Consider the following 452,136-nt stretch of genomic DNA (forward strand, 5'->3'; position numbering starts at 1 on the left):
CGCCACAGGATTTTCGTTGTGACAGGGCGGCTCGATGCGCTATAATCGGGGAAGCAGATTTTCGTGCCTGCTTTTGAATTTGCCTCGGTTCCGGTTGCCGCCGGACCGAGGTTTTTCTTTGCCCATCTCCCAGCTGAATCAGAGCCAGCCCGGTCCGATTGTACGGATTTTGTACGGGATGCTCTCGATCCAGAACCGAAAACCGACGGAAAATCCCGCAAGAAGCTGCAAGATGCGCCCGCGCGGAGAGAGTAAGTATCTGATGTAAAGATAAAAAGTGGTGATCCCGGCAGGGTTCGAACCTGCAACCTGCCCCTTAGGAGGGGGCTGCTCTATCCAGTTGAGCCACGGGACCGCCGGCGCCTTATTAGCCGCCCCCGTCCGGCTTGTCACCGCCCTTCGAATTGTTGAAAGGACGCGACCGTTTGCGCTAGCCTCGTGACATAACCATCGAGAAGGGAACACCCCGTGACGATCGACCCCAAACGCCCGCTCACGCTCCGCGATGTCTCCGAAGCCTCGGGCGTGTCCGAAATGACCGTCAGCCGGGTGCTGCGCAAACGGGGTGACGTGTCGGATGCCACCCGCGAAAAGGTGCTGGCCGCCGCCAAGGAGCTGGGCTACGTGCCCAACAAGATCGCCGGCGCCCTGGCGTCCAGCCGGGTCAACCTGGTCGCCGTGATCATCCCTTCGCTCAAGAACATGGTCTTTCCCGAGGTGCTGACCGGCATCAACGAGGTGCTGGAGGACACCGAGTTGCAGCCCGTCGTCGGCGTGACCGATTACATGCCCGAGAAAGAGGAACGGGTGCTCTATGAAATGCTGTCCTGGCGGCCGTCGGGCGTGATCATTGCCGGGCTGGAACATTCCGATGCCTCGCGGGCGATGATGGAGGCCGCGGGCATTCCGGTCGTCGAGATCATGGATACCGATGGCAAGCCCGTCGATGCAATGGTCGGCATTTCCCACCGGCGGGCCGGGCGCGAGATGGCCAAGGCGATCCTCAAGGCCGGCTACCAGAACATCGGTTTCATGGGCACCAAGATGCCGCTGGACCACCGGGCCCGGAAGCGGTTCGAAGGCTTTACCGAGGTGCTGGCCAAGTCGGGCATCGAAATCATGGACCGCGATTTCTATTCCGGCGGCTCCGCCCTGCTGAAGGGGCGCGAGATGACGGCAGCCATGCTCGAACGCACGCCCGAGCTGGATTTCCTATATTATTCCAACGACATGATCGGGGCCGGCGGGCTGCTTTACCTGCTCGACCAGGGCATTGACGTGCCGGGCCAGATCGGGCTGGCCGGGTTCAACGGGGTCGAATTGCTCCAGGGCCTGCCGCGCCGGCTGGCCACGATGGATGCCTGCCGGCTGGAAATCGGCCGGGCGGCGGCGCAGGTCATCGTCGACCGGCTGTCAGAACCGACGGTGGCCGGCGACAACCAGATCACGCTGACCCCCACAATTTCCTTCGGCGACACGCTGAAACGGCGCTGAGCCCCGTGCCTCCCAGACCAGGCGCACCCGCCGTGGCGGCCCGTCCCGCCCTGCCCGAGATCGACAACCGCCAGGCCCGTCACCTGTTCCTGCACCGCCACGGCCTGGCCGACAGCCCGGCCGGCCCGGGCAAGGGCGCCGACCTGGCGCAGGTCATCGACACCCTGGGTTTCGTGCAGCTCGACAGCGTCAACACGCTGGCCCGGGCCCATGACATGATCCTCTATGCCCGGCGCCCGGCCTACCGGCCCGGCCACCTGTCCCGGCTGTATGCCGCCGGCGGGCTGTTCGAACACTGGACCCATGACGCGGCGGTCATCCCGATGGCCTTCTACCCGCATTGGCAGCTGCGCTTTGCCCGCGATGCCGCGCGCCTGCCCGAACGCTGGCGGAACTGGCACAAGCATGATTTCGAGGCCGAGTTCGACGGCGTGCTGCGCCACATCCGCGACAATGGCCCCTGCGGGTCGGGCGACCTGGGCGGCGAGGACAAGAAGGGATCGTCGGGCTGGTGGGACTGGCACCCGTCCAAGACGGCGCTGGAATTCCTCTGGCGGTCCGGGGCGTTGACGGTGATCGGGCGCGACGGGTTCCAGAAGCGCTATGACCTGACCGAACGGGTGATCGAAGAGACCCTGCGCGGCCAGCGCCCCGAACCGGAGCAAACCATCGACTGGCTGTGCAACGGCGCGCTGGACCGGCTGGGCTTTGCCACCTCGGGCGAGCTGGCGGCCTTTTGGGACACGGTGACCCCGGATGAGGCGCGCAACTGGTGCGCGCGCGAGGCCGCGGCCGGGCGCATCATGCCGGCGGTGGTGCGCTGTGCCGACGGGGCGGCGCGCAAGCTGTTCCTGCGGCCCGGGGTGCCCGACGAGACCCCGCCCGAACCGACCGGCCGGCTGCGCGTGCTGTCCCCCTTCGATCCGGCCCTGCGCGACCGGGCCCGGGCGCAGCGGCTCTTTGGCTTCCACTACCGGATCGAGATCTTCGTCCCCGCGCCCAAGCGGCGCTATGGCTATTATGTCTTCCCCCTGCTCGAAGGCGACCGGCTGGTCGGGCGGGTCGACATGAAGGCCGAACGCGACAGCGGCCGGTTGCGGGTGACGGCCCTGTGGCCGGAACGCGGGGTCGGCTGGGGCAAGGGCCGACAGGCCCGTTTCGAAGCCGAGCTCGACCGGCTGAACCGGTTTGCCGGGCTGACCGAGACGGTCTTTGAACCCGGCTGGCTGCGCGATCCGCTCTAGCGGCTTGGGTGCCCCGGGGCCGGCCCTGTTGCGCGTCCGGCCTGTTGTCTGCCCAGCCCTGTCGCGGGCCTTGGGGCCGGCCATGTCGCCTGCCTGTCACCGGCCAATGCGCCGGTCCGATGCCGTGGTCAGCCCAGTCGTGCGACCTGCCTTTCGTCGGCCCTATCGCGGGACCAACACATATGCCCGCCCATGTTGCGCTATGTGCCTGTCCCGGGCAATGCCGCGCCCCGGCCCGCCTCATGCCTGCCCGGCATCTCGCCCGGCCATAGCCTCTGGCCCGGCGTTCAGCCCCGGGCGTCGGGGATATCGGGCCGGATAAGCGCCTCGACAAGCGCCCGGGCCTCGTCGGGGGCGGGCACCGCGCGAAATGCGCCGGCCCGCATGAAGACCGACACGAACAGCCCCGAGAAACAGCGCTGGCCGTCCTGCGATCCGATCACCCGAAAGCTGATCGACGTCTCTCCCAGCCGCACCGGCCAGACCGCGCAGACTAACCGGTGGCGCGGGGTGATCGGCGACAGGAAATCCATCGACAGGTGCACGAAGGGCGTGCCATAGCCCCGGTCGATCTCCATCTCGAACCAGCCGTCGCCGTCGAGATGCGCCTCCCACCAGGCGTCGATGGCCTCCAGCGCCCAGCCCGGGATGTGGCCGGTATAGGCAATCCGCGCCGGGTCGCAATGGCCCCAGCCCACGCGGATCTCGTGGGAGAATTCCCCCGCTTCGGTGTCGCGCATGCTGTCTGTCCCCTCCCGCCCGCTGGTCCGGCCATGGCAATCTTGCTAAGGACGCCTGATTTAGAGGCAGGCGTGAACTGCGGCAACCCAAGAGCCCCGGCTGAGACAATCAGCCCTTCCCCTCCACGCTTTCGATCGGACTCAGCGCATGAAAGCCGCGGCCGACCAATCGTAGTCGTGACAACGCCGGATCTCGGCCATCGCATCGGCCTCGGAGGAAATCCCCATCTGCTCGTACACACGCGCGTCGATCGAAGGCAGGCCGGTGGACTTGTTAACCACGATGATCGACAAGAGTGGTTGCCCATGAGCGTGCAACCACTGCGCAATTCCGGTTAAAACTGGGCCGCAACCCTGGTTGGCCAGACCAAATTGCCGGGCGAACTCGCCATAGGTCACTGTCTTTCCGGCCAGCGCCCGTTCAGCAAGGAACCGCGCCATCTCGGCGTTGAAAGCAGATCGCTGGTTCATCAAACCGTCACGTCCCCGGGCGCGTCGTCCCGCGGATCACCGCGTCGGGCAGCATCAGGGCTTCGATCAGTTCGGCACAAAACCCGTTGCAATCGGCGCAGCCCAGGCAGGGGCCGTGGATGTCGTCGAGCTTGGCCAACAGCTCTTGTGACCGGGGGCTGGGAACAAAACTGCGGTCGATCTTCATCTGCCGGCTCCGGTTCGGGACTATTCAGCGTCCAGCAGGCCAAAGCCGGGGCGATCTGTCAACGCCCCGGCCTGCGGCATTTCTGCCCGCCCTGCCCCGTTGCCCCTGTGGGCGCGGCCGGCGGGCAAGCGCGCGCTTATTCCGGCGCGGTGATCGTCAGGCTGATCGGCTCCAGCCCGTCGACCCCGCCGGTCAGCACGTCGCCCGGAGCCACCGGGCCGACGCCCGCCGGGGTGCCCGTCATGATCAGGTCGCCCGGCCGCAGGTGGTAATAGCCCGACAGGTCCATGACGATCTCTTCCAGCTTCCAGATCAGCTCGGCCAGGGTGCCGTCCTGGCGGGTCTCGCCGTTGACGGCGAGGTGGATGCGCTGCGGGCCGATCTCGCCCATCTCGGCGATCGGGGTCAGCGGGGCAAAGACGGCCGATCCCTCGACATCCTTGCCAAGGCTCCACGGCCGGCCTTTCTCGCGGTTGCGGATCTGCAGGTCGCGCCGGGTCATGTCGAGCGCGCAGCCGCAGGAATGGATCGCGGCCAGGGCCTCTTGGCGGCTGGCCCGGAAGACCGGCGCGCCGATGGCGATCGCCATTTCCATCTCGTAATGGTAATTCTCGGTGCCCGGCGGATAGGGCACGCTGGCCCCGGTCAGCACGGCCGCGGCGGGCGACTTGGTGAAATAGAACGGCGCCTCGCGGTCGACTTCAAAGCCCATTTCGGCGGCATGGGCCGCGTAGTTGCGCCCGACGCAGAAGATGCGGCCGATGGGATAGCCGGCGTCCTGGCCGGTGACAGGGATCACCGGGATTTCGGGCAGTTCGAACAGGGTCCGCATGATGGGCCCTCCTTTCCTTGGAAGTCTGGTGGCCGGAGGCCCCGGCCCTGACGATCTGGCTAGGGTGCTGCCCGGGGGCTGTCAATCGACCTGCACCACGCCGGTTGCGCCCCTGTCGGGGTGGTGATGCCAGGCGGGCGCCCCTTCGGGGCCCGTTAGACAAGGGCGCGCCCCCTCCGTCAGAGCGTGCGCCGGTACTGGCCCGGGGCATAACCCGACCAGCGCCGAAAGGCCGTGCCAAAGCCGCTCTGGTCGGCAAACCCCAGCAGGAAGGCCACTTCGGTCAGGGGCAGCGACAGGTCGGCCAGGTAGCGCCGGGCCATGTCGTAGCGCAGGGTCTCCAGCACTTCGCGATAGCTGTGGCCCTCGCGTTCCAGCCGGCGCGACAGGGTGCGCGGGCTGACGGCCATCTCGCCGGCGACATCGGCCAGGCTGGGCGCGCCGAAGGACAGCCGGGCCAGGATCATGGCCTGCACCTCTGCCAGGGTCGACCGGCCGTGGACCTGGCGGCGTTCCAGCAGGATATCGCCGTAATCGGTCAGGTGGTGCAGCAGGTGGCGATCGGCCGTGGGCACCGGCAGCGACAGGGCGCTGACCGGCAGGCAGACCGCGTTGCGCCCCGGCTCGGGCCGGACCGGGCAGCCATAGACCTGGTCCAGCACGCCGGCCGGATGCCGGTCGGGCCGGGCGACCGACACCCAATCGACCGGCACGTCCCCCGACAAGGCCACGCGCAGGGTGCGCAGCACGATGCCCACGGTGAATTCGCCGTAATGCAGGTGTTCGCCCAGCGACATGTCGTCGAAATCGAACCAGACGATGACCCGAGCGGCATCTTCCTCGACCTGCAGCCGGGTCTGCGACCGGGTGATCGGCAGGTAGCGCAGGACGAGGTCCAGCATGTCGCGCAGATCGGCTGCGGCAAAGGCCATGTAGGTCAGGATCGTGCCCTGCCGGGTGTCGTGGCCGATGGCCGCCCGGGCACCAAAGGCCGGATCGTCGAGGCTGTCGGCCAGGCTTTGCAACAGGATGGCCTCGTGTTGCTGGGTCAGTTTCAGCGCACCCGAGGGCGGCAGATCCTGGGGCAGCCCGGCGGCGGCCAGGGCGGTGGCGCGGGCGGCGGGCGTGACACCGGGGAAGAACAGCATGGCCCGGGCCCAGAGATCGGGCACCAGGGCCGGGTGGTCGTCCGGCAGGCTGGCCGCATCGAGAAGCGTCGGTCTGTCCATCCTGGCCCTGTCGTCTCCCTGCTCGGCACTCACATCGGCACTCACGTCCACATCCACGATCCACGCGTCCGTAGACCGGGCCAAGTCTGGAACCCTGGCGCCTGGCCTGTCAATCTGGACCGGCCCCCGCGGCAGGGCGGAGCCGGCCGGCGAGCGGGGGCGCGATGCAAAAGTGCCACGTCCGGGGGTGGCAACGCGCCGCATGGGGCGATAAGGCACGCGGCAAGATGGCGCCTTTCGGTTCGGGCGGCACGGGCAGAAAAACGGCCCGACAGTTGAGGTTAACAGGTCACAGGACGGATATTGCCGATGACGGCCCCGATCCCGAATTCCAGGCGACAGGCCGAAGCCCGGCTGCTGGCCCCGGTGCGCGGGCTGATGCGGCGGGCCTCGGCGGTGGCGGTGCTGGCCGGCCTGCTCTGGCCGGTGCAGGCCGCGGCCGTGGCCTGGGCCATTGCCGGCTGGACCCAGGGCGCGACGCTGCAACAGAGCCTTTGGGCCGCGCTGGTCTTTGCCCTGGCCGGGGCGCTGCGGGCGGGTCTGGATCACCTGGCTGGCGGCTGGCTCTTTGCGGCGGCCGACCGGGTCATCGGTGAGCAGCGCCAGCGCCTGATCGCCCGGGCGCTGACCGCCCCGGGGCCGGAGAGCTCGGCCGCGACGGCGGCGCTGGCGGTGCAGAAACTGCCCATGCTGCTCCCCTGGATGACGCGCTATCACCCGGCCATGGCCCGGGTCATGGTGCAGCCCGCGCTGCTGATCGCGATGATCGCGACGATGTCCTGGGCGGCGGCGCTGGTGCTGCTGGTCGCCGTGCCGCTGATCCCGGTCTTCATGGCCCTGATCGGCATGGCCGCCGAAGAGGCCTCGCGCCGGCAACTGGACGAGATCACCACGATGAACGGCATGTTGATGGAACGGGTCTCGGCCCTGCCCGACCTGCGGTTGCTGGGCGCAGCCGGGCGGGCTGTGGCCGGCTTTGCCGAACGGGCCGAGGCGCTGCGCCTGCGGACCATGGCCGTGCTGCGGGTGGCCTTCCTGTCCTCGACCGTGCTCGAACTGTTTGCGGCAATCGGCGTGGCGATGGTGGCGGTCTGGGTCGGGTTCACGCTGCTGGGCGTGCTGGGCTTCGGCACCTGGGGCGGCGGGCTGAGCATCTGGCAGGGCGTGTTCATCCTGTTGCTGGCGCCCGAGGTCTTTCAGCCCCTGCGCGACCTGGCCGCGGCCTGGCATGACCGGGCGGCCGGGCGGGCGGTGCTGGCCGAGCTGGACGAAACCGAGACCGCGCCGCGCCGGCCCCTGATCGGGGCGGGCGGGCCGGCCGCGCCCCTGCCGGGGCCGCTGACGCTGGCGCTGCACGGGGCCGAGGCGGCCCTGCCGGGCCGGGCGCTGAGCCTGCCCGACCTGGCCCTGCGGGCCGGCGAGGCGGTGGCGCTGACCGGCCCTTCCGGGGCGGGAAAGTCGACCCTGCTGTCGGTCGCGGCGGGGCTGACGCCCCTGGCCGCCGGGCAGGTCGAGGTCTGTGGCCGGGCGCTGGATGAGACGACGGCCGATGGCTGGCGGGCCCGGCTGGCGCTGGTGCCCCAGCAGGTGCATTTCGCCGACGAGACCCTGGGCGAGATGCTGGACCCGCAGGGGCGGGGCGACGTGGCCGGCGCGCTGGCGCTGGCCCGGGCCGATGACGTGGTGGCCCGGCTGCCCGAGGGGCTGGCCACGCGGCTGGGCGAGACCGGCGGCGGGGTGTCGGGCGGCGAGGCCCGGCGGCTGATGATCGCCCGGGCGGTGCTGGCCGGGCGCGAGCTGTTGCTGGCCGACGAGCCGACGGCCGACCTGGATGGTGAGACGGCGCACCGGATCATCGCCGCGCTGCTCGACCTGCGGGCGCGGGGGGTCACCCTGCTGGTGGCCACCCATGACCCGGCGCTGGTCGCGGCGATGGACCGGGCGGTGGAGGTCGGACGATGAGCGGGGGACCAAGGCCGCGCCCGCTGGCCCGGGCGGCCCGGCTGCTGCTGGGCGCGGCGCCCGGGGCGATGCTGCGCGGGGCGGCGCTGATGGTGCTGGTGCTGCTGTTCGGGGCGGCGCTTCTGGGCCTGTCGGGCTGGTTCATCACGGCGACCGGGCTCGCCGGCCTGGCCGGGCTGGGCATTGCCTTTGACACGTTCCGGCCGGGCGCGGGCATCCGGTTCTTTGCCCTGGGCCGCACGGCGGCGCGTTATGGCGAACGGCTGCTGACCCATGATGCCACCCTGCGCGCCCTGGCCGCGCTGCGCGTCGACCTTCTGGGCCGGCTGGCCCGGCAGGATGCCGAAACGCTGGCCCGCCAGAGGGGCGAAGGTGCGCTGGTGCGGATGACCTCGGATGTCGATGCGCTGGACGGGCTGGTGCTGCGGGTGCTGCTGCCCGGGGTCGCGGCGGTGCTGAGCTATGTCGTCAGCGGGCTGGTACTGGCGGCGATTGCCGGGCCGGCCCCGGCGCTGGTCCTCGTGCTGGGCACGCTGCCCGCCGCGGCGCTGGTGCTGTGGCGGCTGGCCCGGCGCGGGGCCGCACCGTCGGCCGCGGCCGAAGACCGGGCCCAGGCACTGCGGCGCGGGCTGATCGACGCGCTGCGCGGCCGGGCCGGGCTGGTGCTGGCCGGCGGGCTGCCCGGGCGGGTGGCGGCACTGAACGAGATCGACGACGCGGCCCGCGCCGAGGCCCGCCAGCTGGACCGGGTGGACCGGGCCGGCGGGATGCGGCTGACGCTGCTGCTGACGCTGGTGACGGCGGCGGCGCTGGTCGTGGGGGCGCTGGCGGTCGAGGCCGGCCGGCTGGACCCGGCCCGGGCGGCCATCGCGCTTTTCGTGGCGCTGGCCCTGGCCGAACCCTGGCCGCCCCTGCGCCGGGGCCTGGCCGAGCTGGGCCGGCTGCGGGCGGCGGCGATGCGGCTGATGCCCGAGGACGCGGCCCCGGCAGGCGAACGCTCCCGGCCCGCGCCGGGCGCGCCGCTGCTCTGCATCGACCGGCCGGGGCTGGCGCTGACGCTTGGCCCGGGCGAGGCTGCGGCCCTGACGGGCCCCAGCGGGGCGGGCAAGACCCGGTTGCTGACGGCGCTGGCCGGGCTGACGCCCGGCCAGGCCCAGGGGCTGGCGGTGGCGGGCCTGCGGCCCGATCAATGGGACGAGGCGGCGCTGCGCGCCCGGCTGACCATGGTGCCCCAGCGAGCACGGCTGCTGGCCGGCACGATCCGCGAGAACCTGGCGCTGGCGCTGGCGGACGATCCCGGCGACGCTGCGCTCTGGGCCGTGCTGGAGGCCGTGGCCCTGGCGCCCACCCTGCGGGCGCGCGACGGGCTGGACACGCGGCTGGGCGAAGGCGGCAGCGGCCTGTCGGGCGGCGAGACCCGGCGGCTGGCACTGGCCCGGGCGATGCTGAGACGGCCCGACATCCTGCTGCTGGACGAGCCGACAGAGGGGCTGGACCCCGAAACCGCCGAGGCGGTGATGACCAACCTGCGCCGCAGCCTGCCCGATACGGCGATCCTTGCGGCACTTCACCGGGGAGACCGTCACGCGATTTTTGCAAAGCGAATAGACCTATCATTGTGACCAAGTCACGCACTACGCTTGTCCCCGAGGGATAAGACTGCCGCTAAAGGTCCCGCGCCCGGCGTCCGGGGGCGGACCCATGGAATGGAGAGATCGAATGGACCTCGATATCGTCGAGCTGTCACGGCTGCAATTCGCGCTGACAGCCATGTACCACTTCCTGTTCGTCCCGCTGACCCTTGGCCTGTCGGTCATCGTGGCGATCATGGAAACCGTCTATGTCATGACCGGCCGGCCGATCTGGCGCCAGATGACCAAGTTCTGGGGCACGCTGTTCGGCATCAACTTTGTGCTGGGCGTGGCCACCGGGCTGACCATGGAATTCCAGTTCGGCATGAACTGGTCGTATTACAGCCATTACGTCGGCGACATCTTCGGCGCGCCGCTGGCCATCGAAGGCCTGATGGCCTTTTTCCTCGAAGCCACCTTTGTCGGGCTGTTCTTCTTCGGCTGGGACAAGCTGTCGAAACCGGCCCATTGCGTGGTGGCCTGGCTGGTGGCCATCGGGTCGAATTTCTCGGCGCTGTGGATCCTGATCGCCAATGGCTGGATGCAGAACCCGGTCGGAGCCGAATTCAACCCCGACACGATGCGCATGGAAATGGGCTCGTTCTACGAGGTGCTGTTCAATTCGGTCGCCCAGGCCAAGTTCGTGCACACGGTTTCGGCCGGTTATGTCACTGCCTCGGTCTTCGTGCTGGGCGTGTCGGCCTGGTACCTGCTGAAAGGCCGCCACATCGACCTGGCCAAGCGGTCGATCACCATCGCCGCATCCTTCGGCCTGGCCTCGGCCCTGTCGGTCGTCGTGCTGGGCGACGAGTCGGGCTATGACGCCGGCCTGAACCAGAAGATGAAGATGGCCGCCATCGAGGCCATGTGGGAAACCGAACCGGCCCCGGCGTCCTTCACCCTGTTCGGCATTCCCGACCAACAGGACCGCGAGACCCATTACGCCGTCAAGATCCCCTGGGTGATGGGCCTGATCGGCACCCGCTCGCTGACCGAGGAAATCCCGGGCATCGACGAGCTGGTCGAAGAGGCCCATGACAAGATCCGCTCGGGGCTGGTGGCCTATGACGCGCTGATGACCATCCGCGACCAGCGCGACGCCACTCCGCAGGCGGTGCGCGACACGTTCGACGCCCATGCCGACGACCTGGGCCATGCGCTGCTGCTGATGCGCTATGTCGAGGACCCGCGTCAGGCGACCGAAGCCCAGATCACCCAGGCGGCCAACGACACCGTGCCCATGGTCTTTCCGATCTTCTGGGGCTTCCGCATCATGGTCGGGCTGGGCTTCCTGTTCATCGCCACGATGGCCTATTTCTTCGTGCGGTCCAGCTTCATGGGCCAGAGCTATCCCCGCTGGGCCCTGCGCATGGCGGTGATCATGATCCCCGCGCCCTGGATCGCCGCCGAGATGGGCTGGATCGTGGCCGAATACGGCCGCCAGCCCTGGACGGTCGACGGCATCCTGCCCACGGCCCTGTCGGTCAGCCGGTTGTCGATCCAGGACGTTCTGATCACGCTGACGCTCTTCGTGGCCTTCTACACCATCCTCTTCGTCGTCGAGATGGGCCTGATGCTGAAATACATCCGCAAGGGCCCGTTCCAGGATGTCGAGGAAACCGAGGCCTGGATGCAGCGCCACGAACGCCGGCTGCGCGCCGGCCCGGCCGACGACCTGACCCCAAGCCCCACCCCGGCGGAGTGACATGACATGATCCTTTTCGAACTCATCGACTACGACGTGCTGCGGGTCATCTGGTGGCTGCTGCTGGGTGTCCTGCTGATCGGCTTTGCCATGACCGACGGTTTCGACATGGGCGTCGGCGCCCTGCTGCCCTTCGTCGGGCGCAGCGATACCGAACGGCGGGTGGTCATCAACACCGTCGGCCCGGTCTGGGAAGGCAACCAGGTCTGGTTCATCCTGGGCGGCGGGGCGATCTTTGCCGCCTGGCCGCCGCTCTACGCGGTCAGTTTCTCGGGGTTCTACCTGGCCATGTTCCTGGTGCTGGCCGCGCTGATCCTGAGGCCGGTGGCCTTCAAGTACCGGTCCAAGCGCGATGGCGCGGCCTGGCGCAACGGCTGGGACTGGGCGCTGTTCGTCGGCGGGGCGGTGCCCGCGCTGGTCTTTGGCGTGGCCGTGGGCAACGTCCTGCAGGGCGTGCCGTTCCAGCTCAGCCCCGAGCTGATCCCGCTTTATCCCGGCGGGGCGCTGGCCAAGCTCTTCGGCCTGCTCAACCCCTTTGCCCTGCTCTGCGGGGTGGTGTCGCTGGCCATGCTGCTGACCCATGGTGCGGCCTGGCTGTCGCTGAAGACCGAAGGCCCCATCGCCGCGCGGGCCCGGGCCATCGGCGCACGGACCGGGCTGGTGACCATCGCGGCCTATGCCCTGGCCGGGCTGTGCCTGGCCGTCTTTGTCCAGGGCTTTGCCATCGTCGGCGAGGTGCCGGCCAACGGCCCGTCGAACCCGCATTGGATCGAGGTCACCCGGGGCGGCAGCTGGCTGTCGGCCTATGCCGAGCGGCCGTGGATCGCCATCGCCCCGGTGCTGGGCTTCCTGGGCATGGCCATGACCGTGCGCGGCCTGCGCGCCGGGCACGAGGTCACCACCCTGCTGTGGTCCAAGCTGGGGATCTTCGGGGCGATCTCGTCGGTCGGGCTGACGATCTTTCCGTTCCTGCTGCCCTCGACGCTGGATCCGACCAGCTCGCTGACGGTCTGGGATGCCTCGTCGTCGCACAAGACCCTGTTCATCATGCTGGTCGCCGCGGTGATCTTCATGCCGCTGATCCTGGCCTACACGGCCTGGGTCTATTCCGTCCTGTGGGGCAAGGTGACCGAAGCCGATGTCACCGAGAACTCGCATAGCGTCTATTGAGGAAAGGACCCCTTCATGTGGTATTTTGCCTGGCTCCTCGGCCTGCCCCTGGCCGCGATCTTTGCGGTGATGAACGCCATGTGGCTCGAGCTGCAGCACGACCGCAAGATGGCCGAAGAGGCCGACCGGCGCTGAGACGCCCCCGGCCCCGGCCCGCGCCTGACCCGCGCGGGCCGGGGCATGATGCGCGATGCCGTCGCGCCATCACGGCCGGCTCCCTGCCGGCCAGGACAACCAAGGAATGGATACGGGCATGACGGATGACAGCTGGATCGACCGGTTCGACGGGCTGTCCGCCCTGCCCGCCGACCTGCGCGCCGACCTGGTCGCGGGCAGCGCGGTTGTCGCCGTGCCGGCCGGCACCCAGGTCTTTGCCCCCGGGCAATCTGCCGACAACCTGCTGTTGCTGCTCGACGGCACGGTGCGCGTGCAACAACGTTCGGACACCGGGCGCGAGGTCACGCTCTACCGGGTGCATGCCGGGGAAAGCTGTGTGCTGACCACGGCCTGCATGCTGGCCTTCGAGGATTATTCGGCCGATGGCATCGCCGAGACCGACGTGCGCGCGGTGGCCATTCCCCGGGCGACCTTCGACGACCTGGCCGGCCGGTCGGCCGATTTCCGGGCCTTCATCTTCCGGGCCTATTCGCGGCGGATCACCGACCTGTTCATGCTGATCGACGACATAGTCTTCCAGCGCATCGACGTGCGCCTGGCCGCGCGCCTGCTGGAGCTGTCGGACCATGGCGACATCGTGCATGCCACCCACCAGGTGCTGGCCACCGAACTGGGCACGGCCCGCGAGGTCGTGTCGCGCACCCTGGCCGAATTCCAGCGCCGCGGCTGGATCGAACAGGGCCGCGGCCGGCTGCACCTGTCCGGCCGCGCCGGGCTGGACCGGCTGGCCCGCTCGGCCGGCGACCGGTAGCCGGGCAACACCCCGGTCCGGCGCCCTTGCCCGGGATCACCGCGGGGTGGCCGACTGGACGGCCGGATATTTGGAAAGAGAAAGAAGCAGGACACCCGCGCGCGGACAGGACGGCGCGCCGACCTGCTGCTTCTTTCTCTTCTCAAGTATTCCCGGGGGAGTCCTCCAACGGAGGACGGGGGCAGCGCCCCCATGCCCGGCCCGTCACAGGCCGGCGGCTTGATGCCCTGGCGCGTCGGCCCCGCCGACCAGGTCTTTCCAGGCATCGAATTGCGACAGGAACACCCGGCCGTTCAGCTGGTCCAGGAAGGCCGACTTGCGCAGCCGGTCCGTCACCGGGCCCTTGACCTCGGACAGGTGCAGCCCGATGCCCAGTTCCTGCAGCCGGTGGTTCAGCGCTTCGAGGCTTTCCAGCGCCGAGTAATCCACCTCGTTCACCGCCGAGCACATCAGCACCACGTTGCGGATCTGCGGGCAATTGGCGATGCGCTCCAGCACCAGGTCCTCGAGGAACCGCGCATTCACGAAATAGAGGCTCTCGTCCACGCGCAGCGTCACCAGGGACGGATCGGTCCGCACGCAATGGCGGTGGATATTGCGGAAATGCTGGGTGCCGGGCACCAGCCCGACCTCGGCCACGTGGGGCCGGGCGGTCTTGCGCAGGTGCAGGAAGAGCGAGATGATCACCCCGGCCGAAACCCCCGCCTCGACCCCCGCGCCCAGCGTCAGCAGGATCGTCACGGCCACCGCCGCGAAATCGGCCCGGTTGAACGCCCAGGTCTTGCGCAGGATGCCGAAATCCACCAGCCCCAGCACGGCCACGATGATCGTCGCGGCCAGGGTGGCCTTGGGCAGGAAATGGATCAGCGGGGTCAGCGCCACCGCCGCCAGGGCCAGGCCCAGGGCCGTGAAGGCCCCGGCCGCCGGGGTTTCCGCCCCGGCATCGAAATTGACGACCGACCGCGAGAACCCGCCGGTCACCGGGTAGCCCCCGGTGAAGGCCGCCCCGAGATTGGCCGCGCCCAGGCCGATCAGTTCCTGGTCGGGGTCGATCTTCTGGCGCCGTTTTGCCGCCAGTGTCTGGGCCACCGAAATGGATTCGACGAAGCCGATGACCGAGATCAGGATCGCCGGCACGACCAGCGCCCGGATCGTGTCCGCACCCAGCGGCGGCATGGTCAACGGCGGCAGCGCCCGGGGCACCGTGCCGACGATGGCCACGCCCCGGTCCTGCAGGCCCAGCAGCCAGACCGCCAGCGTGGTCAGCACCACCGCCGCGACCGGCCCGGCCTTCTGGGCCACGTCGGCCGCCCGTGGGGCCAGGCCGGCCCGGATCAGGGCAGGCTTCAGCCCCCTGCGCACCCAGAACAGGAAGGCCGTGGCCGCCACGCCGATGACCAGCGTGACCGCATGTGCCTGGGGCAGGTGGCGGGCCAGCGAGGCCAGCATCTCGATCAGCGTATGACCGCCGGCCGGGATGCCCAGGATGTGCTTGAGCTGGCTCGTCGCGATCAGGATGCCCGATGCGGTGATGAACCCGGCGATCACCGGGTGGCTGAGGAAATTGGCCAGGAACCCCAGGCGGAACACGCCCAGGGCCACCAGGAAGAGGCCCGACAGAAAGGCCAGGGTCAGGGCCGCGGCGGCATAGCCCATCGTGCCGGCCTGGGCGATCTCGCCGATCGCCGTGGCCGTCATCAGCGAGACCACGGCCACCGGCCCGACGGCCAGCGCCCGGCTGGTGCCGAAGATCGCGTAGAGGATGATCGGCAGGATTGAGGCATAGATCCCCGCCTCGGGCGGCAGCCCGGCCAGCAGGGCATAGGCCAGCGATTGCGGGATGAGCATGATCGTGACGATCACGGCGGCGACCAGGTCGCTGGTCAGAGTGGTCCGGTCATAGCTCCGGCCCCAGTCGAGAACGGGCAGGTAGCGGCGTAGTGGGTTGGTCATGGGGCCCCGAAGGTCTTGCAGGTCGGGCGAAGGGACCGGCGGCGGCAGGCGCCCCCGGTCCGGCGGGCGGGATCAGAGCCCGTTGATCGGCACCTTCAGAAAGCGCTTGCCGTCCTCGTCGGCGGGCGGCAGATCGCCCCCGCGCATGTTGACCTGCAGCGAGGGGATGATCAGCCGGGGCATGTCCAGCTGGGCATCGCGCTCGGTGCGGAAGCGCACGAATTCCTCGCGGGTCTTGCCCCGGCCGACGTGGATGTTGTGGGCCTTTTCCTCGGCCACGGTGGTTTCCCACTGGATCTCGCGGCCGCCGGGCCCGTAATCGTGGCACATGAACAGCCGGGTCTGATCGGGCAGGGCCAGGACCTTCTGGATCGAATCGTAGAGCTGGCCGGCATCGCCCCCGGGGAAATCCGCCCGGGCCGAACCGCCATCGGGCATGAACAGCGTGTCGCCGACAAAGGCCGCATCGCCCATGACATGGGTCATGCAGGCCGGGGTATGGCCGGGAGTGTGGATCGCCCGGCATTCCATCTCTCCGACCATGTAGGTGTCGCCGTCGTCGAAGAGCCGGTCGAACTGGCTGCCGTCGCGCTGGAATTCGGTGCCTTCGTTGAAGACCTTGCCGAACGTGTCCTGAACGGTGGTGATCTGGCGGCCGATGCCCAGCTTGCCGCCCAGCCGGGCCTGGATATAGGGCGCGGCCGAGAGGTGATCGGCATGGACATGGGTTTCGATCAGCCACTCCAGGGTCAGGCCGCGCCCGCGCACGTGGTCGATCAGCTGGTCGGCATGATCGTGGCTGATGCGCCCGGCGGCATAATCGATGTCCATCACCGAATCGACGATGGCGCAGGCATCCGAGGCCGGATCCTTGACCACGTAGGAAATCGTGTTGGTCGCCGGGTCAAAGAACGGCTGGACGTCGGGATGGATGTCGAGGTTGACGTTATGGGTCATGGTCTGGTCACTCCGGGATGGTCAGCGGGTCCGACAGGTTCTGAACCCCAGAAGGGTGTAGAGCGGACAGGAGCCGATCAGCGATGTCACGAGGAAGATGCCCGCCACGCCGGCGGCAATCCAGCGCAGAACGCCCGGCCAGGCCAGATCGGCGCCAAAGGCCAGCCAGAGCAGCACCAGGGCAAGCGCGATGCGGAGAAGACGGTCGATTTGTCCCATGTTGCGGGTCCAGATGTCGGGCATGGCAATGTCCTTCAGAACGGTTTCTGAAAGGTTACTGCCATGACGGCCCCCACGGTGACGGTGACTTGGTCACCAAGGGCGCCCCTTTTCCACCACCTGGGCGGGATGGCGGCCTGGCACCGGGATATTTTTGAAGAGAAAGAAGCAGGACGCCCGCGTGTGGCCGGGACAGCGCGCCGACCTGCTGCTTCTTTCTCTTTCCAAATATCCGGCCATGTCCCCACCGTTTGCGCGCATTCCGGCAAGGGCCGGTCAGTCGAGAATGCGCATGGGGTCCCGCGGGTTGGGCACCTGGCCGAACCAGGCGCCGTATTCCCCCGAGGTCGCCCGGTCCAGCAGGGCGCCCAGCGCGCCGATCGGATCTGTTTCGTTGTAATCGATACGCAGGGTCAGTGGTGCCCGGTCGGGGCGCAGGACCAGAAGCGCGGCGGAGAACAGCCCGCGCATGTCGCTGCCGGCGGCATCCGCCGCGCGCAGGGCGGCCAGCAGGCGGGTCTCGAAACTGCCGGGCGCGGCGAGATAGGCCTCGGCCAGGGTATCGACCACCGACGCACTGGCCAGCATGTTGCCGGCTGCCACGCCGCCGGCGAAGGTGCGGCTGTGCATCTCGGGCGTGTTCCGGGCGCCGGTAAAGGCCGCCGCCCGCCCCGTGGCATCAAGCGCCGACAGCTGGCGCCAGTCGCGCCCGGTATCCGCCCCGGTCACCCGGGTGACCGCCGTGCCCGCATCCAGTCCCGAGCCCATGGCATCGAGCACGTCCTCGCCCCAGAAGGTCGATGGTGCCGCGCCCTGGCTGGCCGACATTCCCGCTCCCAGCCGCCCGCGCAGCACCCATCCGCCGACGCAGAGCGACCCCGTCGCGGCCACGCCTCCCAATGCGCCGGTGTCCGGATCCTGGGCAAGAAGTGAAAAAGTCATCGGTCATCCCGTCTGGTGGCGGCCAAATTATCATGAAAAATTGACCCGTTCTATTTATCACGATAAATTCGACTCAAACAAATGTCCAATCGGGAGCCAACCATGAGCCTTTTGACCCTGACGCGCCGGACCATGCTGGCCGCCGCGACCTCGCTTCTGGCCCTGGGCAGCCTGTCTGCCCCGGCCCTGGCCCAGACCCCGCCCGGCGTGCTGATCGTCGGCCAGATCGCCGAGCCCAAGTCGCTGGACCCGGCCGCCGTGACGGCCGTCAACGATTTCCGCATCCTGGTGAACCTCTACGAGGGCCTGGTGCGCTACAAGCCCGGCACGCTGGAGGTCGAACCCCAGCTGGCCACGTCCTGGGAGATCTCCGAGGATGGCACCGAATACACCTTCGCCCTGCGCGAGGGCGTTACCTTTCACGACGGCACGCCGTTCAATGCCGAGGCCGTCAAGTTCAACTTTGACCGCATGCTGGACGAGGCCCACCCGTTCCACGACACCGGGCCGTTCCCCCTGGCCTTCTTCTTCTCGTCGGTCGAAACCACCGAGGTCATCGACGATCTGACCGTGAAGTTCACCCTGAACGCGCCCTATGCGCCGTTCCTGTCCAACCTGGCCTATCCCACCGGCCTGCTTGTCTCGCCTGCCGCGGTCGAGGCCGGCGGCGCCGATTTCGGGCGCAGCCCGGTTGGCACCGGGCCGTTCAAATTCGCCGAATGGCGGTCGAACGAGGCCGTGGTCATCGAGAAGAACGCCGATTACTGGGGCGAGCCCGCCGGCACCGATGCCGTGGTCTTCCGGCCGATCACCGATGCCAACACCCGCGTGGCCGAGATGCTGGCCGGGGGCATCGACATGATGGTCGAAGTGCCGCCCACCGCGCTGAGCCAGTTCCAGGGCGGCGGGTTCGACATCGTCGAACAGGCCGGGCCGCATGTCTGGTTCCTGATCCTGAACGCCAAGGAAGGGCCCTTTGCCGACAAGCGCGTCCGCCAGGCGGCCAATTACGCGATCAACAAGGAGGCCATCGTCAACGACGTGCTGGAAGGCACCGCCGACGTGGCCGCCGGCCCGACCCCGCCGGCCTTTGCCTGGGCCTACGACGAAAGCCTCGATCCCTATCCCTATGACCCCGAAAAGGCCAAGGCGCTGCTGGCCGAGGCCGGGGCCGAGGGCGCCGAGCTGACCTTCTATGTCACCGAGGGCGGATCGGGCATGCTGGACCCGATTGCCATGGGCACGGCGATCCAGGCCGACCTGGCGGCCGTCGGGCTGGATGTCAGCATCGAGACCTATGAATGGAACACCTTCCTGGGCGAGGTGAACCCCGGGCTGGAAGGCAAGGCCGACATGGCCGAGATGGCCTGGATGACCAACGATCCCGACACCCTGCCCTATCTCGCCCTGCGCACCGATGCCTGGCCGGACAAGGGCGGGTTCAACTCGGGCTATTATTCCAACCCCGAGGTCGACGCCCTGCTGGAAGAGGCCCGCACGGCCACCGACCAGGCCAAGCGCGCCGAGCTTTACCAGCAGATGCAGAAGATCGTTCAGGACGACGCGCCCTGGGTCTTTGTCGCCAACTGGAAGCAGAACGCGGTGACCAGCGACCGGGTGGAGAACTTTCAGCTCGAACCGTCCTTCCTGCTGCAGCTGTCGTCGGTCGTGAAGAACTGATCCCTCTGCGGGCCGGACACCGAATTCCGGCCCGCAGGACAAAACTTTCCCCGAAAGTTTTGCAAAGACTTTTCCTGAAAAGTCTTTCAAACGGCACGGTCCGGCAAGGGGCCCAGCGGAGGTTTGAAGGCAGATGGGCACATACATCCTCAAGCGGCTGGTCTCGGCCATTCCGGTGCTGCTTGGCATCACGATCATCGTCTTCCTGATCATGGCAATGATCCCCGGCGATCCGGCCACGGCGATCCTTGGGTCCTATGCCACGCCGGACAATGTCGAAAAGCTCAACCGCGACCTGGGCCTGGATAAGCCCCTGGTCCAGCGGTATTTCATCTGGCTGGGCAACATGGTCCAGGGCGATTTCGGCCGCTCCTTCAGCCTCAACCGCCCGGTGCTCGACGAGATCCTCGAACGGTTCTCGGCCACGCTGATCCTGGCCGGCGTGTCCTTTGTGCTGTGTTCGCTGCTGGGCATCCTGGCCGGCGTCGTGTCCGCGGCGCGGCAATATGGCCTGGCCGACAAGGCCATCACCTTCACCGTGCTCATCGGCATTTCGGTGCCCAGCTTCTTCCTGGGCATGATGATGATCCTGGTCTTCGCCGTGAAACTGCGCTGGCTGCCCGTCTCGGGCATGTACGCCATCTATGGCGGCGGCGACCTGCCCGACCTGCTCCGGCACCTGGTCATGCCGGCCCTGGCGCTCGCCGCCGTGGCCACCGGTGTTGTCGCCCGGCTGTCGCGGTCGGCCATGCTCGAAGTGCTGCGCCAGGATTACATCCGCACGGCCCGGGCCAAGGGCGTGCCGGAACGCCGGGTGATCTATGGCCATGCCCTGCGCGCGGCGATGGTGTCGATCATCCCCGTGCTGGGCATCCAGGCCGGCTTTGTCCTGTCGGGCGCGGTCTATATCGAGATGGTCTTCCAATGGCCCGGCATCGGCCGGATGCTGGTCGATGCGATCCTGAAACGCGACATCCTGCTGGTGCAGGGCGGGGTGGTCTTTGTCGCCGGCTGTTATGTCCTGTTCAACATCGCCGTGGACGTGGCGCAAAGCCTGCTCGACCCGAGGATCAAGACATGAGCGCCTTTCTCAAGCTGCTGTTCCGCAACCGGCTGGCCGCCATGGGCGCCGTGGTCATCGCGATCATCCTGCTGCTCGCCATCCTCACGCCGCTCCTGCCCTTGCCCGAGCCCAATGTCACCAACACGGCCGACCGGTTCCTGCGGCCCTTTTCCGAAGGCCACCTCCTGGGCACCGATCACCTCGGCCGGGACCTGCTGTCGCGGCTGATGTGGGGCACGCGGCTGTCACTGGCCGTGGGCATCGCCGCGGCCTTTGTCGCGGCGACCGTCGGTTCGGCCATCGGCATCGTCGCCGGCTATTTCGGCGGGCGCACCGACAACCTGATCATGCGTGGCGTCGACATGCTGATGGCCTTTCCCTACATCCTGCTGGCCCTGGCCATCGTCGCCGCCCTCGGCCCCGGGCTGCTCAACGCGCTGATCGCCGTGGCGGCCGTCAACATCCCCTTCTTCGCCCGCAACATCCGGGGCATCACCGTGTCCCTGGCCGGGCGCGAATTCGTCGATGCCGCGCGGCTGGCCGGCAAGGGCCATGGCCGCATCATCCTGACCGAAGTGCTGCCCAACGTGCTGCCGGTCATCGTCATCGCCATGTCGACGACCGTCGGCTGGATGATCCTGGAAACCGCCGGCCTGTCCTTCCTGGGCCTGGGATCGCAGCCGCCCCAGGCCGACCTGGGCTCGATGCTGGGCGAAGCCCGCGCGGCCCTGATCACCGCCCCGCATACCTCGATCGTGCCGGGCATCATGATCTTTCTCATCGTCATGAGCGTGAACCTGCTGGGCGACGGCGTGCGCGATGCGCTTGATCCGCGGCTGAAATCCGGCGCGCTCAGCCGGCCGCGGGCCACCACCCGGGTCGACCGCCCCACCCCGCCGCCCGAGGCTCCGCAGAAAGGCGTGCTGGACCTGCAGGACCTGCAGACCCAGTTCCACGTCGGCGCCCGGGTCTACCGCGCCGTCAGCGGCGTGTCCCTGCACGTCGAGCCCGGCGAATGCCTGGGCGTGATCGGCGAGAGCGGGTCGGGCAAGTCGGTCACGGCGCTGTCGGTCATGGGCCTTGTCGCCTCGCCGCCCGGGGTGATCACCGGCGGGGCGGTGAAATTCGGCGGCGAGGACCTGCTGGGCGCGTCCTATGACAGCCTGCGGCGCAAGCGCGGCGACAAGGTGGCCTATATCTTCCAGGATCCGCTGGCCACGCTGCACCCGCTCTACCGGGTCGGCGACCAGATGATCGAGGCGATCCAGGCCCACCACCGGGTGTCGCGGACGGCGGCCCGGGCCCGGGCGCTGGAGCTGTTCGAGGCCGTTCGCATCCCCAACCCGCAAAGCCGGCTTGACGCCTATCCCCACGAAATGTCGGGTGGCATGCGCCAGCGGGTGGGCATTGCCATGGCCATGGTCAACGACCCCGAGGTGATCATCGCCGACGAGCCGACCACCGCGCTGGATGTCACCGTGCAGGCCCAGATCCTGGCCCTGCTGGACGAGCTGCGCCGCGAGCGCGGGCTGGCCATTGTCTTCATCACCCATGATTTCGGCGTCGTGGCCCAGCTGTGCGACCGGGTGGCCGTGATGTATGCTGGCCGGATCGTCGAACAGGGGCCGACGGGCACCGTGCTGGCCGCCCCCGCCCATCCCTATACCAAGCGCCTGATCGCCTGCGTGCCCGAGCTGGGCGGCGGACGGCGCCGGCTTGAGGCCATTCCCGGCCTGCCCCCGGTGGTCGACAACCTGCCCGAGGGCTGTGCCTTTGCCCCGCGCTGTGCCCGGGCCACGACCGACTGCCAGCGCGGTGACATCCCCCTGTCGGGCGGGACACGGGCCGTGCGCTGCATCCATCCCGAGGAGGCCGTCGCATGACCCTTGCCCTCAAGGTCACCGACCTGTCGAAGACCTTTCCGCTGGCCAAGCCGCTGTTCCGGCCCGCGCCGCCGGGCGTGCGCGCCGTCCGCCCGATGAGCTTTGAGGTACCCAAGGGCGAAACCCTTGGCATCGTGGGGGAATCCGGCTGTGGCAAATCCACCCTGGCGCGGATGCTGGTCGGGCTGCTGACGCCTTCGACCGGCCATATCGAGATCGCCGGAGACAAGCCCGACCTCGGCGATCCGGCGGCCTTCGGCAAGCTGATCCAATATGTCTTCCAGGACCCGATTTCCTCGCTCAACCCGCGCAAGACCATCCGCCAGATCATGGACGCCCCCCTGCGCCGGCTGCACGGCATGGGCCGGGCCGACCGCGACCGGCGCATCGCCGAGATCTTTGCTTCGGTGAACCTGCGCGAGGAATTCCTGGATCGCTACCCACATGAATTCTCGGGCGGCCAGGCCCAGCGGATCGGCATCGCCCGGGCCCTGGCCGCCGCGCCCGAGATCATCGTGCTGGACGAGCCGGTCTCGGCGCTGGACGTGTCGGTCCAGGCCCAGGTGCTGAACCTGCTGGCCGACCTGCGCCGCGATTTCGGCCTGACCTACCTGTTCATCAGCCACGACCTGGCCGTGGTCGAGGCGGTCAGCGACCGGGTGGTGGTGTTGTATTTCGGCGCCGTCGTCGAGATCGGCCGGGCGGAACAGATTTTCAACGCCCCGCGCCACCCCTATACCAAGTTGCTGGCCGACAGCGCGCCCGTCGTCGGCCGGCCGCTGACCGCGCCCGAGCAGAAGGGCACCGAACTGCCCGACCCGCTGAACCCGCCGCCGGGCTGTGCCTTTGCCGGGCGCTGCCCGCGCGCCACCGAGATCTGCCGGACGGACGACCCGGCCCTGACCCGCATGGGAGACGACCAGCTTGCCGCCTGCCACCACCCGCTCGAAGACTGAACCACGGCTGAGCCGACCGGCCCGGGTGGCCGAAGAGATCAAGGACTGGGTTGTCGAACAGGGCCTGATGCCCGGCGACAGGCTGCCCGGCGAGACCGAGCTGATGGCCCGGTTTTCCATGGCCAAGGGCACCATCCGCGAGGCCATGCGCATCCTCGAGGCGCAGGGCCTGATCAAGACGCGGACCGGCCCGGGGGGCGGGTCCTTCGTGCACGAGGTCAGCCGGGGCCGGGCCCGGGCGCTGCTGGGAAATTACTTCTACTTCAAGGACCTGACGATCGGCGACATCTACCAGCTGCGCCGGGCGCTGGAACCGGAACTGGCCGCCACGCTGGCCGGCCGGCTGCCCGAAGAGGTGTTGCAGGCGCTGGAAGAGAACATCACGCAATATGACGCGCCGGCCCGCACGCTGGACGAGGAACGCGCCCAGCACGTGGCCTCGCTGCGGTTCCACGCGATCCTGGCCGAGCAGGCCGACAATTCGCTGCTGTCCTTCATCATCGATTTCATGGTCGCCCTGCTGACCGACCTGACCGTGCATCGCAAGCTCTACGAACCGATCAACCGCGAGCTCTGGGCCAAGGGCCGCGATTACCAGGCCCGGCTGGTCATGGCCCTGCGCGCGGGCGACAAGGGCGCCGCCCGGGCGGTGATGAAGGCCCACATGGACACCGCCTGGCGGCTGATGCGCGACCAGGAGGTCGAGATGGCCCGGCGGTTCATCGACGAATGAGCCCCGGGGGCGGTGCGTTGCACGCGCCCGCCGGTTCTCGTTGGCCGCCGTCTGGCCCCTGGTCCTCCCGGCCGGCGTTTCAGCCCATCTGGTAGCCCGGCGTCGATTGCGAGATCGCGGTTTCCTCGTCGTCCATGCCTTCGGGGATGGCCTCGAAGAGCGGCGTCGACATGTAGCGTTCGCCGGTATCGGGCAACATGGCCAGGATCACCGTGCCCGGGGCCGCGGTTTCGGCCAGTTTCATCGCCACGCCAAAGGTCGACCCGCCCGACACGCCGGTCAGGATGCCTTCGGACCGGGCCAGCTTGCGCGCCCAGTCCATGCCCTCGGCTCCGGCGATGGGCAGCAGGTCGTCGTAATAGGCCTTGTCGATGGCTTCCTGCAGGACGAAGGGAATGAAATCCGGGGTCCAGCCCTGGATCGGATGGGGTTCAAAGGCCGAATGGCTGACCGCCGGGCTGTTGCCCGCGTCCCGGTCCTGGGCGATGCCCGACTGGACCAGCGCGGCATTGGCCGGCTCGGTCAGGACGATCCGCGTGTCGGGCCGCTCGCGGCGCAGCACGCGGGCCACGCCGGTCACCGTGCCGCCGGTGCCGTAGCCGGTGACGAAGTAATCCAGCGCCTTGCCCTTGAAATCGGCCACGATCTCGGGGCCGGTCGTGGCCTCGTGGATGTCGGCATTGGCCTTGGTCTCGAACTGGCTGGCCAGGAACCAGCCGTTCTTCTCGGCCAGCTCCCGGGCCTTCTGGTACATGCCAAAGCCCTTCTGGGCCTTGGGCGTCAGCACCACCTTGGCCCCCAGCATGCGCATCAGCCGGCGGCGTTCGACGGAAAAGCTCTCGGCCATGGTGATGACCAGCGGATAGCCCTTCTGGGCGCAGACCATGGCCAGGCCGATGCCCGTGTTGCCGCTGGTCGCCTCGACGACGGTCTGACCGGGTTTCAGCGCGCCCGATGCCTCGGCGGATTCGATGATCGACAGGGCCAGCCGGTCCTTGACCGAGGCCGCGGGGTTGAAGAACTCGGCCTTGACGTAGATCTCGACGCCCTCGGGCGCCAGGTTGTTGATGCGCACCACGGGCGTGCCGCCCACGGTGTCGAGGATGGAGCCGTAAAGGCCGGGCGTGCGCCCCGGTGTCCGGTCGGTCATGGTCTGGTCCCCCTGGGATATTGTCCACTGGGACAAACCTAGCCATTCCAGCAGGATTTTGCGCGGGGGGCGGGCGAAAAAGGACGCCAGCGGCGCGAAACGGGGCAAAGCGCGGCCGCTGTTCCGGCGAGGCGGCGCGGGGCGCGACACCGTTTCCTTCAAAGGAAACGGGCCGGAATTTTCGAAAATTCCGGCCCGGTCCGAATGGTGCGGTCAGTGCGCAGGGGTCACAGGAACCCTTCGGCCTTGGCCCAGTCGAGCCCGGCATCCAGCGCCACGGCCAGGCGCTGGCCGATGCGCTCGATATCGGCCTCGGTCAGGATCAGCGGCGGGCAGAGCGCGACGGTCTCGTAGACCGAGCGGCAGATCAGCCCGTTGTCCTGCGCGGCCTTGGCCACCGCGGCCGCCACCTTGCCCACCGGCGAAAAGCCCGTCTTGGACGCCTTGTCGGCCACCAGTTCCAGCCCGGCCATCAGCCCGGTGCCGCGCACCTCGCCGACCAGCGGGTGATCGGCAAAGCTCTGCACCATGGCCTGGAAGGGCGCTTCCATCCGGGCGGCGTTGCCCATCAGGTCCTTTTCCTCGATGATCGCCAGGTTCTCCAGCCCGGCGGCGCAGGCCACGGGATGGCCCGACCCGGTGAAACCATGGCCGAAGGTGCCCAGCTTTTCGGTATTGTCGGCGATCGGGTTGTAGACCTTGTCGTTCACCAGGATGGCAGCCAGCGGCATGTAGGACGAGGTCAGCTGTTTCGAGGTCACCAGGATGTCGGGGGTGAAACCGTATTTCTGGCAGCCGAAGGGCGTACCCAGCCGGCCGAACCCGTTGATCACCTCGTCCGAGATCAGCAGGATGTCGTATTTCTCGCAGAGCGCGGCAATGCCCGGCCAATAGCCTTCGGGCGGGGTCATCACGCCGCCGGCGCCCATGACCGGCTCACCGATGAAACCGGCGATCGTCTCGGGACCCTCGGCCAGGATCGTGTCCTCGGCTTCCTTCAGCAGGCGCGCGGTGAACGCGGCCTCGGTCTCGCCCTCTTCGGCCCATTTCCAGTAATGCGGGCAGGTCAGGTGGACGACCGGGATGGCCGGCAGGTCGAAATCCTTGTGGTTGCCCGGCAGGCCGGTCAGCGACCCGCTGGCGATGGTGATGCCGTGATAGGCCTTGTTGCGGGCCAGGAACTTCTTCTTTTCGGGCCGGCCCAGGGCGTTGTTCATGAACCAGATCATCTTGATCACGGTGTCATTGGCCTCGGACCCGGAATTGGTGAAGAACACCCGGTTCAGCCCTTCGGGCGTCATTTCGACCAGCTTTTCGGCCAGCCGGATCGACGGCGCATGGGCCTTGTGGGCGAAGGAATGGTAATAGGGCAGTTCGAGCATCTGCTCGTAGGCCGCCTTGGCGATGCGGTCTTCCGAAAAGCCCACGGCCACCGACCACAGCCCGGCCATGGCCTCGATGTATTCCTTGCCTTCGCTGTCGTAGACGTGGATGCCGTCGCCCTTGGTGATGATCATCGGCCCCTGCTCTTCATGGGCGCGCATGTTCGTGTAGGGATGCATGCTGTGCGCGATGTCCGATGCGTGGAGCGAATTGGGGATGCGGTTCATGGGACGGACCTCCGGCTGAGTGACTTGGCGGCCGGGCGCATGGGGGCGCGGGGCCGATTCGCTGCGACTATGCCGGGATCGGCAGGGCAGCGGCAATGGGTGAAGCGACAGCAGCCGGTGGAATGCCGCCATGCAAAGCCTGTCTTTGCCCGCCCCAGGTGATTGCGGTGGCAGGCCGGGCATGCCAGACCGGGGCAAGACCGCAAGAGAGGCGCCGATGAAGGACGCACCCCTACTCAATCTCGTCCTGTCGCTGATCCTGGTGCTGGTCGTCGGCTATTTCCTGGTCGTCGGCCGGTCGATCCTGGTGCCCATCGTGACCTCGGTGATCTCGGTCTATCTCATGGTCTCGGCCACCGATGCGCTCAAGGGCCTGCCCCTGCTGCGACACATGCCCACGCCCGTGCTGCGGATCTGCGTGCTGACCGTTTTCGCGGCAGTTGTCTATGTCTTTGCCGTGGTCGTCGCGGCCACCGTGCGCGACATTGCCGCCGTGGCCCCGATCTACCAGCAGAACATCGAGGACCTGCTGGGCCGGGTGGAAACCCGGTTCGATGTCGACACCCGCGAGATTTTCACCGATGCCGTGGCCGTGACCTTCGGCCAGCTGAACCTGCGGGCAACGATCCTGTCGGTGCTGGGCAGCTTCACCATCGTCGGCATGTCGATCTTCCTGATCGTGGTCTATGCCGGGTTCCTGATGGCCGAACGCGAAGGCTTTGCCGCCAAGATCTCGGCGGCCTTCACCGATGGCGAAACGGCCGAGCGGACCAAGACCATCGTGGCCCATATCAACCGGCAGATCGGCGAATACCTGACGGTCAAGACCCTGATCAACATCATCCTGGGCGCGATCTGCCTGGTCATCCTGCTGGTCTTCGGGGCCGATTTCGCCTTTTTCTGGGCCATTGTCATCGCCTTGCTGAACTATATCCCCTATGTCGGCTCGCTGCTGGCCGTGGCCTTTCCCGTTGCCCTGTCGCTGGCCCAGACCGGGTCGCTGTGGCACACCGCCGGTCTGGCCGCCTTCCTGATCACCGCCCAGGTCACCGTGGGCAACTGGCTGGAGCCGCGGATGATCGGCCGGCAGATGAACCTGTCGCCCTTCGTGGTGCTGGTCGCCCTGTCGGTCTGGAGCGCGCTGTGGGGCGTGCCCGGAGCGATCCTGGCGGTGCCGATGACGGCCATGATCACCATCGTCCTGGGGGCCTTTGCCTCGACCCGCTTCGTTGCCGTCCTGCTGGCCGACCGGATCGACACGCCCGATCTGACAGAGCCTCACGACACCCGCCTGCCCTGAGAGCGTCTTGCCCTCCGGGCGCGTCGCGGGCGGCGTGATTGGCCCCGACCAATCGCGCGGCCCGGCAGATCCCGGCCCGGCACCGGCCCCATGGCCTGACACCGGCGCCCCCAATGCCGCCGCGCCGGCCCCTTGTCCCCGCCCCATCGCCGGCCCCGGACCGCGGCCCAACTCGCTTGCCACCACCGCCGGCCCCGGCCCCCCGGTCACATCGCTACTGCCCAACCCCGGCCGCATCGCTTGACCCCGACCGCCCCAGCGCCGACCCTGACGCCCAGGCCCCGCGCGCCCGGCCTGACCGGCGCGCGACACATCACGACAGGCCCCGCACCGATCCGCCGGCCCCCGGGCGCCTGCAGGGGGACCAGCCAGACAGGGATTTCACCACATGCTCTTCCAGACCGACCACCGCCAGGGCAGCCACGACCAGCGCCGGCTCTATGCCCTGTTCGAGATCTTCTACACGGTCATCGATTTCGCCGCGGCCACGCTGTTCATCATCGGCTCGTTCATGTTCCTGTCCGACGACTGGATGACCCCGGGCACCTGGTGTTTCATCGTCGGATCGTTCTTCTTCGCCGCCAAGCCCGCGCTGCGGCTGGTGCGCGAACTGAAACTGGCCGCCTTGGGCGATGCCGAGGACCTGGCCAAGCGGTTCCGCAGCTGAGCCCCCGCCGGATACCCACCAAGCGCGGCGCGGCAGCTGGTACCAAGCCCGGCCGCCGGCAGGGACATCATGCCGGACAGCCGCCCGACAGCCATCGAATGGCACCAAGCCGGGCAGCCGGCGACACACGGTCCGGCCAGAGCCCCCTCTGGCCGCCCCGCGTCCCGCGCCCCGGCTCGACCGGGCGCGCCTTGGTCCTCCTCGGCGGGCCTCCCCCCTTTCCCCCCGCGCGCCCTTCCGGTAAACCCCGGCCGGAACCCCCTCCGACCTTGGGCGCAGATACATGAAATTCACGCTTTCCTGGCTGAAGGATCACCTCGAGACCGAGGCGAGCCTGGACGAGATCCTCTACACGCTGACCGACCTCGGGCTCGAGGTCGAGGGCGTCAGCAATCCCGCCGACGCGCTGAAGGACTTTACCCTGGGCTTCGTGAAGTCGGCCGAGAAACACCCCGACGCCGACCGGCTGAACGTCTGCCAGGTCGAGACCGACGAGGGCATGACCCAGATCATCTGCGGCGCGCCGAACGCGCGGGCGGGCATCACCGTCGTCGTGGCCAAGCCCGGGGTCTACGTGCCCGGCATCGACACGACGATCGGCGTGGGCAAGATCCGGGGCATCGAGAGCTTCGGCATGATGTGCTCCGAGCGCGAGATGGAACTGTCGGACGAACATGACGGCATCATCGAGCTGCCCTCGGGCGAGGTCGGCCAGCGCTTCACCGACTGGCTGGCCGAACACCGGCCCGCGACGGTCGACCCGGTCATCGAGATCGCCATCACGCCCAACCGGGCCGATGCGCTTGGCGTGCGGGGCATCGCCCGCGACCTGGCCGCCCGCGGCCTGGGCAGGCTGATCGACCGGCCGGTCACGCCCGTGCCCGGCACCTTCCCCAGCCCGATCACGGTCAGCATCGACGACAACACGCTGGACGGCTGCCCGCTGTTCACCGGCCGGCTGATCCGCGGCGTGACCAACGGGCCCAGCCCGAAATGGCTGCAGGACCGGCTGAAGGCCATCGGCCTGCGCCCGATCTCGGCCCTGGTCGACGTGACCAACTATTTCACCTTTGACCTCAACCGCCCGCTGCATGTCTTCGATGCCGACAAGGTGCAGGGCAACCTGCGCGTCCACCGGGCCGAGGGCGGCGAGACCCTGCAGGCCCTGGACGAGAAGGAATATACCTTCGCCCCGGGCATGATGGTCATCTCCGATGACACCGGCCCCGAAAGCATTGCCGGCATCATGGGCGGCGAGCCGACCGGCGTGACCGAAGAGACGACCAATGTCTTCGTGGAATCGGCCTTCTGGGATTTCATCCAGATCGCCATGGCCGGCCGGGCGCTCAAGATCAATTCCGATGCGCGTTACCGCTTCGAACGCGGGGTCGACCCCGATTTCACCCAGCCGGGCCTCGAAGCCGCCACGGCGATGATCCTCGAACTGTGCGGCGGCGAGCCCTCCGAGATCGTCGTGGCCGGTGCCGTGCCCGATCACGCCCGGGCCTACCGGCTGGACACCGACCGGGTGCAAAGCCTGGTCGGCATGGACATCGCCCCCGAGACCCAGCGCGCCACGCTGACGGCGCTCGGCTTCCGGCTGGACGGCGACATGGCCCATGTGCCGGGCTGGCGGCCCGACGTGCAGGGCGAGGCCGACCTGGTCGAGGAAGTCGCGCGGATGGCCTCGCTGACCGGGCTGCAGGGCAAGCCCCTGCCCCGCCTGCCCGGTGTGCCCAAGCCGGTGCTGACCCTGGAACAGAAACGCCTGGGCATCGCCCGGCGGACCACGGCCGCGCTTGGTTACAACGAATGCGTGACCTATTCCTTCATCGACCAGGCCTCGGCCGCGCTGTTCGGCGGCGGCACGCGCGAGACGATGCTGGAAAACCCGATCTCGTCGGACATGTCGCACATGCGCCCGGCGCTTCTGCCCGGCCTGCTTCAGGCCGCCGCCCGCAACCAGGCCCGGGGTTTCATGGACCTGGCCCTGTTCGAATGCGGCCCGGCCTTCCACGGTGGCGAGCCGGGGGAACAGCACAACCTGGTGTCCGGCCTGCTGGTCGGGCGCACCGGGCCCAAGGACGTGCACGGCGCGGCGCGGCCCGTCGATGTCTATGACGTCAAGGCCGATGCCGAGGCCGTGCTGGCCGCGCTCGGCGCGCCGGCGCGGGTGCAGATCCTGCGCGGGGCGCAGGATTGGTGGCATCCCGGCCGCCACGGCAAGATCTGCCTGGGCCCCAAGAAGGTGCTGGGTGTCTTCGGCGAGCTGCACCCCCGCGTGCTGGACGCGATGGACATCAAGGGCCCGGCCATGGCCTTCACGATCTGGCCCGACGAGATCCCGGCCCCGCGCAAGACCGGGGCCACCCGCCCGGCGCTGGACCTGCACGACCTGCAAGCCGTCGAACGCGACTTTGCCTTCGTGGTCGATGCCGGGGTCGAGGCCCTGACCCTGGTCAACGCGGCACAGGGCGCCGACAAGGCGCTGATCGCCGACGTGCGGGTCTTTGACGAGTTCATCGGCGGATCGCTGGGCGAGGGCAAGAAATCGCTGGCCATCGCCGTGCGCCTGCAGCCCACAGAAAAGACCCTGACCGATGGCGATATCGAAGCCGTGTCGAAGAAGATCGTCGACAAGGTGACCAAGGCCACCGGCGGCGAGCTGCGCGGCTGACACCATGGCGTAGGGCGGGGATTTCCCCGCCACCCGCCCACCCTGTCCGACGGGGTTGCCCGGTGCGGCGGGCCAAGGCCCGCCCTACACCTATTCGAACACCGAACGCGGGAAATAGAACGACACGACCCAGTTGGGCATGTCGACGATTTCCGAGATCCTGAGATCGCCGCAGGTCGAGACCAGCATGTAGGCCTCGACCGCCGACATGCCATGTTCGGCCGTCAGCAGGTCGACCATGCCGGCCACCGCATCCCGCGCCCCGCTCATCAGGTCCGGCCCGACGCCCGTGGTGACCTCGTAGCCCTTGGTATCCAGGTGGCGCGTGACCGGCCCGGGCGTAGTGAACCGGGGCATCTTCAGGGGCTGGTCCTTGACCAGGTCGAGCGTGATCACGACATCCATCGGGCTTTCGATCGCCGTGCCACAGACCTCGCCATCGCCCTGGGCGGCATGGGTGTCGCCCACAGAGAACAGCGCGCCATCGACCTCGACAGGCAGGTAGAGCACCGTGCCGGCCGCCAGGTCGCGGATGTCGAGATTGCCGCCCACCCGGCGCGGTGGGACGATGGAATGCGGGCCCGGCTCGGCCGGGGCCACGCCGATCGTCCCGGCAAAGGGCTTGAGCGGCACCCGGCCCGTGCTGCCCCAGAGCGCGGGCGCCAGGCTGTCGGCATCATAGGTCCAGATGTTCAGCGCGGGGTCGGGAAACTGGTCGGCCAGCAGGCCGAACCCGGGGATATTGGCCGTCCAGCCCCAGCCCTTGCCGTCCTCGACCCGGGGCTTGAAACTTTCCAGCGTGATCTTGAGCACGTCACCCGGCCGGGCGCCATCGACATAGATCGGCCCGGAGACCGGGTTGATCTGGCCGAAATCGAGGGTTTCGATGTCGGCCACCGTCGACGCCGGGCCAAGCTGGCCGGCCGAGCTGTCGCGGCAATGAAAGAGGATGGTCGCGCCCGGTGCCACCGTTTCCGTCGGCGGGATGGCGTTGTCCCAGCCGAAATGATGCTGCGCGCCGTGGATCGTGTAGTCGCAAGCCTGGCACATGGGGGGTCTCCGTCCTGGGGTCGTTGTCGGCCCAGATCGGCACCGCGGCGGGGGCCAAGTCAATCGCCGGGCCGGCGACACCCGCCTTGCGGCGCCGCTTTGCCTGTTTTCCGGGCGCACGAGAGAGGCCGGGACAGGGCGCAACCCGGGCTCTCGGCGTGACGCGGCACAGGGCTGAGAGGAAGGAGAAGGTGGAGCGGGCGGCGGGAATCGAACCCGCTTCATCAGCTTGGAAGGCTGAGGTAATAGCCAGTATACGACGCCCGCGTCGCAGGTGAGAGGCATATTTCATGGGGCTTGGGGCGTCAAGATGGATATGCAGGGCCCGCGTAATGCATTGATTTGGCGTGGTTTCACGCGCCGCATCGCGATCATGGCGCGCCATGGCACGCCATCGGCGGACGAAACAGGCCCGATGCGCCCGACGCGGCAAGGGCCGTCAGGCGCGCCTGAGGACCTGCGCCATGATTGATCCTGCTGGTGAAAGGCGGAACGTGACGCGGCAACGCCCCCATCCGCTTTGCAGGGACGACAGACAAAAGCAGAGCACATCCCCGGATCACGGGGCGCGGGCGGCACCAGTGCGACACAGATGGCCCGACGAAGCGGCAACCCGCGCCAACCGGCTCAAAGCCGCCCGCCCTGAGCCCCCGACACAACGCAGATGCCGCAAACCCTCATCCCGCAACGCCCCACCGGGCCAATGCCCGATCACAGGACCTGCCGGGTCGCCTTGAGCATGGCCTCGCAGGTCCTGAGGTTATGCGCCTCAAGCCGCGCGGCGAGGTCCAATGGCGTGCGTGCGCGCAGGGCGATCATGATCTGCTCATGTTCGGCGAAACTGTCCGCCACCCGCGAGAAATCCTCGTTCACCACAAACCGATAGCGCCAGATCCGCTGTTGCAACCCGTCATAGGTCTCGCACAGCAGCGCGTTGCCCGTCACCTGCGCCAGCCCCTTGTGGAAGGCATAATTCAGCCGGGTGTAGTCATCCATCAATCCCTGGTCGAGCGTCTCGCCCAACTCCTGGTGCAGCGCTTCGATCGCCGCCAGGTCGGACGGCGTCACCCGTTCGGCCGCGGTCATGCCGATCAGCCGTTCCAGCGCGCCCTTCATCTCGAAGATCGGCTGGATCTGGTCGGGGTTGATCGGCGCGACAATCGCCCCCCGGTTGGGCCGAAGCTGCACGAAGCCCTGCGCCGCCAGCACCTTGAGCGCCTCGCGCAGGGGCGTGCGCGACACGCCGAACATCCGGCAAAGTTCGGCCTCGGGGATGCGCTGGCCGCTCTCCAGCGTGCCCTCGATCATCAGCTGGCGCAGCCGGCTGACGAGGGTTTCGTGCAACGACGCCTCGCCCTCGTCCCCCGGCAGAAGGTCGTCCCTCACATCCAGGTCCGCCATCCCGCCTCCTCGCGCCGCGCCCGGTTCATTTGGAGAACATCATGCCGAATTCCTTCAGCGGCGTCATGTCGATCCCGGCCTCCTTCAGGCAGCCCCAGAGGGTGAACGCCACGGAATCCAGCACCGGAATGCCCAGTTCGCGCTCAAGCTCGGCCGCGACCATCGGCCCGCGCATGTTCGTGCAGACAATGGCAATGGCGTCCGGCTTGGCCTCGGCCACCTCGCGGCACATCCGCTCGATCTCGGCCTCGGGCACTTCGGCGAACGAGAAATTGTCGGACCGGTTGCTGTGCCGCTCGGCCACCGTCTCGACACCGATCTCGGCGTAATTGGCGATGATCTGCTGCTGCACGTCCGGGGTATAGGGCGTGACCAGGCCCAGTTTCTTGACCCCGAAGGCCTCGATCAGCGCGTTGAGGCTCTTGATCGCGGTGGTCGCCCGCGCCCCGGTGCGTTCGGTCAGTTCGGCACAAAGCCGGTCGTCGCTGTCAAAGCCCAGCCAGCTGGCCGACGTGCCGTTCCAGGCGATGACATCGACCTTGGCATCGGCCAGCAGGTCGGCGGCGGCAAGGAACGGGTCGATGCCGAACTGGTCGTCCGACCCTTCGTCCAGCGCGATCCGCGTCACCCGCAGCCGGCCGAAATGCACCGACACCTGCGGAAAGAGCGGCCAGGCCAGCGCCGCGGTAAAGGGTTCGACCACCGTGTTCGACGAGGGGGTCAACATGCCGATCAGGGTCGGGCCGGATGTCTCGGGTGTCTGCATTCAGAAGATCCATTCACTGCGTGGCGCCGCCGATATTGCATTCATTTTTGGCAGCACATCATGACAGGCAGTTTTCGTCAGATGCGCCGCTCCGGCGCAATGGTCGAGCAGCACCCGGCGCGAAAAATATGTAAACAGGCCACATAACCAGCAAGATCCACCATGTTTTGCCTGATTTTTGGCCGATCCCCGCCCGAACTCAAAAAGTCGGGCCATGGCTGAGCTTTTGCGTTGATCGCGGGGCCGTGATCCGAAAACGCTGATCGCAGGCTAAAAATGAATGCAATCGCAGGGGACATTTCATGCGTCATACTCTTACCGCCGCTCTGACCGCCGCCGCGTTGGTCACGGTTCCGGCACTTGCCAGCGCCCAGGATTCGCTGCGCATCGCGGGCAATTTCTCGCAGAACACCAAGCAGGTCGGCATCGAGCAGGCCTTCTTTGACAGCCTGGGCGAAAACGCCGGCGTCGAGCTGGCCGTCAACTACAACCCGATGGACGTGGTCGGCGTGAAAGCCCCCGACGCGCTGCGCCTGCTGCGCAGCGGCGCCTTCGACGTGATGTCGGTGCAGATTGGCATGGCCTCGCGCGATGATCCGTTCTTCGAGGGCATCGACCTGATCGGCGTGGCCACCGACATGGACAGCCTGCGCACCGTGGTCGATGCCTATCGCGGCGCCTTCGACACCCGCCTGCAGGAGAAATTCAACGCCAAGGTCCTGACCCTGTGGCCCTTCGGCCCGCAGGTGTTCTATTGCAACGAGCCGATCGAGACGCTGGCCGACCTCGAAGGCATGAAGGTCCGCAGCTTCACTCCGTCGATGTCGGCGATGCTGGAATCGCTGGGCGCGACCCCGGTGACCCTGCAGTTCTCCGAGGTCTATCCCGCCCTGCAGCGCGGCGTCGTGTCCTGCGGCGTGACCTCGCCGACCTCGGGCAACACGGGCAACTGGCCCGAAGTCACCACCCACCAGCTGCCGCTGTCGGTTTCCGGCTCGGTGCAGGGCCATTTCATGAACCTGGACACCTGGAATGCGTTCTCGGCCGAGGAACAGGCCGCGCTTGAAGCGCAGTTCAAGTCGCTCGAAGACCAGCTGTGGGACCTGGCGATTTCGGCCAACGGCGATGCCGTGGCCTGCAACACCGGCGCCGACAGCTGCACGGATCACACCAAGTTCTCGATGGAGCTGGTCGAGATCACCGACGAAGACCGCGCCAAGATCAAGGACATCGCCGAAACCGTCGTGCTGCCGATCTGGAAAGAGACCTGCAACAACGTCGACGAAACCTGCTCGGCCACCTGGAACGAGACCGCCGGCGCCGCCGCGGGCCTGACCATCAACTGAGCCGTCTCACCGGTCCAACCATCGCGGGGGCGCCGACCGGCGCCCCCGTTTCCCCGTTCACCCCGCCCCGGGAGAGGCTGATGTCCAACGAAAACCGAGTTGCGCAGGCGTTGACCCCCGTCGCGCGGTTCCTGGCGCTGGTGGCGGGCTATGCCCTGTTGCTGCTGACGCTGACGATCACCGCCGAGGTGCTGCTGCGCCGCTTTGCCAATGTCTCGCTCCAGGGCAGCGACGAGCTGGGCGGCTATACGCTGGCCATCACCGGGGCCTTCGGGTTTTCCCTCGCCGCCATCGAACGGGCCCATACACGGGTCGAGATCCTGACCGAACGGGTGACCCCGGCGGTCGGTTCGGTGCTGAACCTGCTGGCCACCCTGGGCACCATGCTGATGGCTCTGTTCATGGCCTGGAGGGGCTGGGCCGCACTGATGGAAAGCATCGAATTCAAATCCCTGTCCGGCACGCCGCTGATGACCCCGCTGTGGATGCCGCAAAGCGCCTGGGTCTTCGGGCTGGCCGTCTTTGCCATCGTGTCGACCGCGCTGTTCCTGCATGCGGCCATGCTGTTCCTGCGCGACCGCGAGCGGCTGAACCGCTTCTACGGGCCGAAATCGCTCGATGATCTCATTCACGAAGAACAGGCCGGCGTGACGGCACGAGGTGCGCAATGATCGGTATTGGAGAGGCAACGCTCGGCTTCCTGATGATGCTGGGCCTGATGCTGATCGGCCTGCCGGTGGCCGTGGCCATGTTCCTGACGGCCTTTGTCGGCGCCATGCTGACCATGGGCTGGCCGATCCTGATGACCTTCGGCAACCAGATCTGGAGCGGCCAGAACGATTTCATCCTGACCGCCATTCCGCTGTTTGTCTTCCTGGGCGAGATCCTGGTGCGCTCGGGCGTGGCCGATGGGCTGTACCGCGCGCTGTCGGACTGGCTGCGCCGCCTGCCCGGAGGCCTTTTGCATTCCAACATCGGCGCTTCGGCCTTCTTTGCCGCCGTTTCCGGGTCGTCGGTGGCCACCGCGGCGACCATCGGCAACGTCGCCATCCCGATCCTGTCGGAACGCAAGTACGACGAACGCCTGACCACCGGCACCATCGCCGCGGGGGCCACGCTGGGCATCCTGATCCCGCCGTCGATCAACATCATCATCTACGGCTCGATGACCAATACCTCGATCGGCCAGCTCTTTGCCGCCGGCATCCTGCCGGGCATCGCGCTGACCGGGGCCTTCATGGCCCTGATCGCCGTCATCGCCGTGCTGAACCCCGGTGTCGCCGGGCCCAGCCTGCCGGCCCGGCCGATGCGCGAAAAGCTGAAGTCGCTGCTGGAAATCCTGCCGCCCCTGCTGATCTTCGCCGTGGTCATGGGCGTGATCTATGGCGGCTGGGCGACGCCCACGGAATCCGCCGCCATCGGCGTGACCTGCGCGCTGCTCGTCGCGATCGCCAAGCGCAAGATGACCCTCCCGCTGCTGCACGAGGCGATGATCTCGACGGTGCGGATCTCGGCGATGATCCTGCTGATCATGGTCGGCGCGCATTTCCTGAACTTCGTCATCGGCATGCTGGGCATCCCCCAGACCCTGACCCGCTTTGTCGTCGACCTGGGCGCCGGGCCGATCCAGGTGCTGTTCCTGCTGATCGTCTTCTACCTGATCCTGGGCTGTTTCATGGAAACGCTGTCGATGATGATCGCCACCCTGCCGGTCGTCTTTCCGCTGATCGTCCAGCTGGGCATCGACCCGGTGTGGTTCGGCATCTTCCTGGTGCTGATGATGGAAACCGGGCTGATCACGCCGCCCATCGGCATGAACCTCTATATCGTGCAGGGCGTGCGCGGGACCGGGTCGATCATGGACGTGATCTGGGGGTCGATGCCCTTCGTGGCCCTGATGCTGGCCTTCACCGTGGCGCTGATCTTCTGGCCGGGGCTGGTGACCTGGTTGCCGAACCTGCTGTTCTGACCATGCGCCTGCTGACGGCCGATTGCGTGATCCCGGGGGCAGGCGTCGCGCCGCTGCGCCCGGGGGGCGTGGCCGTCACCGACGGGCGGATCGCGGCGGTGGGCCGGCCGGGCGACCTGCGGGCGCGCTATCCCGCCGCCCGGGAAACCGCGCTTGGCGATGTTGTCGTGCTGCCCGGTTTCATCAATGCCCACCAGCACGGGCGCGGCCTCAGCCAGCTGCAGCTGGGCTATCCCGACGATCAGCTCGAACCCTGGATCGCAAGGCGGCGCGGGCGGGGGGCGCCGGATGCCTACCTGCTGACACGCCTTGCAGCGCAGGAGATGCTGCGCAACGGGGTCACCGCCACGCTGCATGCCAATTATTCCTATGCCACCGGCGATTACGAAGCCGAACTGCGCGGCGCCCTCCGCGCCTACGAGGACACAGGGCTGCGGGCCACGGTATGTGTCGGTTTCGCGGACCAGGGCGGGCTGGTCTATCCGCCCGCCGACGAAGGCGCCTTCCGGGCGGGGCTGTCGCCCCAGGCGCAGGAGCTGCTGGCCGGGGCACGGCCCGCCTATCTGCCGCTGGACGAGACGCTGGACCTGATGGACCGGCTGCTGGCCGAATATGCCGGCCATCCGACGATCACGCTGGCCCATGGCCCGGCGGGGCCCCAATGGGTCAGCGACGCCGCCTGGGCCGCCATCGCCGCCCATGCCGCGCGCAGCGGCACGGGCATCCATTTCCACCTGCTGGAATCCCCCGCACAGCGGACCGTGGCCGACCGGCTTTACGATGGCGCGGTGCTGAGACATCTCGAAGGGCTCGGCCTGTTCGACACCCCTGTCAGCGCCGCCCATTTCACGCAGGCCCGGGCCGGCGACATCGACGACGCCCTGCGGCTGGGCCTGACCGTGGTGTCGAACCCGGGCGCCAACATGCGGCTCTTCAACGGCCCGCCGCCGCTGGCTACTTGGCGCGCGGCGGGACTGCCCGTGGCGCTTGGCACCGACAATTGCGCGCTGGACGACACCGAGGATTACCTCTCGGAACTGCGCCTGGGCGGATTGCTGGCCCGGGGGACCGGCGCGCCCGACCTAGCAGCCCGACAGACGCTGGCCATGGGCACCGAAACCGGCGCGCGTGCGATCTTTCAGCCCGACATCGGCACCCTGGCCCCGGGACAGCGCGCGGACCTTGTCGCCCTGGATCCGGCCCGGGCGCGCGGGGCCTATCTCGATCCCGATTGCGACCTGCTTGAGCTGGTCCTTGCCCGGTGCACCGGCGCCGACACGCGGCTGACCATGGTCGGCGGCAAGATCCGTCATCGCGCCGGCGACCCGCCCGCGCCCGCCGAACCGGTTGCCGCCATGGCCGGGGCCGCGCGGCTGGCCGGGGCCGATGCGCCGGCCCGGGCCGAAGAGATCGCCACGGCGATCCGGCACCACATCCACAAGGACACCCCATGAAGATCCTCGTCACAGGGGCCGCCGGTTTCCTCGGCTCGGCCATCTGCGCTGAACTCGGGGCGCGGGGCGTTCCCGTCCTGGGCCTCGACCTGCGGCCGCCCCGCGCCCCGGTGCCGAGTGTCGATTATGTCACCGCCGATCTGCGCGACCAGGCCGCCCTGGATGCCGCGCTCAGCGGGCGCGGGCTGACCCAGGTGATCCACGCCGCCGCCCTGACGCCCGATGCCGCCCGCGAAGAGGCCGACCCGGCGCTCGTGCTCGACATCAACCTGCTGGGCAGCCTGCGGCTGTTGCAGGGCGCCCGGGCCAGCGGGATAACGCGGATGCTGCTGTTGTCGTCCATCGCCGTCTACGGCGCGGCCGCCCCCGAACCATGCGGCCACTACCACGAAGACCGCACCCGCCCGGACCCGCAAAGCCTTTATGGCATCGGCAAACATGCCGCCGAACAGAGCCTGCGCCGCCTGGCTCCGCCGGCCGGGATTGCGCTGTCGGTCCTGCGGCTGGGGCCGATCTTTGGCGCCCATGAACATGCCTCCGACAGCCGCCAGGTCACCAGCCCGCACCACCAGATCCTGATGGCCGCGCTGGATGGCCGGCCCGTTGTCCTGCCCCGCGCGGTGCCCGCCGATTGGTGCTATTCGCGCGATGCGGCGGCGGCCATTGCCGGGCTCGCAACACGCGATGGCCCCCTGCCCGACATCGTGCATGTCGGGGCGGGCCGGGTCACCGACCTGCCCGACTGGTGCACGGCACTGGCCGCGCATCTTCCCCTGACCTGGCAGATCGACGCCACCACGCCGACCATCCGCTACGGCTATCCCACCGACCGGCCAGCGCTGGCCACCGACCGGCTGCGCGGGCTGGTCCCCGCCCCCCGCACCTCGCTGGCCGACGCCGCCGCCCACTGGCTGGACCATGTCGGGCACCCGCTCCGGCCCATGCCGTAAGACACCGCCCCGCCAATGCCCCGGCGGGCCAGACCCCTTCGCCGACAGCGGCCCGACGGCCGCCCGAGACAACCACCAAGCAGGACACGATCATGCCCGACTACGACATCGTCATCCGGGGCGGCCGCCTCGTCACCGCCGCCGAGGTCTTTGACGCCGATCTCGCGATCAAGGATGGCACCATCGCCGCCATCGGCCGCGACCTCGGCCCCGGCCGCGAAGAGATCGACGCCACCGGCAAGCTGCTGATGCCGGGGGGCATCGACCCCCATTGCCATATCGAGGAAGTCAGCCAGGACGGCACCGTGCAGGAGGAAAGCTTTGAGACCGGCTCGCGGGCCGCGCTGGCGGGGGGCACCACCTCGTTCATCTGTTTCAAGCCGCAATGGCGCGGCAAGTCGCTGGCCGACAGCGCGCCCGATTACGAGACCCGCGCCGCCCGGTCGCTGGCCGATTACAGCTTTCACCAGATCATCACCGACCCGACGCCCGAAGCCCTGGCCGAGGAAATCCCGGCGCTGGCCGCCCGGGGCATCCGCAGCCTCAAGGTCTTCCTGACCTATGATCCGCTGCGCCTGACCGATGGCGAGTTCCTCAAGGTCCTGGCCCGCGCCCGCCAGCTGGGCATGCTGGTCACCGTGCATTGCGAGAATTACGATGCCATCGCCTGGCAGCAGGAGGCGCTTCTGGCCGCCGGCCTGACCGACCCGGTCCAGCATGCCTGGGCCCGTCCGCCGCTGGTCGAACGCGAAGCGACCGTGCGGGCCATGGCCCTGGCCGAATTCGTCGACCAGCCGCTGCAGATCTTCCACGTCTCCGCCGGCGAGGTCGCCGAGGAGATCGCCCGCGCCAAGGGCCGGGGCCAGAAGGTCTGGGCCGAGACCTGCACCCATTACCTGACCCACACGATCGAAGACCTGGAGCGGCCCGATTTCGAAGGCGCGAAGTTCGTCTGTTCGCCCGCGCTGCGCGACAGGGGCGAGGCCGACCGGCTGTGGGACGCGATCCGCGCGGGCACCATCGACATCGTGTCGTCCGACCATTGCGGCTTTTCCTTCGCCACGGCCAAGAAGGACCCCGGCGCATCCAGCTACGGCCAGGGCGCGGCCGTCGTCCGCCCCGATGGCACCCCGGCCTTCAACGCCATTCCCAACGGCGCGCCGGGCATCGAGAACCGCATGACCGTGCTGTTCTCGGAAGGCGTGTCGAAGGGCCGGATCGACCTGCAGACCTTTGTCCGCCTGACCTCGGCCAATGCCGCCGAGCGCTACGGGCTGGGCGGGCGCAAGGGCACGCTGATGCCCGGGGCCGATGCCGATATCGTGCTGTGGGATCCCGAGATGGAACAGACCATCACCATCGGCGAGATGCACCACGCGATCGACTACACGCCCTGGGAAGGCTATCGCGCCAAGGGCTGGCCGGTGATGACCCTGCGCCGGGGCGAGATCGTCATGCGCGACGGCGCGGTGCTGGCCGAACCCGGGTCGGGCAGCTTCCTGGCCCGTGGCCCCTATGCGGCCATCGAACCCCGCGGCGTGTTCACCAACGGGTTCGACAATACCCGGCCGGACATACCGGCCAGCCGCTAAGGGCACCCGGGCGGACGTGTCGGCCGGCCGCTGACGGCCTGTCGAGGCCCGGCCCGCCGGAATGCCGGCCCACAAACGCAAACCGCCCCTGTGCAAACAGGGGCGGCGGTCGGACCGGGGACAGGCCCCGGCCGGGTGCGGACTTACTTCTGCAGGTCGGTCCAGATCCGCGAATAGATCGCCTGGGTCTCGGGATCGCAGGTCGGCAGGAAGACGCCCTTGCCCTTCAGCTCGTCGGGAATGTTGATCTCGCGGGCGGTCTTCATGTCGTCGGGCATGAAGGCATCAGACCCCGTGATCCCGTTGGCATAGCGCGCGAAATCCGAGATCAGCGCGGCGTTTTCCGGGTCCATGATGAAGTTCTGAAAGGTCTTGGCCTCTTCGGGGTTCTGCGCGTCCTTCAGAACGGCCACCGAATCCATCCAGACCACAAAGCCTTCCTTGGGATAACCATAGGCGATGTCCTCGTTGGCCAGCCGCATGCGGAAGGTCGACCCGTTCCAGTTCACCCCGGCCCAGAGGTCTTCCTTGGCGAATTTCTCGATGTTGCCGTAATCCATGCCCAGCCAGGATTTCTTGGCCTCGACCAGCCCGTCGCGGACCTGCTTCAGCAGCTCCATGTCGTTGGTGCAGGGCTCGCCACCGTAATACATGATCGCCAGGCCCATCACGTCGCCCATCTCCGGGACCACGTTGATCTTGCCGGCCAGTTCCTCGGGCGGATCCATGAAGATGCCCGAGGTGTCAATATCGCCGTCGTAATACTTGGTGTTCACGACAACGCCCGTCGTGCCCCATTGCCATGGCACGGTGTAGTGGCGGCCCGGATCCCAGTCGACATCCATCCAGGCCGGATCGATGTTGCCACCGTTTTCCATCTGGTCGGGCCGGGTTTCCAGCAGCAGGCCCTCGTTGATCCAGATCGGCACGTAGGTGGCCGAGGGCACGACGATGTCAAAGCCATGTCCGCCGGCCTTGACCTTGGCCAGCGCGGTGTCGTTGCTGTCGTAATCGGTGACCGTGACCTTGATCCCGGTCTCGGCCTCGAATTTCTCGATCAGCGCGGGGTTCGTGTAGTTACCCCAGTTGTAGATGTTCAGCTCCTGGGCCATCGCACCGCCGGCCAGCATGGCCAGCGCGGATGTCGCGGCGAGGATCGTCTTCATGGATTGTCTCCTTGTTGGAACTTCAGGCCCGACCGGTTCTTGTCCCGACCGGTTGCAGGCAGGATCACTCCCTCCCCCGGCTGAACCAGAAGAAGAGCGACACCAGGATCGCTCCGGCCAGCAGGATGGCGGTCGAGATGGCGTTGACCTCGGGCGTGACGACGCGGCGCAGCTGACCCAGCATGTAGGTCGGCAGCGTGTCCTGCCCGGCGGATTTGACGAATTCGGTGATCACCACGTCATCCAGCGAGATGACAAAGGCCAGCATGAACCCCGCGATGATGCCCGGCATCAGCAGCGGCAGGGTGATCTTGGTAAAGACCTTGGCCTTGGACGCGTAGAGATCCGAGGCCGCGACTTCCAGCGTCATGTCCATGGTTTCCAGCCGCGCCCGGATGGGCAGGTAGGCAAAGGGGATGCAGAACGCGGTATGCGCGGCGATCAGGTAGATCATCGAGTTGTGGCCGGTGGCGACCTTGACCCAGGCAAAGACGATCAGCAGGGCCACGGCGGTGACGATTTCCGGCACCATCAGCGGCTGGTTGATCAGCGCATAGACCATGGTCCGCCCGGGAAAGCGCCGGGTGCGGGTGGTGGCCAGGGCGGCCATCGTCGCCGAGGCGGTGGCAATCGTCGCGGCCATGCCGGCCAGGTAGAGCGAGCGCAGCGCCGCGCTTTGCACCTGTTCGTTGGCCGCCGCCTGGGCATACCAGCGCAACGAGAACCCTTCCCAGATCGCCAGCGAGGTGCCGGCATTGAAGGAATAGACCACCAGGATGATGATCGGCGCATAGATCACGACAAAGGCAAAAATGGCGATGGCCGCAAAGCCCGGCAGGGTGCGGGCGTTGTAGCCCCGGCCCTTGTAGAGGTTGGTCTCAGCCATTGCGCGCCTCCCGCGAGGTGACCCGCACATAGAAGATCAGGGCGACCATCACTGCAACCATCAAGGTCAGCGACAGGGCCGCGCCCAGGGGCCAGTTGCGGCCCTGGCCGAATTGCAGCTCGATCAGGTTGCCGAACATCAGGTTCTTGCCCCCGCCCAGCACCCGGGGCGTGACATAGGCCCCCAAGGACGGGATGAAGACCAGGATCGACCCGGCGATAACGCCGGGCTTGATCAACGGCATGATGATCCGCCGGAACGCCGTCCAGCGGCTGGCGTACAGATCGTGGGCGGCCTCGACCAGGCGGAAATCCAGTTTCTCGACAGCGGCATAGACCGGCAGGACCATCAGCGGCAGGTAGACGTAACTCATGCCGAAACCGATGGCGAAATTGGTGAACATCATCTGGATCGGCTCCTGGATCACGCCCAGTTTCAGCAGCACCAGGTTGATCACCCCCTCGGCCCGGATCAGTTCCTGGATGGCGATCGTGCGCACCAGGAGGTTGGTCCAGAAGGGCACGGTGATCAGGAACAGCCAGAATTCACGCTTGCCATCGGGCCGGGTGGCGATGAACCAGGCCGTGGGCACGCCGATGACCAGGGTGACAACCGTCGTGATCAAAGACAGCGACAACGACCGCCAGAAGATCGACAGGTGGGCATCGGCCCAGCCCAGCGTGTCGTCAAAGATATCCCGTTCGAGAAAGACGGACACCCAGCCTTCGGTCGAGAATTCCCATTTGACGTTGCCGTAATCGCCGGGGGCGAGGAAGGAATAGACCACCATCACCAGCAGCGGGCCGGCGGCGGCACACAGGATGATGGCCACGGCCGGCAGGGACATCAGCCAGCGGCTGCGGTTGTCCTCGCGCAGGGCATCGGCCTCCAGCGCGCCGGGTGGCGGGGTGTCGGTCGGGCCGGATGTCGGGCCAGATGTCGGGGCGACGTCGCTCATCGGCTCAATCCTTCAGCACGGTCACGCCGCCGGGCGCGATGGTCAGCACGGCCGCTTCGCCCTCGGCCGGCAGCGGCGGGGCACCGGCGGCGGCACTGTTGGGCATCTTGGCCTTGAACGGCTCGCCCGAGGCCAGCGTCAGGTGGATCGTCGTCGCATCGCCGGAATAGACCACGTTGCGGATCGTGGCCGCCAGGCCTTCGCCCCCGGCCGGGCCGACCTGGGCATGTTCGGGCCGCACCAGCACGCTGACCGGCCCTTCGGCCACGCCTTCGGGCGGGGTGACGGCAAAGCGCCCGCCGGCCTTCAGGTCGACGGTCCCGCCCGCCAGCGTGCCATCGAGGAAATTGGATTCCCCGATGAAATTGGCCACGAACCGTTCCGCCGGGCGCTGGTAGATGTCGCGCGGGCTGCCGACCTGCAGGATCTTGCCGTCCTTCATCACGGCAATCCGGTCGGACATGGTCAGCGCCTCTTCCTGGTCGTGGGTGACAAAGATGAAGGTGATCCCCGTCTCGCTCTGCAACCGCTTCAGCTCGATCTGCATTTCCTTGCGCAGCTTCAGGTCCAGCGCCGACAGCGGCTCGTCCAGCAGCAGCACCTTGGGATGCGGCGCCAGCGCCCGGGCCAGGGCCACGCGCTGTTGCTGGCCGCCCGACAGCGCCGAGGTCTTGCGGCCCTTCAGCGCCTCCATCTGCACCAGTTTCAGCATGCAGTCAGTCGTTTCGGCCACCTCGCGCCGGGGCTTGCCCAGCATTTCCAGCCCGAACCCGATGTTGCGGGCCACGCTCATGTGCGGGAACAGGGCATAGTTCTGGAACACCGTGTTGATCGGCCGCTGGTCCGGCGCCAGCCGCGAGATATCCTGGCCGTCCAGCCGCAGCGCCCCCATGGTCGGCGGTTCGAACCCGGCGATGATCCGCAAAAGCGTGGTCTTGCCGCAGCCCGAGGGCCCCAGCAGGGTGAAGAATTCGTTGCGCCGGATGCCGACCGATACGCCGTCCAGCGCGCGCACCTCGTCGTCGCCCGGAAAGATCTTGGAAACCGTGTCGACCTCGATCGCGATCTCGCCGGCCGCTGCCTCCGGCCCGCTGTTGCTCATGTCCATCATTGCCTTCCCCGCCAAGGCTGCTGCCTTTGTCCTTGAACCCGCATCCTTCCGGCCGACACGCGGCCCCGGATGCGGTTTGCCTTGTTATCCGGCACCCGCCGCATGGATGCGCACCGAATGACCGTCTCCTGCCTGAGTGCAATTGACTAAAAATTTTTAGTCAATAAAAAATTTTGGAGAACGAGGATCCTTGACCCGATATGGCGGTAGCAGGTGGAAAAAACGGCACGGGCGGCGAGGGCGGCCTGAGGGACCGCAAGAAGCTGCGGCGCCGCGAGGATATTCTGAACGCCGCGCGGCTGCTGTTTGCCGAACGGGGAATCGATGGCACGACGATGGCCGAGATCGCGGCGGCCGTCCAAGTCTCGCCGCCGACGGTGTTCAACTATTTCGGCAACAAGGATGGCATCCTGATCGCCCTGATCACCGAAGGTACGCGCACGGCCCGGACCGTGCACCTGCAAAAGCCACCGCGCACCGACACCGATTTTGCCACCGTGCTGACGGGCATCTTCACCGATGTGTCCGGGCGCACGCTGGATATCGCGGGCAAGCGGGTCTGGCGCTATGCCGAGGCCGCGGCGATCCGCCATCCGGCCGCGCCGCTGGCCTGCGAATACCGCATCGTCGAAGACTCGCTGCACCTGTCCCTGACCGAGCGGCTGGCGCCCTACGACATGCGCCTGCGCTCCGGCGGACCCGCCGATCCGGCCCAGCTGGCGCAGGTGTTCTACGACGCCTGGAACCCCTGTTTCTTTGCCCTGATCTGCGATGACGGCTGCACGCTGGATCAGCACCGGGCCGATGTCGACGCCCGTTTCCGCCCGCTGGCCGGGATGATCTTTGAGCCCGGTTTCCTGCGCCAGCCCGTTCTCAAGCCCAACCCGGAGCCTTCATGACCAAAGCCGATATCCTGATCGAAAACGCCCGCGTCCTGACCATGGACCCGGCCAATCCCCGGGCCGACGCCCTGGCCATCGCCGGCGACCGCATCCTGGCCGTGGGTCCGCGCGATGCCGTGGCGCAGACCGCCGGGCCGGGCACGCGCCGGATCGACGCCGGCGGGGCGACGGTCATGCCGGGCATGGTCGAATCCCACCTGCATCTCTTTGCCGGGGCCTTTGGCCTGCGGCTGCTGCAGCTGGACGGGGTCCAGGGTCTGCCGGCCTTTCGCGACAAGCTGCAGGCCTATGCGGCGGCCAATCCCGACGAGGCCCTGCTGATCTGCAAGGCCACCGATTACAACCTCTTCGGTGACGGCGTGCAGACCACCCGCCAGATGCTGGACGCGGCGCTGGCCGACCGCCCGGTGATCTGCATCGCCCATGACCATCACACGGCCTGGGCCAATACGATCGCGCTGGACAAGGCCGGGCTGCTGCACGGCCGCGACATGCCCCCGGGCAACGAGGTTGTCATGGCCGATGACGGCACCGCCCTGGGCGAGCTGCGCGAACATGCCGCCTCGGACCCGGTAATGGCCCTGCGGTCGTCGGGCGGGCGTGAGACCCTGGGCATGGGCGGCCACGAGCCGGCCAGCCCGGTCACCGGGGCCGAGCGGGCCACCGATATCGAGGTGCTTCAGGACGGGCTCAAGCTTTGCGCGTCCTACGGGTTCACCGCGCTGCACAACATGGATGGCAACCGCTACCAGCTCGACCTGCTGTCCGAGATCGAGGCCGCCGGCGGGTTGCTCTGCCGCACCGAGATCCCCTTTCACCTGACCCCCGACAAGCCGGTGTCGTCGCTGGCCGAGGCCAGCCGAATGGCCGAGGATTTCTCCACCGACCGGCTGAAATCGAAGCGGGTCAAGATGTTCATGGACGGGGTGATCGACGGGGCCACCGCCGTGATGCTCGAGGATTACGCCGACCAGCCCGGCTGGCGCGGCGATGCGCTGCATTCGGCCGAACGGTTCCGCGAGGCCGCCGTCGAGGCCGACCGGCGCGGGTTGCAGATCTCGGTTCATGCCATCGGCGACGGGGCCGTGCGCCGGGTTCTGGACGGCTACCAGGCCGCGCGCGAGGCCAATGGCCCGCGCGACAGCCGCCACCGGATCGAACATGTCGAGCTGCTGCATCCCGACGACCTGCCCCGGTTCCGCGAGCTGGGCGTCGTGGCCTCGATGCAGCCGCCGCACCCGCCGGGGTCGCTGGACTTCCCGCTCGATCCCTGGGTCAGCCGGGTCGGCGAGGCGCGCTGGCCCTGGGGTTTCCCGGTCTCGGCGCTGCGGGCCGAGGGCGTGCCGATCTGTTTCGCCTCGGACTGGCCGGTGGCCGATATCGACCCGATGCGCGGGGTCCAGGCGGCGATGACGCGCAAGCCCTGGGGACCGAACGATCCCGACAACCGCTCGACCCTGCTGCAGGCCCTGCACGGCTATACCGCCGGCGGCGCCTATGCCGGCCATGACGATCACCGCTTTGGCCGCCTGGCGCCGGGCATGCTGGCCGATGTCGTGGTGATGGACCGCGATCTCGAAGCCCAGCCGGCCGAGACCATCGGCCAGGCCCGGGCCGCGATCACCTTCTGCGGCGGCGCCGTGACCTGGGAGGCCTGAGGCCGGAAGGGCACAGATTCGCTCGCCATCCCGGCCCCGCGCCGGATCTTTGCACGGCGGCCCGCCCCGACGGCGGGCCGCCGTTTGCGCTCACCCTGACGCAAGGGCAGGGCCAGACCGCCGGACACGTGGCCAGTCCCCCGCCGCCGCCGCGTTCAAAAAGGGTTAATTCTCATTGCCCTATGGCGGGGTCTGTAAATTTCCTTTCACTCACGCGTCCCTTTCCTGAAAGCAGTTTCACAAAACTTTCACGCCTTTTCATTTAGTTGGGCGCCCGTTTTCAGATCCGGTGTAACAATGACATTGGTGCAGCGGGACGGGCGCAATCCCCCCGCCGGCACGGAGGAGCACATGATTACCCACACCCGAACAGGGCGCGTGACACCCACGCGCAATGCACAGGAGAGGTCTGTCCAGCGGCAGGCCTGCACGTCCCGGATCCAGGCTTTCGGATCCGGCGGCGACCTGTCCGGGCCGCTGTCCCGCGCCTTCGTTGCCATCCGACACGACCCTGCCCCCGCCTTCGGGCGCGCCGCGGCAGGTTTCTGACAGGGCGGCCGGTTCCACCCCGGCCGCACCCGCAACAACGGACCGAGGGAGAGACAGATGTCCGACGAAAGCAATGCATATTGGCAGGCCAACCTGCGCCTCATCCTATGGAGCCTGGTCGTCTGGGCCGTGGTATCCTTTGGGTTCGGGATCATCCTGCGCCCGCTTCTGAAAGGCATCAGCGTCGGCGGAACCGACCTGGGCTTCTGGTTTGCCCAGCAGGGGTCGATCCTGGTCTTCCTCGGCCTGATCTTCTTCTACGCCTTCCGCATGAACAAGCTCGACCGCGAGCATGGCGTCGACGAGCAGTGAGGACTGAGACATGAGCCAATTCGTCATCAACCTGCTGTTCGTGGGCGCGTCCTTTGCGCTCTACATCGGCATCGCGATCTGGGCCCGGGCCGGATCGACCTCGGAATTCTATGCCGCCGGCCGGGGGGTTCACCCCGTCACCAACGGCATGGCCACCGCCGCCGACTGGATGTCGGCCGCATCGTTCATCTCGATGGCCGGGCTGATCGCCTTCACCGGCTATGACAATTCGACCTACCTGATGGGCTGGACGGGCGGCTACGTGCTGCTGGCCCTGCTGCTGGCGCCCTACCTGCGCAAGTTCGGCAAGTTCACCGTGTCGGAATTCATCGGCGACCGGTTCTACAGCCCGACCGCGCGCCTTGTCGCCGTGATCTGCCTGATCGTCGCCTCCGTCACCTACGTGATCGGCCAGATGACCGGCGTCGGCGTGGCCTTTGGCCGCTTCCTCGAAGTGTCCAACACCACCGGCCTGCTGATCGGCGCCTGTGTCGTGTTCGCCTATGCGGTGTTCGGCGGCATGAAAGGCGTGACCTATACCCAGGTGGCGCAATATGTCGTGCTGATCCTGGCCTACACGATCCCGGCGATCTTCATCTCGCTGCAGCTGACCGGCAACCCGATCCCGGCCCTGGGCCTCTTCGGCGATCACGCTGCCAGCGGCGAGCCGCTGCTTGAAAAGCTGGATGCCATCGTGACCGAGCTGGGCTTTGCCGAATACACGGCCCATCACGGCGACACGTTCAACATGGTGCTCTTCACCCTGTCGCTGATGATCGGCACCGCCGGCCTGCCGCATGTCATCATGCGCTTCTTCACCGTGCCCAAGGTGTCGGACGCCCGCTGGTCCGCCGGCTGGGCGCTGGTCTTCATCGCCCTGCTCTACCTGACGGCCCCGGCCGTGGGCGCCATGGCCCGGCTGAACATCACCGAGATGTTCTGGCCCAATGGCACCGATGGCGAGGCCGTGGCGGTCCAGACCATCGAGGAAGACCCCGAGTACAACTGGATGCTGACCTGGCAGAAAACCGGCCTGCTCGGCTGGGAAGACAAGAACGGCGACGGCAAGATCCAGTATTACAACGAAAATTCGGCGGACATGCAGGCCAAGGCCGCCGAGAACGGCTGGGTCGGCAACGAGCTGACGAACTTCAACCGCGACATCCTGGTGCTGGCCAACCCGGAAATCGCCAACCTGCCCGCATGGGTGATCGGCCTGGTGGCCGCCGGGGGCCTGGCCGCCGCGCTGTCGACCGCCGCCGGTCTGCTGCTGGCCATCTCGTCGGCCGTGTCCCACGACCTGATCAAGGGCGCGATCAACCCGGGCATCAGCGAAAAGGGCGAACTGCTCTCGGCGCGGATCGCCATGGCCGTGGCCATCGCCGTGGCCACCTACCTGGGCCTCAACCCGCCGGGCTTTGCCGCGCAGACCGTGGCCCTGGCCTTTGGCCTTGCCGCCGCCTCGATCTTCCCGGCGCTGATGATGGGCATCTTCTCGACGCGCATCAACAACTGGGGCGCCGTGTCGGGCATGCTGGCCGGGCTGGTCACCACGCTGGTCTACATCTTCCTGCACAAGGGCTGGTTCTTCATCCCCGACACCAACAGCTTCACCGATGCCGACCCGCTCCTCTTCACGGTCAAGTCGACATCGTTCGGCGCCATCGGTGCGGTGATCAACTTTGCGGTCGCCTATGCCGTGTCGGGCATGACCAAGGAGACCCCGCAGGAAATCGTCGAGCTGGTCGAAAGCGTCCGCGTGCCGCGTGGCGCGGGCTCGGCCCAGGCGCACTGATCCGGCGCACCGGATCCGGGCACTGTTGCTTCCCTTGCAGTGACCCAGCCACCGGAAGGGGCCCGCCGGCCCCTTCCACCCAACTCCCCCCTGCCGGACATTTCCGCCGGCATCGAGCAAGGGGGGCCTTTTTGGACCTTTGATCCGCCTGTTACCCTGCGACCCGGGCGCCGATCGGCACGCCCCGGGGCGCATCCCCCGCCCGCCGATGCCATGGACCCGACAGAGGCCAGACCACGTGACCGCCCAGACCGGCATAGAGGCGCTGCTGCGCCACCCGCCCTTCGACATGCTGCCCCAGGATCTTGGCCCGGACCTGGAAACGCGGGTCAGCCGGCGCAGGCTGGCCGGCGGAGAGCTGCTCTATGAAAAGGGCCAGCCGCTGGCCGGGGTGATGGTGATCGAGACCGGCGCGACCCAATCCGAAGCCGCCGGGGGCACCGTGGTCTCGCGCCGGGGGCCGGGCGACATGCTGGGCCAGCGGGGCATCCTGTCGGATGGCCGCGCCCGGGTGACCACCCGCGCGATCGAGCCGACGACGGTCTTTGTCATCCCGCCCGACATCTTCCGCAACCTCGTGCGCCACCATCCCAGCTTCGGGGCCTGGTTCGAACGGGGCACCACGGGCGATGACGGGCCCTATGCCACCGGGCTGACCGCCCTGAAGGTCGCCGACCTGATGTCGGCCACGCCGGTGACCTGCCTGCCCATGGCCACCGTGACCGAGGCCGCCCGGCTGATGCGCGACCGGCGGATCAACTCTGTGCTGGTGACCGACGGGGCCGACCTGACCGGCATCGTCACCGCCCGCGACCTGACCGGCAAGGTGCTGGCCGAAGGCCTGCCCGGCGACATTCCCGTGTCGCGCATCATGACGGCCAACCCGGTGACCATTCCGGCGTCGGCGCTGGGGCTGGATGCGCTGGTCATGCTGGCCGATCACGGCATCAGCCACCTGCCCGTGGCCGAGGACGGCGCCATCGTCGGCATGATCGGCAAGACCGACCTGTTCCGCCACCAGGCCGCCACGGCCAGCCACATGATCGCCGAGATCGTCGAAGCCTGCTCCCCCGAGGACATGGCCCGTGTCGTCGCCCGCACGCCCGAATTGCTGGGCCAGCTGGTCTCGGCCGGGGTCAGCCCCCAGGCCATCTGCCGGCGGATCACCGATGTCACCGATGCCGTCACCCGCCGCCTGCTGATCCTGGCCGAGCAACAGCTCGGTCCGCCGCCCGTGCCCTATCTCTGGGCCGCTTGCGGCAGCCAGGGACGGCGCGAACAGACCGGCGTGTCGGACCAGGACAATTGCCTGATCCTCGACGATGCCGCCACGCCCGGCGACGATGCCTGGTTCGCCGCCCTGGCGCGCTTTGTGTCGGACGGGCTGGCCACCTGCGGCTATGTCTATTGCCCGGGCGACATGATGGCCACGAACCCGCGCTGGCGGCAGCCACGCCGGGTCTGGCGCGCCTATTTCCGGGGCTGGATCGACCGGCCCGACCCCGAGGCCCAGATGCTGGCCTCGGTCATGTTCGACCTGCGCCCGATCGGCGGCACGCGCGAGCTGTTCGACGATCTCCAGGCCGAAACCCTGGCCGCCGCCCGGGCCAATTCGATCTTTGTCGCCCACATGGTGGCCAATTCGCTGAAACACACCCCGCCGATCTCGCTGTTCCGGGGCTTTGCCCTGATCCGCTCGGGCGAGCACAAGAACCAGGTCGATCTCAAGCATTCCGGCGTCGTGCCCGTCGTCGACCTGGGCCGGGTCTTTGCCCTGCGCGGCGCGCTCGACGTGGTCAATACGCGGGACCGGATCGAGGCCGCCGGCGCCGCGGGCGTGATGTCGGCCGCCGGACAGGCGGAACTGCTGGACGCCTACGACCTGATCGCCGACACTCGGCTGCGGCACCAGGCCGCCCGGATCCGCCTCGGCGAACCGCCCGACAATTTCATGGCACCCGGGCAGCTGTCGGATCTGGAACGAAACCACCTGCGCGACGCCTTCATGGTGGTCAAGACGATGCAATCGGCCGCGGGACACAACACGGGGATGCTCGGCTGATGATCATGGAACTGATGGCAACCTTCTGCGCGGGGATCGGCATGGCCGGGGCCACGCTGTTGCTCGGGCTGGTCTGGAAATCCATGCCGCGCTGGCTGATCCCCGCGGCCGGCGGGCTGGCCATGATCGGCTTTACCATCTGGTCGGAATATTCCTGGGGCGGGCGCACGATCGACGGCCTGCCCGAGGGCCTGCAGACCGTCGAGACCCGGGCCGATACCTATCCCTGGAAGCCCTGGACCTATGCCTTTCCCCAGACCACCCGGGTGCTGGCCGTCGACACGTCCAGCGTGCAGACCAATGCCGAGGCGCCGGGGGTGATGCTGGTCGATCTCTATCTCTTTGCCCGCTGGCGGGCCACGGCGACGATCCCGCAGCTGATCGATTGCACCGGCCATGCCCGGGCCGATGTCAGCGATGCCGCGCTTGGCGATCCGCAGACCGCGGCCTGGCACGAACTGGGCGCGGCCGATCCGCTGATCACGGCGGTCTGCGCCTGATGCCGGGGCGCCGGGCCGCGATGTGACGCGCGGCTCGGCACCCCCGAAGACCCGGCTGCCACCCGCCGGCCGGCCCGTCGACCGAAGCGCCTTGAGGAGGAGGGACGCGATGGACAGCAAGACGATCCTGCTGGTGGAGGACGAGAACAACATCGCCTTTGCCCTGGAATTCCTGATCGGGCGCATGGGCCATCACACCCTGCGCGTGGCCGATGGCGAGGCGGCGCTGGCCGCGCTGGACGACCAGCCGGTCGACATGGTCGTGCTGGATGTCATGCTGCCGCGCAAGTCGGGCTACGAGGTCTGCCAGCAGATCCGCGCCCGCGACGACCTGCGCGACGTCAAGGTCCTGATGATGACCGCCCGGGGCGGCGAGGTCGAACGGCGCAAGGGCATGGCCCTGGGGGCCGACGCGTTCATGATCAAGCCCTTCGCCAATACCGAGCTGACCGCCTGCATCGCCGAATTGCTGGGCCAGGATGCCCATGCATGACCGTGCCGGACTGCGGCTGCGCATCGCCGCCTTCTTCGCCGCCCTGGCCACGGGCGGCAGCGCCATCCTGGGCCTCGGCCTGTGGTTCGGGGCCAGCCGCTTTGGCACCGGCCCCGACGGCTATGTCATCGCGGGCATCGTCGGCGCCCTGGGCCTGGCCGGGCTGAGCGCCTGGATCGCCTTGCTCTTCGACGAGAATGTCGCCCGGCCGATCCTGGCCCTGGCCGCCGACCTGTCCACCCGGGCCGCCGCCGACATCGGCGGCCGGCGCATCGAAGAGGCCCCGGCCCGCTATCTGGGCGCCCTGGCCCCGGCAGCCAATGCCATCAACACCGCCCTGGCCGAGGCCCGCTCGGCCCAGGCCCGGGCCGTGGCCGCCGAAACCGCCCGGCTGCAACGCGAGAAACACCTGTTCGAAACGCTGGTGCGCGACCTGGCCGAAGGGGTCATCGTCACCACGCCCGACAACCGGGTGATGCTGTTCAACCGCGCCGCCCGCGACCTGCTCGACGGGCTGGGCCTGGATCGCAGCCTGTCCGCCCTGTTCCGCCACGAACCGCTGCAACAGGCCCTGGACCGGCTGGCCCTGCGCCGGGCCCGGGGGGAAACCGGGCCCGAGACCTTCCTCGCGGCCAGTGCCTGTGGCGACCGGTTCCTGCTGGGCCGGATCGCCCCGATCCACGCCGCCCAGGCCACCGAAGGCCATGTCATCATCCTACGCGATGCCACCGCCGAACTGCAGGCCCATGCCCGGCGCGACGCCCTGTTCAACGCCCTGATGGAAGGCGTCCGCCGGCCGGCCTCGGCCATGGGCGCGGCGCTGGAAGTGCTGCAGGGCGTGCCCGATCTGGATGCCGACACCCGGGCCGGGCTGACCGCCGCCCAGGCCGAGGAGCTGGACCGGCTTTATGCCTGCCTGCGCGACATCGAAGGCCGCTACGAAACCCTGGCCGCCGGAGCCTGGCCTATGGTCGACCTGGCCGCCTCCGACCTGTTGGACGCCCTGCGCGCCCGGTCCGGCCGCGACCTTGCCGGCGAGACCGGCCAGGTCTGGCTGCGCTGCGATCCCTTTGCCGTGGCCGCCCTGCTGGGCAACCTGCTCGACCGGCTGGCCGATGATCCCGCCCGCCGGGGCTTTGCCCTGCTGGCCGCGCTGGACGGCCAGGATGCCCGGCTGACCCTGCACTGGCAGGGCCCCGCCCTGCTGGACGGCCCGTTGCAGGACTGGCTGGCCGAGCCCCTGTCCGACGGCTATGGCCGCACCACCGGGCGCGATGCCCTGGTCGCCCATGGCACCGACATCTGGGCCACCGGCCCGGGCGAGCCTCCGGGCCTGGTGCTGCACCTGCCCGCGGCCATCCCGGTGTCGGGCCGGCCACCCGCGCCCTGGTCGGATTTCTACGATTTCGACCTGCCCGAGGCCGCGCCCGCCGGCGATGACCAGGCCGCTCTGGGGGCGATGCGCCTCGACCGGCTGAGCTTTGTCGTCTTTGACACCGAAACCACCGGCCTGTCGCCCCGCGACGGCGACCGCATCGTGCAGATCGCCGGGGTGCGCATCGTCAACGGCAAGGTCCGCGGGGCCGAGACCTTTGACATGCTGGTCGATCCCGAACGCCCGATCCCCGCGTCCTCGACCCTGGTGCATCGCATCACCGACGACATGGTCGCCGGCGCGGCGGGCATCGCCACCGCCGGCCAGCGCTTTCATGCCTTCTGCGAAGGGGCCGTGCTGGTCGCCCATAACGCGCCCTTCGACATGGCCTTTCTCAGGAACGCCGAGACCCGTATCGGCCTCCGCTTCGACATGCCCGTGCTCTGCACCGTGCTGCTCTCGGCCGCCCTGTTCGACCCTTCCGCCGATCTCAGCCTCGACGGGCTGACCGAGCGGCTGGGCATTCCGATCCCGCCCGAAGAGCGCCACACGGCGATCGGCGATGCCATGGCCACTGCCCGGGTGCTGGTGCACCTGATCGGCCTGCTGGAGAGCGCGGGCATCACCACGCTGGACCAGGCGATGGAGGCCAGCGCCCGCCAGACCCGCCAGCGCCGGGCGCAGAATTACTAGGCGAGAATCTGGGGAAAATTGTCAGGAAATAGGGTGATATATCACCGATTCGTCTCTCCGCCCCTGACGCCGCTTCGCGACACATCGAAAAATTGCGATATGGCGGTTTCAGGCGCATTATACCTGTCACCGGAATAAAGTTAAGGAATGCAACGGGCTACACAATGTCGTGCCGCGACACGCCGCGAGCGGCCGCGATCACGGGCCGTAAAAGATTTGACAGGCGCCGTGAAGCTGCTCATCAATCAGGAATAATCAGTTCGTTACGTTGCGTCACATTCGCTTGCCAGAAGGACGAAGCCATGCGTCACAACCAGTCGAACGGACCGAAGCGGATCGCCGGGCGTGCTCCCGGAAAACGGGCACGGCCCTTCGGCGGGCCGGTCTGTATCGCGCTGGTCGGCCAGGGGCTGGCACAACACTCGCTGGCCGTTCTGCATGCCGTCGAGGCCCAGGCCCTGGGCTTTGATCTGCAGATCGATCATCTCGACCCCGAAGCCATGGTCCGCGCCCGGCCCTCGCTGGCCCAGATGCTGGACATGCTGGAAATCGCCGGGTTTGCCGGGGCCAATATCGCATCGCCCTACAAGCGCGCGGCGCTGGCCCACGTGGACGAGCTGTCGCCCTCGGCCCGGGCCACCGGGGCGGTGACGACAATCCTGTTCCGCGACGGGGTGCGGCTGGGCCACAACACCACGGCCTGGGCCTTTCGCGAAAGCCTGCGCCGGTCGCTGGGCCAGCGGGCGCCGGGCGATGTGCTGGTGCTGGGCGCCGGGCCGTCCGGGGCCGCCGCCGCCCATGCGCTGCGCGACCTGGGCACCGGGCGGCTGCTGATCCATGATCCGGTACCCGACCGGGCCGAGGCGCTGGCGCTGGATTGCAACGGCATCGTGGCCGACGATCCGGCCCGGGTGGCCGAACAGGTGCATGGCATCGTCAATGCCTGCCCGGTCGGCGGACCGAAGCGGCCGGGCCTGCCCATCGCGGCCGGGGCGCTGCTGGATGACCACTGGGTGGCCGACATGCTGGAAGACCCGTTCGACACCGCGCTGCTGCAGGCTGCCCGGGACCGGGGCAGCATGGTGATCAGCGGCGTCGGCCTGGCCGTCTTCCGGCTGATGCGCGACTTTCACCTGATGACCGGCATGGCCCCCGATGTCCGCCGCCTGCGCGGCCAGGTCGAAGAGCGCCGGCGGGCGGGATAGGCGGGCCGCACCGGCCCGGGCCGATACCGGGCCGATACCCGCCGCATTTCCCCGCCGGGCGAAACAGGGTAAGCCGGGGCCGAACAGGGCCGGCCGGCGCCACCGGTGCCACCACCGGCCCCTGGCAATTACCAACGCGGGGGAACATCCGACCATGACCTTGACCGTCTACCTGTCCGGCGAGATCCACACCGACTGGCGCGAGCAGATCGTGGCCGGGGCCGAAGGGCTCGACGTGGCCTTTTCCGGCCCGGTCACCGACCACGCGGCCAGCGACGATTGCGGCGTGGCGATCCTGGGCGAAGAGCCCGACAAGTTCTGGCACGACCACAAGGGCGCGATGGTCAACGCCATCCGCACGCGCAAGGGCATCGCCGATGCCGACGTTGTCGTCGTGCGCTTTGGCGACCAGTACAAGCAATGGAACGCGGCGTTCGACGCGGGATATGCCTCGGCCCTCGGCAAGTCGCTGATCATCCTGCATGGCCCGGCGCATGCCCATGCGCTGAAGGAAGTCGATGCCGCCGCCCTGGCCGTGGCCCAGGAGCCCGCGCAGGTCGTCGACATCCTGCGCTATGTCCTGACCGGCACCCTGCCCGGCTGAACCGGCGGGGCGGGCCCACCCCGCCCCATCGCCACCCGGTTGCCCGCCGGGGCCACGTGGCCCGATCGCTCGGCCCCCGACGGCGCATGGTGCACTGTCCGCGCCGCCCCCTTGCCCGTCGGCTCGCATCCGCCCAAGCAGTACCCACCGCATCGGCATGCGCCCCATGGCCCCGTTCAGACGGCTCGCATCGGCCCAAGCGGCGCCCACCGCAGGGGTGGTCGACCCATGGCCTCCTGCAAATGGCCCGCATCGGCGCATGGGGCAATGTCGGCATCAGCCTGCCCGGACATGTGACACGCCGGGCCCACGACAGATCGCCCGCATTAGTCCGCCGCCGTATCACCTGGCCCCGGATCACCCCGCCCGCACCCCGCACTGCCACGCTATCCGTCGTCTGGCGTGTCCCCGGCGCACCACACCTCCCCCGATCCGCTGCCGCCCCGTCGCCCGGCTTGCGGGCCATCCGTCTCACGCTATCTGGGCAGCGCGGCCCCCGGCGCCGCCCCGGCAAATGTGTCGGGGCCGACAATGATTGCGCATCCAGGCGCGACATGGTGTCTTCGGGGCAGGAAAAAGAACAATCGAGGACAGTGCATCATGGAACTCATGGACAACGTCGAGGCATATACGCCGCTTCTTCTCAACGCGATCAAGGCGCTGGTCGTCCTGATCCTGGGCTGGATCCTGGCCGGCGCGCTCAGCAGTTCCGTGCGCAAGCGCCTGGCCAAGACCCCGCGCATCGACCAGACCCTGGCCGGCTTCTTCGCCAGCCTGGTCAAGTGGGGCATCCTGCTGATGGTCTTCATCGCGGTTCTGGGCATCTTCGGCATCCAGGCCACCAGCCTCGTCGCCGTGCTGGGTGCCGCCTCGCTGGCAATCGGCCTGGCCCTGCAGGGCACGCTGAGCGACCTGGCCGCGGGGGTCATGCTGATCCTCTTCCGGCCCTACAAGCTGGGCCAGTATGTCGACATCGGCGGGACCTCGGGCACCGTGGCCGACCTGAACCTCTTCATGACCGAGCTGGTCACGCCCGACAACGTCCAGATCGTGCTGCCCAACGGCAAGGCCTGGGGCGCGATCATCACCAATTACTCGCACCACACCACCCGGCGCTGCGACCTGACCTTCGGCATCGATTACGACGATGATGCCGACAAGGCCATGCAGCTGATCCTGGACCTGGCCAAGGCCGATGCCCGGGTCTTTGACGATCCGGCGCCCTGGATCCGCGTGACCAACCTGGGCGACAGCTCGGTCGATATCTCGACCCGCCTGTGGTGCAAGGCCTCGGATTACTGGGATCTCAAGTTCCACCTGACCAAGACCGTCAAGGAAGCCTTTGACGCCAACGGCATCTCGATCCCCTATCCCCATGCGGTCGAGATCGTGAAGAACGGCTGATCGCCGTGTCCGCCCCACCCGCCCCGCGTCGCGGGCGGCGGGCGGGACGCAACGCAGATGCATCCGGGCGCGCCAGCTTGCGGCGCGCGCCCGGGTCACCCCCTCAGCCGCGCAGGGCCAGCGCCGGCGAGATCACGTCGATGCCCAGGGCCTTGCCCACGGCGTAATAGGTCAGCTGGCCAGCATGGACATTCAGCCCGGCCAGCAGGTGCGGATCGTCTTCGCAGGCCTGGCGCCAGCCCTTGTCGGCCAGGGCCAGGACAAAGGGCAGGGTGGCATTGCCCAGCCCGATGGTCGAGGTCCGGGCCACCGCTCCGGGCATGTTGGCCACGCAGTAATGCACGATGCCGTCCACCTCGTAGATCGGATCCTGGTGCGTCGTGGCCTTCGAGGTCTCGAAACAGCCGCCCTGGTCGATGGCCACGTCGACCACCGCCGCCCCGGGCTTCATGTCCTTCAGCTGGGCCCGGCTGACCAGCTTGGGCGCCGCCGCCCCGGGGATCAGCACCGCGCCGATCACCAGGTCGGCCTCGGCCACCAGGTCGGCCGTGTTGCCCGAGCTGGCATAACGCGTGGCAAAGACCCCGCCGAAGACGTCATCGAGATAGCGCATCCGGGGCAGCGAACGGTCCAGCACCGTGACCTCTGCGCCCATGCCTGCGGCCACCCGGGCCGCATGGGTGCCCACCACCCCGCCACCGATAACAGCCACCTTGGCCGGGCCGACGCCCGGGATGCCGCCCATCAGCACGCCGCGCCCGCCGTTGACCTTCTGCAGGCACCAGGCCCCGACCTGGGGCGCCAGCCGGCCGGCCACCTCGGACATCGGCGCCAGCAGGGGCAGCCCGCCGCCGGCATCGGTCACGGTTTCATAGGCAATCGCCGTGCAGCCCGAGGCCAGCAGGTCGCGGGTCTGGGCCGGATCGGGCGCCAGGTGCAGGTAGGTGAACAGCACCTGGCCCTCGCGCAGGCGGGCGCGTTCCTCGGGCTGGGGCTCCTTGACCTTGACGATCATCTCGGCCGCCGCAAAGAGCTCTGCGGCCGTGTCCACGATCCGCGCCCCGGCAGCCCGGTAATCGCCATCGCCAAAGCCCGCCCCGGCCCCCGCGGCGCTTTCGATCAGCACCTCGTGGCCCCGGGCCACCGCCTCGCGCACCGCGTTCGGGGTCAGCCCGACGCGGAATTCCTGCGCCTTGATCTCTTTCGGACAACCGATCTTCATGCCATCTCCTCCCGAAGCCATCTGCCGGATGATGCACCCATCTTGCCCCATCCGCCCCGCAATCGGCGTGTTTTCCCCCTCGCGGCCGGAATGGCTTTTCGAATAATCTTGTGCGATACGCGCCCGAGACAGGAGATTCCCGCGCATATGAGCCTCGACACGATTGACCGACGTATCCTTGCCGCATTGCAGCGCAAGGGCCGCATTTCCAACGCCGACCTGTCGGCCCAGGTGAATCTGTCGCCCTCGGCCTGTCACCGGCGGGTGCAGCGGCTGGAAACCGAAGGCTACATCCGGGGCTACGTGGCCATGCTGGACGCGCGCAAGCTGGGCGTGCCGACCACGGTGTTCGTCGAGATCAAGCTGCAGGGCCAGACCGACGAGGTGCTTGATGCCTTTGAAAAGGCCGTGGCGCGGATACCCGATGTGCTGGAATGCCACCTGATGGCCGGGGCGGCCGATTACATCCTGAAGGTCGTTGCCGAGGATACCGAAGATTTCGCCCGCATCCACCGCCAGCACCTGGCCCGCCTGCCCGGAGTCGTGCAGATGCAGAGCTCCTTTGCCCTGCGCACGGTGTTCAAGACCACGGCCCTGCCCGTCTGATCACCGGCGCGCGTCTCCCTTAATCCAGCCGACCCGGCGCACCCGCTGCACATCCGTCCCCCGGCCTGCGCTCTCTGGCACGGGTCTCCACCTCTGACGCCCCGGACAACTACTTCCGGCCCTACCCGGCGCAGATCGCAACTTCCCCACACGCCCTGCAACCGGCTCCGACTTGGGCCGCTCAACACCTCACGGCCCCGACCCGCTGCATTCCCCTCCCAGTGCAAACCACGATTTCCTCTCTCGTACGTGCAACCGGCCCCGACCCTCGCCGCGCCTATCCCCCGCAGCCAACCTGCGCAGAGACCACACACCGCGCTTCCCCTGTCCGCACGCCCCGGCCATACTGGCCCGCGGGAGGACATCACCATGACCGACACCATCCTGATCACCGGGGGCAACGGCAACCTGGGCCGGCTGGTGGCCAGCCGCCTCGAAGCCCAGGGCAGCCGGGTCGTCAGCTTTGACCTGCCCGGCAGCGACGGGCCGCATAGCGCCGCCCGCGCCCGGGTCGTGACCGGCGACATCCGCGACGCTGACCTGCTGCGGGCGACCCTGCTGGCCGAGACGCCGGACGCCGTCATCCACCTGGCCTCGCTGCTTTCGGGCAGTTCCGAGGCCGATCCAAAGGCCGCCTGGGAGATCAATGCCACGGCCTCGGTCACCCTGATGCAGATGGCCCGCGAATTGGTGCCCGGGCCCTTTGTCTTCTCCTCCAGCGTGGCGACCTACGGGCCGGGCCTGCCCTCGCCGCTGGCCGTCGATGCGCCGCAATGGCCCGAAACGATCTATGGCGCGACCAAGGTGGCCGTCGAGCGGATGGGCCATTACCTGCGCCGGGTGCACGGGTTCGATTTCCGCTGCCTGCGCTTTCCCATGGTCCTGTCACCCTTTGCCCCACCGGCGGCGCTGACGGCCTATCCCAGCCATGCCTTTCGGGCGGCGGTCGCGGGCCGGGCCTTTACCTTTCCGGTGACCGAGGCCACGGGCATGTCCAACCTGTTCCTCGACGACGTGGTCGATGCCATCGTCCAGATCACCCGGGCCGACGGGTCGCGGCTGATCACCCCGGGCTACAACCTGCATGGCTACAGCCTGACCGCCGGAGAGATCGCCGCCGAGCTGGCCGCCCGGGTCCAGGGGTTTTCCTGCGATTTCCGGCCCGATCCGGCGGTGATGGGCTTTGTCGGCGGCGGGCCGGACGAGATGGACAGCACACCGGCCCGGGCCGAATGGGACTGGCGGCCGCGGTTCGATTTCGCGGCCAGCGCCGAGGCCCTGCTGGACCGGCTGGCTGCCGAGGCGGCGGCGGGCGGGGCGGCGGGGTAAACCCCGCCCTACGCCGCACCGCAGCCTGTTGCCGGGATTGGCCGATCGGGCTGGGTCGCTGTGGCGTATCATGGGGCTGGCCACGGTGCCTGGCCGTTCTGACGTGCTGATTGCCACAACCACGGCCCCTGTGCCCCGCGCCCGATGCGCCGCGCTTTTCCCAGCCCATCAGACCACGCGCCGCCCCCCTTCACGGCCCCTGCCCTTCAGTCCAGATTGCGCGCCCCTTAGGTCCAGACTAATCTCCCCCCGGGCAGCGCCGGGCCGCGTAGGGCGGGGTTTACCCCGCTGCCTGCCGCCCTATCGACCGCCACCGCCCCGGGACCCCCATGGCCATTTCCGTCGACACCTTCTTCCTGGCCCCCGACGCCCCGGGCACGCTGCAGGCCCAGATCCAGCAGATGGTCGCCGAAGGCATCCTGTCGGGCCGGTTCCACAAGGGCGAAAAGCTGCCCTCCTCCCGCGCCCTGGCCCGCCACCTGGGCGTGTCGCGCATCACCGTCACGCTGGCCTATACCGAATTGCTGGCCAACGATTACCTCTCCTCGCGCGGGCGGTCGGGCTATTTCGTCTCGGACAATGCCCCGGTGCCCCCGTCCTTCAGCCCCGCCCCCCGGCGCAGCGACACCGTCGACTGGCCCGCCACCCTGGCCCGGCGCTTCACCGGCGGCGACACGCCCGAAAAGCCCCGCGACTGGCAGACCTACCGCTATCCCTTCATCTACGGCCAGACCGACCCCACCCTGTTCGACCACGCCAACTGGCGGCTCTGCGCCATGCAGGCCCTGGGCCAGAAGGATTTCACCGCCCTCACCACCGATTACTACGATGCCGACGACCCGCTGCTGATCGAATTCATCGCCCGCCACACCCTGCCCCGCCGGGGCATCACCGCCCGGCCCCAGGAAATCCTGATCACCCTGGGCGCCCAGAACGCCCTGTGGCTGGCCGCCCAGCTGCTGCTGACCCGCGACCGCCGGGCGGCGATCGAAGACCCCTGTTACCATGCCCAGCGGGATATCCTGGTCCAGACCGGCTGCGCCCTGTCGCCCCTGCGCGTCGATGCCGACGGCCTGCCGCCCGAAACCATCCCCCCGGGCACCGACGTGGTGTTCACCACGCCCAGCCACCAGTCGCCGACCACCTCGACCATGCCCATGGACCGCCGCCGCGCCCTGCTCGACCGCGCCCGCGAGATCGGCGCCCTGATCGTCGAGGACGATTACGAATTCGAAATGGCCTTCCTGCGCGCGCCCTCCCCGGCCCTGAAATCGCTCGATGAGGAGGGCCGGGTGATCTATGTCGGCAGCTTTTCCAAGTCGCTCTTCCCCGGGCTGCGGCTGGGCTACCTGGTCGGCTCCGAGCCCTTCATCCGCGAGGCCCGTGCCCTGCGCGCCTCGGTCCTGCGCCACCCGCCGGGCCATATCCAGCGCACCGCCGCCTATTTCCTGTCGCTGGGCCATTACGATGCCCAGATCCGGCGCATGGCCACGGCGCTGAACGACCGGCGCAAGGTCGTCGAAGAGGCGCTGACCCGGCATGGCATCGACGTGGCCGGGCGCGGGGTGTTCGGCGGGTCGTCCTTCTGGATGCAGGCCCCGCCGGGCACCGACACGGCCGTTCTGGCCCGCGACTTGCGGGCCGACAGCGTGCTGATCGAGCCGGGCGCGCCGTTCTTCCACGCCGCCCGCCGGCCGCGCAATTTCTACCGGCTGGCCTATTCCTCGATCCCCGCCGCGCGCATTCCCGAAGGCATCGCGCGGATCGCCGCCCGGCTGGAGGCCGGCCCGCAAGAATAGGCGGCCGCGGGGGGCATGCCGCAAGCTCAGGCTGGCGGCAGGACGCCGGCCCACAAGCTGAGGCACCGGCTGGGCACCTGCCCGCAGGCAGAGGGTCGGCTGAGCGCTTGCCGAAGGCAGGGCAGGGCAAGGCAAGGCAAGGCAAGGCAAGGCAAGGCAAGGCAAGGCAAGGCAAGGCAAGGCAAGGCAAGGCAAGGCAAGGCAAGGCAAGGCAAGGCAAGGCAAAAACACCCGCAAGGCGCGGTCAAGCAGCCGTCTCCCCGCACGATCCCCCCTGCCACCCAGGCCGGGCGCCCGTAGGGCCGCAGGAACATCGCCCCGGGGCCGCGCGTTGACCCGTTAGCGAAACCAAGAGGTGACATCATGGCTTTCGAACAGCACTGGAAAACCGAACGCAGCTTCTGGCTCGACGGTCCCGATTTCCACGCCAACCACCTGGCCGAGGCCGCCTGCATGGTCTTTCCGGCTCCGGTCGGCATCCTGAGCGGCTCGGCCATCACCGAGGCCCTGACCCAGGCCCCGCGCTGGACCGACGTCGATTTCGAGGCCACCTGCGAAACGGTATCGAAGGACACGGTTGTCCTGGCCTACAAGGCCATCGGCCAGCGCCCCGACGCGCCCGGCCCGGCCTATGCAGCCTATTGCGCCAGCACCTATGTGCGCGAGGGCGACGCCTGGAAATTGCTGGCCCACCAGCAGAGCCCGGCCTGATCCTCCCCGCTGGCCCCCGGCCTGATCCTCCCACACCACGCCTCCTCGAAACACCACCCCGCGCCGGCCTGACCGGCGCCGGGCCGCCCGACGACGCCGCGCAGCGCCGGCTGGACCTAAGACGGGCCACCATCTGGCCCTATCCGTCCCCTGAAACCATGCGTACCGTCTGCCCGACACACCCGCTCCGGCGGGCCGGAACAGCTGCGCCCATCACCCCCCAACCCACGAGGCTCGCCCATGAAAATGACCACCGAAGAGGCATTCGTCAAAACCCTCCAGCGGCACGGGATCGAACATGCCTTCGGGATCATCGGCTCGGCCTTCATGCCCATTTCCGACCTGTTTCCCAAGGCAGGCATCACCTTCTGGGATTGCGCCCACGAAGGCTCCGGCGGGATGATGGCCGATGGCTACACCCGGGCGACCGGCAAGATGTCGATGATGATCGCCCAGAACGGGCCGGGCATCACCAATTTTGTCACCGCCGTGAAGACGGCCTATTGGAACCACAGCCCGCTGCTGCTGGTCACGCCCCAGGCGGCCAACAAGACCCTGGGCCAGGGCGGGTTCCAGGAAGTCGAGCAGATGGCCCTGTTCAAGGACATGGTCGCCTACCAGGAAGAGGTCCGCGACCCGTCCCGCGTGGCCGAAGTGCTGAACCGCGTGATCATCCAGGCCAAGCGCGCCTCGGCCCCGGCCCAGATCAACATGCCCCGGGATTTCTGGACCCAGGTCATCGACATCGACATTCCCGACGTGATGGAATTCGAACGTCCCTCCGGCGGCGAGACGGCCTTGCAAGAGGCCGCAGAGCTGCTGTCCTCGGCCCGGTTCCCGGTCATCCTCAACGGGGCCGGCGTGGTGCTGTCGGGCGCGATCCCGGCTTCGATGGCCCTGGCCGAGCGGCTCGATGCCCCGGTCTGCGTAGGCTACCAGCACAACGATGCCTTCCCCGGCTCGCACCCCCTGTTCGCCGGCCCGCTGGGCTATAACGGTTCAAAGGCCGCGATGGAGCTGATCGCCCGGGCCGATGTCGTCCTGGCCCTGGGCACCCGGCTCAACCCGTTCTCGACCCTGCCGGGCTATGGCATGGATTACTGGCCCTCAGATGCCCGGATCATCCAGGTCGATCTCAACCCCGACCGCATCGGGCTGACCAAGAAGATCTCGGTGGGCATCGTCGGGGATGCCCGGGCGGTGGCCGGGTCGCTGCTGGACCGGCTGGACGACAGCGCCGGCGATGCTGACCGCGACACGCGCAAGGCCCTGATCGCCGACACGAAATCCCGCTGGGCCCAGCAGCTGTCGTCGATGGACCACGAAGAGGACGATCCGGGCACCAGCTGGAACGCCCGGGCCCGGGCCGACAAGCCCGACTGGATGTCGCCGCGCATGGCCTGGCGCGCGATCCAGGGCGCCCTGCCGCGCGAGGCGATCATCTCGTCCGACATCGGCAACAATTGCGCCATAGGCAATGCCTACCCGGCCTTCGAGGACGGCCGCAAATACCTGGCGCCGGGGCTGTTCGGGCCTTGTGGCTACGGGCTGCCCTCGATCATCGGCGCCAAGATCGGCCAGCCCGACGTGCCCGTCGTGGGTTTTGCCGGCGATGGCGCCTTCGGCATCGCGGTGACCGAGCTGACGGCCATCGGGCGCAAGGAATGGCCGGCGATCACGATGGTTGTCTTCCGCAATTACCAATGGGGCGCCGAAAAGCGCAATTCCACGCTCTGGTATGACGACAATTTCGTGGGCACCGAGCTGGATGACGACGTGACCTATGCCGGCATCGCCCGGGCCTGCGGGCTGCAGGGCGTCGTGGCCCGGACGATGGACGAGCTGACCAGCGCGCTGGGAGAGGCCATCCGCGACCAGATGGAGCACGGGCGCACCACGCTGATCGAGGCGCTGATCAACCAGGAACTGGGCGAGCCCTTCCGCCGCGACGCGATGAAAAAGCCCGTGGCCGTGGCCGGCATCGACCCGGCCGACATGCGCCCGCAAAAGGCCTGACCGGCACACCCGGCCCGGGCGGCGGCCCCCCTGCCCCGCCCGCGCCGAGATTTTTCTGGAAAAATCTGGACCCGGCCCGACCCTTGGCGCCTTCCGGCTGTCAGGCCACGGCCCGGTCGTGAAGCCTTTCCCCTCCCGGTCATCAGGCATTCCGCCGTCCGGCTGTCCGGCCTTGTCCCCGTCCGGGCTTCACGTCTTGCCCAGCCGGTCGCCAGACCGTGCCGGTCCAGGCGTCAGGCCCCGGCAGCCAGCCGGGTTTCGACCACCCGGGCCAGGATCGACGCGCCGACCGGCAGGATGCCCGGATCCAGCACATAGGCCGGGTTGTGCAGCGGGACCGTCCCGCCATGGCCCAGCCGGACATAGGCCCCGGGCACGGCCTTGAGCATGTCGGCGAAATCTTCCGACCCGGTCACCGGCGGTTCGTTGTCGCTGACATTGGCCGGCCCGACGATATCCCCGGCCGCGGCCACATAGGCATCCGACAGCTCGGCATCGTTCTGCAACACGTCGAAGACATTGCGCAGGTCCAGCGTGATCTCGACCCCGTGGGCCAGGGCAAACCCGTCGCAGATCGCCTGCATCCGCGCCCCGGCCAGCTCGTAGATGCTGTCCTTGAAATAGCGGATCGTGCCGGCCAGCGTCGCCGTTTCCGGCACGACGTTATAGGCCGAACCGGCGTGCAGCTGGGTGATCGACAGCACGCAGGTGTCCTGCGGCGGGATGTTGCGCGACAGGATGGTCTGAATCTGGGTGGCCAGGGTCGCCGCGATCATCAGCGCGTCCTTGGACATGTGCGGCGCGGCGGCATGGCTGCCCTTGCCCGCGACCTTGATGTCGAAGAAAGCCGCCCCGGCCATGGCCGCGCCCTTGCAGATGCTCACCTTGCCCGGCGGCGTGCCCGGCGAATTGTGCATGCCGTAGATCTCGTCGCAGGGGAATTGCTCGAACAGCCCGTCGGCCAGCATCTGGCGCGCCCCGCCCAGCCCCTCTTCGGCCGGCTGGAAGATCAGCACCGCCGTGCCCGCGAAATCGCGCGTGGCGGCCAGGTATTTCGCCGCGCCCAGCAGCATCGTCGTATGGCCGTCATGGCCGCAGGCATGCATCACCCCGGGCGTCGTCGAGGCATAGTCCAGCCCGGTGATCTCGTCGATCGGCAGGGCGTCCATGTCGGCCCGCAGGCCGATCCGCCGGTTGCCCTTCTCGCGCCCGTGGATCAGCGCGACGACGCCGGTCTTGCCAAGCCCGGTGTGGATCTCGTCGACCCCGTAGGCCTTCAGCGTCTCGGCCACCACCGCGCTGGTGCGCACCTCCTCGAAGCCCAGCTCGGGATGGGCATGCAGATCCCGGAAGATCGCTTCCAGCTCGGGCGCCGCTTCGGCGATGGGCGCCAGGATCGTGACATCGGTGGGCAGGTCGGGGGCGGCGGACATGGGATGGGCTTCCTTTCATGGCAGAAGGGGCGCCCGCACCGGACGCCCCGTCAGAAGACCATGGAAAGGCCCGCGGGCCCTGTCAACGCGATGGATCAGAGCAGGCCGGCATGGACCATGGCCGCGTCGATCGCTGCCTTGGTTTCGTCCAGCGCGCCGGTCAGCGGCAGGCGCACCTCTTCCGAGCACAGGCCCAGCCTGGACAGGGCGTACTTGGCCCCGACCAGCCCGGGCTCGATGAAGATCGCCTCGTGCAGGGGCATCAGCCGGTCCTGGAATTCCAGCGCCCGGGCGTAATCGCCGACCAGCGTGGCTTCCTGGAACTCGGCGCAGAGCCGGGGCGCCACGTTGGCCGTGACCGAAATGCAGCCGACACCGCCATGGGCATTGAACCCCAGCGCCGTGGCATCCTCGCCCGAAAGCTGGATGAAATCGGGGCCGCAGGACGCGCGCTGCTGGCTGACCCGGGCGATGTCGCCGGTGGCATCCTTGACCCCGACGATGCGCGGCAGGCGGGACAGCGTGCCCATCGTGGCCGGGGTCATGTCGACGACCGACCGGCCGGGGATGTTGTAGATGATGATCGGCAGGTCGCAGCACTCATGGGCCGCGGTGAAATGGGCGATCAGCCCGCGCTGGGTCGGCTTGTTGTAATAGGGTGTCACGACAAGCGCCCCGTCGGCGCCCACGGCCGCGGCATGCTGCAGGAAACGCTCGGTCTCGACGGTGTTGTTCGACCCGGCCCCGGCAATCACCGGGATGCGACCGGCTGCGGCCTTGACGACCTCGGTCACGACGCGTTCATGTTCGACATGGGTCAGCGTCGGGCTTTCCCCGGTCGTGCCGACCGGCACCAGCCCGTGCGATCCCTGGTCGACATGCCAGTCGACAAGTTTCTTGAGCGCGTCGTAATCCACAGCACCGTTTGCAAACGGGGTGACAAGGGCCGGCAAGGAACCTTTGAACATGGTCGCGCTCCTGGGTTAGGCGGTAGGCTCTCCCCGGCACTACCGCTTTTGTGAGTTGTACATGCCGATACACACAATACGCTTGGATGCTCAAGCCCCGCATGGTCCGAAAATGATTGCACTGCTCCGCCCTGTTTCGCTCCTGCTCCTGCTTTGCCTGGCCCGGCCGGCCCTGGCCGACCTCTCCGGGGCCATGAACGCCATCCGCGGCCAGGATTTCACCCGGGCCTTCGCCGAGGCCGAGGGGCCCGGCACGGCGTCGCATGACATCGTCGAATGGTACTGGCTGCGCGCCGGGCGGGGCGATGCCGCGGCGGTGCTGGATTTCCTGGCGCGCAATCCCGACTGGCCCGGCCTGCCCTGGCTGCGCGAGAAGAGCGAAGGCGCCTTTGTCGCGGCCAGCTTCGCCCAGGTCCTGCAGATGTTCGACGCCCAAGAGCCCCAGACCCCGGATGGCGTGCTGGCCTATGTCAACGCCCTGCGCGCGGCCGGGCGCAACGGCGAGGCCGATGCCACGCTGGTCCTGGGCTGGCGGACGATGCCCATGGGCGCCCAGAGCCAGGATGCCTTTCTGGATGCCGGCGGCGCCCTGCTGGCCCCGCATCACGCCGCCCGGCTGGACCGGATGCTGTGGGACGGCCAGCGGCTGAGCGCCCGGCGCATGCTGACCAGCGTCGACGACGACCTCCGGGCCCTGGCCCTGGCCCGGCTGGCCCTGCAGGAACAGGCCGCCGGCGTCGACACGCTGATCGGCCGGGTGCCGGCCGGGCTGCTCGACGATCCCGGCCTGGCCCATGACCGTTTCGAATGGCGCGCGCGCAAGGGCCGCACCGAGGACGCGCTCGACCTGATGATGGAACGCTCGACCTCGGCCGAGGCGCTTGGCCAGCCCGAGAAATGGGCCGGCCGGCGGCGGGGCTATGCCCGCGAGCTGATGCGGGCGGGCGATTACGACCGGGCCTATGCCGTGGCCATGCGCCACGGGCTGGACGGCGGATCGGATTTCGCCGACCTGGAATGGCTGGCCGGCTACCTGGCCCTGCGCTTTCTCGACCAGCCCGAAACCGCCCTGCTGCACTTCCTGCGCCTCGACGATGCCGTCGAATCACCGATTTCAAAGGGCCGGGCGAAATACTGGACGGGCCGGGCGCTGGACGCCCTGGGCGACACCGACATCGCGCAGATCGCCTATCGCGAGGGCGCCGAATACCAGAGCGCGTTCTACGGGTTGCTGGCCGCCGAGAAGGCCGGCATGCCCTTTGACCCGGCCATGGCCAACCCGCCCGAGCTGGCACCCTGGCAGGAGGCCGATTTCACCCGGTCCTCGGTCTTTCGCGCGGCCACCGAATTGTGGGAGGCCGGCGAGGTCGACCTGGCCGAACGGTTCTTCACCCACCTGACCGAAAGCCTGGATCCGACCGATGCCGCCCGGCTGGGCCAGATGGCCCTGGACCTGGGCGATCCGCACCTGGCCGTGATGATTTCCAAGCGGGCGGCCCAGGGCGGGATGATCCTGGCCGGCTATTACTATCCGCTGCACCCGGTGGCCGGGGAAACCCTGCCCATGGCCCCCGAGATGGTGCTGGCCATTGCCCGGCGCGAAAGCGAATTCGATCCCGGCGTGGTCAGCCATGCCGGGGCCCTGGGCTTCATGCAGGTCATGCCGGCGACCGGCCGGCTGGTGGCCACCGACCTGGGCATCGCCGCGGCCCATACCTCGGGCCGGATGCTGGACGACTGGCGCTACAATGCCAAGCTGGGGGCCAATTACCTGGCCACCCTCGCCGGCGACCTGGGCGGCAATGTCACGATGATGGCCGCGGGCTACAATGCCGGGCCGGGCCGGCCGCTGCGCTGGATGGAGCTTTACGGCGATCCGCGCGGGCGGCGGGCCGATATCGACATCATCGACTGGATCGAGATGATCCCGTTCAACGAGACGCGCAATTACGTCATGCGCGTCACCGAAAGCCTGCCGGTCTACCGCGCCCGGCTGGGCAAGGACCCGCTGCCGGTGCCGTTTTCCGAGGAACTGCGCGGCTCAACCCTTGGCGCGTTCGCGCCATAGGGTAAAGAGCCCGGCCGCCACGATCAGCGCCGCGCCAAAGGCCACGTTGGCGCGCATGACCTCGGAAAAGACCGTGATGCCCACGACCGAGGCCCAGACAAAGTGGAAATAGGCAAAGGGCTGCACGGCGCTGGCCTCGGCCACCTCGTAACACTTGATCAGCAGCCAGTGGCCCATGACTCCGGTGATGCACAACAGGCCCATCCAGGCGTAATCGCCGGGGGTCATGACCTGCCAGTGCGAAAAGCCCACGATCGTCAGGGCCACGGCGCCCACGGTGCCCGTCCAGAAGAAACTGGTGGCCGTGCTGTCGCGCCGGGCGGCGTAGCGGGTCAGCAGGCTGTAGAGCGCAAAGAGCAGGGCGGCGACCAACGGGATGACGGCCGCCGGGTCAAAGACCCCGCCCGAGGGTTTCAGGATGAACATCACCCCGACAAAGCCCACACCGATGGCCGTCCAGCGCCGCCAGCCCACGCCTTCGCCCAGCACCGGGCCGGACAGGGCGGCGACCAGCAGCGGATAGCAGATGAACACGGCCTGGCTTTCGACCAGGCCCAGGATGGTGAACCCGAAGACCGCGATGCAGATCTCGGCGGCCAGCAGCAGGCCGCGGATCAGCTGGATGACCGGCTGGGTCGTGCCGATGGCCTTGCGCAGCCCGCCCTTCTGGCGCGCGGCCAGGGCGATGACGAAGGCCGCGAAGAACCAGTAGCGGATCATCACGACCATCAGGGTGTTGTATTCGCCGGCCAGGTGCCGGGAAATGCCGTCCTGCAGGGCAAAGACGATGGTCGAGCCGATCATCAGGCCAATGCCCAGCCCGACCGAATTGCGCTGCGGGGCGATGGATGCGGCGGGGGCGGCGGCCGTGATCGGCTCGATGGTCATGTCAATGTTCCGACGGTCATGTGGCGTTTGCGGCCAAAGCCCGGGCGCCGTTCCACGGCAAAGCCGGCTTCGGCCAGGGCGCGGCGGACATGGCCCGCCGCCGTGTAGGTGGCCAGGGTGCCGCCCGGCGCGGTGTGGCGGCCGACGTCGGCCATCAGGGCGGGTTCCCACAGCTCGGGATTGCGGGCCGGGGCAAAGCCGTCGAGGAACCAGGCATCGGCCCGGCCCGGCCAGTCCGGCAGGGTCTGGCGGGCATCGCCCATCCGCAGGTCCAGCCGCGCCCCGCCGATCTCGACCGGAAACAGCCCGCTGGCCCAGGCCGTGGCCAGGGCGTCGCGGAAGGCCAGGCCGGGAAAGGCCGCCAGGGCCTGGGCCATGTCGTCCGGGGCCATGGGGAAGGCTTCGAAACTGGTGTAATGCAAAACGCCCGGCGCGCCGGCCCGGTGCCAGGCGTCAAGCGTGGCCAGGAAATTCAGCCCGGTGCCAAAGCCCAGCTCGGCCACGTGGAACCCGTCGCGGAACCGGCCCGGCAGGTCATTGCCGCCCAGGAACGTGTGGCGGGTCTCCTCCAGACCATCCTGGAGCGAGTAATAGGGATCGTCGAACAGGTCGGACACGGGCACCTGGCCGTCCCGCCATGATATCTTCGCCTGCTGGTGCTGCATGGTCCGCTCTTCTATGGTCTCTCGGCAAGAGACGCCCGGCCGGGGCGACACTGGACAAGCGGAGCGGAAATGGCAATGGCAGACGTGACCGTCAGGGGGGCCGGGATCTTTGGCCTGTCGATCGCCTGGGCCTGCGCCCGGCACGGGGCGCGGGTGGCGGTCGTCGACCCCCATGGCCCCGGCGCCGGGGCCAGCGGCGGGGTGGTCGGCGCGCTGGCCCCGCATGTGCCCGAGAACTGGAACGCCAAGAAGGCCTTTCAGTTCGACAGCCTGATGATGGCCGAGGCCTTCTGGACCGACGTGGCCATGACCGGCGGCGTATCGCCGGGCTATGCCCGGACCGGCCGGTTGCAGCCGGTGGCCGACAGCGCCGCGCTGGACCTGGCCCGCGCCCGCGGACGCGAGGCCCAGACCCTGTGGCAGGGCGCGGCGACCTGGCAGGTGATCTCGGCCGGCGAGGCGCTTGGCTGGGCCCCGGTCTCGCCCACCGGCTGGCTGATCCGCGACACCCTGACCGCCCGGCTGCACCCGGCCCGGGCCGTGGCCGCCCTGACCGCCGCGCTGCAGGCCCGGGGCTGCGAGGTCGTGCCCGAGGCGCCCGACCGGGGGGCCGTGGTCTGGGCCACCGGCGCGGCCGGGCTGGCCGAGCTGTCGCAGGCCTTCGGGCGCAACCTGGGCATGGGCATCAAGGGCCAGGCCGCCGTGCTGGATGCCGCCCTGCCCGCCGATGCGCCCCAGCTCTTTGCCGATGGCGTGCATGTCGTGCCCCATGCCGACGGCAAGGTGGCCATCGGCTCGACGACGGAACGGGAGTATGACGATCCGGCCTCGACCGATGCCCGCCTCGACGACGTGCTGGCCGCCGCCCGCGCCGCCGTGCCGGCCCTGGCCGAGGCCCCGGTCATCGCCCGCTGGGCCGGCCTGCGCCCGCGCGCCCGCAGCCGGGCGCCGGTGCTGGGCCCCTGGCCCAGGCGCGAGGGTCATTTCGTGGCCAATGGCGGGTTCAAGATCGGCTTTGGCATGGCGCCCAAGGTGGCCCAGGTCATGGCCCGGCTGGTGCTGGGCAACCATGACGAGATCCCCGAGGATTTCCGCCTGGAAAGCTGCCTCTGAGCCTTTGCCCGCGCCGGCAGGGCCCAGTCGGCGTTGCGGCGTGACCGTCACCCGGGTGGCCCAGGCTGTGCGGCTCCTCTGCCTACGTGGTGTTCGATGGCGCTGCTGGTTGCGTGGTGTCCGATGGCCCCGTGACAACCCCCATGTCCATCGGCGCCCCTGCCTGCACGATGTCCGCCGGCGCCTCTGCCCAACCCGGCGCGCATCTGTCCAACACGACGCGGCATCTGCCACCACCCGGCAGAGCCCCGCCCCAACCCGGCGCGGCCCCCTCGTCCGGCCGGCTCAGGCCGGCACGGCCTCGGCGCTCATGATCTGGCGGCCATCCGTCCCGCGCACCCACAGCGACGTGCCCGTCCGGCAGAATTCGGCGGCCTCGGTATGGACCAGCGGCGCGCTGCCCCGAAAGGCAAAACCGGCCAGCGGGCCCATCAGGTCGACGGCCATCAGCATCAGCATCTGGGCCAGCAACGGCCCGTGCACGACCAGCCCGTCATAGCCTTCGACCGTCCGGGCATAGGTCTCGTCGTAATGGATGCGGTGGCCGTTGAACGTCAGGGCCGAGTAGCGGAACAGCAGGGTGGTGTCGAAATTTTCGGTCCGGCGGTCGGTCTCGTCACGCGGGGCGGCCACCACGGCCGGGGGCGGGCTGCCCGGGGCGGGATCGGCGCGATAGACCAAGTCCTGCCATTCGGTGACGCACAGCCGGCCCTGCTGGCGGATCTCGTGGCGCAGGGTGACAAAGGCCAGCGGGCCGCTGCGCCCGGTCTTGTGGCGCAGGCTTTCGGCCAGGCTGAGCCGTTCGGCCGGGATGCCCGCGCGCAGCGGGGCTTCGAAGACCAGCCGCCCCCCGGCCCACATCCGCCGGGGCAGGCCGGTCTCGGGGATCAGCCCGCCGACCCTGGGATGGCCGTCGCGGCCCAGCTCACCCGGCGGGCTGGCCTGCCAGAAATAGAGCTGGTGGTAGAACGGCGGCAGGTCCATGCCCGGTTCCAGGGTGCCCGCGCGGCCGAGCGCGGCGTTCAGGGCCGTCGCCCGCGCCGGGTCCATCGCATCCGTGATCACCTGGGCGGTCGGGCGGGTCTCCATCATGGCGCCAGCATGCCCCCGCCACCGGGGCCACGCAAGGGATTGGGTGACCGGCCTGTCATGTGGGCAAGGGCCGTGCCGGTTGCAGCGTCCTTCGGACCGGCCGCGCCCAGGTCGATTGGGCCGCCTTGCCGACCGCGGCCGTCAGTTTACCCCTGCCCACCATACAATCCGGCACCGGTTGCACGGCCGCGCCTTGCGGCAGGCAAACCGCGCATCCGCCGCGCCCGCACGCTGCTCAGCGCCGGGCTTCGGCGCGCAGGGCGTCCATCAGTTCCTGCAGGGTCTTGAGATACAGCTCCGAGGTCAGCTGACCATCCTCGCCGAACTGCTTGTCGGCCCCGGCCAGGTGCAGTTCCGGGCCGGCAATGACCCGGGCGCGGAAGGGCACCATGAAGGTCCGCAGGATCAGCTGGGCCCGCTCGCCCCCGGCCCGGCCGGCAGCGGCCGACATCACGGCCACGGGCTTGTCCTGCCAGCGCACGGGCTTGACCCGGCTGACCCAGTCCAGCGCGTTCTTCAACACGCCCGACGGGCCCTTGTTGTATTCCGGCGTCGAGATCACGATGGCCTCGGCCTCTTCGATCTGGTCGACCAGCCGGGCCACCCCGTCCGGCACGCCGCCGGCCTCTTCGAGGTCACCATCGTAGAGCGGCAGGGCGACATCGGCCTCGATGAACCGGGCCGGGGCATACAGCCGGGCGGCCTCGCGCACCAGCTTGCGGTTGACCGATGCCGTTCGCAGCGATCCCGAGATCCCCAGCAGCAGACCGTCACTCATTGTCCTGGCACTCCCTTTCCAGCGGTTCCGGCCAAAGCCTAGCACGCCCGGGCCCGTCGGCCAGAGCGACCTTGGGCCCGGCGCAATACCGCCCGATCCGACGGAGCCGTCCCGGAGCCCGTTGCCAGGCGCCGGGACGGGCGTGATCAGTTCTTGGGCACGACGACGATTTCGACGCGCCGGTTCTGGGCGCGGCCCTCGGGCGTCAGGTTGGACGCCACGGGCTGGTTCTCTCCGGCGCCGTAGGTGCGAATGCGGTTCGGCTCGACCCCGCCGTTGATCAGCACGGCCGCCACGGCCCCGGCCCGCTGTTCGGACAGGGTCTGGTTATAGGCCGCCTCGCCGACATTGTCGGTATGGCCGGTGATCTGCAGGTTGGAATTCTTGTACTTGACGAAATTCGCGGCCAGCTTGTTGAGGTCGGATTGCAGCGCCGGGCGCACGTCGTACTTGCCGGTGTCGAAGGTGATGTCCTGGGGCAGGGTCACGACCAGCTGGCTGCCGGTGTTGACCACCGTGATGCCGTCATTGGCCAGCGAATTGCGGATCTCGGTGGCCTGGCGGTCCAGCAGGCTGCCCGCCCCGGCGCCGACCAGCGCCCCGGCGGCCGCACCGACGGCGGCGTTCTTCAGGCCCTGGTCACCGCCGGTGATCAGCCCGACCCCCGCACCGAGGACAGCCCCGGCAATGGCGCCGGACTTGGTGTTCTGGTTGGGATCGGTGCTGGGGTCCAGCGCGGCCGGGTTGGTGCAGGCGCCCAGCACGAGCGCCGTGGCCAGCGACAGGGCGATGGCAGGTTTGCGGAAACGGACCGGCTGGGCCGGGGCGGGGGACAGGGTCATGGGATCTACCTTCTGCTCGGTGACCGGGCTGCCCGTGGCAGCCGGAATTTTGCCGGGACTATCGGCCGAGGCCGCGGCTATCTCAAGCGCCAATCCTCGCGCGATGGGCAATTCGCCGCCGGAGCCATCACCGCTGCGTGAACCGGCCCCGCCAATGCCACGTCCGGCCACGCCCCGGGGGCGACCGCCACCTGGGGCATCACCGCCTCGTGCCGGCACGACAGGCAGCAGGCCCCAGGTCCCGACGCCGGGGACACCACCGCACCGCGCCGGCCGGCAACCGGCGGCCTCTGATCGCCACTTGGGCCACCCTGCCCCGTGCGGGCATGGGGATCGGCCGTCTCTGGCCGCCGCTTGGACCATCCCCCGTGTCGGCATGGGGATCGGCCGCCGCAGGGCCCAGCCCCGGCCGTTGTCAGCGCCATCGCCGCACGGACCCGGCCCGGCGCGACCGGGTGGGGGGGGGCAATCAAAAGGCCGTCACGAAGGGGATGAACGAGGTATCGCTGTCTTCCCACAGCCGGCGCAGGGCCGGGCCTTCGCCGGGGAAAGTGTCATCGAGCAGGGTGCAGGCCCAGATCCGGTCGGCCCGGAAACAGCGGAAGCCCCGGCGCAGCTCGCACCAGGCGGCCAGCACGGCGCAATCCTGGTAATAGAGCAGGGCCACCGGGCGCAGGATGCGCGTGGTCTCGGCGTCTTTCTCGTCGCGATAGGTGATCTCGATCTTGCGCTCGTCGCGGATTGCTCCGCGCAGCAGGGCCTTGGACACGCAGCCCTTGTCCGGGTCGTCCAGCGGCGCGCCCGGGGCGGCAACCTTGAGCCAGTCGACGGGGTCCTGCAGGGCGTCGATCTTCTTGCCGATCCGCCCGGCCGCCGCGACCAACGCGCTGTCACCCGTGCGCGACAGCAGGGCCAGGCCGACGCGCAGGGCCTCCAGCTCTTCCTGGTCGAAGTTGAGCGGCGGCAGGTCGTAGCCCCGGCGCATGACATAGCCCAGCCCGGCCTCGCCATCGATCGGCGTGCGCATGGCCTGCAGGGCGGCGATGTCGCGATAGACCGTGCGGGCCGAGACCCCCAGCCGCTCGGCCAGCTCGTCGGCCGTGACCGGCCGCCGCGCCGCCCGCAGGATCTGGATCAGTTCGAACAGCCGGGTGGATTTGCGCATGATCTCTCCGTGGGGCCCTGGGCGGCGCATCGTCGGAGCAGGCCGGGCGGGGCCCCGTTCCGGCCCTCCGCCCGCCGCACCGCTGACGACTGCTGACACCTTAGCATGGCCTACTGACAACGGGGTGTCAGGAGGGACGTGGTCCTATCGGGCCATGCCGCAAAGGAACCCCGCCATGACCTATTACGAACACCATGTCCTGATGACCCTGCGCCTGGGCCGCTGGGCCGAGACCGGCGGCCGCCCCCCGGATCATGTGGCCCGGAAGATCGGCCCGACACATGGCCCGACACATGGCTCACCCCATGGCCCGACCGACGACCTGCGCTTTCGCCGGCCGGTCAGGCCGCCCCGCCTGCGGCCTCTGCAATCGCAGCGCCGCCGGAAGGGCCTGTTGCAGCGTCTTCCCTGGCCGTTTCGTAGGCCAGCATCGCCCGCTTGACCGGCAGGCCCCAGTGATAGCCGCCAAGGCCCCCGGACTTGCGCAGGGCCCGGTGGCAGGGGATCAGCCAGCTGATCGGGTTGCGCCCCACGGCCGTGCCCACGGCCCGCACGGCCCGGGGCCGGCCGATCGACCGGGCGATCTCGGAATAGGTCGTGACATGGCCCGAAGGGATCGAGAGCAGGGCCTCCCAGACCTTGATCTGGAACGGCGCCCCGATGAGGTAGAGCGGCGCCTCGGTCAGCTCGCCGCTGGCCCCGAAGGCCGCCAGGGCCCAGGGCCGCAGGCGCATGACATCCTCGACATACCGCGCCCGCGGCCAGCGCCCGGTCAGGTCGGCCATGGCCCCTTCGGCATCGGTCTCGCCTTCGAAGCCGATGCCGCAGATGCCCTTGTCGGTGCCCATGACCAGGGCCGGGCCGAAGGGGCTGTCGAACCAGCCCCAGTAGATCGTCAGCCCCTCACCGCCCCGGGCGAAATCGCCGGGGCTCATGGCTTCCCAGCGCAGGAACAGGTCGTAGAGCCGCCCGCCGCCCGACAGGCCAACGGCATGGCTGGTGTCCAGCGTGGTGAACCGTTCGGCCAGAAGGGCCTTGGCATGGCCCAGCGCCAGGTATTGCTGGAACCGCTTGGGCGACACCCCGGCCCAGGCCGAGAACAGCCGCTGGAAATGGGCCGGGCTCATGTTCATCTCGGCGGCCAGCCGGTCCAGCGTCAGGCCCGGGCCGGCCTCGTCGATCAGCTCGATCGCCCGGCGCATGACGTTGAAATGATACCCGCCGTCGTCCTTGGCCTGCATGTTCATCGTGGAATGCTCCGTCTGTGCTGGCCCGATCCTATCGCCCCCGCCCCCGTGCGGCGACCCGAAGTCTGCGCAACCGCCCTGCGCCCCCGGCGCAGGGCCGGGCCCAAGGGCCGGCGTGGTCCGGCGCAGCCGGGGCGCCCCGGCCCGCGGGAGCACCTGCCGGTCCGGTCCTTACGCCCGTCCGCGCGCCGCCCGGCCACCTTCCGCGACGCCCGCAGCCCGCACAACCCCGCACGGCCCGGCGAAAACCGCCTTTGCCGTTGCAGCATCGCCGGTCCTGCGGCATCAAGGCCCGGATGGCCAGCCAACTCGATTACCACACGATCCACCAGATCTTCACCCGGTTCCAGGACGCCGATCCCGAACCCAAGGGCGAATTGAACCACGTCAACGCCTACACGCTTGTCGTGGCCGTCGCCCTGTCGGCCCAGGCCACCGACGCCGGGGTCAACCGCGCCACGGCCGAGCTGTTCCAGATCGCCGACACCCCGCAAAAGATGCTCGACCTCGGCGAGGACCGCCTCATCGGGCACATCAAGACCATCGGCCTCTACCGCAACAAGGCCCGGAACGTGATGAAACTGTCGCGCATCCTGGTCGACGATTACGGCGGCGAGGTGCCCTCGTCGCGGGCCGCCCTGCAATCGCTGCCCGGCGTCGGGCGCAAGACGGCCAATGTCGTGCTCAACATGTGGTGGCGCTACCCGGCCCAGGCCGTCGACACCCATATCTTCCGCGTCGGCAACCGCACAGGCATCGCGCCCGGCAAGAATGTCGACATCGTCGAGCGGGCCATCGAAGACAACATCCCCGCGCCGTTCCAGCTGCATGCCCATCACTGGCTCATCCTGCACGGCCGCTACCATTGCAAGGCCCGCAAGCCGGCCTGCCCCACCTGCATCATCCGCGATCTCTGCCCCTACGAGGAGAAGACCCAATGACCACCTATGACCTGGTCGGCATCGGCAATGCCGTCGTCGACGTGATCACCCAGTCCGACGACAGCTTCCTCGACCACATGGGCATCGAGAAGGGCATCATGCAGCTGGTCGAACGCGACCGGGCCGAAGTGCTCTATGCCGCCATGTCCGACCGGGTCCAGACCCCGGGCGGCGCCGTAGCCAACACCATCGCCGGGGCCGGGGCGCTTGGCCTCGACGCGGCCTTCATCGGCCGGGTGCGCGACGATGCCCTCGGCCTCTTCTATGCCAAGGCCATGGAAGACGACGGCGTGGGCTTCGTGAACCCGCCGGTCACCGGGGGCGAGCTGCCGTCTTCGCGCTCGATGATCTTCGTCTCGCCCGACGGTGAACGCTCGATGAACACCTATCTCGGCATCTCGTCGGAACTGGGCACCGACGATGTCTCGCCCGACGTCGCGGGCAAGGCCCGGCTGATGTTCCTCGAAGGCTACCTGTTCGACAAGGACAAGGGCAAGGACGCCTTCCTCAAGGCCGCGCGCACCTGCCGCCAGGGCGGCGGCAAGACCGGCATCGCCATTTCCGATCCCTTCTGCGTCGAACGCCACCGCGCCGATTTCCTGAAGCTGATCGAAAACGAGATGGATTACGTCATCGGCAACGAGGCCGAGATCCGCTCGCTGTTCCAGAACGATGATCTCGATGCCGACCTGGCCGCCGTCGCCGCGATCTGCCCGCTGGTCGTCTGCACCCGTTCGGGCGATGGCGTGACGGTCATGTCGCCCGAAGGCCGGCTGGATGTCGGCGTGGAAAAGATCACCCCCGTCGATGCCACCGGCGCCGGTGACCAGTTCGCGGCCGGCTTCCTTTTCGGCCTGTCGCGGGGCTATGCCATGGACCGCTGCGTGAAGATCGGCAATGCCTGCGCCCGCGAGGTCATCACCCATATCGGCCCGCGCCCCCAGGCCGACATGCGCGCCGAGCTCACCGCCGCGGGCCTCATCGACTGATGCTGGCCGACGGCTATCACGACGTGCCGCCGGGCAAGCTGGCGGCCGTCGTCACCGAACTCGACATGCGGGCCCCGGCCCCGCTGCGCGGCCATCCCGCGCCCGCCGGCATCACCCTGCGCCACGTGCCGGCGCCGGGCCGCGACTGGTACCGCGCGCTCTTTACCCATGTCGGGGCCGACTGGCTGTGGTTCTCGCGCCTGCGCCTGGGCGACGGCGATCTCGATGCCATCCTGGCCGACCCGCTGGTCGAGATCCGCGCCGTCGAACGGGACGGCCAGCCGCTGGGCCTGCTCGAACTGGATTTCCGCCAGGACGGCGCATGCGAACTGGCCTATTTCGGCCTTGGCCCGGCGCTGGTCGGCTCGGGCACCGGGGCCTGGATGATGGACCAGGCCATCACCCGCGCCTGGTCTCATCCCGACCGGCCGATCGACCGGTTCCACGTCCATACCTGCACGCTGGATCACCCGGCGGCCCTGGGCTTCTACATGCGCTCGGGCTTCACCCCGGGTCGGCGCATGGTCGAAATCGCCGACGATCCGCGCCTGTCGGGCACCCTGCCCCGCGACTGCGCGCCGGGCGTGCCGATCCTCGCCTGATCCGGCCCCGCCTGGTCGGCGGGTCGTTCACCCCGCGCACCGCCCCGGCCGGCCATCCGGCCGGGCCATGCCGCACCATACCGCCCCACGTCGTGACGGCCCCATTGCGTCGTACCGGCGCAGGCCGCAACATGCCGCCCAGCCCCGGCCATGTGCCGCACCGCCCCAACCTTGGCACCGGCCGCCCGCATTGCTGCCGCGCCCGGATCGCCCGCCTACCCGTCCAGAAAGACCGGCCGCGGCGCCCCGCTCTCGTCCAGCGCGACAAAGACGAAATCCGCCTCGGTCACCGGCTCCGACTTGTCCGAATAGCGCGGCCGGCGCCAGGCATCGACATGGATGCGCATCGAACTGCGCCCCACCTTGCGCAGCGTGGCATAGAGCGTCACCTCGTCGCCCACCTTCACCGGCCGCAGGAACTGCATCCCCTCGACGGAAATCGTCGCCGCCCGGCCCTGGCAGACCCGCCCGGCCATGTTGCCCGCCGCCAGGTCCATCTGCGACATCAGCCAGCCGCCGAATATGTCCCCCGCCGGATTGGTATCGGCCGGCATCGCAATCGTGCGGATCACCAGAACACCCTCGTCCTGCTGCCGCCCGTGCGAGCCCCTCTGCCGCCCGCGTGTCAGCGCGCTCACGTCTTCGCTCATCGCCTCACTCCTGGCTCCGCGTGCCCCGCACGCCTGCGCTCGGTGCCGCGCGCCGCCCCGAACCGGGCGCCCCGCTGCTGCTTCTTTCTCTTCACAAATATCCGGCCGACCGCCGGCCTACCCGCGTGCCTTCAGGTAAGGGCCGAACGCCTCGACCACCTGCGCATAGACCGCCCGCTTGAACGGCACGATATTGGCCACCAGCTCGTCCGCCGGCAGCCAGCGCCACTCGGAGAACTCGGGATGCTCCGTCGCGATGTTCACCTGGCCGTCCTCGCCCAGGAAGCGGAAGAGGAACCAGGTCTGCTCCTGGCCGCGATAGCGCCCCTTCCAGATCCGCGGCACCAGGTCGTGGGGCAGGTCATAGGCCACCGGCTCTTCGGTCCGCGCCACCTCCTCGACCAGCTCGGCCGTCACCCCGGTCTCTTCCCACAGCTCCCGCAGCGCCGCCGCCCCCGGCGCCTCGCCCTTGTCGACCCCGCCCTGCGGCATCTGCCAGGCCGGCGCCTCGTTGTCGATCCGCTGGCCGACAAAGACATCGCCCCGTGCATTCATCAGCATCACGCCCACGCAGGGCCGATAGGGCAGCTTGGCAATCTCTTCAGGGGTCATGGCCCGGCTCTCCTTGCAAGTGTCCCCCCTCATTTACCCGGCTCACCGCCCACGGCAAGCCGCTCGTCGTCCCTTGCCCTTCCCTGCCTTGCCCCGGCGCCGTTCTGCCGTCCTTCTGCCGCCCCGCCACCCGGCCCCCGGCCGCGTTCCCCCATCCTTCGCCCGTCCGCCGCCCTGCCCCGATCGCCGCACTGCCCCTCGGCCATCCCGTTCCCCAACTCTGCCGCAACGTCGCCCCCGCCAGCCGCCCACCCCCACCCGCCAATGACGCCGCGTTGAACGTGACAGCGCCCCGCCCGCGGGCAATGGTCACCCCGATCTGTACCGGGAGGGGACGATGACCGATCTTTATCCGCACCTTTTGCAACCGCTCGACCTGGGCTTCACCACGCTGAAAAACCGCGTGCTGATGGGCTCGATGCATACCGGGCTGGAGGAAACGAAGGACTGGAACCGCGTCGCCGAATTCTACGCCGAACGCGCCCGCGGCGGGGTCGGGCTGATGGTCACCGGCGGCATCGGCCCCAATCTCGAAGGCTCGGTCCTGCCCGGCGCGGCGATGATGACCAGTGACACGGATGTCGCCAACCACCGCATCGTCACCGACCGCGTGCATGACGCCGGCGGCAAGATCGCCATGCAGATCCTGCACGCCGGGCGCTATTCCTACGGCCCGAAATGCGTGGCCCCCTCGCCGGTGAAATCCCCCATCTCGCCCTTCCCGCCCAACGAGCTGGACGAGGATGGCATCGAGAAACAGATCTCCGACATCGTCAACGCCGCGGCCCTGGCCCGCCAGGCCGGCTATGACGGGGTCGAGATCATGGGCTCCGAAGGCTATTTCATCAACCAGTTCCTTGTCACCCATACCAACAAGCGCACCGACCGCTGGGGCGGGTCCTATGACAACCGCATGCGCCTGGCCATCGAGGTCGTGCGCCGCACCCGGGCGGCGGTCGGCCCCGATTTCATCATCATCTTCCGCCTGTCGATGATCGACCTGGTGCCCGACGGCTCGACCCATGACGAGGTCGTCCAGCTGGCCCGGGCGGTCGAGGCCGCCGGCGCCACGATCCTCAACACCGGCATCGGCTGGCACGAGGCGCGCATCCCCACCATCGCCACCTCGGTGCCCCGCGCGGCCTTTGCCTGGGTGACCAAGAAGCTGATGGGCAAGGTCTCGATCCCGGTCATCACCTCCAACAGGATCAACACGCCCGGTGTCGCCGAAGAGATCCTGGCCGATGGCGCCGCCGACATGGTCTCGCTGGCCCGGCCGATGCTGGCCGATCCGCATTTCGTCGCCAAGGCCGCGGCCGGCAAGGCCGCACAGATCGCGCCCTGCATCGCCTGCAACCAGGCCTGCCTGGATCACACCTTCTCGGGCCGGCTGACCTCCTGCCTGGTCAATCCCCGGGCCTGCGCCGAGACCGAACTGGTCATCACCCCGGCCGCAACGCCCAGGCGCATCGCTGTTGTCGGCGCCGGCCCGGCCGGCCTGTCGGCCGCGCTGACGGCCTGCGAGCGCGGCCATGCCGTGACGCTCTTCGATGCGTCCGACCGGGTCGGCGGCCAGCTGAACCTGGCCCGCCAGGTGCCCGGCAAGGAGGAATTCCACGGGCTGGTCGACTGGTATGCGGCCATGGTTGCCGATGCCGACATCGACCTGCGCCTGAACACCCGGGCCACGCCCGAGCTGCTGGCCGGCTTCGACGAGATCGTCATCGCCACGGGCGTCACCCCGCGCGACCCGGAGATCCCCGGCCAGGACGGGGCGAATGTCTGTTCCTACATCGACCTGCTGACCGGCAAGGTCACGGCCGGCCCCCGGGTGGCGGTGATCGGCGCCGGGGGGATCGGCTTCGACGTGGCGGAATACCTGGTCCAGGACGGCCACAGCCCGGCCGAGGACCTGCCGGCCTGGATGCGCGAATGGGGCGTGTCCGACCCCGCGACGGATCGCGGCGGCCTAGCCCCCGGCGGCCCCCGCCCCGACGCCCCCGCCCGCCAGGTCACGCTGCTGCAGCGCAAGGCCGAGAAACACGGCAAGCGGCTGGGCAAGACCACCGGCTGGATCCATCGCGCGGCGCTCAAGATGAAGGACGTGCGTTTCCTGGGCGGGGTGAACTACGAATCCATCGATGCCCGCGGGTTGCATGTCAGCTTCGGCGAGACCCGCGACAAGCCCACCCTGGTCGAGGCCGACACGATCGTCCTCTGCGCCGGCCAGCTGCCCGAGCGCAGCCTGGCCGACACCCTGGCCGCCCAGGGCCTGGCGCCCCATGTCATCGGAGGCGCCGACGTGGCCGCCGAGCTCGACGCCAAGCGCGCCATCGACCAGGGCACCCGCCTGGCCGCCTTGCTCTGAGGTGCTGCTTCTTTCTCTTTGAAAATATCCGGCGACCGGCCCGCCAGGGGGCGGCCGGTCATTCGGGGGCGCTGCCCCCGTCCTCCGTTGGAGGACTCCCCCGGGAATATTTGAGAAGAGAAAGAAGCAGCAGGTCAGGCCCGGTGGAGATGTCGGCTGTCTTCGGGGGCCTCGGCGCGATCATCGAGACCATAGTCGCGCAGGACATGGGCGACGCGCAGGCGGTACCCGGCAAAGAGCCCGGCGCGGCCGCTGGACTGGGCCCGGCGGTGGGCGGTGAGCTGGCGCCATTGCGCGACCGCGGCCTCGTCGCGGAAAAAGGACAGCGACAGCAGCTTGTCCGGGTCGGTCAGGCTCTGGAACCGTTCGACCGACAGGAACCCGTCGATCTCGTGGACCAGCGGGCGCATCTCGGCGGCGATGTCCAGGTACTGGTCCTTGCGGCCCTCGGCCGGGATGACTTCGAAGATGATGGCGATCATGGCTGCTCCTCCTGCGGGGACGAGGCCAGGGTCAGCCAGGTCCGGTCTTCGGACAGGATAAACCGTTCCCGCTGGGCAAAGGCATAGTTTTCCCGCCCCAGCGGATCGGCGGCCAGCCGGGCGCGGTAGGTCTCGTAGGCGGCCAGGCTGTCGATCGTGTAGATGCCGTAGGCCAGGGTCGAAGACCCTTCGTGGGGTGCGTAATAGCCGATCAGCCCGGCGCCGTTGCGCGGGATGCAGCGGCCCCAGGTCCGGGCATACTGGCGGAACTGGTCCTGTTTGGTGGGATCGATGCGGTAGCGGATGATGCAGGTCAGCATGTCGGCCTCTCGGGTTGGATGGCCCGGTGATAGCCCGTGGACCCAAGGCCATGCTTCGATTAGTATCGAAGCATGGAGGACAGGAGGCGGCGGACACCATGAAGGACGGACCGGACATTTCGCGGCTGGCCGCGCTGATCGGCGACCCGGCGCGGGGCAACATGCTGAGCGCGCTGATGGCCGGCCATGCCCTGACGGCAACCGAGCTGGCCGCCGAGGCCGGGGTATCGCCCCAGACCGCGTCGTCGCACCTGAAGAAACTGACCGAAGGCGGGCTGGTCGGCCTGCGGGCCCAGGGCCGCCACCGGTACTACGCGCTGGCCAGCGACGAGGTCGCCCGCACGCTGGAAGCCCTGATGGGCCTGGCCGCCAGCCAGGGCCGGGCGCTGCGCAGCCGGCCGGGCCCGCGCGATCCGGCGCTGCGCGAGGCCCGGGTCTGTTACAACCACCTGGCCGGGGCACGCGGGGTGCAGATGTTCTCCGCGATGCGGGCGATGGGCCATTTCGTCGTCGGCCCGGACACGATCGATCTCAGCGCCGCCGGGGCGACCTTTCTGCAGAACCTCGGGCTGGATCCGGCCGGCCTGCCCCCCGGCCGCGCACCGCTGTGCCGGGAATGTCTGGACTGGTCGATGCGCCAGTCGCACCTGGCCGGCCGGCTAGGCCGGGCCATGCTGGGCCATTTCGAAACGCGCAACTGGCTCTACCGGGTCGAGGGCAGCCGGGCCGTCGTCCTGACACCCGAAGGCCAACGCCAGTTCGACCGGCTCTTTGCCCGCCAGCCGGCCACGGGCTGACCGGCCGGCAGTTTCCCGCCCCTGCACGATCCGGCCAATACCGCGATATTATCCAAAGCCTGCCCGGATCTTGCCCCTTTTGTCGCGCATAAGCGTCATGAAACGTATGACGAGGATGACGGGATGGATCGACTGACCGAGATGGAAGCCTTTGCCACCGTCGTGGACCAGGGTGGGTTCACCGACGCGGCCAAGAAGATGGGCATTTCCAAATCCGCCGTGTCCAAGCATGTCTCGTCGCTGGAGGCGCGGCTGGGCGCACGGCTGCTCAACCGCACCACCCGCCGGGTCAGCCCGACGGAAATCGGCCTGGCCTATTACGACCGGGCGCGCCGGGTGCTGAACGATGCGGGCGAGGCCGATGCGCTGGTCACCTCGATGCAATCGGCGCCGTCGGGCCTGTTGCGGATCTCGGTGGCCACCGATTTCGGAGTCAATCACCTGTCGCCCGTCCTGAGCGATTTCCTCAACGATTTCCCTGACATAACCGTCAACATGGTGCTCAATAACCGCTATGTCGAGCTGATCTCGGAAGGGTTCGACATGGCCATCCGCATCGGCGAACTGGAAGACAGCTCGCTGCGGGCGCGCAAGCTGACCGAGACGACGAAGCGCATGATCGCCGCGCCGTCCTATTTCCAGAAACACGGCCGGCCGCAGAAGATCGACGAGCTGAATGAACACAAGCTGCTGCATTACTCGAATCAATCCTCGGGCAATGTCTGGAAGCTGACCGCGCCGTCGGGCGAGAAGCGCCAGGTGCGCACCGCCGGCTGGCTGTCGGTCAATGACGGCCAATCGCTGCTGAATGCGGCAATTTCGGGGCTGGGGATCGCCTACCTGCCCAGCTATCTCTATGCCGACGCGATGAAGAAGGGCCTTGTCGAGGACGCTCTGCCGTCGCTGCCGGTCGAGACCCAGGGCATCTATGCCGTCTATCCGCCGGGCCGGTTCACCCAGCCCAAGGTCCGCGCCTTCATCGATTTCCTGGTCCATGTCTTTGCCGAAAAGGGCCCGACCGACTGGTAGGCCCACCCAGTTTTGCCTGTTGCTTTGCCCGAGCAACCCACCTGGCCCCGCCGTTCGACGGCGGGGCTTTTTTACTTGCGTGACAGGGCGCACCGGGATGGGCCATCGGGCACGGGACGCGGCATATGCGGGGGCGATACAGCATGGGACACAGGTGGCCGGGTTTCGCCGGGCGCGCGTTCCACCGGGGGCCCGGCGGCTTGCCTTGGCGGCGGTCCGGGCCTACTTCACAAAGACGTGGGCGGCGCGACATCCGGGCAGGCCGCACAGGAAAGGCGCGCAGGTGAGATATATTTTCAGCCGCTTGGTGAAGCTTGTCGGGGTGCTGGTAAAGCTCTTCTGCATGGTCCACCTCAAGCTTTGGCCCCGGGCCCGCTACACGATCCCGGCCTATGCCCCGGCGCTGGTCCGCCGGACCGGCGCGCGCCGGGTGCCACGCCGGGTCTACCAGACCAATTACGCCCGCGAGGTCTCGCTGGCCGTTTACCTGACCTGGCGGTTCAACCGGCTGATGGCCTGGGACCACGATTTTCACTACATGGATGATGCGGCGGCCCATGAGTGGGTGAACGCCCAGTTCCCCGGCGAGATCGCCGAGACCTACAACCGCCTGCAGATCGGCGCGGCCAAGGCCGATTACTGGCGCGTGCTGATCCTGATGAAGGACGGCGGGGTCTACCTGGATGCCGATGCCAATTTCGTCTGGCCGCCGTCGAAGTCGATCCGCGACGACGAGGACGAGCTGTTCCTGCGGATGCGCGACGGCGAGATCACCAATTACTTCCTGGCCTCGGCGCCGGGCAACCGGTTCATGACCGGCATCGAGGCCGAGATCCGGCGCAACATCGCCGCCGGGACCGAGACCAACATCTACCTGCTGACCGGCCCGACGGCGATGCTGCCGGCGCTGGCCGGGGGCGGGTTCACGCTGAAGAGCTACCGGACAATCTGTCACCAGGGCCAGTTCATGAACGAACGGCTGCAATATCCCGACCGGGGCCACAAGAAATGGTGGCGGGAACAGGAAGAGCGGTCGATCCTGCGCTGAGCGGGGCCGGGCGGGTCAGTCCCGTCGGGCGGTTGTCGGGCGTTGTGACGGGCTTCGATCTTGCGTTGGACGGTGGTGTGGCCGTCAAGCGGCGTTGCCTGGCAAGGCCCTGTCGGCCGGTTGTTCGGCTGCGGGCGGGGCGTTGCGGCAAGGGCCCGGTGTCGATCCCGCGTAGCGCGGCTCAGTCGTCCGCGTCACCATCGGCCGGCTGTTCGGCCGTGGCGGGATGTTGCGGCAGCAGCACGGCTTCGATCCGGCGGTTGACCGACTGGCCGGTGGCATCCAGCGGCGAGGCACGCGGGGCGAAAGGCCCGAGCCACAGCGCCTCGACCCGGGCCGGATCGACGCCGTGATCGGCGATCAGCCGGGCGCGCACGGAGCGGGCCTCGGCCAGGCCTTCGGCCCGGGTGGCATCGCCGTCGGCGGGCTCGGCCGAATGGGCGACAATGGCCAGCCGGGTATCGGGGCGCTCATCGAGGAAAGCGGCCAGCACGTCGAACACGGGGATCGGCCCCGGTTCGAGCGTGGCGCCTTCGCCAAAGGGGATGTCTTCGAGCACGAGCCGGCCGGTTTCGACCAGGGCGCGGGCAAGATCGCCGGGCACGCCGGGGGTGGCCCGGGCGATTTCGGTCAGTTGCAGCCAGACGGCATTGCGCCCGCGGCTGACCAGCAGGGTGACGCCGTTGCCATCGCCATCCATGGCCGAGACATAGCGGAAATCGGCCAGGTCGACGAACATGTCCGGGGCGGGCACGACATCGATGGCAAAGCGGAAGTCGAAGCCACCGCAGGCCCGGGCCTCGCAGGTGAAGACCGGGGCATAGCCCGCCGCGCGCATCTGTTCGACCAGCGGTTCGGTGACCTGGCGGGTGGTCAGGCCTTCTTCGATCCGCCAGGTGCGGCGCACGACCTGGCCGGTGATGGTCAGGCTGTCCATGCCATCGCGCGACCAGGGCCCGGCGGGCAGGTCATAGGCCGTGTCCGACAGCCGCTGCGAAATCTCGCGGGCGGCGGCGGGCAGGTCGGGCTGGAAGGCCAGGGCCGGCTGGGCGACGGCCATTGAGAGCAGCAGGAGTGCCGTGCGGGCCGGTCCAAGGGGCCAGGTGCGCGCCAGCGTCGGACCCAAGGTCGGCGCCAGGGCGCGGCCCGGCGTGGGCGCCCGGTCTGGGGTCACGGCTGCGGACCATGTGGGCGCCAGCGCGGCGGGCGACACCGGGGGCAATCTGGTCGCCAATGTGCGGACCAGGACGGTCGCCATGCGGGCAAGGCGGGGGTCAAGGCGGAGGTCGATCATGGGCCGGAGGCGTCCGGGCGGCGCCGGTAGTGGTATTCGGTGACCGAGGCCATGCCCAGGGCGGCGTAAAGCCCGTTGGCCGGGCCGTTGGCCAGCGTGCAGAGCACGGCCAGGCAATCGGCGCCATTGTCGCGGGCCCAGGCCGCCGCGCCGCGCATCATCCAGCCGGCCATGCCCTTGCGGCGCTGTTCGGGGCGCACTTCGAGGGCATGCAGCATGGCCACGCCGTCATGGATGGCGACAAAGGCCACGGCGGCGGGCTTGTCCTGCCAGCGGCCCAGCAGGGCCGTGCGCGGGCCGGCGGTGCGGGCCATGACGGCCAGCCGGCCGGGGCCGATGCCACCGGCGGCCCAGATCTCGCGCTGGATGGCCAGGGGTTCCCAGAGGTCGAAGACGGTGACCCGGGGGATGTCGCGGTCGCACAATTGGGCCGGCGGGCAGGCCCAGGCGCGGACCGGGTCGTGAACGAGATAGCCGCGGCGGTCGAGGGCGGCGTCGAGCAGCGTCTCGCCGGGGCGGATCATGAAGAGCGGGTGCTGGCCCATGTCCAGCATCCCGGCCTCGGCCCGGGCGATGGCCGCATCCATGTCCTCGGGCGACAGGCCATCCCCCCCGGCGGCCGGCTTGTCCGCCGTCACCGGCGGCCGCGCAAGCGTCGTGGCCGAGACGCGCTGGCCGCCGCCCTGGCCCTGGCGGAAGGTCCAGCCGCCCTGGTCGAAGATCCGGGCCGGCGGCCAGGTGCCATCGATGGCCGCCAGGATCCGGTCGGGCGTCACGTGCCGAGATCCCGGGCCAGCCGGGTCATGGCCGCGTTGATCCGGGCGCCGTCGCGGCCGCGCACGACAATGTTGGCGCCAAAGGCCCCGTCCTTCTGGAACGGGTAGCAGCCGATCGACAGCTCGGGAAAATCGTCGGCCAGGTCCGACAGCGGCCCGGCGATCTCGCCTTCGGGGCGGTGCACGGTCAGGGTCTGGCTGAGCATCGGGGCGCCACCGGTCAGGCCGGGCAGGACGCTGGCGACCATGGCTTCGAAGACCGCCGGCACGCCGGCCATGACATGGACATTGCCCAGGGTGAACCCGGGAGCGACCGACACCGGGTTGTCGATCAGCGTGGCGCCGTCGGGGATTCGGGCCATGCGCAAACGGGCGCTGTTCAGCTCGACCCCGCGGCTTTCGTAATGGGCGGCCAGCAGGGCGCGGGCATCCTCGCGCACGTCGATGGCCGCGTCGAAGGCCGCGGCGATGCAATCGGCGGTGATGTCGTCATGGGTCGGGCCGATGCCCCCCGAGGTGAAGACATGGGTATGGGCCTGCGACAGGGTGCGCGCGGCGTCGATGATGGCCTCGGCATTGTCGGAGACGATGCGCACCTCGCGCAGGTCGATGCCATGGCGGGTCAGTTCGCCGGCCAGGTGGTACATGTTGGCATCGCGGGTGCGCCCCGACAGGATTTCGTCCCCGATCACGAGCATTGCGGCGGTGGGATTGGCCATTGGGGTCTCCTTGCAGCGGGTCGGGACGAGGTATAGGGCTAGCGCAATGCGCTTTCCATCCCCCCTCGTTCACGCTCGGCTGATCCGCCGGTACAAACGGTTTCTCGCCGATTGCCGGCTGGAGGACGGGCGCGAGGTGACGGCCCATTGTGCCAACCCCGGGTCGATGATGGGGCTGGCCGAGCCGGGCATGAAGATCTGGCTGGAGCCGAACGACGATCCCAGGAAGAAGCTGAAATGGGGCTGGCGGCTGGTCGATCACGAAAACGGCCATTTCACCGGGGTCGATACCTCGGTGCCCAACCGGGCGCTGCGCGCGGCGCTGGAGGCCGGCCAGGTGCCGGGGCTGACGGGCTATGACCGGGTGCGCCCCGAGGTGAAATACGGGGCAGCCAGCCGGATCGATTTCCTGTTGCAGGGCGACGGGCGGGCCGATGCCTATGTCGAGGTCAAGTCGGTGACCCTGTCGCGGGCGCCCGGCCGGGCCGAGTTTCCCGACAGCGTGACGGCCCGGGGCACCAAGCACCTGGCCGAGCTGTCCGAGATGGCCGCCCAGGGGCACCGGGCGGTGATGCTGTTCCTGGTCCAGCGCACCGATACGGCCTGTTTCGCCCCGGCGGCGGATATCGATCCGACCTATGCCGCGGCGCTGACCCGGGCCGAGGCGGCCGGGGTCGAGGTCATGGTCATGGGCACGCGGATCACGCCCGAGGCGATCACCCTGGGTGCGCCCGTGCCGCGCTGCGGCGGGGATGGATGCATCTGCGGCGGAGGAATGCTAGGATGACCGGGCCGGCCCGGCCGGCCGCGCCACCCGGCATGGGCGAGTGCCCGCGGGCCATGCGTGATCACGATTGCGGGCCCGGGGCCACACAAATGCCGCACCCTCTGGCATCATCGGCCACAAGGCCTTAATATCAGTGACGGAACAGGAGAAGACGTCTTGGACAACACGCGCGGCAGACTGACGAAGGATGGCATCCGGATCTATGATCCGTCCGATTTCGCGGGCATGCATGCTGCCGGGGCGGTCGCGGCCCGGATCCTCGACGAGATCGCGCCGCTGGTCTTTCCGGGCCAGACGACCGAAGCGATCGACACGCGGATCACGGAAATGGTCGAAGAGGCCGGGGCCAAATCGGCGACGATCGGCTACAAGGGCTATCAGCACGCCAGCTGCATTTCGGTCAACCACGTGGTCTGCCACGGGATTCCGGGGCCCAAGACGCTGAAGGACGGCGATATCCTGAACATCGACGTGACGGTGATCGTCGATGGCTGGTATGGCGATACCAGCCGGATGTACGTGGCGGGCAAACTGCCGCGCAAGGCCGAGCGGCTGATCCAGGTCACCCATGACTCGCTGTTCAAGGGCATCGAGATGGTCCGGCCGGGCAACACCTTCGGCGACATCGGCCATGCGATCCAGACCTATGTCGAAGGCAACCGCATGTCGGTCGTGCGCGATTTCTGCGGCCACGGGTTGGGCCGGGTGTTCCATGCCCCGCCGAACGTTCTGCATTACGGGCGGCCGGGCACCGGCGCGGTGCTGGAAGAGGGCATGTTCTTCACCATCGAGCCGATGGTGAACCTGGGCCGGCCCGAAACCAAGACCCTGGCCGATGACTGGACGGCCGTGACCCGCGACAAGTCGCTGTCGGCCCAGTTCGAACATTCCGTGGGCGTGACCGCCGACGGGGTAGAGATCTTTACCCTTTCGCCCGGGGGCAAGTTCCACCCGACCTACGGCTAGGCCCGGCCACGGCGCGGGCGGCGGGGGCGGATGCCTCCGGCGGAGGGTATTTGACCCAAGAAGAAGACAGGACGCCGCGCCCTTGCCACAGGGGCGCGCGTGCCGTCCGCGCGGAGCGTCGGGCGTGGGCGGGCCTGCTGCTTCTTTCTCTTTGAAAATATCCCTGCCGGACGCCGGCCAAGGCGCGCGCCATTGGCCTAGAGGCCGATCCGCCCGGGCACCTCGTTCATGTGGCGGATCACCTCGGCGCCCAGGGTTTCCAGGTGGGCGCCGTCGCCCTGTGGCACCAGCGCCAGGCAGCGCATCCCCGCGGCACTGGCCGCCATCACGCCGTTGCGGCTGTCCTCGATCACCACCGCCCGGTCCGGGCTGACCCCGAAGGGCGCGGCGGCCTGCAGGAAGAGACCCGGGTCGGGCTTGGCCACGCCATGGGTATGGGCCGAGACCATGCTGGCCTCGAACCGCTCCCACAGGCCGTTCTGGCCCAGGGTGATGCGCATCTTCTCGGGCGGCCCGTTGGACGCCACGCAATAGGGAACTCCCCGCGCCTCCAGCAGGTCCAGCAGCTCGACCACCCCGGGCATCACCGCCACCCCTTCGGCCAGCCGGGCAAAGATCTCCTGGTAGATCGCGTCGACCCAGCCGTCGGGCAGGTCGGCGCCCATCTGGCGGGCGGTGGCAAAGACCCCGTGGATCGTGCCGCCGACGAACATCCGCTCGCTCTCTTCCAGCGTCACGTTCAGCCCGTAGCCCGCCAGGTTGGCCACCAGCACCTCGTTGGCCGTTGTCTCGCTGTTCACCAGCACGCCGTCGCAATCGAAGATCACCAGGTCAGTCATCGTTATCCCTTTCACCGGGCCACCTGAGCAGGGTGACATGTGTATCGCCATATCGCCGCGTGTCTTCGGGGGCAAACCCCGGCGGCGCGGCCATCGGCGCCGATTCCTCCCAGACGATCAGCGCGCCGGGCGCCAGCCGGCCGGCCCGGGCCAGGGCCGCCAGGGCCTTGTCACCCAGCCCCCGGCCATAGGGCGGGTCGAGGAAGACCAGATCCGCCGCGGCACCCGGCCCCGGTTTCAGCGCGTCGCGGGCGATGATCTCGACCTCGGCCGCGATATCCAGCAACGCGACATTCTCGCGGATCAGCGCCAGCGCCTTGCGCCCGCTTTCCACGAAGGTCACATGCGACGCCCCGCGCGACAGCGCCTCGAGCCCCAGCGCCCCGGTGCCGGCAAAGACGTCGAGCACCCGCGCGCCATCGATCGCATCGAGATGGGTGAGCATGGAAAACAGGCTTTCGCGCACGCGGTCGGTCGTCGGCCGCAGCTGGGCCGCCGGATCGCCCTTGCCCAGGGCGGCCAGCCGGCGGCCGCGGAACCGGCCCGACACTATGCGCATGACATCCCCGCCGCCATGGCCCGATCAGGCCCGCAGCAGCGGCTTGAGATCGGCCGTGGCATCACCGACCACCGCCGGATCGGCCGTCTTGCCGCCATCGATCAGGCGCTTGCCGACCATGTAGGCCCGGGGATCGTTCATCGCGTCGACGGCGATCAGCTGGCCGGCATGGTAATACCAGAATGACACGCTGTTGCCCTCGCCCCGGCGGGCGACAACCTGGTCGTAGCCCCGGTTCAGCCCGGCGATCTGCAGCTTGACGTCGTATTGGTCCGACCAGAACCAGGGCGTGGCCAGGTAGTCGACCCCGGCGCCCATCATGTTGCGCGCGACGATCTCGGCCTGGTCGATGGCATTGGGCACGCTTTCCAGCCGCAGCCGCTCGCCCTTGTAGGGGAAGGACGCGCAATCGCCCGCGGCCCAGACATGGGAATCCGAGGTCCGTCCCTGTTCATCGGTGCGGATGCCGTTGTCGATGGCCAGGCCGGCGGCCTCGGCCAGGGCGGTGTCGGGCAGGATTCCCACGCCCACGACCACCAGGTCGACGTCGATCCGGCTGCCATCGGTCAGCTCGGCGCCCGTCACGTGGCCATCGCCCAGCAGGCGGGTCAGGCCCACGCCCTCGCGGAGATCGACGCCATGGCCCCGGTGCAGGTCGCGGAAATAGGCGCTGGTCTCGGGCGCGGCCACCCGTTGCAGGATGCGTTCGGCCATCTCGACCAGCGTGACCTGCATGCCCCGCTTGGCCGCCACAGCCGCGGCTTCCAGCCCGATGTAGCCCCCGCCGACGATCAGCGCCCGGGCGCCTTCGCGCACCTCGTGGGCCATGGCATCGACATCGGCCAGCGAGCGCACGCCATAGACCCCGCCCAGCTCGCCTCCGATCGCCGCGGGCAGGCGCCGGGGCACCGAGCCGGTGGTCAGGGCCAGCTGGTCATAGCTCAGCACCTCGTCGCCCAGCGACACCGTGCGCGCCGCCGTGTCGATGGCCGTCACGCTCTGGCCCAGGCGCAGGGTAATGTCCTGGTCGGCATAGAAACTTTCGGGGCGTAGGAAGAGGCGTTCGACCTCCATCTCGCCCAGCAGATAGGCCTTGGACAGGGGCGGGCGCTGGTAGGGCGGAACCGGCTCGGCACCGATCAGGGTGATGGCCCCGTCATAGCCGTCCTTGCGCAGTTTTGCCACGAGCGACGCCCCGGCCTGCCCTCCGCCGATCACCACAATACCGCTCATGCCTGCTGCTCCCGATTTGCCATGGTCTCGTTGCGATCAGACCCTATAGTCCCGGTGAACCGAAACGCAATTCATCAAAGGAGCCGATCCATGGCCATTGCACCCGGAGACACCCTGCCCGAGGTCACGCTGACGCGTATGGGCGACGCGGGGCCCGAACCCGTGGAACTGAAAAGCCTGACCGCAGGCCGCAAGGTGGTGATCTTTGCCGTGCCCGGCGCCTTCACCCCGACCTGTTCGATGGCCCATGTGCCCAGCTTCATCCGCACCAAGGACGGGTTCGATGCCAAGGGCGTGGACGAGATCATCTGCGTGTCGGTCAACGATCCCTTCGTGATGAAGGCCTGGGGCGAGGCCACCGGCGCGACCGAGGCCGGGCTGACCCTGCTGGCCGATGCCGAAAGCGCCTTTACCACGGCGATCGGCATGAATTTCGACGCCCCGCCGGCCGGCCTGATCGCCCGGTCCAAGCGGTATGCGATGTATGCCGAGGACGGCGTGGTCAAGGTGCTGCAGCTCGAGGAAAGCCCGGGCACCTGCGAGATTTCCGGCGGCGAGTCCCTGCTGGAAACGATCTGACCCGCCGGCCGGGCATCGGCCGGACATGACAGCCGCGCCCGGGAAACCGGCGGCCGGTCCGCGACTTGCGCGCCGGTTGACCAGGAAATGACCCCGGGCGCGATACCGGCCGGCCCTGCACGCGAATGTGAAAGGCGGCCGGCCCTCGGCGCAGGACAGGGCGGCGGCATCGATGGTAACGGGGACGTGTGTTCCCACAGAGGTTTGTACCATGCCGCTTTATTCAGCGATGCGCCCGATCTGTTTCGCGGGCTTTGCCGGTTTCGCCCTCGCCGCCTGCGAGACCCAGCCTAACAGCACGACGGTCAGCGCCAGCGGCGCCACCGAGATCCGCATTCAGCCGGGGCTGAACTGCTATGACAACAAGTGCTTCAAGTACAATTCCAACGGCTCGATCTCGGTCAACGGCCGGCGCGACACCAGCCCGCCGGCCGGCGTGTCGCTGGCATCTGGCACGCTGACCCCGGCCGAATTCTCGGCCACGTTCGACAAGGGCATGAAGGCCCGGACCATCGGCGAATCCAACCGCTGAGACCGGGATTGGCCGGTGCCGGCTCCGCTGCGCCCGGGACCGGGCGGGCGGGCCGGCAAGGGCGCGCCGGCGCGTGGCCAGACGGACCGGGCGGCACGTGGCCCGACGGACCGGGCAGCACGTGGCCCGACACGCAGGCCGGGTGTCGTGCCGATCAGGCGGCCAGCTGTTCCATCCGGGTGGCCAGCCGCAGATCGCGCTGGCTAAGCCCGCCGATATCGTGGCTGGTCAGCACCACGCGCACGGTCTTGTAGACGTTTTCCCATTCCGGGTGATGGTTCATCTTTTCGGCCACGATGGCCACGCGGGTCATGAACCCGAAAGCCTCGACGAAATCGGCAAATTCGAAGGTCCGCGCGATGGCATCGCGGCCCTCGACCTCGCTCCATCCGGTTTCCTGCAGCAAGGCCAGGGCCTTGGCCCGGTCGGTCCCGGTCAGTTGGTCACTCATTCCTGTTCCTCCACATGGGTTTTGCGGAACGGGCCGTAGTCGGTCAGGATCTCGATTTCCTCGGCCACGGCCTCGCGCTCGGCCTCAAGGTAGCGCGCGATGGCCTTGGCGAAACCCGGGTCGCCCACCCAGTGCAGCGAATGGGTCTGGGTCGGCAGGTAGCCGCGCGCCAGCTTGTGTTCGCCCTGGGCCCCGGCCTCGACCCGTTTCAGCCCCCGGGCGATGGCATGGTCGATGGCCCGGTAGTAGCACAGTTCGAAATGCAGGCACGGGTGGTGTTCGATGCAGCCCCAGTAGCGGCCGAACAGCGTGTCGCGGCCGATGAAGTTCAGCGCCCCGGCGATGGGAAACCCGCTGTCGACGGCCAGGCCCAGCAGGATGTCGTCGCGCAGAGTCTCCTGGGCGATGTCGAAGAATTCGCGGGTCAGGTAGGGGCTGCCCCATTTGCGCGAGCCGGTGTCCTGGTAGAACCGCCAGAAGGCATCCCAATGGTCGGGTTTCAGCTCGTCGCCGGTCAGCATGACGATCTCGCCGCCGAAATCGTTGGCCTGGCGCCGTTCCTTGCGGATGTTCTTGCGCTTGCGCGACGACAGCGAGGCCAGGAAGGCCTCGAAATCGGCATAATCGTCGTTGAGCCAGTGGAACTGCTGGGTGGCCCGCGACATCAGGCCCATCTCCTCGCCCATGGCCGCCTCGTCGCCGGTGCAGAAGGTCACGTGGATCGACGACACGCCATTGTCCGAGGCCAGCTGCACCGCGCCCTGCACCAGGGCCGACTGGCCGATGCCGTCATAGCCCGGCCGGACCAGCAGGCGCCGGCCGGTGGCCGGGGTGAAGGGCACGGCGATCTGCAGCTTGGGGTAATACCGCCCGCCGGCGTTTTCATAGGCATGGGCCCAGTTGTGGTCGAAGATGTATTCGCCCTGGCTGTGGCTCTTGGCATAGAGCGGCGCACAGGCGATCATCTGGCCGTCCATGTAGGCCGTGAGGTATTGCGGCTGCCAGCCGGTGCCCGGCCCGACCGACCCGCTGCGCTCCAGCGCGTCGAGGAACCGGTGGGTGGTGAACGGATCGAGCGGCGGGCCGCCATCGGCCGCCTCGGGGCAGGCGCAGGCATCCCACTGCGCCGGGTCGATGGCCGACAAGGCGCCATGCACCTGAACTTCGATCTGCGCCTGATCCATGGGGCCTCCAGTCTTTACCTGAATGTGGCCTCGTGGCGCGGGGCTTCAACCCGGCAGGGCGGCGGCATAGCCCTCGAAGGTGATATTGTGAGCGACGCGCCGGGCGGCTGCCTCTTCGGCGGGCGAGCGGATGGTCCAGCAGAAGACGGCCAGCCCCGCGCCGCGCAGCTCGGCCACGCGGGGGCGGTCGAGATCGGTGTGGTGGTGGCTGATGAAACTGGCGCCGACCCGCTCGGCATCGGCAATGGCGCGCAGGCGGGCGCAGGTCGCGTCATCCAGCGGCCAGTCGGCGGGATCGAAGGCACAGGTGGTCAGGCCCCGGGGCACGTCGGGGGCCAGCCGGGCCATTTCGGCCACCTGGTCGGGGTTGAACGACATCACGGCCACCGGGCCGGTGTAACCGTCCAGCGCCGCGGCGGTGGCGGCTTCGAGCGGGCCGGTGCCCGAGGTGCGGCTCTGGTCCTTGAGTTCGATCAGCAGGGGCACTCGGCCGGCCACCTGGTCCAGCACCTGGCCCAGCGTGGGCACAAGGTCGTCCGGCGCCCCGCCGGCCAGCGGCAGGGCCGTGGCCGCCCGGGCAGTCAGCGCAGAGACCGGGCCCTGTTCAGCGGTCAGCCGGTCCAGGTCGTAATCGTGGAAGACAAGGGCCTGGCCATCGGCCGACATTTGCAGGTCGATCTCGATGGCATAACCCGCGGCCACGGCGGCGGCGATGGCCGAGGGCCCGTTTTCGGGCCGGCCGGAGGCCAGGTCGTGATAGGCGCGATGCGCGATGGGCAGGCGCAGGAAGGCCTCCGGCAGGGACTGGGTCATTTGATCTGGAAGATGCCTTCGATTTCGACGGCCACGCCCAGGGGCAGGGCCGCGGCCGAAACGGCCGAACGGGCGTGACGGCCGGCATCGCCCAGGGCCTCGACCAGGAAATCCGACGCGCCGTTGATGACCTTGGGCTGGTCGGTGAAATCGAGGGTGGAATTGACGAAGCCGGTCAGCTTGACCACGCGTTCCAGTCGGTCGAGATCGCCACCGCAGGCGGCCTTGACCTGGGCCAGCAGGGCGATGGCGCAGGTCCGGGCGGCGGCGGCGCCGGCGGGCACGTCCATGCCGTCGCCCAGCTTGCCCAGGATCGGGCCATCCGCATCCATCGAGATCTGGCCGGAGACATAAACGGTGTTGCCGGTCACGACGAAGGGCACGTAATTGGCCGCCGGGGCCGGGGCATCGGGCAGGGTCACGCCAAGGTCGGCCAGCCGGGATTCAAAGCTCATGCGGATCATTCCTTGTTTCGCAGGGTCCGGCCCGGACCCTAGCCGCGTCGCGCCCCGGGGGAAACCGCCAAGCGCGCCGGACCGGCCGCCGGGGTAGCAGGCCCGGGTAACGGTTTGACGACGTTCGGAACGCGCGTTGCCCTGCCCGGCCCGGTGGCACCCGTAGGATGGGTGCAAGCACCCATCCTACCTCTTCTGGCGGTCAGGTTTCGCGGAAGGCCTTGGTGAAGTAATCGGCCAGCGGCTTGACCAGGTAGGCCAGCGGCGACCGGTCGGCCGTGCGGATGAAGGCTTCGACCGGCATGCCCGGGATCAGCACGGTGCCTTCGGGCAGCCGCTCCTGTTCGCCTTCGGTCAGCTCGATCTCGGCCCGGTAGAAGCTCAGCTGGGTGGCCTCGTCATCGAAGGCATCGGCCGAAACCTGGGTGACCACGCCGTTCAGCTCGGGCGTCTGGCGCTGGTCGAAGGCCGAGAAGCGCAGGATCACCGCTTGGTCGACATGGACCTGGTCGATATGCACCGGCTCGATCCGCGCGGCGATGACCAGCGGCCGGTCCTGGGGCACAAGGTAGAGCACCGGGTCGGCCGGCTTGATGACCGACCGCGGCGTGTGGACCTGCATGCCGTAGACAATGCCCGACACCGGGGCGGTGATGTCCAGCCGGGCCAGTTTCTCGCGCAGGCTGCGGGCCTCTTCGGCCAGGCCGATTTCCTGGTACTGCAATTCGCGCAGGCGCGTCGTGGCCTCTTCGCGGCGCTGGCTGCCCAGCTTGAGGATCTCGATGTCGATCTCGGTGATCCGCCCGTCCGACTGGGCCTTCTGGGCCGTCAGCTCGCCGACCTGGCCGTCCAGCCGGGCGGCTTCGCGCTGCAGGTCGAGAAACACCCCGGCCTGGACCAGCCCGGCATCCACCGCCGGGCGCAGGTCGTCCAGCCGCTGCTGGATCAGGTCGAGCTGCAGGGTCAGGGCGGTCTGCTGGGCGTCGATGCCCTCGATCTGGCTGGCGATCTGGCCGCGCCGCTTTTCCAGCTGCTCGGTCTCGCGCTGGATGGTCTCGTTGCGGGCCATGAACTGGCGCAGCTGGCCGTCCATCAGGCCGCGCACCTCGGGCCGGCCGGCGGCCACCCGTTCCAGCTCGTCGTCGAAGACGATGTCCTCCACCCCGTCCTGCTCGGCCTCGAGCCGGCCGCGCCGGGCCATCAGCTCGTACAGCTGGCCTTCGGTGATCAGCAGTTCCGAGCGCAGGAACTGGCCGTCGAGGCGCAGCAGCACGTCACCGGCCACCACGCTGTCGCCTTCGTCGACGAGGATTTCCTCGACCACCCCACCATCAAGATGCTGGACCACCTGGCGGTTGCGGTCGACTTCGATCCGGCCCGAGGACACGATGGCCCCGGCGATGGTGCTGCGCACCGCCCAGGTGCCGAAACCGCCGACCAGCAGCACAAGGGCCAGCAGGCCCAGGATCAGGGGCAGACGGGACGAAAACCGGCGATCGCTCATTGCACGCCTCCCATGGATGCGGATTTCTGGATGTCGGCATGGTTCTGGACCATCGAGCGCAGGACCTCGTCCTTGGGCCCGAAGGCCGCGCGCATGCCGTGATCGAGCACGAGAAGCCGGTCGCATTCCTGGATCGCCGCCGGGCGGTGAGCCATGATCAGGGCCGACCGGCCGTCTTCCTTGAGCACGCGGATGGCATGGTTCAGGGCGACCGAGCCGTCGTTATCGAGGTTGGAATTGGGCTCGTCGAGGATCAGGATCACCGGATCGTCATAGAGCGCCCGGGCCAGGCCGATGCGCTGGATCTGGCCGCCCGACAGCCGGCCGCCGCCGGCCGACACCCGGGTGTCATAGCCGTCGGGCAGGCGCACGATCATGTCATGGGCCGCCGATTTCTTGGCCGCGGCCACGACCTTGGCCGCATCCGGGCTGTCGCTCAGCCGGGCGATGTTCTGGGCGATGGTGCCTTCGAACAGCTGCACCCGCTGGGGCAGGTAGCCGATGTGGCGGCCCAGGTCGTCGGGCCCGTACTGGTCCAGCCCGGCCCCATCCAGGCGAATCGACCCGCCGGCGGGCATCCAGACCCCGGTCAGGGCCCGGGCCAGCGTCGACTTGCCCGCGCCGGACGGGCCGATCACGCCGATGGCCTCGCCCGGATCGACATCGAAATTGAGGTTCTTGAGCGTCGCCCGTTTCTCGCCCGGGGGCAGGATGGTCAGGGCCCGGACAGCCAGCCGGGCCTTGGGCCGGGGCAGCTTGGTGCGCGGGATCTCGGGCGGGGTGGTTTCCAGCAATTCGCGCAGGTTCTGCCAGCCCTTCATCCCGCGCTGAACGATGGCCCACTGGCCGATGGCCAGTTCGATCGGCGCCAGCGCCCGGCCCAGCAGGATCGACCCGGCGATCATCGCCCCCGGGGTCAGCTCGTTCTGCAGCACCAGGTAGGCACCCAGGCCCAGCATGGCCGATTGCAGGAACAGCCGCAGGGTCTTGGTCATCGAGGTGAAGGTGCCGCCGATGTCATTGGCCGTGACCGTGCTGGTCAGCGCCTCGTCGCGGGCGGCCTGCCAGCGCCGGAAAGCCGCGTCACGCATGCCCAGCGAGGTCACGATCTCGGCCTCGCCGCGAATCTCCTCGGACATCAGCTGGGATTTTTGGCCGGCCGTGCTGGCCCGCAGCAGGGGCCGGCGCGAGAAGGCCTGGTTGAGGAAGGTGATCAGGATCAGCACCGCCCCGCCGCCCAGGGCCAGGAAGCCCAGCCAGGGGTGGAAGATCATGATCCCGGCCAGGAAGACCGGGGTCCAGGGAATGTCGAAGATGGCCATCAGCACCGGCGAACCGATCAGCCGCTGCACGGCTTCAAGGTCCATCAGCCCGGTCTGGGCCTTGGGATCGGGGGCAATGGCCGACCGGCGGACCATGGCATCAAAGACCCGGCGGTCCAGCCGGGTCTGGAACCGGGCGCCGACGCGGGCCATGATGCGGCCCCGGGCGTAATCCAGCACGCCCATCGTGCCATAGAGAAAGGCCACCAGCAGCGACAGGGCGATCAGGGTTTCCTCGGACCGGCTGCCCAGGACGCGATCATAGACCTGCAGCATGTAGAGAGGGCCGGTCAGCATCAGCAGGTTGGCGAAGAAACTGAAGATCCCCACCATCCAGTACAATCCGCGACTTTCACGGCGCGCAGCGCGCAGCTCTTCGATCCCCGGTCGGGGCAGCTTCTGGCTCATGGTTCAAAAGGCCATTCGTTCGAAATGTGGATCATCAACTTATGCCTTCGTGCATACGGCCGAATTTGGCGCAGTAAAGCAGAAATGTCTTCACGGTAGTTTCAAATTCGCCACGGATTGCGTATCTCGACCCCAGTCCTTTGGGCTTCGAGGCATTCCGGCTTATCTATTGCAAAACAGGTTCATCAGGGGTTTCCACTTGACCGCGTCTTCACCTGACCAATCGTCCGCACCCCGGCTGGCCCGCTGGGCGGCCCTGCTCGCCCTGCCGCTGGTCGCGGCGTGCAGTTCCACCCCCGATGGCGTCATCGCGGCCAAGGGCGTGCACGATCCCTTCGAAAAGCAGAACCGGTCGATGCACCAGTTCAACCTGACCGTCGACCAATATGCCTATCGCCCGGCCGGCATCGGCTTTTCCAAGGTCGTGCCCGACCCGATCGAGGACAGCGTCAATTATTTCGCCGACAACCTCGGCATGCCCAAGGTCATGATCAATGCCCTGCTGCAGGGCGATATCGAGAATTTCGGCTGGGCCCTGGCCCGGTTCCTGATGAACTCGACGATCGGCGGCTTCGGCCTGTCCGACCCGGCCTCGGAATTCGGCATCCCCGTGGTCGACAAGGACTTCGGCCAGACCCTGCACACCTGGGGTGTCGGCGAGGGCGCCTATCTCGAACTGCCGTTCTACGGCCCGTCGACCGAACGGGACACCGTGGGCATCATGGTCGACATCTGGCTGAACCCGTTCTCGTTCATCGGCAACAACACGCTGGGCGATGCCACGCTCTATTCCAACGCCGGCGAGCTGCTGTCGAACCGCGGCCGCTACAGCGACACGATCGACGCGATTTTGTATGAAAGTGCAGACAGTTACGCCCAGGCCCGGCTGATCTACCTGCAAAACCGCCGGTTCGAACTGGGAACCGGGGGCGATGCCGATGCGTTTGATCCCTACGCCGATCCCTATGACGACCCCTATGCGGACCCTTACGCCGATGCCTCGGCGGACCCATATTCGGATCCGTATTCCGATCCCTACGAGGACCCCTATGCGCTCCAATAATCAGTTCACCCGCCGCGTCTGCCTGACCGGTACGCTTGCAACGGCCTTTGCCGCCCTGGTCACCTCGCCCGCCCTGGCCCTGACCGAGGCTGGCGCCCGCGGCCTGGTCGAAAAGGTCGTGGCCGAGATCAACCGCGTGATCGCCTCGGGCCAGTCCGAAGGCGCGATGATCCGGGATTTCGAAAAGCTCTTCACGACCTATGCCGACGTGCCGATCATGGCGCGCTATGCCCTGGGCGCCGATGCGCGCACGGTGTCATCGAGCCAGCTGCAGCGGTTCACCAATGCCTTCTCGGGCTATATCGCCAACAAGTACGGCCGGCGGTTCCGGGAATTCATCGGCGGCGAGGTGTCGGTCAATTCGGCCCGGCCGATCAAGAACGGCTACGAGGTCCGCTCGACGGTCAAGCTGCGCGGCGAATCGCCGTTCGAAGTGTCGTTCCTGGTGTCCGACCGGTCGGGCCGCGACCGGTTCTACAACATGTTCATCGAAGGCGTGAACCTGCTGCTGACCGAGCGCACCGAGATCGGCGCGCTGCTCGACAAGAACGGCGGCAATGTCGACAAGATGATTGCGGCCCTGGAAGGCATGTCCTGACCGGCCTTCGGGCCCGCGACAGGCACCCGGGCGGCACGTTCCGCCCCTGCAACACCCGGATCGGCGGCCGCGACCGCCGGTCACCCGATCCCGCCCGCAGGCGATTCGACGCCGTTTCGTAGGATGGGTGCGCCCGGGGCGCACCCATCCTACCGGGCCTATCCCCCGAACAGATCCTTCAGGATGTTGTCCACCGCCTGGCCAAAGCCGCCCTTGCGCGGGGCCTGGCGCTGGGGCGCCTGGGCTTGGGCCGGCGGATCGACCGTCGCCGGGCCTTCCATCGGCGGGCGCATCGGCAGTTCACGCGGCGGCAGGCCCTCGTGCACCCGCACCATGACCTCGTGCCAGATCTCGGCCGGCAGCCCGCCCCCGGTCACCCCGGTCAGCGGCGTGTTGTCGTCATAGCCCATCCAGACCCCGGCCACGTAATCGGCCGTGAAGCCCAGGAACCAGGCATCGCGCGCGGCCTGGGTCGTGCCGGTCTTGCCCGCGGCCTGCCGGTCGGGCAGCCGCGCCCGCGAGCCGGTGCCCTCGCTGACGACCTTTTCCATCATCCAGATCAGCTGTTCGGCGGCCTCGGTGCGGATCACCCGCTCGCCGATCCCCCCGCCCGCGCCCATCAGCGGCGTGTCGTCGCCCAGCAGCTGCAATTCGCTCAGCCCGTAGGGCGTGACCGACGAGCCGCCGTTGAGGATGCCCGCATAGGCCCCGGTCATCTCGATCAGCGTCGATTCCGAAGCACCCAGGGCCAGCGCCGGGCCGGCGGCCAGGTCGCTCTGGATGCCGAAATCGCCGGCCACCTTGCGCACGTTCTCGCGCCCGACCCGTTCCGACACCTTCACCGCCGGGATGTTCAGCGAATCCCGCAGCGCCCGGGTCATGGTCACCCGGCCGTAATACTTGTTGGTATAATTCTTCGGGCACCATTGGCCGGACCCGGTGATCGTCATGCAGAACGGTTCGTCGACCACCGTGTCATTGGGCGAATAGCCCAGCTCCAGCGCCGTGGCATAGACGAAGGGCTTGAAGCTGGACCCGGTCTGGCGCAGGGCCTGGGTGGCCCGGTTGAACGCCCCGGCAAACTGCTTCTTGCGCCCGCCGACCATGGCCCGCACCGCCCCGTCGGCCGACATGACGACAATCGCCGCCTGGGCCTCGGAGCCTTCGCGCACCTTCTCGGAAAACAAGTAATCCAGCGCCTCTTCGGCCGCCCGCTGCAAACGCCGGTCCAGCGTCGTGCGGATGATCACGTCTTCGGTCGTGTTGCGCGTGAAATATTCCGGCCCCGACGACATCACCCAATCGGCGAAGTAACCGCCCGCCGTTTCGGCCGCGGCCTCGGACAGCTCGGCCGGGCTGTTCAGCGCCGCGCTGGCCTGCTCGGCCGACAGGTAGCCCTGGGCCTCCATCAGCCCGACGATCACCGCCGCCCGGCCCTGCGCCCGTTCCAGGTTGTTGGTCGGCGCATAACGCGTCGGCGCCTTGAGCAGGCCGGCCAGCATGGCCGCCTCGGCCGGGGTGACCCGCGCCGCGCCCTTGCCGAAATAGCGCTGGCTGGCCGCTTCGAAGCCCCGCGTGCCCTCGCCCAGGTAGGCCCGATTCATGTAGATCGTCAGGATATCGTCCTTGCCGTACTTGGCCTCCATGGCCACGGCATAGACCGCTTCCTTGACCTTGCGCCACAGGGTGGTCCGGCGGCAATCGTTCTCGTATTCGGTTTCGTTCTTCCAGGCCCCGGCATCATACGGCACGCCCAGGCAGATCAGCTTGGCCGTCTGCTGGGTGATCGTCGACCCGCCGTGGCCGTCCAGCGGCCCGCGGCCCTCGCGCAGGTTGATGCGCACGGCGCTGGCCACGCCCCGGGGCGACACGCCGAAATGGCGGTAGAACCGCTTGTCCTCGGTGGCCAGGATGGCATTCTTGAGATGCGGCGACACGGTGTCGGCCGTGACCACCCCGCCGAACTGGTCCCCGCGCCAGGCAAAGACCTCGCCGTCGCGGTCGAGCATGGTGACCGACCCGCGCGCCCGGCCGTCCAGCAGGGCGGTGTATTCCGGCAGGGTCGAATAGACATAGGCCACGGCCGCCCCGATGATCAGGCAGACGATCAGGCCCATGCGCCAGGTCAGCCCCCAGACCACGCGCAGGATAAAACCGAAGAAAGCCTGGATCAGGCCCAGCGGCCCGCGCCGCCTCCCCCCGCCGGAGCCGCCACCCGAGCCACCGCGCCGCGCGGTCTTGCGCGTGCTGCTCTTGCGGCTGGCCGCCGGCTTGGACGTCTTAGACGTGTCCGCCCGGCCGGGCGATTTCGGGGTGCGCTTCTGGGCGCTGGCGCTATAGCGCTTCTCGGCCACCACGGGAGGGCGACGCCGGGATGAATCACTCATGATCTGCTCTGTTCGGCCTGCGTTTTTCCGGCAGTCTACCTTTTTTATGCCCCGGTTGTAACGCAGATGAGGCCGCCGGACACATTTACATGATGCCCGATTTTTGTGCCGATTTTCATATTAGCCTATTTTTTAATCATTAACATGTTGTAAACCCCGCCTCTTGCCCATGTTCTGACCGGCCTCGTGTTCCCTTCGCGTGGCGATCCCGCTTCTTCTGCGGAGGCACATTTGCAGGACGACCTGCCAATCAAGGGGACAAAGGTGAAACTCATCATTGCGACAATCAAGCCGTTCAAGCTGGAGGAGGTCCGCGAGGCGCTGACCGAGGCTGGTGTGCGCGGCATGATGGTGACGGAAATCAAGGGCTTCGGATCCCAATCCGGCCACACGGAGATCTATCGCGGCGCCGAGTATGCCGTGAACTTCGTGCCGAAGATCAAGCTGGAAATCGTGGTGTCCGACGCAGCGGTCGACCAGGTGGTCGAGACCGTGGCGAAGACGGCCCAGACCGGCAAGATCGGCGACGGCAAGATCTTTGTGCTGGATGTTGAACAGGCGATCCGCGTGCGGACCGGCGAAACCAACGACGACGCGCTCTGAGACCGCGATCAAGCAAGGAAAGAGGAACATGAAACTTCACAAGACCCTTCCGGTTGCCCTGGCGGTCGCAACCGTGCCGGCCCTGGCGCTGGCGCAGGATGCCGAGCTGCCCGCAGGCGTGGCGGCGTCGACCGACTCCGTCTTCATCTTCAACTCGCTGCTGTTCCTGATCGGCGGTTTCCTGGTGTTCTGGATGGCTGCGGGCTTCTCGATGCTCGAAGCCGGCCTGGTGCGTTCGAAGAACGTGACCATGCAGCTGACCAAGAACGTCGCACTGTTCTCGCTTGCGGCGATCTTCTACTACCTGATCGGCTACAACCTGATGTACCCGCTGGGCAACTGGTCGATCGGCACCGATGAGACCGGCGGCTACCTGGGCGCCTTCGGCGTTGCAGTCCTCGAAGGCGTGGGCGTGGCCCGCGATGGCGCCGACGACTACGGCTATGCCTCGACCGGCTCGGACTTCTTCTTCCAGCTGATGTTCTGCGCGACCACCGCGTCGATCGTGTCCGGCACCCTTGCCGAGCGCATCAAGCTGTGGCCCTTCCTGATCTTCACCATCATCCTGACCGCCCTGATCTACCCGATCCAGGCGTCCTGGAAATGGGGCGGCGGCTTCCTCGACAGCCAGTACGGTTTCCTCGACTTCGCCGGCTCGACCGTCGTGCACTCGGTCGGTGGCTGGGCGGCTCTGGCCGGTGCCCTGATCCTCGGCCCGCGGATCGGCAAGTATTCCGAAGGCCGCGTGACGCCGATGCTGGGGTCGAACCTGCCGCTGGCGACGCTGGGTACGTTCATCCTGTGGCTGGGCTGGTTCGGTTTCAATGGCGGCTCGCAGCTGGCCATGGGCACCGTCGGTGACGTGGCTGACGTCAGCCGGATCTTCGCCAACACCAACACGGCCGCGGCCGGTGGTGCGATCGCCGCGCTGATCCTGACGCAGATCATGTATGGCAAGGTCGACCTGACCATGGTGCTGAACGGCGCGCTGGCCGGCCTGGTGTCGATCACCGCGGAACCGCTGACCCCGACGCTGGGTGCGGCCACCCTGATCGGTGCCGTGGGCGGCGTGATCGTGGTCTTCGCCGTGCCGATGCTGGACAAGCTCAAGATCGACGACGTGGTCGGCGCTATCCCGGTGCACCTGCTCGCCGGCATCTGGGGCACCCTGGCCGTGCTGCTGACCAACTCGGACGCGACCCTGATGGGCCAGCTGATCCCGATCATCATCGTCGGTGTCTTCGTCTTCGTGGTCTCGGGCGTGGTGTGGTTCATCCTGAATGCCATCATGGGCATCCGCGTCAGCGAGGAAGAAGAGATCAACGGTCTCGACATGGCCGAGCTGGGCATGGAAGCCTATCCGGAATTCTCCAAGGGCTGATATTCCTTCCAATCAGCCTTGATGACTGGCCCGGGCGTTCGCGCCCGGGCTTTTTTGTTGGCCGTCGGTCGAGGTAGCCCTTGCTGGGGGGCTTGGGCGTGAGGGATGGCCGGTGCACGTGGGCGTGCGGGACAGGAACGCGGTGGCTCGCCCCGGCACGGCGTGGAAGGTGGAAGGCCGGAGGATCACACCTGCCCGAAGGTGCACGCGTGGAGGACGCGGGAACCCGCCCTTGCCCGAAGATGCGCGGCAGGTCTCTCCTGGCTGAAAGCGTGTCGGATTGATGGTGCGGGAAATGGCCCATGACCGCAGGCGCACGGAATGAGCGGCACGGGCGTGACCTCTGCCCAAAGCCGCTCCGTGGTATCGCCCCTGCCCAAAGGCGCGCGGGAGGGCGGGCGTCCGGCCGGATATTTTCAAAGAGAAAGAAGCAGCAACCTGGCGCAGACGAGCGCCGGCGCAAGCGGGGTGGGCCGCGTGACAGCAGGGGCAGCGGTGACGGGGCCGGGGTGGGAGCGCGCGGCGGCGCGGCTCAGCCGATGCCGTCCTGCCGGCAGGCGTGGTCGGCGCCGTCCTGGGTCAGCGTGGCATCGGGGCCCTTGGTCCAGAACTGCAGCCCGTCGGCCTCGTAGCGCGCGCCCGAGCCCGAGATCACCTGGGGCAGCACCCGGGCATTGTCGCCCCAGCGCAGGACGACCACGGGATCGCCGGCCTGGACGTAGGTGGCGCTGACGGCCGCGTCGAGCCCGTCGCAGACATAGGCAAAGGGCCCGGTCGAGGCGCCGGGCGTGGCGCGGGCATCCGCATAGCCGGTGCGCAGGGCGTCGATGCGCAGGGCATATTCGTCGCGGATGCACAGGGCCAGGTCATCGGCCTTCCAGCACTCGTCGCGGCCCTTGATCCAGCCGCGCTGGTAGGCGCGCAGTTCCTGCGCACGTTCCATGGTCATGTCCGGCCCGTGCAGGGCCAGGTCGAAGAGCCGGGCGGTTTCGACATCCATGGCCGAGAGGGCATCAGAGGCGCAGACGGCCTCTTCGGCCGAGCTCTCGGCCTTGGAACAATCGAAGGAGGGCTGCGCCATGGCCGCGAGCGGCCAGAGGAGCAGGGTCAGTCCGGTGGCCGTTCGCAGCATGGTCTGTCCTCTCAGCTTGTGGTCTCGGCGATGGCCTGGGCCAGGATCGGCACGGTGGCGGCGTTCAGCCCGGCGATGTTCAGCCGGCTGTCGCCGACCATGTAGATCGCATGTTCCACGCGCAGGCGCTCGACGATTTCCGGCGGCAGGCCGAGGCGCGAGAACATGCCCCGGTGCTGACCGACAAAGGCAAAGCGGTCCGAGCCGGTCAGCCGGCGGAGATCGGTGGCCAGCTGCTCGCGCAAGCCCAGCATGCCGTTGCGCATCTCTTCCAGCTCGGCCTTCCAATCGGCGCGCAGGGCATCGTCGGTCAGGATCATCGTGACCAGCCGGGCGCCATGGTCCGGCGGAAAGGAAAAGTTCTGGCGGTTGAGATGCGACAGCGTGCCCTGGGCCACGCCCACGCGCGACTTGTCCTGGCTGACGGCCATCAGCAGGCCGGTGCGCTCGCGGTAGATGCCGAAGTTCTTGGAACAGCTGGCCGCGATCAGGCATTCGGGCACCGAAGAGGCGATCAGCCGGGTGGCCGCGGCATCGTCTTCCAGCCCGTCGCCGAAACCCTGGTAGGCCAGGTCGATCATCGGCGTGGCGCCGGTCTCTTGCAGCAGGGCGACAACGGCCTGCCAGTCGACGGCATTGGGGTTGGCGCCCGTCGGGTTGTGGCAGCAGCCGTGCAGCAGGATGACATCGCCGGGCCGGGCCTGTTTCAGGTCGGCCATCATGCCATCCACATCGACGCCCCGGGTCTCGTCGTCGAAATAGCGGTATTGCACGATTTCGAGCCCCAGGTGGCGCAGCATCGAGGCATGGTTGGGCCAGGTCGGATCGGACACGAAGACCCGGGCGCCGGGATTGGCCATGCGGATCAGGTCAAAGGCCTGGTGCACGGCGCCGGTGCCGCCCGGGGTGGCCACGGCGGCGATGCTGTCGCGCTCGACGGCCCCGGCGAAGATCAGCGAGATCATGGCATCGGCAAAGGCCGGATCGCCGGCCAGGCCGGTATAGGCCTTGGTCGTCTCGGTCTCCCAGAGCTTGCGCTCGGCGGCCTTGATGGCGCGCATCACCGGGGTGACACCCTCGGCATTCTTGTAGACGCCAACGCCCAGGTCGATCTTGGTCTCGCGGGGGTCTTCGCGATAGGCGGCCATGAGCGACAGGATCTTGTCGGCGGGCTGGGGGGTCAGGGTTTCGAACATCAGGCGTCTCCCGTTGCGATGGGCAGCGTGGGCGACAGGCCCCATTCGGACCAGGACCCGTCGTAGATGGCATAATCGGTCTTGCCCAGGCGCTCGAGCGCCAGGCCGAGGATGCAGGCCGTGACCCCCGAACCGCAGGTGGTGATGACCGGCTTGGCCAGGTCGGCCCCGCCGGCGGCAAAGGCCGCGCGCAGGCCGTCGGCCTCTTTCATCGTGCCGTCGGCGTTCAGCAACGTGCCATAGGGCACGTTGACCGCCCCGGGGATATGACCGGCGCGCAGGCCCTCGCGCGGTTCGGGCGCATCGCCGCGGAACCGTTCGGGCGAGCGGGCATCGATGATCGTGTGATCGCCCAGCTTGGAGGCCGCGGACACCTGGGTCACGTCGCGGACCATCTGGTTCTGCACGCGCACGGTCATGTGGCGATCGCGGATGACCGGCGGCAGGTCCTCGACCTCGCGGCCCTCGGCCTGCCACTTGGCAAAACCGCCGTCCAGAACGGCCACGTTCATCTGGCCCATGGCCCGGAACATCCACCAGACACGGGGGGCCGAGAACAGGCCCAGCCCGTCATAGACCACGACCTGGTGGCCATCGCCCACGCCCATCGCCCGCAGGCGCGACATGAACTTTTCGACCGGAGGCAGCATGTGGGGCAGGTCCGAGCGGTGATCGGAAATGTCGTCGATGTCGAAGAACCGGGCGCCGGGGATATGGCCGGCCTCGTATTCGGCCCGGCCATCGCGGTTCATCGCCGGCAGGTACCAGGATGCGTCGAGGATCCTGAGGTCGGGGTCCTTGAGATGCGCGGACAGCCAGTCTGTCGATACGAGCGTTCCTGGATCGTCCTGCATGTGCCCCTCCTGTTCCGGCCTTTGGAAATTGCGTACATTTTGCCGGACGGGGAGGCAAGCCATGACCGGCGCACGGGCGCCCTGCCGCTGCGATGCGTCAGGCGTGGTCCTTGAGCAGGCGCTGTTTCTGGCGGTTCCAGTCGCGCTTGGCCGCGGTTTCGCGCTTGTCGTGGTTCTTCTTGCCCTTGGCGATGCCCAGCTTGATCTTGGCGATGCCGCGATGGTTGAAATACATCACCAGCGGCACGAGGGTCATGCCCTTGCGCTGGGTGGCGTTCCACAGGTCGGCCAGCTCCTTGCGCGAGACCAGCAGCTTGCGCCGGCGGCGTTCCTCGTGGGGGAACATCTTGGCCTGTTCGTAGGGCGCGACATAGCTGTTCACCAGCCACAGCTCGCCGTTTTCCACCGCCGCGTAGCTTTCGGCGATGTTGCCGCCGTTCTGGCGCAGCGACTTGACCTCGGAGCCCTGCAAGAGGATGCCGCATTCGATATCGCTTTCGATCGCGTAATCGAAACGGGCCCGCCGGTTCTCGGCGATGACCTTGTAATTGGGATCTGCGGGTTTCTTGGCCATGGTGTGCCGATCTAGGGCGCGATGACGTTCAACGCAAGGTGGCAGCGGCCGGGCAGCCGTTTTCCGACCGGAAAACGGGCCGGAAAATTCGAATTTTCCGGGTCCGCGCCCAGCCAGGTCGCCCGGAGCCGGTCAATCGGACAGCTTGGCATGAACCTCGTCGAGGTCGATCTCGCCGATGGGCATCTTGTTGCCCGGGTTGTCGCGGTCGTATTTGAACAGGTTGAAATCGCGGTGATAGATTTCATAGACCAGATGCATCGACAGGTCGTCGAAGTAATCCTCGACCGGATGCGCCCGTTTCGGCCCGTGCCCCTCGCTTTCGTTGAACCGCGGGATCGCGGCCAGGTCGACGGGCTGGCGGGTGTCGACCCGGTCCAGCACCTTCTGCATCCCGTCGTTGAAGCTTTCGGTCCAGAAGATGTCGTCGTAACGCCCGCCGTTGACGATGAAGGTCGAGACATGGCCCGACATGGCCGACCAGTGGATGTCGGGTTCCATCGGGCGGCGCCAGCGGATGGTGTCGCGGGCAAAGAGCAGGAACCGGCGGAACGACTTGATCTGGTCGAACTCCTGCTTGCCGTCGTCGCCGCCGACCTCGATCCCGTATTTCTGGATCAGGAGCGGCACCAGGTTGCCCCGGTAGCGCTTGCCGTTGCGCTGGATGCCGCAGATCTTGTCGAAGAAGGACGACAGGATGCGGGCATAGGGGTTGCGCACGAAGGTAAAGGCATAGGCCGTGTGGTCCTTGACCGCATGGCTGATCGGCGCCTGGCTGGGCTCGAGAGCCCATTTGTGCAGCCCGCCGTCGGCGTCATGGATATCGCCTTCGAAAAACCGGCCGTGGTCGGAATAATACATGATCTGGCCGATCGTCGAACAGGCGCATTTGGGTACGACGCGGTACACCATGCTTTCGCTTTCGGTCATCCAGGTTCCGGGAAACCCCATCTTCGCTCGTCCTCGACATTCTGCGGCCCTGCGACCGGTCGGCGCCATCTCAGCACAAAAAAACAAACAAAGTTTGTTTATTCAATCGGCTGTTATCATTATCAGGGTAGGCCATGAGCAGCCGCAATCCCTGACCAGACGCCTTTCATGGCCAAGATCGCCTATATCCTCCTGTGCCACAAGGACCCCGATGCCATCATCCGGCAGGCCAATCGCCTGACGGCCACGGGCGATTTCATGGCGATCCACTTCGATGCCCGGGCCAACCCGGCGCATTACGAAAAGATCCGCGAGGCCCTGCGCGGCAATCCATCGGTGACCTTTTCGCAGAAACGGATCAAGTGCGGCTGGGGCGCCTGGTCGCTGGTCCAGGCCACGCTGCATGCCGTCGAAGCCGCTGTCCAGGCCTTTCCCAGGGCCACGCATTTCTACATGCTGTCGGGCGATTGCATGGCCATCAAGACCTCGGATTACGTGCACGAATTCCTCGATTCCGTGGATGCCGACTACATCGAGAGCTTTGATTTCTTCGCCAGCGACTGGATCAAGACCGGCATGAAGGAAGAGCGGCTGATCTACCGCCACTTCTTCAACGAACGCACCCAGAAATGGCTGTTCTATGCCTGCTACGAATGGCAGAAGCGGCTGGGCCTGACACGCAAGGTGCCGGCGGATCTGCAGATGCAGATCGGCAGCCAGTGGTGGTGCCTGCGCCGCCAGACGATCGAGGCGATCCTCGATTTCTGCCGCCAGCGGCCCGATGTCATGCGGTTCTTCCGCACGACCTGGATCCCGGACGAGACGTTCTTTCAGACCCTGGTGCGCCACCTGGTGCCGGAAAAGGACATTCGCAACCGCACGCTGACCTTCCTGATGTTCACCGATTACGGCATGCCCGTGGTGTTCTATAACGACCATTACGATCTGCTGCTGGCCCAGGACAGTCTGTTCGCGCGCAAGATCAGCCCCGAGGCGACCGAGCTGCGCGCCCGGCTGGGCATGCTCTATGCCGCCCATGACGTCGATTTCCAGATCTCGGACGAAGGCCGCAACCTGTTCCGCTTCCTGACCGGCCGCGGGCGGATCGGCCGGCGCTTTGCCCCGCGGTTCTGGGAAACCGAAAGCACGGTGGGCCGCCAGCGCGAGCTGATGATCGTGGTCTGCAAGAAATGGCACGTGGCCAAGCGGTTCCTCGACAAGGTCCGCCAGGTGACCAACCTGCCGGCCGTGGAATACCTGTTCAACGAGGAAGACACCCCCCTGCCCGACCTGGGCGGCATCCAGACCTCGCTGGAAAAGCGCACGCGGCACCGGCGGGCGATGATGCGGATGCTCTTCGACTATTTCGAGACCGACCGGCTGATCATCTGCCTCGACCCGTCCAACCTCGAACTGCTGCACGATTTCTACGCCGACCGGTCGACGACCAAGGTGATCGAGATCGAATGCAGCTTTTCCGACGATTACCTCGTCGGCCATGCCAAGCGCGTGGGCCTGGCCGGTGAATTGACGCCGAAGACCACGCTGGAACGGCTGCTGCCGACGATCCGCAACGACCTGGCCATGGAATCGGACCATATCCGCGATGCCGGGTTCACCGATTGCCACGTCATGGCCGAAAGCTGGAGCGACGAGGGCAATGCCGCCTCGATCGCCAAGTTCCTCGACATCAGCCCCGAGCAGGCGCTGGACATCGCCAAGACGGATTACCTGTTCTCGGATTGATCGCGGCCGCCGGGCGCCCCGTTGCCGCCCCGGCGGGCCGGGGCCGGCGCCGGGTTCACGCGCCGGGCGGCTGACCCGGACCCTGGCCTGTTGTCAGGTCTGCTTCCAGTCGTCCAGCCAGCGGCGGAACCGCCCGCGACGGCCTTCCATGGCATCGCCCGCGGCTTCGAACCGGTCGGTGAAATCCTCGACCACCGGGTCGATGCGGTTCTCGCGGAACCGCCGGATGCGCCGGTGCGCGGCATAGACCAGGATGGCAAAGCCGATCAGGAAGATGATGTTGAAATAATTGACGACCTTGTGGTCGGGCCCGTCGACCTGCTTGACCGCTACGGCATTGGGGAAGATCGACAGCGGCTCGAACCGCCAGCCGTAGAACCGCACCGACACCCATTTCGGCGCCTCGGAAGAGGACAGCAGGTCATGGGCCTCGGTCTGCAGGTTCGAGGCATCCAGCTTGAAATACGGCGGCCAGATCCAGCCGGTATCCTCGTTGCGATAGACCCGGGGCCGCCCGCCGGGGCGCACGCCGGCAATGAAGTAGATATCGCGCGAGGCCGTGCCGGTGGCATCGCCGGTGCCGGTATTGGCCCAGAAGATGGAATTCTCGCCGAAATCGACGCGCCGGACCTCGGTATTGACCAGGCGCACGACATCATGGCGCGGCAGGGTGTAATACAGGACCGAGGCGACAAGACCCCAGAACAGGACGAAAAAGGTCCACTTAACGTAAGTCATCTGCGCCTCTCATCTATAATTGGTGAGATAGACCATGAGGCCGATCAGGAAAAGTGGCACGACGTAAATCGCCAGCAGCATCTTGCGGCGAAACGACCCGGAATAGTCTTCGAGCCCGTCTTCGACATAGCTGTCGCGGTCGCCCGGCCGGCCGTCTTCCTCCCAATCGCGTTCCAGCCGCGCCCGCGCCCGGCCCCTGGCCCGCCAGGACAGCACGGCATAGGCGATCGACAGCAGGATCAGCAGGGGGATCAGCATGCGCAAGAAACCGATCATCGGTGTGGCTCCCTTGGTGCCCTGGCCCCGCGCGGCCGGATCGGCATGGCCCGCGATGATGCGGGCGCGGCGCGGGTGATCAAGCGCAGGTTACCCGGCCGGCCGGCGCCTGCAAGCCCTTCGCGGGGATCGCTGCGGCGAACGGCTGGTTATCGGCGCCCCGACGGTGACGGCGCCGGGACCGTGGGCGCCCGGGTCAGGTCAGGTCAGGTCAGGTCAGGTCAGGTCAGGTCAGGTCAGGTCAGGTCAGGTCAGGTCAGGTCAGGTCAGGTCAGGTCAGGTCAGGTCAGGTCAGGTCAGGTCAGGTCAGGTGAAAGACGGTCATATTCGGCGGCAGTGCAAGCCCTGATCCGGCTGACCGGTGTTTCCCGGGGGCGGCCGACAATACGTCCGGCCCGCGAGGATCCAGCCGTTACCGCGCCGTGGTCGATTTCGGGTGCTGACCTGCGACTTTCGGGTGCTGACCAGCGATGGCGACCGATTTCGCACACTGACGACCGGTGGCGGAGGATGGCGGGCGTTGACCAACGAGCGAGGGCGGTGGCGACCGCAAGCCTGCGACAACGAGGAACGGCGACGGACAACGGCAAAGGATGTCGGAGGCCGACGCACAACGAACGACGCACAACGAACGATGAACGATGAACGATGAACGATGAACGATGAACGATGAACGATGAACGATGAACGATGAACGATGAACGATGAACGATGAACGATGAACGATGAACGATGAACGATGAACGATGAACGATGAACGATGAACGATGAACGATGAACCCCATTGCCCCGGGCCGGCAAGGGCCCGGGGCGCGGGGGGCTCAATAGGCCACGGTAAAGATCTCGCCCCGATGCGCCGGGGTCTCGGCCTCGTCCAGCAGGGCCACGGCGAAATCCTCGGCGCTGATCCGGCTGTTGCCCTCGGCATCGGCCAGGTAGGTCCGGTCGCTGGTGCGGTACTGGCCGCTGCGCGTGCCAGGGGCGATTTCGCCCGGCGGGGCGAGGAAGGTGTAATCGGCCGAGGAGGCTTCGAGCAGGCCGTAGGCCGCGCGCATGGCCCGGGCCTCGGCGGCATAGGCCTCGGGCACCACATCGGCCACAGGCGTGCCGTCGGGCAGGTTCAGCGTGCCGGCCCCGCCGACGACGATCAGCCGCTTGCCCGCGCCTTCCGCCCCGGCGATGTAGCCCGCCATGATCGCGGCCATCTCGCTGGCCGCATCGCCCGTGCTGCGCGGGCTGACCGCGCCGACGATGAGGTCGGCCGCCCCGGCCGCCCGGGCCACGGCATCGCCATCGGTGACCTCCAGCTCCAGCGGCTCCAGCCCGGGGGCTTCGGCCAGTTTCGACGGCGTGCGGGCCGCGCCGATGACCGCGTGGCCGCGCGACAGCGCCTCGGCCACGACGCGGCTGCCGACCATGCCCGTGGCCCCGATGACGAGAATCTTCATTGCTTGGCTCCTGTTCCGTATCTGGTTACGATGAGTAACCATCTAGGATGCCACCCCACCCCCGCGAAAGACGCATTCCGCGGTCTCATAGTTACCTTGGAGGAACCCATGCCCGCCCGACGCGCCCAGAATTACGCCTGCCCCGTCCGCGACGTGCTGGACCGCGTCGGAGATGCCTGGTCGGTGCTGGTCATCCTGGAATTGTCGCGCGGGCCCTGCCGGTTCAACGCCCTGCGCCGGGTGATCGACGGGATTTCCCAGCGCATGCTGTCGGTCACCCTGCGCCACCTGGAACGCGACGGGCTGCTGACCCGGACGGTGCTGCCAAGCGCCCCGCCCCAGGTCGAATATGCCCTGACCGACCGCGGCCTGTCGCTGCATGCGGCGATCGGCACGCTGAACGACTGGGCCGAGCGCAACCAGCCGGGCATCCGCGAAAGCCGCGCGACCTTTGACGCGCGGCAATCGGACGAGGCGGCCTGAGCGCTCAGCCCAGCACGTTGAACGCCGGGCCGTAGGGATAGCCGGTGATGTTCTCGGCGCCGCTTTCGGTGATCACCAGGATGTCGTGCTCGCGGTAGCCCCCGGCCCCGGGCTGGCCATGCGGGATGGTCAGCATCGGCTCCATCGAGATCACCATGCCCGGGTCGAGCACGGTGTCGATATCCTCGCGCAGCTCCAGCCCGGCTTCGCGGCCGTAGTAATGGCTGAGCACGCCGAAGGAATGGCCATAGCCGAAGGTGCGGTATTGCAGCAGGTCGCGCTCGGCCAGGAAGTCGTTGATCCTGGTCGTGATCTCGCCGCAGGACGCGCCCGGTTTCAGCAGCGACATGCCGTATTCATGGGTGGCGACATTGGCCTCCCAGATCTTCAGGCTGGCCAGGTCGGGATCGCCGAGGAACAGCGTGCGTTCCAGCGCGGTGTAATAGCCCGAAATCATCGGGAAGGTGTTGAGCGACAGGATATCGCCCCTCTCCAGCGCCCGGGCAGTGACGGGATTATGGGCGCCGTCGGTGTTCAGCCCCGACTGGAACCAGACCCAGGTGTCGCGATATTCGGCATCGGGGAAGCGCCGGGCGATCTCCAGTTCCATGGCGTCGCGCCCGGCCATGGCCACGTCGATCTCGCGGGTGCCTTCGCGGATGGCCTCGCGGATGGCATAGCCGCCGACATCGGCGACCTGGGCCCCGGCACGGATCAGGGCGATCTCGGCATCGGTCTTGTGCATGCGCTGTTCCATGGTTTCGAGCGACAGGTCGACCATGGTCAGCGGTTGCAGGAAGTCTTCGAGCCGGTCGCGCTGGACCAGGGTGAGGTGATCGCTTTCGCAGCCCAGAACCTTGCCCTTGCCCACGACCGAGCGGACGGCGCGCCAGAAATTGTCGCGGCTCCAGTCGGTATAGGTCAGGTTGTCGCCATGGCTGCGCCGCCAGGGCTGGCCGGCGTCGATCCCGGCCGAAATGGTCACCGCGCTGTCGGGGGTGACGACCAGGCCGTAGGGCCGGCCGAAGCTACAATAGAGAAAGCCCGAGTAATAGGCGACATTGTGCATCGAGGTGAACAGGGCGGTGTCGACGCCCAGCGATTGCATCCGGGTGCGCAGGCGGGACAGGCGCAGGTCGTATTCCTGCGGGTCGAAGGGCAGCCGGGCCTTGTGGCCGTTGTGAAAGCGGTAGGTTTCCGGGCGGATCGGAGTCGTCATGGACGGTGTTCCTTGCAAGACAAGGTCCCGGCGTTCAGGACGGTACGGGCGGAATTACCCGGCACGCGGCCGTGCGGGAAGAGGCGACGCCATCGCCCCGGCCCGCCCGAACGGTGCCGCGCAACGGCCGCCGGATCAAGAGGGCGCGCGCCTCGCCGGGCCGAGAAAATTCACGGAATTTTCTGGGACGGGCCGGACGGGTCATCGAGCAGGCGGCTCAGCATCGGCGCGCCCGGTTCGGCCAGCAGGTCGATGACGTCGAAATGGTGCCGCCCGTCCAGCACCATGTGCCCCGCGCCCCAGGCCTCGGCCAGCCACCGGGCCTGGTCCAAGAAGGCCGGCCGTTCCGCCGCGCCGACGGCCACGGTCACGGGCACCGGCAGGCGTGCGGCCATCAACAGCGGGCTTTCGGCCCGGGCCTCGGCCTCATCCAGGCACAGATCGGCGTTCATCGCGGTCTGCATCAGCGGCCGCAGGTCCGACAGCGGCGAGATTGGCATCACCGCCCGCAGCCGCCCGGCCACCCCGGCGGACAGCAGCCCCGGCGCCAGCATCCGGGCGACCAGCTGGCCGCCGGCCGAATGCCCAGCCAGGACCAGGGGACCCGTCGTGCGCGCGGCCAGGCACTCGATCGCGCGGGCCACCTGGGCGGTGATCGTGGCGATGCGCACCTCGGGGCACAGCGCATAGCCCGGCATCGCCACGGCCCAGCCCCGGGCCAGCGCCCCGGCGGCCAGGTGCGACCAGTCCTGCGGCCCGAAGGCCCGCCAATAGCCGCCGTGCACAAAGACCATCGTGCCCTGGGCCGGGCCTTCGGGATGAAACAGGTCAAGGACCTCGCGCGGGCCGGGCCCATGGGCCAGCCCGGTCTCGGCCCGCGCGCCCAGCCCGGCGCGAAAGGCCGCGGCCCGGGCCGCCCAGCGGGCCGGATAGGCCTCGGCCCCGGGGATATGGGCCGCATTGGCATATGCATCGCTCAGGTCCATCGCGCCCTCCTGCCGCACCACTGGACATTCCCCGGCAAGGCGCGTTCAGATGCCGCCAGCACGTTTCCAGGGGGAGAGACCATCATGCTCGATACGACCACCAACCTGCAATCGCTTCTGAACGACCCCGGCCTGCTGGCCACGCGGGCCTATGTCGGCGGCGCCTGGATCGACGGTGACCAGGGCAATTTCGACGTCACCAACCCGGCCCGGGGCGATGTCATCGCCCAGGTCGCCGATCTCAGCCGGGCCCAGGTGGCCGGGGCCATCGCCCAGGCCGTGGCCGCCCAGAAGGAATGGGCCGCGATGACCGGCAAGGAACGGGCGGCCATCCTGCGCCGCTGGTTCGACCTGATGATCGAACACCAGGACGACCTGGGCACGATCCTGACCGCCGAACAGGGCAAGCCCCTGGCCGAGGCCCGGGGCGAGATCGCCTATGGCGCGGCCTTCATCGAGTTCTTCGGCGAAGAGGCCAAGCGGATCTACGGCGACACTATCCCCGGCCACCAGCGCGACAAGCGCATCATGGTGATGAAACAGCCCATCGGCGTGGCCGCCTCGATCACGCCGTGGAACTTTCCCAACGCCATGATCACGCGCAAGGCCGGCCCGGCCCTGGCCGCCGGCTGTGCCTTTGTCGCCCGGCCGGCCAAGGAAACCCCGCTGTCGGCCACGGCCCTGGCCGTTCTGGCCGAACGGGCGGGCATCCCGGCCGGCGTGTTCAACGTGGTGACCTCGTCGTCGTCCTCCGAGATCGGGCGCGAGTTCTGCGAGAACCCCGGCATCCGCAAGCTGACCTTCACCGGCTCGACCGAGGTCGGGCGCATCCTGCTGAAACAGGCCGCCGACCAGGTGCTGAAATGCTCGATGGAGCTGGGCGGCAACGCGCCGTTCATCGTGTTCGACGATGCCGACCTGGATGCCGCCGTCGACGGCGCGATCCTGTGCAAGTTCCGCAACAACGGCCAGACCTGTGTCTGTGCCAACCGGATCTACGTGCAATCGGGGGTCTATGACGCCTTTGCCGAGAAACTGCGCGCGCGGGTGGCCCGGATGAAGGTCGGCGACGGACTCGAAGACGGCACCGAGCTGGGCCCGCTGATCAATTCCGAGGCCGGCGAGAAGGTGCGCGAGCATATCGCCGATGCCACGGCCAAGGGCGCCCAGGTCATCCTCGGCGGTTCCGACCACGCCCTGGCCGGGAATTTCTTCGAGCCGACGATCGTGACCGGGGCCACCCAGGACATGGCCTTTGCCACCGACGAGACCTTCGGCCCGCTGGCCCCGCTGTTCCGGTTCGACACCGAGGACGACGTGATCGCCATGGCCAACGACACGATCTTCGGGCTGGCCTCGTATTTCTATGCCAGGGATCTCAGCCGGGTCTACAAGGTGGCCGAGGCGCTGGAATACGGCATCGTGGGCATCAACACGGGCATCATCTCGACCGAGGTCGCGCCCTTCGGCGGGGTCAAGCAATCGGGGCTGGGCCGCGAGGGAAGCCATTACGGCATCGAGGAATTCCTCGAACTGAAATACGTCTGCATGTCGGTCTGACCGGCCCGAAGGCCGCGCGCTCCGGGGGCGGTTTCCCGGGGCGCGTTAAGATTTATGAAGGGAAATGGCGCTAGACCTCACGACATGGTGAGGATGCGCGGATATCTCTGGGTGATCTTGATCCTGGGCCTGCTGTGGCCCGGGGCGCCACCGGCCGCGGCCGGCGTGCATTGCGGCCCGCCGCTCGACTGGCAGAAACTGTCCAACCTGACCCGCCGGACGGTGCGCACGCTGAACCGGCCCGACCCTGAAAAGCCGCGCGAGATTTCTGCCGCGCTGCGGTCGATCAACTGGGCGCGGATGCAGGCCTGGCAGAACCGGATCAACCGGCCCGACATCAGCCACCTGGTCGCCGAATCCGTCGACGACCTGCGCAATTACGCCTCGACCGGCACGCTGACGCGGCCGGGGCTGCTGCTGGAATGGCTCGACGGGATCGACCGGCGCACCGCCACGATCTGCGTCGAGATTGCCGGCAATGGCGCCGACGAGGATGGCGGTTTTGTCGAAACCGCGGCCTCGCCCGCCGGCTTCGGCATGTCGCCCAACGGCGAGACGCTGGAAGATTACGTGAGGCTGTCGCTGCTGCCGGTGATCATCGCGGCCTTCGGGGTGGTCCTGAAGGTGACGCAGATGCTGATGCAGCTGGTCCAGACCCAGCGCTACAGCCGCCGCGCCTGCCGGGTCACGGCAGAGCTGCATATCGGGGCCTATGTCATCCCCGGGGCGATCACCGTGCTGGGCCTGCATGGCTGCCGGTTCACCGCCGCCAATGACGAGGCCCGCGCGCTGCTTTCCGTCGTCGCCCAAAGCGGCGAGACCCGGGTGCTGATCGGGTCGATCCGCCTGCCGTCCGATGTGGTGTCGCTGCACGACAACTGGGCCGCGATCCGGTTCGAAGACCGGCTGGGCGAGGCTTTGTACAAGACCATCCTGGAACGCTCGGACGTGCGGGCGCGTCTCGTGCGGCTGCCCAGGCTCAGCTACAACATTCCCGAAGGCAACGCCCCCCTGCCCGATCCGGCCCGGGCCAGGCCCGAAGCCCCCGGCATCCGGGGCGCGGTCGCGGGCACAGGCGCAACAAAGGGCGCCCCGTCAGACACCCAGTCGCCTGCGACCTCCGCCACCGGCACGCGCAAGTCCAGCGTGGCCTGAGCCGGCCCGCAGGCGCCGCGCCGCAACGCAAGGCGGCAGCGGCAAGGGGGCCTGGCCGGCCCCGCCGGACAATCGGGGTTACTTCTGGGCCTGCCCTTCGGCCGTGGCCGGACCCGCTGCGGCATCGCCCGACGCTTCGGCCGCTGATGCCGCCTCTGCCTGCGCCGCCTCTGCCTTGGCCGCCTCGGCGGCCTTGGCCGCGGCAGCCGCACGGGTGGCGCTGGCCTTGACCAGCTTGTCGACGATGCGCTTCAGCCCGTCCACGTCGCCATAACCGTCCAGCCCCTTCAGCCCGGCCCCGGACCGGGCCAGCAGCGTGTCGGCCTCGTCCAGCCGGCCCTTGTCGAACAGCACCTGCGCCATGTTGATCTGCCGCCGCGCCCGTTCGATCTGCATCTGGATCGTCACGTCCTGCACCCGCGCGCCCAGCGTCGCGGTCATCACCTCGACCTGCCGCAGCGAGAAGGTGAACGCCTCGGCCTCGTCGGCCGGCGGCCGCAGATCGACCGAATAGCGTTCGGACGGCGCCAGCATCGCATCGACCTCGGCAATCGCCCCGGACAGCCGGTCGATCATCGCCTGCTGCGCCTCGGTCGACGGATAGACCGTTTCCGACGCGATCTCGGGCACTTCGTTGCACAGCGCATCGGCCAGCAGCGAGGCCGCCGCCGGGTCATGGGCATTCAGCCCGCGCAGGATCGTCAGCTCGCCGGCTGTCATCGACCGGTTCACCGCCTTGTCACCCCCGCGCACCAGCGTGCCTTCGGGCAGGCCCAGGAAGGCCTCGGTGATCGGCAAGAGCCCGGTCTTGTTGCGGTCATAGCTGAACAGGTGCCAGTTGACCTTGACCGGCCCGTAATCCCGGGTCAGCGCGTCGCGCACCATCTCGGGCTGGGTGTAATTGGTAAAGGTCGTCTCGACCGTGTCGACCGACCCGCCGCGCTTGACCATCTGCTGATAGCTGCTCTCGGCATGCGGGATCGGATCGCGCAGGAACATCAGCACCTCGACCGCGCCGATCTCGTGAACCTTGCAGAAGGCCGCCAGCCGCGCGGGCCAGCCCTCTTCGACCGCAAAGGCCCGGAACAGCCGTTCGGCGCTGAAAAATACCTTGTCCCCGGTGATCTCGAAATCCTCGGGCGGCGTGTTCAGCAGCGGCTGACCGTTGCCCGACGAGATCTTCCAGCCGGTCGCCGCCTCGGACGGGGCGCCGGGGTATTCGATACCGTGCTCGGCCATCGCCGCGAGGCTGTTGGCAAAGCTGGCCTGAAGGAAACTCGACCCGGTCTTGGAATGGCCGATATGTAGATAGAGCGTGCGCATGACATCCCCAGTCTGCAGTCATGCGTGGGTGCCACGACAACACCATGAAGGGCAAGAGGGGCTGGCCCCACGTCGCCCCGACCGTCGGCGGAAAATCACATCCCCGCAACAAATGCGTCACACCGGTGTTACACAACGGCGTCACGCCCGCCGCGGTGATACAAACCGACAGGGGACTCCCATGAGAGTTAAGCTGGCGACGCTGACCTCCGTTCTGGCCATGACGGCCGGGGCAGGCCTGGCGCAGGACATGAATTTCAACCGGATCGCATCCTTCCCGGTGGTGCGCAACATGGCCGAGGGCGAAGACACCGCCCGCGAGACCTCGCCCGAGATCATCGCGGCAACGGCCGACGGCATGACGCTGGTTTACACCGACAGCCCGCTGGGCGTGATCGGCATGGTCGACATCACCGACCCGGCCAACCCCCAGCCCAAGGGCAACATCACCCTGGACGGCGAACCGACCAGCGTGACCATCGTCGGCACGACCGCCTTCGTCGGCATCAACACCTCCGAGAGCTATGTCGCGCCGTCGGGCCGCATCGCCGCCTTCGACACCGCCTCGGGCGAGGAAATCGCCAGCTGCGACCTGGGCGGCCAGCCGGATTCGCTGGCCTCGGCCAAGGACGGGTCCTTCGTGGCCGTGGCCATCGAGAACGAGCGTGACGAAGACCTGGGCGACGGCGGCCTGCCGCAGATGCCCGCGGGCCATGTCGTGCTGGTCGGCCTGGCCGATGGCACGCTGGATTGCGACACGCTCAAGACGGTCGAACTGGCCGGCCTGGGCGGCGATACGCCCGAAGACCCCGAGCCGGAATATGTCTCGATCAACGGCCTGGGCGAAACCGTCGTCACGCTGCAGGAAAACAACTACCTGGTGGTCCTGTCCAAGGACGGCGAGGTGATCAGCCATTTCACCGCCGGCACCGTCGACCTGGACGGCGTCGATGTCGTCGAGGACGACGCGCTGGATTTCACCGGCTCGCTGCGTGACGTGCCGCGCGAACCCGACTCGGTCACCTGGATCGACGACGACCATTTCGCCACGGCCAACGAAGGCGACTGGAAAGGCGGCAGCCGCGGCTGGACGATCTTCTCCAAAACCGGCGACGTGGTCTACGAATCCGGCCCGTCCTTCGAACATGCCCTGGTCGAAATCGGCCACTACCCGGAAGGCCGGTCCGAGAACAAGGGCGTCGAGCCCGAATCGGTGACCTTTGACACCTTCGGCGACACGCCTTTTGTCTTCGTCGGCTCCGAGCGCGGCTCGGCCGTGGGCGTCTATGACGTGACAGACCCGGCCAACCCGGTCCTGACCCAGCTGCTGCCCTCGGGCATCGGGCCGGAAGGCTACGTGACGATCCCCGAGCGCAACCTGCTGGTTTCGGCCAACGAATCCGACCTGGGCGAAGACGGCGCGGCCCGCGCGCATGTCATGATCTTCGAATACCAGCAGGCTCCGGCCGCCTACCCGATGATCACCTCCGCCGGCGCGGACGAGCTGATCGGCTGGGGCGCGCTATCGGGCATGGTCATGGGCGAAGACGGCCTGATCTACGGCGTGACCGACAGCTTCTACGGCGCGCAGCCGGCGATCCTGACCATCGACGCCAGCGCCACCCCGGCGAAGATCATCGCCAAGACCATCGTCACGCAGGACGGCGCGCCGGCCGAGGCGCTGGACCTGGAGGGCATCGCGCTGGACGGCGCGGGCGGCTTCTGGCTGGCCAATGAAGGCCGGGCCGACGGCGAACGGGCCAACAAGATCATCCATGTCGGCGCCGACGGCGTGGTGATCGAAGAGGTCCTGGTGCCCGAAACCCTGACCGCCAATGCCACCAATTCCGGCCTCGAAGGCGTGACGGTCGACGACCAGGGCACGATCTGGGTCGCCGTTCAGCGCGAATGGAAGGACGACGCGGCCCAGCATGTCAAACTGCTGGCCTATACCCCGGGCACCGGCGGCTGGACCGGCGTCTACTATCCAACCGAAAAGCCCGATTACGGCTGGGTCGGCCTGTCGGAAATCGTGTTCCACGACGGTGAATTCTTCCTGATCGAACGCGACAACCAGCTGGGCGACCTGGCCAAGACCAAGTGGATCACCAAGTTCTCGCTGGGCGATGTCGAGCCGGGCGAGCTGGGCGGTGACCTGCCGGTCGTCGAAAAGCACATGGTCCGCGACCTGCTGGCCGACCTGACCTCGACGGGCGGTTACGTGCTGGACAAGGTCGAAGGCCTGGCGATCGGCGCGGATGGCACGCTTTACATCTCGACCGACAACGACGGTGTCGACGACCATTCGGGCGAGACCATGTTCTGGGCGGTTCCGGCCAACTGACCGGCCGACCGACAGGTTGCATGACATGACATCGGGGCGCGCCGGCCATGGCGCGCCCTTTTTCGTGCCAGCCGGCCGCCGATTTGTGGCCCGCCGGCCCCAGGGACCACATGCCGCCACGTCCGGGTCTCGCCAATTGCCGCGCGACAGGCGATAATCTGCCCGTTGGTTTGGGAGTTTTACGATGGAATTGGCCCGGAACGCAGAATCGCCGCTGAAGACCGTGCGCGAGATGCCGCAGTTTCCGATGAAGTTCGGTGCGCAGACCGACCAGGAATACCTGGAGACCTGCCGGGGCATCAGCCCGGTGATGCGCGACCGCTACGGCTGCATCACGACCTTCTCGATGGCGAACCTGCTGTTGCTGCTGGATGACCGCTTTTCCCGCCAGGTCGAGCTGGAAGGGCTGCAGGCCAGCGGGGTCAAGGACGGACCGGCCTATGATTTCGTGCGCCGCGTGCTGCTGTTTTCCAACGGTCAGACCCACCGCACCCGGCGCGGGCCGCTGACCCGCACCTTTGCCCAGCCGCTGATGCGCGCGCTGCGGCCGCAGGTTGCCGCGCGGGTCGACACCATGGTCAGCGACATGGTGCGCCAGGGCCAGGCCGATTTCATCGATGCGCTGGCCGGGCCCCTGCCCGCCGCGACGATCGCCTCGATCATCGGCGCGCCAGAGGAAGACAGCCTGCAGTTTTCCAACTGGGCCTATGCGGCCTCCAAGGGCATGGGCATCTGCACGGCCGAGGAACGCAAGCGGGCCGACGTGGCGCTGGTCGAGCTGACCGATTACATCGAGGCCCTGCTGGCCCGGCGCCGCGCCCGGCCCGAAGAGGATTTCCTGACCAGCTATCTCGACAAGGTCGAGGGCGGGCCGATGGATGCCGACGAGATCCGCACCCAGATCGTGGGCCTGGTCATCGCCGGGTCGGACACCACCCGGGGCAGCCTGACCGCCACGGTCAGCCACCTGATGCAGAACCGCGACCAATGGGACCTGCTGGTCGCCGACCCCGAGACCCATGCGCCCGGCGCGGTGTCGGAAGGGCTGCGGTTCGATCCGATCATCGGCTCGCTGGCCCGGATCACCGTCGAGGATATCGAGCTGGAAGGCTATGCCATTCCCAAGGGCCGGCTGGTCACGCCGTCGATGATCGCCGCCCTGCGCGATCCGGCGGTCTATGCCGATCCCAACCGGTTCGACATCACCCGCACCGACCATCCGCGCCACCACGCGGTCTTTGGCGGCGGCCCGCACCGCTGCCTGGGCGAGGTGCTGGCCCGGATCGAACTGGAAGAGGCGCTGAAATCGCTGGCCTGCAAGGCCCCCGACCTGCGGGTCGATGGCAAGCCCGGCGCCCTGTCGGGCTTCAGCGCCACGCGGATGGTCAAGAGCATGAACGTGACGATCTAGGCCGCCCGGCCAGACCGACCGGGGCGGGTATGCAAAAAGGCCCGGGATTTCTCCCGGGCCCGCTTCGTCTTCACGAGGTAAGGCTTAGTTGACGGCCTTGGCGTCGACCACGTCGGTCTCAACCGCGCCCCCGGTCTGGGTCGCGATCTCGATCCGGCGGGGTTTCAGGGCTTCGGGCACTTCGCGCTGCAATTCGATATGCAGCATGCCGTCGGCATGGGAGGCCCCGGTCACACGCACATGATCGGCCAGCTGGAAGCGGCGTTCGAATGCGCGGGTGGCAATGCCACGGTGCAGGAAGGTGCGTTCGGACTGGTCCTCGGCCTTGCGGCCGGCCACGACCACGGCGCCTTCCTTGACCTCGACCGACAGGTCGCCCGGGCCAAAGCCGGCGACAGCGACCGAGATGCGATAGGCATCCTGGGCAGTTTTTTCGATGTTGTAGGGCGGGTAGGTCTGGGCGCTGCCATCGCTGGCAAGGGCACGGTCCATCATGTCGGCGATCCGGTCGAAACCGACGGTGGCACGATAGAGCGGGGCAAGATCAAAGCTGTTACGCATGGGTCGTCATCCTCATAAGCTGAGCAATTCACGATATTTGGTGCCCTCCTGGAACGGACGGGCGGGTGATACGGGACCCGATCATCGGCGTCCCGGTAAGGCAAAGATGGGAAAGGCCGCGCGGGGTTTCAAGGCCCGGGCTTGCCCCTGCGGCACGGTTTTCCCGCCCACCCGTCGTGCGGGGCCTGGATGATTGACCACGCGAGGATCGGCGCACTCTGCCTTGGGGCAGATCCCCCCCGGTGGCTGCCCTCACGCACGGCCCGGCCAACCTGGTGCCCGAGGCCCGGTGCCACCGCTGAGCGGGGTCCTGCAACCCCGCCGCCCGGGCTCGCCAGCTATGTGAGATTCCCGACCTTCCGAGCAGAGTCCGGCCAACGCGGCGCACGTGATCAAACACCACACGGGTGGCAGCCGATCCACACCAGAATCCCGCCCTCTACGCGAAGGCCGACGCACTGGGCCACAGGGACCCGCGCGCCGGGAGTATGGTGTGGAATGCGACCCGGTCGGGCCTGCCGGTCAGGGCCGGATGAACTTGGCCCCGGTGCGGTTGCGGGCATCGCCCACGCGCACGCGGTTGGTCAGGGGCGCGGGATCGAGGCCATGGCCCTTGCCCGCGGCCAGCTCGGATTTCAGCACGCCCAGCGGTTCGTCCAGCGACGTGCCCAAGGCGACCTTCTGGCCATCCATCTCGGCCTTGGCCGACACCACCGACACGATGCGCGGCGCGCCGCCCGAGAACGAGAAGATCGGCGCGCCGGACGATCCGAAATCCACCGAGCAGGACATGATCAGCACGCCCTGCTGGCGGGCCATCACGCCGCAGACCTCTTCGAGCGAGGGCGCTTCGGACCGGTTGCGCGCATAGGACACCACGCCGACCTCGTCGCCCTTGTGGGGCCGGGCCGCGGTCTGGAAGGGCGTGACCGACGTGTTGCGGATCGGCTGGTCAAGCTCCAGCAGGGCCAGGTCGTTGCGCACGCGGTCGGCCGACAGGGCGCTGCCATAATCGTATTCGGGATGCACGACCGCCCGGCGCACCGAGCGATAGGCCGAGGCCCGGCCATTGCGCCATCCGGCCAGGAATTCGATGCCCGTGTGATCGATCCGCGTGCCACTGGCCTTGTCAAAGAGGCAATGGGCGGCGGTCAGAACCAGGTCGGGAGCGATCAGGGCGCCGGTGCAAAAGCCGGTGCCGTCCAGGTCCAGCCGGCCGACGGCTTCCCAGCCCCGGGCGGCATCCATCGTGTCCAGCCGTTGCAGGTCATGCTCTCCGGCCGCCGCGCCCTGGCCCGCCAGCGCGCCGCCCAATGCCAGCCCGATGGCCACAAACCGTCCGATGATACCCATGAATACCCAAGCCTTCGTTATCCTGACCCCGAGGCTAGGCCCGGCTTGGGGCGAAAATGGGGCCGCGCCATGCTCATGCTGCGACCCGCCCGGGGTGGCCGGGCCGCATTTGCCGTTGGCCGACTTGCCTCCCGACCTGCGGTCCCGTCTCAACGCCGCCGCCTCGATGCCCGACCCGTCCCGATACCGGCCCGCCCGTCAACACGGTCCCGTTGGGCCCACTATCGCCCGGAGGTCAGGCCGCGTCCAGCGCCGGCGGCTTCGGCCCGCCCGTCGCCCAGTCGAGCAGTTCGACCGTATGCACCACCGGCACCCCGGTGCCCGAGCCGATCTGCATCATGCAGCCGATATTGCCCGCCGCGATGATGTCGGGGTTCCTGGCCTCCAGCGTGTCCACCTTGCGCGCCTTCAGCTGGCCGGAAATCTCGGGCTGCATCAGGTTGTACGTCCCGGCCGAACCGCAGCACAGGTGGCTGTCGGCCGGTTCGACCACCTCGAACCCGGCGCGTTTCAGCAAGGTCTTGGGCGCGGCCTTGATCTTTTGCCCGTGTTGCAGCGAACAGGCCGCGTGATAGGCCACGCGCAGGCCCTTGTCGGCCCCTTCGGGCAGGTCCAGCTGCGACAGCAGCTCGCTGATGTCCATCGCCACGGCCGACACCCGTGCGGCATCTTCGGCCAGCGGGTCGTTGCGGAACATGTGGCCGTAATCCTTGACCGTCGTGCCGCAGCCCGAGGTGTTGATCACGATGGCATCCAGCCCGGCCCCGTCCATCTCGGCCGTCCAGGCCCGGATGTTGGCCGCCGCCGAGCCATGCGACCGGTCGACCTGGCCCATGTGATGGGTCAGCGCCCCGCAACAGCCCGCGCCCTCGGCCACGACGACCTCGCAACCCAGCCGGGTCAGCAGGCGGATGGTCGCATCGTTGATGTCGGTGTTCAGCGCCTTCTGCGCGCAGCCGGTCATCAGGGCCACGCGTTTCACCGGCGCCTCGGGCGCGGCAAAGACCTGGGGATCGTCGTTGCGGCTGACCGGCGGGATGCGTTTCGGCGCCATGTCCAGCATGGCCTTCAGCCGGGGATCGGGCATCAGCCCCTTGAACGGCCGCCCGACCTTGGCCGCCAGCAGCGCCAGGCGGAAACGCGTCGGATAGGGCAGGATGCGCGCCAGCATCCAGCGCAGGGCCCGGTCCATGAAGGGCCGGTCGTAATGGCGTTCGATGTACGCGCGGGCATGATCGACAAGGTGCATGTAATGCACGCCCGACGGGCAGGTCGTCATGCAGGACAGGCAGGACAGGCAACGGTCGATGTGCTTGACCGTCGTGGCGTCGGGCACCCGCTCGTTTTCCAGCATGTCCTTGATCAGGTAGATCCGGCCGCGCGGGCTGTCCAGCTCGTCGCCCAGCACCTGGTAGGTCGGGCAGGTCGCCGTGCAGAAACCGCAATGCACGCAGGCCCGCAGGATCTGGTTGGCCCGGGCCGTGCCGGCATCGGCCAGCTGTTCTTCGGTGAAGTTCGTCTGCATGTTCCGCCCTCAGCCCATCAGCCCAGGGTTCAGGATGCCCCGGGGATCGAATTTCTGCCTCAGACCCCGGCTCAGCAGGGCCACCGCCGGCGCTTCGGGCTGAAAGACCGGCACCGCTGCGCGCAGGGCGGCGGAGGCACGCACCAGCGTGGCATGCCCGCCGATCCCGGCCAGCGCCGTACGGATCGCCCCGGCGCCCGCGTCGCCCATCGCCCCGTCTTCACTGTCTTCGCCCTCGACCAGCAGCCAGACCAGCCCGCCGCCCCAGTCAAAGATCGCCGCGTGATCCAGCCCGGCCTCTGCCAGCGCGGCGCTGACACCCGGCCCGTCGGACGGCCGCACCGACAGCCGCCAGACCGCGCCTGCGCGCCCTGCAAAGGGCGTGACATCGCGCACCTCGGCCCACAGGGCGGCGCTGGCCGCGCCCTCGACCGGCTCGAACCCCGGCAACAGGCCGGCCAGCCGGCCGCTGCGATAGGCCACCGCCCCGGCCAGGCCTTCGATCCGCACCTGTGTCCGGCTCTCGTCGCCGGTGGCCAGGTGGGCCGCGCCGGTCACGTCATAGGGCGAGCCGAGCGCCGTCGACAGCGCCGCCACCCCGGTCACCGGGTCCAGCCCGCGGGCCACCAGGGTCACCTCGGTCTCGGGAATGGCCAGCACCTTGAACGACAGTTCGGTCAGCACGCCCAGCGTGCCCCGTGACCCGGCCAGCAGCTTGACCAGGTCATAGCCCGTGACGTTCTTCATCACCCGGCCGCCGTTGCGCACCACCCGGCCCATCCCGTCGACGAACCGCACGCCCAGCAGGAAATCGCGGCAGGCCCCGACCTGCACGCGCCGCGGCCCCGAGACATTGGCCGCCACGACACCGCCGATGGTCGGCCTGCCCTGCGTGCCCAGCAGCGCCCGGTGGTCCATCGGCTCGAAGGCCAGGCGCTGCCCCTCGGCGGCCAGGACCTGCTCGACCTCGGCCACCGGTGTGCCGGCGCCCACCACGAGGGTCAGCGCCCCGGGTTCATGCAGGCGGACCCCGCCCAGCCCTTCGGTCTGCAACGCCACGCCCTCGACCGCCGGGCCGATGTCGCGCGTTCCGCCACCACGGATCCGCAGCGGCCCCTCGGCCCCCGCAACCAGCTCTGCCAGCTCGGCTTCGTTCTGAGGTCTCATGTGCTTCTTCTTGTCCAAATACCGCGGGGGGATCGGCCATCGGCCGATGGGGGCAGAGCCCCCATCCTACGCGACCCGCCGCGCCTGCGACGACGCCAGGGGAAAGACCTTGGCCGGGTTCAGCAGCCAGGCCGGATCAAAGACATCCTTGACGGCCATCTGCGCATCAAGATCGTCGGGATCGTACTGGTGCAGCATCAGGTCGCGCTTTTCCACGCCCACCCCGTGTTCGCCCGTCAGGCAACCGCCGACCTCGACACAAAGCTTGAGGATCTCGGCCCCGAGCGCCTCGCACAGCTCCAGCTGGCCGGGCGTGTTGGCATTGTAGAGGATCAGCGGATGCATGTTGCCGTCGCCGGCATGGAACACGTTGGCCACGCTCAGCCCGTATTCCTCCGACAGCTCGCCCATCCGCCGCAGCACGTCGGGCAGCGACGACACCGGAATCGTGCCGTCCAGACACATGTAATCGTTGATCTGCCCCATGGCCCCAAAGGCCGATTTCCGCCCCAGCCAGATCCGGGCGGCCTCGTCGGCATCGCCGGCCTCGCGCAGGGCCACCGGGGAATGGGCCTCGGCAATCGCCACGATCCGCTCCAGCTGATCGGCGATCTCGCCTTCGGATCCTTCGACCTCGACGATCAGCAGCGCCTCGCACATCGGGTAGCCGGCCTTGGCAAAGGCCTCGCAGGCCTCGATGCAGGGCCGGTCCATGAACTCGATCGCCACCGGCAGGATGCCCGCCCGGATGATGTCCGACACGCAGGCCCCGGCCGTCTCGTTGGCATCGAACCCGATCAGCACCGGCCGGGCGCCCTCGGGCTTGCGCAGGATGCGCAGGGTGGCTTCGGTCACCACGCCCAGCTGGCCTTCGGACCCGCAGATCACGCCCAGCAGGTCCAGCCCCGGCGCATCGAGATGCGCGCCGCCCAGTTCGACCACCGTGCCATCCATCAACACCATGGTCACGCCCAGCAGGTTGTTGGTCGTCACGCCGTATTTCAGGCAATGCGCCCCGCCGGAATTCATCGCGATATTGCCCGAGATCGCGCAGGCCAGCTGCGACGACGGATCGGGCGCATAGAAGAAATCAGCCTCGTCCACGGCCCCGGTGACCGACAGGTTGGTCCGCCCGGTCTGCACCCGGATGTAGCGGTCGGGATAATTGGTTTCGAGCACATCGGTCATGCGCGACACGCCCAGCACCACGCTGTCGGCCGTGGGCAGCGAGCCCCCGGCGAGCGACGTGCCCGCCCCGCGGGGCACCACCGGCACGCCCTCTTCGTGGCAGATGCGCAACACTGCCGCAACCTCTTCGGTCGTGCCGGGCAGCACCGCAGCCATCGGCGGACACTTGTAGGCGGTCAGGGCGTCGCATTCATAGGCCCGCGTCTCGGCCGGGTCGGAAATGACGGCATGGGCCGGCAAAACCTCGCACAGGCGGGCTACAACCCGGTCGCGGGCCGACAGAACGGTGGCATTCGGCTCTGGCATCTGCATGGCTGATCCTCCCATCTGGTAAAGTAATATTACCAATTCTGCCGACTGGCAAGGCCACCCGGTTGCGCATAATGTCCGGCCATGACCTGGACCGACCGCCTTACCCTCTTTTCATGGGCCGATGCCGCCGCGCTCGTGCTGCTGCTTGCCGCCTGGATCCTGATCAGCTGGCATATCGAGAATCCCCCGGCCCGCCGGCCGTCGGTCTCGGTGCTGATGAACGACTATCGCCGGGACTGGATGCGCGAGATGGTCACCCGCCAGCCGCGCATGTTCGACAGCCAGGTGCTGGGCCTGATGCGCCAGGGCACGGCGTTCTTCGCCTCGGCCGCGATGATTGCCATCGGCGGCGGGCTGGCCCTGATCGGCAATCCCAAGCCGCTGGTCGACGTGGCCGGCGACCTGACCCTGGTCAACGCCCCGCAGATCGTCTGGGAAATCAAGCTGGTCGTGCTGCTGCTCTGCCTGTCCCATGCCTTTCTGAAGTTCGTCTGGGCCCACCGGCTGTTCGGTTATTGCGCCATCCTGATGGCCTCGGTGCCCAACCATGCCGCCGATCCCGTGGCCTATCCCCGCGCGGCCCAGGCCGCCGAAGTGTCGATCACCGCCGCGCGCAGTTTCAACAAGGCCATGCGCGCGACCTATTTCAGCCTGGCCTCGGCGGCCTGGCTGATGGGCGCCGTGCCCCTGATGATCGCCACGCTGCTGACCACGGCCATGCTCTACCGCCGGGAATTCGCCTCGCAATCGCGCACGGCCCTGATGGTCGACACCACTCCGCCGCGCTGACCAGGATGTGACCGCCGCGCCGGGCCAAAGGCGCTATGCTGCGCGGCATGAGACATCTCGCCCCCGCCCTGCCGCTTGCCCTGGCCTTGCTGGCCACAGCCGCCCTGGCCGACGATCCGGTCATCGAACAGGTCACCGCCCGGCAGGAATCCGGCGGCTGGCGCTTTGATGTGACGATATCGCATCCCGACAGCGGCTGGGAGCATTATGCCGACGGCTGGCGCGTGCTGGCCCCCGACGGGCGCGAGCTGGGCCTGCGCGTCCTGCTGCATCCGCATGAACACGAACAGCCGTTCACTCGCGCATTGTCGGGCGTGGCGATCCCCGACGGGGTGCGCCAGGTCCAAATCCAGGCCCGGTGCATCCGCGATGGTTGGGCCGCGGCGACCTATACGGTCGACCTGGACTAACCCCGCGCCATCAGGCCCGGTGATAGGGCGATCCGGCCAGGATCGTCGCCGCCCGGTAGAGCTGTTCGGCCAGCATCACCCGGGCCAGCATGTGCGGCCAGACCATCTGGCCGAAGGACAGCTTGAAATCGGCCTCGGCCACCAGGTCGGGCGCGATGCCATCCGCCCCGCCGATGACAAAGGCCACGTCGCCGCGCCCCTCGTCGCGCCAGGTCGCGAGCCGGTCCGCAAAGACCGGAGAGCCCATCACCTTGCCCCGTTCGTCCAGGCAACAGACCACCGCCCCGCCCGGCAGGGCCTTGCGCAGCAGCGCCGCCTCGGCCGGCGATCCGCCGCCCTTGCGGTCCTCGACCTCGACGATTTCGGCCGGGCCAAGGCCATGGGCCCGCCCGGTCCGCGCAAAGCGCGTCAGGTAATCGTCGACAAGGGTTTTCTCGGGACCGGACCGCAAGCGACCGACCGCGCAGATCTGCACGCGCATGACAGGCAACAGGGCACCCCGGCGGAACCGGGGCGCGCGCGGATCAGTTCTGGAGCGTGCCGCCCGAGGGCAGCCACATCTTCTCGAGCTGGTAGAACTCGCGCACTTCCGGGCGGAACAGATGGACGATCACGTCGCCCGTATCGATCAGCACCCAGTCGCCGGTCTCCTTGCCCTCGATCCGGGCATTGACACCGAACTCGGCCTTCAGCTTCTCGACCAGCTTTTCCGACATGGCCGACACCTGGCGGGTCGACCGGCCCGAGGCGATCACCATGTAATCGCCCATGGACGACTTGCCGTGCAGATCGATCTGCACGATGTCCTCGGCCTTGTCATCTGAGAGAGAGGTAAGGATACGCGCCAGCAGGTCCTCGCTGGAGAAATCCAGTTGGGCGGCCATCAGGCCCGCCCGGTCATCGGCGGCCGGGGCCGCGTCAGCGTGGGGTGACAGGACATTGTCCTCCTATGATGCACGCCGTCGGTCCGCGGCGCTCGGATGCTCTAAGGTAACAATGTCAACATGTCGTTTCAATGACGGCGTGAATAACCACGGGTCACGGGCCCTCAATCGCCGTCTTCGGCTGCCCTGGCGGGCATTTCCCCGTCCAGCACCCGCACCTCGCGCTGCGGGAAGGGTATCGAGATACCGTTCTCCTGGAACGCATCCCACAGCGCCAGGTAGACATTGCCCCGCACATTGGTCAGCCCGGCGGTCGGATCGGTGATCCAGAACCGCAAGATATAGTCTACCGAACTGTCACCGAACCCCACGATATGGCAGACCGGCGCGTTCGGCACGGCCAGCACGCGGGTCACGCCCGTGGCCGCGGCAATGGCCACCTTGCGCACCAGGTGGGGGTCGTCGTGGTAGGACGTGCCAAAGAAGATATCCAGCCGCACGCGGTCGTTGGAATGGGTCCAGTTGACCACCTGGCCGGTGATCAGGTCCTCGTTGGGGATCAGGTATTCGCGCCCGTCACGGGTCACGACGGACACGTAGCGCGCGCCCAGCGAATCGATCCATCCGAAGGTCTCGCCCAGCGAGATCACGTCGCCGGGCTTGATCGACCGGTCCAGCAGGATGATCACGCCCGACACCAGGTTCGACACGACCTTCTGCAGGCCAAAGCCGATGCCCACCCCGATCGCCCCCGACAGGATGGCCAAGCCCGACAGGTCGAACCCCAGCGACTGGATGCCCACCAGCACGACAAAACCGTAAAGGATCAGCTGGGTGATCTTGATCGCCAGCACCCGCATCGAAGGCGAGATGTCCTCGTTGCGCCGCAACCCGCCGGCCGCGGCCTGGGTCAGCAGCCGCGCGCCGGTCAGCAGGGCGGCGATCAGCAGCAGGGCCTTGATCAGCACCAGGGCGGTCAGGCGGAAGGTACCGATGCTCAGTGCCACGGAATCGAAGAACACCACGGCCTCGTCCAGCAGGCCGAGGGCCAGCAGGGTGGCATAGGCCCAGAGCGACCATTCGACGACCCGCCGCAGGCTGCGGTTGCGTACCAGCCGCGAGCCCAGCCCGATGGCCAGCCAGGCCAGCGACATCGTGGCAAAGATGCCGATGATGCGGCTGCGCGAAGGCCAGGTGGCCTCCTGCATCACGGCATAGACGATCCAGGTCAGGGCAGTGAAATAGATCAGCACCAGCCGGTCGCGCAGGTGGACCAGCATGCGCAGCTGCCATTTCTGCCAGCCCTCGCGCGTGCGCATCCAGCCATCGACACGGCCCCGCGTGGCCAGCCGCAGCACCAGGGCCAGCACGGCCAGCCCGACCAGGATCAGCAGCTGGTACTGCCGCCAGCCCGGGGTGATGGCCATGGTCCACAGGCCCTGCACCCAGTCGGTCACCGAATCCGCGGCCGCCCGGGGGTCGAGCGGCAGGTCGGTGGCCACCAGCGGCGGCGCCTCCGGGGCAGCGGCAGGGGCCGCGGCCGGCCCGGTCGTCGCGGCATTTTCCGCCGCGCCGGCGGCAGTCGGGCCAGGGGGCTGGTCGGCGGTCGGGTCAGGGCTGGTGTGCTGGCTCATCCGTGCGGCGGTCGTCCGGTTCCCGGGGTGCAAGTGGTGGGGCGGAACCTAGCGCCCCGCACCGATCCGACCAGCAAGCCACGTTTCGCGGCTTGATTGCAACACCGCGGCGGCGTATCTGACGATCCATGGATCATGTCTCGGAATCGACGAGGAACCTGCCGGACCGGGCGCGGCTGCGCGAACGGTTCTTCGGCGCGACTCATTCCGTCCAGGCTCGCCTATAGGGGCCAAGCCCCCCTTCGCCAGTGAAATTCAAGCATGACGGGAGAGGACCGATGTCCCCCAAGACACTCTATGACAAAATCTGGGATGCCCACGTGGCCCACGAGGCCGAAGACGGCACCTGCCTTCTGTATATCGACCGCCACCTGGTCCACGAGGTGACCAGCCCGCAGGCCTTCGAAGGCCTGCGCATGGCCGGCCGCAAGGTCCGCGCCCCGGAACGGACCATCGCCGTGCCGGACCACAACGTGCCGACGACCGAAGGCCGCGAGAACCCCAAGAACATGACCGAGGATTCGGCCATCCAGGTCGCCGCGCTCGATCAGAACGCCAAGGAATTCGGGATCCACTATTATCCCGTGACCGACATCCGCCAGGGCATCGTGCATATCGTCGGGCCGGAACAGGGCTGGACCCTGCCGGGCATGACCGTGGTCTGCGGTGACAGCCACACGGCGACCCACGGCGCCTTCGGCTCGCTGGCCCATGGCATCGGCACGTCCGAGGTCGAACACGTCCTGGCCACCCAGACGCTGATCCAGAAGAAATCCAAGAACATGAAGGTCGAGATCACGGGCACGCTGGCGCCCGGCGTCACGGCCAAGGACATCGTCCTGCGCATCATCGGCGAGACCGGCACCGCCGGGGGCACCGGCTATGTCATCGAGTATTGCGGCGAGGCGATCCGCGCCCTGTCGATGGAAGGCCGGATGACGATCTGCAACATGGCCATCGAAGGCGGCGCCCGGGCCGGTCTGATCGCGCCCGACGAAACCACGTTCGAATATTGCATGGGCCGGCCCCACGCGCCCAAGGGCGCCCAGTGGGAAGCCGCCCTGGCCTGGTGGAAGACGCTCTATTCCGACGATGACGCCCATTGGGACAAGGTCATCACCATCCGCGGCGAAGACATCGCGCCGGTCGTGACCTGGGGCACCTCGCCCGAAGACGTGCTGCCGATCACCGCTACGGTGCCTGCGCCCGAGGACTTCAAGGGTGGCAAGGTAGACGCGGCCCGGCGCTCGCTGGAATACATGGGCCTGACCCCCGGCACGGCGCTCAACGACATCGACATCGACGCGGTGTTCATCGGCTCCTGCACCAACGGCCGGATCGAGGACCTGCGCGCCGCCGCCGCGGTGCTGAAAGGCAAGAAGATCAAGGACGGCATGCGGGCCATGGTCGTGCCCGGCTCGGGCCTGGTGCGCGCCCAGGCCGAGGAAGAAGGCCTGGCCGACATCTTCAAGGACGCCGGGTTCGAATGGCGGCTTGCGGGCTGCTCCATGTGCCTGGCCATGAACCCCGACCAGCTGAAACCGGGCGAACGCTGCGCCTCGACCTCGAACCGGAACTTCGAGGGCCGCCAGGGCCGCGGCGGGCGCACCCACCTGATGAGCCCGGCCATGGCCGCCGCTGCCGCCGTGACCGGCAAGCTGACCGATGTGCGCGACCTGAGCTGACCCCCCCGCCCCTGCCCCCATGCGGGGCAGCCAGGCGGACCAACCCAGACAGCGCTTTCCGACGACAGCCTGGCCTTTCAAACAGGTCGTCGTCGGAACAGACAAATGGGGCCGCGCCTTGGGCGTGGCCCTTTTTCATGGGCCACCTCCCGATGGCATCCGTCGCGCCGCATGGGGGCGCTGCCCCCGTCCTCCGTTGGAGGACTCCCCCGGGAATACTTGAGAAGAGAAAGAAGCAGCAGGTCGGCGCGCCGTCCTGTCCGCGCGCGGGCGTCCTGCTTCTTTCTCTTTCCAAATATCCGGCCGTCCAGCCGGCCACCCCGCGGCGGTCCCGGGCAAGGGCGCCGGGAAAGCCCTGTCATCGCCGGTTTTCCCGTCTTGGTCAGGACTCAGTTCATTGTAAAGTCGGGGCAAATCACCCGCAGCCGCCAGGGATCGGTCCGACAACCGGGCCGGGGCTGCCGAGGGACCGGAGAGTTCGACATGACGATTGGCCGTTTCAGATCCGCCGCATGGGCCAGCACCCTCACCCTTGCACTGGCCGGCGCCGCGCCGCTCGGGGCGCAGGAGATCGCCGACACGATCTACATGGGCGGGCCGATCCTGACCATCGACGACGCCCGGGGCACAGCCGAGGCCGTGGCCGTCCGCGATGGCCGCATCCTGGCCGTGGGCGAGCTGGCCGGGATGACCGCCCTGCAGGGCGAGGACACCAAGGTCTTTGACCTGGAGGGGCGGGCGATGCTGCCCGGATTCTTCGACAGCCATGGCCACGTGGTCTTTGGCGGCTTGCAGGCCCTGTCGGCCAACCTGCTGGCCCCACCCGACGGCACGGTCACCGACATTGCCAGCCTGCAGGACACCCTGCGCCAGTGGATCGACACCAATGCCGAGACCGTGCAGAAGGCCAACATGGTCGTGGGCTTCGGCTATGACAACGCCCAGCTGGCCGAGCTGCGCCATCCCACGCGCGAAGATCTCGACGCCGTGTCGACCGATCTGCCAATCGTCATCGTGCACCAGTCGGGCCATATCGGCGTGGCCAATTCCAGGGCCCTCGAGATGGCCGGCATCGACGGATCGACGCCCAATCCCGCCGGCGGGGTGATCCGCAAGGACGAAACTGGCCAGCCCGATGGCGTGCTCGAGGAATATGCCTTCTTCCGCGTCCTCGTGCCCCTGCTGTCCGACCTGGGCCCCGAGGCGCTGGACGCCTTTGCCCTGGCCGGAGCCCAGCTCTGGGCCAGCTACGGCTATACCACGGCCCAGGATGGCCGGTCGTCGCGCGGGCTGTACGATGCGCTGAAATCGGTCGATGCCGGCCCCGGCCTGCCGGTCGACGTGGTGGTCTTTCCCGACGTGCTGGAAGACCGCGATTTCATCGCCGAGGCCGCATCGCGGGAGTATGACGGCCATGTCCGCGTGGCCGGCTGCAAGCTGACCATCGACGGCTCGCCCCAGGGCTTCACCGCTCTGCGCGACCGGCCCTATTTCGCCCCGGTGGGCAATTACGCCCCGGGTTACGCCGGCTATTCGGCCATCACCATGGACCAGACCCAGGAGGCCGTGAGCTGGTGTTTCGGCCAGGGCCTGCAGATCATCACCCATTCCAACGGCGAGGGCGCGTCGGACATGCTGATCGCGGCCATCGAAGAGGCCCGGCGGGTTCACGGCGACCCGGGCAACCGGCCGGTGCTGGTGCATGGCCAGTTCCTGCGCGAGGACCAGGTCGACAGCCTGCAGCGGCTGGGCATCTTCCCCTCGCTCTTTCCGATGCACACGTTCTACTGGGGCGACTGGCACCGCGACCACACGGTCGGGCCGGTCAATGCCGACAACATCTCGCCGACCGGCTGGGTGCGCACGCGGGGCATGATGTTCGGCAGCCACCACGACGCGCCGGTGGCCTTTCCCGACAGCATGCGCATCCTGTCGGCCACGGTCACCCGGCGCACCCGGTCGGGCGACATCCTGGGCCCGGCCCAGCGGGTCGACGTCATGACCGCGCTCAAGGCCATGACGATCTGGCCGGCCTGGCAGCATTTCGAGGAAGACGACAAGGGCACGATCACCCCCGGCAAGATCGCCGATTTCGTCATCCTGTCGGCCGATCCCACGGCCGTCGACCCCGAAACCCTGGCCGATCTCGAAGTGCTGGCGACGATCAAGGACGACACGGTCGTCTACGAGGCGCAGCCCGGCGAACGCAAGGGCGAGCTGGGCCGGGCGCCCTTTACAGCCGATCCGATGATGGCCCACCGCTTCCTGCATGCCCTTTGGCAGGCCGGCGACAGCCAATAGGCCGATCCGGGGCCGGGCGGGCCGCCCCCGATCACCCGTGGGTGGATTTGACCTCGCGATGCCGTGAGGTCGTGATATAGCTGGGGCGGGTGAAATCGGTGGAAGGAAGAAATCCCGATGAAAGAATGGGTTAAATGGTTGATCCTCGGCATCCTCTCGGTGGTGTTCGGGGTGGTCGTGTTGAGCCACGCAGTGGCGGCATCGCTGGCGCTGACAACGGTGACGGGGATCCTGTTCCTGGTCTCGGGCGGCTTCCAGGCCGTGGCGGGCTTTTCGGCCGAGGGCACCGGGCAGAAGGTGCTGGCCATCGCGCTCGGCGCGCTGATGGTCATCCTGGGGCTGAGTTTCATCACCAATCCGCTGGAAGGCACGATTTCGCTGGCCCTGCTGGTGCTGATCCTGCTGGCGGCCAGCGGCGTGGTGCGGATCATGTTCGCCTGGCGCATGAAGGAAACGCCGTTCTTCTGGCCGATGCTGATTTCCGGCGCACTGTCGGTGCTGCTGGCGGCTTACATCCTGGCCAATTTCGCAACGGCCGGGCCGCAGCTGCTGGGCATCCTGCTGGGGATCGAGCTGATCTTCAACGGGGCCGGGCTGGTCGTGCTGGCCTTCTTCATCCGCACGGTGGCCAAGCACCTGAAGTAAGGCCGCGGGTTTCGGACGGACGGGCGCCCCGGTCGGGCGCCCGTTTGCGTTTGGGCCACCGTGATCAGTCACCCGGATCAGCCCCCGGACCGGCGGCCGATCCGGCGGTGGGCAGACGCACCGCCAGGTGGCAGGCAAGCGGCGGGCAATCGCCCGCCCTACGGCCACCGCGAAGAGATCAGCTGCCCGTCAATCAGCGGACCGTCAATCGGGAGCGATCATGCAGACGAAGGGCTGGTGATCGCCCTTGGCAAAGGTCAGGTCGCCCAGGACGGTGACCACCTGGTATTTCTCGTTCTTCATGGCCGCGTTGACCTGGTAATCGATGTGGCCGAGACGGGCCGTGTCATCGAGATGTTCCATGAAACGGCGCATGACGGTCATCGGCGAATGCGCCATCAGGTCGTCGGGGCCATCGAATTCGAACCGGCGGTCGCCGCCGCGGGCGCCATGCATCAGGGTTGCGCCGTACTTGGCCATCTGGGTGTCCTCTTGTTGGGGCTCGGTCCGCCATGGCGGCGGATGTCGGGCGACCATAGCGGCCTTATCTGACGGCTTTGCAACAGTCGCGGCCTTGCCTGCGGACGGCCGACGTGGTTTAGAGACTCAGCTAAATCGGAGGCCAACCATGGACAAGTTCACGACGCTCACCGGGATTGCCGCGCCGCTGCCGTTGATCAACATCGACACGGACATGATCATTCCCAAGCAGTTCCTGAAGACGATCCAGCGGTCGGGCCTGGGCAAGAACCTGTTCGACGAGATGCGCTTCAACGAGGACGGGTCGGAAAACCCCGATTTCGTGCTGAACCAGCCGGCCTACCGCGAGACCGAGATCCTGGTCGCGGGCGACAATTTCGGCTGCGGCTCGTCGCGTGAACATGCGCCCTGGGCGATCAAGGATTTCGGCATCAAATGCGTGATCGCGCCCAGCTTTGCCGACATCTTCTACAACAACTGCTTCAAGAACGGCATCCTGCCGATCGCCCTGCCCCAGGACGTGGTCGACATGCTGATGAAGGACGCGGAAAAGGGCGCCAACGCGCGGATGACGGTCGACCTGGAAAGCCAGACGATCACCACGTCCGACGGCGAGGTCGTGACCTTCGAGGTCGACAGCTTCCGCAAGCATTGCCTGCTGGAAGGGCTGGACGACATCGGCCTGTCGCTTGAGAAGGCGGCCAGCATCGACGCATTCGAAACCCAGGCCACCACGTCGCGGCCCTGGGTCTGATCCGGGCCGAACGGCCGGCAGGAAGACGGGTGGCCCACGGCCCCCGATGTTGATGACGGGCGGTCCGACGGGCCGCCCGATGTCGTTTCGGCAGGTGTCGGGCGCGGGGGCGGGGCGGTTTCGGGGCTGCCGGGCGGCCGCGCAGGATCACCGCTTGGTGGCGCCGACGGCCGGACGTTGCGCACCCCGGACCGGCCGGGGCAAGGGCGTGGACGGCGACAATGGCGGGCGGAACGGCCGGCTTGCCCGCCTATGAACACTTCAACTGCGGGCCACAACATCTTGCGATACCTGTCATTTCCGCAGCAAAAGCATGTCAGGTTGATGCAAAGTGGCACCAGTTTCTCCATGGAATCGCCTTAAATCTTAACCCTAATCACATCGCGCCTTGAGCGGGACGGCGAAGGCCTGCACAAATAAGGCAAGAATGAGGCAGCCCGCCCCTCGGGGCGGGATCAAGTTGGAACAACGGCGCGGCAAGGTATCGCTCCGGTCCGGTTTGAAGGGAAACGAGACGTGCTCGGACGTGTAACCGGTGCGCTGACGCGTGCCTTGCTGGTCGGATTGCTGGTGGCGACACCGGCCCTTCTGCTGCCGCCGATGGCCGCGACAACCACCGAGATCGTCCTTCTGATCGCCATCCTGGCCAGCACCCTGACCTTCATCGAATATGTCTCGACCTATCCCAGCCTGATCGAATTCCGCGATGCCCCACCGATCAACCGGCTGCGCTTTGCCTCGCTGTTCTCGATGATCTTCTTCCTGACTGTCATCTTCAACCATGCCCTGGCGCCCACCCCCCTGTCGGCAGCCATCGAAGGGCTGGGCGGGATGGTCGGTCGGGCGCTGGATTTCCCCTATTCGCCGGTGCACCTGGCGATGCTGATGGTGCCCGCCGATACCCCGGCCGAGATGCTGACCGCCGTCCGGGCGGCGGCGGGGCTGGCGCTGATCATCGCGCTGATGACCGTGGGGCTGTTCATCGTGACGGTGCGGCTGGCCGGCTGGCCGACCAATGCCGGGGTGTTCAACGTCTGGATCAACCTGCCGCTCTTCGATCCGACGACCGGGGGTGACGTGATCCTGCGGCTGCAGCGCGACGGGCGGATCAACCTGATCGGCGGGGCGCTGATGCCTTTCCTGATCCCGGCGCTGGTCACCGTGGGCTCGGCGATCACCGGGCCGCTGGTGGTGGCCACGCCGCATGTGCTGATCTGGGCGTTCAGCGCCTGGGGCTTCCTGCCGGCGTCGATGGCGATCCGGGGCATTGCCATGCTGCGGGTGGCCGAGCTGATCGAGGACAAGCGCCGCCGGGCCTATGCCTCGGCCAAGGACATGCAGGCGGCATGACCCGGGCCGTCGCAGCGGCGGTCCTGACGTTTCTCATCCTGTTGCTGGCCCTGCCCGGCGCGCTGCACGCGCAGCCCGAGCGGCTGCGCGTGGCGCTGCTGGATGCCGAGCTGCGGCGCGACGGGCCGGGGCTGTTGCTGCGCGACATCCAGAAGGGCGATGCGCAGGTCGATGCCGTGGTGGCGGTGATCGCCCATGCGCGGCCCGACGTGCTGGTCCTGCTGGGCTTTGACTGGGACCACGACGGCCGGGCGCTGGCCGCGCTGGCCGACCGGCTGGCCGCGGCAGGCGCGGGCTATGACCACCTCTTCACCGCCCGGCCCAACAGCGGGCGGGCCAGCGGCATCGACCTGGATGGCGACGGCCGGCGGGGCGGACCGGGTGATGCCCAGGGCTATGGCCATTTCACCGGCCAGGGCGGCATGGCCATCCTGTCGAGACATCCGATCCTGGCCGGGGACATGCACGATTTCTCGGGGCTGGCCTGGGCCGATCTGCCCGGGGCGCTGTTGCCGGTCGACGCGGCGGGGGGGCCGTTTCCGTCGCAGGCCGCGCAGGAGGCGCAATTGCTGTCGAGCCGGGCCCATTGGGTGGTGCCCGTGGCGCTACCCGGAGGGCAGGTGATGGAGCTGCTGAGCTTTCACGCCGGCCCGCCGGTCTTTGACGGGCCCGAGGATCGCAACGGCCGGCGCAACCATGACGAACTGCTGTTCTGGCGCCATTACCTGGACGGGGTCTTCGGGCCCGGGCCGGGGGCGTTTTATGTGCTGGCCGGCGGGGCGAACCTGGATCCGTTCGACAACGACGGGCGGCATGGGGCGATCCGGGCCTTGCTGGAGGATCCGCGTCTGGTCGACACCCGGCCGGCCAGCCCCGGGGCGGCCGGGGCCGGGACCCAGGGCCATGCCGGACCCGATGCGCTGGACACGGTGGATTGGGGCTTTGGCCGGTTCCGGGTGGATTACGTGCTGCCGGCGCCGGGGTGGACGGTGCTGGACAGCGGCGTGCTGTGGCCCGGCCCGGATGATCCGCTGGCGGAGGTGGTCACGGCGGCCAGCCGGCACCGGCTGGTCTGGGTGGACCTGGCCCTGCCCTGAGCCAAGCCGCGCCCCTGCCCGGGACCGGCGCGGGGCGGCCGGCTGGACGGCCGGATATTTGAGAAGAGAAGGAAGCAGCAGGTCAGAGCGGGCGGATGGCGCGGGCCAGGGCTTCGTCCACGGGCGTGTCGGGGCAATCGGGGCAGAGCGCGCGGAAGCGGGTGCCGTCGAGGCTGTGGGGGAGCGACCAGAGGTAGCGCATTTCCAGCAGATGGCGGGCCAGGGGCCAGAACGGGCGGGCCAGGCGAAGCTGCCACCAGGGGAAGCGGTGGATGCGCAGGGGGTGGCCGACGAGCCCGGCGAGGTGATCGGCCATCTGTCGGCCCGACAGGGTATAGCCCGGGAAGGGGATGTCGGCGAAGGCGGGCAGGTCGTCGGCACGATCCGCCAGGGCGACCATGGCCCGGGCGAGATCGGGCAGGAAGGCCCAGGCATGGGCGGCATCGGGATCGCCGGGCCAGGTGAACCGGCCCCGGGCGATACCCGGGGCGAGCATGCGGTCGAACCAGTTGCCCGAGGCTTCGGTATCGAGGAAATCGCCGGCGCGCAGCAGGATGGTGCGGGTGCCCGAGCGGCGATAGCTGTCTTCCATGGCGATGCGGATGCGGCCCAGCGGGTTGGTGGCGCGATGGGGCGACGCGGCCGACCAGGGGGCCGGCGAGGACGGGCCGAAGACATAGACATTGCCCGGCACGATGACCGTGGCCCCGGCGGCCAGGGCGGCCTGTTGCACGGCGTCGTGCAGGGCCGGGACCTGGGCCTGCCAATCGGGATAGGGCGGGTTCCAGGCATTGACGATGATCCGGGCGCCGCGGGCGGCGGCGGCCAGATCGCCGGTGGCGCGGTCGAACCGGCGGACCTGCCAGCCGGCGGCGGCAAAGGCCTGGGCGGCATGGCGGCCCATCCGGCCGGAACCGCCGAGGATCAGGGCAATGCGGGTCATGGGAGCCTCGATGCTGTTGGGATTGCGGCGAGGATAGCCATTCCCTTTGCAAGGGGTAATTGCAGGTTTGCGCAGGTCTGGTATTCACTGATGCATGGCTCAGGTGGATGGATTGCGCGACTGGACGCTGGTTCAGTCATTCCTGGCGGTGGCCGAGACCGGCTCGCTGTCGGCGGCGGCGGCCCTGCTGGGGCGCAGCCAGCCGACGCTGGGCCGCCAGGTGGCCGCGCTGGAAACCGCGCTGGGGGCGCAGCTGTTCGACCGCCATGCCAGGGGGCTGCGGATCAGCCCGGCCGGAACGGCGCTGCTGCCCCATGCCCGGGCCATGCGCGGGGCGCTGCACGGGCTGACCATGGCCGCCGCCGAACAGGCCGGCGAAATGGCCGGCACGGTGCGCCTGACGGCCAGCGTGTTCCTGTCGCAATATGTCCTGCCGCCGGTGCTGGCCGGCATCCGCCGGGCCGCGCCCGAAATCCGCATCGAGCTGGTCGCCTCGGACGAGAGCGAGAACCTGCATTTCCGCGAGGCCGACATCGCCCTGCGCATGTACCGGCCGGCCCAGCTGGACATCGTCACCCGCCACCTGGCCGATATCGAGATCGGGGCCTTTGCCGCCCGGAGCTACCTGGACCGGGCCGGGCGGCCGCAGGACATCTCTGAACTGGCCGGCCACGACCTGGTGGGCTTTGACCGCAATCCGCTGATCATCGACACGATGCAGGCGCTGGGGCTGAGCCTGGCCCGCGAGGATTTCGCCGTGCGCTGCGACAACCAGGCGACCTACATGGCGCTGATCCGGGCCGGCTGTGGCATCGGCTTTGCCCAGGTGCCGGTGGGCCGGGCCGAACCGCTGGTCGAACAGCTGCCAATGGACCTGGGCGTGCCGCCGCTGCCGGTCTGGCTGGCCGCCCATGAAAAGATGCGCCAGAGCCCGCGGATCCGCCGGGTCTGGGACCTGATCCTGCGCGACCTGCCCCCGCGCTGCCGGGTGGCGAGTTGACGCTTGCCCCGCGGAACGATAGCTGGAACGCGATCTGCTGATATAAGGGGGAGCCCATGTCCAATCCGTCCATTCTGATCCTGCCGGGCGACGGCATCGGTCCCGAGGTCATGGCCGAGGTGCGCCGGGTCATCGACTGGTTCGGGACCAAGCGCGGCCTGGTCTTCGACGTGAGCGAGGACCTGGTCGGCGGGGCGGCCTATGACGCCCATGGCACGCCCCTGACGGACGAGACGATGGCCAAGGCCCAGGAGGTCGATGCCGTGCTGCTGGGCGCCGTGGGCGGACCCAAGTACGACGTGCTGGATTTCTCGGTCAAACCGGAACGCGGCCTGCTGCGCCTGCGCAAGGAAATGGACCTGTTCGCCAACCTGCGCCCGGCCCAGTGTTTCGACGCGCTGGCCGATTTCTCGTCGCTGAAACGCGACGTGGTGGCCGGGCTGGACATCATGATCGTGCGCGAGCTGACCTCGGGCATCTACTTCGGCGATCCGCGCGGGATCATCGAGGAAGGCAACGAGCGGGTGGGCATCAACACCCAGCGCTACACCGAGAGCGAAATCGACCGGGTGGCGCGCTCGGCCTTTGAACTGGCGATGCGGCGCAACAAGAAGCTGTGTTCCATGGAAAAGGCCAATGTCATGGAATCGGGCGTGCTGTGGCGCGAGGTCGTGACCGAGGTGGGCAAGGATTACCCCGAGGTCGAGCTGTCGCACATGTATGCCGATGCCGGCGCCATGCAGCTGACCCGCTGGCCCAAGCAGTTCGACGTCATCGTCACCGACAACCTGTTCGGCGACATGCTGTCGGACCTGGCCGCCATGCTGACCGGCTCGCTGGGCATGCTGCCCTCGGCCTCGCTTGGCCTGCCGATGGCCAATGGCCGGCCCAAGGCCCTGTACGAACCGGTGCATGGCTCGGCTCCCGACATCGCCGGCCAGGGCAAGGCCAACCCGATCGCCTGCGTCCTGAGCTTTGCCATGGCCCTGCGCTATTCCTTCGACGCGGGCGACGAGGCCGACCGGCTGGAAGCCGCGATCGAAACCGTGCTGGCCGAGGGCAAGCGCACGCCCGACCTGCTGGGCGAGGAGGGCGTCGAGCCGGTGTCGACCACGGGCATGGGCGATGCAATCCTCGCGGCGCTCGACGGGTCGCTCTGACAACGGGCAGTTGTCCGTCTGAACAACGGGAAAGCGCCTTCACGGGCGCTTTTTTCGTGCGCTCATGGTATCATCCGCCTGTTGAGCCGGCGCAGGGGCCGGCAGGTAGGGGGTACTTCAATCATGTTTCAGAAACTCGCGGCCGAGGCGTTCGGCACCTTCTGGCTTGTCTTCGGAGGCTGCGGCGCGGCCATTTTCGCGGCGGCCTTCCCGGGGCTGGGCATCGGCTTTGCCGGGGTGGCCTTTGCCTTCGGCCTGACGGTGCTGACCATGGCCTTTGCGGTCGGCCATATCTCGGGCGGGCATTTCAACCCGGCGGTCACGCTGGGGCTGGTCGTTGCCGGGCGGCATGACAAGGGCGAATTGCTGCCCTACTGGGCGGCCCAGCTGGTCGGGGCGATCCTGGCCGCGGCGGTGCTTTTCGTCATTGCCAGCGGGGTCGAAGGTTTCAGCCGGGCCGATGGCTTTGCGGCCAATGGCTATGGCCCGCTGTCGCCGGGCGGTTACAGCCTGGGCGCCGGGCTGGTGGCCGAGATCGTGCTGACGGCCTTCTTCCTGATCGTCATCCTGGGCGCCACCGATGCCCGGGCGGCCCCCGGCTTCGCGCCCATTGCCATCGGCCTGGCCCTGGTGCTGATCCACCTGATCAGCATCCCGATCACCAATACCTCGGTGAACCCCGCACGCTCGACCTCGCAGGCGCTCTTTGCCGGCGGGCCCTGGATCGCCCAGCTGTGGCTGTTCTGGCTGGCCCCGCTGGCCGGCGGCGCGCTTGGCGCGCTGTGCTACACGGCGATCGGCCGCCAGCCGGTCGAGGCCTGACACCGCGCCCGGATCGGCCGCAACCGGCCGGTCCGGGCCCATCGCCCGACCTTGAACCGGCCATGACCGCCGCCGCGTCCGGGGCGCGCTGATTGTTCCCCGTCGACCGGCCCGACGGCCCCGACCCGTGGCCACAAGGCATCAAAACCCGGGCAGCCCGGCCGACTGGCGAAAAATGGCCGGGGTTTGCCCCCGGACCCTCCTTGACGATGGCCATAGATCCTGCACGGTGGCGGGAACACCCAAGGTCATGGACATGTCAGATACCGCAAAGAACAATCTTCGCGGCGTAGCTTTCGCGCTGGCCGCCTTCGCCATCTTCTCGACCCACGATGTCATCGTGAAGGTCCTGGGACTCAGCTATTCGACCTTCCAGATCATCTTCTTCGGCGTGCTGTTCAGCTTTCCGCTGGTCATGCTGATGCTGATGAGGGACACGACAAAGGGCAACCTGCTGCCCCGCCATCCCTGGTGGACGGCGCTCAGGACCGTGTCCGCGATGATCTCGGGGATCTGTGTCTTCTTCGCCTTCTCGGCCCTGCCGATGGCCCAGGTCTATGCCATCATCTTCACGATGCCCCTGCTGATCACCGTGCTGTCGATCCCCATCCTGGGCGAATCGGTCGGCCCGCACCGCTGGGGCGCCGTGGCCGTCGGGCTGATCGGCGTCATCGTCGTGCTGCGCCCGGGCGGGGCCGAGCTGGGCCTCGGCCACCTGGCCGCGCTGACCGGGGCGTTCTTCGGCGCCCTGGCCGCGATCATCGTGCGCAAGATCGGCCACGAGGAACGCAGCGCCGTGCTGCTGCTCTACCCGATGATGGCCAATTTCCTGGTCATGGCCGCCGCGATGCCCTTTGTCTACGAGCCGATCCACATCGAATCGCTGGGCCTGCAGGGGCTGATGGCCTTCTTCGCCTTTGTCGGCGGGCTGTGCCTGATCCAGGCCTACAAGTCCGGCGATGCGGCGATCGTCGCGCCGATGCAATATTCCCAGATGATCTGGGCCGCGATCTATGGCGGGCTGTTCTTCGGCGAAGTGCCCGACACGGTTACCTGGATCGGCGCCGGGATCATCATCGCCTCGGGGCTCTACATCGTCATCCGCGAGAACTTCGGCGGCACCTCGGCCAACCGCCCGGTGGTCAGCACCAAGTCGCGGGTCGGCACGCCGACAAGCCCGCGGGTGCAGATGTTGCAGTCGCTTGTGCGCCGTTCGGCGAAAAGAGCGGTCTGAGGCTCTTGCAAATCCCTGGCGGACCCGTTACGGGGTCCGTCACGGTCGGAGCGTAGCTCAGCCTGGTAGAGCACTGTCTTCGGGAGGCAGGGGCCGGAGGTTCGAATCCTCTCGCTCCGACCAATTTCACAACACTGAGATCCACCCCCTTCGGGGGATGTGATGCGGGCCTGTCCGCGCGTCCCGACGCGCAGGGGTCTGGCCTGTGCATCCCTGCCGCGTGGGGGGCTGGTCTGTGCAGCACTGAGGCGCAGGGCTCTGGCCGCTGCGCCGCTGGTTCCGGCACCCTCAAATGTGCATCGCCGACTCGCCGCGGACCCCGTGCGGCTGGCACGCATTGTCCTGGACCATCCCCCGTTCGCCCCGCCCCTGCTGAGGCCCGGACCTCTGCATCGCTGACATCTGACCCCCGGCCAACGCATCGCCGGCGCGTGAAACCCCGGGGCACGACCGCGCCGCATGGGGCCTTTTGCCCGCCCCGGTTGCCCATCCTGCCCCGGCCCGCTCCCTGTCGTTTTTTTGGGCGCCCCGATTTTCCCTTTGGAATCGGGCGATTGCCTTTGCGCGGGTCGGAATTTCATTCACAGCCGACTGAAATGTCAAAACGGCCGTATTGACATGTTGATGTGCCAATCGTCACATTCACACAACGAAAGGCGGTATTCGGATGTACGATCCCAGCTCTCCCCTGTTGCGCAGCGGCGCCGCCCCCGGCGGTGTGCCCCAGCCCGATGCCAAGGCCCGGTTCGCCGAAGACCGGCTGCTGGATGCCGTGGTCTGGTGCGAGGTGACCCCGGGCGAGACGATCACCGAGGCCGACGTGATGGAGCGGTTCGGCCTGACCCGCGCCGCCGCCCGCGCCGCGCTGACGCGGCTGGGCTATGATGGCTGGGCGCAGCCGCTGGCCCGTCTGGGCTGGCAGGTCGCGCCGGTCACCGGCGCGCTGATCGGCGAGGTCCTGGCCGCCCGGCGCATCGCCGAACCGGCGCTGGCCCGGGCCGTGCTGAGCCAGGCCCAGCGGGACGAGGTCGCCCGGATCGGGGCCATGCTGGACGCCGTCAGCCGCCAGGGCGAGACCGGCGCCGTGGTGACCTTTCGCCATTTCGTCGACGAGATCGACGGCACCCTGCTGGGCGCGATCGACACCTTCACCGCCCGCCACCTGCGCAAGCTGTGGCACCATTCGGCGCGGATCACCCGGCATCTCGAGGACGCGACCTCGGGCCATGTGTTCCAGCGCAACGACATCTTCGACCTGGTCCGGGCCGTGACCACGGGCGACGGCGACGGGATCACCGCCGCCCGCCTGGCGCTGATCGACGCGCAGGAACGGTTCTTCATGCGCCAGCTTCTGAAAAGCGACACGCCGATCGCCCCCGGCAGCGGGACGACCCGGCGCTCGACCCCAGACAACGCTGCCACCAACGGGAGAATAACATGACCACCCTTGCCAAAGGCCTGCTGTCCGGCGTGGCCCTGGCGGTGCTTGCACTGCCCGCCTTTGCCCGCGACCTGACCATCGACCTGACCGGCGAGCCGTCTTCGCTGGACCCCCACATGCAGTGGAACCCGGACAGCTATTACGTCTATCGCAACATCTTCGACAATCTCGTCACCCGCGACAACGACGGCACCATCGTGCCCCAGATCGCCACCGACTGGGATTATGCCTCGGATACCGAGCTGGTGATGACCATCCGCGACGACGTGGTGTTCCACGACGGCACGCCGCTGACGCCCGAAGACGTGGTGTTCTCGGTGCAGCGCATCATCGACCCGGAATTCGGCTCGCCGCAGCTGGGCCAGTTCAACCAGATCGAGACGGCCGAAGTCGTCGAGGGCAACAAGGTCAAGCTGACGACCAAAAGCCCCTACCCGGCCCTGCTGGCACAGCTGGTCAAGCTGTCGGTCGTGCCCATGCATGTCGTCGAAGAGCTGGGCAAGGACGGGTTCAACGCCGCGCCCGTCGGATCTGGACCTTATGCCTTTGGCAACTGGGACCGCGGCGTGTCGGTCACGCTGACCCGGAATGACGCCTATTGGGGCGACATTGGGCCCTTCGACAATGCCATCTTCCGGGCCGTGCCCGATGCCGCCACGCGCATCGCCGACCTGCAGGCCGGGGCCGCCGACCTGGTTGTCGGTCTCGACAGCGACGGGGCGATGCAACTGGCCGGCAACCCGGCGGTCAAGACCCTGTCGGCCCCGACCGAGCGGGTGGCCTACCTGGGCTGGAACCTGGACAAGCCTCCGTTCAGCGACCCCGACCTGCGTCGGGCGGCCTCACTGGCCATCGATTCCCAGGGCATTGCCGAGGGCCTTCTGGGCGCCGGCGAAGTGCCCATGGCCCAGCTGTCGAGCCCGGCCCATTTCGGCTATGCCGAGGGTATCGCGCCTTATGAATACGACCCCGAGCAGGCCGCCGAGATCGTCGCGACCAAGGCCGACCTCGCCGCGACCCCGGCCACCTTTGCCACCGCGCCGGTCTTTGACCAGCGGGTCGTGCAGGCCCTGCAGCAGATGCTGAACGATGCCGGGTTCAACGTGTCGATCTCGATGACCGACATGCCGACCTACCTGGCCGCCGCCCGCGCGCCCGACCGGGCCGAACGGCCCGAGCTGAGCTTTGGCCGCTGGTCCTGCGCCTGCCAGGATGCCGATGGCATCGCCTATCCGCTGCTCTATTCCGACAGCTCGTGGAGCCGGGTGAACAACCCCGATCTGGACGTGCTGCTGGACGAGGCCCGGACCTCGCTGGACGAAGACGTCCGCCAGGGCGCCTATGAAAAGGTCCACCAGATCGTGCGCGACGATTACCTCGTGCGGCCGATCTATCAGGCGGCGGTTCTCTATGGCGCGGTCGACGGGCTGGATTTCACGCCCACGGCCAATGAAAGCATGTTCCTCAACCGCATGAGCTGGTCCGAGTAATGCTGAGATTCCTCCTGCAAAGGGGCGGCCAGGCCCTGGTAGCCGTGTTCGGGGTCGTGACGCTGGTGTTCTTCATCCAGCGCCTGACCGGCGACCCCGTGCTGCTGCTGGTGCCGGAAACCGCCACGCGGGAGGATATCGAGGCCATGCGCGTGACGCTTGGCCTCGACCGGTCCCTGGTCGTGCAATACATCGACTTCCTGGGCGACATGCTGCGGTTCGACCTGGGCCGCAGCTATGTCCAGAATGCCCCGGTCTGGGACATCCTGGTCAGCCGCATTCCCAAGACCCTGCAACTGGCGGCCGGCGCGCTCTGCGTCGCCCTGCTGATCGGCCTGCCGCTGGGCCTGACCATGGCCCTGACCCGGGGCCGGGCGGTGTCGCGCTGGATCATGGGCCTGGTGCTGGCCTTCCAGTCGCTGCCGACCTTCTGGAGCGGCATCATGATGATCCTGGTCTTCGGCGTCTGGCTGCGCTGGCTGCCGCCGTCGGGCACGGGCACGCTGGCCCACCTGGTCATGCCGTCCATCGCCCTGGGCCTGCTGTCGCTGGCCACCTATGCCCGGATCACGCGCAGCGCGGTGATCGACGAGCTGGGCAAGGATTACGTCCGCTCGGCCCGCGCCCGGGGCGTGGGAACGGCCCGGCTGGTGCGCCGGCACCTGATGCGCAACTCGCTGATCCCCGTCATTTCCATCACCGCGCTCGAACTGTCCCAGCTGCTGGCCGGCGCGGTCATCGTCGAAACCGTCTTTGCCTGGCCCGGGCTGGGCCTGCTGACGGTCCAGAGCATCGCCGCCCGCGATTTCATGGTCGTGCAGGCCGTGGTCCTGCTGGGCGCCTTCGTGACCATTGCCGCCAACCTGGCGGCCGACATTCTCTATACCGTGGTCGACCCCCGCGTCCGCCTGACGGGCAAGGCCTGAGGAGCGGCAGAGCATGGCCCAGCCCACCACCCCCCGCCCCGCTGCCCGGCCCTTCCCGCTGTCGGCCGACCGCCTGCGCCGGGCGCTTGGCTGGTGGCCCGCCGCCCTGCTGGGCGCGCTGGTGCTGATCGCGCTCTGCGCGCCCTGGCTGGCGCCGATGGATCCCGACCGGCAGAACCTGCTGGCCCGGCTCAAGGCGCCGGGCTTCGAAGCCCGGGGCGCCACCTATGTGCTGGGCTCGGACGAGCTGGGCCGCGACGTGCTCAGCCGGGTGATCTATGGCACGCGGATCTCGATCTCGGTCGCCGTGCTGTCGGTGCTGCTGTCGGGCGTCGTCGGCACGGCCGTGGGCATGGCCGCGGCCTACCTGCGCGGCTGGACCGAAACCGTGCTGATGCGCCTGGTCGACATCTTCCTGTCGATCCCCGCGATCCTGCTGGCCATCATCACCGTGGCCGTGCTGGGCCCGGGGTTCATCAACATTATCCTGGTGCTGGCCCTGACCCGTTGGCCGCGTTACGCCCGGGTGGCCTATGGCCAGACCCTGGCCATCGCCGACCGGCCCTTTGTCACGCTGGCCCGGGCCATGGGCGCCAGTACGCCGCGCGTCCTGGCCCTGCATATCCTGCCCAACATCATCGGCCCCCTGCTGGTTGTCGCCACGCTGGAATTCGGCCTGATGGTCCTGTTCGAAGCGGGGCTCAGTTTCCTGGGCCTCGGTGTCCAGCCGCCCACGGCCAGCTGGGGCGCCATGCTGTCGACGGGGCGCAATTACATCGCCACGGCCTGGTGGATCGCCACCTTCCCGGGGCTTGCACTGTTTCTCCTTGTTCTGTCGGCCAACATGATCGGCGACCGGCTTGGAGACCTGATCGGAAAGGGACGTTGAATGAATTTCGGTGACGAATTCGAAGGCAAGCGCGTGGTCGTCACCGGCGCTGCCGGGATCATGGGCCGGGCGCTGGTCGAAACCTATGCCGCGGCCGGGGCCGAGGTCTGTTCGGCCGACATGTCGACCGAGGGGCTGACCGGCTTTGCCGTGGCCGCCGACCTGACCACCGATGCCGGGCTGGCCACACTGATGGATGCCGTGGCCGCGCGCTGGGGCGCGCCGGACATCGTGGTCAACAACGCGGCAATCTATCCCTCGGCCTTCCTGCTGGACATGACGATGGACGATTGGGACAGGATCATGGATCTCAACGTCCGCGCGCCCGTGGCCCTGATGCGCGGCTTTGCCCTGCAGATGATCCAGGCCGGGGTGAAGGGCTGTTTCGTCAACATCTCGTCGGGCGCCGCGCGCAAGATGCGCCGCACGGCGGTGACCTATTCGGCCTCCAAGACCGCGCTGGACAGGTTCACCAAGGGCTTTGCCGTCGAGCTGGCCGAATTCGGCATCCGGGTGAATTGCCTGGAACCGGGCTTTGCCGCCGGCAGCGCGGTGTCGTCGCTGAGCCAGGAACATATCGACCGGGTCACGGCCAACATCCCGCTCGGCCAGCAGACCACGGCCGAGGATGTCGGCAATGCCGCGCTCTACCTGTCGTCGCAGGCGGCCAGGAACGTCACCGGCACTTCGCTGGCCGTCGACGGAGGCAATTCGGCCGGCACGATGGATGTCTTCCAGGACAAGAAGTCGCCGCTATGATCTGGGACGCCCCGGATTACCGATGGCCCGGCGGCTACAAGGCCGCGGCCTGTTTCAGCGTCGATGTCGACGCGCTGTCACCCTACCTGTGGCAGATGCGCGACGGCCTGCCCCGCACGCTGGCCGTGACCGAACATCGCCAGTACGGCATGCGCACCGGCTTTCGCCGGATGGTCGCCATGCTGGACCGGCTGGGCATCAAGGGCACGTTCTTCGTGCCGGCCGTGGTGGCCGAGGACAACCCCGAGCTGCTGCCCGGCCTGCTCGAACGTGGCCACGAGATCGGCCTGCACGGCTATTTCCACGAGCTGGCCGGCGAGATCACCGACGACCAGTTCACCTATGCGCTGGACACCTCCATCGCGCTGTTCGAATCGCAGACCGGGCAAAGCCCGGCCGGGTTCCGCTCGCCGGCCTGGGAAATGACGCCCCACATGCTGGCCGAGCTGAAACGCCGGGGCCTGTGGGACAGTTCGCTGATGGGCCATGACCTGCCCTACCGGATCGACGACGTGACCGAGGTGCCCGTGCGCTGGGACATCGACGACGCGATCTTCTTCAAGTTCCTCGGGCCCGGCGACCGGCCGGCCCGGTCGCACCTGGAGATCGGGCGCAGCTGGGCCGACGAGGCCCAGGCCCAGATCCGCGACGGCAGCCTGTTCATGATGACGGTGCACGACTGGATCTCGGGCCGGGCGGCCCGGATCGACATGCTCGAAGACCTGTGGCGCAGCCTGGTCGACGACGGCCGGGTCTGGGTGGCCACCTGCGGCGAGATCGCCCGCCACCACGACAGCCAGGCAGGATTCGAGACGACGACCGGCGGGATAGAGCCGGTGAAGGACAGGGGATTCAGATGACGCAGGCTTCGAGCAGCGCCACCGCGGGCGACAGGCCCCGGGGCAGCACCCGCCAGGCGGGCCAGACCTGGGCCGTGACCAAACCGCAGGTCAGCTCGGCCGGCGGGATCGTCGTGGCCCAGCACCACGAGGCCGCCCGCGCCGGGGCCGATGTGCTGGCCCGGGGCGGCAATGCCATGGATGCGGCGGTGGTCACGGCCTGCGTGCTGTCGGTCGTCGAGCCCTGGCTCTCGGGCTTCGGCGGCGGCGGCTTCCTGCTGCATGCCGCGGCCGAAGGCCCGGTCGAGGCGCTGGATTTCAACGTCGTGGCCGGCTCGGCCGTCGATCCGGCCGATTACCCGCTGGTCGGCGACCGCGATGGCGACTGGTTCGACTGGCCGGCGGTCGAAGGCAACCGCAACCTGATCGGCCCGGCCTCGATCTGCGTGCCCGGCGCCGTGGCCGGGCTGGCCGCCGCGCTGGAGCGCCACGGCACCCTGTCCTGGGCCGACGCCCTGGCCCCGGCCATCGAGATGGCCGAACGGGGCATGCGCGTCGACTGGTTCGCCGACCTGGCCTTTGCCATCGACACGCCCGGCCTGCGCACCAACCCGGCGGCCCGGGCCCTGTTCCTCGATCCCGACGCCCGCCGTTGCGACCCCGAGGATGCCACCGCCCGCTACCTGCCGATGCCCGTCAAGGCCGCCATGCTGCGCCGGCTGGCCGAGGCCGGGCCGCGCGATTTCTACGAAGGCCAGATCGGCCGCGACCTGGCCCGCGACCTGGCCACGATGGGCGCGCCGGTCACCGCCCGCGACCTGGCCGCCTGTGCCCCGGCCTGGTCGGCCCCGGCCACGATGACCTATCGCGACCGCCAGCTGCATGTCATGGACGGGCTGTCGGGCGGGCCCAGCCTGCTGCGCGCGCTCGGCCTGCTGCCCGACGACATCGCCGGGCTGACCCCGGCGGCCCGGGCCGCGGCCTATGCCGATGCCATCCGCGATACCTACGAGGACCGGCTCAAGACCCTGGGCCATGCCGCCGCCGGAGGCGATTGCACCAGCCACCTGTCGGTCGTCGACCGCCATGGCAACATGGTCGCGCTGACCAACACCCTGCTGTCGCGCTTCGGGTCCAAGGTTGTCGCCCCGTCGCTGGGCCTGCTGATGAACAACGGCATGATGTGGTTCGACCCGCGGCCCGGCCAGCCCAATTCGATCGCTCCCAGCGCCCGGCCGCTGGCCAACATGACCCCGCTGATCGCCACCCGCGACGGCCGGGCCGACATCGCCCTGGGCGCGGCCGGCGGGCGCCAGATCTTTCCGACCGTGCTGCAATTGCTGTCCTATCTCGTCGACCTGGGCATGACGCCCGAGGCCGCCCTGCATGCCCCGCGCATCGATGCCAGCACGCCGACAATCTTCGTCAACCGCGCCGCTCCGGCCGATACCGCCACGGCCATCGCCGCCCGGCACCCGGTGCAGATCACCGAAGACGCCGTCTGGCCGGTCCAGTTCGCCATCCCCTCGCTGGCCGTGTCGGGCCGGGGACAGGGGCCGAACACCGGCGCCGCGCATCCGGTCAGCCCCTGGGCCGCGGCCATCGCCGAGCCGCCCGCCACAACCGGTGCCGCGCCGTGAGCCTGCTGCAGATCTCCGACCTGGCCATCCGTGCCGGCGGGGCCGACGGGCTGTCGCTGGTCGATGGCGTGACGCTCGACATCGCCCCGGGCGAGGTCGTGGCCCTGGTCGGAGAGAGCGGATCGGGCAAGTCGCTGACCGCCCTGTCGGTCATGGGCCTGCTGGCCGAGGGGCTCCAGGTCACCGGCGGGCAGATCCTGTTCGATGGCACCGACCTTCTGTCGCTGCCTCCCGACGGGCTGCGCCGCCTGCGCGGCCAGGACCTGGCCATGATCTTCCAGGAACCGGTTTCTTCGCTGAACCCGCTGGCCCCGGTCGGCGACCAGGTCGCTGAAAGCCTGATCGTCCACGGCAAGGCCGGCCCGGCCGAAGCCCGCGCCCAGGCCGTCGAGATGCTGCGCCGGGTCGGCATCCCCGAACCGGAACGCCGGGCCCGCCAGCTGCCGGCCGAATTGTCCGGCGGCATGTGCCAGCGCGTGATGATCGCCGCCGCGCTGATCTCGCGGCCCCGCCTGCTGATCGCGGACGAACCGACCACCGCGCTCGACGTCACGATCCAGGCCCAGATCCTGTCGCTGATGTCCGAACTCGCCGCCGAGGCCGGCACATCCGTCCTGCTGATCACCCATGACATGGGCGTCGTGGCCGAACTGGCCGACCGGGTCTGCGTGATGTACGGCGGGCGGGTTGTCGAACAGGGGCCGGTCATCGATCTCTTCGACGCGCCCCGCCATCCCTATACCTCGATGCTGCTGCGCACGATCCCCCGGCTGGACGAAACCCCGGGCGGCGAGCTCTTTGCCATCCGGGGCAGCGTGCCCAGCCCGCGCGACTGGCCCGACGGCTGCCGGTTCCGCACCCGCTGCCCCCGGGCCTCCGATGCCTGCGCCGCCCGGCCCCGGCTGGACGGCGGCACCCATCGCGCGGCCTGTTTCCACCCGATGGAGGCCCGGCCATGAGCGCCCTGCTGCAGATCGAGGACCTCAAGGTTCATTTCCCCGTGCGCACCGGCCGTTTCGGCGGCGGCGAAGGCCTGGTCAAGGCCGTCGACGGCGTGACGCTTGAGATCGGCGCGCATGAAACCCTGGCCATCGTCGGCGAATCCGGCTGTGGCAAGTCGACCATGGGCAATGCCGTGCTGGGCCTGGCCCCGGTGACCGAAGGGCGCATCCGCTTCGATGGCCGCGACCTGTCGGACCTGTCGGCCGAGGGGCGCAAATCGGTCTGGCGCGACATGCAGGTCGTGTTCCAGGACCCGGTTTCGGCGCTCAACCCGCGCCGGACCATTGCCCAGTCCATCGCCGAGCCGATGGTCATCCAGGGCTGGGACCGCAAGCGCATCGCCGCGCGGGTGGACGAGCTGATGGACCAGGTCGGGCTGAACCCCGACCAGCGCAACCGCCGGCCCGCAGCCCTGTCGGGCGGCCAGCGGCAACGGGTGGTCATCGCCCGGGCGCTGGCGCTCAACCCCCGGCTGGTGATCTGCGACGAGCCGGTCAGCGCGCTGGACGTGTCGATCCAGAGCCAGATCCTGAACCTGCTGATGCGGCTGCAACGCGAAGCCTCGCTCAGCTATCTGTTCATCTCGCATGACCTGTCGGTGGTGCGCCATATCGCCGACCGGGTGGCCGTGATGTACCTGGGCCTTGTCGTCGAACAGGGCCCCGCGGCCGAGGTCTTTGCCAACCCGGTGCATCCCTATACCCAGGCGCTGCTGTCGGCGATCCCCCAGCCCGATCCGCGCGGCCGGGCCGAACGGCGGCGCATCCTGCTGCAGGGCGACCTGCCCAGCCCGATGGACCCGCCCGCCGGCTGCCCCTTTGTCACCCGCTGCCCCCTGGCCGAGCCGCGCTGCGGCCAGGCCCGCCCGCCGCTGACCGACCACGGCGCCGGCCATCACGTGCGCTGTGTCGTGCGCCAACCGGCCGAGGCGTGATATCACCGGATCAATGGGTTATGCGGAGATGTGTCCCATAAATAGGACACAATAATCTAAAATGAGACACCGGACTGAGCCGGACCCCTTGCCGATAGGGCTGCGTAATTGCAGGGTCCGGCCCAGTGGGATCCGGCTCATCTATGAATTTTGCGCTCGTAATCGCTTTATCACCCGGAGCCGACCAAATGCGCCGGGCTTCATGTCCTTGGGTCGAACGACGAGGCGCAACGGTTCAAAGAAAAATGCCGGGCCCGGATATTTTTCGCGAGCGCGCTACAGGAAGCGGACGGGCTTGGTGTAGGTCAGAAGCACGACACAGCCGTCGCGGCTGTGCACCGAATGGCGGCTGCCCCGGGGGTTGATGACGTAATCGCCCTTTTCGTAGGTGCCGAATTCGTCCGTCTGGCTGCCGTCCAGGACGAGGATGGTTTCCACGTCCACATGCAGATGCATCGGCGCCTGCGCCCCCGGCTCGTACCACAGGATCGCCACGCCCGGCTCGCCCTTCAGCAGCCAATGGGCGACGATCCCGGGCTTGAAGGGCTCATAGGCCAGATCCTTCCAGCCGCCGCCGATCAGGTCGCGGGTGATCTTGGGCTCAAGCATCGAGCGCCTGCAGGATGGCATCGGTGGGCGCGGCCCAGCCGACGATGGCGCCCTGGGCGGTGATCATCTCGATCGCGGCCTGTTTGAAAGCGGGGAAATAGCTTTCGGTGGCATCGGTCGCCAGCAGGCAATCATACCCCCGATCATTGGCCTCGCGCATGGTGGTCTGCACGCAGACCTCGGTGGTAACCCCGGCAAAGACCAGCTGTTTCAACCCTTTGTCGGCCAGCACCGCACCAAAGGACGTGGCGTGAAAGGCGCCCTTGCCGGGCTTGTCGATGACGGTTTCGCCGGCAATCGGGTACAGCTCGGGGATGATGTCGGCCCCCGGCTCGCCGGCGATCAGGATGCGGCCCATCGGCCCGGGATCGCCGATGCGCAGGCTTGGCTGGCCCCGGTCGCGCTTGGCCGGCGGCAGGTCGGACAGATCGGGCCGGTGGCATTCGCGAGTGTGAATCACCGGCAGGCCCGCAGCACGGAACCCGGCGAGCAGGCGCGCGGTGGTCGGGATGATCTGTCTCAGAAGTGAGACATCGTTGCCCAGAGTCTCACCAAAGCCGCCCGGCTCGCAAAAGTCGCGCTGCATGTCGATGACCACCAGCCCCAGGCCGGACGGGTCAAAGGGAAAATCGAAGGGATCGGCCTTGATCACCGGCATCACGCATGTCCCGCCATGTAGGAACCGATCTGGCTTGTGTCCGCGTTCTGAGAGGTTGTCTCAAATGCGATCTGCCCCTCGGACATCACGACAATGCGGTCCGACAGTTCGAGGATCTCGTCCAGGTCCTCGGAGATCAGCAACACGGCCACGCCGCGATTGCGGGCCTCGACAATGCGCTCGCGGATCGCGGCGACAGCGGCAAAATCCAGGCCGAAACAGGGGTTTGCAACGATCAGCAGGTCGACATCGCCGGTCAGCTCGCGCGACAGCACGGCGCGCTGCACATTGCCCCCCGACAGGGCGGCAATGGGCGCATGGGGCGAGGCGGTCTTGACGTTGAACTCGGCAATCCGGGCCTGCGCATTGGCCAGGATCTGGCGCGTGCTCTTCCAGAACCGATGCCCGCCGGGCTGCTCATCAAAGATGCGAAAGGCGATGTTCTCGGCCACTGACATGCGCGGCGCACAGGCGTTTTGCAAAGGTTCTTCAGGCAGATAGCGCACCTTCAGCGCCTTTTGCTCGCGGCGCGTGGCATGATAGGGCGCGCCGTGAATACGGATCTCGCCCCCCGTCAGCCGGCGCTGGCCGGTCAGCATCTCCATCAGCTCGGTCTGGCCGTTGCCCGACACGCCGGCCACGCCGAGGATCTCGCCGGCCTTGACCTCCAGCGCGGCAATATCGATGGTCTTCAGCCCCGACCGGTCCGTCGCCCGGGCGCCCTGCATCGTCAGCACCGGCGCGCCCGCCGTTTCGCGGCGCGTGACCTGCGCCACCTCGGGCTGGGCGCCCATCATCATGCGGGCCATGTCGTCATGGCTCAGATCCCGGACCGCGCCGTGCCCGGCCAGCTTCCCGCGTCTCAAAACTGAGACATCATCGGCAAAAGCGGTCACCTCGCGGAACTTGTGGGTGATCATCAGGACCGAGATCTGCCCGGCTTCGCACAGCGCCCGGACATGGCCCAGCACCTCGTCGGCCTCGGCCGGGGTCAGAACCGACGTCGGCTCGTCCAGGATCAGGAAGCGCGAGCCGAGATAAAGCTGCTTAAGGATCTCCAGCTTCTGCTTTTCCCCGGCCGACAGGCGCGACACGGGGCGGTCCAGCGGTACCTTGAAGGGCATCGAGGACAGGAACGCATCAAGCCGGGCGCGTTCGGCCCGCCACTGGATGACCGACGGCGCATCGGCGCGTGAGATCACCAGGTTTTCGGCCCCGGTGAGCGAAGGCACCAGCGTGAAATGCTGATACACCATGCCCAGGCCCAGCTTTTGCGCATCGACCGGGTCGCGGATGATGGCATCGCGGCCATCGACCAGCACGTTGCCTTCGGTCGCGTGGTAAAAGCCCATCATGCATTTCACCAGCGTCGACTTGCCCGCCCCGTTTTCGCCCAAGAGCGCGTGAAAGGTGCCCTTGCGAACCTTCAGCGTGACATTGTCGAGCGCGGTGAAAGCGCCGAACCGCATGGTCATGGCAACGGCTTCGACCTCGATGGCGGCGCTCATGGGCTGGTCCTTTCCGCGATGATGGCCACCGGCCCGCCGCCGTCGGGGCCCTGATGTTCGGCCCCGCCCGACACGTAGATGTCGGTGCGCCCGGCCAGCCCGGCCAGCGCGCCGCCGACAAAGGCGCGGGCATGGCGGGTGGCGGCGATGTCGCTGTCGTCGAGCATGATGTGGCGGTTGCCGCGAATCCGGCCGGTCGTGCCCGGTTCGGCCTTGGCCAGCAGGGCCTTGAGCGTCGACGTGGCGCCGATGCCCAGCCGGTCCATGGCGGCACGGACCGGGGCGATGTCGATCTGGTCGGCCATGACGGCATGATCGATGGTCAGCGGGCCGGTCCAGGCGTCGCTCATGCCCATGACGATGATCTCGTGGCCCATCAGCTCGATCCCGGCCGAGGTGGAGGCGCGGGCGGAATAGACGGAGGGATCAGCGAGGATGGCGGGACTGGCAGCCCCGGCGGTGGTCTCGCCCAGAGCCACGGCCACGCCAAGAGCCGAGGCGCCCCGGGAAAAGCCCATGGATTTCAACGTGTCGGTGGTGGTTGTCGCGGCTCCGCGACCGGCGGCGTCCGCCACGCGGGCGGCGGTCAGCAAGGGGCATTTGATCTGGACGAAATGCACGTCTTCGGGCGCGGTGATGCCGGCCTTGGCCATGGCCTTGGTCACGCCTTCGGCGACCACCTCGATCTGCGTGGCGGTGCCGATGTCTTCGGGCGCCAGGTCGCGGGTGATGACCGATCCGATGGCCAGCGCGGGGTCGGGGCCGGAGGTGTCGTCGTCCAGCACCTCGAAGGTCAGGATGTGCGGCGCCAGCCCGCCTTCGGTGCCCCCCGACATGACCATGGCCACGCCCTTTGCATCCGCGCCCAGGGCGGCGGTCAGGGCCTGGACAGAGAACGCCCGGGTGAAATCGTTGACGCAGCCGTTGCCCTCGGTCTTGCCGAGGATGGCAACAAGGCGCGTGGGGTCGATACGGCCGTCGGCGATGCGGTCGGTCAGGCCCGAGGTATCATCGGGCGCGGAGGTGTGGATCAAGTGCAGGCGGGCGCGGGGCATGTCAGCCGAGCGCCTCGATCAGGCTGGCGCTGTCGCTCACCGCGCCAAAGACACCGCCCTGCATCGTCACCATTTTCAGCGCCGCGTCGTGGTTGCCCTTGTCGGTGGCCCCGCAGCAATCGGACAGGACAAGGCATTCAAAGCCCCGGTCGTTGCCCTCGCGCATGGTGGTCGACACGCAGACGTCGGTGGTGATGCCACAGATGACCAGGTTGTCGATGCCCTTGGTGCGCAGGATCAGTTCCAGGTCGGTGGCGCAGAACGACCCCTTCCCGGGCTTGTCGATGATGATCTCGCCCGCGTTTGGATAGAGGTCGTCGATGATGTCCCAGCCCGGCTCGCCCCGGATCAGGATCTTGCCGCAGGGGCCGGGATCGCCGATGCCCGCGCCGATCTGTTGTGACCGCCAGCGCTTGTTGGCCGGCAGGTCGGACAGGTCGGGGCGATGGCCTTCGCGGGTGTGAAAGATATGGTAACCCTTCTCGCGCATCTTGGTCAGAACGGCCTTGATCGGCTTGATCGGGGCCTGGGTCAGCGACAGGTCATAGCCCATGGCATCCACGTAACCGCCCTTGCCGCAGAAATCGGTCTGCATGTCGATGATGATCAGGGCGGTGTTGTCCGGGCGCAGGTCGCCGTTCCAGGGCCATTGATAGGGGTTGGCGTCGACATGGGTCATTCGGCGGCGTCCTTCTGCGTCTCGCCGAAAAGGCGCGTGGGGGCGGGGAAGCCTTCGCCGGTGCCGTCGGTGACCTTGACCTCGTCCTCCCATGGCAGGCGGTATTGGCCGGCGGCCAGGTCGGTCATGTAGGTATAGGGGCAGTCCTGCGCGCCGCCTTTCACCGCCACGTAGCCGCGATGACCGAACTGGTAGGGGTTGTTTTCCACGCCCCAGCCGGTGCGCGCCTCGCGGATCAGGTCGGGGCGCAGCTCGGCGGTGATGATCTCGTCGGCGCGGCCGGAGGTTCCGTGAGCGATGACCGAGCCGTCGAAATTGCAGATCATGCCCTCGCCCATGGAATCAAAGGTGCCATCCGATCCGCACATGCAGACGTTGACCGTGGCCATGAGGTTGCAGAAGGCGTTGGATTGGTTGGTGAACCGCCAGCTGTCGCGGATCGGCGCGGTATAGCCGGCGGTGCGGATCATGATCTCGGCGCCCTTGTAGGCGCATTCGCGGGCCATTTCGGGGAACATGCCGTCATGACAGATGATCAGCGCGAGCTTGCTGCCGTTCGGCCCGTCGCAGACCGGAATGCCCTGGTCGCCCGGCTCCCAGGGTTCGACCGGCACCCAGGGGTGCATCTTGCGGTAATAGAGCTGGATCTCGCCCGTGTCGTCGATGATCAGGCCGGAATTGTAGGGCATGCCCCCGGGGTTGAGCTCCATGATGGAAAAGCAGCCCCAGATCTTGTTGTCGATGCAGGCCTGCTTGAAGGCAGCGACCTCGGGCCCGTCGAGCGAGCACATGATGTCGGGATTGATGTCCATCGACAGCCCGTGCAGCGCGTATTCGGGAAAGACCACAAGGTCCATCGTGCCCATGTTGCGCCGGGCCTTGCCGACCAGTTCGACGATGCGCGCGGTCTGCGCGGCCAGGTCGTCTTTTGTGATCACAACCGGCAGCTTCAGCTGCACCAGCCCGATGACCACGCCATTTTCGGATTTGTTCAGACCGCCGAGGCCGTTCATGAGAGGGCTCCCTACTTGTTGAGGCTCAGCTCTCCGGGCGCGCCGTCCATGGCCTTGTCCGGGGAGGAGGTGAAGATGAGCAGCGCCAGTGTCAGGACATATGGCGCGGCGAAGAAGAGGTAATAGCCCGAGGTCACGCCGACCGATTGCAGGGCCGGGCCAAGGGCGCCGGCGCCGCCGAAGAGCAGCGCGGCCCAGAAGCAATAGACCGGGTTCCAGCGGGCAAAGATGACAAGGGCGACGGCCATCAGGCCCTGGCCCGAGGACACGCCTTCGTTCCAGCTGCCGGGGTAGTAGAGCGACAGGTAGGCCCCGCCGATCCCGGCCAGCGCGCCGCCGGCGGCGGTGGCCAGCAGGCGGACCGTATTGGGATTCAGGCCGATGGCCCGGGCGGCATCGGTGCTGTCGCCGACCACGCGGATGGTCAGGCCGATCCGGGTGGAGCGGAACATCCAGGCCATGGCCACGGCCAGCACGGCACCCACAAGGAACAGGACGTTGACCTGAAGCGCGGCCTTGACCTGGGGGATGTCGGACCACCAGCCAAAGGGGATGGCGGGCAGGTCGGGGGCGACGGGCTGGATGTAGGGCTTGCCGAAGAAGAAGGCGAGCCCCATGCCCAGGAGCATCAGGGCGATGCCGATGGCCACGTCGTTGACGCCCTTGAACTTGCAGATCCAGCCGTGGAACAGGCCGAACAGGGCTCCGGCCAGGGCGGCTGCCAGAACGCCGATCCAGGGCGATCCGGTCTGGTAGGCGATGGCGTAGCCGGACATGGCCCCGAAGACCAGCGTGCCTTCCAGCCCGAGGTTGATGCGCCCCGAGCGTTCGGTCAGGCATTCGCCCAGCGACACGAAGAGGAAGGGCGTGGACACGCGGATCGCGCCGCCGAGGATGGCCAGGGGCACGCCCCAGATGCCGATGTCGGTCATGGGTCGGCCCTCCAGAAGGATGCCTTGAAGATGCCGATCCGCCCGTACAGCGTTTCCGACAACAGGATGGCGACAAAGACGATGCCTTCCATGACGAGGATGGTCGCGTCGGGCAGGTCCATGCGGCGCTGGACCAGGCCGGAGGAGGCCTCGAACCCGGCCAGCAGGATGGCAACGGGGATGATGGCCAGCGGGTTGTGACGGGCCAGGAAGGCCACGAGGATGCCGGTGTAGCCGTAGCCCACCACCAGCGAGGCATTGGCCGCACCGTGGATGGCGGCGACCTCGAACAGGCCGGCCAGCCCGGCCGCCGCGCCGCCCAGGGCGGTGAAGCCGATGACCAGCGGGCCGACGGGCAGGCCCTGGACCTGGGCCGCGCGGATGTTGTCTCCGGCGATGCGGGCGGCGAAGCCGATGGTGGTGCGGTCGGTCAGGATCCAGGCCAGGACACAGGCCAGCAGGCCAAAGAAGAAGCCCCAGTGCACGTCGATGCCCACGGGCATGTCACCGATGCGCAGCTGGTCCGGCAGGGGGGCGGTGGAGGGTTTGTTGAGCGAGGCGGGATCGCGAAAGGCGCCTTCGACCAGGTGGTTCATCAGGGCGATGGCGATATAGGCCATCAGCAGCGAGGAAATCGTTTCGTTCACCCCGCGCCGGATGCGCAGCCAGCCGACGGCCCCGATCCAGGCCCCGCCGACGATCATCGCCGCGGCGCCCATGGCGGCAAACCCCAGGATCGCCGGCGCCCAGCCAAAGGCCAGCCCGGTGACGGCCGCGGCCAGCCCGCCCAGCGCAATGGCCCCTTCGCCACCGATCACCACCAGCCCCAACCGGGCCGGCAGGGCGACGCAGAGCCCGGCGAACAGCAGGGGCGACACCCGCGACAGGGTGTTCTGCCACGAAAAGGCCGAGCTGAACCCGGCCTTGTAGATCAGCGCATAGAAATCGACGGGCGATTTGCCCAGCGCCAGCAGGAAGACCGAGAACACCGCCAGCCCCGCGACAAGCGCGGCCAGCGGAATGACGACAGCCTCAAGCCGCGGCAGCCATTGACCCAGGGCCAGCGACATGCGCGAAGCGGAAAGCGTCGGTCGGGCCGTCGTCCCCTCGGTCATGCGATCAGCTCGTCGACCCGATGACACCTTCGACGAGGTAATCCATGCTTTCGAGCGCGATATCGCTTTCCACAAAGGCCTCGCCCTCGGCGGCGATGACATTGCCGGCATTGTCCTTCAGCGGCCCCTTGATGACCGAGAACCCGCCTTTCATGATCTCGTCGCGCGTGGCTTCGAACTGGGCGCGGGCGGCGTCGGTCACGGCGGGGCCGAGCGGCGACATCTTGACGAAGCCGTCGGCCAGGCCGCCACGGATGAAATTGTCGATCGTGCCACCGTCCAGCATGGTCTGGACCATCTTGGGATAGACCCCGGCCCAGTTCCATTCGGCCCCGGTCAGGTACATCTCGGGCGCCAGCGGCGATTGGTTGGCGTGGTAGCCGCAGATATAGGCTCCGCGCCCGGCGGCGGTTTCCATCACGACCTTGGGCCCGTCGACATGGCAGGTGATGACATCACAGCCCTGGTCGCAGAGCGCGTTGGTCGCCTCGGCTTCCTTGACGGCCAGCGACCATTCCCCGGTGAAGATGACCTGGCAGGTGATCTCGGGGTCGACGGCGCGGGCGCCGAGCAGGAAGGAATTGATGTTCAGCATGACCTGCGGGATCGGCTTGGCCGCGACGAACCCGATCTTCTTCGACTTGGACATGTGGCCGGCGACGATGCCGTTGAGGTACTGGCCCATGCCGATATAGCCGAAATAGGACCCGACATTGACGGGCATGCCCTCGGTCCACAGGCCGGCGGCGTGCTGGAACCGCACGTCGGGATACTTGGGCGCGACCTCAAGGACATGGGGATCGAAATAGCCGAAGGACGTCGGGAAGAGCAGCCCGGCACCATCGAAATTGATCATCGATTCCATGGTGTTCTGGACATCGTTCGTCTCGGGGACGTTCTCTTCCTCGACAACGGTGACGCCGGCCATTTCCTTGACCGCGGCGGCGCCTTCGGCATGGGCCTGGTTATAGCCGAAATCGTCCTTGGGACCGACATAGATGAAGCCGACGGTCAGGTTGGCGGCACGGGCGCGCGAGGGGGTCAGGGCTCCGGCGGCGGCGACGCCCCCGAAAGCGGCCGTGGTGGCCAGGAAGTTGCGGCGGGAGAAAGAGGACTTGGTCGGCAAGGCGGTATGCTCCTGTGGCGGTGCGCCCCGGGTTGCCTGCGGGGCACATTATGATGACGGGCCGAGCCTAGGAGCCTTTTGCGGTGTTGTCGTATGCTATATTTTTCCAAGAGCGGTGCAGAAAACGCACCGCTAGAGATCGTGGCCCTGAAGGGCGCTGGCCAGCTGTTGCAGGAACCGGCCCGAGGCCACGGGCAGGATGCGCCCGCGCAGCTGGCCCAGGAACAGGTTGCCCGGCGCGACATCGCGTGTCGACAGCGGCCGGGCGACATAGCCCTGGCCACCGGTCATGTTCAGGCCGATGGGAAACTGAAAGGCGATGGCGTTCTCGTGCAGGATGTAATGGCGCATGAAATCGAAGCTTTCGGATTCCACGGCCGGCTCGATCTGGCGATAGGTCGACCGGCGCACGGCGGCATCCATCAGCACGCGCACGCCGTACCGTTCGGACGGGGCGACATAAGGCTGGTCGAGGCAATCGCGCAGGCGCAGCTCGGCCTGGCCGGCCAGCGGGTTGTCGGCGCGCATCAGCACGTGGATGGGCTGGCGGATCTGCAGGATGACCTCGAAATCGACCATGTGCTGGGGTTCGAAGACCAGGGCGATGTCGCTCTGGAAGGTCGAGAGATCATGTTCGGCCTCGACCCGGTCGCGGGTCTTGACGGAAAAGGTCACGCCCGGGTGGTCCTTGCGGTAGCGGGCGATCTGGTCGGGCAGGAAATAGGGCAGCAGGGCCTGGGAACAGGCGATCGACACATGGCCCCGGCGCACGCCCGACAGGTCGGCGACCTGCGATTGAAGGCGGGCGAAATCGGACCGCTGGGCGCGGATGTGGTGCAGCACCAGCTCGCCGGCCGGGTTCAGGCGCACGCCCCGGGGCAGGCGTTCAAAGATCTCATAGCCCAGCTCTTCCTCGAACCGGTTGATGCGCCGGTTCAGGGCCGAGGCGGTGATGTGCATGTCCTCGGCGGCCTTGCGGATGGAACCGGCGCGGATGATGGCTTCGACAACGTCGAAATCCTGGAGATGTCGCATGTCAGACCTTGTGGGGAACGGGCCGAGCGGTGCACAGAACGCACCGCTTTTGTGAAAACTTAGCATTTGTGGAAACGCCCTGCAAAGCCGAAGGTCGGGCCAGGACGACGATGTTGAAGAAGGACCGCCCCCGATGGCCGATCTGCCCCTTACCCTGCCCTCGCTGCGCGCGGCCTATGCCGCGGGCCTTTCGCCCGAAGAGGTCATCGAACAGGTCTATGCCAGGATCGAGGCGGTGGGCGATCCGCATATCTTCCTGTGCCTCTTCGACAAGGCCGAGCTGCTGGCCCAGGCAAGGGCGCTGGGGGCTTATGATCCGGCCCGGCCGCTCTGGGGTGTGCCCTTTGCGATCAAGGACAATATCGACGCGGCCGGCAAGCCGACCACCGCGGCCTGCCCGGCCTTTGCCTATGAAGCCGGCGAAGATGCCTTTGTGGTCAAGCGGCTGCGCGAGGCCGGGGCGCTGCTGATCGGCAAGACCAACCTGGACCAGTTTGCCACCGGGCTGGTCGGGGTGCGCACGCCCTATGGCGCGCCGCTGAACGCGCTGGACCCCGAGATCGTGCCGGGCGGATCGTCGGGCGGGTCGGGCGTGGCCGTGGGCCATGGCATCGTCAGCTTTGCGCTGGGGACCGACACGGCCGGATCGGGCCGGGTGCCGGCGGCGCTGAACAATATCGTGGGGGTCAAGCCGACGCTGGGCACGTTGTCGGCCAGCGGGCTGGTGCCGGCCTGCCGGACGCTGGACACGATTTCGGTCTTTGCGCTGACGGTCGAGGACGGGTTCGCGGCCTATGCCGCGGCGGCGGGCCATGACCCGGCCGATGCCTGGTCGCGCGACATCCCGGTGGGCGGCCTCGCCGCGCCGGTTCCGGCCCGTCTCGGGGTGCCCGATGCGGCGTCGATCCGGTTCTTCGGCGACACCGCCCAGGCGGCATCCTTCCGCGAGGGGCTGGAGATCATGAAGGCCTTTGGCTGCGAGATCGTCGAGCTGGATTTCACGCCGTTCTACGACGTGGCCGAGATGCTCTATTACGGGGCCTGGGTGGCCGAACGCTATGCGGCCATCGAAGAGATGATGACCGAGCAGCCCGATGCGGTCTTTCCAGTGACCCGCCAGATCATCGGCGCGGCGGAAAAGCTGTCGGCGGCGGATGCGTTCAAGGGGATCTACCGGCTGAAGGAGCTGATCCGCCAGGCCGAGCCGCTGCTGAAGGGCATCGACGCGCTCTGCGTGCCGACGATCCCGACGTTCTACACCGTGGCCGACCTGCAGGCCGACCCGGTGACGCCCAATTCCAACCTGGGCACCTATACGAATTTCGTGAACCTGATGGACATGTGCGGCATTGCCGTGCCGGCCCCGGCGCGCAGCGACGGGCGGCCGGGCAGCCTGACCTTCCTGGCCCCGGCCGGGCAGGACGCCATGGTGGCCGGGCTGGCCACGGTGATCGAGGCGGCGGGCACGCGCACCCTGGGCGGCACCGGCTGGGCCCGGCCCGCGCCCGACCTGCCGACCCGGGCCGGCGCGCCGGGCATGATCGACATCGCGGTCTGCGGCGCGCATATGGACGGGCTGCCGCTGAACCACACGCTGACCGACCGGGGCGCGACCCTGCTGGCCCGCGCCCGCACCGCGCCCGATTACAGCTTTTACGCCCTGCCCGGCGAAGGCGTGGCCCGGCCCGGGCTGATCCGCAGGGGCGAGGGCCAGGGCGCCTCGGTCGCGCTGGAGATCTGGCGGATGCCCGAGACGGCCTTTGGGTCCTTCATGCAGACCATCCCCGCCCCTCTGGGCATCGGTACGATCCGGCTGGAGGACGGCAGCACGGTGCAGGGCTTTCTGTGCGAAACGGCGGCCACCGAAGGCGCGACCGACATTTCGCACCTGGCCGACTGGCGGCGGTACATGAACTGACCGCAGCTGACCGCGCCCGAAGGGCAAAAGGGGCCGGCCCCGCAGGGCCGACCCCGTCCTAGCGGTTGTCGAGCTGGGCGCGCACGTTGCGGCGGCCCAGTTCGGAAATCCGGTAGGGGCTGGAGTTGCGCGATTCGATGAACCGCTTGCGGCGCAGGCGGGAAAAGACGTCGAGCGTGCAGTTTTCCAGCACATGGCCGTCGCGGGTGAAACACAGCACTTCGGTCACCCGCCCGTTGGGCGCGCGTTCATAAAGGATGCGGCCACCCTGTGCCAACGCGTGCAACACGCGCTGTTCGTTCCTGGATATGTTCATGGATGTTGTCCGGTAGATAGGCATGCCGGCCCGTTCGCCCGTGCAAGGCACGGCCGTGGGCGTTACGCCGGATCCCGGTCAGGCGAGATCCGGATCAGCTCCGGACAATCTCCAACATCGACAATTCCCGTATCACGTGGGTCTGTGCCCCTTATATGGCCCGCCGGCCAGCCCGCACAAGAGCGGCCTGTCAGGTGCCGGGCGCCTTGGCCTCGCGCTTGAACGGGTTTTCCTCGGGCAGCTCGTAATCCAGCTGCATCTCGCCGGCCTGATAGGCCTCCCACATGTAGCGGAAGCCCTTGACCGACATGCGCATGACATGTTCGCCGGCCTTCAGCGGCGGGTATTTCGCCACCGTCTCGGGCGTGCGGAACTTGTCCAGCACCTCGGCCACGGCGTGGTAATCCAGCCCGAAGAACAGCGGGAAGGAATAGCGTTCGCGGCCCAGGTTGACGACCCGGTGCTGGGTCGACTTGAACTGGCCGCCCGACCAGGTTTCGAAGATGTCGCCGATGTTGACGACAAAACAGCCCGGGATCGGCGGCGCCTCGACCCAGTGATCCTCGGCATTCATGACCTGCAGGCCCGGCGCGCCGGTGGCCAGGATGGTGAAACATTCGAAATCGGAATGCTCGCCGATGCCGACCATGTCCTTTGTCGCGGGCATGTCGTTCTCGATGTAGCGCAGCAAGCGCAGCTGGGAGCAGGGATAGGAGATGTGGCGGGTCAGCTCGTCGGGCGACACGCCCAGTTCAAGCGCCAGCGCATCCAAGAGGCGCAGGCCCAGGGCAAAGACGGCGTCGTAATAGGTGGAAATCGTGTCCTTCCAGCCGGGGATGTCGGGCCAGATGTTGGGCCCGGTCAGGCGCCAGCCGGCCAGGTAATCGGGGTGATCGGCCGGGGCTTCATAGGACATGTCCCAGGCTTCGTTGAAATTGATCGACTTGGGAAAGTTGCGGCCGTTTTCCTCGAACGGCACATAGCCCCGGTGATGGGTGGTGAAGCCCGACCAGTAGCGCATCTTGAAGCTGCGGGGCTTCTCGTGGAACGCCTTTGCCGCGGCAAAGACCGCGTCGATCAGGTCCTGGTCGATGCCATGGCCGGTGATGTAGAAAAAGCCCGAGCCGCGGGCGGCCTCGCCCAGCCGGGCGGCCACGGCGGCCGTGTCGCCCGCATCGCCGGTGAACAGGCCCGACAGGTCGACCACCGGCAGGGTGGCATCGTCGATGGTCAGCGCGCGCTGATCGGCGGCAATCTCGGCTCTCATGGCTCTCTCCCGTGTCTGCATCCGGGGCCAGATTGGGCCCGGGCCGGGCGCATCCGTCCCCGTTTCGATCAAAACCCCGGTCAGGCCGGGGCCGCGCGCCCAAAACATAGGCAGGTTTTCGCGGCTTTGATGCCGAAAGGATCGACCTGCGTTGACGGAAGGGGCACCCGTTCGCGCACCATCACATCACCAAGAACCGGCGCCACGAAGCGCCGATGCAACGGGGATGACCAGGACCATGACCACCATCAACCGACGTACCCTGCTCAGGACCGGCGCCAGCGCGGCCGGCCTGGCCGCCGCTTCCGGCGTCATCGGCACGCCGCTGATCGCCCAGGAGCGCAGCCTCAAGATCGGCTCCTACGGGGGCTATTTCGAGAATTCCTTCAAGGAATTTGTCTACCCGGCCTTCACCGAGGCCACGGGCATTGCCGTCGAAAGCGTGACCCAGCCCAATTCGACCGACTGGCTGGTGACCATGCAACAGGCGCAATCGGCGGGCAACGTGCCGGCCGACCTGTCGCTGTACGGCCGGGCGACGATGATCAAGGCCAGCCGCATCGGCGACCTGCTGAAACCGCTCGACATGGCGGCCATGCCCGAGACCGGCTCGATGGACGGCTATTTTATCTTCGAGGATGGCACCGGCCCGATCGGCGTCGGCGCGATGTCGTGGTTCACGGCCATGGTGATCAACCCCAACGAGGTCACCGCGCCGGTCAGCTGGACCGAATTCTGGGACAGCGACGTCTACGAAGCATCGCTGGGCCTGTCGAAGAACTACAATTCCAACCTGCTCGACATCATCGCCGCGACCTTCTTCGACGGCGTGTCGACCTTTGAGACCGACGACGGCATCCTGGCCCTGATCGAAAAGGCCGCCGAGCTGAAGCCCAACGTGGCGCTGTGGTGGTCGGCCGAAAGCCAGATGGAACAATCGATGAAGAACGGCGATGTCATCGGCGGCCAGTATTACCTGGACGTGGCCAACCTGATGAAGGCCGACGGCTTCCCGATCCAGCCGGTCTTCCCCGAGGAAGGCAACCCGCAGGATTACGGGTCCTGGTGCCTGTCGTCGCTGTCCGAGAAATCGGCCGAGGCGGCCGAGTTCATCAACTTCTCGTCGATGCCGTCGACCCAGGCGCTGATGTCGCGCAAGATCGGCACCGCGCCGCTGGTGCCGCAATCGGCGACCGACCTGACGGACGAGGAATTTGCCTTTGTCTCGGGCACGCCGGCGATCAAGATCGCCTACGAGGCCTATCTCGACAAGGAAACCTTCATGAAGGAATCCTGGGACAAGATGCTCGCCGGGGCCTGATCCATGGCCGGGCTTGTCCTGAAGGACATCGCCAAGACGTTCGGCAGCGTGCGCGCTGTCGAACGGGTCGACCTGACCTTTGCCGAGGGCGAGCTGACCGCCCTTCTCGGCCCGTCGGGCTGTGGCAAGACCACGCTGCTGCGGATGATCGCCGGGCTGGAAGAGCCGTCCTCGGGGCGCATCTTGCTGGCCGGGCAGGACATCACCGCCCGGCCGGCCCACCGCCGCAAGTTCGGCATGGTGTTCCAGAATTTCGCCCTGTTCCCGCATCTGAGCGTGCGCGAGAACGTGGCCTATTCGCTGACCATCGCGGGGATGGGCCGGGCCGATGCCTGGGCCCGGGCCGACGGCCTGCTCGACCTGGTCCAGCTGCAGGGGTTCGGCGACCGGCGGATCGGCGCCCTGTCGGGCGGACAGCGCCAGCGCGTGGCCATCGCCCGGGCGCTGGCCCAGGAGCCGGATGTCTTCCTGCTGGACGAGCCGATGTCGGCGCTGGATGCCAAGCTGCGCGAGGAAATGCAGGTCGAGCTACGGCTGTTGCAGCAGCGGCTGGGCATCACCACCATCGTTGTCACCCATGACCAGCGCGAGGCCATGACAATGGCCGACCGGATCGTGGTCATGTCGAACGGGCGGGTCGAACAGGCCGGCTCGCCGCACGACATCTATCACCGGCCGGTCAATGCCTTCGTCGCCGATTTCATCGGCCGGGCCAATTTCTTCGATGCGGTGGCCGGGCCCGAGGGGCTGCGGCTGGGCGATGTGACCCTGGCCACGGGCCAGCCGCCGAACTTTACCGCCGGGCGCCCGGTGCGCATTGCCATCCGGCCGGAAATGGCCGCGCTGGACGCGGCCCAGGCCGACAACGTGCTGCCCGCCCGGGTGACCTTTGTGCGCGACCTGGGACCGGTGCGCGACATCCACCTGGACACGGCCATCGGGCCGATGATCGTCGAATATGCCCTGGGCGAGGATGCCCCGGCCTATGCCGTGGGCCAACAGGTGCCGGTGCGCCTGCCGCCCGACGCGCTGCATGTCTTTCCCGCCGATGCTGCCCCCCTGGCCGCCGAGTGAGTTCGCGATGATCCGCCCGCCCGCCTGCATGGCCGCCTGCCCGCCTGAATGCCAGCCCGCCTGCACGCCTGATCGCCCGGCCACACGCCCGGCCATTGGCCCGGTGTCCCCGGGATGACCGCCGCCGTGGATATCGACACCACCCGGCCCGCGCCGCCCGGCCCGCCGCAGCGCCGCCCGGCCTGGCCCTGGTTGCTGACCGGGCTGGTGCTGTTTCTCTGCCTGGTGCCCTTCGTGCTGGTCCTGGCCATTTCCTTCGGCCAGAAGATCGAAGGCGCGGGCTGGGACTGGGCCTTTACCTTCGCCAATTACCGGCGGTTCTTCGTCGGCGCGCTCTGGCCCGAGGAAACCACCTTTCTCTACCTGCAACAACTCTACTGGTCGTTGCGCTATGCCATCGTCGCGTCGGTGCTGGCCGTGCTCACCGCCCTGCCCTTTACCTACCTCATGACCCGCCTGTCCCGGCGCGCCCAGGCCCGCTGGCTGGTCTTTCTGCTGGCCTCGCTGTCGCTGTCCGAGGTCTTTATCGTCATGGGCTGGGACATCCTGCTGTCGAACAATTCCGGCCTGCCCAAGCTGTTCCAGGTCACCGGGCTGACCCAATGGCTGAAGGATGTCGGCTGGTTCGACACCCTGCGCGACTGGGGCCTGGCCTCGCCCCGCAACGTCAAGTTCAAGACCTCCGAGCTGGCCACGGTGATGTGCATGTCCTACCTCGTCTGGCCCTATGCCGTGATCCTGCTGTACCCGGCCCTGTCGCGGCTTGATCCGTCGCTGTCCGAAGCTGCGCGGACCATGGGCGCCGGGCCCTGGACCGTGGCCCGCACCATCGTCCTGCCGGCCGTGCGCCTGCCGCTGATCGGGGCCACGCTGCTGCTCTTTGTCTTCCTGCTGGGCGCCTATGTCTCGATCACCGTCTTCGCCGAACCGGCCAAGCACACCACGGCCATCGCGATCTATGAGGCCGTGCGCGGAGCCAACCTGGATGCGCCCTTTGGCGCGGCCCAGGCCGTGATCCTGCTGTTGACCGCCGCGCTGTTCCTGTGGCTGGGCCAGAAGCTGACCAGCCGGCGCGAGGCCCGGGCATGAGGTGGCTCGGCCCGGTCTTCATGGGGCTGTCGGCGCTGATGCTGTCGCTGCCCATCCTGGTTGTCTCGGCCGCGGCGCTGAATGGCGGGCGCACGATGTTCTTTCCCCCGCGCGATCCGACGTTGGCGCGATTCGGTGAATTCTTCCTGACCGAAAGCGTCTGGACCACCGCGCTGTGGCATTCGGTGCTGGTGGCCTTCGGCTCGGCCGCGCTGGCCGTTGGGCTGGCCTGGCCGCTGGCCTACTGGCTCTGGGCCTCGGGGTCGAAACTGTCGCGGGCAGTGGCCGCGCTGGGGTCGATGCCCTTTGCCCTGCCCCCGATCGTCTTCGGCGTCGGCCTGGGGTTCTTCTGGGCCTTCCTGGGCGGGCTGGGCACGCTTTGGGCCGGGATCGTCAGCCATGCCGCGCTGTTCATGGCCCTGCCGCTGGTCACGATCTCGATCGGCCTGCAGGGCATCGACCGGGCCCACCTGGATGCCGCGGCGACCATGGGCGCGACCGAACGGGTGACCTTTCGCACGATCATCCTGCCCCAGACCCTGCCCTATACCGCCTCGGGCTTCTTCTTTGCGCTGGTGCTGTCGTTCAACGAGTTCATCGTGATGTTCTTTGTCTCGGCCTCGTCCTATTCGACGGTCACGCTGCAGATCTTCAACTCGCTCCGCAACGGCTATACGCCGACGATGGCCGTGGCGGCGATCACCTTCATCACCGTGTCACTGCTGGTGTTTTCGGCCGTGGCCCGCTGGGGCGACCTGCCCCGGCTGATGGGCGCCGACCAGTCGCGCAACTGATCCCCCCGGGATGCACCGGGGTGGCCTGGCATGAAAAAGCCGCCGCGCCAGGGAGGAGGAGGAGGCGCGGCGGCGATATTGATCCGGCTAAGGGAGGAGGAGATCCGGACCAAACCTTGTATTCTGTGGGTCTCGCAACCCGTCGGTGTCGGGGCCTCAGTTGGCCGCGAACTTGACGCCCACGGGGCTGGCCGTGACGGTCACGTCATCGCCCGAGCGGGCAAAGGTGTAATAGGCCGTGGGCGCACCCGGCAGGCCAAAGCCCACTTCGTCGCCATCGGCCAGCACCATCGCCACGCGGGCCGGGGCAAAGGTGTCGACCGGGGTATAGGTCGCCACGACTTCCATGCCGCCATCGGCTTCGGTCATGTAGACGTTCATGTCGACGCCGCCGTCATGCAGGCTGGCGCCCGAGAGCGGCTGGTTGAGGGTGATCACATCGGCACCGGCCGCGCCGGCGATCGTGGCCAAGGCAAGTGCGGCAGCAAAGGTCGTTTTCATCGTCGTCATCCTATCGGCTATGCCGCGACCCGTTGGCCCCGGCTATGTCTGCCGCCCGGCTGTCCCCGTGCGGCGCTTGGCGTTCCCTGTCTTGCTGCAATGCAGAATAAGTGTCGCCGGCCGGGTCTTCAACGCGCCTGGACGCATAGCTGCTATGCCTTTGGACGTTGCGGCATCCCGCGTACAATGCTTTGCAATGTATGCGAAAATATGCCGATTTCGGGATTTTGCCGCATTTTTCCGCGCGATGGCCATTGCATACCACGGGATGCCGCAATGCAGCAATGACCCCACCCCGCCGGGGTCACTCCCCGGCGGCGAGATCGCGCAGGATCGGGCAATCGGGGCGGTTGTCGCCGGCACAGCAATCGACCAGAGACGCCAGGGTGCGGCGCATTTCCTCCAGCTGGGCCAGCTTGGCGTCGATCCGGTCCAGGTGGACCTGGGCGATGCGCTTGACGTCGCCCGACGCGCGGGTGTCGTCCTCGTAAAGGGCCAGCAGCGAGCGGCAATCCTCGATCGAGAAGTCGAACGACCGGGCGCGGCCGAGGAAAGCCAGCTTGTGCACGTCGCTTTCCGAGAAATCGCGGTAGCCGTTGGTGTCGCGGGCCGGGCGGATCAGGCCGATATCCTCGTAATAGCGGATGGTCTTCGTCGGCAGGCCGGTGCGTTTGGCGGCGGTTCCGATGTTCATGGGGTGACCTCCTTGGGCGCTGTCGCCCGGCCCGGGGTGGTGGCGGTTTCGGCCAGCGCCGGGGCCAGGGCGCGCAGGCGCAGGGCGTTGGACAGGACAAAGACCGAGGACAGGGCCATCGCCCCGGCGGCCAGCATCGGCGACAGCAGCGTGCCGGTCAGCGGATAGAGCACCCCGGCGGCCACCGGGATCAGGGCGGTGTTGTAGGCAAAGGCCCAGAACAGGTTCTGGCGGATGTTGACCAGCGTGCGCCGGGCCACGTGCACGGCATTGACCGCCCCGGCCACCGCGCCCGACACCATGACCACGTCGGCGGCTTCGACGGCAATGTCGGTGCCGGTGCCCATGGCCAGGCCCACGTCGGCCTCGGCCAGGGCGGGCGCGTCGTTGATCCCGTCGCCGGCAAAGGCCACCGGGCCCAGTTCCTCACGCAGGCGGCGCACGGCGTCGCGCTTGTCGCCGGGCAGTACCTCGGCGGCCACCCGGGTGATGCCCAGCCGGTCGGCAATGGCCCGGGCCGGGCCCTCGGCATCGCCGGTGATCATGGCCACCTCAAGCCCCTCGGCCCGCAGGGCGGCCACGGCCCGGGCGGCATCCGGCTTGATCGGATCGGACACGGCCAGATAGCCCGCGATCCGCCCGTCCACGGCCAGCCAGACCGGCGTGTCGGCCCCGCTGTCGGGGATCTCGGGCAGGGTGATGCCCTCGCGCGTCATCAACCGGCGGGCCCCCAGCAGGATGGCCTGGCCGTCGATCCGGGCCGACAGGCCATAGCCCGGCAGGGCCTCTTCGTCGGTGGCTTCGGGCAGGGTCAGCCCGCGCGCCTCGGCCGCGGCGACAATGGCCCGGCCGATCGGGTGGTCCGAGCTGCGTTCGAGCGCCGCGGCAAGCGCCAGCACCCGGTTTTCGTCGCCGCCGTCCGCGTCGCCCAGCGGGCGCAGGGTGGTCAGGGTCGGCCTTCCTTCGGTCAGGGTGCCGGTCTTGTCAAAGGCAATGGCCCGGATGCCGGCCAGCCCTTCCAGCGCGGCGCCCTTGCGGAACAACACGCCCAGTTCCGCCGCCCGGCCGGTGCCGACCATGATCGACGTCGGCGTGGCCAGGCCCATGGCACAGGGGCAGGCGATGATCAGGACCGAGATCGCGGCGACCAGCGCATGCGGCAGGGCCGGCGCCGGGGCCAGCAGCATCCAGGCCACCCAGGTCAGCGCCGCCACGCCCAGCACCGCCGGCACGAAGATCCGCACGACACGGTCGGCCAGGGCCTGGATCGGCAGATGCGCACCCTGGGCCTCTTCGACCATGGCCACGATGCGCGACAGGACGGTATCGGCGCCGACCTGGGCCACCCGCACGCGCAGGGTGCCCGAGCCGTTGACCGTGCCGCCGACCACCGTGTCGCCGGGGCCGCGCAAGACCGGGGCGGGCTCGCCCGTGATCATCGATTCGTCGATATAGCTCTCGCCCGCTGTCACCTGGCCATCGGCCGCCAGGCTGCGCCCGGGCGGCACGACCAGCACGTCGCCGACCCGCAGCCGGGCCACGGGCCGTTCCTCGGGCCCGTCGGGCGTGTCGACCAGCGCGGTGTCGGGGCGCAGGGCGATCAGCCGGCGGATCGCCGCGCCGGTGCGCCCGCGGGCCCGGGCTTCCAGCCAGCGGCCGGTCAGGATCAGCGTGACGATGACCGCCGCGGCCTCGTAATAGACCGCCCGCGTCCCGTCGGGCAGAAGGCCCGGGGCCAGAAGGGCGAAGGTCGAAAAGATCCAGGCCGCGCCGGACCCCAGGGCGACCAGCGTGTTCATGTCGGGCTCGCCCCGGATCAGCCGGGGCAGGCCCAGGCGATAGAAATCACGGCCCGGAAAGACCAGCACGGCCGTGGCAAGCACGGCCTGGATCGTCCAGGAGGTCTCCATCCCGATGGTCGCCGCGATCCAGTGATGCACGGCCGGCACGACATGGCCGGTCATTTCCAGCAGGAAGATCGGGGCGGTCAGGGCCAGGGCGATCAGCATGCTGCGGCGGGCGGTGTCGACCTCGTCGGCGCTGCGCTGGCCGGTGTCCTCGACATGGGGCGTGGCCGGATAGCCGGCGCGCTCGGCGGCCGCGACAAGGTCGTCGGCCGTGGCCATCCCGTCCAGGACTCGCAGCTGGGCCGTGCGGGCGGCGAAATTGACCTCGGCCGCGGTCACGCCGGGCACGGCGGCCAGGGCGTCCTGCACCCGGCGGGCACAGCCGGCACAGGTCATGCCGTCGATATCGAGGCGGATGTCGTCCTCGACCGCCGGGTAGCCGGCCTGTTGCAGGGCGGCCTGCATCGCCGGGGTGGTGGCCGTGCCGGGGTCGATCGTGGCCCGGCGGTTGGCCAGGTTGACCTGCACAGGGCCGATTCCCGGCACCGAAGACAGGGCCTTTTCCGCGCGCGACACGCAGCCGGCGCAGGTCATGCCATCAAGGGTCAGGTGGATGCGGGAGGAGGATGTCTGTGTCATGCCCCCCAGATAGGGCTTCCAGTTACTGGAAGGTCAAGGGCTCCCCGCCCGGCCTGTCACGGGGCCGTGATGGTCGGCCCCAGCCCCCCGGCGACACACACCGCGCCGCCCGATCACCCAAGGTGATCCGGGCAGCGTGCGGGCCCCCTCGATGGGGGGCCGGGCGCTTGTGCCGGTGGGGTGGCTATCCAGGCTCGACGGTTTTGCCGTTCCGGGGGGGGTATCGGCGTCCGGTCTTTGTGACGTTCGGGCGGGGGTATCGGCGTCCGGCGTCTGGGCCATTGCGGGGGGGGGGTTTAAGGGCCGATGACAATGACAGGTCGATGTCGGGAACGGGGGCGGCGACAGGTCGATGCCGGTGACGGGACCAGTGACGGGCCAATGTAGGCTGTCGGACCGATGCCAGACCGTTGTTTTTTTCGAGACCCGTGTCGCTGGCCGGGCCAGGCCAATGATAAAGACAGGATCAGCGACAGGCCAATACTGGTGACAGGACCGGTGGCCGGCCGACACGTGTGGCCGGGTCGATGCCTGTACCTTTGACAGTCGCGTGACTGTGCCTCTGGCGGTGACCGTGACCGCGCCGGATCAGTCTGGACAGTCGCGTGACTGCGCCTCGGACCGTGAAGGCGCCCGATCAGTCGGGAAAGCTGAAATCGGGCAATTGGCGAAAGGCATCCTTCAGCGCCTCGCCCCAGCCGCTGGACACGTCCTGGAAATAGGGATCGCTGTCCAGGATCCGGCCCTGCTGGCCGAACCGCAGGCTGTCGCCCGCATAGGTCACGTAATCGATGGGCAGCCCGACCGACAGGTTCGACTTGATCGTCGAATCGAAGGACACCAGCAGCAGCTTGATCGCGTTCTCGAAACTGGCCGTCCGGTCGAAGGCCCGCACCAGGATCGGCTTGCCGTACTTGGTCTCGCCGATCTGGAAGAAGGGATTGTCTTCCGAGGCCTCGATGAAATTGCCCTCGGGGTAGATCAGGAACAGCCGTGGTTCGCTGCCCTTGATCTGGCCGCCCAGGATCATCGTCGCGCCAAAGGCCGCGGCCTCGGCCCCGCTGTCGGCATTGGACTGGATCACTTCCTTCAGGGTCTTGCCGACCTCGCGCGCGATCTGGAACATCGACGGCGATTGCAGGATCGACGGCGACCGGTCGCCCGGGGCCTTGGTGCGCTCGTCGAGGATGCCGACGACCGACTGGGTCGTGGCCAGGTTGCCGGCGGTCATCAGGGTGATGACCCTGTCGCCCGGCACTTCCCACGTATGCATCTTGCGGGCGGTGGCAATGTTGTCCAGCCCGGCATTCGTCCGCGTGTCGGACATGAAGACCAACCCGCGATCCAGTCGCATTCCCACGCAATAGGTCATCGTTCCACGTATCCGATTCGCTGCTCCGGCTCATATCCGCAGCTTCACTCGAATCGGTTACTATCGCCTTGTCGCGGCGGGGTCACTGCTGCTGTTCGACCACCAGCGTCACGCGCATCGATTCCGGCCCGGCCCCGAAGCGCATGCCCGATATCGGCGCGGCCTGGGCATAGTCCAGCCCGGTGGCCACGCGGACGTAGCGCGCATCCGGGCTCTGGCCGTTGGACACGTCGAACCCGACCCATCCCAGCCCGTCGACATAGGCCTCGGCCCAGGCATGGCTGGCCTCCTGCGCGGCATGGTCTTCCATCAGGAGATAGCCGCTGACATAGCGCGCCGGATAGCCCAGCTCGCGCGCGGCGGCGATGAAGATATGCGCATGGTCCTGGCACACGCCACAGCCTTCGCCCAGGGCCTGTTCGGCGCTCAGCGCCGGCGAGGTCTGGTCCTTGGAATAGGGCACCTTGGCCAGGATGTGGTCGGACAGGCCGTGCAGCAGCGACAGGTCGCCCTCGGGCCGCTGGAAATCCGACAGCAGCGCGCGCAGGCCCGAACCCGGGCGGGTCAGCTTGGTCGTGCGGTTGAACAGCCACAGGGGCGTGAACCCGGTGTGCTTGCCCACCACGCCGCTGTTGTCGGTCACCTCGACCTCGCCTTCGCAGGTCACGACGATGCTTTCGACACCCGGCTCAAAGCTGATCAGGTCGACGCGGTTGGCATGTTCGTCCTCGAAGGACACTTCGCGCCGGCCGCCATCCACCCGCACGTCCCAGGACACGACGTTCTGTTCGGGCCGCGACTTGGGCCGCAGGCGCAGCTGTTGCAGCGCGTAGGGCACCGGCGTGTCGTAATGGTACGAGGTGGTGTGCGAGATTTTCAGATGCATGGCCTATTCGTAAAACCGGTAATCGCGTTCGATCTGCCGGCCGAGCGCATGACTTTCGGCCAGGAATTCGGTGACGAATTCGTGCAGGCCGTACTCGAAGATCTTGTCGATGGTCGCCTGGTCGAACTTGTGACAGATCTGGTCGACCATCTTGTGGCTTTCCTTGCGCTCTCCGTAATCCTCGGCGAGGTAGGCCAGGTTGGCCTGGATCTTGTGATAGCAGAAGGCCAGCGACCGGGGCAGGCGCTTGTCGAGGATCAGGAAGCGGGCGATCTTGCGCGGATCGTATTCGCCGTCATGCAGCGACTGGTAGGCCCGGACCGACGAGGTCGCGCGCAGGATGGTTTCCCACTGCACGTTGTCGCTGACCGTGCCTACGTGCATGATCGACGGCAGCAGGATGTAATACTTGACGTCGAGCACCCGCGCGGCATTGTCGGCCCGTTCAAAGAACGTGCCCATCCGGGCGAAATCGTAGATGTCGTTGCGCACCATCGTGCCGTGCAACGAGCCGCGTACAAAGGCCGTGCGCTGGCGGATCGAGGTCAGGATCTCGGGCAGGTCCTGCTGTTTCACCGGCTTGGCCAGCTGGCTCTTGAGCACCATCCAGCATTCGTTGACCGCCTCCCAGACCTCCTTGGTCAGGGCCGTGCGCACCATCCGCGCATTGGTCCGGGCCAGTTCGACATTGGCCATGACCGAGCCGTCATTGCCCTTTTCTCGCAGCAGGAAGTTGATGACCTTCTGGCCGTCGATCTTGTCGTGCTGGGCGAAATACTGCGAGGCCACGCCCGTGGCCTGCAGAATCGACGACCATTCGCTGTCGGCCGCGCTGGACCGGGTCAGCGAGATGCGAAGGCCGGCATCGATCATCCGTGCCGTGTTCTCGCTGCGCTCCATGTAGCGCAGCATCCAGAAAATACCGCCTGCGGTCTTGCCGAGCATTGCCTTAATCCTCCAGCACCCAGGTGTCCTTGGTGCCGCCTCCCTGGCTGGAATTCACGACCAGCGATCCTTTCTTCAGGGCCACGCGGGTCAGCCCGCCGGGGATGATCTCGACCCCGCCGGGCGAGGCCAGCGCAAAGGGCCTCAGGTCGACATGGCGGGGCGCCAGCCCGGCCTTGGTCAGGATCGGCACGGTCGACAGCGACAGGGTCGGCTGGGCGATGTAATTGCCCGGCTTGGCCTCAAGCTTGGCGCGGAACTCGGCCACTTCCTTCTTGGACGCCGCCGGCCCGACCAGCATGCCGTAGCCGCCCGACCCGTGCACTTCCTTGACGACCAGCTCTTCGAGGTTCTCCAGCACGTATTTCAGCGCGTCGGGCTCGGAACAGCGCCAGGTCGGCACGTTCTTCAGGATCGGCTGTTCGCCGGTATAAAACTCGACGATCTCGGGCATGTAGGAATAGATCGCCTTGTCGTCGGCGATGCCTGTGCCCGGGGCGTTGGCAATGGTGATCCCGCCCGCGCGATAGACATCCATGATCCCCGGCACGCCCAGAACAGAGTCAGGGTTGAAGGTCATCGGATCGAGGAAATCGTCATCCACCCGGCGATAGAGCACGTCGATCGGCTGATAGCCCTGGGTCGTGCGCATGGCCACGCGCCCGTCGACCACCCGCAGGTCATGGCCCTCGACCAACTCGACACCCATCTGGTCGGCCAGGAAGGCATGTTCGTAATAGGCCGAGTTGTGGATGCCCGGGGTCAGCACGGCCAGGGTCGGCGCCCCGTCGCAGACCGACGGCTTGCAGGCGCTCAGCGACCGGCGCAGCGAGCGCGGGTAATGGCTGACCCCACGCACGTTGATCTGGCTGAAAAGCTCGGGGAACATGTGCAGCATCGTTTCCCGGTTCTCCAGCATGTAGGAGACCCCGGACGGCGTGCGGGCATTGTCTTCGAGCACGTAGAATTCGTCTTCGCCGGTGCGCACCAGGTCGGTGCCCGTGATATGCGTATAGATGTTGCCCGGAGGGGCCACGCCGATCATCTGCGGCAGGAATGCGGCATTCTGGGCGACCATCTCGACCGGGATGCGCCCGGCCCGCAGGATCTCCTGGCGGTGGTAGATGTCATGCAGGAACGAGTTGATCGCCCGCACCCGCTGTTCGATCCCCTTTTCCAGCGTCGCCCATTCGCGCCCGGTCAGGATACGGGGCACCAGGTCGAAGGGAATCAGCCGCTCCTGCGCCTCTTCCACCCCGTAGACATTGAAGGTGATGCCGGTCAGGCGGAACCAGGCTTCGGCCTGTTCGCTCTTCTTCCGGAGTCGGGCCACGTCTTCCTGGCTGAACCAGGTGCTGTAGTCGCTGTACGGCGCTCGGGCGCTTGCTCCGAAGCCGTGCATTTCATCGAAAAAGGGCGATCGTTCGGTCATGAGGCGACCGTAGCAGCAAGCCCGGCAATTACAAAAGACCCAAACGCACGGAGGCACATAACAGGATTCTGCGTATTAATAATGCGACTATGGATGGTCCGTGCTGAAGCCTGTGGCAATTTGCAGGCGCGGGGTCACGTCTCTTCCTTGATGTCCAGCGTGCTGAGCTCGGTCAGCAGCGCCAGCAGGGTTTCGTATTTCTCCTGGCCCAGCCGGTCCTCGACCTGGTGCGCCAGCCGCACCGAGGTCTCGCGGTTCTCGGCGATCAGGTGGATGCCGGCCTCGGTGATCTGCACGATCTGGCGGCGGCGGTCGCAGGGATCGGTGCTGCGCACGATCAGCCGCTTGGTCTCCAGCTTCTGCAGGATGCGCGTCAGGCTGGGCAGCAGCAGCGAGGCCGCGCAGGCGATGCGGGTCGGATCGGACGGGCCGAATTCGTCCAGCACGCGCAGGACGCGCCATTGCTGTTCGGTGATGCCCACGTCGGTCAGCATGGCCCGGATGGGCCCCATGACCTGTTCGCGGGCCCTCAACAGCACGATCGGCAACGACCGGGAAGTGGGCAAAACAGGAGTCCGGACAGGGTGCAGGATCGGGTCAGCCATACGCGATTCTCACTCTGCGTTAACAAAAGCGCAATGGAGGAACTCCGGACCCCGTATTATCTTGACCTTGCGTCAATTTGCGGTATCGGACCGCGGCCGAAGCGCGCCGCGCGGGTGCTTCGTCTTGCCTTGCCGGGCCGTATCGCTATGACCTTGCAACAGATTTCCGGCCGGTGACGGCCGGCCACGGGAACGACCCAGGGGAGGCAGGGCATGGAGTGGACGGAATTCGGGGATTGGGCGCATCGCATCGCCGATTGGACCCGCGATTACCGCGAAACGGTGGGCGATCTGCCGGTGCGCGCCCAGGTCAGGCCGGGCCAGATCCTGGCCGCCCTGCCCGATACCCCGCCCGAGGGCCCCGAGGCGATGGACCGGATCTTTGCCGATTTCGAGGACATCGTGATGCCCGGCATCACCCATTGGCAACATCCCCGGTTCTTTGCCTATTTCGCGGCCAATGCGGCGGCGCCTTCGGTGCTGGCCGAATTCCTGGTCTCGGCCATCGCGCCCAATTGCCTGATCTGGCAGACCTCGCCCGCCGGAACCGAGATGGAAACCCGCGTGATGGACTGGCTGCGCCAGGCCATCGCCCTGCCCGAAGGCTTTTCCGGGGTGATCCAGGACAGCGCCTCGACGGCCACGCTGGCCGCCGTGCTGACCATGCGCGAACGGGCGCTGGATTTCACCGGCAACAGCGGCGGGCTGTTCGGGCGGGTGCCGCTGCGGGTCTATTGCTCGGCCGAGGTCCATACCTCGATCGACCGGGCGATCTGGATTTCCGGCATCGGGTCCGAGAACCTGGTGCGCGTGCCGATCGCCGGCGCCAACCGGGGCATGGACCCGCAGGCCCTGCGCGCGCTGATCGCCCGCGACCGCGCCGCCGGGCTGGCACCGGCGGGTATCATCCTGTGCGTCGGGGCCACCGGGGTCGGCGCGACCGATCCCGTCGACGAGATCATGCAGATCGCCGCCGAGGAAGGGCTGTACACCCATGTCGACGCGGCCTGGTCGGGTTCGGCCATGATCTGCCCCGAATTCCGCCCGATGTGGGCCGGGGTCGAACGCGCCGACAGCATCGTCTTCAACCCGCACAAGTGGCTGGGCGCGAATTTCGACTGTTCGGCCCATTTCGTCCGCGCGCCCGAAGACCTCGTGCGCACGCTGGCGATTCGCCCGGAATACCTCAAGACCCACGGCGCCGACGGCATCATCAACTATTCCGAATGGTCGGTGCCCCTGGGCCGGCGGTTCCGCGCGCTCAAGTTGTGGTTCCTGATCCGCAGCTACGGGTTGGACGGGCTGCGCCAGGTGCTGCGCAACCATATCGCCTGGACCGCCGCCCTGCATGACCGGCTGGCCGCCGAGCCGGATTTCGACATCGTCACCCCGCCGATGTGGTCGCTGTTCTCCTTCCGCTACGTGCCCGCCGGCGCCGACGACCTCGACGCGCTGAACCAGCGGCTGGTCGATGCGATCAACGACGACGGGCGGATCTACCTGACCCAGACCCGGGTCGACGGCGCGCTGGTCATCCGGTTCCAGGCCGGATCCTTTGAAACGACCGAGGCCGACGTGATGATGGCGCTGGACGTGATCCGCGAGATCGCGCACGGATTGACCAAGGGTTAACCGCCCGGATCGCAGGAGGAGGAGGACCAGACCATGCCCGCACCGACAAACACCTTCAAGCAGCGGCTGCGCGCCGGCGAGCGGCTGATCGGCTGCTGGCTGAGCTTTGGCGAGGCCGCCCCGGCCGAGATCATGGGCTCGGCCGGTTTCGACTGGCTGCTCATCGACGGCGAACACGGGCCCAATGACATCCGTTCGATCCGCAACCAGCTGATCGCGCTCGAAGCCAGCGCCTCGGCGCCGGTGGTGCGCGTGCCGACGGGCATGGACTGGGTGCTGAAACAGACGCTGGACATCGGCGCCCAGACGATCCTGGTGCCGCTGGTCGAAACCGCCGAAGAGGCCGCGGCCATCGTGCGGGCCTGCCGCTATCCCACCGCCGGCATCCGCGGCGTCGGCGCGGCGGCCGCCCGGTCGGGGCGGTTCGGCGGCATCCCCGATTACGTGCCCACGGCCGACGACCAGATCTGCGTTCTGGTCCAGGTCGAAAGCCTGAAAGGCGTCGAGAACCTCGATGCCATCCTGGAGGTCGACGGCGTGGACGGCGTGTTCATCGGCCCGGCGGACCTGTCGGCCGACATGGGCCTGCAGGGCAATTCCAGGCACCCCGAGGCCCAGCAGGTGATCTGCGACGCCCTGGCGCGCATCGCCGCCTCGGACACCCCGGCCGGCTGCCTGGCGCTGGACGACGAGACGGCCGCGCTCTACCTCGATCACGGAACGCAATTCCTGGCCGTGGGAATCGACGTTCACCTGATGATCAACGCCGCGCGGGCCAAGGCCGCGCAGTACAAGGGGTAGCGCAGGGACAGGGCGGCGGGCCAGACCGGGCCGTCCGCAGGGCAGGATCACGGCCGGTGATGGCCGATATCGCAGGAAACCATGGGCTTTCCCCCGCAATTCGGGGGTCGGCCCTATTTCAATCCGCCCGCCGATCCATTATGTCGCGCCCGTCAAAGGAGAACCAAGAGATGGGTTACAAAGTCGTCGTCGCCGGCGCCACGGGCAACGTGGGCCGCGAAATGCTGAACATCCTCGCCGAGCGCGAGTTCCCGGTGGATGAGATCGCCGTGCTGGCCAGCCGCAAATCGCTGGGCACCGAGGTGACTTTCGGCGAGACGACACTCAAGACCAAGGATCTCGACACGTTCGATTTCACCGGCTGGGACATGGCCCTGTTTGCCATCGGCTCGGACGCGACCAAGACCTATGCGCCCAAGGCCGCGGCCGCCGGCTGCGTGGTGATCGACAATTCGTCGCTCTACCGCTACGACCCGGACGTCCCGCTGATCGTGCCCGAAGTGAATGCCGACGCGATCACCGGCTATTCCAAGAAGAACATCATCGCCAATCCCAACTGCTCGACCGCGCAGATGGTTGTCGCGCTGAAGCCGCTGCATGACCGGGCCCGGATCAAGCGGGTGGTCGTGTCGACCTATCAATCGGTGTCCGGCGCGGGCAAGGATGGCATGGACGAGCTCTGGGACCAGACCAAGTCCGTCTACAACCCGACCGACGACAAGCCGGCGAAGAAATTCACCAAGCAGATCGCCTTCAACGTCATTCCCCATATCGATGTCTTCATGGAAGACGGGTCGACCAAGGAAGAATGGAAGATGGTCGCCGAGACCAAGAAGATCGTGGACCCCAAGATCAAGGTCACCGCGACCTGCGTGCGGGTGCCGGTCTTTGTCGGCCATTCCGAGGCGATCAACATCGAGTTCGAGGATTTCCTCGACGAGGACGAGGCCCGCGACATCCTGCGTGAAGCCCCCGGGATCATGGTGATCGACAAGCGCGAGGACGGTGGCTATGTCACGCCGGTCGAATGTGTCGGCGATTTCGCGACCTTCATCAGCCGCATCCGCCAGGATTCGACGATCGAGAACGGGCTGAACCTGTGGTGCGTCAGCGACAACCTGCGCAAGGGCGCGGCGCTGAACGCGGTTCAGATCGCCGAGGTCCTCGGCAACCGGGTCCTGCAAAAGGCCTGATCCGGCGGGCCGCGCGCGGCGGCCTCAGAAACGTTCGATGACCTCGAAATCGTCGTCATCCTCCTGCGTCTCCGGTCCGCGATCGGGGGCGCCCAACAGCCGGTCGGCCACCCAGGTATGGGCATGTCCGGGAAAGGCCGCGCCGAAGCGGCGCATCAGCCGGCTGTAGCTGAACCCCAGTTCCGATGCCTTGCAGATCCTGTGGCCCTGCGGATGGCCGTGCAGGGCCAGCCCGCCCCCGGCGGCCTGCAGCGCATAGCCCTTGGCCCGCAATCTGTGCTGAAGGTCGTCCCAGTCGCGGGACAGGGCCAGGTCGTCGGCGAGACGGGCCCGCAAGGGCGCGAGGAGCTGCTCATCCGCCCGATTGGGCGGCCGCGCCGCCGCCCGCCGCCGCGCCAGTTCCCGGCTGATCAGCCCCCGCATCAGGTGCCCGGGCGAAACGTCGTCGCGACGGGCCATCTCGCACAGGGCCCGCCGCATCTCGCGCGGCATGCGGATCGATTCGGTTTCCATATCCATGCCGGATCATGGTCGCCGGCATTCTAACAAAAGCTGAACGACCGCCGACTCACCCGGTCCGCCGCCAAACACCACTCTCCCCAAGGGAGATTTTCAGCCCCTGCGTCACCAAACCCCGCCACCCGGCCCCTTCCGGCGCCGCAGCGCCGATCAGCGGCCTCATCAGGCGCTTTTCCGCCGATAACCGCCGCCAGACCGCACAAACCTGTATCACGAATCATCAAACGGGCCTAAATGGCCAGCTGTCGGTTGGTTCCGACAGCTGCTCGGCGCTCCGCCGAGCTCCCCCAGAGGTTGAAATGACCCCCTTCTTCAAGATCGCGTTCACCGCCCTTGCCGTCTCGGGCTGGGCAACCCTTGCCGCTGCCAGCGATGTGCCGGCCCGTGTGCTCAAGATCCCGCACGGCCTTTGCCCCCAGACCGTGTCGGTCATGACCGACTGGGCCGCCAAGGCCGCCGGTTCGGGCGTCGGCGCATTTGCGATGCCCGTCGACATGAACACCAAGATCGGTGAATGCGACACGGCCAAGATGGCCCTCGGCGGCACGGCCTATGGCTATGGCTCCCTCGAAGAGGCCGCATCGGCCGCTACGGCAGCCTGCGAAGCCACCCGCGACGGTGACATGGGCACCTGCAAGGTTTTCGCCTACCTGGTCGATCAGCAATAAGCTGACCCTCGGGCCTGCCCCGGGCGCGGATCATCGCCCGGGCCTGCGCCCACCCTGCCACGTCTTCTGCCTTTTCCTGGGGCGCGTATCTGCCATACGCGCCCTCTTTTGCATCGGCCGGCCGGCTCAGACGGCCAGGAACTCGCCCCGCGCCGGGTCATAGACCTGCAGCCCGCCCTCACCGATATCGGTCCACAGCCCGTGCAGCCCCAGCTCGCCCGAGCGCACGCGCTCTTCAACAAAGGGGAAGGACATCAGGTTGTCGAGCGAGGTCAGCACGGCCTCTTTCTCCAAGGCCCGTTCCTGGGCCACCGGGTCGGACAGGTCCGAGACCTTGTCGAACTTGGGCTTGAGGATATCCATCCAGCGGCCGACAAAGCTTTCCTTGACCTCCAGCTCGGGCGCATGGCCCTTGCACATGTCCAGGCAGCCCTTGACGCCCCCGCATTGCGAATGGCCCAGCACCAGCAGATGCGACACCTTCAGCACGGTCACGGCATATTCCACCGCCGCCGAGGTGCCGTGGTGGTCGCCGTCGGGTTCGTAGGGCGGCACCAGGTTGGCGATGTTGCGGTGGATGAAGAACTCGCCCGAATCGGCGCCGAAAATCGACGTCACGTGCACCCGGCTGTCGCAGCAGGAAATGACCATGGCCCGCGGGCGCTGGCCCTCATCCGCCAGTCGGCGATACCAGGACCTGTTCTCGGCATAAGAGGTGGCCTTCCACCCGTGATAGCGCTGCAGAAGGTAGGTCGGAAGGGGCCTGGCGTGGCGCATGGTCCTTGGTCCTCACGTCGTTTCATGGGTCATCCCGCCGCAGTTAAGCCCATTTTCGGGAAAATTCGAGAGAGAAGACACCAACGGGGCAACGATTTGCAAAGGTCTTGCCCCCAAGAATGGTCGTCGCCGTGGGGGCATACATATGTGGGGAAGATGTGGTGGACGTGATTACCCTGACGCCGGACGAGACCGTCCGGCTCGATCCCTCCTGCCTGGGGGACCTTTACCTTCAGCTGGGCGAAACCGGGGCCGAAGACGTGGTCTGCCGGGCGCTCGAGGAACTGGCCGTGCGGCTGTCCCATTGCGAGCGGCTGTGGCGGCGCGACGACCTGGAAGGGCTGCGCAAATGCGCGCGGTCGCTGATTGCCATTGCCGAACAGGTGGGCATGAACTCGCTGGCCCGCGTGGCCGGCGACGTGACCATTTCGGTCGATGCCTGCGATGACGTGGCCACGGCGGCCACGCTGACCCGGCTGATGCGGATCGGCGCGCGGTCGCTGACCGCGGTCTGGGATCTGCAGGACCTCTCCGTCTAGCCCCCCTGATCGCGGCCCACCCCCGGCCGGCGCATCCCGGCAAACCCGCGCAAGACAATCGATCGCTATCGTCGCCGGACCGGCCGGACCAGGGCAACCGCAACGCACCGGCCACACCGGGCCAACCACCCTGTCCAGCGCCGCAACGGGCCAACCGTCCCGTCCGGCGCTGCAGCGGACCAACCGAACCGGATGGCGCCGCGCCAGCCTACTCCGGCGCTTGTCTCTATCCCAACCTGCCCCACGGTGGTCTCTGCCGACGCCTCCCTCCGCAGCGCCCCTCTCCCCCGGCATTCTGTCCGCCGCCCGGGCAATTCTCCGCCCCTGCCCCTTGCGGCTGCCGGTGGCGGGCCTAGTCTGGGCGCAATCCCCCCAGGCCCAGGCCGCCCGGCCCGCCTATGCCAGAGACCATGCCCATGCCGTCAGCGCCCCAGATTCTCGCCTTTGCCGATCCCGATACACCGGCCCTGCCCCTCGCCCTTGTCGAGCAGGATGGGCTGGATGCCTTCCTCGCCGACCAGCCCGCCCAGGTTGCCACCTGGGTCCGCGCCAGCGGCTTTGCCGCCGCGCTTGGCGAAGCCCTGCTGATCCCCGGCCCCGATGGCCAGCCCGCCCTGGCCCTGGGCGGCTATGGCAGCGCCGCGACCCGCCGCCGCGGACGCTTTCCCCTGGCCGCCGTCGCCGCCAGCCTGCCCGCCGGCACCTATGCCCTGTCCACGCCCCTGCCCGCGGGCGACCTGGAAACCGAATGCCTCGGCTGGCTGCTGACCGGCTATGCCTTCACCACCTATGCCGGCGAGCCGCGCCCCGGCGCCCGGCTGATCGCCCCCGCCGGTATCGACGCCGCCCGGGTCGAAGCCCTGGCCGCCGGCGAAGCCCTGACCCGCGACCTGATCATCACCCCGGCCTCCGACATGGGCCCGGCCGAACTCGAAGCCGCCGCCCGCGACCTGGCCCAGGCCTTTGACGCGACGATCACGGTCACCACCGGCGACGACCTGCTGGCCGCGAACCACCCGATGATCCATGCCGTCGGCCGGGCCTCGCCCCGCGCGCCCCGGCTGATCGACATGTCCTGGGGCAATGCCGGGCCACGGCTGACCCTGGTCGGCAAGGGCGTCTGTTTCGACACCGGCGGGCTCAACCTCAAGCCCGGCGCCTCGATGGGCCTGATGAAAAAGGACATGGGCGGCGCGGCCACCGTTCTGGGCCTGGCCCGCGACATCATGGCCCTGGGCCTGCCCCTGCAGCTGCGCGTCCTGATCCCGGCCGTCGAAAACGCCGTGTCGGGCAATGCCTTCCGGCCCGGTGACATCCTGACCTCGCGCAAGGGCCTGACGGTCGAGATCAACAACACCGACGCCGAAGGCCGCCTGGTCCTGGCCGATGCCCTGGCGCTGGCCGACGAATCACGGCCCGACCTGATCGTCTCGATGGCCACCCTGACCGGCGCTGCCCGGGTCGCCGTGGGCCAGGACCTGGCCCCGTTCTACGTCGACAGCGACAGCACCGCCGCCGCCCTGGCCACTGCCGCCGACCAGGTCTCGGACCCGGTCTGGCGCATGCCTTTCCACGATCCCTACGAAGCCCTCATCGAACCGGGCATCGCCGATCTCGACAATGCGCCGTCGGGCGGGTTTGCCGGGTCGATCACCGCCGCGCTCTTCCTGCGCCGCTTCGTGACCGACACGCCCTACATGCATTTCGACATCTTCGGCTGGACCCGCGCGTCCTTCCCCGCCCGGCCCAAGGGCGGCGTGGGCATGGGCGCCCGCGCCCTGCTGGCCGCCCTGCCCGGGATGCTCGACCTGTGAGCGACCGGCGGTTCCACCGGGCCAATGCCCGCGTCGCCCATGACAGCCTGGCCGGCGCGGCGGGCGACCTGCCCCTGACCGGCGGCACCTCCCGCCGGCTTGCCCACCCGATGGCCGATCTCTGCGCCCGGCCCGACGGCGGGCGCGACAAGCAGATGCTCTTCGGCCAGGCCTTCACGATGCTCGACCTGGTCGATGACATGGCCTTCGGCTTCGACCCAACGGATGGCTATGTCGGCTACCTGCCCGCCGCCGCGCTGGCCGGCGGCGACATCCCCGACCCGACCCATCGCCTCACGGCCCGGTCCAGCCATGTCTACGCCCGCCCCGACATCAAGTCGCCCGACGGGCTGGCCCTGAGCCACGGCGCCCTGCTGGCCGTCACCGAAGAGACCGGCGATTTCCTCGGCCTGGCCACCGGCGGCTACCTGCCCCGCCAGCATGCCGCGCCGCTGTCGCAGCCGGCCACCGATCCCGTCGACGAAGCCCTGAAATTCCTCGGCACGCCCTATCTCTGGGGCGGCAACACGGCCACCGGCATCGATTGTTCCGGCCTGGTCCAGCAGGCGCTTGCCGCCTGCGGCCGACCCTGCCCGCGTGACAGCGATCTGCAAATGGCCGCCTGGCCCGCCATTGCGGGCAGGCCCGAACGCGGCGACCTTGTGTTCTGGAAGGGCCACGTGGCGATGATGCTGGACGACACCGACATGATCCACGCCAATGCCCACCACATGGCCGTGGCCATCGAACCGCTGGCCCGGGCCTGCGAGCGCATCGCCGCCCGGGAATTCGGCGACCTGCTCTGCATCACCCGCCCGGCCTGACGACACCGGCCCGCGCCACCTGCGCGGGTCGGCCCATCGGTCAGTCCACCGCCCGGATCAGCTTGCGTTCCAGAACGCGCAGCACCGATTTCAGGTCATGCCCGCGCTTCAGGATCTGGCCGTCGATCCCCACCACCGCATACATGCCCTGGCGGTTGCGCAGCTTGGGCCGCTTCTCGATCCGGTACAGCGGCGTTTCGGCCGTGCGCCGGAAGACAGCAAAGACGGCCATGTCCTTGAGACAGGATATGCCGTAATCGCGCCATTCCCCGGCCGCCACCATGCGGCCGTAGATCGACAGGATTTCCGACATCTCGCGCCGGTCAAAGGCGACTTTCTCGGGGATGCCACGGCTGCCGTTGAACGGCAGGGGCTGAGGGGGCTGGATGGTCATGTCCCAGACTTGCGCCAAAGCCGCCGCGTTTCAAGCCTCTTGCCACCACAGACCCTTTGCCGCCCTCGCCCCGCCTGCCTGGCGCGCAGGTCCCCTGCTTCTTCTTGGCCCAAATACCGCCGAAGGCAGCGCGGCCCCGCCGCGCTTCACGCCGCGTCCAGCTCTTGCGACGGAATGACCGGAAAGAACGCCCCGCCCGACCACAGCCCGAACCAGCCCTCGTGATGGGCCCCGATCTCGACCAGCCGGTAAAAGCTCTTGCGGTCGATCAGCGCCTCCAGGTTGCGCCGCACCAGCACATAGGGCGACGGCTCGCCGGTTTCGGCATCGCGCTCCACCCGGATCGGGTGGTCGGGCCCGGCCCGGGCCACGTCGCCCACATGGGTCTCGAACACCAGCTCCTGCCCGGTGCCACTGCCGCTCACCTCGAAATCCACGGCCACGAAAGGCGCGTCATCGACGGTGATGCCCACTTTCTCGACCGGGGTGACCAGGAAATAGGCATCGCCATCCTTGCGCAGGATCGACGAGAACAGCCGCACCAGCTCGGGCCGGCCGATCGGCGTGCCCAGGTAGAACCACGTGCCATCCCGCGCGATCCGCATGTCCAGGTCGCCGCAGAACGGCGGATCCCAGCGCTCGACCGGCGGCAATCCGCGGCTTTTCGAGGCCTTGACCGACGCCGCGATGCCTTCGGCCGACGGGGTCACGGGTTTTTGTCCCATCATAGCTTTTGCCATTCCAGATTGCCGCGATACACTTCTTCAACACCATATATGCGCGGCGAAAGGATTGTCATGTCGGAGCAAACGGACCTGGTAGCCGAGATCGAAGCGGTCGAGGCCAAGCTGGCCGAGGCCAAGGCCTCGATCACCCGGCGCTTCATCGGCCAGGAGCGGGTGGTCGAGCTGACCCTCACCGCCATCCTCTGCGGCGGTCATGCCCTGCTGATCGGCCTGCCCGGGCTGGGCAAGACCCGCCTGGTCGAAACCTTCTCGACCGTCCTGGGCCTGCAGGGCAACCGCATCCAGTTCACCCCCGACCTGATGCCCGCCGACATTCTCGGCTCCGAAGTGCTCGACACGGCCGAGGACGGCACCCGCAAATTCCGCTTTATTCCCGGGCCGATCTTCTGCCAGCTGCTGATGGCCGACGAGATCAACCGCGCCTCGCCCCGGACCCAGTCGGCGCTGCTGCAGGCGATGCAGGAAAAGACCGTGACCGTTGCCGGCGAAGACCGGCCGCTCGATGCGCCCTTCCACGTGCTGGCCACCCAGAACCCGATCGAACAGGAAGGCACCTATCCCCTGCCCGAGGCCCAGCTGGACCGGTTCCTGGTGCAGATCGACGTCGAATATCCCGACCGGGCGACCGAAAAGGAAATCCTCCTGGCCACCACGGGCGTCAGCGAAGACGAGGCCCACCAGGTCTTTACCCGCGACGAGCTGATCGCGGCCCAGGCCCTGCTGCGGCGGATGCCGGTGGGCGATTCGGTGGTCGAGCTGATCCTCGACCTGGTCCGCGCCTTCCGCCCCGACGAGCCCGGCGTGTCCGACCGGGTGCGCGACACCGTGGCCTGGGGCCCCGGCCCGCGGGCCGCCCAGGCGCTGATGCTGACCGTCCGGGCCCGGGCCCTGCTGCAGGGCCGGCTGGCGCCCAATGCCGAGGACGTGATCAACATGGCCCGGCCGGTGCTCAGCCACCGCATGGCGCTGAACTTTGCCGCCCGCGCCCGGGGCGACAGCCTGGCCGAACTGATCGAGACCACCGCCGCCGGGCTGGCCAACGGCGCCGAGACGGGAACCGGGGCCGCCGCGTGATCCCGGCCCGCGATCTTCGCCAGCGCTCGGAAATCGAAGCCAGCCGCCTGCCACCCCTGCTGGCCCGGGCCGAACACCTGGCGGGCACCGTGCTGCTGGGCGATCACGGCCGGCGCCGGGCCGGGCTGGGCGATGATTTCTGGCAGTACCGCCCGGCCCAGATGGGCGACAGCCGCCGGCTGATCGACCACCGGCGCTCGGCCCGGGGCGACCAGCAATTCGTGCGCGAGCGGGAATGGCAGATCGCCCAGTCGGTGATGATGTGGGTCGACCAGGGTGCCTCGATGCGCTTCACCTCGCAGGCCGAGGGCAAGGCCGCCCTGCCCGAAAAGATCGACCGCGCAAGGCTGCTGGGCCTGGCCACCTCCGTCCTGCTGATCCGGGGCGGCGAGCGGGTCGGGCTGACCGGCACCACCCTGCCCCCGCGCCGGGGCAACATGCAGATCATGCGCCTGGCCGAGTTCTTCACGATCGACGACCAGGCGGAATATGCCCCGCCCGAACACCGGGCGATGATCCCCCATGCCCGGGCGGTGTTCCTGTCGGATTTCCTGGGCGACATGGCCGAGGTCCGGCTGGCCCTGACCAAGGCCGCCGACCGGGGCGTGCGCGGCGTGCTGATGCAGGTGCTCGACCCGGCCGAAGAGATGTTTCCCTTTCACGGCCGGACGATCTTTGAAAGCATCGGCGGCACGCTCAGCCACGAGACCCTGAAGGCCGGCGAATTGCGCGCGCGCTACCAGCAGCGCCTGGCCGCCCGCAAGGACGAGCTGACCGCGCTGTGCCGGGCGACCGGCTGGCAATTCGGCACCCATCACACCGGCGAAAGCGCCCAATCGGCGCTGCTGTGGCTCTATCGCGCGCTGGACGGAGGCACATCGTGACCCACCGCCCCGCCTCGCCCCTTGGCCCGTTCAATGGCCCGACCATCGGCCCGCCGAGGGTCCGCACCCCGGACCACCCCGCGCCCGCCAGCCCATCGCCTGCGCAAGGAGCCCTTGCCGGGACGCCGGGCCGGGACGCCGCTGCGGACGCCATCGCGGCCCCGGTCGATGACGGGGCGCCCCAACACCGGACCTGCAGCGGGACGGCACACCGCCCGGGCGACGGCGGGACGGCAAGCGCCCGGCTCCGTGGCGGGACGGCAAGACGTCGGGCCCGGGACGGGGCGGTGCAACGGATGGCACACCCAATCGGCCCCCTCCCGGCCAGGGGGCACATCGGGCCTGTCGTGACCGGCCGCCCAGAGCGCGCCCAAACACCGATTTCGCCGATTTCAACGACGTCACCGGCGCGCGTGGGGCGCGTGAACCCAATTGCGCTGGGGGGCGCGGAACGTTCCGGGCGGGCAGCGGGGCCGACATGGCGCCGCGCCGTCCCGAGAAAGGCATGACATGACCGTGATCGCGGGTATCGGGTTTTCCGCACCCTGGCTGCTGCTGGCGCTCCTGGCCCTGCCGGTGCTCTGGATCATCCTGCGGGCCGTGCCGCCGGCGCCGATCCGCCGGCGCTTTCCCGGCGTGGCCCTGTTGCTGGGCCTGCGCGACGACGACAGCGTGACCGACCGCACGCCCTGGTGGCTGCTGGTGCTGCGCATCCTGGCCGTGGCCGCGATCATCCTGGGCCTGGCCGGACCGGTCCTGAACCCCCAGCGCGACGCCGGGGGCAGCGGGCCGCTGGTCATCGTGATGGACGGCAGCTGGGCCGGGGCCACGCGCTGGTCGGCCAAGCAGGACCTGGTCGCCGCCCAGCTGGCCGAGGCCGCCCGGGCCAACCGGCCCGTGGCCGTCCTGCGCCTGACCGATCCCGAAGCCCCGGTCTTTCAGGCCGCCGACAGCTGGCGGCCCCGCGTCGCCGGGCTGTTGCCCGCGCCCTTTGCCCCGACCGAGGCCCAGGTCGACGGGACCATCGCCGCGCTGGCCGCCATGCAGGCCGAGGGCGGGCCGGCCCGGTTCGACACCCACTGGATCTCGGACGGGCTGGATTACCCCGGCCGCGACCGGCTGATGGCCGCCCTGCGCGCGCGCGGCGATCTGCGCGTGTTCCAGACCGGCAGCGCCGTGATGGGCCTGGCCCCGGCGGTCTTTGACGATGGCGCCGTGACCCTGACCGCCCGCCGCTCGGTGCCCGGCCCGGCCCGCGACGTGGTCATCCTGGCCCAGGGCCGCGACCCGGCCGGCATCGAACGCACCCTGGCCACGGCCACGGCGACCTTCGAGCCCGGAGCGCTGTCGGCCGAGGCCGCCCTGTCGCTGCCCTCGGAGCTGCGCGCACGGATCACCCGGTTCGAAATCCAGGGCCAGAATGCCGCCGGGGCGACCTCGCTGGCCGATGACAGCCTGCGCCGGCGCGAAGTGGCCCTGATTTCCGGGCGCGACGACCGCGAGGGCCTGCAATTGCTGTCGCCCCTGCATTACCTCAAACAGGCCCTGCTGCCCTCGGCCGAGATCCTGACCGGCGCGCTGACCGACCTGCTGCCGGCCAATCCCGACGTGGTCGTTCTGGCCGACGTGGCCACCCTGTCGGGGGCCGAGGCCGAAGCCCTGGCCACCTGGGTCGACGAAGGCGGGCTGTTGCTGCGCTTTGCCGGGCCGCGCCTGGCGGCCAGCGATGTCAGCCGCGAGGACGAGGACCCGCTGATGCCCGTGCGCCTGCGCGCCGGGGGCCGGTCGGTCGGGGGCGCGATGTCCTGGGGCGAGCCCAAGGGCCTGGCGCCCTTTGCCGAGGGTTCGCCGTTCTTCGGGCTGCAGATCCCGCCGGACGTGACGGTCAATGCCCAGGTCATGGCCCAGCCCGATCCGACCCTGGCCGACCGGGTCATCGCCTCGCTGGCCGATGGCACGCCGCTGGTCACGCGCAAGCCCATCGGCCAGGGCCAGGTCGTGCTGTTCCATGTCACGGCCAATGCCGAATGGTCGACCCTGCCGCTGTCGGGCCTGTTCGTCGAGATGCTGGAACGGCTGGCCGTGTCCTCGACCGGCGCGGCGCCCACGGCGATGGACCTGGAAGGCACCACCTGGGAACCGGTGCAGGTGCTCGACGGGTTCGGCTCGCTGGAAGATGCCGGCACCCTGCCGGGCGTCGATGGCCCGGTCCTGGCCGAAGCGCCGCTGGGCCCCGAACTGGCCCCCGGGCTCTATGAAAGCGGTGACCGGCGGCTGGCACGCAACGTGCTGGGCCCCGACAGCCTGCTGACCCCCGCGACCTGGCCGGCCGACGTGCCCGTCGAAGGGCTGGGCACGGCCGAAGAGAAACCCCTTGGCGGGCCGCTGCTGACGCTGGCGCTGGCCCTGCTGCTGGCCGATATCCTGGCCTCGCTGGCCCTGTCGGGCCGCTTGCGCGGGCAGCGCGCCGCTGGCGCGGCGCTGGTCCTGCTGATGCTGGGGCTGACGCCCCAGCCCGGCCAGGCCCAGCTGGCCAATGACGAGGAGGCCGCGCTGCGCGCGACATCCGAGCTGGTGCTGGCCCATGTGCTGACCGGCGATGCCCAGGTCGACCAGCTGGCCCAGGCCGGCCTGAGCGGGCTGGGCGACGTGCTGCGCTATCGCACGTCGGTCGAACCCGGCGAGCCAGCCGGGGTGAACCTGGAAACCGACGAGCTGGCCTTTTACCCGATGCTCTACTGGCCGGTCACCGCCGACCAGCCGATCCCCTCGGCCGAAGCCTATGCCCGGCTGAACGGCTACCTGCGCTCCGGCGGGCTGATCGTCTTTGACACGCGCGATGCCGATGTCGCGGGCTTCGGCGCGTCCAGCCCGACCGGCCGGCGCCTGCAGCAGCTGGCCGCGCCGCTGGACATTCCGCCGCTCGAACCGATCCCCCACGACCATGTGCTGACGCGGACCTTCTACCTGTTGCAGGATTTCCCCGGCCGCTATGCCGGGCGCGATGTCTGGGTCGAAGCCGCGCCGCCCGATGCCGAACAGGTCGAAGGCATGCCCTTCCGCAATCTCAACGACGGGGTCACCCCGGTGATCATCGGCGGCAACGACTGGGCCGGGGCCTGGGCCGTCGATGGCGACGGCCGGGCCATGCTGCCGGTCGGCCGGGGCTTTGCCGGCGAACGCCAGAGAGAGCTCGCCAACCGCTTTGGCGTGAACCTCGTGATGCATGTGCTCACGGGCAATTACAAATCGGACCAGGTCCATGTGCCTGCGCTCCTCGACAGGCTGGGCCAATGACCGGAACCATCGTCTTCGATCCCCTGATCCCCTGGCTGGTGCTGGCCCTGGCCGGCGCCCTGTCGCTGGGCGCCGTGGTCTTCGCGGCTTGGCGCGGGCTGGCCGGCTGGGCCCTGCGCGGGCTGGGCGCCGTGGTGGTCGTGGCCGCCCTGTCCGGCCCGGCCTACCAGCTGGAAGACCGCGCCGCCCTGTCCGACATCGTCGTGATGCTGGAAGACGACAGCGCCAGCCAGGGCCTGTCGGACCGGCCGGCCCAGACCGCCGCGGCCGCCGACGAGCTGGCCGCCGAGATCGCCGCCCGGCCTAATACCGAGCTGCGCCGGGTGACCATCCCCGACGGGCCGGGCGATACCGGCACCCAGGCCATGACCGCCCTGGCCGAGGCCCTGGCCGAAGAGCCCCGGGCCCGGGTGGCCGGGGTCATCCTGCTGTCGGACGGGCGCATCCACGATGCCGAACTGGCCCCCGACCTGCCGGCCCCGACCCACCTGCTGTTGACCGGACGCGACACCGACTGGGACCGCCGCCTGACCGTGCGCAACGCCCCGGCCTTTGCCATCATCGGCGAGCCGGTCACCCTGACCCTGCGCGTCGAGGATTCCGGCGCCGCTCCGCAAGGCGCGGCAACGGCCCCGCTCGACATATCGGTCGATGGCGGCGAACCGGCGCGCTACGACATTCCGATCGGCCAGGACATCGACCTGCCCATCACCCTGCCCCATGGCGGGCGCAACGTGATCCAGTTCTCGGTGCCCGAAGCCGAGGGCGAGCTGACCGACCGCAACAACACCGCGCTGATCCAGATGAACGGCGTGCGCGACCGCCTCCGCGTGCTGCTGGTCTCGGGCGAGCCGCATCCCGGCGGGCGCACCTGGCGCAACCTGCTGAAATCCGACAGTTCCGTCGACCTGGTGCATTTCACCATCCTGCGCCCGCCCGAGAAACAGGACGGCGTGCCGGTCGACGAGCTGTCCCTCATCGCCTTCCCCACGCGTGAGCTGTTCCTGGAAAAGGTCGACGATTTCGACCTGATCATCTTCGACCGCTACAAGCGGCGCGGCATCCTGCCCTCGCTCTACCTCGACAATGTCGCGCAATATGTCCGCGGCGGAGGCGCCGTGCTGGTCGCCGCCGGGCCCGATTTCGCCAATGCCGCCTCGATCTACCGCTCTCCGCTGGGTGACGTGCTGCCGGCCGAGCCCACGGCCCGGGTGATCCAGGACCAGTACCGCCCGGCGGTGACCGAACTTGGCCAGCGCCACCCGGTGACCTCCGACCTGTCGGGGCAGGACAGCTGGGGGCCGTGGCTGCGCGAGATCGACGTCACGCCCAAGGACGGGGCCGAAGTGGTCATGACCGGCATCGACGACCGGCCCCTGCTGATCCTCGACCGGGTCGACGAGGGCCGCGTGGCCCTGCTGGCCTCCGATCATGCCTGGCTGTGGAACCGCGGCTACCAGGGCGGCGGGCCCCAGCTGGAACTGCTGCGCCGGCTGGCGCACTGGATGATGAAGGAACCCGAGCTGGAGGAAGAGGCGCTCTGGGCCGAGGCCACCGGCCAGACCATGCGCATCATCCGCCGCACCCTGGACGACAGCGTCGGCGCGGTGACGGTCACCCGGCCGGACGGCACCCAGGAGATCGTCGAATTGCGCGAAGTCTCGCCCGGCCGCCACGAAGCGGTCTACGAGGGCGCCGAGATCGGCCTCTACCGGCTGGCCGAAGGCGATCACGAGGCGGTCATCGGCCTCGGCCCCGCCGCGCCCCGGGAATTCGAGGAAACCATCGCCACCGGCGCCCTGCTCGAACCGATCATCGCCCCCCTGCGCGGCGGTGTCCTGAGGCTGGAAGACGGCGTGCCGGTGCTGCGCAACGTCCGCGACGGTCGCCCGGCGGCCGGGCGCGGCTGGATCGGCCTGACCCCGCGCAATGCCTATGAAACCCGCGACGTCCGCCAGACCCCGCTGCTGCCGCCCTGGCTGGTGCTGCTCCTGGCCTCGGGCTTCATCCTGGGCGGCTGGCTGCGCGAAGGCCGGCGGTGACCGGCCCGGCGACCCCGGACGCCTCGGCGGCGTCACGGACAGGGCCGGATATTTAAGAAGAGAAAGAAGCAGCAGGGCGCGCGTGTTGCTTCTTTCTCTTTGAAAGTATTCCCGGGGATGAATTGGCCATCGGACAAGAAGGGGCAGCGCCCCTTGTTACCCGTTCGTCTTCAGGACGGAGCCCGCCAGGTAGAGCGACCCGCAGATCACGATGCGCTCGGCATCACCGGCCGATGCCAGCGCCGCTTCGGTCGTGGGCGCGGTGTCGGCGTCCAGGCCGGCGGCGCGGGCACGGCTGGCCAGGACCTCCGGGTCCAGCCCGTTGTCCTCGCCCGGGATCGGCACCGCGATCAGCCGCAGCGCGTGGTCCGCCAGGGGCGCCAGGAAGCCGCTGCAATCCTTGGTGTTCATCATGCCCGCGATCAGCACCGTCGGCCGGGCCGGCAGGCTGGCCAGCAACGCGCCGAGCGCGATGCCCGCGGCCGGGTTGTGGCCGCCGTCCAGCCAGAGCTCGCGCTCGCCCGCGGCCTCGACCAGCGGGCCGGTGGCCAGGCGCTGCATCCGCGCCGGCCAGGTCACGTCGCGCATCGCCGCCGCACAGCCGGCCTCGTCCACGCCCAGGCTCCGCAGAACGGTCAGTGCCGCCCCGGCATTGTCATGCTGGTGCCGGCCGCGCAGGGCCGGCAGGGGCAGGTCCAGCAGGCCGCGTTCGTCCTGGTAGACCAGCCGGCCGTGTTCCTCTGAGACGTGCCAATCCTCGCCCTGCACCAGCAGCGGCGCCCCGGCCCGGGCCGCCACGCGTTCGATCACCGCCATGGCCCGCTCGTCCTGGCGGCTGACCACGCAGGGCACGCCCGGCTTGATGATCCCGGCTTTCTCGCCGGCAATCGCCTCGATCGTGTCGCCCAGGAAGGCCTCGTGGTCCATCGACACCGGCGTGATCACCGTGGCCACAGGCGCGTCGACCACGTTGGTCGCATCCAGCCGGCCGCCCAGGCCGACCTCCAGCAGGGTGTAATCGGCCGGCGTCTCGGCAAAGGCCAGCAGGGCCGCGCAGGTCGTGATCTCGAAATAGGTGATCTCGACCCCGCCATTGGCCGCATAACACCGATCCAGCGCATCGGTCAGCGCCGCTTCGGAAATCAGCTCGCCGGCCAGGCGCACCCGTTCGTGGAACCGCGCCAGGTGCGGCGAGGTATAGGCATGAACCCTTTTGCCCGCGCCTTCCAGCCCGGCCCGGATCATGGCCTGTGTCGAGCCCTTGCCGTTGGTCCCGGCGATGTGGATCACCGGGGGCAGGCGCCGTTCGGGGTTGTCCAGGGCGCCCAGCAGACGCCACATCCGGTCCAGGGTGAGATCGATCACCTTGGGGTGCAGGGTCATCATCCGTTCGAGGATGAGATCCGAGCCCTGGCCGCTCATCCTGCGATCACTCGGCCGGTTTGGCGGGGTTGGCCGGGGCGTCGCCCGGAGCCGCCTCCGCCGCCCCGTCGGTCGTGGCCGGGGCCAGTTCCTCGGGGTCCGGCGGGGGCAGGTCGCCCTTGATCGCCGGGGGCATGTTCAGCAGCATCCGCGTGATGGTGATCAGCTCTTCACGCAGCTCCATCCGGTGGGTCACCCGGTCGAGCATGCCGTGATCCAGCAGGTATTCCGCCCGCTGGAAGCCCTCGGGCAGCTTTTCGCGGATGGTCTGTTCGATCACCCGCGGCCCGGCAAAGCAGATCAGCGCGTTGGGCTCGGCGATATGCACGTCGCCCAGCATGGCATAAGACGCCGTCACCCCGCCCGTCGTCGGATGGGTCAGCACGACGATATAGGGCAGGCCCGCTTCCTTGACCATTTCCACGGCCACGGTCGTGCGGGGCATCTGCATCAGCGACAGGATGCCTTCCTGCATCCGCGCCCCGCCGGCGGCGGAAAACAGGATCAGCGGACGGCGCAGCTTCACGGCCTCCTGGGCCGCGGCAATTATCGCATTGCCCACGTACATGCCCATCGACCCGGCCATGAACGAGAAATCCTGCGCCGCGGCCACGATCGGCGTGCGGCCCATCTCGCCGGTGGCCACCAGCATGGCTTCCTTCTCGCCGGTGCCCTTCTGGGCCGCGCGCATGCGGTCGGGATATTTCTTCTGGTCGCGGAAATGCAGCGGGTCGGCCTTGGGTTCGGGCACGGCGATCTCGGTGAAGATGCCGCCGTCGAACAGGTCCGCGAACCGGGCGCGCGGGGTCAGCGCCATGTGGTGGTTGCAATTGCTGCAGACGTTCAGGTTGTCCGTCAGCTCGCGGTGGAACAGCATCGTGCCGCATTCCGAGCACTTGTGCCACAGGTTCTCGGGTGTTTCGCGCCGCGAGAAGATCGAATTGATCCGCGGCCGGACGAAGTTGTTGATCCAGTTCATTCAGGCGCCCCTCGCTTGGCGTTCGGGGGGTGAGATATGCTGCATGGCCGGCAAATGCAATCAGCGCCGCAGGGCAAGGCGCGCGGCCAGCCACGAGACCAGCATCATGGCGAAATCGACCGGCAGCCAGGCCCGGACCATGGCCGGATCGATGCTGGCCGTCGGGCTGACGAACAGGGCCAGGCCGCTCATGCTGTCGGTCACCGAAATCAGCAGCAGGGCCACGACGTTATTGGCCAGGTGCACGGCAATGGCCGGGCCCAGCGTGCCGGCCCGGGCGGTCAGATCGGCCATCAGCATGCCGAAGACCGCCGCCCAGCCGGCCACCAGCAGGGCATTTTCGCCGGCCTCCGATGGCACGTAATGGCCCGAGGCAAAGAGCAGCGAGGGCAGGCCGATCCAGATCAGCGGGTTGTCGAACCGGGCGGCCAGCTGCTGTTGCAGGTAGCCGCGAAACAGCACTTCCTCGGCCCCGACCTGGATGACCAGGGCCACCAGCGACAGGGGCAGCAGGGCCAGCCAGGCCGGCAGGGTCATGTTGGGTTCCAGCGCCAGGCCGGTCTCGTAGGGCGGCAGCAGGACCAGGACCAGGCCGACCAGCCCCAGCATCATCAGCACGGCGCGGAACTGGGCCAGGGCCGGGCGCAGCGGGCCGATCAGGCTGGCAAAGCCCCGGCCATGCAGGGCGCCGACGGCCAGCCCGGCGCCCAGGGCGAAGAACCCGAAGGTGCACAGCAGGACCAGCAGCGCGGCCGGGCTGCGCCCCGGCGGCCCGCCGGCGGCGATATCGCCATGCCAGAACCCCGGCACCAGGGCCGACAGCACCACGGCCATCAGGGCATTCAGCGCCAGCCCGACCGCCGCGACCAGCACCAGCCCCAGCGGCAGGCGCCACAGCTCAGCCCGGGCCCGGGCCGGGGCGACAAAGGCCGCATGGGCGGACCAGCCGCCGGGGCCGGCGACCGCGGAAGAGGAGGCGGGATCAGGCATCTTCGGCATCATAGGTGATCTCGTCCAGCGCGTCGCCCTCGGCCTCGGAAATGATGCGCTTGACGTCGACGCCCCGGCTGTCGAGGAACCCGACCAGCGACGACAGGTGCCCGGCCACGGTTTCCAGCAGCGCCACGGCCACGGTCGCATCGGCCTCGATCACGTCGCGGAACTCCTCGGCCCCGATCCGCAGGAAGCGCGACGGCTCGACGGCCACGAGGTCCATCACCCGGTTGCTGCGCTCGATGATCGACAGGTCGCCGATCACCCGGCCCGGCTCGACCACCGTGATCGGCTTGTCCTCGGGCCCCGCATCGGGCCAGCGCAGCTCGGCCCGGCCCTTCATGCACAGGTAGACCGCATCGGCCACCTGGCCGGCGCGAAAGATCACCTTGCCCGGCTTGACCCGATACCAACTGGCCGAAAAGGCCAGCAGCCGCTGGTTGCGCGCGTCCAGCCGCGAGAACAGCTCGGTCGCGGCAATGGCCCGCAGCTTGTGGCGGAATTCCTCGCTGCCCTCGTCCTCGTCCGCCCCGGGCATGCGCGCGCCGTCGATCCGGCCGTCGGACAGGCGCACGACCATGTCGTATTCGCCGGGATTGCGGAAATGGCGTTCCATGAAGACCATCGTGGCCTTGGGCAGCAATTCGCGCAGGTTGGTCCGCGCCGCGGCCCGGGCCTCGGAATCGTGGCTTTCAAGCACCCGGTCAAAGATCAGGATGTCGGGCCGTTTCAGCGCCGCACGGCTGAAGGCCGCCCGTTCCTGCAGGGTCTTGGGCAGGTTGGCCCCGCCGATCCCGGTCTGCAGGTCGAATATCAGCCGGGCGATGCGCCAGCGCAGGCCCTCGTCGCTGAGCACCTCGCCGACCACCGCCTCGACCTCGTCGCTGCGCGCCCCGGCATGTATCGACACCCGGCCATAGAGCGCGTTTTCCAGCACCGTCAGCCGGGGCAGGTAGGCATCGGGGGCGACCGGCACGAAAAGCTGGCCCGAGATGTCGCGCAGCGTGTCACGGTGGGTCTTGCGCACGCGGACGATCTTGTCCTTCAGCCGGTCGGGGAAATCCGATCCGATCTGTTCGGCCGTCAGGGTGAACGGCACGGTCATCAGCAAGAGTTCATCCTCGTCGCCCAGGGCATCGTTGCCCCCGGCCCGGCGCCGGCTGACGATGTCCAGCAGGCGCACGTAGATCTCGGGGTCGAGCCCCACGCGCCGGAACAGCGGGTGGTCGATGCCGTCATGGCCAAAGGTCCGGTGCAGCGTGTCGATGACCGACTGGCCGATGTTCAGCGCCTCAAGGCCCAGCCCCTCGGAATTGAGCAGGTCGCGGAACAGCCGGGCCTGGGCCAGGCCTTCGGACGGCATCGGCGTGCGCGGCGCGGCAAACAGCAGGTTGCCCCCCAGCGGCACCGCCGGGTTGAAGGCATCGGGGTCGAAGCGGAAGACGATGTCGTCCAGCCCGCGGTCGACGATGCGTTCATGCACCGCGTCGCGCAGGCCGACGATGGCCCGGGTCAGCTCGGGATAGGCCTCGGGCGAGACCTTGAGCTGCAGCGCCCCGTGAAAGATCTCGTCGTCCTGGCCGATGGCCTGGATCAGCTTGAACCACCAGCTGCCGATGTCGTCGCCGTCGGCATAGCCCCCGATCGACGGGTCCAGCCAGTCCGACAACAGCGGGTCGGGGCTGTTGCCCGACCGCATGGCCTCGATCCCGGCCCGGCTCTTGGCCCAGTCGGGATCATGCGCCGCGCCGGGATGCATGGCAAAGGGCATCAGCAGGTTCTGCCCCAGCGTGCCGTCGAAGAGATAGGGCTGGGAATGGGCATAGCCCACCCGCGCGGCAATCACCGCCTGGTGCAGGGTCGACAGGTCGCGCCCGCCGATCTCGACCTTGCCCCGCGACGGCAGGATCTCGCGGGTCAGCAGCCCGGCCAGGGCCGCCCGTTCCGCCGCCGTGCCGCCTTCGATGGCCACCCGGCTGCCCGAGGGGATGTCCAGGGTGATGTCCTCAAGAACGGTATTGCCGTCCTGGTCCATCACCGACACGTCGCGCAGGGCAATGTCGCCATCCAGCCGCGGGATGCGATCGGGCACGCCGTCGATCAGCCGTTCGTCGATCATCGACCGGGGCGCAAAGCGTTCGGTCACCACGTCCCAGCGCAGCGACATGTCCTGGACCTGGTTGTAATAGGTCAGCAATTCCTTCCACGGCGCGGCGATGTCCTTGTAGGCCGCCAGCGCGGCCACCAGCGCGCCCACCGAGATCTGGCCCTGGATCGCCAGGATGCCGCCGACCAGGTAGAAGAAGAACGGCGTCAGCTGGGTGATCAGGTTGTTGATGAACTTCATGAAGAACTTTTTCTGGTAGATCTTGAAGCGGATCTCGAAGATCCGCCCCAACCGGTCCGTCAGAAGTGCCGAGCGCTGGCGCCAGCCGCCATTGGCCCGCAGGTCCGAAATGCCCGCCGCCGTCTCGCCGATCTCGGACGACAGGTGCCGCACCTCGACGATGCGGTCCTTGTTCAGCAGGTTGATCTGGCGTTGCAGCATGGGGATCAGCCAGGCCTGCAACGGGATCAGGGCAATGCCGGCCAGCCCGAACCAGATGCTCTGCATGAACAGGAAGGTCACGATGGTCAGCATCTGCCCGGCCTGGAACACCGGCTGGGCCACCGCGTCGCCCATCAGCCCGCCCATCGGCTCGGCCTCGGCGGTGATCATCGACACCAGCTCGCCCTGCGACGTGGTGCGGAAATAGGGCGCCGGAAAGCGCATCATCCGGTTCATCAGCTGGTAGCGCAGCCGGCGCAGCATGCGCTCCGACACCGTGCCCTTGTAGGTGTTGATGCGCATCTTGAAGAGCCCCGACGACAGCACCGCCGCCAGGAACAGCACGCAGAGAACCACAAGATATTCCACCTGGGTCATCTGCACCCCCCAGATGGTGACCGTCGAATTCACCGCGCCGATGGCATCGTTGATGATGCGCTTGGGCAGTTCCAGCGAGGCATAGAGAAAGGGGAACGACAGGACCGTCAGGCCAAGCAGGATCATCTGGTCGCGTTTGGAATGGCGCCAGATGAAGGCGAAAAGAGAGCGATCCATGGCATGTCCCGGCATTGACGTCGGACGCCGGGCGCCCTTGGGGGGATGCTGGAATCTAGGGCCCGCATGGCCCGAAAACAAGTTGCCGCAACTGGATCGCAAGCGACATTTGCGCCCATCCGCCGTCCGGGCCGCCCCCGCCGCCCGGAACCCGCCGGTGCCCGGGCCCCGGGCACCCCGCGCCGGCCCGCAACCCTTGTCTGCGGCCGGGCGCGGGTCTATTGCCTTTGGAACGCCAGTCAGGGGAGGTTGCCGTGCTCAAACGCCAATTCGACAAATCCAAGCTGCCCAGCCGTCATGTCACCGAAGGCCCGGAACGCGCGCCGCACCGGTCCTACATGTACGCCATGGGCCTGTCCGACGCCGAGATCCACCAGCCGCTGGTCGGCGTGGCCACCTGCTGGAACGAGGCCGCGCCCTGCAACATCTCGCTGAACCGCCAGGCCCAGGCCGTCAAGCTGGGGGTCAAGGCCGCCGATGGCACGCCCCGCGAATTCACCACGATCACCGTGACCGACGGCATCGCCATGGGCCACGAGGGCATGCGCTCGTCGCTGGCCTCGCGCGAGGCCATCGCGGATACGGTCGAGCTGACCATGCGCGGCCATTGTTATGACGCCATCGTGGGCCTTGCCGGCTGCGACAAGTCGCTGCCCGGCATGATGATGGCCATGGTCCGGCTGAACGTGCCGTCGGTCTTTATCTACGGCGGGTCGATCCTGCCGGGCAAGGCGCCGCAGCTGGACGAGATCCCCGAAGATTTCCGCACCCGGGACCTGACCGTGCAGGACATGTTCGAAGCCGTTGGCCGGCACCAGAACGACCAGATGTCGGATGCCGCGCTGGACATGCTGGAACGGGTGGCCTGCCCTTCGGCCGGCGCCTGCGGCGGCCAGTTCACGGCCAACACCATGGCCTGCGTCTCCGAGGCGATTGGCCTCGCGCTGATGAATTCCTCGGGCATGCCCGCGCCCTACGAATCGCGCGATCAATATGCCGAGGCCTCCGGCCAGGCCGTGATGAACCTGATCGAAAAGAACATCCGCGCGCGGGATGTCGTGACCCGCAAGTCGCTGGAAAACGCTGCCCGCGTCGTGGCCTGCACCGGCGGGTCGACCAATGCCGGGCTGCACCTGCCGGCCATCGCCCACGAGGCCGGGATCGAATTCTACCTCGAAGACGTCTGCGAGATCTTCCGCGACACGCCCTATTTCGTCGATCTGAAACCGGGCGGCCAGTTCGTGGCCAAGGACCTGCACGACGCCGGGGGCATCCCCGTCGTGATGAAAGAGCTGCGCAAGGCCGGGCTGATCCACGAGGATTGCATGACGGCCACCGGCGAGACCATCGGCGCCGAGCTCGACAAGATCACCCGCGAGGCCGATGGCCGGGTCATCCATCCCGTGGCCACGCCCCTGACCAAGACCGGCGGTGTTGTCGGGCTGAAGGGCAACCTGGCCCCCGAAGGCGCCATCGTGAAGGTCGCGGGCATCCCGGCCGAAGGCCAGCGGTTCACCGGCCCGGCCCGGGTCTTTGAATGCGAGGAAGACGCCTTTGCCGCCGTCAAGGCGCGCAGCTATGCCGAAGGCGAGGTGATTGTCATCCGCAACGAAGGCCCCGCCGGCGGCCCCGGCATGCGCGAGATGCTGGCCACGACGGCAGCGCTGTCGGGCCAGGGCATGGGCAAGAAGGTCGCGCTGATCACCGATGGCCGTTTCTCGGGGGCGACGCGGGGCTTCTGCGTGGGCCATGTCGGGCCCGAAGCGGCCCAGGGCGGGCCCATCGCCCTGCTGCGCGACGGCGACATGATCACCATCGACGCCGTGGCCGGCACATTGTCGGTCGACCTCGACGCCGAGGAACTGGCCCGGCGCAAGGCCGACTGGCCCGGCCCTAAGGCGACGAACTACGCCTCGGGCGCAATCTGGAAATATGCCCAGCTTGTCGGCGCGACCTACAAGGGCGCGGTGACTCACCCGGGCGCACAAGCCGAGACGCATGAATACATGGACCTGTAAGAGGCTGTTGTCCGGGCTGGCGGGGCTGTCCCTGCTGGCCCTGGCCGCCTGCACCGAAGCCGACCTGGCCAGCCTGACCGCTGCGCCCGGCCCGGCGCGCACAACCGCCGGCACCGCCGAGGAAATCGACGCCGGCATCCTGCTGGGGGGCGGCCGGGTGGCGCTGATGCCGCCGGCCGGGTTCTGCATCGACCCCGATTCGGTGACCAGCAGCGGACGCGAGGGCTTTGCCATGCTCGCCCGTTGCCACAACCTGTCGCCCCAGACCGCCCTGACCCACCTGGCCGGCCAGGCTCCGGCGGTGATGACGGTGATCACCAAGCCCTGGACCGAAGGCGACACGCCGATCACGGCGACGACCATCGCCGCGGCCTACCCCGCCGGCGCGGTCATCGAAACCCGCAACGGCCCGGCCATCCCGATGGTCAAGGCCCGGGGCGAGGCCGCCCTGTCCGGCCTGGACGAAACCCATTGGCGCGGAGCCTTCGTGATCAACGACCAGCTTGTGGTGCTGGGCCTCTTCGCGCCCGAAGACAGCCGCGCCCTGGGCTCCGCCGGCGCCCGGCTGCTGGGCCAGCTGGCCAGCCGCACGCAATCCGCCAGCCGTTCGATCGCCGCGCCGCTGGCCGCAAGCGCCCGGGACTAGCCGAAAAAACTTTAACCTTAGGCAAATTTGCCGGATTTTCGCCGGGTCAGCGTTTCGCTATGTAGAACGGACCGGGGTGCAGGGATCCGCCACGGCCACAGGAATCATGTAGGGCATGAGCAGCTATCTCGATCGCGTGAACTTCCGCCGGGCCGTCCGCCGCTGGCGCCGACTGGCCCGGGCCGCAACGGATGTCGACCTTCCCGAACTGCGTCACCAGCGGGGCGAAGCCCGCCAGCTGCGCATGCATCTCGACCGGCTGATCCACGTGGCCGACGGCCGGCTGACCATGCCCGGCATCGGCACCAATGCCTTCCCCCGTCCCCATGGCACCGACTGGGCCTGGCGCCCCGAGGCCTGGCGCGGCCCGCTGGGCCGGCCCGGCATGGCCGCCGTCGAGACCAAGACCATGTTCGGCGCCCAGCTGACCCTGTTCCACGATTGCGCCCGGTCCGAGCTGACCCTGCGCCAGCTGCGCAACCACCGGCCCGAAGACCTGGCGCCCTTTGGCCTGCGCATGGATGTGCTGGGCTTTGACGGGTCGTTCCTGTCGCTGGTCGTCGACCTGCCCGACGAGGCGGTCCAGGGCCTGACGCGCAACAATCTGGTGCGGCTGAACACGGTCATCGAGATGGAGCGCCCGATCGAGATCTTCGCCCGGCTGAATGTCCAGCACGGGCCGAACACCGAACAGATCGTGCGCGAATTGCCCCTGCACGAGGACGAGGTCATGGTCGAATTCGACCTGGCCTATTCCAAGCTGAACGAAAAGCGGGTGGAACGGGCCTGGGTCGACCTGATCTTCGAAGGCCCCGAGATGAACCAGGTCGTGCTGCGCGACCTGACCTTTGCCCGGCTGCCGCGTGCCTCGCTGTAGGATCGGCGGGCAGCGACGGGGCAAGGGCGGCCAGGCGCGGGCAAGGGCCGGGATGACGGGCCGGGCAGAGGGCCGCGAACGGGGTCAAGGACGGGAAGAGCGATGGAACTGAGCGAAATCAACCTGCGCAACGGCACCTGGGAAGGCCGGCTGACCGGAGCGCCGCAGAACGGCGCCGAGCCCGAGCTGCGCGTGACCTGGCAGGATCGCCCGGTCGACGGGATGCAGCTGACGGCCGACGAAGAGCCAGGCCAGTGGATCGTGCGCGTGCCGATCCCCACCGAGGCCATCGCCGACGGGGTTCAGACCTTTGTGATCACGGATGGCGCCGGCACGCGGATGGCCGTCTTCTCGCTGATCGCCGGGGCTCCGGCGGCCGATGACATCCGCGTCGAGATCGAATTGCTGCGCGCCGAGCTCGACCTGCTGAAGGGCGCCTTCCGCCGGCATTGCGCCGAGACCGGCTGAGCCTCGGGTCCGGGCCGGGGCCGGCTTTGGCCCTTGGGGGTCGCCTGAGCCCCGAGACTGGGCCGGGGTCGGCTTTGTCTCCGGCGGCCGCTTGAGTCCCGAGACCGGGCCGGGGCCCGGGTGCCGCCTCAGCCAAGGGGCAAACGGGTCCGTTTCGCCAACCCCAGGCCCACCCCCACCCGCACCCACCCCCTCACCTGCACCGAACGGTGCCGCGGGCTACTGACACCACGCAACATGACCGCCCGACACGGCCACCAAAATGCAACGGGCCGCGCCGTTGAAACGGCGCGGCCCGGCAATCGGCCTTTCGGATCAGGCCCCTGGACTTATTCCTGCGGACCCAGCGCCGACAGGCCCTTGAGGATGTCGATCGCATAGGCCAGCTGGTAATCCTCCTGGCGCCGTGCGGCCGAGGCCTCGGCCTTCTCGCGGTCTTCCTCGATCTGGCGGATCTCGTCCTCGGTCAGGCTGTCATTCGACAGCCGCCCGCGCAGATCGGCCTCGGACCGGGTGCGGCCGTTGCCCTCGTCCTCGTCCTCGGCGGCCGGGTTCGGGCGCGGCTGTTCGACCACGATGTCCGGCGACACGCCAAGCGCCTGGATCGACCGGCCCGACGGCGTGTAATACCGCGCCGTGGTCAGCCGCATCGCCCCGTCCGAGCGCAGCGGCATGACGGTCTGGACCGAGCCCTTGCCGAAGCTCTTGGTGCCCACCACGATGGCCCGACGGTGATCCTGCAGCGCGCCGGCCACGATTTCCGAGGCCGAGGCCGAGCCGCCGTTGATCAGCACGACGATCGGCTTGCCGTCGATCAGGTCGCCCGGCGTGGCATTGAACCGCTCGCCGTCTTCCGGGTTGCGGCCGCGCGTCGACACGATCTCGCCCTTGTCGAGGAAGGCATCCGACACCTTGATCGCCTGGTTCAGCAGCCCGCCCGGGTTGTTGCGCAGGTCCAGCACGACGCCGTTGACCTTGTCCATGCCCCCGGCGGCCTCGATCTGTTCCTTCAGCCCCTCTTCGAGGTTGGGATAGGTCTGGTCGTTGAAGGTCGTCACCCGCAGCACGACGCTTTCGCCCTCGGTCCGCGTGCGCACGGCCGTCAGCTTGATCGTATCGCGGATGATCGACACGTCGAAGGGCTCGTCGACACCCTCGCGCACCACGGTGATGATGATCTCGGACCCGACCGGCCCGCGCATCATGTCGACGGCCGAATCCAGCGTCAGGCCCAGCACGCTTTCCCCATCGACATGGGTGATGAAGTCGCCGGCCTCGATCCCGGCCTCGTCGGCCGGCGTGCCATCCATCGGCGACACGACCTTGACGAAGCCCTCTTCCTGGGTGACCTCGATGCCCAGCCCGCCGAACTCGCCCCGCGTCTGCACGCGCATGGCGGCGGCGTCATCGGGCGACAGGTAACTGGAATGCGGGTCGAGCGAGGTCAGCATGCCGTCGATGGCCGCCTCGATCAGCTCGCCCGGCTCGACCTCTTCGACATATTGCGCGCGGATGCGTTCGAAGATGTCCCCGAACAGGTCGAGCTGCTCGTAGACACTGGAATTCCGCTCGCTTTCCTGGGCCAGCAGCGGACCGGCGATCTGGGTGGTGGCGACGATCCCGGCGAGCGTGCCGCCAAGAGCCACCATCAGTACTTTTTTCATGTTCTATCCATCCTGTTCGATCCGGAACCACGACTCGGGGTCCACCGGCTGCCCGTTTTCCCTGACTTCTATGTAAAGCGTTTCTGTCCGGCCGTTTCCAGACCCCTCACCAGCAGTTGACACGATCTCGCCCGTCTCCGGGTCGGACCCGCCCATCAATCCGACCGGCGTGCCGGGGGGCAGCACCTCGCCGGCCTGGCCAAAGACCTGGTCCAGCCCCGACAGGATGAACAGCGTGTCGGCCTGGGGTTCCAGGATCGCCACGTTGCCCAGGTCCAGCAGCGGGCCCAGGTAGCGGATCGTCGCGGCCGTCGGCGTGACGACCAACGCCCGGGGCCGGGTGGCCACCAGGATGCCCGCGCGGGTGACGCCTGCGGCATCGGCCGCGCCGGCCCGGTGCAGCAGCACACCCTGCACCGGCAGGGGCAATTCGCCCTTCAGCCCCGAGACATCGGCATTGGTCGCCGGGATGTCGCCCTCGACGATGTCCGACAACCCGCTGGCGAACCCGTCCAGGGTTTCGGTCGATCCGATCAGGATCGCCGTGCGCACCGGGTCGGCGGTGAACCGGCGGGGCAGGTCGGTGCGGTCGGCAATGGCCTGGCTCAGCGCGGCCCGGGCCTGCTGGACTCCGGCCAGCCCCTCGGCCAGGCGCCGGGCGGCGGTTTCCTGCAACAGCCGCAGGGTGCGGATCTCGTCGAGATCGGCGCGCAGCCGGTCGGCCCGGGCATCCAGCCCCGGCGCGACCTCGGCCATGATCATGCCCGAGCGCGCGGCGCCCAGCGGGCCGGAAGGATGCAGCATCAAGACCGGCGGCGGGGCCGTGCCGATGCTTTGCAACACGCCCAGCAGCTGGGCGATGTCGTCCTCACTGGCGGCCAGCCGGGCGGTCAGGCTGGCTTCCTGCAGGGCGGCCCGGCGCAGCCCGTCGCGCATGGCGGCCAGCCCGGCCTCGAAGGCCTGAACGGTTTCGGTCAGCGCCGCCACCCGGTCGCGGGCCGAGGTCGCGCCCTGAAGCGACAGGGTTGCCGCCTCCAGCTTGGCCGCCGCCTGCCGCGCCGCTTCGGCCGGGTCCGCCGCCAGGACGGGCCGCGCCAGCATCAGCGCGACCAGCAGGGCGGGCAGCAGGGCCGGCAGGACATTCGGGCCCAGGGCGCGGCGGGTCATGCGATCAGGCTTTCTCCGGTCATTTCCTCCGGCTGGTCCAGCGCCATCAGCCGCAACAGGGTCGGCGCCACATCGGCCAGCCGCCCGTCGCGCAGCGCTGCGCCCGCCGGTCCGCCCACCAGGATGACGGGCACCGGGTTGGTCGTATGGGCCGTGTGCGGGCCGCCGGTCTCGGGATCGACCATGCATTCGCAATTGCCGTGATCGGCGATGACCAGCATCGCGCCACCTGCCTTGTCCAGCGCCTCGAGCACCTGGCCCAGCCCGTCGTCGACGGCCTCGCAGGCCTTGATCGCCGCATCCAGGTCGCCGGTATGGCCTACCATGTCGGGGTTGGCGAAATTGGTGACGATCAGGTCATAGCCCGCCTCGATGGCCTCGACGAATTTCGCGGCCACCTCCGGTTCGGACATTTCGGGCTGCAGGTCATAGGTCGCGACCTTGGGCGATTTCGGCATGAACCGGTCCTCGCCCTCGGCAGGGGCCTCCACCCCGCCGTTGAGGAAGAAGGTCACGTGGGGGTATTTCTCGGTCTCGGCCAGGCGGAACTGGGTCTTGCCCTGTTTCGACACCCATTCGCCCAGGGTGTTGACGATCCTGGCCTTGGGATAGGCCGTGGTCATGAAGGTGCCATGGGTGTCGGAATAATCCACCATGCCCAGCATGGCCGCCAGGTCGGGGCGCGGGCCGGTGTCAAAGCCGTCGAACCCGGGCTGGCCGATGGCTGCCAGGATCTCGCGCGCGCGGTCGGCCCGGAAGTTCAGGCAGAACAGCCCGTCGGCCTCGCCGAACCCGTCATAACCCGCGATGACCGTGGCCGGGATGAACTCGTCGGTCTCGCCCCGCTCATAGGCCTGGGCCACGGCCTCGGCCGCGCTGGCCGCGCCGTGGTCGGCCTCGCCCCGGACGATGGCCGCAAAGGCAGTCTCGACCCGTTCCCAGCGGTTGTCGCGGTCCATGGCGAAATACCGGCCGATGACGGTGGCGATGCCCACGCCCTCGGGCAGCCGGGCGACCAGGTCGGAGATGTAGCCATCGGCCGATTTCGGCGCCACGTCCCGGCCATCGGTGATGGCATGGATCAGCGTCGGAATGCCGGCTTCGCTGGTGGCCCGGGCCGCGGCGAGCAGGTGGTCGAGATGGCCGTGCACGCCACCGTCCGACACCACGCCGACCAGGTGCGCCGTGCCCTTGGTCTTTTTCAGGGTGGCGATGAAATCCGTCAGCGCGGCATTGTCGAAGAAGCTGCCATCCTCGATGGCCAGTTCGATCTGGCCCAGGTCCATGGCCACGACCCGCCCGGCCCCGATGTTCATGTGGCCGACCTCGGAATTGCCCATCTGGCCCGAGGGCAGGCCGACATCCGGGCCATGGGTGACCAGCGTGGCATGCGGGCAGGTCTGCATCAGCCGGTCCATGTTGGGCGTCCGCGCCAGGTAGGGCGCATTGGCCGAGGTGTCTTGGGACAGGCCCCATCCATCGAGAATGCACAGGACAACGGGTTTCGGCGTGGACATGGATCATGGCTCCGTTTCGGGCGTCGCTTGCGTTCTAACGCCTGCGAAACCCGGGGAAAACCGATTTTGGCCCGATGCGCCACGCCCTGCCCACCCCGCCGCCCGCGCCCGGCCGGGATGGCGCGCCGCCCTGCTGCTTCTTTCTCTTTCCAAGTATCCCATCCCGCACCCGCCGCCGCCGCGACGCCGGGCCATCCAGGCGCCACCGCCCCGCACGGGGATCACCGCGGGCGTCACCGGTCGGCCGGATATTTATGAAGAGAAAGAAGCAGGATCGCGGCGCGAGATGACTTGACGCAGGGGCAGCGGCGAGGCCATGACCTTAGGGATGTAGAGGACGCCACGATGCCCCGGTTTGCCGCCAATCTCAGCCTGCTCTGGACCGAACTGCCCTATCTCGACCGGTTTGCCGCCGCGGCCGAGGCCGGGTTCGACGGGGTGGAGGTGCTGTTTCCCTACGAGTTCGCCGCCCAGGAAACCCGGCGGGCGCTGATCTCGGCCGGGCTTGATTTCGTGCTGATGAACGCCCCGCCGCCCAATTACACCGGCGGGGTGCCGGGCTATGGCGCGCTGGTCGGGGGCGAGGACCGCTTTGCCCGCGATATCCGCCGGGTGCTGCGCTATGCCGAGCTGCTGCGCCCCGATCATATCCATGTCATGGCCGGCGAGGGCGACGGCGCGGATGCCCGGGCGACCTTTGTGCGCAACCTGCAGCTGGCCGCTGATACCGCCCCGGGCCAGGCCTTTACCATCGAACCGCTCAACCGTGGCAGTTTCCCCGGATATTTCCTGGCCGATTACGACCTGGCGCTCGACATCATCGCCGCCGTCGACCGGCCGAACCTGGGCCTGCAATACGACACGTTCCACGCCACCGAGATCCACGGCGACGCGCTGGCGGTCTGGGACCGGGTGGCGCCGCATGTCACCCATGCCCAGATCGGCGATGCCCCCGGCCGGGGCGCGCCGGGCAGTGGCCATGTCGATTTCCGAGCGATCTTTGCCGCCATGGACGACAGCGGCTATGCCGGCTGGGTCAGCGCCGAGTACCAACCGGGCATCAAGACCGAGAAGACCCTGGGCTGGATGAAGGGCTGAGCCGGCCGGAGCGACGGGCCGGCCGGGAACACGCCTGGACGGGCATTCAACGACCCGCCGCGAGGGCGGCCGCGCTTAATGCGCTTGCGCCCAGTTGGCCCCCTGGCCGGCTTCGACCACCAGCTTGACGTCCAGCTTCACCGCCGGATCGGCCGCGCCTTCCATGATGTCGCGCGCCCGCGTCACCAGGTCGTCGACCGCATCCTCGGCCACTTCGAACAGCAATTCGTCGTGCACCTGCAGCAGCATCTTTGCCGGCATCCCCGCGATGGCATCGGGCATGCGGATCATCGCCCGGCGGATGATGTCGGCCGCCGTGCCCTGGATCGGCGCATTGATCGCCGCCCGCTGGGCAAACCCCGCCCGCGGGCCCTTGGCGCTGATCTCGGGGGTGTGGATCTTGCGCCCGAACAGCGTCTGGACAAAGCCGTGTTCCTTGGCAAATCCCTTGGTCTCGGCCATGTAATCCTTGATGCCCGGGAAGCGCTCGAAATAGCGGTCGATAAAGCCCTGGGCCTCGCCCCGCGGGATGCGCAGGTTGCGCGCCAGGCCAAAGCCGGAAATGCCGTAGATCACCCCGAAGTTGATCGCCTTGGCCTGCCGCCGGATGTCGGGCGTCATCTCGTCCAGCGGCACGTCGAACATTTCCGAGGCCGTCATGGCGTGAATGTCCAGCCCGTCGGCAAAGGCCTGTTTCAGCTCGGGGATGTTGGCGATATGCGCCAGGATGCGCAGCTCGATCTGGGAATAGTCGAGCGAGACCAGAACGTTGCCCTCTTCGGCCACAAAGGCCTCGCGGATGCGCCGGCCCTCTTCGGACCGCACGGGGATGTTTTGCAGGTTGGGATCGGTCGAGGCCAGCCGCCCGGTGTTGGCCCCGGCGATGGCATAAGACGTGTGCACCCGGCCGGTGTCCGTGTTGATGTGCTCCTGCAGGGCATCGGTATAGGTCGATTTCAGCTTGCTCAGCTGGCGCCAGTCCAGCACCCGGCCCGGCAGGTCATGTTCGGTGGCCAGGTCTTCGAGCACGTCGGCCGGCGTCGAATATTTCCCGGTCTTGCCCTTCTTGCCCCCCGGCAGCGACATCTTGTCGAAGAGGATGCCGCCGACCTGGCTGGGCGAGCCGACGTTGAAGGTCTCGCCGGCCAGCTCGTGGATCTCGGCCTCCAGAGCGGCCATCTTCTGGCTGAACGCGTTGGACATGCGGCTGAGCGTGTCGCGGTCGACCTTGACGCCGTGCATCTCCATCTGGGCCAGCACCGGCACCAGCGGCCGTTCCAGCGTTTCGTAGACCGTCGTCACCCGGGCCGCATGCAGCTGGGGTTTAAAGATCTTCCACAGGCGCAGGGTGATGTCGGCATCTTCGGCGGCATATTCGGTGGCCTTGTCCAACGGCACGCGATCGAAGGTGATGGCCGATTTGCCCGAGCCCAGCAGCGGCTTGATCGGGATCGGCGTATGGCCGAGGTAACGCTCGGCCAGGGTGTCCATGCCGTGGTTATGCTCGCCGCCATGCATGGCATAGGACATCAGCATGGTGTCGTCGATCGGCGCCATGGCCACGCCGTAGCGGGCCAGGATCTTGGCGTCGTATTTCATGTTCTGGCCGATCTTGACGATCGCCGGGTTCTCGAACACCGGTTTCAGCGCGGCCAGGGCGGCGTCGAGCGGCATCTGGCCATCGGCCAGGTCATCCGATCCGAACAGCCCTTCGCCACCCTCGGCCTTGTGGCCCAGCGGGATGTAACAGGCCCGGCCCGGCTCGACGGCCAGCGAAATCCCGACCAGCTCGGCGATCATCTCGTTCAGCCCGGTGGTCTCGGTGTCGACGGCCACCCAGCCCCGCTCGCGGATCTCGTCGATCCAGGGCGCCAGCTCCTCGGCCGTGCGCACGGCGGTGTAGTCGGCAGCATCAAAGGCCGGCATCTCGACCTCGGCCGGGGCTTCCTCGGGCCGGGCCACCTCGGGCGCGGCCGGGGCCTCGACGCCCATCTGGTCGGCGATGCGCTTGGTCAGCGTGCGGAATTCCATCTCTGTCAGGAAGCCCAGCAAGGTCTCGCCATCGGGGTCGCGGACCTCGAGATCGTCCAGCGTGAAATCCAGCGGCGTATCGCAATCCAGCTGGACCAGCTGGCGCGACAGGCGGATCTGGTCGGCATTGTCGATCAGGGTCTGGCGGCGCTTGGGCTGCTTGATCTCGCCCGCCCGTTCCAGCAGCGTGTCCAGGTCGCCGTATTCGTTGATCAGCAGGGCCGCCGTCTTGATCCCGATGCCCGGCGCGCCCGGCACGTTGTCGACCGAATCCCCGGCCAGCGCCTGCACGTCGACCACCCGCTCCGGCCCGACGCCGAACTTGGCCCGCACGCCGTCGACATCGATCCGCGCGTTCTTCATCGCGTCCAGCATCTCGACCCCGCCGCCGACCAGCTGCATCAGGTCCTTGTCCGAGCTGATGATCGTCACCCGCCCGCCGGCCTCGCGCGCCTGGCAGGCCAGGGTCGCGATGATGTCGTCGGCCTCGTAGCCTTCGATTTCCTTGCAGGCGATGTTGAACGCCCGGGTCGCCTCGCGGGTCAGCGGCATCTGCGGGCGCAGATCCTCGGGCATGGCCTCGCGGTTGGCCTTGTAGAGATCGTACAGATCGTTGCGGAACGTGTGCGAGCCCTTGTCGAAGATCACCGCCACATGGGTCGGCGCATCCGGCCCGGTGTTCCCTTCGACATAGCGGTGCAGCATGTTGCAGAACCCGGCCACCGCGCCCACCGGCAGGCCGTCCGACTTGCGCGTCAGTGGCGGCAGCGCGTGATAGGCCCGGAAGATAAAGGCCGACCCGTCGATCAGATGCAGATGGCAACCCTTGCCGAACGTGGACATGCGCGTGGTCTCCCGAAACCGGTATCCTGACGATGTCCTGTCCTGACACGATCCGCCGCCGGATGCCAGCCGGTGCATCGCCCGCCGGCACCGCCCGGCCGGGCCGGGGGGATTCGCCCCCGCGCGGCCCGATCCGCCCCGCCGACGGCCATGGCCCCAAGGAGGAGCCGCCCCCGCACGCCACCCGCATGGGTAATAATTATTAACACGAGCAACCAAAAACCCGAAATTGCGGCATCACTGTTGATATTATGGCAACAAAAATGACCACCGCCCCGGGATTGCCCCAATTTCATCCATCACAACTTAAGATGTATTGATTTCTGCACGAACCGAAATAACCTAACGTCAGAGGGGCGAAATACCGCGTCCCTTTGAGCGCAGGGAAAAATGCTCAGCCCACCATCTACGGGCGCCAACGGTTACCAGTTTCGGCCTGTCGGCCCTGTCTATGGTTTTGGAACACTGGAGTATGAAATGCCCGAACGCACCACAGAGCTGGACTCCGTCTATTTCTACGATGGCAGTCTGGTCACCCTCGGTCCGAACATCATCATTTCCGACTTCGACGGCCCCGGGACCGGGGAACTGGTCTTCGATGACGATGACGACGACTTCACCTACGAGCCCGGCGAACCGGCCACCTTCGAAGGCGCCCCGGTCACCGCAACGGCCTCCGGCACCGTGTCGGTCGGCATCAACCTTGGTGTCCTGCGGGTCGATTTGTCCGAACAGGTGCCCGTCGATGCCATCCAGACCGCGGCCGGCACCTACCTGCATTATCCGGCGGGCGAACCGGCTTCGCTGCTGGGCGGGCTGGTGTCCGAAATCCTGGCCGTGCCGGGCATCGGCCTGATCCTGTCGGGCCTCGGCATCACCGACCTGGTGGCCTATGTCGAACAGAACGCCCTGCTGACCTTTACCCTGGACCAGCAGATCGCCATCCCCGTCTGTTTCGGGGCCGGCACGCTGATCCTGACCAACCAGGGCCAGAAAGCCGTCGAAAAGCTGGTGCCCGGCGACAAGGTCATCACCCGCGACAACGGCTTTCAGACCGTGCGCTGGGTCGGCCATACCGCTGTCCGGGCCGAAGGGCTTTACACGCCGATCGAATTCCAGGCCGGGTCGATCGGCAACGAAACCCTGCTGCGCCTGTCGCCCGAGCACCGCGTGCTGGTCACCGGCTGGGCGCCCGAGCTGCTGATGGGCCAGCCCGAGGTCTTTGTCGCGGCCAAGCACCTGGTCAACGACAAGAACATCCGCCACGCGCCGGGCGGCATCATCACCTACGTGCATTTCATGCTCGACCGGCACGAGATCGTCTTTGCCAACGGCGCCCAGTGCGAAAGCTTCCATCCCGGCGAGGTCGCCCTGCAGGCGCTTGACCGTGACGTCCGGCGCGAGCTCTTCTCGCTGTTTCCCGAGCTGGCGGATACCGCGGCTCTGAAGGATCGCCGCACCGCCCGGATGGATGCCACCCGCGCCGTGGGCGAGGCCGTCGGCCGCATGTCGGTGACCACCGAGGAGGCCGACCCATCGGCCGAGGAGGCGGCCCGCGCGCCGGCCAAGGATGCGGGCCAGGATACGGGGCAGGATGCGGGCCGTGACACGGCCGGGGACACGAAGGAGCCAAAGGTCAACGGCCGGCACGTCCTGCCCGAGACCGAGAACCTCTACCGGGAGGTCATGCTCGACCTGATCTGAAGGCATGCAGCACCGCCGTCTTGGGGGCAAGACGGCGGACATGGCAGGCGGGGCGCCAGCACCTGACGCCCCGCTTTCCTTTTGTCCGATCCAAGGTGCTGGGCCGGTCTGTCCCCCGGCCCGCCCCGCTCAGCCGGCGGCCTGCATCGGCACCCGAAGATCCTGGCCCGCCCGATCCAGCCGCGCCCGGATCGCCGCCGGCACCAGCCGCGCCGACGACACCCGCGGCAAGGCCATCTCGGTGATCCGCCGGTCTTCGCCGTAAAGCGCCAGGTACTCGGCGTAATTGTCGAAGGCCTGCCGCCCGACATAGTCGATATAGCTCTCGGCCGGCGCGCCATTGGCCAGGATCACGTCATGGGCCTCGGTCTCGACATGGTAATAGGTCATCCGCTCGCCCAGCCCGGCAACCGGCTCCCAGCGGATCGAGCCGCCATTGACCAGCGCGCTGGCATTGATGGCCAGCCCGTCCACCACCATCGCGTGATCGCCCGACACCAGCAGATCGGCATGGGGCAGGCCCGCGCCCAACGCGCCGGCCGTGATGCGCACCGGGGCAAAGCGTTCCGGCGCGGTGAACAGGCGCGACACGATCTGCCGCCCGATCCACTTGACCGCCACGGCCCGGCCGTCCGCCGTCTGCACCATGTCGCCGATGGCCAGCCGTTCCACCGCGCATTCACCCTGCGGCGTGGCGATCAGCGTGCCTGCGGTGAAACATTCCAGCAGCGGATCGGTGATCAGGTCGCTGTCGGAAAATCCCACGGGGTAATCTTCGTTGGAAATTTCCACCTCGGACACGACATAGACCGTGTCCGGGCTGGCCGTGTTGGTGATGACCAGGTAGGTATCGCCGTTGATCTCCATGTAGCCTTCGTAAACGCCCGACAGGCCGCCGGAAGCACCAACATTTTCGCCCGGGTCAAAGTAGTCGTCGCTGTTGGTATCCAGCGTTTCAATCGTGTTGGGGTATGCTGTCGGGCTGGTTGCAAGGGCAGACCCCTGCTCGCCCGACACGTCACCGGTCAGAAGGGTATAGGTGCCGTCTCCGTTCTCGCGATAGAGGGCAGCGGAATTGATATCGTATGATGCTGGCATCGTTAACTCCCTTGAACAAGCACCGGGTCCGACGACGCCGGCGTCGCGGCGCACCTCTGGGCAGGTGCCTGTCCGCCGGTTCAGGGTATCACGACGTTCGTATCAAATTTATTCTATTGTCGTACATTTTCCGGAATGGCGTTTTCCCGCCTGTTTCAGGGGGTTGCGCTGATCCGGCGGGCAGCGCCGGGATATCGGCCGCCCGATTTGCCCGCCATGATGGAACTGTCTTGCAAGGGGCCCTTCCCGTCGCGACACTTGCGCCACGACAGACGGCCCCGCTCCGCCGCACCCAGCGGCCCTTGCACCGTCACCCTTACACCCGTCGCCCTCACATCGGCACGGCGGCACGGCGGCACGGCGGCACGGCGGCACGGCGGCACGGCGGCACGGCGGCACGGCGGCACGGCGGCACGGCGGCACGGCGGCACGGCGGCACGGCGGCACGGCGGCACGGCGGCACGGCGGCACGGCGGAGGATGTGGCCCGCGGCCCTACAGGCGCAAGCGGCAAAAGCCGGAAGACAGGCGTCAACAAGCGGCCAGGCCGCCCTTGCAACCCGTTGAAATCACAGGGCCCGCTGTTGAAATCACAGGGCCCGCTTCAGGTCCTTCAGGTCCCGTGCATGGGACAGGATCGTCTCAGGCGGTGTCTTCGCGGCCCTTGAGGACAAATTTGCAATCGCAGTAGGGGCATTCCACAAAGCCCGTGTCCTCGGGGATCTGCAGCCACACCCGCGGGTGCCCCAACGCCCCTTCGCCGCCATCACAGGCCACGCGCGCGCTTTCGACGATCCTGGTTTCCGGCGCCTCGATGGTCATGGGCTCATCCTCGTCGGCTGGCTCGACCCGGGCGGTTGCCGGGCCGCGATTGAAAAGCTAAGTCGCCTTATGCGCCAAGCCGGAAGAGGGAGCAAGTGTCGCGATGTCCCAGGACGCCATCCGGATCGAAGGTCTGCGCAAGACCTATGCGGGAACAAGGGGCCAGGCGCCCAAGGATGCCCTCAAGGGCATCGACCTCGTCGTGCCCCGCGGGGCGGTCTTTGGCCTGCTCGGGCCCAACGGGGCGGGCAAGTCGACCCTGATCAACATCCTCGCCGGGCTGGTCAACAAGTCGGCCGGCCGGGTCGAGATCTGGGGCTTTGACCAGGATGCCAACCCGCGCCAGTCCCGCGCGGCCATCGGCGTCATGCCCCAGGAGCTGAACCTCGATCCGTTCTTCACCCCGCGCGGCGCGCTGGATGTCCAGGCCGGGCTCTACGGCGTGCCCCGCCGCCAGCGCCGCACCGACAAGATCCTCGACCTGATCGGCCTGGCCGACAAGGGGGATGCCTATGCCCGGTCGCTATCGGGCGGGATGCGCCGCCGGTTGCTACTGGGCAAGGCCCTGGTCCACCGGCCGAACGTGCTGGTGCTGGACGAGCCCACCGCCGGGGTCGACATCGAACTGCGCCAGATGCTCTGGGCCAATGTCCGCAAGCTGAACGCCGAGGGCATGACGATCATCCTGACCACCCATTACCTCGAAGAGGCCGAAGAGATGTGCGACGAGATCGCCATCATCGACCAGGGCCAGGTCGTGGCCCGCGACAGCACGGCCAACCTTCTGGGCCGGCTGGACGGCAAGTGCATGGTCATCCAGCCCGACAGCCCGGCCGAGACCCTGCCCCACGCCCCGGGCATCGATGCCACGCAGCGGCCCGACGGGTCCATCGCCCTGAGCTATCGCAGCCAGGACACCACCGCCGAGGAAGTCCTGCGCGCGGTGCATGCCGCCGGGATCTCGATTCGCGACGTGCGCACCGAGCAGGCCGATCTCGAAGACGTCTTCCTGGCCCTGACCGGCAGCCGCTGACCCCGCCCGGCGGCCGAGAAAATTCACTGAATTTTCTTGAACCGCCGGGGGGATATCCCGCGCGCCATGGCCCTGCGCACCGCAGACCGATGCCGGAGCGATCCCGGCTCAACCCGGACTCCACGTGAGAACAAAACGGGAATATACTGCCCGCCATGTTCGCCGAGCTCTGCATCACGTCCAACTTCACCTTCCTCACCGGGGCCTCCCACCCCGAGGAATACATGGACCGTGCCGCCATGCTGGACCTGCCGGCCATTGCCATCGCCGACGACAATTCGGTGGCCGGCATCGTGCGCGCCCATACCCGGGCCCGCACGATCCGCCGGCTGATCGCCGAGCGCCGCGACTGGGATGCCACCCATGGCCCGATCGGCCCGCCCCGCCCCGATCACCTGCCCGCCCCGCCGTCCTTTCCCGTCGACACCGCCCCGCGCCTGCTGCCCGCCGCCCGGCTGGTCTTTTCCGACGCTCCGCCCGTCACCGCCCTGCCCCGTGACCGCCAGGGCTGGGCCACGCTCTGCCGGTTGCTGTCGACCGGGCGGCTGCGTGCGGCCAAGGGCGATTGCGACCTGGCCCTGCAGGATCTCCTTGACCGCAACGACGGGCTTGAACTGCTGATCTGGCCCCGGGGCGACTGGCAGCCCGCCGCGCAGCGCCTGGCCCGGGCCTGCCCCGGGCGCGTCCACCTGCTGCTGCACCCGGCCTATGACGGGGCCGACCGCGCCCGGTTCGACCGGCTGGCCGCCCGGGCCGCCGGGCTGGCCCTGCCCACCCTGGCCAGCGCCGCCCCGCTGATGCATCACGGCGCCCGCCGGCGCATGGCCGACGTGCTGTCGGCCGTCCGGCTGGGCCGCCGGGTCGAAGAGCTGGGCCGGGCCGCCCAGGCCAATGCCGAACAGCGCCTGCGCAGCGCGGCCGAGCTGCGCCGGATCTTCGCCGGCCACGAAGCGGCCATCGACCGGGCCGGCCAGCTGGCCGACCGGCTGACCTTTTCGCTGGACGAGCTGCGCTATGAATACCCGTCCGAGGCCACCGATGCCGAAACCCCGACCCGGCGCCTGGCCCGGCTGGCCCGCGAAGGCCTGGACTGGCGCTACCCGGCCGGGGCGCCGGACCGCGTGCGGGCCATGCTGCAGCACGAGCTCGACCTGATCGCCCGGCTGAACTACGAACCCTATTTCCTGACCGTCCGCGACATCGTGGCCTTTGCCCGATCGCGCGACATCCTCTGCCAGGGCCGGGGCTCGGCGGCCAATTCGGTGGTCTGCTACTGCCTGGGCGTGACCTCGGTCAGCCCCGAGATCGGCACCATGGTCTTTGAACGCTTCGTCTCCGAAGCCCGGGACGAGCCGCCCGACATCGATGTCGATTTCGAACATGAACGCCGCGAGGAGGTCATCCAGCACATCTACGAACGCTACGGCCGCCACCGCGCCGGCCTCTGCGCGACGGTCATCCATTACCGGGGCAAACGCGCCATCCGCGAGGTCGGCCGGGCCATGGGCCTGACCGAGGACACGATCTCGGCCATGTCCTCGCAGCTTTGGGGCTTCTTCTCGGCCCAGGGGCTGGAAGCCGCGCGGCTGGCCGAGATCGGGCTGGATGCCCGCGACCGGCGGCTGCAACAGACGCTGGAGCTGGTCTACGAAATCGTGGGGTTCCCGCGCCACCTGTCGCAACATGTAGGCGGGTTCATCATCACCGATGGCCGGCTGGACGAGCTGGTGCCAATCGAGAATGCCACGATGGAAGACCGCACCGTCATCTGCTGGGACAAGGACGACATCGATTCCCTGGGCATCCTCAAGGTCGACGTGCTGAGCCTGGGCATGCTGACCTGCATCCGCAAGGCCTTTGACCTGATCGCCCGCCACCACCGCACCCGCCACGGCCTGGCCACCCTGCCGCCCGAGGATTCGCAGGTCTACGACATGCTCTGCCGGGCCGATTCCATCGGGGTCTTCCAGGTCGAGAGCCGGGCCCAGATGAACTTTCTGCCCCGGATGAAACCGCGCAATTTCTACGACCTGGTGATCGAGGTGGCCATCATCCGCCCCGGGCCGATCCAGGGCGACATGGTCCATCCCTACATCCGCCGGCGCAATGGCGAGGAAGAGGTCTCGTTCCCGTCCGATGCCCTGGGCGAGGTGCTGGGCAAGACCCTGGGCGTGCCGCTGTTCCAGGAACAGGCCATGCAGATCGCCATCGTCGGGGCCGGCTTCACCCCGGAACAGGCCGACCGGCTGCGGCGCTCGCTGGCGACCTTCAAGAAACACGGGTCGGTCAGCGAATTCCGCTCGCTCTTCCTGCGGGGGATGCGCCGGAACGGCTATGACCAGGATTTCGCCGAACGCTGCTTTTCCCAGATCGAGGGCTTCGGCTCCTACGGCTTTCCCGAAAGCCATGCGGCCAGCTTTGCCCTGCTGGTTTACGCCTCGGCCTGGATCAAGTGCCACCACCCGGGCATCTTTGCCTGCGCGCTGCTCAATTCCCAGCCCATGGGCTTTTACGCCCCGGCCCAGATCGTGCGCGATGCCCGCGAACACGGGGTCACCGTCCGGCCGATCGACATCAATGCCAGCTATTGGGACAACGTGATGGAACCCGACGGCCAGGGCGGGCTGGCCCTGCGGCTGGGGTTCCGCCAGATCAAGGGCCTGTCGGAAGAGGATGCCAGCTGGCTGACCGCCGCGCGGGGCAACGGCTACCAGGCCCTGCGCGATGTCTGGCGGCGGGCCGGGCTGGGGCCGGCGGTGCTGGAAAAGCTGTCCGAGGCCGATGCCTTTGCCGGGCTGGGCCTGACCCGCCGGCAGGCCCTGTGGGAGGCCAAGGCCATTGCCAAGGCCCGCCCCCTGCCGCTGTTTTCGGGCGACATGGATGGCGAGGTGCTGGACGAGCCGGCCGCGCTTTTGCCGGAGATGACGCTGGGCGAACAGGTGGTCGAGGATTACGTGTCGACCCAGCTGAGCCTGAAGGCCCATCCGATGGCCCTGCTCCGACCCTACCTGACCCCGCCCCGGCGCTAGCCCCTCATCGCCGGGCAACGCGTCCCTCGCGACAACGGCCCGGTCCCCCGGCCCGTGCCGGGCACACCATACCGGTCGATGGGACCGACGCGCCTTGTCGCAGGGATCGCGGGATCACCCCGGTCTCACCGCATGCACCATGGGAACCGCCGGGCCAAAACGCGCGGGCTGCGGGATCAGCCCGGCGATGTCGCACGCACAATGGGAGCCGCCCGGACCCAGTCGCGCGCGGCGTGAGGGCCGCCCTGCCTTGTCACACGGGCCGCGGGGGCGCCCTACTTGCCCCAATCCTCGCCCATCATCTCGCGCAGGCGCGAGGCGGTGCGTTCGAATTCAAAGGCCCCGTCGCCTTCGAGATAGAGCATCTCGGGCTCGGCCTGGGCCGAACAGATCAGCCGCACCCGGGCCTCGTAAAGCGCATCCACCAGGGTCACGAAGCGCTTGGCCTCGTTGAAATTGTTCCGCGACAACGAGGGGATGTCCTCGAGCACGAGCACCTTCACGGCCTCGGCCACGGCCAGGTAATCGGCCGGGCCCAGCATCTTGCCGCACAGGTCGTAGAACCGCGCCCGGGCCACGCCGTTGCGATAGGCCGGCAGCTCGACCTCGCGGCCTTTCACATGCAGGATCAGCGGTTCGGCCGGCCCGCCGCTCAGGTCTTCCCAGACCGCGCGGATCTTGTCGCGGGTCTCGGCATTGACCGGGGTGAAATAGGTCGGCGCGCCCTGCAGGCGGTTCTGGCGGTAGTCGGTGTCGCTGACCAGCTCGTGCACGACCATGCGCTCCTTGATCAGCGCGATGAAGGGCAGGAACAGCTGGCGGTTCAGCCCGTCCTTGTACAGGTCGTCGGGCAGGCGGTTCGATGTCGTGACCACGACCACCCCGGCGTCGAACAGCTTTTCGAACAGCCGGCCGACGATCATGGCGTCGGTGATGTCGGTGATCTGCATTTCATCGAAGGCCAGGCAGCGAAGCTGGGCGATCACGGCCTCGGCCACCTCTTCCAGCGGGTCTTCGACCTTGCGCTGGCGGGCGGCATGCATGGCCGCATGGATTTCCTGCATGAAGGCATGGAAATGCACCCGGCGGGTCGGCACGTCGCCCAGCCCGTCGACGAACAGGTCCATCAGCATCGACTTGCCCCGGCCGACGCCGCCCCACAGGTACAGCCCCTTCGGCGGCTCGGGCGCCTTGCGGAACAGCCCGCGCTTGACCGGCTGGTGCAGGGCCGTGCGGATGCGTTCGAATTCCGGCAGGACCCGGGTCTGGGCCGGGTCGGGGCGGATCGTGCCGGCGGCAACCCCGGCCTCGTAGATGGACGACATATCGGTCATGACGCCTGACCTAGCGCGGGGTTGCGCGGAATGGCAAGCGGCCATGAACGGCGGCACCTTGCCGGGCCGGCGGATGTGGGTAATGTCGCCCGGCAAGACGGAGGAGGGGCATTTACCATGTCGAACAGCGTTTCACGATCATCATCCCTGATTACTCCGGTTCTGGTTACCGGTTGCCTGATCACCCTCGTCAGTTTTGCCATCCGGGCGTCCTTTGGCGTGTTCCAGATCCCGATCGCCGAGGAATTCGGCTGGGCCCGGGCGGAATTCTCGCTGGCCCTGGCCATCCAGAACCTGGCCTGGGGCATCGGCCAGCCGATCTTTGGCGCGATTGCCGAGAAGATCGGCGAGCGCAAGGCCGTGGTCATGGGCATCGGGCTTTATGCCCTGGGGCTGGTGCTGTCGTCCATGTCGGTCACGCCCATCGGCCACCAGACATGGAACTGGCTGATCGGCTTCGGCATCGCGGGCACCGGCTTTGGCGTCATCCTGGCCATTGTCGGCCGCGCGGCCAGCCCAGAACACCGGTCGATGGCCATGGCCATTGCCACCGCCTCGGGCAGCGCGGGCCAGGTCATCGGCGCGCCGATTGCCGAGGGCCTGCTGTCGGTCATGGCCTGGCCGTCGGTCTTCCTGATCTTTGCCGGGGCCATGCTGGCCCTGCTGTTCCTGGTGCCCGGGCTGAAGGCCCCGCAGCCGGCCGAGACCACCGAGATCGACGAGAGCATGGGCCAGATCCTGGGCCGGGCCCTGCGCGATCCGTCCTTCACCCTGATCTTCCTGGGGTTCTTCAGCTGCGGTTACCAGCTGGGGTTCATCACCTCGCATTTCCCGGCCCTGGTCACCGAGATGTGCGGGCCGATCGCGCCGGGCAGCCTGCTGCACGGGCTGGGCGTGACATCGACCTCGGCGCTGGGGGCGGTGGCCATTTCGCTGATCGGCCTGGCCAACGTGGCCGGCACCCTGCTGGCCGGCTGGGCGGGCAACCATTTCCCCAAGAAATACCTGCTGGCCGGGATCTATACCGGGCGGACGCTGTTTTCCGCCCTGTTCATCCTGTTCCCGATCACGCCGGAAACCGTGCTGCTGTTCTCGGTCGGCATGGGCTCGCTCTGGCTGGCCACGGTGCCGCTGACCTCGGGGCTGGTCGGGCTGATCTATGGCATGCGCTACATGGGCACGCTTTACGGGCTGGTGTTCTTCAGCCACCAGCTGGGCTCGTTCCTGGGCATCTGGCTGGGCGGGCGGATGTACGACGCCTTTGGCGATTACACCCTGGTCTGGTGGGTCGGCATCGGCATCGGAGCCTTCTCGGCCATCGTGCACCTGCCGGTCCGCGAACGCCCCCTGCCCCGGCCCGCCGCCGCGGCCTGAGGCCCCGTTGACCGGCCTGCCCATCCGGGCCAGGCCGGCGCCGCGCCCACGCAGGGGGACAGGCGCAAGCGCCCCGGGGAACCGGGCGCCGCGCGGCCGGGATCAATCGTCGGCCAAGGTGCCCCGCAGGGCGGCCAGCACGGCATCGGTATGGGTATAGGGCAGCCCGTGCCCCGCGCCGTCGACGACCTCCTGCCGGGCGTGGCGGCTCCATTCCGTCAGCCGGCCCATGGCACTCAGCGGCACGACGGCATCCTCGCGGCCCCAGATCGCAATGACCGGCACGTCGCCCGCCCTCAGCGCCCGGTGATCGGCCTCGAAATCCTCTGACAGGATGCCCCGCAGGCTGGACAGCACCGCCGGCACGAACCCCCGCAGGCCCAGCTCGGCCTGCTGGCGGTCGACGATGCCGCTGACCGTGCTGGGCAGGTCGCGCTCGGCCTCGGTGCCCCGCCGGTGCTGGCCCGGGTAGAAGGCCAGCATCAGCCAGTCGCCCAGCACCGGCACGTCGCGGATCGTCCGGCTCATCCCCCGCAGCTTCAGCCCCATCCCCGCCGGGGCCAGCAGGATCAGCCGCCGGATGCGCTCGGGCGACCGGGCGGCAAAGGCCGTGGCAATCGCCCCGCCCATGGAATAGCCGAACAGCGTGATGTCGTCGTCGATGCCCTCGTGGGCCAGCAGGTCGTCAAGCTGGGTCAGGAAGAACGCCCGGTCCTGCAACCCGCAGGGCCGGTCCGAACAGCCCCGGCCGTAGAGGTCGTAGATCAGCACCCGGTAGCCCCAGCCGGCCAGCCCGCGCGCCAAGCCGCACCAGACGAAAGACGGCGTGGTCAGCCCGTGGACACAGACGGCCACCGGGCCGCGCAGGGGGCCGATCCACTGGTAATGGGTCACGCCCTGCGACAGCTCGGCAAAGTCGCCCTCGGCCGTGCGCCGCTGGCCCGCGTCGATCCGCGGGCGGGTCAGCTCGCGCAGGACCGGCCAGGCCAGCCCCGCGGCCAGCAGCAGGACAACAGCGGCCAGGACCCAGCTCATCCGGCGCGGCCGGGCTCGGCCCCGCCGGTCCAGCAATCCAGGATGTAGCGCGCGGTCATCAGGTCCAGATGCGCCCCGCCGCCGTTCTTGAACAGGGTGATCTCGTCGGCCGTGCCCCGGGTGAACCCGTCGAGCGCGTAATAATCCGCGCGGATGTCGTCGCGCCCGATGACACCCCGGGCCAGCGGCATCTTGAGCTCGCCGATATGGTCGAGCGTCGTGTCATGGCTGTCGACGTAGATCGTCGCCCGTTTCAGCGCCGTGTCGTCGGCCTCGCGCATGTCGGGGCGATAGGCCCCGATCAGGTTGACATGCTGGCCCGGCCGCAGCCAGTCGCCGCGCAGCACCGGATCGGTCGACATGGTCGCGCCCAGCACGATATCGGCCCGCGGCACGGCCTCGGCCAGATCGTCGGCGGCCTCGGCATTGCGATACCTGGCGGCCAGCGCACGGGCCCGGTCGGGCGTGCGGTTCCAGATGCGGAACCGGGCCTGGGGGAACCCGGCGGAAAAGGCCTCGACCAGCGTGCCCGACACCGTGCCGGCGCCCATGATCAGGATCTCGCGCACGTCGCGCGGGGCCAGCCACAGGGCGGCCAGCAGGCTGTCGCCGGCGGTCTTCCACTTGGTCACCAGGTGGAAATCGATCAGCGCGGCCAGCATGCCGTCGTGATCGTCGAACAGCGTCACCGCCCCGTTGACCGACGGCTTGTCGGCCGCGGCATTGCCCGGGAAGATCGTCGCCGTCTTGACCAACTGGCCCAGCCCGTCGATCCAGGCCGCCCGCGACAGCAGCGTGTCGTCGCCGCGATAGAGGAAGGTATCGTCGATCTGGGCCTTGGGCAGGGTGTGCCCCCGGGCCAGGGCCTCGGTCAGCTTGAGCCAGTCGAGCCGCGCCTCGCCCTTGTCGAAGGGGATGTAGGTCGGCGCGCTCATGCCGCTTCCGCCTCGGTCAGCAGGCCATGGCCGACCAGGCAGTCCGCCCAGCCGTCGGGCCCGGTGAACAGATGCGTCTGCCAGCCCCGCGCCTCGGCGGCGGCGATGTTGTCGGGCCGGTCGTCGGCGAACAGCAGCGCGCCCGGGGCGATGCCGCAATCGGCCTCGACCATGCGATAGATCTCGGGGTCGGGCTTGGTCACCTTCATGTGGCCGGACACGTACTTGCGGTCGAAATCGTCGAGGAACGGGTAATGGGTCAGCGCGTAGTCAAAGCTCTCGACCCCGAAATTGGTCAGCGAGAACACCGGGATGCCCTTGGCCCGCAGCGCCGATTGCAACCGCACCGACCGGGCGATGACCGGCTGGGCCATCTCGATCCAGCGGTCGTGCCACATGCGGATCTCGGCCCGCCAGTCGGGGTTGGCCTCGGCCGCGGCATAGACCGTGTCGGTGAAGTGGTGGCCCTTGTCGACCAGGTCGTTCATGCCGTGCAGATCGACGGCCTCGAACATCGCCCGGCGGCGGTCCTCGCCGATCGCGGCATCGTAGAATCGTTCGGGTTGCCATTCGATCAGCACGTTGCCGATGTCGAAGATGACGGCTTCTGGTCGCATTTCTCTGCCCCTTGCGTGGTCAAAAGTCTCCTAGAGACTTTTGGCAAATTTCTTTGAAAGAAATTTGGGGCGCAAGGGGCGGATGGGGTTGGACCCGGTCTCAGGCGAAAAGCGCCTCGGCATGGAAGGCCACGTGCTCTTCCATGAAGCTGGCCACGAAGAAGTAGCTGTGGTCATAGCCCTTCTGCAGGCGGAACGTGGCCGGCTGGCGGCGCGAGGCGATGGCATCGGCCATGATCTCGGGGCGCAGCAGGTCGATGAACTGGTCGGCCGAGCCGGTATCCATCAGCACCGGCCCGTCAAAGCCCTTCTCGCGCATCAGATGCGCGGCATCGTGCTTTTCCCAGGCCGTTTCGGTGCCGCCCAGGTAGGCCGTCAGCTGCTTGCGGCCCCAGTCCGAGCCCATCGGGTTGCAGATCGGCGAAAAGGCCGAGACCGAGCGGAACCGGCCGGGGGTGTTCATGGCGATGGTCAGCGCGCCGTGGCCGCCCATGGAATGGCCGGTGATCGACTGGCGGTCCATGTCGACGGCAAATTCCTTGCCGACCAGGGCGGGCAGCTCGTCGACGATGTAATCCCACATGCGGAAATGGCTGGCCCAGGGGTCCTGGGTGGCATTGACATAGAACCCCGCGCCCTTGCCCAGGTCATAGGCGTCGTCATCGGCCACGTCGTCGCCGCGCGGCGAGGTATCGGGGAAGATCAGCCCGATGCCCTGGTCCGCCGCCCAGGCCTGGGCCCCGGCCTTGGTCATGGCGTTTTCATGGGTGCAGGTCAGGCCAGACAGGTACCACAGCAGCGGCACCGGGCCGTCGGCGGCTTCTTCCGGCAGGAACAGGCCGAAGGTCATGTCGCAATTGCAGGCGTCGGAACGGTGGGTATAGACCCCCTGCGTGCCGCCGAAGCTGCGGTTTTCCGAAACGGTTTCCATTCTGTCTCCCCCTTGGGACCTCATCTGGGTTCGTCCCGTACCTACTAGCCGGCTATCCATCGGTAAAGGCGGACGAAAGGCGCAAGCTGCGTTGGGGGGGGGCGGGACGGTCAGTCGATCGGCGGGCAGGCAACACGGTCAGGCGGACGGGGCCGGCAGGCGGACAAAAGGCGCAGGGTTCGCCGCCTCGGGGACAGGCCGCCGGGCGGTCAGCCGCCGACCCAGGCGATAACCAGCGGCACCGACAGGATGCTGGCCGTGGTCGAAATCAGGATCGCCGCCGACACGCGCTGGGGGGCGATGCCGTAATGCTGGGCCAGCATGAAGACATTGCCGGCCACCGGCAGGGCCGCGGCCGAGATCGTGACCATGGCCGAGAAGGGATCGACGGGGAACAGCCAGAGCACGCCGATGGCCACGAAGAGCGGATGCAGCACCAGCTTGCACAGGCTCAGCCAGCCGGCCACGACCACCCGTTCGGCCGACTTGCTGGCCAGCGAGGCGCCGATGGCAAAGAGCGCGCCGGGCGTGGCCGCTCCGCCCAGGATGACCAGGAATTCGTCCAGCGGCCGGGGGATCGGGATTTCCAGCGCCGACCAGCTCAGCCCGGCAACGATCGACACGATCATCGGGTTCTTCAGCAGGCCCAGCCCGATCTGGCCAAAGGTCGCCAGCCCCAGCCGGCCGGTCCGCCCGGCATTGATCAGGATGACGATCAGGCTGGAAAACACGATCAGGTCGACGGTCAGCACCAGCATGTTCGGCCCGATGGCCGCCTCGCCGAACAGGGTGACGAACATCGGCAGGCCCAGGAACCCGACATTGCCGATCACCGCGCATTGCGATTCGACCGCCGCCGTCTGCATGTCCAGCCCGCGCAGAAAGGCCACGCCCGTGGCCACCAGGTAGATGAAGGCCGTGCCCCACAGATACCCCGCGACAAGGTTCCAATCGAGGATCTCGGCCAGCGACAGCGAGGCCGAGAACCGGAACAGCATGGCCGACAGGGCAAAGAAAAAGACGAACTTGGTCAGGTAGGCCGTGGCTTCCTCGGTAAAGAACCGCTGGCGGCCGGCCAGGAACCCCAGGCCGATGATCGCAAAAAAGGGAAGGGTTCTCAGAAAGATCTCGACCATGGGCAAAGGCGTAGCGAAGCCGGGGGGGTACCGCAAGGCGCGACGCTCATTCGCGGGCGGGCTGATGTGCCGATGCCCATCACGGTGGCCCTGCCATTGCTTACCCAAGGCTTACCCTGGGTCAATTGCACATCATCCGGCCGGACCGGAGCGCGGTATACCGCCGCCTGTGCTTGTCGAAACTGAACTGATCGGTTTATGGTCGGAGCGGGACATTTCAAAGGGACATGACATGGGTGACGCCGCGACCGTGGTGCGCACGGGCCGCAAGTTCGAACAGGTGCTGGCCGGCGCGCGCGAGGTCTTCATGGCCGATGGATTCGAAGGCGCCAGCGTCGATGACATCGCCCGTTCGGCCGGCGTGTCCAAGGCCACGCTCTACAGCTATTTCCCCGACAAGCGCCTGTTGTTCATGGAAGTCGCGCGCCACGAATGCCAGCGCATGGCCGAGGAAACCGCCGCCCGGATCGACCCTGCCGCACCGCCGGCCGACGTGCTGACCATGGCCGCCGTCGAGATCGTCAGCTTCATGCTGTCGGGCTTTGGCCTGCAGGTCTATCGCATCTGCGTGGCCGAGGCCGAACGCTTTCCCGAGCTGGGCCAGGCCTTTTACGAAAGCGGGCCGGTGCGCGGGCGGGAACGGCTGGCCGAGTATTTCCGCCATGCCTGCGCCCAGGGCGAATTGCAGATCGACGACATGGCCCTGGCGGCCGAGCAATTCTCGGAATTGTGCAAGTGCCGGCTGTGGCCCCGGGCGGTCTTTGGCCTGCAGACCGAGTTTTCCCGGGCCGAGATCATCGACGTGGCCCGCGAGGCCACGACCACCTTCCTGGCACGCTACGGCACGTGATGCGCCCGGCCGGCCCGGGCAGATCAGGGGCCCGCGCCACCCAGCCCCGCCAACCAGGGCCGGGCGCAAGCCCGGCCAGAGGCGATCAATCCAGCCGGCGCACCAGCAGCTGGTTGCTGTCGTCGCGCCGGGTTTCCAGCGTGCGGATGGCGCGGATCAGGTCGGACAGCTTGCGCTTGCCATAGGACCGCGTGTCGAAATCGGGGTTGGACGCGGTGATGAACTGGCCGATCGGCCCCAGCGCGTACCAATCGTCTTCCTGTTCGATCGTGTCCATCGCCCGGTAGACCAGGTCGCGCACCTCGTTGATCGACCGTTGCGTCTTGGGCGGCTCGTCGGCGGGCTTTTCGCCCTCGGCCCCGATATTTTCCAGGAAGATGAAGCGCTTGCATGCCTTGCGGAAGGCTTCGGGCGTGTTCATCTTGCCCATGCCGTAGACATCCAGCCCCTGTTCCCGCAGGCGTGAGGCCAGGCGGGTGAAATCGCTGTCGGACGACACCAGGGCAAAGCCGTCGAACCGGCCGGAATGCATCAGGTCCATGGCGTCGATGACCAGCGCGATGTCGCTGGCGTTCTTGCCCACGGTATTGGCCGGCTGGTGATGGGGCACCAGGCCGAATTCGGCCTGGACCTTCGACCATCCCGCCATCTGCTGGCTGGAAAAGTCGCCATAGCAGCGCCGGACCGACGCTTCGCCCAGGCGGGCGATCTCGTCGAAGATGGCCTTGGCATAGCGGGGCGAGGTGTTGTCGGCGTCGATCAGGACGGCGATCAGCGGGGTATCGGTGCGATCAGTCATGGGGCCTCTCTACGCGTGCGACGCCGGGCCGGCCAGATCCCGCGCAGCCCCCGGACAAGATTTCCATTCCCGCGCTTGACGCAGGTCAAGGCGATGCCAAGCTTTTATCCTGTACCAAGTGTATCATACAGCCCCAGGAGGTTCTCATGTTTGAAACGATTGTTGTCGGCGTGGACGGGTCCGAAGCCTCGGACAAGGCCATTCGCATGGCCTGTGACCTGGCGCAGAAATACGGCACCGACCTGCACCTGGTGCATTCGCCCCAGCCGGAAACGGCGGTCTATGCCACGGCGGCTGTGGCCGGGTTCCCGGCCGTGGCCGAAATGCCGACCCAGGACGAGCTGGACCAGGCCGGCGAAGAGATCATGAAACTGGCGCTGGCGATCACGGCCGGGGCCGGGCTGACCGATGTGCAGACCCACATGCTGCGCGGCGATCCGGCCAACGAGCTGATCGATTGTGCCGCCCGGGTGGGCGCCGACCTGATCGTGACCGGCCGACGGGGGCTGGGCAACCTGGCCGGGCTGGTGCTGGGCTCGACCTCGCAGCGCATCATGCATCATGCCAAATGCGCCGTGCTGACCGTGGCCTGACGGGCCATTGACATGCCGCTGACCGACCAATGAAGGGGCCGTGACCGGGCGCCCGCGCGGCTGCCCTGCCCGGCGCGACAGGCGCGGGCCCCCATTCGGATGACCACCCGGCCCTCGCGGCCGGGTGTTTCCGTTTCCACAACCCGAACGGGCCATGCCGCGTCCCGCCGCCGGGCGGGGTGGCGCGCGGCGTGGCGGATCACTCGCGATAGGTGGAATGGCAGGCCTTGCAGGTGCCGCCGATCTGGCCCAGGGCCGGGCCGACCGAGCCGGCGTCCGTCAGCGAGGCCTGGGCCGCGGTGGCGGCGTTTTCCAGGTCCATGGCCTTGGCCGCGAAATCGTCCCACTGGTCCCAGATGATCGGCTTGGCCTCGGATTCCGGGTCGTCTTCCTGCGGTTCGAACAGCGCCGGGATCTTGGCAGCCTCGGCGGCCATGGTCGCGGCGGCGGCCTGTGCGGCGGCGGCGTCAAAGGCCGTTGCGCCCTTCGCCATGTCACCCAGCACCTTGGTCTGGGCGCCGATGACCTTCATGGCCTCCATGCGGGCCTTCACGGCGGGGTTGGAAGCGTCGCTATGGGCATCCGTGGCCGAGGCGATGGTCAGGGTTGCGCCAAGCGCCGCGACAAAGGCGGTCGACAGGGCAATCGCGGTGATCTTGCTGGTCATGGGATATCCTCATGGTTCTGGCAGATCGACAATGCGGAGATTCCGGCAACATATCCACGTTTGGCCCGGCTGCTGGCGAAACTGTGATCGCCCTGCCCGAAGACGCGGCAGGATCTCGACTCTGCGGGGCGACTCGCGGTAGAAATGAGAACATAGTGTGAACATCTGCTGCCAATGCCCAAACGCCGTATCCTTTCGCTCTGGTTTCCCCGCCTTGGCGCGGACCGTCTCATGCGCGCCGCCCGGGGCACGCTGGACGCGCCGCTGGCCGTGGTCGAGGACCGGGGCAACATGCAGCTGGTGTCCTCGGTCAATGCGCCGGCCTTTGCCGCGGGCATCCGCCGGGGCCAGCCGGTGCGCGATGCCCATGCCATGTGTGCCGGGCTGCTGACCCGGGCGCGCAATGCCCCGGCCGAGGCGGCCTTTCTCGGCGCGCTGCGCCGCTGGGCCGGCAAGTTCAGCCCCTGGGTGGCCGAGGAACCGCCCGACGGGCTGGTCATCGACCTGTCGGGCTGCGCGCATCTCTTTGGCGGCGAAGAGGCGTTGATGGACGTGGTCGAGGCCGATTGCGCCGAGATGGGGCTGACCGTGCGGCTGGGCCTGGCCGATACGCTGGGCGCGGCCTGGGCGCTGGCGCGGTATGCCGGGGCGGCGCCGGCGTCGGTGCGCTCGGGCGATGCGATCGAACAGGAGGCCCGGGCGACGCGGGCGCGGGCCTCGCGCCGCAAGCACTGGACCCGGGGCGGGCCGGCGCCGGAGGCCGGGGTCGGAGCATCGGGGCCCGGATCGCGCAACGGATCGCGCAACGGATCGCCCCCCGGATCGCGCGCCGGATCGGGCGTCGGGTCGGGGCCCGGACGGGTCGCGCGGATCGCGCCGCCGGGCCAGAGCCACGGGGCGCTAGGCCCGCTGCCCGTGGCGGCGCTGCGGCTGGATGGCGACACGGCGACCCAGCTGGGCCGGCTGGGCCTGCGGCGGATCGGGGATCTCCTGGGCCAGCCGCGGGCCGGGCTGGCCCGGCGTTTCGGCACCGGGCTGGTGCTGCGGCTGGACCAGACCATGGGATCGGCGCCCGAGCCGGTCTCGCCCGCCGCTCCGCCCGACCATTTCGCCGTGCGGATGACCTTTCCCGAGCCGATCGGGCTGGTCGCGGACATGATGGCGGCCATCGACCGGATGCTGCCCCGGCTGGCCGACAAGCTGGAGGACAAGGGCCGGGGGATGCGCCGGCTGCGGCTGGAGGCCCATCGCACCGACCAGGCGGCCGAGGTGGTCGAGCTGGGCTTTGCCCGACCGACCCGGGCGCCGCACCGGATCCGGCCGCTGGTCGAGATGAAGCTGGACGGGATCGACGCGGGTTTTGGCATCGACATGCTGCGGCTGGAGGCGGTGGCGACCGAGCCGGTCCACGAAGGCGACCGGACCGGCCACCTGAAGGCCGGCCAGGCCGTGCGCGAGCGGCTGGAGGGCAACAGCGCGCTGGACGACCTGGTGGCCCGGCTGGGCGCGCGGGTCGGGCTGGAGGCGATCACCCGGCTGCACCCGGTGTCCAGCCATATTCCCGAGAAGACGGCCCAGGTCATGGCCGCGGCCTGGTCGGCCCCGGCACGCGACTGGCCCGCACCCGACCGGGCGCGGCCGCTGACCCTGTGGCGGCCCGAGCCGGTGACGGCGCCCGACCGGCCGGACCTGCCCGAACGGTTCCGCTGGCGCGGCCGGGACCGGGTGCTGGCCGCGGCCAGCGGGCCGGAACGGATCGCGCCGGAATGGTGGCTGGACGAGCCCGACTGGCGCAGCGGGGTGCGCGACTACTGGGTGGTGACCACGGCGGCTGGCGAGCGGCTGTGGCTGTATTATGCCCATGGCGGGACGATGTCGGCGGGCTGGTTCTGCCAGGGGGCCTTTGCCTGAGCGGGGGCCTTGGGTGCCCGTGCAGGGCGGAGAGCACGACGTTACGGAGCGCCCTTGCCGGACCCATCGGGCGACCGGAGGATCACGGCGTCACGCAGCGCCCATGCCGGACGCGCGGACGGGCGGAGGGACCGGCGTCACGGGGCGCCCTTGCCGGGCGATCGGGCGGGCGGAGGGGCCGGCGACGGGTATTTGGGCCAAGAAGAAGCAGGGAGGTTGCGCTTTGGACCAAGGCGGGGTTTGCTGGGGCCATGAGTAGCGAAGATCCTGATCTGACCGCCGCCTATGCCCTGCAGACCCCCGACGACAACCGGGCGCTTTATGCCCGCTGGGCCAGGGATTACGACACCGATTTCGCCGCGGCCGAGGCCTATGCCCTGCCGCAGGCCACCGCCCGGGCCTTTGTCGGGGCCGGGGGACAGGGCCCCGTGCTGGACGTGGGCGCGGGCACCGGCCTGTGCGGCGTGGCGCTGGCCGAGGCCGGGTCCGGGCCGGTCGACGGGGTCGACATCTCGGCCCAGATGCTGGAGGTCGCGCGGGACAAGGGTGTCTATCGCGGGCTGATCGAGGCCGATCTCTATGCCGGGGTGGCCTGCGACGACGGGTGTTATGCCGGGGTGGTGTCGTCGGGCACGTTCACCCATGGCCATGTCGGCCCCGAAGTGCTGGACGAGGTGCTGCGCCTGGCCGCGCCGGGGGCGGTGCTGGCCCTGGCCATCAACGCGGCGCATTACGAGGCCCATGGCTTTGCCGCCGCGCTCGACCGCCTGGCTCCGCAGATCCGCGACCTGGACCTACCCGAGGTGCGGATCTATGGCCCGGCGGCCCAGGGCGCGCATCGCGACGACATGGCGCGCATCGCGGTGTTCCGCAAGCGCTAGGCCTCGACGGGCCGCGCCGCGCCGCCGCGCGGGTGGCGCGCGCGGTAGAGCAGCAGGGCCATGATCGCGACATTGAGGGCGTTCCAGGCGATGCCGTTGACAAAGGCCAGGCGATAGCTGCCCGACAGGTCGTAGATCCAGCCGCTCATCCAGCCGCCCAGGCCCATGCCGAAGATGGTCATCATGATGACAAAGCCGACCCGGCGCCCGGCCTCGCGGGCGGGCATGTATTCGCGCACGACAAGAGCATAGGACGGCACGATGCCGCCCTGGCTGAGCCCGAAGACCGTCGAGACGACGTAAAGCGGGACCAGCCCGTCCCAGGGCAGGTAGAGCACCAGGGCCAGGCCCTGCAGGACCGAGCCGATCAGCAGGGTGCGCACGCCGCCCAGGCGATCGGCCACCACGCCCGAGAGCACCCGGCTGACCACCCCGCCGAGCAGCATCAGCGACAGCATCTCGGCGCCGACGGCCGGGCCATAGCCCAGGCCCACGCAATAGGCCACGATATGGACCTGGGGCATGGCCATGGCCACGCAGCAGGCGATGCCGGCCAGGCCAAGGACCAGCTGCAGGGCGCGGGGCGACAGGCCGACACTGCCCGCCCGCCCGGCCGCGGCGGCCTCGGCCAGGCCATGGGCCGCGGCGGGCAGCGACCGGCGCAGCAGGAAGGCCATGGGGATGACAACGGCCAGGGTGACCAGGGCCAGGATGACATAGACCGTCCGCCAGCCGTCTTCGGCCAGGGGCGCGGCCAGGATCGTCGGCCAGAGCGCGCCCGAGAGGTAATTGCTGCTGGCGGCCAGGCCCACGGCGATGCCCCTGCGGCGCAGGAACCAGTGCGAGATATCGGCCATGAGCGGCCCGAACCCGGCGGCCGATCCGACGCCCAGCAGGACATGGGCGGCCGACAGGGTGACCAGCCCGGGCGACAGGACGGCCAGGCCATAGGCCAGGGCCGACATCACGGCCGAGGCGATCAGCGACCGGGTGATGCCGATGCGGTCGACCATCCGGCCGATCAGCAGGTTGCCCAGGCCGAACCCGATCATCGTCAGGGTGAAAGGCACCGAGGCCTCGGCCCGGGTCAGGCCGAATTCGGCCTCGACGGCGGGCATGATCAGGATGACGGCCCACATGCCCACGTTGGCCACGATTCCGACAGCAATGGTCAGGGCCAGGCGCAGCCAGGAATAGGCGCTGTCATGGGGCGACGGATCGGGCGACGGATCGGGCGGGGCAGAAAACGGGGCCTGGGGGGAAACGGGACACATCGGCGCACGCTAGTCGCGCCGATGAAGGTTTCCAAGCCCGGAAACGGGCGGCCGGGCGCGGGTCAGCGCGCCCAGGACGAGAAGGCCTCGGCACTGCCCCTGAAGACATTGATGTCCACCGGGCCCGACACGCCGGGCACCGAGCCGGTGCCGGTATATTGCCAGATCAGCCAGGGCTGGCCCGGATAGGTCTGGTGCGGTTCGCCGGCGACCGAGCGCAGCCAGAAATCCACCCGGCGCAGGCGGCCGATATAGGTGTCGCGATGGAAATCGATGGCCGTGTAGATCACCGGGCGGCGGCCGTAATGCTGTTCGATCATGCGCACGAACCGCTCGGCCTCGGACCGGACGACAGCGGCCGGCGGGCGCTTGGTGCAGGTCGGCGAGAAGGGGTTCCATTCCATGTCCAGCACCGGCGGCAGGGCCTGGGGATCGCGGGGCACGTTCTCGATGAACCAGCGGGCCTGTTCCTCGGCGGAGCGGCAGAAGTAATAGAAATGGTAGGCTCCGCGCGGGATGCCCGCCCGCCGGGCGTTGCGCCAGTTTTCCTTGAACCTGGGGTCCAGCAGGTCGGCGCCTTCGGTGGCCTTGATATAGGCAAAGGAAATGCCCGCCCGGCGCACCTGTTGCCAGTCGATCGTGCCCTGGTAGCGCGCGACGTCGATGCCGTGGATGGCATAGCGGTCGGGCCCGGCGCCGTCCCAGGCATGGGGGGCGTAATCGTCGAACCGCCCGGCTTCCAGCGGGCGGCGGCCATCCGACGGCACCGTCTCGACCGGCGCGCGGTTGCCACAGGCCACGATGGCCAGGCCCAGCGTCAGGGCGGCGATCCAGCGCCGGCCACGCGGGTTTCGGGGATTGGTTTGCCTGTCGTGCCGCATCACACTCATACCCTGCTCACCTCCGGCCGGTTTGCCCGCCTTTGAGGCAGAGTATAGCGCCCGCGCCGGCATCCGGCCACTGAAACAGCGGCGGATTTGCGCCCGGGCAAGGGCGGGGCTAAGGCTTTTGGACACAAGGGAAAAAGGGGCAAACCGGATGAACGACCTGCCGGGCCACGGGCGTTTCGACTATGTGCCGATCCGCGGACGGCCGGTCTATGACTGGCCGAACGGGCGGCGGCTAGCGGTCTATATCGGGCTGAACCTGGAACATTTCGCCTTTGGCGAAGGGCTGGGCGCCGAGCTGGCGCCGGGCGGGCCGCAGCCGGACGTGCTGAACTATGGCTGGCGCGATTACGGCAACCGGGTCGGGGCCTGGCGGATGCTGGACATGTTCGATGGGCTGGACATGGCCTGCTCGACCCTGGTCAATGCCTCGCTCTACAGCTATTGCCCTGAATTGGTTCAGGCTTTTTCCGCCCGGGGTGACGAGATCCTGGGCCATGGGCGGACCAATTCGGAACGGCAGGGCGTGATGGACGAGGCCGGCGAAGCCCGGCTGATCGCCGAGACGACGGATGTGATCACGAGGGCCGAAGGCAAACGGCCCGACGGCTGGCTGGGGCCGTGGATCTCGGAAAGCCGGGCCACGCCGGACCTGCTGGCCGAGGCGGGCTATTCCTACGTGCTGGATTGGTGCATGGACGACCAGCCGGTTTGGATGAAGACCCGGGCCGGGCGCATTCTGGCGGTGCCTTATCCGCAGGAAATCAACGACATACCGGCCATCGTCGCGCGCCGGGCCGGGGCGTCGGAATTCGCCGACATGATCGTCGACAATTTCGACGAGATGCGCGAACAGGCCGATGATGGCCCGCTGGTCATGGGCATCGCGCTGCATCCCTATATCGTCGGACAGCCCTTCCGGTTGCGCCAGCTGCGCCGGGCGCTGGCCCATATCGCGGCCTGCCGCGACGATATCTGGCTGACCCGGGCCGGCGACATCGCCGCCCATTGCCGGTCGCTGCCCGAAGGCATGGTGCCCTGAGACCGGGACAAGCCCCTGAGAAGCTTAGGCATTTGCAACTGGCTGGAATTTGGCGGCCAGGCGGCGCTCATGGCGGCGGCTGAACGCTGTCGGCAGGCACCCAGGTCATCGGCCAGATCCGGCCGCGGGGCATGTCGCCCGACCCGGCCGTTGCGATCTGGCGCACGGTTTCGCCCACGGCCTGGCCCAGGGCGCGGATGTCGAGGCCGAAACAGGCCAGCGACGGGCTGAGAAAGCGCAATTGGGGGTTCTGGCGGAAGCCGATGACCGACAGGTCGCGGCCCGGGGTCAGCCCGGCGGCCTGCAGGCCGGAATAGACCCCGATGGCCATCAGCTCCTGGCCAAGCAGCACGGCGGTGGGCCGGTCGGCCATGGCCAGCAGCTGTTCGGCCACGGCCAGCCCGCCGTTCTCGCTGGCCGAGGCGCGCAGCACCAGGGCGTCGTCGAAGGGCAGGCCATGGGCGGCCAGGGCCGCGCGGTAGCCGTCGATATAGACCCGGGCCAGGTTCACGTCGCGACGCGGGGCGGCGATGGCGATGCGGCGATGACCCAGCCGGGCCAGCTCGGCCACCGACGCCCGGGCCACTCCGTCGAAATCGAGGTCTATCCAGGGATAATCCCCCGGGGTTTCCGACCGGCCCAGGGCCAGGAAGGGCATGCCGTCCTCGACCAGCAAGGCAATCCGGGCGTCCTGGCGCCGGGTGGCGGTGATAACCAGGGCATCGACCGACCGGCGGGCGACCTGGCGGCGCAGGAACTCGATCGGGTCGTCGGCCGACCGGCAGGGCAGCAGCACGATATCGGGACCCTGGCTGCCCAGGGTTTCCTGCATGGCGTCGATCAGGTGCATGAAGAACGTGTCACCGCCCAGCGTGCTGGCATTGCCGGTTTCCAGCACCATGCCGATCGTGTTGGTCCGCCCGTGGCGCAGGCTGCGCCCGGCCTGGTTCGGCCGATAGCCCAGTTCGCGCGCGGCATCCAGCACCCGGCGGCGGGTCTTTTCGCTGACATCCGGCTTGGCGTTCAGCGCCCGGGACACGGTGCCGATGGACAGGTCGAGATGGCGGGCAAGCGCCTTGATGCCGGTCACTGAGACCTCCTCCGTAAACGTTTCAAATTAGGTTTTGACACGGAAAAGATTCCTTGGGTAGTGTCGTAAACGTTTACGGGCGACTCGATGGAGGATCGACCGCCCGGCAGGAGGACGCCCCGAACGGGGCGATCAGAGGGGGAGGAGCGCCATGCTGCGGGCCGTTATGGTGGGCTGCGGACAGATGTCGAACGGCTGGCTGACAGCCATCCGCGAGACACCGGCCCTGGCCGATGGGCTGGAGATAGCCGGGCTGGTCGACCTGGATCCGGCCGTGGCCGCGACCCGGGCGGCCGGGCATGGGCTGACGGTGCCGACGGGGGCCGACCTGGGTGCCATGCTGGAGAAAGTGCAGCCGGACGTGGTGTTCGACCTGGTGGTGCCGCCGGCCCGCCGGGGCGTTGTCGAAACGGCCTTTGCCCATGGCTGCGACGTGCTGTCGGAAAAGCCCATGGCCAACAGCCTGGCCGAGGCCCGCGCCCTGCTGGACCTGGCGCAGCGCCACGGGCGGCTGCATGCCATCGTGCAGAACCGGCGCCACCTGCCGGGCATCCGCCAGGTGCGGGCGCTGATCGACCGGGGCGACCTGGGCGAGATCACCGGGCTGCATGCCGATTTCTTCCTCGGCCCGCGCTTTGGCGGGTTTCGCGAAGAGATGGCGCATGTGCTGCTCCTGGACATGGCCATCCATACCTTCGATGCCGCGCGCTACCTGCTGCCCTCCGAACCGGTGGCTGTCTATTGCCAGGAAACCAATCCCAGGGGCTCTTGGTTTGCCCGCGATGCCGCCGCCAACGCCTTGTTCGACTGCGCCGGCGGCGAGGTCTTTACCTATCGCGGGTCGTGGTGCGCCGAGGGCGCGCCGACCAGCTGGGAAAGCGGTTGGCGCATCACCGGCACGCGGGGCTCCCTGCTGTGGGACGGCAACCTTGGCCTGACCGGCGCCTGCCGCGACGATGCCGCCCCGGCCGACGGGCTATTCCGCCCGACCCGGCCGATCGTGCCGCCCCCCGCCCCGGCCCTGGCGGCCGAGGGCCATGCCGGGGTGATCCTGGATTTCATAACCGCCCGCGCCGCGTCGCGGGATCCGCTCTCGGTCAACACCGACAACATCCGAAGCCTGGCCATGGTCTTTGCCGCGATCGAGAGCGCGGAAACCGGCCGGCGCGTGGACTTCGGCACAGGACAAGAGGCCATCGCATGAGCAACGCCGCCACATCCATCCGCATCGGCACCATGGTCAGCGCATCCGGGGGCGAGGCCGCCGACCGGATTGGCGAAATCGCCGACATGGGGTTCGAAAGCTTCGAGCCGTTCTTCTGGCAGACAACCAACGGCCAGGACCTGGCAGACCTGGGCAAGCGCTGCCGCGAGGCGATCGGCGACCGGGACATCACGATGTCGACCCTGGGCATGTTCGGCAACCCGCTGTGCGACGAGCCGCTCGACCGCGACACCCTGCAGGGCTGGAAGGATTGCATCGACAACGCCCACCATTTCGGGGCGACCTGCGTGGCGGGCTTTACCGGCCGCCTGCGCGGCCAACCGCTTGAGGACAGCCTGCCGAAATACCGCGAGGTCTGGTCCGAGCTGGCAAGGCGCGCGGCCGACAAGGGGGTAAAGATCGCCTTCGAGAATTGCGCGATGGATGGCAACTGGCAGACCGGCGACTGGAACATCGCGCATAACCCGGATGCCTGGGAGATGATGTTCAACGAAACGCCCGACGACAACCTGGGCATCGAATGGGAACCCTGCCACCAGCTGGTCTACCTGATCGACCCGCTGCCGCAGATCCGCAAATGGGCCGACCGGATCTTTCACGTCCACGGCAAGGACGCGACCGTGCGCTGGGAGGTGATCCGCGAGCACGGGATCTTCGGCAAGCATGATTTCGTCTGGATGCGCACCCCGGGCTTTGGTGATTCGAACTGGACCGACATCATCTCGGAACTGCGGCTGGCCGGCTATTCCGGGGCCATCGACATCGAGGGCTGGCACGATCCGGTCTATCGCGACGCGCTGGAAATGACCGGCCAGATCCATGCGCTGAACCATCTCAAGCGCTGCCGTGGCGGGGATTTCGTCGATGTCTCAGCGGAATACGGCGGCGGCGATCCGTCGCTGGCCTGAACCGGCAAGCCGAGGGGGCGGCCATGAGCATCCACTGGTCCTTGACAGGTCAAGAGAAAACGGTTTCCCTGCATGGGAAAACGTTTTCTCAGGAGGAGGAGAGCGTGAGCGAACCGGTGCGGATACGGCTGTCGGACGTGGCGGCCGAGGCGGGGGTCAGCCTGGCCACGGCGTCCAAGGCGCTGAACGGCACGGGGCGGATGACCGACCAGACCCGCGACCGGGTGAAACAGGCGGCCGACCGGCTGGGCTTTCGGCCCAATGCAATGGCCCGGGCGCTGATCCGCCAGCGCTCGATGACCGTGGGGCTGCTGACCAACGACAGCTACGGGCGGTTCACCATGCCGGTCATGGCCGGGGTGGCCGCGGCGCTGGTCGACGAGGGCATATCGGTCTTCATGTGCAACATCGAGGACGACGCCCAGGCCGGGCGGCTGCATCTCGACGCGATGCTCGACAAGCAGGTCGACGGGATCATCCTGACCGGCAAGCGCATCGACACGGCGCTGCCGGTCGACCTGGAGGGGCTCAGCATCCCGGTGGTGCACGTCTTTACCAAGGCCCCGCCCGACACGGTGTCGCTGGTGTCCGACGATGCCCAGGGCGCCGGCGAGGCGGTGCGCTGGATCGCCGGGCTGGGCCGGCAGCGGCTGGCCCATGTGACCGGCCCGGCCGATTTTGCCTCGGTTGCCGAACGGGCCCGGGCCTTTGCCGAGGTAGCCGGGCCCGACGCGCCCGTGCTGCACGGCCCCTGGAGCGAGGCCTGGGGCCACGAAGCCGTTGACCGGCTGTGGCGGGGCGGCGGGACGGTGCCCGACGGGATCTTCTGCGGCAATGACCAGATCGCCCGGGGCGTCATCGACGCGCTGCGCGAACGGGGTGTCGACGTGCCCGGCGACGTGTCGGTCGTGGGCTTCGACAACTGGGACATCGTGGCGGCGGCGACACGGCCGCCCCTGACCAGCGTCGACATGAACCTCAAGGCCCTCGGCCGCGAGGCCGGTCGGCTGATCCGGGCGCTGGCCGAGGGCCAGCCAGTCGCCCCGGGCCTGCGGCGCATGCCCTGCCGGCTGGTGGTGCGCCGCTCCTGCGGCGGCGGAGAGACATGACGGCCCGCCGGGCGCCAAGCGGCGGCCCGGCGACAGGACGGACAACAGGCCCCGTCGGACGGTGAAGAGGACACCGCCCGACGGGGATCGCCGGACACGGGCGCAGCCCCCGGCACAAACCGCGGCCACGGCCGCAACAGGGAGGAAGGGAATGACACGTAACAGATTGAGACCCGCGCACAGGAGCGGCACGGCGCTGTCGGCGCTGGCCCTGGCGGCAGCCACCCTGGCCGGGGCGGCCCGGGCCGAAGACGTGACGATCACGGTCTGGTCCATCGACGGCTTCAACCAGGTCGGCCCGTCGGACACCTTTTCGAAGGAATTCGACGAGATGGACAACGGCATCAAGGTCGAATACCGCGCCTTGCAGTTCGACCAGATCGTCAACGAGACCCTGCGCGCCTTCGCCACGGGCAACGCGCCGGACATCGTCAGCCTGGACAACCCCGATTTCGCGCTGTTCTCGTCGCGCGGGGCCTTCCTGGACATCACCGACATGGCCGCGCAGAGCGACATCATCAATCCCGAGGCCTATTTCGACGGCCCGCTGAATTCGGTGTCCTGGGACGGGCGGCTCTACGGCGTGCCGAAATACACCGACACCATCGGCGTGTTCTACAACAAGGACATGTTCGCCGAGGCCGGGATCACCGAACCGCCGGTGACCTGGGCGCAATACGAGGATTACGCCAGCCGCCTGGCCAAGCCCGATGCGGGGATCTACGGCGCGACGTTCTCGGCCCGGGGCAACGAGGAAGGTACCTTTCAGTTCCTGCCCCTGATCCAGATGTCGGGCGGGTCCTACGAGGACGTCAACACCGAGGGCGCCCGCGAGGCGCTGGCGATGATGAAACGCATGATCGACGGGTCGGTCGCCTCGCCCGACGTGCTGTCCTATGGCCAGTGGGATTCGACGGGCACGTTCAATTCGGGCAATGCCGCCATGGCCATTTCCGGCCCGTGGGAGATCGACCGCATGGTCGAGGATGCCGATTTCGAATGGGGCGTGACGCTGTTGCCGGTCTTCGAGGAAGGTGGCGACCGGTCGTCGGCCCTGGGCGGGTTCAACCTGGGGATCATGTCGACGACGAAACACCCCGAGGAAGCCTTCAAGGTGCTGGAATACATGGTCAGCCAGGACGACCGGCTGTTCCCCGATTTCGGCTACCTGCCGACGCGCTCGGACATCGAACTGCCCGAAAGCGGCATCGCCGAGAAGGATGCCGCCCTGGCGGTGTTCCAGGACCAGCTGCAATATGCCCAGCCGCGCGGGCCGCATCCGGAATGGCAGAAGATCTCGAAGGCGATCTATGACGCCATGCAATCGGCCCTGACCGGCCAGACCACGCCCGACCAGGCGCTGGAACAGGCCCAGGGCACGATCGACAAGATCGTGAACTGATCCGGCGCCCCGCCCCGGGCCGCGATGGCACGCGTGGCACGGGGCGGGGCCGCAGGGCGGCCCGATCAGCTTGATCGGACCGCACCGGACAACGCCGGACCAGGCAGCCAGACAGGCCGGACGGGCCGGGCAAAGCCAGACAGGCCGCGCCAAGCCGGACGGGTCAACCAAGTCGGACGGGACCAGACGGGTCAGACGGGTCAGACGGGTCAGACGGGTCAGACGGGTCAGACGGGCAAGCCGCACGGACCGCGGGCAACTGCAAGGCCCTGCCCCCGCGCCGGCCGCGGGACAGGACAGCTGCGCCCGACGACCTGACGTGGCCAGACCCGGGTCGGCCCCGGCCCCGAGACGGCTCCGCCCGGGAAAATACCCGGCCACCGCCGCCCCGCGCCGCCCGGCACATCCGGGCCGCGGCACGGAAACCAGAAGGGAACAGGCCATGCGCCGCATCGTTTCAAGCATCACCGACGGGATCGGCTTTGACATCCTGCTTGTCGGGCTGGCCATGGTCTTCCTGGTCGCCCTGGCCGGATTGCCGCTGGTCTACAACGTCATGATGAGCTTCCAGCAGGTCGACATGTTCAACCTCAACACCCTGTCACGGCCCTTTGCCGGGATGGAGAACTACCGCGAGGTGACCACCCAGCCGGAATTCTGGCTGGTCATGAAGAACACGGCCATCTTCGTCTTTGGCTCGATCGGCGGGCAATTTGCCCTGGGCTTTGCCCTGGCGCTGTTCTTCATGGCACGGTTTCCCTTTGCCGCCACGATCCGCGGGGTGTTCCTGGTGTCCTGGGTCATGCCCGGGCTGGTCGTCGGCGCGCTCTGGGCCTTCATCCTGGCCGGCGATTACGGCATCCTGAACGAGATGCTCAAGGGCCTGGGCCTGATCGACCAGAGCCTGTTCTGGAAATCCGATCCGCGCCTGTCGATCTGGGCCGTGACCATCGCCAACATCTGGCTGGGCCTGGCCTTCAACATGATGCTGCTGTCGGTCGGGCTGGCCGCCATCCCGCGCGATCTCTACGAGGCGGCCGAGCTGGACGGGGCCAACGGCTGGCAGCGGTTCTCGACGATCACCCTGCCGATGATGCGCTCGACCGTCGGCGCCGTGCTGGCCCTGGGCCTGATCTATACCCTGCAGCAATTCGACCTGTTCCCGGCCATCACCGAAGGCGGCCCGGCCAACAGCTCGACCGTGGCGCAATACTGGGCCTGGCAATGGTCGTTCCAGCTGTTTGACTTTGCCAAGGGCGCGACGGTGTCGGTCATGATGCTGGTCTTCGTCCTGATCGCCTCTTTCGTCTATGTCCGGTCGACCCGGCACGAGGTGCGCGGATGACCCGGCTGCCCACGCCCAAGCTGCTGCTGGCCCTGGCGCTGGTGCTGGCGGCGATCTACCTCTTTCCGCTCTACTGGATGTACATCACCAGCCTGAAGGGCGGCTCCGAGATCTTTGCCAGCCCGCCGACCTTCTGGCCGCGCGATCCCGACCTGTCGATCTATCCAGATGTCTGGGTGCGCCGGACCATGGCGACCTTGCTGACCAATTCGCTGATCATCGGCAGCGGGGTCACGGCCCTGACCGTGCTGCTGGGCACCGGCTGCGCCTATGTGCTGGCCCGCTACCGCAGCGCCTGGATCGATGTCGCGCTCTTTGTCATCCTGATGCTGCAGGTGCTGCCCGCCTCGGTCATGATCACCCCGCTCTATGTCGGGTTCAACCAGCTGGGCCTGCTGGCCTACCCGCGCACGGCCGTCATCCTGGCCACCGCGGCCAAGTCGATCCCGTTCTACATCGTGCTGGTCCGGGCGACCTTCATGAACGTCCCGCGCGAGCTGGAGGAAGCCGCGCTGGTCGATGGCAATTCCCGCTGGGGCGCGTTCTTCTTCATCGTGCTGCCGCTGGCGCGCAACGGCATCCTGGTGCTGGCCATCCTGACCTTCATGCAGGCCTTCGGCGAATACATCTATTCCAAGTCGATCATCACCACCCCGGCCTACCAGCCGGCCAGCGTCGGCCTGTCCAGCTTCCTCGGGCCCAACACGACCGACTGGAACGGCATCATGGCCTATTCGGCCATCTACGTGACCCCCATCGTGGCGATCTTCGTCATCCTGCAACGCCGGATCGTGGCCGGCCTGACTTCGGGTGCCCTGAAATGACCCCCCAGATCGATATCCGCAACGTCGACAAGCATTACGGGGCCTTCCATGCCCTCAAGGACATCAACCTGACCATTCCAAAGGGCGCCTTTGTCGCGCTGGTCGGCCCGTCGGGCTGTGGCAAGTCGACCCTGCTGCGGTCCATCGCCGGGCTGGAAACGATCAGCTCGGGCCAGCTGGAGATCGCCGGCGAGACGATGAACGACGTGCCCCCGCGCAAGCGCGACGTGGCCATGGTGTTCCAGTCCTACGCGCTCTATCCGCACATGAACGTGCTGGGCAACCTGACCTATTCGCTGCGCTTCAAGGGCGTGGGCAAGGACGAGGCCCGGCGCAAGGCCGACGAGGTTGCCGCGGCGATCGGGCTGCAGGACCTGCTGGAACGCTATCCCCGCGAATTGTCCGGCGGCCAGCGCCAGCGCGTGGCCATGGGCCGGGCGATCATCCGCAACCCCAAGGCCTTTCTCTTCGACGAGCCGCTGTCCAACCTGGATGCGGCCCTGCGCGTGCACATGCGCATGGAAATCCGCGCCCTGCACGACCGGCTGGGCGCCACCTCGGTCTATGTGACCCATGACCAGATCGAGGCCATGACCATGGCCGACCATGTTGTCGTCATGCGTGCCGGGGTCATCGAACAGCAGGGCGCGCCGCTGGACCTCTATGACCGGCCGGCCAACCGCTTTGTCGCCGGTTTCATCGGCTCGCCGGCAATGAATTTCATTGACGGCCGGGTGGCCGCCGGCGGCACGGCCGTCGAGCTGGATTTCCCCGGCGCCCCGGCCCTGGCGCTGGAAGGCCGGTTCGACCCGGGCCGCCCGGTCACGGTGGGGCTGCGGCCCGAACACCTGGCCGTGGGCGCGCCCGACGCCCAGTTCGAAGCGCCGATCCGGGTGGTCGAGAGCACCGGATCGCTGGCCTATTACACCACCGCCACGGCGCCCGAGCTGATGCTGGTGGAACAGGGCCGGGGCCGGCTGCGCGCGGGCGACACCGCGCCGCTGCGCATCGCGCCCGGCGACATCCACCTGTTCGACCAGGACACCGGCGCGACGCTCTGAGCGCCGGCCCCCCGCATTCAGACAGACAAGAGGCATCCCCCATGCGCACCTATGCGTCCGTCCCCTTTTCCCAGGTCAAGATCACCGGCGATTTCTGGCATGAACGGCTGGAAACCGTGCTGACCCGGACCATCCCCAGCCAGCTGGCCAAGCTGGAAAGCAGCGACATCCGCGGGTCGATCAAGCTGCCCAAGCCGGTGCCGCCGCTGACGATCCCCCGGCAATCCAACAATTTCACGGTGCAATATTTCTGGGACAGTGACATCGGCAAGTGGATCGAGGCCGCGGCCTATGCCCTGAGCCACCGGCGCGATGCGGCCATCGAGGCCGAGATCGAGGCCATGATCGACGACCTCGAAGCGGCGCAGGAAGACGACGGCTATCTCAATTGCTTCTACACCCAGCGCGAGCCCGAGAAGCGCTGGACCAACCTGCGCGACAATCACGAGATGTACAACGCCGGTCACCTGCTGGAAGGCGCGGTGGCCTATTACCATGCCACCGGGCGCGACCGGTTCCTGAAGATCATGGAACGCAACATGGACCATATCGCCGCGACCTTCGGGCCGGGCGAAGGGCGCAGGCGGGGCTATCCGGGCCACCAGGAGATCGAGATCGCCCTGGTCCGGGCCTGGCATGCGACCGGCCAGCGCAAGTTCCTGGACCTGGCCACCTATTTCATCGACGAGCGGGGCAATACCGACGGGGTCGACCATTACTTCGACATCGAATCCCGGGCCCGGGGCGAGGATCCGGCGGGCTATTGGTTCGGCGATTACGAATATTCCCAGGCCCATCTGCCCGTCCGCCAGCAGACCAAGGTGGTCGGCCATGCCGTGCGGGCGATGTACATGTACGCGGCCATGGCCGACCTGGCGGCGGAACATGACGATGCCGCCCTGCGCGCGGCCTGCGAGGCGCTGTGGAAGGACGTGACCGAACGGCGGATGTATGTCACCGGGGGCTTTGGCCCGTCGGAATGGAACGAGGGCTTCACCAAGGACTTCGACCTGCCCAACGACACGGCCTATGCCGAGACCTGTGCCTCGGTGGCCATGGTGTTCTGGGCCGCGCGGATGCTGAACCTGGATCTCGACGGGCAATATGCCGACGTGCTGGAACTGGCGCTCTACAACAACGCCCTGGCCGGGCTCAGCCGCGACGGGGCGCATTACTTCTACGACAACAAGCTGGAAAGCGACGGGGCACATCACCGCTGGGACTGGCACCGCTGCCCCTGCTGCACGATGAACGTGTCGCGGCTGGTGGCCTCGGTGGCGGGCTATTACTACGGGCTGGCCGACACCGAGATCGCCATCCACCTCTATGGCGGGGCAACGACAACCCTGCCGGTGGCGGGGGGCGAGGTCACGCTGGTCGAGACATCCGATTTCCCATGGGACGGGCGGATCCGCATCGCGGTCACCCCGACGCCGGGCACCGGGCGCTTTACCCTGTCGCCGCGCATCCCGTCCTGGTGCCGGGGCGCCAGCGCCCGGCTGAACGGGGCGCCCGTCGAGATGACGGTCGAACGCGGCTACCTCAAGATCACCCGCGACTGGGCCGCCGGCGACGTGCTGGAACTGGACCTGCCGATGGGGCCGGAGCGGCTTTATGCCCATCCCGACGTGCGCCACGACGCCGGGCGGGTGGCCCTGCGCCGGGGGCCGCTGGTCTATTGCTGCGAACAGCATGACAACGCCGAGCCGGTCAACCGCCTGCGCCTGGCCCCCGATGCGCCGCTGCGCGAACGCCGGGAACCCGGGATGCTGGGCGGGCTGGTCCTGCTGGAAGGCCCGGCCCGGGCCGAGGATGCAACGCCCTGGGGCACCGCGCTATATGCCACCGCCCGCGCTCCGGCGCGCGAGACGACGATGACGGCCCTGCCCTATTATGCCTGGTGCAACCGCGGGTCGAACCCGATGCAGCTGTGGCTGCAGGAAGCGGCCGACTGACCGGGCGCGCCAGCTGAGATATCCGGCCCAGCCTCCCGGGCCGGACATGGCGAAGCCGGGGGCGCGCGGGCATCTCCGGCTTTTGCTGTGGTGGGGCGAGGGCGAGGGGTTCTGCGGTCAGGCGGTCAGCGTGTCGATGGGCAGCACGCTATGGGCCTTCAGCCGTTTCAGCGCAAAGCTGGCCGTGATGTCGCGCACCGGGATGGCCTCGGTGATGCGCCGGCGGATGCGTTCGAATTCCCCCATGTCGCGCACGACGATGCGCAGCACGTAATCGTGGCTGCCGGCCAGCTGATAGGCCTCCATCACTTCGGGCAGGCTGTCCACGATGTCTTCGAACCGCGCATCCCAGGCCGCGCTCTGTTCGGGCGCCGAGACCCCGGCAAAGACGGTCAGCCCCAGGCCCAGCCGCTCGGGGTCGACCACGGCCACCCGCCCACGGATCACCCCGCTGTCCTGCAGCTTGCGCACGCGCTTCCAGCAGGGCGTCTGGGACAGGCCGACCATGTCGGCCAGCCGGGCCAGGGGCACCGTGGCATCGGCCATCAGCGCGGCCACGATCTTGCGGTCAATACGGTCGAGTTCCATCCGGGCATCTCCCTGCGACTCGGGTCACCGGGGCAGTGTGACGCAATTCTACGTAAAATCCAGTGCCTTTGTCGTGTATAGGCAAAAATGACGACTTCTCCTGCCGGGTTTTTGCTGATTTACTGGGACCATGATCACCCAGAAGACCAAGTATGCCCTGAAATCGCTGATGGCCCTGGCCGCGCTGGACAAGGGTGAGGCGCTGACCATCGAAGAGGTGGCGCAGCGCTCGGGTGCGCCCAAGCGGTTCCTCGAACATATCCTGCTGGACCTGCGCAAATCGGGCTACCTGGGGTCGAAACGCGGCCGGTCGGGGGGCTATTTCCTGATCCGCGAGCCGTCGAAACTGTCGCTGGGCGAATTGCTGCAACAGATCGACGGGCCGATCGCCCCGCTGCCCTGCCTGTCGCGCCGGGCCTATCGGCGTTGCGACGATTGCGCCGACGAGGACAGCTGTTCGCTGCGCCGGGTCTTTGGCGAGATCTTCTGGAGCTACCTGCTGCTCATCGAATCGCTGACCCTTCAGGATTTCATCCAGGATCCCGCCCTGGCCGGGAAAACCCTTGGCGATCAGGGGCCTGCCGCCCCGACCCCGGCCGACAGGGAAAGCCGCACCGCGCCCAGCGCCGCCGCCGGAGAATAATCTTCTCCGCTCGGGTGACGGAACGGCAGAGATGTTCCCTCGCAAACACGACTAACACGGTAGATATTACGGGTATTGGGCAATGACGCCCGTTCCGACAGGAGACCCCGAATGTCACGTGCCCCCTTCCCCGCCCCGGACAGAGATGCCAACCGGGCCAGCCGCACGCGCCGCCGCCCTCTCCTGGCCGCTTTGCTGGCCGGCGCGGCGCTGATCCTGCCGGCTTTCGGTCATGCCGAGACCCGGCTGCTGAACGTGTCCTACGACCCGACGCGCGAATTCTACCGCGATTACAACGCGCTCTTTGCCGAATGGTGGGCCGGCCAGGGCCATGGGCCGGTGACCGTCGAACAGAGCCACGGCGGATCCGGCGCCCAGGCCCGGGCGGTGATCGACGGGCTGGACGCCCAGATCGTCACCCTGGCACTGGCCTCGGACATCGACGCCATCGCCGAACGCAGCGACGTGCTGCCCGCCGATTGGCAGGCCCGGCTGCCGCACAATTCGGCGCCCTACACATCGACCATCGTCTTCCTGGTGCGCGAAGGCAATCCCAAGGCCATCGCCGATTGGGACGACCTCGTGCGCGACGATGTCGAGGTGATCACGCCCAACCCCAAGACATCCGGCGGGGCGCGCTGGAACGTCCTGGCCGCCTGGGGCTGGGCGATGCAGACCTGGGGCGACGAGGCCCGGGCGACGGAATACCTGGGCGAGCTGTTCCGCCATGTGCCGGTGCTGGACACCGGGGCCCGGGGCGCAACGACCACCTTCACCCAGCGGGGCGTCGGCGACGTGCTGCTGGCCTGGGAAAACGAAGCCTTCCTGGCGCTGGCCGAGCTGGGCGACGGGGCCTTCGACATCGTCGTGCCCTCGGTCTCGATCCTGGCCGAACCGCCGGTGGCGCTGGTCGAGGCCAATCTCGACACGGAGGCCGAACGGGCCGCGGCCGAAGCCTATCTGCAGCATCTCTACAGCCCCGAGGCCCAGGCCCTGGCGCTGGCCCATTACTATCGCGCCTGGGACCGTTCGATGGCCAGCGATGCCGATATCGACCGCTTCCCCGATCTGACGCTGGTGACGATCGCCGATTTCGGCGGCTGGGCCGAGGCACAGCCCCGGTTCTTCGGGGACGGCGGCATCTTTGACAGGATCTATGCCAAGTGACCGCCCTTCTGCGCACCGCCTCCCCCCTGCCCGGCTTTGGCCTGGGCATGGGCATCCTGCTGACCGCGCTGAGCGTGGTCGTGCTGGCGCCCATCGCCGCCCTGCTGGGCCGTGGCCTGGCCATGGGCCCGGGCGAGATTGCCGGCCATCTGGCCACCTCGCGGGTCATGGCCGCGCTGGCCCTGTCGTTCCGGGCGGCGCTGGTGGCCTCGGCCGTCAACCTGGTCTTCGGCCTGGCCCTGGCCTGGGTGCTGACGCGCTACCGCTTTCCGGGGCGGCGGCTGATCGATGCGGCCGTTGACCTGCCCTTTGCCCTGCCCACGGCCGTGGCCGGCATCGCGCTGACCGCGCTCTATGCCCCGGCCGGGCCCTTTGGTCAGCTGCTGGGCCATGCCGGGCTGCGCGTGGCCTATACCGAGGCCGGCATCTGGCTGGCCCTGGTCTTTGTCGGCCTGCCCTTCGTCGTGCGCACGGTGCAGCCGGTCATCGACGAGATCGACCCGGAATGGGAAGAAGCCTCGGCCACGCTGGGCGCCTCGCGGCTGCGCACGCTGCGGCGGGTCGTGCTGCCGGTGCTGATGCCCTCGCTGATGACCGGCTTTGCCCTGGCGCTGGCCCGGTCGGTGGGCGAGTTCGGGTCGGTCATCTTCATCGCCGGCAACCTGCCCGGCCGGACCGAGATCGCGCCCCTGCTGATCGTCATCCGGCTGGAGGAATACGATTACGACGCGGCCACGGCCATCGGCCTGGCCATGCTGGGCATCTCCTTCGCGATGCTGCTGCTGATCAATGTCACCCAGGTCTGGACCCGCAGGAGGATCGGCCATGTCTGACCAAGCCCCCATCCATCGCGCCCCCGCAAAGGGCACCCCCGACCACGACGCGCCCTTCCACCGCACGCCGCGGCACGGGACGCCCGGCCGGTCCGATCCGGGCACCCTGCCCGAAGGCAGCGGCCTGTTCCATGCCGCCGGGCTGGGTGCGGCGGGTCTGGCCGCGGGGGTCATCCTGGCCCTGGCCGGCCTGCCCTGGTGGGTGGCCCTGGCGGCCTACCTGGTCCTGCCCGGCGCCCTGCTGGCCCTGACCGCCCTGCTGGCCCGGCCCGCATCCGCCGATACCCGCCCCCGGCCGGACCAATGCACCCGGGGGCGATCCCGCGCCCCGTGGGCCCGGCCCGGGCGGGGCGTGACCCGCGCCCGGCCTGCCCCCTTCTCCCCGCGTTTCGGAGCCCTCCATGTCTGACCTCTCGCTTGCCGCCCCCCGCCTGCCGGCCCGCGCCCCGGCCCGGCCCCACCGGGCCACCACCGAGGCAAGGCCCGTGCGCATCGTCCTGACCGCCGCGGTGCTGGGCCTTGTCCTGATCCTGCTGATTGCCCCGCTGGCCGTGGTCTTTGCCGAGGCCCTGGGCGAGGGCATCGGCGCGGCGCTGGCCGCCCTGTCCGACCGCCAGGCCTGGGCCGCGATCCGCCTGACCGTGCTGGTCGCCGCGGTCTCGGTGCCCCTGAACGCCGTCATCGGGCTGGCCGCGGCCTGGGCCATCGCCAAGTTCGACTTTCGCGGCAAGGCCACGCTGATCACCCTGATCGACCTGCCCTTTTCGGTCTCGCCGGTTGTCGTCGGACTGGCACTGGTCCTGCTTTATGGCAGCCATGGCTGGCTGGGCGCCTGGTTGCAGGCCCACGACCTGCGCATCGTCTTCGCCTTTCCCGGCATCCTGCTGGCCACCCTGTTCATCACCTTTCCCTTTGTCGCCCGCGAGCTGATCCCGGTGATGACCGAACAGGGCCGGGCCGAGGAAGAAGCCGCGCTGACCCTGGGCGCCTCGGGCTGGCACATGTTCCGCACGGTGACCCTGCCCAATGTCCGCTGGGCCCTGCTCTATGGCGTGCTGCTGTGCAACGCCCGGGCGATGGGCGAATTCGGCGCCGTGGCCGTGGTCTCGGGCAAGATCCGGGGCCAGACCACGACCATGCCGATCATGATCGAAATGCTCTACAACGAATACCTCTCGGTCGCGGCCTTCTCAATGGCCGCCCTGCTGGCCGCCCTGGCTCTGGTCTCGCTGGCCCTGAAATCGCTGCTGGAATGGCGCCATGCCGACCAGCTGGCCGCCACCCGGCGCCATTGATCCCCGCCTTTTCCTCCCCACCCCCGGTTCACGGAGCATCCCCATGCAAATCGACATCGACGCCATCGCCAAGACCTTTGCCGGCACCACCGCCCTGTCGCCGGTCTCCCTGTCCATCGCCTCGGGCTCGATGATGGCCCTGCTGGGCCCTTCGGGATCGGGCAAGACCACGCTGCTGCGCATCATCGCCGGGCTGGAACAGCCCAGCGGCGGTCGGGTCCTGCTGGACGGGCGCGATGCCACGGTCACCCCGGTGCAGGACCGCCGGGCGGGCTTTGTCTTTCAGAGCTACGCCCTGTTCCGCCACATGACCGTCTTCGAGAACATCGCCTATGGCCTGCGCGCCCGGCCCCGGGCGACCCGGCCGACGGATACAGAGATCGGCCGCCGGGTGCGCGGCCTGCTCGACCTGATCCAGCTGCCCGAGATCGCCGGGCGCTATCCGGCCCAGCTGTCGGGCGGGCAGCGCCAGCGCGTGGCCCTGGCCCGGGCGCTGGCCACCCAGCCGCGGATGTTGCTGCTCGACGAACCTTTCGGCGCGCTGGATGCCAGGGTGCGCCGGGACCTGCGGGCCGGCCTGCGCGAGATCCACGATGCCACCGGGCTGACCACGGTCTTCGTGACCCATGACCAGGACGAGGCGCTCTCACTGGCCGACCGCGTGGCGGTGATGTCGATGGGCCGGGTCGAACAGGTCGGCACGCCCGAAGACATCCGCCACCGCCCCGCCAGCGCCTTTGTGCGCCAATTCATCGAGGCCGCGCCGACAGCCGCCTGAGCGGTTAAACGACAGACGCCCCGGAGAGGATCTCCGGGGCGTCACGTCTTGGCTGGTGGCCGGTCGCGCCCGTCCGTGCGGGCGCCCGGGATCAGGCCGTCCGGCGGGCCCAGCTCTGGTAGAGATAGAGCGTGACCACCGTCACGATGACCCCCGACAGCAGGTAGAGCGCCGCCGCCCAGAGCCCGAAGGCCGCGGTCAGGGCCAGCCCGGCCAGCGGTGCAAAGGCCGCGCCGACCAGCCAGGACAGGTTGGTCGACAGGGCGGTGCCGGAATAGCGGAACTCGGCCGGATAGCGGTTGGGCACGATGGCGCTGGCCTGCCCGTAGGCCAGGCCCAGCAGCAGGAAGCCGGGCAGCAGGAAGACCGCCGGCGCGGTGTTCAGCGCATTGATCGTCAGGCAGAGCAGGACGATCAGCGAGGTCGAGATCCACAGCACCTGCTGGCGCCCGATCCGGTCGGCCAGCACGCCCGAGGCAATCACCCCGAAGACCGCCAGGATACCGCCAAGCAGCTGGGTCAGCAGGATGCTGGACACATGCATGTCGGTGTAGAGCAGCTCGTAGGCCAGCGGGAAGACCGTGACCATGTGGAACAGCGCGTAGCTGGCCAGGGGCAGGAAGGTCGAGATCAGGATCGGCTTCCACTGGGTGCGCAGCAGGTCACCGAAGGGCGCCGAGCGCAGGACCTGGGGATCGCCGCCGAAATCGGCTTCGAGCAGGCGGATGCGGGCAAAGAGCGCCACGACGTTCACACCGAAGACCGCGAAGAAGCCGAAGCGCCAGCCGAACTGGTAAAATTCCTCGGTCGAGAGGAAGCCGGTGAGCACGTAGTAGAGCGAAGCTGCGACAATAAAGCCCAGCGGTCCGCCCAGCTGGGGGATCATTGCATAAAAACCGTTCCGGTTTTTCGGTGCGGCATTTTGCAGCTGCAGCGTCAAACCGTCCCAGGCGCCGCCCAGTCCGATGCCCTGCAGAAAGCGCATCACGGCCAGCAGGACGGGCGCCAGCCAGCCCAGTTTCTCGTAGCCCGGAAGCAGCCCGATGATGACCGTCGAGGTGCCCAGGATCATCAGCGCGGCCACAACCTTCCAGCGACGCCCGATATGAACCTGAACACGCCGGCCGATCAGAAAGGCCAGGGGCCGGGCCACGAAAGCCAATGAAAACAAGAGGAACGACAAAAGCGTTCCTGTTACCGGATCAAAATTCGGAAAAAACACAACGGGAAATACGATGGCCGAAGCAATTGCATAGACGAAGAATCCGAAGAAATCGGTCACCCGGGCCATGATCACCGTGGTGATGATTTCGTCCAAAGTGACGTGCTCGGACGCCTGGTTTTCGATGAGTGTCACGGATGTCTCCACGTGTTCTGAACCTGTTTCGCAGTGAACCAGTCACTTGCCGCCTTATCAAATCACCTAGATTTGCTTCAAGAAGGCGTTGCGTCTTTCTGCGACTGCAAGATAAGCAGCGCCCGCCAGATGCATCGGCCTGCCAACCCCAGCGGCGCGCCATGAAGCCAGCCTTCGCGCATCCGGAAAAATCGAGACGGAGATAGTCCATGAGCATGCGGCGCTCGCGCTTCCTTCCGGCATCACTCGCCCTGATGTCAATTGCCCTGTTATCCGGTTGCGACCTGTTGATCCTTAATCCCTCCGGCGACGTGGCCGCCCAGCAAGGTGACCTGATCGTCTATTCCACGATCCTGATGCTGATCGTGATCCTGCCGGTCATGGCCCTGACGGTGTTCTTCGCCTGGAAGTACCGGTCGTCCAACAAGGACGCGACCTACGAGCCCGAATGGGACCATTCGATCAGCCTCGAAATCGTGGTCTGGTCGCTGCCACTGGCGATCATCATCTGCCTCGGCGGCCTGACCTGGGTGGCGACGCACCGGCTGAACCCCTACAACGACCTGCCGCGTATCTCGGCCGACATCCCGATCGACGAAAACGTCAAGCCGCTGGAAATCCAGGTGGTGGCGTTGGACTGGAAATGGCTGTTCATCTACCCCGAACAGGGGGTTGCCATGGTCAACCAGGTCGCGGCGATCACCAATCGGCCGGTCGAATTCAAGCTGACCTCGGCCACCGTGATGAACTCGTTCTACATCCCCGCCCTGGCCGGCCAGATCTATACCATGCCCGGCATGGAAACCGAGCTGAACGCCGTGATGAACGAAGACGGCAGCTATGAAGGCTTTGCGGCCAACTACTCGGGCCTGGGCTACAACTGGATGCGCTTCACCTTCGATTCGATGGACCAGGCCGGGTTCGACGAATGGGTCGAACAGGCCCGGGCCGATGGCGCCGTGCTGGACCGCCAGGCCTTTGTCGCGCTGGACCAGCCGACGATGAAACACCCGGTCACGCCCTATGGCGAGGTCGAGGACGGGCTGTGGAACCGCATCCTGAACCAGTGCACCGGCGATACCGACCTGTGCATGAACGACATGATGATGGTCGATGCGCTTGGCGGCGGCGGCCTGGAAGGCCTGTACAACCGCGAGCTCTATCGCGGCATCTGTTCGGCCGATGATCCGCGCGCGCTGATCGAGATCCTGCGCCCGCAGGACGCCCACCGCGAGGACGAGGTGCTGTCGGCCATCGACATGCTGCCGCCCCTCACCCCGCCCAGCACGCAATCGCAGACGACATCCCACACCGAGGGGAACTGAACACAATGGCAATCGACCCGACAAATGCCGTCACCGAAGTGAGCCCGATCTTCGGCAAGCTCACCTGGCATGCCATCCCGCTCTACGAACCGGTCATCCTCGTGGCCTTCATCGGCGTGGTCATCCTGAGCGCCGCGGTGCTCTACCTGCTGACCAAGTACAAGTGGTGGGGCTATCTCTGGAACGAATGGTTCACCTCGATCGACCACAAGAAGATCGGGATCATGTACATGATCCTGGGCTTCATCATGTTCGTCCGGGGCTTTTCCGACGCCCTGCTCATGCGGTCCCAGCAGGTGCTGGCCTCGATGGGCTACGAAGGTTACCTGACCCCGCACCATTACGACCAGATCTTCACCGCCCACGGCGTGATCATGATCTTCTTCGCGGCCATGCCCTTTGTGACCGGGTTCATGAACTACATCATGCCCCTGCAGATCGGCGCCCGTGACGTGGCCTTCCCGTTCCTCAACAACTTCAGCTTCTGGCTGACGGTGTCGGGCGCGGTGCTGATCATGATCTCGCTCTTCGTCGGTGAATTCTCGACCAACGGCTGGCTGGCTTACCCACCCTTGTCGGGGCTCGACTATTCGCCCTCGGTCGGCATGGATTACTATCTCTGGGCGCTCAACATCGCCGGGGTCGGTACAACCCTGTCGGGGATCAACCTGGTGGTCACCATCGTCAAGATGCGCGCCCCGGGCATGACCTACATGCGCATGCCGATCTTTTCCTGGACGACGCTGTGCACCAACATCCTGATCGTGGCCTCCTTCCCCGTGCTGGCCGCCACGCTCGCCCTGATCACGGCCGACCGCTACATCGGCACCCAGTTCTTCAACGCGGAACTGGGCGGCAACCCGATGATGTACGTCAACCTCATCTGGATCTGGGGCCACCCCGAGGTCTACATCCTGATCCTGCCGATCTTCGGCATCTTCTCCGAGGTCGTGTCGACCTATTCGGGCAAGCGGCTCTTCGGCTATACCTCGATGGTCTACGCCACCTGCGTGATCATGATCCTCAGCTACGTCGTCTGGCTGCACCACTTCTTCACCATGGGTGCCGGGGCCAGCGTGAACTCGTTCTTCGGGATCACCACGATGATCATCTCGATCCCGACGGGGGCCAAGCTGTTCAACTGGCTGTTCACCATGTACAAGGGCCGCATCCGGTTCGAACTGCCCATGATGTGGACCGTCGCCTTCATGCTGACCTTCACCATCGGGGGCATGACCGGCGTGCTGCTGGCCGTTCCGCCGGCCGATTACGTCCTGCACAACTCGCTGTTCCTCGTGGCCCACTTCCACAACGTGATCATCGGCGGCGTTGTCTTCGGCGTCTTTGCCGGGGTGACCCACTGGTTCCCCAAGGCCTTCGGCTTCAAGCTTGATCCCTTCTGGGGCAAGCTCAGCTTCTGGGGCTGGATCATCGGCTTCTACCTGGCCTTCATGCCGCTCTACCTGCTGGGCCTGATGGGCGTGACCCGCCGCCTCAGCCAGTTCGAAGACACGGTCTATGCCGTCTACTTCGTCGTCGCGGCGATCGGCGCGCTGTGCATCGCCGGGGGCATCGCGGCCTTCTTCATCCAGCTCTACGTGTCGATCCGCGACCGCGACAGCGACCGGCTGCGCGACGACACCGGCGATCCGTGGAACGGGCGCACGCTGGAATGGTCGACCTCGTCGCCGCCGCCCTACTACAACTTTGCCTTCACCCCCAAGGTCCACGAGATCGACGCCTATGCCCACATGAAACGGCTGGGCTACGAACGGCCGACCGACGGGTTCGTGCCGATCCACATGCCGCGCTACACCGCGTCGGGCATCGTGATCTCGGCCTTCCTGACGATCATGGGATTCGGCCTGATCTGGCACATCTGGTGGATGGCGGCCCTGGGCTTTGCCGCGGCCATCCTCTGGGGCATCGGCCACACGTTCAACTATGACCGCGACTATTACGTCCCCGCCGACGAAGTCCGCGAGATCGAAAGCGCCCGCGGCGCACGGATGGAGCCTGCCGAATGAGCACAGCAACGCCCGCACCGACCGAGATGCCGGAATTCTTCGTCAAGGAAGACCCGCACCATCACGGCGACGACCACGGTGAGGATCACCACCACGAGACCGGCACCATGCTGGGTTTCTGGGTCTACCTGATGAGCGACTGCCTGATCTTCGGCGTGCTCTTCGCGGTCTATGCCGTGGTCGGCCAGAACTATGCGGCGGGCCCTTCGCCCGCCGACCTGTTCGAGATCGACATGATCCTGGTGTCGACCTTCATGCTGCTGTTCTCGTCGATCACCTACGGCTTTGCCGTGATCAACATGCAGCAGCGCAACACGCCGATGTTCTACCTGTGGATGCTGGTCACCCTGGCCTTCGGCCTGGCCTTCCTGGTCCTCGAGATCAAGGAATTCGCCCATCTCATCCACCTCGGCGCCACGCCGTCGGCCTCGGCCTTCCTGTCGGCCTTCTTCACTCTGGTCGGCACCCACGGGCTGCACGTCACGGCCGGGGCGATCTGGCTGGTCGTGCTGCTGGTCCAGGTCGGCCTGCACGGGCTGACCCCCGAGAACCAGCGCCGCGTGATGTGCCTGAGCCTGTTCTGGCACTTCCTCGACCTGATCTGGATCGGCGTCTTTTCCTTCGTCTACCTGACCGGAGTGCTGCTATGAGCTCGTCTGCCCACGACGCGCACGGGACCCATGATGCCCGGGGCGCCTATATCAACTACCTGGTCGGCTTTGCCCTGTCGGTCTTCCTGACCCTGGTGCCCTTCGGCCTGGTCATGAGCGGGGTCGATATCGGCCTGGGCTGGGCGCTGGCGGTGATCTTCATCTTCGGCGCGGTGCAGATCATCGTGCATGTGCATTACTTCCTGCACGTGACCGGCAAGGCCGAGAACGGCTGGCAGGCCATGTCGCTGATCTTCACGGTGATCCTGCTGGTCATCGTGCTGACCGGCTCGATCTGGGTGATGTTCCACCTCGACGAGAACATGATGCCGGCCCACGAACAGATCGAACGGGTCCGCAACCTGCCATGACCCGCATGACCGGCGCCGAGGACCCCAGGGGCCCCCGGCGCCCACTCTGGCTGGACCTGACCATCCTGGCCCTGTCGGCCGTGATCTTCGTCACGCTGATCGGGCTGGGAAACTGGCAGGTCCGCCGCCTTCACTGGAAACGCGACCTGATCGAAGCCGTCGACACGCGGGCCTTTGCCGCCCCGGTCGCCGCCCCCGCCGATCCCGTCGCGGCCGACACCCACAGCTACCTGCGCGTCGAGACCCAGGGCGTCTACCGCCACGACCTGTCGCAACGGGTCAAGGCCGTGACCGACCTGGGCCCGGGCTATTGGGTGATGACACCGCTGATCGCCCAGGGCGATGGCGCGCCCCGGACCACCTGGATCAACCGGGGCTTCGTGCCCAACGGGCTGGACCCGGCCGAGTGGACCCGGCCCGACGGCCCGCAGCGCGTCGAAGGCCTGCTGCGCCTGACCGAGCCCGACGGCACGCTGATGGAACGCAATGACCCCGAGGCCGGGCGCTGGGTGTCGCGCGACGTGCTGGCCCTGTCACGCGAGGCCGGGCTGGGCGACACGGCGGGCTATTTCATCGATGCCGATCACCAGGGCGCTCCGGCCGACTGGCCGCGCGGCGGGCTGACGGTGATCCATTTCCGCAATTCCCACCTGTCTTATGCCCTGACCTGGTTTGCCATGGCCCTGCTGTTCCTCGGCGCCATGGTCTATGTCATCCGCGACCGCCTGAAGCGCCGCTGACCATCGCCCCGGCCCGGATCGGGCCGGGCGATTTATGCGGCCTGCGCTCCCGGCCATCGGGGCCGGGCGATCACCGCGCGGCGCACCATTGTACCGGATGTTCATGGCGATCGTCGCTCCGGGCCACAGGGCCCGCACGATCATCGCGGGCTTTGCCCCATGCCACCGAGGCCAGGGTGTACCCCCAGCCGGGCCATCAATCAGTGAGGAATATCCGAGGGCAAAGGCTTCAGCACCAGGTCCTCGTGCAGCGGCACCGATTGGCGTTCGATCAGCCGGTGCACCCGCGGCCGGCCCGGCCCGCGATGCAGGTCGAGCAGGGCCTGAAAGCCTTCCAGATCCGATTTCGTGCGCCGCGAATTGTGCCGCAGGTAATCGTTCCACGTCGCCACGTGGAATCGCTCCGTCCACAGGTCGGGGTTCTCCAGATCGCGCAGCAGCGACCAGTTGCGCGCCCCGTCGCGGATGCGCACCCGCCGGCGGCGGTGGATGGCGGCCAGGAAGGCATCGACATCGGCCTCGTCGATCACGTAGTCGATGATGATCACGATCGGCCCCGACCGGGCCTGCAGGTCCAGCCGCAGCTCGGGTTCCTTGAAGGTGTTGAGCGGATCAAGGTCCAGCTGGTCGAATTCGCCCAGCCCGATCCAGCGCCCCACCCCGGCCCCGATCAGCAGCACGGCGCTGGCGCAGAACAGGGCCAGCGTGACCGATTGCGCCTCGGCGACCAGGCCCCAGTTCCACGCGCCGATGGCCATGCCCCCGAAGGTCGCCATCTGGTAGAACGACAGCGCCCGGCCGACGACCCAGCGCGGGGTCGACAGCTGGACCGTGACGTTGAACAGCGACAGGGCCATGACCCAGCAGGCCCCCGCAATCATCAGCCCCACGGCGCTGATGGCAATGTGGCGGCCCAGGCCGAGGATGACCATGCCCAGGGCAAAGCCCAGGAAGGCGGCCGAGACGATCTGTTCGTTGCGATAGCGCGAGCGCACGTGGCTGTTGATCATGACCCCGCCGATGGCTCCAAGGCCGAAGAAGCCCAGCAGCAGGCCATAGGTCAGGGCGGTGCCGTTCAGCATGTCGCGGGCGACCAGCGGCAGCAGGGCCATGGCCGACGAGGCGGCAAAGCCGAACAGGCCCGACCGGGCCATGACCCGCAGCAGGTGCGGCGACATCGAGACATAGCGCAGCCCGGCCCCCAGGGCCTGGGCCAGCGGCTCCCGCGGGAGGCGGTCGGCCTTGTAATCGGGCCGCCAGAACAGCAGGGCCAGGACGTTGGGAATATAGCTGACGGCGTTGAAGGCAAAGGCCGCCGCGGACCCGGCCAGGGCAACCAGCGCGCCGCCCAGGGCGGGCCCGACCGAGCGCATCAGGTTGAAGCCCATCGAGTTCAGGCTGACCGCGGCCGACAGGTTGTCGCGGCGCACGATGTCACCCATGCTGGCCTGCCAGGACGGGTTGAACATGGCCATGCCGCAGCCGATCGAAAAGGTGAAGCCCAACAGCCCCCATGGCCCGAGCATGTCGAGCGACGAACAGATGGCCAGGCCGATCGACACGGCCAGCATGAAGACCTGGGCGCCCAGCAGGATGCGCCGGCGGTCGAAACTGTCGGCCAGGGCGCCGGCGATCAGCGAAAAGACCATGATCGGCAGGGTGTTCGAGGCCTGGACCAGGGCAACCATGTCGCTGCTGCCGGACAGCGAGGTCATCAGCCAGCCGGCGCCGACCATCTGCACCAGGCTGCCGAGGTTGGAGAATTGCGAGGCCAGCCAGAGGTTGCGGAAGGTCGGGTTCCGGAACGGCGCAAAGGTATTGGTCTTCTTTTCGATCTGGCTGCTCCGGCTTGACGGGCCCCGGGCCGCGCGGATCGATGCGGCCCCGGGCGGCGCGCCGCGTGGCGCGTCCTTGCCGTCATAACGCACGGAACCCCTTTCGGGTTCAAGAGGCCGCGGCCGAACCGGCCGTTCGAAACCACGGGTCCCCGGCCATGGCGGGACGGCTGTCCGCCCGGACAATCCCCCCGCTTCGCCGCGCGTCCCGCCCGGGGGACGGCGTAGAGGCTGCTCGATGGCACGGCGCAGTCGGTAGTTCGGTCGTCGGCAGGTTGCGAAGGGGCTTCGTACTGACACGGCCCGGCCGATGAAAGGCGCACGGCCCGTCCAATGCTGCAGCCTGGCCGGCTGAAACCGAACACACCGCCCGCCGGGGGGATGGCGCATGGTCCGTTGGTGTCCCGGGCCGGCCTTTGCCGGCCGGCCCGGGCACGGGATCAGGCGGTCAGCAGATCCTCGATGCGGATCGGGAAGCGGCGGATGCGCTTGCCCGTGGCATGCCGGATGGCATTGCCGATGGCTCCCACCGTGCCGACGATGCCGATCTCGCCCACGCCCTTGACGCCCAGCACGTTCACATGGGGGTCGTCCTCGTGCACGGTGATGACCTGCAGCCCGGAGACATCGGCATTGACCGGCACGTGGTAGCCCGCGAAATCGGCATTCACGATGCGCCCGCTCACCGGGTCATGCTTGGCCTCTTCGTGCAGGGCAAAGGAAATGCCCCAGATCATGCCGCCCATCAGCTGGCTTTCGGCCAGCTTGGGGTTGATGATCCGCCCGGCGGCAAAGGCGCCGACCAGCCGGGTGACCCGGACCTGGGCCAGGTCGGGATCGACCTTGACCTCGGCAAAGACCGCCCCGTGCGAGTTCATGGCAAATTGCTCGCCGACCTCGGGCGCCCGGGTGCCCCGGCCATTGCCCGAGATCTCGGCCCCGCCGGCCCGGGCGATGATCTCGGCGAAGGGCTCGCTGCGGCTGTCGTCGCCGTTGACGTAAAGCCGGCCGTCACGGGCGTGGAACCCGGCATTGCCGCCGCCATGCAGCGGCGACTCCGGGTCGGCCGCCGCGATCTCGCCCAGCTGGCGGATCACGTCACCCCCGGCTTCGTGCAGGGCGGTGCCGGCCGTGGCCGTATGGCCCGACCCGCCGGCCACCCCGCCGTCTGGCAACGAGGAATGGCCGGCCCGGAACTCGACCTTGTCGAGCGGCAGGCCCAGGCTGTCGGCGGCGATCTGCGCCAGCGAGGTCCAGGCCCCCTGGCCCATGTCGGCGGCCGAGGTCTCGACCAGGGCGGTGCCGTCGGGGCGCAGGGTGGCCCGCGCCTCGGCGGCAAACATCGGGCAGGGGAACAGCGCCGTGCCCATGCCCCAGCCGGTCAGCAGACCGTCGGCGTCGCGCATCAGCCCCGGCTGCAACGGCCGCTCGGCCCAGCCAAAGGCCTCGGCGCCCCGCAGGTAGCAATCGCGCAGGCCCTTCGACGAATAGGGCTTGCCCGTGCCCGGCTCGATCTCGGCGTAATTGGCCAGGCGGAAGGCCAGAGGGTCCATCCCCGCGGCCTCGGCCATCTCGTCCATCGCACATTCCAGCGCGGCCGAGCCCGAGGCCTCGCCGGGCGCGCGCATCGGCCCCGGCGTGCCGATGTCCAGCCGCACGCCCCGGTGCACCGACCGCAGCGCGCCGGCAGCATAGAGGCCCTGCGACGCATTGGCCGCCGGTTCGTGGAAATCGTCGAAGCTGGACGTGGCCGACAGGCTGTCGTGGTCGAGGACCGTCAGCCCGCCGGCATCGTCGATGCCCAGCCGCAGGCGCTGGCGGGTGGTCGGGCGGTGGCCCGTCGGGCCGAACATCTGCTGGCGGCTGAGCACCAGCTTGACCGGCCGGCCGGTCATCCGCGCGCCCAGGATGGCCAGGATATGCGGGCCGATGGGAATGGCCTTGGACCCAAAGCCACCGCCCAGGTAGGGGCTGCGCAGGGTGACGTTCTCGGCCGGGATGCCGAAGAAATACGCATAGGCCGCGCAGGACATGTTGAGCGCCTGGCTGGGCACGTCCAGGGTCAGCCGGTCGCCGTCCCACTGGGCGACCATGGCATGGGTTTCCATGGCGTTGTGGTACTGGGCCGCGGTTTCATAGGTCACGTCGATGGCCCGGCTGGCCGCGGCATGGCCGGCCGCGACATCGCCATGGGTCACCCCGGCGGGCCGGCCGAACCCGCCCGGCTCGATATCAAAGCTGGGCGCGGCGTCGATCGACACCCGGGCCGGCTCGACCTCGTATTGGGGCGCCAGCAGGCGGGCGCCTTCGGTCGCCGCTTCCAGGGTTTCCCCCAGCACCAGGGCGATGGGCTGGCCGGCATACCGCACGCTGTCGTCCTGCAGGACCTCGATGCGGAACGAGAACATCGTCGGCTTGTCATCGGGATCGCCCTGCAGCGGCGGGCGGTTGGCCGGCGTGATCACGTGGACCACCCCGGGATGGGCAGCGGCCGCGGCGGTGTCCAGCCGGGTCACCCGCCCGCGGGCGATGGTGGCCGACAGGTAGACCGCGTGCAGCAGGCCTTCGGGCGCGTTGTCAGCGGCGAAGGTCGCCGCGCCCGTGACCTTGGCGATGCCATCGCGGCGGCTGACGGGTTGTCCGGAATTCGATCCGAAACGGACGTGCTGAACGGTATCAGGCATGGGCAATGTCTCCGGCTTGGGGAGCGAAGGGGGAGGCCGGCAGCGCGGGCATCTGCGCCGGTGTGCCGGCGGCGGCCATGGCCAGGGCCAGGGCCCGGGCGGTCGTGCGCCGGGCCAGGTCGATGCGCCAGGCCGCGCCATCGGGGGCCTGGGCCCCGGCCAGGGCGGCCTCGGCGGCGCGGCGGAACAGGTCCGGGTGGGGGGCCTGGCCGGCCAGGATGACCTCGGCCTCGGCCACGCGCCAGGGTTTCGGAGCCACCGCGCCCAGGGCCAGTCGGGCCTGGGCGATGCGCCCGCCCTCGATGCGCAGGCAGGCCGCGGCCGAGGATTGGGCAAAGGCGAACGAGGTCCGGTCCCGCACCTTGAGGTACCGCGAATGCCCGGCAAAGGCCTCGGTTCCCGCCGGCAGGCGCAGGGCCAGGATCAGCTCGCCGGGGCGCAGCGCCGTGCGCGCGCCGTCCCCCTCGCCGGGCAGCAGCAGCAGGTCGGCCAGGGCCATTTCGCGCGGGCCGGACGGGCCTTGCAGCTCGACCACGGCATCCAGCGCCACCAGCGGCACGCAGAAATCCGACGGGTGCACGGCGGCATGGGTTCCACCCGTACCCAGAATCGCGGGCAGGCCGCCGGGGGCCTCGTTCTGCTGCCAGGCCAGGTCGCGGAAGAAGGCATCGCGCGGATATTGCATGATGTTCCCCGCCACGGTCGCCGCGTTGCGCAGCTGGCCCGACGCCCCCGACAGCAGCGCCTCGGCCACCATCGGGTAGCGCCCGGCAAAACCTGTGTCACGGGCCAGGTCGGCATTGCTGACCAGCGCGCCGATCCGCATCGCGCCATCGGCCAGCGTGTCGATCCCGCGCAGCCCGGGCAGGCGCGACAGGTCGATTACCCGGTCGGGCTGCACGGCCCCGGTCTTCATCAGGTCGACCAGGTTGGTGCCCCCGCCCAGCCAGGCCGCGCCCGGGGTCCAGGCCGCAAAGGCCGCGTCCAGCGTGCGGGGCTGGATGAAATGAAAGCTCTTCATGCCGCGTCCCCTTCCCGGTCGTCGGCCTCGGCCTCGGCCATCCGCCGGCTGGCCTGCTGCACGGCCAGGGTGATGCCGTGATAAGCCGCGCAGCGGCAGATGTTGCCGCTCATCCCCTCGCGGATGCGCTCGGGATCGTCCCCGGCCAGCCCCTCGGAAATCAGGCCGACGGCGCTCATGATCTGGCCCGGCGTGCAAAAGCCGCACTGGAAACCGTCGGTGTCGATAAAGGCCGCCTGCACCGGGTGCAGGTCGTCGCCCCGGGCCAGGCCCTCGATCGTCGTGACCTGCGCGCCGTCCAGCGTCGCGGCCAGTGTCAGGCAGGAATTCACCCGCTTGCCGTCCAGCAGGACCGTGCAGGCCCCGCATTGTCCCCGGTCGCATCCCTTCTTGGTGCCGGGCATGTCCAGACGGTCCCTGAGCAGGTCAAGAAGCGTCACACGGGGGTCGTCCAGCGCGATGTCGCGCGTCGACCCGTTGATGGTCAGGCTAATGGAGAGTGACATGTGTCCTCCCTTCGTGGCGATGTCGTGGAGTTCGGGCACTCGCGCCCGATCGTGAAAATCCGTAAGCTGGCGGAAGGGTCGCCCGTCGGCGGGCCCTGTCCATAGTTATACGGAGGCTGCCTCCGTTTTTCAAGGGAAGGTCGGAAATCGTTGGAGGTCCGCAAGCGAAAACCGCGTGCAGATGCGCTGAGAAACCGTGAATTGCTGATCGAAGCGGCCAAGGACGTGCTGGGCCAGGGCGGGCCGGATGCCAGCCTTGAAGCCGTGGCGCGCAAGGCCGGGGTGGGCATCGGAACGCTCTATCGCAACTTTCCCGACCGCGAATCGCTGTTCCACGCGGTGTTCAGCCGCGAACTGGAACTGCTGGCCGAACAGGCCGAGCGGATCCAGTCGACCAATGACCCCGTCGGCGCGCTGCGCGGCTGGCTGCATGACAACGTGGCCATCGTCGAGACCAAGCGCGGCATGCTGGGCGCGCTGTCGGTCGTGCTGAGCGAAGAGACCAAGAAGAGTTTCGCCGAGAAATCGGGGCGCATCTCGACGGCGCTGAACGTGCTGCTGACCCGCGCGGCCGAGGCCGGCCAGATGCGCGAAGGCGTCACGGCCGATGACGTGCTGCAGACGATGTACGCCCTGTGCTACGCCCGCGAACCGGGGCCGGACTGGCGGCCCCAGGTGCTCAAGCTTCTCGACATATTCATCGACGGCCTGGCCCGCTGACCGGCCCGGCCATGGCCGGGCCCGGCGTCCCGCCCGATCGGCAGCGATCGGGCGGGGGCTGATCAAGATATTGATCGGAAAAAGAAAAAGGCGGCATCCGGGAGGAGGGCGCCGCCTTTGAGATGGACCGGTTCAGGGAGGAGGAGGAGAACCGATCACTGTGTTAATAATTAGTTGACCCGCCCGATCTTCTCAACCACCCAGCCATGCTATCTCTGCAATGCGGCGTTGCGCCCGGGGGCGGGGCCGGCGGGTGGTTGCTGCCTGCGAAGGCAGCAGATCTGCATTCGCCCAAGTTGACGTGGCGTTGGCCTTGCCCCTGACCGGGGAATTTCCGGCAGGAAGCTGCTGAAATCGGCCTTCCCCCCCTTTTCTGCATGGCATCAAGACGGCAGAAGGCGCGCAATAGAACGAAGACCGGCCCGAAACGAATCGCGGCCGGCGAGTGAGACAGAGCAGGAGCACAGGTCACGTGCCAGAAGCAGACAGCAGGGGCCGGCGCGGCGCAGCGCCGGTGAAGGTCCGGCCGTTCCAGATTCGCGGCAGGTTCCTGACCGCCGTCGCCCTTCGGATGGACAGCTATCCGGTCGACGACGCCTTTTACCAGGCGCTGGACGAACAGCTGGACAAGACCCCGCAGCTCTTGGCCGAAGCGCCCATGGTGCTGGATTTCGAAACCGCCGACCAGCTGGTCAAGATCGACGAGATCCGCGAGGTCGTCCAGCACCTGCGCAAGCGCAAGCTGCTGGTCTTCGGCGTGCAGAACACCACGCCCGAGCAGGCCGAGGCCGCCGACACGCTGGGCCTGATCCCGGTGCGCGGCGGGCGCGACGCGCCGATGCCCGACACCCGGTCGTCGCGCAAGTCGCGGGCCGACCGGCTGCTGCCGCCCGACAACAAGGTGCTGACCAGCCCGGTGCGCTCGGGCCAGATCGTCGTCGCCGAACGGGGCGACCTGACGGTCATCGGATCGGTCTCGTCGGGGGCCGAACTGGCCGCGGCGGGCAGCATCCACATCTACGGCGCGATGCGCGGCCGGGCGATGGCCGGGGTGCATGGCGACGAAACCGCGCGGATCTTCTGCCAGAGCCTGCATGCCGAGCTTCTCGCCATTGCCGGGCTCTACCGCACCAGCGAAAGCATCGGTGACGAATTCAGGAACCGCAGCGTCCAGGTCTTTCTGGACAAGGAAAAACTACGCATGGAGGCGCTCGGATGACGACGCAAATCAAGGAGGAGCCGCCGCTCGGCAAGATCATCGTGATCACTTCGGGCAAGGGCGGCGTGGGCAAGACCACTTCGGCAGCGGCCATTTCGGCCGGGCTGGCCAAGCTGGGCCACAAGACCGTGGTCATCGATTTCGACGTGGGCCTGCGCAACCTCGACATGATCATGGGCTGCGAACGCCGTGTGGTCTTTGACTTCATCAACGTGATCCAGGGCGATGCCCGGCTGAAACAGGCGCTGATCAAGGACAAGCGCCTGGACACGCTGTTCATCCTGCCGACGTCGCAGACCCGCGACAAGGACGCGCTGACCCAGGACGGTGTCGAGGCCGTGCTGAACGAGCTGAAGGAAGAATTCGACTACATCATCTGCGACAGCCCCGCCGGCATCGAGCGTGGCGCGCAGCTGGCGATGTATTTCGCCGACGAGGCCGTGGTCGTGACCAACCCCGAGGTGTCCTCGGTGCGCGACAGCGACCGGGTGCTGGGCCTGCTCAACAGCAAGACCAAGCGGGCCGAAAGCGGCGAGGGCGAGCCGGTCAAGGCCCGCGTGCTGCTGACCCGCCACGACCAGGGGCGCATCGACAAGGGCGAGATGATGACCGTCGAGGACGTGCTGGAAATCCTGGCCGTGCCGCTTCTGGGCATCGTGCCGGAAAGCCAGGCCGTGCTGCGCGCGTCCAATGTCGGCACGCCGGTCACCCTGTCCGATCCCTGCGCGGCGGCCCAGGCCTATGAGGACGCGGTCGAGCGGATCACCGGCAAGGATGTCGAAATGCGCGTGGCCACCGACAAGGCGCCCGGTCTCTTCGGCAAGCTGTTCGGGCGCACGGCATGAGCCTTTTCGGTTTTTCCCTCAAGCCCCGCCGCCCGAAATCGGCCCAGGTCGCAAAGGACCGGCTGCAGATCCTGCTGGCCCATGAACGTGGCAGGGGCGGTGCCGATACCGCCGATTTCCTGCCGCAGCTTCAGAACGATGTCATCGCGGTGATCCGCAAGTACGTCCAGATCGACGACAAGGATGTCGACATCCGCATGGAGCGCGGCAAGGAGATTTCCAGCCTGGAGATCAACATAGAGATCCCGGAAACCTCGCCCAAGCCCCGCAGCGCGCGGGGCTAGGGCCCGGCCGCCCATCCGGTCACGCGCGCCCGTTCCGCGGGCGCGCGCGTGAAGGCAAAGGCCCCATCTGCCGGACGGTCAGCCGATCAGCCGACCAGGTAGATATCCATCCGCAGGAACCCGGCATCTCGCAACGGGATCAGCGCCTGGTAGGACGGCTGGGCGAAAAAGGCCCGCGCCGCGCCGACATCGGGGAAGTCGAGCATCATCGCCGTGGCTGGCGGTTCGGCCCCGGCATCTGTCCCGGCCCCGGTCTGGGCCAGCGCCTCGGCCACCGGGCCGCGCAGGGTTGGCGCGATCCCGGCCGCGGCCAGCAGCGGCTGTACTCCTTCGGCATAACGTTTTGCAATGTCGGCATTTTCCGGGTCGGGCCGGGCCAGGACAAGAACATGTGCGGTCATCTGGTTTCTCCGTTCCAGGCTCAACGATAGGCCGCGGGCAGCGGAATGCGCAGCACGCGATAGGGATCGGCCGGGCCGGCCTCGGGATCGAACAGGTGATCCAGCTGGCCTTCGACGACAAAGGCCGTGCCACCGACGACATGCGCCGTTGTCGGCACGTTCAGGTCGGCGGCCAGGACATCGACCTGCGCCGGGCCGTCGGGTCGCAGGGTCACGCCCAGCAGGTTGCCCCGCGCACCGGCGCTCAGCCCGCCGCCTTCGACCACGAGGAACCGGCCATGGCCCAGGGCGTTCAGCCCGTCGGCCCCGTGGATCGGCCGGGCCAGGGGCTGGACCTCGGCCGCGCCGGCGGCCATGTCGGGGCCCAGCGGGATGCGCAGCAATTCCCCGGCGCCATAGCGCAGCACCCAGACCGCGTCGTCGTCGACGGCAATGCCGTTCAGGTTGAAACCCTCGACCTGCAGGGCATCGTCCTCGAACCAGGTCTCCAGCGCCCTGGCCCCCGGGCGCAGGGCATAGATCCGGGGCACGAAACTGTCGGTCGCCAGCAGGGTGCCGTCGGGCAGCTCGGCAATGTCGTTGCAGAACACCCCGCCTTCGGGCAGCTCGTAGCGGCCCGCCGGCGCGCCGGTCGCCCGGTCGAACAGCACCAGCGCCGGGGCGGCCTGGCCGGTCAGCGCGCCGGCTCCGGGATCCGACGAACAGGCCGCCACGCGGGCCCCGTCGGTGGTGACATGCACGCCGATGACCGACACCATGCCGTTCGACCCGGCCGGGGCAAATTCGCTCACCCGGCCGTGGGCGGCCGAGATCGCCACGATCCGGCCCTGGGTGATGCTGCCGGCATAAAGCGTGCCGTCGGCGCTGGCCGAGATGCCCTCGGGGGCGAAGCCCGGATCGGGCAGGTCGATGGCCCCGCCGCCACCAAGGGCGAGTGTGGGGACCAGGGCCGCCAGGGTGAACCCGGCGGCGGTCAGGATGGGGGATCTGTGCATCTGTGGCGCTCCTTCGGCCTTGTGGCTGTCCTGCCCCGGATCTAGCCACGCGGTCCCCCGATCCGCGCGCCGCCAACGGTCGGGCTTGCGCCCGGTCCGGCCGTTCAGCCCCTGCGGCGGTCCATCGCCACGACCTGTCCGCCCTGCTGGCGCTGGGTCGCGCGCAATTCGGTCGGGCTGAGCGAGAAGCGCAGGCGGAACCGTTCGGCGAACCGCGATTGGGACAGGTAACCGCAATCGAAGGCAACCTGGCTGATCGGCATGTCGGTGAACATCACCAGCTCCATCCCCCGATCCAGCCGCACGGTTTCCAGCAGGTCGCGGAACGGTGTGCCTTCGGCCCGCAGCTGGCGGCGCAGGGTGCTGTCGCTCATGCCAAGCCGGTCGGTCAGGTCGGACAGCCGCCATTGCCGGGCCAGGTCGAGCGCCAGCAGGTGGCGCACCCGTTCGCCCAGCCGGTCCTGGCTCTGGAACAACAGGTTCCCGGCCACGCCCTGGCGGGCCAGCAGCAGCAAGAGCTCGGCCATGCGGTGGCGCGTCTGCATGGCATCGGCGGCAAAGCTGCGGCTGTGGGCCAGCCATCCGGCCACGGCCGAGAACAGCTCTTCGGTGCCCGGGGCCTGCCAGCGCGGGGGCATGGCCCAATCCCCCATTTGGGCGCCGTAGAGCTTGCCGAAGGCGGTGAGCGTGGCCGCGTCAAAGACCAGCACGGCGCAGGCAAACCGGCCCTGGCGCGCGTCGGGCAGGTTGTCGACATCGATCTCGATGCCCGGGGGCAGGACCAGCATTTCGCCGGGCCGCGCGGCATAGGCCTGGCCGGCGGTGCGGATGCGCTTGGTTCCGGCCACGGGGATCATCAGGGTCGGCTGGCGCACGGGCATGCGGGTCAGGCATTGCGCCCGGTGGCAGCGGTTGACCCCGACGTTGCGCGCCCCGGGGTCGCCCGGGTCGAGCGCATCCAGCCCGTCTGCCAGGCGGGCCAGTTGCGGGCTGTGCCCCGGGTCGGGCGCGGATGATGTCATTGCATGGTCTCCTGCGGTTTCGGGGCCGGGCGCAGGTTAGGCGCCATCCGAGCCATCGCACAGCGGCCCGCCGCGATCCGGCCGGTTGCGGCGCGGATCTGACCGTTTGCGGGCCGGCGGGCCCGTCGCTTCACCCCCCTGCGCCCGGTCGGGTCACCCCACCCGGGGCGGGTGTTGCCTTTGCGTCGCCTCCGGCCGTTTCGCCTTCAGCCGCCGCCCCTGTGTCGCCCCCAGCCTTGCGCGCCCGGTAGGCCGCGGCCTTGGCCCGGTTGCCGCAGACCGACATCGTGCACCAGCGCCGGCGGTGATTGCGCGTGGTGTCCAGGAACCACAGGGTGCAGCCCGGACCCTGGCATTGGCGCACCAGCGCGACGTCACCATGGCAGAGCAGGTCGGCCATGGCCTCGGCCACAGGCAACAGCAGGTCCTGCGGATCGGTCCAGTCGCGCGTGACCGCCAGGCGCAGACCCGCCCCGTCGGCCAGGATGCGCCGCTGTCCGCGATCACCGGCCAACACCTTGTTGAGCGGATCCAGCGCCCCTTCAGCCACCGGCCCGTCTGCCAAGCCGGCCACGATCCCCCGGAACCATTCGCGCAGCTCCCGCAGGCGGGCGGCCAGCCCGTCGAGCCGGTCCGGCGCGCCGTCGCACAGCCGGGCTGCCGCCGTGTCGGGCGCAAGGCCCGCGGCGACCAGCCAGGCAACCATGTCCGGCCCCGATCCCAGCCATTCGATCTCGTCTCCCCAGGGCGCGCAGCGGCTGTTGAGCAGGTCCAACGCCCGGTGATCGGCCACCAGGAACGGCTCGGGCAGGGTTGGGTCGGGCGTGGCGGTCATGTCGGCTCCGAAAGGCTGGCCCGCTCGCGGGCTTGTGACGCGTAACCAGTGATAATCGATTTGACCGGTTACGCCAAGAGCGGTTAGCCAAGCTTCGTAACCTTCAAATGTGCATAACGACGGTTACACAGCTCATCGCCCCCTCGGGGCCACGCCCAGACCCTTGCTTCCGAAAGGAGACCCAATGACCCGCCTGCTCTACATCAAGTCCTCCCCCCGCGGGGCCGCCTCGCGCTCGACCGCCCTGGCCGATGCCTACCTCACCGCCCTGCAGGGCCGGATCGACGACCTGGCCGTCGACACGCTGGATCTGTCGGCCACAAGGCTGCCCGATTACGATGGCGACAAGGTTGCGGCCAAGATGACGGTCATCACCGGCCAGGCCCATGATGCGGCACAGAAAACAGCCTGGGACGAGATCACCGAGATGGCCGGGCGCTTCATTGCCGCTGATATCTACCTGATCGCCACGCCCATGTGGAACGGCTCGATCCCCTATCGGCTGAAGCAATACATCGACCTGATTCACCAGCCCGGCCTGCTCTGGACGCTGGATCCGGCCAGCGGGTATGCCGGGTTGCTGACCGGCAAGCGGGCGGTCCTGGCCCTGACCGCCGGGGCCTTTGGCCCGGACATGCCCAGCCCGGCCTTTGGTGTCGATCACCAGTCGAGCTATCTGCGGTTCTGGTTGAACCAGGCCGGGGTGACGGATATCGACATCCTGCGTTTCCAGCCTTCGCTGCTGACTGCCGACCCCGAGGCGGCCTTTCAGCAGGCCGTGCAGACGGCCGTTCAGGCCGCCGGCCAGGTGCCCCATACCCCGGCCGGCCAGCCTGCGGCGAGGACGGCCTGACCCACCCGGGGTGGCGGGTAGCATGGCAAAAATGCCGCAGTGCAGAGAAAGGCCGCCGATCCGCCGCCCCACCCATTGTGCAGGCGCAGCAACGTACCTACATTCACAAACAGAGAGCGGTTCTCCTCCTCCTCCCTGAACCGTTCCCGATTAAAAGGCGGCATCCTCCTCCTCCCGGGTGCCGCCTATTTCTTTTCCGGAAACAACACCTTGTGTCGCGACCGTGCGGGCGCCCTTCAGAACCGCGTGGCCCAACGGGGGTGCAGGTCGTCGACGATCAGCGCATGGCTGTGGCGCCGGTGGCCCTGCAGGTGGGGATGGTCGGGCGGCAGGTTGTCATGGGTGTGCTCGACCTCGTCCGGCGTATCGGCCGGCCACAGCCACAGCGCCGCGCCAATACCCAGGCCCGCCGGCACGGCCAGCCCGATCAGGGCGGGCACCGCGCCGAACCGGGTCATCAGCCAGCCGGCCAGCGGATAGGCCAGCAGCCAGCAGGCATGCGACAGGGCGAACTGGGCGGCAAAGACGGCCGGGCGGTCTTCGGGCTGGGCCGAGCGGCGCAGCAACCGGCCCGAAGGTGTCATCACCGTCGCATAGCCCAGCCCCATCACCAGCCAGGCCCCCATCAGCAGGGTCAGCGACAGGCCCGCCATGGCCATGGCCGTGGCCAACCCCAGCAGCACCGCCACCATCAGCCCGGCCCCGGTCAGCATGACCGGCCGGTCGGGCAGGCGGTCAAGCAGGCGGGGCAGCGCCAGCGCAGCGATCATCGACCCGGCGCCAAAGGCGAACATGACCCAGGCCAGCGCGCTGTCACTCAGGCCCAGGCGCCCGCGCACCAGAACCACCGAATTGACCAGCACCATGGCCCCGGCCGCCGCCACCGTCAGGCTGAGCGCCAGCAGCCCGCGCAGGCGGGGCGTGGCCAGGTAAATGCGGATGCCCCGTGTCGTGCGGTCATAGATCCCCCGCCGGACGCTGCTGGGCTTCGGCCCGGGCAGGACCACCGACAGGACCAGCAGGGCCGATGCGGCAAAGCCCGCCGCCGTGCCCAGGAACAGCCCGTCATGGCTGAGCACCATCAACAGCAGGGCGGCCAGTGTCGGGCTGGCAATGTTTTCAATGTCATAGGCCAGGCGCGAGAGCGACAGCGCCCGGGTATAGCGCTCTTCCTCGGGCAGCACATCGGGGATCGTCGCCTGGAAGGTCGGGGTAAAGGCCGCCGAGGCCGATTGCAGCAGGAAGATCAGCACGTAGACCTGCCAGGTCTCGGTCACGAAGGGCAGCGCCAGGGCGCATCCGGCGCGGACCAGGTCGAGCGTGACCAGAAAGGCCCGCCGGTTGATCCGGTCGGCAAAGGCTCCGGCCACCGGGGCGATGCCCACATAGGCCACCATCTTGATGGTAAACACCGTGCCCAGCACCATCGCCGCGCCCTCGCCGGCCAGGTCAAAGGCCAGCAGGCCAAGCGCCACTGTGGCCAGCCCGGTGCCCAGCAGGGCCACGACCTGGGCCAGGAACAGGTGGCGATAGGTCCGGTCGGCAAGGATGCTCAGCATGGGGGCCTCACGGCGGGCGAACGGCAGCGGCGCGGCCCGCAGGCGCCCAAGTCCCGGCGGACGACGGGCGGGTCGTCCGGGCAGGATGGCCCGGGCAGGCCCCTTTCAGTCCGGAGCGGATCAGTCGCGGCCCCGGTCGCGACACGGGCCGCGCGAATGTCGCGCGGCCCGTCCGGTCTCAGAAATCCAGGTTCTCGACGCTCAGCGCATTGGCCTGGATGAATTCGCGCCGGGGTTCGACGACATCCCCCATCAGCTTGGTGAACAGGTCGTCGGCCTCGGCCATGTCGTCGATCTTGACCTGCAGCAGCGTCCGGGCATCCGGGTCCAGCGTGGTTTCCCACAGCTGGTCGGGGTTCATTTCGCCCAGACCCTTGTAGCGCTGCAGCGCCAAGCCCTTTTCGCCCTCTTCCAGGATCGCCTGCAACAGGTCGAGCGGGCCGTTGATCACCTGATGGCGTTCCTTGCGGTGCAGCGCGGCGGGCGTGCCATAGATATCCTGCAGCGACTTGGTAAAGCTGCCCGTCCGCCGGGCTTCGCCCGAGCGCAGCATCGGGCCGTCCAGCGTGCGCACCTCTTCGACCCCGCGCAGGATGCGCGCCAGCCGGATGCCCTTGTCCTGGGTGATGCGCCCGCGCCAGCCGCGTTCGTATTCCAGCGCGATCATGTCCAGCCGCGCGGCCACGCGGTCGGCCACGCCCTGCAGGTCGGCATCCACCGCGCCGGGCACGAAGCCCCCCGCGATGGCCGCCTGTTCCAGGATGTGGCGCGGGTAATGCGTCGGGAAGGCATCCAGCACGCGTTTCAGCTGCCGGGCCTCGTCGACCACGCGCACCAGGTCCTGGCCGACGATATCCTCGCCCGATCCCAGCCGCAGCACGGCCCCGTCGACACCCTGGTCGACCAGGTAATCATCCAGCGCGCCCTGGTCCTTGAGATAGACCTCGGACTTGCCCCGGCTCACCTTGTAGAGCGGCGGCTGGGCAATGTAGAGATAGCCGCCTTCGATCAGCTCGGGCATCTGGCGGTAGAAGAACGTCAGCAGCAGGGTGCGGATATGCGCGCCGTCGACATCGGCGTCGGTCATGATGACGATCTTGTGGTAGCGCAGCTTGTCGATGTTGAACTCGTCGCGCCCGATGCCCGTACCCAGGGCCATCACCAGGTTGCCGATCTCCTGGCTGGACAACATCCGGTCGAACCGCGCCCGTTCCACGTTCAGGATCTTGCCGCGCAGAGGCAGGATGGCCTGGGTTCGCCGGTCGCGCCCGGTCTGGGCGCTGCCCCCGGCGCTGTCACCCTCGACGATGAAGACTTCGGTCTTGGCCGGATCCTTTTCGGAACAATCCTTGAGCTTGCCCGCCAGGAAGTTGACATCCATCGCCGACTTTCGCCGGGTCAGCTCGCGCGCCTTGCGGGCGGCCTCGCGGGCCAGCGCGGCCTCGACGATCTTGCCGACGATCTGCTTGGCCGGGCCGGGGTTTTCCTCGAACCATTCGGCCAGCTTCTCGTTGACCAGCCCCTCGACCGCCGGGCGTACCTCGGACGACACCAGCTTGTCCTTGGTCTGGCTCGAGAACTTGGGATCGGGCACCTTGACCGACAGCACGCAGGTCAGCCCCTCGCGGGCGTCGTCGCCCGAGAAATTGACCTTTTCGCGCTTGGCGATGCCCGTGTCGGTCGCATAGCGCGTCAGCGTCCGGGTCAGCGCGCCGCGGAAGCCGGCCATGTGGGTGCCGCCGTCGCGCTGGGGGATGTTGTTGGTGAAGGGCAGCACCGTTTCGTGGTAGCTGTCGTTCCACCACATCGCCACCTCGATGCCGATGCCGTCGCGCTCGCCCTCGATGAAGATCGGGCTTTCCATGATCGGGCTTTTCGACCGGTCGAGATAGCGCACGAATTCACGCACCCCGCCGTCGTAATGCAGCTCGGTGATCATCGGTTCGGCCGGGCGTTCGTCGCGCAGCACGATACGCACGCCGGAATTCAGGAAGGCCAGCTCGCGCAGGCGCTTTTCCAGCGTGTGGAAATCGTAGTTGATGTTGGAAAACGTGTCGGTCGAGGCCAGGAAGCGCACTTCGGTGCCCGTGGCATCGCCGGCATCGCCGACCACTTCCAGGTGCTTGACCGTGTCGCCCCGTTCGAACCGGGCCACGTGTTCCTTGCCGTCGCGCCAGATCCGCAGCTCCAGCCAGTCGGACAGGGCATTCACCACCGACACGCCGACGCCGTGCAGACCGCCCGACACCTTGTAGGAATTCTGGTCGAACTTCCCGCCGGCATGCAGCTGGGTCATGATGACCTCGGCCGCCGAGACGCCTTCTTCCTCGTGGATTCCGACGGGAATACCCCGGCCGTTATCCTTGACGGAAACCGAGTTGTCGCCGTGCAGCGTGACGGTCACGGCATCGGCATGACCGGCCAGCGCCTCGTCGATCCCGTTGTCCACGACCTCGTAGACCATGTGGTGCAACCCCGACCCGTCGTCGGTGTCGCCGATATACATGCCGGGCCGCTTGCGCACGGCTTCCAAGCCCTTGAGAACCTTGATCGAATCCGCGCCGTATTCTTCAGGGGCCTGATTGTCCTGGGACATGAAGAATTCCCTTCATTATTTTGTCACGAACCTACGAAATCCGGGGGGGAATGTCACGCCTTTGCCCCGTATTTTGTGGTTTTCGACGGGGGGTTACCGCTCAGTTCTCCGGGCGGTCGGCCGGCCCCGTGCCGGGCGGCGAATCGGGGTCCTCCGCCGGGCCTGTCCAACCGGCCACCAGCGCCTCGGCAAGGGCGGCCTGGCGGGGCGACAGCAGGTCCTGCGCGGTGTTGGTCAGGACGCCGTTCAGCAGGTCGAGTTCCATCTGGTCGACGATCCGGCCGCGCCGGACAACCGCCCGCACGATGGCCACCGGGTCGCCCATGTCGTCGACATAGCTGCGCCCGGTCCGCTCGGCATAAAAGGCATACCACAGGGCCGCGTCGCCGGCATGATGGCGATCGGCGAGCATGCCGCCAGGGAAATCGGCCAGCGCCTGTTGCAGCCCGGCCAGGACCTCGCTGGGTCGCGCGCCGCCGTCCAGGGCCCGGGCGGTAAAGGTCGCATGGTCCGGCACGGTGTCGCGCAGGGCGGCGGCCAGCTCGGGCTCGCCATGTTCCATCTGGAAGGCCATGGCCAGGTCAAAGACCTGGCCCAACCGCTCGATCTCGGCCAGCAATTCGGCCCGGGTACGTCTTGCCATGGGTCCGACAATAGCCCCCCGGCCCCGGGCCGCAAGCCGGTCAGCGCCCCGCCGGGCGGCGCCCATGGGCCTGGCCCTGTGCACGGGGCGCGCCGGCCTGCCCTTGCCTGCGCCGCGCAAACCGGCAGGCCGCCAGCCCCGACCCTGCCCGCCGACCTGCCGACCCCGCCATGGCTTGCCCTGCCCGCATCGGATGGCCCACAACCTCCGCAGACGTCACCCGAGCCGAGAGACCAGATGACCATCAAAGACACCCGCCCCTGGCTGCCGGCCATTGCCGCCGAGCGCATCGACGCCATCACCGCATCCCTGGCCGGCGCCTCTTCCGCCCGGTTGGCCGACCGGATCGAGACCCTCGCCGCCGACAACCGACGCATCCACGAGCGCGACTGTTTCAACCTCAACCCGGCGGCCAACGTGATGAATCCCCGGGCCGAGGCCCTGCTGGCCTCCGGACTGGGCTCGCGGCCCTCGCTGGGATACCCGGGCGAGAAATACGAGACCGGCCTCGAAGCCATCGAGGAAATCGAGGTCATCGCCGCCGACCTGGCCTGCGAGATCTTCCACGCCCGCCATGCCGAGATCCGCGTCGGCTCGGGCGCGCTGGCCAATCTGTATGCCTTCATGGCCACCTGCCGGCCGGGTGATGCCATCATCGCTCCGCCGGCCTCGATCGGCGGCCATGTCACCCATCACGCCCCGGGCTGCGCCGGGCTTTACGGCCTGACCATCCACGAGGCCCCGGTCGATGCCGATGGCTACACGATGGATCTCGACGGGCTGCGCCAGCTGGCCCGCCGGGTGCGGCCCCGGCTGATCACCGCCGGCCAGAGCCTCAACCTCTTTCCCCATCCCGTGGCCGAGATCCGCGCCATTGCCGACGAGGTCGGCGCCATGGTGCTGTTCGACGCCGCCCACCAATGCGGCATGATCGCCGGCGGGCTGTTCGACGATCCGCTGGCCCAGGGTGCCCACCTTGTGACCATGAGCACCTACAAGAGCCTCGGAGGGCCGGCCGGCGGGCTGATCGTGACCAATGACGATGCCCTGGCTCAGCGGCTGGATGCCATCGCCTTCCCCGGGCTGACCGCCAATTTCGATGCGGCCAAGTCGGCGGCCCTGGCCATGTCGCTGCTCGACTGGCGCGATTGCGGCCCGGCCTATGCCACGGCCATGGTCGACACCGCCCGGGCCCTGGCCCGTGCGCTGGCCGCCGCCGGCCTGCCGGTCTTTGCCATCGAGCGCGGGGCCACGGCCTCGCACCAATTCGCCCTCGAAGCCGGCCCGCTGGGCGGTGGCCAGGCCGCCTCGCGCCGCCTGCGCGAGGCCGGGTTCCTGGCCTGCGGTATCGGCCTGCCCATCGACCCGGTCGAAGGCGACCTGAACGGGCTGCGGCTGGGCACGCCGGAAATCGTGCGCTGGGGCATGGGCGTGGGCGACATGGACCGGCTGGCCGGCCTGCTGGCCCGGGCGCTGGCCTCGAACGACCCGGCCGCCCTGGCCCCCGAGGTCGCCGCCTGGCGCCAGCAGTTCGACCAGGTGCATTTCATCCGCGCCTGAGGCGCGGGCGGGTCAGCCCGGATCGTCCAGCAGGGCGGTAAGGGCCGTGACCGTCCGCCAGTTGCGGGCGGTCAGGCTGCGCCCGGTCGTCCGTTCCATCGCCGCGGCCAGTTTCGACCGGCCGATGCCCCGGGGCGCGCGCAGCCAGATCACCCCGGGCGTGGCGGCCAGCTCTTCGTCCGGTGCGGCCAGCGCCTGCAACGGCGCCAGGTCGGGCAGTGACAGGTCGTCTCCGAACCACAGGTGCAAGGCCGCCGGATCGCCCGGCAGGGGCCGGTCGGCCAGCCGCCGGCGCCAATCCTCGGCGCCAATGGCCAGGACGGCAGGGCGAAAGCCGAATTCCGCCTCGATCCGGCCGGCCAGCGCGACGGGATCGATGGGCCGATCGACCACCAGGTTGCCGCTCTGGATCCAGCTGCGCGCCCGGCCCGCGCCGATGCCTTGGGCCAGCTCGCGCAGCGCCGCCATCGGCAGCTTGCCATGCCCGCCGACATTGACGCCCCGCAACAGCAGGACCTGGCCGCTCATGCCAGCCGGCCGTCCGCGTCCAGCGCCCAGAACGGGTTGTGCGCATATTCCCAGACATGGCCTTCGGGGTCGGCCCAGGTGCCGGAATAGCCGCCCCAGAACATCTCTTCGGGCCGTTTGCACGGGGTGCCCCCGGCGGCAATGGCCCGGTCGAAGGCCGCATCGACGGCCGCCCGGTCGGCAAAGTTCTGGGCCAGGGTCATCGCCCCGGTGCCCAGTTCTGCCATCGGCTTCCCGAGATCCCTGGCCAGCGAGGCCTTGTCGTAGATGCCGAACTTGGCCCTGCCCATGTCGAAGAAACAGACCCCCTCGGGCGCCTCTTCCGGCTCCCAGCCCAGGGCACAATAGAACGCCGTCAGCGCCTCGACATCCTCGGCCGCCAGCGTGACCAGCGTGATCCGGTTGACCTTCATCCCAACTCCCTTTCCGCCACCGCACTTTCGCCCGCCGCCTCCGACACGTCGAAGGCCCGGGCCCTGTCGCCCAGTTCGGCGAACAGCTCGGCCCCGGTCCCGGTCATCCAGGCCTGGGCCCCCAGCGCGCAGATCTCGTCATAGAGCGCCGCCCGCCGGTGCATGTCCAGATGGGCCGAGACCTCGTCGAGAAGCAAGAGCGGAGGCGCCCCGATGCGATCGGCCAGCGCCCTGGCATTGGCCAGGATCAGCGAGACCAGCAGCGCCTTCTGCTCGCCGGTGGAACACTCGCGCGCATCCACGCCCTTGGCCGCATAGGTGCCCTGCAGGTCGGTGCGGTGCGGCCCGACCAGCGCCCGCCCGGCGGCCATGTCGCGCGACCGGCTGCGGGCCAGGGCCTCGCGCAGGGCGTCCTCGCCCTCGGGCATCTCGCCCTCGCTCTGGACAAGCTGCAACCGGGCGACCGGAAAGGCCGTTTCGGCGCGCTCCTGCGCGGCCTGGACCAGGTCCAGCGCCTGTTGCCGCCCGGCATGGATGCGGTGCCCGGCCTCGGCCATCTGCGCTTCGAGCGCGGCAAACCAGGCCGGATCGCGGATCTCGTCGCGGATCAGTCGGTTGCGGTCGCGCATGGCCTTGTCATAGGCCAGCGCGGCATCGGCGTGACCGGGATCAAAGCTCAGCACCATGCGGTCGAGGAAACGCCGCCGCCCGTCGGCCGCCTCGATCCACAGCCGGTCCATCGCCGGGACCAGCCACAGCACCCGGGCGATGCGCCCCAGCGCCGTCTGGCTGGCCGTCTTGCCGTCGATCCGCACCTGGCGGGCCTGGCCGCCTTCGGACCAGGTCTCGATCTCGTGGCCCTGGCCCAGCGACACCAGCCCGCCCCGGATCTTCCAGCCCAGGGCCTCGGGCCGGCGGGTCATCTCCTCGGCGCTGGCCCGGCGCAGACCCCGGCCGGGCGACAACAGAGACACCGCCTCGATGATGTTGGTCTTGCCCGCGCCGTTGTTGCCGAACAGCACGACGGGCCGCCGGTCGAGCGGCAGGCGCACCCGCTTGTGCGAGCGAAAGTGCGACAGGGTCAGTTCGGTGAGATGAAGCGCCATGACACGCGGCCTAGCGCGAAGCCCGCGGCCATGCCAGAGGCACCGCCAAGCCGGCCATCGGCGCATCGCCCGGCCACCGGGCCCCGTTTTCCGTATCGGAAAACGCGCCCGGCCCGGACTGTTGTGCCCGGATCACGGCGCGGAGCCTGGGGGCCGGCCTTGCCACGGGCGCCCGGGACCGGATCCGGGTCAGACCCGCATCGGCATGACGACATAGACCGCGCTGGGGTCGTTGCCCTCGCGCATCAGGGTCGGGTCACCCGAGGAATTGAACATGAACACGGCATTCTCGCGATCGACCTGGCTGGCGATCTCCAGCAGGTACTTGGCGTTGAACCCGATCTCCAGCCGTTCGTCGGCATAGGCCACGGCCAGCTCTTCCTCGGCCGCCCCGCTGTCGGGCGCATTGACCGACAGGGTCAGCCGGTCTTCGTCCAGCTGCAGCTTGACGGCCCGCGACCGTTCCGAGCTGACCGTCGCAACCCGGTCGACGGCCTTGGCGAATTCGGCCGCATCCACTTCCAGCCGGCGGGTGTTGCCCTGCGGGATGACCCGCGAGTAATCCGGGAAGGTCCCGTCGATCACCTTGGACGTCAGCGTGATCGCCGGCGTGGCAAAGCGCACCTTGGTTTCCGACACCGACACCGCGATCTCGGCCTCGTCATCGTCCAGCAGCTTGCGCAGCTCGCCCACGGTCTTGCGCGGCACGATCACCCCGGGCATCTCGCCGGCCCCGTCGGGCAGGTCGGAATCGATCCGCGCCAGCCGGTGGCCATCGGTCGCCACGCAACGCAGCACCTTGCCATCCTCGCCATCGGCCACGTGCATGTAGACCCCGTTGAGGTAATAGCGCGTCTCTTCCGTCGAAATCGCGAATTTCGACTTGTCGAACAGCCGCCGCAGCAACGGCGCGGGGGCCGCGAAATTCGAGGCATATTCCGACGAGGCCATGACCGGGAAATCCTCGCGCGGCAGGGTCGCCAGCGAAAAGGTCGTCCGCCCGGTCTCGACCGTCAGCCGCCCCGAAGCCGGATCGGCCAGCACGGTCACCAGCGCCCCGTCGGGCAGCTTGCGCACGATCTCGTGCAGGGTTGTCGCCGCCACCGTCGTCGCGCCCGCCCGTTCCACCACGGCCGGTGCCCGGTCGACCACCTCGATGTCCAGGTCGGTCGCCCGGAAGGTCACGCTGTCACCCTCGGCCTCGATCAGCACGTTGGCCAGGATCGGGATGGTGTTGCGCCGCTCGACAACCGACTGGGCCTGGGCCACGGCCTTGAGAAGCGCGCTGCGTTCGATGCTGATCTTCATGTCCCATCCCTTCACTCAGCCGGGAGGGGAAGGTTACCCGTTCTCCCCTGCGGCACAAGGTTTTTCAGAGGTTTTCCGCTGTTCCGGATCGGCGGTCAAGAGGGCCCCGGGGGCCGATTCGAGGTTTGACCGCAGGTGTGTGATATGGGCCGGGCTTTGCCGCCCTGCTGCTTCTTTCTCTTCCAAAATATCCAAACCCGACCGCGCCACGGGCGAAACGGTCGGGTTGGGTCCTGTCCGGCAAAGAGGCCGCCCGCGCCACCACCGTGGCAGGGGCGCTGGCCCGGGTCTCAGGCTTCGAGCGCGCGGCGCAGCATCTCGACATCCTCGGCGATCTGGCCGTCGGTCAGCTTCAGCTCTTCGATGCGCTTGACCCCGTGCATGACCGTCGTGTGATCCCGACCGCCAAAGCGCCGGCCGATCTCGGGCAGCGACCGCGAGGTCAGCTGCTTGCACAGGTACATGGCCACCTGCCGCGGCCGGGCAAAGCTGCGCACCCGCTTCGGCCCGACGATGTCGGAAATGCGGATGTTGTAGTAATCTGACACCTTGCGCTGGATCTCCTCGATGGTGATCTTGCGCTCCGACGCGCGCAGCACGTCGGCCAGGCAATCCTGGGTCAGGTCCATGTCGATCTCGCGGCCGACCAGCGAGGCAAAGGCGAACAACCGGGTCAGCGCGCCTTCCAGCACCCGCACGTTGGTCGAGATCCGGTGCGCCAGAAATTCCAGCACGCCGGGCGCGATCTGCAGATCGGGATAGGTGTTGCGATAGGCCTGCACCTTGGTCTGCAGGATGCCCAGCCGCAATTCGTAATCGGTCGGGTGCAGGTCCACGACCAGGCCGCATTGCAGGCGCGACTTCAGCCGCTCCTCCAGGTCCTTGATCTCGCCCGGCGCCTGGTCGGCCGAAATGATGATCTGCTTGTTCTGGTCCACCAGGGCGTTGAACGTGTGGAAGAATTCTTCCTGCGTCGAATCCTTGCCGGCGATGAACTGCACGTCATCGACCATCAGCACGTCGACCGACCGGAAGAGATGCTTGAAATCCATCATCCGCCGTTCGCGCAGCGCCTGCACGAAACGGTACATGAACTGCTCGGCCGAGAGGTACAGCACGTTCAGCTCGGGGTGCTTGGCCTGCAGCTCCCATGCGATGGCATGCATCAGGTGGGTCTTGCCCAGCCCCACGCCGCCATAGAGGACAAGCGGGTTCAGCGTGACCATGCCGCCCTCGGCCACCCGGCGGGCCGCTGCATGGGCCAGCTCGTTGGGCTTGCCGACGACAAAGCTGTCAAAGGTGAAACGGGCGTCCAGCGGGGCGGCCTGCAGCTCTTCGAGCGCGTCGAAGCGGGATTGTGCTGCGGGGCGGTCGCCCTCGGTGCGGGACGTGGCAGGGGGGGTGATCTCGTCGGGCTGGCGGACCGGGGCCTCGGCCGCGCCGCGCTCGGCACGGGCCGCGGGACGGCTGGTCATGTTGGCCACTTCGAAGGTCACGCGCTGAACGCGCTCGCCGGCATTGTTCAGCTCATAGAGAATCAGGTCGCCGAAGTTGCGCAGGACGTAATTTCCGGTGAACGTCGTGGGCACGTTGAATACGGCCACACCATCGCTCAGCTTGGAGAATTCGAGGGGCTCGATCCAGTTCTTGTAATTGTTGTGCCCGATCGTCCTGAGCAGATTCTCACGAAGTTGTCCCCACTTCTCTTGTGTCATTCGGCGCCTCTAACATCCCGATATAATTGGCCTTTTCGGCCCTTAGCTATCCTTGACCGGCTAGGCCGGCTGGATTCACGACGCAAGACGCCTCACCGCTTCCCTGCCAGAAAGCGCTGGACATCCCTTTCGGGGCTATAGAAACAGCAGCTAGGCGGACGCCAAAGTTCCGGTCACGGGACCAGGACTGACGCCTGCCGAGGCTCACACTTATAAAATGACAGGGCCATTGGCGCGCAGAGCAGCCTGCGCGTCGTCTCCAGCACATCGATCTGATGACACGTCCGGTTTTACCGTCCGCACACCGTCCTGACACTCGCAGCGAATAAGGTCCGTACTGTCCCTGACCTACCCGTTGCGACCTGTCCCCCCAGGCGAGTGAATCGCTGCATCATAGGTAGCAACTCGGCACGAGCGGCGGCAACGACTCTCTTGTCTTGACTCTGGTCTGGGGCGCAAAGAATCTCGGATCCGTTGCAGGTGTGACAAAAAAAATCAGCGCGCCGCAGGATGCAACGCGCTGAAATATATTAAAAATATGAAAGTGCCCGCGAATGCGGCTCAGGCCATTGCCTTCACGCGCGACGACAGGCGGGACATTTTCCGGGAGGCGGTGTTCTTGTGGAACACGCCTTTGGTCACACCGCGCATCAGCTCGGGCTGAGCGGCCTTCAGAGCGGTCGCGGCGGCGCCCTTGTCACCCGATGCGATGGCCTCTTCGACCTTGCGCAGATAGGTGCGGATACGCGACCGGCGCGCCTTGTTGACGGCGAAGCGCTTTTCGTTCTGACGGGCGCGTTTCTTGGACTGGGGCGAGTTGGCCATGCTGTCTTCCTTTTCGAATTCTGTTCGGTCTTGCGTCTGCAAAGCACGCCACGGACCGGACGACTCTCCCTTGACGGGAAATCCGGAAGATCAAGCCAAAGCGGGCCGCACGCGCATGTATGGCGACGCTCTATAAAGAAGGAGCCGGCACTTGGAAAGGGGATTCGTGGCGATGAACGGCGCGCCGCCCCGTCCGGGGCCCGCGCCGTTGCGTCAGACCGGGATCACTTGTCGCGGAACTGGGGTTCGCGCTTTTCCAGGAAGGCAGCCATGCCTTCCTTCTGGTCCTCGGTGGCAAACATCGAATGAAAGACCCGGCGTTCGAACAGCAGCCCTTCGGACAGGGTGGTTTCATAGGACCGGTTGACCGATTCCTTGATCGACAGCGTGGCGATCTGGGGCTTCTCGGCGATCTTCTGGGCCGCGCTCATGGTCTCTTCCATGAGTTTCTTGGCCGGCACGACGCGGCTGACCAGCCCGGCGCGCTCGGCTTCCTCGGCGGTCATGAACCGGCCCGTCAGGTTCATGTCCATCGACTTGGACTTGCCCACGAACCGGGTCAGCCGCTGGGTGCCGCCCAGGCCGGCCATGACGCCCAGGTTGATCTCGGGCTGGCCGAACTTGGCGGTTTCGGCGGCAATGATGAAATCGCAGGCCATCGCCAGTTCGCAGCCGCCGCCCAGGGCATAGCCCGAGACCGCCGCGATGACCGGCTTGCGAATCCGCGCCAGCCGCTCGGCCGCATCACCGAAGAGATTGGCCGAGGCCACCTCGACATAGCTCAGTTCCGACATCTCCTTGATGTCGGCGCCCGCGGCAAAGGCCTTTTCCGATCCCGTGATGATGCTCACCCGGACCTTCTCGTTCGCATCGCCCTCTTCCAGAGCGGTGCAGACCTCGTCCAGGACGCTCTGGTTCAGCGCGTTCAGCGCATCCGGGCGATTGAGCTTGATGGTGCATACGTGGTCATCGATATCGACGATGATCGTTTCAAAAGCCATGGGTTCGCTTTCGCTGTTCCGTTCAGATCCGAAGCCTTACCACCTGACGGCCACGGTTCAAGCTATCTTTGGCAAGCCGGACAATAGAACGAAGAACGCCCCGATTGCACGATCCGGCGGATCTCTCCGTCGCATCCTTCGCGCCGGCAGGGCTGCCCCTCGCGGCCGTAGACATCGAAGGAATGCTGGAAATATCCAAGCTCTCCATCGGCTTGGCGGAAATCGCGCAGGCTGGACCCGCCGGCGGCTATGGCCTCGGTCAACACGTCGCGGATCAGTGGCACCATGGCCGCCACCCGCTCGGCCGAGATGCGCCCGGCCTTGCGACGTGGCGACACCCCCGCCCGGAAAAGCGCCTCGCAGACATAGATATTGCCCAGTCCGGCCACGATGCCCTGGTCCAGCAGCGCCGCCTTGACCGGCGTGTTGCGCCCCCGGAAGGCCGCGACCAGGTGTGGCCCGTCGAATCCGTTGCCCAGCGGTTCAGGCCCCAGAACCGACAGCAGCCGGTGATGCTCGGCCCCGGCGGTGTCCAACAGGTCCATCGCCCCGAAGCGGCGCGGGTCGTTGAAGGTGATCCGCGCGCCGTCTTCCATGGTGAACACAACGTGGTCGTGTTTTTCCGGCGCCGGGTGGTCATGGACGAACCGGCCCAGCCGATCGCCCGACACCACCATCCGCCCCGACATGCCCAGGTGGATCAGCAATGTCTCGCCGCTGTCGAGATCGGCCAGGATGTATTTCGACCGCCGGCGCAGCTGCAGCACCCGCCGGCCGGTCAGGCGTTCGGCCATGCGCTCGGGGAACGGCCAGCGCAGGTCGGGCCGGTTGACCTCGGCCCGTTCGATCCTGGCGCCTTCCATCACCGGGGCCAGCCCCCGGCGCACGGTCTCCACTTCCGGCAATTCCGGCATGCCCGGTCCTTTCGCCTCACCCGCTCGGGGCCATCATCGGCCCGTCGCTCATTGTACCTGTGCCCACGCAGTCTATAACGTGCCCGAACGGCCTATATCGGGCCGGCAGACCGCAAACGGCAAGAGCGCATGACCCAGAGCGACGACAAGACCACGCATTTCGGCTTCGACTCCATCCCCGAATCGGAAAAGGCCGGCCGGGTCCGCGGGGTCTTCAACTCCGTGGCCTCGCGCTACGACGTGATGAACGACCTCATGAGCGCCGGCATCCACCGGATCTGGAAGGATGCCATGATGGACTGGCTGGCCCCGCGCCCCGGGCAAAAGCTGCTCGACGTGGCCGGCGGGACCGGCGACATCTCGTTCCGCTTCCTCAAGCGGGCCGGATCGGGCCATGCCACCGTTCTGGACCTGACCGAACCGATGCTGATCGAAGGCCAGAAACGCGCCGAGGCCGAGGACATGGCGGCCAGCCTCGACTGGGTTGTCGGCGATGCCATGGCCCTGCCCTTTGCCGACAACACCTTTGACGTCTACACGATCTCCTTCGGCATCCGGAACGTGACCCGCCCGCAGGAAGCCCTGAACGAGGCCTTCCGCGTGCTGCGCCCCGGCGGCCGGTTGATGGTGCTGGAATTCAGCCAGATTCCCAACGACATGCTGCAGAAGGTCTATGATCTCTATTCCTTCAACATCATTCCCGAACTGGGCCGCATCGTCGCCGATGACCGCGACAGCTATCAGTACCTCGTCGAATCGATCCGCCGGTTCCCCGACCAGGACACCTTCCTGTCGATGATCCGCGAGGCCGGGTTCGGCCAGGCGAAATACCGCAACCTGTCCATGGGCATCGCCGCCCTGCACTCCGGCTGGAAGATCTGATCCCTTGCGCGGTCCGCACAACATCTGGCGGCTGATCCGCACCGGCGCCACGCTGGAACGCACCGGGGCGATGAATGTCGTCCTGGATGCCTTCGAAGCGCCCAAGGCCCTGCGCATCGTCGCCCGCGTCCTGGCCCGGCCGTTCATGTGGCTGGGCTATCCCGGTGATCCGTCCATGCCCCCGGCCACCCGGGCGCTGACCGCCCTGGGCCCGGCCTACATCAAGTTCGGCCAGATCCTGTCGACCCGGCCCGACGTGGTCGGCGACGAGCTGGCGAAACAGCTGCGCGTCCTGCAGGACCAGCTGCCGCCCTTCCCCGCGGCCCAGGCCCGGGCCGAGATCGCCCGCGAGCTGGGCGTCGATCCCGACGAGGTCTTCCTGGAATTCTCCGAGCCGATCGCCGCGGCCTCGATCGCCCAGGTCCACAAGGCCCGGCTGGCCGGCACCGGCGAGGCCGTGGCCGTCAAGGTGCTGCGCCCGGGCATCGAACGGGCCTTTCGCAAGGATGTCGACGCCTTCTACCTGGCCGCGCGCATTGCCGACCTTTTCGCCCCGGGCGCCCGGCGGCTGCGGCCGATGGATGTGATCGAGCATTTCGACGGCGTGGTGCGCGGCGAGCTCGACCTGCGGCTCGAATCCGCCGCGGCCTCGGAATTCGCGGCCAACACCAAGGGTGACGAGGGCTTCAAGGTGCCGTCGATCATCTGGCACCTGTCGGGCCGCCGGGTGATGACGCTGGGCTGGGCCGATGGCGTGGCCCTGGGCGACAACGATGCCATCGATGCCGCCGGCCACGACCGGGTGCGCCTGTCGCACAACGTGCTGACATTGTTCCTGCAACACGCCCTGCGCGACGGTTATTTCCATGCCGACATGCACCAGGGCAACCTCAAGGTCGCGCCCAACGGGGACATCATTGCCTATGATTTCGGGATCATGGGCCATATCGACGAATACACCCGCCGGGTCTATGCCGAGATCCTCTTCGGCTTCATCCGCAAGGATTACCGGCGCGTGGCCGAGGTGCATTTCGAAGCGGGCTACGTGCCTGCCAACCAGGATGTCGATGAATTCGCCCGCGCCCTGCGCGCGGTGGGCGAGCCGATCTTCGGCATGGATGCCACGCGGATTTCGATGGCGCGGGTGCTGGCCTATCTCTTCGAGGTGACGGAACGCTTCGGCATGGAAACCCGGACCGAGCTGATCCTGTTGCAACGCACGATGGTGGTGGTCGAAGGCGTGTCGCGGTCGCTGAACCCGCATGTGAACATCTGGGACGTGACCGAACCCCTGCTGACGGATTACATTCGCACCCATATCGGGCCTCGGGCGCTGCTCAACGACCTGACCCAGACCGCCCGCGTGCTGACCCGCTTCGGCCCGCGCCTGCCCCGGCTGGTCGAAGCCGCCCTGATCGCCCAGGCCAACCCCGCGCCCCCACCGCCCCGCCAACGGCGCTGGATCGCCCTGGCCGGCGGACTTGGCGTGGCCCTGGGCGCACTTCTGGTGCTGGCGCTCGAAGGGCTGTTCTGAGCGCGCGCCCTTTTCTTGATCGGATCGCCCGTGAGGCGGTTCTGTAGGGATACTTGAGAAGAGAAAGAAGCAGCAGGTCGGTCAGCTCGCCCGGGCGGCGCGGCGGCGTCAACGTTGGCAGGCGCACCCTGTCACACCGGGCGCGATGGCCGGGCCGGCGCGGTTTCCTGCTTCTTTCTCTTTCCAAGTATTCCCCGCCGGAGGCAAGGCCGGTCCCCGACCGGCCTTTCTCCAACACCGGCCAGGCGCGCTGACGCCGGGTTGGCCGAGACGGCCCTTGCACTCGTCTGACACCACTGGGTGGCGATGGCTGTCCCACGGGTGGAACAGCCCGATGTGTCAGAGCCGCTCGATCGCCAGCGCGATGCCCTGGCCGCCGCCGATGCACATGGTGACCAGCGCCCGCTTGCCGCCGATCCGCTCCAACTCGTAGAGCGCCTTGACCGTGATGATCGCGCCCGTCGCACCCACGGGATGGCCCAGGGCAATGGCCCCGCCGTTGGGATTCACCCGGGCCACGTCCAGCCCCAGTTCGCGGTTCACCGCGATGGCCTGTGACGCAAAGGCCTCGTTCGATTCGATCACGTCGAAATCCGCGGCCGTCAGGCCGGTCTTGTCCATCAGGTTGCGCACCGCCGGGATCGGCCCGATGCCCATGACCTCGGGCCGCACGCCGGCATGGGCATAGCCCAGCACCCGGGCCCTGGGCTTCAGCCCGGCTTTCTCGGCCGCTTCGGCCCGGGCAAAGACCAGCGCCGCCGCGCCGTCGTTGATGCCCGAGGCATTGCCCGCCGTCACCGAGCCGTCCTTCTTGAAGACCGGCCGCAGCCCGGCGAGCTTCTCAAGGCTCGTCTGCTTGGGATGTTCGTCGACCAGGAAATCCACCTCGTCGCGTTTCACCCGCACCTTGACCGGCGTGATCTGGCTGTCGAACCGGCCCTCGGCAATTGCCGCCGCCGCCCGCTCCTGCGAGGTCATGGCAAAGGCGTCCTGGTCCTCGCGGGTGATCTGGTGCTCGGTCGCCACGTTCTCGGCCGTCACCCCCATGTGGCCCGTGCCGAAGGGGCAGTTCAGCGCGCCCAGCATCATGTCGAGCGACTTGACGTCGCCCATCTTGGCCCCCCAGCGGGCCTGGGTCATGATGTATGGACTGCGCGACATGGCCTCGGCCCCGCCGGCCAGGGCGAAATCGGCATCGCCCAGCATCAGCGATTGCACCGCCGACACGATGGCCTGCGCGCCCGAGCCACACAGCCGGTTGACGTTCATCGCCGGGGTGCCTTCGGGAATGCCGGCCTGCATCGCCGCCACGCGCGACAGGTACATGTCGCGGGGCTCGGTGTTGATCACATGGCCAAAGACCACGTGGCCCACCTGGCCGCCCTCGACGCCAGACCGTTCCAGCGCGGCTTCGGCGGCCACCGTGGCCAGGTCGATCGGCGCGGTCGAGGCCAGCGCCCCGCCAAAGGTTCCGATGGCCGTGCGGGCCCCGTCGAGCAAAACGATATCGGTCATGGCTACTCCCTTACCCAATCCATGTCGGTTGGGCCGGAGTATGGCCCGCGGGGCGGGCGCCGTCACCTACTGCGCGGCGTCACGTCCCGTCACGGGCACCAGCGGCACGCGGGTGCCATTGTCCAGCAGCCAGCAATCGGCCCCTTCGAACACCGCCGCCCAGAGCCGCCGGCCATAGCCCGCCCCGCCGTCCAGGTCGACGCGGTTGCCGAAATGCTCGGGATGGTCCAGCGCCGTGTGGCCATGGACCACCAGCCAGGGAAAAGGATCGGCATGGTCGAGGAACCCCGCCCGGATCCAGATCAGGTCGTCTTCGTCCTGGTCGGCCAGATCCACCCCCGGGCGCAACCCGGCATGGACAAACAGCTTGCCGTCCAGTTCCAGAGTCAGCGGCCGGCTTTCGAGAAAGGCCAGGTGGTCTTCGGGCACGGCGGCCCGGGCGGCGGCCAGGATGGCGGCCTTGTCGCCATCATCCGAGGCCGCGACCCCGTAGGACCCCAGCGTCTCCACGCCCCCAAGGGCCGGATGCAGCCAGCCCTTGCCCGACAGGATCTGGGCGTCATGTTCGTTGCCGTCCCGGACAAAGCGGCAGAACATGCGGTCATGGTTGCCGCGCAGCACGTGCCAGGGCCGCCCTTCGGCCACGCCCGCGCGCAGGCGTTCGACAACGCCCCGGCTGTCGGGGCCGCGGTCGACGAAATCACCCATGAAGACAATCTCGGCCTCTGGCCCGCCGTCGGCGTCGATCCGGGCCAGCACGTCTTCGAGCCAGTCCAGGTGTCCGTGGATGTCTCCAACGGCGTAGAGCGTGCGGGTCATGAAGGCCTCTCCGTCTGTCACGGGCCGCGATGGATGGCCCTTGACGTCGGGATAGCGGTTTCGGGCCGTGGCGTCGAGCGCGGGGGCCCGGCCGCATCCCGGCTATGCGGTCTGCGGCAGGCGGGGCGCCCCGGAACGGTCCCGGGGCGCCGCCAAAGTCATCAGGCCACGTCGAAGGCCAGCGGGCGGACCTGGTTGAACAGGCCGGTGTCCGACAGTTTCTGCAGCACCGGGGCCGGCACTTCGTTGTCGACATAGAGCAGGGCGATGGCCTGCCCGCCGGCGCCGGCACGGCCCAGGGTAAAGTTGGCGATGTTCACGCCGTTGCTGCCCAAGGTCTGGCCCAGGGTGCCGATGATGCCCGGCACGTCGTCGTTCGTCGTGTAGAGCATGTGGGCGCCGATCTCGGCGTCGATGTTGATGCCCTTGATCTGGATGAACCGCGGCTTGCCGTCGCTGAACACCGTGCCCGCGATCGACCGTTCCCGCTTTTCGGTCACGACGGTGACCTTCACATAGCCCTCGAAGGCGCCCGACTGGTCCTGGCTGGTCGTCGAGATCTGGACGCCGCGTTCCTTGGCGATGACCGGGGCCGAGACCATGTTCACGTCCGGGTTGACGGCTTTCATGATGCCGGCCACGGCGGCGCAGTTCAGCGCCTCGAGGTTCATTTCCGACACCGAGCCGTCATAGAGGATGTTGATGGCCTTGATCGGCTCGTCGGTCATCTGGCCGATGAAGGCGCCCAGGTGGCCGGCCAGCTTGACCCAGGGGCCCATGACCTTGGCTTCCTCGGCGGTGACCGACGGCATGTTCAGCGCGTTTTCCACGGCGCCGGTCAGCAGGTAGTTGGACATCTGCTCGGCGACCTGCAGGGCAACGTTTTCCTGTGCCTCGGTCGTGGCCGCGCCCAGGTGCGGGGTGCAGACGACGTTGGGCAGGCCGAACAGCGGGTTTTCCTTGGCCGGCTCTTCCGAGAACACGTCAAAGGCCGCGCCGGCAACATGGCCGGATTGGATCAGCTCGGCCAGGGCCGCTTCGTCGACCAGGCCGCCACGGGCACAGTTGATGATCCGCACGCCCTTCTTGGTCTTGGCCAGGTTCTCGCGGCCCAGGACATTGCGGGTCTGATCGGTCAGCGGCACGTGCAGGGTGATGAAATCGGCGCGCTTGAGCAGGTCATCCAGTTCGACCTTCTCGACGCCCATCTTGGTGGCCTTCTCGTCGGACAGGAAGGGGTCATAGGCCACGACCTTCATGTGCAGGCCGCGGGCGCGGTTGCAGACGATCGAACCGATGTTGCCTGCGCCGATGACGCCCAGGGTCTTGTTGGTCAGCTCGACCCCCATGAACTTCGACTTTTCCCACTTGCCGGCATGGGTCGAGGCGGATGCCTCGGGGATCTGGCGGGCCACGGCGAACATCATGGCGATGGCATGTTCGGCCGTGGTGATCGTGTTGCCGAAGGGCGTGTTCATGACGATCACGCCTTTCTTCGAGGCCGCGACCTTGTCGATGTTGTCGGTGCCGATGCCGGCCCGGCCGATGACCTTGAGGTTGTCGGCCTGTTCCAGGATCTTTTCGGTGACCTTGGTGGCCGAGCGGATGGCCAGGCCGTCATACTGACCGATGACTTCGGCCAGCTTGTCCTTGTCCTTGCCCAGGTCGGGCTGGAAATCGACCTCGATGCCGCGGTCGCGGAAGATCTGGACGGCGGTTTCGGAAAGCTTGTCGGAAACGAGTACCTTGGGAGCCATGTGCTTGGGTCCTTGCAGAATAGGGGGAGGGAGCGGCGGGGTAAAACCCCGCCCTACATGTCGTGTCGGTGTGGGCGTAGGGCGGGGCTTGCCCCGCCGCCTGGCCGGTCCGTGCGGTCAGGCCGCCTGGGCCAGGGCCGCGATCTCGGTCTCGAAGGCCCAGGCCAGCCAGGGCAGCAGCGCCTCGACATCACCGGTCTCGACCGTCGAGCCGCACCAGATCCGCAGGCCGGCCGGCGCATCGCGATAGGCCCCGATGTCCAGCGCCACGCCTTCGTCGGCCAGCCGCTTGGCCACGGCCTTGGCAAAGACCGCGCCATCGGTGATCCGCGCATCGGTGAACTTGAGGCACACGCTGGTGTTCGACCGCGTCGCCGGATCGGTGGCCAGGAAATCGACCCAGTCATGAGCCTCGACAAAAGCCGTAACAGCCGCCGTGTTGGCATCGGCCCGGGCGATCAGCCCGGCCAGCCCACCCACGCTGTCGGCCCAGTCGAGCGCCAGCAGGAAATCCTCGACGGCCAGCATCGACGGGGTGTTGATCGTTTCGCCCTTGAACACGCCGTCGATCAGCTTGCCGCCCTTGGTCAGGCGGAAGATCTTGGGCAACGGCCAGGCGGGGGTGTAGGTCTCGAGCCGTTCGATGGCCCGGGGCGACAGGATGATCATCCCGTGCGCGGCTTCACCGCCCAGCACCTTCTGCCAGGAGAAGGTGACCACATCCAGCTTGTCCAGCGGCAAGTCCTGGGCAAAGGCCGCCGAGGTCGCGTCGCAGAGCGTCAGGCCCTTGCGGTCGGCCGGGATGACGTCGCCATTGGGCACGCGCACGCCCGAGGTCGTGCCGTTCCAGGTAAAGCAGACGTCCTTGTCGAAATCGACGGTGGCCAGGTCGACGATCTCGCCATATTCGGCGGTCTTGACCTCGGCTTCGATCTTGAGCTGCTTGACCACGTCGGTGACCCAGCCCGCGCCAAAGCTTTCCCAGGCCAGCATCTCGACCGGGCGTTCGCCCAGGAGGTTCCACATGGCCATTTCGAAGGCGCCGGTATCCGATGCCGGCACGATGCCGACCTTGTAACCCTCTGGCACGCCGAGCATTTCGGCGGTGCGATCGATGGCGGCCTTCAGCTTGGCCTTGCCTTCGGCCGAGCGGTGCGAGCGGCCCAGGGGCGCGTCAGCAAGCTTGGCCAGATCGAATGCGGGGGGTTTGGCACAGGGGCCGGAGGAAAAACGCGGGTTTGCCGGCCGCGCGGCCGGTTGAGCGATAGTCATTGGTGTTACCCTTGCAGATATACGCCCCTCGTTGGGGAGGGGTGTCCCACCGCCGGATTTACGCGCCGGGCGGCGAACACGCAAGGCTCAAGTTGGATCGGATTGTTCACGATCGGGGAAACCTTCGGAGCGGAGAGGAAACTTCGCGCCCAGATCGGCACAAGCTGAGACCGCGATCTTTCGCAGCGGGCGGGATATCAAGCCGGATGTTGTGGATTCGCGGCTGGTTTTCCGCCCGCCGGCACTTGCTGCTCCCTCTTCGCCGTGACGATTGTCCCGCCCGCCGGACCAGCACAAGGGGTGAATTTCATCCCCATCACACCCCGCGGGCCGGGGTGTCCGCTCGGCCGACCTCACGCGGGCGATGCCGGTTACGACGTGCCTCGGACCCAATGCGCCAGCGGTTCGGGAAGGCCGGTGCTGTCCTTGCCCGGCGGCCTGGCCATGGACCCGGCCCAGGCCCCGCGCGGGGCCAGCCGTGCCTGGGCGACCCCCTGCATGACCGCCGCGCGGATCGGGTCGATCAGAACGGCCGGAACTTCGTCGGCGATCTCGGCGGCCAGCCCGGCAATCGGAGCGCCTGACAGGATCAACACATCCGCCTGCCGCGCGGCGGCACGGCAAGTGGCGACAAGCGGTCCGCGCATGTCGTCGGCCACGCGGGTCACACCGCCCATCTCGGCGTCCGGCACGAAACTGCCGGCGAAGCGGGTCGTCAGGCCGGCCAGCCGCACCTGCTCCTCGTACCAGGGGATCATGCGGGGCGTGAAGGTCACGAAGGCAAAGCTCTGGCCCAGCGACAGGGCCGAGATCATGGCCGCTTCGGCCATACCCGTGACGGGCCGGTCGAACAACTCGCGCGCGGCCAGAAGGCCGGGATCACCGAAGGCGGCGATGATCGCGGCGTCCCACTGCCCGGCCCGTTCGGCCAGCATCTCCAGCACGATGGCGCCCGACACCTGCGCCTCGGCCCGGCTGGAGATATAGGGGAACCCGCGCGTGGCGGTGGCGGTCTCAAGCGTCACGCCCTCGGGCAGCACCGTCCGGGCGGATGCGGCGAGGCGCCCGGTCAGCGCCTCGGTTGTGTTGGGATTGAGCAGCAGAAGTCGCATCAATAGCCAAGCCTTTCCGGGAGCCATGTCACAACCCCGGGCACCAGCATGCACAGCAGCAGCACCGCGTACATGGCGGCGATGAAGGGCCAGCTTTCGCGCACCAGTTCCCCCATCTTCACCCCGGTGATGCCGGTCACAACGAAGAGCACAACGCCCACGGGCGGGGTCAGCATGCCGATCACCAGGTTCAGCACGAAGAGAAAGCCGAAATGCAGCGGGTCGATGCCGTAACTCACCGCGATCGGGTGGAACAGCGGGACCAGCATGATGTAGGCGGCATTGGATTCCAGGAACATGCCCACGACCAGCAGCATGACGGCCACGAGGCCCAGGAAGACCAGTGGGTTCTGCGTCAGGTCCTGCAACAGCGCGGCCAGCTTGAAGGGCAGCATGTCGATGGTGAAGAGGAAGGTCACCGTCGAGGCATAGGCGATCATCGCCGCCACCACGGCCGAGGTCTTGGCCGCGGTTAGCAGCACGCCGGGCAGGTCGGCAACCTTCAGCTGCCGGGTCACGAAGAAGCCCAGGAACAGCGCGTAGCAGACCCCGATGGCCGCGCCCTCGGTGGGGGTGAAGGCGCCCGCGACGATGCCGCCGATCACGATGACCGGCATCAGGAAGACGATGAAACTGCGCCGGAATTCACGCGCCACATGGCCCAGCGAAAACGGCACGCCCGCCAGCGGATAGTCGCGTTTCCAGGCGATCAGCCAGCACAGGAACATGAAACAGGCGAACAGGATCAGCCCGGGCACCACGCCGGACATGAACATGCCGCCGACGCTGACCGAGGATCCGGCCATGAAGGCATAGACGATCATCGCCCCCGATGGCGGGATGATCGGGCCAAGGTTGGCCGCCGCGGCGACCACGCCGGTCGAAAACCCCAGCCCGTATTGCTTGCGCAACGAGGGCACCAGCGTCGAGGACAGCGCCGAGGCATCGGCCACCGCCGCGCCCGAGACCGAGGCCAGCCCGGCGCCCGACACGATGGCCACCTGGGCCAGCCCGCCGCGCATCCGCCCGATGAAGGCATTCGCGAACTCGACCAGCCGATCCATGATGCCGCCCTTCAGCATCAGCTCGCCCGCGATCATGAACAGCGGGATCGACATCAGCGGGAAGGAATTGACCGAATTCATCAGCCGGGGCGGCAGCACCAGCAGGTCGATGCCCGACATCCAGAGCCCGGCCAGCGCCGAGACCCCCAGTGCGAAGGCCAGCGGCATGCCGAGAAAGGCGAGCACCATGAAAGTGACGATGACGAACAGGCTCATGGCTGTATTTCCGCCGGCACGAGGGTGAGGTGGACCAGGTGCAGCGCACAATGCAGCGCGCCCAGGATCACCGGAAAGAAGAACACCGACGAGGTCAGGTCGATCGCGCCCAGCCGCTCGGACCAGGTCGAGGCCGCCACGACAACCGAGGTCCAGAGCACGACGCCCATCATCCCCGCCGCAAGGCCGCTCATGACCCGCGCCAGCATCTGCTGCACATGCGCCGGGAAACGTTTGACCAGCAGGTCGATGCCCACGTGGGTGCCGTCGCGGATGCCAAGGGGGATGGCCAGGAACATTGTCCAGACAAAGGCGATGCGGCTGACCTCGTCGGCCCAGTCGAAGGACCCGTTGAAGACATAGCGCATCACCACCTGGGCCGAGACGACACCAACCATCGCCGCGGCCCCGGTCATGACCAGCAAACGCGCGCCCTTGTCGGCGCGCGTCAGGATCGCGGTGAGGATGCGATCGGCACTCATCTTACATGCCGCTTTTGGACGTCTCGGTGTCCAGCAGCTCCACCAGCGCGGGGTCGAGACGGGCCTTGGTCTCGGTCGCGACGCCGGCGGTGGCGCTGCGCAGATCGGCGGCCAGCTGTTCGGACACCGGCGTGTAGGTCATGCCGGCTTCTTCCAGCAGGGCGAGCCCTGCGGCATCCTGCTCGGCGGCCAGTTCACGCTGGTAGGTGATGGCGATGTCCATGGCCTCGGTCACCAGGGCCTGGGTGTCGGTATCCAGCCCGTCAAACCAGTTCTTGTTCGCCACGACCGAGATGAAATCAAAGAAATGGCCGGTGTTGGACACGTAATCCTGCACCTCGGAATAGCCCGCGACATTGATGATCGCGAAGGGGTTTTCCTGGCCGTCGATCACGCCCTGTTCCAGCGCCGAGTACAGCTCCTTGACGTCCATGGCGACCGGGTTGGCACCCAAGGCGCGGAAGGTGGCCAGGTGGGTTTCGTTCGGCTGCAGGCGGATCTTGAGCCCGTCCAGGTCGGCAAGGTCCTCGATCGGCTTGGAATTGTTGGTCAGCTGGCGAAAGCCCAGCTCCATGTAGCCCATCGAGGTCATGTCGGCCTCGGCCATCTTCTCGTCCAGCGCATCGCCCACCGGGCCGTCGACGATCTCGAAGGCGGTTTCACGGTCGGGGAACTGGAACGGCAGGCCGATGATTTCCAGCTCGGGCACCGTGCGGGTCAGGTAGGCGGTGCCGACCCACATCATCTCGATCGCGCCGACCTTGACGGCCTGGACGTTCTCGGCCGCGCCGCCAAGCTGCTGGGCCGGGAAGATGTCGACCTCGATGTCGCCGTCGGACAGGCGTTCGACCTCTTCGGCGAATTTCACCATGGCCAGCGACGAGGAATGTTCGGTCGCGAAGTTGCCGGCAACACGGATCTTTTCCGCATGGGCACTGCCGGCGGCGAGGGCGAGGATGGAGACGGTGAGAAGGGATTTGGCAAAGGTCATTGAACGTGCTCCTGGGTCTGAGAGGAAGGGCTGGAAGGTCGTGTCGGTCCGAAGGTGGCTGCCGCGCGGGCGCGGATCACCGAGGCGATCTCGGCAAGGGTCGAGACATGTTCTTCGAGGGGCGTCGCGGCACAGCGGCGCTCGAAGATCGCGAAGAGCGCCCCGAGATCCGGCACGCGGTGCAGCGCGATGATGAAGGGATGGCCAAAGCGCGCCCTGTAGGCGGCATTCAGGCGGGTGAGGTGCTGCGCGTCCCGGCGGCCCAGGGACATGAGGCCAAGCCGGCCCTGCTCACCCTTGGATTCCGCCGTCATGTCGCCGGACATGGCCTCGCGGCCGGCAAGCTCGGGATGCACCCGGAACAGGGCCAGCCGACGCGCGGTACCCGAGACCAGGATCGTCTCGACCAGCGCCTGCGCCACGGCCTCGTCATCGGCAAAGGGGCGCGCGCCCAGCGTGTCTTCGGCCACCCAGGCCGAGCGTTCGACCAGCGGCGACAGAAGCGCCAGGGCTTCGTCCCGGCCTGCCTGGTTGAGGGTGTGAAGAGCGTGGGTCATGGTCATCCCGAAGCGTTGATCTTGTTGCCTGGATCCAGCCTAAGACCACGCGCCCGTTGCAATCCATGACATAAGAGGCAACTCTGCATTCCAGAAATTAGAATGGAATGGTCCGGTCCGAGCGCGCTCATGTCCCTCTATCTCGTTCCCAAATCCCTGCTTTACGTCGAAGCCGTTGCCGATCACGGCTCGATCCAGGCGGCCGCCCGGGCAATCCGCATCTCGGCCTCGGCCATCGACCGCCAGATCAAGCTTCTGGAGGACCGGCTTGGAACGCAACTCTTCGACCGGCAGACCACGGGCATGACGCTGACCACTGCCGGGGAAATGTTCGTTCTGTTCGCCCGCCGCTGGCAGGAGGACGAAACGCATCTGCTGACCGAGATCCGCCAGATGCAGGGGGTCGATTTCGGGCATGTCCGGCTGGTGGCGATGGACAGCCTCGTGAACGGGCTGGTGCCGCGCTTCCTTGCCTCGGTCGCGCGGGATTATCCGCGGGTCCGGGTCGACGTCGAGGTCGCGACACCGGACGGCGCGGCCGAGCTGCTCGACGCCGGGCAATGCGAGCTGGCGCTGTGTTTCAACCTGCGCCCCAGCCGGGACATCCACGTGCTGTGGTCGGCCGAGCTTCCGTTGTTCTGCGTGGTCGCGCCCGGGCATCCGCTGGAAGCGGAGGACAGCGTGACGCTCAGGCAGGTGCGCGCCTTTCCCATCGCCGTGCAAAGCCGTGCGCTGGCGATCCGCCGGATGCTGGAGGCCCGCCATTCATGGATGTTCGAGGACGGGCCGCCGCCGGTGGTGACCAACTCCCTGCAACTGGTCAAGCAGCTGGTTATCGCCGGAAACCACGTGGCGCTGACCTCGGAGATGGACGCGGCGCCCGAGCTGCATTCGGGCCAGATGCGCGCGATCCCCGTCACCGGAACCAATATCGCGGCCCAGACCATCGCGCTGGCCGTCAATGCCCGGCAGAGCCTGCCGCGCATCGCGTCGATCCTGGCCGATCACCTAGCCGCCGAGGCGGAGGGCATGCTGGCCGATATTCGCCAGTCCGGCACTTGCACCCCGGGGGCTGCCGATGGGTCCGGGGCCTGACATCTGGTGCATGAGGCCGGTGCGATGTGGGGCATTCCCTGGCTGCGGCGCGGGGGCTTGCCAGTGATCCTATGCCCCTCACCCTCTGCCGTTGCGGCGATGTCTGGCGCCGCAGGGCAGGCAATGACGCGGCCCTGCGTTCACGCCTGACCGCATCACGCGCCCGGTGGAGCAAGGCCGAAACGCAAGGCCAAGACATGGGCACCGGGCCATGGCGGGTCAGGGGGCGACGCCGCGACAGGCCAGAGAGAGCCGCCGATCACCCAATCACCCAATCACCCAATCACCCAATCACCCAATCACCCAATCACCCAATCAAACCGGCATCCGGTGCACCATGTCCAGCAGGCGCCCGAAGACGGCGGGGGATTTCCTGACACCGTCGTGCTCAAACTCGTTGGTCACCCAGCAGGCGCAATTGCCCAGGGCCTCGGCGGTGTCGAGCGACAGGCCGGCATCGACATACATGTCGTCGTGATAGACAATCGCCGCCACCGGCACGTCGTTCGCGGCCAGCACCGCCGGATCATGCAGCTGCCGCGCGAAGGGCCGTTCGGCCAGCAGCTCCACCGCCCCCCGGAAGCCACGCAGGGCGCGGATCTCTTCGAACATCCAGGGAAACATCATCTCGCCGGTGAAAAGCAGCGGGCGGGCCGACGGATCAAAGGCCGGATGCTCGGCACGCACCCGTTCGGCGGCCCAGCGGGTGCGCGCGCCGTTCTGGGCATAGATGCTTTCCTGCAACGCCACGAACAGCGGGTTGCCGGCAAAGGACGTGGCCGCCATGACCTGGCTCAGAAAGGCCTCGGACAGGCCGCTTTCGGCATCGGGGTCAAAGGCCTCGTCCATCATCCACAACACGTTCTCGAACCCCGGGGCCATGCCGAAATCCAGCCCCAGCGTCTGGAACCGCCGGACCGTCAGCACGTCGCCATCGGGCAGGACCGGCGCCCGGCTGTCGATCAGATCGGCGATCCGCGCGGCCATGTCGACGGCATGGGGATAGCGCCGGGCGAACCGCCGGTTCTTGGCGGCGACGCGCGGATAGGTGCGGCGATAGACATCCTCGGCCGTGGCGCTCAGCCCGGCCAGCCCGCCGGTCACGAGGCAGGCATCGAGCGCCTCGGGAAAGACCGAGAGGTAATGCAGGGTCAGAAAGCCGCCATAGCTCTGGCCCAGCGTCGTCCATGTCGCGCCGCCATAGACCCGGGCGCGGATGTGTTCGCAATCGCGGATGATCGCATCGGTGCCGAAACAGGCCAGGTAATCGGCCCCCTCGGCTGCCGTCATCGCGCCCATGCGGTTGGCCGTCACCGGGGTTGACCGGCCGGTGCCGCGCTGGTCCAGCAGGACGACGCGGAACCGCTTCAGTGCCTCGCCGAGCCAGGGCGGATCGCCCGCGCCGGGGCGCGGTGATTTCCCGCCCGGCCCGCCTTGCAGGAAGACCAGCAGGGGCAGATCCTCGTGCCGCCGCTCGGGGTCGCTGACCTCGCGCAGGAAGACCTGGATCGTGGCGCCTTCGGGCGCGGACCAGTCGAGCGGCACATCGAGGGACATCTCGCGGATGAACCCGGCGGGGCCGAGATAGGACGGCCCGTGTCGCAGGCTCATGCCAGCGCCCGCGTGGTCTTGGCGTCGAACAGCATCGCGCGGTCCATGTCGATGAACAGCTCGGCCGGCGCGCCGGCCTTCAGCCCGACATCGGGCGCCAGCCGGGCACAAAGGCTGGTGCCCCCGATCGCGCCATAGGCCAGTGTCTCGATCCCGAGCGGCTCGACCTCGTCGAGCGTCACCGAAACCGGCGCGGCATGATCGCCCTGGGCCGCGATGGCCACGGCCTCGGGCCGCACGCCCAGCACCACCTCGGCCGAACCGGCCGCCTCGACACCCGCCCGCACCTTGCCGCGCAGGGCCAGCGACGCGCCGTTTTCCAGCGTCAGATGCAGCGCGTCCCCCGCGCCCGACAGGGTGCCCGGCAGCAGGTTCATCGGCGGCGAGCCGATGAACCCGGCGACAAAGGTCGTGGCCGGGTTTTCATACAGTTCCAGCGGCTTGCCCACCTGTTCGATATGCCCGTGGTTCATCACCACCACCCGGTCGGCCATTGTCATCGCCTCGGTCTGGTCATGGGTGACATAGACCGTCGTCGTCGGGATCAGCCGGTGCAGGCGCTTGATCTCGGCCCGCATCTGCACCCGCAGCTTGGCATCGAGGTTCGACAGCGGCTCGTCGAAGAGGAACACCTCGGGGTTGCGCACGATGGCCCGGCCCATGGCCACGCGCTGGCGCTGGCCGCCCGACAGCTGGCTGGGCCGCCGGTCGAGCAGGCTGGTGATGTCGAGCGTCTCGGCCGCCTGGGCGACCTTGGCCGCGATCTCGGCCCTGGGCGTGCCGCGTTGCTGCAGGCAGAAGGCCAGGTTCTCGCCCACCGACATATGCGGGTAGAGCGCGTAGTTCTGGAACACCATGGCAATGTCGCGCTTGCCCGGCGACACGCGGTTGACCACCCGGTCACCGATATAGATCCGCCCGCCCGAGATATGTTCGAGCCCGGCAATCATCCGCAGGGTGGTCGACTTGCCGCAACCCGACGGACCCACGAAGACGACAAATTCCTCGTCCTCGATCTCCAGGTTGATGCCATGCACCACCCGCGCGGTGCCATATTGCTTGATGAGGTTTTCAAGGACCAGTCCGGCCATGTCTCAGCGCTCCATCATCCAGACCAGCATGCCACCTTCTTCGCGGTTGGCCCACAGGTGATAGGGAATGGCCGTGAAGGTGACCGGCTCGGTCACCGGTTTTGCACCCCGGTAGAGCACGCCGTCCCATTCGCCGGCATCCATCCGCAGCGCCGGGCCGGTCAGCACGGTGGCCCCGCCCAGCAGGTCGGGGCGGTACTCGGCCTGATAGGCATCGGCATCGCTCAGGACCAGGTGCTGGGGCGCCACGCCGACATCGGCCTGTTCGACGCAATAGACCATCGGCCCGCGCTTGAGCGCAACGCGTCCGGCGTTCTCGGTGGCATCGGGATGGGCATAGATCCGTTCGACGGGCATCGGCAGGTGCAGCGCGACGGTGTCGCCGGCCGCCCATGTCCGGGTGATCGTGGCATAGCCCCGCTCGGTCACCCCGGCCAGGTCGACCGCCTCGCCGTTGACGGCCAGCCGCGCGCCCTTGCACCAGCCCGGAATGCGCAGCGACAGGGCAAATTCGGCCGGGGCCGCCGGGTCGATGGCCAGGGTGATGTCGCTGTCCCAGGGGTAATCGGTGGTCTGGGTCACGGTCACGTCGGTGCCGCCAAGCGCCAGGGCCACGCTGTTGTCGGAATAGAGATGCACCGCCAGGGCGTTGTCCTTGGCCGTGTAGTGGTAGGACCCGATCGACGCGATGAAACGGGCGATATTGGTCGGACAGCAGGGGCAGTAATGCCATTTCCAGCGCCGGTGCTGGCCGTGGCTTTCCAGCGGGTTCTCGTAGAAATACGACTGGCCATCCAGCCCGATGCCCGACAGCGCCCCGTTGAACGCCACCAGTTCGAGAATGTCGGTATAGCGCGCATCCAGCACCGTCTGGGCCATGCGATGGGTCCAGAAGCCCAGGGCGATCGACGCGCAGGTCTCGGCATATGCGGTTTCGTTGGGCAGGTCGTATGCGCGGGTGAAACCTTCGTTGTCCTTTGACGACCCGATGCCCCCGGTCACGTAAAGCAGCCTGGAGGTCAGGTGACCAAAGAGCGTTTCCAGGGCATTGCGCAGGGTGTCGTCGCCGGTCTCGAAGGCCAGGTCGGCCATGGCCGAGAAGAGATAGGTCGCGCGCACGGCGTGGCCCTCGACCTCGGTCTGTTCGCGCACGGGCTTGTGGGCCTGGCTGTAGGCATAGGTTTCAAAGATGTAGTCACCGGGCTCTTCACCGCGCCGGCGGGCCTCGTCGTCGAAATAGGACGGCATCTGCCCGCGCTCGTCGACGAAGAAGGACGCCTGTTTCAGGTGCCGTTCGTCGCCGGTGACCTTGTAGAGCTTGATCAGCGCCAGTTCGATTTCCTCGTGGGCATCATAGCCGCGCAGCTTGCCGTCCTCGGTGCCGAAGGTGTCGATGATGTGGTCGACGCATTTCGACATGACATCCAGAAACTTGCGCTTGCCGGTCGCCTCGTAATAGGCCACCGCGCCTTCCAGCAGGTGACCCATCGAATACATCTCGTGCAGGTCGCGCAGGTTGGTCCAGCGCTTTTCCGGCTCGCGGCGGATGAACCAGGAATTCAGGTAGCCGTCGGGCATCTGGCCTTCGTCCAGCCGGTCGACGATGCCGTCGATCTTGGCCTCGATATCGGCGTTGCGCTGGTATTTCAGCATGTAGGACGCGGCTTCGATCCACTTGCCGAAATCGCTGTCGAAGAAATGCTGCATCGACAGGCCCGAGGGCTGGATCGGGCGGGCCAGCGGGCCGGCGGGCGATTTGAAATCCAGCACTTCGAGGAATTTCTCTTCTTCCAGCCGCATGTACTGGGTCGGCACGGTCACGTCGCGGACGGTGTCATGCCAGGGCTTCCAGAACCCGCGGGAAAACTGGACCGACGCGTGATCGACCGGGACGTAACGGGAAGCGGCAAGGCCTTTGGGCTGCGTGTTCATCGGGATACCTTATTTCACCGCGCCGGCGACCAGGCCGCGCACGTAGTAACGTTGAAGGGTCAGGAAAAGCAGGATGCAGGGCACCATGGTGATGGTGATGCCGGCCTGCAGCGCGCCCCAGTCGATCATGCCGCGAATGCCGGTGGTCACGTTGACCAGCATGACGGGCAGCGAGAATTTCTCTTCCTGGCTGAGAAAGATCAGGGCGGCGAGGAATTCGTTCCACGAATTGAGAAAGGCGAACATGGCCACCGTCGCCACGCCGGGGAGCGCAAGCGGCAGGGTGATGCGCCGCATCAGCGACCATTGCGACGCCCCGTCGATCCGCGCGCTTTCGATCAGGGCCTTGGGCACGGCATCGAAGGCATTGCGCATCATGAAGATCGAGAACGGCAGCTGGAACGTCACGTAGATCAGCACCAGCCCGTTCAGGCTGTTGGCCAGGCGCAGCTTGACCAGGATCAGGAAGAGCGGCGTCAGGATCGACTGGAAGGGGATCATCATCGTCGCCAGGATGACGACGAACAGCAGGTTCTGGCCCGGAAAGCGGAACTTGGAAAAGCCATAGCCGGCGGGCACGGCAACCAGCAGGGTCACGATGACCGTGCCGATGGCCAGGTAGAGCGAATTGCCGACAAAGCTCCACAGCCCGTCGCCGACGGTGTCGAGGTTGCGGTAATTGTCCAGCGAGAACGCCCGCGGGATCAGGCGCACCGGGTCCGACAGGGTCTCGGCCGGCAGCTTGAACGAATTGGCAACCGACCAGACGATGGGCATGATGAAGATGCCGGCAATGGCAAAGCCCACGATGATGTAGATCGCCCGCTTGACGTAATCGCTGGCCGGGGGGGCATCGAGCGGCAGCTCGTCCACGGCCGTGGCGCTGAGGGTCGCGTCGCTCATGGGGTTACTCCTGCGTCTTGCGGAAGTTGACGATGGCCATCTGCATGGCGCTGATCGCAACGAGGATGACCAGCAGAACCATCGACATCGCCGAGCCATAGCCCAGCCGGTAGGACGAGAAGCTTTGCAGGTAGATCGAGAACACCGCCGTCACGGTCGAATTGCGCGGGCCGCCCTGGGTGATGATGAAGAACTGGTCGAAGGCCAGCATCGACCAGGTGACGTTGAGCACCAGCGCGAGGATGATCGAATTGCGCATCAGGGGCAGCGTCACGCGGATGAAACGCGACAGCGGCCCGGCGCCGTCGATCTTGGCGGCTTCGGTCACGTCGTCGGGCACCGATTGCAGGCCGGTCAGCAGGATGACCATGGTAAAGCCGGCCTGTTTCCAGACGACCATCATGATCACGACGATCAGCGCGGGCCAGAAGCTTTCGGTCGGGCGCGGCGCGGCATCGACCAGGCCGGAGCGCAGCAGCAGGTCGGCAAAGACCCCGTTGTCGGGATTGAGCAGCCAGGTCCACAGCGTGGCCGCCGCCCCGAAGCCGATGACAACGGGCATGAAATAGATCGTGCGGAAGAACCCGGCGATGCGCAGCGGCCGGTCGACCAGCAGGGCCAGCGGAAAGGCCACCAGGAAGATCGCCGAGGTCACCAGGACGGTATAAAGCGCCGTGAAGCGGATCGATTTCCAGAACCGCCGGTCGGTCATCAGCTCGGAGAAGTTCTCCAGCCCGATCCACCGGGGCTGGCCCAGCAGCGGCCAGTTGTGAAAGCTCATCCAGACGGTCATGCCGAGCGGCAAGAGGAACAGCAGCCCGATGAACAGCAGGCTGGGCGTGATGAGCGCCATCCCCAGCCATTGATGCGGCTCCTGGGTGATGACGGGCGGCTCTTCCGGCGAAGGGCCTGGGCCGGGTTGATCGCTCATGATGCGGGACCACTCATGCTGTGACCGGCGGGGCCGGCCAAGGAAGGGATGCCGGCAACGCGAGGCTGCCGGCATGATGCGCGGATGGGGCGCGGATCAGGGGTTGGTGCGCTTGAGGATCTGCTCGAACCGCTCCGATGCGGTGTCGATGGCGCCATCGACATCGCCGTCGAAGATCCCGGTTTCCAGCATTTCCAGCCAGGGACCGGTCAGCGAGACGAAGAGCTCGTCATTGGCATAGGTATAGGGGGTCCGGCCGGATTTGAGCACATCATAGGCGATCAGGTTGCGCGGATCGAAATCGGCATAGGCCACGTCGGCAATATCGGTCCGCGAGGGCATGCCCGACAGCTCGGTGATCAGCACCTGCTGTTCCGGCTCCAGGTAGAACTGGATGAAATCCTCGACCAGCGCCTTCTGGCCGTCCGAGATCCCCTTGACCATCGTGACGTCGTCGCCGCCGGCAAAGGTGGCCTGGCCGCCCGTCGGCCCGGGGATCGGCGCGATGTCGAAATTTACGTCCGGATAATTGGCCGTCAGCAGGTTCACGATGTAGGAACCCGACATCAGGATGCCGACCTGGCCCGAGGCAAAGGCCTCGACCGCGGCATTGCCGTTGCCCGAACGCGTGGTCGGATGGGTGGCGCCGGCCGCCCACATGTCGGCATAAAGCTGCAGCGTTTCGCGCATGGCCGGGGTGTCGACCGTCTGTTCGCGGCCGTCGTCCGACAGGATGTCATCGCCCGCCGCCCAGATGTGCGGCATGAAATCATAGACCATCCACGAGCCCGAATTGCCCACGTACATGAAGCCGTAGGTCTCGTCGCCCAGCGCGCCGATCTTGATCGCCGCATCCTTGATGCCTTCGAGCGAGCCCAGCGTTTCGGGGTCGACCCCGGCTTCGGCCAGCATGTCGGTGTTGTAGACGATGACCGAGGCATCGGGCGTCAGCGGCACGCCGTATTTCTTGCCTTCGTAGGTGCCCAGCCGGATGTGCGAGGGCGACAGGGCGTCGGCATAGGGCAGACCGTCGATGAAGCCGGTCATGTCTTCCAGCATGCCCGCGGCCGCGAAGGTCGGCATGTAGATCAGGTCCATCGCCACCGCGGCCGGGGCCGCGCCGCCGGCCAGGGCCGCGCCCAGCTTGGGCACCATCTGTTCGGCGACCACGGGCACGACGTCGATCTTGTCGTCGTGGCTGTCGTTGTAGCGGGTGGCCAGCTCTTCGAGGATGGGCGCCGTGCTGGTGCGCACCCAGATGCTGACCTCTTCTGCGCTGGCCAGCGTCGCGGTGACCGAGAGAGCGGCCACGGAAACCAAAGTAAATGCCTTCATGCGGATGAACCTTTCCTGTTGGTGGCCCCCGGTTTTCTCGGTGCAGGGGTCCCGATGGAGCTGACCTTACGGTTTGAAATTCTCTCTGTCTACTATTTGTAGACAGGAAAAATTTATGTGCCGTCGCGTGATGGATTTTTCATTTTCAAGGCGCTTTTCGATGAAACGGGCGGCCATGTCCGTCGCGCCGGCACCCCGCGTGCGGGTGCCGGGCAGCGCGTCTGCTCCCTGTGGATTGCCCATGTGCCCGCGCCTCCTCCCGCGCGGGCGGCCGGGTCAGCGGCGGCTGAACCGCAGCGGATCGAAGGCGGTGATATCGGTGTCGGGCGACCGCCCGGCGGCAATCGCGGCGACGATCTCGGCGGTGCCGGCGGATTGGGTCAGCCCCAGGTGGCCATGGCCAAAGGCATAGATCACGCGGTCCGCCCGCGCCGACCGGCCGATGGCCGGCAGGCTGTCGGGCATCGACGGCCGGAAGCCCATCCAGCGCGTGCCGCCCTGCGGATCGAACCCGGGCAGGAAGTCCCGCGCCTTGCGCACCAGCACATCCGACCGGTCGTAATTGGGCGGCAGCTCCAGCCCGCCCAGCTCGACCGCGCCGCCCACCCGCACGCCCGCACCGATGCGCGAGATGACAAAGCCGTGGCCGGAAAAGGTCACATGGGTCCGAAGATCAAGATCACAGGCCGGGAAGGTCGTGTTGTAGCCGCGCTCGGTGTCCAGCGGGATGCGCTCGCCCAGGGTGCGGGCCATCTGGTGCGACCAGGCCCCCGCCCCCACGACAACCTGCGCGGCATTCAGCGTCTCGCCCGCCGTGGTGATCGTCACGCCATCCTCGCCCTGCGCCAATCCCTGCACCTCGTCCCGGCGGATCTGGCCGCCAGCCGCGACGAACCGGCCGGCCAGGTGTTCGGTCCAGGCCCGGGGGTCGGTGACATTCATCCAGTCGGGCGTGAAGCCCGCATGGGTAAAACGCGGTGCCAGGCCGGGCTGGATCTCGGCGATCTCATCGGCGCTTTCCAACAGCCGGAAGGCCACGCCATTCTGGCGGCGCAGCTCCCAGGCCGGCAGGCTGGCCCGGTATTCCCCCGCCCCTTCATAGACCTGCAACTGACCTTCGCGCCGGATCAGGGCCTGCCCCTCGACCCGGTCGATCAGCGCCTCGGTCGCCTGGCGCGACAGGTCCATCAGCCGGGCCTGGGCGGCAATCGCCGCCAGGTGGCGCCGGGGCAGGCTGGCCCGCCAGAAATGATAGAGCCAGGGCATCATCCGCAGCGCATGGGACGGGCGCAGCGACAGCGGCCCCAGCGGATCGAGCAGCCAGCCCGGCGCCTTGCGCAGGATGCCCGGCGCGGCCAGCGGTTCGATATCGGCAAAGGCAAAGGCCCCGGCATTGCCGCCCGAGGTTTCCTCGGCCACGCCCTTGCGATCCAGCAGGATGACCTCGTGGCCCTCGCCGATCAGCCGCAGGGCGGCGGTGACCCCGATGATCCCCGCGCCGATGACAACGATCGGACCTGCTTCAAAGCGCGGCTGCGGGGTCTGGGTCATCCTGTGTCCTGTCCTTGTGTGCCGGTCGCGGGCGGTCAGAGGCGGATGCCGTCCCGGAAGGGATCGCCATCCTGAAAGATCAGCCGGCTTTCGGCCATCAGGTGGGCCTGGCCGGTGATGCGGGGGATCACGCCGCCCGCCGAGCGCCGGGTATAGGACAGGCGATAGGCCGAGCCGATCAGGCTTTCCTGCACGATTTCCTCGCCTTCACCCAGTTGGCCCGCCGCCGCCAGGCAGGCCAGCCGCGCCGAACAGCCGGTCCCGCAGGGCGAGCGGTCGTAGGCATCGTCGGGGCAGAGCACGAAGTTGCGCGACTGCATGCCCGGCGTGTCGGTCGGGCCATAGAACACCACGTGATCCACCACATGGCCCCCCGGCTTTTCGGCCAGCAGGGCCGTGCGCGTGGCCACGGCCACGTCGGTCAGCTGGCGGATGTTGGCGGGCACCACAGGCACCGGGCCGGGATCGGCCAGGAAGAACCAATTGCCGCCATAGGCGATGTCACCGGTCACCGGCCCCACCCCGGGCACGTCGATGGTCACCGCCTCGGCCACGCGGCGGGCCTCGATATTGGTCACCGTCACCGTGTTGGCATCATGCAGCTCGACGGTCACGACACCTGCCGGGGTCTCGATACGGTGGCGCCCAAGGCCGATGCGGCCCAGGTGGTGCAGCGTCACGGCCAGCCCGATGGTGCCATGGCCGCACATGCCTAGCACGGCCGCCACGTCAAAATAGATCACGCCGGTCACGCAGGTCGGATCGGTGGGCGGCACCATCAGCGCCCCCACCATGGCCACCTGCCCGCGCGGCTCCAGCATCACCGCGCGGTAGGTCTCGCGGTGGCGGTCGGCCAGCAGCGCCGCACGCTCGCTCAGCGGGCCGGAGCCCAGATCGGGGAACCCGTCGATGATCACCCGTGTCGGCTCTCCGCCGGTATGGCTGTCGATGACATGCATGGCCGTGACCCGATCGCCCCCGCTCACTTGGCCCAATCGGCATACCACGCCCGGAACTGGGCGTACTGGGTTTCGGCAAAGGCCGCCTGCGCCGGGGTCAGGGCGTCGGTTTCGTTGAAATGCAGGGTGTATTCGGTATCGCCGTTCAGCACCATGAGATGCTTGTAATAGAGCACCAGGTCGACACCCTCGTCGAAGGTCGACAGCACCATCAGAGCCTCTTCCAGCTCTTGCGCCTTGACCCGTGCGGCCACGTCGCCCTTGGCTGCCGCCTCGGACAGCGCGACCAGGTGCAGCACCTCGCGCGGCAGGGCATTGCCGATGCCGGTGATCGCGCCGGTGGCCCCGCAATTGACGAAACCGTGGTAAACCTGCGTGTCGACCCCGACCATCAGCGTCAGGTCGGGATTGCCCGAGGTGATGTTGGCCGCCGCATAGGACAGGTCATCCGCCCCGCCGAACTCCTTGAACCCGATCAGGTTGGGATAGGTCTTGCGCAACTCGAAGAACAGGTCGGCGCGGGTGGCAAAGCCGTAATAGGGGCTGTTGTAGATCACCGCCGGCAGGTCCGCCGCCGCGAGAATGGCCGAGAAATGCGCCTTTTGCGCCGCCATCGACGTGCCGCGCGACAGAACGCGGGGGATCACCATCAGCCCCTTGGCCCCGACCTTGGCCGCATGGGCCGCGATGCGCACGGCCGATGCCGTGTTGATCGCCCCGGTGCCCACGATGGTCGGCACGCCGGCCTCGACCAGCGCCTCGACCCCCTGCATGCGCTGCTCGTCCGTCAGCAGCGGCCAATCCCCCATCGAGCCGCAATAGACCACCGCCGACATGCCGGCATCCACCAGTTCGCGCCCCTTGCGCGCCAACGCCGCGAAATCGGGGGCGCGGTCGGCCGTGCAGGGGGTCATCAGGGCCGGGATGGTGCCGGTGAAGATACTGTCGCTCATGCGGATGTCCTTTTCCAAAACGATGGGCCGGCCGAAGGGGAGGTGTCGGGGATGACGGCCCGGCGGTGCCAGCATGTTGTCTGCATTCACGGCAAATATCATTTTGCCGACGCTCTGTCGACAAACAAAATTCAGAAAAGAAAATGGCCGCGCGAAGCGGCCATTCCGGGGTGCGTCGATCAGAGCGCGACGCGCGATGCGCTGCGCTTGTCGGCCGAGATATAGGATTGAATCTGCAGCACGATCTGGTCGGCATGAGCCACGGCCAGCGCGTCCGACCGGGCCACGTCGCGGTTGACGATGGCGTCGATCATGTCCTCGTGTTCGGTCACGTATTGGCGCGGCAGGTTGTCGTCGTAGGAATGGTAATACAGCCGCAGGATGCGCCGGCCCTCGTCCAGCAGGCGGGTGAACAGCCCCGTGTAATAGGGGTTGCGCCCGGCCTCGGCGATGGCCGCATGGAAATCGCGATTGGCTGCGATCATGCCCAGCACGTTGCGCTCTTCGACAAATGCGGCAAACCGGGCCTGGTGGGCGCGGATGACGGGAATGTCGTCGGCCACGTGGTTTTCCGCCGCCAGCCGGGTTGTCACCCGGTACATCAGCGTCAGCGCGTCAAAGAACGCGCCCATCTGCAGGAAGTCGATGTTGGACACGATCGTCGTGCGGTTGGTCAGCGTGGTCAGAAGCCCGTCGGCCGCCAGCCGCACCAGCGCCTCGCGGATCGGCGTGCGCGACATCGAAAACCGCTCGGACAGCTGGGTTTCGTCGATCGGGCTGCCGGGCGCGATCTTCAGCTCGATGATCTCGTTGCGCAGGATCTCGTAGACGTGGGTGACGCCACTTCCCCGTTTGATCGCCGGCTGCGATGCCGCATTTGAACCTTGGGCTGCTTTGGCCATGCTGTCTCTCTTCGTGGGATCGGACGGGACCACATTGTAAGAACTTTCTCCCCGCATCCAGAATATTCGCAGTATCCATTTTGTCGACACCAAAGATATTGTCGGACCAATGGGGTTTTGCGGGGCCCGGCGGGCCCGCCTGGCAGGTAAAATGGAATCAGGTTGACATTCGGTCAGGTGATTCATAAAACGATTTACGTAAAACGATTAAAGTTTGCATCAGAGGCCTCACCGGAGGCCGGACCAGTTCTTTGGGAGGGGAATGTGGCCGTCACGATCAAGCAAGTCGCCGAATATGCCGGCGTGTCGGCCGCCACCGTGTCCAACGTGCTCAGCGATTCCAAATCGGTGCGCGAAGAGTCGCGGCGCAAGGTGATGGCCGCGGTCAAGGCATTGAACTACAAGGCCAATCCGGCGGCCTCGCTGCTGCGCTCGGGCCGGTCCAACGTGATCGGCGCCGTGGTGCCCAACCTGCAGAACCCGTTCTTCGCCGCCATGCTGGCCGCCATCGAACGCCATTGCGGCGATGACGGGTACGAGCTGATCGTGGCCTCGTCCAACGACAATGAAACAACCGAAACCGCGCGCATCCGCTCGCTGCTGACCTGGCGGCCGGCCGGGCTGTTCGTCGTACCCTGCAGCCGCAACTTTCCCAGCCTCGACCTGGTGACCGGGGCCGATGTGCCGCTGGTCCTGGCCGACCGGGCGGCCAGCCAGCGCGGGGCGGATTTCGTCGAGATCGACAACCGGCTGGCCGGGCGCATGACGGCGGAAAAGCTCAGGGAACTGGGCCATTCCCGCGTCGCGGCCTTTGCGCCATCCTTCGATGTCGACAACATCCGCGAGCGGCTGGCCGGGCTGACCGAAACCCTGGGCACACCCCTGCGCCAGATCGCCATCGGGCGCGAACAGGACCGGCTGGACGTGGCCGATGTCGCCGCCCTGTGGGAAGACGATTGCACCGCCGCCGTGGCGCTGACCAACTCGGCTACGCTGATGGCCCTGGCCGCCCTGCGCCACCTGGGCCGCACGGTGCCCGACGACGTGTCGCTGATCGGTTTCGACGATTACGATTGGATGGCCGTCGCCGCCCCGTCGATCACCGCCATCCGGCAACCTGTCCGCGAAATGGCCCAGGTGGCCTGGGACAGCCTGCGCAAGCGCATCAAGGGCGGCGCCGCACTGAACACCCATACCATGCATCAGCCCGAGCTGATCATCCGCGAATCCACCGCGCCTGCCTCGCGTTGAGGTCGGCCCGTACCACCGGGGGGCCTGCCCCTCATTTTTTTGGGAGGAAATATGAAACGATTTACGCAAATGGCGATCGGTACGGCCCTGACGGCCTGTTCCGCCACCGCCCTGATGGCCCAGGATGTCGACTGGACGTCGGAACTGGGCAGCCACGAGGGCACCGATCTGGTGATTTCTACCATCACCGACCCGTTCATCGATTCGATGAAATCCACCGTGCCGGGCTTTACCGAGCTGACCGGGGCCGGCGTGGCCGTCGACGGCTTTGGCTATGACGCGCTGCACGACCGCCAGCTGCTGGGCTGTTCCCAGCGCGACGGCAGCACCGACGTGCTGGTCATCGACGGCATCTGGATGGGCGAATTCGTCGAGGCCGGCTGCCTCGAACCGCTCGACGCGCGGATGGCCGAGGTCGAGGACAGCTTTGCCTGGGACGATTTCGTGGCCGACGGCGCGGCCCAGGCCAGCTGGGACGGCACGCGCTATTGCGCGCCGATCGGCATCTATTACGGCCTGCTGTTCTATCGCACCGACCTGTTCGAAGCGGCCGGGATGAAGGTGCCCGAAACCTTCGAAGAGCTGAAACAGGCTGCCGATTTCTTCACCGACAACCCGGATTTCCCGGATGTCTACGGCTATGCGATGAACAACCAGCGCGGCGCGGCGGCCGGGCAGCAATATTTCGAATGGGCCTTTTCGGCCGGCGTGTCGCCCTGGGCGTCCAACACCGTGGGGGCCAAAGACCCCTATGCCGACCTGACCCCGACGATGAACAACGAAGGCTCGGTGGCCCTGGTCCAGTTCTTCAAGGACATGACGTCCTATGGCCCGCCGGGCGTCGAAAGCTATGCCTGGGACGAACGGGCGACGGGCTTTGCCAACGGGTCGCTGGCCATGATCAACGACTGGTCGGTGCGCGCCCAGATCGCCAATGACCCGGCCACCAGCCAGATCGCCGGCAAGTTCGCCGCCGCGCTGATGCCCCATGCCGAGGGCGCCGACACGATTTCGCCCGTCGGCGGCTGGGTGATGTGCATGAACGCCCATTCCGAGCAGAAGGACGCGGCCTGGGACCTGATCCGCTGGTTCTCCAGCCCCGGGGCCCACAAGGAATTCGTCCTGGACGGCGGCCCGCCCAGCCGGGTGTCGGCCATGGAAGACGCCGACATCCAGGCCAAGTGGCCCTGGACCGTGCAGCTGAACGAGGCCCGCCAGACCGCCTGGTCCGAAGGCCGGCCGCGCCATGCGCTGACCTTCCAGCTGATCGACGAGACCGGGATCGAGGTGAACCGGGCGATCATCGGCGAGAAGTCCCCGCAAGAGGCCATGGATGACGCCAATGCCCAGGCGCAAAAGATGCTGGCCCGCGGCGGCTTGCTCTGACCTCGACCGGCTGACCGGCCGACGCGACCGGCGGGGCCGCTCCCCGTGCCCCGCCGGCCTGATCCCGACATCCCCGACGACACGACTTTCAAGGAGAGCCCCATGTCTCTCGGCAATGCCAGCCAGCCCATGGATGGCCAGGATAGCGCCACCCCCCGCGCGCCCGACGGCCCCGCCCGCGAGGCGATGCGCCCGGGCCGCAAACGCTGGTGGTCGCGCGACAGCGTGCAGGAACCGGCCTTCCTGTGGCCTTCGCTGCTGTTCCTGCTGTGCCTGACCCTGTTTCCCTTTGTCTACTCGGTCTGGCTCAGCCTGCATTACGTGCGCCTGACCCGGCTGGACAACAAGGTCTTTGCCGGCGTCCAGAACTACCTCGATCTCTTCGCCGACGAGATCTTCATGAGCGCCATCCGCAACACCCTGATGCTGGCCGGGGCGACCCTGACCATCGAGCTGATCCTGGGTTTTGCCATTGCCAAGGTGTTCTATGAACTGGCGCACCGGCCCTGGGTCAATTCCCTGCGCTCGGCCTACCTGGTGCCCATGATGGTCACCCCGATCACCATCGGCGTCATCGCCAATTACGTCATGAACCCCCAGCTGGGCATCCTGAACCAGATGCTGGGCTCGCTGGGCATCGACCCGGTGGCCTGGTTCGGCGATCCGCTGATGGCCAAGCTGTCGATCCTGCTGATCAACGTCTGGCAATGGACGCCCTTCGTCGCCGTCCTGCTGCTGGCCGGGTTGATGTCGATCCGCCACGACGTGCTTGAAGCCGCCCGGGTCGACGGCGCCCGCTGGTATCACATCATGGCCTATATCGAGATCCCGTCGATCCTGCCCATCGCGCTGCTGGCCGTGATCCTGCGCCTGATCGAGATCCTGCGCTTCTTCGACATCGTCTACATCACCACCCGGGGCGGGCCGAGCGATGCGACCATGGTCATGACCCTGTTCACCTACCAGCAGGATTTCCAGTACTTCCAGGTCGGGCTGGGATCGGCCTCGGCCGTCATCATCCTGGCCATGTCCATCGTCATCACGACCTTCGCCGTGGCCCTCCTGCGGAGGATCGAACAATGAGACGCGCCGCGTGGAAAGACGGCCTGCTGATCCTGGTGGCGCTCGGCGTGACCTTCCTGTCGCTGGCCCCGCTGCTGTGGATGTTCCTCGGCGCCTTCAAGACCACGGCCGAGATGATCGCCGTGCCGCCGGTCTGGGCCGTGGATTTCAGCTATCTCCAGAACTTCCGCGATCTCTTTGCCGAGTTCTGGCCGAACATGCGCAATTCGCTGATCGTGACCCTGGGCACCACGGCGCTGGCCCTGGTTCTGGCCCTGCCCGTGGCCTTTGCCCTGGTCAATTTCCAGCTCAAGCGCCGCAATTTCCTGGCCGACTGGATCCTGTCGACCCGGATGATGCCACCCATCGCCGCTGCCGTGCCGCTGTTCATCATCTTCAACGGCTTCGGCATCCTCGACAGCATCCCGGCCCTGATCATCGCCTATGCCGGGTTCAACATGCCCTTTGCCATCTGGGTGTCGATGTCCTTCCTCAAGCAGGTGCCCCGTGAGCTGATCGAGGCCGCCCGGCTGGAAGGCTGTTCCTGGTTCCAGATCCTGACCCTGATCGCCCTGCCGCTCAGCCTGTCTGGCATCGCCGTGGTGGCCACCTTCGTCTTCATCTTTGCCTGGAACGAATTCCTGCTGGCCCTGTTCCTCAGCGGCGGCAGCTCGCGGACCTTCCCGGTGACCATCTCGTCCTTCATCGGGACCGGGCGGATCTACTGGGAATACATCGCCGCGGCGACCGTCGTGCAATGCGTTCCTCCCATCATCTTCGCCTTTGCCATGCAGCGCCACATCGTGTCGGGCATGACCATGGGCGCCGTAAAGGACTGATCTCATGACACTTTCCATCAAGGACCCGGGCGCTGTCCTGATCACCGGCGCCGCGCGCGGGATCGGGGCGGCCATTGCCGAACGCTTCGGCGCCGATGGCTATCACGTCATCCTCAGCGATCTCGACCGCCAGCGCGCCGAGGCCGACACCGTCGTGGCCGCGATCCGCGACGCCGGCGGCCGCGCCGATTTCCTGCCCGGTGACGTGGGCGATCATGCCTCGATCAAGACGCTGGTGGCCGAGGCCATCGCGCTTGCCGGCCAAATCCGCGTGCTGGTCTCGAATGCCGGCGTGCTGTCGGTCTCGTCGGTCGACGACCTGTCCCCCGAGGAATGGGACCGGATGTATCACGTCAACATGCGCGGCACGTTCCTGGTCGCGCAGGCCATGCTGCCGCACCTGCGCCAGCAGGATCGGGCGCGGATCATCAACATGGCCTCGGTCGGCGGCAAGCGCGGGGCGCCGGGCCAGATCCACTATTGCTCGTCCAAGGCCGCGGTCATCAGCTTTACCCAGATCCTGGCCGAAGAGGTCGCCGCCGACGGCATCACCGTCAACGCGATCTGCCCGGGGATCATCGACACCGAGATGGGGCGCAACAATTACCGCACCCCCGAAGACCTGGCCGCCGTGCATGCCAAGACCGCGCTGAAGCGGCTGGGCTATCCGCGCGACGTGGCCGGACCGGTGGCCTTCCTGGCCTCGGACGACGCGGCTTTCATCACCGGCCAGGCGATCAACGTCTGCGGCGGCATCCTCTTTCACTGACCTCCTGAAGAAACGGTAACATCATGAACAAGCTTGGTTTGCACGCGAATGTCTGGGTCGCCGGCTGGAGCGAGGACGAAGCGGCCCTGGCCATCGCCAAGACCGCCGAGACCGGGTTCGACCTGATCGAGATCCCGGCGCTGGATGCCGGGCGGCTGCGCCCCGCCGAGACCCGCAAGCGGCTGGATGCCGCGGGCATCGGCTGTACCCTGTCACTGGGGCTGGACGCCGGCACCGACATCTCGTCGGGCGATCCGGCCCTGATGAAGGCCGGCGAGGACAAGCTGCGCACCACCCTGTCGGTCGCCCGCGACCTGGGCGCGACCCATGTCTGCGGCATTCTCTACAGCGCCTTCCAGAAGTACTTCGAGCCGCCCACCCAGGCCGGCATCGAAGCCTCGGCCGAGGTCATGTCCCGGGTCGCGGGCTATGCGGCCGAAAACGGCATCACCCTGGGCATGGAAGTGGTCAACCGCTACGAATCCAACGTGCTGAACACCGCGGCCCAGGCCGTGGCCTATTGCCGGATGGTCGATGCGCCCAACGTCAAGGTGCATCTCGACGCCTACCACATGCATATCGAAGAGCCGAACCCCGTCGAGGCGATCCGGGCGACCGGGGCCGACCTGGGCTATTTCCACACCGGCGAGAGCCATCGGGGCTACATCGGCTCGGGCTCGATCGACCATGCCGGCCTGTTCCGCGCCCTGGTCGAAAGCGGCTATGACGGGCCGATCACCTACGAATCCTTCTCGTCCGAGGTTGTCGGCCAGCCGCTGACCGGCATCCTGGGCATCTGGCGCAACACCTGGACCGATGGCGAGGACCTGGCCCGCCATGCCCTGGGTTTCACCCATGCCCAGCTCAAGGCCGCGCGGGAAACCGTGCAGCGCAGCTCGGGCTTCACCGAAATGGAGGTCTGAGATGGGGGCGATCAAGCTCGACAATGTCCGCAAGTCCTTTGGCCAGGTCGATGTCATCAAGGGCATCGACCTCGACATCGCCGATGGCGAATTCGTCGTCTTCGTCGGGCCGTCGGGCTGTGGCAAATCCACCCTGCTGCGGCTGATCGCCGGGCTGGAGGACATCACCCGGGGCAGCATCTCGATCGACGGCGAACGGGTCGACACCAAGGAACCGGCCGACCGCCACATTGCCATGGTGTTCCAGTCCTACGCGCTCTACCCGCACATGTCGGTGCGGCGGAACATCGGCTTCGGGCTCAAGATCGCCGGGTTTCCCAAGGCCCAGGTCGAGGCCAAGATCGAGGAAGCCGCCCGCCTGCTGGAACTGACCCCGCTGCTGGATCGCCGCCCGCGCGACCTGTCGGGCGGCCAGCGCCAGCGCGTGGCCATCGGCCGGGCCATCGTGCGCTCGCCCTCGGCCTTTCTCTTCGACGAGCCGCTGTCCAACCTCGATGCCGCGTTGCGCGTGCAGATGCGCATGGAGATCATCGCCCTGCACGACCAGCTGCGGCGCACGATGATCTACGTGACCCATGACCAGGTCGAGGCCATGACCATGGCCGACCGGATCGTCGTGCTGAACGGTGGCAAGGTCGAGCAATTCGACACGCCGGTGGCGCTCTATGATCATCCGGCCAACCGTTTCGTCGCCGGGTTCATCGGCAGCCCGCGGATGAACTTCCTCGACATCGAACGGGCCGAGGGCAACCGGCTGTGGCTGGAAGGCGGGCTGGAGATCACCCTGCCCGACCGCAGCGCCGCCGATTGCACCCGGGCCCGGACGCTGGGCATCCGGCCCGAGCATTTCACCCACAGCGCCACCGGCGGGGCCTGGCAGGGCAAGGTCGTGGTGACCGAACAGCTGGGCAGCGATGCCTACCTGCATGTCGCCCTGCCCGGCAGGCGCGAGCACATCGTGCTGCGCGGGGTGGGCGAGCGCGATTTCCGCCGGGGCGATGCCATCGGGCTGACCCCCCAGCCCGGCCTGTGCCACCTGTTCGACGACGCCGGCACGACGATCCGCAATATCCCGTTGCGCGGCGCGGCCTGACCGGCCCGCCGCCCCTCTCGGCGCGGCCCCGCGGGGCCGTGCGACAGCAAGGAACCGACCATGTACATGTCGAAACTCTCCCTTTCCGGCCGGCGGGCGCTTGTCACCGGGGCGGCCCGGGGCATCGGGCTGGCCTGCGCCGAGGCCCTGGCCGAGGCCGGGGCCCACGTGATCCTGGCCGATCTCGATGGCCAGGCCGCGACCCGGGCGGCCGAAACCCTGGCCGCGCAGGGCCATGACACCGGCGCCATGGCCCTCGACGTGACCGACAGCGCGGCCGTCGATGCCGCGGCCGAAGCGGCCGGCGTGCTGGACGTGCTGGTGGCCAATGCCGGGGTCGGCCGCCTGCCCACCCCCGTCGAGGACATCACCGACGATGACTGGCTGGCCGTGCACCGGGTCAACCTGGATGGCGTGTTCTATTGCAACCGGGCCTTTGGCCGGCGGATGCTGGACCGCGGGCGCGGGGCGATCGTCAATATCGGCTCGATGTCGGGGCTGATCGTCAACCGGCCCCAGGGCCAGGCCCATTACAACAGTTCGAAGGCCGCCGTGCACCACCTGACCAAGTCCTTCGCCGCCGAATGGGCCGGGCGCGGGCTGCGCGTCAATGCCGTCGCCCCGACCTATATCGAAACGCCCCTGACCGCCGTGGCCCACGAGAACGGCATGGCCGCGATCTGGACCCGCGACACCCCGATGGGCCGCTTCGGCCAGGTCGACGAGGTGGCCTCGGTCGTGCATTTCCTGGCCAGCGATGCGGCCAGCCTGATGACCGGGGCCGTCGTTGTGGTCGATGGCGGGCTGACTTGCTGGTAGGATCGCGCCATGACCATCCAGACCGACCACGCCAGCCTCGTCGACCGGCTTCTTGCCCTGTCGCAATACGACACCCGCGTCTTCGTCGCGATCACCGGCGCGCCGGGCTCGGGCAAGAGCACCCTGGCCGAGGCCCTTCTGGCCGGGATCGAGGCCCGGCTGCCCGGGCATGCGGCCATCCTGCCGATGGACGGGTTCCATTACGACGACGGCCTGCTGTCCGCCCGTGGCTGGCTGGCCCGCAAGGGCGCGCCGCATACCTTCGATGCCGACGGGCTGGCCGCCACGATCGACCGGCTGGCCCCGGGAGACCGGCCGGTGGCCGTGCCGGTCTTTGACCGCGCGCTGGAAATCTCGCGGGCCGGGGCGCGGATCATCGCGCCCGAGGTCCGGCTGATCCTGGTCGAGGGCAATTACCTGCTGCTCGACGATCCGGCCTGGGCACCGTTGCGCGACCGCTTCGACCTGTCGGTCTTCCTCGACGTGCCCCTTGAAACCCTGCGCGCAAGGCTGGAAGAGCGGTGGAAGACGTTGAACCCGGAGGACGCTCGGGCCAAGGTCGAGGAGAACGACCTGCCCAACGCCCGGCTGGTGGTCGGCCAGAGCGTGCCCGCGGATCTTGTCCTGCGCGCCTGACCGGCCCCTTCCGGCCCGACCGCCTTCGGTGCAGACAGGCACCGGACCCGCACCGATACAGACCAGGAACTGGAACGACATGAGCATTTTGAACCAACTGAGAGCCATGACCGTCGTCGTGGCCGACACCGGCGAAGTGGCCTCCGTGAAACGGCTGAAGCCGGTCGATTGCACAACCAACCCGTCGCTGGTTCTGGCCGCGCTGGCCGATCCGGCCTCGGAAGAGCTGATCGCTCGCGAGATCGAGGCCGGCAAGGCCGCCGGTCTGTCGGCCGAAAAGATGGTGGCCACCCTGACCGTGGCCACCGGGGCCGAGCTGACCCGGCTGGTGCCGGGCCGGGTGTCGACCGAGGTTGACGCCAACCTGTCCTTCGACACCGATGCCTCGGTCGCCCGGGCCCGCGAGATCATCGCCGATTACGACCGGCGGGGCATTGCCAAGGATCGCATCCTGATCAAGCTGGCCTCGACCTGGGAAGGCATCCGCGCGGCGGAAATCCTGCAGGGCGAGGGCATCGACTGCAACCTGACCCTGCTGTTCTCGATGGCCCAGGCCGTCGCCTGCGCCGATGCCGGGGCGTTCCTGATCTCGCCCTTCGTCGGCCGGATCACCGATTGGTACAAGAAGGCCGAGGGCGTCGACAGCTACCTGCCCGACGAGGATCCGGGCGTGAAATCGGTCCGCCGGATCTACGATTACTACAAGTCGAACGGCATCGGCACGGTGGTCATGGGCGCGTCCTTCCGCAACACCGACCAGATCAAGGCCCTGGCCGGCTGCGACAACCTGACGATCTCGCCCAAGCTGCTCGACGCGCTGGATGCCGAGACCGGCGATCTGCCCCGCGTGCTGTCGCCCGAAGCGGCCAGCGGCGTGGCGCCGGTGACAATGGACGAGGCGAGCTTCCGCTGGGAGATGAACGCCGATGCCATGGCCACCGAGAAACTGGCCGAGGGCATCCGCAATTTCGATGCCGATCACAAGAAACTGATCGACCTGGTCGCCCAGCGCTGAACGGGGGCCGATCCGGCGCCGTTCGGGCCCGGATCGCCACGGGGATGCACCGGACCGGCGCCCGCGCCCGGTCCGGCACCCGGATCGGGGCGGGCGATGCGCTCGCGCCGCCCCGACCATGGTGCCGGCGCCCGCCAAACGGGCATTGACCGCCGGGCGCGCTTCGATTTTCATCCGCCCCGCCGGTTCCGCCCCGGCATCCGCCCAATGGCCATTCCCCCGCGGGCCCCGGCCTGCCATGTGACAACGAAATGCAGAAACCCCTTTCCATCGTCGTGGTCGAACAGGACCGGGATCGCGCGCTGCTCATCGTCGACAGCCTGCGCGACTCGGGCCCGCACGAGATCTTCGTGGTCTCCGAGGAAAGCGCGCTGGCCCGGCGCATCAAGGAACGCAATCCCGACATCGTGCTGGTCGACATGGCCAGCCCCTCGCGCGACATGCTCGAAGAGCTGACCCTGGCCTCGGGGGCGACCGAACGGCCGGTGGCCATGTTCGTCGACCAGTCCGACGACGGGCTGACCAAGGCCGCGATCGAGGCCGGGGTGTCGGCCTATGTCGTCGACGGGCTGCGGCCCGAACGCATCAAGCCGATCATGGATGCGGCGATCACCCGGTTCCACATGTTCCAGCGCATGCGCACCGAACTGGCCGCAACCAAGAAGGCGCTGGAGGAACGCAAGGTGATCGACCGGGCCAAGGGCATCCTGATGAAGGCCCGCAAGATCGACGAGGACGAGGCCTATGCGCTGATGCGCAAGACGGCCATGACCCAGGGCCGCAAGATGGTCGACGTGGCCGAGGCCATCGTGACAGCGGCAGGGCTGCTGTCATGAGCACGACGGAACTGAAGGCCGGGTTCATCCCGCTGGTTGATGCCGCGCCGCTGGTTGTCGCCCGCGAGTTGGGCTTTGCCGAGGAAGAAGGCCTGGACCTGCGGCTGGACCGTGCGCCCAGCTGGTCGACCCTGCGCGACTGGGTGGCCATGGGCCAGATCGACGCCGCCCACATGTTGTCACCCGTGCCGGTGGCCGCCGCGCTGGGGCTGGGCGGCATTGCCGTGCGGCTCAACGCCCTGTCGGTCCTGTCGGTCAACGGCAATGTCATCGGCGTGTCGAACGCCCTGGCCGACAAGATGCGCGCGGCCGGACACCGGTTCGATTTCGAAGACCCCCGCGCTGCCGGCCCGGCCCTGATGGCCGCCGTCGACGGCCGGCTGCGCATCGGCGTGCCCTTCCCCTTCTCGATGCATGCCGAGCTGCTCTATTACTGGCTGGGCGCCATCGGCCTGCCCGCGCCCCAGGGCCTGGACGTGCGCACCATCCCGCCGCCGCTGATGGCCCAGGCCATGGCCCGGGGCGAGATCGACGCCTTCTGCGTTGGTGAGCCCTGGGGTTCGATCGCCGTCGAGAACAACATCGGCACCCTGCTGCTGCCCGGCCGGGCGATCTGGGCCCGGGCGCCGGAAAAGGTGCTGGCCGTGCGCGAGACCTGGGCCGACGAACAGCCCGACCTGGCCCATCGCCTGGTCCGCGCGCTGTGGACCGCCGGGCGCTGGCTGGGCGAACCGGCCAACCAGGCCACGGCCTCGGAAATCCTGTCGCGGGCCGAGTATCTCGACATCAGCGCCGAGCTGCTGGAACGGTCGCTGTCGGGCCGCATGGTCATCTCGCCCCAGGGCGACCTGCGCCGCTGCGACGACATGATCGCCTTTCACGCCGGTGCGGCCGGGTTCCCCTGGCGCAGCCAGGCCGCCTGGATCGCCGAACGGCTGGCCGCCCGCACCGGGCTGGACCGCGTCCAGGCTCGTGCTGCAGCGCAGGTATTCCGCGCCGATATCTACCGCCGGGCCCTGGCCCCGCTGCATGTCGACCTGCCCGGCGCGTCGGAAAAGCTGGAAGGTGCAATTACCGTGCCGACCGAGGTCGCCTCGGCCTCCGGCACCCTGATTCTGGCCCCCGATCCGTTCTTTGACGGCCATATTTTTGATCCTTCGGCCGATAGCTGACCCGTTTTTGTGCAAGCTTCAGGCAGCCTCCCGGGCAAATCGTTTGAATTTGCGCTAATTAACCCCTCCACCTCTGTTTCTCTTGCATCCTTGTCTGCAGTGCAGCAATAAAGAGGTGCGCGGTCGAACAATGGCGTTCCCGCATAACTCTTCCCCAATGACGTGGGTTTCGAGCAAAGCTGCTTGATCCGTTTCGTGTCACGCTCCCTGCGTGTCCGTTCGGCTCGGCGGCTTTTTTTGTTTTCTGCCTCGCCTCCTCTCTAGCCCGGGGCCAGACCGAAGGACCAGATCATGAAGACCACACTCACTGCCCTGCTTGCCACCACCGTCCTTGCCCTGCCGGCCAATGCCGACTGGCTGGATGTCGAGAAGGACGAACTGAAATTCGGCTTCATCAAGCTGACCGACATGGCCCCGCTCGCCGTGGCCTATGAAAACGGCTATTTCGAGGACGAAGGCCTGTTCGTCACGCTCGAAGCCCAGGCCAACTGGAAAGTGCTGCTGGACGGCGTGATCGACGGCCAGCTCGACGGCGCCCACATGCTGGCCGGCCAGCCGCTGGCGGCCACCATCGGCTTTGGCACCGAGGCCCACATCATCACGCCCTTCTCGATGGACCTGAACGGCAACGGCATCACCGTGTCGAACGAGATCTGGGAACAGATGAAGCCCAACATCCCGACCAATGCCGACGGCCTGCCCCAGCACCCGATCTCGGCCTCGGCCCTCAAGCCCGTCGTCGAGGATTACAAGGACCAGGGCAAGCCGTTCAACATGGGCATGGTCTTCCCGGTTTCGACCCACAATTACGAACTGCGCTACTGGCTGGCCGCCGGCGGGCTGCACCCGGGCTTCTACAGCCCCGAGAACATCACCGGCCAGATCGGCGCCGACGTGCTGCTGTCGGTGACCCCCCCGCCGCAGATGCCCGCCACGCTCGAAGCCGGCACGATCTATGGCTATTGCGTCGGTGAGCCGTGGAACCAGCAGGCCGTGTTCAAGGGCATCGGCGTGCCGGTGATCACCGATTACGAGCTGTGGAAGAACAACCCCGAGAAGGTCTTTGGCATCACCGCCGAATTCGCCGAGGAATACCCCAACACCACGCTGGCCATCGTCAAGGCGCTGATCCGCGCAGCGATCTGGCTGGACGAGAACGACAACGCCAACCGCGAGGAAGCGGTCGAGATCCTGGCCCGGTCGGAATATGTCGGCGCCGATGCCGAGGTGATCGCCAACTCGATGACCGGCACGTTCGAATACGAAAAGGGTGACACGCGCGAAGTACCTGATTTCAATGTGTTCTTCCGCTACAACGCCACCTATCCGTTCTATTCGGACGCCGTCTGGTACCTGACCCAGATGCGCCGCTGGGGCCAGATCCCCGAGGCCAAGACCGACAGCTGGTACGACGAGGTGGCCAAGTCGGTCTACAAGCCGGAAATCTACCTGGAAGCCGCGCGGCTGGTGATCGAGGACGGCTATGCCTCGGAAGAGGATTTCCCCTTCGACAGCGACGGCTACAAGGCGCCGACCCCGGCCGAGGACATCATCGACGGCATCGCCTTCGACGGCAAGACGCCCAACGCCTATCTCGACAGCCTGCCGATCGGCCTGAAAGGCGAGCAGAAGGTCGTGGGCAACGACGTCCAGGGCTGATCCGGGCCGGCGGGGCCCGATCCGGGATGGGTGCGCGCACCCATCCTACCCCGCCTGACCCGACCCGCGGGTGCCGCCGCCAACCCCGGCGCCCGGACTTCCCCGAAGACCGACCATCCACGGGATGGCGGGCGGGGCGATGCGCCAGCAGGCGCGAGCGTCGTCCAGCCATCCCGACCAACCGGAGCGAAGAGCCATGACCGCCACCGACCCCGACACGCTAGCCCAGGACGCCGCAGCCGAGGCCCGGCGCGCCCGGCGCTTCAACCGCATCAACAAGGCCGACGCCTGGTTCCAGGTCCTGGGCCTGGCCTGGATGACCCCGCTTCTCAAGGCCGCCGCCGGCGACAACCCCCAAGCCCAGATGAAAGAAGTCTGGCGCCTGCTGGGCGTGCCCGTCATTGCCATCGTTGCCTTCCTGATCGCCTGGGGCGCCCTTGCCCCGACGGTCCAGACCTCGCTGGGCGCCATCCCCGGGCCGGCCCAGGTCTGGGAACAGGTGATCAACCTCAACGAGGACGCCGCCCGCGAGCGCGACAAGCGCGCCGCCTTCTACGAACGCCAGGACGAGCGCAACGCCCGCTATGAAGAGGCCGGCGAGACCGACCGCATCAAGTGGCGCGAATACACCGGCGCGCCGACCTACTACCAGCAGATCTGGACCTCGATCAAAACCGTCTTCTTCGGCTTCCTGCTGGCCACGATCGTTGCCGTGCCCCTGGGTATCCTGGGCGGCCTGTCGGCCACGGCCAATGCCGCGATGAACCCGCTGATCCAGATCTTCAAGCCGGTCTCGCCCCTGGCCTGGCTGCCCATCGTCACCATGGTCGTCTCGGCCACCTACACCGTCGACGACGGCTGGTTCTCGAAATCCTTCCTGACCTCGGCCATCACGGTGACGCTCTGCTCGCTCTGGCCGACGCTGATCAACACCGCGCTCGGCGTGGCCTCGATCGACAAGGACCTCGTCAACGTGTCCAAGGTCCTCAAGATGGGCACCTGGACCAAGATCACCAAGCTGGTCCTGCCCTCGGCCCTGCCGCTGATCTTCACCGGTCTGCGCCTGTCGCTCGGCGTCGGCTGGATGGTCCTGATCGCCGCCGAAATGCTGGCGCAGAACCCCGGCCTGGGCAAGTTCGTCTGGGACGAATTCCAGAACGGCTCGTCCTCGTCGCTCGCCAAGATCATGGTCGCGGTCTTCACCATCGGCATCATCGGCTTCCTTCTCGACCGCATGATGTTCGCGATCCAGTCGCTCTTCACCTTCACCAACAACCGGTAAGGTCCCATGGCTGTCATCGAATTTTCCAACGTTTCCAAGAGCTTCGGCGAGGGCACCGCCCGCACCGACGTGCTCAAGAACATCGATCTCAAAGTGGAAGAAGGCGAGTTCCTCGTGCTGCTCGGCTTCTCCGGCACCGGCAAGACCACGCTGATCAACCTGATGGCGGGCCTCGAAACGCCCACCAAGGGCAGCGTGACCTTCAAGGGCAAGCCCATCGACGGCCCCGGCCGTGAACGCGGGGTGATCTTCCAGAACTATTCGCTGATGCCCTGGCTCACGGTCAACGGCAACGTCATGCTGGCCGTTGATACCGTCTTCCCGAACCTGCCCAGGAAGGAAAAGGAAGAAAAGGTCGCCCATTACGTCAAGATGGTGGGCCTGGGCCATGCCACGACGCGGCGCCCGGCCGAACTGTCGGGCGGCATGCGCCAGCGGGTCAACGTGGCCCGGGCGCTGGCCATGGACCCCGAGGTGCTGCTGCTGGATGAACCGCTCTCGGCGCTCGACGCGCTGACCCGGGCCAACCTGGCCGACGAGATCGAAGGCATCTGGGACGCCGACAAGAAGACCTGTGTCCTGATCACCAACGATGTCGACGAGGCCATCCTGCTGGCCGACCGGATCATCGCCCTGAACCCCGACGGAACGCTGGGCGAGGAATTCCCGGTGACCATCCCGCGTCCGCGCGACCGGGGCGAGATGAACCACGACGAGGGCTTCAAGACCCTGCGCGCGGCGGTCACCAACTATCTGATGGACGTGGGCATCCAGGCCAAGGCCGAGGGCACGCGCAACCTGCCCGATGTCACGCCGATCCATTCGGTGCCGGCGGCCGTGGCCAAGGCCCAGGAAGGCCTGATCGACGACCGCTACCTGACCTTCTCGCAGCTGCACAAGATCTACCCGACGCCCAAGGGCCCGCTGACCGTGGTCGAGGATTTCAACCTGAAACTCGACCGGGGCGAGTTCATCTCGCTGATCGGCCATTCGGGCTGCGGCAAGTCGACCGTGCTGACCATGGCCGCCGGGCTGAACGACATCTCGAAAGGTGTCATCAAGCTGGACGGCTACGAAGTGCGCGGGGCCGACCCGGAACGCGCCGTGGTCTTCCAGTCGCCCTCGCTGTTCCCCTGGCTGTCGGCCAAGGAGAACGTCGCCATCGGCGTCGACAAGGTCTATCCCAAGGCCAGCCAGGCCGAACGCCAGGACGTGGTGGAATATTACCTCGAACGCGTGGGCCTCGGCGACAGCATGGACAAGTCGGCGGCCGATCTGTCGAACGGCATGAAACAGCGCGTGGGCATCGCCCGGGCCTTTGCCCTGTCGCCCAAGCTGCTGCTGCTCGATGAACCCTTCGGCATGCTCGACAGCCTGACGCGCTGGGAATTGCAGGAAGTGCTGATGGAAGTCTGGTCGCGCACCAAGGTCACGGCCATCTGCGTCACCCATGATGTCGACGAAGCCATCCTGCTGGCCGACCGGGTGGTCATGATGACCAATGGCCCGCAGGCCACGATCGGCAAGATCGTCGATGTCGACCTGCCCCGCCCGCGCACGCGCAAGGCCCTGCTCGAACACCCCGATTACTACCTCTACCGCGAGCAGGTGCTGAACTTCCTCGAGGAATACGAGCACGGCGCCAAGCCCAAGCCGAAACCCCAGCCCAAGGCCATTGCAGCGGAGTAAGCCACGATGGACGACGCCGACATCACCCTGATCCAGGAGAGTTTCGCCAAGGTCGTGCCGATCCGCGATACCGCGGCGGGGATCTTCTATGCCGATCTCTTCGAAACCGCCCCGCAGGTCCGGCCCTATTTCGCCCGGACCGACATGACCCAACAGGGCGCCAAGCTGATGTCGACGCTGGGCGTCGTGGTCAACGGGCTGCGGGACCTGGACAAGGTGGTGCCCGTGGCCCGCGACCTGGCCCTGCGCCATGTCGATTACGGCGTGCAGGCCGAGGATTACGACCATGTCGGCGCCTCGCTCATCCGCACGCTGGAACAGGGCCTTGGCCAGGATTTCACGCCCGAGACCCGGGCGGCCTGGATCGGTGCCTACGGCATGCTGGCCGATGTCATGAAGGACGCGGCCTATGCGCCCGGCCCGGCCGGCGATGTGACCGGCGCGGCCAACGAAGGGCCTGCCCCCAACCGCTGAGCGCCCCCTTCGGCGCCCCTGTCCGGCCCCGCCACCCCGGGACCGGGCCACGCCCAGCCCATCAAGCGCGCAGCCCCACGTCGCGCCCCAACGGACAGCAAGGAAGTCGATCCATGGATACGGCAGTCGAACAGGCCACTCGGCCATTCATCGAAGTCACCGAGATCTGGCGCCCCGAAGGCGACACGCTGGTCCAGGCCGGCGGCAATTACGGCACGCTCGACGCGTTCGAGGCCGCCAGCGGGCGCACCAGCTTCAAGAAGGGCGAGGGCCTGCCCGGCAAGGCCTGGGCCGAGGGCCGGCCCGTCGTGCTGAAGGAATTCGACGGGTCCTATTTCATGCGCACCGAAGCCGCCAAGGACGCCGGGCTGACCGCCGCCGTGGCCATCCCGGTCTTTGCCGAGGACGAGCTGCTGGCCGTCATGGTCGTGCTCTGCGCCGATGATTCCGTGCGCACCGGCGCGATCGAGGTCTGGTCCGAGAAGGATGGCTTCCTGATGCTCGACGATGGCTATTACGGCGCGGCCAAGCATTTCGAATGGGTCAGCCAGCACACCCATTTCCCCCGGGGCCAGGGCCTGCCGGGCGGGGTCTGGGCTTCGGACACGCCGATCCTGATGCGCGACCTCGGCTCGGGCTATCGCTTCATCCGGGCCGACAGCGCCGGCAAGGCCGGGCTGACCACCGGGCTGGGCCTGCCCATCGCCCTGCCGGGCGAGACGACCAGCGTGCTGACCCTGCTGTCGGCGCGCGGCACGCCCATCGCCCACCGGTTCGAGATCTGGGATGCCCGTTCGGCCAAGGTCGGCGCCTCGAAAGGGGCCGAGCTGATCGACGGCATCTGCGACCGCGAAGGCCCGCTGTGGGACGAGGACAATCCCCGGCGCATCGCGGCCTGGCAAGGCCCGATCGGCCAGGTCCTGGGCACCGGCCTGCCCATCGCACAGAAAAACGCCCCCGGCCTGCCGGCCGGTTACACCGACGTGGTCGGCCTGCCCGTCTATCGCGGCACGGCCATCGCCCACATCGTCGCCTGGTATTCGTAAGGGAGTACGCCCAATGCAGAAACTTGTCGTCATCGGCGCGGGCATGGCCTCGGGGCGGGTGCTGGAGCACCTGTTCGAGAGCGATCCCGACGCTTTCGAAGTCACGCTGTTCAACGCCGAACCGCGCGGCAACTACAACCGCATCATGCTGTCCCCGGTCCTGTCGGGCGAAAAGAGCTTTGCCGAGATCGTCACCCATGACGACGCCTGGTATGCCGAGAACCGCGTGACCACCCGGTTCGGCGAGCGGATCACCGGCATCGACCGCGCGCGCAAGGTGGTGATCAGCGAACAGGGCGAAACGCCCTATGACAAGCTGGTCATCGGCACCGGCTCGGCGCCGTTCATCATCCCCTGCCCGGGCCATGACCTGCCCGGCGTGGTGGCCTTCCGCGATCTCGAAGACGTCGAGGCCATGAAAAACGCCGCCGGCGCGCAGAATGGCCGGGCCGTGGTCATCGGCGGCGGTCTGCTGGGGCTCGAAGCCGCCGCCGCCCTGCGCCTGCAGGGCATGGAGGTCACCGTCCTGCACCTGGCCGGCCACCTGATGGAACGCCAGCTCGACGAGGCCGCCGGCTACCTGCTGCGCAAGGATCTCGAAGACCGGGGCATCGTGGTCAAGACCACGGCATCGACCAAGGCCATCATGGGCGAGGGCAAGGTCGAGAAGGTCGTGCTCGAAGACGGCACGGTCATTCCCGCCGACATCGTCGTCATGGCCGTGGGCATCCGCCCGGCCGTGGCGCTTGGCCACGAGGCCGGGCTGGACATGGGCCGGGCGATCAAGGTCGACGCCCAGATGCAGACCTCGGACCCCGACATCCTGGCCGTCGGCGAATGTGTCGAGTTCGACGGCAACCTCTTCGGCCTCGTCGCGCCGCTCTATGACCAGGCCAAGGTGCTGGCCAGGACGCTCCTGGGCGAAGACGACGTGTTCAAGATGAAGGAGCTGTCGACCAAGCTGAAGGTCACCGGCTGCGACCTGTTCTCGGCGGGCGATTTCGGCGACGGCGAGGGCCGCGAGGACATCGTCTTTCGCGATCCCGGCCGGGGCATCTACAAGCGCCTGGTCATCGAGGACGACGTCGTGCTGGGCGCGGTGTTCTACGGCGACACGGCCGACAGCAACTGGTTCTTCGGCCTGATCAAGGACAAGACCGACATTTCCGAGATGCGCGACACGCTGATCTTCGGACCGTCGTTCCAGGGGGGTGCCCAGGTGGACCCTATGGCGGCCGTTGCAGCCTTACCAGATGATGCGGAGATCTGTGGCTGTAACGGCGTCTGCAAAGGGGATGTGATCACCGCCATCCAGGGCGGGGCCAACACGCTGGACGCGGTCAAGGCCACGTCCAAGGCCGGCTCGTCCTGCGGCGGCTGCTCGGGGCTGGTCGAACAGCTGCTGGCCGTGACCCTGGGCGACGGCTTTGCCATGCCCGCCAAGGAGACGGTCTGCAAATGCACCGACCTGTCCCATGACGAGGTGCGCAAGCTGATCGTGGCCGGCAAGATGAAATCCATGCCCCAGGCCATGCAGGAGCTGAATTGGTCCACGCCCGACGGCTGCCATGTCTGCCGCCCGGCGCTGAACTACTACCTCGTGTGCGCCTGGCCGGGCGAATATGCCGATGACGGCAAGAGCCGGTTCATCAACGAACGGGTCCATGCCAACATCCAGAAGGACGGCACTTATTCCGTCGTGCCGCGGATGCTGGGCGGGATCACCAACCCCAACGAGCTGCGCGCCATCGCCGATGCGGCCGAGAAATACAACATTCCCACGGTCAAGGTCACCGGCGGCCAGCGCATCGACCTTCTGGGCGTCAAGAAAGAGGACCTGCCGGCGATCTGGTACGACCTGGGCCAGGCCGGGATGATGTCGGGCCAGGCCTATGCCAAGGGCCTGCGCACGGTGAAGACCTGCGTCGGCACCGACCATTGCCGCTTTGGCACCCAGGACAGCACCGGGCTGGGCATCAAGCTTGAAGAGGCCATGTGGGGCGCCTGGTCGCCGCACAAGTTCAAGCTGGCCGTGACCGGCTGCCCGCGCAACTGCGCCGAGGCGACCTGCAAGGATCTGGGCATCGTCTGTGTCGACAGCGGCTACCAGATCCTGGTCGGCGGGGCGGCGGGGCTGGACCTGCTCGAAGCGCAGCTGCTGGTCCAGGTGCCGACCGAGGAAGAGGCCCTGGAATATTCCTGCGCCTTCTACCAGCTCTACCGCGAGGGCGCGCAATACCTGCACCGGCCCTACAAGTGGATCAAGAAGGTCGGGCTGGACTGGGTCAAGGACCAGCTGGTCGGCAACGACGAGAACCGCAAGGCCCTGGCCGACCGGTTCCACTATTCGCAGCAGTTCTTCCAGGTCGATCCCTGGGCCGAACGGGCCCGCAAGGGTGTCGACAGCCATGAATTCTCGCCGCTCGCGGATCTGACCAAACCGCGCGCCGCCGCCGAATGACCCTGTGAAGGAGCCAGGAATGACCCAGTTCATCGAGATCGGCGCATTGGACGACATCCCGCGCCGCGGAGCCCGGATGGTGCGCACGCCCATGGGCGAGATCGCCGTCTTCCGTACCGCCACCGACCAGGTCTATGCCGTCGACGAATGGCTGCCGGGCAAGGCCGGGCCGCTGTCCAACGGCATCCAGCACGGCCATTGCGTGACCGACCCGATGCGCAACTGGGTCTTCGACCTGCAGACCGGCGAGGCCCAGGGCGCGGATGAAGGCCGCGTCCGGGTCTGGGACATCATCGTCGAGGACAACCGCGTCATGATCACCCAGGACGTGCTTGGCCAAGAGCGGGTCTCTGCATGAAGACGGTCTGCACCACATGCCCCTATTGCGGCGTCGGGTGCGGCGTCCGGGCACGGGCGGATGGCACCATCTCGGGCGATCCGGACCATCCGGCAAATTTCGGGCGGCTCTGCTCGAAAGGCTCGGCGCTGGGGGAGACGATCTCGCTCGACGGGCGTCTGCTGAGCCCGCGCGTCCACGGGGTCGACAGCGATTGGGACAGCACGCTGGACCTCGTGGCGCGCAAGTTTACCGAGGCCATTGCCGAACACGGGCCGGATTCGGTGGCATTTTACGTGTCGGGGCAATTGCTGACCGAAGATTACTACGTCGCCAACAAGCTGATGAAAGGCTTCATCGGCTCGGCGAATATCGACACCAATTCAAGGCTTTGCATGGCCTCTTCGGTGGCCGGCCACAGGCGGGCCTTTGGCACCGACACGGTGCCCGGCCAATACGAGGATTTCGAAAACGCCGACCTGGTCGTGCTGGTGGGGTCGAACCTGGCCTGGTGCCACCCGGTGCTGTTCCAGCGCCTGTCGGCGGCCAAGGAAGCCCGGCCCGGGATGAAGGTCGTGCTGGTCGATCCGCGCCGGACGGCGACCGCTTCCATCGCCGACCTGCACCTGGCCGTGCGCCATGACGGCGATTCCGCCCTGTTCAACGCGTTGCTGGCCGAAATCGCCCGGCGCGGGCTGGTCGATACCGATTTTACCGCCGCCCATGTCGACGGGCTGGCCGCCGCGCTGACCTCGGCCGCGGCCTCGGATCCGCTGGAAAGCGGGCTCAGCAGCGACGAGATCGATGCCTTCATCGAACTGTTCTGCTCGACCGAAAAGGTCGTGACGCTCTATTCCCAGGGCGTGAACCAATCGGCCCATGGCACCGACAAGGTCAACGCGATCATCAATTGCCACCTGGCCACCGGCCGCATCGGGCGCGAGGGCATGGGCCCGTTCTCGATGACCGGCCAGCCCAATGCCATGGGCGGGCGCGAGGTGGGCGGGCTGGCCAACATGCTGGCCTGTCACCTCGACATCGAAAACGCCGATCACCGCATGGCCGTGCAGACCTTCTGGAACGCGCCGGCGATGCCCGAAAAACCCGGGATGAAGGCCGTCGACCTGTTCCGGGCCTGTGCCGACGGGCGGATCAAGGCGCTGTGGATCATGTCCACCAATCCCGCCGTGTCGCTGCCCCAGGCCGATGGCGTGGCCGAGGCGATCCGCGCCGTGCCCTTCACCGTGGTCTCGGACATCGTCGAGGACACCGACACCAACCGCCTGTGCGACGTGCTGCTGCCGGCGACCGGCTGGGGCGAGAAATCGGGAACGGTTACCAATTCCGAGAGGCGGATCTCTCGGCAGCGGCCGTTTCTCCCGAAACCGGGACAGGCGCGGCCCGATTGGGACATTGTCTCTGAAGTGGGACGCAGGATGGGCTGGCACGACGCTTTCGATTACGCGTCCGAGGCCGAGATCTTTCGCGAATATGCCGCGCTGTCGGGGGTGGCCGCCCGGTTCGGCCGCGACTTCGACATCTCGGGCCTGGCCGATCTGGCCGATGGCGAATACGACCGCCTGGCCCCGGTGACCTGGCCGGTGCGCAAGGATGCCGTGCCGACGCCACGCTTCTTCGGCACCGGCGGGTTCTACCATGACGGCGGCAAGGCCCGCATGCTGCCCATCGTGCCGCCCGAACCGCGGGCCGATCTGCCCGCCGCGCAGGTCATCCTGAACACCGGGCGCATCCGCGACCATTGGCACACCATGACCCGCACCGGACGGGCGCCCCGGCTGGGCTCGCACCTGGCCGAGCCCTACCTGGAAATCCACCCCGAGGATGCCGATGCCGCCGGCCTGTCGCCCGCCGACCTGGCCGAGGTCACCAGCCCGCATGGCCGCGCCGTGCTGCGTGTCATGGTCTCGGACAAGGCCCGGCAGGGCAGCGCCTTTGCGCCGATGCACTGGACCGGGGTGACCTCGGCGCTTGGCCGCGTCAACACGCTGGTCGCGCCGATCACAGATCCCTTCTCGGGCCAGCCGGCGTCGAAGGCCACGGCGGTCGGGCTGAAACGCTATGTCGCCTGCTGGTACGGCTTTGCCGCCGGCGTCGCCCAGATGCACCCGACCCGCCCCTATGCGGCCATCGCCCGCACCAAGACCGGCTGGCGGGCCGAGGTGGCCGGCCACAAGCGCCCGGCCGATTGGGAACACGAGGCCCGCACGGTGCTGAACCTCGACGACCGGGGCGAAGCGTCGGTCTTTCAGGACGATGCCCGCGGCCTGGCCCGGGTGGCCATCACCGAAAAGGGCCGGCTGATCGGGGCATTCTTTGCCGCGCCCGAACCCGTCGCCGTGGCGCGCAGCCTGGTGGTCGACCTGGTCGGCGAAGAGGTTCTGTCCGGCGTGGTGCTGGCCGGCGCGCCCGGAGCCGACCGGCCCGCCAAGGGCGCCGAGATCTGCGCCTGTTTCGGCGTCGGCAGCGAAGATATCCGCTCGGCCATCGCGGGGGGTTGCACGACGGTCACGGCCTTGGGAGAAAAACTGGGCGCGGGCACCAATTGCGGCTCGTGCCGTCCCGAACTCCAGGCGCTGATCGACCAGGTCCTCGCCGAAAAACCGATGGCAGCAGAATGACACTTGCCCCCTATGTACGCATCGTGGCCCAGGGCAAGGGCCGCGCCCGTGCGATGACCTTCGACGAGGCCCGCGCGGCCATGACCGAAATCCTGACCGGCTCGCCCGCGCCCGAGGCCGTCGGCGCATTGCTCATGGTGCTGCGCCTGCGCGGCGAGACGGTGGACGAGATCGCCGGTTTCGTCAGCGCCCTGCGGTCGACCCTGTCGCGCTGGTCGCGGGCCCGCGCGGCGCTGGACTGGCCCAGCTATGCCTCGGGGCGCACGCGCGGCGCGCCGTGGTACCTGCTGTCGGCCCGGCTGGTCGCCGAGGCCGGCTTTCCCGTGCTGCTGCACGGGCGCAATGCCACCGAAAGCCACCTGCGCGATCATCTCGGCCCGATGGGCGTGCCCGTCGTCGACACGCCCGAGGCCGCGCAGCAGGCGCTGGCCCGGGCCGGCATGGCCTATCTGCCGGTCGAGGCCATGAGCCCGGCCGCCGCGCGCATCCTCGGCCTGCGGGCCGACCTGGGCCTGCGGTCCTGCATGAATTCCTGCCTGCGCATGGCCAACCCGTCGGATGCACGCGGTTCGGTCCAGGGCGTGTTTCACCCCGGCTACCGCCCGTTGCAGGCCGACGTGGCCGAACGGCTGGGCGATCCGGCGACGATGATCCTGAAAGGCGGCGGCGGCGAATTCGAGCGCACGCCGTTCAAGTCGGTGGCCCTGTTCGGCGCGCGGGACGGCGTACCCTTTCCGCCCGCGCCGCCCCATATCGACGAGGCCCGCCGGCTGGGCGATCTTGACCTGCCCGACAGCGCGCCGGCCGATCTGTGGGACGGGTCGATCAGCGATCCGGCCGCCGAGGCCACCGTGCTGGGCACCGCCGCGCTGGCCCTGCTGACCCTGGGCGCGGCGCCCGACCTGGCCGCTGCCGAAACCCTGGCCCGCGGGCTGTGGGACAACCGTTCCCCCCGCCAGGCCCTGCCGCTGGAGACCACAGGCCCATGAAGACCTTTCCGATGTTCCTCAAGATGGACGGCCGCCGCGTGGTCATCGTCGGCGGTGGCGAACAGGCCGCCCAGAAATGCCGGCTGATGCTGAAGACCGAGGCGCGGATCGTCCTGGCCTGGCCCACGCTCGATCCCGAGCTCGACGGGCTGGCCGCCGCGGGGCGCATCTACTGGCACCGCGGGGCCATCGACTCGGGCCTGTTCGACGGGGCCGCGCTGGCCTTTGTCGCCACCGAATGCCCGGCCAGCGCCGCGGCGATCCACGGCCTGGCCCAGGCCGCCGGCGTGCCCGTCAACGTGGTCGACCAGCCCGACCTCTGCACGGCGATCACCCCGTCGATCGTCGACCGCGACCCGGTTGTCGTGGCCATCGGCACCGAGGGCAACGCCCCCGTGCTGGCCCGCCAGATCAAGACCCGCATGGAAGAGATGCTGGAGCCGCGCCTGGGAGACTTCGTGTCGCTCGCCGGGCGCCTCCGCTCCGCCGTCGCCCGTTCCGTACCCTCTTCCTCGGACCGCCGCGCCTTCTGGCGATGGGCCTTCTCCGGAGAGCCCCGCCAGCTGCATCGTGGTGGTTCGGAACGGGCGGCGGCGGACGCGCTGAAACAGGCCATCGCCCGGGGCGGGGCCCCGGATGCCCGCGATGGCCATATCGCGCTGATCGGGGCCGGGCCGGGCGCGGCCGACCTGCTGACCCTGCGCGCCGTCCAGCGCCTGCAGGAAGCCGACGTGATCTTCTATGACCGGCTGGTCGATCCCGCCGTGCTGGAACTGGCCCGGCGCGATGCCGAACGGGTCTTTGTCGGCAAGGCCGTGGGCGCCAATGCCTGGCCGCAGGACCGGATCTGCGCGCTGATCACCGCCGAAGCCCTGCGGGGCAAGTCGGTCGTGCGGCTGAAATCCGGCGATCCGATGATGTTCGGCCGGGCCGAGGAAGAGCTGGCCGCCGCCCGCGCCCGGGGCATCGACGTCGAGATCGTGCCCGGCGTGACCGCCGCTTCGGCCGCCGCCGCCGCCCTGGGCCGGTCGCTGACCGAACGGGGCGCGACCGACCGGGTAGTGCATGCCACGGGCACCTGCCGGGCCGGCGACGCGCCGCCCGACATGGCCGCCCTGCTGACCCCGGGCACGACGCTGGCGCTCTACATGGCCGTCAACGGGGCCGGCGATCTTGGCGAGCGGCTGATCGCGGCGGGCCATGCGCCGGGGCTGACGGTCGAGATCGTCGAGTCCGCCTCGACCGCCCGCCAGCGGGTGCTGACCACGACGCTGGCCGAGCTGGCCGAATGTGTCGCCGCCCATGCGCTGGCCAATCCGGCGATCCTGCTGATCCGCAACCCCAAGCCCCACGCCGCCGATGCCAAGACCGGTGCCACGCCGGCGATCCGGGCCGTATCGTGAGCGCCACGCCCAGTCGCGGCCGGCCCGGACAGGCCGCAAACACCCCCGTTTTGCGGCCGGGGCGGGCCTGTGCCGGCCAATCATGGCCCAAACATGGTCAAAGTCCGCTTTCCTGCCCCGCCGCAAGGCGTTAAACAGGCCGCCGTCTCCGGGCGCCCGCCCCCGGGGTCCGGTTTGGTGACGGCGGCAACGGACCAGGACATGCTCTCGAAATTCGAATGGATGCGCGAAAAGTTCACGTCTGGCGCAGTGGATCCGTTCAAGGACGTCGTCTTCGACGAGAAGAAATTCAACACGGCCATGGGCTGGGAGCCCGCCGCGACCCGCTACGTGGTGTTTTTCACACCCCGGTCGGGCTCGTCGCGGCTGACCGACCTGGCGGTCAAGACCAAGGCCCTGGGCAATCCGGGCGAATGTTTCAACCCGGCCTTCCTGCCGGCCATCGGCCAGGCCTATTCGGCCCGGTCCCTGCAGGAATACGTGCCCCTGCTGCTGCGCCACCGCCAGACCCGGGGCGTGTTCGGCTGCGAGGTCACGCATATGCACGTGCTGGCCAATTACCGCACCGGCCAGGCCTTTCTGGATGCCGTCCAGCCCACGGCCACGCTGTGGCTGATGCGCGAGGACATCGTGGCCCAGGCCGTGTCCGTGTCGCGCATGATGCAGACCAAGGTGTCGCATTCGGTTTCGGCCGATGAATCGGCCATTGCCCAGGCCGAATCGGTCTTTCGCTATGATCCCAAGGTCATCCGCAACGTGCTGCGCCGCCTGCGCTGGATGGAAGACGGCACCGAAACGCTGATCCGCGAGGCCGGGCTGACGCCCATGCGGCTGAGCTATGAACGCACCGTGACCATGCGCCCGCGCCGGATGATGGCGCTGATCGGCAGCCATGTCGGGGTCAAGGCCCGGCGCATGGACCTGGACGCGCTGGAAAGCGACCACAAGAAGATCTCGGGCGAGAAGAGCAACGATTTCGCCGAACGCTTCCGGGCCGAACATGCCGACATGATCGCCGAGATGGATGCCGAGCGCGCGCCGATGCTGGCTGCCCATGCCGCCGCGCAGGATGCCATGGCCGCCCAGCGCAAGGCCGATCCCGAAACCCCGTCCTGAGCCCTTTCCCGCCTTCAGCCCCCACAAAGTGAGCCCCCGCCGATGTTCGTCGCCACCCTCCTGACCGCGCCCGGTGGCGCGCCGCTCGACCCGTCGCTGGTCTCGTCGCTCCGCAATGCCTGGGGCGGCGGCGACGCGCGCTGGCTGTCGCCCGACCGGGCCGCCGAATTCCCCCTGGGCGTGCTGCCGGCCAACCTGTGGCAGGTCTGGGCCGATCTCGACCGGATGGGTGTCGACCTGGTGGTCCAGCCCGCCGAGGTCCGGCGCAAGAAGATGCTGCTGGCCGACATGGACAGCACCATGATCCGCCAGGAATGCATCGACGAGCTGGCCGACGCGGCCGGCGTCGGTGAGCGGGTCAAGGACATCACCGCCCGGGCGATGAACGGCGAGCTGGATTTCGAAGGCGCGCTGACCGAACGGGTCGGCCTGCTGGCCGGGCTGGACGAGGCGGTCATCGACACGGTCCTGGCCGAGCGCATCCAGCTGATGCCCGGCGGGCCGGTCCTGCTGGCCACGATGAAGGCCAACGGCGCCTATGCCGCGCTGGTCTCGGGCGGGTTCACGGCCTTCACGCGAGCGGTGTCGGCCCGGCTGGGCTTTGACGAGAACCGGGCCAACACGCTGATCGTGGCCGATGGCAAGCTGACCGGCGAGGTCGGCCGGCCGATCCTGGGCCGCGACGCCAAGGTCCGCGCACTGGAAGAGATCACCGCGCGGCTGGGCCTGACCGAAGATGACGTGATCGCCGTGGGCGACGGGGCCAACGACCTGGGCATGCTCGGCCGGGCCGGCGCCGGCGTGGCGCTGCATGCCAAGCCGGCGGTTGCCGCGGAATGTTCGATCCGGGTCAACCACGGCGACCTGACCGCCCTGCTGTACCTGCAGGGCTACGGCGACGAGGAATTCGTCGCCGCCTGAGCCCGGCGGGCCCGGCCCGTCACGGCTTGACGAACAGCTCGCGCGGGCGGTCGCAGAAGGTTTCGGCCGGGCCGTCCTCGGTGATCAGGATGCTTTCGGTGATCGACAGCCCCCAGCTTTCCATCCAGAGTCCGGGCATGAAATGGAAGGTCATGCCCGCCTTCAGCTCGGTCTCGTCCTCGGACCGGATCGACATGGTGCGCTCGCCCCAGTCGGGCGGATAGGACAGGCCGATCGGATAGCCGCAGCGCGCGGCGCGGATGATTCCCACCTTGGCCAACTCGCCGTTCATCGCATCGGCGATGTCGCGGCAGCGGTTGCCGGCCCGAGCGGCGTTCAGCCCGGCCTCCAGCCCGGCGGCCAGCGCATCGGCCGCGCGCAGCATCTCGTCCGGCGGGGTGCCCAGGAACATCGTCCGGCAGAAGGGCGCGTGGTAGCGGCGATAGCAGCCGGCGATCTCGAATGTCGTGCCCTCGCCCGTGCGGAAGGGTTCGCCATCCCAGGTCAGGTGCGGCGCGGCGGCGGCCGGCCCCGAGGGCAGCAGCGGCACGATGGCCGGGTAATCCCCCCAGGCACCGTCCACCCCTCGGATGGCATCGCGGAAGGTCTCGGCCACCACTTCGTTCTTCGGCACCCCGGCCTCGACCCGCTCTGACAGCCCGTCGATCAGCTTTTCGGAAATGCGCGCGGCCTGGCGGATAAAGGCGATCTCGGCCGGCGATTTCACCGCCCGCTGCCAGTTCACCAGGGCCGTGGCATCGACCAGGCTGGCATCTGGCAGGTTTTCGGTCAGGACCGTATAAGCCTTTGCCGAAAAGTAGTAATTATCCATCTCGACGCCGATCCAGGCGGTGCCGTGGCCATGGTCGATGATCCGCTGGGCCAGGTCTTCCATCGGGTGGCGCGCGGTGGTCTGGATGAAATCCTCGGCATAAGAGGTAACGTTGTCGTCGTCCATCCAGACCGTGCGCACGGCGCCGGCCGCATCCTGGCGCCGGCCCCACCACAGCGGATCGCCATCGGGAAAGACGATGACCGCCTGGTGGACATAGAACGACCAGCCGTCATAGCCCGTCAGCCAGGCCATGTTGGACGGGTCGGTGACGATCAGCACGGTGACCCCGGCCTCGGCCATCGCGGTGCGGGTCTTGGCCAGGCGGGTGGCATATTCACTGCGGTCGAAGGGCAGGTCGGGGCTGGGCATGTCGGCTCCTCTTGGTGGTCGGATCTTCTTTACACACGCCCCCGCCGGTCAAGCGCCGCCCAAAACGGCGTCAGGCCCGTGATTTTCGACGTTTCAAGGCCATAAATCCGTCAAGTGCCGTTTTCCGAGGCGATCCAGTTGCGCCCCTGCGGCCGATATGTTTGGCTTGTGCCCAACAGAGCCACACTCAAGACGGCCGACATAAAACGGGGAGCTGCTTTTGGCAGACATGACCAGCGACAGCGCGTTTGTCGAATTCGATCGCGTGCAGAAAAGCTATGATGGCGAGACGCTTGTCGTCAAAGACCTCAACCTGGCCCTGCCCAAGGGCGAATTCCTGACCATGCTTGGTCCCTCCGGGTCCGGCAAGACGACAACGCTGATGATGCTCGCCGGGTTCGAAACGGCAACCTACGGCGAGATCCGCCTGGACGGCGTGTCGATCAACAACATCCCGCCCCACAAGCGCGGCATCGGGATGGTCTTTCAGAACTACGCCCTGTTTCCGCACATGACCGTTGCCGAGAACCTCAGCTTTCCGCTGGAGGTCCGCAAGATGGGCAAGTCGGAGCGGGAACAGAAGGTCAAGCGCGCGCTGGACATGGTGCAGATGGGCGCCTTTGGCGGCCGCCGTCCGGCCCAGCTGTCGGGCGGCCAGCAGCAGCGGATCGCCCTGGCCCGGGCGCTGGTCTTCGAGGCCGAGCTGGTGCTGATGGACGAACCTCTGGGCGCGCTGGACAAGCAGCTGCGCGAGCACATGCAGTTCGAGATCAAGCGCATCGCCGACAATCTCGGGATCACCGTGGTCTACGTGACCCACGACCAGACCGAGGCGCTGACCATGTCGGACCGGGTGGCCGTGTTCAACGACGGCGTGATCCAGCAGCTGGCCCCGCCGGACCAGCTGTACGAAGCGCCGGAAAACAGCTTCGTCGCCCAGTTCATCGGCGAGAACAACACGCTGGAAGGCGTGATCAAGGAAATCAACGGCGACCGGGCGATTGTCCAGCTGGACGGCGGCGAGGTGATCGACGCCAAGCCGGTCAACGTGTCCAGCCCGGGCGAACGCACCCGGGTGTCGATCCGCCCCGAGCGGGTCGAATACAACAAGGACCGCCTGCAGGAAGGCGCCCATACGCTGAAGGCCGAAGTGCTGGAATTCATCTACATGGGCGACATCTTCCGCACCCGCCTGCGGGTGGCCGGCAACGATGAGTTCATCATCAAGACGCGCAACGCACCCGACCAGGTGCGCCTGACGCCCGGGCAGCAGATCGAGATCGGCTGGCTGCCCGAAGATTGCCGCGCGCTCGACGCCTGACGTCGGGCCCGGATCAACCCGGCGCCAAAGACCGGGACACCAAGAAAACCGGGAATAAACAAGGAGAGTCCACATGAAACTCAAGACACTCGCCGCGCTGGCGGCCTCGACGGCGATGGCCGCGCCGATGGCGATGGCCCAGGACATGGCTGATTCGATGACCCTGGTCAGCTGGGGCGGCGCCTATCAGAAAAGCCAGAAACTGGCCTATGCCGACCCCTACGTCGAAATGAATTCCGACGTTTCGGTGACCTGGGACGAAAGCTCGAACGAGGCCGTGGCCAAGCTGCGCGCCATGAACGAAGCCGGCAACATCACCTGGGACCTGGTTGACGTGGTGGCCGCTGATGCCATCCGCCTGTGCGACGAAGGCCTGGCCATGGAAATCGACCCGGACGAGGACCTGCTGCCGGGTGACGACGGCGCTTCGGCCGAAGACGATTTCGGCGACCTGCTGGTGTCGGATTGCTTCATCCCGCAGATCGTCTATTCGACGACCTTCGGCTATCGCACCGACATGGTCGGCGACACGCCCCCGACCGAGGTCTGCGCGGTCTTCGACCTGGAAACCTATCCGGGCAAGCGCGCGCTGGAAAAGCGTCCGATCAACAACATGGAATGGGCGCTGTATTGCGACGGCGTGGCCAAGGACGACATCTATGACGTGCTGGCCACCGAAGAGGGCCAGGAACAGGCCCTGGCCAAGCTCGACACGATCAAGGACGACGTGGTCTGGTGGTCGGCCGGCGCCGACACGCCCCAGCTGCTGGCCGATGGCGAAGTTGTCATGGGCTCGACCTACAACGGCCGCCTGTTCTCGGTGATCGAAGAGCAGGACCAGCCGGTTGCGATGCTGTGGGACATGCAGGTCTTTGACCTGGATGGCTGGATCATCCCCGAAGGCCTGGACGACGAGCATCTCGCCCGCGTGAAGGACTTTGTGAAGTTCGCCACCGACACCCAGCGCCTGGCCGACCAGGCCAAGTACATCTCGTACGGCCCGGCCCGCGCGTCTTCGGCCCCGCTGGTGGGTCAGCACGCCGACCTGGGCATCGACATGGCCCCGCACATGCCGACGGACCCCGAGAACTCGAAGAACACGCTGCTGTACAACTACGAGTTCTGGGCTGACTACCGCGACGACATCGACGCGAAGTTCCAGTCCTGGCTGGCCAAGTAAGCAAGACGGGGGGCGGAAGGACAACTTCCGCCCCTTCCTCCTTCCCGCGTCCTGCGCGGGGGGACAGGGCAACAATCCGGGGAACGACGATGCCCAAGGGCTATATCATCGGCCATATCACGGTGCATGACGCCGAGGGCTACAAGGAATACATCGAAAAGGACACGCCGATCCTGCAACGGCTGGGCGCGAAGTTCATCGTGCGCGGCGGGCAGTCGGACACGCCCGAGGGCACGGCCCAGGACCGGCACGTTGTCATCGAATTCCCCAGCTATGCCGAGGCCAAGGCGGCCTATCACGATCCCGATTACCAGCTCGTCGCCGAGATCCGGCGGCGCACGGCCGACAGCACAATCATCCTGGTCGAAGGCCACGACGACTGAACCGGCGCCCTTCGGGCGAAAAGGCGCCCCTGCGGGGCGTGATCGGGGAAAGCGCCCCTTCGGGGCGATGCTTCTACAAGCGCCCCTTCGGGGCGACACAGCAACAAGCACCCCTCCGGGGTGACAAGACACAAAAGCGCCCCTGCGGGGCGACAAGACCGAAAAAACGCACCCCGCCGGGACCAGAGCACCCGGAATTGCGACAGATTCCGGGCCGTTGTCTTCACCGAAGACCGGCCTCGGGCAGAGGGCGCGACAGACACAACGACAGACGGGGACGCGCATGAGTGACGCGACGCAAGAACAGACCGGCCAGATGGTGGCGGCGGATGGCACGCCGCTGAAACGGAGCCTCGCGCGGTCGCTCAGGATGCAGAAACTGCGGGCGCTGGCCCTGATCGCGCCGCTGCTGGTCTTCGTGCTGCTGACCTTCCTGGCGCCCATTGCCGACATGCTGTTCCGCTCGGTCGAGAACCAGATCGTCGGCGACACCCTGCCCCAGACCGTGGCCGAGCTGCAGGACTGGGACGCGGGCAGCACCGAACCGCCGGGCGAAGACGTCTTCCGCGCGCTCTATTTCGACCTGTTCCTCGCCGCCGAGGCCAAGGAACATACCAAGCTGGGCACCCGGCTGAACTATGAACAGGTGGGTATCTCGTCGCTGTTCCGCACGTCGGGCCGGCGTCTGGATGACGTGGGCGAGGTCTGGCAGGACTGGCTGGAGGATATCGACGGCCAATGGGGCGACGGGGCCTTCTGGTTTGCCATGATGTCGGGCGAGCCGGCCGACGAGGCCGTGCTGACCGCCGCCCGGGCCCGGGTGGCCACGCTGACCGGTGATGCCATGCGCGGCGACGTGGGCTTTGCGCCCTCGGCGGAGGCCGCGGCCCTGCTGCCGGTGACCATGCGCGAATACGCGGCCTGGGCGGTGTTCACCGCCATCGCCGAAGAAGATGTCGTGGCCGAGGAAGACCCCTGGGAAGCGGTCTATGCCGCGCTGGCCGTCGACCTGGCCGCGCCGGGCACGGCCCAGGCCATCGCCAGCTACACCGGGCCGGGCGCGGCCGAGCTGCAGGCCGTGGCCGCCCAGCTGGACACGCTGCCGCCGGTCGACATCCGGGCGGCCTTTGCCGATATCGACGAAGACTGGCTGTCGGCCCCGAACTGGTCGGCGATCAAGGTCTATTCGCCGAAATACACCTCGGGCTATTTCCTGAACGCCGTCGACATGCAGCTGGGCGCCGACGGGGCCGAGGCGCGACCCGAGAACCAGCAGATCTACCTGATGCTGTTCCGCCGCACCCTGATCATGTCGCTGGCCATCACGTTCAGCTGCATCGCGCTGGGGTATCCGGTGGCCTGGCTGCTGGCCAACCTGCCCCCGCGCAAGGCCAACCTGATGATGATCCTGGTGCTGTTGCCGTTCTGGACCTCGCTCCTGGTGCGGACCTCGGCCTGGAAGGTGATGCTGCAACAGCAGGGCGTGATCAACGACGTGCTGGTCTGGCTGGGCATCGTGGCCGATGACGCGCGGCTTGTCATGATCAACAACCAGTTCGGCACGATCGTGGCGATGACCCATATCCTGCTGCCCTTCATGATCCTGCCACTATATTCCGTGATGCAGACCATTCCTCCGTCCTACCTGCGCGCCGCGAAATCGCTGGGGGCCACCAACTGGACGGCCTTCTGGAGGGTCTATTTCCCGCAATCGGTGCCGGGCATCGGGGCGGGGAGCATCCTCGTCTTCATCCTGGCCATCGGCTATTACATCACGCCCGAACTGGTCGGCGGCACGACGGGGACATTCATTTCCAACCGGATCGCCTATCACATCTCGTCCTCGCTGAACTGGGGCCTTGCGGCCGCGCTGGGGACGATCCTGCTGGGCGTGGTGCTGCTGCTCTACTGGGTCTACGACCGGATCGTGGGCATCGACAACGTGAAACTGGGGGGCTGACGACATGGCTACTCTGACACCGATTTCCCGCACGCCGGTCAATTTTTACGTGCCCGTGGTCGCCGCCTTCGGCGCCTTGCTGGGCCTGTTCATCGGCACGGCCCAGGGGTCGGGCATCCTGGGCGTGATCGCCGGGGGCCTTCTGGGCGGGGCGATTGCCTGGGCCCTGACCCAGCCAATGGACGGCATCGAAAAGCCCGCCCGCTGGGGGCTGGTGGTCGTGATGGCCGGGCTCGGGCTGCTGTTCAACGGCATCCCCGGGGCGGTGATGGGCGCGGCCTTTGGCTGGTTCTTCGGCTGGCTGACCTTCTGGCTGTTCGAAGGCCGCTATCGCGGGCCGCTGGCGCCTTATCTCACGGCGCAGCAGGTGCTGTGGTATTATTCCTTCCGGGTGATCTGCTGGGCGATCCTGATCTTCCTGATCACGCCGATCCTGGTGGTCATGCCGCTGTCGTTCAACGCCGAGGATTTCTTTACCTTCACCCCCGAGATGCTGCGGTTCGATCCGGCGGGCTATTCGCTGAAACATTACCGCGATTTCCTGACCAACGACGATTGGCAGCAGGCGCTTTGGAATTCGATCCGCATCGCCCCGGCGGCGACCTTCCTGGCGGTGAGCTTTGGCACGCTGGCAGCGATCGGGCTGAGCCAGCCCCACGTGCCGGGCCGGCAGGCGATCATGGCGATCCTGATCTCGCCGATGATCGTGCCGCTGATCATCTCGGCGGCGGGGATGTATTTCTTCTATAGCCGGATTGGGCTGCAGGGCACCTATTTCGGCGTGGTCCTGGCGCATGCGGCTTTGGGGATTCCCTTTGTCATCATCACGGTGACCGCGACGCTGGTGGGCTTCGACAATTCGCTGACGCGGGCGGCGGCCAACATGGGGGCCGATCCGGTGACAACGTTCTTCCGGGTGCAGATGCCGCTGATCCTGCCGGGCGTGATCTCGGGCGGGCTGTTTGCCTTCATCACCTCGTTCGACGAGGTGGTCGTCGTGCTGTTCGTCGGCTCGGCCGGGCAGAAGACGCTGCCGTGGCAGATGTTCACCGGGCTGCGCGAGCAGATTTCGCCGACGATCCTGGCGGTGGCGACGATCCTGGTGGGGATCTCGATCTGCCTGCTGACGGTGGTGGAGCTGTTGCGCAGACGGTCCGAACGGCTGCGCGGGATTACCGGGTCGTAGAGGGGGCGCTGCCCCCGTCCTCCGCTGGAGGACTCCCCCGGGAATACTTGAGAAGAGAAAGAAGCAGGGGCGCGGCGCCGGGTGGCAGGCCGCGCCCCTGCCGTTTCGGGGTCAGCGCAGGCGGGTGAGCAGGCTGAGCGAGGGGTAGCCGTCGGGCAGCAGGCCGCGGGCCAGCTGGTAGGCGCGGACGGCGCTGATGGTGTTGGGGCCGACGCGGCCGTCGACGCCCTGGGTCGAAAAGCCGGCATCGGTCAGGCGCTGCTGCATTTCCTTGCGTTCCGAAAAGGTCAGGGCGCGGTCGTCGCGGGGCCAGGCGGTCTGGATCGCCGGCCGGCCGGCTAGGCGATCGGCCAGGTGGCCGACGCCGATGACATAGGCATCCGCGGCGTTGTAGCGTTCGATGACCGAGAAATTGTCAAAGATCATGAAGGCCGGGCCCTTGCCCCCGGCGGGCAGGAGGATCGCGGCGCGGCCATGGTCGGGCACCGGCCGGCCATCCAGCCCGGTGACGCCCATGCGGGCCCAGTCGGCCGGGCTGCGTTCGATCTTGCGATCGGCCTGGGCGAAATCGAACCCGCCGGGCAGGCGCACTTCGACGCCCCAGGGCTGGCCGGTCTGCCAGCCGAACCGCTTGAGATAGGCCGCGGTCGAAGCCAAGGCATCGCTGGGATCGTCCGACCAGATGTCGCGCCGGCCGTCGCCGGTGAAATCGACGGCATAGTCGAGATAGGACGTGGGCATGAACTGGGTATGGCCCATCGCCCCGGCCCAGGACCCGGTCATGTTCTCGGCCGTGGTGTCACCCGATTGCAGGATGCGCAGGGCGGCGATCAGCTGGTCTTCGAAGAAGGCTCCGCGCCGGCCGTCGAAGGCCAGGGTGGCCATCGACGAGACCACGTGGCTGGAACCGCGGAAGCTGCCATAGGCGCTTTCCAGCCCCCAGACCGCCGCGACGATTTCCTTTTCCACGCCGTAGCGCCGTTCGATGGCCTCGAGCGTCGCGCCCTGGCTGGCCAGGGCGGCCTTGCCGTTGCGGATGCGCACATCCGAAGCCGCGCTGTCGAGGTAATCCCAGATCGCCTTGGTAAATTCCGACTGGTTGCTGTCGCGCCGGATGGCATCCTCGTCGTAGCTGACGGTGGCAAAGGCCCGGTCAAAGGTTGCCTTGCTGATGCCCTGGGCCCGGGCGCGGGATTCGAAGGCCTCAATCCAGAGGTCGAACCGGGCGTTGCCGGTGCCCCGGGTCACCTGGGATGCGGTCATGGTCTTGGCCCTGGTTTCCGGTTTCAGCGATTCCGCCACGGCCACCTGCAGGGCCCCGGTCACCGGCGCGCCGGCCTGGATCGCCGCCTGGTTCCCCGGCCGGATCTCGGGGCGCGGCGATTGGCCCGGCGGCGTGGCCAGGGCGCTGGTGGACATCAATAGAACGAGACTTCCGGCCTGTACGGCAATGCGCATGGTTCTTTGCCCCTTGTTGTGCATTGTCTTGCTGCTCGGGGTCAGTGTACCGCGAATGGGGCCTTGGCGGAAGAAATCCCTGCATCCCGCGCCACGCCCTGCCGTTTCCCGCCGGCAACCGGCGCCGAGCTCTCAGAACTCGGACAATGTCTCACATTGGGGATGTGTCTCATATCCGGGACGCGCGGCGGCGCCCGCCCTGCCCCGGCCTGCTGCTTCTTTCTCTTTCCAAATATCCGGCCGGACGCCGGCCCGGGGGCGCGGCGCCGGGTCAGCGCCGGCGCCGTGTCACCTTGCGCTTGGCTTTGTCCCGTCCGGTCTTGCCTGCCGTCGGCTTGCGCCGCGGGCCGCCCCGACCACGCCGCGCCGGGCCACCGGGCGCCCGCGACATGGCCTTGTCGTCCAGCGCCAGCAGTTCCAGTTCCAGCCCGCCGGTCACCGGCTCGGCCTCGACCAGCCGCACCGTCGCCCGCTGGCCCAGGGCGATGACCATGCCGCTGTCAGACCCCATCAGCGTGCCGGCCTCGCGGTCGAAATGGAAATACTCGTTGCCCAGGCTGCGGATCGGCACCAGCCCGTCCGCCCCGCTGTCGTCCAGCTTCACAAAGACCCCGAACCGCGCGATGCCGTTGATCCGGCCTTCCATCTCGTCGCCCACCCGTTCCGACAGGTAGGACGCCAGGTAGCGGTCGGTCGTGTCGCGCTCGGCCATCATCGACCGCCGCTCGGTGTCGGAAATATGCTCGGCCGTCTTCTGCAGCCCTTCGATCTCGGCCTCGGTCAGCCCGTCCGTGCCCCAGCCATGGGCCCGGATCAGCCCCCGGTGCACGACCAGGTCGGAATAGCGCCGGATCGGCGAGGTGAAATGGGCGTAGTTCTTGAGCGCCAGGCCGAAATGGCCGAAATTCTCCGGCCCGTAGTAAGCCTGGCTCATCGACCGCAGGGTGGCCATGTTGATCAGCTCGGCCTCGTCGGTCCCCGCCGCCTGTTGCAGCAGCCGGTTCAGCTGGGCCGTCTTCAGCACCTGCCCCTTGGCCAGGGCAAAGCCCGAGGATTGCGCCGTGTTGCGCAGGGCCTCCAGCTTGTCGGGATCGGGTTCCTCGTGGACCCGGAACAGCAACGGCACACGCTTGGCCTGCAGGGTTTCGGCCGCGGCGACATTGGCCAGCACCATGCATTCCTCGATGATCTTGTGCGCCGTCAGCCGGTCGCGAAAGCGCACCGAGGTCACCCGCCCGTCGGGGGCCAGTTCGACCCGCCGCTCGGGCAGGTCCAGGTCCAGCGGCTGGCGCCGTTCCCGGGCCGCGGCCAGGGCGGCATAGGCGGCAAAGAGCGGCTTCAGCACCGTGTCGAGCAACGGCCCGGCCTTGTCCGACGGCGCCCCGTCGATGGCCGCCTGGGCCTCTTCGTAGGACAGCGACGCGGCCGAGCGCATCAGCCCGCGCACGAAGCGATGGGCGATCTTGTTGCCGTCCTTGTCCAGCGTCATGGCCACGGCGATGCAGGGCCGGGGCACGCCTTCGTGCAGCGAACACAGGTCGCCCGACAGCCGGTCGGGCAGCATCGGCACGACGCGGTCGGGGAAATAGGTCGAATTGCCCCGTTTGCGCGCTTCGGTATCCAGCCGCGAGCCGGGCGTGACATAGGCCGCGACATCGGCAATGGCGACCCAGACGATGTGTCCCCCGGGATTGGCCGGGTCCGGGTCGGCCTGGGCAAAGACCGCGTCGTCGTGGTCGCGGGCGTCGGACGGATCGATCGTGACCAGGGGCAGGTCGCGCAGATCCTCGCGGCCCTTCAGGCCCATGGGCTTGGCCGCGTCGGCCTCGGCCAGAACGGCATCGGGGAAATCGTCGGGGATGCCATGCTGGTGGATGGCGATCAGCGACACCGCCCGCGGGCCGGAGGGATCGCCCAGCCGGTCCAGGATGCGCCCGCGCGGCAGGCCCATGCGGCCCTTCGGCCCGGATTGCTCGGCCTCGACCAGCTCGCCGTCACGGGCCCCGTGGGTGGCATCGTCGGGCACCAGCCATTCCAGCGTCGCAGCCTTGTCGATGGGCACGATCCGCCCGCCTTCCGCACCCTTGCGGAAGATGCCCAGGATGCGCCGGGCGGAACTGCGCCCGATCTTGCGGATCAGCCGGGCCTCGTAATTGTGGTCTTCCTCGTGCACGACGGTCAGCCGGGCCAGGATGCGGTCGCCGGCGCCCATCGCCGGGTCCGAGGCGCGGGGCAGCACCAGAACGACGGGCTCGACGCCTTCGCCATGCCATTCCAGCGGCTTGGCAAACAGGTCGCCCTGGTCGTTGGGCGGCAGGACCTCGAGCACCGAGACAGGCGGCAGGCGGTCGGGATCGGCATAGGTCTTCTTGCGCTTCTCGATATGGCCCTCGGCCTCGAGCTGGCGCAGGATCTGCTTCAGGTCGATCCGGGCCGCGCCCTTGATCCCGAAGGCCTTGGCGATGTCGCGTTTCGAAGTCTGGGTGGGGTGTGCGGAGATCCAGTCGAGAATCTCGGCCTTGGTGGGCATCTTGCTCATGGTCGGGAAATACCACGGGCCGCGCCCGCCGTCATGGGCAAATCGCGCGGGCCCCCAGCCGGAGGCACCCCGTAGGATGGGTCATTTGACCCATCCTACCAGGTCCGCGGCCGTGTCCACGTCGCGCAGGGTGTCGACCAGCGCCACCCGCCGGTCGGCCAGGGATTTCAGCGTGTCCTCAAGGGCATGGGCCGTCGACCAGCGCGCGCCGTCGAACAGGCCGGGCGGCGGGGCGCGCCGGGGCGACAGGCCGATCAGCCAGAACCCGCCGTCCGGGGCCGGGCCCAGCACGGCATCGGCCGCGCCCAGGGCCCGGAACGCCCGGGCCACATGGGCCCGAGTCATGCCCGGAATATCACCACCCACAAGGCAGACCGGCCCCGGCGCGGCCCGCAGCTGGCGGGCCATGCGCGCGCCCAGATCGCCCCGGCCCTGGGCCCGGCGCGCCAGGTCGGCCGGCCAGACCCGCGCGGCCAGACCCTCGGCATCCGGCGCCACGGCCAGCACGATGTCCCAGCGCGGATCGCGCAGCCGGCGCAACAGCCCGGCCACCTGGTGGCGAAACCACCAGGCCGCGGCGACCTGGCCGATGTCGCGGCCCAGCCGGGTCTTGACCCGCCCCGGCCGGGGCACCTTGAGCATCACGACCAGCTGGCCGCGCCGCATCCCCGCCACCGGATCAGCCGAAATAGCTGGCCAGGATGCGCCCGTAGATCGCCTTGAGCTGGTGGATCTGGGCCAGTTCGACCCGTTCGTCGACCTGGTGCATCGTCTGGCCGACCAGCCCGAATTCGACCACCGGGCAATGGTCCTTGATGAACCGCGCATCCGACGTGCCCCCGGTCGTCGACAGCTCGGGCGTGACACCCGTCTCGGCCGCAACCGCCGCGCCGACCAGGTCCGACAGCGGGCCCGGCGGGGTCAGGAAGGCCTCGCCGCTGACCTTGATCACCACCTCGATGCCCACGTCGAACTCACGGGCCACCTCGGCCGCTTCGGCCCGCAGCCAGGCCGACAGGCTGTCGCCGCTGTGCAGGTCGTTGAACCGGATGTTGACCGTCGCCCGGCCCTGGGCCGGAATGACATTGGTCGCCGGGTTGCCCGTGTCGATCGTGACCACGGCCAGCGTCGAGGGATCGAAATGCGCCGTGCCCTGGTCCAGCTCGTGCGAGGCCAGCCGGTCCATCAGCCGGGCAATGGCCGGCAGCGGGTTGCGCGCCCGGTGGGGATAGGCCGAATGGCCCTGGACGCCGGTCACCGTGAACCAGGCCGACATCGACCCGCGCCGGCCGATCTTCATCATCTCGCCCATGGTCTCGGGGCAGGTCGGCTCGCCCACCAGGCAGACCGACATGGCCTCGTCCGCGCTTTTCATGTGGTCCAGCAGCGCCACGGTGCCATCCAGCGCATCGCCTTCCTCGTCGCCGGTGATGGCCAGGATGACCGCCCCGTCCGGCGGGGTGTCGCGGACGAAGTCGATGGCCGCCGCGGCAAAGGCCGCCACGCCCGATTTCATGTCGGTCGCCCCGCGCCCGTAGAGCCAGCCGTCGCGCTCTTCGGCGCCAAAGGGCGCCACGGTCCAGGCCGCCTCGTCGCCCACGGGCACGACATCGGTATGGCCGTTGAAACCAAAGGTCCGAGCATGGCCCCGCGCGCCCCAGCGGGCAAAGAGGTTCGACACCCCGCCCCGGTCGACGCGGACACAATCGAAACCGGCCGCGCTGAGCGCCTCGTCCAGCAGGACCAGCGCGCCGCCTTCCTCGGGCGTGACCGACGGGCAGCGGATCAGGGCGGCGGTCAGCGCGGCGGGATCGGTGGGGGTGGCGGACATGGGGGGCCTCCGGTGGGGTTTGGAGCATTGGATGCAGGCAGTTTCCGACTTTTGTGACGGAAAAAGCGCAGTGCCAAGGCCGCGGTCAAATTTTCGCGCCAAACTGTCCCAAATTCTGTGCTATTTTGCGACTTAACCAAAAAAAGATCCCACGGCAGGGGTCGTCCCGGAGGTCGAGCAGTGTCCTCCATCCGTTCTGACCAGGCGTCCCCCGCGGGCCGCCCATCGTCGTGTCGCCGCCCTGCGGCCCGGCTTGTCCTGCCGTGACATAACAAGAGGCGAGGAAGACATGGTCGCGGCATCAGAGCTGGACATCAACACATCCGCATCGGCCGAGGAAATGGCCGCCGAGATCTTTGGGCCCAATGTCCAGATCCTGTCGGCCAGCTATACCGGGGATCCCAATTCCTCGGGCATCTATTACGACGGCGAAACCACGTCGCCGGGCGTGGTGCCGTCCGACAGCGGGGTGATCCTGTCGACGGGCAACGCGACAAGCTTCACTAATTCCAGCGGCGAGGCCAACCAGTCGGCGCAGACCTCGACCAATACCAACGGGCCGGACAACGACCCGCTGTTCGGGTCGAACACCTATGACGCGTCCTATCTGAGCGTCGTGTTCCAGTCCGACACGCCGGTCATGACGATGAAATTCGTCTTTTCCTCCGAGGAATACCCCGAGTACCAGGATTCGGTTTACCAGGATTTCGTGCAGGTCTGGATCAACGGCGAAGCCGTGGACATGACCATCGGCAACGGCGATGCCGATCCGGGCAACGTCAATTCGGGCAGCAACGAAAACCTCTACGTCGACAATTCCGATGGCGCCTACAACACCGAGATGGACGGGTTTACGGTCACGCTGACCCTGACCTTTCCGGTCGACACGACGGGCGACAACACGCTGGTCATCGGTGTCGCCGACGTGGCCGACGCGAATTACGATTCCAACCTGCTGATCGCCAGCGAATCGATCCAGGGCGACATGGTGGCCGTCGACGACAGCCTGACGATGTATCCCAACGGCGAAAAGACCCTGGACGTGCTGGCCAACGACCAGGCCGCATCGGGCGCGACGCTGGAGATCACCCATATCAACGACGTGGCCGTCGTGGCCGGCAGCGAGGTGCTGTTGAACACCGGCCAGACGGTGCGGCTGAACGATGACGGGACGATCACGGTCATCGGCAATGGCGACACCGAGGATTACAATTTCAACTATACCATGTCGGATGGCACCGACAGCGACACGGGCTTCGTGTCGGTCAGCGCCTTCCCCTGTTTCGCGGCCGGCACGATGATCGCCGTGCCGGGCGGGGTGCGGCCGGTCGAGGAGCTGCAGCCCGGCGACCTGGTGATGACCCGCGACGACGGCCCCCAGCCGGTGCGCTGGACCGGCCAGCGGCGGGTGGCGGCCAATGGCAACATGGCCCCGGTGCATATCGCCGCCGGCGCGCTTGGCGATCACGGGCCACTGGTGCTTTCGCCCCAGCACCGGGTGATGCTGCGCGACGGGCTGGCCGAGCTGCTCTTCGGCGAGCCCGAGGTTCTGGTCGCGGCCAAGCACCTGGTCAATGACCGGACCATCCGCCGGGTGCCCGGGGGCGAGGTGACCTATGTGCATGTCATGTTCGACCGCCACCAGATCCTGGTGTCCGAAGGGCTGGAGACCGAAAGCTTCCTGCCCGGGCCCGAGGCGGCCGGGGCGCTGGACGGGCCGGTGACCGAAGAGATCCTGGGCCTGTTTCCCGAACTCGATCCCGCGACCGGCGCCGGCTATGGGCCGGCGGCGCGGCGGACCCTGAAATCCTATGAGGCGCGCCTGCTGAAGGCCGCATCCAGCACGGAGGCCGCGTAGCCAGATGTGGATTGCCCTGTCCGACCCCAACGGGTCGCATTTCGACCCCAAAGGACTGGGCGCGGCGCCCGATGCGCCGGACATGATTGCCACCGGGCCGGATGCCATCCTGCCCCGGGGCACGCTGATGATCGAAACCCGGCTGCCGCCGATCAACCGGCCGCGCGGGTTGCTGACCTATGACCGGGGCGGGCGGATTCCGCTGCACCTGTCGCTGCAGGCTCTGCCCGGCGGCGGGCTGGTCTTTGTGCTCGACCAGGACGGCGAGATGCTGCACGGGTCGATCAACGCGACCGAGACCGGGCGCACCGACATCCTGCGGGTGACCTATTCCTGGGATGCCCCGGCCCGGCGCGGGCGGCTGGCGCTGGAACGGCCCGAAGACAATGTCGTGCACATGGTCGACGTGCACCAGCCCAAGCCGCTGCCGCTGTCCGACATCCGGGCACTGATCGGCCAGGCCGGGGGCGCGCGAATGGCGCCCGAGGTGCTGTTCGTCGCGGTGTCGACCTCGATCGAGCCGGTCGGTCCGATGCCCTCGCTGGCGCCGATGACGCCGGTCGCCACGCCCGAGGGCTACCGGGCGGCGGGACGGCTGCGGCGGGGCGACCTGGTGCGCTGTGCCAATGGCCAGGACCTGCCGGTGCTGCAACGCATCGAACGGGTGGTGCCGGCGGCGGGCAGTTTCCGGCCGCTGCGGCTCAAGGCGCCCTATTTCGACCTGACCTCGGATATCGAGATGGCCGCGTTCCAGCGGGTCGTGCTGCGCGGATCGGTGGTGGAATACATGTTCGGCACCGAGGCTGTCCTGGTGCCGGCGACCCATCTGACCGGGGCGAAATCGGCCGCCGCGGCGCTGCCTGTCGAAAGCGGACCGCTGGTGCGTTACGTGCAGCTGCTGATGCCGGGCAACGAGGCGCTGGTGGCCGCGGGCACCTGTGTCGAAAGCCTTTACATCGGGCGTATCCGGCGCCGGCCCGAGCGGCTGGAGGCCAGCCTGCTGGCCGGCTGTGACCGGTCGCGCCTGCCCGAACATGCCCGGCCGGTCCACCGGGTGCTGCCGCCCTTCGAGGCGGTGGTGCTGGCCGAGACCCGGGCGGCCTGAGCGCCCCTGCCCGGGCGGGCCGCGGGACGGCCGGCGCCCGGCCGGATATTTTCAAAGAGAAAGAAGCAGCAGGGCGGCGCGCCGTCCCTAGTGTTCGGTCTGGCCGGCGCCGGGCGCGTCGAGCTGTTCGTCCCCGAAGAAGGGGGTCATCTGGGCGACGATCACGGCGTTTTCCTCGAGCGCGCGGGTCATCAGCGCGCGTTCCTCGTCGTCGATCTCGTGGCCCTGGGCCTCGCGTTCGGCCAGGGTGCCGTAGCCGGTGACGTCGAGCGGGGCGGTGTCGGCCTGTTTCAGGATCGCGACGGTCTCGCGCACGGCCTCGGCCTCGTCGACGCCGGAGGCATAACAGACCAGCCCGGCGCCGGTGGCCCCGGCGGGCAGGCCGTCGCCCTCCTTGCGGCCGAGCTGGACGAGAAGGGTGTAGACCTGGTGCTTGTCGGAACGGGCCATGGGATCAGCGCCGCATCGCGCGGGCCAGGGCGATCAGGATGACCGCGCCAAGGATGCCCACCGCGCCCTGGGCGATCCAGGTGGACGCGGCGAAGATGCCCAGCAGGCCGAGCAGGAAATTGGCCAGGATGGCCCCGACGATGCCGAGGAGGATATTCATGAAGATCCCGGTATCGGCCTTCATGATGATGCTGGCAATCCAGCCCGCCAGCCCGCCGACGAAAACCGCCGCCAGCCATCCCAGTCCCTGCATGATCAGTCCCTCAGCAGCTCGTTGATGCCGGTCTTGGAGCGGGTCTTTTCGTCGACCCGTTTCACGATGACCGCGCAATAGAGGTTAACACCGCCGGTCGACGGAAGGGTACCGGAAACCACGACCGAATAGGGCGGGACCTCGCCATAGGTGACCTCGCCGGTGGCGCGGTCGACGATCTTGGTCGACTGGCCGATGTAGACACCCATGCCCAGCACCGAGCCTTCGCGCACGATCACGCCTTCGACGACCTCGGACCGGGCGCCGATGAAGCAATTGTCCTCGATGATCGTCGGGCCGGCCTGCATCGGTTCCAGCACGCCGCCGATCCCCACGCCCCCCGACAGGTGCACGTTCTTGCCGATCTGGGCGCAGGACCCCACCGTGGCCCAGGTGTCGACCATCGTGCCTTCGTCGACATAGGCGCCGAGGTTGACGAAGGACGGCATCAGCACCACGCCCGGGGCGATATAGGCCGATTTGCGCACGACGCAGTTGGGCACGGCACGAAAGCCGGCCTCTTTCCACTGGGCGTCGCCCCAGCCCATGAACTTGCTGTCGACCTTGTCCCACCAGCCGGAGCCCTGCGGGCCGCCGGATTGCAGTTCCATGTCCTTGATGCGGAAGCCCAGCAGCACGGCCTTCTTGGCCCATTGGTTGACGTGCCAGGACCCGTCGTCCTGTTTCTCGGCCACGCGCAGGGTGCCGCCGTCCAGGGCCGCCAGCGTGGTTTCGATCGCATCGCGATGTTCGCCCGTGGTGGCGGGGGTGACGGTATCGCGGGCCGCCCAGGCGGCTTCGATTGCGGCTTCGAGCTTGGCGTTGGACATGGATCGGCTTCCCTTCTGGTCAGGTCTGTCTGGCGCTATAGCCGCGGGCAGCCGATCAGACAACGCGAAACGGGGTCGCGGGCCGGGCCGTCCCCCGCCCGGCCGGGGGAAAGGGCGCGATTTTCGGGCCGCCGCGCCCGGTCCGGGCCCGGGCGTTCACCGCGCGCGTTACCGGCCCTTGACCCGGGCAATGGTTCGCAATGTACTGGACCCCCGGCGCCACGTCCGGCCCGGGCCACAGGTTTCCAGACGGACAAGAGACGGACAGGATGAAAGACGACCGCCATTCCAGCCTGCGCGACGCGCGCGAGGACATCCACACCGCGTCCGACGTTCCGCTGACCCCGCAATCGGCCTCGCCGGCCTATCGCCTGGCCTTTGCCGACAACGATTTCCTCTGCCGCGAAGAGCTGCGTCCGGTGCGACTTCAGCTGGAACTGCTCAAGCCCGAGCTGATGCTTGACGAAAAGGGCATCGATTCGACCATCGTGCTGTTCGGCGGCGCCCGCATCCCCGCGCCCGAAGCCCGCGAGACGGCGCGGACCCCGCGCCTGGCCGAGCTGTCGTCCTTCTACGACGAGGCCCGCCGGTTTGCCCGGATCATGACCGAGAAATCGCTGGCCGCCGGGGGCCATGACAACATCATCTGCACCGGCGGCGGGCCGGGCGTGATGGAGGCGGGCAACCGCGGCGCCGAGGACGCCGGGGGCATGAGCATCGGCCTGTCCATCGTGCTGCCCCACGAACAGGCGCCCAACGCCCATGTCACGCCCGAGCTCAGCTTCAACTTTCATTACTTCGCCATCCGCAAGATGCATTTCCTGATGCGCGCCCGGGCGATCTGCGTCTTTCCGGGCGGGTTCGGCACGATGGACGAGATGTTCGAGGCGCTGACCCTGATCCAGACCGGGCGCATGGCCCAGGTGCCCTTCCTGCTGTTCGGCAAGGCGTTCTGGGAAGAGGTCGTCAACTGGCAGGCCCTGGCCGACAGCGGCACGATTTCCGACGAGGACCTCGAATTGTTCCGCTTTGTCGACACCGCCGACGAGGCCGTCGAGATCATCGAGACCTGGACGCCCCAGGCCATGCGCTCGCGCCTGCCCGGGCGCGGCGACCCATCGTCCTGAGGCCCGGAACATGACCGACACCGAAAGCCGGGCGCCCCGCCGGCTGATCCTGCATTGCGGGCCGTCCAAGACCGGGACCAGCGCGATCCAGGACCAGCTGCGCAACCTGTCGCAACCCGGATTGATCTATCCGCAGACCGGGCAATGGCCCGACGGGGCGCATCACCTGCTGGCCTGGGCCCAGGCCGGGCGCAGCCGGCGCGGGCCGGTCGACATTCCGCCCTTTGCCGACCAGCTGCAGGCCCTGGCCCGCGAACTGGGCGCGTGGTCGGGCGATCTGCTGATCAGCAGCGAGGCCATCCTGGCCGGCCAGGCCGCGGGATTTGCCGATGCGCTGCGCGCCGGCCTGCCCGGCGGGTTCGACCGGGTCGAGCTGATCGTCACCCTGCGCCATCCGCTGGAACGGGCGGCCTCGGCCTATAACCAATCGGTCAAGGACCCGGTCGAAGGCGAGACGCGCGACCCCGACGATTACCTGGCAAAGGCCGGCGGGCATGTCCTGCTCAGCCCGCTGGTGCGGCAATGGTCGGCCCTGGGCCTGCCCGTGCATTTCCTCGGCTACCACCCGTCCGCCACGCTGGTGCAGCGGTTCTTCGACCTGATCGGCCACCCGGCGCCCGCGATGGAAACCCAGACGCGGAATGCGTCGATGAACGGCTACGGGCTGCTGATCTACCTGCTGGCCAACCGGCTGAAACTCGACGGGCCGGAACGCGACAGGCTGCGCGAGGCCATCCGCGCCGACCGGGCGCGCCGGCCGTGGCAGGGCGAGAGCTTTCCGTTTTCCGCCGCTGCCGTGGCCGCCTATCGCGAAAGGGTGGAACAGGACCGCGCACAGCTGGTCCGCGACACCGGGCTGGACATGGATTGGGGCGGGCGCGACAAGGCGCGGTTCCGCATCACGGCCGATGATGCCCGGGCGATCCTGGATCACCTGGCCAGCGCCGCGCCGGACAAGGTCGACCGCGATGCGCTGGCCCCGATGCTGGCGGATTTCATCGAAACGCCGGACCAGCCGGCCAATGCCGTGGCCCCGCGCCGCAAGGGGCCGGGCAAGGGCAATGGCATGGGGAATGGTCCCGAGCAACGCCCCGGCCAGGGCAAGCGCCCCGGGCGGGCCCGGGCAACGCAGGGCTGATCGGGGCGGGCGTTCAGCCCAGCCCGGCTTCGGCCTCGATCTGGCGGCGCGACTTGCGGGCCCGTTCGGTGGCCGATTTCAGCTGGCCACAGGCCGCCATGATATCCTCGCCCCTCGGCGTGCGGATCGGCGAGGCATAACCGGCCTTGTAGATGATGTCGGCAAAGGCCCGGATGCGGTTGTTCGACGACCGCTTGTAGGGCGCGCCCGGCCATTCGTTGAACGGAATCAGGTTGATCTTGGCCGGGATCTTGTGGTCCTTGATCAGCTGGATCAGCCGGCGGGCGTCGTCATCGGTGTCGTTGATGCCCTGCAGCATCACGTATTCGAAGGTGATCCGCTCGGAATTGGACGCCTTGGGATAGGTCGCCAGCGCGCGGCACAGCTCGTCGATGTTCCAGCGCTTGTTGATCGGCACCAGCACGTTGCGCGTTTCGTCCGTCGTGGCATGGAAGGAAATCGCCAGTTGGCAGCCGATCTCGTCGGCCGTCCGCGCGATTTCGGGCACCACGCCCGAAGTCGACAGCGTGATCCGCCGGCGCGACAGCGAAATGCCTTCGGGGTCCATGGCGATCTTCATCGCGTCGCGCACGTTGTCGAAATTGTAGAGCGGTTCACCCATGCCCATCAGCACGATGTTCGACAGCAGCCGGGTTTCGTCCTTGGGCGCGCCGCGTTCGGGCCATTCGCCCAGGTCGTCGCGGGCCATCATGATCTGGCCGACGATTTCCGAGGCCGTCAGGTTGCGCACCAGCTTCTGCGTGCCGGTGTGGCAGAAGGAACAGGTCAGCGTGCAGCCGACCTGCGACGAGATGCACAGCGTGCCCCGGTCTTCCTCGGGGATATAGACCACCTCGACCTCGTGCCCGCCGGCGATGCGCACCAGGTATTTGCGCGTGCCGTCGGTCGACACCTGTTTCGACACGACTTCGGGGATCTCGATGGTGAAATTCTCGGCCAGCATGGCGCGGTAGGGCTTGGCCAGGTTGGTCATCTCGGCAAAGTCGCGCACGCCCCATTGGTAGATCCATTGCCAGATCTGGCCGGTGCGCATCTTGGCCTGTTTCTCGGGCGTGCCCGCCGCGATCAGCGCGTCGCGCATCTGGGCCCGGGTCAGGCCGACAAGGTTCGCAGGTCCCTCCGGCGTTTTCCGGGGGATGGTCATGACGTCCTGCGTGATCGGCGCTGTGGCTTCCATGGCGGGCTACCTGGGGGTCTGGGGACTCTGGGAGGGATGCGGCTTCATATAGGAAAGTTCTGCCCGATCCAAAGGGAAATCATGGTGAATTCCGCCGCGTACCGGCGGTTTTGCCACATCCCGGTGTGTTCCTGACGGCTTTCCGGTGGTGTTCCGGCGTCTTGCCGCGGTGTTTCGGGAGTCTTGGCAACCCGTTTCGCCGTTTCGTTCCGCGCGCCCCTGGCCGCCCGGCGCACGGCGTAGGGTGGGTTTCAACCCACCGCCTGCCGCGACGGGCCAGGCCGGGGCGGTGGGTCAATGACCCACCCTACGATGTCGCGCCGGGCGGGTTGGTGGCGTGCAAGAGGGCCGCTCGCCGGGCGGTGGGGTGTGATGCGACCTCGCGCCGGTTGGGCCGAAAGCCGGTGATTCTACCCTCTGCCGGCCCCCTCCATTGCGCGTGGCTCGCTGGTGGAGGTGTGTCTCAAAAATAAGACATTGTCTCACATCAAGGACACAACGTCACATCCGCGCCGCCCAGTCCATCGCCTGGTCCAGCCGGTCGTCGCCCCAGAACAGCTCGTCGCCCACGGTAAAGCTGGGCGCTCCGAACAGCCCCAGCCCGGCGACCTCTTCGCCCTGGCCGATGAGCTTCTGCTTGATCGCCGGGTCCTGCGCCCGGTCGACCAGCGCCGGGTCCAGCCCCGCCCGCTCCAGTGCCAGCCGCAGCGTCGCCGGATCGGATATGTCGCGCCCGTCGGAAAAGGCCGCGGCGAACACCGCCTTGCAAAAGGCCGGCCCCCGGTCGTCTTCCAGCGCGGCCAGGGCCACCCGCGCGGCCATCAACGAATTCTGCGGGAAGGGATCGGGCCGGACCAGCCGCAACCCGGCCTCGGCACAGCGCCGCTCCATGTCGCGCCACATGTAGGCGCCCTTGAGCGGGTAGAGGTTGAACGGCGAACTCTCCCAGCCCTGGGCCTTGAAGATCGGACCCAGCAGCATCGGCCGCCAGGTCACCGCGACATCGTGGGCCAGGGCCGCGGCCTCGATCCGGTGGGCCGAGAGATAGGAATAGGTCGAGGCGAAATCGAACCAGAAGGTCAGGCGCTTGTCGGTCATGGGGCACTCGCGATCGTGGCAAACGGAACGGCGCCCGGCCTTGCAGGGCCGGACGCCGTTCATGTTACCAACCGGTCGGTCCGACCGATAGCGCCGGGCGGCTCAGCCGCCGCAGCGTTTCTGTGCGTCTTCGACCGCTGCCGTGAAGCCCAGCAGCGAGAAGGTGTCCTGGGTGCGCGTGCCCCGCGACGACCGGGCCGACAACACCGCCGACACCCCGCGTTTCATCGCCGTGATGATCTGGGCGTCTTCCGATTCGCTCGCCGGCCAGGCCCATTCGCCTTCGGTGAACAATTCGAACTGGTCGTCCCCGATCGTCAGGTTGACCGTCGAGCCCTCGGCAAAGGGATAGCCCCCCGTAAAGGTCACCTGGCCCTTCACCTCGCTGCCCGGACGGTAGAAGACAAAGAGCAGGATGTCGCTGCGCCGCACGGCGACCACGCGCCCATCCCGGGTGTTGACCGTTTCCTTGGGCGCCGAGACACCCCAGCACTCGTTCGGATCTTCCTCGACGAAGACGGACCAATCCGTCTTGGCGGCGACCCGGTTGGTGCTGATGTCCTGCGCCGCGCCGGCCGTGGCCAGGACCGCAAGGGCAAGCCCGGCTGCCGCGGGCAAGGCAGAGAATTTCATCAAACCAGCCTCCAGCTGTGTTTTAACCTCAATTTAGACAGAGCGCGCACGGCGGCATTGGCTGCCGTCTGACTGGTGCGGCCCGCTGCTTTTCGACATACACATGTTATGGCAAATGTGCGCCTGCGCGAAAGGGCGATCGGCCGAATTTTGCCGGACTTGTGAGGACGAAACATGACCCAACCCCATTCCGTGGCAGAGATTTGGCGTGGCAACCTGCTGGAAAGCCGCCATGACGCCCATGTTGTCGTGGCCGACCTGTCCGGGATTCGCGCGGCCTGGGGCGACCCGGAGGCGATGATCCTGCCGCGTTCGTCCTGCAAGATGATCCAGGCCCTGCCGCTGATGACCTCGGGCGCGGCTGATGCCGCCGGGCTGACCCCGCGCCACCTGGCCCTGTCCTGTGCCAGCCACAGCGGCGCCGACATCCATATCGACCTGGTCGCCGACTGGCTGGCCGAGCTGGGCTTGGCCGAAGACGATTTCCGCTGTGGCGCCCACATGCCCCGGGACAAGGCCGTGCACGACCGGCTGATCTGCGCGCACCAGGCGCCCGGCCAGATCCACAACAATTGCTCGGGCAAGCACAGCGGGTTCCTGACGCTGAACCGCCACCTGAAGGCCGGGCCGGATTATGTCGAGATCGACCACCCGGTTCAGCAGGCCGTGCGCGAGGTGTTTTGCGAGCTGACCGGCGCCGATGGCGAGACCTGGGGAATCGACGGCTGTTCCGCCCCGAACTTTGCCTGCACGATCAGCGGTCTGGCCCGGGCGATGGCCTGGTTTGCCACGGCCGGCCAGCGCAGCGACACGATGAGCGGCGCGGCCGGGCGGCTGACCCGGGCGATGATGGCCCATCCCGAGCTGGTCGCCGGCGAAGACCGGGCCTGCACCGACCTGATGCGCGCGATGGACGGCCGGGCGGCGATCAAGACCGGGGCCGAGGGCGTCTTCGTGGCAATCCTGCCCGACAAGGGGCTGGGCGTGGCGGTCAAGGCCGTCGACGGGGCGACGCGGGCGGCGGAATGTGCCATCGCCGCGGTGCTGGTGCACCTGGGCGTTCTGCCCGCCGGCCACCCGGCAACGCGCAAGTACATGACGCCGGTGCTGACCAATTGCCGGGGGCTCGACGTCGGCCACATGCGCCCGGCGCCGGGCTTTCCGGCCTGATCCGCGCGCCACGGACCACCCCGCCCCGATAGGGGGCGCCGCGCGGTGACCCGCGCGGCACATTGTCAGGACGGCTTGGCCATCAGGCCCTTTTCTTCAAGCTGGACAAGGGTTTCGTCCAGCGCGATGCGGGCGCGTTCGATCAGCGTGTCGATCTCGGACTCGGAAATCACCAGCGGCGGCGAGATGATCATCCGGTCGCCGACATGGCGCATGACCAGGTTGTTGGCAAAGCAGCGCTCGCGGCAGAGGAACCCGGCCGTGCCGGCATCGGCGGCAAAGGGCGCCCGGCTGGCCTTGTCGGGGGTCATCGCGATCGAGGCCATCATGCCGACGATCCGGGCCTCGCCGACCAGCGGGTGATCGGTCAGGGCTTCCCACTTGGCCTTCAGGTAGGGGCCGGTGCGGTCGCGCACGGTGTCGACGATGTGTTCTTCTTCCAGGATGCGCAGGTTTTCCAGGGCCACGGCCGAGGCCACCGGGTGGCCGGAATAGGTGTAACCGTGGTTGAACTCGGTCCCGGCGATGACGCTGGCCACCTCGTCCGACACGACCGAGCCACCGATCGGCTGATAGCCCGACGACAGACCCTTGGCGATGGTCATGATGTCGGGGCGGATGTCCATGGTCTGGCTGCCGAACCACTGGCCCGTCCGGCCAAAGCCGCAGATGACCTCGTCGGCGATCAGCAGGATTTCATACTTGTCGCAGATCCGCTGGATTTCCGGCCAATAGGTGGCCGGCGGCACGATGACCCCGCCGGCACCCTGCACCGGCTCGGCGATGAAGGCCGCAACCTTGTCTTCGCCGATCTTCAGGATGGCCTGTTCCAGCTCCTGCGCGCGCATCAGCCCGAAATCCTCGGGCGACATGTCACCGCCTTCGGCCCACCAGTTGGGCTGGCCGACATGTTCGATGCCCGGGATGGGCATGCCGCCCTGGGCGTGCATGCCGACCATGCCGCCCAGCGAGCCGGAGCCCATGGACGAGCCGTGATAGGCGTTCCAGCGCGACAGGATGACGGTCTTGTCGGCCTTGCCCTTCTCGGCCCAGTAGGTGCGGACCATGCGGATGTTGGTGTCGTTGGCTTCGGAGCCCGAACCGGCGAAGAACACGTTGTTCAGATCACCCGGAGCCAGTTCGGCGATCTTCTGGGCCAGGGCGATGGCCGGCACGTGGGTCGTCTGGAAGAAGGTGTTGTAATAGGGCAGCTCGCGCATCTGGCGGGCGGCGACCTCGGCCAGCTCTTCGCGGCCATAGCCGATGTTGACGCACCACAGCCCGGCCATGCCGTCGAGGATGCGGTTGCCTTCGCTGTCGGTCAGCCAGACACCGTCGGCCCGGGTGATCACCCGCGCGCCCTTGGCCGCCAGGCCCGAGCCCTGGGTGAAGGGATGCATGTGATGCGCGGCGTCGAGCGCCTGAAGCTCGGACGTGGGCATGTGATTGGTGATGGCGGGCATGGGCAGACTCCGGGCTTCAACAGCGTTTCGGGGGGTTGGATGCAGAATATGATCAAATTCCGCGGAGTCAATCGGGATACGCCCGAATCGGCCCTGTCTCAGGCCTCTTCGGCGCCTTCGTCGATGACCTCGAGCACCTGTGTCATGCCGTCGGTCACGTCGCGCATCATCGCCCCGGCGGCGGCCTCGGCATCGCCCTGGTCCAGGGCGGCCAGGATCTCGCGGTGACGGTCGGGCAGGTTCTGGGTGCCGAAGCGGCCGCAGACCACGCGCAGGGACGGCCCGAATTGCAGCCACAGCCGGTCGACCGTCTGGGCCATGATCGGCGCATCAGCGGCGGCATAGAGCGTTTCGTGAAAGCGGTGGTTGTGGCGCAGGTAACCGGCGATGTCGCCGGCCGCGATGGCCCCGTCGAGCGCCGCGTCGGTGTCGCGCAGCGCGTCCAGCAGATCGGCGGAAAGCGCCTTGCAGGCCCGGCGCGTGAGCTCCGGCTCGATGGCGCAGCGCAGGAACAGGATCTGCTGCACGTCGGACCGGCCCAGCACCGGCACCGACACCCGGCGGTTGCCCTGAAAGACCAACCCGCCTTCGGATGTCATCCGCCGGATCGCCTCGCGCACGGGGGTCATGCCGGCGCCCAGCTCGGCGGCCAGGCCCTGGATCGTGACCGGCTGGCCCGGGCGCAGGTCGCCGAACAGCACCCGGTCGCGCAGGGCACGATAGACCCGTTCATGTTCGGGCGGGTCCGCCGGTGTCGGGCCGTTTGCCGGGCCCGTCGCTGCCTTTTCGTTCATCACCATGCCGTGGCCTTGCCCAGTTCCCCATCAACGCCGCTTGCGCAGGCGTCTGCGCCATGGAAACATACCGAAGCTGCGTGACAAAGCGCAACTTGATCAAAAACCGACAGGCCGGGCCAGAACCCGGATCCGTCTTGGGGAGACGCCTATGAAACTGCACATGCTGACGCTCACCGCCGTTGCCGCGCTGGCCACCGCCGCCAGCGCCGACGAAGTCCGTGTCTACAACTGGTCCGACTATATCGACGAAGAGCTGCTGGCCAAGTTCGAAGCCGAAACCGGGCTGGACCTTGTCTATGACGTCTTCGACAGCAACGAGCTGCTGGAAACCAAGATGCTGGCCGGCGGGTCGGGCTATGATGTCGTCGTGCCGACGGGCACCTTCCTGCAACGCCAGATCGCGGCCGGCTCGTTCCAGCCGCTCGACAAGGACAAGCTGCCCAACCTGGCCAACATGTGGGACGTGATCGAAAGCCGCACGGCACAATATGATCCCGACAACGCCTATTCGATCAACTACATGTGGGGCACCACCGGGATCGGCGTGAATGTTGGCAAGGTCAAGGAGATCCTTGGCGAGGACGCGCCGCTGAGCTCGATGGAGCTGGTCCTGAACCCGGAGAACATGGAAAAGCTGGCCGATTGCGGCGTGCATTTCCTGGACGCCCCGGCGGAAATGATCCCGATGACGCTGAAATACATCGGCGAGGATCCCGACAGCCACGACCCCGATGTCATCGCCAAGACCGAAGAGGTCCTGCTGGCCGTCCGGCCCTATATCCAGAAGTTCCACAGCTCGGAATACATCAACGCGCTGGCCAATGGCGACATCTGCGTGGCCGTCGGCTGGTCGGGTGACATCCTGCAGGCCCGCGACCGCGCGGCCGAGGCCGACAACGGCGTCGAAATCGCCTATAACGCCTTTGCCGAAGGCTCGCAGATGTGGTTCGACCAGATGGCGATTCCGGTCGACGCGCCGAATCCCGAGGGCGCCCATGTCTTCCTGAACTTCATCATGGACCCCGAGAACATGGCCGCGGCGTCGAACTACGTCTATTACGCCAACGGCAACGAGGCGTCCCAGGAATTCCTGGTCGAGGACGTGATCGGCGATCCGGCGATCTACCCGGACGAGGCAACGCTGGACAATCTCTATACCACGACGCCTTATGAGCCCAAGGTGCAGCGGGTGGTCACCCGCCTGTGGACCAAGATCAAGTCGGGCGTCTGAGCCCTCCCGGCCGGGGCATCCCTGCCCCGGCCCTGCCATCCCCCCGGAGAGTTCCCTTGACCCAATCCGTCTTTGCGCCCTGGACCGATCCGGAGGCCAAGCCCCTGATCCGCTTCAAGAACGTGACCAAGCGGTTCGGCAATTTCACGGCCATCGACAACCTGACGCTTGATATTTACGAACGGGAATTCTTTGCCCTGCTGGGTCCGTCCGGCTGTGGCAAGACCACGATGATGCGCATGCTGGCCGGGTTCGAGGACCCGACCGAAGGCACCATCGAACTGGCCGGCGAGGACATCGGGGCGGTGCCGCCCAACAAGCGGGCGGTGAACATGATGTTCCAGTCCTACGCGCTGTTCCCCCACCTGACCGTGCGCGACAACATCGCCTTTGGCCTCAAGCGCGAGGGCCGGCCCAAGGCCGAGATCCACGCCCGCGTCGAAGAGATGCTGCGGCTGGTGCAATTGCAGAAATTCGCCTCGCGCAAGCCGCACCAGATCTCGGGCGGGCAACGCCAGCGGGTGGCGCTGGCCCGGTCGCTGGCCAAGGCGCCCAAGCTGCTGCTGCTGGATGAACCGCTGGGCGCGCTCGACAAGAAGCTGCGCGAAGAGACCCAGTTCGAGCTGATGGACATCCAGGAAAAGACCGGCACGACCTTTGTCATCGTGACCCATGACCAGGAAGAGGCCATGACCGTGGCCAGCCGCATCGCGGTCATGAAGGATGGCGAGCTGATGCAGGTGGCAACGCCGTCGCAGATCTACGAAAATCCGAATTCCCGCTATGTCGCTGATTTCCTTGGCGATGTGACCATCCTGGAAGGCAAGGCCACCCGGCTGGGCGGGGCCTATGAGGTGCATTGGGCCGAAGGTCAGCCGCCGCTGCGCGCGAAATCCACGCTGGAGCTGGCCGACGGCGCCGATTGCCACCTGGCGATCCGGCCCGAAAAGGTCGAGATCCACGGCGACAAGCCGGCGGATGACAACGTGCTGCGCGGCAAGGTCATCGACATCGGCTATCTCGGCAATATCTCGACCTACCACGTACAGCTGGCCAATGGTCAGATCATCCGGGCGCAGAATTTCAACACCGAACGCGACACGCGCCGGGCCTTTACCTGGGAAGACGAGGTCTGGGTGAACTGGACCGAAAGCTGCGCCGTTCTGCTGGATCACTGACATGCGCCGCTTTCTCCTCATCGCCTTTCCCTATGCCTGGCTGCTGGCGCTGTTCCTTATCCCTTTCGCTATCGTGCTGAAGATCTCGTTGTCGGACGTGGCCCTGGCGCGGCCGCCCTACATGCCCCAGTTTTCCTGGGACGAGGGCATCGGCGCCTTCCTGTCACAGCTCGATTTCGAGAATTTCGTCTTCCTGACGACCGACGATCTCTATTGGAAAGCCTACCTGTCGTCGCTCAAGATCGCCGCGATCTCGACCACGATCACCCTGCTCGTCGGCTATCCCATCGCCTATGCCATGGCCCGCGCGCCCGAAAGCTGGCGGCCCACGCTGATGATGCTGATCATCCTGCCGTTCTGGACGTCGTTCCTGATCCGCGTCTACGCCTGGCAGGGCATTCTCAGCCAGGAAGGGTACCTGAACCAGGTGCTGCTGTGGCTGGGCCTGATCAGCACGCCGCTGACCATCCTCAACACCTCGACTGCCGTCTATATCGGCGTGGTCTATACCTACCTGCCCTTCATGATCCTGCCGATCTATGCCGCGCTGGAAAAGATGGACGGCAGCCTGATCGAAGCCGCCGAAGACCTCGGCTGTTCGCGCAGTTCGGCCTTTTGGCTGGTCACCATTCCCCTGTCGCGGCCCGGCATCGTGGCCGGCTGTTTCCTGGTCTTCATCCCGACGCTGGGCGAATTCGTCATCCCCTCGCTGCTGGGCGGGTCGGGCACGCTGATGATCGGCAAGGTGCTCTGGGAGGAATTCTTCAACAACCGCGACTGGCCCGTTGCCTCGGCCGTGGCGATCATCCTGCTGCTGATCCTGATCGTGCCCATCGTGCTGTTCCAGATGAACCAGCAGCGCCAGGCGGAGGCCGGCAAATGACCGGCCCGTCGCCCCGCCGCCCCGGCCCGTCAGCCACCGGAGCCCTCGCATGAACAAGCTGTCACCGTTCAACGCCGTCTCGCTCACGCTGGGCTTCGCCTTTCTCTACCTGCCGATGCTGATCCTCGTGGTCTACAGCTTCAACGAAAGCCGGCTGGTCACCGTCTGGGCCGGGTTTTCGACCAAGTGGTACGGCGAACTGGCCCGCAACGAGGCCTTTCTCGACGCGGCCTGGGTCACCATCCGCGTGGCGTTCTTCTCGTCGACCATTGCCACGGTGCTGGGAACAATAGCGGCCTATGTGCTGGTGCGCGGGGGGCGGTTTTTTGGCCGCACGCTGTTTTCCGGCATGATCTATGCGCCGCTGGTGATGCCCGAAGTCATCACCGGCCTGTCGCTGCTGTTGCTCTTCATCGGCATCGGGCTGGATCGCGGCATCCTGACAATCGTGTTGGCGCATACGACGTTTTCCATGTGTTACGTGTCGGTCGTGGTGTCGTCGCGGCTGGTCACCTTCGACCAGTCGCTGGAAGAGGCCGCGCTCGACCTGGGCTGTTCCCCGGCCGAGGCCTTTCGCCTGGTGACCCTGCCGATCATCGCCCCGGCGGTGATTTCCGGCTGGCTCTTGGCCTTTACCCTGTCGCTCGACGACCTGGTGATCGCGTCCTTCACCTCGGGGCCCTCGGCGACGACCCTGCCGATCAAGATCTTCTCGGCCGTGCGCCTGGGCGTGACGCCCGAAATCAACGCCCTGTCGACCATCATGATCGGCATCGTGACCGTCGGCGTGATCATCGCCTCGATCTCGACCAAGCGGGCGCGGGTGAAGGCCGAAGCCGACGAACGATTGGCGCAACGCACCGCATGAAACGCATTTTCCCGAACTACACCTATGGCCCGGCACCCCGGGCGAATTGCTGGTGGGACCAGACCGCGCCTGCGCCGGATTGGCCTGCACTGACGGGCGACACACGCTGCGACGTGGCCGTGATCGGCGGCGGGTTCACCGGGATTACCGCCGCGCTGCGGCTGGCCCGGGCCGGCCTGTCGGTCACCGTCTGCGAGGCCGGACCGCCGGGATTTGGCGCATCGGGTCGCAATGGCGGGTTCTGCTGCCTGGGCGGAGGCAAGATCTCCAACACGGCGTTGACCCGGCATTTCGGCGCCGAGGGCCGGCGGGCCTATCGCGCGGCCGAAGTGGCGGCGATCGACCTGGTCGCGCACCAGCTCGACAGCCACGGCATCGACGCCGACACCCATTCCGAGGGCGAGACCCTGATCGCCCACAATGCCCGGGTGCCGCGCGATTTCGCCCGCGATGCCGAGACCATCGCCGAGGATTACGGTGTCGAACCGCGCATTCATTCCGCGGCCGAGCTCGACGGCATGGGCATGCGGATGGCCGGCGCGCACGGGGCGATCACCACGCCCCGGGGTTTTGCGCTGAACCCGCGCAAGTACCTGTTCGGCATAGCCAATGCCGCCCGCGCCGCCGGCGCGACGCTGAGTTCGGACACGCAGATCACGGCCATCGAACCGCAAGGCGACGGGCAGGTCCTGTACCATGCGCGCGGCCGGCTGCGGGCCGACCGGGTGATCATCGCGACCAACGGCTATTCCAGTGACAACCTGCCCGATTGGCTCGCCGCGCGCTACATGCCGGCCCAGTCCAGCGTGCTGGTTACCCGTCCGCTCACCGATGACGAGCTCACCGCCCAAGGCTGGAGCTCGCACCAGATGAGCTATGACAGCCGCAACCTGCTGCATTATTTCCGCCTGATGCCCGACCGGCGGATGCTGTTCGGCATGCGCGGCGGCATCCTGTCGTCGCCCGGGGTCGAGGCCGCCGCCCTGCGCCGTGTCCGCAAGGATTTCGAAACCATGTTCCCGGCCTGGAGCGGGGTCGAAACGCCTTTCGGCTGGTCCGGTATGGTCTGCCTGGCGCGCAACCAGGCGCCCTATATCGGTGCGGTTCCCGGCCGGCCCGGGCTTCATGCCGCGCTGGCCTATCACGGCAATGGCGTGGCCATGGGCTCCTGGGCCGGGCACATGATCGCGGGTGACCTGCTGGGCGACGATCCCGCTGCCGTCCCCGCCGCCATGCGCCGCGATCCGGGCCATTTCCCCTTTGGTCGCTACCGGCGAATCGTGGTCCCTGCCGCTTATCTGGGCATGCGCCTGGCGGATCTCTAGGGCGATCCCGCCCCGGTTGACAGCGCAGCATGGATCGCCCATCCCTGACCTGAAAAGGTTTTTGAGGACGAACGCATGAAAATCGCAATGATCGGAACGGGCTATGTTGGCCTGGTCTCGGGCGTCTGTTTTTCCGATTTCGGGCATGACGTTGTCTGTGTCGACAAGAACCCCGACAAGATCGAGATGCTGAACGCCGGCCAGGTGCCGATCTACGAGCCCGGGCTGGATGTTCTCATGGCGAAGAACGTCGAAGCCGGGCGGCTGACCTTCACCGGAAACCTGAACGAGGCGGTCGACGGCGCGGATGCGGTGTTCATCGCCGTCGGCACCCCGACCCGGCGCGGCGATGGCCATGCCGACCTGACCTATGTCATGGCCGCGGCCGAGGAAATCGCCCAGGCCCTGACCGGCTATGCGGTGATCGTGACAAAATCCACCGTGCCCGTCGGCACCAACCGGCAGGTCAAGGACGTCGTGGCCAAGGCCAATCCAGCCGCCGATTTCGACGTTGCCTCGAACCCCGAATTCCTGCGTGAAGGCGCGGCGATCGACGATTTCATGCGGCCCGACCGGATTGTCGTCGGTGTGGAAAACGACCGCGCGGGCAATGTCATGTCCGAGATCTATCGCCCGCTCTACCTGCGCGATTTCCCGATCCTGGCCACCGATCTCGAAAGCGCCGAGATGATCAAATATGCGGCCAATGCCTTCCTCGCGACCAAGATCACCTTCATCAACGAGATCGCTGCGCTGTGCGAACGGGTCGGCGCGGATGTGAAGATGGTCAGCCAGGGCATGGGCCTGGACGGGCGGATCGGCAACAAGTTCCTGCATGCCGGGCCGGGCTATGGCGGGTCGTGTTTTCCCAAGGATACCAGGGCCCTGGCCCGGATCGGCCAGGATCATGCCCAGCCGATCCAGATCGTCGAGACGGTCATCAAGGTCAATGAAGAGGTCCGCCGGCGGATGGTCGACAAGGTCGTCGACCTGTTCGAAGACGGCGTGAACGGCAAGACGATCACGGTGCTGGGCGTGACCTTCAAACCCAACACCGACGACATGCGCGAGGCCCCTGCCCTGACGGTCGTGCCTGCCCTTGTCGGCGCCGGCGCCAAGGTGCGCGTCGTCGATCCCCAGGGCCGGCGCGAAGGCGAGGCGCTGCTGCCTGGTGTGACCTGGGTCGAAGACGCCTATGAGGCCGCCGATGGCGCCGATGCGATCGCCATCCTGACCGAATGGAACGAGTTCCGCGCCCTGAACCTCGACCGGCTGGCGCAATCCATGACGACCCCCTTCATGGCCGACCTGCGCAATGTCTACGACGGCAAGACCGCCGAGAAGGCCGGGTTCCGGCAATATGTCTCGGTCGGCCGCGCCTGAGCGGTCCGGGGGCCGGGTATGCCCGGCCCACCGCCCTGGACACATGATCCGCTGGGCCCACACTGTCGTGGCCCCGATCAGACCTCGCTTGGCTCTGCCGTTGGCGGCGTTGTCGGAGTCTCCGGCGGCGCAACCTCGCCGTCGGACGGTTTGCGCAGGCCCGTGATCGCGCCGGTGGCAATGGCCATGCCGCCCTTGAGAACCACGACGGTCTGACCGTTCAGCGACTGGGCCTCCTCGATCTCGGAATAGGAGGCCGCCGGTTCGTCGAGCAGCTCCTCGTCCTCGGCCCAGCTTTCGACATTGAAGGTGTAATGGCCGTCGGGCAACGTGTCGCCGTTGGAATTCGTGCCATCCCAATCCACGGGCTCGGCCGAAACCGGCAGCGATTGCCGGTCCACCTCGGTCCCGTCCGCATCATAGACAACAAGGTAAACGGTATCCGCCGCCGCCGCCGGGTTCGGCGTTATGGTGATCGGCGCGCCGTCGAAATAGGCTCCGGCGTAGCTGCGCGCTTCCAGCCCGATCATGCCCGAGAGCAGCTCCATGTTGGTCATAGCGACCTGAGCCTGCAGGATACCAAGGTTCTCGTTGGTCAGGACCTGCTGTTCGACCATCGAAAATTGCGCCAGCTGGGCGGCATATTCCGACGAGTCCAGGGGTTCCAACGGGTCCTGGTAGCGGGCCTGGGCGGTCAACATCTTGAGGAAGGTTTCGAAATCCGAAGACAGCGTGGCCTCGGACGTTGTCGTGGTCGAATTCTCGGACGCCGTCTGTGGCGCGCTGGCCAGGGAATAGGCCGATGCGGTGGCAAGATCGCTCATGTCTGCTCCTAGAGTCGCATGTCCAGGCCACCGTCCGAAACGGCAGGCCCCCGACCGCGGGGTGTGGACGCTTCACTGATGTCCAGCCCGGGCCCTTCGGCCGGCCCACCCGACCCCGCGGTGCTGTCCTGGTCGCCCCCTTGCCCGGCCATCGTCGAGTGTCCGCCGGCGCCAAACGAAAACGCGATGTTTTCATAGCCCATCTCGCGGAAGGCGGCGCTAAGTTCGGCGGCATGGCGGCGCATCAGCTCCACGGTTTCCGCCCGCTCACCGCTGACCAGCAAGGTCACGCCTGTTTCGCTGACAGACAGGGTCATCCGGACTTGCCCAAGCTCCTTCGGGCTGAGCGCGATGTCGATCGATCCGTCAGCGGCGGGATTGATGGACGCGGCCATCTGGCGTCCGATATCCCGCGCCACTTCGGGCCGAGCCGAAGACGCCAGATGTGCCGGTTGACCGGGCACGGGCTCGACGCTGCGCGGAGTTGGTTCCGCCGAGAATGTAGCCGGTGCATCGCCGCGCTGCTCCGGCGCGGCTGGAGACGTCATATCAATCGCTGTAGGCTGCGCAGGGTTCTGGGCAACTCGGTTGGGATCGGCCGGTCGCGACTGTGTTGAATTGATCTGAGTGGGAACGGCGCCGGTTGTGTCCTTGCGGGTCGGTTCAGTCGATGGCAATCGCTCCAATTCGCTGGTCGTCCCTTTCGGGGACTCACCCTGAGACGGGCGCGCGCGTGGCGTATCAAGTGGCGCGACCGCGACTGCAGTTGGAGTTGCCTTTTGTTGTTGAGGTGTTTCGATCGGGCCGCGTGGGGAAGGGGATTCGATCTCCGCTCCAGTCGGAGCTGCGATCGGTTTGTTTCCCTGTTCCGGTGGCGCCATCGTTGCAGGCTGCGCGGGGACTTGGACAGGTTTAACGTCCGGCGCATGGGCCGTCGTCGGCTGGCTGGCTTCGGGTCGAATTGGGACTCCAGGCCCCGAAGGCTCCGGCGTTTTTGCCATCGGGGTCGAGACGACTGGCGTCACCTCCGGGCGCATAACCGGGCGACGTGTCTCTCCATGAGTTTGGATCAATGGCGCCGGTTCGGCATCGGCCCCCGGGGGCCTTTGGACGGTTCGAGGAAGGACTGGCACGACCGAGGCAGCCTTGGCATCAACGGGAATTGGCCCCTGTTGAGGCGTTGCCGGAATGTCGGATGCAGACGAAGCCAACGGAGAGCTCGACACGGCAGGTGCGGGTCTGAGCTCGGGATCAACCGCTGGTGGCAAGGGAGCCGTTTCGACGGTTGCAGGCGGGGTGAAACGCGCCGTTTCCCTTGAAATCACATGCTGAACAATGGCCTCCACAGGGTGCGGCATCGGCTTTTGCCGAGGCTCGCCCGGGATCGTGCGATCCGGTTTATCCTCCACTGGTGCGTCAATTGCTGCACCAAGTTGGAGGGGGTGCTCTTCCAAATCTGTTTCCCAAGTCGTGCTTGAGTCTGTCGCAATAGGCGACGCTTCTTCCGCCTCGAACACGTCCGTCTTGAAAGGACTTTCGGGCTTCTGCTCGTCTTTTTCGGCATCAACTTTCGCATCAACTGGAGCAGTTGAAACATCTTCTGATTCGTCGGCCTTTGTCTCCGGATCGCCTTTTTGCGCGATGGCGGCAAACCCTTCGGCGATCCGGGCATCGGCCTGGGCCAAAGACCGAAACACGTTGGAAAAGTCGTTTCCATTCAGTGAGGTGGCCGTATCGGACAAGCGCAAAACCGTCTTTGCACCCGCATCCGCAGGGGCGGCACCCAGAATGGACAAAAGATCGGACATGACGTCTCCAGGATTTCTTCCCACCACGTCATCCTGACCCGAAAGCCATTACCGTTTTCTTTACCGCTCTATGGTCAGACTGGAAAAATCTAGAATGAATTCGAGGCATCAGAATGATCACCTTATCGGCGCTGCCGCCGCCCGGCCCCCGGGACGCCGCGGCAGCCGACCCGCTGCGTCATGCAGCCCAGGAACTTGAAACCATCTTTCTCGCGGAAATGCTGAAATCGGCCGGACTGCACGACACGCCCGACATGTTCGGGGGCGGCGCGGGCGAAGACCAGTTCCAGTCGCTGCTCGTTCGCGCACAGGCGGAACAGATGGTCCGGTCCGGCGGAATTGGACTGGCTGAATCACTTTACCATGCTCTGAAGGACACGTGACATGACGACAGCTTCCATCGATCAGCTCGTCGAGGACCTTGACCATCTGCTTGACGCCGAGCGGCAGGCGCTGGTTTCCGGCGATATCGACGAATTGGCCCGGCTTCACGACACAAAGGAAGAATTGGTGTCGAAACTGAACGCGCTCGACAGCCTTGAGGCCGGGAACCTGCAGGGCGTCCGAAAGAAGATGTCGCGAAATCAGGATCTTCTCGGCAGTGCCATGGCTGGCATACGCGCCGTTGCCGACCGCATGGCCGAGCTGCGCCGTGTGCGCCAGAGCCTGGCGACCTATGATCGCGACGGCAAACGGCACCAGATTGCGACCCCCACGGAACAGAAACTGGAAAAGCGCGCCTGACGGCCCTTTAACTCAAATCCATCTGAATTCTGGATCGCGATTTAGCACTCCATTAGCATCTTGAGGCCACAAAGGTACTCGCATCCCGACACAGGATGGCGCGCCAGGGAACCTGATTTGGCGCACAGGTCAGAATGACGCTCAAGGCCCGCAAAGGGGTGTAACCGGGCAGTTATTGAGGCCCAAGGACGCAAGGAACCTGACTATGTCCAGTATTCTGACGAACAGCAGTGCGCTTGTCGCACTGCAGACCCTGAAGTCTATCGGCAATGACCTCGCAAAGACTCAGGACATGATCTCCACCGGTCTGGAGATCGGATCGGCAAAAGACAACTCCGCCATCTGGGGTATCTCGAAAGTGATGGAATCCGACGTTGCCGGCTTCAAGGCCGTGTCGGACTCGCTGTCGCTGGGGGAATCCACGGTTGCCGTCGCCCTCGCCGGCGCCGAGCAGATCGTCGATATCCTCAACGAGATGAAGGAGAAGGTCGTCGCCGCAACCGGCGAGAACGTCGATCATACCAAGATCACGGCCGATGTGGATGAGCTGAAGAACCAGATCACATCGATCATCGCCGCATCGCAGTTCAACGGCACCAACCTGCTGGATACTGCGGGCAACGCCGGCATCACCGTGCTGTCGTCGCTTGACCGCGATGCATCCGGCGCCGTGACGGCCGCGAACATCACCGTGGCTTCGGTCGACTTCGAAGCAAACCTCGACCTGACCACCGTCGACGTGACCAGCTCGACCGCAGCGGATGGCTCGATCACCGCGATGGAAACACTGATCCAGACAGCCGTCGATGGCGCTGCTGCCCTGGGTGCTTCGGCTGCCCGGATCGAGGATCAGAACGAGTTCGTGACCAAGGTGATGGACGCCATGAAGGTCGGCATTTCGTCGCTGGTTGACACCGACATGGAAGAGGCTTCGGCCAAGCTCCAGGCCCTGCAGACGCAGCAACAGCTGGGTGTTCAGGCACTGTCGATCGCCAACCAGGCGCCGCAGACCATCCTGTCGCTCTTCCGGTAAGTCCGCCCTATCGCCCCGGCCGATCATCGGCCGGGGCTCAGCCGTTCGAATGACGCTCAAGCCCTGAAACGGGCGTAGCCGCGGGCAAGAAGGCCCAGCGGGATGCAAGGAAACATGAAATGTCCAGTATTCTCACGAACGCCAGTGCACTGGTGGCACTGCAAACCCTGAAGTCGATCAGCGCCGGTCTCGAAAAGACCCAGGACATGATCTCGACGGGTCTGGAAATCGGCTCTGCCAAGGACAATTCCGCCATCTGGGGGATTTCCAAGGTCATGGAATCCGATGTCGCCGGGTTCAAGGCCGTCTCCGACTCGCTGTCGTTGGGGGAATCCACGGTTGCCGTGGCCCTGGCCGGGTCCGAGCAAATCGTCGATATCCTCAACGAGATGAAGGAAAAGGTCGTCGCCGCCACGGGCAGCAATGTCGATCACACAAAGATCTCGGCCGATGTGGATGAGCTGAAGAACCAGATCACGTCGATCATACAGGCCTCGCAGTTCAACGGCAGCAACCTGCTCAATACCGCCGGCAACGCCGGCATCACGATCCTGTCCTCGCTGGATCGCGACGCGTCGGGCAGTGTCAGCGCAGCCAGTATCACCGTCGCTTCGGTCGATTTCGAGGCCAACCTCGATCTGACCACCGTCGATGTCACCAGCGCCACGGCTGCGGATGCGTCGCTGGACGATATCGAAACGCTGATCCAGGCCGCCGTCGATGGAACCGCGGCCCTCGGTGCCTCGGCCGGACGGATCGAGGACCAGAATGAATTTGTCACAAAGGTTATGGATGCGATGAAGGTCGGGATCTCGGCATTGGTCGATACCGACATGGAGGAGGCATCGGCAAAGCTGCAGGCGCTGCAAACCCAGCAACAGCTGGGCATTCAGGCCCTGTCGATCGCCAACCAGGCGCCGCAGACCATCCTGTCGCTGTTCCAGTAACAGGATCGCCCTGGCCCGGCCTGAACAGGCCGGGCACCCCCAATCCAAATCAAAAAAACAGGCACCAAAGTGACCAATATCGCAGCAGCACGACAAGGGTATGGATCCGCACGAGCCCCAACTCGATCGGAAAAATCCATAGAATACGATATACTTGCCCAAATCACCCGCCGCCTGAAGACCGCCGCCGACAAAGGCCCCAGCGGATTTGCGGCCCTGGCCTCCGCGCTTCACGACAACAAACGCCTTTGGAACGTCTTTGCCATCGACGTCGCGGATCCCAACAACAAGTTGCCCGACGCCCTGCGCGCACGGCTCTTCTACCTGGCCGAGTTCACGCACAGCCACACCAGCGCCGTGCTGCAACGCAAGGCCCAGGTGGCCCCGTTGATCGACATCAACATGGCCGTTCTTCGCGGGCTCAGAGGGGGGACAGAATAATGGCTGGACTTGTCCTCAAACTGGGACCGAAGGAAAGGATCCTGATCAACGGTGCCGTCATCGAAAACGGTGATCGCCGCAGTCGGCTACAGATACTGACGCCCGATGCGCGAATTTTGCGCCTGCGCGACGCGATTCATCCGGAGGAGGCGAACACGCCGGTTCGACGCGTCTGCTATTCGGCGCAGCTGCTTCTGTCAGGCGATCTCGACCCCGCCGAAGCCCGGTTGCCGCTGCTCCGCAGGATCGAGGAACTCAGCCAGGTCTTCACCGATCCCGATAGCCGCGCGGCCTTGTCGGAGGCCACTGAAGCACTGATCGAAGACCGTCATTATCGTTGCCTCAAGGCGCTTCGTGCGCTTCTGCCCAGGGAAGATCGCCTTCTGGCGTCTCGTGCATCATGACATACCAACCCATCGTCGCGGGCTCGGGCCTGCTTGGCTGGCGCTTCCTGCAGGCCACCTACGACAACCAGTTCAAGGCCTTCACGCAATCGGCTTCGGTACAGCGCGACGTGGACTATTTTCGCGAGAATCTCGCGAAAATAGACACCGCTGAACAACTGGTCGCGGATCGCCGGCTCTTGTCCGTGGCGTTGGGGGCCTTTGGCCTTCAGGATGACATCAACAACAAATACTTCATCCAGAAGATCCTCGAAGACGGCACATCGGCCGACGATGCCCTGGCCAACCGGCTGGCCGATGATCGCTACAAGGATTTCTCCGACGCCTTCGGATTTGGCCCCCAACAGGTACAGCGCACGAAACTATCCTATTTCGCCGAAGAGGTCATTGCCAAGTTCGAAGCCCAGTCCTTCGAGGTGGCTGTCGGCAACCAGGATGACAGCATGCGCATCGCGCTCTATGGTGAGCGCACGCTTGAAACCATGGCCGCCGAAGACAAGAGCGATCGCGCACTCTGGTACAATATCCTCGGCGAGCCGCCATTGCGCGAATTGTTCGAAACGGGGTTGGGCCTGCCATCCGGGATCAGCTCGGTCGATCTGGACAGGCAGCTTGAGTATTTTCAGGACAAGGCATTGCGCATGTTCGGAGAGGATTCCATCGCGCAATTCACCGACCCAGAAAAACGAGAGAAACTCGTGACCGCTTACATGGCCCGCGTTCAGATCAATCAGAACGCAGGCAGCTATTCCTCGGCTTCGGCCGCGCTGCAATTGCTGCAAGCCTCGGCCTGACATGCTTTCTAACGGGACGGCCCCACGCCGGCCCGCCGCAAAATCAGGCTCAGCCGGTCAAAGCTCGACGCTATGTCCCCGGGTTCAGACCTGGCGATAAAGGCGTCGAGTTCGGGCCATGCCCGGACGGCCTGATCAAGCAAGGGGTCGCTGCCAGCAGCATACAGCCCCGATTGGATCATGACTTCGGCCTGCTGGTATGCGCCCAGAAGGCGGCGCGCTTCGCCGATCCGGGTGTTCTCGGCATCTGTCGCGGCGTCGGGCAGGCTGCGCGAGACGGATTGCAGCAGGTCGATGGCCGGATAGCGCCCCCGTTCGGCGATCCGGCGCGACAGGACAACATGGCCATCGAGAACTCCGCGCAACATATCCGCGACCGGCTCTTCCATGTCCGATCCGGGCACCAGAACCGAGAAAATCGCCGTGATGTCGCCCTGGCCATCCATCCCGGTGCCGGCGCGCTCGCACAGCCCGCCGATCATTGCCGCGGTCGATGGCGGATAGCCCCGCAGGGCGGGCGGCTCGCCCGCCGCAACGGCTATTTCGCGATGAGCCTCGGCAAAACGGGTCACCGAATCGGCCAGCAACAGGACCTGTTTCCCGGCGTCCCGGAAATGTTCAGCCACGGCCATGGCCGCGCCAGCACAGCGCCGGCGCATCAACGGCGATTGATCCGAAGAGGCCGCGACAACAACCGACCGTGACATGCCTTTTGCACCCAGGACATCGCGCACGAAATGGCCGACTTCGCGGCCGCGTTCGCCGATCAGAGCGATCACCACGACATCCGCTTCCAGCTGGCGGGCGAAGGTGGCCATCAGCTGCGATTTGCCGACCCCCGATCCCGCGAAAAGGCCGATTCGCTGACCGCGCACGACGGGCAGCATCGTGTTGAACACCGCCAGCCCGGTTTCCAGCCGCGCGCCCAGCGGGCGACGGGCCGAAGCCGTTGGCGGCGCAGCATTAATGTCCCTTGCAACCTGCCCCCGGACCAGCGGTTTGCCATCGGCCGGCTGGCCCATCGGGTCGATGACACGGCCGATCCAGCTGTCGTCCGGGGCGAAATCGACAGCCGCACAGAGCCGCACGGTATCGCCCACCGTGATGTTGTTCGACGGCCCGTCCGGCAGCGCGCGCACGTTGTCGCGTCCCAGCCCCACGACCTCGGCCGACAGGGCCGAGCCACCGCGCCGGGCGATGCGCAGGCGATCCCCGATCCCGGCCACATCGCCCAGCCCGGCCACGTCGATCAGTCCGCCGTTGACAGCCGTGACATGTCCGATGGGAAAGGTTGCCTGCAGCTTGTCGATCCGCGTGGCGAGTTTTTGCAGTTCCGTCATGATCCCGGTTCTCCGAGTTAACCCTGAGAACGGTTTCTAAAGGAATCGGAGTTAAGCCTTGATTGAAACCAATCGAGGGAGAAGCCCCGATGTTCAGCAAACTGACCGTCTTCCAGACCGCGCATGCCATGGCCGTGCATGCCGGCGCCCGGCAGGCATTGATCGCCCAGAACGTGGCCAATGCCGATACGCCGGGATACCGCGCCAAGGATCTGCCATCGTTCTCGCAGGTCTTTGCCCCACAGCAGCACCAGCCCGGCACGATGCGCGGCACCCGGCCCGGCCATGGCGCGGCGCTTGGCCCCGTGGATGTCGCCGCCGCCGACCCGACGACCGAAGACAGCCTGGCCCCCAACCGCAACGGCGTTTCGCTCGAAGACGAGATGGTGCGCGCCGCCGAGGTCAAGAAGGACCACGACCGCGCCCTGGCCGTCTATCGCTCGGCCATGTCGGTCCTGCGGATGAGCCTGGGCAGCAGCTGAGGAGCCGGATCATGAACGATTTTTCCACCGCCCTGACCGTCACCTCCGGCGCGCTGAAGACCCAGGCCGCGCGCCTGCGCCACGTGGCCGAAAACATCTCGAACGCCGACACGCCGGGCTATCGCCGCAAGATGATCACCTTTCGCACCGAGACCGATCCCCAGGGCGTGACAACCGTGCGCCCCGGCGACCTGCAGCTGGATCGCAGCGACCTGCGCGAGGTCTATGACCCGTCCCACCCGCTGGCCGACGATACCGGCCATTTCGAAGGATCCAATGTCGACGTCATGATCGAGATCGCCGACGCCCGCGAAGCCCAACGCAGCTACGAAGCCAACCTCAAGATGTTCGATCAGACCCGCCAGATGTCGGCCGGGCTGATGGATCTGCTGCGCCGATAAACCGCCGAACCAGGAGAGACCAGAATGGACCTCAACGCGTTTTCCGCGGCCCGTGGCTATGCCCAGGCCAAACCTGCAACCGATCCGACAGGCGCCGCCACGGCCGGCGGCCCCGCACCGGGCGAAATGCTGCGCAACGCGGCCGGCGACTTCGCCCAGACCCTGGCCCAGGGCGAAGCCGCGGCCCAGGCGGCAATGACCGGCAATGCCGATCCCCATGCGCTGGTCCATGCCCTGGCCCAGACCGAGCTGGCCGTCGAAACGGCGATCACCGTGCGCGACAAGGTCGTCGAGGCGTATCAGGAAATCCTGCGGATGCCGGTCTGACCCGATGACCGAAGCCGTCTTCTTTGACGTGTTGCGCCAGGGTCTGTGGGTCGCGGTGATGATCTCGACCCCGATCCTGGTGGTGGCCCTGGCGACCGGCCTGATCGTCGGCCTGTTCCAGGCCCTGACGTCGATCCAGGAAATGACCCTGACCTTCGTGCCCAAACTGGCCGCGATCGTCGCCGTCTTCTGGGTGTCGATGGGCTTCATGACCGAAACCCTGGTGGCATTCTGGGAAACCCAGCTTGTCCCGCTGATCATCGGAGGATCCTGATGGAAGGCGCATCTTATGCCACGCTGACCCGCCAATCTGGCCTGCTGCGCGAAATGCAGGTCGTGGCCAACAACATCGCCAATGCCTCGACCACGGGCTATCGCGGCGGCGGGCTGGTGTTTTCCGAATACATCAAGGGCGAGGGCACCGGCGCCGTGTCGATGGGCCATGCCGGCGCGCACATGACCGAGCTGACCCAGGGCCCGCTGACCCAGACCGGGGGTACCTTCGATTTTGCCATTGAAGGCGACGGGTTCTTCCTGGTCGACACGCCTGGCGGGCCCAAGCTGACCCGGGCCGGGGTATTTTCGCCCAATGGCGAGGGGCTGCTCAGCACGCCTGACGGCTACCTCGTGCTGGACACCGAAGAGGCGCCGATCTTCATCCCCGCCGCGGCCGAGAGCATCCATGTCGCGTCGGACGGCACGATCAGCACCGACGGGCAGCCGCTGGGCCAGCTGGGTGTCTTCCTGCCCAATAATCCCCAGGCCATGTCCCGCGAGAAAGGCGTGCGGTTCGACGCGCCCGACGGCTACGAAGGCGCGCCCGAGGCCCGCGTGCTGCAGGGTGTTCTGGAAGGCTCCAACGTCAATGCGATCGAACAGATCACCCGGATGATCGAGGTCCAGCGGGCCTACGAGATGGGGCAAAGCTTCCTTGAAACCGAAGACGAGCGGGTCCGGGCCGCCGTCAAGATCATGATCAAGTGACATCGAAAGTGAGGCAGAATGCGCGCTTTGAAAATCGCCGCAACGGGCATGAGCGCCCAGCAATTGCGGGTCGAGACCATTTCGAACAACCTGGCCAACATGAACACCACCGCCTACAACGCCCGGCGGGCAGAGTTCTCGGACCTGCATTACCAGCAGGTCTCGCGGGCCGGGTCGATCAATGCCAGCGACGGGACGGTCCTGCCGACCGGGGTGCAGGTCGGGCTGGGGGTGCGGCCCTCGTCGATCACCGTGCACCTGGCCCAGGGCGCCCTGGCGCAGACGGGCAATGACCTGGACCTGGCGGTCGAGGGGCTAGGCTATTTCGAGGTCACGCTGCCGTCGGGCCAGGCTGCCTATACCCGCGACGGGTCGTTCAAACGCTCGCCCGACGGGCTGATCGTGACGTCGGACGGCTTTTCCGTCGTGCCCGAGATCACCATCCCCACCGATGCCCGGTCGATTTCGATCAATGCCGCTGGCGAGGTCTATGCCTATTTCATCGACAACAACGAAGGCCAGCTGCTGGGCGAGCTGACCCTCTCCGGCTTCGCCAACGCCAAGGGGCTGGAGGCCATGGGCAACAACCTGTTCACCGAAACCGAGGCCTCGGGGCCGGCGCTGGTGTCCAGCCCGGGCGAAGACGGGCTGGGATGGTTGCGACAGGGTTACCTGGAGGGCAGCTCGGTCGACGCGGTGCGCGAGGTAACCGAACTGATCGAGGCCCAGCGGGGCTACGAGATGAACGCCAAGGTGATCTCGGCCGCCGACCAGATGATGGGCGCAACGACGCAGGTGAGATGATGCGCAGCCTGCTTGTCCTGACCCTTGTCCTGGGGCCGCCGGCCTGGGCCGACGTGCTGATCCCGCTGCGCAATATCCGCGCGCAGGAAATCGTCACCCGCGAGGATTTTCGCCAGGAGCCGGTCGATGTGCCCGGCACCTGGCCCGTCGAGGACAGCGTGGACGGGCTGGAATCCCGGGTGGCGCTTTATGCCGGGCGGCCCGTACGCCACGGCGACCTTGGCCCGCCGGCCCTGGTCCAGCGCAACGACATCGTCACGCTGGTCTATGCGCGGGACGGGTTGCAGATCTCGACCGAAGGCCGCGCCCTGTCGCGCGGCGGGATCGGCGACACGGTGCGGGTGATGAACCTGTCCTCCAGAACGACAATCTCGGGCTGGGTGACCGAACAAGGCACGATCGAGGTACGCTGATGCGATTTTTCCCCTGGTGCGCCGCGTTTCTGCTGGCCGCCCTGGCCGGTTGCGACATGGATCCGACCGGCAAGCCGAATTTCACCCCCGTCGAAGAGGGCGATGAACAGGTGGCCATGCTGTGGCCCGGCCTGCCGATGTATGCCGAGCCCAACCGTGCCGTCGATGGCGCGTCGCTGTGGAGCGGATCGCGGCAATCCCTGCTGGGCGACCGGCGGGCCGAGACCAAGGGCGACATCCTGACCGTGGTGATCGAAATCGACGAAAGCGCCGAGATTTCCAACGATACCTCGCGCCAGCGATCGGGCTCCGAGAGCCTGTCGGTCCCGGGGCTGCTGGGGCTTCCCCAGCGGATCAATTCGCAATTGCCCGACGGCGCTTCGCTGGATGATGCGGTGTCGATTGCCTCGTCCGGGTCAAGCGCGGGCAAGGGATCGGTCAAGCGCGAGGAAAAGCTGGAGCTGCGCGTGGCCGCCACGGTCGTCGGCGTGCTGCCCAACGGCGTGCTGGAGATCGAGGGCACCCAGCAGGTGCGGGTGAATTTCGAACTGCGCGAGCTGCTTGTCGCGGGTTTCGTGCGGCCGACCGACATCTCGCGCCAGAACGAGATCACCTATGACAAGATCGCCGCCGCGCGGATTTCCTATGGCGGGCGAGGTCAGATCACAGCGGTGCAACAGCCGCGCTACGGCCAGCGTGCGCTGGATTACGTGCTGCCATTCTGAGGAGACCACGCGATGGGCAAGCTGCTTCCGATCCTGATGCTGCTGGTGGGTGTCGGCGCCGGCATCGGCGCCGGGCTGGTCCTGGCCCCGGCCGAAGAACCCCATGCCGAAGAGGGCGAAAGCCATGCCGAGGCCGGGGGCGAGGACCACGGCGAAGAAGACCATGCCGAGGACAAGGACGCCAAGGATCACGGCGAGGATGCCGCCAAACCCGCCGCCAAGAAACCCAAGCCCGAGAAGAAGGCCGACGACGGGCACGGCGAGGGCGAAGAGGTCAGCACCACGGAATTCGTCAAGATAAACAACCAGTTCGTCGTACCGGTCGTGGCCTCGGGGCGGGTCGAGGCGCTGGTCGTTCTGACGCTCAGCCTGGAAACCGCCCTTGGCCTGCGCGAGGTTGTCTACAACCGCGAGCCCAAGCTGCGCGATGCCTTCCTGCAGGTCCTGTTCGACCATTCCAACATGGGCGGCTTCCAGGGTGCTTTCACCCGGTCCAACAATCTGGACATCCTGCGCGGCGCCCTTCTGGACGTGGCGCAAAGGGAATTCGGTTACGATGTGCTGAACGTGCTGATCGTGGATATCGCCCGCCAGGATGTCTGACCCGTCGCGCGCCTAGCCCTTGCGCGTGCAGGACAGGTCGACTTCGGCGCCGCTTTCGATGGTCAGCGAGGCATAGGCCACCTCGCCCGCCACCCGCGCGCCCGACAACAGCCGGACATCGCCGCCAAAGATGCGGCCCTGGAATCGGCCCTTGATGGTGATGCTGCCGGCCTTCAGATCGCCGGACACCGTGCCCGAGGTTTCGATGACCACGGCATCGGCCTGCACCGTTCCTTCGACATCGCCCAGCAATTCGACAAGGCCGGGCACGATCAGGTCGCCCGACAGCTTGGCCCCGGCGGCGAAATGAGACCGGCCACCCGGGGCGTTGCTGCGGTCCTGCGAGGTCGGGGCGGAGGAAGAAGAAGACATCAAATCGGGTCCATTCGGTCTGCATCAAAAGATCGGTTCGACCCTAAGCGCCAAGCCCCCGCGCAGCCTAGTCAAAAATGACAATCCGCCCGGACGTGGCGCCGTGGTGCAACCATCTGACCTTTGGCGGAAAGTTTCGTCTCGGGTAACAGGTTGTCCGGCCCCGGGCGCTTGCCCGGGGGGAATCGCGCGCCTAGTCTTGCGCCGGACGACCGCGGCCCCGGCCGCCTTTCACAAGGACTATTCTTTTGCAATTTTCCCGGTTTACCTCCGGCCTCGCGCTGGCTCTCGCCCTTGGAGCCGGCGCCGCGCAGGCCGAAACACCCCTGCCCGCCCTGGCCCTGCCCGATCCGATGCCCGCGCCGCCGGCAACCGTGCTGCTGCCCGTACCCGACGAAAGGATCGACGCCGCCGTTGCCGCGCTGGACGCGATAGCCCAGCAGATGATGGACCGCAGCGGTATTCCGGGCATGTCCGTGGCCGTCGTGCATGAAGGCGAGACGATCTATGCCAAGGGCTTCGGTCTGCGCGCGGTGGGACAGGACGCGCCAGTCGATGCCGATACGGTCTTCCTGCTGGCATCGCTGTCGAAATCGGTCGGCTCAACCGTGGTGGCCACCCAGATCAGCGACACCGCGCTGACCTGGGACACGCCCGTCAGCGAGCTGCTGCCCTGGTTCGACATGGGCGACGGCTGGATCACCGAACATGTCACGATCGGCGACCTCTATGCCCACCGTTCGGGCCTGCCCGACCATGCCGGCGATGATCTCGAAGACCTGGGCTATGATCGCCGCACGGTGCTGGACCGGCTGCACCTGCTGCCCCACCACGCCTTTCGCACCCAGTATGCCTATACCAATTTCGGCCTGACCGCCGCGGCAGAGGGCGTGGCCAATGCGGCCGACACCACCTGGGCCGAGCTCTCGGAAAGCGCGCTTTATCAACCGCTTGGCATGGAATCGACCAGCTCACGCCATGCGGATTACATGGCGCGCGACAACCGTGCGGCCAGCCACATGATGGGCGACGCGGGGTACAAGGTCGCCGATCTGCGCCAACCCGACGCGCAAAGCCCGGCCGGCGGGGTCAGTTCGTCGGCCAATGACATGGCGCGCTGGATGACGATGGTGTTGGCCGAAGGCCTTGCCGGCGAGACCCGGCTGATCGCCGAAGACGCGCTGCGCCCGGCGCTTGCCGCCCAGTCGATCAACGGTCTGCCCATGTCGCCCGCAGCACGCGGCGGGTTCTATGGCTATGGCTTTGGCGTCGGCGTCCGCGCGACCGGCCGGGTCCAGATCAGCCATTCCGGCGGCTTTGCCCTTGGCGCGTCGACGAATTTCACGCTTTTGCCCGACCTGGACCTCGGCATCGTAGTGCTGACCAACGCGCCGCCGACCGGTGCGGCGGAAGCCTTGGCTGCGGCATTCATGGACCAAGTCGAGCTGGGCGTCGAAACGCGCGACTGGCTGGCCGGCTACGCGCCGATCATGGCTTCGCTGACCGCGCCCTTCGGCCGTCTCGTCGGGCAGAATCCGCCGGAAAACCCCGCACCGGCCCATCCCAACGACACTTACGTGGGCCAGTACGACAATGCCTATTTCGGCCCGGCCCGGGTTGTGGCCGGCGATGACGGGCTTGTCCTGCAACTGGGCCCCGAGGCGCGCGAGTTGGCCATGCAACATTGGGACGGAGATGCGTTCATCGTTCGCCCGATGACAGAGAACCAACCGCAAGGCTCTGTTTCCCTTGTCGAATTCGTCCTCGAAGACGGGTCGTCCAAGGCCTCGATGACCATCGAACACCTGGACGAAGAGGGCCTGGGCGTTTTCCTGCGCGGCGAATGATCCGGCGAAAAGCGGCTTCACCGACCCTATGATCCCCTTACGGCGGCCCGTCTTTCGGGCCGCCGCTTCCGTCCAGCCAAGGCGCAAGCGCGGCATCGCGCTGCCGGTCCGCCCGGCTGCGCGCCTCTTCTTCGGCCATCCGGGCGCTGGTGACCTCGATGGCATTCTTGCGCCCGAAGGCCTTGCGCACCTTGACCATCGCCGTTTCCTTCCGCGCCAGGATACGGGCCAGGTCGCTGTTCAGGATGGACCGGCTGCGCGCGATGTTGCGTTCAAAGAGCACATCCGCCCCAAGCAATTGCATGACACCCGGCGCTCGCGCCTGATCACGGGCCTCCTGCGCCAGGGCATCCAGCCGGGCCAGTTGCGCGCGGCAATGCGCCTCGGCCTGCAGCAAGGCCCGGACCGACGCGAACTCGGCCTCGTACTTCGCCCGGGCTACCGGCAACAGGCGGGACAGGCGATCCTGGGTCATCCGCGCGCCTTGGCCTTGCGCCGCATGTCTTCGGCAAAGCGAATCGCCACGGCGACGGCACGGTAAAGGTTCTCTGGTATCTCGCGATCCAGCTCGACGGTGGCATGCAGCGCGCGGGCCGTGGGCGGGTCACTGTGGATCGGGACGCCGTTCTCCTCGGCCGCGCGCCGGATCGTCAGGGCCACTTCGTCAACACCCTTGGCCACGCAGACCGGTGCGGCACCGGGCAGCCGGCTCCATTTCAGGGCAACAGCGAAATGGGTCGGGTTGACGATGACCACGTCGGCCTTGGGCACTTCGGCCAGCATCTGGTTCAGCGCAATGTCCTGACCCTTGCGACGGCGGGCCATCTTCAGATGCGGATCGCCCTCGGATTCCTTTGTTTCATCAGTGACTTCCTTGCGGGTCATGCGGTTCTTGCGGCGAAACTCGGCATGTTGCCACAGCGCGTCGATGGCCCCCACCGCGCCGGCAATGATGCAGACAAACAGCATGAATTCGACGAAAAGTCGCCCCAGCTGGGCCACCGCGATCCCCGGGCTGGAATGAATGACCCCCACCAGGACATCCGAGCGCGATGTCAGGAAGAGCCCGACACAAACCGTGTAGAGGCACAGCTTCGCCGCACTTTTAATAAATTCGAACAGACCGGCACGACCATACTTGTTGCGGGCATTGCTGATGGGCGAGATCCGCGAAAGCTTTGGCTTGATCCGATCCGGGGCCACGACAAAGGCCTGCTGGGCCAGGACGGCCAACAGCACGGCGGCGGCCGGCAGCCCGAACCAGGCCCAAAGCGCCCGGCCCGTTCCCAGGATCAACAGGCCCATGGGCGCGGATGGCGGCCCGTTGAAGAAAAGCCCGCCAAAGTCGTCGGCCCGATCGATAAACGTCATCAACCCGCTGCCCAACCGTTCGACACTACCGGTGCCAACTGACAGCGCGGCAATGACCAGCCCGACATAAGACGCCGCGACCGACAGATCGACGGATCGCGGAACATCGCCTTTTTCCCGGGCCTTGCGGATTTTCTCCGGCGTTGGCTCGTGTGACTTTTCGGATTCGTCCTGGCCTTTCTGGCTCATGGCAACAGCTGCCCCCCGGCGCTGAAGAAGCCGTGCAGCTCACGCAGCCAGACGGCCAGGAGAACGGGCGCGGTGACCAAAAGCAGGGCCATCCCGCCCCAGGTGATGGCCGGGGCGCCGACAAAGGCCACCATGAGCTGGGGCATCGCCCGGTTGATGACGCCAAGCGCGAGATTGTAGATGAACGACGCGATAACAAATGGCGCGGCCAGCAGGAACGCCAGGGCAAAGGCATCGACGATCCGGCCCAGTCCCCATGCCGACACGGCCCGAGCATCGGGGCGCAGGCCGATCGGGAACAGGTCATAGGACAGCAACATGAACTCGGCCGCGCGCACATGCAGGCCCGTCATGACCGCCAGCGCCAGACCGCCGACCACCAGCAAATGGCCCATGGCCGGGGACGGATCGGCATTGGCCGCGCCGAGGATCTGCGACAACGAGGTCGATTGCGCGGCAATCGTGCCGCCCGTCTGCAAGGCCAGGATAAAGAGCCTCAGGCTGAACCCAAGCGCGGTTCCGATGGTAGTTTCGACAAGGGCCAAACCGGCATAGCCCAGCATGTCGTGAGGCGGCGCGACGGTTTGGACCGCCGGCGCGACAATCGCGGTAAAGGCAACGGCCATGGCCAGGCGCACCCGCGCCGGAACCGCCCGTTCGCCAAAGGCCGGCAGCATGGTGACCAGGGCGCCGACGCGCAGGAAAACCATCGCCGCATGCCAGAAGACAGCGCCAAACAACTCGGCCACGCCTTCGGGCAGGCCCATCATGCGGCTATGACGCCAACAAGGGCGGGCTTGGCTTCCAGACCGATCTCTTCGAAGGACAAGACCGGCGTGGTCAGCCCATGGGCCTGCATCACCGTGCGCAGGAACCGGCGCCGGCGCACCGGGGTGACCAGGGCGGCCGATACGCCACGCGCGGAAATGTCATTCAAACGCTCGCCAAGCGCCTTGGCCAGGCGGTTGAATTGTTCGGGCGGCAGCGCAACGTCGAGGCCCCCGGCGCCGGCGTCGACCTGGTGGGCGGCAAAGGTTTCCTCCCATTCCGGGGCCAGCTGGACCAGGGGGATCGTGCCGTCGGGACGTTTCAGATCGGCAACCAGCTGGAAACCCAGGCGCTGCCGGACAAGTTCGCAAATCCCTTCCGGCTGGGTGACCGTCAACCGCGCCTCGGCAATGGATTCGAGGATCAGAGGCAGGTTGCGGATCGACACGCGTTCATCGACCAGCAACCGCAAGACCGCATGCAACGTGTCCATCGGCACCTTGTCCGGAATCAATTCGTCGATCAGCTTGCGGTTGGCCTCGCTTCGCGCCGGATCGCTCAGCCGGGTCAGTTCGGTCAGGATACGGCGCAGGGCCTTGAGCGTCAGCAGGCGGCCGAAGTTCGATTTGATGACCTCGAGCAGGTGGGTCGCCAGGATTTCGGGCGGCGTCACGATGGTGGCGCCGCTCATCGCGGCCTCGTCTTGCGTGGTCGGCGAAATCCACCGCGCAGGGGCACCGTAGACAGGTTCGGTAACGTCATGGCCGGGGGGCAGAGCATCTGGATTGTCGGGCAAGAGCGCCAGAACCATGTCAGGGTTCAACGCGCCGGTGGCCTGCTCGACACCCTGGATGCGGACGCGATAGGTTCCGACATCAAGCGCGGGCTGATCGGTCAGACGGATTTCGGGCAGGATGATACCGAAGGATGTGGCCACGTGCCGGCGCATGTTGGCGATCCGGGCATCCAGGCCCGTTCCCGGATCCAGAACCATGGCCACAAGGTCCGGCGCAAATTCGACGTGGATATCGTCGAGATCAAGGATGTCGCCCATCGGCTTGGCCTGGGCAGGGGTATTGGCGGCCTCGGCCTCTTCGGCGGCATCACGTTCCATCTGTCGTCGCCCGATCGCCCGCGCAGCCAGGGCCAGGATCGCGCCGCCGGCAATGAACGGCAGGAAGGGTAGCCCCGGAACCAGCGCAAAGATCGCCATCAGCACGGCTACGGTCGACAAAGCGCCGGGGTATTTTCCAAGTTGAGAGAAAATGGCGATATCGGTCGCGCCCTGGTTCCCCCCGCGCGCAAGCAGCAAGGCCGACGCGATGGAAATGATCACGGCCGGGATCTGGGTCACCAGACCGTCGCCGACCGTGAGAATGGCGTAGGTTTCGAATGCCGCGCCGATGGGCATGTCGTGCACGACAAGCCCCATCGCCAAGCCCATGATAAGGTTCAGCAATGTGATCAACAGACCGGCAATCGCGTCGCCCTTGACGAATTTCGACGCGCCGTCGAGCGAGCCGAAAAAGGTCGTTTCCTGTTGCTCCAGGGCCCGCCGCCTTTTTGCTTCGGCATGGTCGATGGCACCGGCGGACATGTCGCTGTCGATGGCCAGCTGCTTGCCGGGCATGCCATCCAGCGCAAAACGCGCGCCGACTTCGGCCATGCGGGCAGCGCCCTTGGTGATGACCATGAAATTGACAATCAGCAGGACGCCAAAAACGACGAGACCAAGAAACACGCTGCCGCCCATGATGAAGGCGGCGAAACCTTCGATGACGCCTCCGGCGGCGTCGGGGCCAGTATGACCCTGGCCAATGATCAACTTGGTCGAGGACACGTTGAGCGACAGCCGCAACATCAGCGAAGCCAAGAGCACAGTTGGAAACGCCGAAAAGTCGAGTGGCCGCTCGATGAAGAGCGTGACGGTGAAGATCAGGATGGCCAGGGAAAACGAACCGGCTAGACCGATGTCGAGGATCCAGGCCGGCATCGGCAGGATCATCATGACGATCACGGTCATCAAAGCCAATGCCAGCAGGACTGTAGGGCTGAAGAGCGATTGAAGTGTCAACCTGGGCATTTGTGTCCCCGTTCAGTCGAAACGAATGAAGGCGGATTGACCGCCAGCCAATGCCACGAGCGACCCCGGACTACGCCGGCCATGCGACACGTCGCCAATCAGGCTTCCCGGACCGGCACCAACCCGCCGGCGTCTGGTGGTATTGGGTGGCCCGTTTGGAATATCCAGCTTTGCGCGGATCTCGCGAAAGCGGTCCTTGTAGCGATCGGCGAACTTCTTGGTGCGAGAGTGATAGGCGCCAGCCGCGCTTTCCCAATCGCCGAACTCTTCAAACAGCTGGACCAGGAAGCGCGCGGCATACTGGGCGTTTGTTTCCGGGTCGAACATGTCTTCGATGGATACGAAGGCATCGCCGTGCCAGCGATAGTTGATCTGGAAACAACCAACATCGAAATTCCGCGCGCCGTTTTTGACTTGTTTGAAGGCAAAGGAAAGGGCGGCATCCTCGTTGTCGAACCAATAGCCCTTACCCGCAACGTTGATCGCCCAAGGCCATGGTTCCACATTGCCATCCCGATTTCGGCCGGTTTCAACCCGGGTCACGGCCTGCAGGACTTCAACAGGCACGCCCGTATGCCGCGATGCCCGGTCGGCCGCAGCATCACAATTGTTGCGTGCCGCCTCGACGGAATTGGCAGGCAAAACCGTCAGGGCAAGGGCCATCGTTTTGAGGAACGCACGCAATTGCAGCGATACGTCGTAGCTTTGGGTTGGCATTCTGCCAGGTCACTTTGATCTAATGTCACTCGATTGCGAGGCTAATCATAGTGGCTTGAGATTCGGTTACCGCGTGCCGGCATCGGCACCGACATCGAGCAACTCGATGTCCCTTCGAACGGCCTCGGATTGTTCGAGCAGTGATCGCGCTGCTTCCAGGGACAAATCTTGCGGAGGCGTCGGGCCTTCGTTGAGCCGTTGCGATGCCGTCCGACGGGACGCATACGGCGTGCCTTCTTCCTCTCCTTCGGGGGCAGAAAGTCCTGCAAGCCATTCGGAACGCGCAGCTTCTTCTGGCGCATTCAGCGTTGCATAGATTTGTGCCGCTTCGGCGTGCAGACCACTTGCTCGCAGCGCCTCCGCTCTCAGCTCATCAACCTCAGCTCCGCTTCGCCCGACCAGCTCCAGCAATGCGCGTCGCGGTAATCCGGCATCGAGCGCCGCCTCTGCCCTCAGTGCCGAATAACCATCGGGTTCTGCTTGTGCGAGTGGCCGATCGAGCAGAGCCAAAGCCGCTTCAGGAAAGCCCATATCAATGTAACGCTTGGACATCTGCATCTTCAAATCAACGGGCAGACCGGATCGTGCGTCGTTGGTCGCATCGAACGACAACTCCAGAAAGGTGAGATCATCGGCATTTTCGGTCAGGAGAGCCAGATTCTTATGCAGAAGGTCGCGGGCTTGCGACGCATCTGCTCCGGTTGGCTGGGAGAACGCCGCGGGAAAGTCACCCGCTAGCGCCAAGGCCAAGGAGTAGGCACGGGCCATTTCGCTTCCCAACTCATCCCGACGCAATTCGAGAACATAGGATTCGAGCAACTGCACCGTTTCTGACGGCAAGGTTTCCCGGGTCTCGAAATGGCGTTCGACAAGCGTGATCAGAGCCTCAGGTGAGTCCTGAGAACCGCTATGTGCCACGTCTTCGACAAGATCGTCGGCCGTTTCCTCATCCCCGTTCAACCGCGCAATCTCCGCTTCGGCCATCAGCATTGGTGTGTCTTTTTGCGGCGCGGATCGGTTGATGAGGCGCACAAGCAACTCTGCGGTTTCACTATCGCCGGCGTTCGTGAAACGCCTCAAGAGCCCCGGACCTATCAGACTGCGAATGTGGTTAGGCAATTCGACGAATGCGCGTATCACGGCGCCTGAGTTTACCTCATCCCGGGATGACAGCGGGTTGGCATATACCGACCAGAGTGCAAGCACCGAGTCGCAGTGCAGTTGGTGATCGAACGGGTGCGGCTCCGGCAGATCGCCACTCTCCAGAAGACGCGACAGCGCCATCAAGGGTTCAAGATGTTTCGTGCTCGGGTCTAACCCCAACATCAATTGATGCGCCTCGGCGCCGAAACCGAAGTAGAGATAAGTCTTTGCCAAACCCATGATGTCCCGGTCCGACAGGTCGTCAAATTCTCCAGCCATTCGCGTTCGGAAGGCGCCGACCTGGTGGCCGAAAGGTCGATCATCGCCCCATCTGGTCAGATCGACAACGTCCGGATCCAGGCAATATGCCGAGTTCCCCGACAACGACATTCCTTCGAGTGCCGGTGTCATGTCACGATCTACGCTCGTGACAGCGCGGATGTTCAACGAAGTCGCCGGGTTTGGCGCCCCTTCATTGTTTTCCAAGCGCTGGCCGATATCGGTCAACGCCTGTGCATCCACCGCAACGAGGCCTTGGGTAGCCGCCCGGGAAATCTGCTCTTCAAGGATGCGCTCGGATTGCGTCAGATCTTCGGCTGAAGGTCCTTCATCGGTCGCCGCGGTTTCCACCGGGCTGCCGCCAATGACGGCCGACGCGCGATTCAACGATGAAATGGAGTTGGCCAACAACGCGCCCGGGGCAGTTTCGGGACCCAAAAGGGGAAACGGCACCGTTGGCGCCACCTCCGCATCCCGTTCTCCTTGGAGAGCTTGAGTTTCCACACCGATCCCGGTTTGGATCGGTTGTCCCTCGATAGCCTCGCCAATGTCGAGAACCAGATAATTTCCTTTCTCGACGAAACTGGAGACCGGGCAATTGCAAGCCAAGGCCAATTGCAGGACCCCACCGGAATCAGGCTGACTTAGCCCCTCCAATCGGGTCCTGGGGATCCGCGCGAAGACAGTGTCGGTGTTGAAATCAATATCGGCGTTGTCGACGATCAACTGCGCCATGGACCCATCCTGAGCAAAGCGCCACGGGGTATCGTCAGGCAAACGGATGACAAGCCGGGTGAAATCGGCGTGTTCACCCGACCTGACATCCAGCGTCTGAGCACAGCCAAGGCCCGCCCAAGCTGCCAGAACAGCCCCAAAGAACAGCCTGTGGATCATGCCGCGTCCTGTTTCACCGCTTTCAGGGCTTCTTCGAGTTCCGAGAAATTGGGCCGGTAATGATGGGGCGTGTTCTGGCGTCCGACCTCGATGCAGATTGGCGGAGCATGGTTGTGCAGGTTGGCCACCAGGACTTCGCGGATCAGCTGGTAGAAATGCCCGTCCTCTTCGACCACCGTCTTCACCTTGGCCGCGAAAGGGCCAACGATGCCATAGGCCAGGAACACGCCCAGGAAAGTCCCGACCAGCGCGCCACCGATCAGCTTGCCCAGGATCTCGGGCGGCTGGTCGATCGAGCCCATGGTCTTGATCACGCCCAGAACGGCGGCAACGATTCCCAGGGCCGGCAGGCCGTCGGCTACGGTCTGCAGGGCATGGCTGGAATGCAGCGCATGGTGCAGCGTGTTCTCGATGCGCTTCTCGAGCACTTCCTCGACCTGGTGCGGATCGTCGTAATTCATCGAAGCCGACCGCAACGTGTCCGAGATCAGTTCGACCGCCTCGTGGTCATCCCGGATCTTGGGATACTTGCCGAACAGGTCGGAATTCTCAGGATCTTCGATATGCGCTTCCAGCGAAACCGGGTTCTGGCGGGCGATCCGGATCAGGGAAAACAGCAGGCACAGCAGGTCCCTGTAGTCATCCGGCTTCCACTTCGGCCCCTTGAAGACCTTGCCGATATCCTTGCCCGTCTGCTTGACCGCGCCCAGATCATTACTGATCAGAAAGGCCCCAACGGCCGCACCACCGATCATCATCATCTCGAACGGCAGGGATTTCAGAATGATCGTCAGCTTGCCCCCGGCGAGCAGATAGCCCCCGAAGACCATAACGAAAATCACGACAATGCCGATCAACCCGAACATGTTCTGCCTCTTGGATTCTTGCCTCGGGGCCAGATTGGACCCATGACCTTAAGAATTCGCTTAGCCGCGAAAGTTACTCGGTCGGCGCCTGCGCATTTCGCCCGGCCATGACGACGCTGATCGTGTAAGCCGCTTCGGCGCTGAGCCCGGTCATGATCTGGGCGGCCGCCTCGGGCCGCATGCGGGCCAGGAAACCGGCCGCGAATTCCGGCGCCATTTCCTCGAAAAGCGCCGCGGCCTCCTTGGGCTTCATCGTTTCGTACACCACGGTCAGTCGGGCGATATCTTTCTCGACCGCCCCATCCGCCAGGGCCAGCGTCTCGCGCAGGGCGGTTTCCGCCCTGACCAGCGCCTGAAGCTTTTCCGTCACCGCCTTGTCCGCAATTTCAAGCGCATGGGCCCGCTCTTCGATCAGACGTTCGCGCTCGGTCAGCCGCGCCTCGCGCTCGCGAAAGGCAGTCAGCATGTCCTGTAGCCCCGCCCGGTCAGACATAGCCTGGGCCGGCTCGCCGGCTTTGGCCATGTGCATGTCCTTGTCCGCGGCATGCGGTTTGGTCGTACCCTCTTTGTTCCCTTCGGCCTTGGCCATCGCCGGGGCTGCTTCGAACACCAGGCGCAAAACGCCCGAACCGATCAGCAGCGTGGCAATCATCAACAGCGAACCGCCACGGGACCGCAGGATCCTGGGTTTGCGAATCTTGCCCATCATGCCGCCCCCTTCCGTTCGGCCGAATGACGCATGAACATCGGCTCTGTCGACCGTTCAGCCTGTTCTGTCGCGGGTGTCTCGGGCTTTTCAGACGGGCCCGCCGCTGGTGCAGTCGATTCGGGTGCTGACCTGGGTTCCTCGGACAGATCGTGCATCGAGGCCATCATCAGCTCCAGCCGCTGGGCCACGGCCTCGGCCCTGTGCGTCAGATCGGCAAGGGCTTCGGTCGATGACCCCGAGGCCGATTGCGCTTGGGTCAGCGCCTTGCTGAGATCGTCAACCTGCGCCGACAGCACGGCAACCGCGCCGCCCACGCCTTTTTCCAGGTCGTTGAACCGGGTCAGCCGCCGGGCCAGGACAAAACAATAGAACCCCGCTCCCAACGCACCCGCCACCAGCAGGATATCGGCTATGAACTCCACATCTGTCTCCTAATTCAGAACAAATTCCATGATGAGCAGGTCGCGCACCATGTCGCGGCCGGTCACGATCTGGATGCGCCGCAGCATCTGCGCGCGCAGCCGCGTCAGGGCCATCGGGTCTTCGATGTCGGACACTTCCAACGCCCTGAGATAGCCGTTCAGCACATCGACGATCCGCGGCAGAAGCACCTCGACATCGTCCTTGTAGGCCTTGCTGACCTCCAGCTCGGCCGAGAATCGCAGGAGCAGCCGGCGCCCGCCGCCGGTGAAGGAAATCACCATGCCCGGCACCGAGATGAACTGGATGTCGTCGGTCGGCACGACGTCGAGCTCTTCCTCGACATGCTCTTCCGCGACCTCGGCCTTGGGCCCGAAGGGCAGCATGCCCGAACTGGCCGCGAAAAAGCCGCCGCCACCCCCGACCAGGGCCAGCACGAGGCCGATGATCAGCGGCCCCTTGCCGCCTTTCTTGGGCTCTTCCGTCGGTTCTGCGGCAGCGTCCGTCATGCGCCTTCCCTCGTTGATCTGCCCCCCTGTCATAGCCCGAGAGGGACTAACCGATTGTTAAGCGAGATCGTTCAAAGATGGCTCAATCCCGACAGGACGTCGGGCAGGACGGAGGTTGACGTGCAGCAGATATTGGGCGCCTGGGCAGGGCTGGACCCGCGGAAGCGAATCATGGTGGTCGTGACGACGCTTCTGGTTACCGCAACGCTCTTTGCCATGAGCAAACTGGCCTCGCGGCCGAACATGGCGCTGTTATATGCCGGGCTCGACAGCTCGGCGGCCGGGGATGTCGTGCGCGCGCTCGATCAGCAGGGCGTGCAATACCAGGTGCGCGGCGATTCGATCTATGTGCCCATGCGCGACCGCGATGCGCTGCGGATGACCCTCGCCGGCGATGGCCTGCCTGCGACCGGTGGCCGCGGTTACGAATTGCTCGACGGGCTCTCGGGCTTTGGCACGACGTCGCAGATGTTCGATGCCGCCTATTGGCGCGCCAAGGAAGGCGAGCTCGCCCGGACCATCGTCGGCAGCCCGCATATCGCCCAGGCCCGCGTGCACATCGCCAATGGCTCCAGCAACCCGTTCCAGCGCAGCGTGACCCCCACGGCCTCGATCGCCGTCGTGCCGACGGGCGGCCCGATTTCGGCCGAACAGGCCCAGGCTTTGCGATTCCTCGTGGCTTCGGCGGTTGCAGGGCTGGATATCGCCGATGTGGCGGTCATAGATTCCAACGGCAAGGTCGTCGGCGCCACCGAAGAGGCCGCCTCGGCCAGCGGCGCCCAGGACCGCGCCGAGCAGCTGCGGGAAAAGGTGTTGCGCCTGATCGAGGCCCGGGTCGGGCGGGGCAACGCGGTTGTCGAAGTGTCGGTCGACACCGTGACCGAAACCGAATCCATCCGCGAACGGCGGTTCGACCCCGACGGCCGGGTGGCCATCAGCACCGATACCGAAGAGCGCTCGAATACCTCGTCCGAAACCAACGGCGCGGTGACCGTGGCCTCGAACCTGCCCGATGGCGATGCGGCCAATGGCGGATCGGGCCAGGCCGAGACCAGCGAAACCCGCGAGCGCATCAACTACGAAGTGTCCGAGGTCGAACGCGAGGTGCTGCGCAGCCCGGGGGCCGTGCGCCGGCTGACCATCGCGGTCCTGGTCAACAACCTGGTCGTTCCCGACGCCAGCGGCGCGGCGCAATCGGTGCCCCGCGAGGATGCCGAACTGGAAGCCCTGCGCGAACTGGTGGCCTCGGCCGTGGGCTATGACGAATCGCGCGGCGATGTCATCACGCTGAAGGCCATGGAGCTGCCCGCCGTCGAACCCGAGGGCACCAGCGTTGCCGGGAAATCGCTGTTCGATCTGACCGGTGCCGACATCATGCAACTGGCCCAGGTCGGCATCCTGGCCCTTGTGGCCCTGGCCCTGGGCCTGTTTGTCGTGCGCCCGATCCTGGCCGCGCCGGGCGGCGCGCCCGGCCTGCCGATGGAACCGGCCCCCGCCCTGCCCCCGGCCGAGGAAGACGATTATGCCGGCGCCGCCCTGAACGGCGAGATCGACGGCGGCTCGGACGGGTTTCTGCCGCCCCTGATGGGCGGGATGGACGATGGGATCGGCGGGCTGCCCCCGCTGGACGGCAGCGACGAATCGGCGGCCGACCGTCTGCGCAACCTGATCGGGGAACGCCAGGACGAAACCATCGAAATCCTGCGCAACTGGCTTGAAGACGAGGAGAACGCCTGATGCCGATCTCGCACCTCCTGGAGGATTTCAAGACAACCGATCCGGCCGAGACCGCAACGCTGCTGATGAGCAACCTCGAACTTGAGGAACAGCGCCTGGCCGCATTCGAAAAAGGCTATGCGGCCGGGTGGGAAGACGCCATTGCCGCCGATACCCAGGGCAAGGCCCGCCTGTCGGACGCCCTGTGCCAGACGCTTGAAACAACGGAATTTTCCTATCACGAGGCGCTTGGCCAGATGCAGCTGGCCCTGGCCCCGGTGTTCGAGGCCATCGCCGAGCAATTGCTGCCCGGCATGGTCCGCTCGGGCCTGGTGCCGCGGATCGTGCAGGCCCTGGGCGATATCGCGACCGAAGCGATGGGTCGGCCGCTGGTGCTGGCCGTGCCGGTGGGCACCGGCGATGCGCTGGCCCCGATGCTGCCCGAAACCGAGAACCTCGAGATCATCATCGACGAAGACCCGACCCTCGGCGACGGCCAGGCCCGGCTGCACCTGGAAGACGGCGGGGTCGAGATCGACCTGTCGGGGCTGGCCGAGGAAATGCGCCAGGCCCTGGCCGCCCATGTCTTTGAAACCCGCAAGGAGAGCCCCAGTGACAGACACGCCTGACGGAGACACCCGGCCGGACGCCGGCAACCCCTTTTCCGCCGTGCCCATCGAAATCGTCGTCAGCGTCGGCAAGGCCCGGCCGCTGGTGCGCGACCTGATGCGGTTGGGAGAAAACGCCGTGCTGGGCCTGGACCGGCGGGTCGAGGACCCGGTGGAACTCTATGTCGGCGACAAGCTCGTCGCCCGTGGCGAGCTGGAGGAAATGGATGGCGACGTGCCTGGCCAGCTGGCCGTGCGGCTGACCGAAATCGCCAACCTGCGCGACGAACTGGGCTGATCGCATGCGCCGGCTGATCACGGGCCTCGGGGTGGCCATCCTGTTGGCCATGCTGCCGGCGACCGGCTGGGCCCAGGAAATCTCGGTGTCGCTGGGCGATGGCGGCTCGCTCACCGCCCGGTCGATCCAGCTGATCCTGCTGATCACCGTGCTCAGCATCGCCCCGGGGCTGGTCATCATGGTGACCTGCTTTCCCTTCCTGGTCACGGTCCTGTCGATCCTGCGCCAGGCCATCGGCTTGCAGCAATCACCGCCCAACATGCTGATCGTCAGCCTGGCCCTGTTCCTGACCTATTTCGTGATGGAACCCGTCTTTACCACGGCCTGGGAAGGCGGGATCGCCCCGCTCCTGTCCGAAGAGATCGACGCCGAGGCGGCCTTTCACCAGACGATGGATCCGTTCCGCGATTTCATGGCCGCCCGGCTGGATCCCGACACCTACGTGGCCATGGCCAACCTGCGCCCGGATGCCGATGTCGACGCCCCGGCGCGCGATGCCCACCTGTCGCTACTGGTGCCCAGCTTCCTGCTGTCCGAAATCTCGCGGGCGTTCCAGATCGGCTTTGTGATCTTCCTGCCGTTCCTAGTCATCGACCTGGTCGTGGCCGCGATCCTGATGTCGATGGGCATGATGATGGTGCCCCCCGCCGTGGTTGCCCTGCCGTTCAAGCTGGCCTTCTTTGTCGTCGCCGACGGCTGGAGCCTGATCGCCGGGGCCCTAGTGCGAAGTTACTTCAATTGATCGCTATTTTCCCGCACCAGACAGGCCCGCTGCCGCCCGTCACGACGCCCGCGGCAAACAGGCCAGCCGATCCCGCCAGGCGCCGGCATCGCTCATCGGGTCGGCCATCAACACGGCGGCCACGGCGCCCTGACCATCGAACAGCTCGATCTGCCAATGCGCGGGCGAGGCGACAACCCAGGCCTGCCCCAGGGAATTCAGATCCAGCGAGAACACATCGCGTTCCATCCGCGCGATTACCATGTTTCCGCCTTCGACCAAGGCCGTCAGCGCTCCGGTCTGGAATTGCATCACCCCCGGCCCGCAAACCGCCCGGGTAAAGCTGCGGCCGCTCTCGAACAGGTGGCGCAACAGGCCGGGCACCATCGGCAGGGCAATCCGCCAGGCCCGGTCCCGCCCGACATGAGGCAGGCAGGCCAGCCGGTGCCCCGCGCCATGGATCAGCAGATCGTCCAGGTGCCGCGCGGCGCAGGCCCGGGGCCAGCCGTCACGCACCTGCCGCACGGCGGCCAGCGAAACGACGTTGCCGACGATGTCATCCGGCACGGCCAGGGGCATGCCGGGTTCCGGCTCCACCGATTGGGCAACCCGTTGATCGTACGGAGCATTGAACTGGGCGCGGTGATGGACCAGCCCGTTGCCGTCAACGGCCATGATCGCGCCGGGCCGGCCAAGCAGCGGCTGGGCCTCGGCCCGGGCCAGGGCCAGCGGCGCGCTGCGCGCATATCGCAGGCTGACCCTCCGCCCGTTCACCGACAGGGCGCTGCCGGTCGGTTGCACCCGGCCATAACCGCCGCGCCCCGAGACCAGCGCCGCATCGTTGCGCGTGGTGATCAGCGCATCGGCAAATTGCGTGCCCAGCAGGGCCAGCGCCTCGATATCGAGACCAAGCTCTTCGACCTGCACAACGGTCGACACATCGTTAAGCGAACGCGGCATTTCCGCGTCGGGGCAACAGGCGCGACGCGCCTGTCCACAGGTCGGGGGCATGGGGGAACCTCAGTAAACGTCCCGAAGGTAACGCTTTTCGCGCTTCAGACGGTTGACGTAGTCAATTGCCGCCTCGGGGGTCATGCCACCCTGGGTTTCGATGATGCGATGCAACGTGGCGTCCACGTCGCGGGCCATGCGCGTGGCATCGCCACAGACGTAGAAATGCCCGCCCTCTTCCAGCATCGCGTAGAGATCGCGGCCATTTTCGGCCATGCGGTCCTGCACATAGATCTTTTCGGCCTGGTCCCGCGAAAACGCCAGGTCCAGCCGGGTCAGCAGGCCCGAGGCGCTCATCGCGCTGATCTCGTCCTCGTAGATGAAATCGCTGGCCCGGTGCTGATCGCCGAAAAACAGCCAGTTGGCCCCCTTGGCGCCACGCGCCCGGCGTTCTTCGAGAAAGGCGCGGAACGGCGCGATGCCGGTGCCGGGGCCGACCATGATCATCGGTGCATTGTCGTCGGCGGGCACGCGGAAGGCCTTGTTGGGCGACATGAAAATCCCCGCCGTGGCGCCCGTCGGCACGTGATCGGCCAGGAAGGTCGAACAGACACCGCGATGCGCACGCCGGTTGAAGGTCCAGCGCACGGCGGCGACGGTCAGGTGGACCTCGCCGGGATGGGCATTCGGGCTGGAGGAAATCGAATAGGCCCGATGTTGCAAGGGTTTGAGCCAGGACACAACCTCGGCCGGGTCCAGCGGCAGCGTCGGGTTGAGCTGCAACAGGTCCAGCAGGTCGCGCCCCCAGAGCCAGGCGTCCAGCGCCTCCTTGTCGCCGTTGCGCACGACATGCGAGAATTCGTCGTCCCCGGCCAGCGGCGCCAGCGCCTTGATCAATTCGCGCGAGGGGGTGGCGATTTCGAACCTTCGGGTCAGCAGATCGCCCAGCGGCGCCTCCTGCCCGGGGATCGCGTGATCGGCCCCGACGCCCAGGCGGGCGAGGATGCCGGCAACCAGGTCGGGCGCGTTGACCGGCATGACACCAAGCGCATCGCCGGCCTCGTAGCTCATGCCGCTGTCGCCCAGATCGAAGGTGACGTGCCGGATCTCCTTGGCCGATTGCGCGCCCGACAGGATGTAATTCTCTTTCATCACGGCCACATAGGGCGTCTTGCGCGACCAGCCGGACTTGGTCAGCTTGGCATCGGGCGCGGGCCGCACCGGGGCGGTCGCGCCTTCGGCCTGCGGGATCGTGGCGGTGAGCCAGCCGGTAGCGACCTCTTCGTAATCGATGTCGCAATCCACCCGGTCGCCCAGCCGTTTCGCGCCCAGCTGTTCCAGCCGCATGTCGATCAGCTTGGCCGCATGGCAGAAATGTTCATAACTGGTGTCGCCCAGCCCCAGCACCCCGTAACGCAGGTTTTCCAGCCGCGGCGCGGCCTCGGACGACAGGGCGTCCCAGAACATGCCGGCATTGTCGGGCATCTCGCCGTCGCCATAGGTCGAAACGACGATGACCAGATGCTCCATCGTGGCCAGCTGATCGGGCGTGATGTCGTCCAGCTCGGCCAGCTTGGGCGCAAAGCCCCGGCCGCGCGCCAGCGTCGCGGCCTCGTTGGCCAGTTCCTCGGCATTGCCGGTCTGGGTGCCATAGAGGATGTGCAGCGGCCGGGCCTGAACGCCACCGTCAGCCGGGGCGACGGGCGTGGCGCCGCCCATGACCATGCGCGAATGCAGGCCAGCCAGGAACCCGCCCAGCCAGGATTTCTGTTCGCCGGAAAATGGTGCGTCGTCAGGGATATAGGGCAGTTTCATGTCTTACTCCGCGGCCATCCGGGCCATGAGATCGGGCAGCGCCGTGGTTGCGAACAATTCGTCAAAGCTGGGGATCTGGCCAAGCGCGGCGCGGTTGCGCGCGTCCTGGTGCAGGATCCAGGCATAGGTGCCGGGGCTGTCCATGCTCAGGATGTTGCGCATCGACAGGGCCTTCTTGAAATCGGCCAGCCGCTTGTTGGACACCAGCACCGCCAGCCCGGCCTGATCGTAATCGGCGATGGCGGCGCGGGCGTGTTTGGCCAGCCCCATCATCAGCGCGAAATCCTCGGTCAGGACCAGGTTGCGCGCGGCCTTGTCGACGGCACGCTGATCGGCCGTCTTGCCGACGCGCTTGCGGGCCAGCCCCTGCGCCATGTCCAGCACGGTGTAGCTGTTGAGCAGGCGGAACATCTCGGGCGTGTCCATCTCGCCATAGGCCGGCAGGGCGCCGCGATGCACCGGGCGCCCGTGTTTCCAGGCGCGTTTCAATTCGCTCACCTGGTGGGCGGCGAGTGCGGTGGCCAGTTCCTCGGTCAGGTCCTTTTTCGACTTGGCGGCCAGGATCGCATCGGCATCCTGGTATTGCAGCAGCGCCCTGGGCATCACCCAGGCCATATGCGCCTGGGTCTGTTCCCAATCCTCCAGCAGGGCGCGGGCGCGGGCCGAGCCGGTCGCCTCGACATGCCAGTCCAGCAATTGCCGCACCGCGTCGCGGTGGATGTCCGACGTGGCCGAACCATCGGTCAGCGTGCCCATGAAGACGCTGTCGCGGGACAGGGCGTCGGGCAGGCGGCCTTCGGGATCGTATTGATAGGCAAAGCCGCCCGACATGCCGTTGCCAAAGCCTTTGGCAAAGCCGCCGAGGTTCAGAACCGCGCCGTTGGTCATGTATTCGGCGCAGAAATCGCCCACGCCTTCGACCACCGCCGTCGCGCCGGAATTGCGCACGGCAAAACGGTCGCCGGCCTGGCCTTCGATGAACAGCCGGCCTCCGGTCGCGCCGAACAGGGCGAAATTGCCGACAAGAACGTTCTGCCCATCACCCGCGCCGCCGCCAAGGGGGGCGCGCACGATGATCTCGCCGCCGCAGGCGCCCTTGCCCACGCCGTCGTTGCAGGTGCCGGTGTGGTCCATGACCATGCCGTCGTTGCAAAACGCCGCAAAACTCTGGCCGGCCGAGCCTTGCGTGACCACCCGCAGGCTGCGGTGATCCATGTAGCGCCGGCCGCGCGCATCCTCGAAGGCGCAGGCAGGCAGGCTGTCCAGCTGGTGGTTCAGCATCCGCTCGATATCGATGGCCAGCTGCCCGCCGACCGACTTGTTGCGGTTGTTCAACGGCGCGTTGGGGCGCAGCTCGATCCGGTGTTCGCCGCCGTCGATCAGCCTGGCCTGCACCTGTTCCAGCAGCTTGTCGTCGACGGCGTAATCGCGTTCCAGGTAGACCGGGTCCTCGATCGGGTTCTCCGGCACATGGGTCAGCATCGCGCGCAGGTTCAGCTGGCCGACCGAAGATGGATGGTCGAGCAGGTGCAACAGATCCGCCCGCCCGCGCGCCTCGTCCAGCGATGCCAGGCCCAGGTCGGCCAGGATCTCGCGGACCTCGTGGGCGATGTTGAGCAGGTATTGCGCCAGCGCGCGGGGATCGCCGTCAAAGACCTCGGGGTTGGTCGTCAGCCCGGCGGGGCATTTCACATTGCAATTCTTGGCCATGACGCATTTCAGCATCATCAGCGCGGTGGTGCCGAATTCGAAACTGTCCCCGCCCAGAAGGCTGGCCTTGACCACGTCCGACCCGGTCTGCATCGCGCCGGAACAGCGCAGCGTGACCTTCTGGCGGATGCGGTTGGCGACAAGGGCCTGATGCACCTCGGCAATTCCGATTTCTGCCGCCCGGCCGGTGTATTTCAGCGACGTGACCGAAGCCGCCCCGGTCCCCCCGGTCGAGCCCGCCACGTTGATCACGTCGGCCCCGGCCTTGGCCACGCCGACGGCGATGGTGCCGATGCCCTCGGAAGAGACCAGCTTGACGATCACCCGCACCCGCGCGGCCTTGGCGTCGTGGATCAGCTGGCCCAGGTCCTCGATCGAATAGGTGTCGTGATGCGGCGGCGGGCTGATCAGCTCGACCCCTGGCGTGCCGCCCCGCGCGGCGGCGATTTCGACCGTAACCTTGGGCGCGGGCAGCTGGCCGCCCTCGCCCGGCTTGGCGCCCTGGCCGATCTTGATCTCGATCTCTTCCAGGTTCGGGTCGGCCAAGTAGCCGGCCCAGACCCCGAACCGCCCCGAGGCGAATTGCTTGATCCGGCTGGCGCGGATCGTGCCGTAGCGGGTGATATGCTCGCCGCCCTCGCCGGAATTCGACATGCCGCCGACCATGTTGGTGCCATGGGCCACTGCCTCATGCGCCGAGGCGACCAGCGCACCGTGGCTCATCGCGCCCGAGGCCAGCCGAGGGGTGATCTGCGAGGCGGGCTGGACATCGTCGAGCGGAATGCGTTTCGGCGCGGGGCGGATGCGCGACAGGTAGTCCAGCGCCATGCCCGTGGCCGCGATCTTCAGCTCGCCGCCGATGATCGTATGGCCCTCGATATCCGAACCAAAGCGCTGCACCAGCGTCTGGCGCAGGGCGTCCAGCCGGCCGATATCGCGCGCCTTTGGCCCGGTGAGCCCCAACAGGAACTGGCCGTCGCCGATATCGACAACGTCGAGGCCACGGATCACGAAATCCCGGTTGCCGGCGCGGTTGAACAGCATCATCTCGCGCTTGATGTCGGTCACCTTGTCGAGAAAGGTGATATCCGCCGGAAACGCCAGCACATCACGCAGCGCGGCGGGACGGCGGGCGCGTTCATCGGCCATCAGCCGGGAAAAATCGCGGTAGCCGGGTGTGATCACAAATCCGTCGATCTGCGCCGGGGTCAGCTTGTCAAAGCTGGTGTTCACATATCCCGCCTCGTCGATGCCAAAGGCGTCGTCCATCTGGCGCAGGGTCAGCAGGCGCAGCGGGTCGATGTCGTCTTCCGACCCGGTGAAGGTGATCGGCTCTTCGGTCAGGTCGACAAAGCCGCGCACGGCCGTGACGCCGAAACTGTGCCCCGCGCCTTCCGAGCGTTCCTTGAACAGGCCCAGCATCGGGATGTCGGCCTCGGTCGTCACCGACAAAGCGCGTTCGTGCCAGTCGGCCACCGATTGCGCGATGGTCGCAAAGCGCACGCCGCCCACCGGGGTCTTCATGTTGGGCAGGTAGCGGCGGAAAATCCGGTCGCTGGTGTCGAGGAAATTCGGCTCGAAGAACTCGCCGCCGGAATAGCTTTCGACGGTGCAAAGCCCGACCTTGCCCATGGTCTTCATCAGCGCCTTTTCGGCGGCCTTGCGGAACTTGAGGAACGCCTGGGCCACGGCCTCGCCCTCGAACAGCTCCTCGGCCCGCATCCGCACGCCCAGCGGATAGACCGCCGCCGCGCCAAAGCCGAGCGCGCAGGCGATGTGATGCGACGAGGCGATCTGGCCGCTTTCCACGACAAGGCTGACCTTGAACCGCAGCCCTTCCTCGATCAGCCGCTGGTTCACCGCCGAGACCGCCAGCGTCATCGGCAGCGCGGCGCGGTCGCGCGACACGTGCCGGTCAGTCAGGATGGCGATGCCGCCCCGGTCGCGGGCAAAGCGCGCCACCGCATCGGCCAGCGCGTCTATGGCCTCTTCCAGCGCCGCCTCGTTGCCCGGCCCGTCGCCAAAGACAGGCGCATAAAGCATGTCGAACCGGTCCCAGGGCGTGCTGTCCTGCGCCTTGATCCGCAGGATATCGGCCATGCGCAGGATCGGCGTGTCGATGACGATCTGCGGATGCCGCGCCTGTCCCAGGTGCGGCTTTTCCCCCAGCGAGACGCGCAGGGTCATGCCGTCGGCCTCGCGGATGGAATCCAGCGGCGGGTTCGTCACCTGGGCGAAACGCTGGCTGAAATACTTGGCCACCCCGCCTTCGTTGTCCGACAAGGCGTTGATCGCATTACCATATCCCATGGCCGAGACCTTCTCGACCCCGGTCTGCAACATCGGGTCCATCAGGAAGCGAAAGCTTTCCTGGTTGTGGGTATAGGCGACGTAGCGCGCCGGGCGGTCCAGGTCGCCTTCGTAGCGCCGGGCCGCCTTGCCCGGGTTCTGGTCGGGTTCGGGCAGGTCATCAAGATGCACCCGCGCGGTGTCGAGCAGGGCGGCGTAATCGGCCCGGGCGGCCAGCTGGCGCAGCGCCTCGTCGGTTTCCACGATGCGCTTTTCGGCATGATCGTAATAGATCATGCCCCCGGCCTCGACCCGCCCGCGCCGGATCACCGTTTCGGGCGGAAAGCTGATCTGGCCGGCCTCGGACATGACGGCCAGGTATTCGCCGGTCTCGACCGAGCGCAGCGGCCGCAGGCCCAGCCGGTCGAGCCGCGCGCCGATGATCGTGCCGTTGCCAAAGACCAGCGCGGCCGGGCCGTCGTTCTTTTCCTCGGACAGCGAGAAATATTCCAGCATGTCGCGCACGTCGCGTGGCAGGCGCGTGTCGTTCTCCCAGGCGGGCGGCATCATGGCGACCACGGCGGTCACCAGGTCCAGCCCCTCTTCGCAGACCCGCGCGTTCAGTGTCTGGTCCAGCCGGCAGCTGTCGGACTGGCCGCGCGGGCGCACGATGGCCGTGTTGCGGGCCAGCGCGATGGCCGCCTCGCTCAGGCGGTTCTTCTTGTCGGTGTTCAGCTCGCCGTTATGCGCCATCAGCCGGAAGGGCTGGGCCATGGTCGGATGCGGATCGGTGTTGGTCGAGAACCGCGTGTGGAAATACATCGTGTGGACGGCATGGGCCGGGTCGGACAGGTCGGCGAAATAGGGGATGATTTCCCATGAATTCAGCCGGCCCTTGAAGACCTGGGTCCGCGCCGACAACGACAGCGGGTAAAGCCCGTCAAGCTCGGGCACGGTATAGGCCACGGCCTCGATATCCAGCAGGGCGCGGTGGATGCGCGTGTCGGCGGCCTGGGGCGACAGGCCATCGGGCACGGCAAAGACCCATTGCACGATGGGCAGCTGCCATTTCACCGCCCGCGCGCCGATGGCGTCATTGTTCACCGGCAGGTCGCGGCGCAGCAGGATGTCCAGCCCGTGGTCGGCCAGCGTCTCGGTCACCAGCGCTTCGGCCCGGTCATGCTGGGCGCTGTCGGCGGGCAGGAAGAAATTGCCCACGCCAAAGCGCCCGGCTTCGAGCGCCCGACCGGTCAGCCCCGAGAAGAAGCCCACCGACAGGTCCACGCTGATCCCCGCACCATCGCCCACGCCTTCGGACGACATGCCCCCGCGATGGGGCACGGCGCACAGCGCCTCGTGGCCCTTGACCAGCACGTCATGGGTCTGGACGCCGTCCTTGCGCGTCAGGAAACCGACGCCGCAGGCAGAATGTTCAAGCGTGGGGTCGTAAAGCCCCCCGCCATTGGGTTCACGAAGCATATCAGGTGGCCCTTGTTCGAAGGCGCAACAGATCCGACAGGTCGGACAAGGCGCGGTCAACTGGAGACTGAAGGCCTGGCGGGCAATCCTGAGGGAAATACTCAGGTGCGGCTGGTGGACGGGGAATACTCTGCCACGGGCCAAAGATCAAGCGGCGCAGGTTCCGGGCGCCCGTGCCCGGCCATTTGCAAGCGGCCGGATTGGGCGTTACTACCCGTCAGGGCATCCGGCACGCGCGCCCTCGCGATCACTCGGGAAAGCAGATCCAGCAATGATACCGTACCGTTCTCGCCAATCCACCCATGGCCGCAACATGGCAGGGGCCCGTGGCCTGTGGCGTGCCACCGGCATGACCGACAGCGACTTCGGCAAGCCGATCATTGCGGTGGTCAACTCCTTCACCCAGTTCGTGCCCGGCCATGTCCACCTCAAGGACCTGGGCCAGATGGTCGCCGCCGAGATCCAGCTGGCCGGCGGGGTGGCCAAGGAATTCAACACCATCGCCGTCGATGACGGCATCGCGATGGGCCATGACGGCATGCTCTATTCGCTGCCCTCGCGCGAGCTGATCGCGGATTCCGTCGAATACATGGTCAACGCCCATTGCGCCGACGCAATGATCTGCATTTCCAATTGCGACAAGATCACTCCCGGCATGCTGATGGCCGCCATGCGCCTGAACATCCCGGCGATCTTCGTGTCGGGCGGCCCGATGGAGGCCGGCAAGGTCACGATCAACGACCTGGAAAAGGCCGTCGACCTGGTCGACGCCATGGTTGCCGCCGCCGACGACAGCTATACCGACGCCCAGGTTGCCGAATTCGAGGCCAATGCCTGCCCGACCTGCGGGTCCTGCTCGGGCATGTTCACGGCCAATTCGATGAACTGCCTGGCCGAGGCGCTTGGCCTGGCGCTGCCGGGCAACGGGTCGATGCTGGCGACCCATGCCGACCGCGAGGCGCTGTTCCTGCAGGCCGGCCGTCGCATCGTGGAAATCACCAAGGCCCATTACGAAGAGGGCAAGCCCGGCTGTACCCCGCGCGAGATCGCCACTTTCGAAGCCTTTGAAAACGCGATGTGCCTCGACATTGCCATGGGCGGGTCGACCAACACCGTTCTGCACGTGCTGGCCATGGCCCATGAAGGCAAGGTGGATTTCACCATGGAAGACATGGACCGGCTGAGCCGCAAGGTGCCGTGCCTGTCCAAGGTCGCCCCGGCCAAGGCCGATGTCCACATGGAAGACGTCCACCGCGCCGGTGGCATCATGGGCATCCTGGCCGAGCTGGATCGTGGCGGGCTGCTGCATCGCGACGTGCCGACCGTGCATGCCGACACGCTGGGCCAGGCGATCACCGAATGGGACGTCATGACGACGAACAACCCGGCGGTCGACAAGTTCTACCGCGCCGCGCCCGGCGGCGTGCGCACGACCCAGGCGTTTTCGACCCAGAACCGCTACAAGGAGCTGGACCGCGACCGGGCCAATGGCGTGATCCGCGATGTCGAACACGCCTTTTCCAAGGATGGCGGCCTGGCCGTGCTGTCGGGCAACATCGCCCTGGACGGCTGCATCGTGAAAACCGCGGGCGTGGACGATTCGATCCTGAAATTCACCGGCCCGGCCATCGTCTTCGAAAGCCAGGACGACGCGGTGTCGGGCATCCTGACCGGCAAGGTCAAGGCCGGCGAGGTCGTGGTGATCCGCTACGAAGGCCCGCGCGGCGGCCCGGGCATGCAGGAAATGCTCTACCCGACATCCTACCTGAAATCGAAGGGCCTGGGCGCCAAATGCGCGCTGCTCACCGATGGGCGGTTCTCGGGTGGCACATCGGGCCTGTCGATCGGCCATGTCAGCCCCGAAGCCGAGGAAGGCGGGCTGATCGGCCTGGTCGAAACCGGCGACATCATCGAGATCGACATCCCCGGGCGCAGCATCAACCTCAAGGTCGATGACAGCGTGCTCGACGCGCGACGCGCGGCCAAGGGCGCGCTGCCCTGGCGGCCGGCCGCCCCGCGCAAGCGCCGGGTGTCCACCGCGCTGAAAGCCTATGCCATGCTCACCTCGTCGGCGGCCAAGGGCGGCGTGCGGATCATCCCCGACGAAGAGTGATCCCGGCCCTTCCGGTCTGAGCTATTGCAAGCGGGCGGAGACGCCCGTTTGTCGTTTCCGGGGATGCCTTTTCCTGGGAAAATGTTTTGTTACAGTGTCTTGCGCGGCTCTGGCAGCTTGAACAGGAAGCAGGTGGTCGAGCCGTGGGCGTATAGCTTGCCGTCCTCCGCCCCGATCAGCCGCGCCTCGGACGTCGCCATCTGGCGTCCCCGGTGGATCACCTTGCCCTCGGCCCGCATCGGCCCGCCGTCCGGCTGGATGGCCCGGGTGTAATTCACCTTCAGTTCGGCCGTGGTAAAGGCCCAGCCCGGCTCCAGCGTCGTGTAGATCGCCACGCCCAGGGCCGAATCCAGCACCGTCGCCGCGAAACCGCCGTGCACCATGCCCATCGGGTTCAGCATGAAATCCCCCGGCTGGCAGTCAAAGGTCACCTGGCCTTCGGCCAGGTCGCGCGGCACCGACAGGCCCATCGTCGCCGAGATCGACGGCGCGGCCCCGATCTCGCCGGCGACCAGCGCGCGCATGTAATCCAGCCCCGACAGGGTCATCGCCGCCCCCGGGTCGAATGTGGCCGTGGCATATTCATAGCTGCGCCTGCGCATTTCCATGGCCGGTCCCTTTCGTCGGCGGTGGGGTGATGTCAGTTCCATAATGGAATGCACTATGGGTAAGTTCTCTTTCAGAACCTGTCAACTTCGGCGTAGTATGCCCGTCATGAAATGGGATGAGCTTGGAACCGAGGATTGCCCAGTTGCCCGTGGCCTGTCGGTCATTGGCGATCGGTGGACAATGCTCGTGCTGCGGGATTGCTTTCTGGGCATCCGGCGGTTCGACGACATGCAATCGCGGCTGGGCATCACCCGGCACGTGCTGGCCGACCGGCTGCGCAAGCTGGAAACCAGCGGCGTTCTGCGGCGCGAGAAATACCAGGACCGGCCCGAACGGTTCGAATACCGGCTGACCGAGCGGGGCAAGGCGCTGTACCCGGTGCTGATCTCGCTGATCGCCTGGGCCGAAGACAACGTGCCCGCGCCCGGGGGCAGCTCGCTGCGGCTGGTGTCACGGGAAACCGGGGAAGAAATCGCGCCGGTGCTGACCGATGCCCGTACCGGCCAGCGCATCACCCATCGCGACGTGCGGCCGATCACTCGGCCCTGATGCCGTCAAACCTTTGAACTGGCGTCGTTAATCCATTCGCGGGTCTCAAGCAGGATCTCGTCGGACAGGGCCGGGTCGTCCACCGCCCGGGCCAGGATCAGCGCGCCGACCATGGCCGACCAGGTGCCGATCGCCTGGCGCCGGCCGGTCTGGCCATCGGCGCAGGGCCCTTCGATCTGGGCCAATTGGGCACGCAGCCCATCCGCCATGGCGAGGCGCACATCGGGCGATTGACGGCTGACATCCGCGGCCAGCGCCGCCGTGGCACAACCCGCGCCGGCATCGTCGCGATGTTGCGGCGTCAGGTAGTCGGCAACCAGCGCGGCCAGCGCCTGCGGCTTCTCATGCGAACACTCCAGGCATTGCGCGACGGTCTGCGCGATCAGCTCGTCCTTTGATGCAAAATGTCCGTAAAAACCGCCATGGGTCAGCCCGGCGGCCTTCATCACCTCGGCCACCGACACCCCGTCAAAGCCCTTTTCCCGAAACAGCCGCGCAGCTTCGGCGAGGATCCGTTTCCGGTTCTCGGCCATCTGTTCACGCGACACTTTCATGGGTTTCCGCTCTCCGGGCTATTGAAGTCTTAGATGATGGTCATCATGTAAAACCAATCATGATGCACATCATGAATATAATCGCCGCGCAGCAAGGGATCAACGACATGCGCCACTTATCCGCGTCACCGAACCGGCTGGACCCAGGCGCCTGCCGTCCCCGTCCCAACGCATGACCCCCCCGGCAAGGATCCCTTTCTTGCGCATCGGCCCGGCGCGTCATCGTCATGTCGACGCGCCCCTCAACCAACCAGACAACCCCCTGAACACAAGGACTGATCCCATGTCCCATTCTCTCTTTGAACCCTATGACCTTGGCCCGACCCAGCTGAAGAACCGCGTGGTCATGGCCCCCCTGACCCGCAACCGGGCCGTCGAAGGGCTGGTGCCCAATCCGCTGGCCGTGGAATATTATCGCCAACGCGCCGGCGCCGGGCTGATCATCAGCGAGGCCACCCAGGTGTCGGCCCAGGCGCAGGGCTACCAGGACACGCCGGGCCTTTACACCGCCGACCAAATCGCCGGCTGGAAGCCCGTCACCGAAGCCGTTCATGCCGCCGGCGGCAAGATCTTTGTGCAGCTCTGGCATGTCGGGCGGGTCAGCCATTCCGACCTTCTGGGCGGCAAGGCGCCCGTCGGGCCCTCCGCCCTGCGCGCCGAAACCAAGACCTATGTAAACGGGGCCTTTGCCGAGGTGTCCGAACCCCGCGCGCTCGAGCTTGACGAGATCCCGGGCATCATCGCCGACTTCCGCCAGGCCGCGGCCAATGCCATTGCCGCGGGTTTCGACGGGGTCGAGATCCATGGCGCCAATGGCTACCTACTTGACCAGTTTGCCAAGGACAGCGCCAATCAGCGCACCGATGCCTATGGCGGGTCGGTCGAAAACAGGGCGCGGCTGATGCTGGAGGTGGCCGAAGCCGTGACCGACGAGATCGGCGCGGATCGCACCGGTATTCGCATTTCGCCGGTCTCGCCGGCCAATGGCGTGTCGTCCAGCGATCCCCAGGCCCAGTTCAACTATATCGTCGAAAAGCTGGAAGCGCTCGGGCTCGTCTACCTGCACGTGATCGAAGGCGCGACGGGCGGCCCGCGGGACGTGGCTCCGTTCGATTTCGCAGCCCTGCGTCAACGGTTCAGCAATACCTGGATCGGCAACAATGGCTATGATGCCGACCTGGCGCAGGCGCGGATCGATGGCGGCGAGACCGATCTCGTGGCCTTTGGCCGGCCGTTCATTGCCAACCCCGACCTGGTGAAGCGCCTTGAAACCGGCACGGCGCTGGCCCAGCCCAACCCGGCCACGATGTATGGCGGCGGGGCCGAGGGCTATGTCGATTACCCCGAAGCGGCGGCCTGACACCCGATCTGAACAATGAAGAAGGACCGGGGCCATGGCTCCGGTCCTTTTACTGCCAGCTGGGCGGCAGACCGGCCTTTTTGGCCTGCTATCACAATCTTCGCCCTATCCAACCCGTTCATCGCACGACAAATTCGGCATGCAGCGCCCCGGCCGCCTTGATCGTCTGCAGGATGTCGATCATGTCGCGCGGCGACACGCCCAGCGCGTTGAGCCCGGCAATGACCTGCGACAGCGACGTCCCTTCGGGCACTTCGGCCAGGCTGATCCCCGGGTCTTCCTCGATTTCCGCCCCGGTCCGCTGCACAACCACGGTCTCGCCCCGGGCAAAGGGGTTGGGCTGGATGGCAATCGGGGCTTCTTCGACGCGCAGGGTCAGGTTGCCCTGCGACACCGCCACCCGCGAAATGCGGACTTCGTCGCCCAGTACAATCGTTCCGGACCGCTGATCGACGACAACCCGGGCCTTGCGTTCGGGCTCGACCAGGATGTTTTCCACCCGTTCCAACGCATGGGCCGTCGATTCACTGCGGGTCGAGGCAATGTCGATCTCGATCGTCCCGGAATCGCGCATGATCGCCACGCCACGCCGGAACTCGCGGTTGATCGCAGCCTCGATCCGGCCGGCGGTGGTGAAATCGGGTTCACGCAGGGCCAATCGCACGGTGCTGAGCGAGGACAATTCGAACTCGATCTCGCGCTCGACCCGCGCGCCGGAGGGGATCAGCCCGGCGGTCGGAACCCCGGTGGTCACCGACGCCGCATCGCCCTCGGCCACGGCACCGCCGGCCAGCACGGTCCCCTGGGCGACGGCGTAGATCTGCCCGTCGGCCGCATTCAACGGCGTCATGATCAGCGTCCCGCCCATCAAGCTCTTGGCGTCGCCGATGGCCGACACCGTCACGTCGATCTGCGATCCGGCCCGTGAAAACGGCGGCAGGCTGGCGGTGACCAGCACGGCGGCCACGTTCTTGGGCCGGAACTGCTCGCCGGTCACGTTGACGCCCAGCCGTTCCAGGATCGTGGCCATGATGTCTTCGGTGAAAGGCGCGTTGCGCAGCCCGTCGCCGGTTCCGTTCAGGCCGACGACCAGGCCGTAGCCGACCAGATCGTTGCCTCGGACCCCGTCGAATTCGACAAGGTCCTTCAGCCGCACCGGGGCGGCAATGGCGGAGACGGGCAGGGCGAAGAGCAGAAGAAAAAGAAGAAGGCGCATCAGATGTAGTTCAGCAATGAAAGGCGCGACATGCGCGCGGTGACGGCATAGAGGCTCTCGAGGCGGACCTGCACATCGTCGAGCCGCGTGGCCACTTCGAAGGCATCCGCTCCGACCAGCGAGGTCCGGGCCTGTTCGAACCCGATACGCGAGGCGGCGTTGCGCGTTCGGGTCAGCTCGATCCGTTCCTGCGCCGCGCCGATGTCGGATTGCAGGCCGGTCAGCTGGGACTGGGCCGACAGCATGGCCGTGCCCGCCGCATCAAAGACCTCGATCTGTTCGTCGGAATCAAAGCCCCAGTCGCTGTCGGTGGCCAGGGCCGACATGGCCAGGCCCTTCAGCACCGATTTGAGCTGATCCGCATCGGCCCGCACCGCCATCTGGACGGACAGGTCATCGCCGATCGACACCGGGGTGATGTCGTTGGTCGAGCCCTGGTAGGCCATCGTGTCATAGCCCGCCGGATCGTCGAACCAATCGGAAATCGCGGTGACCAGGCTGGCCGGATCGGTGATCGGCGGCAAGGCGGCCTTCAGCGTATCCAGGAAATCGGTGGCCTCGACCAGCGGCTTGGTGTCCGTCGCCGCCCCGGCAAACAGACTTCGCCCGACCGATGTGCCGTTCAGCGCGGCGACCACGGCCTCCAGGTCGTTGCGCGCATCCTTGGCCGCATGATCGCGGGCTTCCTGGTAGGCGGTGGTCGTTGCGGGCAGGGTGCTGGCCACCGAAGAGGCCAGCAGGGCCGAGACCCGTTCCAGCGTCATCTGGGTGACTTCGGCAAAGTGGCTGGCCTCGTCCGCCGCCAGGTCGTAACCGTCGAGCAGGCGCAGGTTGTTCTCCACATCCGCGTAATAGGAAATGTCGCCGCCCAGGTGCGAGCCGATATCGGCCACGATCCCGGTGCTCAGCTCTTCGGTCAGCTTCATCAGCTCGTTCTTCATCCGGGTGCTCTGCACGCGCATGAGCGTGGATTGGGCAAGGTCTCCGATCGTGTATTGGCTCATGCTCAAAGCTCCAGCAGGGTTGTCATCATGATGTCGATCGTCTGCAGCACCTGGGCATTGGCCGCGTACATCTGCTCGATGACCATCAGCGTCTGCAATTCGGCGTCGGTATCGACACCATTGGCCGCCTCCAGCGCCGCCATTTCGCTTTGCTGGATCGCCGCATAGGATTGATCGGCCTCGGCATTGGCCCGTTCGGTGCCGATCAGCGAACTGACGTAATCGGCCAGGCCGGTGGCCGAATAGCTGCCCGTACCGATCGTCGCGGGCGCGGTGCGGGTGGCCTGGACCGCGCCAAGCAGATCCTGGATCAGGCTGGCGTTACCCACCTCGCCCTGGGTGGCCGCGCCAAGACCATCGCGCAGGCGCCAGCTTTCGCCACCCTGGTCGGGATCAACCGCGGCATTCAGCTCCAGCCGCTGGGCCAGCCCTTCGAGGCTGGACAGGTCGAGCGCGGCGCCATTGTCGGTAAAAAGCCCGGGGTCGCCGACCCCGCGCGTGGGATCGATCGCGCTGTCTTCGAACCGTTCGACAAGATCCCGGGCCAGCCCGTCGAGACGCTCCTGCATCTCGACGGCCGCCACGTCGCGCGATTCGAAGGCCGCGATCAATGTTCCGCCTCGCAGCTTGCTCGATGCGGCGTCGGTCGTGATGTCACGGCCGTTGAAGGTCAGCCCGTTCAGGTCGCCATCCTCGATCGACATGTATTCCGTCACCAGGTTGACCGGGCTGAAACCGATCTCGGCCGGCTCGATATCCAGCAGGATCGCCCCGCCCGTCGAGTAGAGCGAGACCTGGCCGTTGTCGCGCGGCACCTCGCGCACCGGCACGATTTCCGACAATTCGTCGATCATCACCTGGCGCTGGTCGATCAGGGGCGCGGCGGAATTGCCCGAAATGGCAGTCTTTGAGATCGCGGTGTTCATCTCGTCGATGCGGACCAGAAGCGTATTCAGCCGCTCGACCTGTGCGGTGATGTCCTTCTCGGCCTCGTTGCGCAGGGTCTGCACACCCTTGGCCGCGGTGCGGATGGCATAGACCAGATCTTCGGCGGCATTGACGGCCTGGTCCAGGCGAATGCCCGAATCCGGGCGGCTGGCGGCTTCCAGAAGATCCGACTGGAACTGGGCCATGCGCGCCGACAGCGACGCGCCATCGTCGGGCAGGCCGACGATGGATTCGACGCGCGTCAGGAAATTCGACGCTATGGTCGCTGACCCCAGCTGGGCATCGGCCTGGCGCCGGTTGGCCAGGAGAACCGGATCCGTGAACCGCGTGATCCCGACGATCCGCACCCCCGATCCGTTGTGGTCGGACGTCATGCCGACCGAGCGCACGCCGTATCCCGGGGTCAGCGCATTGGCGATATTGTCCGAGATCAGGCGCGTGGTCATCGAGGCCATGGTCAGGCCGCTGAGCGCACTTCTGGATGCGGCGGAAAGGGACATGGTCCGGTCCTCCTAAAGCGATCAACGCTTGATGTTGGTGGTTTCCTGGAGCATTTCGTCGACGGTCTGGATGACCTTGGCATTGGACGAATAGGCCCGCTGCGTCTGAATCATGTCGGTCAGTTCCGAAGCGATATCGACGTTGGATTCCTCGCGGGCATAAGACGCCAGCGTGCCCGTCGGCCCATCGCCGGCATCCCACAGGAAGAAGGTGCCGCTGGTGGCGTTGACGCGATAGGTCTGCTGGCTGAGCGGAACCAGACCGTTGGGATTGGCGACATTGACCAGCGGCACCTGGTAGAGCGTTTCGGTCACCCCGGTGTCGTAGAGCACGTTCACCAGGCCATTTTCGTCGATCTCGACCGACACCATGTTGCCGACGGGCGAGCCGTCCTTGCTGATCGAGATCGGCGCAAAGCTGTCGGACAGCTGGGTCAGGCCGAATTCGTCGTTGATCGCCCCGATGTCGAATTCGATCGGGCCGCTGGCCGCGGTGACGATCACCGTGCCCTCGGCAGGATCGTACGTGCCGCCGGAAACCGTGGTGACCGACTGGATCGTGCCGCCGGCGGTGCGGCTGTCCTCGAAGGTGATGACATATTCGCCGATCATCGCCCCGTCCTGAGCGCTGTCGGACATCACCACGGTCCATTCGTTGGACGTGCCGCTCGCCGGCACCGTCGGCGTGAATTCCAAGGTGATGGATTGCGACCGGCCGAGGTTGTCGAAATATTCCACCGTCAGTTCATGCGGCTCGCCGCTGGCGCCCGCCTCGGTATCGACGGCCGGCAGGTTGAGGCTCATCGAGACCGAGGTTGTCGGATCGCCCGAGAGGTTGAGGCTGAACTGGATCGGCTCAAGCCCGTCGGACGTGTCGCGCGGATAATTCGGCACCGAACCGTCTTCGTTCGCGGGCCATCCCATCAGCAGCAGGCCGGTTTCGGTGGCCAGGTAACCATCTTCGTTGATGCGGAAACTGTCCCCCCGGCTGAGCAGCATTTCCGAACCGCCGGCGGCGAAGTCCGGCTCCCATGTGACGGGCATGAAACCACGGCCGCGAATCGCCAAATCGGTCGGATTGTTGGTATTGACCAGCGCGCCAGCCTCGTCGATCAGCCGCATCGTGGTGGCCGCAACCCCACCGGCGGAATAGGCGCTGCCGGACCCCATCACCATGGCATCAAAGCTGGTTTCAACCCGCTTGTAGCCGTAAGTCGATGCGTTGGCGATGTTTTCCGAGATGGAGGAAAGCTGTGTCGAATTTGACTGCAATCCGGATACACCGGCGTTCAGTGAGGACGACATGGACATGGATGCACCTTTCTGTTGCTGCATGCGGGTGTTGCAGCAACAGCTAGCGTGCTTGGGATTAAGGCCGGGCTAACAGATCAAATCCCACCTATTCTCGCGCCCCTCGTCGCGCCCCCGTCATTCCCTCAGCAAGATGACCTCGATCCGGTTGTTGCGTGTCGACATCGGATCCCGCGCCACCAGCTCGCGGTCGGCATTGCCCGTCACCCGCCGGATGCGTTCGGGCTTTACCCCTGCAAATTCAAAGAGTTCCCGGGCCACATGCGCCCGCCGGGTCGATTGATCCCAGGCCGGGTTGTTGGCCAGCACAACCGGATGCGCGCGCAGGTGGCCTTCGATTGCCAGCGTATTGCGCACCGGCGCGATCACCCGCGTCACCATGCGCACCAGGTCGCGCAACAGCACGGTCGGCCGGTCGGTGTCGCCTTCGAACAGCGGATGATCGTCGGTGGCAAAAAGCTCGATGATCAGCCCTTCGTCGGTCACCCGCGTGATCACGTGCTTGAGCATCTGGTCGGTCACCATGCTCTCGCCGCCACGCCCCATCAGCGCGTCTTCCATGTCGGTAAAGGCCTGGTCCTGTTCGGCGGCTTCATCGCCTTCCTGCAACAACCCGCTTTCCCCGCGCGACTTGTCGGATTCGGTCGGGTGGACGGATGCCGCCCCGGTGCCCATTTCAAGAAAGGAATCCTGGGAAAACACGCTCTGGCCGCCGAACATGCCGTCGCCACCGCCAGTCACCCGGCTGATCGGCACCGTTGGCGAAAAGTAATCCGCCAGGCCCTTGCGTTGCTTTTCCGTCGTTGCGTTCAGCAGCCACATCAACATGAAGAAGGCCATCATCGCGGTCACGAAATCCGCGTAGGCGACTTTCCAGGCACCGCCATGGTGCCCGTCACCGCCAGAGACCTTCTTCCTCTTGATGATGACCGGCGCTTCGTTGCCTGGCGCAGCCATCTCACCCACCTATGTTCACCCGGGATCAGGGATAGCAGGGCAGGTGTTAAAACGGACTTAACGGGCGCGGGACGGGCACGGAGCGAACCCGACGGCTTGATTTCCGCCCCGGGCTTTGGCCTTCTGGCCCGGACCAGGCAGGAGAGCGGCATGCGCCCCTTCGACGAGATCCATGCCATTGCCGCCGAGCGCAAGGGCGGGCCGGCCGCGCTCGAGGCCCTGCTGTCGCAGCCCCTGCCCGCCGAGGAACTGGCCGCCACGAGCGATGACCGCTGGCTGTCGATGATGGCCCGCTGCGTCTTTCAGGCCGGGTTCAGCTGGAAGGTCATCGACGCCAAGTGGCCGGGGTTCGAAACGGCCTTTGACGGATTTGCACCCGCCCGGGTCGCGGCCTATCACGACGACGACATCGACCGGCTGCTGGCCGACCGGGGCATCGTGCGCAACGGGGCCAAGATCGCGTCGGTCATCGACAATGCGCGGATGGTGCTGGACCTGGCCGCCGCCCATGGCAGCATGGGCCGCCACGTGGCCGACTGGCCGGTCACCGATCACGCCGGCCTGCTGGCCAGTCTGGCCAGGGACGGCAGTCGACTGGGCGGTGGCACGGCCCAGCGGATGCTGCGGTTCATGGGCCGCGACGGATACGTCCTGTCGCCCGATGTCACCGCCCGGCTGATCGCCGAGGGCATCGTTGCCAAGGCCCCGACGTCGAAACGGGACATGGCCGCCGTGCAGGCCGCCTTCAACACCTGGATGACGCAATCGGGCCGCGGACTGACCCAGATCAGCCAGGTGCTGGCCTTTTCCGTCTGACCCCGCCGCCCCGGCATGCGATGCCGGGAAATGCGCCGGCCTCTCCCCGCCTTGGGGCTGGACAATTGGCACCGCGATGCGGAACCTGCCTGCAACCGCTCCGGGAGATCACGAGGACCGATAGCCGATGAAGACCCTGACCCTGACATTCTGCGCCGCCACCCTGGCCGCCGGCGCCGCGCTGGCCGCCGACAGCTGTGCCACGGGCAAGACCCTGAAGGACGGCGTGCTGACCATCGCCACGGGCAACCCGGCCTATTACCCCTGGGTGGCCGACGACAAGCCGGAGAGCGGCAAGGGATTCGAGGCCGCGACGGCCTATGCGATCGCCGAGAAGATGGGCTTTGGCCGGGACCAGGTCGAATGGGTGCGCACGTCCTTCGACGAGGCGATCCAGCCCGGGGCCAAGAATTTCGATTTCAACATGCAGCAATATTCGATCACGCCCGAGCGCGAGCAGATGGTCGATTTCTCGCTGCCCTACTACACCTCGGCCATGGCCGTGCTGACCACCGACGCCGTTGTCGAGAACGGGATCGAACCGACCGTTGCCTCGCTGAAGGGCGTGATCTGGGGCGCTGATGCCAACACCACGGCCGTGCCCATGCTGATGGACATGGTCGGGCCCGAGAAGGACCCGCTGCTCTATGGCGACAATGCCGATGTCACGGCCGCCATGCAGGCCCGCCAGATCGACGCCGCCCTGTTCGACCTGCCCACGGCGCTCTATCTCGCCGCCGTCGTGCTGGACGGCGGCACCGTGCTGGGCCAGTTCCCGGCCGACCGGTCGGAGAACCCCGACCAGTTCGGCCTGCTGCTGGAAGACGGCAACCCGCTGAAGGAATGTGTCGACGCGGCGATCACCGCCCTGACCGACAGCGGCGAGCTGGCCGCGATCGAGGCCAAGTGGCTGCAGGAGGCCACCGGCGTTCCGGTCATCGAGTGACCCCGGCGCAGGACAGGCCCAGGACATGACTTCCCCCTCTCCCGGCGCGGCCCCCGGGCGCCGCGCCGCCTACGAAGCCCGGCTGCGCCGCCGGTCGGCGCTGATCGCCGGCGGCTCGTCGGTGGCCATCGTGCTGGCCATTGTCATCCTGGTGCCCATGGCCCCGGGCTGGGAAGCCGTGAAGAAGAGCTTCTTCAACCTCGACGTGCTGATGCGCACCTTTCCGGGGCTGCTGGATGCCTTCCTGATGGACATCGCCATCTTTGCCTGGTGCGCCCCGCCCATCGCCCTGCTGGGCCTGGCCATCGCCCTGTGCCGCGACGTGCGCAGCCCGGTGCTGTTCCCCCTGCGGGCCTTCGGTGCGCTGTATACCGATATCTTCCGTGGCCTGCCGGTCATCCTGGTTGTCTATCTCATCGGCTTCGGCGTGCCCGGGCTGGGCCTGCCCCGGCCGTGGAATTCGCCCTATATCTGGGGCTCTTTGGCGCTGATCGTCGTCTATGCGGCCTATGTCGCCGAGGTCATCCGCTCGGGCATCGATTCGATCCACCAGAGCCAGCGCGCCGCGGCCCAGTCGCTGGGGCTGAGCGATGCCGACACGATGCGCTATGTCATCCTGCCCCAGGCCCTGCGCAACGTCGTGCCGGCCAACATGAACCTGTTCATCGCCCTGCAGAAGGATGTTGCCCTGCTGTCCTTCATCGGGCCGGTCGAGATCTTTCGCCAGGCCGGGGTCTACAAGTCGCTGATGGCCAATTTCACGCCCTATGTCGGCGCCGCGCTGATCTTCCTGGCCGTGACCATCCCGGCCACGCGCTATGCCGATTACCTGATGTCGCGCCAGAGGACCCGCCGATGAGCCTGCTGAGCCTGCGCGCCGTGACCAAGAGCTTTGGCGACACGCCGGTGATCCGGGGCATCGACCTGGACGTCGACCGCGGCCAGCTGGTCTGCCTGATCGGGGCCTCCGGGTCGGGCAAGTCGACCCTGCTGCGCTGCATCAACCTGCTGGAGCCGATCGACGACGGCGAGATCTTTCTGGACGGGACGGATATTGCCGAACCGGGGCTGGACCCGCGCCCGGTGCGCCAGAGGGTGGGCATGGTGTTCCAGTCCTACAACCTGTTTCCCCACATGACCGCCGCGCAGAACGTCATGCTGGCGCCCCGGCGGGTCAAGGCCCGCACCCCGGCCGCGCTGGACGAACCCGTGCGCGCGCTGTTCCGGCGGTTCGGGCTGGAAGACCGGATGGACCATTACCCCGACGCCCTGTCGGGCGGCCAGCAACAGCGCGTGGCGATCATCCGGGCCCTGGCCATGGAACCGGAAATCCTGCTGCTGGACGAGGTCACCTCGGCGCTTGATCCCGAGCTGGTGGGCGAGGTGCTGGACGTGCTGCGCCAGCTGCGCGGCGATGGCATGACGATGATCCTGGCCACCCACGAGATGAGCTTTGCCCGCGAGGTGGCCGACCGGGTCTGTTTCCTTCATATGGGACAGATTCTGGAAAGTGGGACACCCGAGCAGATGTTCACCGCGCCCGGACATGACCGGACGCGGGCGTTCCTGAAACGCGTGCTGTGACCCCGGCGCGGCGGGGTCAACCCCGCCCTACGCAGCCGCGTGACGTTCGGCCAGAAGGCACAGGATCTCGAACCCCAGCGCCGCACCGGCCAGCGCGGTGACATAACCGGTGTCGAAGGGCGGCGAGACCTCGACCAGGTCGGCACCGACATAGTTCAGGCCGCGCAGGCCACGCAGCAGGACCTGGGCCTGGTGGGTGGTCATGCCGCCGATCTCGGGCGTGCCGGTGCCCGGCGCATAGACCGGATCGAGGCTGTCGATGTCATAGGTCAGATAGACCGGCCGGTCGCCGACCAGCTTGCGGGCTTCCTCGGCAATGGCCTCGGGTCCCTTGGCATGGAATTCCTCGCAGAACACCACGCGCATGCCGGCGGCCTCCGAATAATCCCAACCTTCAGAGGAATTCTGGGTGCCCCGGATGCCGATCTGGATCGTGGCATGGGGGTCGATCAGGCCTTCCTCGTGGGCGCGGCGGAAAGGCGAGCCGTGGTTGAACTTGGACCCGAAGAAATCGTCCAGCGTATCGGTATGGGCGTCGATGTGGATCATTGCCACCGGCCCGTCCTTGGCCACGGCGCGCAGCAGCGGCAGGCTGATCGAATGATCGCCGCCAATAGCCAGGGGCAGGATTCCGGCACCGACAAGCCCGGCGGTGAAGGCCGCGATCTCGTCATGGGTCTTTTCGATGTCGAAGATCTCGGTCAGGGGCACATCGCCCATGTCGCGGATCCGGGCCAGGTCAAAGGGCGCCACGCGGGTGGCATGGTTGACCGCACGCATCAGCGAGGATTGGTTGCGCAGCTCGCGCGGGCCGTGGCGGGCCCCGGCCCGGTTGGTCAACGCGCCGTCATAGGGCACGCCGAAGATGCCGATATCGGCCTCGTCCAGGCTTTGCGCCAGGGGCGCGCGCATGAAGGTGGCGACTTCGGCGAAGCGCGGGGCGAAACGGTCGGGGGTGGAAGGCGGGTCGTATGCCATGGGGTCTCCGGTCTTGGTCGGCGTGGATCGCGGCCGGATCACTGTTGGGCCGGGGCGAAATCGGGGTCAATGCACCGGCCGGTCATTCCCGGCCCGAATTGACCAATCGATGGATTGGCCACTTGCGCGCGCCTGTTTCACCGGCTAAAGGGAGCGTCGCACCGGGGCCTTTGCGGGCCGGATGCAGGCCGCTGTAGCTCAGCTGGTAGAGCACGTCATTCGTAATGATGGGGTCGGGGGTTCGAGTCCCTTCAGCGGCACCACTTCCCACAGACCAGGACAGACGCCCGACGGGATTGCCATTTTGCCATGCCGCCTTGCGCGTGGCGTCGGGCATCATCTGCATGCCCTTCCGTGAAACCACGAGCGAGCGGCGGTCAACCTTGGGGCGACATATCTGCTGTCAGCAAATGGATGCTATCGTCATGCCTGCTGTCAGCAAATTGATGCACCCATCATGCAATTAACCCCAATTGCCCTTGCATCGACAAATCCCGCCAGCCGCGGTGATAAAATTTTGATTGTTTTTTAGCTAGATAGCCGCCTCCCCCCAGGTCACGGCGCGTAATTCTTAGGGCGCCTCGGCAAAGCTGCTACAAATTTCCCCAAAACCAATAATCGGGGGGACGAAACGAAATGAACAATCGCCTTGGCAAGATCACCATCGTCGGCGGTGGCACCGCCGGCTGGATGACCGCGCTGATCCTGGAAATGGTCCTGTCGCGCACTTCGGCGCCCAAGGACCGGCCGCAGATCTGCCTGATCGAAAGCCCCAACATCGCCACCGTCGGCGTCGGCGAGGCCACGGTGCCGCGCATGCCGGTCACCCTGCGCCAGGCCGGCATTTCCGAACGGGATTTCTTTCGCGAAACCAACGCCTCGTTCAAGCTGGGCGTCAAGTTCTGCAACTGGAACACCGATGCCGCGGGCAATCGCATCGACTACGTCAATCCCTTTGCCCATGGCCAGATGCTCGAAGGTCTGGAGGCCGCGGAATACTTTCTGCGCTTCGGGAATGGCGACCGCGATTTCACCCAGTCGATCTCGCCGCATGACGACCTGGCCCGCCTGTGCAAGGGTGCGCGGCTGCTGGGCCAGCCGGAATTCGAACAGCGCTTTGGCTATGCCTATCACCTGGATGCCGTGAAATTCGCAGCCATGCTGACCCGGGTCTGCACCAAGCGCGGGGTGCAGCATATCCAGGACGAGGTGACCTCGGTCGAGCTGGATGAACAGGGCAATGTCAGCCACCTGCTGCTGGAACGCGGGGGCCGGCACGACATCGAGATGGTTGTCGATTGCACCGGGTTCCGCGGGCTGATCATCAACCAGGCCCTGGGCGAGCCCTTCATGGATTACTCGGATTACCTGCCCAACGACCGGGCCCTGGCGTTGCAGGTCGAACATCCCGACCCCGAGAAGATCGAAAGCGTCACCCGGTCGACAGCGCTTGGCGCGGGCTGGACCTGGCGGGTGCCGCTCTACAACCGCGTGGGCACGGGATACGTGTTTTCCTCGGCCCATCGGACCGATGACCAGGCGGCGGATGAATATCTCGACTGGCTGGGCGACAGCGGCAAGGGGCTGACGCCGCGGGTGATCCCCATGCGCATCGGCCGGGTGCGCAACGCCTGGGTCAAGAATTGCGTGGCCATCGGCCTGGCCGGCGGGTTCATCGAACCGCTGGAAAGCACGGCCATCCACATGGTCGATCACGCCGTGCGCTGGTTTGCCGAACACCTGCCCACGCGCGAGATCGAGCCGGCCCTGCGGACGCGCTACAATCGCCAGATGAACAAGCTTTATGACGAGGTGCTGGATTTCATCTGCCTGCATTACCGGCTGGGCAACCGCACCGACGATCCCTACTGGATCGACGCGCGCACCCAGACCAAGATCCCCGACCGGCTCGCCGAGAACCTGGAACTGTGGCAGCACCGGTTGCCGATGGACCACGACATCGAATTTGCCTCGCTCTTCGATTTCCGGGTCTACCAGACGGTGCTGCTGGGCAAACAGGTCTATGACACGGGCTATGGCCCGGGCATCCGCGACCGGCTGCGGCCGCTGAAAAAGCCGATCTGGTTCCAGTATTGGAAGAGCGCCAAGGCCGACCTGGCGCGCACGCTGAAATCCATGCCCGATCACAAGACGCTGCTGCGCGATATCCGGGGCGAGCTGAACCAGCCGGCCTTTGGCATCGCCATGGCGCCCAAGGCCGGCCCGGCCGACGTGGCCCCGGCGCTGGCCGGGATGCAGGCCATGCCCGACCATGCCGAGATCCAGAGCGGCGTGAAGGATTTGCAGTTGTTCTGAGGGGCGGACCGTTCCGGGCCCCGGGCTGCGGCCTGACAGGAGGCAGCGTGGGCGCTCGGGCGGTGTGGTCCAAATGTGATCGGACGGCGGCCCGGATAAGCGGACGGGCGGTCAGGCGCCGGGGGCCGGAAAGACCGCCCGGCGTGGGCCCGGAATGGACGCCCGGACGAGAATTCAGACAATTCCCAAAAGAAAACCCGGCCGCATCGGGAATGCGGCCGGGGCTGGATCGCTACAGCGCGGGATCAGCGCCGGATCGGATCGGTATCGACGGTTTCGCCTTCGGTCGGTGCCACGCTGTCGGGGCGCGGCGGGGTCGGCTCGTCGATGATCTCGGCCTCGGGCGCATCGACCGCGTCTTCGCCCATCGGCTGGGCCGGGTCGGCCACGGGGGTGACCGGCGCCATCGGCGCGGCGGGCACCGGCGCGGGATCGTCGGCCAGCACCAGCGGCAGCATGGTTTCGCCCGTTGCCCCGGCCACGGCATCATCGGGCGCCTCGCGCCAGCTGAGCGTGTCGAAGGCCCCGCAGTTGGAACAGATCGGCATCCAGTCCTTGTGCACCTGGCTGCACTTGTCGCAGACCCAGCGCGTGCCGCGCGGGGCGGTCACGGCCTTGCCCAGCCAGCCGCGCACCACGGCCTCGGGTGCGCCTTCACCGCGTTCGATCGCCGCCATCATGGTCAGCACGCGGACATTGGGCTTGGTCTCGACCAGGTCGCCAAGCGCCCGGCGGGCCGCCGGGAAATCCTCGGCCGCGATCAGCAGCTCGGTGGCCAGCATGCGCGTCTCGGGATCGTCGGGATGCACGTTTGTCAGCGCCTTGAACCGCTCGACCCGCTGGGCCGGCGTTTCGTTCGGCGCGATCTCGGCAAAGGCCGCGGCCAGGTCGGGATGCGGATGCACCGACCAGGTCTTCTTCAGGATGCGCGCGGCATACTTGTCGTTGCCACCCTTGATATAGGCCCGCGCGGCCATGACCGACGCCGGGATCAGGTCGGGCGATTTCTTGTTCGCCGCGATCGCCGCCTCGCGCGCCTCGATCGACGCATCGGCATCGATGATGTCCTGCGCCTCGGACAGGGCCAGGACGGCCTCGCGCCGGGTATAGACATCGCGCGGCAGCGACCCCGATTTCAGCTTGGCGTTCAGCGTGTTGCGCGCGCCTTTCCAATCATGGGCATCGGCCTGAAGCTGCAACAGGATGTCCTGCACCTCTTCGTGGCGCGGCTTGAGCTCAAAGGCCTTCTCGGCCAGTTTCTTGGCCGTGTCCTTGTCGCCCTCGACCAGCTTCTGCTTGAGGATGCCCCGCACGCCGACAAACCGCGTGGTCTTGTCGGTCAGCAGCTTCTTGTAGGCCTCGGCCGCCAGCTTGGTGTCACCCGCCATCTCGGCCGCCTGGGCGGTGATGATGTTGGTGATCTCGGGCTGACCCAGCAGCTTTTCGGCCCGCTGGGCCTTGGCCATGGCCGCCTTGCCCTCGCCCCCGGCCAGGGCCATCAGGCTTTCCGACAGCGCCCGGTATCCGCGCCGTTCGCGCGACCGGTCGAAATAGCGCGACAGGGCGGTTTCATCCCCGGCGAGGAACTTCAGCAGGGCGACCAGGAAGGACGCGATCTTGAGCACGACCCAAAGACCGACCAGCAGGATCAGCAGGCCGAGCACGGATTCCAGGGGGCCGAACGTGTATTCGATCCCGGCGACCGTGACCTGCACGCCGCCTTCGGTTTCCATCAGGTAGGACGCGCCCAGGCCCAACGCGGCAACAACGGCAACGAAGACCAGAACCTTGATAAGTGACCAGAGCATGGGGGATCCTTCAGTTCGTGTTCAGGTCAGCGGCAACCGCGTTGACCGCGGCCAGCGCATCGCGTCGCTGCGTTGCCATCTCGACCCAGCCGGCCATCTTCTCGGCCGCGACGGGCGGCAGCGCGTCAAGCTCGATCAGGGCGGTGGACAGGTCTTCGCGTTTCAGGGCGTCCTCGGCCCGGCTGAGGATGGCATCGGTGTCGTTGCCCTCCTGCGGGGTGGTCGACCGGGCGCCAAGCTGGCGCTTGAGGAAGGCGCCGATGCCCTTGGTCGAATTGGGGTCGTCGAGCCGCGCGGCATCCAGCGCGTCTCGGGCAGCCGGCGGGAATTCGGCCAGCAGCATGCCCTGTGTCGGCACGCCGTCACCGGCCGGGCCGGACAGCGCCGCCGGCACCTCGGCCCCGGCATCACCGATCGGGCCAAGCGAGTCGGCATAGGGTTCGCCATCGCTCAGCGCGCCCCGGATGATCGCCACCGAGGTCTGGGCCGCGGCAAGCCGTTGAGCCTGCGCCGCTTCTTCCTGCAGGCGGTTGGTGTTCTCGGCCATCGTCGTGGCGTCGTCGACCATGGATTGCGCATCGGCCAACAGCGCATCGATACGGGTCTTTTCGTCATCGACGATGCCGGCCAGCCGGCCGCCCTGTTCGGCGATCAGCGTGTCGAATTCCTCGCGGATCGTCGTGCGCTCGTCGGCCAGCGCCCGGCGGACGCCGTCCAGCTCGCGTTCATAGGCGGCGATGGCCTCGTCCGAGAGGTTTTCGGCAATGGGACGCTTTTCCAGCGTCGAGACACGGACATCCAGCGCGTCGAGCCGGACGGTCAGGTTCTCGATGCCGGTGCGCAGATCGCCCAGCCCGTCCTGCACATTTGCCATATCACCCTGAAGCGCGGCGATGCCGTCCTGCAGCGGGTTGACATCGGGGATCTGCAGGCCGGACAGCCGGCCGTCGAGATCGTCGATCCGCGTCGACAGCGCATCGACCGAACCGCCCAGGTCGGACACCTGCCGGCCGGTTTCGGTCAGCTGGCCCGATTGCGCGGCGGTGGTGTCTTCGAGAGCGGCGATGGGCGTGGCGTAATCGGTGCCCCGCAGGAAGGCCGGCAGGCTGGATTCAACGCCCGGCGGCAGGTCGGCCCGAGCGGCGACAAAGCCCGCCCCGGCGGCCACGACACCGCCGATGAAGACCGGCCAGAAGCCGCGTTTCTGGATCACAGTCCTTTCGACCACGGTTTCCGTGGGCATCGGCGGCGGGGCCGGTTGCGGATCTTGCGCCGTCTCGGCCTCCGGCTCGATCAGCTCGGGGTCGATCTCGGTGTCGGCCACGGGATCGTCTAGCAGCTCGGCCTCGGCCGTCTCGACGGCCTCATCCGGGCTGTCGTCCGGATCGCCTGCGATTTCAGCATCGCCCCCGGTGACCGTGTCGCCATCCGGCGTGTCGGTCGCATCGGTCCCGGGCGTGGTGGCATCGGGGGTCTCATCGTCCCGGGACGCACCTTCGGAGCGAATTTCCTCGAACTCGGCATCGACGATATCGGGCGTCTTGCCTTCTTCGGAAACGCCGTCCTTCGGCTTGTCGTCTGCGGGGAACTCGGCACCCTGTGTTTCGTCTTTTTTCTCAGCCAATGATGCTTCCCCGTCGATTCTCAAATGTCGCAGAGCCCTGCGTGAAAGAATATTAGTGCCGGCCCTCTGGCCTCTCAACCCGACAAAGGCGGCGGAGTGCCGCCTTTAGTGCCGCATCCATGCCGTCCCGCGTGGGGTTGTCGCATGTTTGCAGGCTGCTGATGTCGGGAACGTGAACCTCCTCCGCGACGGCAGGACTCAGGGCGATCACGTGCAAGGGCGCAAGTGCTTTGACGTCGCGTGAGAGGAGTGCCGCCGAGCGTGGTGAAAAAATGGGCAGAATGACCGGCTCTGCCCCGGCAAGGGCCGCCCGGGCCTCGGCCGTCAGCGGGCGCTCGGGTTGGTCATAGATCACCCGGTCGCGGGCATCGATCCCGGCCTGGCGCAGGCGGGCGGCCACCTCGCCCCGGGCATGGGCGCCGTGCAGGTGCAGCAGCGGCCCGGCGGGCGGATCGGCCACCAGCGCGGCCACCAGCGCATCGGCCGTGGGTCCGGCGCACCGGGCCTGCCAGCCGGCGGCCCGGGCGGCCCGGGCCGTGGCCTCGCCGACCGTCACCACCGGCAGCGCCCGCGACAGGCCCTGGCCCGCCGCCGCGGCCACCCCGTTCGCCGAGCTGAAGACAAGCGTGCCGCCGACCACCGGCGGGCCGGGCTCGCGCGGCACGATATCCATGACCGGCGCGATCACCACCCGCTGGCCCATCTGCGGCAAACGCCGGGCCAGCGCTTCGGAGGCCGCCCGCGGACGGGTCAGCAGAAGCACCGGGCCGGGATGGCATTGAGGGCTCTCGGGATTGTTTGGCACGGCTGCGAGTGTTACCTGCCGTCTGTTCACGATGCAACGGATGCGCCCCGCGCGCGGCACCCCATGACCCGACCGCTGACCCTTCTTGGCCTTGAAAGCAGCTGCGATGACACGGCGGCCGCCGTGGTGCGCCAGGATGACACGGGCACCCGTATCCTGTCGTCGGTCGTGCATGGCCAGGCCGAGATCCATGCCGATTTCGGCGGGGTCGTGCCGGAAATCGCCGCCCGGGCCCATGCGGAAAAGCTGGATCTCTGCGTGATCGAGGCGCTGGACCAGGCCGGGCTGAGCCTGTCCGGGATCGACGCGCTGGCCGTGACCGCCGGGCCGGGGCTGATCGGCGGGGTGATGGCCGGGGTGATGATGGCCAAGGGCATTGCCACCGGCGCCGGGCTGCCGCTGGTCGGCGTCAACCACCTGGCCGGCCATGCGCTGACCCCACGGCTGACCGACGGGCTGCACTATCCCTACCTGATGCTGCTGGTCTCGGGCGGCCATTGCCAGTTCCTGGTCGTGCGCGGGCCCGAGGATTTCACCCGACTGGGCGGCACGATCGACGATGCCCCGGGCGAGGCCTTTGACAAGTCGGCCCGCCTGCTGGGCCTGGCCCAGCCCGGCGGACCCTCGGTCGAGGCCGAGGCCGCACAGGGCGATCCCCGCCGCTTTGCCTTTCCCCGGCCGCTGCTCGACCGGCCGGATTGCAACCTGTCCTTCTCGGGGCTGAAGACCGCGCTCTTGCGCGCGCGCGACGGGGTTGTTGCCGAAAAGGGCGGGCTGACCCGGGTCGACCGGGCGGATCTGTGTGCCGGGTTCCAACAGGCCGTGGCCGATGTGCTGGCCGAAAAGACCCGCCGTGCGCTGCGGATCTACATGGGCGAAAGCCCGGCCCAACCGGCCCTGGCCGTGGCCGGCGGGGTGGCCGCCAACCAGACCATCCGCGCCGCGCTGGAACAGGTGGCCGCCGAGGCCGGCGCCCGGTTTACCGCCCCGCCCCTGCGCCTGTGCACCGACAATGCCGCGATGATAGCCTATGCCGGGCTGGAACGGTTCCGGCTGGGCCATGTCGACGGGATGGACCTGGCCGCCCGGCCGCGCTGGCCGCTGGACACCACCCAGCCGGGGCTGGTCGGCGGCGGGCGCAAGGGAGCCAAGGCGTGATCGGCGTTCTGGGCGGCGGCGCCTTTGGCACGGCGCTGGCCGTGGCCCTGTCGGCCAAGGGGCCAGTCGCCCTGTGGACCCGCTCGGCCGAAGCCGCCCGTGCCATGGCCGACCACCGCGAGAACGCGACCTACCTGCCCGGCGTGACCCTGCCCGACGGGCTGCGCCCGACCGACCGGATCGCCGACCTGGCCGATTGTGACATCATCCTGCTGTCGGTGCCCATGCAGCAATTGCGCGGCGTGCTGGCCGCCCATGGCCCGGCCCTGGCCCATGCCCGGCTGGTGGCGTGTTGCAAGGGCATCGAGCTGGACACCGGGCTGGCCCCGCACCAGGTCATTTCCGCCGCCCTGCCCGACGCCCGCCCGGCCCTGCTGACCGGGCCCAGCTTTGCCGCCGACATCGGCCGCGGCCTGCCCACGGCCCTGACCCTGGCCGCGTCTGACGGCGCCGGGCTGCAGGAGCGTCTGTCGACCCCGGTTCTACGGCTCTATCGCACCGATGACCTGACCGGCGCGGCGATGGGCGGTGCGCTGAAGAATGTCATGGCCATTGCCTGCGGCGCGGCGATCGGCGCCGGGCTGGGCGACAGCGCCCGCGCCGCGCTGATGACCCGCGGCTATGCCGAGATGCTGCGCTATGCCCGCGCCCATGACGCCCGGCCCGACACGCTGGCCGGCCTGTCGGGGCTGGGCGACCTGGCCCTGACCTGCATGTCCGAGCAATCGCGCAACTACCGGCTGGGCCTTGCCATCGGCGCGGGGACGGGCTTTCATCCCGCCCGCACGGTCGAAGGCGCGGCCACGTCCCGGGCCGTGGCCGCCGTCGCCCGGCAGCGCGGCATCGACATGCCGATCACCGAAGGCGTCGTTGCGCTTCTGGACCGCACCGAAACATTGGCCGGCGTGATGGACCGGCTGCTGGCCCGACCGCTGAAAGAGGAATAACCCATGCTTATCGCATTGATCGCCAAGGACAAACCCGGCGCCCTGCAGGTCCGCAAGGACAACCGCGACGCCCACCTGGCCTATATCGCCGACACCGGCGTCGTGGCCCAGGCCGGCCCGCTGCTGGATGCCGAAGGCGAGATGTGCGGCTCGCTCGTCGTGCTGGATGTGGCCGACATGGCCGCCGCCCAGGCCTGGGCCGATGGCGACCCCTATGCCGCCGCCGGGCTCTTTGCCTCGGTCGAACTGATCGCCTGGAAGAAGGTCATCGGCTGATGGCCTACTGGCTCTTCAAGTCCGAACCGTCGACCTGGAGCTGGGACAACCAGGTTGCCAAGGGCGACGCGGGCGAGGAATGGGACGGTGTTCGTAATTACCAGGCCCGCAATTTCATGCGCGAGATGAAGCTGGGCGACCTGGGGTTCTTCTATCATTCCCAGAAGGAAAAGGCCGTGGTCGGCATTGTCGAGGTCTGCGCCGAGGCGCATCCCGACAGCACCACCGACGATGACCGCTGGGAGTGCGTCGACATCAAGGCCGTCCGGCCCGTGGCCCGACCCGTGACGCTGGACCGCATCAAGACGGAACCGGGGCTGGAAGAGATGATCCTGGTGCGCAATTCGCGCCTGTCGGTGCAGCCCGTGACCGAGGCGGAATGGCAGATCATTTGCCGCCTGGCCGGGATTTCGGCCTGAAAACGGGCCGAATCCGGGGGTGACGGGCCGGGCACGCGCCGGCCGGTGATCTGACCTCGGCGTGCGCAAAACGGGCGAAACCCGGCCGTTCACACCCCCGGGTCGCAACGCAGGCTTGTTTTGCGGCGCAGCGTTCGCGCAAACTGTGGGGGCATTTCGTGTTTTCGTCCGGGTTTGCCCATGGAAATTCTCAGTGTGATCGTCGCGGCCCTGGCCAGCTACGGCTTTGGAGCCGCCTGGTACATGATCCTGTCGCGGCGCTGGATCGAAGCCTCGGGCGTGGCCGTTGACCCCACGACCGGCCGGCCGCGCAATGCCTCTGATCCGCTGCCCTATATCACCGCCTTTGTCGGGTCGTTGATGGTGGCCGGCATGATGCGCCATGTCTTTGCCGGCGCCGGGCTGGTCACGACGGGCGAAGGCATCCTGGCCGGGCTGGGCATCGGCCTGTTCCTAGTGACGCCCTGGATCGCGACCTTTTACGGCTTTGCCAACCGGCCCCGGGCGCTGACCCTGATCGATGGCGGATATGCCACCGGAGGTTGTGGCATGATCGGCCTGGTCCTGACGCTGTTCTAGCGCCGCCGCCGCCCAGCCAACGCCCAAACGCAGACCCATCGCCAACCCCGCGAACGCACTCGCCAAAAATGAAACGGAGGGTCCCGGTGCACCAGAACCCTCCGCTCCCCCGCGTGCTCCCAATCCACCACACGCGTTTGATCTGATAGGGTCTGGCCTCCTGGCCGGACAAGAAAGTGATACCCCAGGCGGAGCATTTTCTCAAACGCCAAGTCCCTAAAATGCGCAGCATCCGCGCCGCCGAACCCAGCCCGCGGCCCGGATGGCGCGCCGGTCAGGCGTAGACCGATTCCTTGCCGAAATGCTTGGTCAGCAGGTAATAGACCACCGCGCGATACTTGTTCCGCTCGGATTTGCCATAGGTCTCGATGACCTTTTCGATCCCGGACATCAGCTCGGGCCCATCCGCAAGTCCCAGTTTCTTCATCAGAAAATTGGTCTTCACGGTCTCCAGCTCGCCGGGCTGCGACGCCGCCACGGTGCTGGCGTCATCGTTGTAGATCGCCGGCCCGCAGCCGATCGTCACCTTGGTCAGCAACGCCATGTCGGGATCGACCCCGCATTTCGTCTTTAGATCTTCGGCGTATTTTTCGATAAGTTCGTCACGTTTACCCACGGTGGTCTCCTCGTTTTCCCCCGACACCAGGCGTGTCGGGCCAAGCTTACCCGCCCCTCGGCATGCGACAAGGAAAAACCCGGGGCCGGCGATGCGCCGCTACTTGGGATAGAGGAAGGTCACGATGAACCGAAAGCCCAGCCCCTCGGGCCCGGCATCCGGCCCGTCGAGCCAATAGCGGATGCCGCCACCGATGCTGACCGGCTGGCCGGCGATCTTGGTCAGCTTGCTGACCACCAGGTTGACCGGCACCGACGCCTCGTCGGTCAGCCAGTTATAGGTCGTTTCGCTATTGATCGTGTAGCTCCAGGCGCCGGGCGTGGTGTAGCTGAAAAACGGTTGGACAAAGGTGCTGGAGATATCCGTTCCGCCATCGCCACCGCCGACATCCCACAGGTGGTTGGCCAAGGTGCCGATTGTCCAGGGCCCGACCACCTCAAGCGCAACGCCGGTGACACCGGCGGCAAACTGGTCAGCGCCCAGCCCGTCCTGGCCGGTGGGCAGCAGGAACACCGGGCCGAAACCCCAGGTCAGCCCGCCGGCCGTCGGCGCGGCCGGTGACAGGAAAAAGCTTTGCAAGACATCGCCCAAACCGCTTTGCGAGGTGCCCGGCACGATGTCTTCCTGGTAGGTCAGCGGCACGATGGTCCGGCTGATCAGGTTCCACCGCGCGTTCAGCGAAATCGGCACGACTGGCTGGAAATTCGTGGTCAGCCGCGAGCCGTCGTCATTCGGCCCATAGCCTTCGTCCCAGTTGAACTGGAACGGAACCGAGATCAGCGAGGCCACGGGGTTGGACAATTGCTGGGCCAGCTCGGCATCACTGCTGGCCTGGGCCAGGGCCGCGCCGCCGGACAGGGCCGCAATCAGCGCAAAGGCCGCCTGACAGAATCGTTTCATCGCCACACTCCTACCGGTTACCCCTCAGGCGTATCATGGCCCGGGCCGGTCCGGCGATGATCCTTTGCAGCGGCCCCGCAATGCGCGGCATTTCCGCCATGCAACGCAAAACGGGCCCTCCTTGCGGAAGGCCCGTTGCGGCACCGGGACAGGTGCGATCCGAAGATCTTAGTTGGTCACGACCGGGGCGGTCGGTTCGGCAGCCGGGGCGTCCATCGACGGGCTGTCGGTCATCAGCTCGGCGATGGGCGTTTCGTCCGGCAGGCCCTCGACACCGGATTCATCGAATTCCGGCAGCGATTTCAGGGCTTCCTTGTCCATCGGCAGGATAAAGTTGCCGCTGTCCTGCAGGGTGAATTCCTCAAGCGAGATGGCCACGGTGTATTCGCCCAGGCCCAGGAAGCCGCCCACGCCGATCACACCGGCCGGGCCATCGGCCTGCGACACGACATAGTCGATCTCGCCGACGCGGTCGCCTTCGGGGCCTTCGACGACGCGGCCCACCACGTCACCGACGGTCATTTCGTCGATGCTGGCAAATTCGGGCGTCAGCTCGGGAGCGGCGGTGCCCATGTCGGTATTCATGTCGGTGCCCATACCGGTGCTCGGCTCGGCCTGCATCTCGGTGTTCGGCACGGCCGGGTCGGCAGCCGGGGCGGTGGTGTCCTGTGCAAAAGCCCCACCAGCCATCAGAGCGATCACAGCGGCGCCGAGAGTCATGTGCTTGGTATTCATGGTCTTTCCTCCAGTTTCCGTCTCAGTGGTTATGCCCAGACAATGCGCTGACCCCGCCTGTCGTTCCGCGTGTTCCGCAAAACAAAAACCCCCGGCAGGGCGGAACCTTGCCGGGGGTCTGGCGTTCGCGTGCCGGTTCCCGCCGATGGCGGAAAACCGGGCGAAATCAGTAGCGGTAATGTTCGGGTTTGAACGGCCCTTCGGGCGTCACGCCGATATAAGATGCCTGTTCGCCGCTCAGCGACGACAGTTTCACACCGATCTTGTCCAGGTGCAGCCGGGCGACCTTTTCATCGAGGTGCTTGGGCAGGACATAGACCTTGTTGTCGTATTCGGCGCCCTTGGTCCACAGCTCGATCTGGGCCAGCGTTTGGTTGGTGAAGGACGCCGACATCACGAAAGACGGGTGGCCGGTGGCGTTGCCCAGGTTCAGCAGGCGGCCTTCGGACAGCAGGATGATGCGGTTGCCCGAGGGCATCTCGATCATGTCGACCTGGTCCTTGATGTTGGTCCACTTGTGGTTCTTCAGGTTGGCGACCTGGATCTCGTTGTCGAAATGGCCGATGTTGCCGACGATCGCCATGTCCTTCATCTCGCGCATGTGCTCGATGCGGATGACGTCCTTGTTGCCGGTCGTCGTGACAAAGATGTCGGCCATGCCCACCACGTCTTCGAGCGTGGTGACCTGGAACCCGTCCATCGCGGCCTGCAGGGCGCAGATCGGGTCGATTTCCGTGACGATCACCCGCGCGCCGGCGCCGCGCAGCGAGGCGGCCGAGCCCTTGCCCACGTCGCCATAGCCGCAGACCACGGCGACCTTGCCGGCCATCATCGTGTCGGTGGCGCGGCGGATGCCATCGACCAGCGATTCCTTGCAGCCGTACTTGTTGTCGAATTTCGACTTGGTCACGCTGTCGTTGACGTTGATCGCCGGGAAGGGCAGCTGGCCGGCTTCGACCATCTGGTACAGGCGATGCACACCGGTGGTGGTTTCCTCGGACACGCCCTTGATCATCGCGCGCTGCTTGGTGAACCAGCCGGGGCTGGCGGCCAGGCGCTTCTTGATCTGGGCGAACAGCGCGACCTCTTCTTCCGAGGTCGGCGTTTCGATCAGCCCGGTCTCACCGGCTTCGACACGGGCGCCCATCAGGATGTACAGCGTCGCGTCGCCGCCATCGTCCAGGATCAGGTTGCAGCCGCCGTCTTCGAACATGAAGATCTTGTCGGCGTAATCCCAGTATTCCTCGAGCGTCTCGCCCTTGACGGCAAAGACCGGGATGCCGGCCTTGGCGATGGCCGCCGCGGCGTGATCCTGGGTCGAGAAGATGTTGCAAGACGCCCAGCGGACCTCGGCGCCCAGGGCGACCAGCGTTTCGATCAGAACGCCGGTCTGGATGGTCATGTGCAGCGATCCCGCGATCCGCGCACCTTTCAGCGGCTTGGCCTCGCCGTATTCCGCGCGCAGGGCCATCAGGCCCGGCATCTCGGTCTCGGCAATGTCCAGTTCCTTGCGACCGAATTCAGCCAGCGAAATGTCTTTGACGATATAATCGGTTGTCATGAAGTGCGTCTCCCAGGGGGTTTGCAGTTTCGCTAACAGGTCGCCGGGCTCAATTCAATATGACCGCCTCGATTGCATGGATCGGCGCGGCCTGACATTGTGGTAACAGGTACAAAGGGACCAGTTTGCTCATGACGCAGCCCCAGGTTTTCGGCATTCCCGGTGAAGAGCCGGCATTCGGACATTTCATCGCGCAGAACCGCCATGGCACCTATTGCGTGCCCGAGGATTACGCCCATCGCGAGGTGCCCACGATCCTGGCCGCCGGCGAGGTCTATGAAACCGACACGCTGGATTTCCTGGCGCGGCTCTATCCCGGGGGCGACATCGTCAGCGGCGGTGCCTTTGTCGGGGATTTCCTGCCCTTCCTCAGCCGGCTGGTCGCCGCGGATTCACGGGTCATCTCCTTCGAGCCGCACCCGATCTCGTGGCATGCCGCGCAGCGCACGCTGCGCCTGAATGAGCTGACCAATGTCGATATCGCGCCGGTGGCCGTGGGCGCGCGGGCCGAAACCCTGCCGCTGCGCGTGGCCAAGCCCAACGGGCGGCCCCTGGCCGCGGCGGCGCGGCTGGTGCCGGGGGCCGAGAACACCGACGGCATGGTCAATGTCGACGTGGTGCGGCTGGACGACATGCTGGACGGCGGGCGCTGGGTGTCGATCCTGCACCTGGACGTGGAAGGCCATGAAGAGGCCGCCCTGCGCGGGGCACAGGGGCTGTTGCAGCGGTGCCGGCCCTTCGTCGTGCTGGAAGCCGCCGCGCCCAAGCGGCAGGCCCAGCGCATCGACGGCTACCTCGCCATCCTGCGCGAGCTGGCCCCCGAGGCCGGCTATGACAAGCAGGACATCATCGCCAGCGACGGCAACGTGGTCTTTGCCCCCGGGCTGGCA

The 452,136-nt window shown here is 67.4% G+C and carries 413 protein-coding genes and 4 tRNA genes (1 of these 417 running past the window's edge); 217 read left to right on the forward strand and 200 right to left on the reverse strand.

Going from position 1 to position 452,136, the window contains the following annotated elements; genetic code table 11:
* Positions 1–278 precede the first annotated feature (278 nt).
* Positions 279–355: transfer RNA gene (locus ACK3BB_RS01025), tRNA-Arg, on the reverse strand.
* 113 nt (positions 356–468) lie between these two features.
* Between ACK3BB_RS01025 and ACK3BB_RS01030 the strand changes: the two genes are divergently transcribed.
* Together ACK3BB_RS01030 and ACK3BB_RS01035 are read left to right on the forward strand one after the other, a co-directional pair.
* Complete coding sequence (locus ACK3BB_RS01030) at positions 469–1,494, forward strand: LacI family DNA-binding transcriptional regulator (protein ID WP_428926871.1); 1,026 nt, start codon at positions 469–471, stop codon at positions 1,492–1,494.
* Between the two features lie 32 nt (positions 1,495–1,526).
* The gene (locus ACK3BB_RS01035; RefSeq protein WP_428926872.1) at positions 1,527–2,738 is read left to right on the forward strand and encodes a winged helix-turn-helix domain-containing protein; all 1,212 of its coding nucleotides are present in this window, start codon (positions 1,527–1,529) and stop codon (positions 2,736–2,738) included.
* Positions 2,739–3,025: 287 nt separating this feature from the next.
* Here ACK3BB_RS01035 and ACK3BB_RS01040 read toward each other — a convergent pair whose 3' ends face one another.
* The 5 genes from ACK3BB_RS01040 to ACK3BB_RS01060 form a co-directional block, all read right to left on the reverse strand.
* On the reverse strand, positions 3,026–3,478 hold the full coding sequence (locus ACK3BB_RS01040; RefSeq protein ID WP_428926873.1) for an acyl-CoA thioesterase: 453 nt from the start codon (positions 3,476–3,478) through the stop codon (positions 3,026–3,028).
* A 141-nt stretch (positions 3,479–3,619) separates the two neighbouring features.
* On the reverse strand, positions 3,620–3,949 hold the full coding sequence (locus ACK3BB_RS01045) for a hypothetical protein (RefSeq protein WP_428926874.1): 330 nt from the start codon (positions 3,947–3,949) through the stop codon (positions 3,620–3,622).
* A 7-nt stretch (positions 3,950–3,956) separates the two neighbouring features.
* Complete coding sequence (locus tag ACK3BB_RS01050; protein WP_428926875.1) at positions 3,957–4,136, reverse strand: hypothetical protein; 180 nt, start codon at positions 4,134–4,136, stop codon at positions 3,957–3,959.
* Between the two features lie 136 nt (positions 4,137–4,272).
* Positions 4,273–4,971 (reverse strand): fumarylacetoacetate hydrolase family protein, encoded by a 699-nt coding sequence (locus ACK3BB_RS01055; RefSeq protein WP_428928798.1) that lies wholly within the window; start codon positions 4,969–4,971, stop codon positions 4,273–4,275.
* 176 nt (positions 4,972–5,147) lie between these two features.
* Complete coding sequence (locus ACK3BB_RS01060) at positions 5,148–6,197, reverse strand: AraC family transcriptional regulator ligand-binding domain-containing protein (RefSeq protein ID WP_428926876.1); 1,050 nt, start codon at positions 6,195–6,197, stop codon at positions 5,148–5,150.
* 309 nt (positions 6,198–6,506) lie between these two features.
* On the opposite strand from ACK3BB_RS01060, the gene ACK3BB_RS01065 reads away from it, so the two are divergent.
* The 6 genes from ACK3BB_RS01065 (at position 6,507) to ACK3BB_RS01090 (ending at position 13,593) form a co-directional block, all read left to right on the forward strand.
* Positions 6,507–8,159: an ABC transporter ATP-binding protein/permease gene (locus tag ACK3BB_RS01065; protein WP_428926877.1), complete on the forward strand. Its 1,653-nt coding sequence runs from the start codon at positions 6,507–6,509 to the stop codon at positions 8,157–8,159.
* Positions 8,156–9,781: an amino acid ABC transporter ATP-binding/permease protein gene (locus ACK3BB_RS01070; protein ID WP_428926878.1), complete on the forward strand. Its 1,626-nt coding sequence runs from the start codon at positions 8,156–8,158 to the stop codon at positions 9,779–9,781. The genes ACK3BB_RS01065 and ACK3BB_RS01070 overlap by 4 nt, the downstream gene beginning before the upstream one ends.
* A 97-nt stretch (positions 9,782–9,878) precedes the next feature.
* The gene (locus ACK3BB_RS01075; protein WP_428926879.1) at positions 9,879–11,495 is read left to right on the forward strand and encodes a cytochrome ubiquinol oxidase subunit I; all 1,617 of its coding nucleotides are present in this window, start codon (positions 9,879–9,881) and stop codon (positions 11,493–11,495) included.
* 6 nt (positions 11,496–11,501) lie between these two features.
* Positions 11,502–12,665 carry a cytochrome d ubiquinol oxidase subunit II gene (cydB, locus tag ACK3BB_RS01080; protein WP_428926880.1) on the forward strand — a complete coding sequence of 388 codons (1,164 nt, stop codon included), beginning with the start codon at positions 11,502–11,504 and terminating at the stop codon, positions 12,663–12,665.
* A 15-nt stretch (positions 12,666–12,680) separates the two neighbouring features.
* Positions 12,681–12,800, forward strand: a complete 120-nt coding sequence (cydX, locus tag ACK3BB_RS01085; protein ID WP_428926881.1) for a cytochrome bd-I oxidase subunit CydX — start codon at positions 12,681–12,683, stop codon at positions 12,798–12,800.
* A 118-nt stretch (positions 12,801–12,918) separates the two neighbouring features.
* Positions 12,919–13,593, forward strand: a complete 675-nt coding sequence (locus ACK3BB_RS01090) for a Crp/Fnr family transcriptional regulator (RefSeq protein ID WP_428926882.1) — start codon at positions 12,919–12,921, stop codon at positions 13,591–13,593.
* A 204-nt stretch (positions 13,594–13,797) separates the two neighbouring features.
* On the opposite strand, the gene ACK3BB_RS01095 is transcribed toward ACK3BB_RS01090, so the two are convergent.
* From ACK3BB_RS01095 to ACK3BB_RS01110, 4 genes are all read right to left on the reverse strand, one after another.
* A complete protein-coding gene (locus tag ACK3BB_RS01095) occupies positions 13,798–15,546 on the reverse strand; it encodes a SulP family inorganic anion transporter (protein ID WP_428926883.1) in 1,749 nt (582 codons plus the stop codon).
* A 72-nt stretch (positions 15,547–15,618) separates the two neighbouring features.
* Positions 15,619–16,503 carry an MBL fold metallo-hydrolase gene (locus tag ACK3BB_RS01100; protein ID WP_428926884.1) on the reverse strand — a complete coding sequence of 295 codons (885 nt, stop codon included), beginning with the start codon at positions 16,501–16,503 and terminating at the stop codon, positions 15,619–15,621.
* 21 nt (positions 16,504–16,524) lie between these two features.
* Positions 16,525–16,746, reverse strand: coding sequence for a YgaP family membrane protein (locus ACK3BB_RS01105; RefSeq protein WP_428926885.1), 222 nt, complete (start codon positions 16,744–16,746; stop codon positions 16,525–16,527).
* Between the two features lie 252 nt (positions 16,747–16,998).
* Positions 16,999–17,664, reverse strand: coding sequence for a DUF1028 domain-containing protein (locus tag ACK3BB_RS01110; RefSeq protein WP_428926886.1), 666 nt, complete (start codon positions 17,662–17,664; stop codon positions 16,999–17,001).
* A gap of 102 nt (positions 17,665–17,766) precedes the next feature.
* On the opposite strand from ACK3BB_RS01110, the gene ACK3BB_RS01115 reads away from it, so the two are divergent.
* The 5 genes from ACK3BB_RS01115 to ACK3BB_RS01135 all read left to right on the forward strand — a co-directional run bounded on the left by ACK3BB_RS01115 (position 17,767) and on the right by ACK3BB_RS01135 (position 23,979).
* A complete protein-coding gene (locus ACK3BB_RS01115; protein WP_428926887.1) occupies positions 17,767–19,344 on the forward strand; it encodes an ABC transporter substrate-binding protein in 1,578 nt (525 codons plus the stop codon).
* A gap of 133 nt (positions 19,345–19,477) precedes the next feature.
* Positions 19,478–20,425, forward strand: coding sequence for an ABC transporter permease (locus ACK3BB_RS01120; protein ID WP_428926888.1), 948 nt, complete (start codon positions 19,478–19,480; stop codon positions 20,423–20,425).
* On the forward strand, positions 20,422–22,290 hold the full coding sequence (locus ACK3BB_RS01125) for a dipeptide/oligopeptide/nickel ABC transporter permease/ATP-binding protein (protein WP_428926889.1): 1,869 nt from the start codon (positions 20,422–20,424) through the stop codon (positions 22,288–22,290). The genes ACK3BB_RS01120 and ACK3BB_RS01125 overlap by 4 nt, the downstream gene beginning before the upstream one ends.
* Positions 22,287–23,246: an ABC transporter ATP-binding protein gene (locus tag ACK3BB_RS01130; protein ID WP_428926890.1), complete on the forward strand. Its 960-nt coding sequence runs from the start codon at positions 22,287–22,289 to the stop codon at positions 23,244–23,246. Before ACK3BB_RS01125 ends, ACK3BB_RS01130 begins: the two co-directional genes overlap by 4 nt.
* Positions 23,215–23,979 (forward strand): FadR/GntR family transcriptional regulator, encoded by a 765-nt coding sequence (locus tag ACK3BB_RS01135; protein ID WP_428926891.1) that lies wholly within the window; start codon positions 23,215–23,217, stop codon positions 23,977–23,979. Before ACK3BB_RS01130 ends, ACK3BB_RS01135 begins: the two co-directional genes overlap by 32 nt.
* Before the next feature lie 79 nt (positions 23,980–24,058).
* Here ACK3BB_RS01135 and ACK3BB_RS01140 read toward each other — a convergent pair whose 3' ends face one another.
* Positions 24,059–25,129, reverse strand: coding sequence for a PLP-dependent cysteine synthase family protein (locus ACK3BB_RS01140; RefSeq protein ID WP_428926892.1), 1,071 nt, complete (start codon positions 25,127–25,129; stop codon positions 24,059–24,061).
* A gap of 227 nt (positions 25,130–25,356) precedes the next feature.
* Entirely contained in the window at positions 25,357–26,739 is a 1,383-nt protein-coding gene (locus tag ACK3BB_RS01145) for an aspartate aminotransferase family protein (protein ID WP_428926893.1), read from the reverse strand.
* A gap of 217 nt (positions 26,740–26,956) precedes the next feature.
* Here ACK3BB_RS01145 and ACK3BB_RS01150 point away from each other — a divergent pair, with 217 nt between their 5' ends.
* From ACK3BB_RS01150 to pheT, 3 genes are all read left to right on the forward strand, one after another.
* The gene (locus tag ACK3BB_RS01150; protein ID WP_428926894.1) at positions 26,957–28,039 is read left to right on the forward strand and encodes an AI-2E family transporter; all 1,083 of its coding nucleotides are present in this window, start codon (positions 26,957–26,959) and stop codon (positions 28,037–28,039) included.
* A gap of 388 nt (positions 28,040–28,427) precedes the next feature.
* A complete protein-coding gene (locus ACK3BB_RS01155) occupies positions 28,428–28,706 on the forward strand; it encodes a YrhK family protein (protein ID WP_428926895.1) in 279 nt (92 codons plus the stop codon).
* Between the two features lie 283 nt (positions 28,707–28,989).
* Positions 28,990–31,383 carry a phenylalanine--tRNA ligase subunit beta gene (gene pheT / locus ACK3BB_RS01160; protein WP_428926896.1) on the forward strand — a complete coding sequence of 798 codons (2,394 nt, stop codon included), beginning with the start codon at positions 28,990–28,992 and terminating at the stop codon, positions 31,381–31,383.
* A 90-nt stretch (positions 31,384–31,473) separates the two neighbouring features.
* Here pheT and ACK3BB_RS01165 read toward each other — a convergent pair whose 3' ends face one another.
* The 5 genes from ACK3BB_RS01165 to ACK3BB_RS01185 all read right to left on the reverse strand — a co-directional run bounded on the left by ACK3BB_RS01165 (position 31,474) and on the right by ACK3BB_RS01185 (position 34,816).
* Entirely contained in the window at positions 31,474–32,433 is a 960-nt protein-coding gene (locus ACK3BB_RS01165) for an acetamidase/formamidase family protein (protein WP_428926897.1), read from the reverse strand.
* Positions 32,434–32,625: 192 nt separating this feature from the next.
* A tRNA-Gly gene (locus ACK3BB_RS01170) sits at positions 32,626–32,700 on the reverse strand.
* Positions 32,701–33,144: 444 nt separating this feature from the next.
* Entirely contained in the window at positions 33,145–33,834 is a 690-nt protein-coding gene (locus tag ACK3BB_RS01175; RefSeq protein ID WP_428926898.1) for a GntR family transcriptional regulator, read from the reverse strand.
* Between the two features lie 25 nt (positions 33,835–33,859).
* Positions 33,860–34,600 (reverse strand): maleate cis-trans isomerase family protein, encoded by a 741-nt coding sequence (locus ACK3BB_RS01180; RefSeq protein ID WP_428926899.1) that lies wholly within the window; start codon positions 34,598–34,600, stop codon positions 33,860–33,862.
* Positions 34,601–34,816 carry a hypothetical protein gene (locus tag ACK3BB_RS01185; RefSeq protein WP_428926900.1) on the reverse strand — a complete coding sequence of 72 codons (216 nt, stop codon included), beginning with the start codon at positions 34,814–34,816 and terminating at the stop codon, positions 34,601–34,603.
* Positions 34,817–34,902: 86 nt separating this feature from the next.
* Here ACK3BB_RS01185 and ACK3BB_RS01190 point away from each other — a divergent pair, with 86 nt between their 5' ends.
* The 6 genes from ACK3BB_RS01190 (at position 34,903) to hydA (ending at position 41,911) form a co-directional block, all read left to right on the forward strand.
* Positions 34,903–35,946, forward strand: a complete 1,044-nt coding sequence (locus ACK3BB_RS01190; protein WP_428926901.1) for a TRAP transporter substrate-binding protein — start codon at positions 34,903–34,905, stop codon at positions 35,944–35,946.
* 80 nt (positions 35,947–36,026) lie between these two features.
* Positions 36,027–36,617, forward strand: a complete 591-nt coding sequence (locus tag ACK3BB_RS01195) for a TRAP transporter small permease subunit (protein ID WP_428926902.1) — start codon at positions 36,027–36,029, stop codon at positions 36,615–36,617.
* Positions 36,614–37,915 (forward strand): TRAP transporter large permease, encoded by a 1,302-nt coding sequence (locus ACK3BB_RS01200; RefSeq protein ID WP_428926903.1) that lies wholly within the window; start codon positions 36,614–36,616, stop codon positions 37,913–37,915. The genes ACK3BB_RS01195 and ACK3BB_RS01200 overlap by 4 nt, the downstream gene beginning before the upstream one ends.
* A gap of 2 nt (positions 37,916–37,917) precedes the next feature.
* A complete protein-coding gene (locus ACK3BB_RS01205) occupies positions 37,918–39,369 on the forward strand; it encodes an amidohydrolase family protein (RefSeq protein ID WP_428926904.1) in 1,452 nt (483 codons plus the stop codon).
* On the forward strand, positions 39,366–40,319 hold the full coding sequence (locus ACK3BB_RS01210) for an NAD-dependent epimerase/dehydratase family protein (protein ID WP_428926905.1): 954 nt from the start codon (positions 39,366–39,368) through the stop codon (positions 40,317–40,319). The genes ACK3BB_RS01205 and ACK3BB_RS01210 overlap by 4 nt, the downstream gene beginning before the upstream one ends.
* Before the next feature lie 92 nt (positions 40,320–40,411).
* Positions 40,412–41,911 carry a dihydropyrimidinase gene (hydA, locus tag ACK3BB_RS01215; RefSeq protein ID WP_428926906.1) on the forward strand — a complete coding sequence of 500 codons (1,500 nt, stop codon included), beginning with the start codon at positions 40,412–40,414 and terminating at the stop codon, positions 41,909–41,911.
* 143 nt (positions 41,912–42,054) lie between these two features.
* Here the strand turns inward: hydA and ACK3BB_RS01220 are convergent, their stop codons facing one another.
* The 4 genes from ACK3BB_RS01220 to ACK3BB_RS01235 all read right to left on the reverse strand — a co-directional run bounded on the left by ACK3BB_RS01220 (position 42,055) and on the right by ACK3BB_RS01235 (position 46,032).
* Positions 42,055–43,077, reverse strand: coding sequence for an extracellular solute-binding protein (locus ACK3BB_RS01220; RefSeq protein WP_428926907.1), 1,023 nt, complete (start codon positions 43,075–43,077; stop codon positions 42,055–42,057).
* Positions 43,078–43,141: 64 nt separating this feature from the next.
* Positions 43,142–43,963, reverse strand: a complete 822-nt coding sequence (locus ACK3BB_RS01225) for an ABC transporter permease (protein ID WP_428926908.1) — start codon at positions 43,961–43,963, stop codon at positions 43,142–43,144.
* Positions 43,956–44,810 (reverse strand): ABC transporter permease, encoded by an 855-nt coding sequence (locus tag ACK3BB_RS01230; RefSeq protein ID WP_428928799.1) that lies wholly within the window; start codon positions 44,808–44,810, stop codon positions 43,956–43,958. Before ACK3BB_RS01230 ends, ACK3BB_RS01225 begins: the two co-directional genes overlap by 8 nt.
* A 115-nt stretch (positions 44,811–44,925) precedes the next feature.
* The gene (locus ACK3BB_RS01235; RefSeq protein WP_428926909.1) at positions 44,926–46,032 is read right to left on the reverse strand and encodes an ABC transporter ATP-binding protein; all 1,107 of its coding nucleotides are present in this window, start codon (positions 46,030–46,032) and stop codon (positions 44,926–44,928) included.
* Between the two features lie 200 nt (positions 46,033–46,232).
* Between ACK3BB_RS01235 and ACK3BB_RS01240 the strand changes: the two genes are divergently transcribed.
* From ACK3BB_RS01240 to ACK3BB_RS01290, 11 genes are all read left to right on the forward strand, one after another.
* Positions 46,233–46,931, forward strand: a complete 699-nt coding sequence (locus ACK3BB_RS01240) for a TetR/AcrR family transcriptional regulator (protein ID WP_428926910.1) — start codon at positions 46,233–46,235, stop codon at positions 46,929–46,931.
* Positions 46,928–48,592 (forward strand): amidohydrolase, encoded by a 1,665-nt coding sequence (locus tag ACK3BB_RS01245; RefSeq protein WP_428926911.1) that lies wholly within the window; start codon positions 46,928–46,930, stop codon positions 48,590–48,592. Before ACK3BB_RS01240 ends, ACK3BB_RS01245 begins: the two co-directional genes overlap by 4 nt.
* A 606-nt stretch (positions 48,593–49,198) precedes the next feature.
* Positions 49,199–49,453, forward strand: a complete 255-nt coding sequence (locus ACK3BB_RS01250; RefSeq protein ID WP_428926912.1) for a DUF4212 domain-containing protein — start codon at positions 49,199–49,201, stop codon at positions 49,451–49,453.
* A 10-nt stretch (positions 49,454–49,463) separates the two neighbouring features.
* Positions 49,464–51,248, forward strand: a complete 1,785-nt coding sequence (locus tag ACK3BB_RS01255; RefSeq protein WP_428926913.1) for a sodium:solute symporter family protein — start codon at positions 49,464–49,466, stop codon at positions 51,246–51,248.
* A gap of 289 nt (positions 51,249–51,537) precedes the next feature.
* Complete coding sequence (locus tag ACK3BB_RS01260; RefSeq protein WP_428928800.1) at positions 51,538–53,310, forward strand: DUF294 nucleotidyltransferase-like domain-containing protein; 1,773 nt, start codon at positions 51,538–51,540, stop codon at positions 53,308–53,310.
* Entirely contained in the window at positions 53,310–53,810 is a 501-nt protein-coding gene (locus ACK3BB_RS01265; protein ID WP_428926914.1) for a hypothetical protein, read from the forward strand. Before ACK3BB_RS01260 ends, ACK3BB_RS01265 begins: the two co-directional genes overlap by 1 nt.
* 109 nt (positions 53,811–53,919) lie before the next feature.
* On the forward strand, positions 53,920–54,303 hold the full coding sequence (locus ACK3BB_RS01270) for a response regulator transcription factor (protein WP_428926915.1): 384 nt from the start codon (positions 53,920–53,922) through the stop codon (positions 54,301–54,303).
* A complete protein-coding gene (locus ACK3BB_RS01275; RefSeq protein ID WP_428926916.1) occupies positions 54,296–56,371 on the forward strand; it encodes an exonuclease domain-containing protein in 2,076 nt (691 codons plus the stop codon). The genes ACK3BB_RS01270 and ACK3BB_RS01275 overlap by 8 nt, the downstream gene beginning before the upstream one ends.
* 302 nt (positions 56,372–56,673) lie before the next feature.
* Entirely contained in the window at positions 56,674–57,576 is a 903-nt protein-coding gene (locus ACK3BB_RS01280) for a shikimate dehydrogenase (protein ID WP_428926917.1), read from the forward strand.
* A gap of 154 nt (positions 57,577–57,730) precedes the next feature.
* Positions 57,731–58,180: a YtoQ family protein gene (locus ACK3BB_RS01285; RefSeq protein WP_428926918.1), complete on the forward strand. Its 450-nt coding sequence runs from the start codon at positions 57,731–57,733 to the stop codon at positions 58,178–58,180.
* A 600-nt stretch (positions 58,181–58,780) separates the two neighbouring features.
* The gene (locus ACK3BB_RS01290; RefSeq protein WP_428926919.1) at positions 58,781–59,584 is read left to right on the forward strand and encodes a mechanosensitive ion channel family protein; all 804 of its coding nucleotides are present in this window, start codon (positions 58,781–58,783) and stop codon (positions 59,582–59,584) included.
* A 103-nt stretch (positions 59,585–59,687) separates the two neighbouring features.
* On the opposite strand, the gene ald is transcribed toward ACK3BB_RS01290, so the two are convergent.
* A complete protein-coding gene (ald, locus tag ACK3BB_RS01295; RefSeq protein WP_428926920.1) occupies positions 59,688–60,806 on the reverse strand; it encodes an alanine dehydrogenase in 1,119 nt (372 codons plus the stop codon).
* 147 nt (positions 60,807–60,953) lie between these two features.
* On the opposite strand from ald, the gene ACK3BB_RS01300 reads away from it, so the two are divergent.
* The 5 genes from ACK3BB_RS01300 to xsc all read left to right on the forward strand — a co-directional run bounded on the left by ACK3BB_RS01300 (position 60,954) and on the right by xsc (position 67,267).
* The gene (locus tag ACK3BB_RS01300; RefSeq protein WP_428926921.1) at positions 60,954–61,412 is read left to right on the forward strand and encodes an Lrp/AsnC family transcriptional regulator; all 459 of its coding nucleotides are present in this window, start codon (positions 60,954–60,956) and stop codon (positions 61,410–61,412) included.
* A gap of 369 nt (positions 61,413–61,781) precedes the next feature.
* Entirely contained in the window at positions 61,782–62,741 is a 960-nt protein-coding gene (locus ACK3BB_RS01305) for an NAD-dependent epimerase/dehydratase family protein (RefSeq protein ID WP_428926922.1), read from the forward strand.
* A gap of 329 nt (positions 62,742–63,070) precedes the next feature.
* Entirely contained in the window at positions 63,071–64,540 is a 1,470-nt protein-coding gene (locus tag ACK3BB_RS01310) for a PLP-dependent aminotransferase family protein (protein WP_428926923.1), read from the forward strand.
* Positions 64,541–64,903: 363 nt separating this feature from the next.
* Entirely contained in the window at positions 64,904–65,251 is a 348-nt protein-coding gene (locus ACK3BB_RS01315) for a DUF4440 domain-containing protein (RefSeq protein WP_428926924.1), read from the forward strand.
* Between the two features lie 240 nt (positions 65,252–65,491).
* Positions 65,492–67,267, forward strand: coding sequence for a sulfoacetaldehyde acetyltransferase (xsc, locus tag ACK3BB_RS01320; protein WP_428926925.1), 1,776 nt, complete (start codon positions 65,492–65,494; stop codon positions 67,265–67,267).
* Positions 67,268–67,500: 233 nt separating this feature from the next.
* Here the strand turns inward: xsc and ACK3BB_RS01325 are convergent, their stop codons facing one another.
* Entirely contained in the window at positions 67,501–68,700 is a 1,200-nt protein-coding gene (locus ACK3BB_RS01325; RefSeq protein ID WP_428926926.1) for a M20 aminoacylase family protein, read from the reverse strand.
* Between the two features lie 95 nt (positions 68,701–68,795).
* Positions 68,796–69,668: a 4-hydroxy-tetrahydrodipicolinate synthase gene (gene dapA / locus ACK3BB_RS01330; protein ID WP_428926927.1), complete on the reverse strand. Its 873-nt coding sequence runs from the start codon at positions 69,666–69,668 to the stop codon at positions 68,796–68,798.
* A 112-nt stretch (positions 69,669–69,780) separates the two neighbouring features.
* Here dapA and ACK3BB_RS01335 point away from each other — a divergent pair, with 112 nt between their 5' ends.
* A complete protein-coding gene (locus tag ACK3BB_RS01335; RefSeq protein ID WP_428926928.1) occupies positions 69,781–71,736 on the forward strand; it encodes a lytic transglycosylase domain-containing protein in 1,956 nt (651 codons plus the stop codon).
* Here ACK3BB_RS01335 and ACK3BB_RS01340 read toward each other — a convergent pair.
* Entirely contained in the window at positions 71,710–72,624 is a 915-nt protein-coding gene (locus ACK3BB_RS01340; protein ID WP_428926929.1) for a DMT family transporter, read from the reverse strand. The genes ACK3BB_RS01335 and ACK3BB_RS01340 overlap by 27 nt on opposite strands.
* On the reverse strand, positions 72,621–73,289 hold the full coding sequence (gene mnmD, locus ACK3BB_RS01345; protein WP_428926930.1) for a tRNA (5-methylaminomethyl-2-thiouridine)(34)-methyltransferase MnmD: 669 nt from the start codon (positions 73,287–73,289) through the stop codon (positions 72,621–72,623). Before mnmD ends, ACK3BB_RS01340 begins: the two co-directional genes overlap by 4 nt.
* Positions 73,290–73,358: 69 nt before the next feature.
* Here mnmD and ACK3BB_RS01350 point away from each other — a divergent pair, with 69 nt between their 5' ends.
* Complete coding sequence (locus tag ACK3BB_RS01350) at positions 73,359–74,402, forward strand: NAD(P)/FAD-dependent oxidoreductase (RefSeq protein WP_428926931.1); 1,044 nt, start codon at positions 73,359–73,361, stop codon at positions 74,400–74,402.
* 285 nt (positions 74,403–74,687) lie between these two features.
* On the opposite strand, the gene ACK3BB_RS01355 is transcribed toward ACK3BB_RS01350, so the two are convergent.
* From ACK3BB_RS01355 to ACK3BB_RS01375, 5 genes are all read right to left on the reverse strand, one after another.
* Entirely contained in the window at positions 74,688–75,494 is an 807-nt protein-coding gene (locus tag ACK3BB_RS01355; RefSeq protein ID WP_428926932.1) for an acyl dehydratase, read from the reverse strand.
* 235 nt (positions 75,495–75,729) lie between these two features.
* Entirely contained in the window at positions 75,730–76,272 is a 543-nt protein-coding gene (locus ACK3BB_RS01360; RefSeq protein ID WP_428926933.1) for an NADPH-dependent FMN reductase, read from the reverse strand.
* Positions 76,273–76,418: 146 nt separating this feature from the next.
* Complete coding sequence (locus ACK3BB_RS01365) at positions 76,419–77,114, reverse strand: OmpA family protein (protein ID WP_428926934.1); 696 nt, start codon at positions 77,112–77,114, stop codon at positions 76,419–76,421.
* Between the two features lie 469 nt (positions 77,115–77,583).
* Positions 77,584–78,279: a helix-turn-helix transcriptional regulator gene (locus ACK3BB_RS01370; RefSeq protein ID WP_428926935.1), complete on the reverse strand. Its 696-nt coding sequence runs from the start codon at positions 78,277–78,279 to the stop codon at positions 77,584–77,586.
* Between the two features lie 341 nt (positions 78,280–78,620).
* Positions 78,621–79,526, reverse strand: coding sequence for a methylated-DNA--[protein]-cysteine S-methyltransferase (locus ACK3BB_RS01375; RefSeq protein ID WP_428926936.1), 906 nt, complete (start codon positions 79,524–79,526; stop codon positions 78,621–78,623).
* A 296-nt stretch (positions 79,527–79,822) separates the two neighbouring features.
* On the opposite strand from ACK3BB_RS01375, the gene nth reads away from it, so the two are divergent.
* Genes nth through ACK3BB_RS01390 form a run of 3 tightly spaced genes read left to right on the forward strand, consistent with a single transcriptional unit; the run spans position 79,823 to position 82,058 of the window.
* Positions 79,823–80,467 (forward strand): endonuclease III, encoded by a 645-nt coding sequence (gene nth, locus ACK3BB_RS01380; protein WP_428926937.1) that lies wholly within the window; start codon positions 79,823–79,825, stop codon positions 80,465–80,467.
* Complete coding sequence (locus ACK3BB_RS01385; RefSeq protein ID WP_428926938.1) at positions 80,464–81,456, forward strand: adenosine kinase; 993 nt, start codon at positions 80,464–80,466, stop codon at positions 81,454–81,456. Before nth ends, ACK3BB_RS01385 begins: the two co-directional genes overlap by 4 nt.
* On the forward strand, positions 81,456–82,058 hold the full coding sequence (locus ACK3BB_RS01390) for a GNAT family N-acetyltransferase (protein WP_428926939.1): 603 nt from the start codon (positions 81,456–81,458) through the stop codon (positions 82,056–82,058). Before ACK3BB_RS01385 ends, ACK3BB_RS01390 begins: the two co-directional genes overlap by 1 nt.
* 215 nt (positions 82,059–82,273) lie before the next feature.
* On the opposite strand, the gene ACK3BB_RS01395 is transcribed toward ACK3BB_RS01390, so the two are convergent.
* Together ACK3BB_RS01395 and ACK3BB_RS01400 are read right to left on the reverse strand one after the other, a co-directional pair.
* Entirely contained in the window at positions 82,274–82,708 is a 435-nt protein-coding gene (locus ACK3BB_RS01395; RefSeq protein WP_428926940.1) for an acyl-CoA thioesterase, read from the reverse strand.
* 117 nt (positions 82,709–82,825) lie between these two features.
* Positions 82,826–83,320: an RNA pyrophosphohydrolase gene (locus ACK3BB_RS01400; protein WP_428926941.1), complete on the reverse strand. Its 495-nt coding sequence runs from the start codon at positions 83,318–83,320 to the stop codon at positions 82,826–82,828.
* A 337-nt stretch (positions 83,321–83,657) separates the two neighbouring features.
* Here ACK3BB_RS01400 and ACK3BB_RS01405 point away from each other — a divergent pair, with 337 nt between their 5' ends.
* On the forward strand, positions 83,658–85,688 hold the full coding sequence (locus ACK3BB_RS01405) for an FAD-dependent oxidoreductase (protein ID WP_428926942.1): 2,031 nt from the start codon (positions 83,658–83,660) through the stop codon (positions 85,686–85,688).
* A 134-nt stretch (positions 85,689–85,822) separates the two neighbouring features.
* Here ACK3BB_RS01405 and ACK3BB_RS01410 read toward each other — a convergent pair whose 3' ends face one another.
* Both ACK3BB_RS01410 and ACK3BB_RS01415 read right to left on the reverse strand, forming a co-directional pair.
* Positions 85,823–86,170: an antibiotic biosynthesis monooxygenase family protein gene (locus ACK3BB_RS01410; RefSeq protein WP_428926943.1), complete on the reverse strand. Its 348-nt coding sequence runs from the start codon at positions 86,168–86,170 to the stop codon at positions 85,823–85,825.
* Positions 86,167–86,490, reverse strand: a complete 324-nt coding sequence (locus ACK3BB_RS01415; RefSeq protein WP_428926944.1) for an NIPSNAP family protein — start codon at positions 86,488–86,490, stop codon at positions 86,167–86,169. The genes ACK3BB_RS01410 and ACK3BB_RS01415 overlap by 4 nt, the downstream gene beginning before the upstream one ends.
* 98 nt (positions 86,491–86,588) lie before the next feature.
* Between ACK3BB_RS01415 and ACK3BB_RS01420 the strand changes: the two genes are divergently transcribed.
* The 3 genes from ACK3BB_RS01420 (at position 86,589) to ACK3BB_RS01430 (ending at position 89,364) form a co-directional block, all read left to right on the forward strand.
* Positions 86,589–87,287, forward strand: a complete 699-nt coding sequence (locus ACK3BB_RS01420) for an ArsR/SmtB family transcription factor (RefSeq protein ID WP_428926945.1) — start codon at positions 86,589–86,591, stop codon at positions 87,285–87,287.
* A gap of 123 nt (positions 87,288–87,410) precedes the next feature.
* Complete coding sequence (locus ACK3BB_RS01425; protein ID WP_428926946.1) at positions 87,411–88,316, forward strand: LysR family transcriptional regulator; 906 nt, start codon at positions 87,411–87,413, stop codon at positions 88,314–88,316.
* Positions 88,317–88,599: 283 nt separating this feature from the next.
* Positions 88,600–89,364 (forward strand): glycosyltransferase family 32 protein, encoded by a 765-nt coding sequence (locus tag ACK3BB_RS01430; RefSeq protein ID WP_428926947.1) that lies wholly within the window; start codon positions 88,600–88,602, stop codon positions 89,362–89,364.
* A gap of 181 nt (positions 89,365–89,545) precedes the next feature.
* On the opposite strand, the gene ACK3BB_RS01435 is transcribed toward ACK3BB_RS01430, so the two are convergent.
* The 3 genes from ACK3BB_RS01435 to ACK3BB_RS01445 all read right to left on the reverse strand — a co-directional run bounded on the left by ACK3BB_RS01435 (position 89,546) and on the right by ACK3BB_RS01445 (position 92,153).
* On the reverse strand, positions 89,546–90,424 hold the full coding sequence (locus ACK3BB_RS01435) for an OmpA family protein (protein WP_428926948.1): 879 nt from the start codon (positions 90,422–90,424) through the stop codon (positions 89,546–89,548).
* Between the two features lie 230 nt (positions 90,425–90,654).
* Positions 90,655–91,434, reverse strand: coding sequence for a GNAT family N-acetyltransferase (locus ACK3BB_RS01440; RefSeq protein WP_428926949.1), 780 nt, complete (start codon positions 91,432–91,434; stop codon positions 90,655–90,657).
* A complete protein-coding gene (locus tag ACK3BB_RS01445) occupies positions 91,431–92,153 on the reverse strand; it encodes a competence/damage-inducible protein A (RefSeq protein ID WP_428926950.1) in 723 nt (240 codons plus the stop codon). The genes ACK3BB_RS01440 and ACK3BB_RS01445 overlap by 4 nt, the downstream gene beginning before the upstream one ends.
* A gap of 46 nt (positions 92,154–92,199) precedes the next feature.
* Between ACK3BB_RS01445 and sfsA the strand changes: the two genes are divergently transcribed.
* Both sfsA and map read left to right on the forward strand, forming a co-directional pair.
* Positions 92,200–92,940, forward strand: coding sequence for a DNA/RNA nuclease SfsA (gene sfsA / locus ACK3BB_RS01450; protein ID WP_428926951.1), 741 nt, complete (start codon positions 92,200–92,202; stop codon positions 92,938–92,940).
* A 156-nt stretch (positions 92,941–93,096) separates the two neighbouring features.
* Complete coding sequence (gene map / locus ACK3BB_RS01455) at positions 93,097–93,906, forward strand: type I methionyl aminopeptidase (protein WP_428926952.1); 810 nt, start codon at positions 93,097–93,099, stop codon at positions 93,904–93,906.
* Between the two features lie 197 nt (positions 93,907–94,103).
* Here map and ACK3BB_RS01460 read toward each other — a convergent pair whose 3' ends face one another.
* From ACK3BB_RS01460 to ACK3BB_RS01470, 3 genes are read right to left on the reverse strand one after another with little or no spacing between them, the layout of a single operon-like run.
* Positions 94,104–94,745 carry an HAD family hydrolase gene (locus ACK3BB_RS01460; RefSeq protein WP_428926953.1) on the reverse strand — a complete coding sequence of 214 codons (642 nt, stop codon included), beginning with the start codon at positions 94,743–94,745 and terminating at the stop codon, positions 94,104–94,106.
* On the reverse strand, positions 94,738–95,304 hold the full coding sequence (gene rsmD / locus ACK3BB_RS01465; protein ID WP_428926954.1) for a 16S rRNA (guanine(966)-N(2))-methyltransferase RsmD: 567 nt from the start codon (positions 95,302–95,304) through the stop codon (positions 94,738–94,740). The genes ACK3BB_RS01460 and rsmD overlap by 8 nt, the downstream gene beginning before the upstream one ends.
* Positions 95,305–95,328: 24 nt before the next feature.
* Entirely contained in the window at positions 95,329–96,537 is a 1,209-nt protein-coding gene (locus ACK3BB_RS01470) for an NAD(P)/FAD-dependent oxidoreductase (protein ID WP_428926955.1), read from the reverse strand.
* A 90-nt stretch (positions 96,538–96,627) separates the two neighbouring features.
* Between ACK3BB_RS01470 and ACK3BB_RS01475 the strand changes: the two genes are divergently transcribed.
* Positions 96,628–97,116, forward strand: coding sequence for a peroxiredoxin (locus ACK3BB_RS01475; protein WP_428926956.1), 489 nt, complete (start codon positions 96,628–96,630; stop codon positions 97,114–97,116).
* Positions 97,117–97,327: 211 nt separating this feature from the next.
* Positions 97,328–97,648 carry a hypothetical protein gene (locus tag ACK3BB_RS01480; RefSeq protein WP_428926957.1) on the forward strand — a complete coding sequence of 107 codons (321 nt, stop codon included), beginning with the start codon at positions 97,328–97,330 and terminating at the stop codon, positions 97,646–97,648.
* A 154-nt stretch (positions 97,649–97,802) separates the two neighbouring features.
* Here the strand turns inward: ACK3BB_RS01480 and ACK3BB_RS01485 are convergent, their stop codons facing one another.
* The 6 genes from ACK3BB_RS01485 to ACK3BB_RS01510 all read right to left on the reverse strand — a co-directional run bounded on the left by ACK3BB_RS01485 (position 97,803) and on the right by ACK3BB_RS01510 (position 103,785).
* Positions 97,803–98,099, reverse strand: coding sequence for a 4a-hydroxytetrahydrobiopterin dehydratase (locus ACK3BB_RS01485; RefSeq protein ID WP_428926958.1), 297 nt, complete (start codon positions 98,097–98,099; stop codon positions 97,803–97,805).
* Complete coding sequence (locus ACK3BB_RS01490; RefSeq protein WP_428926959.1) at positions 98,096–99,283, reverse strand: GNAT family N-acetyltransferase; 1,188 nt, start codon at positions 99,281–99,283, stop codon at positions 98,096–98,098. Before ACK3BB_RS01490 ends, ACK3BB_RS01485 begins: the two co-directional genes overlap by 4 nt.
* Positions 99,284–99,328: 45 nt before the next feature.
* Entirely contained in the window at positions 99,329–100,096 is a 768-nt protein-coding gene (locus ACK3BB_RS01495; RefSeq protein WP_428926960.1) for a glycerophosphodiester phosphodiesterase family protein, read from the reverse strand.
* Positions 100,093–100,551, reverse strand: a complete 459-nt coding sequence (locus ACK3BB_RS01500; RefSeq protein WP_428926961.1) for a RidA family protein — start codon at positions 100,549–100,551, stop codon at positions 100,093–100,095. Before ACK3BB_RS01500 ends, ACK3BB_RS01495 begins: the two co-directional genes overlap by 4 nt.
* A 202-nt stretch (positions 100,552–100,753) precedes the next feature.
* Positions 100,754–102,055 (reverse strand): HlyD family type I secretion periplasmic adaptor subunit, encoded by a 1,302-nt coding sequence (locus tag ACK3BB_RS01505; protein ID WP_428926962.1) that lies wholly within the window; start codon positions 102,053–102,055, stop codon positions 100,754–100,756.
* Positions 102,052–103,785: a type I secretion system permease/ATPase gene (locus ACK3BB_RS01510; protein ID WP_428926963.1), complete on the reverse strand. Its 1,734-nt coding sequence runs from the start codon at positions 103,783–103,785 to the stop codon at positions 102,052–102,054. Before ACK3BB_RS01510 ends, ACK3BB_RS01505 begins: the two co-directional genes overlap by 4 nt.
* 199 nt (positions 103,786–103,984) lie before the next feature.
* Here ACK3BB_RS01510 and ACK3BB_RS01515 point away from each other — a divergent pair, with 199 nt between their 5' ends.
* Positions 103,985–104,848: an MlaA family lipoprotein gene (locus ACK3BB_RS01515; RefSeq protein ID WP_428926964.1), complete on the forward strand. Its 864-nt coding sequence runs from the start codon at positions 103,985–103,987 to the stop codon at positions 104,846–104,848.
* Positions 104,835–105,446: an MlaC/ttg2D family ABC transporter substrate-binding protein gene (locus ACK3BB_RS01520; protein ID WP_428926965.1), complete on the forward strand. Its 612-nt coding sequence runs from the start codon at positions 104,835–104,837 to the stop codon at positions 105,444–105,446. Before ACK3BB_RS01515 ends, ACK3BB_RS01520 begins: the two co-directional genes overlap by 14 nt.
* A gap of 158 nt (positions 105,447–105,604) precedes the next feature.
* Here ACK3BB_RS01520 and ACK3BB_RS01525 read toward each other — a convergent pair whose 3' ends face one another.
* Positions 105,605–107,833, reverse strand: coding sequence for a transglycosylase domain-containing protein (locus ACK3BB_RS01525; protein ID WP_428926966.1), 2,229 nt, complete (start codon positions 107,831–107,833; stop codon positions 105,605–105,607).
* 264 nt (positions 107,834–108,097) lie between these two features.
* Here ACK3BB_RS01525 and ACK3BB_RS01530 point away from each other — a divergent pair, with 264 nt between their 5' ends.
* Together ACK3BB_RS01530 and ACK3BB_RS01535 are read left to right on the forward strand one after the other, a co-directional pair.
* Positions 108,098–108,436: a P-II family nitrogen regulator gene (locus tag ACK3BB_RS01530; RefSeq protein ID WP_088649366.1), complete on the forward strand. Its 339-nt coding sequence runs from the start codon at positions 108,098–108,100 to the stop codon at positions 108,434–108,436.
* Positions 108,437–108,464: 28 nt separating this feature from the next.
* A complete protein-coding gene (locus tag ACK3BB_RS01535; protein ID WP_428926967.1) occupies positions 108,465–109,817 on the forward strand; it encodes an ammonium transporter in 1,353 nt (450 codons plus the stop codon).
* A gap of 532 nt (positions 109,818–110,349) precedes the next feature.
* On the opposite strand, the gene ACK3BB_RS01540 is transcribed toward ACK3BB_RS01535, so the two are convergent.
* From ACK3BB_RS01540 to ACK3BB_RS01560, 5 genes are all read right to left on the reverse strand, one after another.
* Complete coding sequence (locus ACK3BB_RS01540; protein WP_428926968.1) at positions 110,350–110,949, reverse strand: MliC family protein; 600 nt, start codon at positions 110,947–110,949, stop codon at positions 110,350–110,352.
* An 11-nt stretch (positions 110,950–110,960) separates the two neighbouring features.
* The gene (locus tag ACK3BB_RS01545; RefSeq protein WP_428926969.1) at positions 110,961–112,145 is read right to left on the reverse strand and encodes an aromatic amino acid transaminase; all 1,185 of its coding nucleotides are present in this window, start codon (positions 112,143–112,145) and stop codon (positions 110,961–110,963) included.
* Positions 112,145–112,999, reverse strand: coding sequence for a 3-mercaptopyruvate sulfurtransferase (gene sseA / locus ACK3BB_RS01550; RefSeq protein ID WP_428926970.1), 855 nt, complete (start codon positions 112,997–112,999; stop codon positions 112,145–112,147). Before sseA ends, ACK3BB_RS01545 begins: the two co-directional genes overlap by 1 nt.
* A 97-nt stretch (positions 113,000–113,096) precedes the next feature.
* The gene (gene smpB, locus ACK3BB_RS01555; protein WP_428926971.1) at positions 113,097–113,573 is read right to left on the reverse strand and encodes an SsrA-binding protein SmpB; all 477 of its coding nucleotides are present in this window, start codon (positions 113,571–113,573) and stop codon (positions 113,097–113,099) included.
* 132 nt (positions 113,574–113,705) lie between these two features.
* Positions 113,706–114,524, reverse strand: coding sequence for a sulfotransferase family protein (locus tag ACK3BB_RS01560; RefSeq protein WP_428926972.1), 819 nt, complete (start codon positions 114,522–114,524; stop codon positions 113,706–113,708).
* A gap of 147 nt (positions 114,525–114,671) precedes the next feature.
* Between ACK3BB_RS01560 and ACK3BB_RS01565 the strand changes: the two genes are divergently transcribed.
* Entirely contained in the window at positions 114,672–116,249 is a 1,578-nt protein-coding gene (locus tag ACK3BB_RS01565) for a DUF5928 domain-containing protein (protein ID WP_428926973.1), read from the forward strand.
* A 93-nt stretch (positions 116,250–116,342) separates the two neighbouring features.
* Here the strand turns inward: ACK3BB_RS01565 and ACK3BB_RS01570 are convergent, their stop codons facing one another.
* The 3 genes from ACK3BB_RS01570 to ACK3BB_RS01580 form a co-directional block, all read right to left on the reverse strand.
* Positions 116,343–116,987 carry a DUF1523 family protein gene (locus ACK3BB_RS01570; RefSeq protein ID WP_428926974.1) on the reverse strand — a complete coding sequence of 215 codons (645 nt, stop codon included), beginning with the start codon at positions 116,985–116,987 and terminating at the stop codon, positions 116,343–116,345.
* Between the two features lie 9 nt (positions 116,988–116,996).
* The gene (locus ACK3BB_RS01575; RefSeq protein WP_428926975.1) at positions 116,997–117,263 is read right to left on the reverse strand and encodes a hypothetical protein; all 267 of its coding nucleotides are present in this window, start codon (positions 117,261–117,263) and stop codon (positions 116,997–116,999) included.
* Between the two features lie 821 nt (positions 117,264–118,084).
* Positions 118,085–118,711, reverse strand: coding sequence for an NAD(P)-dependent oxidoreductase (locus ACK3BB_RS01580; RefSeq protein ID WP_428926976.1), 627 nt, complete (start codon positions 118,709–118,711; stop codon positions 118,085–118,087).
* Positions 118,712–118,819: 108 nt separating this feature from the next.
* Here ACK3BB_RS01580 and ACK3BB_RS01585 point away from each other — a divergent pair, with 108 nt between their 5' ends.
* A complete protein-coding gene (locus tag ACK3BB_RS01585; protein WP_428926977.1) occupies positions 118,820–119,194 on the forward strand; it encodes a winged helix-turn-helix transcriptional regulator in 375 nt (124 codons plus the stop codon).
* A 4-nt stretch (positions 119,195–119,198) separates the two neighbouring features.
* On the opposite strand, the gene ACK3BB_RS01590 is transcribed toward ACK3BB_RS01585, so the two are convergent.
* Both ACK3BB_RS01590 and ACK3BB_RS01595 read right to left on the reverse strand, forming a co-directional pair.
* Positions 119,199–120,413: an aminopeptidase P family protein gene (locus tag ACK3BB_RS01590; RefSeq protein WP_428926978.1), complete on the reverse strand. Its 1,215-nt coding sequence runs from the start codon at positions 120,411–120,413 to the stop codon at positions 119,199–119,201.
* Positions 120,414–120,583: 170 nt separating this feature from the next.
* Positions 120,584–121,399, reverse strand: coding sequence for an alpha/beta hydrolase (locus tag ACK3BB_RS01595; RefSeq protein WP_428926979.1), 816 nt, complete (start codon positions 121,397–121,399; stop codon positions 120,584–120,586).
* Positions 121,400–121,483: 84 nt separating this feature from the next.
* Here ACK3BB_RS01595 and ACK3BB_RS01600 point away from each other — a divergent pair, with 84 nt between their 5' ends.
* Both ACK3BB_RS01600 and ACK3BB_RS01605 read left to right on the forward strand, forming a co-directional pair.
* Positions 121,484–122,959: an NAD-dependent succinate-semialdehyde dehydrogenase gene (locus ACK3BB_RS01600; protein WP_428926980.1), complete on the forward strand. Its 1,476-nt coding sequence runs from the start codon at positions 121,484–121,486 to the stop codon at positions 122,957–122,959.
* Between the two features lie 93 nt (positions 122,960–123,052).
* A complete protein-coding gene (locus ACK3BB_RS01605; RefSeq protein ID WP_428926981.1) occupies positions 123,053–124,114 on the forward strand; it encodes a hypothetical protein in 1,062 nt (353 codons plus the stop codon).
* Between the two features lie 78 nt (positions 124,115–124,192).
* Here the strand turns inward: ACK3BB_RS01605 and ACK3BB_RS01610 are convergent, their stop codons facing one another.
* On the reverse strand, positions 124,193–125,437 hold the full coding sequence (locus ACK3BB_RS01610; RefSeq protein WP_428926982.1) for a hypothetical protein: 1,245 nt from the start codon (positions 125,435–125,437) through the stop codon (positions 124,193–124,195).
* Between the two features lie 181 nt (positions 125,438–125,618).
* On the opposite strand from ACK3BB_RS01610, the gene ACK3BB_RS01615 reads away from it, so the two are divergent.
* Together ACK3BB_RS01615 and ACK3BB_RS01620 are read left to right on the forward strand one after the other, a co-directional pair.
* Positions 125,619–127,781 carry an esterase-like activity of phytase family protein gene (locus ACK3BB_RS01615; protein WP_428926983.1) on the forward strand — a complete coding sequence of 721 codons (2,163 nt, stop codon included), beginning with the start codon at positions 125,619–125,621 and terminating at the stop codon, positions 127,779–127,781.
* Between the two features lie 184 nt (positions 127,782–127,965).
* Positions 127,966–129,192 (forward strand): cytochrome P450, encoded by a 1,227-nt coding sequence (locus tag ACK3BB_RS01620; RefSeq protein WP_428926984.1) that lies wholly within the window; start codon positions 127,966–127,968, stop codon positions 129,190–129,192.
* Between the two features lie 84 nt (positions 129,193–129,276).
* On the opposite strand, the gene ACK3BB_RS01625 is transcribed toward ACK3BB_RS01620, so the two are convergent.
* From ACK3BB_RS01625 to ACK3BB_RS01645, 5 genes are all read right to left on the reverse strand, one after another.
* Entirely contained in the window at positions 129,277–129,753 is a 477-nt protein-coding gene (locus ACK3BB_RS01625; RefSeq protein ID WP_428926985.1) for an Hsp20 family protein, read from the reverse strand.
* 522 nt (positions 129,754–130,275) lie between these two features.
* Positions 130,276–131,106, reverse strand: coding sequence for a trypsin-like serine peptidase (locus ACK3BB_RS01630; RefSeq protein ID WP_428926986.1), 831 nt, complete (start codon positions 131,104–131,106; stop codon positions 130,276–130,278).
* Between the two features lie 235 nt (positions 131,107–131,341).
* Positions 131,342–132,631, reverse strand: a complete 1,290-nt coding sequence (gene glcF / locus ACK3BB_RS01635; RefSeq protein WP_428926987.1) for a glycolate oxidase subunit GlcF — start codon at positions 132,629–132,631, stop codon at positions 131,342–131,344.
* Positions 132,632–132,640: 9 nt separating this feature from the next.
* On the reverse strand, positions 132,641–133,798 hold the full coding sequence (locus ACK3BB_RS01640) for an FAD-binding protein (protein ID WP_428926988.1): 1,158 nt from the start codon (positions 133,796–133,798) through the stop codon (positions 132,641–132,643).
* A 66-nt stretch (positions 133,799–133,864) separates the two neighbouring features.
* Positions 133,865–135,298: an FAD-linked oxidase C-terminal domain-containing protein gene (locus ACK3BB_RS01645; RefSeq protein ID WP_428926989.1), complete on the reverse strand. Its 1,434-nt coding sequence runs from the start codon at positions 135,296–135,298 to the stop codon at positions 133,865–133,867.
* An 81-nt stretch (positions 135,299–135,379) separates the two neighbouring features.
* On the opposite strand from ACK3BB_RS01645, the gene ACK3BB_RS01650 reads away from it, so the two are divergent.
* Positions 135,380–136,087, forward strand: coding sequence for a DUF599 domain-containing protein (locus ACK3BB_RS01650; RefSeq protein WP_428926990.1), 708 nt, complete (start codon positions 135,380–135,382; stop codon positions 136,085–136,087).
* A 47-nt stretch (positions 136,088–136,134) separates the two neighbouring features.
* On the forward strand, positions 136,135–136,497 hold the full coding sequence (locus tag ACK3BB_RS01655) for a hypothetical protein (protein WP_428926991.1): 363 nt from the start codon (positions 136,135–136,137) through the stop codon (positions 136,495–136,497).
* Between the two features lie 10 nt (positions 136,498–136,507).
* Here the strand turns inward: ACK3BB_RS01655 and rlmH are convergent, their stop codons facing one another.
* The 3 genes from rlmH to ACK3BB_RS01670 form a co-directional block, all read right to left on the reverse strand.
* Positions 136,508–136,978, reverse strand: coding sequence for a 23S rRNA (pseudouridine(1915)-N(3))-methyltransferase RlmH (gene rlmH / locus ACK3BB_RS01660; RefSeq protein WP_428928801.1), 471 nt, complete (start codon positions 136,976–136,978; stop codon positions 136,508–136,510).
* A gap of 43 nt (positions 136,979–137,021) precedes the next feature.
* Entirely contained in the window at positions 137,022–137,381 is a 360-nt protein-coding gene (gene rsfS / locus ACK3BB_RS01665) for a ribosome silencing factor (protein WP_428926992.1), read from the reverse strand.
* Between the two features lie 164 nt (positions 137,382–137,545).
* Complete coding sequence (locus tag ACK3BB_RS01670) at positions 137,546–138,808, reverse strand: mechanosensitive ion channel family protein (protein ID WP_428928802.1); 1,263 nt, start codon at positions 138,806–138,808, stop codon at positions 137,546–137,548.
* Positions 138,809–139,293: 485 nt separating this feature from the next.
* Between ACK3BB_RS01670 and leuC the strand changes: the two genes are divergently transcribed.
* From leuC to ACK3BB_RS01685, 3 genes are all read left to right on the forward strand, one after another.
* The gene (gene leuC / locus ACK3BB_RS01675; protein WP_428926993.1) at positions 139,294–140,700 is read left to right on the forward strand and encodes a 3-isopropylmalate dehydratase large subunit; all 1,407 of its coding nucleotides are present in this window, start codon (positions 139,294–139,296) and stop codon (positions 140,698–140,700) included.
* Between the two features lie 483 nt (positions 140,701–141,183).
* Positions 141,184–143,001, forward strand: a complete 1,818-nt coding sequence (locus ACK3BB_RS01680; protein WP_428926994.1) for an amidohydrolase — start codon at positions 141,184–141,186, stop codon at positions 142,999–143,001.
* A gap of 117 nt (positions 143,002–143,118) precedes the next feature.
* The gene (locus ACK3BB_RS01685; protein ID WP_428926995.1) at positions 143,119–143,646 is read left to right on the forward strand and encodes an HdeD family acid-resistance protein; all 528 of its coding nucleotides are present in this window, start codon (positions 143,119–143,121) and stop codon (positions 143,644–143,646) included.
* A gap of 204 nt (positions 143,647–143,850) precedes the next feature.
* On the opposite strand, the gene ACK3BB_RS01690 is transcribed toward ACK3BB_RS01685, so the two are convergent.
* Positions 143,851–144,126 (reverse strand): hypothetical protein, encoded by a 276-nt coding sequence (locus ACK3BB_RS01690; protein ID WP_428926996.1) that lies wholly within the window; start codon positions 144,124–144,126, stop codon positions 143,851–143,853.
* Between the two features lie 148 nt (positions 144,127–144,274).
* On the opposite strand from ACK3BB_RS01690, the gene leuD reads away from it, so the two are divergent.
* The 3 genes from leuD to ACK3BB_RS01705 all read left to right on the forward strand — a co-directional run bounded on the left by leuD (position 144,275) and on the right by ACK3BB_RS01705 (position 147,327).
* A complete protein-coding gene (gene leuD, locus ACK3BB_RS01695; protein WP_428926997.1) occupies positions 144,275–144,880 on the forward strand; it encodes a 3-isopropylmalate dehydratase small subunit in 606 nt (201 codons plus the stop codon).
* Between the two features lie 516 nt (positions 144,881–145,396).
* Positions 145,397–146,230, forward strand: coding sequence for a hypothetical protein (locus tag ACK3BB_RS01700; RefSeq protein WP_428926998.1), 834 nt, complete (start codon positions 145,397–145,399; stop codon positions 146,228–146,230).
* Positions 146,227–147,327: an endonuclease/exonuclease/phosphatase family protein gene (locus tag ACK3BB_RS01705; RefSeq protein WP_428926999.1), complete on the forward strand. Its 1,101-nt coding sequence runs from the start codon at positions 146,227–146,229 to the stop codon at positions 147,325–147,327. The genes ACK3BB_RS01700 and ACK3BB_RS01705 overlap by 4 nt, the downstream gene beginning before the upstream one ends.
* A gap of 82 nt (positions 147,328–147,409) precedes the next feature.
* Here the strand turns inward: ACK3BB_RS01705 and ACK3BB_RS01710 are convergent, their stop codons facing one another.
* Positions 147,410–148,270: an epimerase gene (locus ACK3BB_RS01710; protein WP_428927000.1), complete on the reverse strand. Its 861-nt coding sequence runs from the start codon at positions 148,268–148,270 to the stop codon at positions 147,410–147,412.
* Between the two features lie 103 nt (positions 148,271–148,373).
* On the opposite strand from ACK3BB_RS01710, the gene ACK3BB_RS01715 reads away from it, so the two are divergent.
* The 14 genes from ACK3BB_RS01715 (at position 148,374) to ACK3BB_RS01780 (ending at position 162,406) form a co-directional block, all read left to right on the forward strand.
* Entirely contained in the window at positions 148,374–149,270 is an 897-nt protein-coding gene (locus ACK3BB_RS01715) for a LysR family transcriptional regulator (protein ID WP_428928803.1), read from the forward strand.
* Between the two features lie 56 nt (positions 149,271–149,326).
* Entirely contained in the window at positions 149,327–150,430 is a 1,104-nt protein-coding gene (leuB, locus tag ACK3BB_RS01720) for a 3-isopropylmalate dehydrogenase (protein WP_428927001.1), read from the forward strand.
* Positions 150,431–150,553: 123 nt separating this feature from the next.
* Positions 150,554–151,252 carry an aquaporin Z gene (aqpZ, locus tag ACK3BB_RS01725; RefSeq protein WP_428927002.1) on the forward strand — a complete coding sequence of 233 codons (699 nt, stop codon included), beginning with the start codon at positions 150,554–150,556 and terminating at the stop codon, positions 151,250–151,252.
* A 256-nt stretch (positions 151,253–151,508) separates the two neighbouring features.
* Positions 151,509–152,486: a DMT family transporter gene (locus tag ACK3BB_RS01730; RefSeq protein WP_428927003.1), complete on the forward strand. Its 978-nt coding sequence runs from the start codon at positions 151,509–151,511 to the stop codon at positions 152,484–152,486.
* A 46-nt stretch (positions 152,487–152,532) separates the two neighbouring features.
* Positions 152,533–152,609 (forward strand) — tRNA-Pro (locus tag ACK3BB_RS01735).
* 544 nt (positions 152,610–153,153) lie between these two features.
* Complete coding sequence (locus ACK3BB_RS01740) at positions 153,154–153,927, forward strand: hypothetical protein (protein WP_428927004.1); 774 nt, start codon at positions 153,154–153,156, stop codon at positions 153,925–153,927.
* Positions 153,924–155,417 (forward strand): ABC transporter substrate-binding protein, encoded by a 1,494-nt coding sequence (locus tag ACK3BB_RS01745; RefSeq protein WP_428927005.1) that lies wholly within the window; start codon positions 153,924–153,926, stop codon positions 155,415–155,417. Before ACK3BB_RS01740 ends, ACK3BB_RS01745 begins: the two co-directional genes overlap by 4 nt.
* The gene (locus ACK3BB_RS01750; RefSeq protein WP_428927006.1) at positions 155,417–156,343 is read left to right on the forward strand and encodes an ABC transporter permease; all 927 of its coding nucleotides are present in this window, start codon (positions 155,417–155,419) and stop codon (positions 156,341–156,343) included. The genes ACK3BB_RS01745 and ACK3BB_RS01750 overlap by 1 nt, the downstream gene beginning before the upstream one ends.
* 13 nt (positions 156,344–156,356) lie before the next feature.
* Entirely contained in the window at positions 156,357–157,232 is an 876-nt protein-coding gene (locus tag ACK3BB_RS01755) for an ABC transporter permease (RefSeq protein ID WP_428927007.1), read from the forward strand.
* Entirely contained in the window at positions 157,233–157,991 is a 759-nt protein-coding gene (locus tag ACK3BB_RS01760) for an SDR family NAD(P)-dependent oxidoreductase (RefSeq protein WP_428927008.1), read from the forward strand. It abuts the gene before it with no gap.
* A complete protein-coding gene (locus ACK3BB_RS01765; RefSeq protein ID WP_428927009.1) occupies positions 157,988–158,851 on the forward strand; it encodes a polysaccharide deacetylase family protein in 864 nt (287 codons plus the stop codon). The genes ACK3BB_RS01760 and ACK3BB_RS01765 overlap by 4 nt, the downstream gene beginning before the upstream one ends.
* A complete protein-coding gene (locus tag ACK3BB_RS01770) occupies positions 158,848–160,470 on the forward strand; it encodes a gamma-glutamyltransferase (protein ID WP_428927010.1) in 1,623 nt (540 codons plus the stop codon). The genes ACK3BB_RS01765 and ACK3BB_RS01770 overlap by 4 nt, the downstream gene beginning before the upstream one ends.
* Complete coding sequence (locus ACK3BB_RS01775; RefSeq protein WP_428927011.1) at positions 160,467–161,429, forward strand: ABC transporter ATP-binding protein; 963 nt, start codon at positions 160,467–160,469, stop codon at positions 161,427–161,429. The genes ACK3BB_RS01770 and ACK3BB_RS01775 overlap by 4 nt, the downstream gene beginning before the upstream one ends.
* On the forward strand, positions 161,426–162,406 hold the full coding sequence (locus tag ACK3BB_RS01780; protein ID WP_428927012.1) for an ABC transporter ATP-binding protein: 981 nt from the start codon (positions 161,426–161,428) through the stop codon (positions 162,404–162,406). The genes ACK3BB_RS01775 and ACK3BB_RS01780 overlap by 4 nt, the downstream gene beginning before the upstream one ends.
* Positions 162,407–162,682: 276 nt before the next feature.
* On the opposite strand, the gene ACK3BB_RS01785 is transcribed toward ACK3BB_RS01780, so the two are convergent.
* The 10 genes from ACK3BB_RS01785 to ACK3BB_RS01830 form a co-directional block, all read right to left on the reverse strand.
* Entirely contained in the window at positions 162,683–163,015 is a 333-nt protein-coding gene (locus ACK3BB_RS01785) for a cupin domain-containing protein (protein ID WP_428927013.1), read from the reverse strand.
* Positions 163,008–163,673, reverse strand: coding sequence for a cysteine hydrolase family protein (locus ACK3BB_RS01790; protein ID WP_428927014.1), 666 nt, complete (start codon positions 163,671–163,673; stop codon positions 163,008–163,010). Before ACK3BB_RS01790 ends, ACK3BB_RS01785 begins: the two co-directional genes overlap by 8 nt.
* Positions 163,673–165,181, reverse strand: a complete 1,509-nt coding sequence (locus ACK3BB_RS01795; RefSeq protein WP_428927015.1) for an ABC transporter ATP-binding protein — start codon at positions 165,179–165,181, stop codon at positions 163,673–163,675. Before ACK3BB_RS01795 ends, ACK3BB_RS01790 begins: the two co-directional genes overlap by 1 nt.
* Positions 165,178–166,236: a ring-opening amidohydrolase gene (locus ACK3BB_RS01800; RefSeq protein WP_428927016.1), complete on the reverse strand. Its 1,059-nt coding sequence runs from the start codon at positions 166,234–166,236 to the stop codon at positions 165,178–165,180. Before ACK3BB_RS01800 ends, ACK3BB_RS01795 begins: the two co-directional genes overlap by 4 nt.
* Position 166,237: 1 nt before the next feature.
* Positions 166,238–166,915: a biuret amidohydrolase gene (biuH, locus tag ACK3BB_RS01805; RefSeq protein WP_428927017.1), complete on the reverse strand. Its 678-nt coding sequence runs from the start codon at positions 166,913–166,915 to the stop codon at positions 166,238–166,240.
* Positions 166,912–167,928 (reverse strand): formamidase, encoded by a 1,017-nt coding sequence (locus tag ACK3BB_RS01810; protein WP_428927018.1) that lies wholly within the window; start codon positions 167,926–167,928, stop codon positions 166,912–166,914. The genes biuH and ACK3BB_RS01810 overlap by 4 nt, the downstream gene beginning before the upstream one ends.
* A gap of 11 nt (positions 167,929–167,939) precedes the next feature.
* On the reverse strand, positions 167,940–168,860 hold the full coding sequence (locus ACK3BB_RS01815) for an ABC transporter permease (protein ID WP_428927019.1): 921 nt from the start codon (positions 168,858–168,860) through the stop codon (positions 167,940–167,942).
* Positions 168,857–169,975, reverse strand: a complete 1,119-nt coding sequence (locus tag ACK3BB_RS01820; protein WP_428927020.1) for an ABC transporter permease — start codon at positions 169,973–169,975, stop codon at positions 168,857–168,859. Before ACK3BB_RS01820 ends, ACK3BB_RS01815 begins: the two co-directional genes overlap by 4 nt.
* Before the next feature lie 4 nt (positions 169,976–169,979).
* The gene (locus tag ACK3BB_RS01825; protein ID WP_428927021.1) at positions 169,980–171,101 is read right to left on the reverse strand and encodes a BMP family ABC transporter substrate-binding protein; all 1,122 of its coding nucleotides are present in this window, start codon (positions 171,099–171,101) and stop codon (positions 169,980–169,982) included.
* A 132-nt stretch (positions 171,102–171,233) separates the two neighbouring features.
* Entirely contained in the window at positions 171,234–172,136 is a 903-nt protein-coding gene (locus tag ACK3BB_RS01830; protein WP_428927022.1) for a LysR family transcriptional regulator, read from the reverse strand.
* A 133-nt stretch (positions 172,137–172,269) separates the two neighbouring features.
* Here ACK3BB_RS01830 and atzF point away from each other — a divergent pair, with 133 nt between their 5' ends.
* Positions 172,270–174,054 (forward strand): allophanate hydrolase, encoded by a 1,785-nt coding sequence (gene atzF, locus ACK3BB_RS01835; RefSeq protein WP_428927023.1) that lies wholly within the window; start codon positions 172,270–172,272, stop codon positions 174,052–174,054.
* Positions 174,055–174,112: 58 nt separating this feature from the next.
* On the opposite strand, the gene ACK3BB_RS01840 is transcribed toward atzF, so the two are convergent.
* Together ACK3BB_RS01840 and ACK3BB_RS01845 are read right to left on the reverse strand one after the other, a co-directional pair.
* Positions 174,113–174,370, reverse strand: coding sequence for a YjhX family toxin (locus tag ACK3BB_RS01840; protein WP_428927024.1), 258 nt, complete (start codon positions 174,368–174,370; stop codon positions 174,113–174,115).
* Positions 174,371–174,560: 190 nt separating this feature from the next.
* Positions 174,561–175,637 carry an isopenicillin N synthase family dioxygenase gene (locus ACK3BB_RS01845; RefSeq protein ID WP_428927025.1) on the reverse strand — a complete coding sequence of 359 codons (1,077 nt, stop codon included), beginning with the start codon at positions 175,635–175,637 and terminating at the stop codon, positions 174,561–174,563.
* Positions 175,638–175,875: 238 nt separating this feature from the next.
* On the opposite strand from ACK3BB_RS01845, the gene ACK3BB_RS01850 reads away from it, so the two are divergent.
* From ACK3BB_RS01850 to ACK3BB_RS01865, 4 genes are all read left to right on the forward strand, one after another.
* On the forward strand, positions 175,876–176,958 hold the full coding sequence (locus ACK3BB_RS01850) for an extracellular solute-binding protein (RefSeq protein ID WP_428927026.1): 1,083 nt from the start codon (positions 175,876–175,878) through the stop codon (positions 176,956–176,958).
* A gap of 3 nt (positions 176,959–176,961) precedes the next feature.
* A complete protein-coding gene (locus ACK3BB_RS01855) occupies positions 176,962–178,032 on the forward strand; it encodes an ABC transporter ATP-binding protein (RefSeq protein WP_428927027.1) in 1,071 nt (356 codons plus the stop codon).
* A gap of 114 nt (positions 178,033–178,146) precedes the next feature.
* Positions 178,147–179,121, forward strand: a complete 975-nt coding sequence (locus tag ACK3BB_RS01860) for an ABC transporter permease (RefSeq protein WP_428927028.1) — start codon at positions 178,147–178,149, stop codon at positions 179,119–179,121.
* Positions 179,118–179,915, forward strand: a complete 798-nt coding sequence (locus ACK3BB_RS01865; protein ID WP_428927029.1) for an ABC transporter permease — start codon at positions 179,118–179,120, stop codon at positions 179,913–179,915. Before ACK3BB_RS01860 ends, ACK3BB_RS01865 begins: the two co-directional genes overlap by 4 nt.
* Before the next feature lie 156 nt (positions 179,916–180,071).
* Here ACK3BB_RS01865 and ACK3BB_RS01870 read toward each other — a convergent pair whose 3' ends face one another.
* The 8 genes from ACK3BB_RS01870 to hpaR all read right to left on the reverse strand — a co-directional run bounded on the left by ACK3BB_RS01870 (position 180,072) and on the right by hpaR (position 188,836).
* A complete protein-coding gene (locus tag ACK3BB_RS01870; protein WP_428927030.1) occupies positions 180,072–180,416 on the reverse strand; it encodes a hypothetical protein in 345 nt (114 codons plus the stop codon).
* A 304-nt stretch (positions 180,417–180,720) separates the two neighbouring features.
* Positions 180,721–181,110, reverse strand: a complete 390-nt coding sequence (gene cueR / locus ACK3BB_RS01875) for a Cu(I)-responsive transcriptional regulator (RefSeq protein WP_428927031.1) — start codon at positions 181,108–181,110, stop codon at positions 180,721–180,723.
* A complete protein-coding gene (locus tag ACK3BB_RS01880) occupies positions 181,107–183,596 on the reverse strand; it encodes a heavy metal translocating P-type ATPase (protein ID WP_428927032.1) in 2,490 nt (829 codons plus the stop codon). Before ACK3BB_RS01880 ends, cueR begins: the two co-directional genes overlap by 4 nt.
* 637 nt (positions 183,597–184,233) lie before the next feature.
* Positions 184,234–184,968, reverse strand: a complete 735-nt coding sequence (locus ACK3BB_RS01885; protein WP_428927033.1) for a peptidase — start codon at positions 184,966–184,968, stop codon at positions 184,234–184,236.
* Positions 184,969–185,050: 82 nt separating this feature from the next.
* The gene (locus ACK3BB_RS01890) at positions 185,051–185,854 is read right to left on the reverse strand and encodes a transglutaminase family protein (protein ID WP_428927034.1); all 804 of its coding nucleotides are present in this window, start codon (positions 185,852–185,854) and stop codon (positions 185,051–185,053) included.
* A gap of 3 nt (positions 185,855–185,857) precedes the next feature.
* The gene (locus ACK3BB_RS01895) at positions 185,858–186,799 is read right to left on the reverse strand and encodes an alpha-E domain-containing protein (RefSeq protein WP_428927035.1); all 942 of its coding nucleotides are present in this window, start codon (positions 186,797–186,799) and stop codon (positions 185,858–185,860) included.
* 4 nt (positions 186,800–186,803) lie between these two features.
* Positions 186,804–188,231: a circularly permuted type 2 ATP-grasp protein gene (locus ACK3BB_RS01900; RefSeq protein WP_428927036.1), complete on the reverse strand. Its 1,428-nt coding sequence runs from the start codon at positions 188,229–188,231 to the stop codon at positions 186,804–186,806.
* A 134-nt stretch (positions 188,232–188,365) separates the two neighbouring features.
* Complete coding sequence (gene hpaR, locus ACK3BB_RS01905) at positions 188,366–188,836, reverse strand: homoprotocatechuate degradation operon regulator HpaR (protein WP_428927037.1); 471 nt, start codon at positions 188,834–188,836, stop codon at positions 188,366–188,368.
* Positions 188,837–189,049: 213 nt separating this feature from the next.
* On the opposite strand from hpaR, the gene ACK3BB_RS01910 reads away from it, so the two are divergent.
* From ACK3BB_RS01910 to ACK3BB_RS01920, 3 genes are all read left to right on the forward strand, one after another.
* Complete coding sequence (locus ACK3BB_RS01910) at positions 189,050–190,468, forward strand: pyridoxal phosphate-dependent decarboxylase family protein (RefSeq protein WP_428927038.1); 1,419 nt, start codon at positions 189,050–189,052, stop codon at positions 190,466–190,468.
* A 33-nt stretch (positions 190,469–190,501) separates the two neighbouring features.
* Positions 190,502–191,269, forward strand: a complete 768-nt coding sequence (locus ACK3BB_RS01915; protein WP_428927039.1) for an HpcH/HpaI aldolase family protein — start codon at positions 190,502–190,504, stop codon at positions 191,267–191,269.
* A gap of 170 nt (positions 191,270–191,439) precedes the next feature.
* Entirely contained in the window at positions 191,440–192,462 is a 1,023-nt protein-coding gene (locus ACK3BB_RS01920; protein ID WP_428927040.1) for an aspartate-semialdehyde dehydrogenase, read from the forward strand.
* Between the two features lie 24 nt (positions 192,463–192,486).
* On the opposite strand, the gene ACK3BB_RS01925 is transcribed toward ACK3BB_RS01920, so the two are convergent.
* Positions 192,487–192,981 carry a hypothetical protein gene (locus ACK3BB_RS01925; protein ID WP_428927041.1) on the reverse strand — a complete coding sequence of 165 codons (495 nt, stop codon included), beginning with the start codon at positions 192,979–192,981 and terminating at the stop codon, positions 192,487–192,489.
* A 299-nt stretch (positions 192,982–193,280) separates the two neighbouring features.
* On the opposite strand from ACK3BB_RS01925, the gene ACK3BB_RS01930 reads away from it, so the two are divergent.
* Positions 193,281–193,649, forward strand: a complete 369-nt coding sequence (locus tag ACK3BB_RS01930) for a hypothetical protein (RefSeq protein ID WP_428927042.1) — start codon at positions 193,281–193,283, stop codon at positions 193,647–193,649.
* A gap of 126 nt (positions 193,650–193,775) precedes the next feature.
* On the opposite strand, the gene ACK3BB_RS01935 is transcribed toward ACK3BB_RS01930, so the two are convergent.
* Positions 193,776–194,426, reverse strand: a complete 651-nt coding sequence (locus tag ACK3BB_RS01935; RefSeq protein WP_428927043.1) for a carbonic anhydrase — start codon at positions 194,424–194,426, stop codon at positions 193,776–193,778.
* 119 nt (positions 194,427–194,545) lie between these two features.
* Between ACK3BB_RS01935 and ACK3BB_RS01940 the strand changes: the two genes are divergently transcribed.
* The 3 genes from ACK3BB_RS01940 (at position 194,546) to ACK3BB_RS01950 (ending at position 197,603) form a co-directional block, all read left to right on the forward strand.
* On the forward strand, positions 194,546–194,965 hold the full coding sequence (locus ACK3BB_RS01940) for a hypothetical protein (RefSeq protein ID WP_428927044.1): 420 nt from the start codon (positions 194,546–194,548) through the stop codon (positions 194,963–194,965).
* A 416-nt stretch (positions 194,966–195,381) separates the two neighbouring features.
* Complete coding sequence (locus ACK3BB_RS01945; RefSeq protein ID WP_428927045.1) at positions 195,382–196,779, forward strand: leucyl aminopeptidase family protein; 1,398 nt, start codon at positions 195,382–195,384, stop codon at positions 196,777–196,779.
* Entirely contained in the window at positions 196,776–197,603 is an 828-nt protein-coding gene (locus ACK3BB_RS01950; protein ID WP_428927046.1) for an NlpC/P60 family protein, read from the forward strand. The genes ACK3BB_RS01945 and ACK3BB_RS01950 overlap by 4 nt, the downstream gene beginning before the upstream one ends.
* 40 nt (positions 197,604–197,643) lie before the next feature.
* On the opposite strand, the gene ACK3BB_RS01955 is transcribed toward ACK3BB_RS01950, so the two are convergent.
* Together ACK3BB_RS01955 and ACK3BB_RS01960 are read right to left on the reverse strand one after the other, a co-directional pair.
* Positions 197,644–197,997 carry a DUF2794 domain-containing protein gene (locus tag ACK3BB_RS01955; protein WP_428927047.1) on the reverse strand — a complete coding sequence of 118 codons (354 nt, stop codon included), beginning with the start codon at positions 197,995–197,997 and terminating at the stop codon, positions 197,644–197,646.
* 146 nt (positions 197,998–198,143) lie between these two features.
* Complete coding sequence (locus ACK3BB_RS01960) at positions 198,144–198,725, reverse strand: DUF1285 domain-containing protein (RefSeq protein WP_428927048.1); 582 nt, start codon at positions 198,723–198,725, stop codon at positions 198,144–198,146.
* A gap of 69 nt (positions 198,726–198,794) precedes the next feature.
* On the opposite strand from ACK3BB_RS01960, the gene ACK3BB_RS01965 reads away from it, so the two are divergent.
* The 4 genes from ACK3BB_RS01965 (at position 198,795) to ACK3BB_RS01980 (ending at position 206,040) form a co-directional block, all read left to right on the forward strand.
* A complete protein-coding gene (locus ACK3BB_RS01965) occupies positions 198,795–199,817 on the forward strand; it encodes an AAA family ATPase (RefSeq protein ID WP_428927049.1) in 1,023 nt (340 codons plus the stop codon).
* Positions 199,814–200,701 carry a DUF58 domain-containing protein gene (locus ACK3BB_RS01970; RefSeq protein WP_428927050.1) on the forward strand — a complete coding sequence of 296 codons (888 nt, stop codon included), beginning with the start codon at positions 199,814–199,816 and terminating at the stop codon, positions 200,699–200,701. Before ACK3BB_RS01965 ends, ACK3BB_RS01970 begins: the two co-directional genes overlap by 4 nt.
* Positions 200,702–201,211: 510 nt before the next feature.
* Positions 201,212–203,998: a DUF4159 domain-containing protein gene (locus tag ACK3BB_RS01975; protein WP_428927051.1), complete on the forward strand. Its 2,787-nt coding sequence runs from the start codon at positions 201,212–201,214 to the stop codon at positions 203,996–203,998.
* Positions 203,995–206,040: a glutamine amidotransferase gene (locus ACK3BB_RS01980; RefSeq protein ID WP_428927052.1), complete on the forward strand. Its 2,046-nt coding sequence runs from the start codon at positions 203,995–203,997 to the stop codon at positions 206,038–206,040. Before ACK3BB_RS01975 ends, ACK3BB_RS01980 begins: the two co-directional genes overlap by 4 nt.
* A 156-nt stretch (positions 206,041–206,196) precedes the next feature.
* Here the strand turns inward: ACK3BB_RS01980 and ACK3BB_RS01985 are convergent, their stop codons facing one another.
* Genes ACK3BB_RS01985 through ACK3BB_RS02000 form a run of 4 tightly spaced genes read right to left on the reverse strand, consistent with a single transcriptional unit; the run spans position 206,197 to position 212,537 of the window.
* A complete protein-coding gene (locus tag ACK3BB_RS01985) occupies positions 206,197–207,462 on the reverse strand; it encodes a bifunctional folylpolyglutamate synthase/dihydrofolate synthase (protein WP_428927053.1) in 1,266 nt (421 codons plus the stop codon).
* Positions 207,463–207,469: 7 nt separating this feature from the next.
* Positions 207,470–208,441: an acetyl-CoA carboxylase, carboxyltransferase subunit beta gene (accD, locus tag ACK3BB_RS01990; RefSeq protein ID WP_428927054.1), complete on the reverse strand. Its 972-nt coding sequence runs from the start codon at positions 208,439–208,441 to the stop codon at positions 207,470–207,472.
* 60 nt (positions 208,442–208,501) lie between these two features.
* Positions 208,502–209,431, reverse strand: coding sequence for a lysostaphin resistance A-like protein (locus ACK3BB_RS01995; protein WP_428927055.1), 930 nt, complete (start codon positions 209,429–209,431; stop codon positions 208,502–208,504).
* The gene (locus ACK3BB_RS02000) at positions 209,424–212,537 is read right to left on the reverse strand and encodes an ABC transporter transmembrane domain-containing protein (RefSeq protein ID WP_428927056.1); all 3,114 of its coding nucleotides are present in this window, start codon (positions 212,535–212,537) and stop codon (positions 209,424–209,426) included. The genes ACK3BB_RS01995 and ACK3BB_RS02000 overlap by 8 nt, the downstream gene beginning before the upstream one ends.
* Positions 212,538–212,791: 254 nt before the next feature.
* Between ACK3BB_RS02000 and ilvD (ACK3BB_RS02005) the strand changes: the two genes are divergently transcribed.
* From ilvD (ACK3BB_RS02005) to ACK3BB_RS02020, 4 genes are all read left to right on the forward strand, one after another.
* Complete coding sequence (gene ilvD, locus ACK3BB_RS02005) at positions 212,792–214,555, forward strand: dihydroxy-acid dehydratase (protein ID WP_428927057.1); 1,764 nt, start codon at positions 212,792–212,794, stop codon at positions 214,553–214,555.
* Between the two features lie 7 nt (positions 214,556–214,562).
* Positions 214,563–215,201 carry a hypothetical protein gene (locus tag ACK3BB_RS02010; protein WP_428927058.1) on the forward strand — a complete coding sequence of 213 codons (639 nt, stop codon included), beginning with the start codon at positions 214,563–214,565 and terminating at the stop codon, positions 215,199–215,201.
* Between the two features lie 115 nt (positions 215,202–215,316).
* Entirely contained in the window at positions 215,317–216,078 is a 762-nt protein-coding gene (locus ACK3BB_RS02015) for a DUF6478 family protein (RefSeq protein WP_428927059.1), read from the forward strand.
* A 102-nt stretch (positions 216,079–216,180) separates the two neighbouring features.
* Positions 216,181–216,546 (forward strand): hypothetical protein, encoded by a 366-nt coding sequence (locus ACK3BB_RS02020; protein WP_428927060.1) that lies wholly within the window; start codon positions 216,181–216,183, stop codon positions 216,544–216,546.
* Between the two features lie 329 nt (positions 216,547–216,875).
* On the opposite strand, the gene ACK3BB_RS02025 is transcribed toward ACK3BB_RS02020, so the two are convergent.
* From ACK3BB_RS02025 to gpmI, 3 genes are read right to left on the reverse strand one after another with little or no spacing between them, the layout of a single operon-like run.
* Positions 216,876–218,210 (reverse strand): S41 family peptidase, encoded by a 1,335-nt coding sequence (locus ACK3BB_RS02025; RefSeq protein WP_428927061.1) that lies wholly within the window; start codon positions 218,208–218,210, stop codon positions 216,876–216,878.
* Between the two features lie 3 nt (positions 218,211–218,213).
* Positions 218,214–219,377: a murein hydrolase activator EnvC family protein gene (locus tag ACK3BB_RS02030; RefSeq protein ID WP_428927062.1), complete on the reverse strand. Its 1,164-nt coding sequence runs from the start codon at positions 219,375–219,377 to the stop codon at positions 218,214–218,216.
* The gene (gpmI, locus tag ACK3BB_RS02035) at positions 219,374–220,894 is read right to left on the reverse strand and encodes a 2,3-bisphosphoglycerate-independent phosphoglycerate mutase (protein WP_428927063.1); all 1,521 of its coding nucleotides are present in this window, start codon (positions 220,892–220,894) and stop codon (positions 219,374–219,376) included. Before gpmI ends, ACK3BB_RS02030 begins: the two co-directional genes overlap by 4 nt.
* A 345-nt stretch (positions 220,895–221,239) precedes the next feature.
* Here gpmI and ACK3BB_RS02040 point away from each other — a divergent pair, with 345 nt between their 5' ends.
* A complete protein-coding gene (locus ACK3BB_RS02040; protein ID WP_428927064.1) occupies positions 221,240–221,992 on the forward strand; it encodes a hydroxypyruvate isomerase family protein in 753 nt (250 codons plus the stop codon).
* 75 nt (positions 221,993–222,067) lie between these two features.
* On the opposite strand, the gene polA is transcribed toward ACK3BB_RS02040, so the two are convergent.
* Complete coding sequence (gene polA, locus ACK3BB_RS02045; protein WP_428927065.1) at positions 222,068–224,866, reverse strand: DNA polymerase I; 2,799 nt, start codon at positions 224,864–224,866, stop codon at positions 222,068–222,070.
* A 477-nt stretch (positions 224,867–225,343) separates the two neighbouring features.
* On the opposite strand from polA, the gene ACK3BB_RS02050 reads away from it, so the two are divergent.
* Positions 225,344–226,570, forward strand: a complete 1,227-nt coding sequence (locus ACK3BB_RS02050; protein WP_428927066.1) for a Hint domain-containing protein — start codon at positions 225,344–225,346, stop codon at positions 226,568–226,570.
* Between the two features lie 129 nt (positions 226,571–226,699).
* On the opposite strand, the gene ACK3BB_RS02055 is transcribed toward ACK3BB_RS02050, so the two are convergent.
* A complete protein-coding gene (locus ACK3BB_RS02055; RefSeq protein WP_428927067.1) occupies positions 226,700–227,668 on the reverse strand; it encodes a Hint domain-containing protein in 969 nt (322 codons plus the stop codon).
* Positions 227,669–228,309: 641 nt separating this feature from the next.
* The gene (locus ACK3BB_RS02060; protein ID WP_428927068.1) at positions 228,310–228,489 is read right to left on the reverse strand and encodes a zinc-finger domain-containing protein; all 180 of its coding nucleotides are present in this window, start codon (positions 228,487–228,489) and stop codon (positions 228,310–228,312) included.
* A 103-nt stretch (positions 228,490–228,592) separates the two neighbouring features.
* Here ACK3BB_RS02060 and ACK3BB_RS02065 point away from each other — a divergent pair, with 103 nt between their 5' ends.
* Positions 228,593–229,522: an ABC transporter ATP-binding protein gene (locus tag ACK3BB_RS02065; RefSeq protein WP_428927069.1), complete on the forward strand. Its 930-nt coding sequence runs from the start codon at positions 228,593–228,595 to the stop codon at positions 229,520–229,522.
* A 155-nt stretch (positions 229,523–229,677) separates the two neighbouring features.
* Positions 229,678–232,551 carry an error-prone DNA polymerase gene (locus ACK3BB_RS02070; RefSeq protein WP_428927070.1) on the forward strand — a complete coding sequence of 958 codons (2,874 nt, stop codon included), beginning with the start codon at positions 229,678–229,680 and terminating at the stop codon, positions 232,549–232,551.
* A gap of 275 nt (positions 232,552–232,826) precedes the next feature.
* Here the strand turns inward: ACK3BB_RS02070 and zapE are convergent, their stop codons facing one another.
* On the reverse strand, positions 232,827–233,885 hold the full coding sequence (zapE, locus tag ACK3BB_RS02075; protein ID WP_428927071.1) for a cell division protein ZapE: 1,059 nt from the start codon (positions 233,883–233,885) through the stop codon (positions 232,827–232,829).
* Positions 233,886–234,002: 117 nt separating this feature from the next.
* On the opposite strand from zapE, the gene ACK3BB_RS02080 reads away from it, so the two are divergent.
* The gene (locus ACK3BB_RS02080; RefSeq protein WP_428927072.1) at positions 234,003–235,259 is read left to right on the forward strand and encodes an MFS transporter; all 1,257 of its coding nucleotides are present in this window, start codon (positions 234,003–234,005) and stop codon (positions 235,257–235,259) included.
* 102 nt (positions 235,260–235,361) lie between these two features.
* Here the strand turns inward: ACK3BB_RS02080 and ACK3BB_RS02085 are convergent, their stop codons facing one another.
* The 5 genes from ACK3BB_RS02085 to ACK3BB_RS02105 all read right to left on the reverse strand — a co-directional run bounded on the left by ACK3BB_RS02085 (position 235,362) and on the right by ACK3BB_RS02105 (position 239,913).
* Positions 235,362–236,294 (reverse strand): alpha/beta fold hydrolase, encoded by a 933-nt coding sequence (locus tag ACK3BB_RS02085; RefSeq protein ID WP_428927073.1) that lies wholly within the window; start codon positions 236,292–236,294, stop codon positions 235,362–235,364.
* The gene (locus tag ACK3BB_RS02090; RefSeq protein ID WP_428927074.1) at positions 236,291–237,229 is read right to left on the reverse strand and encodes an ornithine cyclodeaminase family protein; all 939 of its coding nucleotides are present in this window, start codon (positions 237,227–237,229) and stop codon (positions 236,291–236,293) included. Before ACK3BB_RS02090 ends, ACK3BB_RS02085 begins: the two co-directional genes overlap by 4 nt.
* Entirely contained in the window at positions 237,226–237,846 is a 621-nt protein-coding gene (locus ACK3BB_RS02095) for an HAD family hydrolase (protein WP_428927075.1), read from the reverse strand. Before ACK3BB_RS02095 ends, ACK3BB_RS02090 begins: the two co-directional genes overlap by 4 nt.
* Before the next feature lie 100 nt (positions 237,847–237,946).
* Positions 237,947–238,777, reverse strand: coding sequence for an S-formylglutathione hydrolase (gene fghA, locus ACK3BB_RS02100; RefSeq protein ID WP_428927076.1), 831 nt, complete (start codon positions 238,775–238,777; stop codon positions 237,947–237,949).
* A gap of 209 nt (positions 238,778–238,986) precedes the next feature.
* Positions 238,987–239,913 carry an AEC family transporter gene (locus ACK3BB_RS02105; protein WP_428927077.1) on the reverse strand — a complete coding sequence of 309 codons (927 nt, stop codon included), beginning with the start codon at positions 239,911–239,913 and terminating at the stop codon, positions 238,987–238,989.
* Positions 239,914–240,145: 232 nt separating this feature from the next.
* Here ACK3BB_RS02105 and ACK3BB_RS02110 point away from each other — a divergent pair, with 232 nt between their 5' ends.
* On the forward strand, positions 240,146–240,763 hold the full coding sequence (locus ACK3BB_RS02110; RefSeq protein WP_428927078.1) for a TetR/AcrR family transcriptional regulator: 618 nt from the start codon (positions 240,146–240,148) through the stop codon (positions 240,761–240,763).
* Positions 240,764–240,848: 85 nt separating this feature from the next.
* Here the strand turns inward: ACK3BB_RS02110 and ACK3BB_RS02115 are convergent, their stop codons facing one another.
* Positions 240,849–241,562 (reverse strand): NYN domain-containing protein, encoded by a 714-nt coding sequence (locus tag ACK3BB_RS02115; protein WP_428927079.1) that lies wholly within the window; start codon positions 241,560–241,562, stop codon positions 240,849–240,851.
* 146 nt (positions 241,563–241,708) lie between these two features.
* Between ACK3BB_RS02115 and ACK3BB_RS02120 the strand changes: the two genes are divergently transcribed.
* Entirely contained in the window at positions 241,709–242,155 is a 447-nt protein-coding gene (locus tag ACK3BB_RS02120; protein ID WP_428927080.1) for a universal stress protein, read from the forward strand.
* A 199-nt stretch (positions 242,156–242,354) separates the two neighbouring features.
* On the opposite strand, the gene ACK3BB_RS02125 is transcribed toward ACK3BB_RS02120, so the two are convergent.
* Positions 242,355–242,822 carry a c-type cytochrome gene (locus ACK3BB_RS02125; protein WP_428927081.1) on the reverse strand — a complete coding sequence of 156 codons (468 nt, stop codon included), beginning with the start codon at positions 242,820–242,822 and terminating at the stop codon, positions 242,355–242,357.
* A 174-nt stretch (positions 242,823–242,996) separates the two neighbouring features.
* Between ACK3BB_RS02125 and ACK3BB_RS02130 the strand changes: the two genes are divergently transcribed.
* Positions 242,997–244,733 (forward strand): Y-family DNA polymerase, encoded by a 1,737-nt coding sequence (locus ACK3BB_RS02130; protein WP_428927082.1) that lies wholly within the window; start codon positions 242,997–242,999, stop codon positions 244,731–244,733.
* Between the two features lie 251 nt (positions 244,734–244,984).
* Positions 244,985–245,614: a class I SAM-dependent DNA methyltransferase gene (locus tag ACK3BB_RS02135; protein WP_428927083.1), complete on the forward strand. Its 630-nt coding sequence runs from the start codon at positions 244,985–244,987 to the stop codon at positions 245,612–245,614.
* On the opposite strand, the gene ACK3BB_RS02140 is transcribed toward ACK3BB_RS02135, so the two are convergent.
* The gene (locus ACK3BB_RS02140; RefSeq protein ID WP_428927084.1) at positions 245,611–246,888 is read right to left on the reverse strand and encodes an MFS transporter; all 1,278 of its coding nucleotides are present in this window, start codon (positions 246,886–246,888) and stop codon (positions 245,611–245,613) included. The genes ACK3BB_RS02135 and ACK3BB_RS02140 overlap by 4 nt on opposite strands.
* Positions 246,889–246,950: 62 nt before the next feature.
* Entirely contained in the window at positions 246,951–247,778 is an 828-nt protein-coding gene (locus ACK3BB_RS02145; RefSeq protein ID WP_428927085.1) for a glycoside hydrolase family 25 protein, read from the reverse strand.
* Positions 247,779–247,926: 148 nt separating this feature from the next.
* On the opposite strand from ACK3BB_RS02145, the gene ACK3BB_RS02150 reads away from it, so the two are divergent.
* Complete coding sequence (locus ACK3BB_RS02150) at positions 247,927–248,817, forward strand: polysaccharide deacetylase family protein (RefSeq protein WP_428927086.1); 891 nt, start codon at positions 247,927–247,929, stop codon at positions 248,815–248,817.
* Between the two features lie 67 nt (positions 248,818–248,884).
* Here ACK3BB_RS02150 and ACK3BB_RS02155 read toward each other — a convergent pair whose 3' ends face one another.
* Positions 248,885–249,907 (reverse strand): substrate-binding domain-containing protein, encoded by a 1,023-nt coding sequence (locus ACK3BB_RS02155; RefSeq protein ID WP_428927087.1) that lies wholly within the window; start codon positions 249,905–249,907, stop codon positions 248,885–248,887.
* 151 nt (positions 249,908–250,058) lie between these two features.
* On the opposite strand from ACK3BB_RS02155, the gene ACK3BB_RS02160 reads away from it, so the two are divergent.
* From ACK3BB_RS02160 to ACK3BB_RS02195, 8 genes are all read left to right on the forward strand, one after another.
* Positions 250,059–251,111: a Gfo/Idh/MocA family protein gene (locus tag ACK3BB_RS02160; protein ID WP_428927088.1), complete on the forward strand. Its 1,053-nt coding sequence runs from the start codon at positions 250,059–250,061 to the stop codon at positions 251,109–251,111.
* Positions 251,108–252,040: a sugar phosphate isomerase/epimerase family protein gene (locus ACK3BB_RS02165; protein ID WP_428927089.1), complete on the forward strand. Its 933-nt coding sequence runs from the start codon at positions 251,108–251,110 to the stop codon at positions 252,038–252,040. The genes ACK3BB_RS02160 and ACK3BB_RS02165 overlap by 4 nt, the downstream gene beginning before the upstream one ends.
* Positions 252,041–252,144: 104 nt before the next feature.
* A complete protein-coding gene (locus tag ACK3BB_RS02170; RefSeq protein ID WP_428927090.1) occupies positions 252,145–253,149 on the forward strand; it encodes a LacI family DNA-binding transcriptional regulator in 1,005 nt (334 codons plus the stop codon).
* Positions 253,150–253,300: 151 nt separating this feature from the next.
* The gene (locus ACK3BB_RS02175; protein ID WP_428927091.1) at positions 253,301–254,551 is read left to right on the forward strand and encodes an ABC transporter substrate-binding protein; all 1,251 of its coding nucleotides are present in this window, start codon (positions 253,301–253,303) and stop codon (positions 254,549–254,551) included.
* Positions 254,552–254,993: 442 nt separating this feature from the next.
* On the forward strand, positions 254,994–255,896 hold the full coding sequence (locus ACK3BB_RS02180; protein ID WP_428927092.1) for a carbohydrate ABC transporter permease: 903 nt from the start codon (positions 254,994–254,996) through the stop codon (positions 255,894–255,896).
* Complete coding sequence (locus ACK3BB_RS02185) at positions 255,893–256,720, forward strand: carbohydrate ABC transporter permease (RefSeq protein WP_428927093.1); 828 nt, start codon at positions 255,893–255,895, stop codon at positions 256,718–256,720. The genes ACK3BB_RS02180 and ACK3BB_RS02185 overlap by 4 nt, the downstream gene beginning before the upstream one ends.
* Positions 256,717–257,781: an ABC transporter ATP-binding protein gene (locus ACK3BB_RS02190; protein WP_428927094.1), complete on the forward strand. Its 1,065-nt coding sequence runs from the start codon at positions 256,717–256,719 to the stop codon at positions 257,779–257,781. The genes ACK3BB_RS02185 and ACK3BB_RS02190 overlap by 4 nt, the downstream gene beginning before the upstream one ends.
* Before the next feature lie 41 nt (positions 257,782–257,822).
* Positions 257,823–259,736: a glycoside hydrolase family 127 protein gene (locus tag ACK3BB_RS02195; RefSeq protein ID WP_428927095.1), complete on the forward strand. Its 1,914-nt coding sequence runs from the start codon at positions 257,823–257,825 to the stop codon at positions 259,734–259,736.
* 117 nt (positions 259,737–259,853) lie between these two features.
* Here ACK3BB_RS02195 and ACK3BB_RS02200 read toward each other — a convergent pair whose 3' ends face one another.
* Positions 259,854–260,324: an Lrp/AsnC family transcriptional regulator gene (locus ACK3BB_RS02200; protein ID WP_428927096.1), complete on the reverse strand. Its 471-nt coding sequence runs from the start codon at positions 260,322–260,324 to the stop codon at positions 259,854–259,856.
* Between the two features lie 130 nt (positions 260,325–260,454).
* Here ACK3BB_RS02200 and ACK3BB_RS02205 point away from each other — a divergent pair, with 130 nt between their 5' ends.
* From ACK3BB_RS02205 to ACK3BB_RS02230, 6 genes are all read left to right on the forward strand, one after another.
* Positions 260,455–260,967, forward strand: coding sequence for an RrF2 family transcriptional regulator (locus ACK3BB_RS02205; protein WP_428927097.1), 513 nt, complete (start codon positions 260,455–260,457; stop codon positions 260,965–260,967).
* A 111-nt stretch (positions 260,968–261,078) separates the two neighbouring features.
* A complete protein-coding gene (locus tag ACK3BB_RS02210) occupies positions 261,079–262,134 on the forward strand; it encodes a sulfate ABC transporter substrate-binding protein (protein WP_428927098.1) in 1,056 nt (351 codons plus the stop codon).
* Complete coding sequence (gene cysT, locus ACK3BB_RS02215; protein ID WP_428927099.1) at positions 262,131–262,967, forward strand: sulfate ABC transporter permease subunit CysT; 837 nt, start codon at positions 262,131–262,133, stop codon at positions 262,965–262,967. The genes ACK3BB_RS02210 and cysT overlap by 4 nt, the downstream gene beginning before the upstream one ends.
* Positions 262,960–263,376, forward strand: a complete 417-nt coding sequence (locus ACK3BB_RS02220; protein WP_428927100.1) for a hypothetical protein — start codon at positions 262,960–262,962, stop codon at positions 263,374–263,376. Before cysT ends, ACK3BB_RS02220 begins: the two co-directional genes overlap by 8 nt.
* The gene (gene cysW, locus ACK3BB_RS02225; RefSeq protein ID WP_428927101.1) at positions 263,369–264,262 is read left to right on the forward strand and encodes a sulfate ABC transporter permease subunit CysW; all 894 of its coding nucleotides are present in this window, start codon (positions 263,369–263,371) and stop codon (positions 264,260–264,262) included. Before ACK3BB_RS02220 ends, cysW begins: the two co-directional genes overlap by 8 nt.
* 43 nt (positions 264,263–264,305) lie before the next feature.
* Entirely contained in the window at positions 264,306–265,040 is a 735-nt protein-coding gene (locus tag ACK3BB_RS02230; RefSeq protein WP_428927102.1) for a sulfate/molybdate ABC transporter ATP-binding protein, read from the forward strand.
* Between the two features lie 91 nt (positions 265,041–265,131).
* Here the strand turns inward: ACK3BB_RS02230 and ACK3BB_RS02235 are convergent, their stop codons facing one another.
* Positions 265,132–266,397 carry an MFS transporter gene (locus ACK3BB_RS02235; RefSeq protein WP_428927103.1) on the reverse strand — a complete coding sequence of 422 codons (1,266 nt, stop codon included), beginning with the start codon at positions 266,395–266,397 and terminating at the stop codon, positions 265,132–265,134.
* A gap of 254 nt (positions 266,398–266,651) precedes the next feature.
* Between ACK3BB_RS02235 and cyoA the strand changes: the two genes are divergently transcribed.
* Genes cyoA through ACK3BB_RS02260 form a run of 5 tightly spaced genes read left to right on the forward strand, consistent with a single transcriptional unit; the run spans position 266,652 to position 271,510 of the window.
* Entirely contained in the window at positions 266,652–267,722 is a 1,071-nt protein-coding gene (gene cyoA / locus ACK3BB_RS02240) for a ubiquinol oxidase subunit II (RefSeq protein ID WP_428928804.1), read from the forward strand.
* Between the two features lie 5 nt (positions 267,723–267,727).
* Positions 267,728–269,749, forward strand: a complete 2,022-nt coding sequence (gene cyoB / locus ACK3BB_RS02245; protein WP_428927104.1) for a cytochrome o ubiquinol oxidase subunit I — start codon at positions 267,728–267,730, stop codon at positions 269,747–269,749.
* A complete protein-coding gene (gene cyoC, locus ACK3BB_RS02250) occupies positions 269,746–270,399 on the forward strand; it encodes a cytochrome o ubiquinol oxidase subunit III (protein WP_428927105.1) in 654 nt (217 codons plus the stop codon). The genes cyoB and cyoC overlap by 4 nt, the downstream gene beginning before the upstream one ends.
* Positions 270,396–270,770, forward strand: a complete 375-nt coding sequence (cyoD, locus tag ACK3BB_RS02255; protein ID WP_428927106.1) for a cytochrome o ubiquinol oxidase subunit IV — start codon at positions 270,396–270,398, stop codon at positions 270,768–270,770. The genes cyoC and cyoD overlap by 4 nt, the downstream gene beginning before the upstream one ends.
* Positions 270,767–271,510, forward strand: a complete 744-nt coding sequence (locus ACK3BB_RS02260) for an SURF1 family protein (RefSeq protein WP_428927107.1) — start codon at positions 270,767–270,769, stop codon at positions 271,508–271,510. Before cyoD ends, ACK3BB_RS02260 begins: the two co-directional genes overlap by 4 nt.
* 200 nt (positions 271,511–271,710) lie before the next feature.
* Here the strand turns inward: ACK3BB_RS02260 and ACK3BB_RS02265 are convergent, their stop codons facing one another.
* The 4 genes from ACK3BB_RS02265 to ACK3BB_RS02280 form a co-directional block, all read right to left on the reverse strand.
* The gene (locus ACK3BB_RS02265; protein WP_428928805.1) at positions 271,711–273,345 is read right to left on the reverse strand and encodes an MFS transporter; all 1,635 of its coding nucleotides are present in this window, start codon (positions 273,343–273,345) and stop codon (positions 271,711–271,713) included.
* 440 nt (positions 273,346–273,785) lie between these two features.
* Positions 273,786–276,029: a xanthine dehydrogenase family protein molybdopterin-binding subunit gene (locus ACK3BB_RS02270; RefSeq protein ID WP_428927108.1), complete on the reverse strand. Its 2,244-nt coding sequence runs from the start codon at positions 276,027–276,029 to the stop codon at positions 273,786–273,788.
* Complete coding sequence (locus ACK3BB_RS02275; RefSeq protein ID WP_428927109.1) at positions 276,022–277,050, reverse strand: FAD binding domain-containing protein; 1,029 nt, start codon at positions 277,048–277,050, stop codon at positions 276,022–276,024. Before ACK3BB_RS02275 ends, ACK3BB_RS02270 begins: the two co-directional genes overlap by 8 nt.
* Positions 277,047–277,556 carry a (2Fe-2S)-binding protein gene (locus ACK3BB_RS02280; protein ID WP_428927110.1) on the reverse strand — a complete coding sequence of 170 codons (510 nt, stop codon included), beginning with the start codon at positions 277,554–277,556 and terminating at the stop codon, positions 277,047–277,049. Before ACK3BB_RS02280 ends, ACK3BB_RS02275 begins: the two co-directional genes overlap by 4 nt.
* A 201-nt stretch (positions 277,557–277,757) precedes the next feature.
* On the opposite strand from ACK3BB_RS02280, the gene ACK3BB_RS02285 reads away from it, so the two are divergent.
* The 4 genes from ACK3BB_RS02285 (at position 277,758) to minE (ending at position 280,624) form a co-directional block, all read left to right on the forward strand.
* On the forward strand, positions 277,758–278,276 hold the full coding sequence (locus ACK3BB_RS02285) for a TetR/AcrR family transcriptional regulator (RefSeq protein WP_428927111.1): 519 nt from the start codon (positions 277,758–277,760) through the stop codon (positions 278,274–278,276).
* Between the two features lie 472 nt (positions 278,277–278,748).
* A complete protein-coding gene (gene minC, locus ACK3BB_RS02290) occupies positions 278,749–279,495 on the forward strand; it encodes a septum site-determining protein MinC (RefSeq protein WP_428927112.1) in 747 nt (248 codons plus the stop codon).
* Positions 279,492–280,340, forward strand: a complete 849-nt coding sequence (gene minD, locus ACK3BB_RS02295) for a septum site-determining protein MinD (protein WP_428927113.1) — start codon at positions 279,492–279,494, stop codon at positions 280,338–280,340. Before minC ends, minD begins: the two co-directional genes overlap by 4 nt.
* On the forward strand, positions 280,337–280,624 hold the full coding sequence (gene minE / locus ACK3BB_RS02300; RefSeq protein ID WP_428927114.1) for a cell division topological specificity factor MinE: 288 nt from the start codon (positions 280,337–280,339) through the stop codon (positions 280,622–280,624). Before minD ends, minE begins: the two co-directional genes overlap by 4 nt.
* A gap of 86 nt (positions 280,625–280,710) precedes the next feature.
* Here minE and ACK3BB_RS02305 read toward each other — a convergent pair whose 3' ends face one another.
* The 4 genes from ACK3BB_RS02305 to ACK3BB_RS02320 form a co-directional block, all read right to left on the reverse strand.
* The gene (locus ACK3BB_RS02305) at positions 280,711–281,025 is read right to left on the reverse strand and encodes a DUF1330 domain-containing protein (protein ID WP_428927115.1); all 315 of its coding nucleotides are present in this window, start codon (positions 281,023–281,025) and stop codon (positions 280,711–280,713) included.
* A gap of 20 nt (positions 281,026–281,045) precedes the next feature.
* Positions 281,046–282,020 carry a hypothetical protein gene (locus ACK3BB_RS02310; RefSeq protein WP_428927116.1) on the reverse strand — a complete coding sequence of 325 codons (975 nt, stop codon included), beginning with the start codon at positions 282,018–282,020 and terminating at the stop codon, positions 281,046–281,048.
* A 104-nt stretch (positions 282,021–282,124) separates the two neighbouring features.
* The gene (locus ACK3BB_RS02315) at positions 282,125–283,042 is read right to left on the reverse strand and encodes a helix-turn-helix transcriptional regulator (RefSeq protein ID WP_428927117.1); all 918 of its coding nucleotides are present in this window, start codon (positions 283,040–283,042) and stop codon (positions 282,125–282,127) included.
* 130 nt (positions 283,043–283,172) lie between these two features.
* Positions 283,173–283,877, reverse strand: a complete 705-nt coding sequence (locus tag ACK3BB_RS02320; RefSeq protein WP_428927118.1) for a CGNR zinc finger domain-containing protein — start codon at positions 283,875–283,877, stop codon at positions 283,173–283,175.
* A 184-nt stretch (positions 283,878–284,061) separates the two neighbouring features.
* Here ACK3BB_RS02320 and ACK3BB_RS02325 point away from each other — a divergent pair, with 184 nt between their 5' ends.
* Positions 284,062–284,730, forward strand: coding sequence for an FMN-dependent NADH-azoreductase (locus ACK3BB_RS02325; protein ID WP_428927119.1), 669 nt, complete (start codon positions 284,062–284,064; stop codon positions 284,728–284,730).
* Between the two features lie 236 nt (positions 284,731–284,966).
* On the opposite strand, the gene ACK3BB_RS02330 is transcribed toward ACK3BB_RS02325, so the two are convergent.
* From ACK3BB_RS02330 to ACK3BB_RS02340, 3 genes are all read right to left on the reverse strand, one after another.
* Positions 284,967–286,289 carry an MFS transporter gene (locus ACK3BB_RS02330; RefSeq protein WP_428927120.1) on the reverse strand — a complete coding sequence of 441 codons (1,323 nt, stop codon included), beginning with the start codon at positions 286,287–286,289 and terminating at the stop codon, positions 284,967–284,969.
* A 178-nt stretch (positions 286,290–286,467) separates the two neighbouring features.
* Positions 286,468–288,885 (reverse strand): DNA topoisomerase (ATP-hydrolyzing) subunit B, encoded by a 2,418-nt coding sequence (gyrB, locus tag ACK3BB_RS02335; protein ID WP_428927121.1) that lies wholly within the window; start codon positions 288,883–288,885, stop codon positions 286,468–286,470.
* A gap of 100 nt (positions 288,886–288,985) precedes the next feature.
* Positions 288,986–289,528 (reverse strand): hypothetical protein, encoded by a 543-nt coding sequence (locus ACK3BB_RS02340; RefSeq protein WP_428927122.1) that lies wholly within the window; start codon positions 289,526–289,528, stop codon positions 288,986–288,988.
* A gap of 237 nt (positions 289,529–289,765) precedes the next feature.
* On the opposite strand from ACK3BB_RS02340, the gene glyA reads away from it, so the two are divergent.
* Positions 289,766–291,088, forward strand: a complete 1,323-nt coding sequence (gene glyA, locus ACK3BB_RS02345; RefSeq protein WP_428927123.1) for a serine hydroxymethyltransferase — start codon at positions 289,766–289,768, stop codon at positions 291,086–291,088.
* A 12-nt stretch (positions 291,089–291,100) separates the two neighbouring features.
* On the opposite strand, the gene ACK3BB_RS02350 is transcribed toward glyA, so the two are convergent.
* The 8 genes from ACK3BB_RS02350 to mutM all read right to left on the reverse strand — a co-directional run bounded on the left by ACK3BB_RS02350 (position 291,101) and on the right by mutM (position 298,898).
* Entirely contained in the window at positions 291,101–291,616 is a 516-nt protein-coding gene (locus ACK3BB_RS02350; protein WP_428927124.1) for a DUF1697 domain-containing protein, read from the reverse strand.
* The gene (locus ACK3BB_RS02355) at positions 291,613–292,029 is read right to left on the reverse strand and encodes a VOC family protein (RefSeq protein ID WP_428927125.1); all 417 of its coding nucleotides are present in this window, start codon (positions 292,027–292,029) and stop codon (positions 291,613–291,615) included. Before ACK3BB_RS02355 ends, ACK3BB_RS02350 begins: the two co-directional genes overlap by 4 nt.
* Positions 292,026–293,135, reverse strand: a complete 1,110-nt coding sequence (gene recF, locus ACK3BB_RS02360) for a DNA replication/repair protein RecF (protein WP_428927126.1) — start codon at positions 293,133–293,135, stop codon at positions 292,026–292,028. The genes ACK3BB_RS02355 and recF overlap by 4 nt, the downstream gene beginning before the upstream one ends.
* Before the next feature lie 189 nt (positions 293,136–293,324).
* Positions 293,325–294,443, reverse strand: a complete 1,119-nt coding sequence (gene dnaN / locus ACK3BB_RS02365; protein ID WP_428927127.1) for a DNA polymerase III subunit beta — start codon at positions 294,441–294,443, stop codon at positions 293,325–293,327.
* Between the two features lie 290 nt (positions 294,444–294,733).
* Positions 294,734–296,158: a chromosomal replication initiator protein DnaA gene (gene dnaA / locus ACK3BB_RS02370; protein ID WP_428927128.1), complete on the reverse strand. Its 1,425-nt coding sequence runs from the start codon at positions 296,156–296,158 to the stop codon at positions 294,734–294,736.
* 561 nt (positions 296,159–296,719) lie between these two features.
* On the reverse strand, positions 296,720–296,983 hold the full coding sequence (gene rpsT / locus ACK3BB_RS02375) for a 30S ribosomal protein S20 (RefSeq protein WP_428927129.1): 264 nt from the start codon (positions 296,981–296,983) through the stop codon (positions 296,720–296,722).
* Between the two features lie 224 nt (positions 296,984–297,207).
* Positions 297,208–297,984 carry an enoyl-CoA hydratase gene (locus ACK3BB_RS02380; RefSeq protein WP_428927130.1) on the reverse strand — a complete coding sequence of 259 codons (777 nt, stop codon included), beginning with the start codon at positions 297,982–297,984 and terminating at the stop codon, positions 297,208–297,210.
* Between the two features lie 62 nt (positions 297,985–298,046).
* Positions 298,047–298,898: a bifunctional DNA-formamidopyrimidine glycosylase/DNA-(apurinic or apyrimidinic site) lyase gene (mutM, locus tag ACK3BB_RS02385; RefSeq protein ID WP_428927131.1), complete on the reverse strand. Its 852-nt coding sequence runs from the start codon at positions 298,896–298,898 to the stop codon at positions 298,047–298,049.
* A 129-nt stretch (positions 298,899–299,027) separates the two neighbouring features.
* Here mutM and ubiE point away from each other — a divergent pair, with 129 nt between their 5' ends.
* Together ubiE and ubiB are read left to right on the forward strand one after the other, a co-directional pair.
* Positions 299,028–299,780 carry a bifunctional demethylmenaquinone methyltransferase/2-methoxy-6-polyprenyl-1,4-benzoquinol methylase UbiE gene (gene ubiE, locus ACK3BB_RS02390; protein ID WP_428927132.1) on the forward strand — a complete coding sequence of 251 codons (753 nt, stop codon included), beginning with the start codon at positions 299,028–299,030 and terminating at the stop codon, positions 299,778–299,780.
* Between the two features lie 4 nt (positions 299,781–299,784).
* A complete protein-coding gene (gene ubiB / locus ACK3BB_RS02395; protein ID WP_428927133.1) occupies positions 299,785–301,314 on the forward strand; it encodes a 2-polyprenylphenol 6-hydroxylase in 1,530 nt (509 codons plus the stop codon).
* A gap of 339 nt (positions 301,315–301,653) precedes the next feature.
* Here the strand turns inward: ubiB and ACK3BB_RS02400 are convergent, their stop codons facing one another.
* The 9 genes from ACK3BB_RS02400 to uraD all read right to left on the reverse strand — a co-directional run bounded on the left by ACK3BB_RS02400 (position 301,654) and on the right by uraD (position 311,099).
* Positions 301,654–302,829 (reverse strand): acetyl-CoA C-acyltransferase family protein, encoded by a 1,176-nt coding sequence (locus ACK3BB_RS02400; protein ID WP_428927134.1) that lies wholly within the window; start codon positions 302,827–302,829, stop codon positions 301,654–301,656.
* Between the two features lie 66 nt (positions 302,830–302,895).
* Positions 302,896–303,648, reverse strand: coding sequence for a metallophosphoesterase family protein (locus ACK3BB_RS02405; RefSeq protein WP_428927135.1), 753 nt, complete (start codon positions 303,646–303,648; stop codon positions 302,896–302,898).
* A gap of 161 nt (positions 303,649–303,809) precedes the next feature.
* On the reverse strand, positions 303,810–305,405 hold the full coding sequence (gene serA, locus ACK3BB_RS02410) for a phosphoglycerate dehydrogenase (protein WP_428927136.1): 1,596 nt from the start codon (positions 305,403–305,405) through the stop codon (positions 303,810–303,812).
* Positions 305,406–305,522: 117 nt separating this feature from the next.
* Positions 305,523–306,677: a phosphoserine transaminase gene (locus tag ACK3BB_RS02415; RefSeq protein WP_428927137.1), complete on the reverse strand. Its 1,155-nt coding sequence runs from the start codon at positions 306,675–306,677 to the stop codon at positions 305,523–305,525.
* 371 nt (positions 306,678–307,048) lie between these two features.
* Complete coding sequence (locus tag ACK3BB_RS02420) at positions 307,049–307,789, reverse strand: aspartate/glutamate racemase family protein (RefSeq protein ID WP_428927138.1); 741 nt, start codon at positions 307,787–307,789, stop codon at positions 307,049–307,051.
* Positions 307,789–309,069 (reverse strand): TRAP transporter large permease, encoded by a 1,281-nt coding sequence (locus ACK3BB_RS02425; protein ID WP_428927139.1) that lies wholly within the window; start codon positions 309,067–309,069, stop codon positions 307,789–307,791. The genes ACK3BB_RS02420 and ACK3BB_RS02425 overlap by 1 nt, the downstream gene beginning before the upstream one ends.
* The gene (locus ACK3BB_RS02430; protein WP_428927140.1) at positions 309,066–309,551 is read right to left on the reverse strand and encodes a TRAP transporter small permease; all 486 of its coding nucleotides are present in this window, start codon (positions 309,549–309,551) and stop codon (positions 309,066–309,068) included. The genes ACK3BB_RS02425 and ACK3BB_RS02430 overlap by 4 nt, the downstream gene beginning before the upstream one ends.
* A gap of 1 nt (position 309,552) precedes the next feature.
* A complete protein-coding gene (locus ACK3BB_RS02435; protein WP_428927141.1) occupies positions 309,553–310,542 on the reverse strand; it encodes a TRAP transporter substrate-binding protein in 990 nt (329 codons plus the stop codon).
* Complete coding sequence (uraD, locus tag ACK3BB_RS02440) at positions 310,539–311,099, reverse strand: 2-oxo-4-hydroxy-4-carboxy-5-ureidoimidazoline decarboxylase (RefSeq protein WP_428927142.1); 561 nt, start codon at positions 311,097–311,099, stop codon at positions 310,539–310,541. The genes ACK3BB_RS02435 and uraD overlap by 4 nt, the downstream gene beginning before the upstream one ends.
* 129 nt (positions 311,100–311,228) lie before the next feature.
* Here uraD and ACK3BB_RS02445 point away from each other — a divergent pair, with 129 nt between their 5' ends.
* Entirely contained in the window at positions 311,229–312,194 is a 966-nt protein-coding gene (locus tag ACK3BB_RS02445; protein ID WP_428927143.1) for a LysR family transcriptional regulator, read from the forward strand.
* A gap of 315 nt (positions 312,195–312,509) precedes the next feature.
* Here the strand turns inward: ACK3BB_RS02445 and ACK3BB_RS02450 are convergent, their stop codons facing one another.
* The 11 genes from ACK3BB_RS02450 to ACK3BB_RS02500 form a co-directional block, all read right to left on the reverse strand.
* Entirely contained in the window at positions 312,510–313,805 is a 1,296-nt protein-coding gene (locus tag ACK3BB_RS02450) for an alpha/beta fold hydrolase (protein WP_428927144.1), read from the reverse strand.
* Positions 313,802–314,896: an ABC transporter ATP-binding protein gene (locus ACK3BB_RS02455; protein ID WP_428927145.1), complete on the reverse strand. Its 1,095-nt coding sequence runs from the start codon at positions 314,894–314,896 to the stop codon at positions 313,802–313,804. The genes ACK3BB_RS02450 and ACK3BB_RS02455 overlap by 4 nt, the downstream gene beginning before the upstream one ends.
* Before the next feature lie 3 nt (positions 314,897–314,899).
* Positions 314,900–316,828 carry a glycoside hydrolase family 127 protein gene (locus ACK3BB_RS02460; protein WP_428927146.1) on the reverse strand — a complete coding sequence of 643 codons (1,929 nt, stop codon included), beginning with the start codon at positions 316,826–316,828 and terminating at the stop codon, positions 314,900–314,902.
* Between the two features lie 9 nt (positions 316,829–316,837).
* Positions 316,838–317,731, reverse strand: coding sequence for a carbohydrate ABC transporter permease (locus ACK3BB_RS02465; RefSeq protein WP_428927147.1), 894 nt, complete (start codon positions 317,729–317,731; stop codon positions 316,838–316,840).
* 4 nt (positions 317,732–317,735) lie between these two features.
* The gene (locus ACK3BB_RS02470) at positions 317,736–318,662 is read right to left on the reverse strand and encodes a carbohydrate ABC transporter permease (protein WP_428927148.1); all 927 of its coding nucleotides are present in this window, start codon (positions 318,660–318,662) and stop codon (positions 317,736–317,738) included.
* 96 nt (positions 318,663–318,758) lie between these two features.
* Complete coding sequence (locus ACK3BB_RS02475) at positions 318,759–319,997, reverse strand: ABC transporter substrate-binding protein (protein WP_428927149.1); 1,239 nt, start codon at positions 319,995–319,997, stop codon at positions 318,759–318,761.
* A gap of 66 nt (positions 319,998–320,063) precedes the next feature.
* Complete coding sequence (locus ACK3BB_RS02480; RefSeq protein WP_428927150.1) at positions 320,064–320,240, reverse strand: hypothetical protein; 177 nt, start codon at positions 320,238–320,240, stop codon at positions 320,064–320,066.
* Positions 320,241–320,273: 33 nt separating this feature from the next.
* A complete protein-coding gene (locus ACK3BB_RS02485) occupies positions 320,274–321,548 on the reverse strand; it encodes an NAD(P)/FAD-dependent oxidoreductase (protein WP_428927151.1) in 1,275 nt (424 codons plus the stop codon).
* A gap of 35 nt (positions 321,549–321,583) precedes the next feature.
* The gene (locus ACK3BB_RS02490) at positions 321,584–322,507 is read right to left on the reverse strand and encodes a proline racemase family protein (protein WP_428928806.1); all 924 of its coding nucleotides are present in this window, start codon (positions 322,505–322,507) and stop codon (positions 321,584–321,586) included.
* Between the two features lie 23 nt (positions 322,508–322,530).
* Positions 322,531–323,460 carry a dihydrodipicolinate synthase family protein gene (locus ACK3BB_RS02495; RefSeq protein ID WP_428927152.1) on the reverse strand — a complete coding sequence of 310 codons (930 nt, stop codon included), beginning with the start codon at positions 323,458–323,460 and terminating at the stop codon, positions 322,531–322,533.
* Between the two features lie 179 nt (positions 323,461–323,639).
* Positions 323,640–324,362: a GntR family transcriptional regulator gene (locus ACK3BB_RS02500; RefSeq protein ID WP_428927153.1), complete on the reverse strand. Its 723-nt coding sequence runs from the start codon at positions 324,360–324,362 to the stop codon at positions 323,640–323,642.
* A gap of 264 nt (positions 324,363–324,626) precedes the next feature.
* On the opposite strand from ACK3BB_RS02500, the gene ACK3BB_RS02505 reads away from it, so the two are divergent.
* The 24 genes from ACK3BB_RS02505 (at position 324,627) to serB (ending at position 352,179) form a co-directional block, all read left to right on the forward strand.
* Positions 324,627–325,613, forward strand: a complete 987-nt coding sequence (locus tag ACK3BB_RS02505) for a LacI family DNA-binding transcriptional regulator (RefSeq protein WP_428927154.1) — start codon at positions 324,627–324,629, stop codon at positions 325,611–325,613.
* A 69-nt stretch (positions 325,614–325,682) separates the two neighbouring features.
* On the forward strand, positions 325,683–326,999 hold the full coding sequence (locus ACK3BB_RS02510; RefSeq protein ID WP_428927155.1) for an ABC transporter substrate-binding protein: 1,317 nt from the start codon (positions 325,683–325,685) through the stop codon (positions 326,997–326,999).
* Between the two features lie 102 nt (positions 327,000–327,101).
* Entirely contained in the window at positions 327,102–328,082 is a 981-nt protein-coding gene (locus ACK3BB_RS02515; RefSeq protein ID WP_428927156.1) for a carbohydrate ABC transporter permease, read from the forward strand.
* Positions 328,079–328,900 carry a carbohydrate ABC transporter permease gene (locus ACK3BB_RS02520; RefSeq protein ID WP_428927157.1) on the forward strand — a complete coding sequence of 274 codons (822 nt, stop codon included), beginning with the start codon at positions 328,079–328,081 and terminating at the stop codon, positions 328,898–328,900. The genes ACK3BB_RS02515 and ACK3BB_RS02520 overlap by 4 nt, the downstream gene beginning before the upstream one ends.
* Before the next feature lie 4 nt (positions 328,901–328,904).
* The gene (locus tag ACK3BB_RS02525; RefSeq protein ID WP_428927158.1) at positions 328,905–329,669 is read left to right on the forward strand and encodes an SDR family NAD(P)-dependent oxidoreductase; all 765 of its coding nucleotides are present in this window, start codon (positions 328,905–328,907) and stop codon (positions 329,667–329,669) included.
* Positions 329,670–329,692: 23 nt separating this feature from the next.
* Positions 329,693–330,592 (forward strand): sugar phosphate isomerase/epimerase family protein, encoded by a 900-nt coding sequence (locus tag ACK3BB_RS02530; RefSeq protein ID WP_428927159.1) that lies wholly within the window; start codon positions 329,693–329,695, stop codon positions 330,590–330,592.
* 1 nt (position 330,593) lies between these two features.
* Complete coding sequence (locus tag ACK3BB_RS02535; protein WP_428927160.1) at positions 330,594–331,685, forward strand: ABC transporter ATP-binding protein; 1,092 nt, start codon at positions 330,594–330,596, stop codon at positions 331,683–331,685.
* Positions 331,686–331,751: 66 nt separating this feature from the next.
* A complete protein-coding gene (locus ACK3BB_RS02540; protein ID WP_428927161.1) occupies positions 331,752–332,504 on the forward strand; it encodes an SDR family NAD(P)-dependent oxidoreductase in 753 nt (250 codons plus the stop codon).
* Between the two features lie 9 nt (positions 332,505–332,513).
* Entirely contained in the window at positions 332,514–333,140 is a 627-nt protein-coding gene (locus tag ACK3BB_RS02545; RefSeq protein ID WP_428927162.1) for a nucleoside triphosphate hydrolase, read from the forward strand.
* A gap of 79 nt (positions 333,141–333,219) precedes the next feature.
* Positions 333,220–334,155: a transaldolase gene (tal, locus tag ACK3BB_RS02550; RefSeq protein ID WP_428927163.1), complete on the forward strand. Its 936-nt coding sequence runs from the start codon at positions 333,220–333,222 to the stop codon at positions 334,153–334,155.
* Positions 334,156–334,406: 251 nt separating this feature from the next.
* Entirely contained in the window at positions 334,407–334,991 is a 585-nt protein-coding gene (locus ACK3BB_RS02555; protein ID WP_428927164.1) for an ANTAR domain-containing response regulator, read from the forward strand.
* On the forward strand, positions 334,988–336,163 hold the full coding sequence (locus ACK3BB_RS02560) for a CmpA/NrtA family ABC transporter substrate-binding protein (protein WP_428927165.1): 1,176 nt from the start codon (positions 334,988–334,990) through the stop codon (positions 336,161–336,163). The genes ACK3BB_RS02555 and ACK3BB_RS02560 overlap by 4 nt, the downstream gene beginning before the upstream one ends.
* 291 nt (positions 336,164–336,454) lie before the next feature.
* Positions 336,455–337,822 (forward strand): CmpA/NrtA family ABC transporter substrate-binding protein, encoded by a 1,368-nt coding sequence (locus ACK3BB_RS02565; protein ID WP_428927166.1) that lies wholly within the window; start codon positions 336,455–336,457, stop codon positions 337,820–337,822.
* 196 nt (positions 337,823–338,018) lie between these two features.
* A complete protein-coding gene (locus ACK3BB_RS02570; RefSeq protein ID WP_428927167.1) occupies positions 338,019–339,104 on the forward strand; it encodes an ABC transporter permease in 1,086 nt (361 codons plus the stop codon).
* A 6-nt stretch (positions 339,105–339,110) separates the two neighbouring features.
* On the forward strand, positions 339,111–340,793 hold the full coding sequence (locus ACK3BB_RS02575; protein ID WP_428927168.1) for an ABC transporter ATP-binding protein: 1,683 nt from the start codon (positions 339,111–339,113) through the stop codon (positions 340,791–340,793).
* 6 nt (positions 340,794–340,799) lie between these two features.
* The gene (locus tag ACK3BB_RS02580; protein ID WP_428927169.1) at positions 340,800–341,267 is read left to right on the forward strand and encodes a globin family protein; all 468 of its coding nucleotides are present in this window, start codon (positions 340,800–340,802) and stop codon (positions 341,265–341,267) included.
* A 113-nt stretch (positions 341,268–341,380) separates the two neighbouring features.
* Entirely contained in the window at positions 341,381–342,313 is a 933-nt protein-coding gene (locus tag ACK3BB_RS02585; RefSeq protein ID WP_428927170.1) for a GAF domain-containing protein, read from the forward strand.
* A 13-nt stretch (positions 342,314–342,326) separates the two neighbouring features.
* On the forward strand, positions 342,327–344,774 hold the full coding sequence (nirB, locus tag ACK3BB_RS02590) for a nitrite reductase large subunit NirB (RefSeq protein ID WP_428927171.1): 2,448 nt from the start codon (positions 342,327–342,329) through the stop codon (positions 344,772–344,774).
* Positions 344,775–344,793: 19 nt separating this feature from the next.
* Positions 344,794–345,132 carry a nitrite reductase small subunit NirD gene (gene nirD, locus ACK3BB_RS02595; protein ID WP_428927172.1) on the forward strand — a complete coding sequence of 113 codons (339 nt, stop codon included), beginning with the start codon at positions 344,794–344,796 and terminating at the stop codon, positions 345,130–345,132.
* Entirely contained in the window at positions 345,129–347,750 is a 2,622-nt protein-coding gene (locus ACK3BB_RS02600; RefSeq protein ID WP_428927173.1) for a molybdopterin-dependent oxidoreductase, read from the forward strand. The genes nirD and ACK3BB_RS02600 overlap by 4 nt, the downstream gene beginning before the upstream one ends.
* Positions 347,747–348,739 (forward strand): glycosyl transferase family protein, encoded by a 993-nt coding sequence (locus tag ACK3BB_RS02605; protein WP_428927174.1) that lies wholly within the window; start codon positions 347,747–347,749, stop codon positions 348,737–348,739. Before ACK3BB_RS02600 ends, ACK3BB_RS02605 begins: the two co-directional genes overlap by 4 nt.
* Positions 348,736–350,142, forward strand: a complete 1,407-nt coding sequence (cysG, locus tag ACK3BB_RS02610) for a siroheme synthase CysG (protein WP_428927175.1) — start codon at positions 348,736–348,738, stop codon at positions 350,140–350,142. The genes ACK3BB_RS02605 and cysG overlap by 4 nt, the downstream gene beginning before the upstream one ends.
* 201 nt (positions 350,143–350,343) lie before the next feature.
* Positions 350,344–351,258 (forward strand): Stf0 family sulfotransferase, encoded by a 915-nt coding sequence (locus tag ACK3BB_RS02615; protein ID WP_428927176.1) that lies wholly within the window; start codon positions 350,344–350,346, stop codon positions 351,256–351,258.
* Positions 351,259–351,300: 42 nt separating this feature from the next.
* Positions 351,301–352,179: a phosphoserine phosphatase SerB gene (gene serB, locus ACK3BB_RS02620; protein ID WP_428927177.1), complete on the forward strand. Its 879-nt coding sequence runs from the start codon at positions 351,301–351,303 to the stop codon at positions 352,177–352,179.
* A 19-nt stretch (positions 352,180–352,198) separates the two neighbouring features.
* Here serB and ACK3BB_RS02625 read toward each other — a convergent pair whose 3' ends face one another.
* Positions 352,199–353,383 carry a M24 family metallopeptidase gene (locus ACK3BB_RS02625; RefSeq protein WP_428927178.1) on the reverse strand — a complete coding sequence of 395 codons (1,185 nt, stop codon included), beginning with the start codon at positions 353,381–353,383 and terminating at the stop codon, positions 352,199–352,201.
* A gap of 229 nt (positions 353,384–353,612) precedes the next feature.
* Here ACK3BB_RS02625 and ACK3BB_RS02630 point away from each other — a divergent pair, with 229 nt between their 5' ends.
* The 5 genes from ACK3BB_RS02630 (at position 353,613) to ACK3BB_RS02650 (ending at position 359,413) form a co-directional block, all read left to right on the forward strand.
* Positions 353,613–354,704: an ABC transporter ATP-binding protein gene (locus ACK3BB_RS02630; protein ID WP_428927179.1), complete on the forward strand. Its 1,092-nt coding sequence runs from the start codon at positions 353,613–353,615 to the stop codon at positions 354,702–354,704.
* A gap of 73 nt (positions 354,705–354,777) precedes the next feature.
* Complete coding sequence (locus ACK3BB_RS02635) at positions 354,778–355,884, forward strand: extracellular solute-binding protein (protein ID WP_428927180.1); 1,107 nt, start codon at positions 354,778–354,780, stop codon at positions 355,882–355,884.
* Positions 355,885–355,973: 89 nt separating this feature from the next.
* Positions 355,974–356,267, forward strand: coding sequence for a DUF1330 domain-containing protein (locus tag ACK3BB_RS02640; protein WP_428927181.1), 294 nt, complete (start codon positions 355,974–355,976; stop codon positions 356,265–356,267).
* 283 nt (positions 356,268–356,550) lie between these two features.
* Positions 356,551–358,227, forward strand: coding sequence for an ABC transporter permease (locus ACK3BB_RS02645; protein WP_428927182.1), 1,677 nt, complete (start codon positions 356,551–356,553; stop codon positions 358,225–358,227).
* A gap of 4 nt (positions 358,228–358,231) precedes the next feature.
* Positions 358,232–359,413, forward strand: coding sequence for an ABC transporter permease (locus ACK3BB_RS02650; RefSeq protein WP_428927183.1), 1,182 nt, complete (start codon positions 358,232–358,234; stop codon positions 359,411–359,413).
* Positions 359,414–359,524: 111 nt separating this feature from the next.
* Here ACK3BB_RS02650 and ACK3BB_RS02655 read toward each other — a convergent pair whose 3' ends face one another.
* From ACK3BB_RS02655 to dapE, 4 genes are all read right to left on the reverse strand, one after another.
* Positions 359,525–360,832 carry a lytic murein transglycosylase gene (locus ACK3BB_RS02655; RefSeq protein ID WP_428927184.1) on the reverse strand — a complete coding sequence of 436 codons (1,308 nt, stop codon included), beginning with the start codon at positions 360,830–360,832 and terminating at the stop codon, positions 359,525–359,527.
* A 310-nt stretch (positions 360,833–361,142) separates the two neighbouring features.
* Positions 361,143–363,410: a ribonuclease R gene (rnr, locus tag ACK3BB_RS02660; protein ID WP_428927185.1), complete on the reverse strand. Its 2,268-nt coding sequence runs from the start codon at positions 363,408–363,410 to the stop codon at positions 361,143–361,145.
* Between the two features lie 81 nt (positions 363,411–363,491).
* Entirely contained in the window at positions 363,492–364,076 is a 585-nt protein-coding gene (locus ACK3BB_RS02665) for a TIGR04282 family arsenosugar biosynthesis glycosyltransferase (RefSeq protein ID WP_428927186.1), read from the reverse strand.
* Between the two features lie 13 nt (positions 364,077–364,089).
* A complete protein-coding gene (gene dapE, locus ACK3BB_RS02670; RefSeq protein ID WP_428927187.1) occupies positions 364,090–365,241 on the reverse strand; it encodes a succinyl-diaminopimelate desuccinylase in 1,152 nt (383 codons plus the stop codon).
* A 289-nt stretch (positions 365,242–365,530) separates the two neighbouring features.
* Here dapE and ACK3BB_RS02675 point away from each other — a divergent pair, with 289 nt between their 5' ends.
* Positions 365,531–367,099, forward strand: coding sequence for a Hint domain-containing protein (locus ACK3BB_RS02675; RefSeq protein WP_428927188.1), 1,569 nt, complete (start codon positions 365,531–365,533; stop codon positions 367,097–367,099).
* 4 nt (positions 367,100–367,103) lie between these two features.
* Entirely contained in the window at positions 367,104–368,204 is a 1,101-nt protein-coding gene (locus ACK3BB_RS02680; RefSeq protein WP_428927189.1) for a Hint domain-containing protein, read from the forward strand.
* Positions 368,205–368,291: 87 nt separating this feature from the next.
* On the opposite strand, the gene ACK3BB_RS02685 is transcribed toward ACK3BB_RS02680, so the two are convergent.
* Genes ACK3BB_RS02685 through dapD form a run of 3 tightly spaced genes read right to left on the reverse strand, consistent with a single transcriptional unit; the run spans position 368,292 to position 369,737 of the window.
* Positions 368,292–368,654: a hypothetical protein gene (locus ACK3BB_RS02685; RefSeq protein ID WP_428927190.1), complete on the reverse strand. Its 363-nt coding sequence runs from the start codon at positions 368,652–368,654 to the stop codon at positions 368,292–368,294.
* A 4-nt stretch (positions 368,655–368,658) separates the two neighbouring features.
* Positions 368,659–368,907: a GlsB/YeaQ/YmgE family stress response membrane protein gene (locus tag ACK3BB_RS02690; RefSeq protein ID WP_428927191.1), complete on the reverse strand. Its 249-nt coding sequence runs from the start codon at positions 368,905–368,907 to the stop codon at positions 368,659–368,661.
* 2 nt (positions 368,908–368,909) lie between these two features.
* On the reverse strand, positions 368,910–369,737 hold the full coding sequence (dapD, locus tag ACK3BB_RS02695) for a 2,3,4,5-tetrahydropyridine-2,6-dicarboxylate N-succinyltransferase (protein ID WP_428927192.1): 828 nt from the start codon (positions 369,735–369,737) through the stop codon (positions 368,910–368,912).
* Between the two features lie 269 nt (positions 369,738–370,006).
* On the opposite strand from dapD, the gene ACK3BB_RS02700 reads away from it, so the two are divergent.
* Positions 370,007–370,864, forward strand: coding sequence for a TIGR00730 family Rossman fold protein (locus ACK3BB_RS02700; RefSeq protein WP_428927193.1), 858 nt, complete (start codon positions 370,007–370,009; stop codon positions 370,862–370,864).
* Positions 370,865–370,874: 10 nt separating this feature from the next.
* On the forward strand, positions 370,875–372,002 hold the full coding sequence (locus tag ACK3BB_RS02705) for a hypothetical protein (RefSeq protein WP_428927194.1): 1,128 nt from the start codon (positions 370,875–370,877) through the stop codon (positions 372,000–372,002).
* A gap of 13 nt (positions 372,003–372,015) precedes the next feature.
* Here the strand turns inward: ACK3BB_RS02705 and rlmN are convergent, their stop codons facing one another.
* The 3 genes from rlmN to ACK3BB_RS02720 all read right to left on the reverse strand — a co-directional run bounded on the left by rlmN (position 372,016) and on the right by ACK3BB_RS02720 (position 374,931).
* On the reverse strand, positions 372,016–373,200 hold the full coding sequence (gene rlmN, locus ACK3BB_RS02710; protein WP_428927195.1) for a 23S rRNA (adenine(2503)-C(2))-methyltransferase RlmN: 1,185 nt from the start codon (positions 373,198–373,200) through the stop codon (positions 372,016–372,018).
* A 501-nt stretch (positions 373,201–373,701) separates the two neighbouring features.
* Positions 373,702–374,298, reverse strand: a complete 597-nt coding sequence (locus ACK3BB_RS02715) for a 2-hydroxychromene-2-carboxylate isomerase (protein ID WP_428927196.1) — start codon at positions 374,296–374,298, stop codon at positions 373,702–373,704.
* A gap of 102 nt (positions 374,299–374,400) precedes the next feature.
* On the reverse strand, positions 374,401–374,931 hold the full coding sequence (locus ACK3BB_RS02720; RefSeq protein WP_428927197.1) for an invasion associated locus B family protein: 531 nt from the start codon (positions 374,929–374,931) through the stop codon (positions 374,401–374,403).
* Positions 374,932–375,105: 174 nt separating this feature from the next.
* Here ACK3BB_RS02720 and ACK3BB_RS02725 point away from each other — a divergent pair, with 174 nt between their 5' ends.
* On the forward strand, positions 375,106–376,101 hold the full coding sequence (locus ACK3BB_RS02725; protein WP_428927198.1) for an asparaginase: 996 nt from the start codon (positions 375,106–375,108) through the stop codon (positions 376,099–376,101).
* A gap of 65 nt (positions 376,102–376,166) precedes the next feature.
* Here the strand turns inward: ACK3BB_RS02725 and ACK3BB_RS02730 are convergent, their stop codons facing one another.
* Together ACK3BB_RS02730 and ACK3BB_RS02735 are read right to left on the reverse strand one after the other, a co-directional pair.
* A complete protein-coding gene (locus tag ACK3BB_RS02730; protein ID WP_428927199.1) occupies positions 376,167–377,564 on the reverse strand; it encodes an aspartate aminotransferase family protein in 1,398 nt (465 codons plus the stop codon).
* A gap of 98 nt (positions 377,565–377,662) precedes the next feature.
* Positions 377,663–378,358, reverse strand: coding sequence for a GntR family transcriptional regulator (locus ACK3BB_RS02735; protein ID WP_428927200.1), 696 nt, complete (start codon positions 378,356–378,358; stop codon positions 377,663–377,665).
* A gap of 151 nt (positions 378,359–378,509) precedes the next feature.
* On the opposite strand from ACK3BB_RS02735, the gene ACK3BB_RS02740 reads away from it, so the two are divergent.
* The 6 genes from ACK3BB_RS02740 (at position 378,510) to ACK3BB_RS02765 (ending at position 385,229) form a co-directional block, all read left to right on the forward strand.
* Positions 378,510–379,592, forward strand: coding sequence for a polyamine ABC transporter substrate-binding protein (locus ACK3BB_RS02740; RefSeq protein ID WP_428927201.1), 1,083 nt, complete (start codon positions 378,510–378,512; stop codon positions 379,590–379,592).
* A 56-nt stretch (positions 379,593–379,648) separates the two neighbouring features.
* Entirely contained in the window at positions 379,649–380,770 is a 1,122-nt protein-coding gene (locus ACK3BB_RS02745) for an ABC transporter ATP-binding protein (RefSeq protein WP_428927202.1), read from the forward strand.
* 1 nt (position 380,771) lies between these two features.
* A complete protein-coding gene (locus ACK3BB_RS02750; RefSeq protein WP_428927203.1) occupies positions 380,772–381,653 on the forward strand; it encodes an ABC transporter permease subunit in 882 nt (293 codons plus the stop codon).
* Between the two features lie 49 nt (positions 381,654–381,702).
* On the forward strand, positions 381,703–382,521 hold the full coding sequence (locus ACK3BB_RS02755; RefSeq protein WP_428927204.1) for an ABC transporter permease: 819 nt from the start codon (positions 381,703–381,705) through the stop codon (positions 382,519–382,521).
* A complete protein-coding gene (locus ACK3BB_RS02760; protein ID WP_428927205.1) occupies positions 382,518–383,846 on the forward strand; it encodes an NAD(P)/FAD-dependent oxidoreductase in 1,329 nt (442 codons plus the stop codon). The genes ACK3BB_RS02755 and ACK3BB_RS02760 overlap by 4 nt, the downstream gene beginning before the upstream one ends.
* A 75-nt stretch (positions 383,847–383,921) precedes the next feature.
* On the forward strand, positions 383,922–385,229 hold the full coding sequence (locus tag ACK3BB_RS02765; RefSeq protein WP_428927206.1) for a UDP-glucose dehydrogenase family protein: 1,308 nt from the start codon (positions 383,922–383,924) through the stop codon (positions 385,227–385,229).
* 77 nt (positions 385,230–385,306) lie between these two features.
* Here ACK3BB_RS02765 and ACK3BB_RS02770 read toward each other — a convergent pair whose 3' ends face one another.
* Positions 385,307–386,053: a flagellar hook capping FlgD N-terminal domain-containing protein gene (locus tag ACK3BB_RS02770; RefSeq protein ID WP_428927207.1), complete on the reverse strand. Its 747-nt coding sequence runs from the start codon at positions 386,051–386,053 to the stop codon at positions 385,307–385,309.
* A gap of 8 nt (positions 386,054–386,061) precedes the next feature.
* Positions 386,062–387,861 (reverse strand): flagellar hook-length control protein FliK, encoded by a 1,800-nt coding sequence (locus ACK3BB_RS02775; RefSeq protein ID WP_428927208.1) that lies wholly within the window; start codon positions 387,859–387,861, stop codon positions 386,062–386,064.
* A 113-nt stretch (positions 387,862–387,974) separates the two neighbouring features.
* Between ACK3BB_RS02775 and ACK3BB_RS02780 the strand changes: the two genes are divergently transcribed.
* From ACK3BB_RS02780 to ACK3BB_RS02810, 7 genes are all read left to right on the forward strand, one after another.
* Positions 387,975–388,244 (forward strand): rod-binding protein, encoded by a 270-nt coding sequence (locus tag ACK3BB_RS02780; protein WP_428927209.1) that lies wholly within the window; start codon positions 387,975–387,977, stop codon positions 388,242–388,244.
* A 1-nt stretch (position 388,245) separates the two neighbouring features.
* The gene (locus ACK3BB_RS02785) at positions 388,246–388,605 is read left to right on the forward strand and encodes a flagellar biosynthesis protein FlgN (protein WP_428927210.1); all 360 of its coding nucleotides are present in this window, start codon (positions 388,246–388,248) and stop codon (positions 388,603–388,605) included.
* 205 nt (positions 388,606–388,810) lie between these two features.
* A complete protein-coding gene (locus tag ACK3BB_RS02790) occupies positions 388,811–389,638 on the forward strand; it encodes a flagellin (RefSeq protein WP_428927211.1) in 828 nt (275 codons plus the stop codon).
* A 119-nt stretch (positions 389,639–389,757) separates the two neighbouring features.
* On the forward strand, positions 389,758–390,585 hold the full coding sequence (locus ACK3BB_RS02795) for a flagellin (RefSeq protein ID WP_428927212.1): 828 nt from the start codon (positions 389,758–389,760) through the stop codon (positions 390,583–390,585).
* Between the two features lie 69 nt (positions 390,586–390,654).
* Positions 390,655–391,026: a flagellar biosynthesis regulator FlaF gene (gene flaF, locus ACK3BB_RS02800; RefSeq protein WP_428927213.1), complete on the forward strand. Its 372-nt coding sequence runs from the start codon at positions 390,655–390,657 to the stop codon at positions 391,024–391,026.
* The gene (gene flbT, locus ACK3BB_RS02805) at positions 391,026–391,430 is read left to right on the forward strand and encodes a flagellar biosynthesis repressor FlbT (RefSeq protein ID WP_428927214.1); all 405 of its coding nucleotides are present in this window, start codon (positions 391,026–391,028) and stop codon (positions 391,428–391,430) included. Before flaF ends, flbT begins: the two co-directional genes overlap by 1 nt.
* On the forward strand, positions 391,427–392,224 hold the full coding sequence (locus tag ACK3BB_RS02810; RefSeq protein ID WP_428927215.1) for a DUF1217 domain-containing protein: 798 nt from the start codon (positions 391,427–391,429) through the stop codon (positions 392,222–392,224). Before flbT ends, ACK3BB_RS02810 begins: the two co-directional genes overlap by 4 nt.
* Before the next feature lie 8 nt (positions 392,225–392,232).
* Here the strand turns inward: ACK3BB_RS02810 and ACK3BB_RS02815 are convergent, their stop codons facing one another.
* Positions 392,233–393,567: a FliI/YscN family ATPase gene (locus ACK3BB_RS02815; protein ID WP_428928807.1), complete on the reverse strand. Its 1,335-nt coding sequence runs from the start codon at positions 393,565–393,567 to the stop codon at positions 392,233–392,235.
* Positions 393,568–393,653: 86 nt separating this feature from the next.
* Here ACK3BB_RS02815 and ACK3BB_RS02820 point away from each other — a divergent pair, with 86 nt between their 5' ends.
* From ACK3BB_RS02820 to ACK3BB_RS02860, 9 genes are read left to right on the forward strand one after another with little or no spacing between them, the layout of a single operon-like run.
* Positions 393,654–394,046: a FlgB family protein gene (locus tag ACK3BB_RS02820; protein ID WP_428927216.1), complete on the forward strand. Its 393-nt coding sequence runs from the start codon at positions 393,654–393,656 to the stop codon at positions 394,044–394,046.
* 11 nt (positions 394,047–394,057) lie between these two features.
* The gene (gene flgC / locus ACK3BB_RS02825; RefSeq protein ID WP_428927217.1) at positions 394,058–394,447 is read left to right on the forward strand and encodes a flagellar basal body rod protein FlgC; all 390 of its coding nucleotides are present in this window, start codon (positions 394,058–394,060) and stop codon (positions 394,445–394,447) included.
* 24 nt (positions 394,448–394,471) lie between these two features.
* Complete coding sequence (gene fliE, locus ACK3BB_RS02830; protein WP_428927218.1) at positions 394,472–394,774, forward strand: flagellar hook-basal body complex protein FliE; 303 nt, start codon at positions 394,472–394,474, stop codon at positions 394,772–394,774.
* A gap of 4 nt (positions 394,775–394,778) precedes the next feature.
* On the forward strand, positions 394,779–395,048 hold the full coding sequence (locus ACK3BB_RS02835) for a flagellar biosynthetic protein FliQ (protein WP_428927219.1): 270 nt from the start codon (positions 394,779–394,781) through the stop codon (positions 395,046–395,048).
* Entirely contained in the window at positions 395,048–395,758 is a 711-nt protein-coding gene (locus ACK3BB_RS02840) for a flagellar hook-basal body complex protein (RefSeq protein WP_428927220.1), read from the forward strand. The genes ACK3BB_RS02835 and ACK3BB_RS02840 overlap by 1 nt, the downstream gene beginning before the upstream one ends.
* Before the next feature lie 18 nt (positions 395,759–395,776).
* Entirely contained in the window at positions 395,777–396,562 is a 786-nt protein-coding gene (gene flgG / locus ACK3BB_RS02845) for a flagellar basal-body rod protein FlgG (protein WP_428927221.1), read from the forward strand.
* Entirely contained in the window at positions 396,562–396,975 is a 414-nt protein-coding gene (gene flgA / locus ACK3BB_RS02850) for a flagellar basal body P-ring formation chaperone FlgA (protein ID WP_428927222.1), read from the forward strand. The genes flgG and flgA overlap by 1 nt, the downstream gene beginning before the upstream one ends.
* Positions 396,975–397,700 (forward strand): flagellar basal body L-ring protein FlgH, encoded by a 726-nt coding sequence (gene flgH, locus ACK3BB_RS02855; RefSeq protein ID WP_428927223.1) that lies wholly within the window; start codon positions 396,975–396,977, stop codon positions 397,698–397,700. The genes flgA and flgH overlap by 1 nt, the downstream gene beginning before the upstream one ends.
* 12 nt (positions 397,701–397,712) lie before the next feature.
* Entirely contained in the window at positions 397,713–398,303 is a 591-nt protein-coding gene (locus ACK3BB_RS02860) for a flagellar basal body-associated FliL family protein (protein ID WP_428927224.1), read from the forward strand.
* A 12-nt stretch (positions 398,304–398,315) separates the two neighbouring features.
* Here the strand turns inward: ACK3BB_RS02860 and ACK3BB_RS02865 are convergent, their stop codons facing one another.
* Complete coding sequence (locus tag ACK3BB_RS02865; protein ID WP_428927225.1) at positions 398,316–398,675, reverse strand: bactofilin family protein; 360 nt, start codon at positions 398,673–398,675, stop codon at positions 398,316–398,318.
* 248 nt (positions 398,676–398,923) lie between these two features.
* Here ACK3BB_RS02865 and ACK3BB_RS02870 point away from each other — a divergent pair, with 248 nt between their 5' ends.
* Positions 398,924–400,522, forward strand: a complete 1,599-nt coding sequence (locus ACK3BB_RS02870) for a serine hydrolase (protein ID WP_428927226.1) — start codon at positions 398,924–398,926, stop codon at positions 400,520–400,522.
* 37 nt (positions 400,523–400,559) lie between these two features.
* Here ACK3BB_RS02870 and ACK3BB_RS02875 read toward each other — a convergent pair whose 3' ends face one another.
* The 10 genes from ACK3BB_RS02875 to ACK3BB_RS02920 form a co-directional block, all read right to left on the reverse strand.
* The gene (locus ACK3BB_RS02875) at positions 400,560–400,997 is read right to left on the reverse strand and encodes a hypothetical protein (RefSeq protein WP_428927227.1); all 438 of its coding nucleotides are present in this window, start codon (positions 400,995–400,997) and stop codon (positions 400,560–400,562) included.
* On the reverse strand, positions 400,994–402,082 hold the full coding sequence (locus ACK3BB_RS02880) for an EscU/YscU/HrcU family type III secretion system export apparatus switch protein (protein WP_428927228.1): 1,089 nt from the start codon (positions 402,080–402,082) through the stop codon (positions 400,994–400,996). The genes ACK3BB_RS02875 and ACK3BB_RS02880 overlap by 4 nt, the downstream gene beginning before the upstream one ends.
* On the reverse strand, positions 402,079–402,852 hold the full coding sequence (locus tag ACK3BB_RS02885) for a flagellar biosynthetic protein FliR (protein WP_428927229.1): 774 nt from the start codon (positions 402,850–402,852) through the stop codon (positions 402,079–402,081). Before ACK3BB_RS02885 ends, ACK3BB_RS02880 begins: the two co-directional genes overlap by 4 nt.
* On the reverse strand, positions 402,849–404,933 hold the full coding sequence (flhA, locus tag ACK3BB_RS02890) for a flagellar biosynthesis protein FlhA (RefSeq protein ID WP_428927230.1): 2,085 nt from the start codon (positions 404,931–404,933) through the stop codon (positions 402,849–402,851). The genes ACK3BB_RS02885 and flhA overlap by 4 nt, the downstream gene beginning before the upstream one ends.
* Positions 404,934–404,945: 12 nt before the next feature.
* Positions 404,946–405,650 (reverse strand): lytic transglycosylase domain-containing protein, encoded by a 705-nt coding sequence (locus ACK3BB_RS02895; RefSeq protein ID WP_428927231.1) that lies wholly within the window; start codon positions 405,648–405,650, stop codon positions 404,946–404,948.
* Positions 405,651–405,716: 66 nt separating this feature from the next.
* Positions 405,717–407,966 (reverse strand): hypothetical protein, encoded by a 2,250-nt coding sequence (locus tag ACK3BB_RS02900; RefSeq protein ID WP_428927232.1) that lies wholly within the window; start codon positions 407,964–407,966, stop codon positions 405,717–405,719.
* Complete coding sequence (gene motA / locus ACK3BB_RS02905) at positions 407,963–408,832, reverse strand: flagellar motor stator protein MotA (protein ID WP_428927233.1); 870 nt, start codon at positions 408,830–408,832, stop codon at positions 407,963–407,965. Before motA ends, ACK3BB_RS02900 begins: the two co-directional genes overlap by 4 nt.
* Before the next feature lie 73 nt (positions 408,833–408,905).
* Complete coding sequence (locus ACK3BB_RS02910) at positions 408,906–409,541, reverse strand: MotE family protein (RefSeq protein ID WP_428927234.1); 636 nt, start codon at positions 409,539–409,541, stop codon at positions 408,906–408,908.
* Entirely contained in the window at positions 409,538–409,963 is a 426-nt protein-coding gene (locus ACK3BB_RS02915) for a hypothetical protein (protein ID WP_428927235.1), read from the reverse strand. Before ACK3BB_RS02915 ends, ACK3BB_RS02910 begins: the two co-directional genes overlap by 4 nt.
* 9 nt (positions 409,964–409,972) lie before the next feature.
* Positions 409,973–410,470: a flagellar basal body-associated FliL family protein gene (locus ACK3BB_RS02920; RefSeq protein ID WP_428927236.1), complete on the reverse strand. Its 498-nt coding sequence runs from the start codon at positions 410,468–410,470 to the stop codon at positions 409,973–409,975.
* 120 nt (positions 410,471–410,590) lie between these two features.
* Here ACK3BB_RS02920 and fliF point away from each other — a divergent pair, with 120 nt between their 5' ends.
* The 4 genes from fliF to fliP are packed head-to-tail and all read left to right on the forward strand — an operon-like array spanning position 410,591 to position 413,834.
* Positions 410,591–412,207: a flagellar basal-body MS-ring/collar protein FliF gene (gene fliF, locus ACK3BB_RS02925; protein ID WP_428927237.1), complete on the forward strand. Its 1,617-nt coding sequence runs from the start codon at positions 410,591–410,593 to the stop codon at positions 412,205–412,207.
* Positions 412,207–412,815: an ABC transporter ATP-binding protein gene (locus ACK3BB_RS02930; RefSeq protein WP_428927238.1), complete on the forward strand. Its 609-nt coding sequence runs from the start codon at positions 412,207–412,209 to the stop codon at positions 412,813–412,815. Before fliF ends, ACK3BB_RS02930 begins: the two co-directional genes overlap by 1 nt.
* Positions 412,799–413,092 (forward strand): FliM/FliN family flagellar motor switch protein, encoded by a 294-nt coding sequence (locus ACK3BB_RS02935; RefSeq protein ID WP_428927239.1) that lies wholly within the window; start codon positions 412,799–412,801, stop codon positions 413,090–413,092. The genes ACK3BB_RS02930 and ACK3BB_RS02935 overlap by 17 nt, the downstream gene beginning before the upstream one ends.
* Before the next feature lie 4 nt (positions 413,093–413,096).
* A complete protein-coding gene (gene fliP / locus ACK3BB_RS02940) occupies positions 413,097–413,834 on the forward strand; it encodes a flagellar type III secretion system pore protein FliP (RefSeq protein WP_428927240.1) in 738 nt (245 codons plus the stop codon).
* A 39-nt stretch (positions 413,835–413,873) separates the two neighbouring features.
* Here the strand turns inward: fliP and ACK3BB_RS02945 are convergent, their stop codons facing one another.
* The 3 genes from ACK3BB_RS02945 to ACK3BB_RS02955 are packed head-to-tail and all read right to left on the reverse strand — an operon-like array spanning position 413,874 to position 422,057.
* The gene (locus tag ACK3BB_RS02945) at positions 413,874–414,773 is read right to left on the reverse strand and encodes a hypothetical protein (protein ID WP_428927241.1); all 900 of its coding nucleotides are present in this window, start codon (positions 414,771–414,773) and stop codon (positions 413,874–413,876) included.
* Positions 414,774–414,833: 60 nt separating this feature from the next.
* Positions 414,834–416,579: a sulfite reductase subunit alpha gene (locus ACK3BB_RS02950; protein WP_428927242.1), complete on the reverse strand. Its 1,746-nt coding sequence runs from the start codon at positions 416,577–416,579 to the stop codon at positions 414,834–414,836.
* A 3-nt stretch (positions 416,580–416,582) separates the two neighbouring features.
* Positions 416,583–422,057, reverse strand: a complete 5,475-nt coding sequence (locus tag ACK3BB_RS02955) for a glutamate synthase-related protein (protein WP_428927243.1) — start codon at positions 422,055–422,057, stop codon at positions 416,583–416,585.
* A gap of 271 nt (positions 422,058–422,328) precedes the next feature.
* Between ACK3BB_RS02955 and ilvD (ACK3BB_RS02960) the strand changes: the two genes are divergently transcribed.
* On the forward strand, positions 422,329–424,170 hold the full coding sequence (gene ilvD, locus ACK3BB_RS02960) for a dihydroxy-acid dehydratase (RefSeq protein ID WP_428927244.1): 1,842 nt from the start codon (positions 422,329–422,331) through the stop codon (positions 424,168–424,170).
* A gap of 89 nt (positions 424,171–424,259) precedes the next feature.
* On the opposite strand, the gene ACK3BB_RS02965 is transcribed toward ilvD (ACK3BB_RS02960), so the two are convergent.
* Positions 424,260–424,778: a PaaI family thioesterase gene (locus tag ACK3BB_RS02965; RefSeq protein WP_428927245.1), complete on the reverse strand. Its 519-nt coding sequence runs from the start codon at positions 424,776–424,778 to the stop codon at positions 424,260–424,262.
* A gap of 106 nt (positions 424,779–424,884) precedes the next feature.
* Between ACK3BB_RS02965 and ACK3BB_RS02970 the strand changes: the two genes are divergently transcribed.
* Positions 424,885–425,328, forward strand: coding sequence for a winged helix-turn-helix transcriptional regulator (locus tag ACK3BB_RS02970; protein WP_428927246.1), 444 nt, complete (start codon positions 424,885–424,887; stop codon positions 425,326–425,328).
* Positions 425,329–425,333: 5 nt separating this feature from the next.
* On the opposite strand, the gene ACK3BB_RS02975 is transcribed toward ACK3BB_RS02970, so the two are convergent.
* Complete coding sequence (locus ACK3BB_RS02975; RefSeq protein WP_428927247.1) at positions 425,334–425,882, reverse strand: TetR/AcrR family transcriptional regulator; 549 nt, start codon at positions 425,880–425,882, stop codon at positions 425,334–425,336.
* Between the two features lie 283 nt (positions 425,883–426,165).
* Here ACK3BB_RS02975 and ACK3BB_RS02980 point away from each other — a divergent pair, with 283 nt between their 5' ends.
* Positions 426,166–427,242, forward strand: coding sequence for an alkene reductase (locus tag ACK3BB_RS02980; RefSeq protein WP_428927248.1), 1,077 nt, complete (start codon positions 426,166–426,168; stop codon positions 427,240–427,242).
* Positions 427,243–427,360: 118 nt separating this feature from the next.
* On the opposite strand, the gene ACK3BB_RS02985 is transcribed toward ACK3BB_RS02980, so the two are convergent.
* From ACK3BB_RS02985 to ACK3BB_RS03005, 5 genes are all read right to left on the reverse strand, one after another.
* On the reverse strand, positions 427,361–428,458 hold the full coding sequence (locus ACK3BB_RS02985; protein WP_428927249.1) for a flagellar basal body P-ring protein FlgI: 1,098 nt from the start codon (positions 428,456–428,458) through the stop codon (positions 427,361–427,363).
* A complete protein-coding gene (locus tag ACK3BB_RS02990) occupies positions 428,458–429,462 on the reverse strand; it encodes a flagellin (protein ID WP_428927250.1) in 1,005 nt (334 codons plus the stop codon). Before ACK3BB_RS02990 ends, ACK3BB_RS02985 begins: the two co-directional genes overlap by 1 nt.
* Positions 429,463–429,464: 2 nt before the next feature.
* Complete coding sequence (gene flgK / locus ACK3BB_RS02995) at positions 429,465–430,910, reverse strand: flagellar hook-associated protein FlgK (protein WP_428927251.1); 1,446 nt, start codon at positions 430,908–430,910, stop codon at positions 429,465–429,467.
* Positions 430,911–430,931: 21 nt separating this feature from the next.
* Positions 430,932–432,221 (reverse strand): flagellar hook protein FlgE, encoded by a 1,290-nt coding sequence (locus ACK3BB_RS03000; RefSeq protein ID WP_428927252.1) that lies wholly within the window; start codon positions 432,219–432,221, stop codon positions 430,932–430,934.
* A 117-nt stretch (positions 432,222–432,338) separates the two neighbouring features.
* Positions 432,339–433,178 carry a flagellar motor protein MotB gene (locus tag ACK3BB_RS03005; protein ID WP_428927253.1) on the reverse strand — a complete coding sequence of 280 codons (840 nt, stop codon included), beginning with the start codon at positions 433,176–433,178 and terminating at the stop codon, positions 432,339–432,341.
* Between the two features lie 150 nt (positions 433,179–433,328).
* Between ACK3BB_RS03005 and ACK3BB_RS03010 the strand changes: the two genes are divergently transcribed.
* From ACK3BB_RS03010 to ACK3BB_RS03025, 4 genes are all read left to right on the forward strand, one after another.
* The gene (locus ACK3BB_RS03010; RefSeq protein WP_428927254.1) at positions 433,329–433,994 is read left to right on the forward strand and encodes a DNA-3-methyladenine glycosylase I; all 666 of its coding nucleotides are present in this window, start codon (positions 433,329–433,331) and stop codon (positions 433,992–433,994) included.
* 127 nt (positions 433,995–434,121) lie between these two features.
* Positions 434,122–434,940: an ABC transporter substrate-binding protein gene (locus ACK3BB_RS03015; RefSeq protein ID WP_428927255.1), complete on the forward strand. Its 819-nt coding sequence runs from the start codon at positions 434,122–434,124 to the stop codon at positions 434,938–434,940.
* 25 nt (positions 434,941–434,965) lie between these two features.
* On the forward strand, positions 434,966–435,799 hold the full coding sequence (locus ACK3BB_RS03020) for an amino acid ABC transporter permease (RefSeq protein WP_428927256.1): 834 nt from the start codon (positions 434,966–434,968) through the stop codon (positions 435,797–435,799).
* Positions 435,796–436,524, forward strand: coding sequence for an amino acid ABC transporter ATP-binding protein (locus ACK3BB_RS03025; RefSeq protein WP_428927257.1), 729 nt, complete (start codon positions 435,796–435,798; stop codon positions 436,522–436,524). Before ACK3BB_RS03020 ends, ACK3BB_RS03025 begins: the two co-directional genes overlap by 4 nt.
* 27 nt (positions 436,525–436,551) lie before the next feature.
* Here the strand turns inward: ACK3BB_RS03025 and speB are convergent, their stop codons facing one another.
* Complete coding sequence (speB, locus tag ACK3BB_RS03030; RefSeq protein WP_428927258.1) at positions 436,552–437,502, reverse strand: agmatinase; 951 nt, start codon at positions 437,500–437,502, stop codon at positions 436,552–436,554.
* Positions 437,503–437,689: 187 nt separating this feature from the next.
* Here speB and ACK3BB_RS03035 point away from each other — a divergent pair.
* Together ACK3BB_RS03035 and ACK3BB_RS03040 are read left to right on the forward strand one after the other, a co-directional pair.
* A tRNA-Thr gene (locus ACK3BB_RS03035) sits at positions 437,690–437,765 on the forward strand.
* 373 nt (positions 437,766–438,138) lie between these two features.
* A complete protein-coding gene (locus ACK3BB_RS03040) occupies positions 438,139–439,818 on the forward strand; it encodes a tryptophan halogenase family protein (protein WP_428927259.1) in 1,680 nt (559 codons plus the stop codon).
* A gap of 245 nt (positions 439,819–440,063) precedes the next feature.
* Here the strand turns inward: ACK3BB_RS03040 and ACK3BB_RS03045 are convergent, their stop codons facing one another.
* The 3 genes from ACK3BB_RS03045 to ACK3BB_RS03055 are packed head-to-tail and all read right to left on the reverse strand — an operon-like array spanning position 440,064 to position 444,013.
* Positions 440,064–441,626, reverse strand: a complete 1,563-nt coding sequence (locus ACK3BB_RS03045; RefSeq protein WP_428927260.1) for a heme biosynthesis protein HemY — start codon at positions 441,624–441,626, stop codon at positions 440,064–440,066.
* Between the two features lie 10 nt (positions 441,627–441,636).
* Positions 441,637–443,250, reverse strand: a complete 1,614-nt coding sequence (locus ACK3BB_RS03050; RefSeq protein WP_428927261.1) for a COG4223 family protein — start codon at positions 443,248–443,250, stop codon at positions 441,637–441,639.
* 52 nt (positions 443,251–443,302) lie between these two features.
* Entirely contained in the window at positions 443,303–444,013 is a 711-nt protein-coding gene (locus ACK3BB_RS03055; RefSeq protein WP_428927262.1) for a uroporphyrinogen-III synthase, read from the reverse strand.
* Between the two features lie 105 nt (positions 444,014–444,118).
* Here ACK3BB_RS03055 and tsaD point away from each other — a divergent pair, with 105 nt between their 5' ends.
* The 5 genes from tsaD (at position 444,119) to ACK3BB_RS03080 (ending at position 447,434) form a co-directional block, all read left to right on the forward strand.
* A complete protein-coding gene (tsaD, locus tag ACK3BB_RS03060; RefSeq protein ID WP_428927263.1) occupies positions 444,119–445,213 on the forward strand; it encodes a tRNA (adenosine(37)-N6)-threonylcarbamoyltransferase complex transferase subunit TsaD in 1,095 nt (364 codons plus the stop codon).
* Positions 445,210–446,160, forward strand: coding sequence for an NAD(P)H-dependent glycerol-3-phosphate dehydrogenase (locus ACK3BB_RS03065; RefSeq protein WP_428927264.1), 951 nt, complete (start codon positions 445,210–445,212; stop codon positions 446,158–446,160). Before tsaD ends, ACK3BB_RS03065 begins: the two co-directional genes overlap by 4 nt.
* Before the next feature lie 3 nt (positions 446,161–446,163).
* Positions 446,164–446,436, forward strand: a complete 273-nt coding sequence (locus ACK3BB_RS03070; RefSeq protein WP_428927265.1) for a YciI family protein — start codon at positions 446,164–446,166, stop codon at positions 446,434–446,436.
* A complete protein-coding gene (locus ACK3BB_RS03075; RefSeq protein WP_428927266.1) occupies positions 446,436–446,855 on the forward strand; it encodes an EVE domain-containing protein in 420 nt (139 codons plus the stop codon). Before ACK3BB_RS03070 ends, ACK3BB_RS03075 begins: the two co-directional genes overlap by 1 nt.
* Positions 446,856–447,035: 180 nt before the next feature.
* Complete coding sequence (locus ACK3BB_RS03080) at positions 447,036–447,434, forward strand: DUF1761 domain-containing protein (protein WP_428927267.1); 399 nt, start codon at positions 447,036–447,038, stop codon at positions 447,432–447,434.
* Between the two features lie 274 nt (positions 447,435–447,708).
* Here ACK3BB_RS03080 and ACK3BB_RS03085 read toward each other — a convergent pair whose 3' ends face one another.
* From ACK3BB_RS03085 to ahcY, 4 genes are all read right to left on the reverse strand, one after another.
* The gene (locus tag ACK3BB_RS03085) at positions 447,709–448,050 is read right to left on the reverse strand and encodes a DUF2853 family protein (RefSeq protein ID WP_428927268.1); all 342 of its coding nucleotides are present in this window, start codon (positions 448,048–448,050) and stop codon (positions 447,709–447,711) included.
* A 99-nt stretch (positions 448,051–448,149) separates the two neighbouring features.
* On the reverse strand, positions 448,150–448,950 hold the full coding sequence (locus ACK3BB_RS03090; RefSeq protein ID WP_428927269.1) for a transporter: 801 nt from the start codon (positions 448,948–448,950) through the stop codon (positions 448,150–448,152).
* A 168-nt stretch (positions 448,951–449,118) separates the two neighbouring features.
* Entirely contained in the window at positions 449,119–449,685 is a 567-nt protein-coding gene (locus ACK3BB_RS03095; RefSeq protein WP_428927270.1) for a hypothetical protein, read from the reverse strand.
* Between the two features lie 166 nt (positions 449,686–449,851).
* Complete coding sequence (gene ahcY, locus ACK3BB_RS03100; RefSeq protein WP_428927271.1) at positions 449,852–451,246, reverse strand: adenosylhomocysteinase; 1,395 nt, start codon at positions 451,244–451,246, stop codon at positions 449,852–449,854.
* Positions 451,247–451,377: 131 nt separating this feature from the next.
* On the opposite strand from ahcY, the gene ACK3BB_RS03105 reads away from it, so the two are divergent.
* A protein-coding gene (locus tag ACK3BB_RS03105) for an FkbM family methyltransferase (RefSeq protein ID WP_428927272.1) crosses the window boundary here: on the forward strand, positions 451,378–452,136 show its 5' portion. 9 nt of this gene lie beyond the right edge of the window; only the first 759 of its 768 coding nucleotides appear in the window; its start codon is at positions 451,378–451,380; its stop codon lies beyond the right edge, outside the window.

It is taken from the genome of Marinibacterium sp. SX1 (genome assembly GCF_050389775.1).
Lineage (GTDB): Bacteria > Pseudomonadota > Alphaproteobacteria > Rhodobacterales > Rhodobacteraceae > Marinibacterium.

Excerpts from the sequence above, each read along its gene's own strand:
- ACK3BB_RS01680 (WP_428926994.1), top strand. The coding sequence starts at position 141,184 with ATGACGATTGGCCGTTTCAGATCCGCCGCATGGGCCAGCACCCTCACC.
- ACK3BB_RS01630 (WP_428926986.1), bottom strand. The coding sequence starts at position 131,106 with ATGGGTATCATCGGACGGTTTGTGGCCATCGGGCTGGCATTGGGCGGC.
- ACK3BB_RS01470 (WP_428926955.1), bottom strand. The coding sequence starts at position 96,537 with ATGAGCGGTATTGTGGTGATCGGCGGAGGGCAGGCCGGGGCGTCGCTC.
- ACK3BB_RS01670 (WP_428928802.1), bottom strand. The coding sequence starts at position 138,808 with ATGGCCATCACCCCGGGCTGGCGGCAGTACCAGCTGCTGATCCTGGTC.
- recF (WP_428927126.1), bottom strand. The coding sequence starts at position 293,135 with ATGGCGCTTCATCTCACCGAACTGACCCTGTCGCACTTTCGCTCGCAC.
- ACK3BB_RS02165 (WP_428927089.1), top strand. The coding sequence starts at position 251,108 with ATGAGCAACGCCGCCACATCCATCCGCATCGGCACCATGGTCAGCGCA.
- tal (WP_428927163.1), top strand. The coding sequence starts at position 333,220 with ATGAGCATTTTGAACCAACTGAGAGCCATGACCGTCGTCGTGGCCGAC.
- ACK3BB_RS02135 (WP_428927083.1), top strand. The coding sequence starts at position 244,985 with ATGAGTAGCGAAGATCCTGATCTGACCGCCGCCTATGCCCTGCAGACC.
- ACK3BB_RS01985 (WP_428927053.1), bottom strand. The coding sequence starts at position 207,462 with ATGAGCGGCCAGGGCTCGGATCTCATCCTCGAACGGATGATGACCCTG.
- ACK3BB_RS02895 (WP_428927231.1), bottom strand. The coding sequence starts at position 405,650 with ATGCCAACCCAAAGCTACGACGTATCGCTGCAATTGCGTGCGTTCCTC.
- ACK3BB_RS03075 (WP_428927266.1), top strand. The coding sequence starts at position 446,436 with ATGGCCTACTGGCTCTTCAAGTCCGAACCGTCGACCTGGAGCTGGGAC.
- ACK3BB_RS02280 (WP_428927110.1), bottom strand. The coding sequence starts at position 277,556 with ATGTCACTCTCCATTAGCCTGACCATCAACGGGTCGACGCGCGACATC.
- nirD (WP_428927172.1), top strand. The coding sequence starts at position 344,794 with ATGACCCAGTTCATCGAGATCGGCGCATTGGACGACATCCCGCGCCGC.
- cyoB (WP_428927104.1), top strand. The coding sequence starts at position 267,728 with ATGGCAATCGACCCGACAAATGCCGTCACCGAAGTGAGCCCGATCTTC.
- ACK3BB_RS01315 (WP_428926924.1), top strand. The coding sequence starts at position 64,904 with ATGGCTTTCGAACAGCACTGGAAAACCGAACGCAGCTTCTGGCTCGAC.
- ACK3BB_RS01790 (WP_428927014.1), bottom strand. The coding sequence starts at position 163,673 with ATGCCGGTGATCAAGGCCGATCCCTTCGATTTTCCCTTTGACCCGTCC.
- ACK3BB_RS01190 (WP_428926901.1), top strand. The coding sequence starts at position 34,903 with ATGCGTCATACTCTTACCGCCGCTCTGACCGCCGCCGCGTTGGTCACG.
- ACK3BB_RS01105 (WP_428926885.1), bottom strand. The coding sequence starts at position 16,746 with ATGCCCGACATCTGGACCCGCAACATGGGACAAATCGACCGTCTTCTC.
- mnmD (WP_428926930.1), bottom strand. The coding sequence starts at position 73,289 with ATGCAGCACCAGCAGGCGAAGATATCATGGCGGGACGGCCAGGTGCCC.
- ACK3BB_RS01540 (WP_428926968.1), bottom strand. The coding sequence starts at position 110,949 with ATGCTGCGAACGGCCACCGGACTGACCCTGCTCCTCTGGCCGCTCGCG.
- flgC (WP_428927217.1), top strand. The coding sequence starts at position 394,058 with ATGAACGATTTTTCCACCGCCCTGACCGTCACCTCCGGCGCGCTGAAG.
- ACK3BB_RS01350 (WP_428926931.1), top strand. The coding sequence starts at position 73,359 with ATGGCAATGGCAGACGTGACCGTCAGGGGGGCCGGGATCTTTGGCCTG.
- ACK3BB_RS02275 (WP_428927109.1), bottom strand. The coding sequence starts at position 277,050 with ATGAAGAGCTTTCATTTCATCCAGCCCCGCACGCTGGACGCGGCCTTT.
- ACK3BB_RS01510 (WP_428926963.1), bottom strand. The coding sequence starts at position 103,785 with ATGAGCCAGAAGCTGCCCCGACCGGGGATCGAAGAGCTGCGCGCTGCG.
- glcF (WP_428926987.1), bottom strand. The coding sequence starts at position 132,631 with ATGCAGACGAACTTCACCGAAGAACAGCTGGCCGATGCCGGCACGGCC.
- ACK3BB_RS01780 (WP_428927012.1), top strand. The coding sequence starts at position 161,426 with ATGAGCGCCCTGCTGCAGATCGAGGACCTCAAGGTTCATTTCCCCGTG.
- ACK3BB_RS02750 (WP_428927203.1), top strand. The coding sequence starts at position 380,772 with ATGCGCCGCTTTCTCCTCATCGCCTTTCCCTATGCCTGGCTGCTGGCG.
- gpmI (WP_428927063.1), bottom strand. The coding sequence starts at position 220,894 with ATGTCCACGCCGAAACCCGTTGTCCTGTGCATTCTCGATGGATGGGGC.
- ACK3BB_RS02665 (WP_428927186.1), bottom strand. The coding sequence starts at position 364,076 with ATGCGGCGCGGCCAGCTGGTCGTGATGCTCAAGGTGCCCCGGCCGGGG.
- ACK3BB_RS02025 (WP_428927061.1), bottom strand. The coding sequence starts at position 218,210 with ATGAAAAAAGTACTGATGGTGGCTCTTGGCGGCACGCTCGCCGGGATC.
- tsaD (WP_428927263.1), top strand. The coding sequence starts at position 444,119 with ATGACCCGACCGCTGACCCTTCTTGGCCTTGAAAGCAGCTGCGATGAC.
- ACK3BB_RS01475 (WP_428926956.1), top strand. The coding sequence starts at position 96,628 with ATGGCCATTGCACCCGGAGACACCCTGCCCGAGGTCACGCTGACGCGT.
- ACK3BB_RS02475 (WP_428927149.1), bottom strand. The coding sequence starts at position 319,997 with ATGAAGGCATTTACTTTGGTTTCCGTGGCCGCTCTCTCGGTCACCGCG.
- ACK3BB_RS01165 (WP_428926897.1), bottom strand. The coding sequence starts at position 32,433 with ATGTGCCAGGCTTGCGACTACACGATCCACGGCGCGCAGCATCATTTC.
- ACK3BB_RS02435 (WP_428927141.1), bottom strand. The coding sequence starts at position 310,542 with ATGACCTTTGCCAAATCCCTTCTCACCGTCTCCATCCTCGCCCTCGCC.
- leuC (WP_428926993.1), top strand. The coding sequence starts at position 139,294 with ATGTCCCCCAAGACACTCTATGACAAAATCTGGGATGCCCACGTGGCC.
- rsfS (WP_428926992.1), bottom strand. The coding sequence starts at position 137,381 with ATGGCCGCCCAACTGGATTTCTCCAGCGAGGACCTGCTGGCGCGTATC.
- rsmD (WP_428926954.1), bottom strand. The coding sequence starts at position 95,304 with ATGCGCATAGTGTCGGGCCGGTTCCGCGGCCGCCGGCTGGCCGCCCTG.
- ACK3BB_RS02315 (WP_428927117.1), bottom strand. The coding sequence starts at position 283,042 with ATGACATCATCCGCGCCCGACCCGGGGCACAGCCCGCAACTGGCCCGC.
- ACK3BB_RS02835 (WP_428927219.1), top strand. The coding sequence starts at position 394,779 with ATGACCGAAGCCGTCTTCTTTGACGTGTTGCGCCAGGGTCTGTGGGTC.
- ACK3BB_RS02600 (WP_428927173.1), top strand. The coding sequence starts at position 345,129 with ATGAAGACGGTCTGCACCACATGCCCCTATTGCGGCGTCGGGTGCGGC.
- ACK3BB_RS02515 (WP_428927156.1), top strand. The coding sequence starts at position 327,102 with ATGTCTCTCGGCAATGCCAGCCAGCCCATGGATGGCCAGGATAGCGCC.
- ACK3BB_RS01785 (WP_428927013.1), bottom strand. The coding sequence starts at position 163,015 with ATGCTTGAGCCCAAGATCACCCGCGACCTGATCGGCGGCGGCTGGAAG.
- ACK3BB_RS03045 (WP_428927260.1), bottom strand. The coding sequence starts at position 441,626 with ATGCTCTGGTCACTTATCAAGGTTCTGGTCTTCGTTGCCGTTGTTGCC.
- ACK3BB_RS01520 (WP_428926965.1), top strand. The coding sequence starts at position 104,835 with ATGCGCTCCAATAATCAGTTCACCCGCCGCGTCTGCCTGACCGGTACG.
- ACK3BB_RS01705 (WP_428926999.1), top strand. The coding sequence starts at position 146,227 with ATGACCCGGGCCGTCGCAGCGGCGGTCCTGACGTTTCTCATCCTGTTG.
- ACK3BB_RS02570 (WP_428927167.1), top strand. The coding sequence starts at position 338,019 with ATGACCGCCACCGACCCCGACACGCTAGCCCAGGACGCCGCAGCCGAG.
- ubiE (WP_428927132.1), top strand. The coding sequence starts at position 299,028 with ATGACCCAGAGCGACGACAAGACCACGCATTTCGGCTTCGACTCCATC.
- ACK3BB_RS01425 (WP_428926946.1), top strand. The coding sequence starts at position 87,411 with ATGGATCGACTGACCGAGATGGAAGCCTTTGCCACCGTCGTGGACCAG.
- ACK3BB_RS02755 (WP_428927204.1), top strand. The coding sequence starts at position 381,703 with ATGAACAAGCTGTCACCGTTCAACGCCGTCTCGCTCACGCTGGGCTTC.
- nirB (WP_428927171.1), top strand. The coding sequence starts at position 342,327 with ATGCAGAAACTTGTCGTCATCGGCGCGGGCATGGCCTCGGGGCGGGTG.
- ACK3BB_RS02080 (WP_428927072.1), top strand. The coding sequence starts at position 234,003 with ATGTCGAACAGCGTTTCACGATCATCATCCCTGATTACTCCGGTTCTG.
- ACK3BB_RS01210 (WP_428926905.1), top strand. The coding sequence starts at position 39,366 with ATGAAGATCCTCGTCACAGGGGCCGCCGGTTTCCTCGGCTCGGCCATC.
- ACK3BB_RS01045 (WP_428926874.1), bottom strand. The coding sequence starts at position 3,949 with ATGAACCAGCGATCTGCTTTCAACGCCGAGATGGCGCGGTTCCTTGCT.
- ACK3BB_RS01645 (WP_428926989.1), bottom strand. The coding sequence starts at position 135,298 with ATGCAGATGCCAGAGCCGAATGCCACCGTTCTGTCGGCCCGCGACCGG.
- ACK3BB_RS02540 (WP_428927161.1), top strand. The coding sequence starts at position 331,752 with ATGTCGAAACTCTCCCTTTCCGGCCGGCGGGCGCTTGTCACCGGGGCG.
- rpsT (WP_428927129.1), bottom strand. The coding sequence starts at position 296,983 with ATGGCCAACTCGCCCCAGTCCAAGAAACGCGCCCGTCAGAACGAAAAG.
- ACK3BB_RS01310 (WP_428926923.1), top strand. The coding sequence starts at position 63,071 with ATGGCCATTTCCGTCGACACCTTCTTCCTGGCCCCCGACGCCCCGGGC.
- ACK3BB_RS01240 (WP_428926910.1), top strand. The coding sequence starts at position 46,233 with ATGGCGGTAGCAGGTGGAAAAAACGGCACGGGCGGCGAGGGCGGCCTG.
- ACK3BB_RS02525 (WP_428927158.1), top strand. The coding sequence starts at position 328,905 with ATGACACTTTCCATCAAGGACCCGGGCGCTGTCCTGATCACCGGCGCC.
- ACK3BB_RS02625 (WP_428927178.1), bottom strand. The coding sequence starts at position 353,383 with ATGCCCAGCCCCGACCTGCCCTTCGACCGCAGTGAATATGCCACCCGC.
- serB (WP_428927177.1), top strand. The coding sequence starts at position 351,301 with ATGTTCGTCGCCACCCTCCTGACCGCGCCCGGTGGCGCGCCGCTCGAC.
- ACK3BB_RS02580 (WP_428927169.1), top strand. The coding sequence starts at position 340,800 with ATGGACGACGCCGACATCACCCTGATCCAGGAGAGTTTCGCCAAGGTC.
- ACK3BB_RS01120 (WP_428926888.1), top strand. The coding sequence starts at position 19,478 with ATGGGCACATACATCCTCAAGCGGCTGGTCTCGGCCATTCCGGTGCTG.
- ACK3BB_RS01685 (WP_428926995.1), top strand. The coding sequence starts at position 143,119 with ATGAAAGAATGGGTTAAATGGTTGATCCTCGGCATCCTCTCGGTGGTG.
- ACK3BB_RS01625 (WP_428926985.1), bottom strand. The coding sequence starts at position 129,753 with ATGCGTAACAGCTTTGATCTTGCCCCGCTCTATCGTGCCACCGTCGGT.
- ACK3BB_RS02120 (WP_428927080.1), top strand. The coding sequence starts at position 241,709 with ATGTTTGAAACGATTGTTGTCGGCGTGGACGGGTCCGAAGCCTCGGAC.
- ACK3BB_RS01185 (WP_428926900.1), bottom strand. The coding sequence starts at position 34,816 with ATGGCCCGACTTTTTGAGTTCGGGCGGGGATCGGCCAAAAATCAGGCA.
- ACK3BB_RS01415 (WP_428926944.1), bottom strand. The coding sequence starts at position 86,490 with ATGCTGACCTGCATCATCCGCTACCGCATCGATCCCACCAAACAGGAC.
- ACK3BB_RS01385 (WP_428926938.1), top strand. The coding sequence starts at position 80,464 with ATGACCACCTATGACCTGGTCGGCATCGGCAATGCCGTCGTCGACGTG.
- ACK3BB_RS01460 (WP_428926953.1), bottom strand. The coding sequence starts at position 94,745 with ATGACTGACCTGGTGATCTTCGATTGCGACGGCGTGCTGGTGAACAGC.
- ACK3BB_RS03025 (WP_428927257.1), top strand. The coding sequence starts at position 435,796 with ATGAGCCTGCTGAGCCTGCGCGCCGTGACCAAGAGCTTTGGCGACACG.
- ACK3BB_RS02320 (WP_428927118.1), bottom strand. The coding sequence starts at position 283,877 with ATGACCGCCACGCCCGACCCAACCCTGCCCGAGCCGTTCCTGGTGGCC.
- ACK3BB_RS01435 (WP_428926948.1), bottom strand. The coding sequence starts at position 90,424 with ATGGCCGTCGCCCAGCCGGCCCTGGCCTTCCAGCCCGACCTGCCCGCC.
- ACK3BB_RS01830 (WP_428927022.1), bottom strand. The coding sequence starts at position 172,136 with ATGCGACATCTCCAGGATTTCGACGTTGTCGAAGCCATCATCCGCGCC.
- ACK3BB_RS01815 (WP_428927019.1), bottom strand. The coding sequence starts at position 168,860 with ATGACCGACATCGGCATCTGGGGCGTGCCCCTGGCCATCCTCGGCGGC.
- dapD (WP_428927192.1), bottom strand. The coding sequence starts at position 369,737 with ATGTCCAACGCCAAGCTCGAAGCCGCAATCGAAGCCGCCTGGGCGGCC.
- ACK3BB_RS02495 (WP_428927152.1), bottom strand. The coding sequence starts at position 323,460 with ATGAGCGACAGTATCTTCACCGGCACCATCCCGGCCCTGATGACCCCC.
- ACK3BB_RS02790 (WP_428927211.1), top strand. The coding sequence starts at position 388,811 with ATGTCCAGTATTCTGACGAACAGCAGTGCGCTTGTCGCACTGCAGACC.
- rlmN (WP_428927195.1), bottom strand. The coding sequence starts at position 373,200 with ATGGAAGCCACAGCGCCGATCACGCAGGACGTCATGACCATCCCCCGG.
- ACK3BB_RS03095 (WP_428927270.1), bottom strand. The coding sequence starts at position 449,685 with ATGAATACCAAGCACATGACTCTCGGCGCCGCTGTGATCGCTCTGATG.
- ACK3BB_RS02160 (WP_428927088.1), top strand. The coding sequence starts at position 250,059 with ATGCTGCGGGCCGTTATGGTGGGCTGCGGACAGATGTCGAACGGCTGG.
- ACK3BB_RS02705 (WP_428927194.1), top strand. The coding sequence starts at position 370,875 with ATGACCGACACCGAAAGCCGGGCGCCCCGCCGGCTGATCCTGCATTGC.
- ACK3BB_RS02585 (WP_428927170.1), top strand. The coding sequence starts at position 341,381 with ATGGATACGGCAGTCGAACAGGCCACTCGGCCATTCATCGAAGTCACC.
- ACK3BB_RS02950 (WP_428927242.1), bottom strand. The coding sequence starts at position 416,579 with ATGAAACTGCCCTATATCCCTGACGACGCACCATTTTCCGGCGAACAG.
- ACK3BB_RS01535 (WP_428926967.1), top strand. The coding sequence starts at position 108,465 with ATGAAACTTCACAAGACCCTTCCGGTTGCCCTGGCGGTCGCAACCGTG.
- ACK3BB_RS02655 (WP_428927184.1), bottom strand. The coding sequence starts at position 360,832 with ATGTCCACCAGCGCCCTGGCCACGCCGCCGGGCCAATCGCCGCGCCCC.
- ACK3BB_RS01070 (WP_428926878.1), top strand. The coding sequence starts at position 8,156 with ATGAGCGGGGGACCAAGGCCGCGCCCGCTGGCCCGGGCGGCCCGGCTG.
- ACK3BB_RS01280 (WP_428926917.1), top strand. The coding sequence starts at position 56,674 with ATGCGTCACAACCAGTCGAACGGACCGAAGCGGATCGCCGGGCGTGCT.
- ACK3BB_RS01110 (WP_428926886.1), bottom strand. The coding sequence starts at position 17,664 with ATGACTTTTTCACTTCTTGCCCAGGATCCGGACACCGGCGCATTGGGA.
- ACK3BB_RS03020 (WP_428927256.1), top strand. The coding sequence starts at position 434,966 with ATGACTTCCCCCTCTCCCGGCGCGGCCCCCGGGCGCCGCGCCGCCTAC.
- ACK3BB_RS02715 (WP_428927196.1), bottom strand. The coding sequence starts at position 374,298 with ATGACCGACAAGCGCCTGACCTTCTGGTTCGATTTCGCCTCGACCTAT.
- ACK3BB_RS02840 (WP_428927220.1), top strand. The coding sequence starts at position 395,048 with ATGGAAGGCGCATCTTATGCCACGCTGACCCGCCAATCTGGCCTGCTG.
- ilvD (WP_428927244.1), top strand. The coding sequence starts at position 422,329 with ATGATACCGTACCGTTCTCGCCAATCCACCCATGGCCGCAACATGGCA.
- hpaR (WP_428927037.1), bottom strand. The coding sequence starts at position 188,836 with ATGGCTGACCCGATCCTGCACCCTGTCCGGACTCCTGTTTTGCCCACT.
- ACK3BB_RS01040 (WP_428926873.1), bottom strand. The coding sequence starts at position 3,478 with ATGCGCGACACCGAAGCGGGGGAATTCTCCCACGAGATCCGCGTGGGC.
- ACK3BB_RS01650 (WP_428926990.1), top strand. The coding sequence starts at position 135,380 with ATGACCTGGACCGACCGCCTTACCCTCTTTTCATGGGCCGATGCCGCC.
- ACK3BB_RS01745 (WP_428927005.1), top strand. The coding sequence starts at position 153,924 with ATGACCACCCTTGCCAAAGGCCTGCTGTCCGGCGTGGCCCTGGCGGTG.
- leuD (WP_428926997.1), top strand. The coding sequence starts at position 144,275 with ATGGACAAGTTCACGACGCTCACCGGGATTGCCGCGCCGCTGCCGTTG.
- ACK3BB_RS01395 (WP_428926940.1), bottom strand. The coding sequence starts at position 82,708 with ATGAGCGAAGACGTGAGCGCGCTGACACGCGGGCGGCAGAGGGGCTCG.
- atzF (WP_428927023.1), top strand. The coding sequence starts at position 172,270 with ATGGCCGATCTGCCCCTTACCCTGCCCTCGCTGCGCGCGGCCTATGCC.
- ACK3BB_RS01495 (WP_428926960.1), bottom strand. The coding sequence starts at position 100,096 with ATGACCCAGTCCCTGCCGGAGGCCTTCCTGCGCCTGCCCATCGCGCAT.
- ACK3BB_RS01690 (WP_428926996.1), bottom strand. The coding sequence starts at position 144,126 with ATGGCCAAGTACGGCGCAACCCTGATGCATGGCGCCCGCGGCGGCGAC.
- ACK3BB_RS01880 (WP_428927032.1), bottom strand. The coding sequence starts at position 183,596 with ATGACACAGACATCCTCCTCCCGCATCCACCTGACCCTTGATGGCATG.
- ACK3BB_RS02020 (WP_428927060.1), top strand. The coding sequence starts at position 216,181 with ATGGAACTGAGCGAAATCAACCTGCGCAACGGCACCTGGGAAGGCCGG.
- ACK3BB_RS01560 (WP_428926972.1), bottom strand. The coding sequence starts at position 114,524 with ATGGGGTTTCCCGGAACCTGGATGACCGAAAGCGAAAGCATGGTGTAC.
- ACK3BB_RS01140 (WP_428926892.1), bottom strand. The coding sequence starts at position 25,129 with ATGACCGACCGGACACCGGGGCGCACGCCCGGCCTTTACGGCTCCATC.
- ACK3BB_RS01920 (WP_428927040.1), top strand. The coding sequence starts at position 191,440 with ATGGGTTACAAAGTCGTCGTCGCCGGCGCCACGGGCAACGTGGGCCGC.
- dnaN (WP_428927127.1), bottom strand. The coding sequence starts at position 294,443 with ATGAAGATCAGCATCGAACGCAGCGCGCTTCTCAAGGCCGTGGCCCAG.
- ACK3BB_RS01260 (WP_428928800.1), top strand. The coding sequence starts at position 51,538 with ATGCTGCCCCAGGATCTTGGCCCGGACCTGGAAACGCGGGTCAGCCGG.
- ACK3BB_RS01230 (WP_428928799.1), bottom strand. The coding sequence starts at position 44,810 with ATGTCCCTGCCGGCCGTGGCCATCATCCTGTGTGCCGCCGCCGGCCCG.
- ACK3BB_RS02175 (WP_428927091.1), top strand. The coding sequence starts at position 253,301 with ATGACACGTAACAGATTGAGACCCGCGCACAGGAGCGGCACGGCGCTG.
- ACK3BB_RS02140 (WP_428927084.1), bottom strand. The coding sequence starts at position 246,888 with ATGTGTCCCGTTTCCCCCCAGGCCCCGTTTTCTGCCCCGCCCGATCCG.
- ACK3BB_RS02065 (WP_428927069.1), top strand. The coding sequence starts at position 228,593 with ATGTCCCAGGACGCCATCCGGATCGAAGGTCTGCGCAAGACCTATGCG.
- ACK3BB_RS02645 (WP_428927182.1), top strand. The coding sequence starts at position 356,551 with ATGAGTGACGCGACGCAAGAACAGACCGGCCAGATGGTGGCGGCGGAT.
- ACK3BB_RS02115 (WP_428927079.1), bottom strand. The coding sequence starts at position 241,562 with ATGACTGATCGCACCGATACCCCGCTGATCGCCGTCCTGATCGACGCC.
- ACK3BB_RS01800 (WP_428927016.1), bottom strand. The coding sequence starts at position 166,236 with ATGCCCCGCGCCCGCCTGCACTTGATCCACACCTCCGCGCCCGATGAT.
- ACK3BB_RS01270 (WP_428926915.1), top strand. The coding sequence starts at position 53,920 with ATGGACAGCAAGACGATCCTGCTGGTGGAGGACGAGAACAACATCGCC.
- ACK3BB_RS01750 (WP_428927006.1), top strand. The coding sequence starts at position 155,417 with ATGCTGAGATTCCTCCTGCAAAGGGGCGGCCAGGCCCTGGTAGCCGTG.
- ACK3BB_RS02910 (WP_428927234.1), bottom strand. The coding sequence starts at position 409,541 with ATGATGGGCAAGATTCGCAAACCCAGGATCCTGCGGTCCCGTGGCGGT.
- cydB (WP_428926880.1), top strand. The coding sequence starts at position 11,502 with ATGATCCTTTTCGAACTCATCGACTACGACGTGCTGCGGGTCATCTGG.
- ACK3BB_RS01600 (WP_428926980.1), top strand. The coding sequence starts at position 121,484 with ATGCTCGATACGACCACCAACCTGCAATCGCTTCTGAACGACCCCGGC.
- ACK3BB_RS02675 (WP_428927188.1), top strand. The coding sequence starts at position 365,531 with ATGGTCGCGGCATCAGAGCTGGACATCAACACATCCGCATCGGCCGAG.
- ACK3BB_RS02030 (WP_428927062.1), bottom strand. The coding sequence starts at position 219,377 with ATGACCCGCCGCGCCCTGGGCCCGAATGTCCTGCCGGCCCTGCTGCCC.
- ACK3BB_RS02530 (WP_428927159.1), top strand. The coding sequence starts at position 329,693 with ATGAACAAGCTTGGTTTGCACGCGAATGTCTGGGTCGCCGGCTGGAGC.
- ACK3BB_RS01225 (WP_428926908.1), bottom strand. The coding sequence starts at position 43,963 with ATGGCTGAGACCAACCTCTACAAGGGCCGGGGCTACAACGCCCGCACC.
- ACK3BB_RS02330 (WP_428927120.1), bottom strand. The coding sequence starts at position 286,289 with ATGCTGAGCATCCTTGCCGACCGGACCTATCGCCACCTGTTCCTGGCC.
- ACK3BB_RS02260 (WP_428927107.1), top strand. The coding sequence starts at position 270,767 with ATGACCCGCATGACCGGCGCCGAGGACCCCAGGGGCCCCCGGCGCCCA.
- ACK3BB_RS02420 (WP_428927138.1), bottom strand. The coding sequence starts at position 307,789 with ATGCGACTTCTGCTGCTCAATCCCAACACAACCGAGGCGCTGACCGGG.
- ACK3BB_RS01130 (WP_428926890.1), top strand. The coding sequence starts at position 22,287 with ATGACCCTTGCCCTCAAGGTCACCGACCTGTCGAAGACCTTTCCGCTG.
- ACK3BB_RS02560 (WP_428927165.1), top strand. The coding sequence starts at position 334,988 with ATGAGCACGACGGAACTGAAGGCCGGGTTCATCCCGCTGGTTGATGCC.
- ACK3BB_RS02205 (WP_428927097.1), top strand. The coding sequence starts at position 260,455 with ATGATCACCCAGAAGACCAAGTATGCCCTGAAATCGCTGATGGCCCTG.
- ACK3BB_RS02965 (WP_428927245.1), bottom strand. The coding sequence starts at position 424,778 with ATGGAAATGCGCAGGCGCAGCTATGAATATGCCACGGCCACATTCGAC.
- cyoD (WP_428927106.1), top strand. The coding sequence starts at position 270,396 with ATGAGCTCGTCTGCCCACGACGCGCACGGGACCCATGATGCCCGGGGC.
- ACK3BB_RS02455 (WP_428927145.1), bottom strand. The coding sequence starts at position 314,896 with ATGGCCGGACTGGTCCTTGAAAACCTCATCAAGCAATATGGCACCGCG.
- ACK3BB_RS02980 (WP_428927248.1), top strand. The coding sequence starts at position 426,166 with ATGTCCCATTCTCTCTTTGAACCCTATGACCTTGGCCCGACCCAGCTG.
- ACK3BB_RS02400 (WP_428927134.1), bottom strand. The coding sequence starts at position 302,829 with ATGACCGATATCGTTTTGCTCGACGGGGCCCGCACGGCCATCGGAACC.
- ACK3BB_RS02195 (WP_428927095.1), top strand. The coding sequence starts at position 257,823 with ATGCGCACCTATGCGTCCGTCCCCTTTTCCCAGGTCAAGATCACCGGC.
- ACK3BB_RS01220 (WP_428926907.1), bottom strand. The coding sequence starts at position 43,077 with ATGAAGACGATCCTCGCCGCGACATCCGCGCTGGCCATGCTGGCCGGC.
- sfsA (WP_428926951.1), top strand. The coding sequence starts at position 92,200 with ATGCGCTTTCCATCCCCCCTCGTTCACGCTCGGCTGATCCGCCGGTAC.
- ACK3BB_RS02975 (WP_428927247.1), bottom strand. The coding sequence starts at position 425,882 with ATGAAAGTGTCGCGTGAACAGATGGCCGAGAACCGGAAACGGATCCTC.
- ACK3BB_RS01860 (WP_428927028.1), top strand. The coding sequence starts at position 178,147 with ATGACCGCCGCCGTGGATATCGACACCACCCGGCCCGCGCCGCCCGGC.
- ACK3BB_RS01925 (WP_428927041.1), bottom strand. The coding sequence starts at position 192,981 with ATGGATATGGAAACCGAATCGATCCGCATGCCGCGCGAGATGCGGCGG.
- ACK3BB_RS02785 (WP_428927210.1), top strand. The coding sequence starts at position 388,246 with ATGACGACAGCTTCCATCGATCAGCTCGTCGAGGACCTTGACCATCTG.
- ACK3BB_RS02055 (WP_428927067.1), bottom strand. The coding sequence starts at position 227,668 with ATGCCAGCATCATACGATATCAATTCCGCTGCCCTCTATCGCGAGAAC.
- ald (WP_428926920.1), bottom strand. The coding sequence starts at position 60,806 with ATGAAGATCGGTTGTCCGAAAGAGATCAAGGCGCAGGAATTCCGCGTC.
- ACK3BB_RS01340 (WP_428926929.1), bottom strand. The coding sequence starts at position 72,624 with ATGACCATCGAGCCGATCACGGCCGCCGCCCCCGCCGCATCCATCGCC.
- ACK3BB_RS01940 (WP_428927044.1), top strand. The coding sequence starts at position 194,546 with ATGGTCGTCGCCGTGGGGGCATACATATGTGGGGAAGATGTGGTGGAC.
- ACK3BB_RS01375 (WP_428926936.1), bottom strand. The coding sequence starts at position 79,526 with ATGAACATGCAGGCCAAGGACGACGGCGGGTATCATTTCAACGTCATG.
- ACK3BB_RS02355 (WP_428927125.1), bottom strand. The coding sequence starts at position 292,029 with ATGAAGGTCAACCGGATCACGCTGGTCACGCTGGCGGCCGAGGATGTC.
- ACK3BB_RS01910 (WP_428927038.1), top strand. The coding sequence starts at position 189,050 with ATGGAGTGGACGGAATTCGGGGATTGGGCGCATCGCATCGCCGATTGG.
- ACK3BB_RS02860 (WP_428927224.1), top strand. The coding sequence starts at position 397,713 with ATGGGCAAGCTGCTTCCGATCCTGATGCTGCTGGTGGGTGTCGGCGCC.
- ACK3BB_RS02775 (WP_428927208.1), bottom strand. The coding sequence starts at position 387,861 with ATGTCCGATCTTTTGTCCATTCTGGGTGCCGCCCCTGCGGATGCGGGT.
- ACK3BB_RS02810 (WP_428927215.1), top strand. The coding sequence starts at position 391,427 with ATGACATACCAACCCATCGTCGCGGGCTCGGGCCTGCTTGGCTGGCGC.
- fghA (WP_428927076.1), bottom strand. The coding sequence starts at position 238,777 with ATGGAAACCGTTTCGGAAAACCGCAGCTTCGGCGGCACGCAGGGGGTC.
- motA (WP_428927233.1), bottom strand. The coding sequence starts at position 408,832 with ATGTTCGGGTTGATCGGCATTGTCGTGATTTTCGTTATGGTCTTCGGG.
- accD (WP_428927054.1), bottom strand. The coding sequence starts at position 208,441 with ATGAACTGGATCAACAACTTCGTCCGGCCGCGGATCAATTCGATCTTC.
- flhA (WP_428927230.1), bottom strand. The coding sequence starts at position 404,933 with ATGCCCAGGTTGACACTTCAATCGCTCTTCAGCCCTACAGTCCTGCTG.
- ACK3BB_RS01605 (WP_428926981.1), top strand. The coding sequence starts at position 123,053 with ATGCGCGGATATCTCTGGGTGATCTTGATCCTGGGCCTGCTGTGGCCC.
- minE (WP_428927114.1), top strand. The coding sequence starts at position 280,337 with ATGAGCCTTTTCGGTTTTTCCCTCAAGCCCCGCCGCCCGAAATCGGCC.
- ACK3BB_RS01195 (WP_428926902.1), top strand. The coding sequence starts at position 36,027 with ATGTCCAACGAAAACCGAGTTGCGCAGGCGTTGACCCCCGTCGCGCGG.
- ACK3BB_RS02125 (WP_428927081.1), bottom strand. The coding sequence starts at position 242,822 with ATGACCAGCAAGATCACCGCGATTGCCCTGTCGACCGCCTTTGTCGCG.
- ACK3BB_RS02510 (WP_428927155.1), top strand. The coding sequence starts at position 325,683 with ATGGCGATCGGTACGGCCCTGACGGCCTGTTCCGCCACCGCCCTGATG.
- ACK3BB_RS01850 (WP_428927026.1), top strand. The coding sequence starts at position 175,876 with ATGACCACCATCAACCGACGTACCCTGCTCAGGACCGGCGCCAGCGCG.
- ACK3BB_RS02740 (WP_428927201.1), top strand. The coding sequence starts at position 378,510 with ATGAAACTGCACATGCTGACGCTCACCGCCGTTGCCGCGCTGGCCACC.
- ACK3BB_RS01890 (WP_428927034.1), bottom strand. The coding sequence starts at position 185,854 with ATGCATCTGAAAATCTCGCACACCACCTCGTACCATTACGACACGCCG.
- ACK3BB_RS02640 (WP_428927181.1), top strand. The coding sequence starts at position 355,974 with ATGCCCAAGGGCTATATCATCGGCCATATCACGGTGCATGACGCCGAG.
- ACK3BB_RS01620 (WP_428926984.1), top strand. The coding sequence starts at position 127,966 with ATGGAATTGGCCCGGAACGCAGAATCGCCGCTGAAGACCGTGCGCGAG.
- cydX (WP_428926881.1), top strand. The coding sequence starts at position 12,681 with ATGTGGTATTTTGCCTGGCTCCTCGGCCTGCCCCTGGCCGCGATCTTT.
- ACK3BB_RS01480 (WP_428926957.1), top strand. The coding sequence starts at position 97,328 with ATGCCGCTTTATTCAGCGATGCGCCCGATCTGTTTCGCGGGCTTTGCC.
- ACK3BB_RS01610 (WP_428926982.1), bottom strand. The coding sequence starts at position 125,437 with ATGCGCACGCTCTATCTACATATCGGCCATTCCAAGACCGGGTCGAGT.
- ahcY (WP_428927271.1), bottom strand. The coding sequence starts at position 451,246 with ATGACAACCGATTATATCGTCAAAGACATTTCGCTGGCTGAATTCGGT.
- ACK3BB_RS01885 (WP_428927033.1), bottom strand. The coding sequence starts at position 184,968 with ATGACCTATTGCGTGGGAATGCGACTGGATCGCGGGTTGGTCTTCATG.
- ACK3BB_RS02555 (WP_428927164.1), top strand. The coding sequence starts at position 334,407 with ATGCAGAAACCCCTTTCCATCGTCGTGGTCGAACAGGACCGGGATCGC.
- ACK3BB_RS01915 (WP_428927039.1), top strand. The coding sequence starts at position 190,502 with ATGCCCGCACCGACAAACACCTTCAAGCAGCGGCTGCGCGCCGGCGAG.
- ACK3BB_RS02060 (WP_428927068.1), bottom strand. The coding sequence starts at position 228,489 with ATGACCATCGAGGCGCCGGAAACCAGGATCGTCGAAAGCGCGCGCGTG.
- ACK3BB_RS02490 (WP_428928806.1), bottom strand. The coding sequence starts at position 322,507 with ATGCATGTCATCGACAGCCATACCGGCGGAGAGCCGACACGGGTGATC.
- zapE (WP_428927071.1), bottom strand. The coding sequence starts at position 233,885 with ATGACCGATATGTCGTCCATCTACGAGGCCGGGGTTGCCGCCGGCACG.
- ACK3BB_RS02450 (WP_428927144.1), bottom strand. The coding sequence starts at position 313,805 with ATGAGCCTGCGACACGGGCCGTCCTATCTCGGCCCCGCCGGGTTCATC.
- ACK3BB_RS02820 (WP_428927216.1), top strand. The coding sequence starts at position 393,654 with ATGTTCAGCAAACTGACCGTCTTCCAGACCGCGCATGCCATGGCCGTG.
- ACK3BB_RS01255 (WP_428926913.1), top strand. The coding sequence starts at position 49,464 with ATGAGCCAATTCGTCATCAACCTGCTGTTCGTGGGCGCGTCCTTTGCG.
- ACK3BB_RS02425 (WP_428927139.1), bottom strand. The coding sequence starts at position 309,069 with ATGAGCCTGTTCGTCATCGTCACTTTCATGGTGCTCGCCTTTCTCGGC.
- nth (WP_428926937.1), top strand. The coding sequence starts at position 79,823 with ATGGCCAGCCAACTCGATTACCACACGATCCACCAGATCTTCACCCGG.
- mutM (WP_428927131.1), bottom strand. The coding sequence starts at position 298,898 with ATGCCGGAATTGCCGGAAGTGGAGACCGTGCGCCGGGGGCTGGCCCCG.
- ACK3BB_RS01400 (WP_428926941.1), bottom strand. The coding sequence starts at position 83,320 with ATGACCCCTGAAGAGATTGCCAAGCTGCCCTATCGGCCCTGCGTGGGC.
- ACK3BB_RS01245 (WP_428926911.1), top strand. The coding sequence starts at position 46,928 with ATGACCAAAGCCGATATCCTGATCGAAAACGCCCGCGTCCTGACCATG.
- ACK3BB_RS02680 (WP_428927189.1), top strand. The coding sequence starts at position 367,104 with ATGTGGATTGCCCTGTCCGACCCCAACGGGTCGCATTTCGACCCCAAA.
- ACK3BB_RS02210 (WP_428927098.1), top strand. The coding sequence starts at position 261,079 with ATGTCACGTGCCCCCTTCCCCGCCCCGGACAGAGATGCCAACCGGGCC.
- ACK3BB_RS01545 (WP_428926969.1), bottom strand. The coding sequence starts at position 112,145 with ATGTTCGAAACCCTGACCCCCCAGCCCGCCGACAAGATCCTGTCGCTC.
- dnaA (WP_428927128.1), bottom strand. The coding sequence starts at position 296,158 with ATGACACAAGAGAAGTGGGGACAACTTCGTGAGAATCTGCTCAGGACG.
- ACK3BB_RS02485 (WP_428927151.1), bottom strand. The coding sequence starts at position 321,548 with ATGACCCAGACCCCGCAGCCGCGCTTTGAAGCAGGTCCGATCGTTGTC.
- ACK3BB_RS01945 (WP_428927045.1), top strand. The coding sequence starts at position 195,382 with ATGCCGTCAGCGCCCCAGATTCTCGCCTTTGCCGATCCCGATACACCG.
- ACK3BB_RS02685 (WP_428927190.1), bottom strand. The coding sequence starts at position 368,654 with ATGGCCCGTTCCGACAAGCACCAGGTCTACACCCTTCTCGTCCAGCTC.
- ACK3BB_RS02310 (WP_428927116.1), bottom strand. The coding sequence starts at position 282,020 with ATGCACAGATCCCCCATCCTGACCGCCGCCGGGTTCACCCTGGCGGCC.
- ACK3BB_RS02325 (WP_428927119.1), top strand. The coding sequence starts at position 284,062 with ATGACCCGCCTGCTCTACATCAAGTCCTCCCCCCGCGGGGCCGCCTCG.
- ACK3BB_RS02090 (WP_428927074.1), bottom strand. The coding sequence starts at position 237,229 with ATGAGCGCGCCGACCTACATCCCCTTCGACAAGGGCGAGGCGCGGCTC.
- ACK3BB_RS01235 (WP_428926909.1), bottom strand. The coding sequence starts at position 46,032 with ATGATGGACATGAGCAACAGCGGGCCGGAGGCAGCGGCCGGCGAGATC.
- ACK3BB_RS01980 (WP_428927052.1), top strand. The coding sequence starts at position 203,995 with ATGACCGGAACCATCGTCTTCGATCCCCTGATCCCCTGGCTGGTGCTG.
- ACK3BB_RS02220 (WP_428927100.1), top strand. The coding sequence starts at position 262,960 with ATGTCTGACCAAGCCCCCATCCATCGCGCCCCCGCAAAGGGCACCCCC.
- ACK3BB_RS01995 (WP_428927055.1), bottom strand. The coding sequence starts at position 209,431 with ATGCCTGATCCCGCCTCCTCTTCCGCGGTCGCCGGCCCCGGCGGCTGG.
- ACK3BB_RS02920 (WP_428927236.1), bottom strand. The coding sequence starts at position 410,470 with ATGACGGACGCTGCCGCAGAACCGACGGAAGAGCCCAAGAAAGGCGGC.
- ACK3BB_RS01975 (WP_428927051.1), top strand. The coding sequence starts at position 201,212 with ATGACCGTGATCGCGGGTATCGGGTTTTCCGCACCCTGGCTGCTGCTG.
- ACK3BB_RS02340 (WP_428927122.1), bottom strand. The coding sequence starts at position 289,528 with ATGGCAAGACGTACCCGGGCCGAATTGCTGGCCGAGATCGAGCGGTTG.
- ACK3BB_RS01355 (WP_428926932.1), bottom strand. The coding sequence starts at position 75,494 with ATGATGGAGACCCGCCCGACCGCCCAGGTGATCACGGATGCGATGGAC.
- ACK3BB_RS01155 (WP_428926895.1), top strand. The coding sequence starts at position 28,428 with ATGCTCTTCCAGACCGACCACCGCCAGGGCAGCCACGACCAGCGCCGG.
- ACK3BB_RS01730 (WP_428927003.1), top strand. The coding sequence starts at position 151,509 with ATGTCAGATACCGCAAAGAACAATCTTCGCGGCGTAGCTTTCGCGCTG.
- ACK3BB_RS01060 (WP_428926876.1), bottom strand. The coding sequence starts at position 6,197 with ATGGACAGACCGACGCTTCTCGATGCGGCCAGCCTGCCGGACGACCAC.
- rnr (WP_428927185.1), bottom strand. The coding sequence starts at position 363,410 with ATGAGCAAGATGCCCACCAAGGCCGAGATTCTCGACTGGATCTCCGCA.
- ACK3BB_RS02720 (WP_428927197.1), bottom strand. The coding sequence starts at position 374,931 with ATGAAATTCTCTGCCTTGCCCGCGGCAGCCGGGCTTGCCCTTGCGGTC.
- ACK3BB_RS02415 (WP_428927137.1), bottom strand. The coding sequence starts at position 306,677 with ATGACTATCGCTCAACCGGCCGCGCGGCCGGCAAACCCGCGTTTTTCC.
- ACK3BB_RS01285 (WP_428926918.1), top strand. The coding sequence starts at position 57,731 with ATGACCTTGACCGTCTACCTGTCCGGCGAGATCCACACCGACTGGCGC.
- ACK3BB_RS02430 (WP_428927140.1), bottom strand. The coding sequence starts at position 309,551 with ATGAGTGCCGATCGCATCCTCACCGCGATCCTGACGCGCGCCGACAAG.
- ACK3BB_RS01405 (WP_428926942.1), top strand. The coding sequence starts at position 83,658 with ATGACCGATCTTTATCCGCACCTTTTGCAACCGCTCGACCTGGGCTTC.
- flgH (WP_428927223.1), top strand. The coding sequence starts at position 396,975 with ATGCGATTTTTCCCCTGGTGCGCCGCGTTTCTGCTGGCCGCCCTGGCC.
- ACK3BB_RS02130 (WP_428927082.1), top strand. The coding sequence starts at position 242,997 with ATGCCCAAACGCCGTATCCTTTCGCTCTGGTTTCCCCGCCTTGGCGCG.
- ACK3BB_RS01150 (WP_428926894.1), top strand. The coding sequence starts at position 26,957 with ATGAAGGACGCACCCCTACTCAATCTCGTCCTGTCGCTGATCCTGGTG.
- ACK3BB_RS03070 (WP_428927265.1), top strand. The coding sequence starts at position 446,164 with ATGCTTATCGCATTGATCGCCAAGGACAAACCCGGCGCCCTGCAGGTC.
- ACK3BB_RS02730 (WP_428927199.1), bottom strand. The coding sequence starts at position 377,564 with ATGCCCGCCATCACCAATCACATGCCCACGTCCGAGCTTCAGGCGCTC.
- ACK3BB_RS01115 (WP_428926887.1), top strand. The coding sequence starts at position 17,767 with ATGAGCCTTTTGACCCTGACGCGCCGGACCATGCTGGCCGCCGCGACC.
- ACK3BB_RS02200 (WP_428927096.1), bottom strand. The coding sequence starts at position 260,324 with ATGGAACTCGACCGTATTGACCGCAAGATCGTGGCCGCGCTGATGGCC.
- ACK3BB_RS02990 (WP_428927250.1), bottom strand. The coding sequence starts at position 429,462 with ATGAGCCAATACACGATCGGAGACCTTGCCCAATCCACGCTCATGCGC.
- ACK3BB_RS01275 (WP_428926916.1), top strand. The coding sequence starts at position 54,296 with ATGCATGACCGTGCCGGACTGCGGCTGCGCATCGCCGCCTTCTTCGCC.
- speB (WP_428927258.1), bottom strand. The coding sequence starts at position 437,502 with ATGGCATACGACCCGCCTTCCACCCCCGACCGTTTCGCCCCGCGCTTC.
- ACK3BB_RS02575 (WP_428927168.1), top strand. The coding sequence starts at position 339,111 with ATGGCTGTCATCGAATTTTCCAACGTTTCCAAGAGCTTCGGCGAGGGC.
- ACK3BB_RS01740 (WP_428927004.1), top strand. The coding sequence starts at position 153,154 with ATGTACGATCCCAGCTCTCCCCTGTTGCGCAGCGGCGCCGCCCCCGGC.
- ACK3BB_RS01525 (WP_428926966.1), bottom strand. The coding sequence starts at position 107,833 with ATGAGTGATTCATCCCGGCGTCGCCCTCCCGTGGTGGCCGAGAAGCGC.
- ACK3BB_RS01365 (WP_428926934.1), bottom strand. The coding sequence starts at position 77,114 with ATGACCCTGTCCCCCGCCCCGGCCCAGCCGGTCCGTTTCCGCAAACCT.
- dapA (WP_428926927.1), bottom strand. The coding sequence starts at position 69,668 with ATGTTCAAAGGTTCCTTGCCGGCCCTTGTCACCCCGTTTGCAAACGGT.
- ACK3BB_RS01795 (WP_428927015.1), bottom strand. The coding sequence starts at position 165,181 with ATGAGCGCCGCCATCGAGGTCGAAGCCGTTGCCATGACCATGCGGTTC.
- ACK3BB_RS01370 (WP_428926935.1), bottom strand. The coding sequence starts at position 78,279 with ATGCGCAAATCCACCCGGCTGTTCGAACTGATCCAGATCCTGCGGGCG.
- glyA (WP_428927123.1), top strand. The coding sequence starts at position 289,766 with ATGACCATCAAAGACACCCGCCCCTGGCTGCCGGCCATTGCCGCCGAG.
- ACK3BB_RS02465 (WP_428927147.1), bottom strand. The coding sequence starts at position 317,731 with ATGAGCGACGCGACCCTCAGCGCCACGGCCGTGGACGAGCTGCCGCTC.
- ACK3BB_RS02095 (WP_428927075.1), bottom strand. The coding sequence starts at position 237,846 with ATGCGACCAGAAGCCGTCATCTTCGACATCGGCAACGTGCTGATCGAA.
- uraD (WP_428927142.1), bottom strand. The coding sequence starts at position 311,099 with ATGACCCACGCTCTTCACACCCTCAACCAGGCAGGCCGGGACGAAGCC.
- ACK3BB_RS02000 (WP_428927056.1), bottom strand. The coding sequence starts at position 212,537 with ATGGATCGCTCTCTTTTCGCCTTCATCTGGCGCCATTCCAAACGCGAC.
- ACK3BB_RS02185 (WP_428927093.1), top strand. The coding sequence starts at position 255,893 with ATGACCCGGCTGCCCACGCCCAAGCTGCTGCTGGCCCTGGCGCTGGTG.
- ACK3BB_RS02085 (WP_428927073.1), bottom strand. The coding sequence starts at position 236,294 with ATGAGCTGGGTCCTGGCCGCTGTTGTCCTGCTGCTGGCCGCGGGGCTG.
- ACK3BB_RS03010 (WP_428927254.1), top strand. The coding sequence starts at position 433,329 with ATGCGCCCCTTCGACGAGATCCATGCCATTGCCGCCGAGCGCAAGGGC.
- ACK3BB_RS02150 (WP_428927086.1), top strand. The coding sequence starts at position 247,927 with ATGAACGACCTGCCGGGCCACGGGCGTTTCGACTATGTGCCGATCCGC.
- ACK3BB_RS02900 (WP_428927232.1), bottom strand. The coding sequence starts at position 407,966 with ATGATCCACAGGCTGTTCTTTGGGGCTGTTCTGGCAGCTTGGGCGGGC.
- ACK3BB_RS01710 (WP_428927000.1), bottom strand. The coding sequence starts at position 148,270 with ATGACCCGCATTGCCCTGATCCTCGGCGGTTCCGGCCGGATGGGCCGC.
- ACK3BB_RS01895 (WP_428927035.1), bottom strand. The coding sequence starts at position 186,799 with ATGCTCGGCAAGACCGCAGGCGGTATTTTCTGGATGCTGCGCTACATG.
- ACK3BB_RS01855 (WP_428927027.1), top strand. The coding sequence starts at position 176,962 with ATGGCCGGGCTTGTCCTGAAGGACATCGCCAAGACGTTCGGCAGCGTG.
- serA (WP_428927136.1), bottom strand. The coding sequence starts at position 305,405 with ATGGCTCCCAAGGTACTCGTTTCCGACAAGCTTTCCGAAACCGCCGTC.
- ACK3BB_RS03015 (WP_428927255.1), top strand. The coding sequence starts at position 434,122 with ATGAAGACCCTGACCCTGACATTCTGCGCCGCCACCCTGGCCGCCGGC.
- cyoC (WP_428927105.1), top strand. The coding sequence starts at position 269,746 with ATGAGCACAGCAACGCCCGCACCGACCGAGATGCCGGAATTCTTCGTC.
- ACK3BB_RS01585 (WP_428926977.1), top strand. The coding sequence starts at position 118,820 with ATGCCCGCCCGACGCGCCCAGAATTACGCCTGCCCCGTCCGCGACGTG.
- ACK3BB_RS01410 (WP_428926943.1), bottom strand. The coding sequence starts at position 86,170 with ATGATCGCCATCATCTTCGAAGTCATCCCGGCCGAGGGCCGCAAGGAC.
- ACK3BB_RS01420 (WP_428926945.1), top strand. The coding sequence starts at position 86,589 with ATGAAGGACGGACCGGACATTTCGCGGCTGGCCGCGCTGATCGGCGAC.
- ACK3BB_RS02545 (WP_428927162.1), top strand. The coding sequence starts at position 332,514 with ATGACCATCCAGACCGACCACGCCAGCCTCGTCGACCGGCTTCTTGCC.
- ACK3BB_RS02970 (WP_428927246.1), top strand. The coding sequence starts at position 424,885 with ATGAAATGGGATGAGCTTGGAACCGAGGATTGCCCAGTTGCCCGTGGC.
- ACK3BB_RS01820 (WP_428927020.1), bottom strand. The coding sequence starts at position 169,975 with ATGACCGAGGGGACGACGGCCCGACCGACGCTTTCCGCTTCGCGCATG.
- flgK (WP_428927251.1), bottom strand. The coding sequence starts at position 430,910 with ATGTCCCTTTCCGCCGCATCCAGAAGTGCGCTCAGCGGCCTGACCATG.
- ACK3BB_RS01205 (WP_428926904.1), top strand. The coding sequence starts at position 37,918 with ATGCGCCTGCTGACGGCCGATTGCGTGATCCCGGGGGCAGGCGTCGCG.
- ACK3BB_RS01870 (WP_428927030.1), bottom strand. The coding sequence starts at position 180,416 with ATGAAAACGACCTTTGCTGCCGCACTTGCCTTGGCCACGATCGCCGGC.
- ACK3BB_RS02765 (WP_428927206.1), top strand. The coding sequence starts at position 383,922 with ATGAAAATCGCAATGATCGGAACGGGCTATGTTGGCCTGGTCTCGGGC.
- cysG (WP_428927175.1), top strand. The coding sequence starts at position 348,736 with ATGAAGACCTTTCCGATGTTCCTCAAGATGGACGGCCGCCGCGTGGTC.
- ACK3BB_RS02605 (WP_428927174.1), top strand. The coding sequence starts at position 347,747 with ATGACACTTGCCCCCTATGTACGCATCGTGGCCCAGGGCAAGGGCCGC.
- ACK3BB_RS01595 (WP_428926979.1), bottom strand. The coding sequence starts at position 121,399 with ATGGACCTGAGCGATGCATATGCCAATGCGGCCCATATCCCCGGGGCC.
- flgA (WP_428927222.1), top strand. The coding sequence starts at position 396,562 with ATGCGCAGCCTGCTTGTCCTGACCCTTGTCCTGGGGCCGCCGGCCTGG.
- ACK3BB_RS01770 (WP_428927010.1), top strand. The coding sequence starts at position 158,848 with ATGACGCAGGCTTCGAGCAGCGCCACCGCGGGCGACAGGCCCCGGGGC.
- ACK3BB_RS02460 (WP_428927146.1), bottom strand. The coding sequence starts at position 316,828 with ATGAACACGCAGCCCAAAGGCCTTGCCGCTTCCCGTTACGTCCCGGTC.
- ACK3BB_RS02110 (WP_428927078.1), top strand. The coding sequence starts at position 240,146 with ATGGGTGACGCCGCGACCGTGGTGCGCACGGGCCGCAAGTTCGAACAG.
- ACK3BB_RS01935 (WP_428927043.1), bottom strand. The coding sequence starts at position 194,426 with ATGCGCCACGCCAGGCCCCTTCCGACCTACCTTCTGCAGCGCTATCAC.
- polA (WP_428927065.1), bottom strand. The coding sequence starts at position 224,866 with ATGTCCACGTTCGGCAAGGGTTGCCATCTGCATCTGATCGACGGGTCG.
- fliE (WP_428927218.1), top strand. The coding sequence starts at position 394,472 with ATGGACCTCAACGCGTTTTCCGCGGCCCGTGGCTATGCCCAGGCCAAA.
- hydA (WP_428926906.1), top strand. The coding sequence starts at position 40,412 with ATGCCCGACTACGACATCGTCATCCGGGGCGGCCGCCTCGTCACCGCC.
- ACK3BB_RS02470 (WP_428927148.1), bottom strand. The coding sequence starts at position 318,662 with ATGAGCGATCAACCCGGCCCAGGCCCTTCGCCGGAAGAGCCGCCCGTC.
- ACK3BB_RS02190 (WP_428927094.1), top strand. The coding sequence starts at position 256,717 with ATGACCCCCCAGATCGATATCCGCAACGTCGACAAGCATTACGGGGCC.
- ACK3BB_RS01810 (WP_428927018.1), bottom strand. The coding sequence starts at position 167,928 with ATGAACGGCCTCGGCGGTCTGAACAAATCCGAAAATGGCGTGGTCATC.
- ACK3BB_RS02700 (WP_428927193.1), top strand. The coding sequence starts at position 370,007 with ATGAAAGACGACCGCCATTCCAGCCTGCGCGACGCGCGCGAGGACATC.
- ACK3BB_RS02945 (WP_428927241.1), bottom strand. The coding sequence starts at position 414,773 with ATGCCGCGTTCGCTTAACGATGTGTCGACCGTTGTGCAGGTCGAAGAG.
- ACK3BB_RS02770 (WP_428927207.1), bottom strand. The coding sequence starts at position 386,053 with ATGAGCGATCTTGCCACCGCATCGGCCTATTCCCTGGCCAGCGCGCCA.
- ACK3BB_RS01445 (WP_428926950.1), bottom strand. The coding sequence starts at position 92,153 with ATGGCCAATCCCACCGCCGCAATGCTCGTGATCGGGGACGAAATCCTG.
- ACK3BB_RS02230 (WP_428927102.1), top strand. The coding sequence starts at position 264,306 with ATGCAAATCGACATCGACGCCATCGCCAAGACCTTTGCCGGCACCACC.
- pheT (WP_428926896.1), top strand. The coding sequence starts at position 28,990 with ATGAAATTCACGCTTTCCTGGCTGAAGGATCACCTCGAGACCGAGGCG.
- ACK3BB_RS02040 (WP_428927064.1), top strand. The coding sequence starts at position 221,240 with ATGCCCCGGTTTGCCGCCAATCTCAGCCTGCTCTGGACCGAACTGCCC.
- ACK3BB_RS01575 (WP_428926975.1), bottom strand. The coding sequence starts at position 117,263 with ATGATCGGTTTCTTGCGCATGCTGATCCCCCTGCTGATCCTGCTGTCG.
- ACK3BB_RS01125 (WP_428926889.1), top strand. The coding sequence starts at position 20,422 with ATGAGCGCCTTTCTCAAGCTGCTGTTCCGCAACCGGCTGGCCGCCATG.
- ACK3BB_RS02270 (WP_428927108.1), bottom strand. The coding sequence starts at position 276,029 with ATGCCTGATACCGTTCAGCACGTCCGTTTCGGATCGAATTCCGGACAA.
- ACK3BB_RS01075 (WP_428926879.1), top strand. The coding sequence starts at position 9,879 with ATGGACCTCGATATCGTCGAGCTGTCACGGCTGCAATTCGCGCTGACA.
- ACK3BB_RS02015 (WP_428927059.1), top strand. The coding sequence starts at position 215,317 with ATGAGCAGCTATCTCGATCGCGTGAACTTCCGCCGGGCCGTCCGCCGC.
- ACK3BB_RS01580 (WP_428926976.1), bottom strand. The coding sequence starts at position 118,711 with ATGAAGATTCTCGTCATCGGGGCCACGGGCATGGTCGGCAGCCGCGTC.
- cyoA (WP_428928804.1), top strand. The coding sequence starts at position 266,652 with ATGTCAATTGCCCTGTTATCCGGTTGCGACCTGTTGATCCTTAATCCC.
- cysW (WP_428927101.1), top strand. The coding sequence starts at position 263,369 with ATGTCTGACCTCTCGCTTGCCGCCCCCCGCCTGCCGGCCCGCGCCCCG.
- ACK3BB_RS02050 (WP_428927066.1), top strand. The coding sequence starts at position 225,344 with ATGCCCGAACGCACCACAGAGCTGGACTCCGTCTATTTCTACGATGGC.
- ACK3BB_RS02180 (WP_428927092.1), top strand. The coding sequence starts at position 254,994 with ATGCGCCGCATCGTTTCAAGCATCACCGACGGGATCGGCTTTGACATC.
- smpB (WP_428926971.1), bottom strand. The coding sequence starts at position 113,573 with ATGGCCAAGAAACCCGCAGATCCCAATTACAAGGTCATCGCCGAGAAC.
- ACK3BB_RS01180 (WP_428926899.1), bottom strand. The coding sequence starts at position 34,600 with ATGCAGACACCCGAGACATCCGGCCCGACCCTGATCGGCATGTTGACC.
- ACK3BB_RS03005 (WP_428927253.1), bottom strand. The coding sequence starts at position 433,178 with ATGGCTGCGCCAGGCAACGAAGCGCCGGTCATCATCAAGAGGAAGAAG.
- ACK3BB_RS01145 (WP_428926893.1), bottom strand. The coding sequence starts at position 26,739 with ATGAACCGCATCCCCAATTCGCTCCACGCATCGGACATCGCGCACAGC.
- minD (WP_428927113.1), top strand. The coding sequence starts at position 279,492 with ATGACGACGCAAATCAAGGAGGAGCCGCCGCTCGGCAAGATCATCGTG.
- ACK3BB_RS01755 (WP_428927007.1), top strand. The coding sequence starts at position 156,357 with ATGGCCCAGCCCACCACCCCCCGCCCCGCTGCCCGGCCCTTCCCGCTG.
- ACK3BB_RS02105 (WP_428927077.1), bottom strand. The coding sequence starts at position 239,913 with ATGGTCGAGATCTTTCTGAGAACCCTTCCCTTTTTTGCGATCATCGGC.
- ACK3BB_RS01965 (WP_428927049.1), top strand. The coding sequence starts at position 198,795 with ATGTCGGAGCAAACGGACCTGGTAGCCGAGATCGAAGCGGTCGAGGCC.
- aqpZ (WP_428927002.1), top strand. The coding sequence starts at position 150,554 with ATGTTTCAGAAACTCGCGGCCGAGGCGTTCGGCACCTTCTGGCTTGTC.
- ACK3BB_RS01335 (WP_428926928.1), top strand. The coding sequence starts at position 69,781 with ATGATTGCACTGCTCCGCCCTGTTTCGCTCCTGCTCCTGCTTTGCCTG.
- ACK3BB_RS02760 (WP_428927205.1), top strand. The coding sequence starts at position 382,518 with ATGAAACGCATTTTCCCGAACTACACCTATGGCCCGGCACCCCGGGCG.
- sseA (WP_428926970.1), bottom strand. The coding sequence starts at position 112,999 with ATGCAGGACGATCCAGGAACGCTCGTATCGACAGACTGGCTGTCCGCG.
- ACK3BB_RS01765 (WP_428927009.1), top strand. The coding sequence starts at position 157,988 with ATGATCTGGGACGCCCCGGATTACCGATGGCCCGGCGGCTACAAGGCC.
- ACK3BB_RS02405 (WP_428927135.1), bottom strand. The coding sequence starts at position 303,648 with ATGACCCGCACGCTCTACGCCGTTGGAGACATCCACGGACACCTGGAC.
- fliP (WP_428927240.1), top strand. The coding sequence starts at position 413,097 with ATGCGCCGGCTGATCACGGGCCTCGGGGTGGCCATCCTGTTGGCCATG.
- ACK3BB_RS02865 (WP_428927225.1), bottom strand. The coding sequence starts at position 398,675 with ATGTCTTCTTCTTCCTCCGCCCCGACCTCGCAGGACCGCAGCAACGCC.
- ACK3BB_RS01505 (WP_428926962.1), bottom strand. The coding sequence starts at position 102,055 with ATGAGCGATCGCCGGTTTTCGTCCCGTCTGCCCCTGATCCTGGGCCTG.
- ACK3BB_RS01760 (WP_428927008.1), top strand. The coding sequence starts at position 157,233 with ATGAATTTCGGTGACGAATTCGAAGGCAAGCGCGTGGTCGTCACCGGC.
- ACK3BB_RS02885 (WP_428927229.1), bottom strand. The coding sequence starts at position 402,852 with ATGATGGGCCTGCCCGAAGGCGTGGCCGAGTTGTTTGGCGCTGTCTTC.
- ACK3BB_RS02630 (WP_428927179.1), top strand. The coding sequence starts at position 353,613 with ATGACCAGCGACAGCGCGTTTGTCGAATTCGATCGCGTGCAGAAAAGC.
- ACK3BB_RS01640 (WP_428926988.1), bottom strand. The coding sequence starts at position 133,798 with ATGAGACCTCAGAACGAAGCCGAGCTGGCAGAGCTGGTTGCGGGGGCC.
- ACK3BB_RS02535 (WP_428927160.1), top strand. The coding sequence starts at position 330,594 with ATGGGGGCGATCAAGCTCGACAATGTCCGCAAGTCCTTTGGCCAGGTC.
- xsc (WP_428926925.1), top strand. The coding sequence starts at position 65,492 with ATGAAAATGACCACCGAAGAGGCATTCGTCAAAACCCTCCAGCGGCAC.
- ACK3BB_RS01050 (WP_428926875.1), bottom strand. The coding sequence starts at position 4,136 with ATGAAGATCGACCGCAGTTTTGTTCCCAGCCCCCGGTCACAAGAGCTG.
- ACK3BB_RS02725 (WP_428927198.1), top strand. The coding sequence starts at position 375,106 with ATGACCCAACCCCATTCCGTGGCAGAGATTTGGCGTGGCAACCTGCTG.
- ACK3BB_RS02780 (WP_428927209.1), top strand. The coding sequence starts at position 387,975 with ATGATCACCTTATCGGCGCTGCCGCCGCCCGGCCCCCGGGACGCCGCG.
- cueR (WP_428927031.1), bottom strand. The coding sequence starts at position 181,110 with ATGAACATCGGAACCGCCGCCAAACGCACCGGCCTGCCGACGAAGACC.
- ACK3BB_RS02635 (WP_428927180.1), top strand. The coding sequence starts at position 354,778 with ATGAAACTCAAGACACTCGCCGCGCTGGCGGCCTCGACGGCGATGGCC.
- ACK3BB_RS02955 (WP_428927243.1), bottom strand. The coding sequence starts at position 422,057 with ATGCTTCGTGAACCCAATGGCGGGGGGCTTTACGACCCCACGCTTGAA.
- ACK3BB_RS02520 (WP_428927157.1), top strand. The coding sequence starts at position 328,079 with ATGAGACGCGCCGCGTGGAAAGACGGCCTGCTGATCCTGGTGGCGCTC.
- ACK3BB_RS01960 (WP_428927048.1), bottom strand. The coding sequence starts at position 198,725 with ATGATGGGACAAAAACCCGTGACCCCGTCGGCCGAAGGCATCGCGGCG.
- ACK3BB_RS02565 (WP_428927166.1), top strand. The coding sequence starts at position 336,455 with ATGAAGACCACACTCACTGCCCTGCTTGCCACCACCGTCCTTGCCCTG.
- gyrB (WP_428927121.1), bottom strand. The coding sequence starts at position 288,885 with ATGTCCCAGGACAATCAGGCCCCTGAAGAATACGGCGCGGATTCGATC.
- ACK3BB_RS01390 (WP_428926939.1), top strand. The coding sequence starts at position 81,456 with ATGCTGGCCGACGGCTATCACGACGTGCCGCCGGGCAAGCTGGCGGCC.
- ACK3BB_RS02500 (WP_428927153.1), bottom strand. The coding sequence starts at position 324,362 with ATGGCCAAAGCAGCCCAAGGTTCAAATGCGGCATCGCAGCCGGCGATC.
- ACK3BB_RS02690 (WP_428927191.1), bottom strand. The coding sequence starts at position 368,907 with ATGCAGGGACTGGGATGGCTGGCGGCGGTTTTCGTCGGCGGGCTGGCG.
- ACK3BB_RS01200 (WP_428926903.1), top strand. The coding sequence starts at position 36,614 with ATGATCGGTATTGGAGAGGCAACGCTCGGCTTCCTGATGATGCTGGGC.
- ACK3BB_RS03000 (WP_428927252.1), bottom strand. The coding sequence starts at position 432,221 with ATGTCCATGTCGTCCTCACTGAACGCCGGTGTATCCGGATTGCAGTCA.
- ACK3BB_RS02735 (WP_428927200.1), bottom strand. The coding sequence starts at position 378,358 with ATGAACGAAAAGGCAGCGACGGGCCCGGCAAACGGCCCGACACCGGCG.
- ACK3BB_RS01930 (WP_428927042.1), top strand. The coding sequence starts at position 193,281 with ATGACCCCCTTCTTCAAGATCGCGTTCACCGCCCTTGCCGTCTCGGGC.
- ACK3BB_RS01065 (WP_428926877.1), top strand. The coding sequence starts at position 6,507 with ATGACGGCCCCGATCCCGAATTCCAGGCGACAGGCCGAAGCCCGGCTG.
- ACK3BB_RS01100 (WP_428926884.1), bottom strand. The coding sequence starts at position 16,503 with ATGACCCATAACGTCAACCTCGACATCCATCCCGACGTCCAGCCGTTC.
- ACK3BB_RS01175 (WP_428926898.1), bottom strand. The coding sequence starts at position 33,834 with ATGGCGGACCTGGATGTGAGGGACGACCTTCTGCCGGGGGACGAGGGC.
- ACK3BB_RS01265 (WP_428926914.1), top strand. The coding sequence starts at position 53,310 with ATGATCATGGAACTGATGGCAACCTTCTGCGCGGGGATCGGCATGGCC.
- ACK3BB_RS02380 (WP_428927130.1), bottom strand. The coding sequence starts at position 297,984 with ATGGCTTTTGAAACGATCATCGTCGATATCGATGACCACGTATGCACC.
- ACK3BB_RS02650 (WP_428927183.1), top strand. The coding sequence starts at position 358,232 with ATGGCTACTCTGACACCGATTTCCCGCACGCCGGTCAATTTTTACGTG.
- ACK3BB_RS01300 (WP_428926921.1), top strand. The coding sequence starts at position 60,954 with ATGAGCCTCGACACGATTGACCGACGTATCCTTGCCGCATTGCAGCGC.
- ACK3BB_RS02070 (WP_428927070.1), top strand. The coding sequence starts at position 229,678 with ATGTTCGCCGAGCTCTGCATCACGTCCAACTTCACCTTCCTCACCGGG.
- ACK3BB_RS01500 (WP_428926961.1), bottom strand. The coding sequence starts at position 100,551 with ATGAGCTTTGAATCCCGGCTGGCCGACCTTGGCGTGACCCTGCCCGAT.
- ACK3BB_RS01900 (WP_428927036.1), bottom strand. The coding sequence starts at position 188,231 with ATGACCGAACGATCGCCCTTTTTCGATGAAATGCACGGCTTCGGAGCA.
- ACK3BB_RS01655 (WP_428926991.1), top strand. The coding sequence starts at position 136,135 with ATGAGACATCTCGCCCCCGCCCTGCCGCTTGCCCTGGCCTTGCTGGCC.
- ACK3BB_RS02985 (WP_428927249.1), bottom strand. The coding sequence starts at position 428,458 with ATGCGCCTTCTTCTTTTTCTTCTGCTCTTCGCCCTGCCCGTCTCCGCC.
- ACK3BB_RS02880 (WP_428927228.1), bottom strand. The coding sequence starts at position 402,082 with ATGAGCCAGAAAGGCCAGGACGAATCCGAAAAGTCACACGAGCCAACG.
- ACK3BB_RS01845 (WP_428927025.1), bottom strand. The coding sequence starts at position 175,637 with ATGAGAGCCGAGATTGCCGCCGATCAGCGCGCGCTGACCATCGACGAT.
- ACK3BB_RS01090 (WP_428926882.1), top strand. The coding sequence starts at position 12,919 with ATGACGGATGACAGCTGGATCGACCGGTTCGACGGGCTGTCCGCCCTG.
- ACK3BB_RS02795 (WP_428927212.1), top strand. The coding sequence starts at position 389,758 with ATGTCCAGTATTCTCACGAACGCCAGTGCACTGGTGGCACTGCAAACC.
- biuH (WP_428927017.1), bottom strand. The coding sequence starts at position 166,915 with ATGACCCATGTCGACGCCAACCCCTATCAATGGCCCTGGAACGGCGAC.
- ACK3BB_RS02350 (WP_428927124.1), bottom strand. The coding sequence starts at position 291,616 with ATGAGCGGCCAGGTCCTGCTGTTGCGGGGCGTCAATGTCGGCGGGCAT.
- flgG (WP_428927221.1), top strand. The coding sequence starts at position 395,777 with ATGCGCGCTTTGAAAATCGCCGCAACGGGCATGAGCGCCCAGCAATTG.
- ACK3BB_RS02305 (WP_428927115.1), bottom strand. The coding sequence starts at position 281,025 with ATGACCGCACATGTTCTTGTCCTGGCCCGGCCCGACCCGGAAAATGCC.
- flbT (WP_428927214.1), top strand. The coding sequence starts at position 391,026 with ATGGCTGGACTTGTCCTCAAACTGGGACCGAAGGAAAGGATCCTGATC.
- ACK3BB_RS01095 (WP_428926883.1), bottom strand. The coding sequence starts at position 15,546 with ATGACCAACCCACTACGCCGCTACCTGCCCGTTCTCGACTGGGGCCGG.
- leuB (WP_428927001.1), top strand. The coding sequence starts at position 149,327 with ATGTCCAATCCGTCCATTCTGATCCTGCCGGGCGACGGCATCGGTCCC.
- ACK3BB_RS02930 (WP_428927238.1), top strand. The coding sequence starts at position 412,207 with ATGCCGATCTCGCACCTCCTGGAGGATTTCAAGACAACCGATCCGGCC.
- ACK3BB_RS01250 (WP_428926912.1), top strand. The coding sequence starts at position 49,199 with ATGTCCGACGAAAGCAATGCATATTGGCAGGCCAACCTGCGCCTCATC.
- rlmH (WP_428928801.1), bottom strand. The coding sequence starts at position 136,978 with ATGCGCGTGCAGATCTGCGCGGTCGGTCGCTTGCGGTCCGGTCCCGAG.
- ACK3BB_RS01955 (WP_428927047.1), bottom strand. The coding sequence starts at position 197,997 with ATGACCATCCAGCCCCCTCAGCCCCTGCCGTTCAACGGCAGCCGTGGC.
- ACK3BB_RS03090 (WP_428927269.1), bottom strand. The coding sequence starts at position 448,950 with ATGAAACGATTCTGTCAGGCGGCCTTTGCGCTGATTGCGGCCCTGTCC.
- ACK3BB_RS02615 (WP_428927176.1), top strand. The coding sequence starts at position 350,344 with ATGCTCTCGAAATTCGAATGGATGCGCGAAAAGTTCACGTCTGGCGCA.
- ACK3BB_RS01590 (WP_428926978.1), bottom strand. The coding sequence starts at position 120,413 with ATGACGACTCCGATCCGCCCGGAAACCTACCGCTTTCACAACGGCCAC.
- ACK3BB_RS02445 (WP_428927143.1), top strand. The coding sequence starts at position 311,229 with ATGTCCCTCTATCTCGTTCCCAAATCCCTGCTTTACGTCGAAGCCGTT.
- ACK3BB_RS03080 (WP_428927267.1), top strand. The coding sequence starts at position 447,036 with ATGGAAATTCTCAGTGTGATCGTCGCGGCCCTGGCCAGCTACGGCTTT.
- ACK3BB_RS01485 (WP_428926958.1), bottom strand. The coding sequence starts at position 98,099 with ATGAGTGACCAACTGACCGGGACCGACCGGGCCAAGGCCCTGGCCTTG.
- ACK3BB_RS02480 (WP_428927150.1), bottom strand. The coding sequence starts at position 320,240 with ATGGGCAATCCACAGGGAGCAGACGCGCTGCCCGGCACCCGCACGCGG.
- ACK3BB_RS01360 (WP_428926933.1), bottom strand. The coding sequence starts at position 76,272 with ATGAGTGACGGTCTGCTGCTGGGGATCTCGGGATCGCTGCGAACGGCA.
- ACK3BB_RS01565 (WP_428926973.1), top strand. The coding sequence starts at position 114,672 with ATGGCCAAGATCGCCTATATCCTCCTGTGCCACAAGGACCCCGATGCC.
- ACK3BB_RS01305 (WP_428926922.1), top strand. The coding sequence starts at position 61,782 with ATGACCGACACCATCCTGATCACCGGGGGCAACGGCAACCTGGGCCGG.
- ACK3BB_RS02145 (WP_428927085.1), bottom strand. The coding sequence starts at position 247,778 with ATGAGTGTGATGCGGCACGACAGGCAAACCAATCCCCGAAACCCGCGT.
- ACK3BB_RS01325 (WP_428926926.1), bottom strand. The coding sequence starts at position 68,700 with ATGTCCGCCGCCCCCGACCTGCCCACCGATGTCACGATCCTGGCGCCC.
- ACK3BB_RS01290 (WP_428926919.1), top strand. The coding sequence starts at position 58,781 with ATGGAACTCATGGACAACGTCGAGGCATATACGCCGCTTCTTCTCAAC.
- ACK3BB_RS02875 (WP_428927227.1), bottom strand. The coding sequence starts at position 400,997 with ATGACCCAGGATCGCCTGTCCCGCCTGTTGCCGGTAGCCCGGGCGAAG.
- ACK3BB_RS03040 (WP_428927259.1), top strand. The coding sequence starts at position 438,139 with ATGAACAATCGCCTTGGCAAGATCACCATCGTCGGCGGTGGCACCGCC.
- ACK3BB_RS01490 (WP_428926959.1), bottom strand. The coding sequence starts at position 99,283 with ATGGATCAGGCGCAGATCGAAGTTCAGGTGCATGGCGCCTTGTCGGCC.
- ACK3BB_RS01865 (WP_428927029.1), top strand. The coding sequence starts at position 179,118 with ATGAGGTGGCTCGGCCCGGTCTTCATGGGGCTGTCGGCGCTGATGCTG.
- dapE (WP_428927187.1), bottom strand. The coding sequence starts at position 365,241 with ATGTCCGCCACCCCCACCGATCCCGCCGCGCTGACCGCCGCCCTGATC.
- ACK3BB_RS01840 (WP_428927024.1), bottom strand. The coding sequence starts at position 174,370 with ATGAACATATCCAGGAACGAACAGCGCGTGTTGCACGCGTTGGCACAG.
- ACK3BB_RS01615 (WP_428926983.1), top strand. The coding sequence starts at position 125,619 with ATGAGAGTTAAGCTGGCGACGCTGACCTCCGTTCTGGCCATGACGGCC.
- ACK3BB_RS01570 (WP_428926974.1), bottom strand. The coding sequence starts at position 116,987 with ATGACTTACGTTAAGTGGACCTTTTTCGTCCTGTTCTGGGGTCTTGTC.